Source organism: Actinomadura sp. 1N219, from assembly GCF_044326405.1.
GTDB lineage: Bacteria > Actinomycetota > Actinomycetes > Streptosporangiales > Streptosporangiaceae > Spirillospora.
On record NZ_JBIRAY010000001.1, the window covers coordinates 1 to 456,763 of the forward strand.

The window sequence follows — 456,763 nt, forward strand, 5'->3', positions numbered from 1 at the left end:
CGAACCGGCCCCCCGACCGGCAGGTCGTGCGACCTCCGGGCGCTGGGCGCCCTCCGGCCGCACGACCTCCGGGCGCTGGGCGCCCTCCGGCCGCACGACCTGTGGCCTCGCTGAGGATCTTGTCCAGGGGTTTCGGGTCAGGGGGCGGTGTGGCCGCAGGCGGTGGAGACGGCGTGGACGGTGTCGAGGAGGGCGGGCAGCAGGGCGAGGACCTCGTCGCGGCTCAGCACGACCTCGGGAACCGAGATGGAGACGGCGGCGATGACGCGTCCGGTGGCGTCCCGGACGGGGGCGGCGACGCAGCGGATGAACGTCTCGTGCTCGGCGTCGTCCAGCGCGTAGCCCTGGTCGGCGACGCGGGACAGCTCGTCCAGGAGCGGGGCCGGGCCGGTGAGGGTGTGCTCGGTGAACGGGGTGTACTCGATCTCCTCGGCGACGCGGCGGCGGCGCGGTTCGGGGAGGTCGGCGAGCAGCACCTTGGCGATCGCGGTGGCGTGCAGCGGCATGCTCAGCCCGACCCGCGAGTACATGCGGATCGAGTGCCGCGAGTCGTATTTGTCCAGGTAGATGACGTTGCCGCCCTCGTACACGCCGAGGTGGATCGTCTGCCCGGTCTCCTCGTTCAGCCGGGCCAGGTGGGGGGCGGCGACGTCCCGGATGCCGCGCTGCTCCAGCGCCGCGCCCGCCAGCGCGAACAGCCGGGAGCCGAGGTGGAAGCGGTGGTCGGAGTCGCGGTGAACGAACCGTCCGGACTCCATGGTCCGCAGCAGCCGCAGCACGGTCGTCTTGTGGACGCCGACCTTCGCGGCCAGCTCGTCCAGAGTCCGCGGCCCCTCGCCGAGCTCGCCGAGGATCGCGAGCGCGCGTCCGAGGCTCTGGCTCATTCAGGCTCCCTCCGTGGGTAGCCCCGGGTCGTTGACCGGCACCCGCGGGTGATGTTACAACCACAACAGCACAAGACGCAATTATCGTTGCAATATGTGCAATGACGGAGGTCATGATGGTCGCGAGCATCGACGCCGGGGCGATCGACGCGCTCGGCGAGGAGCGGCTCGACTGGCGCTTCAAAGCGATTCCGGCGTCGCTGCACGGGATGTCGGTTGCGGATGTCCGCGCGAACCGTCCGCCCCTCGACGACTTCGGCACCCCGCTGCTGACGCTGGACGCGGGCGCGCTCGACCACAACGTCCGGACGATGGCGCGCTGGGTGGACGCGGCGGGCGTCGCGCTCGCCCCGCACGGCAAGACGACGATGGCCCCGCAGCTGTGGCGGCGGCAGCTCGACGCGGGCGCCTGGGGCGTCACGGTCGCGAACCTGCCGCAGCTCCGCGTCGCCCGCGCGTTCGGCGTCCGGCGGGTCATGCTCGCGAACGCGCTCCTCGACCCGGCGGGCCTCGCCTGGCTGGCCGCCGAGCTGGAGGAGCATCCGGAGTTCGAGTTCACGTCCTGGGTCGACTCGCCGCGCTCGGTCGCGCTGATGGACGAGGCCCTCCGCCTCGCCCGCGCCCAGCGCCCGGTCGACGTGTGCGTCGAGATCGGCGGGCCGCACGGGCGCACCGGCGTCCGCGACGACGGCGACGCCCGCGCGCTCGCGGCCGCCGTCCGCGACGCGCCGACGCTGCGCCTCGCCGGGCTCGCCGGATACGAGGGCGCGCTCGCGCACGACGCGTCCGACGAGGGGCGCGGCGCCGTCGACGCCTACCTGCGCCGGATGGCGAACCTGTTCGGCGGCCTCGACTACGAGACCGGCGAGCCGATCGTGACGGCGGGCGGCAGCTCCTTCTTCGACCAGGTCGCGGACGTGCTCGGCGGCGTGGGCGGCCAGGTCGTGCTGCGGTCGGGGGCCTACATCGTCCACGACGACGGGTTCTACCGGGAGATCTCGCCGTTCTCGCGCGGCGCCGGAGACGCGCGGCTGCGGTCGGCGATGCACGGCTGGGCGCGGGTCGTGTCCCGTCCGGAGCCCGCGCTCGCGCTGCTGGACGCAGGCAAACGCGACCTGCCGTTCGACGAAGGGCTTCCGATGCCGCAGCTCGTCCGGGGGAAGGGGCCGGAGGCGGTCGAGAAGGCGCAGGTCACCGCCGTCAACGACCAGCACGCGTTCTTGGAGGACGCTTCCGTGGAGGTCGGTGACGTGGTGAAGCTGGGCCTGTCGCATCCCTGCACCGCGCTCGACAAATGGACGCTGATCCCCGTCCTGGACGACGCCGAAGCCGATCATCCCGCCGTGATCGACCTTGTCAGGACGTGGTTCTGATGCCGGGCACCGTGATCCGCGGCGCGACCGTCGTGGACGGCACCGGAGCCCCCGGCCGCGTCGCCGACGTCACGATCGGCGAAGGCCGGATCACCGAGATCGGCGACGGCCTCTCCGGGACCACCGTCATCGACGCGGACGGCCTCGTCCTCGCCCCCGGGTTCATCGACATGCACGCCCACTCCGACCTGGCGCTGCTCATCGAGCCCGACCATCTCGCCAAGGTGAGCCAGGGCGTGACGACCGAGGTCATCGGCCAGGACGGCCTGTCCTACGCGCCCGTCGACGACGCCACCCTCGCCGACACCCGCCGCGCCATCGCCGGCTGGAACACCGACCCGCCCGGCTTCGACTGGTCGTGGCGGACCGTCGGCGAATACCTCGACCGCCTCGACCAGGGCATCGCGGTCAACGCCTGCTATCTCGTCCCGCAGGGCACGGTGCGGATGCTCGCGGTGGGCTGGGAAGACCGTCCGCCGACGGAAGCGGAACTCGACCGGCAACGCGAACTGGTCGCGACCGGCATGCGCGAGGGCGCGGTCGGGATGTCCAGCGGCCTCACCTATGTGCCCGCGATGTACGCCGACGATGCGGAACTGGCCGAGCTGTGCCGTGTCGTCGGGTCCCTCGGCGGGTTCTACGCGCCGCACCACCGCTCGTACGGGGCGGGCGCGCTGGAGGCGTACGCCGAGATGGTCGAGCTGTCGCGCCGCTCTGGCTGCCCGCTGCACCTCGCGCACGCGACGATGAACTTCGGCGTCAACCGGGGACGCGCGCCCGAGCTGCTGAGCCTCCTGGACGACGCGATCGCCGACGGCTGCGACATCACCCTCGACACCTACCCCTACCTGCCGGGCTCCACGACCCTCGCCGCGCTGCTGCCGAGCTGGGCGTCCGCGGGCGGACCTTCGGCGCTGCTGGCGCGGCTCCACGACCCCGCCGAGAAGGCCCGGATCCGGCACGCGATGGAGGTCGAGGGGTCGGACGGCTGCCACGGCGTCCCCGCCGAATGGGAGACGATCGAGATCTCCGGCTCCCCGGACGCCTCCGTCGTCGGACGGACGGTCGCGCAGCTCGCCGCCGCGTCCGGGCGTCCCGAGTTCGACGTCTACTGCGAGCGGCTGATCGCCGACGACCTCGCCACCACGATCCTCCAGCACGTCGGGCACGAGGAGAACGTCCAGGCGATCATGCGGCATCCGTGCCACACCGGCGGCAGCGACGGGCTCCTGGCCGCCGCGAAACCGCACCCGCGCGCCTGGGGGACGTTCCCGCGCTACCTCGGCCACTACGTCCGCGAGCTGGGCGTCCTGTCCCTCGAAGAGTGCGTCGCGCACCTGACCGGACGCGCCGCCCGCCGCCTCCGCCTCGAAGACCGCGGGCTCGTCCGCCCCGGTTACCACGCCGACCTCGTCCTGTTCGACCCCGCGACCGTCCGCGACACCGCCACGTTCGACGACCCGAAGCAGCAGGCCGAGGGCGTCGTGCACGTGCTCGTCGGCGGCACGCCCGTCATCTCCGGCGGACGCCACACCGGAGCGCTCCCCGGCCGCTCCCTCCGCCGCACCCCGACCGGAACGACCGCCTGACCCCCGCCTAGGCCCCCGACTCCCGTCCTCCCGACTCCCGTCCCGCCGACTCCTGAGACCCCGCCACCAACCCCGCCTGACGCCTAACGCCTATCGCCCATCACCCTCGGCATCCCCCAACCCCCATTCACCGAGAGGGTCACGTCAATGGTCCATTGGCTGCAAGAAGAGACGGGCGGGCTGCTGACGCTGTGCGCCGTGTCCATCGCGGTCCTGCTGTTCCTCATCATCAAGGTCAAGCTGGAACCGTTCATCGCGCTGCTCGTCTCCGGCCTCGCCCTCGCGCTGGTCGCCGGGCTGAGCGTCGAGGAGATCGTCGGCACCGCGCTCAGCTCCAAGGAGTCCGTGCTGGAGAAGGGCTTCGGCGGGCTCCTCGGGCACATCGCGCCGATCGTCGGGCTCGGCACCATCCTCGGTGCGATCCTGGAGCGGTCCGGAGGCGCGGACGTCCTCACCCGGCGGCTGCTGAGCGTCGCAGGCGAACGCGGCGCGCCGCTCGCGATGGGCCTCGCCGGGCTCATCTTCGGCATCCCCGTCTTCTTCGACGTGGGTATTTTCGTCCTCGCGCCGCTGGTCTACATCACCGCCAGGCGGGGCGGGCGCTCCCTCGTCCTGTACGCGATGCCGCTGCTCGCGGGGCTGTCGATGACGCACGCGTTCCTGCCGCCGCACCCCGGCGCGGTGGCCGTCGCCGGGCTCCTCGAAGTCCCGCTCGGCTGGCTCATCATCTTCGGCCTGATCTGCGGCATCCCGGCGTTCCTCGTCGCGGGCGTCGCGTGGGGCGCCTGGATCGGCAAGCGCGTCTTCGTCGAGGTGCCGGACGAGTACGTCGTCGCGGAGAAGGAGAAGGCCAAGAAGGACGCGGAGCCGGAGCCGGAGCCGTCCCTCGCCCTCGTCGGGCTGATCATCGCGGTGCCGCTCGTGCTGATCCTGCTCGCCACGTTCAGCACCGTGTGGTGGGAGGACAGCCCCGCGCTGCCCACCCTGACGTTCATCGGCAACCCCGTCGTCGCGCTCACCCTCGCCGTGCTGCTCGCCATGTACCTGCTGGGCATCCGGCGCGGCATCTCGACCGCGGAGCTGTCCGACCTCGCCGCCAAGTCGCTCCGCCCGATCGGCATGATCCTGCTGGTCATCGGCGGCGGCGCGTTCTTCGGCGCGGTCGTGTCGGCGACCGGGGTCGGCAAGGCCCTCGCCGGAACCATGTCGGACGCGGGCCTGCCGGTGATCGTGCTCGCCTACCTGATCGCGTGCGGGCTCCGGGTCGCGCAGGGCTCGGCGACCGTCGCGATCGTCACCACCGGCGGCATCGTCGCGCCGCTGGTGAAGGCCGAGGACTACGCGGACCCGCACATCGCGCTGATCGCCATCGCGATCTCCGCGGGCTCGATCATCGCCTCGCACGTCAACGACGGCGGGTTCTGGATCATCTCGCGCTACTTCAACATGTCCGTCCGCGACACCATCAAGACGTGGACGGTGCTGGAGACGATCCTGTCGATCGTCGGCTTCGCGATGGCGGCCGGGCTGAGCATCTTCATCTGACAGGTGCCGACCGGCGGGGCCTGCGCGCGGCGGCCCCGCCGGTCACCGCCACGCTTCAACGGCCGGAGGGCCGGAGGGCCGGACGGCGGGACGGCGGGACGGCGGGACGGCTCGACGGCCGGGCGGCGGCCTAGCGGTCGAGGAGCGACCTGAAGTGGGCGAGGATCGGCGTGCACAGCTTCGGGAGCGAGGCGTGCTGACCCATCGCGACCATCCCGGTCACCAGGGACGCCACCCCGCCGATGAGCATCTCGCACGCGAACTCCGGGTCGGGCAGGGTGCGGAACCGCTCGTCCTCCACCAGCAGCCCGACGACGATCTCGACGAACCCGCGCTGGACGGTGTACCGCAGCGCCGTCGCCGCAGGGCCCGCCGCGTAGATCTCGAGCAGGAACATGCGCGCCGCGCCGCCGTCCGCCGACAGCTCCCGCAGGTAGGCGTACAGGGCCTGTTCGAGCCGTCCCATCACCGGCTCGCCGGAGGCCGAGAGCGCCGCCGAGACGACGCCCTCGATGCGGTCGGCGGCGGCCTGGTACGCGGCGAGGAAGCACGCCTGCTTGTCGGCGAAATGCTCGTAGAACGTCTCGCGGGACACGTGCGCCCGCTTCAGCACGTCGGCGACGGTGGTGCGGGCGTAGCCCTTCTCCCCGACGGCCTGCGTCATGCCCTGGAGCATGCGTTCCCGCTGGGAGGCCGTGACCTGTGCGCGGGTGAGGTGATGACGCCCGCGCGGCAGCGAGGTGAAGCCGTCGGAGTCCACACGGACAAGCTACCAACGTGTTCGGGCCCGCCGAGGAAACCCGTTTACGACGAATACCACGAACATTGTTGTTCGCCGAGATGTTACGGTTTCCAGTGCATATCGGGGGACGGACGTCCCCGTCCCTGGAGCGGGCGGGACGGCCGAGCGATCACGGCCCGGCGCAGCCGGCGTGTGATGAACGCTCCGTCCAGGCAGTGCGCCACGGGGGCCGATCTGCACTGGACGACGCGCATCCGCACGCGACGCTGACCCCGTCGCCGGGCCCGATTGCGAGGAAGGAAAGAACCGCGCGGCCCCGCGGTTTTATCCGTCCTGCGCTGGCTGGTCGGCTAGGGGAGGAGGCCGGCGCGGCGGGCGGTGGTGACCGCCTCCAGGCGGGTGTGGCTGTCGAGTTTGCGCATCGCTGAGCGCAGGTAGCTCTTGACCGTTTCGGGGAGCAGGCCCAGGCGTTCGGCTGCCTCCGCGTTGGTGCAGCCGATCGCCACGTAGGAGAGAACGTCCAGCTCGCGCGGTGACAGGACGGGACGCGGGGAGCCGTCCGGCTCGTTCAGCCCGGCGGCGGCCAGGCGGAGCGACGCCTCGCGGAGGCGGTCGCGGGTCGGTGCGTCCTCGACCCTCTCGGCCAGGGCGCGCAGTTCCGCGTGGACGGCCCTGACCTCCTCCCAGCGCGCCGCCGACTCCGGCACGGCGGGACGTGCGCGGGCGACCGCCTCGTCCGCCCTGTCCTGGACGGCGATGTCCTGCTCGAGGTCGCGAGCGGCCTGGACGGCGGCGCCCACGACACGGTCGGCGAGCGACAGCGGTTCGCGCAGCGCGCCGTACAGGACGCCGCGCACCCGCCGCCGGACGACGATCGGTACCGCGAGGATGGATAGCAGCCCCTCGCGTCCGACCGGCTTGTCGTAGTCGTGGCTGATCGACGCCGAGCACGGGTAGTTGCTCACCCACAGCGGGCGCGCCATCGCCATCGCCTTGCCGCCGAGCCCGTTGCCGTGGCGGACGACGAGCCCGTTCAGCGAGTCGGTCGTGTTGCCGACCAGCTCGGTGATGTGGAGCCGGTCGTGCCCGCCGCCCGAGGCGCCCCCGGACACCGCGCCGCCGAACACCACGGGAAGGCCGGTCGTCCGGTGCAGCGCGAGCACCGCCGACCGGACGGCGCCCGCGTCATCGCGCGTCATCCTGGGAGTTCTGGGTCCTGCGGGCGCTCTGGAAGAGGCGCTCCCCGGCCCGCCCGGCATTCGTTCCCTCGAGATCGGCGCACCCATGCTCCGAGCATGCCCGGTGAGACGGCGTCTCGAAAGCCCTTCACGCAGAAAGTAACGCGGGGAGGTCCTAGGCGTCGCCGAGGCCCAGGATGTCGACGGCCTCCGCGCGCATCTGCACCTTGCGGATCTTCCCGGTGACCGTCATCGGGAACTCGTCCACGACGTGCACGTAGCGCGGGATCTTGAAGTGGGCGAGCCTGCCCTCGCAGAACGTGCGCAGGGCTGCGGCGGTGAGGTCCGGGACGCCCTCGCGCAGCCGCACCCAGGCCATCAGCTCCTCGCCGTACTTCTCGTCCGGGACGCCGATGACCTGCGCGTCCACGATGTCGGGATGGGTGTAGAGGAACTCCTCGATCTCGCGCGGGTAGATGTTCTCGCCGCCGCGGATCACCATGTCCTTGATCCGGCCGGTGATGCTGACGTAGCCGTCGTCGTCCATCACGGCCAGGTCGCCGGTGTGCATCCAGCGCGCCGCGTCGATCGCCTCGGACGTCTTCTCCGGCTCGTCCCAGTAGCCGAGCATCACCGAATAGCCGCGCGTGCAGAATTCGCCTGGCGTGCCCCGCGGGACCGTGACGCCCGTCTCCGGGTCGATCACCTTGATCTCCAGATGCGGCTGCACGCGTCCGACCGTGGAGACGCGGCGGTCGAGCGAGTCGCCCGCCCGCGTCTGCGTCGACACCGGGGACGTCTCCGTCATGCCGTAGCAGATCGCGACCTCGCCCATCCCGAGCCGGTCGATGACCTGCTTCATCACCTCGACGGGGCACGGCGACCCCGCCATGATCCCGGTGCGCAGGCTCGACAGGTCGAGGTCGTCCAGCGACGGCTCGTTCAGGACGGCGATGAACATCGTCGGCACCCCGTACAGCGACGTGCACCGTTCGGCGGCGACGGCGTCCAGCGTCGCCTTCGGGTCGAACGCCGGAGCCGGGATCACCACGCACGCGCCGTGGCTGGTCGCCGCGAGGTTGCCCATCACCATTCCGAAGCAGTGATAAAACGGCACCGGAACACATATGCGGTCCTCTTCGTCGTACGCGCACAGTTCGCCGACGAAGAAGCCGTTGTTCAGGATGTTGTGGTGCGAGAGCGTCGCGCCTTTGGGGAAGCCCGTCGTCCCGGACGTGTACTGGATGTTGATCGGGTCGTCGGCGGTGAGCGTCCGGCCGATCTCGGTGAGGACGGCCGGGTCGTCGCCGCGCCCCGCCTCCATGAGCGCGTCCCACCGCGGCGTGCCGATCAGGACGACGTCCCGCAGCGCCGCGCACTTCGGCCCGACCTCGTCGATCATCGCCGCGTAGTCGGACGACTTGAACGCGGGCGCGGACACCAGCGTCCTGATCCCGGCCTGGTTGAGGACGAACTCCAGCTCGTGCACCCGGTACGCCGGGTTGATGTTCACCAGGATCGCGCCGAGCTTGGCCGTCGCGTACTGGACGAGCGTCCACTCCGCGCAGTTCGGCGACCAGATCCCGACCCGGTCGCCCTTGACGACGCCGAGGTCGCGCAGGCCGAGCGCGACGGCGTCCACGTCGTCGGCGAGCTGCCCGTACGTCCAGCGGCGGCCGGACGCCCGCTCCACCAGCGCGTCGCGATCGGCGAAGGCCGCGACCGTCCTGGCGAGGTTCGCGCCGATCGTGTCGCCGAGCAGCGGCGTGCTGGCCACGCCCGACGCGTACGAGGAGGTCATCGCAGGTCCTCCTCGCGGAACTCGCCCTCGGGCCGGTCCTCCACTCCCGGATGCTTGTCTATCTCGCTCGTTCGCAGCTCGACGCGGCGGATCTTCCCGGAGATCGTCTTCGGGAGCGCGCCGAACTCCAGCAGCCGGATCCGCTTGTACGGCGACAGCTGCGCCCGGCTGTGCTCGAAGATCGCCTTCGCCGTGGCCGCGTCGGGCTCCCACCCGGCGGCGAGCGTCACGTACGCCTTCGGCACGGCCGCCCTGACCGGGTCGGGCGAGGGCACCACGGCCGCCTCCGCGACCGCGTCGTGCTCGATCAGCACGCTCTCCAGCTCGAACGGCGAGATCTTGTAGTCGGACGCCTTGAACACGTCGTCGGAGCGTCCGACGTAGGTGATGTATCCGTCCTCGTCCCGGGAGCCGATGTCGCCGGTGTGGTAGTAGCCGCCCGCCATCGCCTCGTCCGTGCGCGCGTCGTCGCCGTGGTAGCCGGTCATCAGCCCGAGCGGACGGTCCTCCAGGTCGAGGCAGATCTCGCCCTCGTCGCCCGGCTCCCCGGTGACCGGATCGATCAGCGCAACCTTGTAGCCGGGCACGGGACGTCCCATCGAACCCGGCTTGACCGTCTGCCCTGGCGTGTTGGCGATCTGCACGGTGGTCTCGGTCTGCCCGAACCCGTCCCGGATCGTCCGGCCCCAGGCGTCCTTCACGCGCTCGATCACCTCGGGATTGAGCGGCTCACCGGCCGCGACCACCTCGCGAGGCGGGTTGGCCAGCCGTCCCAGATCGGACTGGATCAGCATCCGCCACACGGTCGGTGGCGCACAGAAACTAGTGATCCCGCACCGTTCGAGTGTGTCGAGCAGCCGGTCGGCGTCGAACCGCGTGTAGTTGAAGATGAAGACGCACGCTTCCGCGTCCCACGGTGCGAAAACGTTGCTCCACGCGTGCTTCGCCCACCCCGGCGACGAGATGTTCAGATGGACGTCCCCCGGCCGCAGCCCGATCCAGTACATCGTCGACAGGTGCCCGGCCGGGTAGGACGCGTGCGTGTGCTCGACCAGTTTCGGCTTCGCCGTCGTCCCGGACGTGAAGTACAGCAACAAGGTGTCCCGCGACATGGTGAGCCCATACGGCGTGAACGACTCCGCGTCCTCATAGGCATCCGCGAACCGCACCCACCCATCCACAGGGTCGCCCACAGCAATCTTCGTGAACTCACCCTGGACGCCGTCGAACTTCCCCGCGTCCGCCGAACCGACCACCACATGCCGTGCCTTGCCGCGAATGAGCCGGTCCTGGAGATCGGTCGTCCCCAGCAGCGGCGTGCAAGGAATGATCACGGCCCCGAGCTTCATCGAGGCCAGCACCGTCTCCCACAGCTCGACCTGGTTGCCGAGCATCAGGATGATCCGGTCGCCGCGCCGCACACCGGACCGCCGCAGCAGGTTCGCCACCTGGTTCGACCGCCGCGACATCTGCGAGAACGAGTACCGCGCCTCGGACCCGTCCTCCTCCACGATCCACAGCGCGGGCGAGTCGTTGCTCTCGGCGATCTTGTCGAACCAGTCCAGCGCCCAGTTGAACCCGGTCAGGACGGGCCAGCGGAACTTCTCGTACGCGGTCGCGTAGTCATCGCGATGCGCGAGCAGGAAGTCGCGCGCCGCACGGAACTCGACTGCGGGCATGGTCTCTCCTCGTAGCCGCACGGACACCCGGTAGAAGGATCGTTCGCCATGGCGAGTGACCCACGCCACCCCCGAACGGGGGTGGTCGGGGGGACTCCTACCCGCCTGCGACGACCGCCGACCGCGGCGGCGGCCCTCGCATGGGGAGAACCGCGAGCGAGTGCCGAATCAGCCGGTCAGACCGTTGAGGAGGAGTGAGGTGAGCGTGTCGATGATCTGGTCGTCGGTGAAGGCCGGTGCGTGCTCGCCGGCGGTGAGGACGGCGTAGCCGAGCATCGACAGCATCGCCCCCATCGCGGCCGCCACGAGTGCCGGATCGCCGGGCAGCACGTGACCCTTCTCCCGCAGGTACTCCAGGTGGTCTCGAAAGGTCTCGGTCTCGGTCGTGAGGGTCTGCCAAGCGTGACCGGTGCCCGGCTTCTCGGCCGCGGCGGACTGGTACATCGCGACCACGACCGGTAGATGCTCCCGGAACACCTTCCAGACGATCGCGACGTGCCACCGCAACTGGGCCCGGTCGGTGAGGTCGTGGTCGTGCGGATGCGGCTCGAGTTCCGCGTCGGCGTCGGCCTCAAGATCGGCCAGCAGGCTCTTGAGCAGGTCCTCCTTGCTGGAGAAATGGTCATAGAACGAGCCCGTCGACCGTCCCGCCGCCTGCGCGATGTCGGTGATCTTGACGTTGAGATAGCCGTCCTCGACGAACAGCCTCCGGGCCGCCCCCTTGAGCGCCGCCTCGGTCTCGGCCGCGCGCGCCTTTCGCACACCCACCGGTGGTCCTCCCTTGACGTCCATCGATGGCCACATGATACTGAACCCCACTTCACCGAATAGAGATTCGGTGAATCAACATTCAGGGAGTGTCGTGAAGGTGATCGTCGTGGGCGGCGGAGTCGCAGGGGCCGCCGGGGCAATCGCGCTGCGGCGCATCGGCGCCGAGGTGACGGTGTACGAGGCGTACGAGGATCCCGCGGGGCAGGTCGGCTCCTTCCTGAGCCTGGCGAGCAACGGGCTGCGCGTGCTCGACGAGCTCGGCTGCCTGGAGGAGGTTCAGCGGTCCGGCTTCGACGTCGCGCGGCAGCGCATGTGGGGCAGTTCCGGGAAGCTGCTGGGCGACGTGCCCCGAGGCCGGCTCACCGCTGACCCGCTGCACAGCGTGACGCTGATGCGTGCCGACCTAGTGGCGGTGCTTCGCGCGAGGGCCGCGCGCTCGGGCGCCCGGATCGTCACCGGTGAGCGGCTGGTCGGCGCGGTCACCACGCAGGACGGTGTCCGAGCCGAGTTCGCGAGCGGGCGCGTGGCGGAAGCCGATCTGCTGATCGGCGCCGACGGCATCTGGTCCACGACCCGGACGGTCCTCGACCCGTCCGCCCCGGCACCGGCCTACGCGGGCCTCTACAGCATCTCGGGCGTCGCCGAGAACGTCGGGGTCGAGCAGGGCACGTTCAACATGGTCTTCGCGCGCAACGGCGCCTTCATCCACCTGCCCGCTCCCGACGGCTCCCTTTGGTGGTCAGCGCAGGTCGCCGCAGCCGAACGGCCGGAGCTGAACGGCGTCGGGGACGCGGAATGGCTGGACCGGCTGAGCGATCTCTACCGCTTCGAGGAGCTGCCGCAGGCCATCCTCAAGGCGACGACGTCCGTCCACCGGCCGACGCCCATGCATGTGCTCCCCGAGGTTCCGGTGCGTCACAACGACCGCATCGCTCTCGTGGGTGATGCCGGGCACCCGGTCGGCGCCGGGCAAGGCGCCTCCATGGCCATCGAGGACGCGCTCGTGCTCGCCCAGACGGTCGCCGGGACCGCGACGATCGCGGACGGACTGCGGAGGTACGACCAGCGGCGACGCGCGCGCATCGCCAAGCTGGTCAGGTCCGCCGCGAGCAACCGGGATGCCAAGACCGCCGGTCCGATCGCCCGCCGCCTGAACGACCTGATCATGCCGATCTTCTTCCGGCACTTCTACGAGAAGGCCACCGGCTGGCTCTACTCCCACGACCTCGGAACACTCTCCACCCCGACGGAGGCACCCGTGCGCGGACGTGAAAGCGGCGGCCGAAGCACTCGACCTGCCTTCTAGGACTGGTTGTTCTGTTGGGGTTCGCGTTGGGCCTCGCGGTGGGCGGTTTCGGCGAGTGTCTTGATTCGGCTGAGGCGGGTGTTCCAGCGGGCGGGGTGGACGGTGTATCGCACCTCGCGGCCGTCGCGGCGTGCCGTGACCAGCCCGGCCCGTTGGACCAGCCCTCGTTGTGGTCGTCGGTGTAGAAGGTCTTGCGCTCGTCCGTCCAGCCGGTCTCGTCCAGGCCGGTCTCGGTCACGCGCAGCAGGGTGCGGTCGCCGTCCGGGACGAGCCGTAGTCCTACTCGCAGGCAACAACCGCCGACCGCAGCACCGCCAGAGGCTCGCCGATCTGCGCCACGCCTTTGAATCGGCACGGCGAAACATGATCTTGAGGCAGGCTGAGGCCGCCGTGTCCTCGATGGCGTGGAGGGGCCTGTGGGGTATCTGCGGCTGTTGCGGCAACCCCGGATCCTGCTGCTGTGGATCGCGCAGACCCTCAGTGTGCTGGGCGACCGGATGTACGCGCTGGCCGTGATGTGGCTGGTGTGGGACACCACTGGATCGGCCGCCTGGATGGGGTTGGTGGCCGTCGCCGAGTCCGTCCCGTACGTGCTGGTGGGCGTGTTCGGGCAACGGTTGCTGGGCTGGTGGGCGGGCCTCGGCAAACTCGCTGTCCTGGACCTGGCGAGGATGGCGGTGGTCGCCGTCCTGCCGCTGGCGTGGACGCTGCGCGGACCGAGCCTGGCCCTGCTTCTGATCGTGGCCGCGGTGCTCGGCTTGCTGGGGGCGTTGTTCGACCCGAACCTGGGTGCGCTCGTCCCCGATCTGGTCCCGGCTGAACAGGTACAGCAGGTGACGGGGCTGATGGATCTGATGGGCCGGATTGCGCGAGTCGCCGGTCCGGGCGCTGCGGGGCTGCTGCTCATTGTGGTGTCAGAGGTGCAGCTCTACGTGGTCGACGCCTGTACGTTCGCGGTGAGCGGCGTGGCGCTGGCCGTTGCGGCCCGCGGAGCATCCGCGCCTGGTCGTGGAGCTCCCGTGGGGCCGTTTGGTGTGAGGCGGCGGCTGCGAGCGCGTGCCCTGGTGCGTGCCCGGCCGGTGACGGGTTGCATGATCGGCATGCACGGCGCCGGGCAAATGCTGCTCGGGGTCTCGCTGGTGCTGCCGGCGCTGCTGTCGGCGCGCGGTGCCGCGGACGCGCGGACGTATGCGGCGGCGATGACCGCGACGGGCGCCGGTGCTGTCGTCGCGAATGCGGTGGCCGGGCACTGGCGCCGGGCGAGTGTGATTCCCGGTGCGTACTGCGTCGCGTGGATCTGCTACGGCCTGGTGATGGTCGCGACGGGAGCCGCGGGAACAACGTTGCAGATCGTTGTGCTGTCGGCGGCCGCTGGTGCGGCCGGCCCCTTCACCGCGGTCGGCCTTCGTACGCATCTCGGCTCGTTCGGCCGCGACGAGCGGGTGGCGTGGATGAGGTTGGATCAGACCGTGCTGCGTGCGGCGGGGACGGCGGGGACGCTGCTCCTGCCGATGCTCGCCGCTCCCCGTCCGGCCGCCGGGTTCGTCGGAGGCGGCATCGGCATGATCGCCGTCGCGGTCTCGACCTGGTCGGCGGCCGTGCTCCTGCGGCGGCGAGATCAGACCAGGTCAGGCCATGTGGGGGTAGCCGAGAAGAAGTGACCGATTGGCATGAGCTGTTCGTGCAGGTTCCCCGGAGCCGGTGTAGCCCAAAGGACAATTCCGGTGCCACCGCCACGGTGCGGGTGTCGGCGCCGGTGAAATTCCACCGGCGCTCCGCTCAGCAGCGATTCCAGCGCGGCGGCGGCCCGTGCCTTGAAGGTGAGCTTCTTGCCCGCCGCCAGGACGGCGATGGTGTCGCCGTGCTGCTCGGTGGGCGCCTCGAACTGGGTGACGCACACCGCGCCGTGCGGCCGGGTGGGTGAGGGTCATGCCGGGCGGGGGTGCTGGTGACGTCGAGCTCGTCGAGACTGCCGGCCGTTCAGGTGGGTCGGTCGGTGATGGCGCGGCGGATGCCGTCACTGATGTAGGGGGGGATGGTCAGCTCGGAGAGCTGGTGTGGGGGGAAGAACTGGAGCTTGACGCCTTCGTTCAGCGGCAGCGCCTGCTCGTCGCCGTCCCAGTATCCGACGAAGAAGCTGATCATCTGTCCGGAGCCGTCCTCGTCGTGGACGGCGAAGGCCTCGGCCAGGTTGCCGACCTCCAGGCCGGCCTCCTCGTGGAGCTCGCGCACGATGGCGTCGGCCGGGGTTTCGCCCGGGTCGCAACCTCCACCGAGCAGGCTCCAGTAGCCTGGCCAGGCGATTCCTTCGATGTCATCGCGCAGGTGGAGCAAGACTTCCCTGGCCCCGTTGACGATGATGGCGACCGCGCCGCGCTCAGGCTGTGATGCGGCGAGGGGCGCGTGAGTTTGTTCAGAGGTCTTCTGCATCCGGCTACGGTAGTGGCCCGGGCATTCGTCACGCGGCAATCCTCGCCGAGCTTGTGGCCAGCCAAAACGCGGTGAGCAACGCCACCATCCGAGTTCGGCTGTAGGGCTCCGAGGAGGCGAGACCCGCCTCCAACAAAGGCTGCACCGAAGGCGGGCATCCGCGCAGCGCGATGGCGATCCGATGGTCCGTGAACGACCGCAGCTCACCCGTGATCCAGGCTGGGACCGGCGAGGCGAACCCGAGCTTGTCCCGGTTGTCCCACACCTCGGCGGGAAGCCCGAAGAGCCGGGCGGCGTCACGCAGAATTCGCTTACCCAGTGCGGGTTGGTCGATCTTGCAGGAAGTCGGAAGCCAGTAGGACAGTTCCACCAGCGATCGGGCTAGATAGGGGGACCGGCGTTCCAGCCCGAAGGAGGAAGCAAGTTTGTCGCTGGTGGCGACCAGAGGCCGCCAGCTCGTCGCCAGCTCGACCAGTGTCCAGGCGCGCGCAATGTCCCCGTCGGCGCGCTGGAGCGCGTCGGACACCAGTACGTTGATCCGGCTGTCAGGGTCGGGCCCGCGTAGGACCAGCCGGGTGATCTGGTCGGCGACCGGCAGTTCCTGCCCGGCCGGATACATGAGTTTGCCGGCCAGCGGTTGGTAGGACTCCAGCCCGGCGTCGAGTACCGCGTTGGCGCCGTACAGGGTCATTGCGTGCCTTACGTAACCCATTAGGAGCTCGTCGGGGCCCAGCCCGCCGATCACCACGCGCAACCCCAGGTCGTGGATCGCGTGGTAGGCCATGTACTCGGAGAAGATGGACGCGTTGCCCATCGGGTAGTCCAGGGCACGTGCGATGTCGGGCAGGTGCCGGCTGAAGCGCCTGACGTCAGGTTCGACGATCACCAGCTCGGCGTTGATGTCGTGAGCGACCCGGGTGGCGAGCCTCGATTCGTCCAGGCGGTCCTGGCCCGGGTAGCGGACGGTCACGCACATGCTGGGCCGCATCAAATAGGCCAAGACCGAAGAGTCCAGGCCACCTGACAGCAGGAGCGCGAAGTCACCTGCGGGTGCCCGCAGCGGGATCTCCTCGGCCAGCAGGCCGCAAAACTCGGCCAGCAGCTCAGAGTAGGACCGCTTCTCGCCGGAGCAGGGAACTGCCGGAGTGGTGCGGGCCAGATCCCACCACAGTCGCTGGTCCAGCGATCCGGCAGCGACCTGGAACGCTAGCAGCGTGGCAGGAGCGAGCGCTTGGATCCCCTGGAAAGGGGTGTCCACGCCGGTGCAGGTCTCGATCGCCAGCATCTCCGGCCGGGCCACCATTGGCGCAGCTCCGTATCCGGTGAGCGTGGTCACTTCAGAGGCGAAAGCGAGCCTGCCGCCGTCCAGCCGCCAGTACAGCGGCTTCTCCCCGAGCCGGTCTCTAGCCAGGAACAGGGTGCCCGAGCGCGGGTCATAGATCGCGAAGGCGAACATGCCGTCCAGTGCTTCCAGGCATGCCGGGCCAGCCCGAGCCCAAGCTCGCAGCAGCAGGTGAGCGTCGCTCTCCCCGGCTCCTAGGGTGATGCCCCAGTCGGCGGCGACACGCTGACAGTTGTAGATCTCGCCGTTGAAGGTGAGCAGAAGTCCCGAGCCAGGATCAGCGTACGGGCCCAATGGCACGTCGAGGTTGACGATCCGCAGCGTGTTCATCGCCAGCACCGCCCGGCTGTCGGTGGATACCGCGCAGCGAGTGCCGTCCGGGCCCCGGTGGTCCTGGGTGTGGCCCATTGCTCTGACCGTCGTCAGGTGGGCGGTGGCGTCCAGACCGGCCAGACCTGCGATTCCGCACATGAGCGTCGAACCCCTTTCACATCGCCACGAGATGGTGTTGGCCGGCTGCGTTCGGGAGAGGTGCCGTCCCGGGACACGGTCTCTGAGGTTCAGGAAACCTCCGGTCTGAGATGTCGGGGGAGGCTCACAAGGGGGGCTCACAGATCGCACACCCGATGTGCGGGACGGGGGACTGGGAGTACGGTCGAAACCTCACTCGCACGCTTGTGAGGGGATGGACGTGGCGTCCACAACGCGCCGGGCCAGACCGCCCAACACGGCCTTGACCCGGCTCATTGAATCTTCAGGAGCCAGCCACAACGCACTGGCCTTCCGGGTCAACGAGCTCGCCCGTCGGCAAGGTATGTCCACCAACTACACCCACACGTCGGTGGCGAACTGGTGCCGTCGGGGCATGGTTCCCACGTGGCCCATCCCCAGGCTGATCGCGCATGCTTTGAGTGAGCGGCTCGGCAGGCGAGTCCAACTCGCTGACATCGGCATGCCTGATCACAAGGCGGCCGCGGCGGATCTGGGGTTGGAATTCCCCAGAGGAACCGCCGATGCCGTACGTGCCGCAACATCATTCTGGAGTTCTGTGAACCGCCGTGACTTCCTCGGATCCAGCTTCGCGATCACTGCCTTCTCCACCCCGGTGACCCGCTGGCTGATCGCCCCCGCCGACGTACCCGCCGACCACCGTGGCGGCGTCCGCGTTGGTCGCGCCGACGTTGAAGAACTCCGTGAGTCGGCCGATGCCGCCCGAGTCTGGGATTCGCGATACGGCGGTGGGAATTGGCGCTCAACCTCCGTCGCCGATTGCCTGAACCACCGCGCGACACCGTTGCTGAACGGCACATACTCCGCGGAGATCGGTCAGCAGTTGTACTCGGTCACCGCCGAACTCTCACGGCTGGCCGGCTGGACCGCGTTCGACATCAATCATCACGAAGCGGCCCAACGTCACTTCATCCAGGCGCTGCGTCTCGCCAGAGCCGCCGGCGACGTCCAACTCGGCTGCTACGTGCTCACCACCATGGCCATGCAAGCGCTCATGCGTGGCTTCCCCACCGAAGCCATCGACATGGCTGAAGGTGCCTTCGAGCGCGCCAAGACCATCGCCGCTCCACGGGTCCTGGCGTTCACCAAGCTGATCGAGGCTCGTGCACATGCCCGGGCCAAGGACGGCCGAGCCGCGTCCCGCGCCCTCGCCGACTCTGAGACCATGCTGGGACGAATGCGCGATGGGGCGGACGAGCCGCACTGGATCGACTTCTACACGCATGCCCGGCTGTCCGCCGACGCTTCTGAAATCTACCGCGACCTGCACAAACCCAAAGAAGCGCTTGCCTGGCACCGGCAGGCAGCGGCGATGGCCTCCGGCGTTTACACCCGCTCGGTCGGCATGCGCCTAGCCATTGTCGCCACCGTCCATATCCAAGACCGGGAACTTGACCATGGCCTTGATCTGGGGAATCGGTCCGTCGACATCCTCTCCCGCGTCAACTCGAAGCGCGCCCACCACTACGTGCAGGAGTTGACCACGGCTCTCACCCCTTGGCGGACCGAGCCCCAGGTCCGAGACTTCCTTCACCGGGCGAGACCTCACACAGGAGGGGGACGGCCCTATCGAAGGGCCGTCCAACAGTCCTAGTGGTCCAGGCCGCCGGTCTTGATCTGGCGGACGAGGTTGCGGAGGGTGTTACGGGGGATGGTGAGGTGGCCCTCGTGGGGGTTCTTGCTGTCGCGGATGCCGATCTTGTCGTCCAGCGAGGCCAGTTCAACGCAGTCCCCGGCCGTATCACCCATGCCTGATCTGCTGCTCTTGCGCCACTCGATGTTCATTGAGACGCTCCAACTTCTGCTCTATCAGCTCTTGTGAGCCGTGTTCGGTTAGGGCCTTTGCCCCGATTCGGTCGTACCGCAGCGCCAGTTCCCTGACCTCCGGGGCGTCGTGGACCAGTCGGCCCCCTAGTTGGGCCCACATGTAGCCTACGTTTGCCCCGGTTGATGTGGTGATCAGCTCGAAGTTCCCTTCTCCGCCGATGTGCCAGGTTCTGGCCGGGATGATCCTCACACTAGTTCGTTCGGTGAGGTCCAGAAGCACCTGGAGTTGCTCCCGCTTGGCTTCGGAAGGGATCGGCGGGTCCAGGGCCTCTTCGTCGATCAGGGCCCAGAGGTCGAGCTTTGGGAGTTGGTCCAGGAGGAGGCTCGACCGGGCCATCCGTCCTTTGACAGCGGCCTCGATGTCTCGGACACCTCGCCGGGCGGTGAGTAGTTGCCGTGCGTACGTCTCCGTCTGGAACGGGACTGGGATGTACTTCGACACGTAGGACTTGACGATCAGGGCGCCGGTCTCGAAGTCGATGAGTTGCTTCCACCACTCCTGGTCGCGGCCGAGGGTAACGGCGTACTTGCGGAGAACTCGGAACAAAGTGCCCCAAGCCTCGTCAAGCTGCTCGGCCTGGACGGACGTCATGTTGAGGCGTCCGGCCTCCGTGTTTGCTACTCGCTGCTTGTCGGCCTGAATGATCTCGGCGACCTGGGACTGCGAGAGCCCGCGCCGCAGGCGCTCCATTCGCAGGTAGACGGCGATTAGATTCCAGAATGAGTCCTCTGGGCGAAGCTCGTTGGCGGCGCTCATGTGGCACTCCCGGGGGTAGTAAAAATGCCCGTACAACTGGCGCGCTTCCTCTTCCTGCGAGCATTCTATGCCTCGGAGCGCGAAGCGGAGGGTGACTCAGGGCAAGTGTTCCCTTCCCCCGCAATCGAATATCCAGAACGGACTAATTGGACAGTTATTGTCCGATTTATCCTGGCTCTGTCGCGCCACGCGAGGGTCGCAGAGAAATAAAGGAGTGGGCCCCGGGGGTGTCACCAGCACTTGTCCCGGGGCCCTGGCCCGACTGGAAAGGAGTCGGACTTATGGACGATGTTACGGGCAATCCGCTGGTGGAGTTGGCGGTGCAGCTCAGGCAGCGGGGATATCGCGCGACCGTGGACGGAGGAACGCTGGCCGTGTCGCTGGGCGCCCGTGGTGAGCGGGTGATCGCGTGCGATGGTCGGCGGTTCCGGTGGGGCGGCGAGCGCGGGCACGTGCTCGGGGCCGTTGGCGCTGAGGCGGCGTCGGCGGAGCGCGCGATCCTGGTGCTGCGGCAGATCGCGCGGCGGTCGTGATGGCGGGCTGCGGGATGAGTGTGAGCGTTGTGGCCGCTGGAGGTCTGGCGGTGACGTTCCGGACCGCGCCGACGGTTCCGGGGCAGGTCCGGACGCTGGTGGAGCTGCGGCTTGTGGAATGGGGGCTGGCCGGGCTCGTCGACGATGTGACGCTGATCGCCAGTGAGCTGGCGACGAACGCGGTGCGTCACACGTCCGGGAAGGAGATCCGAGTGCGGTTCACGCGCGAGCCGCACGGCGTGCTGTTGAAAGTGTGGGACGGCTCGGACGCGATGCCGGTGCGCGGGCGGGCCGTGGAAACGGCGTCCGACGCTGCGGTTCCGGACGCTGCGGCGCTGGAGCCGGGACACCAGGTCGGGACGTCCGGCCGGGGGCTGCCGATCGTGGAAGCGCTGGCGCACAGGTGGGGTGTTACCCCGACCGAACCGAACGGGAAATGGACGTGGGCGCGTGTCCTGGCGTGACCTGGTCGGGGCGTCGCGAGGCGTGCGTCAGGCGGCCGGCCGCTGGCGGGTCGTGCTGGAGTGGCGGACGTTCGCGGGTCACGAGGTGGCGGTACAGAGGCTGGAACTGCTGAGGGTCGCGCTGCTGCCGATGGGCTGGCGCTGCGTCGGTCTGTACGACAAGCAGGAGTTGCGATTCCCCGTGCCGCTGCTGTGGGTGTACGCCAGCGGCGCTGCCGATGACATCGGTGTCGCGGTGACCGTCCGGGCGCTGCCCGGCCAGGCATGGGGCTACTTCGAGGCGGGAGACGGGCGAGGCGGGTTCGTGTCCCCATGCGGGGACGTGAAAGCGGCGGCCGGCGCACTCGACCTGCTCCTGAAGCACCGGATGTTCCCGCACAGGGAATGGGCCTGACCGCGGCCGCCGGCTCTGATGGCGTTAGAGCCTTATGGCGCGTCAGCTATTCCTTGAGCGGGATGCCGATGGCGTTCGCCTTGACGACGGCTGCGGCCTCGCTGCTGGTCGCGCGAGAGCAGAGTGCGTCAAGGGTGGTCGTCGTGTTGGGCCGCAGGTTGGGCCTCGCGGTGGGCGGTTTCGGCGAGTGTCTTGATTCGGCTGAGGCGGGTGTTCCAGCGGGCGGCCACGTCGGCCAGGGCGCGGGCCGCCTCGTCCAGGCGGTCGGGGTGGACGGTGTATCGCACCTCGCGGCCGTCGCGGCGTGCCGTGACCAGCCCGGCCCGTTGCAGGACGGCCAGGTGCTTCGCGACGGCCTGGCGCGTGAACGGCAGGTCAGCGGCGAGGGCCGTGGGCGTCGCCTCGCCCTTGGCGAGCAGCACGTCGAGGAGCCGGCGGCGGCTCGGCTCCGCCACCGCCGCCAGCAGTTCCTCGTCATGCTCGGTCACTTGGGCGAGACCCCGGTCGCCGCGTAGGTGGCCAGGTCGGCGAGGTGCTTGGACCAGCCCTCGTTGTGGTCGTCGGTGTAGAAGGTCTTGCGCTCGTCCGTCCAGCCGGTCTCGTCCAGGCCGGTCTCGGTCACGCGCAGCAGGGTGCGGTCGCCGTCCGGGACGAGCCTGAACTCGACCAGCGTCGAGTTGCCCTCCTCCGGCCGGGTGCCTTCGGGATTGCCCCAGCGGTAGGCGAAGCGGTGCGGCGGTTCGACGGCCGCGACGACGAATTTCGCCTGCTCCTGCGCGGCCGTCTCCTTGTCGACCCAGGTCAGCGTCCCGTCGCCGCCGGCCCGCAGGTCGATCTCCGCCTTGTCGCTGAACCACTGGGCGATCTGCTCCGGCTCCGTCACCGTCCGCCAGACCACGTCCACCGGCGCCTCGATCAGGATCTCGTGCTCGATGCTCACAACAGGCCCTCCCCGTTCGTCATAATCCGCAACCTTTGGTTGCATGACCACCGTAACCTGGGCGAACCTCGATGCGCAACCGGTGGTTGCTTTTTTGTTCCCGTCACTCGTCTCCGGCGGAGGGGGCGCGCCGGGTTCGCGGTCCGGTCGCGGGGCGGTTCGGCTCGTCCTGGAACCGGATGCGTTCGGTGCGCGGCTCGGCGTCCGGCCTGATCCGCTCGATCGGGTCGAGGGGCGACGCCGTGCCGAGGTCGGGCTCGCCTCGCCGGGCGCGGTCGCTCGTGGTCGGGGCGTCTCCGTCGCACGGGACGCTCCGGACGGTCTCCTGGTCGCCGGCGACCCGGCGTTCGGCGACGTGCTGGCGTGCCTCGCCCTGTGGCGGGTGTGGGGTGGAACGCTCCTCCCGCATGCGCTGGGTGCTCACCACGGCGATGTAGACCGTGGTGAGCGCGCTGAGCGCCGCGGCCGCCTCCGGGTGGGCCGTCAGACCCACGGCGGCTGCTGTCAGCGCCAGGGCCGACGCCGCGAGCAGCGGCAGTATCGCGCGCTTTCGCAATTTCCGCAGGCGGCCGCGCAGTACCGGTGGAATCGAATTGTCTTTCGAGAACTCTGTCGAACGCTCTGCCGGAGAAGGCGTGCGGTCCATGGCGGTGCTCCCGGGGGAAGTCGGGGATGGGCCTGTGCCTCCTAGGTCCGGTGGGACCGGTCATTCGTGAATGTCAGACCCGACACAAAAAACTTCGCGATCCGACTTCACACTCCGGGGTGTTCGCGGACCTCCTCTCTGAAGGAGGCGACCACGGTGACGATGGGAGCGCGCTCGTGGGGCAATCGGAGACTGACCGAGCCGCGGTACCGGCTCAACGGGCGCCCGCCCCAGCCGGATTCGCCCAGTTCTATCGCGACCATTACCGGTCGTTGATCACTCTGGCGATGACGTTGGGCGCGACCTGGGAGGAGGCGGAGGACGCGGTCGGGAAGGCCATGCTGGACGTGCTCCGGCGCTGGGTCGACATTCGCTTTCCGCTGGCCTACGCCGGCCGTGCGGTCAAGAGCAACTTCATTAAACAGCGACAGCATGACCGTGCGGAGGTGGCGCGTGCGATCAAAGGCGGGCACGAGCGTCCGGAGGCCCAGCCGGATGCGCTGATGTGCGAGCTGGAGGACAACCAATGGGTCGAACAGATCATCGGAACGCTGCCTCCCGCCCAGCGCGACACCGCCAGACTGATCTTGATTCACCGAATGAGCACCGCCGAGGCCGCCGACGAACTGGAGAAGTCACAGGACGCCATACGCAAGAACCTGCAACTCGCGAAAGCGGGGCTGAGAAAGCTTCTCAAGGACCAACAGCGACTCGAACTGGAGATGGAACGCCGGGTCCAGAACTCGACCGGACCCGATGGGAGGAAGCTCGATGACCAATGACCCGCCTCCTCGGCAGCCGCCTGAGCCGGAGGAGCCCCTAGAGCAGATCCTGGCCGACTTCCTCAACCTGATGGACGAAGCGAACCAGCTCCTGCTCCCCGACGAGGAGGTGGAACGCCGCCTCCGGAGGCTCACCGGCGGCGAGTTCCCCGAGGCCGGCACGCACGACATCCCGGCGGGCGACCCCGGCGATCCCGTCCCGGGAGCGCAGGACGCCGCGTCCGGCGACCTGGACCTTCCGGTGCTGTCGGGGCCGGACGAGTGCGCCGACGCCGCCGCGGTGTGGCGGGCCGCCGAGGAGATCAAGGCGGCGGCGCGCGAGGAGGCGGCTCGGATCCGGGCGGCCGCGCAGCGGGAGGCCAAGCAGATCCTGGACGACGCGCAGTGCGAGGCCGAGGACATCAAGGCCGCGGCGCGGGAGTGGGCCGCGATGATCGAGCGGACCGCCCAGGCGAAGGCGGAGGACTACGAGGACAAGGGAATCCGCAAGGCGGCCAAGGAGCTGACCCAGTCCCGGCAGGAGGCCGAGCGCATCCGGGCGGACGCGGAACGCGTCCTGGAGGAGGCGTGCGACGAGGCCGACAGGATCATCGAACTCGCCGAGGCGCACGCCAGCGGCCGGATCGCGGGCGCGCAGGAGGCCCAGGAGAAGGTCTGGTTCGTCCGGTCCGCCGCCGGTCTGCCCCCGCCCCCTCATCTCGGGAGCGCGGTCATGCGAGCGGTCGGCGCGCCTGCGGGGTGCGAATTGGAGGTGTACGAGCCGCCGCCGCTTCCTGCGACCACGACCGTCAGGCCGCCCGGGCCCGTCGCGCCGTCCGGGCACGTCGCGCCGTCTGGGCACGTCACGCCGTCGGTGTCCGTCACGTCGACCGGGCCGCCCGTGCCCTTCGCCCTGACCGTGCCCTTCACGCCGCCTGATGCGCCGGGACCGCCGGCACCGGCGGGGGACGACGAGACCGCACACGACGTCGAGTTCGTGGACGACGAGACGGACATCGAGGAGCAGCGAGGTTCGCCGGACGACGGCGAGTTCGGCGACCTCGGCGAGTTCGGCGACGTCAAAGTCGTCGTGGGATCCAACGACAGCGGTAAGTCGCACATTCTTGGTTCGGCCGGATTGTGGTCGCGTTCGCGTGCGTGGCCGTCCAGGGGGAGCGTCCATTGCCCGATGGTCGCCGCCAGTGCGGTCAACGCAGGCCGTGACGAGGAAATGCGGTGCGAGGACGGGTTGCTCCGATATGTCCGTGACTCGCTCTACCAGGTCATGCGGGATTCGTTCGACGGGGTGGGAATCGGCTGGTCGGCCTGCCGTTCCTATGACCGCGGCGACAGCGTCCTGATCCTCGTCCCGCCCGACGTCGTGCCCGAGTTGCTGGCGAACGCGCTCATCCACGGAACGCGGGCCGGCCTGCGGCGGCACAATCGGCTTTCCAGCGACCTGGCCCAGCTCCGCATCCGGATGGCCGTCCACCTGGGGACCGTCCATTTCGACGAGACGGGCGCCACCGGCCGGTCGCTCGAACTGCTCTACCGGATGCTCGACCGCACCGCCCGCCCCGGCGTCCTATCGGGGGACTTCGGTCTCGTCACATCGGTGTACGTGTACGACAACATCATCAGGCACTACTCGGAATTGATGGACCTGGACGATTTTCAACCCATACGCCTTCCCGGCGAGGACGACTTTCAGGCGTGGGGTTACTTTCCCGCCAGAACGGGACGCGGCCGTCCGCCCTTCCCGCCGGACGCCGAACCGGACGCGAACGTTTACGGGCGAGTCGTGGTGGGCGACCATGACGTGCAGATCTGCCCGCAGGGAACTGTCGTCGCAGTGCGGGCCGGAAATGTCGCCAAGAGTTGGCGACGCCGCCTCCGAACGGATTTCGGGGCGATGCCCGGCAGCGACCGTCGGCTGGTCGGCAGGTACGAGGAACTGGCGCGGCTGGCGGCATGGCTCGAAGCGGGGGAGCCGGTGCTGGTGTGCGGGCCGCCGGGCGTGGGCAAGTCGGCGCTGCTCGGGTTCTTCGCCGGACAGCGGGTCGCGGCGGGAGCGGACGTCGTGTCGATGTCCGCTGCGGGGATGGGCGCTGACGACGTCGTCCACGCCCTTTTCCGCCGGTGCTACGACGCGGAGGACCACCGGCCCGAACCCGCGCGGCTGCGAAGCCTGATGAGCACGGTCGGCGCACTGGTGGTCGTGGACGACTTCAGCGGTTCCGCGGAGGACGCCGAGGCGCTCGCCGACCTCGTGTCCGGCGGGGCGGTGGTCATCATCGCGCGGGACCGGATCGACTGGAACCGCGGCAGGCTGCTGGAATTGCACGGATTGCCAGAAGGGGCCTCCAGAGCTCTGCTCGACGCCGAACTGGGCGACCGGGTGTGGCACGGGGACGCCGCGGCGGCGTGGAAGCTCTCCCGGTCCAGCCGGGGGAATCCCCGGGCCCTGCTCCAGGCCGTCGCCGCGGCCCGGACGGGGATGGCGGCCGCGTTGCCCGCTCGTCCGGACGACGCCGTCCGCACCCTGTGGCACTCAGCGGACCCCGACCTTCGCGCCGTCCTCCGCGTGCTGTGCGTGCTGCACGGCGTGCCGGTGCCGCCGGGCCTGCTGATCAGGCTGGCCGAGGTGACCGACGGCCGAAGAGCGCTCAACGACCTGCTGCGGACGCGGCTCGCGCAGCGAACCGGCCCCGGCTACGTCGCCACCCTCACCCCCGGCATGCCCGTGACCGGCGCGGATCGTTCGCCGGCCGACTACGTCCGCACGCTCGCCCGGTGGGTCGCCGACGTCCCGCCGAGCCAGGTCGCCGAAGCCGCCGCCGTCATCATCGCGGTGCTGGCGGACGCCGTCCGCGTCGGCGCGCACGCCCACGCATCCGAGCTCGCGCGGGCGGCGGCCCCGGCGCTCGGCGCCACGCTCTGGTGGGGTGCCTGGGGACGGGTCCTGTCCCTGGGCGGCGACGCGGCCCGGCTGGCCGGTGCGCCCGAAGACGCGGCCTATTTCGACGGCGAGGAACGCATGCGCCTTCTCGTCCTCGGCAGCATGACCGGCCCCGACCCGGACGACACCGGCACCGATCCCGGGGGTGGTCCCGGCGCGTCCGGCCCAAGGCGAACCGGACGGCGGGCCAGGCTGGCGAGTTGCGGGCTCATCACGGTCGTCGTCGCCGCGCTGGTCGTGGCCGGGGTGTTCTGCGCGAGCCTTTTCGGCTACGGCCTGTTCGACCCCGCGGAACCGTCCGACGAGCCGCCGCCTGCGAGCGCGTCCATGCGGGTGTCCCCGACCCTGCTGGCCGGTACCGAATCGACGGTCCTGGTCTCGGGCTTCTCCCCTGGGGAGCAGGTCTGGTTCATGCTGGCGGGCTCCCCGGGCATCCCGCTCGCCATCGTCACCATGAAACGGGACGGCCAGGCCACCGCGACGATACGCCAGCAGTCATCACAGGGCCGGTACACCGTCCTGGCCGTGGGAATGTCGTCGGGACGGATCGCCCGCACCGACATCCGGTTGGTCTGAGACATCTGGCGGGTGTCTGCTCTGATTTACGGGGCGGGTTCGAGGGTGGTGAGGGCGTCGTCCAGGATCTGCGCGAGGTTCAGGGACGGGTCGTCCGACCAGCGGAGCATCACGTCGAGCATGATGCCGAAGGCGGCGCCGGTGAGGGTGCGGACGGCGGCGTCGTCGGCGGGGCGGCCGGTGCGTTCGGCGAGGATGGCGGTGACGGTGCGCATGGTGTCGACGAAGCTGCCGAACGCCACGCCGCGAAGCGCGGGGACGGACAGGATGAGGACGGTCCGGTCGTGCCCCGCGGCGAGGTCCTCGGCGGAGAAGCCGTCGAGGACCTCCCGCATTGCGGCGCGGAGCGCCTGGACGGGGGACAGCTCGGGCGGCTGCGCGCGGATCGCCGCGTAGAACAGCGGGTCGGCGTCGTCGCTGATGACGAGGTCCTCTTTGGTGGGGAAGTAGCGGAAGACGGTGGTGTGCGCGACCTCGGCCGCCTGCGCGACCTGCTCGACCGTGGTGGCCTCGTAGCCGCGCTCGCGGAACAGGCGCAGCGCCTCCCGCTGGATCGCGGCCCGGGTCCTCGCCTTCTTCAGCTCGCGCAGGCCCTGCTTCGGCGCCATCCCCTGCCTCTCGTCAGCGTGCGTCCGGTGTGGAGCCTACTGTCACCGGTTCGGGCGGCGGCGCGCCCTCCACGTCCAGGCGCGGCAGGACGCGGTCGAGCCGGGCGGGCAGCCACCAGCCGGCGCGGCCGAGCAGCGCCATCACGGCGGGGACGATCGTCATCCGGACGACGAACGCGTCGAAGAACACGGCGGCGGCGAGGGCGAAGCCGAACGACTGCACCATCGGGGTATCGGAGAGGACGAACCCGGCGAACACCGCGATCATGATGACGGCGGCGGCCGTGACGACGCGGGCGCCGTGCGCGACGCCGGTGACGGCCGCGTCGACGGGGGAGGCGCCGCGGACGTGCTCCTCGCGCATCCGGGTGACGAGGAAGACCTGGTAGTCCATCGCGAGCCCGAACACCATGCCGATCAGCATGATCGGCAGCAGGTTGACGATGATGCCGGACGCGTGCACGCCGAGCGGGCCGTTCAGCCACCCCCACTGGAACACCGCGACGACCGCGCCGAACGTAGCGGCGACGCTCAGCAGGAATCCGGCCGTGGCCTTCAGCGGGACGAGGAGCGAGCGGAACACCAGCGTGAGCAGGATGAACGCCAGCCCGACGACGACCGCGAGGTAGGGGAGGAGCGCGTCGGCGAGCTTGTCGGACGTGTCGATGTCGATAGCGGTCTGGCCCGTGACGGCGACCGTGGCGCCGTCCCGCGAACGGAACCGGTCCCGGATGTCCTGGATGAGGTCCTCGGTCGCCGTGGCCGTCGGCGCGCTGGCGGGGACCACTCCGACCAGCGCGGTGTCACCGGCCGGGTTGAGGACGGGCGGTTCGACCGCGGCCACGCCGTCCAGTGACGTGACGCCCTTCGCGACGCGCTCGGCGGCGGCCTTGGTGTCGTGCGGTGCTTGGACGACCAGGGTCAGCGGGCCGTTGACGCCGGGGCCGAAGCCGTCCGCGAGCAGGTCGTAGGCCGCGCGCTGCGTCGTCCCGGACGGGGCGGTGCCGTCGTCGGGCAGCCCGAGCCGCAGGTCGAGCGCGGGCGTCGCCGCGACGAGGAGCCCCGCGACGGCCGTGACCAGCACGGGAACGGGGTGCGCGGTGATGAACCGCCCCCACCGCCGCCCGGCCGCGGTGCGCTGGCCGCGCGGGGTTCGGCGGCCGGTCAGGGCGCGGCGGCCCGCGAAGCCGAGGAGGGCGGGGAGGAGGGTCAGCGCGATCAGGACGGCCACGGCCACGGTGAACGCGGCGGCCAGGCCGAGCTGCGTCAGGACGGGGATGTCCACGACGGCGAGCCCGGCGAGGGCGATGACGACGGTCAGCCCGGCGAAGACGACGGCGGATCCGGCGGTGCCCGTCGCGTGCGCGGCCGCGTCGGCGGGGGCGCGTCCGTCCAGGACCTCCTGGCGGTAGCGGGCGATGACGAACAGCGCGTAGTCGATCGCGACGGCGAGGCCGAGCATCAGCGCGAGCGCCAGGGTGTCGGAGCTGAGCTCGACGAACGCGCTCGTGGCGCTGACGGCCGACAGCCCGATGACGATGCCGATGATCGCCGTCAGCAGCGGCAGCCCGGCCGCCACCAGCGAGCCGAGCGTGACCAGCAGGACGATCGCGGCGGCGGCGACGCCGAGCAGCTCGCCCGCGCCCTCCTCGGGGGGCGCCACGGCGTCGCCGCTCATCTCCACGCGCAGGCCGGGAGCGGCCGCCGCCGAGCGGAGCGCGTCGCGGTCCGCGCCGGTCAGCTCGTACTCGGGGACGCGGTAGGCGACTTCGGCGAGGGCGATCCGGCCGTCGCCGGAGACGGTGTTCCGGGCGTAGGGGGAGGCGACGTCGGCGACGTCCGGCGCTGCCTTGATCCGGGCCACGGCGCGCTCGACGGAGGCGCGGTTCGCGGGTTCGGTCAGCGCGCGTCCGGCGGGGGCGGCGAAGACGACCCTGGCCGTCGCGCCGCCGCTGGCGGCCTGCGGGAACCGGTCCTTGAGCAGGTCGTTCGCCCGCTGCGACTCGGTGCCGGGGACGGAGAACGTGTCGGGCGCCGGCTCGGACAGCGCGGCCGCTCCCGCCACGGCGACCACGAGCAGCCCGGCCCACAGCAGCGCGATCAGCCGGCGCCGCCGGAAGCAGAACCGGCCGACCCGGCTCAGGAACACCGCCATGACACCCACCCCTTTTTCGCTATTAGAGTAGGAAGTGTTAGTGAACTAGCGCTTTCTGTCAAGCCGGGGTGAACGCGAACGTGCCGCCCCTCCAGGGAGGAAAGGCGGCACGTTGTGGGTGGGCGCTGCGGTTACGTCCGGACGGCGGTGCCGAACGTGGCCGTCCGCGCGTCGCCGTCGAGACGGCTCAGCCCCGCGTTCTCCAGGACGCGGACGGACGCCGGGTTCGACAACTCGACCGTCGCGACCACCGACTCGACGCCCGGCGCGGTCAGCGCGAACGCCACGATGGCGCGCGTCGCCTCGGTCGCGTAGCCGCGGCCTCGCCGGGACGCGACGACGCCGTACCCGAACTCGACGACGCCGTCACGAGGCGGCCAGAACAGCCCGACGGCGCCGACGACCTGGCCAGTGGCCTTCTCGATGATCTGGCGCTGGCCGTGCTCCCCGAGCGCGGCGGCGCGGTTCTCGGCGATGAAGCCCGCGATGACGTGGTCGCCTTCGGCGGGGAAGTCGTCCGCCCAGTGGGCCTGCCGCCGTCCGTCGAGGACGGCGGTCACCTCCGCGAGGGTCCACATGCGGAGGACGAGACGATCGGTGAACAGATCTGACAGAGACATGAACGCTCCTGGTCGTGCTGGACGACCGGGCCGCGTTCAGTCCCGCGCGGCCCGGACGAGGGCATGCTGATGACGAAGCACGGCGCAGGCCATATTCATCAACCTCCCTCGTCGTCGGAGCAGCCGCAGCGTACCGTCCCTCGGGCGCGGCGCGCCGTCCCCTAGGGCTTGGACGGGATGTAGGGCGGGGCCACGCCCCAGCCCCAGTGCGGCAGCGGGGCCTCAAGGGGCGGTTTCGCGTCCGGTTGCGAGTTGGCGAGGGCGATGCGCGTCCCCCACTCGATGTAGGACGTGAACGCGGCGCGGAATTCGGGATCGTCCGGGAGGCCGACCTCGTCGGCGGCGTCCATGAGGAGGGTCACCCAGCGGCGGCGCTGCGGTTCGGTGATGGCCTTGCCGAGGTGCTGCCGGACCATGTGGTGGTACCCGCCGCGCTCCCGGGTGTAGCGCTCCGGGCCGCCGAAGACCTCGCCCAGCCAGTGCGCGACCCATTTCGGGTGGTCCGGGGCCATGTGCTCGAACAGCGGGCGGAGGAGGTCGTCCTTCAGGACGTTCGTGTAGAACGCCTCGGTGAGCCGTTCGAGCGCCTCGCCGCCCGCCCAGTCGTACATCGTCGGGACGGACGACCCGGCGCCGCGCACGGACGTCCGCTCGTAGTGCCGCATCTCCTCGATCTGCTGGACGTACGGCTTGATCTCGGCGAAGAAGGCGGGGAAGTGCTCGCCGCCCCGGAAGCCCTGCATGTGGTCGTCGGCGGACGTCCAGCCGATGCGCAGGATGTAGGACGAGGGTTCCTCGACGCACCGGGACAGCTCGTAGTCCACGCATTGCGGCGCGGCGGCCAGTGACGCGGACGCGCGCGCGTAGGCGGCCTCGAACTCGTCCGTCCCGGACGGGTCGATGCGGTAGCGGACGTACTCGACGATCATTGGACCCCCTGGGCTGCGACCGGTCGGGTAATCACTGTAATCCTGTAATCACCCGACCGGAAGCGCAAACCGGGCGGTCAGTCGCCGGACGCGGGCGACCGGCGGAACCAGGCGACGGCCCCACCCGCTGCGGCCACCACGAGCGCGATCAAACCGATCCACAGCCAGCCTGACGAGCCGCCGCCCGAGTCCTCGGAGGACGCGGCGTTCGACGGGGACGCGGCAGGGACGACGGGCTGCGAACTCGCGGCACCCGGCGAAGCCGTCGAACCGGCCGAACCGGCTGACGAGCCTTCCACCGTGAACTTGTAGCTGCCCGACACTGGATGGCCGTCCACCGACACGACACGCCAGCCGACCGTGTACTTCCCGTTCGGCAGCGCGCCGTTGACCGGCTGGGTGACCTTGTTGTCGACGGCCTTGGCCGTCCCCGCCTGGTGCTGCTTGCCGGACGCGTCGGTGAGGATCACGCGCGGCAGCCGGATCGTCTCCGTGTAGGTCAGGACGATCTGCGACGGGGCCGCGACCGACGAACCCTTCTTGGGGTTGGCCGCCGTCAGCGCGGTGTGCGCGGACGCCGGCGTCGCGGACATCGCCAGCACCGTCCCCACGGCCAGCGCACCGGCCGCGACCCGTCCCGCCGCGACCCGTCCCGCCGCGACCCGTCCTGTCGCGATCCGTCCTGTCGCGATCCGTGCTGTTGCGCGGGTCATGAGCGGCTCCGGGCGCGGTTCAGGCCGTAGCCGCCGACCGTGAGGCCGAGGGCGCCGACCGCGATGCCGATGCCGCCGAGGAGCCGCGCGGTGCCGTCATCGGCGGACGCGGTGGCGGCCGGCTTCGTCTTCGCGCTCGCGGTCAGCCCGACCGCCTCCTGCTGGCCCTTCGGGACGAGCTTGAGCACGGGCGCCGGATGCTCGGGCTCGGCCGCGCCCGCGGCGGGCGGCGGCTGGTCCCACTTGACGACCTCGCCGTTGGAGTACGTCTGGTCGGCCTTGAACATCATCTCTCCGGTGTTCGTCGGCAGCGGTCCCAGGGAGACGTCGAACTCCTGGAACGTCCCGGGGTCGATCTTGCCGCCGGACCAGGTGATCTTGGTGACGGCCTCGGTCTGCTCGCCGCCGTGGGTCTTGAGCGGGGTCGCGAGCTTGGACTTCTCGGCCTTCACCGTCCAGCCGGGGACGGGACGGACCGACACCGACGACAGCGGATGCTCGGCCGGCAGGTGCACCACCAGCTTGGTCGTGGACGCGTTGTCGCGCTCGTTCGGCACCCGGAACGCGACCTTGGTGTAGCCGCCCTGCTCGGCGGTCTTCGGGTTGACGGTGACGTGCGCGGACGCGGCCGTGGCCAGCCCGACCACGGACACGGCGGCGAGGCCCGCGACGGCGCCCAACCGGCGGGCGCCCCGAGGGAGGACATGGGAAAGAGAGAGCATGGCGAATATCCGTTCGAGTGTACGGGGAAATCCGGAAGCGCCGGGAATCGGCGTCCGGTGACGTACGGCGCTCGCTCAGTGCGAAAGGAGCGCCCTCGAACGCGATGGAGGACCCCGCCGGACGACCTGATGCCGCAGCGTGCGGCCGACCGCCGTGACCGCGGCCGTCGCCGGCACGGCGGGGATGCGCGGCGGAGCGGCGACGGGTTCGACGGCGAGGAGGGCGAGCAGCAGCCGGATCGGCCGGTCGGCCGCGCCGGCGACCCGCCGGGCCAGCGACCACGCGGCCCGCTCCCCGCGCCGCAGCCACCATGCCGCGATCAGCGCCGCGACGGTGTGCGCGAGCGTCATCGTCGTGCCGCCCGCGGCGTGCGCGACGGGGACCAGGATGTCCGAGCCCGCCATCGCCGCGTCGGAGACGGAGGTCTGGTGCATCCCCGCCTGGTGCAGGGCCGCCGCGCGGAGCGCCGGATCCTGGAGGGCCGCCGCTGGCGCGTTGATCGGGTCGGTGGCGCCCGTGAAGAGCGCGTGCAGCGCGAACTGGCCGCCCAGGAGGCCGCCGAGGATCGTCGCCAGCGACCGTTCGTGGCCCGCCAGCAGGAGCGTCACGCCGAGCACCGCGCCGAATCCCGTCAGGACCGCCCACATGGGGATCGCCGTCCCCGACGCGAGGACGTGCCCGGCGGTCGCCAGCGTGACGCACACGGTGGCGAACACCACCGCGCGCGCTGTTCGGAAGCCCGGTTGCGGGGGACGCGGGGACATGGCGCAACCATCGTCCCACCACATCCGCCGTCTGGGTAGTCGGCCCCGCGATCTTTCGACACGCCCAACATCTTGGGGTGATGCAAAGATCGTCAACTACATGTAGGGTTCAATCCCGTGCTGGTTCGCCCCCGCCGCTGGTCGGCGGGGGCGTCGCAAGAGGGAACCCGGTGCGAGTCCGGGACTGCCCCGCAGCGGTGAGCGGGAACGACCGCCGTCTTACGCACTGGGCCGGAATCCACCGGCCTGGGAAGCGACGGCCAGTAGGACGCGTCTTCGGTTTTGGAGGCGCGGCGCCCGCGAGTCCGAAGACCTGCCCGCACGATGATCCGAGGGTCGCCCCTCGGATCGACACGTCCAGGCTTCGCGGGTGGGCCGGGGGCGGAGCGCGGCGTGCCCATCGGTTGACGCCGGCGTCCCGTTCGCATGCCGTCCGCGAGGCGGCTGCGAGGGGAGAGAGCACGTGACACAGGACCTGGCCGTACGGGTGGAGCCGGGCACGACGGCGGGCACGGCGGCGGACGCGCGCGTCGCCGCCGAGGTCGGGGCGGCCTGCGACGGGGTGCCGGACGTCGACGCGGGACGGGTGCTGGCCGCCGTCCGCACGGGAACGGACGGGCTGGACGCGGCGGCCCTGCGCGACCTCGCGATCGGCGAGGCGAGCGCACTGGTGCCCGCCGAACCCGGGTACTCCAAGGTCGCGGCACGGCTGCTCGGCCTGCGGATACGGGACGAGGCGGCGTCCGCCGGGGTCCGGACGTTCGCCGATTCGGTCGCCGCCGCGCACCGGGAGGGTCTGCTCGCGGACGCTCCGGCCGCGTTCGTCGCCGCCGACGCGTCCGCGCTCAACGCCCTCATCGACGGGTCCGCCGACGACCGCTTCGAGTACTTCGGGCTCCGGACGCTCTATGACCGCTATCTGCTGAGGCATCCGCAATCGCGGCTCGTCCTGGAACGTCCGCAGCATTTCCTCCTGCGCGTCGCGTGCGGCCTGTCCGACGACGTGGACGAGGCCGCCGAGCTGTACGGGCTGCTCAGCACGCTCTCGTATCTGCCCAGCTCACCGACGCTGTTCAACTCGGCGGCCCGCCGCCCGCAGCTCTCGTCCTGCTTCCTGCTCGACTCGCCGCGCGACGAGCTGGAGTCGATCTACGAGCGGTACGGGCAGGTGGCGCGGCTCAGCAAGTACGCGGGCGGCATCGGGATCTCGTGGACGAAGGTCCGCTCGCGCGGGTCGCTGATCCGCGGCACGAACGGGCATTCCAACGGGATCGTCCCGTGGCTGCGGACGCTCGACTCGTCCGTCGCGGCCGTCAACCAGGGCGGACGCAGGAAGGGCGCGGCGTGCGTGTACCTGGAGCCGTGGCACGCCGACGTCGAGGAGTTCCTGGAGCTGCGCGACAACACGGGCGAGGACGCGCGCCGCGCCCACAACCTGAACCTGGCCAACTGGATCCCGGACGAGTTCATGCGCCGCGTCGAGCAGGACGGGACATGGTCGCTGTTCGACCCGAAGGAGGTCCCCGAGCTGGCCGACCTCTGGGGCGACGCGTTCGACGAGGCGTACCGGGCGGCGGAGAAGGCGGGACGGTTCGTCCGGCAGGTCCCGGCCCGCAAGCTCTACGGGCGGATGATGCGGACGCTCGCCGAGACGGGCAACGGCTGGATGACGTTCAAGGACGCCGCCAACCGCGCCTGCAATCAGACCTTTGAACCGGGTCAGACCGTCCATCTGTCGAACCTGTGCACAGAGATCCTGGAGGTGACGAGCGACGGCGAGGCGGCCGTCTGCAACCTCGGATCGGTGAATTTGGCCGCGCACGTCGATCCGTCCGGCATTGACTGGGAACGGCTCCGCGCCACCGTCCGCACCGCCATCCGGTTCCTTGACCGGACGATCGACCGCGGCTTCTATCCGACGCCGGAGGCGCAGGCGGCGAACAGCAAATGGCGTCCGGTCGGCCTGGGCGTGATGGGTCTAGCGGACGTCTTCTTCACGCTCCGCCTCCCATTCGACTCCGACGAAGCCCGCGCGCTGTCGACGCGCATCTCCGAGGAAATCGCGCTAGCGGCGTACGACGCGTCTGCCGACCTCGCCGCCGCCCACGGCCCGCTGCCCGCCTACGACCGGACGCGCACCGCCCGAGGCCAACTCCACCTGGACCATTTCCCGGACGCCGCGCCGTCCCGTCCGGCCGAATGGGAGCGGGTCCGGGCGCGCGTCGCCGAGGTCGGGCTGCGCAACTCGCTGCTGATCGCGATCGCGCCGACCGCGACGATCGCGTCCATCGCGGGCTGCTACGAGTGCATCGAGCCGCAGGTGTCCAACCTGTTCAAGCGCGAGACGCTGTCCGGCGAGTTCCTGCAGATCAACGGCTATCTGGTGGACGATCTGAAGTCGCTCGGGCTGTGGACGCCGGCCGTCCGGGAGGCGATCAAGAAGGCGAACGGGTCCGTCCAGGGCCTCGTCGACCTGCCGGACGAGATGCTGTCCCTCTACCGGACGGCCTGGGAGCTGCCGCAGAAGTCGCTGATCGACCTCGCCGCCGCCCGCACCCCGTACATCGACCAGTCCCACTCGCTGAACCTGTTCATGGAGACGCCGACCATCGGAAAGCTCTCCTCGATGTACGCCTACGCGTGGCGGAGCGGCCTGAAAACCACGTACTACCTGCGTTCGCGTCCGGCCACCCGGATCGCGCAGACCACAGTGGCGGCGGCCGTCTGCTCCCTGGAGAACCCCGAGACCTGCGAGGCATGCCAGTGAGCGCTCCTACGAAACGGCGCGCCATGCTGCTCGACCCGGGCATGGACCTGACGCTGCGGCCCATGCGCTACCCCGATTTCTACGAGCGCTACCGCGCCGCGATCCGCAACACGTGGACGGTCGAGGAGGTCGATCTCGCGTCCGACCTCGTGGACCTCGCGCGCCTGACGCCCGCCGAGGTGCACCTGGTCAACCGGCTCGTCGCGTTCTTCGCCACCGGCGACTCGATCGTGGCGAACAACCTCGTGCTCAACCTCTACAAGCACGTCAACGCCCCGGAGGCGCGGCTGTACCTGTCGCGGCAGCTCTATGAGGAGGCCGTGCACGTCCAGTTCTATCTGACCCTTCTCGACACCTATCTGCCCGACCAGGACGAGCGCGCCAAGGCGTTCGCGGCGATCGAGCACATTCCGTCCATCCGTTCCAAGGCGGAGTTCTGCTTCCGCTGGATCGACTCGCTCGGCTCCCTGGACGAACTCCGCACCGCCGCAGACCGTCGCGCGTTCCTGCTGAACCTGATCTGTTTCGCTGCGTGCATCGAGGGACTGTTCTTCTACGGCGCGTTCGCCTACGTGTACTGGCTCCGTTCGCGCGGGCTGCTGAACGGCCTGGCCTCCGGAACCAACTGGGTGTTCCGGGACGAGTCGATGCACATGGAGTTCGCGTTCTCCGTGGTCGACACCGTCCGGGCGGAGGAGCCGGAGCTGTTCGACGCCGACCTGACGGAGCAGGTCACGCGGATGCTGGAGGAGGCCGTCCAGGCGGAACTCGACTTCGCGCGCGACCTGTGCGGCGACGGCCTGCCCGGGATGGGCGCGGACGACATGCGCGCCTACCTGGAGTACGTCGCGGACCAGCGCCTCGTCCGGCTCGGCCTCCCGGCCCGCTACGGGACGGCGAACCCGTTCGCGTTCATGGAGTTGCAGGACGTCCAGGAGCTGTCGAACTTCTTCGAGCGGCGCGTCTCGGCGTACCAGATCGGCGTGGAGGGGAGCGTCTCGCTGGACGAAGCGTTCTGACCCGCTACGGGTGGCGGCCCGGCTCCGGACGTTGGTCTGGAGCTGGGCCGTTGCGCATCCGGCGGATCCCAGTACTCTCTCAATGGAATAATTCTTAGCGTTCATCTACTTGACGTTGAACAGTTGTCCTTGAGTTGGGAGTGTGCAGCGATGAACCGCGTCGAACCACCCGCATCGGCCGAGGCCGCCGCCGAGCACGTGTCCGTCAAGCGCTGGCTGGCCGTGGTGGCCGTCGCGGTCGGGACGTTCCTCGTGGTGACGGCCGAGCAACTGCCCGTCGGCCTGCTGACGTCCATCGGCGGTGACCTCGGGGTGTCCGAGGGGACCGCGGGCCTGATGGTCACCGTGCCCGGCCTCGTCGCGTCAGCGGGCGCGCTCCTGGTCCCGGTCGCGATCGGACGCCTGGACCGCCGCACCGTCCTGCTCGCCCTGATCAGCCTGATGGTGGTCGCCAACCTCCTCTCCTTCCTGGCCCCGAACTTCCCGGTGCTCCTCGCCTCCCGCTTCCTGGTCGGGATCAGCATCGGCGGGTTCTGGGCGCTGGCGGCCGGGATCGCCGTCCGGCTGGTCCCGTCCGGCCACGTCGCCCGCGCCACCTCGATCGCCTTCGGCGGGGCCACCGCCGCGAACGTCCTGGGCGTCCCCGCCGGGACGCTGATCGGCGGCCTCACCGACTGGCGGATCGCGTTCCTCACCCTCTCCGGCCTCGGGCTCCTGGCCGTCGCCGCGCTGTTCCTGCTCCTGCCCGGCATCCCCGCCACCGGCTCCATCCGCCTCGGCGCGCTGCTCTCCCTCTTCGGGAACCCATTCGTCCGCGCCGCCACCATCGCCACGTTCCTCCTGGTCAGCGGGCACATGGCGGCCTACACCTTCGTCAGCCCCGTGCTCCAGGACGTCTCCGGCATCGACGAGGACCTCATCGGCCCGCTGCTCCTCCTGTTCGGCGCCGCCGGCATCGCCGGGACGTTCGTCGCCGGATCCGCCGCCGGGAAGAACGTCCGCGTCACGATCACGGCCGTCAGCGTCCTGCTCACCGCCGTCCTGGCGCTGTTCCCGCTGCTCGGCGCGACCGCCGTCACCGGGGTCGCCCTGCTGATCCTCTGGGGGCTGGCGTTCGGAGCCGTCCCCGTCACCGTCCAGATGTGGATCCTGAAGGCCGCGCCCGACCACGCCGAGGCGGCCACGGCCCTCAACACCGTCGTGTTCAACCTCGCCATCGCGCTCGGCGCGCTGTTCGGCGGCCTCGTCGTGAACGGCGCGTCCGCCACCGCCGTGCTGTGGTTCGGCGCCGCGCTGACCGTCCTCACATTCCTGGCCGTCTGGAGTACCCGGCGGGCCTGACAGGGAGGATCATGTTCCGCGCCGCTGGGACGGTTCCGAACTTTCCAGAGTGGGCAGACGTTGAACTGTCATAGCAAGGCCGAGGAGGAAGAACGATGGCTTCCATCATCGACCGGATTAAGAAATTTCTCCGGAGCCCGCAGGGCCAGAAGGCGCGGGCCAAGGCGGAGCGGCTCGCCCGCGACCCGCGCCACCAGGCCAAGGCCCGCCGCCTGCTGTCCAAAGTCCGCGGCGGATCCCGCCACTGACTCCGGCGGATCCCGCCACTGACCCCCGGTGACGACCGTCACCGATCACCCCTCCAGGCCCGTCCCGTCCCGGGGACGGGCCTGCGCCTAGCGGCGTCCTGCCGCTAAGGCATCCGCGGCTACGGCATCCGCCGCGCGATGGCGGGCGGCTCGCGACCGGCCAGCAGCCAGCCCGCGAGGACGGCGAGCACCGGAGTCCCGACCACGACGGCGATCGGGTAGCCGATCGGGACCCGGCCGAACACCGCAAGGTCGTCCCGGTAGATCGCGAGCATGGCCAGGCCCGCGCCGCCGACCCCGAGGATCACCCCGAGCAGGGCCAGCGCCCCGGCCGTGGTCGCCGCGAGGGTGCGCCGGATCGTCCCGGTGGCGCCGGTCGCGGTGAGCGTGCGGAGGTCGGCCGCGCCCTCGCTGCGGATCAGCCCCACCGTCATCGCCAGGATGCCGAGCGCGAACAGGACCCCGGTGGTGACGACGCCCAGCCTGGTGTTGGTGACGTCGCCCTGCTGGTCCCGGGTCTCGATGGTCAGCCCGTTACTCACAGCGAAGCTCCGTGCGGTGGCCTTCTGCGTCGCGGTGAGCGGCCGGTCCGCCTGGATGAACCAGCCCGCCCTGATCGTGGTCCAGCCGTGCCGGGCGAGGGCGGCCGGGGTGATGAGCGTGGTCGGCATCGAGGTGTAGGCCGGGCCGCGGACGTGGGTGATGGCGGGGTCCCGCTCATCGCGCGGGATCACCAGGCGGCCCGACCGGGTGGTGACGATGTCGGTGGACGGGCCGATCAGGGCCGGGTCGACGCCCAGCAGCCGGTACAGGGCCGGTGAGGCGATGTAGGTGAACACGTCCGCGCTCTCGTGCTCGGTGACCGGGATCCCCGCCGAGACGGTCATCTGCGAGGGGACTCCGTCCGGTGTGACGTTCTCCCGGCCATCGGGCGCCACCGCCTGGTCCACCGGGACGACGGTCGCCCCCGGCAGCAGCCGACTCACCTGGTCGGCGAGGGCGGCGAGCTCGGCAGGCGTGTGGGTATGGACGAAGTTGGCGTCCTCGGTTCCGCTGAGGCGGACCATCATCTGCCGGTCGCCGAGGTTGCCGGTCGCGGGCGTCGACTGGGCGCCGGTGAGGACGATGACCAGGACCGCCGGGACGCCCAGGGCCAGGCTGATCGCCGCCACCGCCGCACCGGACCTGGCCTGGTGCCGGGCCAGGTCGCGCAGCGCCAGCCGGACCGCGATCGGCGCCCGCGCTCCGGCCGCCGCCAGCAGCCGGATCGCGCCGGGCGCGGCGAACAGGACGGCCAGCGCGGTGAGCAGGGTGGCCCCGGCGGTCGGCCACGGATGGGTCTTCCCCGCCCAGGCCAGCACCGCGACCCCGGCGGCGAACAGCGCCGCGGCGGGCAGCGCGGACCGGCGGCCGGACGGGCGCACCGGCGGCTGTTCCGACAGCGCCAGCGTCACCGGCACCCTGCTCACGGATCGCGCCGGCCACCACGCCGCCGCGGTCGAGGCCACGATCTCCAGCACCAGCAGCATCGCGATCAGCGCCCACGGCACGTCCGACACCGCGATCCGATGGTCGACCGTGCTCTCCAGCCGGGGTGCGACGAGCGGCCACAGCGCCAGCCCGCCGATCGTGCCGACGACGGCGGCGAGCACGCCGATCAGCAGACCGGTGGCGGTCATGACCAGCCGCACCTGCCGGTCGGTGGCGCCGATCGCCGCGAGCATGCCGAGCTGGCGGAGCCTGCGGTGCGCCAGAACCGCGAACGCGGCGGCGGCCACGAACGCGACGAGCAGCAGCATGATCGTCGCGCCGCCGAGAACCAGCGTGGCGACCACGACCCCGGAATTGTCACCACCCACGCCCCCGACCACCGGGTTGGCGCTGGTCAGACCCAGGTCGCCCGGTCTCAGCTTGCCCTTGACCAGGATCGACAACGACTGCGGCCGCGTCGACGCCGGATCGACGAGCACGAACTGGTCGTCCAGCAGGCTCGGGTTCTCCGCGATGCCGACGATGGCGCGGGCGTGGCCGTCCAGCGAGATCGCCCCGCCGAGCCGCAGCCCGAGCAGCTCCGCCAGCCCGGCGGTGACGGCGGCCTCGCCGGACCCGCGGGGATAGCGGCCCTTGCGGATGGCCAGCAGCGCCCCGGCGAACGGGCCGTCGAGCTGCTGCGACCGGTAGTCGACGGGCGTGCCGAGCCCGGGCGCCCTCTGGTGGCTGTGCCCGATCACCTCCGCCTTCTTGAGGCCGGCCTGGATCTTCGCCAGGTCGGACGCGACGGCCTGCGGGTCCTTCCCGTCCAGCGTCATGATGGTGTCGGCCGAACCGAGCCGCGGATCGGCGGTGGGCGGGAGACTGGCGATGATCGCCGCGCCGCAGACCGCCGCGATCACGGTCACGACGAGCAGCACGGTGACCATGGCCTGCGACCGCCACTCGCGGCGCAGCAGCCGCCACGACCAGCGGACCAGCGCGCGGCGCGCGGGCAGCCCGGAACGCCTGGGCCGTCCGGCGCTCGGCCGGGGCGGGGCGAGGGCGCTCACGACTCGGCCAGCAGGGATTCGGGGCCGGACGGCGGCGTGGTCTGGTCGATGGCGACCCCGTCGCGGACGAACAGCACCCGGTCCGCCCACGCGGCGAGTTGCGCGTCATGGGTCGCCAGGACGGCGGCGGCGCCCTCCCTGCAGGCGCTGCGCAGCAGCCTGATGACGGTCTCGCCGGTACGGGAGTCGAGGGCGCCGCTCGGTTCGTCGGCCAGCAGCAGCCGCCGCTCCCCGACCAGCGCACGGGCGATCGCCACCCGCTGGCGCTGCCCACCGGACAGCTGGTCGGGATAGCGTCCCGCCTGGTCGGCGAGTCCGACCTGCGCCAGCGCCTGCCGGGCGGCCTTCGCGGCTCGTCCGGCCCTGACGCCGTCCAGTTCCAGCGGCAGCGCGATGTTCTCGGTGGCGGTCAGGCCGGGCAGGAGGTTGTAGTCCTGGAAGACGTAACCGACGTGGCGGCGGCGCATCCGGGCCTGGTCGGCGCGCGCCATCCCGGCGAGCGGGACCCCCTCGACCAGCACCTCGCCGCTGGTCGGCCGCTCCAGGCTGCCCGCGATGGTCAGCAGCGTCGACTTGCCCGAGCCGGACGGGCCCATGACCGCGACCATCTCCCCGGCGTGCACCGTCAGGCTCACCCCGGTCAGGGCGTGCACCCTGTCCGGTCCCGACCCGTACACCTTGGTGATGTCGCGAAGCTCCAGCACCGGGCTCATCGGGCCGCCCCTTCCGTGTCCTCGGCGGTGGCGTCGGCGGCTTCGGTGGCTTCGGCGGGCGCCAGATGCCGGAGGCGGGCGTCGGCGGCGTCCAGCCAGCGGACGATCGCCTCCAGCCGGAACAGCTCGGCGTCGGCCACCAGCAACAGGCCGACGTCGTCCGGCCCGGCATCCTCCTTGAGCCGGGCGTAGCGGTGCATGGTCTCGATCAGGTGCCTGCGGTGCGCTTGCAGGATCGAGGCCGGCCGCACCCCCGGCACCCGCAGCGCGACCAGCACCTTGATGACCAGCTCGTCGCGCGGCGGGACGTCGGCGGTGGGCGGGGTCGTGAGCCAGGCCCGCAGCTCCGCGCCGCCCGCCTCGGTGATCTGATAGCTCTTCTGCGGGCCGGGCTCCGCGCCGTCGCCGGAGACCACCAGGCCGTCGCGCTCCAGCCGCTGCACCGTGGAGTAGACCTGCCCCACGTTGAGCGGCCAGACCTCTCCGGTACGGGCCTCGAACTCCTGGCGCAGTTGCAGTCCGTACTTCGGGCCCTCGCTGAGCAGGGCCAGCAACGCATGTCGCACGCTCATCGGCAACCGCCTCGGTAGTGGTATACCGAGTATAATACTCAGTATATGAGATGCCTCCGCAAGCTCCGCTCCACGCGAGAGACCGTCAGGAGCCGGCCGAACGAGCCTTGCGGACGCGGCGCACGAGCACCCAGAGCGCGGCAACGGCCACGATGAAGATGCCGCTGCCGACGAACCACGGTTTCCGGCTCGGGGACGTGTGGCCGGAGATGACCACGATCTCGCTCTTGCCCGACACGGCCGTGATGTCGCGGGTCACGAGCATGAAGTCGTCGGAGCCGAGGACGTCGTTGTTCTTCCGGAAACCGTCCAGGCCACCGGCGTGATGCTCCTTCTTGGAATCGACCAGCAGCTTGGTGCCGTCGGCTTTGTGCACCAGGTACAGCGAGATGAGTTCGAGTTTCTCGTCGTCCCGCTTGACCAGGACCTTGCGTTCGTAGACCTTTCCGTCCGGCCCCGAAATCGCCCGCGCCGCGTCCAACCCGGCCGGCGGCTTGCTGGAACCACCCTCCCGCCACGGCCGGATGCAACCGGACGTATTGCAAGGACGCGGCGCCATCAGCCTTCCGATGAGCTCTTCCGGCGACCCCATGCTGGCGAAGTTGGCCACCCGGGCCTGGCTGCTGGCGCTCTGGAACTCGTCGCCGACGACCTCCGTCGACCGCACGTACTCCCTGAACATCTCCCTGGTGGTGGGCGGCGTCGCGCACGCGGCCAGCGGCAGCGCGAGCGCGCTCACGGCGGCCACCCGCACCGCGGACGCCCGCGCGACCCGTCTGAACGCGCCCGCGAGCCCCCGGTCGTCAGCCGAACCGATCATGACTTCGCCACCTCTCCCTCGCCCGGCGTCCACCGACCGCGCGCGGACGAGGCCGCACGTCCGCGGCCGGTCCCGAACATTGGGGATATCCGCCCTGCTCATGACCAACTTCACGCAAATAATGGAACGGTCAAATGGCCACGACCGAGGGGGAATGCGCCTTGATCATGAATAAAACGCAGACAGTATCCCAGCAGATTCACGCCGATTCAATCGCCGTTACCCAGCGATATGGCGAGTTTTCGACTTTGGCGGAAAAGGGCCGCGCGCCGGTCAGGCCCACGGATCGAGCGCGTGCTTCCCGACCGTCCGGCCGGCTTCGAGGTCGGCCAGGAGCGCGGGCCCGTCCGCCAAGGCGTGCACCTGCGGAGCACCCGGCGGATAGACACCCTTCGCGATGAGTTCCCGGATCTCGCTCATCAACCCCGCATAAATCTGCGGCGCCTTGGCCGCAAGCGCGCCGATGTGCAGGCCCATGACCCGCACCGGATGCCTGAACACCAGATCATGCGTGCTCAGCGTCGCGTCACCCGACGCCGCGCCGAACACCACGACCCGTCCCGTGAACGGCTTGGCCACCGCCAGACTCGTCTCGAAGGTGGCCCGCCCGACCGACTCCAGCACGACGTCCACACTGCCGGTTCGCCGCATGATCTCCTCAGCCAGATCGCCACGCGACCCGTCAAGGACGTCCTCGACGCCCAGAGCCCGAAGCGCGCCGTGCTTGGACGGCGACGCCGTAGCGATCACCCGCGCGCCGTAGTGCAGCGCCAGCCGGACGGCGGCCTGCCCGACCCCTCCCGCCGCCGCGTGAACGAGCACAACGGACCCGGCCTGGACGTCCCCCAGAGGCCGCAAGGCGGCGAGCGCCGTCGCCCAGTTCAGCACCATGCCGAGCGCTGCGGCGTCCGCCCACCCGTCCGGGACCGGGAGCATCCCCGCGTCCGGCATCACCATGTACTGCGCGAACGCCCCGCGCCCCGTCCCCACCACCCGGAGGCCGGACGGCGTCGCGCTCCCAGCCCCAACACCGATGACCTCGCCAACAGCCTCAAACCCCGCAACATACGGCGCCACAGGCCCACCACCGTACGTCCCACGACTCTGCATCACATCGGCGAAGTTGACCCCAGCAGCCGTGACCCGGACGAGCACCTCCCCAGCCCCGGGAGAGGGCCGACGAGCATCGTCCACAAGCCCCAATTCCGAAGGCCCACCCCACGACCGCTGAACCAGAGCCCGCATGCCTGAACGTCCCCGCCCCTCAACGTTTTCCATGCCGCAAACGTAAATGCCTCACACATGCGTCAAGGTCAAGCGCCTCTACTCCCGCAGCCCCCGAGCCTCCCGCAGATAAGCGTCAAGCGCCGATCGCCGCGTGGTCAGCTCCGCGATGTGCGCCGCAAGCCGATCGCGATAGCGCTGCACTTCGTCCAGGAACTCCTCGCACGGCGGCCCGTCCCCCAAATGCGCCGAGTTGCGTTTGATGAAGGATTGGGCAGGCTCCGCACATGTGGACAACCGGCAGGTGGGAGCGACGCCGGTTACAGGATCTCCGATTCACTTTGCACTGTCTGCCTGGGAATCTCGGTTTCGACTAGACAAGACTCAACGATGTTGTGTTAGATGCAACGCCATGGAGCGGTCTGTTGAGCTTCCTGGTGCGGCGCATCTGGTGCTGGCCAGCGGCGTGGTGCACCTTGATCCGGAGTCGGCGGTGTTCGAGGCGATGTTGGAGGGCTGGGCGACTCAGTAGCGGGCTCGGTTTCTGAGCGTGGGTTGGACGGTCAAGCCGCGGTCGGATTTGGTGCGCCGGTTCGCTGAGTACACCAACCTGTACCCGTGGTAGTGGGAGCCGGCCGAGGTGGAGGCGTTCATCGTGTCGCGGTCGATCGCGCCGTCGACGGCGCGCAACTATCAGAACTGCTTGCGGATGTTCTGCGAGTTCGTCACGGATGCACGGTACGGCTGGCCAGCGAAGTGTCTGGAGCTGTTCGGGAGCGCGCCTCGGCAGATCCTGCACGAGGCAAATACCATTAGCCATGTCGCCGACTACGAAGGGGATCCCGCGCGGCGGCCGTTGACCTATGACGAGGTGCAGGCGTTATTCGACGCGGCCGACGGCCGGGTGGAGGAGATCCAGGCCCGGCACCGCAAGGGCGCACTGACCGTGATGCGGGACTCGGCGATGTTGAAGGCGGTGTACGCGTTCGGACTTCGCCGCCAGGAGACGGTCGGCCTGGATGTTGCCGATTGGCGACGCAACCCAAAGGTGCCTGCATACAGCAGTTTCGGTGGAGTGTTCGTGCGCTGGGGCAAGTCCTCCCACGGCAGCCCACCCAAGCGGCGCACCGTGTTCACTGTTGCCGAGTTCGACTGGATCGTGCCCGTGCTGCAGCACTACCTCACCAAGGTCCGGCCGCTGCTGGCGCCGGCTCAGCATCCGGCGATGTGGGTCACCGAACGCGGCGGACGCATGTCGCGACGTCGGCTCAACCGCACGTTCGGTCTCGTGCGGGACCTCGCCGGTCTACCCACCGAACTGGACTTGCATGCGCGCGGCACAGCTTTGTGACCCACCTCGTCGAGTTCGACTACCCGCAGAAGTTCATCCAGGACCAATGTGGACACTCCTGGGGAGCACGACCGCCATCTACACAGGGGTCTCGGATGAGTACCGCAACCGCCTGGTGCAACGTGCGTTGACCGACCGCCACGCAGATCTGTGGGAGGACCAGACATGATCAAGAAGATGGGCGTGCAGTGGCACTTGCGGCTGCGCATGGCCGAGAAAGGCTACTTCCAGACCTCCGAGCTCGTGCCCCTGCTCGCCGAACGAGGCATCACGCTCTCGCGGGAGCAGGTGTTCCGGCTGGTCACCCAGCCCGCAACGATTGTCGATGGACACCCTCGCCGCGCTCTGCGACATCCTCGACTGCCGGCCCAATGACCTAATCGAAGTCCAAGGCCGTCAACCAGCAGGTCCGCAAGACCGCCGGCGAGACCACCACACCGGCGCCGAAGGCGCGGCGGACGGTGATCCGCCGACCGAAGGACCTGTGACCGTGACAGCGCGAAACGCACGTCGCAGGCCGCTTCGGCAGACAGTGATGGCCGCGATGATCACGGTGGCGCCAGACCTGTCCGACGAGGGCGTCGCGGCGGTACTGCAGCGGCCTCACCTGCGCCGCCTACCAGACAGCCGGGGTCACCATCCCACGCACCGCGCAAACCCAACACGACGCCGGCCCACTGCTCCCACCCAGCGCACCACTGCTACCAGGCGACCTGGTGTTCTTCGGCAACAGCCCAAACACGATCACCCACGTCGGCATCGCAATCTCCAGCACGCAGATGATCAACGCCCCCTACACCGGCGCCGTCATCCGCATCGATCCCATCGGGCATTACCTCGCCGCAACAAGACCGTCGCAAGGGACAGCAATATGAGACCCGTTGTGATGGTCATCACGGGGCCGTGTCGGGTACGGCGACGATCCGGGACCACGGCGGTGATCGCCCGTGTGATTGAAGCAGGCGATGCCGATGGGCGGTGCAGGCAGGTCCACCCTGACTATGGTGCTTGGCGACCTCGGTCTCACCTTGTCGAGGAGGTCCACACCGACGACATCCACGCGCGTCTTGCCGAGCTCGACCACCCGGCCAGCTGACCGCCGGTTCAGCTCGTCATCGCCGCACCGACATCGAACTCCGTGCCGAACGGGTCCGTGATGTGAGCGACCCGCCCGTAGATCATGTCGTAGGGCTCGGCCGAGGTCCCACCCGCGTCGACCGCTCGCCGCGCCGCCGCATCGGCGTCGTCCACCTGGAACAAGGTCCCCCAACGGGACTTCGTGGCCTTTGGGTCACCGGCGATGCCGCCGATCTCGTGGCCATCCGGTCTGCGCAGGAACGTGAAGTCGAGCTCAGGCATGTCCGGGTTGGCATCCAACGTGTAGCCGAAGACCGCGACGTAGAAGTCGCGCGCGGGCCCGGATTCCGCGGTGACCAGGTCGTTGCGGAGCAGGGCGTTCGGCTCGTTGACGATCTCGCAGCCGATGTGGGCACCGGCCTGCCACAGTCCACACTGCGCACCGGTGGTGTCCTTGATGATCGCCGTCCGGCCCTGGTCCAGCACGTCCATCGGGCCGGTGATGATCGAGCCGCCCGCGTCCCGCGCTCGAGCGGCCGCGGCGTCACAGTCATCCGTCGCGAAGTAGACGTTCCACCAGAAGTCCGTGGCGTCGGGATCGGGGTTCGGCCTGATGGCCGCGACGGGTCTGCCCCGTAGCAAGCACTGGGTGTAGTGGCCGAACTCCGCCGGTCCCACATCGAAGTCCCAACCGAACAAGGCGCCGTAGAAGGTCATCGCGCGGTCGAGATCCGGGATGCCCAGGTCGATCCAGGTCGGTGTGCCAGCCGGCTGCGTGGTGGTCAGCTCGCTCATCGTCTCTCCTTGTCGTGTCCCCATCTTGTCCCCGTCGCGTCCTTGTCGCTTCGGGCAGCGGTAATGGTAACGACGGGGTCTGACAAACCGGGCTGGACGAGACGGCGGGGCCGACGACGACCGCACTACGGCCCGGGCCGGTCGGTGTCGAGCAGTTCCTCGGCGTCGAGCTTTCCCAGCCGTACCGCGGGTTCCACACCCGACCGGTGCCCGCGTCACGGCGCGCGGTGATGCGCAGTCGTTGCTGGACGTCCTCGGGCGTAAGCGTCGGCTCCCGCTCGAGACCGTACGTCGCCCACAGGTCCCGCTGTTCGGCGAACGCGAACGCGCTGGCGCCGTTGAAGTCTCCAATGTAGTCGACCCGGATCGCGCTGCCGCCGCCGGAACCTCCCCCCTCCACGCGGGTGCCCAGCGTCAGCGCGGCCGCGGTCGCAACGAAACCGGCGGAACGGGCAAAATTGCGTCTGATACAACTCTCGGCGTGAGGTAGTACGTGCCATCTTGCCTGGTGACGGGGGTGGTGCGAGGCGGCTTTGAGATCTTCTGGATCAGTTTCTGCGAGGCGGTAGCGGGCGGCCGACGATGCCTCAACAATGTTGCACTTGGTGCAACGGAGGTGGGATGTGGCGGAGGCTGCCGATCTGCCTGGTGCCGCGCATCTGGAGTTGGTGGACGGGGTCGTCCATCTCGATGCGGCGTCGGCGGTGCTGGAGGCGATGCTGGCAGGTTGGGCACGGCAGCAGCGGGCCCGTTTCCTCAGCGAGGACGGCACGATCCAGCGCAGAGTGAGGTTGGTGCGTCGGCTGGTGGAGTTCACCAACGGTTATCCGTGGGAGTGGACGGCAGCCGACGGGGAGGAGTTCCTGGCGCATCTGCGCTCGCCGAACCGCAACGGCCGATCATGATGTCCACGTGCCGCGGCTATGGCACGGCGTTGTCGCTGTTCATGGAGTACGTGACGGACCGGCGCTATGGCTGGCAGGCGGAGTGCCTGGAGCAATTCGGGCAGGTTCCTCAGCAGATCTTCCATGAGGACAATCGGGTCGCCAATGTCGTGGACTAGGAGGGGCGGCCGGAGCGGCGGCCGCTCACCTATGACGAGGTGCAGGCGTTGTTCGACGCGGTGGACGGCCGCGTGGAGCAGGCCCGGGGCAGAGGCCGCAAAGGTGCGCTGACCGCGCTGCGGGACGCGGCGTTGCTGAAGTCGGTGTATGCCTATGGGCTGCGCCGCAACGAGGCTCGCATGCTGGATCTGCCTGATCTGAGGCGGGTTGCGAAGGCCCCGCAGTACCGTCGCTTCGGCGCGATGAGCGTCCGGTTCGGCAAGGCTTCGAACGGCAGCCCGCCCAAGCGCCGCACGGTCCTGACCGTCCCGGAGATGGACTGGATCGTCGAGGTGCTGGAGCACTGGGTGAGTGAGGTGCGGCCGATGCTCGCGCCGGGGGCGCCGGGGGCGCCGGGGGCGCCGGGGGCGCCGGGGGCGCTGGGTGCGCTGGGTGCGCTGTTCGTGACCGAACGGGCTGGGCGAATCTCCAAGCGCGGTGTCAACGCCGCGTTCGAGCAGGCGCGCGCCGATGCTGGATTGCCGCCAGAGTTCGATTTGCATTCGCTGCGCCATTCGTATGTGACGCACCTGGTGGAGTTCGACTATCCGGAGAGGTTCGTGTCCGAGCAGGTCGGCCATGCCTACACCAGCACCACGGCGATCTACACCGGCGTGTCCGACGAGTACCGCAACCGGCTGGTGCAGCGCGCACTGAGGGAACGCCGATCCGACCTATGGGACGCGTGATGATCAAGAAGACGGGCATCCGGTGGAACCTGCGCAGGCTTATGGCCAGCAGGGACATGTTCCAGACCACGGAGCTGGTGCCGCTGCTGGCCGAACGCGGCGTCCACTTGTCCCACGAGCAGGTGTTTCGGCTGGTCACTCAGCCTCCGCAACGGCTGTCCATGGACACCCTGGCCGCGCTTTGCGACATCCTCGACTGCACCCCTAATGACCTGATCGAGATCGAAGTCGTCAACGCCCAGCTCCGGAAGACCGTCGGCGGAAACGACTCGCCGCCGAAAGCCCGGCGGACGACAATCCGGCGGCCAGGCGAACCGTGACCATTAGCTCGACGGTTCTCGACGCCAACCTCGGCGGCATGGCCGTCCGTCTCACCACGCTGCTGCCAGGCTTGACCACCGAGCAGGCCCTAGCCGCCCTACGCGAGGCCGGCGCAATGAGGACCAGGCCGTTCGGCCAGCTCAGCAAGCATCTGGACGAGTTCCCCGATGCGCTGTCCTCCGGTGATGCGCGCTGCCCGTTGATCGTAGTGCGGCTGACGCATGTCCTGGCCGGGCTGGGGATTGAGGAGGTCCGGCGACCGGGCTGCGGCGACTGCGGCCAGGTCGACGTCAGCCTGCGACTGTCCGGTCCGAACGGACGGCGCTGCCAGAATTGCTACAACCGCGCCAACCATCGCCCGTGCTCAAAGTGCGGAACCGTCGCCAGGATCGTGGCCAAGGACCCTTCGGGCGGCAGCGGATGGTGCGCCAGATGCCGAGGCCGGGATCCTCGTTTCCACGAGGAATGCCGTGACTGCGGACGACGTCGGCTGGTCGTCCGGCGGCTTCCTGATGGCGCGGCCCTCTGCCAATTTTGTGCCCCCCGGCCGCTGCACACCTGCATCCTCTGCGGAAATACCGCCCCGGCCCACACCCTCACCGACGAAGGCGCGGTCTGCCGACAGTGTTACCCCACTGCAGCCGCAGCGGCCCTGCGGGCAATGCGGCCAGCTCAGCCGCATCGACATCCGCGCCAAAGCCGACGGGACCCCGGATCTGTGCTGGACATGCGCACTGCATGAAGAGGCGTGTCAGGAGTGCGGGCGCTACCGCCGCGTCGCCTGCGGCCCCGACGGCCGGTTGCTCTGCCCAACCTGCCGCCTGCGTCTGTTCGGCCGACCCGAGCGCAAGTGCGCCCGCTGCGCGCAGCGCCGCCCTGTCCAGGCCGAATGGCCGATCGGCCCGGTCTGCAACCAGTGTTACTACCATGCACGCACTTATCCCGGCGACTGCGTCCGCTGCCGACAATCCCGGGTCCTCATCGGCGTCGACCCGGCCGGACAAGGGCTCTGCGGCCCCTGCTCCGGAAGCGAACTGGATTATCTCTGCAGATCATGCGGACAGGTGCCGCATCAGAGTGACCCGAATACTGCACGTCGCAATAACCGCCCTCCCCCAATAAGATGCGGCAAGAGTTCCCGGACGAGCCGCACCGGCAGCCCGGCCTCCAACAGCGAACGAACCCGAACCACGGCAGCGACCGTGGAGGGGCAATAGTCACGGTAGCCATTCGCCAGACGACCAGGCGTGATCAGCCCTTCGTCCTCGTAATACCGCAACGCCCTGACACTCGCCCCACTCACCTGAGACGCCCGCCCAATCCTCACCCAAGCCCCAACCCCAAACCCCCGCTCCCTCTTCCACGCTGAACCCGCGGGTGTTCGCGCCCACCCGCCGCTCACAGGCCCAGGACTCGCCCCGCCGGGAGGCGGTCCCCGATCTGGGAGATGATCGCCTTGCGGGTACGCCGCATCGTGGCGGCGGCGTCAGCGGCGTCGGGGTCGTCATCGGGATCCACCTCATCGAAAAAGGTGTTGCGATGTTCCAGCACCGCCAGTGCGACCTTCCACTGCCGCACCGTCAGCGCCGCCTGCTGCGCCCGATCGTTCCGGGCGGGGATGATGTCGCAGATCCGGTGGCAGTCTTCGACGATGTCGTCGACGTCGCCGTTGGTGACCTCGTTGAGGGCCATCTCATTGACTTCGTTCCAGAGGGTGTCGGCCTGCTCGGCAGACAACACCACCGTGAGAGTTTCGGTGGTGGTGCGGTCGGGCCGTTCCATTGGCCGGCCGTCCTCGTCGAGGTGGTAGTCCCACATCGGGGCTGCGGGGGCGGGCCACAGCCGCAGCAGATGCCGCTGGCGGCGGGGGTTGAGATAGCGGGAGTACAGGCGCAGCCGGTAGTTGCCGATCCCGCCCGCAAGGTCCAAGGCCAGCAGTTGGGAGCCGTCGGCCGCCAGTATCCGCAGCCGGGCGGCCTCGAACGGAACGGACTCCTCGACGACTTCGGCGAAACCGCCGCTGCCGGGAATGTGCAGCGCAGGTTCGGCGCCCCATTCCTCAACGGCGATGTCGACGACGCCATCGGTGTTTCCGGTATCGACGATCACGTCCCCCTTGTGGAAGTCCAGGGTGGGGTAGCTACGTCCGGGCATGGTCCGGCTCGGGGCGGCGGCGACCACGTCACTGGTCGAGATCTGATACCAGCCGTTCTCGGTGACCTGCACTGTGGCGCCGGCGCTGGCGAGCGGGTGCACTGGGGCGGTCCTTCCTGACGGCAAGAAGGCGGCCAGAGTACCTCTCACCACAGGGGAGGTACTCCCGGCCGCCGTGCGGGTTAACGAGTCGCCAGGGATGTCCTTCCCGTCCTTGAAGACGGCCGGCAGGATCCGTTGCTTCTTGAACAGGTGGTTGTTCAGGGCGTTGCCGTTATTGCCTTATGGTCAGAGGTCGAACGCGCCCTGCTTGATCTGCGACACGAGGGCGGCCCACTGGTCGTGTTCCAGGGATAGGTGGCCGCCGTGCGGGTTCTTGGAGTCCCGAACCCCGTTGAGGGCACCGAGCCGGGCGACCTCCACGCACTCACCGCCCGAGCTGCCGCTACGGGAACTTTTGCGCCACACGACGCCGTCAACGGTGTCCATCACGAGGCCTCGTTCGTCCCTATCGGAGGTCGTAGGTGCCCTGCTTGATGTGCGACATCAGTGCGGCCCAGGCGTCCCGTTCGACGGTCAGGTGGCCGCCTGCCGGGTTCTTGGAGTCACGGATGAGGTGCCGGGTGCCGATGGCGCCGGTTTCCACACAGCCGTTGCCGCCATTGCTGTGGCTGCTCTTGCGAAAGACGACCCGTCCGAGGTCAATCCTGGTCATCTTGCTCCTCCTTGCGGTCATTGCTCTGCCAGGCGCTTGAGCATGACCAGCGAGTCTTCGGGACTCAGAGCCATCGCCTGCATTTGCTCGAACGCCAGGGAGTAAGTGTGAACCTCCGCATCGTCTTCAATGTACAGAGCACTCGTCATGTTCTCGACATACACGACATCGGGCGTGAACCGCTCGGGGAAGCCCATGATGGTGAAGGTGCCGATCGCGCCTGGGTGGGCGCCAGCAGCAACAGGCATAACCTGGAACATCACGTTAGGAAGGGCCGCCAGCTCGATGATGTGGCGGTACTGGTCTCGCATGATCTCGAGGTCGCCGATGACCCAACCGAGCGTCGCCTCGTCCAGGATCGACCAGAGACGAGCAGGTTCGTCTCGTTCCAGCCATGCTTTCTGGCGTTCCATGCGGGCCGCGACCCGGCGTTCTATGCCCTGCGGTGAAGCAAATCGCTTCAGGGTGGACTTGATCACCTGTTGCGCGTAGGCCTCGGTCTGCACCAGGCCGGGTACCAAGCCCAGGGTGTAGGTGCTGAGCCACTCGGCTTCGGCCTCAAGGCCCATGTAGGTGGCGTAGTCCGTGGGCAGGTTCTTCGCGTACGCGTCCCACCAGCCGCTTTGTCGAGCCGTCCTGGCGAAGCTGACGAGCGCGTCGAGACGTGAGCCCGTCACTCCGTAAAGGGTCAGGAGTTCCTGCACCTCGGCAGCGGTAGCGCGGCGGAGGGCGTTCTCGACTCGCGACAGCTTCGCCTTGTTCCAGCCGAGTTGGTCGGCGGCCTCCTCAAGCGTCAACGATGTCGATGCCTCACGCAGTCTCTTCAGTTCACTGGCGAGACGGCGTTCACGGATGGTCGGAGGTCTGGGCGTCATGTAGTTGATCGTGCTCGCTCCGTAGCCATCCCGCAACCGATTTGGGTGAGCCGGTTCTTAAACGATCAAGGATTTATTTGATGAAACAGTTGCACCAACCTTTGAGGTGTCACACCATGTGATCCCGGCCACGCACGGAGTGCGACCGAGATGTCGCTTTCTGTATCCATATGTGGCCCTGATGATGGAGGTGTGGCCTCGATGGAGTGTCAGGGTGGGGGGCGGCTTTCGCCGGGTGGGGTTTGTGCTTGGCGGTTGCCGGAGGGCGAGCGGGGGCCGGCGGCGGCGCGGCGGCTTCTGCAGGAGACGGTGGGCGGGCTGGGGGTGGGGCGGGACGTGATCGAGGACGGGAAGCTCGCCGTGTCCGAGATCGCTACCAACGCGCTCCGGCACGGCAGGTCCGTGCACGGTGACCGTTCGCCCATCGCGCCCGAGTTGTGGATCTGGGCGCGGACCGTCCCCGCGCCGGAGCTCGTCGTCTCCGTGTTCGACGGTGCGCGGGACGCGCTGCCGCAGGCGTCCAGCGGTGGGTTGCTCGACGATCACGGGAAGGGGCTCGGGCTGGTGGGGGCGTTCACCGCCGCTTGGGGGTGCAGTCTGACGCGGTCACGGGTCGCGGAACCCGTCGTGCGGGGCAAGGCGGTCTGGTTCGCGCTGCCGCTTACCCGCGACTGGCCGGGCCGGACGCTCGAACTCCACCCCGGCACGGCCGCGCAATGCCTCCTGCTGTGCGTCACTCGGCGCGGGTTCCCCGGGATGCGGGCCAGTGACGAGAGAGGGGTTTCCGTCGTGGTGTTGCCCGGACTCAACGTGTGGGTGCATCCGCAGCACTTCTCCTGGCAGGGCGGGCCGGGGCGCTACCTTCGGCGTCCGCTCATCGACTTGCAGGAGACGGCGGAGCACATCGTCCGCCAACTGGATGGCATCCGCGTCCCGGCTTCCGCGCCGTCCCCTTGACGGGCGGGCCGTCACCAGAACAGCCCTTGACCACGTCGAACGGTCAAGGGCTGTCCTCGTTACCGGGTTTCCACCGCGACCGAGATGACCGGGTGGGACGAGCAGGGCGCGCGGGAGACGGCGCCCACCGGCACCCACGGCCCCTCGCAGGCGATCACGCCGACGGCCGGGTTGAAGTGCTGCTGCCGCATGATCGCGCGGTGCTCTCCGGTGCCGCCGGTGCAGGTGCTCTCCGCGAAGTTGCCGCCGTTGACGACGCTGCAGCCCGTCGGGGCGGCCGAGGCGCTGGACGCGGTGCCCACCAGCGCCGTCGCGGTGGCCAGGACGGTGAACGAGACCAGCGCCCACCTGCGGGCCTTCCGGCGAGCGCCACCCGGGCCGGTTGCCGGCGACGCGTGCGTGTCCTTCATGGGTTCCTCCCCTTCACAGCGGTGGTGTGCCGCGCGGGCCGCGCCGCACCACCGTGGGCAGCCACTAGAGGTTCGTGTCCGGGGGGCTGCTGGATGACCGGCTGGGGTGACTTTCTGAGCGACGGAACTGGGAGGATCTGGTCATGGGCGGCGAATCGGACGACGTGCGCACGCGGCCTCTGCTGTCCTGGCGGTTCGTGGCGATTCCCGTCCTGCTGATCGGGCTCGGGATGCTGTGGGGGTCGGTGTACGCGGCGGGCGAGTTCCCCGAGCGCAGGGACCGGCTGCACGAGTTGCGGGACGCGCCCGCCTGCGCGGCGCCGCCCCAGCGTCCGGCGGACTGCACGTGGACGCAGGAGTTCATCGTCTCCGACATCCGGCTCTACGAGGGCAGGGGCAGCAGCATCAGCGCCATGCTCACGCCGCCGGGGCAGACGTACAAGTGGCCGACGGTGTACCGGAACGACGGGCCGCTGCTGAACACGCTCCGTGACGGCGACCGGGTCAAGGGCACCATCTGGCGCGGTGGCGTGGTGAAGATCGCCAATGAGGACGCCGTGCAGACCACGAACGCGAGCCCCGCCACCATGCCGGAGACCATGCTGACGATGGCGGTCGTGCTGGCCGTCTCTGGACTCCTCTTCGTCTACGCCGCGGGCTGGCGTCTGGTGCGGTGGTCGCGGCGGGTGCCGTCGCCGGGCATGAACTGCGTCCTCGGCGTCGCGGTCGGGCTGCTCATCGGCGGGCTCGCTGCCATGGCCGTCGCCGGGGGGACGGCCGAGGAGGCGGTGCCCGAGGTCGACGTGGGGGCGCTCCTGCTCTTCGCCGCCATCTACGCAGTGCTGGCAGCGATCATGATTCTTGTCGCGGTACTGATGTACCGCGCGGTCCGTTCCGATGGCTCGACCGCTGCTCCGGCGGCGGCGCTCCAGGACTCCTCCCTGTAGCCGGTTCTCGGGGTGGCGGGCACTCGCCGTCTCAACCCGTCCGTTACCGGCGGGTGCGCACAATGCGGGTGGGAGGTGCCCGGTGCGAACGGTGGACCGTGAGCACTACGCCGGCCTGCTGCGGCTCGCGTACCTGGTGCTGGACGACGGCGACGCACCGCTCACACGCGCCCGCCGCGCCGCCGCCCGCGCGGCCCGGGTCAGGAAGGGCGGATATCCGGCGATGCGGGCGCGGCTAGTCGCGATCCTGCTCACCGACCCGCCTGCTGGTCGGCCCCTGCTGCAGCGCCTCTTCTTCGAGCCTGTGCCGACTCCGAAAGAGTCCGTCCGGGCGGCGCTGCTTGAGCTGTCGCGGCATGAGCGGCTCGCCTACCTGCTGCACCGCGACGGGCTCACCGCCCCCGAGGCAGCCGCCGAGCTGGGCGTCCACCTCCAGGCCGACTTCCGGGACGTGGACCGGGCCACCGACGCCGTCGACGACCGGACGGGCCTGGACGAAGCCGCGCAACGGGCCGAGATCGAGGCGTTCGAACCTGATCTCGTCCGGTTGCGTCCGCCGCTTGCTGTTCCGCGTGCCTGGCGGGTCGCCTTGGCGGGCGGGCTCGCGGCGGTGGTGCTGGCGGTCGCCGGGTTCGTGCTGATACCGCCGGGTGAGGGGTCCGGCGGGCCCGCCGCGATCGACCCGCGCGCGTGGCAGCGGACCGGCTCGCCGACGATCTACGAATGGCCCGCGCAGGGCGAGCTGCGGGACAACGCCGGGCTGCTGCGCCGGGCCGCCGACGCCTGGCGGGACGACCGGCACGACCCGCCGCACGGACGCGTCGTCGTCCTGTACGCCGGGACGGTGGACGGTGCGTCCCTCGTCGTCCTGCGCGACTCACCCGGCCTGCGGGAGACGCCGAGCGTGGCGCAGTACTTCGAGCGGCGGCTGTCGCGCGGCGTGGAGTCGGTCCGCAGGCTCGGGACGGGCGCGGGGCAGCTCATCATGCTGGGCATGACGTGGCGCTACCTCGTCCCGCCGTGGCTGCAGGAGGTGCAGGCGGCGCTGCCGTCAGGACGGTCTCCAGACTGGGCGCCGGTGGCCGTCAAGGACGGGCTGACCGATCCGCTGCCCTGGCGCTGGTTCACGCCACGCTGCCAGAACTACCTGGTGTTCCAGATGACGTTCCGTCCGGGCAATGGCGGGTGGCCCCGGACGGTCACCCAGCTCGCCTCGCACGACCCGCGATCCGCGGCGCCGCGAGTGTGGTTCCGCGGCCCGCCGGAGCGGGACGAGCGGTTCAGCTGGGCGGCCCTGCACGCCGTCGCCTGCGAGGGGGCGGCCACGCTGAGCGAGTCGGGCGATCTGCGGCTGGGGCGGCTGTGGAGCGGCGAGCTGCCGGACGGCGGCGGCCGGGCGACGCTGCTGACGGTGGACGCGTCCTCGCCGTGGGGCGCCCCGGGCAGCTCGATGCTGATCTCCGCCGAGGGGCGGGCGCTGTCGGAGCGGGGCAGGACGAACAGCGACTTCACCTCGTCCGCCGGGACGGTCGCCGCCGTGTGGTGGCGCTCGCCCCGGCGCTGGCATCTGGTGGCGGCGGCGGGCCCGGACATCGTGCGGCTGAAGACGGTCGGCGAACTGGGCTCCCACGAGATGAAGATGGACCACGGAACGCCCCTGCTCGTGGTGCCCGGCCCGCGCACCGGCGGCACGCCCCCGGAGACGTCCAGCCTCCCGATCGTCCAGGTCGTCGCCTACGAAACAGACGGCGACCGCACGGTCGTCGACCCGTCCTGAAACGAGCGGTTGCGCACCGTTTGCCCGCGCTGAGCGTGCGGCTCCGCGTACTGATTGTGACTTTGTGACGTTCGCGGCTGGCATGGCGCTTCTTGATCGAGGAAGAAGTGGACGGAGACGCATGCTCAAGCGCACATTGATCGGGACGTCGGTGGCCGCCGTGGTGGCGGCCGGAGCGGTGACCTGGACGGTTTCCGCGAAGTCGACGGCGACGACCACGGCCCGCTCCGAACCCGGCCCGGGCCGGGTCCAGGCACGCACGCTCGGCGACCTCGCCGCCGCCGACGGGCGGAAGGCGGTGGGGCTGTCCCCGATGCGGACGGAGCCATTCAGCCTGGTGGGCGTCACGTGGGACAAGCCGAGGGAAGATCTCCGCGGGACGGTGCGGCTCCGTACCCGCGACGCCCGCACCGGCGCCTGGTCGGGATGGCGGTCCGTGGAGCCGAACCTGGCCGACGCGCCCGAAAAGGGCGGACGCGGTGGCACGAACGGGTTGTGGGTCGGTCCGTCCAACGGCGTCGAGGTGCGCGTCACCGGGCAGGGCCGCACCCTCCCCGCAGGGCTGCGTGTCGAACTGGTCGACCCGTACACGGGCAAGAAGTCGCAGCCCAAGCCGCGTGCGGCCGGAGCCGGAAACGGAGCCGGAGCCGGAACCGGAACCGGAACCGGGATGAGGCTGGCGGCGGCGACGGCTCCGCTCACCGCCCCTCTGGCGGCTCCGCTCACCGCGCCCAAGCCGACGATCGTGCCGCGCACCGGATGGGCGGCGGACGAGTCGATCGTCAAGGAGCCGCCGGCCTACGACGGCTCCGTCAAGGCGGCGTTCGTCCACCACACCGACACCGGCAACGCGTACACGTGCGAGCAGTCCGCTGCGGTGATCAAGTCCGTGTTCCTGTACCACGTGCAGAGCCTGGGCTGGTCCGACATCGGCTACAACTTCCTCGTCGACAAGTGCGGGACGGTCTTCGAGGGACGTGCCGGAGGCGTCGACCGTCCCGTCCACGGCGCGCACACGTACGGGTTCAACACCGACACCACCGGGATCGCCGTTCTCGGCACCCACACCGCCGACGCGGCCGGTGTCGCGCCCGCCAAGGCCGCGCTCGACGGCGCCGCCAGGACCGCCGCCTGGAAGCTGGGGCTGACCGGCGTCGACCCCACCGCGAAGACGACCCTGACCGCCGCCGCCCCGGACGGGACCGGCGGCAAATACCCGTACGGGCAGCAGGTCGAGTTCAACACGATCGCGGGGCACCGCGACGGGTTCGCGACCCTGTGTCCGGGGGAGCAGCTCTACACCGCGCTTCCCGCCGTCCGGACGGCCGCGAAGCAGCTCACCGTTCCGGCGCTGGCCGCGACCATGACCGGCGCGACGTCCACCGGAGGCCGCTACTACACCAAGAGCGCGGCCACCCTGAACTGGACGCCGTCCGAGGGCGCGGCCTACACCGTCAGCGTGGACGGGGCCACGGCCGCGACGCCCGCGTCCGGGGCCGAGTCCGCCACGGTGAACCTCGTCCCGGGCACGCACGCCGTGCAACTGCACGCCGCCTTCGAGGACGGCACCACGTCGGCGTCCCCGGTCTTCCCCGTGGTGGCGGACACGACCAGTCCCGTCATCTCGTCCCAGGTGCTCACGTTGCGGAAGGCGACGGTCAATACCACTGCGTACCCCGTCCAGCTCGGCTGGAAGGCCACCGACAACACCCTGCTCAGCTCGCTGAAGGCGACGTCCCCGTCCGCGCAGAGCTTCGCCACGACCGCGACGAGCTGGTCCGCGAACGCCAAGCCGGGCGCGACGCAGTCGTGGTCGCTGACCGCCGCGGACGCCGCGGGGAACACCGCCACCGGCGCCATCAGCCGCTACGTGGGCGGCATCAGCGAGGGGTCCGCGTCCCGCACGGGCACCTGGAAGCTCGCGACGACCTCGTCCTACTACGGCGGGCGCGGCCTCTACAGCCCCTACCGGGGCGCGAGCGCGAGCTGGACGTTCACCGGCCGCAACGTGGGCCTGATCTTCACGCGCGCGGCCAGGTTCGGCGCCGTGTACATCTACTCGGACGGCGTCAAGGTCGCCACGCTGGACACCGGGGCCTCGACCACCGCCTACCGCCAGCTGCTGTGGACGCGCACCTGGGGCTCCAGCGCCAAGCACACCATCAAGATCGTTGTGGCGGGCACGTCGGGGCGTCCCACGGTCGCGATCGACGGCCTGCTCTACCTTCGCTGACACCGCGTCCCGAACGCGGTCGGCCTGGGGGATGTCGTGCCATGTCAGGGGGCAGATTGAAGTCGCCCGTCGGATGACGGATTCGCCGATGGCGTCCGTCCGTCTAGCCTCACGAGCCGGAGGACGACGACGCCGAAGGAGAATCGCATGGCCCACAGCCTCGTTTCACCGGACGTGACGGCACTGCCCAAGGTGACGGCGCTGCCCAAGGTCACGGCGCTGCGCGGGGCGCTGGCCGCGCTGCCAGGCGCTGTCGTCGCCTACTCGGGCGGGGTGGACAGCTCGCTGCTCGCCTACCTCGCGCATCAGGAGCTGGGAGACCGGGCGATCGCCGTCACGGCCGATTCGCCCTCGCTCGCGCGGGCCGAGTTGGCGGAGGCCGGCGCGCAGGCCGAGCGGCTCGGGATGCGGTACCGGGTCGTGCAGACGCAGGAGCTGGACGACGAGCGGTATGCGGCGAACGGTGGCGATCGGTGCCGGTTCTGCAAGGAGGCGCTGGTGTCGGTGCTCACCGCCGTGGCGGCGGAGGCGGGGGACTGGCCCGTCCTGCTGGGCGTGAACACCGATGACCTCGGCGATCACCGGCCGGGGCAGAGCGCGGCGCGGCGGCTCGGGGCGCGGTTCCCGATGGTGGACGCGGGGTTGAGCAAGGCGGACGTCCGGGAGGCGGCGCGGGAGCTTGGGCTGCCCACGTCCGACAAGCCCGCTTCGGCGTGTTTGTCGTCGCGGCTCGCGTACGGGGTGCCGGTCACGCGGGAGGCGCTGCGCCGGATCGAGGACGCCGAGGACGCGCTCCGCCGCGCCGGGTTCGGCGGACGGCTGCGGGTCCGCGACCAGGGCGGCGATCTGGCCAGGATCGAGGTGGAGGCGGCGGACATCGGACGCGCGGCGGAGCGGGCGGGCGAGATCGTCGCGCTACTGAAAAGCGCCGGGTTCCGTTATGTGACGCTTGACCTGGAGCCTTATCGGCAGGGCAGTCATAACGCCGTTCTCGGGCTTCCCCGGGTGCGGGCGTCATGACGGTTGACGAGTTGGGGTTCGCGCGCGTCGACATCGGGCGGGGGCGGCGGCGCGGGCATCCGGAGGCGGTGTACTGCGAGGGCAAGACGGTCGCTGAGGTCGTGGCGATCGCGGAGAGCCTGATCGGGTCTGGTGCGGTCAACGTGCTGGCCACGCGAGCGGATGCGGAGACGCTGGACGCGTTGCGGGCGGCCTTCCCCGGCACCGTGGTGCATGAGCGCGCCAGGCTGGCCGTGCTGGCGCCGGTCGCGGTGTCCGGGACGGGACGCGTCGAGATCGTGTGCGGCCGTCCGGAGGACGAGGCCGCCGCCGAGGAGGCCGCGCTGGTCGCGGAGGCGATGGGCAGCCGGGTCGTCCGGCGTTATGACGCGCCCGTCCACGATCCGGCCGCGCTGCCCGACTGGCTCCGCGAGCAGGACGCGCCCGGAGTGTTCGTCGTCGCGGACGGGACGGGCGGCGCGCTGCCGACGCTTGTGTCCGGGCTGACGGATCGCATGGTCGTCGCGCTACCCACGTCGGCGGGCGGGGATCAGGCCGGGCAGGCCGCACTTCTCTCGGCGTTGAATTCGTGTTCGCCTGGCGTGGTCGTGGTCAACATCGACAACGGGTACGGGGCCGGGTATGCGGCCCATCTCGTCAATGCGGCGGGGTCATGAGCCGTCCGATCGTCGCCGTGGCTGAAGCCGCTGAGCTTGATCCAGACCAGGTGCGGCAGCGCGTTAAAGAATTGCTGGCTCGGGATGCCGAGGTCGCGTTTCTGCGGCGGGCTTCGCGCGAGCAGTACGAGGCGGCTAAGGAGGCTGCGCCGGGGGCCGTCCATCATTCGCGGTCTGGGCTGGTGGTGCTCACGCGTCCGCGGCCTTCGGTGGCGGTGCCCGTCGCCGTCGTGTCCGCTGGGACGGCCGACCTGCCGGTGGCGGAGGAGGCGCTGGCGGGGGCGACCGCGTTCGGGCTGGACACGACGCTGATCGCCGATGTGGGAGTCGCGGGGCTGCATCGGCTGCTGGCCGTCCGGGAGCGGCTGGTCGAGGCGCGGCTCCTCATCGTCGCGGCGGGGATGGACGGTGCGCTGCCCTCGGTCACGGCGCGGCTGACGTCCCGTCCGGTGATCGCGGTGCCGACCAGCGTCGGCTACGGCAGTTCGAGCGGCGGCCTCGCGGCGCTGGCCGCGCTGCTGAACTCCGGGGCGCCGGGCCTGGCCGTCACCGGAATCGACGACGGGCTCGGAGCCGCGGTACTAGCGCGAAGGATGCTCAGATGACGAAGATCGCCTATTTCAACTGCTTCGCCGGGGTGGCCGGTGACATGGCGCTCGGGTCGCTGCTCGACGCGGGCGCCGATCTCGGCGAGGTGCGGGCCATGTTGAAGGGGCTGGACGTCCCCGGCTGGTCCCTGGACGTCGAGCGCGTGTCGCGGCGCGGGATCGCCGCCACCCGCGCGATCGTGGACGTCGAGGACGACGCCGTGTCGCGTACGCACGCGGTCATCGAGGAGATCGTCACCGCCGCGCCGCTGCCGGGGCGGGTGCGGGAGCGGGCCCTCACCGTGTTCCGGACGCTCGCCGAAGCCGAAGGCGCGGTCCACGGCATGCCGCCCGAGGACGTGCACTTCCACGAGGTCGGCGGGCACGATGCGATCGTCGACATCGTCGGGACGTGCGCCGCGCTTGAGACCCTGGGCGTGGACGAGGTACGCGCCGCGCCCATACCGGTCGGACGAGGGTTCATCCGGTGCCGTCACGGGCTGATCCCGAACCCGGGTCCCGCGGTTGTCGAGCTGCTGGCGCGCGCCCGCGCGCCGATCCAGGGGCACGACATCGACTCCGAGATGGCCACCCCCACGGGCACCGCGCTGCTGGTCACGCTGGCGACCGCGTTCGGGCCGATGCCGTCGATGACCGTCACCGGGAACGGGTTCGGCGCCGGGACGAAGATCTTCGGGGACTTCCCCAACGTGACCCAGGTCGTCCTCGGCGAGACCGCCTAGACGCTTGGAAGGGGCGCCGCCGGACGCCGTTGGCCGGCGGCGCCCACGCTCAGCGGCGGCGCCAGATGCGGTGGTGGCTGGACGACGGTGCCTCCGGACGGGTCGACTCCCACTTGCGGCGCCATTCGGACGCGTCCGGGCCGCGGGGAGCGCGGCGGCGGTCGGGGGCGTGCAGGGACGTCCACCAGTCCTCGTCGTGCTCGACCCAGAGGCGGCCCATCTCGTCCTCAAGGCGGGCGTTGAACGCGCTCGTCGACTCGTCCGGGCCCGGGTCGAGCGGCTTGCCGAACCGGACGGACACGACCGGCCGGCCCTTCTTCGGCCAGAACCCGCCGCGCGGCATCGCCTGGTACGTGCCGCGCAGCACCAGCGGCACCGCCGGGACGCCCTGATCGCGGCACAGCAGCGACGCGCCCATCCGGAACCGCCGGGCCCAGCCGTCCGTGGAGCGGGTGCCCTCCGGGTAGATGAGCAGGCTCCACCCGTCCTGCAGCAGCTCGGACGCCAGGTCGAGCGCCCCGCCTGAGCCGCGCCGCTCGATCGGGAACGCGTTGAACGTCAGCGCGGTCGCGACCGCGCGCCAGCGGGCGTCGAAGAAGTAGTCGGCCGCCGCGGCGACCGCGACGCGGCTGCGGATCCGGGCGGGCAGCGAGCCGAGGATCAGCGGCGTGTCCAGGTGGCTCGCGTGGTTCGCGACGAACACGACCGGGCCCTTGAGCTCGTCCAGCACGTCCGCGCCGTGGATCTCGGGACGGGTCTGGCTCCACGTGACCGTCCTGAGCACGCCGTCGAACGCGACCTTCCGGGCCGCGATGGCGAGCGGCGTCCGGGCCCACTCGGTCGGGAACGGGCGGCTCTGCGGGACCTCCTGCCACGGCTGCGCCGACCGGGGCGCGGGGGCCCGTCCTCGCCAGTCGCGTCCGCGCCGCAGCAGCCGGACCTCTTCGGCGAGCTTCATCCGGCCGCGCTTGCCGGAGCCGCCGCTCATCGGACGTCCGCCAGCGTCATCGGCGGGGTGTGCAGGTAAGTCAGGGACGGGCTGCGTCCGACGGTCTCGCCCGCCATCTCCAGCGCGTCCGCGAGGGTGCTGGCCGCGCGAAACCCGAGCCGGGACGCGACGCGGCGGTCCGCGCCCACGCAGATGACGTCGCCGAGGTGCGACAGCGCGTGCGCGCCCCAGTACCACATGTAGAACGGGTGGACGCCGTGGTAGGCGTACGAGTTCCGGTACAGGTGGACGTACCAGGGGTCGGTGGCGTACTGCTCCTCGTACTTCGTCTCGATGGTCGCCGGGTCCGTCGTCTGCGTCAGCACCTCCTCGTAGAAGTCGATGTAGCTCGGGTGGTGCAGCGGATGGAACTCCGACTTCATCGGGTGGTACATGATGAGCGCGCCGCCCTCACGGACCAGCGGCTTGTTCTTGTACATGTTGAAGTAGTAGCCGAGCCCCAGGCTGTACACGAGGATCGGGTTCATCACCGAGTTCACGTTGTACGGGCACAGGTACGGCAGGCCCAGCATGAGGACGTCCGACTGGCCCTGCACCTCGGTGAGCTGCTGCCGGTGGACGTTCGCGAGCGTCTTCTCGTGGACGAGGTCCGTCGCGCCCGCGTGCACCCCGGTGATTCCGTAAGGCGCGCGCATGTTCTGCCACACCCGGTGCCGGGCGGTGGCAGGAGCCAGGTCGTTGGCGCGCTTTCCGGCGAGGAATTTCGCCTGGTCCTTGAGCGTCCACTCCCATTCGCGCTTGTTCAGGAACTCGAACGGCGACGGGAACTGGTCGTTGTTGACCGTGCACTCGATGTGGAACACCCGCACCGACTCGGAGAGCAGCTTGTGCATCCGGTCGTAGGAGTGGTGCATCGCCGAGTTCGGCGGATCGTTGAACGAGCGGGACTCCCGCAGCGTGTGGACGTTGTGGTGGTGCCGCAGGCTCTTGTACGACGCCAGCCCCACCGACACCGACTTCGCGCCGCCGCTCATCGCGACCAGCGTGATGTTCACGTACACGATGAGGTCGCTCTCGGCGGCCCGCTTGTTGATCTCCACGTCCTCGCCGTGCCGGGTCTGCCCGAGCAGGGTGAGGTTGTCGCGGTCCTCGGCGTCGTGGTTGCCGAGCTTGTCCGGCCAGAACGAGTTGAACACCCGCTCGCCGACGATGTGCTTGATCTCCGCGGGCGTCATCCGGCGGTGCAGCGCGTTGCCGGCGATCAGCTCGACGTCGTCCACCCCGGCGGCCGCGGCCAGCTCCAGCACCTGCTCGATCACCCGGCCGCGGACGTCCGGCGCCCGCATCGGCGGCAGCGGCAGCGACAGGTCGTCGAACACGATCGTCAGCCGCATGCCGGAGAACAGCAGCTCGGGGAGCGGCTCGCTGCCGAGCGGGTTCAGCAGCGCGTCGCGGATCCGCCCGGTCACGTCGCGGACGCCCGGCAGCGAGTCCGGCGGATAGATGACGCGGGTGCCGAGCGGGAACCGCTCCAGCCGGAACCCTTCTCCTTCGTGCACGAGAAGCGGGGGCGTCCGCTCGTCCACCTCCAGCACGAGTCCCGGTCTGCTCATCCAACGGCTCCTTCGCGATCGAGGTGGTCGGGGGTTTCGCCAAGCGAGGGTCTGTCCCCGTTCTGGGGGTCGAAGGCGATTTTGACGCTGCCGGAGCGTCCGGCGGACAGGGCGTGCGAGAGCGCGTCCCGCCAGCGGGTGAGGGGGTAGACGCTGTCGACGAAGCCGCCGAGCGCGTCGTGGGAGGCCAGGTCGATCGCGGCCTGGAAGTCGTCCGCGCCGCGGCTGGCGTAGGAGCCGACGATGTTCAGCTCCCGGTACCAGGCGGGCGTCAGGTCGACGGGCTTGGCGGGCATGCCGGACAGCAGCACCGTCCCGCCCGCGCGGACGAGCCGCAGCGCCGTGTCGAGCCCTTCGCCGCCCGTGCATTCGACGACGATGTCCGCGCCGCCGAGCAGGTACCCGGGGCCCAGTTCAGGTCGGACGAGCGAGCCGCCCGTGATACGCCGCAACCCGCGGAGCGCGGCCGACGGGTCGATCGTCTCGGTGGCGCCCAGGGCTTTGGCGCGGCGCCGCTGGCCCGCGTGGCGGGCGATGACCGTGATCGGGCCGGCGGGGGTCAGCTCGCGCAGCGCGAGGACGGTCAGCAGGCCGACCGTCCCGGCGCCGACCACGACGATGGACGTCCCGCGCGGCACGTCGATCCGGCGGACGGACCGCACCGCGCACGCGAGCGGCTCCGCCAGCACGGCCCGCTCGGACGGCAGGGATTCCGGCACGCGGTGCAGCTGGCTGTGGTGCGCGACGAGGCGTTCGGACCAGCCGCCGCCCGTGTCGGCGCAGAACCCGGTCTGGAGGCCGGCGGAGATCCGTCCCGCGTTCACGTGGTCGCAGCGGTTCTCGTTGCCCTCAGCGCAGGGCGGGCACGGGCCGGTGCCGCGCGCGCGGCACGGCAGCACCGGGTCGAGGACGACGCGGGTCCCGGCGGGCATGTCGGGGCCGGCGGAGTCCATCAGCTCGGCGACGATCTCGTGGCCGGGCACGAACGGCATCGAGGTCAGCGGCGCCAGGTACGGGGACACCTTCCCGGCGGCCATGGACAGGTCGGAGCCGCAGATCCCGGAGAGGACGGGACGCAGCCGCACCCAGCCGGGTCCCGGCGTCCCGGGCGGCGGCTTGGACGTCAGCCGCAGCGGCGCCAGCGACGGGACGGCGGCGGACTTGAGCCGTCCCGGGAGCCGCGAGGCGGCCAGGTAGCGGGCGGGGGAGCGGTGGTACTCCAGCGCCAGGATCATCGGACCCCACCTTTCTGAGAAGCGCCCTCCAAGGCGGCGTCCAGGAGGGTGGACACGGCGCCGGAGTCGCCGTCCCAGTCCGCGATCGTCCAGCGCTGGCGCTTGGCGTGCCGGTACAGGCGGGCGTCGGGGTTGACGGCCACGGGGTTCCCGACCTGCTGGAGGACCGGCAGGTCAGAGTAGTGGTCGCCGTAGGCCCAGCTGCCGGTCAGGTCGACGCCCTCGTCGCGGGCCCAGGCCCGCAGCCAGGCGGCGCGTGACTCGCCGATGAGCGGCGGCTGCTCGAAACTGCCGGTGCAGCGTCCGTCGACCACGCGCAGGTGCGCGGCCAGCATGTCGTCGAAGAGCGTGCGGAGCGGCTCGACGAAGACGTCCAGGGTGCCGGTGAGCAGGATCGTGCGATGGCCAGCGGCGCGGTGGTTGCGGATGCGGCGGATCGCCTGCGGCCAGGCGCGGCGCAGCAGGACGTCCCCGAGCCGGTCGCGGGCCAGTTCACGCAGCTGCTCCTCGTTCGCGCCCTCGTAGCGCTTGACGAACTCGCGCAAGAACTCGCCACGGTCGCGGTGCTCGGTGCGCAGGTAATGCGGGACCTTGCGCAGGACGGGCAGCAGCGTGGTCGGCCAAGCCTTGAGCGGGGCGTCCAGCAGGCGGGCCCACAGGTGCGCCTCGACGACGTCCGACGCGACGATCGTGCCGTCGAGGTCGAACACGGCGACGACGTCGCTCCGCTCCTCGAACGCGGCGGGCGCCGGTGCGGGGCGGGCCGAGGTCCCGATCGGGCGCGGCTTAGGGGCGGGCGCCTGCACGTGGCGGAACGCGGCGGTCACGGCCGGGCAGTGCACGTCGCGGAGGTAGTGCGCCCAGTCGATGACGGCCGAGTCGCAGCCCGCGCCGGTCGCGAGCGACTTGTCGAGCGCGAGCGTGGCCGTGTCGGCGTAGACGACCTCGGCGGCGCCGTACGCCCCGTACAGGTCGCGGTAGCGGCGCAGCATCCGGACCTCGCGGCCCTGCTTGTACAGGTTGCGCTGCCAACCGCGGGTGCGGTCCCCGCTCGGCAGCATCATCAGCGCCTTCTCCGCGACCTCCATGGCGCGCTCCGCGGTGCCGAGCATGCGTTCGGCGCGTCCCTCGCTGAGCAGCGTCAGCTCGCGCGGACGGATCGCGCCGCGCCCGTCGTTGCCGGGAAGGGGGTGCTCGTCGAAGTACTCCTGGACGAGCTCGACCAGCCGCTGCAACGTCAGCGGATTCCGGGCCCCGGACCCGACGTGGTAGTACGCGGGCGTCCCCGGCTCGGGCGGCGCGGCGGCCGCGGCGAGCAGCGCGCTCACGACCAGGTCGACCGGGATGATGTCGACGACGCCGTCCGCGATCCCGGCCAGCGCCCGCAGCATGCCCTGCCCGTAGGCGAGGATCAGCGGGTCCGCCATCTTGAACCCGTCGATCCAGCCCGGGTACGGCAGCTCCAGGGCGCTCTCCACGATCGCGGGACGGACGATCGACAGCGGCACGTCGCTCGCCGTCTGCTCCGCCGCCCGCTCGCCGAGGGCCTTGGTGAGCGTGTAGACGTCCGGCCAGCCGAGGCTGCGGGCCCGCTCGCGGCCGTACGCGATCAGGCGGTCGTCGACCTCCTCGCGGCGGCGGCGCTCGGTGTCGGCCGCGACGGCGGTCGGGCCCGCCTTGCCCTGCTCCTTGAGCGCGGCGGCGCGGAGCCGTCCGAGGACCTCGGGACGCCGCGAGTCGCGCTCCACCGACCGGCGCGACTCCACGGCGCATTCCAGCTCGGTCTTCCAGTCGATTTCGTGGTCGAGGGTCGTCTCCGGGACGATCCCCTTCCGCGACCCCGCCACGTACGCCGTGGAGACGTGCACGATGTGCGGCGTCTTCCCCGACCGCTGCCCGGCCCGCCGAATGGCGTCGTACAGCGCGACCGTGCCGACGACGTTCGTCTGGAACGCCTCGTCGATCGGCGGGTCGAACGACACGATCGACGCGCCGTGGATGGCGACGTCGATGTCGTCCGGCAGCTCCGGCACGGACTCGGTGAGGTCGGCGGCGACGATCCGCACCCGGTCCCGCACGATGGCGCGGGCCGCGTCGTCGCCGACCCGCTCCCGCCACGGCCAGAACACCGGCTTGTCGACCAGCTCGTCCAGCCGCTGGTCCGCCGTGACGCCCGGTTTCTCCCTGAGCACCGCGACGACGCGAGTCTCGGGGTGCCGGGACAGGACGCGCTCCAGCAACGCCTGCCCAATGAAACCGGTAACGCCGGTCAGCAGGACGGTGCGTCCCGCGAGGCCGTCGTGTGCGGGGGTCTCGCTCATGCTGCTTGTGTCTCCCTGTGTACGCCGGCGTGGGCGAGCGCCCAGTCGGAGGCCATCTGGGGTATGCGGTGGCGCGGGAGACGTTCCAGCGAACGTCGCCGCGCGTCCTCCGCGAGGGTCGCGCCGGCGAAACCGGGGAGCTGCGCGATGGTGGCGTCGAGGCGGCGCAGCCGGTCGAGGCCGTCGTCGTCGCCGAACAGCCAGACGAGCGCGAAGTCGCTCTCGTCCTGCGGGCGCAGGCCCGTCCCGACGGGGGCCCAGAGGCGCTGCATCGCCCACCGCGCCATCCGCCGGGCCCGCGCGCTGCGCTCCAGCCGCAGCCGCGCCTGCGCCCGGTAGAACGCGAAATGGCGGCGCTCGTCCTTGATGATGCGCCGCAGGATGTCGCGGAGCACCGGGTTCTCGCTCTTCTCGATCATCGACTGGTAACTGTTGATGGCGCTGAGCTCGTTCATCGCGCCCCACGTCATCTGGATCGCGACGAAGTCCTTCGTCAGCGCGGAGCCGGCCATCGAGACGAGGTGGCCGGTGTAGACGCCGCGGCCGAGCGCGCGGCGGATCCGCTCGTTCCGGGCGACCTTGGTCGGGTACGGCGAGTGGACGTTCACCCGCTCGCGGTCGGGCGCCAGCGTGAAGCCCGCCTCGCCGAGGAACCGGGAGAACGCCTCGCCGTGCCAGAACTCCTCGTAGATCCAGCAGCTCATGAACGCCGTGATCTCCGGGTCGAACGCGGCCCGCGTCGCGAGCAGGTCGCGGGCGTACATCACGGTGTGCGTCTCGATGTCCATCATGAAGGTGAGCGTGCGCGCCTCCGCCCCCGAGACGGGGAAGGACGGGATCGTGTCCCACTCCACCCCCGACAGATCGACCGCCTTCGAGTTGCGCACGTAGCGGTCAAGGTCGAAGTCCTGCTTCATGTCCGGAACGCTAGGCACGGAAGGGGAGGGGCGAATCCGTCATGTGACCGGGCTCTTCCCCGGTGCCCGAATCCGCTGCCAGGGGCACCTCCGCGACGAGCGTGAAACCGCCTTTCCCGTCCGTCCCGGCGGAGAGGGAGCCGCCGAGCGCGGCCGTCCGGGCGGTCAGGTTCGACAGGCCCTTCCCGGTGCCGGGGTCGGAGCCCGTGAACGACGGCGGGATGACGCCGTCGTTGTGGACCGTGAGCCGCACCGCACCGTCGCGGACGACGGCCGTGACGGCGCAGTGCTCCGGGTGCGCGTGCCGCAGCACGTTGGTGACGGATTCGCGGAGGACGGCGGCCAGCACGCCGTCCACCGGGGAGGACGGCGGCAGGCCGGCCTCGTCCGGGAGGTCCACGTGGACGTCTGCCCCGGCGGCTTCGAGTGCGGCCCGCGCCGAAACCGCCTCGTCGCGGAGGGAGAGGGCGCGGTCGTCCTCCGCGACCGCGCGGGCCTCCGCACGCGAGCGCTCCGCCAGGTCGGCCAGCTCGCCGATCTCGGCGGCGGCGCGGGACGGGTCGGCGGTGACGAGCCGCCGCGCCAGCTCCGCCTTCACCGTGATCGTGGACAGCCCGAGGCCCAGCAGGTCGTGGACGTCGCGGGAGATGCGCAGCCGTTCGTGCAGCGCCGCCATCCGCGCCAGCCGCTCCCGGGCGACGTCGACCTCCCGGGCCAGCATCGGCAGCCGGTACAGCGCGTAGACGACGACGCCGATCTGCACCGAGATCGCGGACGTGTAGAGGTAGAACAGCGTCCCGTGCGACGCCCAGAGCGCGGGCACGCACCACGCCACGATGGTGAGGGAGAACAGGATCCAGGCCCATCGTCCGCGTGAGACCAGGAGTACCGAGCCGGTGGCGAGGCACGCCATCGTCGCCCATTCCTGGCCGAGGATCGCGTACGGGACGAAGACCAGCAGGATCTGCGCGGAGAGCGTCCACGCACTGCCGCGCGGGCGCCGTCTGCGCAGGACGGTCGAGGAGTGCCGCAGCACGAGCGCCGAGATCGCGGCCGTCACAGCCACGGCGCCCGCGGTGGCGCGCCAGGAGCCGTCCGTGCCCGCGTAGACGTAGATGACCTGCTGCCAAGCGAAACCGGCGGTCAGGATGACCATGATCGTCCAGGCGAGGCGGGACTGCGTCACGCGGCCAGGCCGCTCCCGCCGCCGGGACGGGCCCTGCAGCGCGCCGACGATCGTCCGGACGTCCGTCGCCGCGCGCCGTGCCGTCCGCGCGACCTCGTCCATGTCGTCGCGGGCCGCGGGCGCGTCGACCGGGAGCCGGTCGCGGGCGCGCCGGCTCACCTCCTCGATCCGGGTGAGCGCCGCGCCCAGCACCGCGCGGAGGCTGCCCGCCGCCTCCAGCCGCTCCCGCGCCGCCGCGGCCGCCGCGAACCGCTCCCGCGTCGCGTGCAGCTCCCGGACGAACCCCGACAGCCGCGTGATCGCGTACATGGAGATGCCGACGTTCACCGTCGCCATCACGCAGAACGACACGTCGACCGCCGACCAGCCCTGGTAGTACCGCAGCAGGCCCTCGCCGGCCGCGACGCCCGCCACCATGAACCACGACAGCGGCGGACGCAGCAGGAGCAGCATCGACCCGGCGAGGAACCCGCCCACGACCGGATACCAGTCGGTGCCGAACACCGCCAGCGGCAGCAGCGCCAGCGCGGTCTGCGTCGTCAGGTGCGTCCAGATCACCCACCGGCGGGGGCGCTGCGACCTCGGCCCGTACAGGACGAGCAGCCACTGCACGGCGAAGATGCCGGTGATCACGACGGTGGCCGACAGCAGCATGTGGGACGGGCCCGTCTCCGCCTGCTTCAGCAGCCGCGTCTGCAGCATCAGGACGAGGTACATGCCGGTGATCGTGCGCGCGAAAAGGGGCGTTCTACCAGCGAGGCCGGCTGATTTCGCCGGTCCCGCCGGCGCGCCTCGCCGCCGCGCGGACTCGTCCTGTCGCGCCCTGGTCACGCTCTGCTCACCGGCCCCCCAACGCCGTCCCATCGGATGATGAAACGCCGGGGCCGCCGGATCAAGGGAAATAAGCGCTTGAATATTTTTTCGGCGGTAATTTTGTGGCGCGAGCGTCAGGCGGGGACGTGCCGGTGCAGCTCCGCCCGGGACGCGACGCCGAGCTTCGGGAACGCCTTGTAGAGGTGGTAGGCGACCGTCCGGTGGCTGAGCCGGAGCCGCGCCGCGATCTGCCGGTTCGTCGCGCCGGTCATCGCCAGCCGCACGACCTGCATCTCCTGCGCGGTGAGCTGCCCGGGGACGTCGTCGCCGCCCGTCCGGACGCCGCCCTGGCCCGCGGCCCGCAGCTCGCCGCGCGCCCGCTCCGCCCACGGGACCGCGCCGAGCCGCTCGAAGACGTCCAGCGCCGCGCGGAGCCGGGCCCTGGCCTGCGCGCGGCGCCGCGACCTGCGCAGCCACTCCCCGTACAGCAGCTCCGTGCGGGCGCGCTCGAACGGCCGCCCGCCTTCCCGGTGGGACGCGAGCGCGAGCGTGAAATGCCGCTCCGCCTCGTCGGGGTCGGAGGTGAGCAGCGCCCGGAAGCGGGACGTGACGCCGTCGATCCACGGCTGTGCGGCGGTGCGGGCGAACGCCTCCAGCCGGGACATCGGCTCGACGGCCGCGCCGGGACGGCCCGCCGCGACGGCCGCGCCGACCGTGTCGATGAGCGCGAGGATCTCGGGCGGGGTGCAGGGGGTGGTGTTCCGGCGCGCATCCTGGAGGTGTTCGAGCGCGTCCTCGGGACGGCCCAGGCCCAGGGCGAGCAGGCCGAGCGCGTCACCGACCCGTCCGTCGGCGGACAGGGCGCGGCAGCGGACCTCGTCGCCCTCGACCGCCGCCTGCCGCGCCTGGATCGACTTCACCACGGCCGCCTGCCGCCGCTGCCCGGCCCGCTCGGCGATCTCCAGCGCCTCGCGAGTCAGCGCGCGGGCCTCGTCGTGCTCGCCGTGGCAGAGCCGCGACCACGCCTGGACGGCCAGCCCGCGCGGCACGAGACCGAGCAGCCCGCGGCGTCGGCACCGGGCCACGAGGTGCGCGGACATCTCGGCGGCCGCCGCGTCGTCCCCGGCCAGCAGTGCGATCTCGGCGGCGAGCAGGCAGAGCCGCTCGTCCTCGGTGCGCGTGTCGGTGAGCAGCCGCAGGGCCTTGGTGAAGTCGTCGTAGAGGAGTGCCGACAGGGCCTTGAGCATGACGGACGTCTCGTCGCCGTCCGCGAGGCCGTCCCTCGCCTGGACGGCCGTCGCTCGATCACCGCACGACCACGCATGGAACACGGCCTCTTCGAGAATTCGTACGCGGACCTGCGGATCGCCGTACGTGCGGGCCCGCTCCAGCAGCATGCGGCCCGCGGCCTGCGGGACGCCGTGCTCCAGCTCGACGCCCGCCCGGACGATGTCGACCCGCGCCCTCGTGTCCTCCGCACCGCCCGCGAGCGCCGCGTCGTCCGCCAGGGACCGGGCCCGGACGAGCCGTCCGGCGGCCAGCTCCGCCTCGGCGGCGGCGGCGAGGCGGCGGGCGCGGACGTCCGGGTCACCGGCGAGGCGGGCGGCGCGCTCGTAGGCGGACGCCGCGCCGGACGGGCCCGACCGCTCCCGGATGTCGTCGGCGGCGGACTCCAGCTCGGCGGCGACGGTCTCGTCCGTCCCGAGGGCCGCGGCGGCGAGGTGCCGGACCCGCAGGTCGGCATCGCCCGCCCGCGCGTGCACCTCCGCGAGCGCGCGATGGACGGCGATGCGCCGCGTCACCGGAACGCCCTGGTAGGCGGCGGCGCGGAGCAGGGGATGCCGGAAGCCGATCGCGGTACGGGTCACGGCCACCACGCCCGCGTCCTCCGCCGCCTCCAGCGCGCCGAACGGGACGCCGAGGTCCCGGGCCGCCTGGACGACCACGCCCGGCTCGCCGGAGTCGTCCGCGGCGGCGACCGCGAGCAGCAGCCGCGCCGGTTCCGGCAGGTCGCGGACGGTCCGCTCGAACTCCGCCGGGACCCCGGCGAGACGTCCCGACCCGGCGGCGGCGAACTCGATGAGGGCGAGGGGGTTACCGCGCGCCTGCTCCACCAGGTCGTCCCGCCGCTCGGCGGACATCTCGGGTGCGCGTTCTGCCAGCAGATGGTCGGCGTCGTCCGCGTCCAGGCCGGTCAGGGTGAGTTCGGGGAGGCCGGTGCGCGACCAGCCGTCCCGCATCGCGATCAGGAACACGATGCCGCGCGACGCGACGCGGCGGGCGGCGAACAGGAGCGCGTCGGCCGATTCCCGGTCGAGCCATTGCGCGTCGTCGATGAGGCAGAGCAGCGGGGTGTCGGCCGGTTCGGTGAGGAGGGTCAGCAGGGCCAGGCCGATGAGGAGCTTGTCGCCTGAGTCTGGACGGGCCAGGCCCAGCGCGGCCCGCATCGCCGCGGCCTGCGGGGCGGGTAGGGCGTCGATCTGGTCGACGCGGTCGCTGAGGAGGAGGTGCAGGGCCGCGAACGGGATGTCCGACTCCGCCTCGATCCCGCTCCCGCGCAGGACGTTCATCCCCGCCGCCCGCGCCTCCGCGTGGTCGAGCAGCGCGGTCTTCCCGATCCCGGCGTCGCCGCGCAGGATCAGGACGCCGCCGCCCGCACCCGACCGGGCGCGGTCGAGGAGCCGGTCGATCCCGGCGGTCTCGGCCGCGCGTCCGCGCAGGCGTCCGTGCAAAGGTTCCCCCACCATGCTCCGGAGCCTGTCACCGCGCGTTAGCGCTGGCCAGTGCGGTGCGCACCGATCCGCATGTGAATCGTCCGGGGGTCGGGCCATGCGTTTCTCATACGCGCCTCAAACCTGGATTTTGCTCACACCAGGGCGCGCCCGGCCGCGCTCACGGCTCAGACCCAGCCGAACTCGCCTGCGATGCGGACGGCGTCGATCCGGTTGCGGGCGTTCAGCTTGGTGATGCAGCTCGCCAGGTAGTTCCGGACGGTCCCGACCGTGAGGCTGAGGGCGAGCGCGATGTCGTCCACGTCCGCGCCCTCGGCCGCCAGCCGCAGCACCTGCGCCTCCCGCGGCGTCAGCGGGCTCTCCGGCTGCCGCAGCGCCACCAGCGCGAGCTGCGGGTCGACCACCTGCTCACCGGCCGCGACGCGCCGGATCGCGGCGGCCAGCTCGGCGGGCGGCACGTCCTTGAGGACGAACCCGTTCGCGTGCGCGTCCAGCGCCCGCCGCAGGTCGCCGGGACGGCCGAGGCCCGTCAGGATCAGCACCCGGCACTCCGGCAGCCGCTCGTGCAGCTCGGCGGCGGCGGTGACGCCGTCGACGCCGGGCAGGTCCACGTCCAGGACGGCGACGTCGGGCCGGTGCCGCAGCGCCGCCTTCACGATCGCGTCGCCGCTGCCGATCTCCGCCACGACCTCCAGGTCGGGTTCCAGACCGAGCAGGCCGGCGAGGGCGCCGCGCAGCAGCGCGACGTCCTCGGCCAGCAGGATCCGGATCGTTCGGGGCACGGTAGGCACCGTATCTACTGGCCCGGCGCTCATAGGCGGCGTGTCCGCCCGCGGCCGCGTGACGTCCGGCCGCGTCACGTCCGGCTGCGTGACGTCACCGTTCAAGCCCGTCATCTCAAGCCCGTCATGATGATCACGTCCTCCACGATCATCCGGCCGGGGGCGTCCGCGGCTCGCGGAAGACCGCCCTGATGAACAGTTCGGTGTGTCGCAGCGCCCGATCCCGGGCGTCCTGCCGTTCCTCAGGTGTGGCGTCGGCGTGCAACCACAGTAGCCGCGACTGGCCGATGGGCCCGAACAGCGCCCAGGCCAGGTCGGCGGGACGGCCGAGGTCGTCCGGGATCAGGCCCGCGTCGATCCACTGCTGGAAGAGCGTGCCCGTCTCGTCCATGGACTGCGCGATGGTGTCGCCTATGGCGGCCCTGTGGACGAGCCCGTCCCGGACCATCAGGCTGATGAACAGCCGTCCGCTCGGCGAGTCCCAGGCGTCGAGGACGTGCGCGACCAGCGCGCGGAGGTAGCCGGCGGGGTCGCGGTCGGCCAGGTCATGGCCCAGGGTCTCCCGTCCGGTGACGAGGCCCTGCGGCCCGAGTTTCGCCACGGCCGCGTCGAAGATGTCCTGCTTGCTCGCGAAGTGCGCGTAGAGGACGCTCTCGCTCAGCCCGACCTCGCGGGCGATCGCGCGGATCGACGTCCCCGTGTACCCCTTCTGCGCGAAGAGCCGCAGCGCCGCCTCGACGAGCTCGGACTTGGTGTCCCCGGCCTGCGTCTTCGGCGGGCGTCCCGGACGCCGCCGCGCCTGCCCCCGCGCCTGCCCATCCGGACTCATCGACACCTCTCGCTCCCCTCCCCGTTCCACCTGACCCTGGGTTCCACCTGACCCTGGCAGGCCCACCGGTGCGCCCGGTGGACCTGCCTTCGGCCCTGACATCCTTCATGAACTGGTGGCGGGTTCCGTCGCGGCGCCGTGCTTCCGCTGCCGCGCCTTCGCCGGGACCAGGACCAGGACGATCCCGGCCAGGGCCCAGACTGCCAGGACGAGGAGCGGCGCGCCGGTCGCGTTGCCGTCGAAGTAGACGGTGTTCCGCACCGCGTCGATGGCGGCCGCGACGGGCAGCCACTCGCCGATCGCCGCGAACCACTGGGGGATGAACTGCGGGCCGATCGGGCCTCCGCTCGCCGGGACGCCGATCGGGATGAGCACCAGCGCGGTCAGCCCCAGGGCGGGCGGCCCGCCGACGCGCAGCGCGCCCGCGGCGAACGACGCGACCGCGAAGACCAGCAGGCTGCCGAGCGCCCACAGCTCAAGCGGGGCGCCGACGAGCGCGCCGGTCAGGCCGGCGGCGACCCAGGCGTTGACGCCGCCGAGCGCGACGGAGCCGGCCGCGAGCAGGCCCATCCGCTGCGCCGCGCCCGCCTTCGGCAGCGCGACCGCGAGCATGACGGCCAGGATCACGGCCGGGATGACCGTCGTGATCACGAAGAAGATCGCGGAGACGCCGTTGTTGTCGTCGGCGGGCAGCGGCCGGACGTCCTCGACCGTGACCGGCTGCCCGGTGGCCTGCCCGACCCCCTGGAACGCGGCGGTCAGCGCCGCCTGCTCGATCTTCCCGTTCGCCCCCGCGAGGACCAGCTTCGCGCCGCCGCCCTGCCCGCCGCCTTGGCCGCCGGGCTGGGCGCCGCCCTGCCCGGGGACGAACACCGCGTCGACCTCGCGCTCCAGCAGCGCGTCCCGCGCCTTCTGCTCGTCGCCGTAGGCCGTGAGGTCGAACGCGCCGTCGGCCTTCTGGTCCATCATCGTGCCGAGCCGGTCGACCGCGGCGTCCGGCGCGACGACGGCGACGGGCAGCTTGTGCGGCTCCAGGTGGTGCAGGGCCCCGAGGAACGACCCCGCGAAGATCAGTCCGATCAGCGACACCGCCACCATCACGGCGATGGGCTTGCCCTTCTCATGCATCGCTGCCTCCTTGCTGTCGATGCGGTGCGTCTCTGTGCCCCAAAAAATAATCGCTCGTTCGATTAATTACTAGGGGGCGTCGCATGAGGCTGGTCACATGGCGGATGCGAACCGGCGCGAGGCTTCCTAGATTCGGCATCGCGCACCCCGTCCCCGGTGCGCCGAGTCACGGGAGGCTGCGTGTACTACGGTGTCTTGTCGCACACGGTCGGGCCCCTGCTCCGCCTGCTCCTGCGCCCGAGGGTCGAGGGCAGGGAGAACATCCCGGCGGAGGGGCCGTTCATCCTGGCGAGCAACCACCTGTCGATGGCCGACAGCTTCGTCCTGTCGCCCGTCATCCCCCGCCGGCTGTGGTGGCTGGCGCGGGCCGAGTACTTCGAGCTGCCGGGCCCGGCCGGAAAGGTGATCCGGTGGGCCATGTTCGCGCTGGGGAACGTCCCGATCAGGCGCGGGCCCACGCGCGCGGCCGTCCGCGCGCTGGAGCAGATGGTCGGCTACCTCGACGCGGGCGGCGGCGTCGCGATCTACCCGGAGGGGAGCCGCTCCCCGGACGGACGCCTCTACCTGGGACGGCGGGGCGTCGCCTGGCTCGCCCTCAAGTCGGGCGCCAAGGTCGTCCCCGTCGCGCTCGGCAGGACGGACCAGATCATCCCGCTCGGGACGTGGCGTCCCCGGCTGAACGTCCGTCCGACCGTCCGCTTCGGCGAGCCGATGGACTTCTCCCGCTACCGGGACCTGCCGCCTGGCCGGGCCCGCCGCGTCATCACCGACGAGGTCATGGACGCCATCTGGAAGCTGTCCGACCTGGAATGGGCGGGCACCCTGAACCCCCGCGCCGACGACGAGTAGCAGCCCCGGCCCCTGGCCCCCGGCCTCGCCGCCGGGCCGGGCTCAGGTCAGGACGTGCTCGCTGAGGAGCTGCTCGAACTCCCTCTCGAAGTGCTCGTACTGGTCGCGAAGGCCCGGCCCCGGCCAGCCGGGCGGGAGCAGCTCCGCCGGGAGGAGCGGGTCGTTCATCAGGTGGCGGAGGACGGCGGCGGCGAGCGTGAAGCGCTCGGCGATCGCGGTCGCCTCCGTCAGGGCCGTGCCGAGGGCGCGGGCCTTGGCCGTCCAGGCGTCCAGGCTCCAGAGGCCGGCGGCCAGGGCGGCGGGCTCCTCCTCCGGACGTCCGCGCAGGAACGTGCACTGCCGCCCGACGATGTCCGGACGGGGCCGGGTCAGGTTGGCCGGGCGCAGCCAGGTCCCCTCGCGGAGTTCGGCGAGCCGGAGTGCGGACATGGCCTGCCGGAGCGCGGCCCGGTCGGCGGCCGGACGGCGCTCGGCGGTGATGACGGCGATCTCCCACGTGCCGTCCCACGGGAGGGTCGGGGGCAGGCGGCTCTCGTCCTGGCGGGCCTGCCGTTCGAGGAGGCGCTCGGTCAGCGCGTACGTGCCGCCGGACTGGACGAGATCGCCCGAGTTCACCATGCGGGAGAGCGCGACCCGGATCGTTCCCTCGGCGATCCCGAACAGGTCGCCGACGCGGACGAGATAGCGCGCGGGGAGCCGGGGGGGATGGACGCCCAGAAGCGTGCTCAGGACGACGGAACGGGCGGTGAGGGGGCGGATCTCCAGACTGTCCATGGCTGGTCGAGACTTTATCGGGGTCGGTGCGGAGGCTCCCTAGATTACAGTCTTCTATCACGTGCAGCGAAGACGTAATATCGAGGTCATGGCGTCCTATCTGACCGAGCCGTTCGACCGGCTCCCGTTCGGCGGCCCGGAGAAGTCGCGCCGCTACGCGACCGAGCGCTATCACGGCGCGGTCGGCCTCAACTGGTACGACTGCGACCCCACGCTGCGGTTCCTCATGCGGCGGCACCTCGGGGACGGGTTCGGCTGGGCCGAGCCCCGGCTGCGCGAGATGGGCGCGCTGATGGGCGGCCCGATCGCCGAGCGCGCCGAGGAGACCGACCGGAACCCGCCCCGGCTGGAGAAGTACGACCGATGGGGACGCGACATCAGCCGGGTCGTCATGCCGCCGTCGTTCGAGGCGGCGCGCAGGGACATCGTCGCGACGTCCTTCACCCGTCCCGGCTTCGTCGCGGAGGCTTCGGCGAACGGCGTCGCCCCGGCCCCTCTCGGCGTGGCCTGGAGCTACCTTCTCGACCAGGCCGACATCGGCATGGCCTGCGCGCTCGGCACCGGCGGCGACATGGTCGTCGCGCTGACCGAGCTTTTCGCGCCCGAGGACGTGAAGGCGCGTGTGCGGGAGCTGTTCGCGGCCGGGGAGATGTCCGGCGAGGCCGCGCAGATGCTCACCGAGCGGTCGGGCGGCTCCGACCTGGGCGCGCTGGAGTCCACGGCGTCCCGGGAAGGCGATGCGTGGCGGCTCAACGGGCTCAAGTGGTTCGCGTCCAATGCCAACGGCTCGGCGTTCGTCGTGCTGGCCAAGCCCGAAGGGGCCGCCGACGGGGTGCGGGGGATCGCGCCGTTCCTCGTCCTGACGGAGCGGCGGGACGGGTCGCGCAACGGCGTCCGGATCCGGCGGCTCAAGGACAAGCTCGGCACCCGCTCCGTGGCGTCGGCCGAGATCGAGTTCACGGACGCGGAGGCGTTCCTGCTGGCCCCGTCCGCCAGCGCGGGCGAAGGCGGCGACGGCCGGGGCTTGGCGCGCATGATGGAGCTGACGAACGGCGCCCGTCTCGGCATCTCGATGATGGGCCTCGGCTGCGCCCGCCGGGCCCTGGTCGAGTCGCTCTGCTACGCGAGGACGCGGGAGGCGTTCGGCGCGCCGCTCGCCGAGCAGCCGCTGATGCGTCGGAAGCTCGCCGAGCTGATCGTGGAGACCGAGGCCGTCCAGGCGCTGGTGTTCGACGGGTATCTGGGGCGTCCGAGGCTGCGCGTCGGCGCCGCGCTGATCAAGCTGCGGGCGGCGCGGCTCGGCGTCACCGCCGCGAGCGACGCCATCGAGATCCACGGCGGGAACGGCTACATCGAGCAGTGGCCGGTTGCGCGGATCCTCCGAGACGCCCAGGTCAACCCCATCTGGGAGGGCGGCGACAACATCCTGTGCCTGGACGTCCGGCGCGCCATCGAACGCCAGGACGCCCACGAACCGTTCCTGGACCGCCTCACCGAAGCCGTCCAGCAGGCCCCACCAGGCGACGACGCCACCGTCGATCTTGTCAGCGACCGCATAGGCCACGTCCGCCAGGCCGTAGGGGCATGGCGCAAGCTGGACAGAACTGTGGCCGAAGCGCGCCTCTACCCGCTGGCCCAATACATGGCGGACGTCTACGCGGCGGCACTGCTCCTGGAACAAGCCGGATGGGAACGCGCCGACTCGGGTACGGACCGCAAGGCGCTAGTCGCACGGCTCTACGCTCGTTCCCACCTAGCCGACACCGGCCCGCTGCGCGCCATCGACGGACCGGCCGAGGACCTGGAACGCTTCAAAGACCTCGCCGACGGCGCCCTGATCGACCATCGCGACTGATCGGCAGGCAGGGGAGGCTCCGTTGGCGGTGCGGATCGAACGGGACGGCCCGGTCACCACGGTCGTCATGTCCCGTCCAGCGACCCGGAACGCCGTGGACGGGACGACGGCACGCGAACTCGCCGCCGCGTTCCGCGCGTTCGACGCGGACGAAGCCGCGAGCGTCGCCGTCCTGTGGGGCGAGGGCGGGACGTTCTGCTCCGGCGCCGACCTCACCTCGATCGGCACCGAGACCAGCCCACACGTCGACCCACCGCCAGCAGACGCCCCGCTGGGCTGCACCCGTCTGCGGCTGTCCAAGCCGGTGATCGCGGCCGTCGCCGGGCACGCCGTCGCAGGCGGGCTGGAGCTGGCACTCTGGTGCGATCTGCGCGTCGTCGAGGAGGACGCGACGTTCGGCGTCTACTGCCGCCGCTGGGGCGTCCCGCTGGTCGACGGCGGGACGTTCCGCCTCCCCAGGCTGATCGGCACGAGCCGCGCGATGGACCTGATCCTCACGGGCCGTCCGGTGAGCGCGGCGGAGGCGTTCGGCATCGGCCTCGCGAACCGGCTCGTCCCGCCGGGAGAGTCGCGGGCCGCCGCCGAGGAACTGGCGGCCGCGCTGGCCGCGTTCCCGCAGACCTGCCTGCGCAACGACCGCCTGTCAGTCCTGGACACGGAGGGCCTGCCGGAGGACGAGGCGATCGCCGTCGAGCACCGGCACGGCATCGAATCGCTGGACGACGCGCTCAAGGGCGCGGCCCGGTTCGCCGCGCGCCGCCGCGACCCGGGCGAGTAAGTTGATCATTACGGACGGCCGGAGACATGCTCGACCTGGGTGAGGGAGGAGCCGACGCATGACACTGACCGTGGACGAGGCCGGACGCGCGATCGCCGACCCGAAGACCTACGCCGACGACCGCCGCCTGCACGAGGCGCTCGCGCTGCTGCGCCGCGAATCCCCGGTGCACCGCGTGGAGGCGCCCGGCTACAACCCGTTCTGGGCCGTCACCAAGCACGAGGACATCATGGAGGTCGAACGGAACCACGACCGGTTCCTGAACGCCCCGCGCCCGCTCCTCGCCACCGCCCGCTTCGACGAACTGAACCGCAGCCGCGCCCAGGACGGCATCGCCCTCCGCACCCTCATCCACATGGACGACCCCGACCACCGCGTCTTCCGCGCGATCGGCGCCGACTGGTTCCGTCCCCGGGCGATGCGGGGGCTGGAGCCGCGCGTCCGGGAACTCGCCCGCCGGTACGTCGACCGGATGGCCGAGGCGGGCGGCGAGTGCGACTTCGCGCGAGAGGTCGCCGCGCAATTCCCGCTGTACGTGATCCTGTCGCTCCTCGGCCTGCCCGAAAGCGACTTCGACCGGATGCTGAAACTCACCCAGGAACTGTTCGGCGGGGACGACGACGAATACCGGCGCGGCGCGTCCGAGGAGGAGAAACTCGAAGTCCTCCTCGAATTCTTCGCCTACTTCCAGGAGCTGACGAAGGAGCGCCGCAGGAACCCGACCGGCGACCTCGCGTCCGCGATCGCCAACGCGCGCGTCTTCGGCGAGCCGCTCAACGACTTCGACACCGCGTCCTACTACGTCATCGTCGCGACGGCCGGCCACGACACCACCAGCGCCACGATCACCGGCGGCCTGCACGCGCTGATCGAGCACCCCGACCAGCTCGACCGGCTCCGCGAACACCCCGAACTGATGCCCCTCGCCGTGGACGAGATGATCCGCTGGGTCACGCCCGTCAAGGAGTTCATGCGCACCGCCGTCCACGACACCGAACTGCATGGCGTCCAGATCCACGCGGGCGACTCGCTCCTGCTCTCGTACCCATCCGCGAACCGGGACGAGGACGTCTTCGACGACCCGTTCCGCTTCGACGTCGGCCGCGACCCGAACAAGCACCTGGCATTCGGATTCGGCGTCCACTACTGCCTAGGCGCAGCGTTGGCCCGCGTAGAACTCCGCGCCTTCTTCGAGGAACTCCTGCCCCGCCTGGAATCCATAGAGCTAGCAGGCGAACCAGTGGGCATCGCAACAACGTTCGTAGGCGGCCTAAAACGCCTCCCCGTCCGGTATTCGTTGCGCTAGCGGACGCGGTGCAGCAGCTCCTCACCCCGGCCAAGCCGCCGACAGTTCTCCACCGCCACCGCGAAATACCGATCCCAGGTCTCCCGCGTCAGCCAAGCCACATGCGGCATGACAACAACATTCTCTAGCCCCAAAAGCGGGTTCCCCTCCCCAACGGGCTCCCTCTCGAACACGTCCAGCCCAGCACCCCCCAGCCGCCCGGACCTCAACGCCCCCACCAACGCGCCCTCGTCAATCACCGCACCGCGCGCCGTATTCACAACAATGGCGCCCTCCGGCAGCAGCCCAAGCTGCTCAGCGTCCAACAAATGATGAGTCTCGTCCGTCAACGGCACGTGCACCGACACGATGTCGCTCGACCGGAGCAACTCGTCCAACTCCCGCCAGGCCGGATCCCCACTCCTCGGCCGCCGCGACGTGTAGAGCACCCGCGCACCGACCGCCTCCAGCATCCCGCGCAGCAACGTAGCGATCTCACCGCCACCAAGCAGCCCGACCGTCCGCCCACCGAGCTCCCCGCCCACCAGCCCCCGATCCGCAGGCCACCCCTCACCCCGCCGCGTCCGCGCATCAAACGGAACAACCCGCCGCAGCACGGCCAGCATCAGCAGCAAACTCGTCTCCGCAACGGCCTGCGCATTCTGCCCAGGCATGTTCGCCACCGCGATCCCGCGCTCCTCCGCCGCGTCCAGATCGATGGTGTTCACACCCGTCCCAAGCTTCTGGATCAACCGCAACTTAGGCGCCCGATCCATATCGCCAGCCGTCAACGGCCGCAACACATGCCAGAGAACCTCAGCGTCCGGCAGCAGCTCAGCAAACCGCTCATCGTCCTGCTCCGAGCAACTCACAACATCAAGCCCCGAAGCCTCATGCTCCATATCGAAGTGCAACAACACCCGCATCACATCCCCCTTCCCACCCCCCAGATCATGACGCATCCCCACCACCCCCACCCAACCCGCCGCCACGGGGAGGGGCGTGGCCGACCCGTCCCGCCCCGCGGATTCTGTGGCGCAAGGCTTCGCCCCTCTTCCAGATCCTTCAGAGGGGCGCGTCGACCGTGCGCTGAAGCCTGACTTGGCGTTCGGTGTCGGTGAATCCGAGTGATCGGTAAATCCCGATCGCCTCGGCGTTCGGATCTGCGACGATCACGAGTGTCCGCGCTCCCTTGGCCAGGGCCTCGACTCCGGCGAAGTGGACGAGTGAGGAGGCCAGGCCGCGTCGGCGGAAGGCGGGATGGGTCTCGACGTTCTGGTAGCGAGCGAGTCCTTGGCCGTCAAGGACGATACCCAGGCCCGCGCGCATCTCACCGTCCTCGAACGCGCCGAACCAGGTGATGTCGCCCGCCTCACACAGCCGTCGTTCCTCAGCGAGTTTCGCCGTCAGGAACGCGGTGTGCTCCTCCGACGGCGGCGACTCATCGCACGCGTGCCGCAGTTGGGCTGCCTGCTCCCAATCGTCTTCGGTCAGCGTGCGCAGGTCGGCTTGTGCCGGCCGTGCGGGGACTTGGAGGGAGGAGGCCGTGAGGACCGTGTTGGTCTCGACGCTGATCCCGAGCACCGCCCATTCTGCGCGCTGGCCCGCCTCCCCCTCGGTCCCGTCCACCCCGATTGCCAGGTGAGACGCCTCCGGGAATTCCGCAGCGAACAGGTCAGGAGCCTCCGGAAGCGCGTCGGGCGCGACGAGCACGAAGTTGCCCCACCAGAAGGACGGGTTAGCGGGCGTCCGAACCACCTGGTGAGATGGGCGGTCCAGGATGACCGAGCCGGCCAGACGGCGGAGCAACAGATCAGTGCGAAAAGCGAGAGATCGGACCTTCACCCGGCGATCCTAGGACCGGTTCTGGCTGGGCACCCACCTTGCTGTTTCGGGCGCGGGCGGCCAGAAGCGGGCGCCGGTGAGGACGGCGTCACAGGTGGCGGCCCATCCGTAGCGGCGGAGCAGCCGGAGATGCCCTGACCGTCGCCGTCCACCCCGGCGTGGGAAATTGCGCGAGACGACCCCGCGCGCTGGCGACGCGGCCTGCCGCACGCTCAGTCGTTGCGAGAGCCGGGCGACGCCAGACGCTTCGGCAGCTAGTGGTCCTTCCAGTCATCGAGAATGTCCTGCATTGACTGGCTGTACCAGTATCCGTTTCGCCGCCAGAAGTCCTGCAGGGTCGGACTTTCGTGGATTACTGAAGTAATGTAGTTTTGCCAGGCCTTCACGTCGTCGGTCTCGTGGTGATCGACAACCGCAAATACCATCTTGAAAAGGTCGAACAGCATCTCGGCCCCCGCGTCGCGTTGCTGGCGCCGTCGGCTCCTCCAACTGCCGGGACGGCGTCCATAAAGGTCAGCTCGTAAGCGTGGCCGATCAGCCAGAAACTGGTCGATGGAAACCATGGTTTGCATAGTGCTCAGATAAACCGAAGCCCGAATCGCTTCGGCAGTCGCCTGCGTCTGTCTGGCCTGCTCTCGGGCCTGCCTGGACAGAACCCTGAGCTGAAAGGCCACCACAAGCAACGTGCCCATGCTCGCCAGCCCTGGTACCACCGCTGCCACCGCAACCCAATTTGTATGCCCCATCTAACTCCCTGCTCGAAGACGGGCGTTGGATAGCCTGGTATTTCACCACTGAAAAGCGGCGCACTGTGGAACTAGGACTCTGGATTGTTGCGGACAGATTGAAGCATGGCGAACTGATGGTGTGCGAGCAGCTCGTGGCGGTCAAGAGGCAGCAGGGCCTGCGGTGGGGTTGGGACGGTAGGTGTTCTTGTCGTACGTGTCGTCGAACTGCCCGGCCAAGGCCCGTTGATGGAGCCGCGAAAGCGCCCGGCGGCGACGCAACACGGCGCTGTCTTCGGCAAGTGCCGTGTTGACCGTGTCCTTCAATGCTGTGGACGCGAAGGCTTCTTCGGCGATGTCAATCAACCCCTTGGTCACAACCCGCCCCGACCGCATCAGGCCGAGGGCTCATGGGACGCGAGTTCAGGCCAAGTCGTGGTCGCCGCTTTTGATGTGGCGGGTGAGCGCGTGCCATGCGGTGGTGTTGAGGGTGAGTCTGGGGCCATGCGGGTCCTTGGAGTCCCGCACCGCGACCAGTGAGGTGAGGTCTGCGACCTCGACACAGTTGCCCTCCTGAACACCGCTGTAGGAGGACTTGCGCCAGTTGATCATGGGCCCTGCTCCATTGCGCGTGGACGGGGTCAGGTGCGGTCGTGGTCGCCGTTCTTGATTCTGCGGGTGAGGGCGTGCCACGTGGTGGTGTGGAGGGTCAGCTTGGGACCGTGCGGGTCCTTGGAGTCGCGTACGCCGATGTTTCCAGCGAGGTCCGCGATCTCCACGCAGTCACTCCCGCTGGTGTTGCTGCGGCTGGACTTGCGCCACTTGGTCATGGGCCCTGCTCCATTGTGCGTGGACGGGTCAGGTGAGGTCGTGGTCGCCGTTTTTGATTTGGCGGGCGAGTGTGTGCCATGTGGTGGGGGCGAGGGTGAGTTTGGGGCCGTCCGGGTCATTGGAGTCTCGAACACCGATGTTGCGTTGCAGCCCTGCAACTTCGACGCAGTCACTCTGGCTGCCGCTGCTGCCGCTGCGGGTTGACTTGCGCCAGATGGGAGTCACCGAAAACCCTCCATCGCTTGTGCTCTGAGCCGGGGTCAGGTGAGGTCGTGGTGGCCGTTCTTGATTCTGCGGGTGAGTGTGTGCCAGGTGGTGGTGGTGAGGGTGAGCTTGGGGCCGTCCGGGTCCTTGGAGTCGCGCACGCCGATGTTTCCGGCGAGGTCGGCAATCTCCACGCAGGCACTCCCGCTGGTGTTGCTGCGGCTGGACTTGCGCCACTTGGTCATTGGTAGGTCTCCATCGCTCGTTCGATCAGAGCCCGCGACGGGCCGAGGGGGGTGGCGAGATCGCTTATCCGGTCGTACTTTACTGCGACGCTTTGAACCTCCGCCGGGTCGAGCATGAGCCGACCTCGCGTGGACGCGTCGTCGAAGGCGATGTCTCTGTCGTCCACCGTCAGGAGCTGGAACGGGCCGTCGAGCCCGCAGTGCGCTCCGACCTCGCGCTCTAGTACTCGGATGCTGACGTTGGGGAGTTCTCCGATTTCGAGCAGTCGGGCGAGCTGCCCCTTCATGATCTCGGCGCTGCCGATGGGCTGGGCGAGAACCGCCCAGTTGAGGATGACGGACATGTACGGGATCTTCGGCCGGTCGAGCACGGCCGTCTGCCGCGCCAGCCGTTGCTCCAGTGCCCGTTCGGGGTCGTCGGCAAGTCCGACGCGCAGGGCGGCGCGCGCGTAGTCGGGGGTCTGGAAGAACCCCGGTACGAGGACGGTCTCCCACATCCGGTGACGTGTTGCCCGCTCCTCGTAGGCCGCGAGGCCCGTCATCCAGTCTCCGGTGTCGATGGCGGTCGCGAAGCGAACGAGCCGCTCGAACAGACCGTTCGTGTGCCACAGCGCGTCGAGCTGCTTGGCGTACCCGTCGGTAAGTCGACGGATGCCGTTCTCCCACCTGGAAACCGTGGAACGATCAACGTCCAACCGTTCCGCGAGCTGGTTGCCGGACAATTGGTGCAACTCGCGTTGTCTCCGCACCTCAACGGCTATGAGATGCCAGAGCGAGCGGTCTGGATTGAGATCACTGATCATGATCAAAGGCCTCCTCGGGCGTTGCCGTTCGTTCCGGAACGTAGCGAGAATATCGCCCTGTGTCGCATCCTAGTCGGCGAAAGGAAGAATTCGATCCGACCAGGAAAGTGATCTTCATGGGCGTCAATCGCGGTGAGATGAGCGCACTCGACGTCGTCCGCAATCCGTCGCTTGCCCATTCCGATGATCGGGCTATTGTCCGGCTTCGGTTGGAATTCGTCGGATATCGGATCTGGCGGTCGGTGCGGGCGGACGGGTCGCTGGGGGAGTGGGTGGCGAGCCTGCATGACCCGGCGGTGGGAGTCGATCCGACCGTCATGTGCCCCACCGCCGAGGAATTGCGGGCGGCGCTGGTCAAGGAGGGCGAGCGCGCCGAGTTGCGCGCCAGGTTCCGGTGACGCGCGGAGGCGCAGGGAGGCTCCGCGTTGGTCGCCGGTCCCGGGGCCGCTGGTCATAGGCCGGCGGGCTCGGAAGCGCGGGCGGTGCGCACCCCCGTCCCCCCGGGTGCGCCGCCCGCGTCCCTCCGCCGAAGAGACGAGCCGAACACAGCGAGGTGAGCTCTATGAGTTTCGACAAGGGGCGGCATGCGGCGACCGTGGACGCGCCGCCGCGCAACGAGCGGCGCGAGTACCTCTCCGCGTTGCACGAGGGCGTGCGGGCGCACCCGGAGTTGGCGGGCGGGCTGATCGAGCGACGCGGCGTGAGCTGGGTGAGCGTCGTCCGGTACGGCGGCCCGCGACGGACGGCCGAGATCGGCTGCGACTTCCGCGACGGCGGGTGGTGGTTCTGCTGGGCGGCCGACGGCCGCGCCATCGCGCCCGCGTCCGACATCACGCGTGCGCTCGACGCGATCACGCGCGAGCTCGCGGAGGTGGACGGGCATTCCCCCAGATTCCGTGCTCCGGGCCGGCAGGCGCGCATCCGGGGCGGCGGTAGTGACGACGAGGCGCGCGCCGTTGGAGGGCACCGTGACCATCACCACTGACCGGGCGGCTCAGGCCGTCAAGGATCCGCGTGAGCTTGTGCCGCCCGAGGTGTGGAGCCTGCTCGTCGAGGACCTGCGGCGCTACCACCACGTCACCCTCGCCTACGCCGAGCGGATGTTGGGGCAGGCGCTGGTCTTCCTGAAGGCGCAGGCGGAGATCGTCCGGGCTCGGCGGGAAGGACGGGCGTGGGAGCGGATCGTGCCGACCTCGCCCGTCGACCCGGCGTGGCACGCGTTCATTCTGCGGTCGCAGGATTACGGTGCGTTCTGCGAGGAGCACGCGGGCGAGTACATCCACCACGTCCCGTACCAGGACGAGGCCATGCTGAGCGGTGACGCCCTGGAGGCCACCATCCCGCAGTTGGAGGCGACCGGGTACCGGGTGGACGTGGAGTTCTGGCACGGCGAGCGGTCGCCGTGCTGCCCGCCGGAGTGCAACAACATGGGCGGGAAGTGACCCACTCCGATGACGCAGCAGATCGCCCCTGACACGACCAGGCGGGCGGGCGTCCAGCCCACGCATTACCACTGCTACGCGTGGTCGGGTGCCGGACGGGAGTGGGAGCGGCTCGGGAAGACCGACACGCTCGACCTCAACAGTCCCGATCGGCCGCCCGTGCGGACTGTCGATTGGCTGATCAAGTCGGCACGGTTCATCGCGGCCGTGTACGACGAGCCGAGGGCTGCTTGCGACTGGCTGATGGGTGAGTGGGGGCGGGCGTGCGAGAAGGCGCTGAACTCCGTCCCGGAATGGATGAGCAGTGAGGACCGGGCGGTGCGTGCGCTGCGGGCGATCGAGACCGGTTGCTGGCCGTCTTACAGCCAGTGGCTCGTCGGTGGTGTGATCGTGCTCATGGCCGTGGTCGGCACGGACGGGACGTGTCACTGAGCACGGCGAAGGGCGTCCCTCGCCCGCTGCGGAGGTGGGCGAGGGGCGTTCGACATGCAGGGCGGTTTCGCTGTGGCCTGCTTCGTTATCGTGGTGATCATGACGCTGTCGTCGTGGCCTGAGGTTCCGGTCGTGCAGGCGCCCATGGCAGGTGGGCCGTCGACTCCGGCGCTGGCCGCTGCTGTATCGGACGCGGGCGGGCTCGGGTTCCTCGCCGCCGGATACAAGAGCGTCGAGGCCATGCGCGCCGACATTGCCGCGACGCGGGAGCTGACGTCCCGGCCGTTCGGGATGAACGTCTTCATGCCGTCGCTGGACGAGATCGACCCCGCCGCCGTCACCGCCTACCGCGACCGGCTCGTCCCAGAGGGCCAGCGCTTGGGTGTCTCTCCTGGTACGCCGTCCGCTCGTGATGATGCTTATGAGGCCAAGGTCGCCGATCTGCTGGCCGACCCTCCGGGGTTTGTGAGCTTCACGTTCGGTTGTCCGTCTGCGGACGTCATCGGCGCCTTCCAGGCGCGCGGGGCCGTGGTGATCGTCACGGTGACCACTGTTGAGGAGGCCCGGGAGGCTTCCGCCGCTGACGCACTCTGCGTTCAGGGAGCCGAGGCGGGTGGGCATCGCGGCTCGTTCGGCAACACGTCCGACGATCCCGTGCCGTTGCGCACGCTGCTTCGGGACGTCCGCGCCGTCACGGCGCAGCCGCTCATTGCGGCGGGTGGTCTGGCCTCCGCTGCGGACGTCGCCGAGGTCCTCGCGCTCGGGGCCGCCGCCGCGCAGCTCGGGACGGTGTTCGTCCGGTGTCCGGAGAGTGGTGCGAGTGCCGTGCACAAGGCGGCGCTTGCCGATCCTCGCTTCACCTCGACCGCGATGACCAGGGCGTTCAGCGGACGGCCCGCGCGCGGCCTCGTCAACCGGTTCCTGACCGAGCATTCAGCGCATGCGCCTGCCGCCTACCCCGACGTCCATTTCGTCACCTCGCCGTTGCGCAAGGCGTCCGCTGCCCAGGGCGACCCGGACGGCGTCAACCTGTGGGCCGGGGAGTCCTTCCGGGACGCCGAAGAGATCCCGGCCGGTCAGCTCGTCGTCCGTCTGTCTGGGGGCTGAGGCGTCTCGCTTCCCCAGTCCCAGAGGGCCTGGAGTACCGGGCCTAGGGCTCGGCCGCGCGAGGTCAGCGCGTATCGGGTGCGCGGCGGCCAGCCCGGCTCGCGTCGACGGTCGACTACGCCTGAGCGGACGAGGTGTGCCAGGCGGTCCGTCAGGACCTTGTCCGAGAGGGCGGGCAGCGACTGGCGCAGCTCGCTGAACGAATGGTCATGCCGGAGAAGTTCGCGGAGGACGAGGGTCGTCCAGCGTCCGCGAAGAGCGTCCAGCGTGATCTCGACCGGGCAGGACGCGCTCGGCTCGGCGACGTCCGCCCGCGGATCATCGGGCAGCCCCGGATGGCGCCCGGCCCGCTCCGGACGGCGCTCGGGCCGCTCCGGACGGCGCTCGGGCCGCTCCGGGCGGCCAACCGTTTGGTTAGTCACGAAGCGGCCTCCTAGCGTCCGGGACGGACGATGCCATGCCTGTCTATCGCGAAGGATGACCATGCGCCCACTGGCCGACCGTCCCGAAGACGTCCCGTTCGTGTTCGCGGAGCGTTTCAACAGCGGCGACCCGGCCGCGCTAGCCGAGGTGTACGAGGACGGCGCGGTGTTCGTCCCAGAGCCGGGTTCGCCGCTCACCGGCGCGGACGCTCTCGCCGCCAACGTGGAGTTCATGGCGCTTGGAGTACCGATCACGGTGAGCCCCCGGCACGTCTACACGACCGCAGACCTCGCGCTGCTCATCGTCGACTGGGTAATCGACGGCGTGGACCGTGCCGGACACCCGGTCCACATCGAGGGCACCGCCACCGACGTCGCCCGCCGCGGATCCGACGGTCATTGGCGCTACATCATTGACAATCCCTTCGGGTGCGCCCCGCCCGACCGTCCGGCCCAGGCCATGCCCGCGGGTTAGAGGGCTTCCCGGCCCGGAATGGCGCCGGTACTCTGCTACTGGCGTCCATGCCGGTTTTGTGCCATGCGCTTGGGAGAGTCCCGTTCGGGACTTGTGTCTGGCTCTCCACCGGCTCCTCAGTGCCCCCCGTCCTGCCGAGGAGTCCCGTGAAACACCACCCCCCCAAGCGTTTCAGTTTCATGCACAGACGTTGGTCCGCGGCCACGGCCGCGCTGGCCTCGGCGGTCACGGCGGTCCTGCTGTCGGTCGTCGCGCTGGTCGTGCTGTCCGCGCCGTCGTCCGCCCAGCCGTCCTCCCTGGCCGTCTGCACCTACCCCGCATGGGGCGAGGGCGGCAGCTACGCGGCCGGGACCAAGGTCACCTACAGCGGCCGGGGCTACGAGGCCCGCGTCGCCCACACCGCCTACACGGGCGCCGGCTGGAACCCGGCCGCCACCCCCACCCTGTGGCGTGACCTCGGGGTCTGCGACGACTCGCAGCCGCCGACCACCCCGCCCACCACCCCGACGACGACGCCTCCCACCACCACGCCGCCGCCCGAGGGCGAGCCGACGTGCGCGGTCAAGGGCAAGCCCGCGGGCAAGATCCTGCAGGGCTATTGGGAGAACTGGGACGGCGCGTCCAACGGCGTCCACCCGCCGTTCGGCTGGAGCCCGATCGAGAACCCGGTCTTCAAGCAGCACGGCTACAACGTGTTCAACGCGGCGTTCCCCGTCATCCGCTCCGACGGCACCGTCCTCTGGGAGGACGGCATGGACAACACCGTGAAGGTCGCCACCCCTGAGCAGATGTGCGCGGCCAAGGAGGCCGGCGCGACGATCCTGATGTCGATCGGCGGCGCGACCGCCGGCATCGACCTCGGCTCCCGCAGCGTCGCCGACAAGTTCATCGAGACGGTCGTGCCGATCCTGAAGAAGTACAACTTCGACGGCATCGACATCGACATCGAGACCGGCCTGACCGGGTCGGGCAGCCCCGCCACGCCGTCCACGTCCCAGGCCAACCTGATCCACATCATCGACGGCGTGCTCGCCGCGATGCCGTCCAACTTCGGGCTCACCATGGCGCCGGAGACCGCTTACGTGACCGGCGGCAGCGTCACCTACGGCTCCATCTGGGGCGCGTACCTGCCGATCATCAAGAAGTACGCCGACAACGGCCGCCTCTGGTGGCTGAACATGCAGTACTACAACGGCAGCATGTACGGCTGCTCCGGCGACTCCTACTCGGCCGGGACGGTCGAGGGCTTCGTCAAGCAGACCGAGTGCCTGAACAAGGGCCTCGTCGTCAACGGCGTCACCATCAAGGTGCCGTACGACAAGCAGGCCCCGGGCCTGCCCGCACAGCCGGGCGCTGGCGGCGGGTACATGTCGACGGGCCTGGTCGGACAGGCGTGGAACAGCTTCAACGGGCAGCTCAAGGGCCTGATGACCTGGTCCATGAACTGGGACGGCTCGAAGAACTGGACCTTCGGCGACAACGTTAAGAGGCTCCAGGGCCGCTAGCAATCCTCCTCAAGGCGGGCCCGGCGGTGACCACCGCCGGGCCCGTCCCACGTCCGGCCTCGGTCGGACGCGGGACGCCTGCGGCCTCGGTCCGACGCGGGGCGCGTCCGGCCTCGGCTGCTTGACCTTGACGCCGGTGTCAGGGGATACCGTCGCAATCAGCCACAGGACGGGCATCTCAGCCACAGGACGGGCATCGAGGAGGGGCCGATGCGGATCGGGGAACTGGCCGCCCGCGTCGGTGTGAGCACCCGCACCCTGCGCTACTACGAGCAGCAGGGGCTGCTGCCCGCGCGGCGCGCCGCCAACGGCTACCGACAGTACGAGGAGGCGGACGTCCGGCTCGTCGCGGAGATCCGCTCGCTGCTCGCGGCCGGTTTCACGCTGGACGACACCCGCCCGTTCGTCGACTGCCTCCGCGCCGGACACCCCGACGGGGCGGCCTGCCCCGAATCGGTCGCGGTGTACCAGCGCAAACTCGCCGAGATCGACGCCGACATCCGCGCGCTGATCCGCCGCCGAGCCGACATTTCCGACCAGCTGTCCCGGGCCTGCCCGGGCTGCCCGCTCACCCGGGAGAAGACGAATGATCACACTGACGGCGGAGAACTTCGACGCCCGCGTGCTCCACGGCGACAAGCCGGTACTGGTCGAATTCTGGGCGGACTGGTGCCCTCCCTGCAAGATGATCGCGCCGATCCTTGAGCAGATCGAGGCGGAGCACGGCGACCGCCTGACGGTCGCGAAACTCAACGGCGACGACCATCCCGAAATCGTGGCCCGGTATGGCGTGATGGGATTCCCGACGCTTAACCTCTACCGCGACGGCGAGGTCGTCCGGCAGATCGTCGGTGCCAAACCCAAGCGGCTCCTCCTCGCCGACCTGGAAGGCCATTTCTGACGACCGTGGAACACGACTCCACCCGTGAGGGTTACGACACCGTCGCCGAAACATACGCCGCGAGGTTCCGCGACGAACTGGCGGGCAAACCGCTGGATCGTGCCTTGCTCGCGTCCCTCATCGAGCAGACGGCCCCCGGCACCCCTGTCGCCGATCTCGGCTGCGGCCCAGGTCACGTGGCCGCCTGGATGGGCGAGAGGGGCGCGAAGACCGTTGGGATCGACCTCTCAGCCGCGATGGTCTCCGCTGGACGGCGCGAGTACCCGGACGTGGAATTCCGTGAGGGCGACCTGCTCGCATTGCCCGCCGCGGACGGTGAGTTCGGTTCGGCGATCGCGTTCTATTCCATCATCCATCTGGCGCCGTCCGAGCTGCCGAGGGCCTTCGCGGAAGTCCATCGGACCCTGCGCCCATCGGGCCTCTTCCTGGTCGCGTTCCATGTCGGTACGCACGTCCGCCATCTGGACGAGTGGTGGGGCCACGAAGTGAGCATCGACTTCCAATTCTTCGAGCCCGCGCACGTCGCGGACCTCCTGGAAGCCGCAGGCTTCAAGGTGGAGATGCGAATGGAACGCGTCCACCACTCCGACGAGGTCGAAACCCGCCGCGCCTACCTCCTGGCCCACCGCATCCTCTAGCCGCGCGGCATGCGTGGGCGGCCCTTTCAGCTCGTCAGCAGTGTGCGCCGCAGGTTGGTGATCGCCCGCTGATCGAGGCCGAGCCCTTCGTGCAGGTAGCCCTCGAGGCTCCCATAGCTGCTGCGCACTCCATCGAAGAACGCCTCAATGTATGCGGCCCGCTGCTCCATGAGCGGACGGATCAGTTCGACGTCGATGCCCTTGCTCGCCAGGTAGGCGTATGTCTGCTCGTGGTCCGCCGCCAGGTATTTGTTGGAGAGCAGGTAGTCGTCGATGACGGTCTTCTCCGGGACGCCGAGCAGGCGAAGTATCACCGCGGACATCACGCCGGTCCGGTCCTTGCCTGCAGTGCAGTTGTACAGCAACGGTGTGCGAGCATTGTCACCCAGTTGCAGCAATACCTGCCTGAAACCCTTACGAGCTGCCTCGGCCGTCGCCATCTTCCGGTAGCCGTCGAGGTTGATCTGGACGGCCTTGCCATTGCCGAGCATTTCCTCCAGCACGCCCGGATCACCGGATTCCAGCGCCTTCAGGATGGCCGCGGCGAGCGCGTTTCCGCCCTCGTCCAGCAGCGGGATGTTGACCACGGACGTGCCGGACGGCACCCGGTTGGGACCCGATCTGTCGATCTCCTCCTGCCCGCGGAAGTCGACGGCCGTGGCCAGGCCGAGGGAGGCCAGCCTCGTGACGTCCGCGTCGGTCAGCTCGGCGAGGGCGTCCGACCGGTAGACGAGACCCCAGCGCACCGCCCGGCCGCTGGCGGTCTCATAGCCGCCGAGATCCCGGACGTTGTCGGCGCCGGTCAGCGCGATGTGCCGCAGGCCGACGACCAGGCCGTCCGTCCGCGCCGAACGCTGGTGACCGAGCTCGAAGAACCAGTGCCGCGCCGGATCGAGGCCGTTCACCCGGATCTGATCGGCCGCCGTCACACCGACCAACCGGCCGTACCGCGATGGGTCGCGCGGGTCCGTCGAGGCGTAGACGAAGACCTGGCCCCGGCGTCCCCGCGGCCAGTCGAGCGTGTAGGAGCCGTCCGCCGCGCGCACTGCCGAAGCCGTGCTGATCTTCGGGTTGCCATGCGAAGCCGCGTGCGCGAACGGCGCCACGGGCTGGACCAGCCCCAGCGCAGCGACTGCACTGACCGCGACGCACCCCGTCCGGAACGCCATTGCCGCTGTACGGGCCATACGATCCCCTCCCACGGTCGACCGCGACCGGCCGATCACACGGCGGCAGCCTCACACGCCAGGACGAAACGGTGCCCCCCAAGTCCCAATGTGCGGGACGCCGTGGACGGCGACCCCACCCGGGGTGGACCGCCTGGCCGACGTCCTGTTTAAGGCCGAGTGCGGGCGTCGCGGGCCGCTGAAATGGAACGGTCCTTGTCAAAATCCAAGGGTTGACTGTCAACAATGCACATTGAGTTGAAATTTGCCGATTGACAATACTTGGGCGCTTGGTTACCTTCTCGGCAAACGATCTTGATCTTATATCTGTTGCCGGGCGCTTGGAAATCTACATTCCCGGCCCGTCCCGCCGCCTGCAGAAAAGCGTCCAATCCCGTGAAGGAGAATTCGCATGCATAAGGGGATCGCACTATCCGCCGCGGCCGCCGCCGCGCTCGCCCTGACTGCTGCGTTCGTCGCACCGGCCGCCGCGTCCGCGCCGGCGGCCTTCCCGCCCATCGAGATCGAGATCGTGAGCGCGAACGGCTCCGGGTGCGCAGGCGGCACCGTCGCGGCGAGGATGGCGGACGATTTCGAAGTCCTCAGCCTCGCCTTCGCCGACTACACGGCCCAGGCGGGTGGCTCCTCAGCGCCCGCCGACGCTCGCAAGGACTGCCGTCTCAGCCTGAAGATGGACCTCCGCAAAAACTTCTCCTACGCCGTCCGGGCGACGGACTACCGCATGACCTCCGAGGTTCAGTCCGGCGCGAGGGCGATCCTCAAGGCCGACCACAACTTCCAGGGCAATCCGCAGAACGAAATGAAGACGTACCAAATTCCTGGCCCCGGCGGTGGGACCTACCAGTTCACCGATAAACCGTCCCAGCCCGTGTGGAAACCGTGCGGTGCGGAGCCGACGCTCGACATCAGCACGGAACTGCGAGTCATCAGAGGATTCGACCGGTCCAAGGTCGACTCCGTCTCCATGAGCTCCTTCGACGGCAGCGTGAAGCAGACCTACCACCTCGAATGGAAGCCGTGCCCCTGACCCGCACCTTGCCCGCCAGGACGTAGCGAGCGTCGGCAGGCTCGGTCCGGGCGGGCCAGACCAACCTCTACCGGCCGTCCGACCACCCTGTGTTCCTCGGAGAAGTGACCGGTGCGGGGCTTCGCCCCGGCGGGCGGCACGGGAGCAGTAATGGGCGCGATTGTCTCGTCCGGCGTGGGGGCGTGGCATGCTGGGCGGCGTGGGCGATCTCGGTCGTGTTCGGCTCCGGCTCGATCGGATTCGCGGCGCGCTCGGTGAAATCGATCCGGTGTTCCTCGACACTCCGGCGCTGGAATGCGCGCCGCTCGGCCAGGTGCTCGGATGCTCGATGACGCTGAAGGTCGAGACGCTCAATCCGGTGCGGAGTTTCAAAGGGCGCGGCACGGAGACGGTGGCGGCCGCGGCTCGCGAGAATGGCGTGTCGCGAATGGTGTGCGCGAGCGCCGGGAATCTCGGGCAGGCGCTGGCCTACAGCGGCTCGCGCCGGGGCCTGGACGTTACCGTCGTGGCGGCGAGAACCGCCAACCCGCTCAAGCTGCGCCGGATCGCCGACCTCGGCGCGCGGGTCCGGCTCGAAGGCGAGGACATCGAGGACGCCCGGCGGCTGGCACGCGACATCGCGGAGACCGACGGCGCCTACCTGCTCGAAGACAGCTTGGACCTGGCGACCTGCGAAGGAGCCGCCACGATCGGTCTTGAGCTCGTCCGGGACGATCCGGCGCTCGACGTCGTGCTCGTGGCCCTCGGCGGCGGTGCGATGGCCAGCGGTGTCGGCTACGTCGTGCGTTCGCTCGCCGGGCGCGCGCAGGTGATCGGAGTCCAGCCCACCGGTGCGCCCGCGATGGCGCTGTCGTGGCGGCACGGCGCGGTCGTCGAGACCGACCGCATCGAGACCATCGCCGACGGCGTCGCAGGTCGCTGCCCGATCCCCGAGGTGTTGGACGACCTGCTCGTCGTCCTCGACGACGTGGCGCTCGTGACCGAGGACTCGATCAAGGCCGGAATGCGTTTGCTCTACGAGCACGCGGGACTCGTCGCCGAGCCCTCCGCGGCGCTCGGGATCGCCGCCGTCCTGGAGCAGCCGGAGCGGTTCGCCGGACGGCGCGTCACCACCATCCTGTGCGGAAGCAATGTGGGACCGGCCGACTTCGCCCAATGGATGCTGGAACCTTTCACGCGCGCCGACCGCCGGCCGTCGAAGGCCGACCCATCTTGAGCGAAATGGTGCCGGTCGAGGTCGGAACATAGACTTGATGCCGTGTTGTCGAAGCCTTGAAGGAGGCTGGGCATCATGGCGTCATGACGGAGATGGTCGACGACGTTATCGCCCGGTGGCGCGACAGTTTGACTTCGGAGAACATCGACGACGCGCGGATCGACGGAGCCGCCCAGGGGACGATTGCTCGGCTAAGTGACGGGGATTCCTTTCAGGTGATCAGCGCCTTGGGCCTCCTGGCCGGTGTCAAGGCAGAGGTCGGCGGCCTAGCGGGGATCTTTGGCAATGACTCCTTCGAGGCGGTGGGCATCGCGTCGCAGTTGGGGATTGAATCGTCGCAGTTGGTTCCAGCGGACGCGGATGCGGCGCTCGTCACTCCTCCCGACAGCTCCGTTCCGACCCTGATATTTCGCGGTGCGGCCCGCGACGATCCATCACGCCTCGACTCGGCATTGACGGGTACCGTCCGGGATTCGAGGAATCAGCTCAGCGGCCAACTCGATTTGACCGGATCGCTGGACGCTCGGCGCTGGTATTGCGCTTGGATCTGCGCCCTCTGCGCAGCCGCGATCCTGGACGGCATCCCCTTCGATGAAATTCCCGCTTGTGCAGGATGCCTGGTGTGCATAAAGCTGAACCCCCGCAGTAACGCGCATCGATACCCGCGTCCGCGAGCGATTCGATCACTGGTTGCGACGGGGGGCCGTTCGTCACCGATCGGCAGTCACCACCGGGTTTCCAGCCTGACCGAGACGACCTGATGGACGCCGCACAGCACACGCGAGACGGCGCCCACTGCCACCCAGGGCCCCACGCAGTCGACCTCACCGACATTCGGGTCGAAATGCCGCTGCCGCATGATCACGCGGTGCTCGCCGGTGCCGCCGGTGCACCGGCTCTCCGCGTTGCGCGAGTCGATCGTGGTGGTGAAGCAACCAGTCGGGGTGGCCGAGGCGCTGGGCGCGATGCCCACCAGTCCCGCCGCGGTGGCCACGACGGCGAGCGAGACCATGGCCGCCTTCCTGCCCACCCGAGTCACCTGTGTGTTCTTCATCGGTTCCGTCCCTTCATGCGACCGCGAACAACCACCCGAGGTTCGTATCCGGGTGGTCGCTGGATGACCGACCGACGGGATTCTTCTGCTCGGCATGGCCCGACCCCGGGCGCGAGGAACCCCGACGGCCTTCGCCGGCCGATAAATTCGGGTGGTGAAGGTCTCGGATTCCCTTGCGAAGTTGCCGAAAGCCGATCTGCACGTCCATCAGGAAGCGACGCGCTATCTCGATCTGATTCTGGCCGAGCGCGAGGGCCGGGAGCCGTACGACTGGTCGGCCTGGCGGCGCCGGCTGGCGGCTGAGCTTCCGCCCGGCAAGGAGCGCTTGCAGCGGATCGGCTCGGTACAGCCGGTTCCGCTTGAACACGACCTCGACGACGAACTGTTCGTCGCGAGGTTCGCGGCACTCATGCGCGATCACGCTGCCGCGGGCGCGTGTTACGTCGAGATTCGCTGCGGTGGTGAGGTCGTCACGCGCGACGGCTTCATGTCGATGTTTCGGCAAGCCGAGCAGCAGGTGCGGGCTGACCATCCGTGCCTGCGCGCCGAGGCGCTGGCGATCGTCGTCCACACGGGGCAGGACCCCGAACGCGCGGACGCGTTCGCCGACGGCTGCATCCGCGCAGCCGCCGAAGGGCTGGCGGGGATCGACTTCCTCTATGCGCCCTACGACACCGAGGCGGACTGGGCCCCCATGTACCGGCTCGCGGAGCGGTTCACCGAAGCCGGGCTGGGGATCACGGCGCACGCGGGCGAGGTGTCGACGGCCAATATCGCCGCCGCGGCGCGAATGCCGGGTCTGACCAGGATCGGGCACGGCATCCACGCCGCGGCGGACCCGGAGCTGCTGCACCTGCTGGTCGACAAGGGGGTGACGCTGGAATGCGCCCTGACGTGCAACGACTTCTTCGGCGTCCTGCCGGGGATCGAGGAGCATCCGCTGCCGCGGCTGGTCGAGGCGGGCGTCGCGGTCACACTGGCCACGGACAATCCCGTCCAGCTCAGCACGACGATCGAGCAGGAGTACGCCGTGGCGGCCGGGCTCGGCATGAGCGCTGAGCAGCTCGCCGGCTTCACCCGGAACGCGATCCGGGCGGCGTTCACCTCGGACGAACGCAAGTCCGCGATGCTCGGCGAGCTGGCCGGCGGCTGAGCCGATCGCAGCTCTCCGCGTGCGCGGTGTTCCGGCTCGTCCGTTCGGCGGGCTGGTGGCCGGTGTTCGCGGCTGGCCAGAATGTCGGCGTGGGCTGGCAGGCTGGAGCGGTCGGGGTGACCAGAGGGACGAAGGCCAAGATGATCATTATTTCGGGGAAGTTGTACGTGGACGACCGCGAGGCTTATCTCGCGGGATGCCGGGAGGTGGTCGAGCAGGCGCGGGCCGCGCCGGGCTGTCTCGACTTCGCGCTGTCGGCCGATCTGGTCGAGCCGGATCGGATCAACGTCTACGAGCGATGGGAGACCGACGAGGACCTCGAACGTTTTCGCGGCTCAGGGCCCGAGCCCGAGCAGGCCGCCCAGATCCGTGGCGCGGAGGTGATGCGGTTCCGAATCTCCGGGGTTGAGGCGCCCTAGGCGGCGTCCGGCAACGGGCTACGACCAGGTGATCGATCCGAGGTTGTAGTGCTTGTTGAAGTCCGGGGACGGGTCTTCCTCGAACTGAGTCTCTTTGCCATACGGCGGGTCGTCGTACTGCACTTCCGTCATGGGACGAGAACGGGATGACACCCTGAGCAAGCAGGTCTTCCATTCGGCGCCCTTGCGACCGAACTCGGTGGAATCGGGTGGGTTGCCCTCCCGGCAGCCCGGCAGCCCTTTCTCGCCGAGCATGGTCACGGCCGGGCCGAAGTCGCCGAACTCGCCGTTGAAGCGCGGCGTATCCGGCGAGAAGTCGTTGCCGCTCTCGTTGGTGATGGTGATCTTGGCGTAGTAAGCGATGTGGCGCTTGAGCAGCGCCCTGTCGTCTTCGTCGAAGTTGCCTTCGACCTTTGATCCCGGAGCCGTCCGGATGCGCTGCACCACGATGCCGAGCACACCCTCGCTGTAGGTCTTCAGCAGGGGGTAATAGTGGCGGACGGGCACGATCGCCTTTTCGCCGAATCGCAGTCGCGCGCGAGGCCGGGTCATGTCACCGGTCAGCCGGAGCGGTGCGGTCGGAATCGCGGTCGTCCCGAATGTCGGCGTCGACGCCGCGGGCGATGGGGCCTGTGGCGCCGTGGCGGGCGTGGTGGGAGCCGCCGAGGGTGCGGTCGACTCACCCGCGGAACAGCCCGCCAGCATCAGGCAGGGGAGCAGGACGAGGACACGGCTGCGCATACGGGAAGTATCTCTGAATGCCGCCAGGACCCGTCCTGAAATGAATGCCGCCGAGTCAGGATTGTGCGCATGACACCAGAACAGGCTCTTGTGAGGTTGGGGTTGGGCGATGTGCGTCCGCCCGATCCGATCGGACGGTTCGTGTACGGCGTGCGAGCCCGTGACTTCTTCTATGTGTCCGGCACGTACGGGACGGCCAAGGGCGATGACGGTCACGACTATCTGCCGATCAGCGGGAAGCTCGGCCGGGACATCGACGTGGAGCAGGGCTACGAGTCCGCGCGGCTGGTCGCGATCAATTTGCTGGCCATGGCGCGTGCCGAACTCGGCAGTCTGGACGTGGTCGAGCGACCCGTCCGGCTCGCGGGACACGTCAATTCCACGCCGGAGTTCGCGCAGGCGCCCGCCGTGCTGGACGGGGCGTCCGACCTGCTCATCGAGGTCTTCGGAGAGGAGCGCGGCACGCATGCGCGGATCGCGCTCTATCAATCCGACCTGCCCCGGCAGGCGCCGCTCGCCGCTGAGCTGATCTTGCTGCTGCGCGAGGACGCGTGACGAGCGCCGCGTGGCAGAGTTGAGGGGTGCGCGTAGGGATTCTTGGTCCGCTGGCGGTGACGGACCAGGGGAAGGACGTCGCGATCCGGGGCGCACGGCTGCGGGCGCTGATGATCCGGCTGGCGCTGGAGCCGGGGCGGACGGTCACCGTCGAGTCGCTGGTCGATGCGCTGTGGCCGGACGGCGGCCCGGGAGACCGCGTGCATGCGTTGCAGGCGCTCGTCTCGCGGTTGCGGCGCGTCCTGCCTGGCGCTGGTCGGCTGCGGTCGGTGCCCGGCGGGTATGTGCTGGACGCCGAGGCCGTGGACGCTCCCGAGTTCGAGCGGCTGGCGGCGGAAGGCGGCCGGGCGCTCCGTGAAGGGGACGCGAAGCTCGCCGTTGAGCGCCTGACCAGCGCGCTTGAGCTGTGGCGAGGCGACGCGCTCGCCGACGCGGCGGGAATCCCGTTCGCCGAGGCTGCGGCCGTGCGGCTGGAGGCGCTCCGGCTCGCGGCGACCGAGGACCGGGTGGCCGCCGAGCTGGCCACGGGCGCCGAGCCGGTGCGGCTGGCGGCGGAGCTGGAGGAGCTGGCGGCGCGGCATCCGCTGCGGGAGCGGTTGCGCGCCCTGCTGGTCGAGGCCCTGCACCGGGCCGGGCGCTCGGCGGAGGCGCTCGCGGCGTTCGAGGAGTTCAGGGGCCGCCTCGCCGAGGAGCTGGGCGCCGACCCCGGGCAGGAGTTGCAGGACGCGTACCTGGCGGTGCTGCGTGCCGTCCCGCGCGTTCCGGACGGGACGGCCCGCGGCAACCTGAGAGTGCCGCCGACCAGCTTCGTCGGGCGGGAGGCCGAACGCGCCTGGATCGCGCGGCGGCTCTGGGAAGGACGGCTCGTCACCCTGGTCGGGCCGGGAGGTTCGGGGAAGACGCGGCTGGCCACGACGGTCGGCGCGGAGCTGTCCGGTCGGTTCCCGGGCGGGGTGTGGCTGGTGGAGCTGGCGGCGGTCGGCGACCCCGACGAGGTGCCGCGCGCGGTGGCGGACGTGCTCGGCCTGCGGGACGGGACGAGCCACCTCGTCGAGGCCCTGTCCGCGGACGAGACGCTGATCGTCCTGGACAACTGCGAGCACGTCGTCGAAGCCGCCGCCCGGCTCGCCGACGATCTCCTCGGCACGTGCCCCAGCCTGCGCGTCCTCGCGACGAGCCGGGAGCGTCTCGGCGTCGACGGCGAGGCGCTGTGCCCGGTGCCGCCGCTCGACGTCCCCGAGCCGGGCGGGGACGCCCTGGAGTCGTCGGCGGTGGAGCTGTTCGCGGAGCGGGCGGCGGCCGTCCGGCCCGGGTTCGCGCTGAGCGGGGACGGCGCGGCCGTGGCCGGGGAGATCTGCCGCCGCCTGGACGGCCTGCCGCTGGCGATCGAGCTGGCCGCGGCACGGCTGCGCTCGATGTCGCTGGACCAGCTCGCCGCCCGCCTGGACGACCGGTTCCGCGTCCTGTCCGGCGGCAGCAGGACGGCCCTGACCCGGCACCGGACGCTGCGCGCGGTCGTCGCGTGGAGCTGGGACCTCCTGGACGCCGCCGAACGCCGGTTCGCCGAGCGGCTGTCGGTGTTCCCCGGCACGATCACCCCGGAGACCGCGTCCCGCGTGACCGCCACGCCGCAGGCCCGCCACGCAAGCGACCCGCTCGACGGACGTGACGCGCTCGACGGGCGTGAGCCGCTCGACGGGCTCAACGCGCTCGACGGGCTCGGCGGGCGTGATGCGCTCGGCGGGCGTGACGGGCGTGACGGGCGTGACGGGCGTGACGGGCTCGGCGGGCTCGGGCTCGGCGGGCTCGATGGGCGTGATGCGCTTGACGGGCTCGGCGGGCGTGATGCGCTGGACGTGCTCGACTCGCTCGCCGATCGGTCGTTGCTCCAGGTCGTGGAGGGGGACGAGCCGCGGTTCCGGATGCTGGAGACCATCCGCGAGTACGGGCGGGAGCGGCTGGCGGAGGCCGGAGAGCTGGACCGGGTCCGGGCCGCGCATGTCGCGTGCTTCCTCGACCTGGCGGAGCGCGCCGAACCGCACCTTCGCGGTCCCCGGCAGCTGGAGTGGTTCTTCCTGCTAGCCGCCGAACGCGAGAACCTCATCGCCGCCCTGCACCACGCAGTGGACGCGGGCGACGGCGGGTCCGCCGTCCGGCTGGGGGCGGCGCTGGCCACGTTCTGGATGATCCTCGGCGACCACGCGGAGGCGGCCCGCAGGCTGCGGCTCGCGCTGGAGGCGCCGCGCCAGGGGCGGCCCGTCCCGGACGACGCGGAGGCGATCGCGCTGGGCGGCTACCTGTTCAACACCGTCATGGCGGGCGGCGATGCCCGCGACGACCCGTTCATCGGCGCGCGGGGCCGGGACTCGGCGCATCCCCTCGCCGCGATGATCGAGCCCGCCATCGCGCTGCTCACCGACGACACGGCGCGCGGCGTCGCGGCCATCGACCGCCGCCTGCCCGAGCGCGACCCCTGGACGAGGGCCGCCCTGCACCTGATGCGGGCGATGCTCAACGGCAACCGGGGCGAGATGGACGCGGCCCACCAGGACATCGCCGTCGCCGTGACCGGGTTCCGCGAAGCGGGGGAGCGGGTCGGCCTGTCGCTCGCGCTCGTCTTCCTGGCGGACGCGCAGACCGTCGGGGGAGAGTTCGACGCCGCCATCGCCGGGCTGGAGGAGTCGATCGAGCTGCTCCGCGGGCTGGACCAGGGCGACAACACCGGCATGCAGCGGGTGATGCTCGCGGTGGCCCGGGCCCGGTCGGGCGACGTCCGGCGGGCCCGGGACGAGCTGACCGCGATGATCGAGCCGGGTGCGGGGACGCAGGCCCGCCACCTGGTGTCCGTCCGGCTGGCCCTGGGCGATCTCGCACGGCACGCCGGTGACGCGGACGAGGCGCGCGAGCACTATGGCGTCGCCGGGCGCGAGCTTGGGCGCGTCCCGTCCTATCCGCAGTACGGGTCGCTGTACGAGACGGGGATGGCGCAGCTCGCGATCGGAGCCGGTGACCTGGACGCGGCGCGCGGGCATCTGCGCAAGGCGCTCGACCTCGCCGTCGACGGGCCGGACATGCCGATCGCCGCCGTCGCCGGGATCGCGATCGCCCGCCTCCGCGCCCACGCCGAACCGGAGGCTCCGGCCGGTGCCGGTGCCGATGCGGATGCCGGTGCGGAGGCCGAGGCGGCGGCGGCCGAGGCGGCGGAGGTGCTTGGGGCGGCGTCCGTCCTGCGGGGTGCGCCCGACGCGTTCAATCCCGACGTCGTGCTCGTGACCCGCCGCCTGCGCCGGGCGCTGGGCGAGCGCGCCTTCCGCGCCGCCTACGACCGGGGAGCACGCCTGGACGTGCCCGGCGTGCTCGCCCTGCTGGAAGATCAGCTCCGCCGCCGGTAGACGTACCCGGCGAGCGGGCCGAACACGGCGAGGAAGCCCGCCGACCACAGCAGCGTCATGGTCGCGGGCTCCGCCACCGGGCCGCCGATCAGGAGCCCGCGCGACGCGTCCACGGCGTCGCTGACCGGGTTGACCTTCACCCACGCCTGCAGCCAGCCGGGCAGCGTGTCGGCCGGGACGACCATGTTCGTGCCGAACGCCAGCGGGAAGATCCCGAGGAACGCGACCGTCTGCACGACCGTGACCTCCCTGATCAGGACGCCGATCAGCACGTTGAGCCAGCTCAGCGAGAACCCCAGCGCGGTCGCCAGGCCCACGGCGGCGAGCGCGCTCGGCAGGTCGGTCTGGGCGCGGAAGCCGAGCAGGTAGCCGGTGCCGAACAGGACCACCGCCGCGACGACGTACCGGATCAGGTCGCCCAGAACGAGACCGATCAGCGGCGCGGACCGTCCGATCGGGAGGCTGCGGAACCGGTCGAACACGCCTTTCTTGACGTCGATGTTGATGCTGATCCCGGTGGACAGCATCCCGGCCAGGAGCAACGTCATCACCAGCACGCCGGGGAACACGTACTGCAGGTAGTCGTGCGTGGAGCCGGAGACCGCGCCGCCGAACAGGTACACGAACAGCAGCAGGAACAGGATCGGCATGAACAGCGCGTCGGTGAGCACTCCGGGGTTGCGCCTGGTTTTGGTCAGGCTGCGTCCGGCGAGCAGGAGGCTGTGCCGCACCAGCCTGTAGGGGCGCCTAGGGCGCGCGTCGTTTTGCACGGTCGCGTTGCCCGTTTCCAGGACGGTGTCAGTCATGCCGCTGCCTCCGCGTCGTCGGTGCGGTGGCCGGTCAGGGTGAAGAACACCTCGTCCAGGCTGGGCAGGCGCAGCGACAGTTCGGTGACGCCGATCCCGGCGGTCTCCAGGCGGCGGACGGCCTCGCCGAACGCCCGCTCCCCGTCGTCGCCGGTCACCGGTACCGAGATCACGTCGCGGCGGGGGGACTCGGCGTCCCGTCCCGAGACCGCGTTCAGGATCGCCGCGGCCTCGATGAGCCGTGCCGGGTCACGGGGCCGGACGGTGATCGTCTGGCCGCCCGCGAGCCGCTTCAGCTCGGCAGGCGTGCCGGACGCGATCACGGTCCCGCGGTCGATGACGGTGATCTCGTCGGCGAGCGCGTCGGCCTCCTCCAGGTACTGCGTGGTCAGCAGGACGGTGCCGCCGCCGTCCGTCATCGACCGGATCATCGCCCACGCCTCCTCCCGCTTGCCCGGGTCGAGGCCGGTGGTCGGCTCGTCCAGGTAGATCACGGCGGGACGCCCGATCATGCTGGCGGCCAGGTCGAGGCGGCGCCGCATCCCGCCCGAGTACGTCGACACGCGGCGTCCGGCGTCGTCGGTCAGCTCGAACCGGTCCAGCAGGTCGGCGGCGCGGGCCTGTGCCTCCGCCTTGCGCAGGTCGAGGAGCCGCCCGATCAGGACGAGGTTCTCCCGCGCGGTGAGGTCCTCGTCCACCGAGGCGTACTGGCCGGTGAGGCCGATCAGCTCGCGCACCCGGGCCGCGTCGCGGACGACGTCCAGCCCGCAGACCTCCGCCCTGCCCGCGTCGGGCCGCAGCAGCGTCGCGAGGATCCTCACGGCCGTCGTCTTCCCCGCCCCGTTCGGCCCGAGGACGCCGAGGACCGTGCCCGGCCGCGCGGCCAGCCCCACACCGGCCAGCGCGGTCGTCTTCCCGAATCGTTTGACCAGGCCATCGGCCTGAAACGCGTAGCTCATGCCCCCGAGGCTGCCGCGCGCCGCTCACAAACCGCTCACACGTGCGGATCGGTCAGCTCAGGTCGAACTTGACCTCCTCGCCCGCCACGGACGTGACCTTGATCGTCACGCCGCCGACCTTCGCGCTCTCGCCCACCGCGATCGTCGCCGGCGCCGAGCCCCCGGCGGACACCGTCATGCCCTGGGCGGTGATCTGGGAGACCGTGACGTTTAAGTCCTTGACCTCGATGGTCTGACCGGCACCGGACACCGTCACATGGCATTTGTCGTGCATGCAGGAGTACGAATTTCCCTGGCAGCCGCTGACCAGCAGCGCACCACCGAGCACAAGGCCGGCCACGACGGGAACTGAACGGAACACTGCCCCTCCTCTGGCGAACACCATGTCGGAGGAATAGATGCACAAAGCCCGCCTCTAGTTCCTGGGCGGGGGGAGGGAAAAGTGGCGCGGGTCGGGGGCTGCCGTCGAGGGCCGGGGGCGTCAGGGTTGGAGGAGGAAGAGCCTGCGGTCGACGCGGTCCATGGCGCCGCCGCGGCCGAAGACCAGGCCGGTGGCGAAATCGACGATCTGCTTGGCCTCGGCGTCCGTCACGTCCGTCAGGTCCATGAGGACGGGCACGCCCTTGCGGAAGAAGTGCCCGACGTACAGGACCTCGTTGTAGTTCTGGGGGCGCAGTGACTTGACCACCGCCCCAGTGTGCCCCTCCGCCGCCGCACGTCAAGTGGTCCACGTCACAGCGGAATTCTCATCAAATGGCGGTAGGGCGCTGGTCGGCGCGTTTTTCCGGTGGCAGGAGTTTCCCGTGGAGATCAACGGGAAATCTGGCTGCTAGAGGAACGGAGGCGATTGGCATGGAGGTCGTTCTCGAAATGACCCTGCCGAGGAACGCCGAGAGCGCGCCGCTGGTGCGGCACACGCTCGACGCCTCGCTCCGCGGGCTCGGGGTCGCCTCCGATATCCGTGCCGACATCTCGCTCGCCCTCGGGGAGGCGTGCGCGAACGTCATCCAGCACGCCGCGAACGGGCTGGAGTACGAGGTCCGAGCGCGGATGGACGGGACGAGATGCGTCGTCGAGGTCATCGACGGGGGCGTGGCGGACGACTCCGAGACCGTCGAACCCCGTCCCGAGCCCCGTTCCGAGTCCGGTCCCGAGCCCCGTCCCGAGACCGGCGCCGCCGGCTGGGACGACGCGCAGGCGTCGCTGCTGGCCGAGCACGGGCGGGGCCTTCAACTGATGCGGGCGTTCACCGAGGAACTGCGCTTCGCCGATCGCGTCCACCGCGACGGCTCGATCGTGCATTTCGAGAAGTCGCTGGCGAGCTGACGGCAACGGTCCGACGGCCAGAACGAGACGGAGACGGCGACGGCCCGGCGGAATCGATCCGCCGGGCCGCCGCGTCGTGCGTCCGTCAAGGGGCCGGGGGTGTCAGCCGGTGACGGGGAGGTCGCGCTTCACCGGCTTCGGGGCGGGCGCCTCGGCCGGAACCGACCCGCCCCTGCACGTCGCGGACGCGATCCGGACCGTCGACGCCTTCCCCGGAAGCGGCAGCCGCAGCTCCATCGCGGTGACGGCGAGCCGGCCGTCCGCCATCCGCTGCTGCTTGTTGAGGATCAGCGAGGCGCGGCCGAGGCCGTCCACGTCGACCGGGACGGTGGTGTTCGGCGGCGGTGACGCGTCCAGGCGCTTGCCCGCGAACTCGGCGCGGGTCAGGTGCGCGGAGCCCCGCCCGCCGTCGCACTCGGCGGACACGGCGCTGGCCAGCAGCCGCGCGGGCGGGACGGCGAGGTGCGCGACGGTCGAGCGGGCGCGGGACGAGGAGGCGCTGACGTCCAGCGCGGACGCGTCGACCAGCTTCGTGTGGTTCTCGCGCGCCAGGCTCTTGCTGACCGGGCCCGCCGCGGACGAGACGGCCGGCATCGGCGGGACGGCGAGCGGCCCGTCGACCGTCAGCCCGTACGCCGACCCCTCGGGACGCGGGGCGGCGGTCGCCGCGGCCGGAACCGCGGCAGCGGCGGCGGCCAGGCCGGTGACCAGCAGGCCGGTGACGGCAAGCCGTTTGGAGGCATGGCGGTAACGCATGATCGTTCTCCGATTCTTGAGATCTGGGACGGATCCGACCGCCGGGTCGCCGGTCGGCCGGATGTAGCGGGGCTGAGGGCGGCTCAGGCGGTGATGAGCACCGGCGAGCCGAGCGGGACGCGCGACAGCGTCCGGAGCGCGTCCTTCGGCACCCGGACGCAGCCGTGCGTGACGGCCGTGCCGAACACGGACGTGTCGGGCCACCCGTGCAGGGCGACGGTGCCTGGGCCGCCGCCGAAGGTGTCGAGGGTCGCCGAGTGGGTGCCGAGCGGCAGGACGAGGGGGCTCGGCGTCTTCTTCGCCGGGGCGAGCGTCGCCATGATGAACGTCCGGCCCTGCGGCGTCGGGGTCTTGGCGGCGCCGATCGCGACCGTCCACTGCCCGGCCTTCCGCGCGGACTTGAGCAGCGTGAGGCGGCGCTTCGCGAGGTCGACCCGGACGGTGTAGGGCGTGCGCGCGGTGCTCAGCCCGTCGCCGGAGATCCAGCCGCTCGACCCGTTGGGCCTGGACGGCAGCAGCACGCGCCGCCAGTCGCCGGAGGTCTCCACCACGGGCACCCAGGTGGGGCCGCCGAGCTGCTCGGCGGGGAGCGTGGCGACGGGCCGTCCGGCGGGACGGTCGAACACCGGGGCCGGGCCGTCCGGGTGCACGACCAGGCCGTCGGTGGCACGGCTCGGCTCGGTGTCCTTGGGCGCTCCGGAGACCGTGGTGAACGTGGTGGCCTCGGGGATCTTGGACGCGCCCGCCTTGCCCACGGACGCGGCCGGCCCGGCGGAACCGGTGGACGCGGTGGACGCGGCGCCGTGGGGCGCGCCCCCGCAGCCGCCGAGCAGCAGCACGGCGGCGACCGCGGGACCGGCGGCGACCGCCGGAACGGCGCGCCGGGAATGCCGCGGGGCTTTTTGAATCGCCATGAGGCGGGATGTTACTGCGACTTGGAGAGTGCGCAGCGTAAATGGCCAAAATCGAGCCCGAGGTCGCCCGCTAAAATGGCGCTATTCCCCGAACTATTGGAAGCTTCGCGCGCAGCAGGCAGTTCCGAAGAAAAGCGGATATTTAAGGACGGCCCAGACGGGCATGGAGGAGGCCCGAAGGGTCAGGCCGGCATGGAGAACGAGCCGCCCTCGGAGCCCGGCTTGGAGGCCGCCTCGTGGAACTCGGTGAGCCCCCACAGCAGCGCCGCCTGCGCGGGCGCCGGCATCGAGGCCAGCACGCGGGTCAGCGCCTCGCGCCGGTGCCTTCGCAGCCGGTCGAGCAGCGCCTGGCCGTCCGCGCTCAGCCGCACCGTGACCTCGCGGCGGTCCCGGCCGTGGTCGCGGGTCAGCAGCCCGGACGCCTCCAGTCGGTCGCACAGCCGGCTCGCCGACGACACCAGCGCGCCGAGCTCGCCCGCCAGGTTGCTGACGTTGACCGCCCCGCGCTCCAGCACGAACAGCGCGCGGAGCTGCGTCGACGGAACCGGTACATCCGACGCGTTATGGGCACGGGACCACACGTCCATCAGGGTGAACGCGGCGTCGTCGAGCGCCGCCGCGGATTCCGCGGCTCCCTCACCCGACGTTCCCACCATGGCTCCCACTGTTACACACCACGTCGCCCGACGGCATCCCGCGCCCGCGGGCCCGCCGTCCCCCCGGCGGCGTCCACCCCCCGTCAGGAAGGAGTCCGTGCCGATATGAGCACTTATGAGAGACCTGTGGAGGACGAGTTCCGCGGCATCGAGCAGGCCGTCTGGGCGGCGCCCCCGCACCGTCTCGCCGAAGTCGCGAACGGGCTGATCGACCGGTACGCGAACGGCGGCGACGCGGGCGTCCTCCTCATCGACTACCGGCAGGCGTTCCTCGTCCCGACCGTCCGGGGACGTCCGGACGTGCCGGTCGACAACACCCTTCCGGGACGGGCGTTCGCGTCGCAGCGGATCGTCGGGGAACCGTCCCGCGAGGACGGCGGCCGCCTCGTCCACCTGCCGCTGACCGTGCAGGGCGAGCGCCTCGGCGTGCTGACCGTCGGGCTCCCGGACGGCGCGCCCGGCTGGCTGGAGGACTTCGCCGTCGTCGTCGCCCGCGCCCTGAAGCTGGCCGACCAGAGCACCGACCTGTTCCGGCGCATCCGGCGGCGGACCCGGCTGACGCTCGCGGCCGAAATCCAATGGGAACTGCTGCCGGCGCCGTCCTGCGACGCCGCCGAATTCCATTTCGCGGGGCAGCTCGAACCCGCCTACGCGGTGTGGGGCGACAATTTCGACTGGGCGGCGTCCGAGGAAAGGCTCACGCTGACGGTCAGCAACGGAATGGGTTCGGGAACGGACGCGGCCGTGCTGACCCACCTCGCGATCAGCGCGCTGCGGAACGCGCGGCGGTCCGGCGGCGACCTCGTCGAGCAGGCCGCGCTCGCCGACCAGACGCTGTACGCGCGGCACCGCGGCGAGCGGCACGTGGCCACGCTGCTGCTGGACTTCGACCTCGCGACCGGACGCGTCCGGGCCGTCGACGCGGGCTCGCCGATGATCTTCCGGGTGCGGGACGGGGTCCCCGAAGGCGTCGGGTTCGACGCGCAGATGCCGCTCGGGATGTTCGGCGACACCCTGTACGAGGTGGAGGAGTTCACCGTCCGGCCGGGGGACCGGCTGGTCCTGGTCAGCGACGGGGTGCACTCGGCCCTGTCCCCGGAAGGGGCGCCGTTCACGCGGTCGGCGCTGGCGCAGGCGATGCGCGCCACCCGGATGCAGGCGCCGCCCGAGGCCGTCCGCACCATGATCCGGCACTTCATCGCCTTCCACGAGGACACCGAACCGGCCGACGACGCGGTGATCGTCTGTCTCGACTGGACGGGCCGGGACGGTGCGACGGGCGGGCCCGGCGGACCGGTCAGCGGGGGAGCTTGACCACGGTCACGAAGAAGTCGTCGATCCGGCGGACGACGGAGATGAACTGGTCGAAGTCGACGGGCTTGGTGACGTAGGCGTTGGCGTGCAGGTGGTAGCTGCGCAGGATGTCCTCCTCCGCCTCGGACGTGGTGAGCACCACGACGGGGATGGCCCGCAGGCCGGGGTCCGCCTTGATCTCGCCGAGCACCTCCCGCCCGTCCTTGCGCGGCAGGTTCAGGTCGAGCAGCACCAGGTCGGGACGCGGGACGTCCGCGTACTCGCCCTCCTGCCGCAGGAACGCCATCGCCTGCTCGCCGTCGTTGACGACGTGCAGCGCGTTGCGGACCTTGTTGTGCTCCAGCGCCTCGACGGTCAGCAGGACGTCGCCGGGGTCGTCCTCGACGAGCAGGATCTCTATGGGGTGGGGGGCTGCGCTCATGGGAAGTCCCTCTTCGCTGTCGGGTCCGTGACCGGGGCGCCGATGCTCGCCCGGTTCCGGGCCGGCAACGTCCAGTGGATGGTGGTGCCGGGGGCGCCCGGGGCGGCGGCGGTGCCAGGGGCGGCGGTGCCGGGGGCGGCGGTGTCGAGCCAGATCCGGCCGCCGTGGTACTCGACGATCTTCTTGCAGAGGGCCAGCCCGATGCCCGTGCCGGTGTACTCGTCGCGCGGATGGAGCCGCTGGAAGATCAGGAAGATCCGGTCGGCGTGCCGGGGCTCGATGCCGATGCCGTTGTCGGCGCAGCGGAACTCCCACTCGCCCCCGGCCCGCCGGGCGTCGACGGTGATGCGGGGCGGCTCGTCCGGGCGGCGGAACTTGATCGCGTTGCCGACGAGGTTCTGGAAGAGCTGGACGAGCTGGGTGCGGTCGCCGGGGACGCTCGGCAGGTCGCCGACGTCCACCCGGGCGCCCGTCTCCTCGCGCAGCGCGGCGAGGTTGTCCAGGGCGCGCTGGGCGGCGTCGTTGAGGTCGACGGATTCCTCCAGGTCGGTCAGGCGCCCGGCCCTGGAGAAGCTCAGCAGGTCGTTGATGAGGGCCTGCATGCGCTTGGCGCCGTCGACGGCGAACTCGATGTAGCGGCGTCCGCGCTCGTCGAGCTGGTCCCCGTACCGGCGTTCGAGCATCTGGCAGAAGCTCGCGACCTTGCGCAGCGGTTCTTGCAGGTCGTGGCTCGCGACGTAGGCGAACTGCTCCAGCTCGGCGTTGGACCGGCGCAGCTCCTCGGCCTGCTCGTCCAGGCGCCGCGTCTGCTCGACGGTGGCCCGCCACTCGTCGATGATCCGGTGCCGCATCGCGTCGATGATCGCCGTCAGCTCGTTGATCTCGGACGGGCCCGGGACGTCCAGCGGATACCCGAAGTCGCCCTGCGCGACCGCGCGGACGCGTCCGGTCAGCGTGGACACGGGCGTCAGGACGGTCCGCCTGATCAGCACGGTCAGCGCCAGCGCGGCCAGCACGACGAGGGCGAGCGCGGCGCCGATCGACCACATGGCCGTCGTCGCGCGGGACCGCAGCCTGTCGGCGGCCCGGTCGTGCAGCCTGGTGAGACCGGCCTGCAGCGGCGTCATGTCGCCGCGCGCCTGGCTGAGCAGCCGCCGCGACAGGCGGCTCTGATCGGGTTCGAGGCCCCGGCCGCCCGGCCCGGCCGCGACCCGGTCGGCGAAGGCGGTGCGCCACGCGCGGGAGTCGGCGGTCGCCGTGTCCAGGAGGTGGACGACGTTCTCGCTGCCGGGCACCCCCTCCAGGAGGCGGCGCATCCGGGCCGCGGACGCCGCCTCCTGCGCGACGGCCGCGCGGTATTCGGTGAGCCAGCCCCGCCCGCCGTCCATCGCGTACTCGCGGATGGCCGTGTCCTGGGCGCTGACGGCCGACGAGAGCTGGAACTGCTCCAGCGCCGCCGGGTCGACCTGGTCGATCAGGACGTCCCGCGCCTCGTTGTTCTCGTACAGCGCCGCCGCGGTCTGCGCGAAGGCGACCAGCAGGAGGACGCCGAGGACGATCGAGCCGATCCGGTAGATCTGGACGAGCCGGATCCGGCCCATCCCGCGCCCCTTGGGGACGTCCTTCGCCGGTAGCACGATGGGCGGTCCGGAGACCCGCCGGACATCCGGCTTCGGCTCCGGCTCCGGTTCGGCTTCCGCGGGCTCGCCGGGCGGCATCAATCGTCGCCCCGGCTCAGCAGCAGGACGGCCAGGTCGTCGGACAGGACGTCCCCGTTCAGCCGCTCCGCCTCAGCGATGAGCCCGTCCACCAGGACGTCGCCGCGCTGCCCTTCGCCGTGCGCGGCCGTCGCCAGCTCCATCAGGCCGGACAGGTCGAGATGCCCGCCGCCGTCGCCCGCGAACCCCTCGATGAGGCCGTCGGTGTAGAGCAGCAGCCCCCACGAGTCGCCGAGTTCGAGGTCGACGGCGGGCCACTCCACGCCGGGGATCATCCCGAGCAGCCCGAGCGCGGGGCCGCGCGGCTCGTCCGGGACGGCACGCACGCCGTCCGGCCCGAAGAACAGCGGGCGCGGATGCCCGGCCCGGTGCAGCCGCGCGGTGCGCCGGTCGGGCGCGATCGTCAGCATGCACACGGTGGTGAAGATCTCCTCGCCCCACCGCTCGTGCTGCAGGACGGCGTCGAGCGTGTCCAGGAGCCGGTCGCCGGTGTGCCCGGCGAGGACCAGCGTCCGCCACGCCATGCGGAGCCGCACCCCGAGGGACGCCTCGTCCGCGCCGTGCCCGCTGACGTCGCCGATCACGACGTGCACGGCGCCGTCGGCGGTCTCGACGGTGTCGTGGAAGTCGCCGCCGAGCAGGGCGCGGTCGCGTCCCGGCCGGTACCGGGTGTGGTGCCGCAGCGTCGTGTCGGTGAGGATCGGGACGGGCAGCAGCCCGCGCTCCAGCCGCGCGTTCTCCCTGCTCAGCGCGCGTGCCTCGACGAGCTGCCGCTCCGACTCGTCGGCCCGCTTGCGCTCGATCGCGTAGCTGATCGCGCGGGTGAGCAGGGCGCCGTCGACGTCCTGCTTGACGATGTAGTCCTGCGCGCCCGCGGCGACGGCCTCCACGCCGACGTGCTCGTCGGCGAGGCCGGTCAGCACCAGGACGGCGGTGGCCGGGGCGTGCGCTCGGACCTGCCGCAGCGCGTCCAGGCCCTCCGCGTCCGGTAGCGACAGGTCGACGATGACGCACTGGATGTCGGCCCGCAGCGCGTCCAGGGCCCCGGCGAGCGTCGTCGCGACCGTGATCCGCACGTCGGGCTGCGCCTCGGTCAGCAGTTCCTCGAACAGGAAGGTGTCGCCCGGATCGTCCTCGACGAGGAGCAGGTGCGGGGACCCGGCGACACCGAGGAGCCTTTCGGCGCCGCGACTGTGCATCGCGGTCATCTCTCAGCTCCCTTGGCGTCGTCGTTTGCCGTTGGGCAAATATTAGGGGTGATGTCGCGTGCGAAACGGAGCTTTTCTCGCTCCAACGTACTTCTCTCGCTCGTCGCTCCCGGGTCCATGCGTAACGATGGGCCTCCCCCGGCCACTACCTGGTGACACGAACACGCGGACACCCCGGACCCCGGATGGACGGAGAAGCAGGCGGTGGCAGATGAGGCCGACGAGGCTCACGAGACTCACGAGGAACGGCGCTTCACCGCGATCTACGACGAATGCCGCCAGCGCGTGTGGGCGTACGCCGCCGCCCGCGCCGGACGGCAGGCCGCGGACGAGGTGGTGAGCGAGACGTTCGCCATCGCCTGGCGGCGGCTCGCGGACATCCCCGACCCGGCGCTGCCGTGGCTGCTCGGCGTCGCGCGGAACGTGCTGCGCGCCGGGCACCGGGCGGAGGTGCGGCGGGAGTCGTTCGCCGCCGAGCTCGGGCGGTGGACGGCGCGTCCCGCAGGCGACATCGCCGAGGACGTGGCGGAGCGCCTCGCCGTCCTGCGCGCGATGGCGGCGCTGCCGGACGGCGACAGGGAGATCCTGATCCTCGTCGCCTGGCAGGGGCTGACACCGCGCGACGCCGCCCGCGTCGTCGGCTGCTCGCCCGCCGCGCTGCGGGTCCGGCTGCACCGGGCGCGCCGCCGGCTCGCCCGCGCCGCCGAGGGCGCCGAAGCCCCCGCCGCCGACCCGGCGGCGACCACCCCCCAGGCCGCGACGCGGCGGCAAGTGGCGACTGTTCAGGAGGAGATGTGATGAGCGACGTGCTGCGGACCCTGCGGGAGGCCCGGCCTGCCGACCTCGACCCGGATGCGCCGGTCGACGCGCGGGTGCGGGAGGCGGAGCTGGTGCGTGCGATGGCCGCCGGGCCCGGCCCGGCCGGGGTGCGGTCGCGGGCGGCGGCGCGGAGGCGCGTCCGTCCGGTGTGGGGTGTGGGCCTCGCGGGGGTCGTGGCGGCGGCCGGGGCGGTGGCGGCGGTGGCCTTCGTCCCGTCCGGCGGGGACGGGCCGGAGCCGCGCCGGGCGGGCGGCGATCACGGGCAGACGCAGCGGCTCGACGCGAAGACCGTCCTGCTCACCGCCGCGCAGAAGGCCGATGGACGGGCCGACACGATGCGCGCGTACTGGCACACGGTGTCGGTCTCGTCCCACACGTCCACGGTCGGGAAGGACGGCGCCCGCTACAGCGTGACCGTCCGGAACAAGTACGAGAGCTGGACGCCCAGCAAGCCGGGCGGCACGGTGTACGGGCGGCAGCAGTACCTCGGGGCGAAGCCCACGACGGCGGCGGACGAGGCGGCGTGGCGGCGCGCCGGATCGCCGGACGCGTTCGAGATCCGGGTGCCCATCACCCCCGGCGGCAAGATCACCAAGCCGTACCGGGCGAAGCTGGCGCCGACGTCGCAGCAGCCGCCCAAGCTCAACGCGTCGCCGCTGGTCGACGGCGACAAGGTGTTCTGGCTCGGCCGGAACGTGACGATGCGGCAGCTGCGGGCGTTGCCGTCCGACCCGAAACGGCTCAAGGCCGAGCTGATGCGGTGGTACGAGGGGCACGACACCGAGTCCGACCGCCCGATGGACGGCGGCGAGTGGCTCTACCGCGTCGCGAGCGGGCTGGTGATGGACATGCCGGTGCGGCCCGAGGTGCGGGCGGCCGGGTTCCGGATGCTGGCCGGGCTCCCGGCGGTGACGTCGATCGGCCAGGTCACGGACCCGCAGGGCCGTCCGGGCAATGCGATCGCCGTCGACGGCAAGACGCCGTCCGGGATGCTCCGCGAACAGGTGATCATCGATCTGTCGACCGGGACGGCGCTGGCCAGGGCGACCGTCATGGCGAAGCCCGCGCCAGGGACCGACGTCCCCGCCGGGCGGACGATGAGCTCCGAGGTCCTGCTCACCGCCGAATGGACGGACTCGGCCCCGCGCTGAGCCGCGAGCGGGAGGGGACGGTGCCCGCAGGGCGGTGCCGTCCCTTCCTCACGCGCGTTGCGCGAGGGTTTAGTGATCTATATGTGATCAGGCGCTTTTGGGGGTTCGGCGGGCGGTTTTCTGAGCGGCTCTGCGCTGTGCGGCGGCGGAGCGGGCGCGGTTGAGGCTTTCCCTGACCTTGGCGGCGCCGCGGGTGGCGGTCGCGGTGTCCTTGGCGCGTCCGGCGTAAACCGCGAGGACTTCGGAGACGGGCGGCGGCTGCCATTCCTCCTTGAGTACGAGCGGCAGGACGGGAACCGGTGCGGCGGCGGTGTTCGCGGGCACGGGGACGAGCGCGAGAGGCGATTGGCAGTGCGGGCACTGCACCCCCGGATGGTGGGTGTCTCTGCTCATAACAAGAATGATTACCCAAGGGTCTGACAAAACGGAGCCCCCGCCCTTTTGCCGAGACCCGGGGGCGCGCGCGGACGTCAGATCACGGGGCGGTTATGTGTTGTCGCCGTTCATGTGGAGCATGCGGGCGGCGTCCTGGCGATTGTCGTGGCGCAGGAGCGTCGCGCCCGAGCAGACCAGCGCGACGAGGATGGCGATCCACGCGACGGCGCGTCCGGCCCGGAGGCCGTAACCGCAGGTGATCCAGAGAAGGTGCAGGCCCCAGCGCCGCCACCGTCCGGGTTCGCTGCGCCGGCGCTTCTCCAGCGCGCTGTACCGGAAGTCCCTGGCGAGGCGGCGGCGTCCGGAGTCGGCGGTGGCGCGGGCCATGTCGCGGTACAGCGCGGCCAGCCGGTCGTCGCCGCGGGCGCTGTCGTTGTCGTTGTTGCCGCGGGCGCTGTCGTCGTCGGCGAGGACGGCGCGTCCCGGGCCCCGGCGCGGCCATGACCTGCGGTGCGCGGTCGCGAACGTGCAGTCGCCGGTGATGCGCAGCGCGTCCGGGCGGCGCAGGCCGAGGAAGCCGCAGCCGCTCAGGTCGACGTCCGTCAGCCGGACCAGCGCGGCCTCGACCCGCCGCAGCGAGGTCAGCCGCACGGTCCCGGGGCCCGGCCAGGACGGCTCGGCGAGGCCCTGGATCGGGTGCGCCAGCGTGCGGACGGACACCGTCGCGTCGAAGACGGCGTCCTCCAGGTCCAGCTCGGCGTGCCGCAGCCGGAAGTCGGCCTCCCCGTGGACGGTCGCGCCGCGCGCCGTGACGTGCCGGGCCGCCGCGTGGACGCGGAGGCCGCCGTGCGCGCAGACGTCCGCCAGCCCGATCCGGCCGCCCGCGACCAGCGGGCCGAGCCACGCGCCGCGGCGGAACTTGGTGCGCTCCAACCTGGCGTGCCTGGTGACCTGGACGCGCTTGAACGACACCGCTCCGCCGAAGCACGCCGCCTGCATCGCCGCGTCCCGTCCGAACCTGGCGCGGTCGAAGCAGGCCGCGCCCATGAACACCGCGCGCCGGAACGACGCGTCCGCGTGCCAGCCGGCCTCGCCGAACAGCGCGTCCCCGGCGAAGACGGCCTCCTCGAAGGAGGCGTGCCGGTGGAAGCGCGCCGCGTGGAAGGACACGTTGCTGCCGAACCGCGCCCCGCGGAACGAGACGTTGCCGAAGAACCGCGCGTCGTAGAACGAGGCGCCGCCGAGGAAGCAGGCGCCGTCGAACGAGCTGTCGCCCTCCACGCAGAAGCCGCGCAGCCCGGCGTCGGACGGCAGCACCGCCCGGTCGAAGCGCGTCCGGCCCAGGTGGGGGCGCCCGTCGGGTCCGGTGACGGCGTCCAGCACGGCGTCCAGCAGCCACGGCGGGACGGTCACGCCCCGCAGGTCCAGATCGCCGCCCGGACGCAGCGAACCCACGAACCGTTCGAACTCGGCCGGAGCCAGATGGGCGGGGCAGCCGCCCGGCCCCGGGGAGTCGCCCGGCCCACCGTCCTCCAGCCCCCACCCACCACCATTCAAACGACGGGCTCCGCCCGGCCCGTCGACGGCGCGTCCCATGCATCCCTGGACGGCTGAGCACCGCGGCCAGAACACCGCGGTCGTGGACGGCGGGAAAGGCTCGTGATGGGTCACGCTCTTCGGTCTACCAACGGCGCCACCCGCAGTGAAGCCCTCTTCATGGAGAGATCGGTGTCCCCCGCGTCCACACCGCCCCCTTTGACAACCTGTGCGGCGTAGTGTGAGGGCTTGTGGGGGAGCGGAGCCGGTGGGTCGCGGACGTGGACGCCCATCCCGGAGACGCGCCCGACCTTGCCCGCGCCGTCCTCGGCCGGCTCGTCGGCGCCGGGGTCGTGGTCGCCGACCGGACCGACTGCGTGCTCGGCGACGTCCCCGGCGGGTACGCGCCCGGCCCGTGCGCCTCGACGATCGTGGTCGGCGACCTCGGCGGCTTCCCTGACGTGTGGCCGAACGGCCTGGAGGTCGACGTCGGCCGCACCGCCTTCTACGGCAACGTCCGCGAGGACGACCGCGTGACCTGCCCGCACTGCTGCGCCTGGCTGCCGTTCGAGGCCGTCCTGCCCGAGGTGGAGGAGTGGCTGGAGGGCGGCCCGGACTCGCTGGTCTGCGCCCGCTGCGCCACCCGGACGGGCCTGAACGGATGGCGCTGGCCGGTGCCGTGCGCGTTCGCCGAGCTGGGCCTGCGCTTCTGGAACTGGCCGCCGCTCGCGGACGCGTTCGTGCACGATCTGACCCGCCGCCTCGGACACCGTCTGATCACGGGCCACTCCGGTGGGTGACGGCGCGCGGACCCCGCTCAGATAGCGAGTGAACTGCGGGAACCCGGGGGATCATCGAATTGTCTGATACTTCGGCTAAGCACCCGAGTTCGACTGTCGTTCACCTTGCTCAGGGAAAATCATCGTATGACCGTCAATCCAGGACATATCCCTCATCAGGCCGAGGCGTTGCCGGAGGACCGCTTCCTCGATCGGGAGGAGAGCTGGCTCCGGTTCAACCAGCGCGTCCTGGAGCTGGCGGAGGATCCGGCGCTGCCGCTGCTCGAACGCGTCCGGTTCCTGTCGATCTTCGGGAGCAACCTGGACGAGTTCTTCATGGTCCGCGTCGCGGGCCTCGCCCGGCGGATGGCGACCGGGCTCGCCGTCCAGTCCGCCAGCGGCCGGCAGCCCCGCGAGGTGCTCGAACGCACCGGCGAGGTCGCGCACGAGCTGATGGAGCGGCACGCCGCCTGCTTCCGCGACGAGATCAGGCCCGCGCTCGGCGACGAGGGCGTCGACATCCTGCGCTGGGACGAGCTGGCCGAGACCGAGCAGGAGCGGATGCGCCGCCTGTTCCGCGACCGGATCTACCCCGTCCTCACCCCGCTCGTCGTCGACTCCGCGCACCCGTTCCCCTACATCTCGGGCCTGTCGCTCAACCTCGCGGTGATCGTCCGCGACCCGGAGACGGACGCGACGATGTTCGCCCGCGTCAAGGTCCCGCCGCTGCTGCCCCGGTTCATCGAGGCGTCCCCGGACCGGTTCACCCCGCTCGAGGACGTGATCGCCGCGCATCTCGGCCAGCTGTTCGTCGGGATGGAGGTCGTCGAGCACCACGCGTTCCGCGTCACCCGCAACCAGGACCTGGAGATCGACGACGACATCAGCGAGGGCCTCCTCCAGGCCCTCGAACGGGAGCTGCTGCGCCGCCGGTTCGGCCCGGTCGTCCGGCTGGAGGTCGAGGAGTCGATCTCCGGCGGGGTGCTCGAACTGCTGACGTCCGAGCTGGCCGTGCACGAGGGTCAGATCTACAGCGTTCCAGGACCGCTCGACCTCGGCGGCCTCGCGGCCATCGCCGACCTCGACCGGCCGGAGCTGAAATACCCCCCTTTCGTGCCGTCCAAGGAGGCCCTGCCGGAGGATGCGAGCATCTTCAGCGCCATCCGTGAACGGGACGTGCTCGTCCACCACCCCTACGACTCGTTCACCACGACCGTCCAGCGGCTGATCGAGGACGCCGCCACCGACCCGCGCGTCCTCGCGATCAAGCAGACGCTGTACCGGACGAGCGGCGACTCCCCGATCGTGGACGCGCTGATGAGCGCCGCCGAGGCCGGCAAGCAGGTCGTGGTCGTCGTCGAGCTGAAGGCCAGGTTCGACGAGCGCGCCAACATCGCGTGGGCGCGGAAGCTGGAGACGGCCGGCTGCCACGTCGTGTACGGGTTCGTCGGGCTGAAGACGCACTGCAAGCTGGCGCTGATCGTCCGGCAGGACGCGGAGGGCCAGCTGCGCCGCTACTGCCACATCGGCACCGGCAACTACCACCCGAAGACCGCCCGGCTGTACGAGGACTTCGGCCTGCTCACCGCCGACCCGGAGGTCGGCGAGGACGTCAGCGCCCTGTTCAACCACCTCACCGGCTACTCGCGCCAAGGCTCCTACCACCGGCTGCTCGTCGCGCCGAACAGCCTGCGGTCCGGGCTCGTCCAGCGGATCGAGCACGAGATCGACAACCGCCGGGCCGGGCATCCCGCCCGCGTCCGGATCAAGTGCAACTCGCTCGTCGACGAGGTGATCATCGACGCGCTGTACCGGGCGTCGCGGGCCGGGGTGCCGGTGGACGTCTGGGTCCGCGGCATCTGCGCGCTGCGCCCCGGCGTGCCCGGCCTGTCGGACGTGATCAGGGTGCGGAGCGTCCTCGGCCGGTTCCTGGAGCACTCGCGGGTGTTCGCGTTCGAGAACGGCGGCGAGCCCGAGGTGTGGATCGGCAGCGCCGACCTCATGCACCGCAACCTGGACCGCCGCGTCGAGGCCCTCGTCACCGTCACCGACCGGGCGCAGCGCGACGGCCTGCTCGACCTGCTCGACCGCGCCATGGACGACCGCACCGACGCGTGGGCGCTCACGGCCGACGGCGCCTGGACGCGGCTGGCGGCCGGTCCCGGCGAGACCCTCCAGGACATCCAGACCCACCTCGTCAAGAGCCGCCGATGGAGGACGGTCGAAGCCCAATGACCTGTGCGTGCGCCCCGCGGGCCTGTGCCCCGCGGGCCGGGGGAGGTGTGAGGTGGCGCTGCCGGTAGTCGTCCGGGCCGCCGGCACGCTGCTGTGGCGGGACGGCCCCGGCGTCGGCGCCGAGGGCGGGCCCGAGATCGCGGTGATCCACCGTCCCCGCTACGACGACTGGTCGTTCCCCAAGGGCAAGATCGACAAGGGCGAGCACATGCTGCGCGCCGCCGTCCGCGAGACCGAGGAGGAGACGGGCATCGTCCCGCGCCTCGGCCGCCGGCTGCCGACCAGCACCTATCCCGTCCGGGAACGCACCAAACAGGTCTACTACTGGGCGGCCAGGCCCGTGGCGGAGAGCGCGTTCACGCCGAACGACGAGGTGGACGAGCTCGCCTGGCTCCCGCCCGCCGCCGCGGAGGCCAGGCTCAGCTACCGCCACGACGTCGACCTGCTCCGCGAGTTCCTGCGCGGCCCCTCGGACACCGTGCCCTTCGTGATCCTGCGGCACGCGTCGGCGGGCGAGAAACTCGACTGGCGCGAAGCGGACGAGCTGCGTCCGCTGGACGCCGCCGGCCGCGGGGAGGCCGCCGACCTCACCCGCCTCCTCCGCTCCTACGGCCCGGCCCGGCTGGTCAGTTCCGCGACGGCGCGCTGCCTGGAAAGCGTCCTGCCGTACGCGCGGCTCGTCCGCAAGCCGATCAGCACCGAGGCGGCGTTCACGGTCGGCGCCACCAGCCCGGGACGGGCCGTCGAACGGCTCCTCGCCCTGGTCGCGGACGGCGTCCCGACCATCGTGAGCACCCACGGCGAGGTCGTCTCCGAACTCGTCACCGGGCTGTGCAAGGAGATGGGGGAGAAAGTCCCGGACGACCCGAGCCTGCGCAAGGCGGAATTCTGGGTGGCGCACCTGACCCCCGGTTCAATGGCGGCCCTGGAACGCCACAGCCCTAGAACGCTGGCCCCAGCGTCTGCGACCAGGTAGTCGGCAGCCGATCCCGCGCCGCCTCCGCCTCGCATTCTTCCTTTCCGTAGAGAACGCCCAACGCGAACGCCTCAGCCGGAATCCTGGTGCGTTTCCCGGCCGCCTCAAGATGCTCCATGGCGATCATGCCGTCCTGGTATTCGCCGAGGACCTCCTGGATGCGCTTGGCGTCCTTGACCACCCGCTTCGCCGCCGCACCCAGCACGGGAACCGCCAGCTCCGCCGCGTACCGCGCCCGCTTGGCCGCCTTCCGCGTCTCGTGCCGCGCGATGTCCGGATCGTCCGCCGTCTTGATCGACGCGTAGTCCTTGGCCATCCGGTCCCACGCCCGCGTGACGAGTCCGGGCAGTTCTTTGCGCGCCTTTCTGTCACCCAACCGCGCCAGCGGCGGATCGGCCACCAGCCGATCGAGCTCATCGAGCAGAGCGAAATACCGCGCCTCTTTAAGGGTCGCGTTCATGCGCCGGTAGGCGGCCCGCTCCTGCCTTTCCAGGTCGTCCAGCAGGAATGTCGGCGCCCCGGCGAAACGCATGCGCAGCACTTCACGGTCGCGCACCTCGCCGAGGACAGCGGCCAGCCACCGCAGCTCCGGGCCCAGCGGGTCCGTCCGCTCGGCGTCCAGGACCGTCCGGTAGCTGCGCAGCGCGCTCCGCAGCCGCCGCACCGCCACCCGCATCCGGTGGACGGCGTCGTCCTCGCCCAGCCGCGCCTTCGGGTCGAACGCCAGCACCGCCGCGACCTGGTCCGCGAGATAGGCCAGCACGACCTCCCCGGTCGTCACCGCCGGGGCCTTCCCGTTGGACGTCGCCTCCACGATCCACGACCGCGCCGCCGCCCGCGCCGCCGCGGGCTCCGACGGGACGACCGCGTCCCCGAGCAGCCGCCCCAGCTTGGACGACGACTTCGCCTTCCGCGCGCCGACCTTCCGCAGCCGCTTGCCCGCCGCCTTCAGCAGCTCAGGGGGCCCGCTGCCCAGCTCGACCTCGATCTCGCGCCACCGGACCGGCTCGCCGTCCGTCCCGGCCCGGCCCGTGACCAGGTCGTCGGCGACCTCCGCCAGCTCCGTCCCGTCCTCGGCGAGCAGCCGGACGACGGTCCGCACGGTCTCCAGCGTCGCGACCGGACGCAGTTCCTCCCCGCGCGTGTACGCCGCGACCAGCCCCGCCAGCCGCGCCGGGACGACCAGCGGACGGCCCAGCGGCGCCCGCAGCTCCTGCTTGCTGTCCGGCCCGGCGGGCATCTTGAGGTGCCAGCCCGCGTCCGTCCCGCCCCGCCTGCGCCGCAGCGTGATGCCGTGCGCCGCGAGCCGGAGATCGGCGGTGTCGAAATAGCCTGCGTGCAATTCATGGACCTCGGGCTCGGTGACCGACGCCACACCCGGCAGCCCGTCCAGCTCCGGCAGCACGAACCCGGCGGCGGCGTCGTACTTCTGCTCGATCTCGAGATGCCTTTCGGCCACGCTCAGCTCCTCAAGGACGTCGGCAACGGCGCACACCCAGTTGACAAGCATTCCACGCCAAGGTGAACAACAACAGAAACCTTGTGGTCAGCCGCGTCCGCCTAGCATGCGTGGGTGAGCACACTGGTTCTCTGGGACATCGACCACACCCTCATCAACGCCGGAGGGCTCAGCTCCGAGATCTACGGCACGGTGTTCCACCGGCTCATCGGCCGCCCGCCCGAGAAGATCGCCGCGATGGCCGGGCGCACCGACCTCGCCATCACCACCGAGACCCTCCGCCACAACGGTATCGAACCCGCACACGACCTGATGGCGTCGTTCACCGAAGCCCTGGCGGAGTCCTTCACCGCCCGCCAGGACGAATTCGCGACCCGGGGCCACGTCCTGCCCGGCGCCCGCGCCGCATTGAAGACCCTGGCCGCCCGCCCCGACGTGATCCAATCGGCGCTCACCGGCAACATGCGCCAGATCGCCGTCGCCAAACTGACGGCATTCGCGCTCATCGACTTCTTCGACCTGGACGCCGGCGCCTTCGGCAATGACGGCATCGAACGTCCACCCCTCGTGAAACTCGCGCAACAGCGCGCGACCGCGAAATATGGCGAGGACTTCACCGCGGCGAACACCGTCCTGATCGGCGACACCCCGCACGACGTCCGCGCGGGCCACGAAGGCGGCGCCCACGTGGTCGCCGTGGCCACCGGCGCCACCCCGGCCTCCGACCTCCGCCTCTCCGGCGCCGAGGTCGTCCTCCCCGACCTCACCGACACCCGGACGGTCGTCCAGGCCATCCTCCGCGCCTGACCGGCCGCTGATCGCCGGTCAGTGGTATTCGAGCGTGCCCTTTCTGATGTAGGCGAGGTCGTGGGGACCTTCGATGCCCACATAGGGGCAGGAGGCCGGGCCCTGGCGGAGGGTGAGGGCGGAGTCGCCGGGGGCGATCCAGAGGAGGCGGCCTGAGCTGAGCCAAGGCCGGAGATCGAAGTCCCAGTCGGCGGGCCAGGGGATGTTGTCGGCCCAGCCCTTCCATTCGCCGGCCTCGTCGTAGACGTCGTACTGCTGCGTGCCCCAGTCGTTCTCCAGGCGGACGGACGGGCGGGGCCCGAAGTAGGCGATGGCCCAGCCGGTGTGGCGCCCGACGGGAACCTCGGAGATGACGGCGCGCACGTCCGGGGCGTCCAGGATGCGCGGGACGACGTAGGGCGCGCCGGGTCCTGGCTGGCACATGAATGGCGTGTAGGTGACGGGCTGGGCGATCCGCATGGCACCGGTCAGCGCGAGCCACGACCGGGGGAGCCGGACGGGACGGCGGCGGACCGGCGCCTCGTAGTTCCAGAACCAGCCGTCGAGGTCGACCGGATCGAGCGGCCAGTGAACGGCGTCGCCGCTGTGCGGATCGCGGGTGAGGGGGACCTCGGGCAGCCATTCCCGGTAACGGTGCGTCAGGTCGTTGCGGCGCTCGCGGGCCTCGGCGAGCGCACGGTCGAGGTCGGCGGACTCGGCGTCGTCCTCGTCCAGCCGCTCGGCGCGCTGCTTCCAGCGGTTGCCGAGGTCGAGCAGTTCGGCGCGGGCGGCGAGGCGTTCGGCGTCCAGCGGGCCGCTCATAAGGGTGCTCCGTCTCCGCGTGCCAGGGACACCGGCTGGTTCGGCGCGAACCGCACCAGGGGTTCCATGTTCGGATTTGCCGGCGAGTGATTGTAGTCGATCTTGTCGTAGATGCCCTGGTTGACATCGTTCTCGGGCACCCAGTACTTGTGCGCGCCGTGGTTGACGCCCATGCCGTTGTCCATCATCTCCTGGACGGTCCGGTCATATTCCTCGGGCGTCAGGCGCTCGCCACTCGGATGGTGGCGGATGTCATAGAGGTCATTGTCCCCGGCGAACGGCTTGAGCGGCTCGTCCGCGCCATCGCGGCCCCGGACGACGCCGTCGTCGCCGACCTGGAGTTTGCCCTGCCGGCCGTACTCCTCCATGGAGCCCTGCTGGTCGTAGTACTCCTTGTGCCGCTGCCGGTAACGGTCGTTGAGCCCGTCCCAATCCTTGTCGGACATTCCCTCGGGCTTCGTCTTCGGAGGCGGATCGGGCTTGAAGTATCCGACCTGCCCCTCTTTTCCCTTGAGGTCCGGCTTGAGCATCACGTCGTACTGGTTGATGGTCTTCGACTTGACGAACTGGGGCTTCGGGATCGCATTGCCGTGCCTGAGGTGTTTCAGCGAGTCGGGATTCACCGGGCGGACGTCGATCTGCAGGTTCCTGCGGTTGGCGTAGTCCTGGAACTTCTTCTGGTCCTTGCGCCGGATGCCCCACTTGTTCTGGATCTCACGCGGGCTGTTCGGTTGCCTGGAAGTCCCGCCGCCGAGCCCGGCGCGGCGGGAACCGCGCGGTGAACCACCACCACCGCCGCGCCGCCTGCGCGCCTTGCGTAAGAATTTCGCGGCCCCCCGGCCGATGATGCCGCCGACCTCACCGGCCGCGCCGCCGCCCCGTCTGCCCCCCAAGGCGTGCCTCCCCGAAACACCGCCAACGCGAGCCACGCCGTTCCAGCCACACCGGCAAGGCCGCGATGAGTTCTATGCCGCGACTCGACCAAATCCGACGATATGCCGGAAGCGACCACCGCGCCAGCGTCCGCACCCGTCCGGTCTGCGCCATGACCCCAGATCCTCGCGCCGCCCGCCGGCAATCGTCGATTGCATAAACCGAATATTTGCCGTAAGAATCCCTTCTCGCCCTTTAAGAATTGATCTTGAGTTACGATTTTCTGTATGGAGCGAGAGGGTGTTCCTCAGTCCGACATTCCGGCCGGCCCGCGAGGTCGCAGGTTCAAGATCGCCGTCGAGATCAGTGCGATTTGCATCGCGGCGGCGAGCCTTCTGGTCGCGTTCACCTCGATCGGCGAGTCCGCCTACCGGTGGGCCTTCCCGGGCGAGGCGGCGCCCCCGGAGCCCAGCGCGCGTGCCGAGCCGGCCGCGCGCCCCGACCCCCTGGCCTGCCCATACGCCGATGCGGTGTGCCTGTGGTCGGCCCCCGACCGGAAGCCCTTCGTCTGGCGGCCCCGTGAGGGCAGGAAGGCATTCTCGGACTACGACTCGACCCGCGTCCCGGCACTCGCCGATCACCTGGCCGCCTTTGTCGCCAATGTTGATGCGTGCTTCATCGATACCGCGGACGATCTGACCCGCGACTATCGAAGCGTCATGCGGGTCCATGCCGTCGCGAAGAGAACGGGGTTCCTCACCGGCTATGGAATGCGCGCTGATCAGATAGCGCCGCCGGAGGTCTGCACCGGGAAAAGCAAGGAAACCCACGACCTGTGGCCTGAGTGAGGGACGCCGGCATTCAGCCGCCGGACGGCGTCGTACGGCGCAGTGCGGCGTCGTACGGGACGTCGGTCATGGCGAGACGATGTCAGGATTGTCGGATCCTGAACGTCTTCTCCCACAAGGAGGGCGCATGCCCGCTGCCTTCGATGTCGTCTCGCGCTTCTACCACGCCGCCCAGGCCGGGGACGGGGCCGCGATCCTCGACGTCCTGCATCCGGAGTTCGAGGCGCACATCGCGCCGGGGATGCCCTGCGGAGCCGGCGGCGCCTTCCACGGGCCGCGCGAGGCGCTCACGCGGGTGTGGGGCGCGGTGTTCGCCGAGTACGACACGGCTCCGTACGCCGAGGGCTGGCACGAGACGACCGACGGGATGGTCGTGGTCACCGGGCACTACCGGGGTGCCTCGCGGGGCACGGGGCGCGAGTACGAGGCCGAGTTCGTCCACCTGTGGCGGGTGACGGACGGGCTGATCTCGTGGCTGCACCAGTACACCGACACCCTCCGGTGGCACGAGGCGCTCAGGTGAGATGGAACTTCATGCCCATGTGAGACGGGCGGAAGCCGATCTTCTGGTAGAAGCGCACGGCGTCGGGGCGCTGGCGGTCGGTGGTGAGCTGGACGACGCGGCAGCCGCGGGCGCGGGCCCGGTCGATGGCGAAGTTGAGCATGTCCTGGCCGAGGCCGCGGCCGCGCTGGGAGGCGGCGACGCGGACGCCCTCGATCTGGGCGCGCTCGCTGCCGGTGTAGGTCAGGCCGGGGATGAAGGTCAGCTGCAGCGTCCCGGCGATCTCGCCGGCGACCTCGGCGACGATCACGGAGTTGTTCGGGTCCTTCTCGATGGCGGTGAAGGCCGTGAAGTACGCGTCCGGAATCTCATCCCCCGGTGTTTCGCGGGTGGCTCCCAGGGGATCGTCGGCCAGTAGCCGGACGATCTGGGGCAGATCGTCCGCCGTAGCCTCGCGGAAGGTCACTTCTTGATCACGCTGCACGCCTCACAGGCTATCCGGACGCTAACTTGCAACGTTCACGAACGTCTTGTAGTACTACACTTTGTAGTACTACGTTGAGTGGAGACCACCTCGGAGCCGAACTGCCGGTGGTCTCGTCGCCGCGCAGGGGAGATCCAATGCACCACATCGAGAACGAGGAACACTGGAGCGACCACGCCATCTGCCGCGGCGCCGATCCCGACCTGTTCTTCCCGATCGGCTACTCCGCGCCGGTGCTGAAGGCCCAGGAGGACGCCGCCAAGGCGATCTGCGCGAACTGCCCGGTGCGGGCCGAATGCCTGGGGTGGGCGCTGCGCGTCGGCGAGCCCGACGGCATCTGGGGCGGGACGACGCCGGAGGAGCGCCGCTACCTCCGCAGGACGGCCGACGCCCCCGCACGGCGGCCCCTTCCCGTCATCGTCGTGCGCGGCGACGCGTCCGAGCCGGAGCACGCGTCCGCCGCCTAGCCCCGCGACCCCGCGCCGGGGCCCGCAGTGGCACGTTCCGGACGTTTCGCGCGTTGGCCGTACAGGGGCGTCGAGACTTACGGTGGCTGACATGAGCTATATCCCCGAGAAGCGGAGTTCCGACGGGCTCGCCAAGCACGGGACGCGCGCGCTGGCGTCCGCGGTCCTGATCGGCTCCGTGACCGCGGTGATGTGGGTGCTGGAGCTGTTCGACCACGCGTCCGACGGCTGGTTCGACCGGTTCGGGATCCAGCCGCGGGACGTGAACGACTTGCCGGACATCTTCACCGCGCCGTTCATGCACGGCGGGTTCGGGCACCTGATGGCCAACACGGTCCCGTTCCTCGTCCTCGGGTTCATCGCGGCGGCGCGCGGCATCGCGAAGTTCCTGGTCGCGAGCCTGATCGTCATCGTGGTCGGCGGGCTCGGGGTGTGGATCACCAGCTCCGCCAACACGCTCGGATCGAGCATCCTGATCTTCGGCTTCTTCGGCTACCTGGTGGGACGCGGGATCTTCGAGCGGCGGCTGGTCGACATCGCGATCGCGGTCGCCGTCGTCGCCGTCTACGGGACGATGCTGTTCGGCGTCATCCCCGGCGACTCCGGGATCTCGTGGCAGGGGCACCTGTTCGGGCTGATCGGCGGCGTGCTGGGCGCCTGGTTCCTGCGCCGCGGCACCAGCGGCGACACCAGCCGCGACGTGGGCACCGGGGCTAGTTCGGTCTGACGGTGACCTCGGAGACGACGGCGTCGCGCGGCGTCTCCAGAGCTGACACCAAGACGCGCGCAACTGTGGCGGGGGCGGCGAAGTCGTCCTCGGCGTAGGGGTGGCCTTCCTGGGCGCGCACCTTCCGCTGCATGTCCGTGGCCGTCCGCCCCGGGTAGACGGTCGTGACGCGCAAGGACGGCTCCTCCGCCCGGAGCGAATCGGCCAGCGCGCGCAGGCCGAACTTGCTCGCCGCGTACGCCGACCACTCCGGATTGGCGCGGAGCCCCGCGGTCGAGTTCACGAAGACGATGTGGCCTTCGGCGGCGCGCAGCGCGGGCAGCAGCAGCCGCGTCAGCTCCGCCGCGGACACCAGGTTGACCGACAGGTGCTGGATCCACTCGTCCGCCTCCATGTCGGCGACGGGCGCGAGATGCACCATGCCCGCCGCGTGGACGACGCCGTCCAGCCGCGGGGGAAGCCCGGCCACCGCGAGGGACGCCTCGATCCGCAGCGGCTCCGTCAGATCGACCGGGATCGTCGTGACGGACGGGTCGCGCCGCGCCGAGGCGACCGCGTCCGGGCTGATGACCTGGGTGGCGGCGTGCGCGCCGCCGCGCAGCCGCCCGGCCAGCTCGCCCAGCCGCTCCGGCGAGCGGGCGGTCAGGACGAGGTCATGCCCGCGCCCGCGCAGCAGCCCGGCGACCGCCGCCCCGATGCCGCCGGTCGCCCCGGTGATCAGATATGTGCCCATGCCGCCTCATTCTCGTGGATCCCCTGTCCGTGTGGACGCCCGGGGCGGCCCGCGGGTTCGGAGCTCAGTTCGGGTTGGACGCCGGCCGCAGCACGCGGGTGGCGCCGGTGATCAGGGCCGTCGCGAGCACCCAGCCCGTCGTGACCAGCGCGTACGCCACCCACCGCGACCAGCTCACCGCGTCGTACGAGAGCTGCTGCCCGAACGTGTCGAGCGGGATCAGCAGGTCGAGGGTGTAGATCAGGGCGTGGAACGCGGGCAGCTCGTTCCCGGGCTTGACCGGACGGGGCTCCTCGATGGAGAACACCGTCGTCCCGGTGGCGAGCAGGGCCGCGAACCAGGCGAACGCCAGCCAGGGGCGGTAGCCGTACCCGACTGTCCAGTCGAGGAGCTGGTTCCACGCCTTCCCGACCGGGTTCAGGTGGCGGCGGCGGGCGCGGAGCTTGGCGAGCTGCACCTTGCGGGCGAGGTCGTCGTGGCCGATGCCGTGGTACCAGGACGCGAGCTGCTCGTACGGCTGGAGATGGAACTCCCGGTCGCGGGACACCCAGCTCAGCCGGTCCTTGAACTCGCCGCCGCGCAGCGTCTCGTACGTCATGCCGTTCAGGTACAGCTCGTCCGGCCAGACGGACGGATGATCCATGATCAGCGCGATCCGGGAGTACGACAGCGACACCCGGCCCTTGATCTGCCCGTCCGTCCACAGGAGCAGCTCGTCGGCCTGCATGTGGCTCGCGTGCAGCGCCATCCGGGCCGGGTCGCCCGAGTCGAGGCGCCCCCGCGAGAACGACAGGATGCCGTTGAAGCGGGCGCTGCGCAGCCGGACGGTGCCGAGCGCGGTGAACCCGTTGCTGAACTCGGCGGTGTCCTCGACGACCATGTTCTGCGCGTCCAGCGCGAGGCGGCCGGGGTTGACGAGCGTCGTGCCCTCCATGAACAGCCCGCCGTTCATCCGGGCCCCGACGAACCGGACGCCGCCGGTGATGGTCGCGTTCCGGATGAACGTGCCGACGTCCACGACGAGGCCGCCGCTGGACAGCGCCCGCCGCTCCGGGTCCGGCGCGGTGATCGTCGTCCCGTTCAGCCGGAGGCCGCCGCCGAGCTGCGCCCGGAACAGCCGGATCTCGCCGTCGATCTCCGATCCGGACATGCTGAGGAAGCCGTCCGCGCGGAGGCCGCCGCCGTCGAAGCCCGGCATCCGGCAGTGGTTGAACCGCAGCTGGCGGGTCTCGGCGTTGGAGAAGTCGGGCTCCTCGACGAGCCGGCACTGGTCCAGCAGCAGCTCGTGCTCGACGGACCCGCCCGACACGTCCAGGCGTCCCAGGATGTAGGCGCCGCGCAGGCGGACGGCCGCGACCGCACCCGGACGCGCGTCGCCCGCGCCGAGCAGCAGCTGGGTGATGATCTCGGCGCGGACCATCCGCTCGGGCAGCGGTCCTGCGGGACGGTCGTCGCCGAGCGCGACCGTCGCGCCGGTCGGGAACGCGGCCCAGAGGCGCTGTTCGGCATCGTTGAGTCCGGGGGGCTGGGGCACGGACACTCTTTCTACGCGGAGATCCCCTCCGCGATCAACGTCGCGGAGGGGATCCCACAGTCGGCTGGACGGTCTAGAAGAAGCCGCGGCGGCGCCCGGCGTCCTTGAGGAAGCCGTCGAGCTGCTGCTCCCAGTTGGTCTGCTCGACGCTCGCGTAGTCGACGGTGAACCGGCTGAACGCGTCGCGCCCCTCGGTGAACGCGCCGCCGCGCTTGTCGAGCTCCAGCACGACCTCCATCGACTGCGGGTACGACACGAACGTCACCTCAAGCTGCTTGATGCCGCGCGCGTACGTGCTCGGAGGATAGAACTCGATCTCCTGGTAGAACGGCAGCTCCTGGTGGACGCCCCAGATGCGCCCCTTCTCGCAGTCGGCGTTGCGGAACTGGAAACCGAGGTTGGAGAACGCCGCGAGGATCCGCTCCTGCGCGGGCAGCGGGTGCACGGCGATCGGGTCGAGGTCGCCCGGGTCGATCGCGCCCTGGACCTCCAGCTCGGTCGCGAGACCGACCGTGGTGCCGCGCAGCGGCTGCCCGTACATGTGGGTGAGCGGCGCCTCCCACGGGATGGCGAACTGGAACGGGATGCTGTGCCGGGCGCCGTCGTCCAGCTCGAATGCACCGGCCACCGGCAGCTTGGCGTACTCCAGGTTGGAGCTGTACTCGTTGTCGCCCGACTCGATCTCGACCCTGGTGCGCAGGGCGAGGTTCACCGACTTGATGTCGGAGTCGTGCTGGCCGCCGATGATGGTGATCTCTCCGGTGACGGCGCCACCGGGCCTGGTGTTCGGGTCGTGCAGGATCGTTTCGATCGACGGGCCGCCGATGCCCATCGCCTGCCGCAGCTTCTTGAAGACCAAGGTCCGTCCTCCCGTTTGCGAGCACTCCGGGCGCTCCCGTCCCATGCGTCCGGGCGCCCTCGTCCCATAGACGTGTTACGCCCATAGACGCTGTTACGGGAGATTACGTTCCTGAGCGCCCTCGTGACCTGCGAATGGCCGCGTTGACGGCCGCCGATGAACGGCCGTCAGTGGCCGCCTCCGGCGAGGTTGAGGCCGACGACGCCGACGAGGATGAACGCCAGCGCGGCGATCTTGAGCGCGGACACCTGGTCGCCGAGCAGGAGCATGCCCAGCGTCGCCGTCCCGACCGCGCCGATCCCGACCCACACCGCGTAGGCGGTGCCGACGTCGAGGTTCTTCAGCGCCAGGCTGAGCAGGCCGAAGCTGGTCACGGCGAAGACGAGGAAGCCGATGGACGGCAATGGTTCGGTGAAGCCCTTGCTGCCCTTCAGGCACAGGGCCATCGCGACCTCGAAGAGACCGGCGGCGATGACGAGGATCCAGGCCATGGTGCACCCTCCCGGTGGGCGAGACGACTGCTGTCACGCGTCGTCTTGGCCTGCCGGGTACGACGCACCTCGTCCGGGAGGGACCACTGGCCCTCACCAGCCCCAACGGCCCTGTGCCGAAGGACATTCCCGGGATCTGCCGGGCGGTCAGGATCTGCCGAGCGCCCGGTACTCCCAGCCCGCCGATCTCCACTGCGCCGCGTCGAGGGCGTGCCGTCCGTCCACCATCCGCTTGTGCCGGACGACCTCCGCCAGCGCCTCCGGACGCACCTCGCGGAAGTCCGACCACTCGGTCAGCAGGACGACGACGTCGGCGTTCCCGGCCACGTCGAACGCGCTGTCGCCGTACCGCAGCTCGGGGAACGCGCGGCGGGCGTTGTCGAGGGCCGCCGGGTCGTAGACGCGGACGTCGCCGCCGAGGCCGTGCATGGTGCGGGCCACGTCCAGCGCGGGAGCGTCGCGGACGTCGTCGGAGTTGGGCTTGAACGCGGCGCCCCACACGGCGATGCGCTTGCCCGTGACCTCGCCGCCGAGCACCTCGCCGACGAGGTCGACGGTGCGGGCGCGGCGCCGCCGGTTGATGTCGTCCACCTGGCGCAGGAACGACACGGCCTGCCCGACGCCGATCTCCTCGGCGCGGTGCGCGAACGCCCGGATGTCCTTGGGGAGGCAGCCGCCGCCGAAGCCGAGCCCGGGACGCAGGAACTTGCCGCCGATCCGGTCGTCGAGCGCGAGGGAGTCGGCGAGGTCCTTGACGTCGGCGCCGACGGCCTCGCACACCTCCGCCATCGCGTTGATGTAGGAGATCTTGGTGGCGAGGAAGGAGTTGGCGGCGACCTTGACGAGCTCGGCGGTGGCGAGGTCCGTGCGGATCACGGGGGTGCCGAGGTCGAGGACGGGCTTGAACACGGCGTGCAGCCGCTCGTACGCCCAGTCGGACGCGACGCCGAACACCAGCCGGTCGGGGCGCATCGTGTCGTCGACGGCGAAGCCCTCGCGGAGGAACTCGGGGTTCCACGCCAGCTCGACGTCGGCGCCCGCGGGAGCCAGGTCGCCGACGATGCCGGTGAGGCGCCGCGCCGTCCCGACCGGCACCGTCGACTTCCCGACGATGAGGGCGCGGCGGCGCAGCAGCGGGGCCAGGGAGCGGACGGCGGCGTCGACGTAGGTCAGGTCGGCGGCGTCGGACCCGGGGAGCTGCGGCGTCCCGACGCACAGGAAGTGGACGTCGCCGAAGCCGGCCGCCTTCTCGTAGGAGGTGGTGAACCGGAGCCGGCCCGAGTCGAGCGCCTTGGTGAGCAGCTCGGGCAGTCCGGGTTCGAAGAACGGGACCTCGCCGGACGCCAGCCTGCCGATCTTGTGCCGGTCGACGTCCACGCCGAGGACCTCGAAGCCGAGCGCCGCCATGCATATCGCGTGCGTGGCCCCGAGGTAGCCGGTCCCGATGACGGTCAGTCTCGGGACCTCCGCCTCCCTGTGTTTCATGTGCACCTCCTCTTTCTGCCGCGGGTGAACTGCTGTCGCGGGGGGTGGGGTGATCGTTCACACGATCTTCCCACCGAACCTCCCCGGGGTGTTCCACATCGGTTACCAGCGGGTAGCATGATGGTGGGTTACTGACCAGTACATGCAGCGGGACCGGTCGTCGACGGGGGTCCGCGGGACTTTGACGGAGGCTCGTATGGGGCACTACAAGAGCAACCTCCGCGACCTGGAGTTCAACCTCTTCGAGGTGTTCAGGCGCCAGGACCTCCTCGGCTCGGGCCCGTACGAGGACTTCGACGAGGACACCGCCCGCAGCGTCCTCGACGAGGTCCGGCGGCTGGCCGAGGGGCCGATCGCCGCGTCCTTCGAGGACGCCGACCGCCACCCGCCGGTGTTCGACCCCGCGACCGGCGCCGTCGCCATGCCTGACGGTTTCAAGAAGTCCTTCAAGGCCTGGATGGACGCCGAGTGGTACCGGCTCGACCTCGTGCCCGAGTTCGGCGGCAGCCGCGCCCCGCGCTCCCTCACCTGGGCGGTCGCGGAGCAGGTGCTCGGCGCGAACCCGGCGGTCTACATGTTCGCGTCCGGTCCCGGTTTCGCGCAGATCCTGTGGCGCATCGGCACGCCGGAGCAGAAGCGGTTCGCCGAGCTGGCCCTTGAGCGGCAGTGGGGCGCCACGATGGTGCTGACCGAGCCGGACGCCGGGTCGGACGTCGGCGCGGGCCGGGCCAAGGCCGTCGAGCAGCCGGACGGAACGTGGCACATCGAGGGCGTCAAGCGCTTCATCACCTCGGCCGAGCACGACATGGCGGAGAACATCTTCCACCTGGTGCTGGCGCGTCCGGAGGGCGCGGGGCCCGGCACCAAGGGGCTGTCGATGTTCCTCGTCCCCAAGTTCCTGGTGGACCTGGAGACCGGGGAGCTGGGCGAGCGCAACGGCGTGTACGTGACGAACGTCGAGAAGAAGATGGGCCTGAAGGTCTCCACGACCTGCGAGTTGACGTTCGGCGAGAAGGACCCGGCGGTCGGGTACCTGGTCGGGGACGTCCACGAGGGCATCAAGCAGATGTTCCTCGTCATCGAGTACGCGCGGATGATGGTCGGGACGAAGGCCATCGCCACGCTGTCGACCGGCTACCTGAACGCGCTGGAGTACGCGAAGGAGCGCGTCCAGGGCGCGGACATGACGCAGATGACCGACAAGACCGCCCCGCGCGTGACCATTACGCACCACCCGGACGTCCGGCGCAGCCTCATGACGCAGAAGGCGTACGCGGAGGGCATGCGGGCGCTGGTGCTGCTCACCTCGTCCTACCAGGACGCCGTGCAGATCGCCGAGTTCGAGGGCCGCAAGGACGAGACCGCCGAGAAGGTCAACGACCTGCTGCTGCCGATCGTGAAGGGCTTCGGGTCCGAGCGGGCGTACGCGCTGCTCGGCGCCGAGTCGCTGCAGACGCTCGGCGGGTCCGGCTTCCTGCAGGACTACCCGGTCGAGCAGTACATCCGCGACTCCAAGATCGACACCCTGTACGAGGGCACCACCGCGATCCAGGGCCAGGACCTGTTCTTCCGCAAGATCCTCCGGGACAACGGCGAGGCGCTGAAGGTGCTCGTCGGGGAGATCAGGGCGTTCGCCGGCTCCGATGCAGGCAACGGCCGGCTCAAGAACGAGCGGGCACTGCTCGGCCGGGCGCTGGACGACGTCCAGGGCATCATCGACCCGATGGTCGGGTGGGCGCTCGGCTCGATGGAGAACCCGAAGGAGCTGTACAAGATCGGGCTCAACACGTCCCGGCTGCTGCTCGCGCTCGGCGACCTCATCGTCGGCTGGCTGCTCAGCCGCCAGGCCGAGATCGCGCTCACCGCGCTCAGCGGCGGAGGCGTTTCCGATTCGGACGAGGCGTTCTACACGGGCAAGGTCGCGGCCGCGCAGTTCTTCTGCCGGACCGTCCTGCCGCGGCTGGCATCGGAACGCGCCATCGCCGAGGCCACCGATCTGGACGTGATGGAGCTGCCCGAAGCGGCCTTCTGAGCCGCTGATCGTTTCGCGTGGCGGGCCCTCGCTGGGATGTTGGCGGGGGCCCGCCGCGTGTCGCTACTGTGGGCGCGACCGTCCCCGCCCGGCTCCCCCTGGCCCTCCCCCTGACCGGATGACCGATGCGCGCTCTGCCTCTCGCCGTCTCTTTCACCGGGCTCGCCCTGATCGCCGGCTGCGCCGACGCCGGCAAGGCGGAGATGAGCGACCCGCCGACGGTCGGCCTGGACGGGTCGCCCGCCACCCAGGGGTTCGCGAAGGAGGGCTGGTTCGGGAGCGCGGACGGCCTGCACGCGCGCGTCGAGATCAAGGGCGTGGAACGGCAGGCCGCCAAGGCGGTGCTGCGCTACACCGTGACGTCGCTGGACTCGGCCACGAAGTCCGTCCCGTTCGCGATCGAGCTGCTCGACCCGGTCGGGCGCAAGCTCTACAAACCCACGGGGTCGACGAGCGGGGCCGCGTTCGCGCCTAACGCGACCCGCGAGATGGCGGCCGAGTATCCGGCGCTTCCGCCGGACGTCCAGAAGGTCACCGTGATCACACCGGGGACGGCGGGCGAGTTCACGGGGATTCCGGTGGGGAGCGGCTCGTCCACGCCACCGGGCGGCTCCGCGCCGTCCGGCGGCTTTTCGTCACCGCCTAACTTCTCACCGCCGCCTGGCTTTTCGCCCCCGCCCGGTTTCTCTCCGCCACCTGGGTTCTCGCCTCCGCCCGGGTTCTCGCCGCCGTCAGGGGGGTTCGGGCAGCCGGGCGGGCTGGCCGCGGGGCCGTCGTCGACGCCGTCCAGCGGGTTCGATCCGTACGCCGCGACCGCGCCCTCGCCGCTGTCGCCGCCACCGAACCAGTCCTCGCGCCCTCCTGGGACGACGCCGTCCACCGGAATCACGCCGCCTTCGGGGGGCACGCCGCCGGGGCCCGGCGCGGGCGGCAATCCCGTCGATCTGTACGACATCACCGAGAGCGAGATCAAGGACATCGCGTCCAGCGGTTCGAACATGACGGTCGACCTGCACGCCGACGTGCTGTTCGGCACCGGCTCGGCGAAGCTGTCGAGCCGCGCGAAGGCCGTCCTGGACGAGGCCGCGCAGCAGATCAAGACGAAGGCCACCGGCCCGGTGACGCTCGCCGGGCACACCGACACCAAGGGCGACGATCCGAAGAACCTGAAACTGTCGCAGCAGCGCGCCGACGCCGTGATGAAGGAGCTGAAGACGCGGCTCCGGAGCGGGTTCACCCTCACCGCGCGCGGCAAGGGCGAGACGGAGCCGGTCGCCAGGGAGGGCGGCGCCGACGACGCCAGGGCCCGCGCCCGAAACCGCCGCGTCGAGATCTCCTACCAGGTCAAACAGCCGCCATCGGGTGCACCGGGTGCACCGGGTGCACCGGGCGCGACGGGCACACCGGGCGCGACGGGCACACCGGGCGCGACGGGCGGACCGAGCGCGACAGGGCCTGGGGCGGTGCCCGCGGCGGCGGCGTTCCGTGCGCAGGACGGGAAGACGGTCGCCAGCCGCTCCGGAACCTTCGGCACGGCGAAGCGCCGCCTGGACGTCAAGCCGTTCTACCGGGACGGCGCCTACATCGTCGCCGTCTTCGAGATCATGAACGAGGGCCCCGGAGTCACCCCGCAGGACGCCTCCTACGCGCACACCGACTACCCCGGCGGCGTGTTCACGTCCTTCTCCATCCAGGTCCCGGGCGGGAAGGACGTGTACCGCGCCGTCCGCATCGGGCCCAGGACGCCGAGCGGCCCCAGCGCCTACGTCGACCCCGGACGCGCCGTGTTCCGCACCGCCGTGAAGCAGCCCGTCCGCGGCTTCGTCTACCTGCCGGCGCCGCCGGGGAACGTCACGTCCGTCGTCCTCGACGCGGGCCCCTTCGGAAAATTCGACAGGGTCCCCGTCTCGTAGGGCATCGTCCGACGTGTGACGGGCTATCCGAACGGATAGTTAAAGAGCACGCACACGGATCGTCTGGCGGAGGTCATCGATGGGTCTCGGTGTCAGTGTTTTCACGATCACGCTCGGGCTGATCCTGAAGTTCGCGATCAAGCCGGATGCGATGACCGACCCGGTGGACATCCACATCATCGGCGTCATCTTGATCATTGTCGGCGGGGCGACGTTCCTGCTCCAGCTGCTGATGATGTCCCGCATGCAGCAGCGCGGGCCGCGGTTCCAATCGAAACAGCGGGACGAGCGCATGTACGACGAGGACAACCCGCCCCGCCCCTGAACCCCCTGAACCCCTTGAACGCAAGGGGCCGGTGCCACGACGCGCGCGGCACCGGCCCTACGAATCTCCGCTCAGCCCCAGGCCAGCATGCGAACCGGGTCTTCCAGCATGGCGCCGACGTCGCGGAGGACGCGCGACCCCAGCTCGCCGTCCACGATCCGGTGGTCGAACGACAGCGACAGCGTGGTGACCTTCCGGATCGCCAGCTCGCCCTCGTGCACCCACGGCATGTCGCGGATCTGGCCGAACGCCAGGATCGCGGCCTCGCCCGGGGTGAGGATCGGGGTCCCGGAGTCCACGCCGAACACACCGACGTTCGTGATCGTGATCGTGCCGTCGGACAGGTCGGCCGGGGACGCCTTGCCCGCCCGCGCCTTGTCCGTCAGCTCCTGCAGCGCGCGGGCCAGTCCCGGCAGGTCGAGGTCCTGCGCCTCCTTCACCTTCGGGACGATCAGCCCCCGCTCCGTGGCCGCCGCGATCCCCAGGTTCACGTACCGCTTGACGACGATCTCCGCGCCGGACGGGCCGTCCGCCCAGGTGGAGTTGACCTGCGGGTTCCGCGCCACGGCCGTGAGGAGCGCCCGCGCCACCAGCAGCAGCGGGGAGACCTTCACGTCCGCGAACTCGGGCAGCTCCCGGAGGCGTTTCACCGTTTCCATCGTGCGGGTCACGTCCACCTGGAGGAACTCGGTGACGTGCGGCGCGGTGAACGCCGAACCGGACATCGCGGCAGCGGTCGCCTTGCGGACGCCCTTGACCGGCACCCGCTCCTCGCGCGCCCCCGCCTGGGCGGGCACGGCCGGCGCAGCGCCGGACTGGGCGGCGAGGACGTCGTCGCGGGTGATCGAGCCCTGCGGGCCCGAGCCGGTGATCGCCCCGAGGTCGATCCCGAGGTCCTTGGCCATCTTCCGGACCGGCGGCTTCGCCAGCGGCAACCCGTTGTCCACAGCCTGTGGACGAACCGCCGGGGGTGCCGGGGGAGCCGTCCGCTGGACGGGAGGAGCGGCGGGCGGGGGCGGTGCGCCGTTCGCCTGCCTACGCGGACGCCGCTTCGTCGCCCCTTCCTTGACGCCGTACCCGACGAGCACGGGCGTCCGCTTCGGCGGCGCCTCCGACGACACCATGCCCGGCTCGCTGGCGGTCGGCACGGCCTCCGTCTCCTGCAGCGCCGCGGCCTGCGCCGGAGGCTCCGACACCGGCGTCGCGACGCCGCCTTCGCCGCCGGCGTCCACGGAGATGATCGGGGAGCCGACGTCCACGGTCGCGCCCTCGGTGACCATCAGCTCGGTCACCACGCCCTCGAACGGGCAGGGCAGCTCCACGATCGCCTTGGCGGTCTCGATCTCGACGATGGTCTGGTTGATCTCGACCGTGTCGCCGGGCTGGACGTGCCACTTGACGATCTCGGCCTCCGTCAGGCCCTCGCCCACGTCCGGCAGATTGAAGATCTTCGGCTGGCTCACCGGCGTCACCACGCGAAGGTTCGGTCGACCGCGTCCAGGATGCGGTCGAGATCGGGCAGGTAGTGGTCCTCGTTGCGGGACGGCGGGTACGGCGCGGAGAACCCGCCGACCCGCAGCACCGGCGACTCCAGCCGGTAGAAGCACCGCTCGGTGATCCGCGCGGCCAGCTCGGCGCCGAACCCGCTGAACACCGGCGCCTCGTGGACGACGACGCAGCGTCCGGTCCGGTTCACGGAATCGACGACGGCGCCGATGTCGAGCGGGTTGAGCGAGCGCAGGTCGATGACCTCCAGCGTCCGGCCCTCCTCGGCGGCAGCGGCGGCGGCCTCCAGGCACGTCTTCACCGACGGCCCGTACGCGAGGACGGTCACGTGCTCGCCCGGCTGGACGATCCGCGCGTCGTGCAGCGGCGCCCAGTCGGCGGCCGTGGATTCGACGTCGACCTCGGCCTTGTCCCAGTACCGGCGCTTCGGCTCGAAGAAGATCACCGGGTCGGGCGAGGCGATCGCCTGCTGGATCATCGCGAACGCGTCCAGCGGGTTCGAGCACGCCACGACGCGCAGCCCGGCGGTGTGCGTGAAGTACGCCTCGGGCGACTCCGAGTGGTGCTCCACCGCGCCGATGCCGCCGCCCCACGGGATCCGGATCACGACGGGCAGCGACAGCGACCCGAGCGACCGCATCCGCATCTTGGCGAGCTGGGTGATGATCTGGTCGGCGGCGGGGAACACGAACCCGTCGAACTGGATCTCCACCACCGGACGGTAGCCGCGCAGGGCGAGGCCGATCGCCGTCCCGACGATGCCGGACTCGGCCAGCGGCGTGTCGATGACGCGTTCCTCGCCGAAGTCCTTCTGCAAACCGTCGGTGATGCGGAACACCCCGCCGAGTTTCCCGACGTCCTCGCCCATGACGAGGACTTTCGGGTCGTTCTCCATGGCCTTGCGCAGGCCCTCGTTCATGGCCTTTCCGAGGGTGAGCGTAGTCATCGGGACCCCTCCTCGCCGGAACCCTCGAACGACGCCAGATAGGCGGCGAACTGCTCCTGCTCCTCGGTCATCAGCGGATGCGATTCCGCGTAAACGTTCTCGAACATCGCCAACGGCTGCGGATCGGGCATCGACAGACACCCTTCGCGCAATTCCCGGCCCAGCTGCTTGGCCTCGTCCTCGACCTTTTCAAAGAATCCCGTCTCGGCGAGGTCATTGCGCACCAGATACGCCTTGACGCGTTCGATCGGGTCCTTGAGCTTCCAGGCTTCTTCTTCGGCCTTCAGCCGGTAGCGCGTGGGGTCGTCCGTGGTGGTGTGGGCGCCCATCCGGTACGTGAACGCCTCGATGAGCGTCGGGCCCTGGCCCGTCCGGGCGTTCTCCAGGGCCTTCCTGGTGACGGCCAGGCAGGCGAACACGTCGTTGCCGTCCACCCGCAGGCCGGGGAAACCGTAGCCCTGCGCCCTGCGGTAGAGCGGAATCCGCGACTGCTTCTCAAGCGGCTCGGAAATGGCCCACTGGTTGTTCTGGCAGAAGAAGACGATCGGCGCGTTGAACACGGACGCGAAGACGAACGACTCGTGCACGTCACCCTGCGAGGTCGCCCCGTCGCCGAAGTAGGCGATGGTCCCGGCCGCGGACGGCGTGCCGAGGACGCCGTCGCGCTGGACGCCCATCGCGTAGCCCGTCGCGTGCAGCGTCTGGCTGCCGATCACGACCGTGTACAGGTGGAAGTTGTGCTCGGTCGGGTCCCAGCCGCCGTGGCTGACGCCGCGGAACAACCCGATCATGTTGAGGTGGTCCACGCCCCGGCACCAGGCGACGCCGTGCTCCCGGTAGGTCGGGAAGACCATGTCGTTCTCGGACAGCGCGCGTCCGGACCCGATCTGCGCGGCCTCCTGCCCCAGCAGCGAGGGCCAGAGGCCCACCTCGCCCTGCCGGGTCAGCGCCACGGACTCAAGGTCGAGCCGCCGGACGATCACCAGATCGCGATAGAGGTCGCGTACCTCCTCGGCGCTGAGGTCCAGGGGGTAGTCGGGATGCTCGACGCGCTCCCCTTCGGGGGTGAGCAGCTGGACGAGTTCGGGCTCGGCCAGCTCGGGGGTATCAGGCGCGCCGCGCACGGAGTCGATCGTCATCGATGACACTCCTCGTTCGGGGCCGGCGCGCGGGATCGCCGCACGGTCGGCCGATGTCCACGGCCTCCGACCCCGGTAAGGGACAAAGGCCGCTTATGCCATCGTGGCAGACCTCACACCCCGCCATGCAAGTCCTGCCACGGGCACACCTACCCCCGCCCTTGGCCCTTGACGCAAACGTGACGCACACCACCCGGCCGGGCGTGGACGCGGGGCCTACTCGCGGGAGAGTGCCCTGGTCACGCCCGCCGCGACCGTCAGTCCGAGGACGAGCCCAGCCGCGACGATGAAGTTGGCGATCCACTGGTAGACGCCCTTGGGCGCGAACGCCATCTCCTGCCCGAGCGTGCCGATCGGCAGGATGAGATCCAGGGTGTAGAAGAACGGGTTGAAATGCGGCTTCTGGCCGCTGTCGAGGACGTCCGGCTTGTGGAGCGAGAAGACGATCGTCCCGAAGGCGAGCAGCCCGATCAGCCAGCTCGCCGCGCGGAACGGACGGTAGCCGTAGCCGACCAGGCCGTCCTGCATCCAGCCGACGATCTTGCGGGAGAGGCCCTGCGTCCGGCGGCGGTCGCGGGCCTTGGCGAGCAGGACGTAGCGTCCGTCGGCGTCCAGGCCAAGGGCCCGGTACGTCGCGGCGAGGCGCTCGTAGGGCTGCGGGGCGTAGCCGTCGGTGTCGCGGCGGAGCCAGTCGAGGCGCTGGCGGGCGGTCAGCGGCGGTTCGAGCGTCTCGTACTGCAGGCCGTCGAGCTGGAGGCGCTCCGGCCAGGACGCGGCGTCGTCCCGCAGCAGGTTGATGCGGGCGTAGGACAGGTCGGCGGTGCCCTGGATCGGCTCGGCGGTGCGCAGCAGCAGCTCCTCGGCCTGGACGCGCTGCAGGCTGAGGGCCGTCCCCTGGTCGTGCCGCAGCCGGGCGTCGCGCAGGCTGAGCTGGCCGGTGACGCGGGCGCCGGAGAAGCTGACGGCACCCACCGCGGTGAAGCCGTCCGAGCAGTAGATGTCGGTCTCGACGGTCAGGTCGTCGGCGTTCAGCGCGGTGCGCCCCGGCGCGGACAGCCGCGCGCCGACGAACGACAGGTACCCGCCGACGCTGGCGCCGCGCAGCCGGACCTCGCCCTCGGCGGTGAACCCGCCGTCGCAGAACACGTTCGCGGCCACGTCCAGGCGGCTCGCGTACAGCGCGGGACCGGACGGGTTGCTCAGCCGCGCGCCGCGCAGGATCAGCTGGCCGCCGATCCGGGCGCCGGGCAGCCGGACCTCCCCGTTAGACGTGAACCCCTGGTCGCAGTACACGTTCGCCTCGACCGTGAGGCGGTCGGCGAGCAGCGCGTCCCCGCCCGGATTGCTCAGCTGGACGCCCGACATGTTCAGGATGCCGGTGATGTTCGCCCCGTCCAGCCACAGCCCGCCGGTGATCCGGCTGCCCTCCAGCCACAGATGCCCGTCCACCCGCGTCCCGGACGCGATCAGCCCCGGCAGCCGGCACCGCATCATGTGGACGCTGTTCATGCTCGCCCAGTACAGGTGCGGCGCCTCGTCGAACGAGCAGCCGGTGAGCGCCAGCGGGACGCTGACGTCCGCGTGCCCGAGGTTCAGCGAGCCGGTGACGCGGGCCCCGCCGAGCCGCACGGCCGCGACCTGCCCCGGCTCCGGCTCCACGGCCCCGACGAGCAGCGCCACGAGGACCTCCGCCCTGACCACTCGGTCGTGCCCCCAGCGGTCGGCCTGCCCGATGTCGTCGAACGCGGGGTCGCCGGACGACAGGTCGACGGATTCGCCCTTCGGGAACGCCTCCCAGAGGCGGCGCTCCGTCGGGGTCAGGTCCTCGATGTTCATCGGGCGGCTCCGGGGGTGCGGGTGAGGCAGGGGCTGGAGGACGGCGGGGACGCAGGTGGGCTGTGATGGGCCATGGTGCCGTACGCTTCAGGATCGTAAGGAAAGTTGCTGATGAGTGAGGGGGCTGCCGTGGCGCGTGTCGTCGTCGACGTCATGCTCAAACCGGAGATCCTCGACCCGCAAGGTCAGGCCATCGCCCGGAAGCTGCCGCAGCTCGGGTTCGACGGGATCGTCGCCGTCCGGCAGGGCAAGCGGTTCGAGGTGGAGCTGGAGGGCGAGGCCGACGAGGCGGCGCTGGAGCGGGTCGGCAAGATCGCCGAGACGCTGCTGGCGAACCCCGTCATCGAGAACTACGAGCTTCGCGTCCTCTGACGTGGAATGGCGCGGAATACCGTTCGATTCCGGAAGGCATTGGTGCGTTCCAGGCGTCGGCCGGGCTTAGATCGTGCCAACGGGGCGTCTGTGAAAGACCCGCGACTATAGCGATTACGGAAGATTCCACCGGGGAACTGTTAGCTGCGTCGAGTCGTCGAGCACGCTCCGGGACCGGGGGAACGGTCGGCAAGCCTGGAGCGGACACGAGGTGTCCGGGTGGATATGAGGATCTCGCTCTCGCTGCCGTGCGAGGCGCTGAGCATCCCGGTGGTCCGGCGGGTGGTGGGAGACGCGCTGCGGGGGCTGGGCGTCTCCGCGGACTGCGTCGACGACGTCCTGGTCGCCGCCTCCGAGGCGTGCACGAACGTCGTCCAGCACTCCCGCGCCACCGGCGACTACGAGGTCGCCGGACGCGTGGACGAGAGCGTCTGCTCCCTCACGATCACGGACCGGGGCCGCGGGCCCCGGCCGGCCCCCGAGGAACGGGGGATTTTGAGCGAATCCGGCCGCGGCATTAAGATCATGCGTGCGCTGGTGGACGATCTGGACATCGACTCCACGCCCGACAGGGGCACCGTCGTCCACCTGCGGAAGCGGCTGACCTGGCGCGACGGGGCCCTGGTACAGCGCCTCGACCGCAGGCTCATGCACAGCGCCGGGTAGATTGGTACGCGCGCGGGGGAGAATCGACGCGCATCGGGGTGATCGGCGGTACGACCCGCCCGTCCCGGCCGCCCCTCATTTCGGAGGAACAGAAGAGATGGACGCTGCCCGGGTCGGGATCATCACCTTCCCAGGTTCGCTCGACGACAGGGACGCCGCACGCGCCGTGCGGCTGTCCGGCGCCGAGCCGGTCGCCCTGTGGCACGGCGACCACGACCTGCGGGGGGTCGACGCCGTCGTCCTCCCCGGCGGGTTCTCCTACGGGGACTACCTGCGCGCCGGCGCGATCGCCCGGTTCGCCCCGCTGATGACCGAGCTGGTCGCCGCCGCCGGCGCCGGCCTCCCGGTCCTCGGCATCTGCAACGGCTTCCAGGTGCTGTGCGAGTCGCATCTGCTCCCCGGCGCGCTGCTGCCGAATGCCGGCCTGCACTTCGTGTGCCGCGACCAGCGGCTCCGCGTCGAGAACGTCGACACCGCATGGACCACGGACTACCGGGAGGGGCAGGAGCTGGTGGTCCCGGTCAAGAACCGCGACGGCCGCTACACCGCCGACCGCGAGACCCTGACCGAACTGGCCGACTCCGGCCGCATCGTCGCCCGCTACGTCGACCTGAACCCCAACGGCTCCCTCGACGACATCGCCGGCATCTGCAACGAGGCCGGCAACGTCGTCGGGCTCATGCCCCACCCCGAACACGCCGTGGAGTCCCTGACCGGCCCGTCCACCGACGGGCTCGGCTTCTTCACCTCGATCGTCAAGAGTTTGGTCACCGCATGAGCGAGCAACGACCCCAGCCCCCCGCGCGAGCGACCGGGGAGTCCCCGGACGAGCCCTCGATGGAGTGGCTCGGCGAGCTCAAGTCCGACGCCGACGACCCCGAACTCCAGCCGGTCGACCCCTCGGTGACCCAGGCGTTCGAGGCGATGCTCGAAGAGGCCAAGCCCGCGGACCCGTCCGCGCTGCCGGTCCGGCCGGAACCGGCCGTCCGGCCCGAGCCCGCCGTCCAGGTCGATCCGGCCATCCGGGTCGACCCGGCCGTGCAGGCGGCGTTCGTCGCGGCCCAGCCCGCCCCCGGCCCTCTCGAAGCGCCGCTCGGCGGTCCGTCCGGTCCGCTCGGCGGTTCGCTCGGCGGGCCGGAGCAGGCGTTCGCTCGCGCCCTGGCAGAGGAGCGCGCGTCCAGCGACCCTTCGTCCACCCTGGCGGACCCGACGCTCACCACTCCTGACGTGGGCGAATACACGAACCCCGCCGCCCCGTCCGCGAACCCGGCCGGGCACGGCCCCGGCTCCGGCACCGGCCCGCAACCCGCCGTCGGGACGGGCACCGGCCCGCAGCCCGCGGTCGGAATGGGCACCGGCCCGCAGCCCGCGGTCGGCCCGAACACGGGCCCTCAGCCCGCCGTGGGGCCCGGCACCAGCCCGCAGCCCGTGATCGGCACGGGTACGGGCCCTCAGCCCGCCGTAGGCTCCGGCACCGGCCCCCAGCCCGCCGTCGGGACGGGCACCGGCCCGCAACCCGCGGTCGGCCCGAACACAGGCCCGCAGCACGCCATCGGCACCGGAACAGGCCCGCAACCCGCGGTCGGCCCCGGCCAGAGCCCGCAGTCCGCAGTCGGCTCCGGGACGGGCCCGCAGTCGGCGGTCGGCCCGAATACGGGCCCTCAGCCCACCGTCGGCCACGGCACCAGCCCGCAGCCTTTCGCCGGCCTGGGTACAGGCCCGCAGCCCGCGGTCGGTCCCGGCACCGGCCCGCAACCCACCGTCGGCCCCGGCACGGGCCCACTTCCCGCAGTCGGCCGTGGGACGGGCCCTCAGCCCGCCGTTGGCCCCGGCACGGGCCCCCAGCCCGCCATCGGGACGGGCACCGGCCCGCAGGCCGCCGTAGGCCCCGGCACGGGCCCCCAGCCCGCCATCGGTGCCGGAACCGGGCCGCAACCCGCCATAGGCCGCGGGACGGGCCCGCAACCGGCCATCCAGGCGCCGGCGACGGTCTACGCCGGGACGGACACGGTCGCCATCGCCGCCGCGTCCCCGGAGCGTCCGCAGCCGTTCGCCGAGCTGGGCATGAACGAGGACGAGTACAAGCGCGTCCGCAACATCCTGGGCCGCCGTCCGACGTCGTCCGAGCTGGCGATCTACTCGGTCATGTGGAGCGAGCACTGCTCGTACAAGAGCTCCAAGGTGCATCTGCGCCAGTTCGGCGAGAAGGCCCCGAAGACCGACAAGCTGCTGGTCGGCATGGGGGAGAACGCCGGTGTCGTCGACATCGGCCAGGGCTGGGCGGTCACCTTCAAGGTGGAGTCGCACAACCACCCGTCCTACGTGGAGCCCTACCAGGGCGCGGCTACCGGCGTGGGCGGGATCGTCCGCGACATCATCTCGATGGGTGCGCGGCCGGTCGCGGTCATGGACTCGCTGCGCTTCGGCCCGGCGGACGCCCCCGACACCCAGCGCGTCCTGCCCGGCGTGGTGGCGGGCATCGGCGGCTACGGCAACTCGCTCGGCCTGCCCAACATCGGCGGCGAGACCGTCTTCGACTCCTGCTACGAGCAGAACCCGCTGGTCAACGCCCTCTGCGTCGGCGTGATGAAGCACGAGGACATCAAGCGCGCCGTCGCCCCGGGCCCCGGCAACAAGGTGATCCTCTTCGGCGCGCTGACGGGCCCGGACGGCATCGGCGGCGCGTCCGTGCTCGCCTCGGCGACGTTCGACGAGGAGTCGCACCGGAAGCGGCCGTCCGTCCAGGTGGGCGACCCGTTCATGGAGAAGCTGCTGATCGAGTGCTGCCTGGAGCTGTTCGGCGAGGACCTCGTCGTCGGCATCCAGGACCTCGGCGCCGCCGGCGTGTCCTGCGCGACGACGGAGCTGGCCGCGGCCGGCACCGGCGGCATGCACGTCGACCTCGACTCCGTCCCGCTCCGCGACGAGACGCTCCTCCCCGAGGAGATCCTCATGAGCGAGTCGCAGGAGCGCATGATGGCGGTGGTCGAGCCCGGCAAGGTCGACCGCTTCATGGACATCTGCGCCCGCTGGGAGATCCCGGCGACCGTGATCGGGACGGTCACCGACACCGGACGCCTCGTCATGACGTGGCGGGGCGAGACGATCGTCGACATCCCGCCGGTCACCGCCGCCGACGAGGGGCCGGTGTACCAGCGTCCGCTGGAGCCGCCGAGGGACCTCGGGGCCCTGCAGTCCGACACGCCAGGGCGGCTCACCCGTCCGTCCAACGGCGACGAGCTGCGCCGTACCGTCCTTTGGCTGGCGGGGTCGCCGAACCTCGCGGGCAAGACGTGGGTGACGTCCCAGTACGACCGCTACGTCATGGGCAACACCGTGATGGCCATGCCGGAGAACGCGGGCGTGGTGCGCATCGACGACGAGTCCGGGCTGGGCATCGCCCTGTCCCTGGACGGCAACGGCCGCTACACGCGCCTCGACCCGTACGCGGGCGCACAGCTTGCCCTCTCCGAGGCGTTCCGCAACGTCGCCGCCACCGGCGCGCGACCCCTCGCCGTCACCAACTGCCTCAACTTCGGCTCCCCGGAGGACCCGGGCGTCATGTGGCAGTTCGCCCGCGCGGTCGAGGGCCTCGCTGACGGCTGCCAGTACCTCGGCATCCCGGTCACCGGCGGCAACGTCAGCTTCTACAACCAGACCGGCGCCACGGCGATCAACCCGACCCCGGTCGTCGGCGTCCTCGGCGTCCACGACGACGTCCGCCGCCGCGTGAACATGTCGCTCACCACCGACGGCGCCACGATCGCGCTGCTCGGCGAGACCCGGGAGGAGTTCGGCGGGTCGGAATGGGCGCACGTCGTCTACGGCCACCTGGGCGGCCTGCCGCCGCTGGTGGACCTGAAGGCGGAGGCGTCGCTGGCGTCCGTGCTGGTCAACGCCGTCCGGGACGGGCTGGTCACCGCCGTCCACGACCTGTCGGACGGCGGCCTGTCCCAGACCCTGGTGGAGTCGTGCCTGCGCGGCGGCCTGGGCGCCAAGATCACGCTGCACGGCGACCCGTTCGTCGCGCTGTTCAGCGAGTCCGTCGCCCGCGCCATGGTCGTCGTCATGCCGGGCGCCGAGGCCCGCCTGGCGGCCCTCTGCGAGTCGGCGGGCGTCCCCGTCGCCCAACTGGGGGTGGCGGGCGGCGACGCGTTGACCGTCACCGGCCGAGGCACAGAAGGCGACCAGCAGGAACTGTTCAGCATCCCCTTGCACGAACTACGCGAGTCCCACGAACACATGCTCCCCAGCTACGCCGACTAACCCCACCACACAAAGGGCGCCTCCGCTTTCGGAGGCGCCCTTCGCGCTAGAACAGGGCGCAAATCCTCGAACAGTTCTCGGCCCCGCGAGCGCTGAACACCTTCCGGACGGCGGCCGTCCAAGGCTGGAAACACCTCCCGCCTCCTCTGGAGCGCATATGCATCCCAGCCGTCCTGGACAGCTCACGGCCGCCGCCGTCCTCCTGGGTACGGCCTGGACACGGGCGGGTCCGGGCTAGGCACAGCAGCCGCCCTAATGGCACTCCCCCCAGTGACCACCCCCATGCGCCCGACCCAACCAACCCGGCACAACTAGCCACCCCCAGACCAGCAAACGGACGGCCCCACCGTGCACAACTGGGGCCGTCCGTTCCGCGATTGCTCCGTGCTTGCTTCAGTCCGGGAGCCAATACCTGTCCTTGTGATGTGTGCGGGCCAGGTCCTCCGCAGCCCGAAGCGCGTCTATCCTGGCCCGACGCGCGATCTCGGCGGCCTCCTGGTCAAGGGCCTGACGCATGCGCTCGGCTGTTCGCTCGGCTTCTGCTCGCTCGGCCTCCAGTTCGGCGGCCCTCCGCTGGGCGGCTTTGCGCTCGGCAGCCTCCTGCTCGGCCTTCCAGGCTTTCTGGGACTCCCGCATGGCCTCCCTCTCGGCGATCCGACGCGCCTGTTCCGCTGCCACTCGGCGCTCCCATTCGTCCCTCTCTCGAAGAGCTTTAGGCTCCACCCAGCGATTAATGACAAATACTGCAATTGCTATGCCAATGATCGTGCCGAGGAACATTGCCGTGTAGTACTGCCACGGCTCTGGTTGCGTTGCCTGTAACCCGACGACTACTGCCCTGTCGGCCAGCAAGCTCCACATCGCACCCTCCTGGGATGAGCACGTGAGACGAAACTTCCGTAGCAACCGTTTCACGGTAAATCCTGGAGGGCTCCCTGGCTAGGGCAGATCACCTTGCCTGCCATGCCCGCCTGCCGTGGCCTCGAAGTGCGCCTGTTCGGGGCACGGTCCTTAGCTGTACGCGCGCACAGAAATGATCACAACTACTCCAAGTAGTAAGCACAGCTAGCGCCTGTCCCGGATCCTGTGTACCCCAACTGCCAATCCGTGCCTAAGCCTCATGGATGACCGTCTTTCAGCCCGTCCGGCCACTGGAAACCAGCCAAACGCGGGTTACTGACCTCTCACAGGCGTGGTGACCAGGTGGCGGCGCGCACCCCGCACCGGCCGGGCCGGGTCGGGTCGGCGGACGTGGCGCGGCGCGGAGTTCGCCTGTGTTTTAGCTGCGTGAGCGGGCGTCGTTCGCGGCTTCCAAGGAAGCGAGTAGTAGGTGATGGGTTCTTTCATCTACGGCGGTCGTCACCCTGCAGCGCCGGTTTCCTGGGTCGACTGTGTGGTTCGGATAGCACACGTGGCGATGGTGCCGTGGGCCAAGCGGTGGGTGCATGGCCGATGCGCCGGGCGATTGATGACACCTGGGGAACGATTCCGAGCGCGAGTGCCCTGGATGTGCCCTCTCGGGACGTCTCGTGAACTGCGGCCCTGGTCAGGGCGAGATACGTCTAGAAGACCGAGACGTGGACGTGGTCGTAGTGGTTGGCGGTGGTGCCGCCGCGGTTCTCCATCATGCGCCAGCCGGGGCTGCGCATGTCGTAGATGCGCTGGCGCCAGATGACGTACTTGATGCCCAGGGCGCTCGCGTGGGAGATCGCGTACTGGGCGGCCTGGTCGCCCTGGGCCTGCGCGCTGCCGGTGGCCATCGCGCCGCCGGTCGTCACCATGAAGTCGCAGGCGCGGCCGCTGCCGTGGTCCTGCGGGTCGCCGGGACGCGTGCAGCCGATCACGGGGAACGGGCCGGTCTCCAGGTCGATGGTGTTCTTGGCCTTGAGCATGCGGGCGGTGATGCCGCCCATGCCGATGCTCGGCGACTCGGGCTTGTACTGCTTGACCAGGGCCTTGATCTTGGCCTTCCGGCCGAGCAGGTCCTTGATCTCCTTCTTCAGCTCCGCCATCTTCGCCTGGGCCTGCTTGCGGGCCTGGAGTTGGTCGTTGACGAGCTTCTGGATCTGCGCGACCTTCGCGGCCTTGTTCTGCGACAGGTGGCTGACCAGGGACGCGTTGCTGAGGAGGTCGCTCGGGCTCGCGTCCGTCACGAAGGTGACCGTGGGGTCCTCGCCGTTCATCATGTACTGGGTCGCGGCGAGCTGGGCGACGAGGTTGCGGGCCTCGATGAGGTCCTGCTGCAGGTCCTTGGCCTTCTTGAGCGACTTCTCCGCGGCGTACTGGACGTCCTTGAGCTTGGCCAGGTCGCCGCCGTACTCCTTGTCGAGCTTCTCGATCTGCCGGTTCAGCTGGGCGAACTTCTTGCTGTCACCGGGGTCGGCGGCGTAGGCGTTGAGCGCGGCCAGGGCGGGCGGCGCCGCGGCGGACGGGGTGGCGGTGCCGACCAGCGGCAGCGCGGCGGCGAAGGCCACGAGAGCCACGGCTGCGCGCCGTCCACCGCGCGGGCGTGCGGAGGGGGTCTCCACGTGTTCTCCTCTCGTCCAGGCCGTAGGTCAATGAACCTTAAAGTGCCGTCTGTGCCTCGCCAAGATTAAACCCCTGGGACGTGTGAGGCGGTGCGAAGGGCGATAAGCCTGCTCGCTTGCTGGGAGCCGAGCCATCTTACGTGACAGGACTCACAGTCACTTCTACCGGTACGGGACGGGACTCACCCACGGTTCAGCCGACCTCCGTAGCCGAGACTCGTGCCTGGTCGGTTCCAGGTGTACTGGAGCGTCCCGTCCGGTTGCCGGGTGATCTGGACGACCCCGGACGTGCACGGCTTAGCGACCGACAGGGACATTTTCAGTGCGCTTTCCGTGCCCCTCGTCAGTGCGAGCGTGCCGGTGCATTTCTCCTTCGGATAGAACACGCGCCCGGTCGTCCCACCGGATTGGAACGTGACCTCTAGCGGGAACGAGACGTTGCGGTTGGTGTTGACGACCGTGCCCTTCCACGTCCCCGCGAACGATGACGGGATCGTCGTCACCGGGCGGTTGTTGGACGCGTTCGTGCTGTCGGGCGGCGGCCCGTCGTCGTCGGCCTTGAGCTGCGGCCACAGCACCAGCGCGATGATGGCGATGCCCACGCCGACCCCGATGAACAGGGAGAGCGCGACGCCGAGCACGTGGTTGCTGGGGCGGCGCATCCTCGCGATGGACGCGAGCGGCGACGGGTTCCGTCCGTCGTTGTCACGGCCCTGCCCCAGTCCGGGGATGAGGTGCGGGGTCGGTTCGGTGGGGTTCGGGTGCTCGTCCGGGTCGACGGTGTCGAATGTGGCGGTCGAGTTGGGGGCGACCGTGCTGAACGCTGCCGTTTGGTCAGCTGGGCTGGGGGCGTTGTCCGGGGGACGGCTTTCTTGCTGCGTCTGGTTCGGGTCGTCGGAGGCGACGGCCCTGAAAGCTGCGGTCTCCTCGAAGGCGGACGGGTCCAGGTCGGGTGCCGGTGGTGCGGGCGGCTCGGGTCTGGGTTCCTGGCGCGAGCGGCGCATGCGCGAGAGCTTTCCGAGCAGCGGGAGGGACGGCGTAGGGGTTCCCTGTACCGGAGTCGGCGGGGCGGCTGGGGGAGGCCCAGGGACGGGAGTGAAAGCGGTTGGGGCGCCTGGACCGGCGGCCATGGGACGTGGCGGCGCTCCCATGGGCGTCCGTGGCGGCATGGGCGACGGTGGGGGCGGCATCCCGGCGGGTGGTGCGGGCTGGGGCGCGGGCTGCGGGAGGGGTGCCCCGAAGGCGAGTGCGCGGCCCTCGTCCACCATCGAGGACGGCATGCGGCCGATCAGCGGGCCGTCCTCGTCCAGGAGGCGTCGGAGAAGGTCTTTGGCCGTCGGACGGTTGGCCGGATCCTTGGCGAAGGCGTCGGCCATGATCTCGCGCAGCGAATCGGGGACGCTCGACAGGTCCGCCTCGTCGTAGACGATCCGCTGCATCACCTCGGACGGCGAACCGTCCCCGAACGGCGGCTCGCCCGTGCCGGCGAACAGAATGGTCGACGCCCAGGCGAAAACGTCCGCGGGCTGGCCGATGCCGGTGCCGCTCAGCTGTTCGGGTGACTTGTAGGACGGATCCTCGGTGATGTGTCCGCTGAAGGACGCGTTCACGGCCTCCAACGCATGGGCGATACCGAAATCGCTTAGGCGCGGCCCGTCCCGTCCCAGGAGAACGTTCCCGGGTTTCAGGTTGTGGTGTAGCGCACCGGCCCGGTGGACGGCCGCCAGAGCGATCGCTGTACCGACGGCCAAGCGCTCGACGATGGCAGCGCCGCGCAGGCCCTCCTCGTCCACGAGCTGCTGGAGGGACGGCCCGTCCACCCACTGGCTCACCACGTACGGACGGTCGCCCTCCACGTCGGCGCTCAGGATCGCCGCCGTGCAGAAGCCGGAGACCTTCCTGGCGGAGGAGAACGCGTTCGCGAACCGCGACCTGGCGACGGGCTCGCCGCTGAGCCGCACGTGCAGGACCTTCACGGCGACGGGGCCGCCGGCCGTGTCCCTGCCGAGGAAGACGGCGCCCTGCTCGCCGACGCCGAGCCGTCCCGTGATCTCGAACGCGCCGAGTCTTCGCGGGTCACCCGGCTGCAGGGGCAGCGCCTCGGGCATCTGACGAACCTCCGTGTCCTCCGGGGACCACGTCCCCGGCATCCCCGTTCCCTTCACTCCCGCGGCCCCCCTGGCCTGGCGTCGGGTCCTTTTTACCGTCTGCGCGGGCGCCGCGGCGCCATCGCGGGGCGGAGCGGTCCACCGGCCGCGACCCGGTAGCGTCGGTGGCGATGTCGCGGAAACCGCTCACCCTCGCCGTTCTGAACGATCAGCGCGGCGCGCTCGGCCTGCCGCCGTACACCGGCGCCGACGAACCCGCCGAGCTGCGACGCGCGGCGCTGGAGACCGTGCTGGCCGGTATCGAGACAGGAAGCGCCGAACCGTCCCGGCCGGTCGTGATGGGAGCGGTGCGGTTTCTGCTTGACCGGCTCGCCGAGCTCGCGCCCGGCCGTTCGGTGGAGGTTCGTGTTCCTCCTTATGCCGCCGTTCAATGCATCGACGGCCCGCACCATACCCGTGGAACACCCCCGAATGTGGTGGAGATGGACGCCGCCGCTTGGATCCGTCTGGCCACGGGCCGGTTGGCCTGGGACGACGCCGTCGCGGACGGACGGGTCCGTGCCAGCGGCGCCCGCGCGGACCTCTCCGGCCATCTCCCACTGCCCCTCGACCGGGAGAACGACCGGGAGAACGACCGGGTCAACTGACCTACGGGGTACTGACCTACGGGGTTCTGTCCGCTTGGGCGAAGGGGAACTCGCGTTCGACGCAGTCCCGTCGCGACGTGTCGTCCGGGTAGCGCGCCTCGTCGCCGCACTGGGCCGCCTTGCTCAGCAGCACGAAAAGCATGCCCGCGCCTATGAAGAGGGCGAGGGACGAGCAGACGACGCCCACGATCGCAGGACGCCGGTCCGCATCGCGGCGGACGAGCGACACCGTCCCCAGGACGACCCCGACGAGCGCCGGGATCACGCCCGCCAGACACAGGACGAGGCCCACCAGGCCCACGATTCCGAGCACCTGAGAAGCCCTCGCCAGGGTGCTCCGCTTGGGCGGGGCGGGCGGCGAATACGTCTGGTACCCGGGCAGCGTCATGCGGTCCTCCACGTGTCGGTCACCAGATTCCCCCGCGTCACTTGATGCCCGTGGTTCCGCGGGGTAAAGGTCCGTTAAGGAGATACCGCCGATCGGAGCAGGTGAATCAGGCATCTAGACTGATGAACGTGCCTCTCCGTGACGGACGTCTGAGCCACGACATCGATCCCACCGACCGCCCCCCGCAGGACGCGTGCGGGGTCTTCGGCGTCTGGGTCCCGGCGGACCAGGCGTCCCGGGCCGAGGTGAGCAAGCTCACCTACTACGGCCTGTACGCGCTTCAGCACCGCGGGCAGGAGTCCGCGGGCATCGCCGTGAGCGACGGCTCCCGCATCGTCGTGTTCAAGGACATGGGCCTCGTCGCCCAGGTCTTCGACGAATCGGTCCTGAACACCCTGCGCGGCCACATCGCCGTCGGCCACTGCCGCTACTCCACGACGGGCTCGCCCACGTGGGAGAACGCGCAGCCCACGTTCCGGTCGTCGGACGCGGGCGGGCTGGCGCTCGTCCACAACGGCAACCTGATCAACACCCTGGACCTGGCCAAGCGGCTGGAGCCCGGCGTGCTGACCGCCACGACCGACACCGAGGTCCTGACCGCCCTGCTCGCCGAGGGCGGCGAGGGCGGCGAGGGCGGCCCGCTGGCGGCGGCCCGGGAGATCCTCCCCGCCACCCGCGGCGCGTACTCCCTGGTCTTCATGGACGAGGGCACCCTGTACGCGGCCCGCGACCCGGAGGGCGTCCGGCCGCTCGTCCTCGGCGCCCTGGAGGACCGCGGCTGGGTCGTGGCGTCCGAGACCGCGGGGCTCGACATCGTCGGCGCGCGCTTCGTCCGCGAGATCGAGCCGGGCGAGATGGTCGCGATCGACGGCGGCGGCGTGCGGTCCGAGCGGTTCGCCGAGCCGCGGCCGAAGGGCTGCCTGTTCGAGTACGTGTACCTGGCGCGTCCCGACACGTCGATCGCCGGACGCAGCGTCCAGGCCACCCGCGTGGAGGTCGGACGGCGGCTGGCCCGCGAGCACCCCGTCGAGGCCGACCTGGTCATCCCGACGCCTGAGTCCGGCACCCCGGCCGCGATCGGCTACGCGGAGGCGTCCGGCATCCCCTACGGCCAGGGCCTGGTGAAGAACTCCTACGTCGGCCGTACGTTCATCCAGCCGTCCCAGACGATCCGCCAGCTCGGCATCCGGCTCAAGCTCAACCCGCTGCGCGAGGCGATCGAGGGCAAGCGGCTGATCGTGGTGGACGACTCGATCGTCCGCGGCAACACCCAGCGCGCGATCGTCGGGATGCTGCGGGACGCGGGCGCCGCCGAGGTCCACGTGCGGATCTCCAGCCCGCCCGTCTCCTGGCCGTGCTTCTACGGGATCGACTTCGCCACCCGCGCCGAGCTGATTGCCGGGAACCTGTCGGTCGCGGAGATCCGCGACTCCATCGGCGCCGACTCGCTCGGCTACATCTCCCTGGACGAGCTCATCTCCGCGTCGCACATCGCCAAGGAGAACCTCTGCCGGGCGTGCTTCGACGGCGTCTACCCCATCCCGGTCGACCAGGACGCGCACGGCAAGCACCTGCTGGAAATCACCCGATGACGTCCTACGAGGACGCCGGGGTCGACATAGCTGCGGGTGAACGCGCCGTCGAGCTGATGAAGTCCCGGGTGGCGCGTTCACGGCGTCCAGAAGTCGTGGACGACGTCAGTGGGTTCGCGGGCCTTTTCGACGCGTCCGCGCTCGCGCGCTACAAGCGTCCCTTGCTGGCCACGTCCACGGACGGCGTCGGAACCAAGGTCGACCTGGCGCGCCGGCTCGGCGTGTACGACACGGTCGGTCACGACCTGGTCGGCATGGTCATCGACGACCTCGCCGTATGCGGCGCCGAACCGCTGTTCATGACGGACTACATCGCCTGCGGGAAAGTCGTCCCGGAGCGGATCGCCGACATCGTCGGCGGTATCGCGGACGCCTGCGCCCTGGCCGGCTGCGCCCTCGTCGGCGGCGAGACCGCCGAACACCCCGGCCTACTGGAAGCGGACGAGTTCGACCTGGCCGGCGCTGGGACGGGCGTCGTCGAAGCGGACGAGGTCCTAGGGCCTGACCGTGTTCGTGTAGGGGACGCAGTGCTGGCGATGGCGTCGTCCGGGATTCACTCCAACGGGTACTCGCTCGTCCGCCACATCCTGGCCGCGACCGACCTGGACCTCGAATCCCAGCCCGCCGACCTTGACCGTCCCCTCGGTGAGACGCTTCTCACTCCGACGCGCATCTACGCCAAGGACTGCCTCGCACTCAAGGACACCGGCGGTGTGCGTGCGTTCGCTCACATCACGGGTGGCGGCCTAGCGGCGAACCTGGCTCGTTCACTGCCCCCGACCATGGACGCCGTACTGAACCGCGCCTCCTGGGAGACACCGGCCTTGTTCCGCGTCTTGCAGGCTCATGGGGACGTCTCCCAGCCCGACATGGACAAGACGTTCAACATGGGCGTCGGCATGGCCGCCATCGTCTCCCCGGACGCCGCCGACGAGGCCCTCCGCGTCCTGGCGTCCCGCGGCGTACCCGCCTGGCATCTGGGTGAGATCACCGCGGGCACCGGCAAGGCGACCCTCGTCTGACCCGCGGACCGCGGAACCGCGGACCAGCGTGATGATGATCACGCCCAGGATCACGCCCGTCCAGCGATGCCCACCCCACGGCCTCACGACCGCCGTGGACGGGGCTGAGGACCCCTCTGAGCGCCTCGCGGGCCCCAGGGGTCACACGGGTACCAACGGACGTCAAACGCGGCTCACGGGCGCGTTCAGAGGCCCGGCATGACAAACGCCACTGCCCGATGTCGCGGGCAGTGGCGCAGTGTCAGCCGGTCAACCGGAGGTTCCGTCCTTGCGATCCTCCGTGCCGTAATCCTCGGCGTAGTCCGCGTACTTCTCGGCGAGCTCGTCGTAGGAGTCGTCCCCCGCCTCGTCGACTCCCAATTCGCTCTTCAGGCGGTCGAGGTCCGTGTTGCCGCTGTTGTACTTGAGCTGTCGGGCAACCTTTACCTGCTTGGCCTTGGCTCGGCCGCGACCCATTGGCTCGACCCCCTCGATGGTCAGGGCTTTCGTGGGCCCATCAACGCGCGCGTGTACCACACGAACCGGTGCCTGATGAGCCATGCGTCAGTCACGGGTACAACCGTACCCGTTTTGCGCCCGGCTCGGTACATCGACGGTACGTGGCGGCGCTTCTGTTGCTGATAACAACACTGTATCTGGAGGTCACGGGTACGCGCTAAGGCCGCCGTGGGAGGGCACTAGGGCTCCCTCACGGCGGCCTCAGCAGGTTCGACGCGTTCGAAAGGTTCGGCGGGGTTGGCGGGTTTCGACGGGCTTTCAGGGACCGATTCCAGCCCGTTTCAGAGCAGGATGCTGCGCAGTCTCCCGACTTCGGACATCCGGCGTTCGGCGAGGCGGTCGGCGGCCACGGCCGGCGGGACGCCCTCGTCGGCGGCCAGCGCGAAGATCTTCAGGGTGGTGTCGTAGATCCCGGTGGCGCGGGCCTTGGCGCGGTCGAAGTTGAAGCCGCCGATCTCGTCCGCGACCTGGATCACACCGCCGGAGTTCACCACGTAGTCGGGCGCGTACAGGACGCCGTGGTCGGCGAGGCTCTTCTCCACGCCGGTGTGGGCGAGCTGGTTGTTCGCGGCCCCGCACACCACCTTGGACGCCAGTACGGGCACGGTGTCGTCGTTCAGGGAGCCACCGAGCGCGCACGGCGCGTACACGTCGAGTTCGGTGCGGACCATCGCGTCCGTGTCCGCGACGACCTCGACTTCGGGATGCGCCGACCGGACCCGGTCGACGGCGGACTGGTTCACATCGCAGATGACGACGTCGGCGCCGTCCTCACGGAGGTGCTCCACCAGGCGGTGGCCGACCTTCCCGACGCCTTCGACGCCGACGCGCTTGCCGCGAAGTGTGGGCGCCCCCCACACGGTCTTGGCCGCGGCACGCATGCCCTGGAACACGCCGAACGCGGTGAGGATGGACGAATCGCCCGCACCGCCGTGCGCGACCGTCCGGCCGGTGACGAACTGGCTCTCCCGAGCCACGACGTCCATGTCCTCGCTGAACGTGCCGACGTCGCACGCGGTGTAGTACCTGCCGTTCAGCGACTGGACGAACCGTCCGTACGCCCTCAGCATGGCCTCGGACTTGTCGATGGCCGGGTCGCCGATGATGACGGCCTTGCCGCCGCCGAGGTCCAGCCCGGCCAGGGCGTTCTTGTACGCCATGCCGCGGGACAGGTTCAGCACGTCGGCGAGGGCCTCTTCTTCGGTCCCGTAGGGGTAGAAGCGGGTGCCTCCCAGGGACGGGCCTAGCGCGGTTGAGTAGATCGCGATGATGGCGCGCAGGCCGCTGGACTCGTCCTGGCAGAAGACGACCTGCTCGTGACGGGGTTCGGTGCCCTTGTGGGGCGCCCCGAAGACATTAGGCACGGTAGTGCCCTCCTCTCTGTCTCTAAGATCAGCCTAGGGCGCGTGATGCCACCGCGCCCGGCCGAATCTCATGTCACGATGCGATGGTGCTTCCGTACGCCGCGTACCTACGGGTTTACGAACCGGTGACCGCCTTCCCGGAGCCCGCGCGGACCCTGTGGACGGTCTACGCCGACTCCCGGCGGCGTCCGCGGCGGATCCACGCGCTGGGCGTCGAGCACCGCGCCGCGACGCTCAGGCTGGTCGGCTCGCCGCCCGACGTCGCGCCTGAACGGGAGAGCAGGGACGCCTACGTCCGCCGCCTGGACGACATGATCTACGTGTGCCCGTGGCAGACGCGGCTGCGCTCGTGGCTGGCCTTCGAGCGCTTCCGGAACGAGCACGCCGCCGGGGTCGCGGCCGCGTTCGTCCCGCCGCCGGTGTCGGAGCGGGTGGCGGGGGACTTCGAGCAGTGGAAGCGGTCGGGAAAGCCGCTCCGGCCGCACATCCTGACGAGCACCTGGCACATCCCGCTGGACTGGTTCGTGCCCTTCACGCGCGGTGAGCGGTGCCTGATGCTCGGCTCGCCCGGGACCGGGTACCGCAAGGCGGACGACGCGTCCGAGGAACACGCCGAACCGCCCGCCCCAGGTCAGAGCCCGGCGACGGCCGCGCCCGCGCGTACGCTCATCTACGTCACCTCGATGGGCGAGGCGCGCCGGAGGGTGGCGGACGCGCTGCCCGTCGTGCGGGAGAACCTCGGCGACGGGACGGGCGACGTCTACCTCCTGTCCGCCGGACGGCTGGACACGCTCGGCCGATGGCTGGACGGCTTCCATCCCCGCGCGCTCGTCGAGCTCGACTACGGCGGGCTCGTCCATCTGCTGGACGACCGCACCCTCAGCCTGGACGAGTCCGTGGCCGAGATGACCGTGGCGCTCGCCGGGATGGAGCGCGGCGAGGTCGAGCTGACCGTGGCGATGTACAAGCGGCTGCTCGCCCGCTGGAGGCCCATCCGGGCCCTTGAGGCGGCGAACTAAAACAAATTTCCCGAATCCGCGCGCGATACGACTATACGTATCGCTAGAATCACGCAGCGTGACCCGCTGGCCATCGGATACGCGCCGCACCCCGCACTCGCGGGGATGTTTGCACGCAACTACCGCCAGGAACTTGCTTGTTGCGCTGAGTGGTGGCAAGGTTACACGTTGTGATGTCATAGTGGCTCTTTCGGGCCATAGGGGACATCAGTGACCACGCGAGGATCAATCGCAGGATCGCTGTCATCGGTCCACGGAGGAGAGGCCGCAAACATGTCAGCACGTACGCCAGAGGCCGAGCCCCTGCTGACGCCGGCGGAGGTGGCGACGATGTTCCGCGTCGACCCCAAGACCGTCACGCGGTGGGCGAAGGCGGGGAAGCTCACGTCCATCCGGACGCTCGGGGGGCACCGCCGCTACCGCGAGGCGGAGGTGCGGGCGCTGCTCGCGGGAATTCCGCAGCAGCGTTCGGAGTAGAGGGCGGTTCGCCGCCGCTGCGTGCGATCGGGTTCTCGCCCCGCGTGAGCCCCGCTTCGCACGCGCATCGCGATGGTCGATGCCGGTGCCGGTCGATTCCGGCGGCCGGGATCGGTCATGGCTTTGGGGGGATGGCCGTTGTCGCTGTGCTCACCCGGTTGCCCTTGGGGTCCGGGCGCGTCTAGTGCCCGCCCCAAGGGCAACGGGTGGCCGGCTCGGCCCGGGTCGGCCGGGTCGGGGCACCGGACCGCACGGCGACGGCGACCGAAAAGCCTCGCTGACGTGCGAGGAATTTGGGACATGGGTGACTTTTTGTCCACATGAGGACAGAGTCTCCATTTAGGACGTTGCCCGTCACTTTTGGGTAAAGCGTCCAAGAGCGAAGCCGTCCGGGACGGGCAGTCCGTCCGGGCGTGGGGGTCAGCCCATCTCTTCCTGGGCCAGCCGGTCGAACAGCCTGCCGGTGCCCGGGTCGTGCCGTCCGGCCGCGTGGAACATGACCACCAGATGGTCGATCAGTAGGCCCTCGAGCTGCGGACGCGGCACGTCGCGCTTCTCCAGCCAGTCCAGGCCGGCGGTCTCGACCGCGGCCATCCAGGCGCGGAGCGTGATGCGCAGGATCGGCTGCGGGGTCTCGACGTCCAGCGAGTGCAGGATCCGGTCCAGCAGGAGCTGCCGGATGCCGTCCACGATCTCGCCCGCCTCGCCGGAACGGTCGGCCGGGCCTCCGCGCAGCAACGCGGTGTAACCGGCCGCGTGGCTCTCCACGAAGTCGAAATAGCGCCGCAGCGAGATGCGCAGCCGTTCGAGCGGCTTGCCCTCGGTCGGCGGTTCCAGCAGCACAGACAGCTTCTTCGCGGCGCTGCCGAGCGCCGCGATGTACAGCTCGTTCTTGCCGCCGAAGTAGTGGTAGACCAGCGCGCGGGAGGCGCCCGCCTTGGCCGCGACGTCGTCGATCGAGATGTCCTCGGGCGAACGCGTGCTGAACAGCTGCAGCGCCGCCTCGATCAGCTCGTCCCGCCGTTCGTCGACGCTGAGCCTGCGGCGGCCGCGGCCACCGCTCTGCCGGCTTCGCGCCTTGCCGGCCACCGCTCGATCTCCCACCTGGGCAGCGTATCCGAGCCCGGACGGCCCCATGTCCCCGCCAATAGGGGTGGAACGGGCTTTTCACCGGCCTTGATCACCGTCCGGCGGCGCTGTGAGACAGAACACCACAGGCCCGAACCACCATTGTCGGATGCCCGTTACTCACTGTTGCGGCGGTATGGGGGAAAGGCGCGGCATCATGGCAACTCCCCCTCGAGTGGAGGACGGCGCGTTACACACCCCGCCGCGCGCCGTCGAGGCAGGTCCCACAGGTCCCCCTGGACGGAGTGCCATGTCAGCTGATCAGGCGAATCCCCCGCAGAACATGCGGGAACAGAGCGCGGTGCCCAGGCCGCGCACCGAGCCTTCTCCCGCCAGACGCGACGAGGGTAGAGCCGTGCCCGCGCCGAAACCGACGATCCGCAACGTCGCCGAGCGCGCCGGCGTCTCCAAATCCCTCGTCTCCCTCGTGATGCGAGGGTCACCGCACGTGAGCGAACGGCGGAGACAGGCCGTCCTGCAGGCCGCGCGCGAGCTGGGCTACCGCCCGAACGCCGTGGCGCGCAGCCTCGTCGAAGGACGCACCAGGCTGATCGGCGCGATCGTCGCCGATCTGCACAACCCGTTCTTCGCCGAGTTCCTTGACGGGCTCCAGGAGAGCCTGCACGGCGCGGGCCTGCGGATGCTCGTCGGCAGCGGCCGCTGGGACCCGCTGTTCGAGGCGGAGGCGGTCGAGGCCTTCCTGGAGATGCGGGTGGACGGGCTGGTGCTGCTCAGCGTCGTCCCCGAGTCGCTCAAGGAGGCCGCGGCCAGCGTCCCGGTCGTGGTCGTCGGTGAACGCGACGTCGTCGGCGTCGACATCGTCGTGGACGACGACGAGCTCGGCGCGAGCCTCGCCGTCGACCATCTCGTCGAACTCGGGCACCGGCGGATCGCGCACATCGAAGGGGCGCGCTCCACCACGGCGCGCTACCGCCGCGACGGGTACGAGAAGGCGATGCACCGGCACGGGCTCGCCGACGAGATCGTCGTCGAGCCGGGCGACTTCACCGAGGACGGCGGCTACCGCGCGGCCCGCGCGCTGCTGCGCCGCGATCCGCGCCCGACCGCCATCTTCGCGCCGAACGACCTGGTCGCGACCGGGGCGCTGTCGGCGGCGGACGAGCTGGAGATGCGGGTGCCGGCGCAGCTGTCGATCGTGGGCTACGACAACACCCACCTCGCGGCGATCCGGCACATCTCGCTGACCAGCGTGGACCAGCCCCGCCGGGACATGGGACGGGTGGCCGCCGAGATGCTGACCGCGCGCATCGGCGACCCCGCCCGCGTGGCCCGGCAGAACCTGGTCGTCCCGCACCTGGTGGTCCGTTCGACGACGGGGCCCGCTCCCACCCTGTGAGCCCCGGTCACAGGGACCGTCCCCCCGCCTTCGAATAGCTCCCGAGGTCCGACCCACCCCACGCGGCCGCCGTGGCCGTACCCGGCCATGCGCGTGCCCGGCATGCCCGCCCGGCACGACGGCGACGGCCGGTCCTTCGGCATGCCCGCGGGGGGCCGGATCGGCGGGAAGGCGCGCCCGCGCGCCGGGCGGGTGGGGCGGGGAGGCGGGTCCGTACACGGCGGTGAGGAGGTGTGTCCGCGTGCGCCGGGTAAGAGCCGGTGTGCGGTAGGTAAGGGGCCGGCCAAGTCTGCCGCATTCGCCGGCCCGCGACGCGCCGCCGGCGGGTTAATGGACTCACCGTCCGGCGGGCGGGTCCGGGTGGCCTTGAGGGGAGGCCGCCCGGACGGGAACGCCGCCGGACGGACACGGGAAAGTCCACGAGGGGGTTCAGTCGTGCGTGATCCGGAACTGGTGTCGTGCGCGCAGCGCGCGGCGAGCGAATTGGAACGCGCGTGGTCGGAATGGCGGCACGCGCGGGGGCTGGCCGAGCAGGTCTCGGAGTCCGTGGCCAGCTACGTCGCCCATTCGATCGACCACCCGTGGGGGCGTCCCCGCGTGGTCCTGGGCCTGGACGCCGACGAGGCGCGCGCGCTCGCCGCGCTGCTCGGCAAGGACGACCCGCTCGCCTGAACCCGCCGCCGAATCCGCCGGGTTTCCTGGACTTCGTTTGACGAACCCTCACCGGTGTGCAGACTGTCAGGGTCGGTAACGAAGTCATCACGGAGGAAACGGCCGGTGCGCATTCATCGAGGCGGTCTCACGGCCGCCGGTCTCGCGCTGTGCCTTGGCGCGCTCGTCGCGTGCAACGCCTCCGCGGAACCGTCCGGGGGGGACGGCGGGACGGTGAATCCGCCGACGGCCGGCGGGCGGGCCTCGGGCGCCCCGGAGGACGGGAAGGACCCGGCGTCCGGCGGCGGGCCGTCCGCGCTGGACGGCAAGGTGATCGTCATCGATCCCGGGCACAACGGCGGGAACGCCCGCAATCCGGCCCAGATCAACAAACAGGTCAAGATCGGCAACGGCACCAAGGCGTGCGACACGACCGGCACCAGCACCGCGGCCGGGTACGGCGAGCACGCCTTCACCTGGGACGTCTCCAACCGGCTCGCGAAACTCCTGCGCGCGAGGGGCGCCAAGGTCGCGCTGACCCGCAAGGACGACAAGGGCGTCGGCCCGTGCATCACCGAGCGCGCCGCGATCGGCAACCGGCTCAAGGCCGACGCGGCCGTGTCGATCCACGCGGACGGGACGTCCGCGTCCGGGCATGGCTTCCACATCATCGAGCCGGTCGCCGTCGGCGGGAACGCCGCGATCGTGCCGCGGTCCGCAAAGCTGGGCAAGGCGCTGCGCGACTCCTACCGCGCGGGCACCGGCATCCCGTACTCCAACTACCTCGGCGAGAACGCCATCGACCGGCGCAAGGACCTCGGCGGTCTCAACCTGTCGACCGTCCCGAAGGTGTTCATCGAGTGCGGCAACATGCGGAACAGGGGCGACGCGTCCAAGCTGTCCAGCGCGCCGTTCCGCCAGCGCATCGCCGAATCGCTGGCCAAGGGTTTCGAGACGTACCTCGGCTGACCCGGCGTCCCGGCATCGGGAGCGGCAGGATGGGCGGGTGGCTGATCTTCTTCGTGTGCGTGAACTGCTGACCGGGGCCGGATACACGGTCGCGGGTGTGCGGGAGCTGCTCGGGCCTGTCGCGGGCGGGGCGCTCGCGCGGGACGAGATCGTCCCGGCGCTGCGGGCGACCGGCGGCGGCTCACCGCTGGAGGCCCTGACGCGGCTGTTCTGGTTGCAGGTGCCGGTGGAGGCGGCGGCGATCCAGGCGGACGAACTCGTCGCCGCGGGCTTGGTGGACGCGTCCGGCGGGGAGATGCGAGCCCGGCTGCGCGTCGAGCCGGTCGAAGCGGTTGACGATGGCGGCGGGCATGTCGGGTATGTCGTGTCCGATCTCAAGGTCCGGCCGGGGGCGGGGGGCGTTCCGGCGGCGGATCATGTGGTGGGTGCGGGCGGTGCGTCCGGGAGCCTGGCGCGGCTGGTTGTCCACAGGGCTGTGGATAACGTGCTCGATGTCGGGACGGGTTGCGGCGTCCAGGCGGTGCATGTGGCGAGCCGGAATCCTGGCGCGCGCATCACGGCCACCGACGTCAATCCGCGTGCTCTTGATCTTGCCCGGATGAGCTTCGCGCTTTCTGGAACGGTGGCGGGTGAGGCGGAGCTTCTTGAGGGGTCACTGCTGGAGCCCGTTCAGGGGCGCCGGTTCGATTTGATCGTGTCGAATCCGCCGTTCGTCGTCGCGCCGCCAGGGGACCGCCGGTTCACGTATCGGGAGTCCGGCCTGCCGGGCGACGACTTCTGCCGGCGGCTGGTGGCGGCGGCCCCGAAGCACCTCGATGAGGGCGGATACTGCCAGGTCCTGGCGAATTGGCTGCATGTCGAGGGCGTTCCCTGGGAGGAGCGCGTCGGCTCTTGGGTGGACGGGTGCGACGCGTGGATCGTCCAGCGGGACGTCCAGGATCCGGCGGAATACGCTGAGTTGTGGCTACGGGATTCCTGCGAGGCGGGAACGCCGGAATACCGCGTCCGGTATGAGGCTTGGCTCGACCACTTCGAGCGGAACGGCGTCACCGGGATCGGGTTCGGGTGGATCACGCTGAGGCGTGCTGAGGGCGGCGTCGTCCGGGTGGAGGAGGTGCGGCACGCCGTCGATCAGCCGGTCGGCGCGTACGTCCCGGACGTCCTTGACGGCTTCGTCAAGGCGGACGAGTTTTCCACAGCCTGTGGACAGACGGTGCGGGCGGCGGCCAGTCTCGTCCAGGAGCAGATCGGCCCGCCCGGCGCCGAGGACCCCGAGCGGATCGTGCTGCGCCAGACCGTCCGGCTCCGCCGCGCCGCCGCCGTCGGGACGGTCGAGGCCGGCCTCGCAGGCGTCTGCGACGGCTCGCTGCCCCTCGATCCACTGCTGGACGCCATCGCGCAGCTCACCGGCATGGACCCGGCCCAAGTCCGCGCGCACGCCGACGCCGTCCTGCCCGCGCTGATCGCCGACGGCTTCTTCACGGTGGTCTAGCGAATCAGCTTCACGGTGGTCTAGCGGGTCAGCGGCGGGCTTCGGGGAGGGTGCGGAACGCGCTTTCGCGGAGGCGGCGGGACAGGGCGCGGTTGACGCGGTGTGCCCAGAACGGGCCGCCGTAGATCATTCCCGTGTACGCCTGGACGAGGGTGGCGCCCGCGCGGACGCGTTCCCACACGTCGTCGGCGTTCTCGACGCCGCCGACCGAGATCAGCACCAGCCGGTCGCCGGTGCGGGCGCGGAGGCGGCGCAGGACGTCCAGCGAGCGGTCCTTCAGCGGCGCGCCGGACAGCCCGCCGGTCTCCTTCACCAGGGCGGGCGGGCTGAGCAGGGCGTCCCGGGCGATGGTGGTGTTGGTCGCGATGATGCCGTCCAGGCCGAGGTCGACGGCGAGGTCGGCGACCGCGTCGACGTCGTCGTCCGCCAGGTCCGGCGCGATCTTGACGAGGAGCGGGACGCGGCGGTCGGACGACCGGTCCGCCGCCTCGCGCACGGCGGTCAGCAGCGGGCGGAGGTGCTCGACGGCCTGGAGGTTCCGCAGGCCGGGGGTGTTGGGGGAGCTGACGTTGACGACGAGGTAGTCCGCGTGCGGAGCGAGGCGCTCGGTGCTCGTCACGTAGTCGGCGGCGGCCGCGTCCTCCGGGACGGTCTTGGTCTTGCCGATGTTGGCCCCGACGATCGTCCGGCCGGAGCGCCCGGCGAGATGGCGCGCGGCGGCCTCCGAGCCCTCGTTGTTGAAGCCCATCCGGTTGATGACCGCCCGGTCGGGGACGAGGCGGAACAGCCGCGGGCGCGGGTTGCCGGGCTGCGGGCGTCCCGTCACCGTGCCGATCTCGACATGGCCGAACCCGAACGCGCCGAGCGCCTCGTAGGCGACGGCGTCCTTGTCGAATCCGGCGGCGAGGCCGAGCGGGGACGGGAAGTCCAGCCCGAGCGCCCGCACGGCCAGCGCCGGATCGCGGGGCGCGAGCAGCCGCCGCAGCAGCGGCGCGGCCCCGGGCACGGCCTGGAGCGCGCGGAGCCCGCGCAACGTCAGGTGGTGGACGGTCTCCGCCGGGACCCGGGAGATGACCAGTGCGAACAGGAGTCGGTACATCGTCCGCCAGTATCTCAGCCGGGCGGGGCGCGGGGACGGTCAGTGTCCGCGGAAGGTGCGGCGGAGCTGGAGGCGGACGTCCCGGCCCGCTTCGCGCATCGTCCGGCGGGCGGCCCGGACCGGCTCTCGCACGCCGACCCGCCAGGTCTCGCGGACGCCGCGGCCGATCGGGCGGAGCACGCTCGTCCCGACCCAGCGGGCGGGCGCGACGATCAGGACCCGGGTCGGGACGACGACGAGCGTCCGCCAGAGCCACCGCAGGACGCGGGCCGCGAGCCGCCACGTCCCGACGAATCCGGCGATGATCGGGGCCAGCACGTACCGCCACACCGTCCGGGCGGGCAGGACGATCAGGACGCGCGCCAGCCACGCCAGGCACCGGCCGATCAGCCGCCACGACCACGCGAGGGCCGCCGCGAACGCGCGCCACCCGGCCGCGAGCAGCCCGCCGAGCGCGCCGAGTATGGACAGGGTGCCGCGTCCCAGCCAGGCGAGCCCGCGCCAGACGATCCGGGCGAGCCAGGCGAGGCCGGCCAGCGGCGGACGCAGGACGTACCGCCACAGCAGCACCAGCGGCATGATCACGAGCACGCCGATCAGCAGCCCGATGCCCTTGACCAGCAGGACGAGCCCCTGGACGAGGAGGGAGGCGAGCCAGGCCAGGCCGCGTCCCAGCAGTTTGAGCGGTTTGAGGAAGAGCAGAGCGAGGAGCCAGGCCAGGCCGCGTCCGATCAGGGCGAAGAAGCGTCCGACCGGGGCGATCAGCCAGCGGTAGATCCAGCGGGCCACGCGGCCGGTGCCGCGCCCGAACCAGCGCAGGAAGCCGAGGATCACGACGACGGCGAGCCACCGCAGCGGCCGGACGATGAGGAGGTCGAGGAGCCGTCCGAACGGGACGAGCAGCCAGCGGTACAGCGCGAGGCCGAGCCCGCGCAGCATCCGGCCGACGAGCCGGGCCAGCCACCCCGGCGCCCGCATCAGGCCGTTCCACACCGCCCGGACGCCCCGGGCGATCAGGACGACCACGTCGTGGACCAGCCGCAGCGGCACCAGCACGATCAGCGCGACCACGCGCGCCGGGATCACGATCCACGCCGGACCCGCCGGACCCGCCGGACTCGCCGAGCCCGCCGGACTCGCCGAGCCCGCCGGCCGCGTCGGCGCCGGCTCCTTGCTCAGGTTGATCGGGGCGTCCGCGGGGGAGTCGTCGCCGGTGGTCACTGCTGCCTGCCTCGCGAACCGTCGATGGAACCAACTGTGCTTCTGACCCGGCTCGCGGGCTGCCGGTTCCGGGTGGTTGAACCCGTTCCGAGGGATTCACCGTACTGCTCCTCGATCCGGGCGAGCGGTGCGGCGGCTCGACCGCGATCGGCGTACGGGACCAGGAACCGGAGCCGGGACCCAGACGACACGGAGGACAGACCACAATGAAGATCCCACGTTGGGTGATTCCCGCTGCAGCCGCCCTGACCGCGTCCGGGCTGGTGCTCACCGCATGCGGGCAGGAGAACGGCGGGAAACAGCAGAACGCCGCCGCGGGCACCCAGGGGCGGGCTCCCGCCGACCCCTCGGCGGAACCGTCCGCGCCACCGGCGCCCGAGCCCACCGCGCTGGAGGTCGCCAACTTCACGCGGCTCGGCAAGGTCGTCACCGACGGAGACGGCAGGACGCTGTACCGGTTCGACAACGACACGGCCCGTCCGCCCGCGTCCACGTGCGCGGACGCGTGCGCCAAGGCGTGGCCGCCGGTCATGGCGACCGGGGCGGAGCCGGAGGTCGACGGCGTGAAGCAGTCGCTGGTCGGCAAGGTCAAACGGCCGGACGGCCAGTGGCAGGTCACGCTCGGCGGATGGCCGCTGTACCGGTACGCCAAGGACGAGGGCCTCGGCGACGTGAAGGGCCAGGGCGTGGGCGGGACCTGGTACGCCGCGTCCCCGACCGGGACGAAGGCCGCGCCGAAGAAGGCGGCGGACGACGACCGCTGGAAGGGCTGGACGATCGTCAAGGCCAGGACCGACCCGAAGCTCGGCCTCATCCTGACGGACGGCAAGGGCCGCACGATGTACCGCTTCGACAAGGACACCGACAAGCCGCCGACCACGAACTGCTTCGGCGCGTGCAAGAAGGCGTGGCCGGTGGTCGTCTTCACCAACTGGAAGAAGGTCAAGCTCGAAGGCGTCGACCGGAAGCTGGTCGACTTCATCGAGCGCAAGGACGACGGCAAGTGCCAGCTCACCATCAACGGCTGGCCCATGTACTACTACGAGAAGGACGAGCAGCCCGGTGACGTGAAGGGCCAGGGCGTCGGCGGCGTCTGGTGGGCCACCACGCCGGAGGGCAAGCGGGCCGCCGTCACCGGCTCAGGCGCCGGCGCTGGCGCGGGGAGCGGAAACGGCAACGGAAACGGCAACGGCGGCTACGGGAACGGCAACGGCAATGGGAACGGCAATGGCGGCTACGGCAACGGCTACGGGTCGGGTGGAGGTTACTGAGCACCACCCGTCGCGCTAGCCGCCCCCACAGGCGAAGGCGCGGAGGGGACGCGGGTCGGTCGGGGTCCGCGATCCCTCCGCGCCTTCCTGCATGCCGCGAACATAGATATGGCCAGACGGATAGGTGTCCGCGTTCTGCCACCGTGCCAGGTGGCAGAACGTCTTGTGGCTCGGCGGCTGAAATTCATTACCAGCGTGTTTGCCCGACCCGGGAATAGGCGGGTCACAAAGTGCTCCGTGGCGGTGCGCCGGGTGGCCTGCTGCCAGGTGGCATTCTGCTCTCTGACCTGCGGTTAATGGCTTTCAGGCGGCCTTTCGAGATGCGATCCTGAGGGCGAATCGGCCGAGTCCAGCCGATCTTACAGGACCATTCGGGGTGGGCCTCATGACAGTTGTTCCAGCACCGGCGCCATCGGTGTACGACGGCCGCGGTTCCGGGAATTCCGGCTCGTCTGGGAATTCCGGCTCGTCCGGTCGGCTGCTCTTTCGCCCGGTGCTGGCCATCGACATCATGGGCTACAGCGTCCGATCACCACTCATGCAGTTCCAGGCGCAAACGGATCTGCTGGCCGCGATGGAGGTCGCCGCGGACGAGGCCGGGCTTGACCGGGGACGGTGGATGCAGCAGGTCAGCGGCGACGGCGAACTGGACGTCTTACCGGGCGACGACGACATCGTCACGGTCGTCGGCAGGTACGCCCCCGCCCTCGAACGCGCCCTCGCCGAGACGAACCGCAAAGCCGCCCCGGATCGGCGCCTGCGGGTGCGGCTCGCGCTCCACCACGGCGCTTTGATCATGGGACCGCAGACCTTCTTCGGACCGGCCGGGGACGCGCCGGTGGTCGTGAGCCGGCTGCTCGACGCCCGCCCGCTGCGCCGGTACCTGACCGTCCACCCGGAACGGGACGTCGCGCTGATCGTCTCCAAACAGATCTTCCGCGAAGTCGTCTGCAGCGGCTTTTGCGCACTGCCGCCCGCGCACTTTCACCTGATCCGCACGACGATCAAGGGCGTCGTTTATCAGGGCTACATCTACGATCCCGGCTGAGGTCGCACGGCGGAGAGCAGAATAGAGCGGCCCCGGGGTCCCCCGGGGTCACGAGAGTTGATCAAGCTGTGCGCGTGTGATAAGAGCGCCTGTCGTGTCCGATGAAGAGATTGTTACGCGCGGGACACGGTCTCTTCAGATCACTCTTTGGATCTCGACAGTCACGGAATCCGGTGATCGAATGGAGTTCGAACCGCCACGGACGCGGCCCGGCGAAGTGTCGCTCCAGGTGGGAGGCTTCGGGAGGCCCGATGGTCGGACGAGTCGCACGAGTCGGTCGAGTGAAGCGCGCGGCGTCGCTGCGAGCCGGGGTCGCGCTGGGGCTGCTGGCCGGGGGGCTGACGGCCTGCGGGGGCGGCGGCGGGATCCCCGCCCTGAACTGGTACGTCAACCCGGACAACGGCGGGCAGGCGACGATCGCCGCGGCGTGCACGAAGGCGGCGGGCGGCAAGTACCGGATCAAGACCTCGCTGCTCCCCAGCGACGCGACCCAGCAGCGCGAGCAGCTGATCAGGCGGCTCGCGGCCAAGGACACCGGCGTCGACCTGATGAGCCTCGACCCGGTCTTCGTGGCGGAGGCCGCGAACGCCGGGTTCCTCCGTCCGTTCACCGCGAGCGAGGCGGGGCCGCTGACCGAGGGCGTCTTCGACTCCGCGGTGCAGAGCTCCACCTGGGAGGACAAGCTCTACGCGGCGCCGTTCTGGGCGAACACCCAGCTCCTCTGGTACCGGAAGTCAGTCGCGCAGAAGGCGGGCATCGACCCGAACGCGCCCGACTTCACCTGGGACAAGCTGATCGACGCGGCCGTCCGCACCAACACCACGATCGGCGTGCAGGGCAACCGGTACGAGGGCTACATGGTGTGGATCAACGCGCTCATCGCGTCCGCCGGGGGCCGGATCATCAGCGACGCGGAGAAGGGCGACGAGGCCGCCATCGAGATCGACTCGCCTGCGGGCAAGCAGGCCGCGGGGATCATCGGGAAGCTGGCGAGGTCGACCGCCGCCGGGCCGACGCTGTCCACCGACATCGAGGAGCAGTCCCGGGCCACGATCAACGGCCCGCGCGGCGGCTTCCTGCTCAACTGGGGCTACGTCTGGCGCGCGGAGAAGGGCGACGCCGAGGCGGGCGCGATCGACAAGAACATCGTCGGCGACCTGGGGTGGGCGCGCTATCCGCGGGTGAACCCGCAGCAGGAGAGCAAGCCTCCGTTCGGCGGTATCGAGATCGGGGTCAGCGCGTACGGGAAGCACCGGAACGACCTGGCCGTCGAGGCGGTCAACTGCATCACGTCGCCGGCGAACATGAAGCGGTACATGCTCGACGAAGGCAACGTCGCCGCCCGTCCCGCGATCTTCGACGATCCGGACATCCTCAAGGAGTTCCCGATGGCGCCGCTGATGCGGGACTCCATCGCCGCCGCGGCGCCCCGTCCGGCCACGCCCTACTACGCGGACGTGTCCGGGGCCATCCAGAACCGCTGGCACCCGCCCGCGTCGGTGAACCCGAACACGACGCCGCGCGAGTCCGCCAGGTTCATCCGCGAGGTCCTGCGTGACAAGGCCCTGCTCTGAGGCCGCCCAAACGGCCCAAACGGGCCTACTGGCCCCAACGGCCCCAACGGCTCTAACGGAGGTGTTCGGATGACATCCGTCGAAACGGCGCCGAAGAGCGGGCGGCCCCCTGCGCGCGCGGAGATCACCGACCGGGAGCGGGGCGAGCGCAGGCTGGGGCTGCTGCTGTCCGCGCCCGCGGTGGTCGTGATGCTGCTGGTCACCGCGTATCCGCTGGGCAGCGCCCTGTACCAGTCGCTGTTCAGCTACCGGCTCACCGCGCCGGACGACCGGCGCTTCGTCGGCCTCGGCAACTACGCGACCGCGCTGACCGACCCCCTGTTCTGGCAGACGGTCGTCACCACCCTGATCATCACGGTGATCACGGTCGGGGTGGAGTTGGTGATCGGGTTCGGGCTCGCGATGGTGATGCACCGGGCCGTGTTCGGACGCCGGACGGTCCGGACCGCGATCCTGCTGCCCTACGGCATCGTCACGGTCATCTCGGCGTTCGCGTGGAAGTACGCGTTCGACGTCCAGTCCGGGTTCGTCAACTCGTGGTTCGGGCTGGGCGACTTCGCCTGGTTCTCCGACCGCTGGGCCGCGCTGTCCGTGATCATCCTGTCGGAGATCTGGAAGACGACGCCGTTCGTGTCGCTGCTGCTGCTCGCCGGGCTCGCGCAGGTGCCGCGCGATCTGGGGGAGGCGGCGACGGTGGACGGCGCCACGGCCTGGCAGCGGCTGAAACGCGTCACGATCCCGAACATGAAGGCCGCCATCCTCGTCGCGGTGCTGTTCCGCACCCTGGACGCGTGGCGGATCTTCGACAACGTGTTCATCATGACGGCGGGCCAGGAGAAGACCCAGGTGCTGTCGTTCCTCACCTACCAGCAGATCATCACCCGGACGGCGCTCGGCCTCGGCAACGCGGTCGGCGTGCTGCTGTTCCTGTCGGTGGTGCTGATCGCGGCGGTGTTCATCAAGGGGTTCCGCGTGGATCTCTCCCAAGTGAGGGGTGATCGCTGATGGAGTCGGCGCGCTCGAGGACGCTGTGGATCGTCGCGTCGCTGCTGATCCTGGTGTGGACGGCGTTCCCGATCCTGTGGATCGTGATGCTGTCGTTCAAGACGCCCAGCGAGATCGGCAACGTCCAGGGCTTCTTCCCCCAGGACTGGACCTGGGACAACTACGAGACGGTCTTCAAGACCGACCTGTTCACCTCGGCGCTGATCAACTCGATCGGCATCTCGCTGATCGCCACGTTCGTCGGGGTCGTGTTCGCGACGCTGGTGGCGTACGCGATCGCGCGGCTGGAATTCCCCGGCAAGAAGCTGATCCTGTCGTTCGCGCTGGCGATCGCGATGTTCCCGGTCGTGTCGCTGGTCGGGCCGCTGTTCGACCTGTGGCGCAACATCGGCCTGTACGACACCTGGCCGGGCCTGATCATCCCGTACATCTCGTTCGCGCTGCCGCTGGCGATCTGGACGCTGTCGGCGTTCTTCCGCGAGATCCCGTGGGAGATGGAGCAGGCCGCGCAGGTGGACGGCGCCACGTCCTGGCAGGCGTTCCGGAAGGTGATCGTCCCGCTGGCGGCGCCCGGGGTGTTCACCGCCGCGATCCTGACCTTCTTCTTCTGCTGGAACGACTTCGTCTTCGGGATCTCGCTGACCTCGACCGACCGGGCGAGGCCCGTGCCGGCGGCGCTGGCGTTCTTCACCGGGGAGTCCTACTTCGAGCAGCCCACGACCGCGATCTGCGCGGCCGCCGTGGTCGTCACGGTCCCGGTCGTCATCGTCGTCCTGGCGTTCCAGCGCCGCATCGTGGCCGGGCTGACGTCCGGCGCCGTCAAGGGCTGAGTTCAAGGGAGAGTCATGGCCGCCATCACCATGAAGAACATAGTCAAGAAGTACGGCGACGGCTTCCCGGCCGTGAACGACGTGTCCCTGGACGTGCGGGACGGCGAGTTCATGATCCTGGTCGGCCCGTCCGGCTGCGGGAAGTCGACGCTGCTGCGGATGATCGTCGGGCTGGAGGACATCACGTCCGGCGAGATGATCATCGGCGAGCGGGTCGTCAACAAGGTCGCGCCGCGCGAGCGGAACCTGTCGATGGTCTTCCAGAACTACGCGCTGTACCCGCACCTCACCGTGTTCGAGAACATCGCGTTCCCGCTGCGGCTCGCGAAGAAGCCGGACGAGGAGGTGCGCCGCCGCGTCAAGGAGACCGCCGAGCTGCTGGAGCTGACCGACCATCTCGGCCGGAAACCGGCGAACCTGTCCGGCGGGCAGCGGCAGCGGGTCGCGATGGGGCGCGCGATCGTCCGGCAGGCGGACGCGTTCCTGTTCGACGAGCCGCTGTCGAACCTGGACGCGAAGCTCCGCGGCCAGATGCGCACCGAGATCTCGCGGCTGCAGAAGCGCCTCGGCGTCACGACCGTGTACGTCACGCACGACCAGACGGAGGCGATGACGCTCGGCGACCGTGTCGCGGTGCTGCGCATGGGCGTCCTGCAGCAGGTCGGGAGCCCGCGCGAGCTGTACGAGGAGCCCGTCAACCTGTTCGTGGCGGGGTTCATCGGGTCGCCGTCGATGAACTTCCTGCCCGCGTCCGTGGACGGCTCGTTCCTCGAAACCCCGCTCGGGCGCTTCGAGGTGCACGACGAGCGCAAGGTCGCGGCCGTCGGCGACCGCGATGTCGTGCTCGTCGGGATCCGCCCGGAGCATTTCGAGGACGCGTCGCTGGTCGGCGAGGAGAAGAGGGCGAAGGGCAGCATCGTCCGCTCGCGGGTGGACGTGACCGAATGGCTCGGCAACGAGCTGTACGCGTACGTCCCGTACGAGGCGCCCGCCGATCTGACCGCGCAGCTCCGCGACCTGTCCCGCGAGCTGGACAGCGACCAGCTCCGCACGCAGGCCGTGGTGGCGCTGGACGCGTCCAGCGAGATCAAGCCGGGCCGCGAGGCGGAGCTGTGGATCGACACGTCCAGGATCCACATCTTCGACCCGTCCACCGGGGAGAACCTCACCCGGGACGAGGAGCGCGTCGCGCAGCTGGACCGCATCGCCGAGGAGTCCCGCGACGCCCACCGCGACACCCACCGCGCGCCCGCGGCGGACGGCGGCGCTTCTGGGGCGTCCGTCGCGGAATCGTGAGCCGATGCGCTTCCCTGCGATCTGACAGAGACTGGACGAATTCCTGACACGTTCGGTTGATTCCTCTGGGACGATCGTTGGCATGTACGAGCGCTTCGCCCACGAGTACGCCGTCCATGCCGAGAACAGCGCCTACAACGCCCTCTACGACCGTCCCGCCGTGCTCGGCCTCGCCGGGGACGTCGCAGGTCTCGCCGTGTTCGACGCGGCCTGCGGTCCCGGCCTGTACGCCCGCGAACTGCTGGACCGCGGCGCCCGCGTCACCGGCTGCGACGTGAGCCCCACCTTCGTCGACCTGGCCCGCGACCGCTGCGGAGACCGCGCGGACCTGCGCGTCCACGACCTGTCCGAGCCGCTGACCTGGGTCCCGGACGGCTCCGCCGACCTGATCGTCTTCGCCCTGGCCCTGCACTACATCGATGACCGGGTGGCGCTTCTCCGCGAGTTCCACCGAATACTGGCGCCGTCCGGCGCGCTCGTCCTGTCGACCGAGCATCCGACGACGGGGTGGGCCCGCCTGGGCGGCTCCTATTTCACCGAAGAACCCGTGGAGGAATCGCTGAGCCCCGAGCGGGACTGGCCGATCCGGACCTGGCGGCGTCCGCTGACCGCGATCTGCGGCGAGTTCCGCGAGGCCGGGTTTCTCATCGAGGAGCTTCTGGAGCCTCGCCCGCTTCCCGAAATGGCCGATCGGTATCCCGAGGACCACGCGAAGCTGGAGGATCTCCCGGCCTTCATCGCCTTCCGCCTCATCCCTGCTTCGTCGTCGCGTATCTGGCGGGGGAGACGCCCACCGTCGCAGTGAATTGGCGCTAGGCGGAGGCCGGTTCGTCCGTTACGGGGATGAACGGTTCGCGGCCGCCTGGCACGCCGGTTCGGGTTTCGCCGTCGCTTTCGTAGCCGTCGTTTTCGTAGCGGAAGGCGAACGGCAGGCCGGCGGCTGCCAGCGGGCGCGGGCGGTCCATGAGGTGGAAATGCAGGTGCGGCTCGGACGAGTTGCCCGAGTTGCCGACCTCGCCGAGCACGTCACCAGCCCGTACACGGTCGCCCTTTCTGACCCGCACCGATCCGTGCCGCAGGTGCGCGAACACCGCGTACACGCCGTCGCCGAGGTCCAGCACGATGGAATTGCCGACGATGAACCGTCCCGCAGACAAGGTCAGCAGGGACAGCAGTTGGCGGAACAGCATCCCCTCGATCAGCAGGTAGATGAACGCGGGCCAGGAGTTGCGGCTCCAGTGGTCGCGCTGCATGCCGCTCGCCTGGACGACGACGCCGTCGGCGGGGGCGAGGACGTCCCGTCCGAACGCGGGGAAGGTCTCCGGGCGTGACGCGAGCGGCCACCGCTGCAGCGGTCGCCAATCCCGTTCCGGATCGGGCGCGTGGACGAGGTCGATCGCGTACGTCTGGCCCAGCTCGTGCGTCCCGTGGCTGGGGACCCTGTCGGCTGGGCTGTTGACCGGCACCCACCGTCCGTCCACCGGGCACCGCAGGACGACGGGTTCCCGCCCCTGGACGCCGCCGGGCACGAACACCAGCACGACCCCGGCGACGATCAGGACGAACCCCGCCACCGACAGCAGGCCCACGCCGTGCAACGGCGCGGTCAACGCCATCGCCAGCCCGAGAATGACGAAGAGCGTCCTGAAGCGTGCCAGCGTTCTGTGCATTTCCGCCTCCGGTGGGAGCCGCTCAGCGACGGTGATCAGCTGGCGCAGATACTACGTAACCACGGGCGTCAGGGGAGTTTCTTGACGAGGAGCTCGAACTCCAGGTTGTCGCGTTTGGGCAGGCCGAAGCGCTCGTCGCCGTACGGGAACGGTGACCGCTCGCCCGTCCGGACGTAGCCGCGGCGGACGTACCAGGCGATCAGCTCCTCGCGGGCGCTGATCACCGTCATGTGCATCTCCGCCGCGTCCCACTCGTCGCGGGCCAGCCGCTCGGCCTCGGCGAGCACCTGCTTGCCGAGCCCGGTGCCCTGCATGTCGGGGCGCACGGCGAACGTGCCGAAGTAGGCGTGGCCGCCGCGGTTCTCCAGCTGGCAGCACGCGGCCAGGACGCCGCCGTCCGTCTCGGCGACGAGCATGCGGCCGGCCGCGTCGTTCACCACGGCCGCGACCATGTCGGGGTCCGTGCGCTGGCCGCCGAGGAGGTCGGCCTCGGTCGTCCAGCCGGCGCGGCTGGCGTCGCCGCGGTAGGCGGACTGGATGAGGGCGACGAGGTCGGGGACGTCGGCGGGCGTCGCGGTGCGGAAGCTGGGGCTCTCGGGCGTCACAAGCCAGACTCTAATGCCCGTTGTGTTGCGATCTGGATCCTGGACGTTTACTATCCAGATTATGCGGATGAGCGAGGGAGTCGAGTGGGCGCTCCACAGCTGCGTCAACCTGACCTGGCTGGAGTCCGGCGAGGCCGTGACGGCGGCCCGGCTGGCGGAGTTCTACCGGCTGCCCGCGGCCTACCTGAACAAGCAATTGCAGGCGCTGGCACGGGCGGGCATCCTCACGTCCACCCCCGGGCCGCGGGGCGGCTTCCGGCTCGCGCGCGCCGCCGAGGACATCACGCTGCTGGACGTGGTGACCGCGATCGAGGGGACGGAGGACGCGTTCCGCTGCGAGGGGATCCTCCGGCACGGGCCAGGCGGCCGCGAGGACGTCGACTACCGGACCGTGTGCGTCGTCTCGCAGTCCATGCGGCAGGCGGAGCTGGCCTGGCGCAGGGAACTGGCCGCGCAGACCATCGCCGACATCAGGGCGACGGTGGAGAAACGCCATCCGGCCACGCCCGGCGCCACCCGCAACCGGTTCGCGAACCTGCGGGCCTGATCCCGACCCGAGCCACCCGGTTCGTTCCGTCGTCGATTAATTCTGGATATTCAACATCTAGGTTTGGAGCATCATCATGCAGGCACGGATGAGCGTCGTGAAGTCCGCCCCCGCGGGCTACAAGGCCATGCTGGCGCTGGAGTCGTACATCAACGGCAGCGGCGTCCCGCACAGCACCCTGGAGCTGGTCAGGCTGCGGGTCAGCCAGATCAACGGCTGCGCGTTCTGCGTGAACATGCACGCCCGCGACGCCAAGAAGGCGGGCGAGACCGACGAGCGGCTCTGGTCGGTGGCGGCCTGGCGCGAGGCGCCGTTCTACACCGACGAGGAGCGGGCGGCGCTGGCGCTCGCCGAGGCGGCGACGCGGATCGGCGACAACCCCGCCGGGGTGCCGGACGACGTCTGGGACGCGGCCGCCGACTACTACGACGAGGAGTCCCTCGCCGGCCTGGTCATGACGATCGCCGCGATCAACGCCTGGAACCGGATCAACGTCATCGTCCGCAACCCCGCCGCCACCTACTGAGAGGCACGGTCATGCCGCACACCATCAGCAACCCGCCCGGCCTGTACGACCCGGTCGGCTCCGGCTACAGCCATGTCGCCGAGACGTCCGGCGACCTGGTCTTCATCGCGGGACAGGGCGCCAACGACATCACGGGGCGGATCGCCTCGGCCGACTTCGCCGACCAGGTACGCAAATCCCTCGACAATCTGCGCATCGCCCTCGCGTCGGCGGGCCTGGGCTTCGAGCACGTCGTGCAGCTGCGCACGTACATCGTCGGGTACGACGGTGACAAGCTGGCGATTCTCACGGAGCAGATCGGCGAGATCTGGGGCGAGCGGCCGCCGACGCAGACGCTCACCGGCGTCGCCGCGCTCGCGCTTCCCGACATGCTGTTCGAGATCGACGCGATCGCCGTCCGGCCCTGATTCCCCTGCTTCCTGACGTCCAGGCGGCGGCCCCTCAGCAGGGGCCGTCGTCGACGGACGTGGTGATCGAGTGGCTCCACGGCTCGTCCCCGCCGAGGTTCAGGTCGTTCTCGACCGAGACGGTGAGGCAGACGGGGTTCTCGCCCTTGCGGTTCGTCAGCTCGTACTCGTCGTCGCCCGCGGAGCGGATCTTCACGTTGCCGCCGCCCTCCTCGTTCACGGCCTCGTAGACGTCGGACGTCGCGCTGAACGACGAGCCGATCCCCGACGTCGAGTCCTCGTCCAGCTTGGACGCCGCCGCCTGCGCGACCGAACGCACCTGCGAGGTGGAGTAGACCGTCGAGTTGTCGGCGGCCTTGAGGATGCCCGCGCCGACTAGCAGGACGACGGCGCCGATGAAGAAGCTGGCGCGCCGCACGCCGAGCGCGGCGTCGGACGGCTCGTTCGCCCCCGGGTTCCGATACTGCCAGGCGTCGGCCTTCCAGTAGAGCTTCCGCTGGTCCACGCAGCCCAACGCGAACATCACGACCGCCATGAGCAGCATGAAAACGATCAGAACGGTCATGCACGTCCTCCCCTAGGGTCCCCCAAGGTCGGACGCGGTCGAACGTCGTCTGGTTCGTAAAGGTCCTCTGAGCGGGCGGGTCAGCGGGCGGGTCAGCGGGCGGGGAGGATCCGGCCGGTGACCTCGCCGAAGCCGATGCGGATGCCGGCGGCGCCCGGGGCGTTCGCGGTGATGACGACCTCGTCGCCGTCCTCCAGGAAGGTGCGGGGTTCGCCGTTGACCTCGATCGGTTCCTTGCCGCCCCAGGTGAGTTCGATGAACGCGCCGCGCTGGTCCCGGTCCGGGCCGGAGACCGTCCCGGACGCGAACAGGTCGCCGGTGCGGGACGCCGCGCCGTTCACCGTCATGTGCGCGAGCATCTGCGCAGGCGACCAGTACATCTCCCGGTAGGGCGGCCGGGACACGACCTGCCCGTTCCAGGAGACGGTCAGTTCGAGGTCCAGCCCCCAGGGATTCTTCTCCCGCAGGTACGGGAGAGGCTCCGGGTCTTGGGGCGGAGTGGCGACACGGGCGGCTTCCAAGGCGAGGAGTGGGACGACCCAAGGCGAGATGGACGTCGCGAAACTCTTCCCTAGGAACGGGCCCAGCGGCACGTACTCCCAAGCCTGGATGTCGCGTGCCGACCAGTCGTTGACGAGGACGACGCCGAAGACGTGCTGGTCGAAATCGTCCGCGCTGACCTGGGCGCCGATCGGCGAGCCGGTGCCGACGACGAAGCCCACCTCGGCCTCGATGTCCAGACGCCGGCTCGCCCCGTAGGTGGGCGCGGCGTCTGCCGGGGCCTTGCGCTGGCCGCTGGGCCGGACGATGTCCGTCCCGGACGGGACGACCGTCCCGGCGCGGCCGTGGTAGCCGACCGGGAGGTGCTTCCAGTTCGGCATGAGCGGCTCGGAGTCCGGCCGGAACAGACGCCCGAGGTTGGACGCGTGGTGCTCGGACGCGTAGAAGTCGACGTAGTCGGCGACCTCGAACGGCATGTGCATCGTCACCGCGCCGGCCGGGTGGACGGCCGCGGGGTCGACGTCGTCCGAGACCAGGTCGATGATCTGCCGCCGGACCTCCACCCAGCGCGCATGGCCCTGCGCCATGAACGGGTTCAGGGACGGCGCGGCGAACACGTCGTCGACGAGCGTGAGGCCGACGACGTGATCGGCCACGCGGACGCCCACGCGCGGGGCCTCGCCCGGCGTCGAGAACACGCCGTAGGGGAGGTTGGCGAGCCCGAAAAGTGAGTCTTCGGGTATCGCGATTCGGGTCATCGGGTCGTCTCCTGAAGGACGGGCGCGAGCAGCCCCAGGGCCGCGAGTTCGTTCAGCGGGTCGGTGATGCTGCACGTCCCGAACGACAGGAAGCGGGCGCGGGCGGCGGCCGCCCGCTTCTCGCCGAGACCCGCCACGCGGGACGCGATGGACGCCGCGTCCCGGTCGGCCAGGATTGCGGACAGCTCGTCCACCGGACGGCCCTCCGCGGCGGCGTCGGTCGCGAGCAGCAGGTTGAGGAATCCGTGCTGGTGGAAGCCGGTCTCCGGGTCGGTGTTGCGGACGGGATGGTGCAGCCCCGCGGTCGCCTTGAACGGGACTCCGCCGTCCACCACGGCCTTGATCGCGGCGGCCAGCTCGTCCGGGCTCGGGTACAGGTGCGGCTTCACGCCGCCGGTGCGGAACTTCGCGCGATGCCCGAGTTCGGCGACGGCGGCGATGATCGACGGGCGGCGCTCGTCCCGCGGCACCTCCACGTACACGGGCACGTCGACGGTGCCGAGCACGCGGAAGAACTCGTCCGACTCCATCCCGGCCGGGACGGCGACTTCGAGCCCGCGCAGGTCGACGGGCAGCTCGGCCGCTCTGGCCAGGGCCTTCGCGGCCTCGCACGGCCCGTTGGGCGCCGTGATCGACAGGTCCAGCGGCGGGACGGCGGCGCCGCTGCCGGTGCGGGGCCCGGAGCCGGTGTTGGCGTCGGGGAGGAGCGGGTCGAGGGCGTCGAGCGCGCTCGCCGGGAGGATGAGCGGGCCGACGAGTTCCGCGTACGGGGCGGAGCGGTGGGCGCGGTGGGCCGGGACCGCGACGTCGAGCGGCGCGAGCCCCGGCGGGAACACGGCCGCGTCGTCGCACAGCCCGGCGGCGAAGGCGGGGACGGTCGTCACTGCCGCCTCGCCCACGTCCACGCGTACGCGTCGTCCTCGCAGGCCAGGCCGCCCTCGCCGAGCTCCAGCGGGTGGAAGGTGTCGACCATGACGGCCAGCTCGTCGAAGAACTCGACGCCGATGCTGCGCTCGTACGAGCCGGGCTGCGGGCCGTGCGCGAGCCCGCCGGGATGGACCGACACCGACCCCTGCCCGATGCCGGAGCCCTTGCGCGCCTCGTAGTCGCCGCCGCAGTAGAACATGATCTCGTCGGAGTCGACGTTGGAGTGGTAGTAGGGCACCGGGATCGACAGCGGGTGGTAGTCGACCTTGCGCGGCACGAAGTTGCACACGACGAAGTTGTGGCCCTCGAACACCTGGTGGACGGGCGGCGGCTGGTGCACGCGTCCGGTGATCGGCTCGAAGTCGTGGACGCTGAACGTGAACGGGTACAGGCAGCCGTCCCAGCCGACGACGTCGAACGGGTGCCGCGCGTAGGTCATCCGCGTGCCGGTGATGCCGCGCGAGCCGCGGTGCTTGACGAGGACCTCGACGCCGGTCGCGTCCGACTGGAGCGGCTCGTCGGGTCCGTGCAGGTCGCGCTCGCAGTAGGGGGCGTTCTCCAGGAACTGCCCGAAGCGCGACAGGTAGCGCTTCGGCGGCGCGATGTGGCCCCTGGCCTCGATGGCGTACGCGCGGAGCGGCTGGTCGCCGGTCGGGAGCCAGCGGTGCGTGGTGGACGTCGGGATGATGACGTAGTCGCCCTGCTTCGCCGCCAGCGTCCCGAAGATCGTCTCGACCGTCGCGGTGCCGGACTCGACGTAGACGATCTCGTCGCCGGTCGCGTTGCGGTACAGCGGCGAGTCGGCGGCGGACACGACGTACGACAGCCTCACGTCACTGTTGCCGAGGATCAGCCGGCGTCCGGTGACGACGTCCGTCTCGGACCACGTCTCCTTGGGGAACAGGTCGTGCAGCTTGAGATGGCGCGGCTTGAGCGGATGGTTGGGGGTCGTCGTCCCGTCCGGGGTCTCCCAGACCTGCGAGTCGACGATCGCGGACGGGATCTCCCGGTGGTACAGGAGGGACGAGTCCGACGAGAACCCCTCCTCGCCCATCAGTTCCTCGAAGTAGAGCCGCCCTTCGCCGTCCCCGTGCTCCATGTGACGGTGCTGGGTGTGGCGTTTCGGCGGCACGTGGCCGACCCGGCGGTAGTGGGCCATGGTCCTCGCCTCCGATGGTTAACGCATTAACTAGTTTGTGCCGACACTACGACTCTTCTCCCGAGGAGGGAAGGGCCTAACGTCGGCGACGCCCCCATTGCGGATTTCGCTGTTGCCGGCTTCGCTCGCGGGCGTCGCTAACTTCGCTCGCGGGCGTCGAACTGCTCGCGGCCCGCGATGAGCTTGTCCAGCAGCATGACGAGCATCTGCTGCTCGGTCTCGGTGAGCACGTCCGCCCACTGCCGCTCCCGCTCGTTCTGCACGGCGAAGATCTCCAGCATGGCCCGGTGCCCGTGCTCGGTCAGCGTCAGGATGACCGACCGGCCGTCGCGCTCGCCCGGCGTGCGGGCGAGCATCCCGTCCGCGACGAGCGTCTTCGCCAGGTTCGACACCGCGGCCCGGCTCATGCCGGCGAGCGTCGCGGCCCGTCCGGGCTCCAGCGGCCCCGCCAGCCAGGTGACGAACAGCAGCCGGAACGCCGCCCACGAGTGCCCGCGCGGCCGGTGGACGGTGGACTCCAGGTCGTAGGTGACGATCGCCGAGGCCCGGTTCAGCGTCAGCAGCAGCCGGGTCGCGAGCCGGTGCGGGAAGCCGAACTCGTCCGCGAGCCGGTGCCCGGCGAGGTCGACGAACGACCAGAAGTCGAGCTGCTCGCCGTTGCCGTTCACCCCCGCCACCCCCTCAATATGATTCATGGTTTGACCATTTAACCCTGGCTGGGCCCGGGTGTCAGCCGGGCGGGTGTCAGCCGGGTCAGCCGGTCCCGGGTGTCAGCCGGAGATCATCGGGAATCTCCTTTGGGGAGCGTGGTGGGGGAGGGACGATGGCGACGGTCGCCGACCAGTTCATCGAGGTGTTGCGGCAGGCCGGAGTCCGGCGGATCTACGGGGTGGTGGGCGACAGCCTGAACCCGGTCGTGGACGCCGTGCGCCGCACGGGCGGCATCGACTGGGTGCACGTCCGCAACGAGGAGGCGGGCGCGTTCGCCGCCGCGGCCGAAGCGCAGACCACGGGACGGCTGGCCGTCTGCGCGGGAAGCTGCGGCCCCGGCAACACCCACCTCATCCAGGGCCTGTACGACGCGCACCGCTCGGGGGCGCCCGTGCTGGCGCTGGCGTCGCAGATCCCGAGCGTCCAGATCGGCAGCGGCTATTTCCAGGAGACGCATCCCGAACGGCTCTTCGTCGACTGCAGCCACTACTGCGAGGCGATCAGCACGCCCGCACAGATGCCGCGCATTCTCCGCACGGCGATCCAGCACGCGGTCGGGCTCGGCGGCGTCGCCGTCCTGACCCTGCCCGGTGACACCGCCAGCAAGGACGCCGCGAACGCGACAGGCGAGCACGACTTCCTCATCCGGAAGGGGATCGTCCGGCCGCCGTCAGAACAGGTGGGGCAGCTCGCGGGTGCGCTCAATCGGGCGCGCAAGGTCATGCTGTTCTGCGGGTCCGGCGTCAAGGACGCCCATTCCGAGGTGATGCAGCTCGCCCACAAACTACTCTCACCCGTGGGCCACGCACTGCGCGGCAAGGAATGGATCCAGTTCGACAACCCATTCGACGTGGGCATGAGCGGCTTGCTCGGCTACGGCGCCTGCTACGAGGCCATGCAGGAGGCAGACCTGGTGCTCCTCCTCGGCACCGACTTCCCATACGACCCGTTCCTGCCGGGCAAGAACACCATCCAGATCGACGACGACCCGTCCAGACTGGGCCGCCGGACCCCGCTTGACCTGGCGGTACATGGCGACATTGGCGAGACGTTGCGTCTCGTCCTGGACAAGGTCCAGCAGAAGCGCGACCAGACGTACCTGAACGAGATGCTGCACCGGCACGCCCGCGCCCTGGAGAACGTCGTCTCCGCCTACACGCGCGACATCGAGAAGCACACCCCGATCCACCCTGAATACGTCGCGAGCGTCCTGGACGATCTAGCCGCCGACGACGCGATATTCACCGTGGACACCGGCATGTGCAACGTCTGGGTAGCCCGCTACATAACCCCCAATGGCCGCCGCCGCGTGATGGGCTCGTTCGTCCACGGCTCCATGGCGAACGCACTCCCACATGCCATCGGCGCCCAGTACGGCGCGCCCGGCCGCCAGGTCATCTCCGTCTCCGGCGACGGCGGCCTAGGAATGCTGCTCGGCGAACTCCTCACGGTCAAACTGCACCGCGTCCCTGTGAAAATCATCGTGTTCAACAACGCGTCCCTAGGCATGGTGCGCCTGGAAATGCTGGTGGACGGCCTCCCGTCCTACGAAACCGACCACGAGCCCGTCGACTACGCCGCAATCGCCGAAGCCGCGGGCATCGAATCGGCCCGCGTAGAGCGCCCCTCAGACGTCCGCACAGTAATGGAACGCGCCCTAGCCGCCCCCGGCCCCTACCTCCTGGACGTCGTCACCGACCCGAACGCCCTATCCATCCCACCCCACATCACCCCGCAACAGGTAAAAGGCTTCGCCTTGGCAGCAGGAAAGACCGTCCTCACGGGCGGCGTAGGCAAGATGCTCGACCTGGCCCGAAGCAACCTCCGCAACATCCCGCGCCCCTGACTTAGCCTCTGGTGCCCTAGCCGGGGATCCGGACTGCGGCGCCTGTGACGTGGATGCGGGGGTCGTCGTTGCGGAGTTCTACCGTGAGGAGTCCGGGGCGGCCCATGTCCTCGCCCTGGTGGAGTGTGAGCGTGGCGGGGGAGGCGATTTCGCCCAGCTCCCGGAGGTAGGCGCCGAACGCGGCCGCTGCGGCGCCGGTGGCGGGGTCCTCCACCACGCCGCCGACCGGGAACGGGTCGCGGACGTGGAACACGTGCCGCGACGCGCGCCACACCAGCTGGACGGTGGTCAGATCATGCCTGGTCATGTACTCGGCCAAGCGGTCGAAGTCGTAGTCGAGAGCGGCCAGGCGTTCGCGGGTGGCGGCCGCGAGGACCAGGTGGCGGGCTCCCGCGTAGGCGAAGCGGGGCGGAAGGGCGGGATCGAGGTCGTCCTTGCCCCAGCGCAGGATGTCCAGGACCTGGGCGACGTCGGCTGCCTCTTCCAGGTACGGCTCGACGCTGGTGAGGGTCGCGTGGAGAACGCCGTCGACCTCGGCGACCTCGACGGGGACCGTGCCGCTCTTGGTGGCGAACGTGAGAGCACCCGCGCCGACCCGCTCCGCCAGGGCGACCGCAGTGGCGACGGTGGCGTGGCCGCAGAACGGGACCTCGGCTTTGGGGCTGAAATAGCGGAGGGTGAATGCTCTCCCCGGCTCGCCGAGCCCGTCTGGTGGCGGAGTGAGGAAGGCGGACTCCGAATAGCCCAGGTCGGCGGCGATCGCGAGCATGGCCGCGTCGTCCAGCTCGGAGGCGTCCAGGACGATCCCGGCCGGGTTGCCTCCTCCGGGGTCGGTCGCGAAGGCGGTGTAGTGCAGCACGTCACTGCTCAGGTCGGTCATACCGCCATCGAACACTAGGAGCCGTCCAGCCGGTCAGGCCCGGTTCTTGTGGGCCAGGGCGGCGAGGGTCTCCCAGATCAGGCGGTGGGCGTTGTTGACCGTCAGGTCTGCGTGGTCGTAGGGCGGGCAGACCTCCGTTACGTCCATGGCCACCACGTTGGTCTGCAGCGCGACCTGGCGGACGGCCCGGAGGAGGTCGACCGGCGCGAGGCCGCCGGGCTCCGGTGTTCCGGTGCCGGGTGCGAAGCCGGGATCCAGGACGTCGATGTCGATCGAGAGGTAGATCCCGTCGGCGCCGTCGCTCGCCTCGGCGATGGCGTCGTCCATCACGGCCTTGATCCCGCGCTCCCAGATCTCCTGCATGGTGTGGTGGCGCATGCCTTGTTCGCGCATCCACGCCTGCACGTCGGCCGGGGGCCAGTAGCCGCGCAGGCCCACCTGGACGAAATCCCTGCCCGCGATCGCTCCGGACTCGATCAGGCGCCGCATCGGCGTCCCGTGGCTGGCGAGGTTGCCGCGCAGGATGTCGGCGGTGTCGGCATGCGCGTCGAAATGGACCATGCCGATCCGGTCGTGGTGGGCGGCGACCGCCGTTCCGCTCGGCCACGTCACCGAATGGTCGCCGCCGATCACCACGGGGACGATGCCGCGGCTGGCGACGTCCAGCACCCGCTGGTGGATCGCCGCTCGGGACGGCTCCCACATGCCGGGCGAGACGATCGCGTCGCCGTAGTCGACCACGGTGAGGTGGTCGAAGATCTCGATCTCCAGGTCCAGGTGGTAGCCGCCGGGGTCGTAGGCGTTCGCGCGCAGCGCCCGGGGGCCGAACCGGGCGCCGGGACGGTTGGTGGTGTTGTCGTCCCACGGCGCGCCGATCACGGCGACGTCGGGACGCCACTCGTCCAGCTGCTCCGGCTCGGTCAGGTGGGGGCGCAGCCCGAACGTCGGCACTCCCATGTACGAGGACGAATCGAGCTGGGCCTGCATGCCGGGCGGCAGCACCGGGCGTCCACCAGGGGCTTCATGTGTCATGCCGACAGTCCACGGCGGCGGTGGCCCGCTGCCAATGAAGGTAGCTTGTGGCTTAATGGTCAGCTTCGTGCTCGACGTCGAGGACCTCGCCGACGCGCGCTTCGCCGTCTCGCCACTGCAAGAGGCCGTGCTCAGCCTGCGGGTGCTGCGCGATCCCGGCCTGTCGGCGCTGCATCTGCCGTGGCGCAGGTCGGTGGTCGGCCGGCTCGGTGGCCTCGACGCGTCGCTGCTGATGTCCCTGGTCGGACGGCGTCTCGCCCTCCCCGACTTCCTGACGCCCCCGCCGGCGGCGTTCGCCCCCGCCTTCGAGGACGAACTGGCCGTCGCCCGCCGCAGCCGTCCCGACGTGGTGCGCCGCGACCTGATCGGCGTCCACGCGCCGGGTCCCGTTCCCGAGGCGCTGCGTGCGGTCGGCGGGGACGACGCGGCCGTGGCCCGGCTCGGCGACGCGATCTGCGCCGTCCTGCTCCGGTACTGGCGGCTGGCCGTCGAACCGGTCTGGCCGCAGATGCGCCTGGTGCTGGAGGCGGACATGACCTACCGCGCACGACGCCTGGCCCTGGGCGGCGCACGCCTGCTGTTCTCCGACATGCACCCCAACCTGCGCTGGCGGGACGGAGTGCTCACGATCGACAAGACGATCGTCGAGCATCGTGTGGCGTCGTCCGGGAGGGGACTGCTGCTGATCCCTTCGGTGTTCGCCCACCAGCCCGCGCCCCCGGTCAGGGCGGACGAACCGCCGCTGCTCGCCTACCCCTGCCGCGCGGTGGCCACGCTTTGGGCCCCAGCGCCAGTGCCCGACGCGACCGCGCTCGCCGCGCTGGTCGGCGGACCGAAAGCCAAACTGCTTCGCCTTCTGGACGAACCGCTGGCGACGGTTGAACTCGCCCATCGGCTGAGGGTGACGCCGAGCGCGGTATCGCAGCATTTGCGCGTGCTGCACGCGGCCGGTCTGGTCACCCGAGCCCGCCAAGGGCGGCGGGTTCTGTATCACCGCAGCCCGCTCGGCGACGAGCTGGCCGCGCCCAAAGACCTTTCTGGTCCATCGGCGGTACGCTGGCGCAATGCGTCCTCTTAGATATTCCATCAATGTCACGTTGGACGGGTGCTGCGATCACAGTGAAGGGTCCACGGACGAAGAATTGCATCGTCACTCGACCGAGATCCTGGCCCAGGCCGACGCTCTCATCTTTGGCCGGGTGACCTACGAAATGATGGAGGCCGCGTTTCGGGCCCCGGCGCGGACGGGGGTCAGGCCCGATTGGATGGAACCTTGGATGGTCCCCTTCGTCCAGACGATCGACGCGGCAAAGAAATATGTCGTATCGAGCACCCTGGAGCGAGTCGACTGGAACGCCGAACTCTTGCGCGGCGATCTGGGGAAGGCCGTTCAGCAGCTCAAGCAGGAGCCGGGTAAGGGACTGTACGTGGGAGGCGTGAAGCTCCCGCTGGCGCTGGCGGAACTGGGATTGATCGACGAGTACGAGTTCGTGGTGCATCCCAGGCTGGTGGGCCACGGACCGACGCTGTTCGCGGGCCTGTCGAAGAGCGTCGACCTGAAGCTCGTGGGCAGGCAGGAGTTCGGTTCGGGCGCGGTGGCGCTGCGGTACGAGCCGAAAAGGTAATCACCGGGACCGACGGCCCGCCTAACGCCCCGATCGGTCACCGGTCGGTCAGTGGAAGGGGCGGGCCATTTCCGTGAGGGTCTCGTCGGCGGTCTCGGCCAGCGGACGGGCCGGGCGTTCGTCGATTTCGGCCAAAGTGGCGATGCGGAGGGCCGTCATGAAGGCGCCGGCGAGGACGCGGGGACGGACGCCGCCGGGCGGCAAATCCTCGCGCGCGGCGATCAGGTCGGCGAAGTCGCGCTCGAACTCGGCGTAGTGGGCGAGCAGCCGGGCCAGGACGGACGGGTGCTCGCGGGCAAGCCGGGCCTGCTCGGCGCACAGCATGGCGCACGGCGTCTCGTCGGCGTCGGCCTGCTCGTCGAGCGCGGCGCGCAGGGCGGTCCAGGACGGCTCGCCGCGCGGGCGTGACTCGAACGCCTCCAGCAGGGCGCGCATCCGCCGTTCGGCGCCGTACAGGAGCGCCTCCTCCTTGCCGCCGAAGTAGTTGGAGAAGGTGCGGCGGGAGACGCCGGCGGCGTCGGCGATGGCCTCGACGGTGACGTCGTCCAGCCCGTGCTCGGCGGTCAGGCGCATCGCGGCGTCGTGCAGGGCGCGGCGCGTCGTCTCCTTCTTGCGCTCGCGCAGTCCGCCGGTCGTCGCCATGGTCGGACCAGCGTACCCAAGCTTCAAATGCTGCCCGGCGGGAAAACTTGCGCACCGTGCGCGGCCGGGGTTGTCAGGTTTCTGACAAGGCGAAGGCCGAAGAGGTGGGTTGGGGGAGGAGAGGGGGAGGAGGTTTGTCCGTATGGTCGGAAAAGGGGAGTTCGAGGCAGGGCTGGGAACGTCCAGGACCGGGAGCTGGCAGGGCCGGGAGCGGTAGATGGCGGGATCGTCGGGGGTCGGGCAGCGGGCGGTGTCGGCCGCGCGGGCGGGCGGCATGTTCGCGCGGAGCGGGCTGTGGCGTCCCGGGCCGCCGCTGAAGGTCGTCCGGCAGCTGGGCGCGCTGCGCCGCTGGGGCACCCTGCTCGGCGGGACGGTCGCGTCCGCCGCGGCCCGCGATCCGGATGTCGTCGCGATCGCCGACCAGGACGGGGAGCTGACGTACAGGGAAGTCGACGCCCGCACCGACCGGCTCGCCGCAGCGCTCAGCCGGGCGGGCGAGCCGTCCGAGCGTGGGGTAGGCGAGCTGCGTGGGGCGGGCGAGGGGCGGCGGGTCGGGGTGCTGTGCCGTAACCATCGGGGGATGGTCGAGACGCTCGTCGCCTGCAGCAAGAGCGGTTCCGACCTTGTCCTGCTGAACACGGGGATGAGCGCCGAGCAGCTCCTGACCGTGATCGAGCAGCAGGGCGTCGAGACGGTCATCGCGGACGAGGAGTTCGCCGAGTTCCTCACGGGGGTGCCGGCGGGCGTCCAGACCATCAGGACCGGCCCCGAGCTGGAGAACCTCATCGGCACGGCGTCCGGCGCGCGGGTCGGACCGCCGGTGAAGGCGGGGCGGACGATCGTCCTCAGCTCGGGCACGACCGGGCGCCCGAAGGGCGCGGACCGGCGGGCGCGTCCGGGGCTGTCGCCGCTGACGTCGATCCTGTCCCGCATCCCGTACCGGGTGCACGAGCGGATGCTCATCGACGCGCCGCTGTTCCACACCTGGGGATACGCGATGCTGCAGACGGCGATCTCGCTGCGCGCCACGATCGTCCTGCGGCCCCGGTTCGACCCGGAGCAGACGCTGCGGACGATCGAGGAGACCGGGGCGACGGCGCTGGTCGCCGTCCCGGTCATGCTCCAGCGCATCATGGACGTACCGGACGAAGCGCGCCGCAAGCGCGACACGTCCACGATGCGGATCGCGGCCGTCAGCGGCTCGGCGCTGCCCGCGACGCTCGCGACCGCGTTCATGGACGAGTTCGGCGACGTCCTCTACAACCTGTACGGGTCGACGGAGGCGTCGTGGGTGACCATCGCCACGCCCGCCGACCTGCGCGCCCGTCCCGGCACCGCGGGCACGCCGCCGCCCGGCACGACGGTCGCGATCCTGGACGAGGCGGGCGCGCCCGTCCCGCCCGGAACCACCGGACGGATCTTCGCCGCCAACGAACTGCCCTTCGCCGGCTACACCGGCGGCGCCGCCAAGGAGATGCGGGACGGCCTGATGAGCCTCGGCGACGTCGGCCACCTGGACGAGGACGGCCGCCTCTACGTGCACGGCCGCGACGACGACATGATCGTCTCGGGTGGGGAGAACGTGTTCCCGCGCGCGATCGAGGAGGTCGTGGAGGCGCTTCCGCAGGTCAGGGAGGCCGCGGTCGTCGGCGTCCCGGACGATCGGTTCGGCCGGCGCCCGGCCGCGTTCGTCGTCGTCCGCGACGGCGAGACGCTCGACGCCGGCACCGTCCGCGACCACGTCCGCGACCGTCTCGCGCGCTTCGCCGTGCCCCGCGACGTGCATTTCGTCGACGCCCTTCCGCGCAACGCGACCGGCAAGGTCGTCCGCCGCCGACTGCAGCCCCGCCCAGACGCCGCGGACGCCGCCGACCCGTCCTGACCCGGCGGAATGGGACATCCCTCACACCTCACGCGAACCTCCCGTCGAGTAGTCTTGACAGTGTCAAGATTGGCGATTGGGAGACGAAGGAGACGGCCGATGGCGGACGATCCCGGCCTGGCACGGCAGATGTGGCATCAGCTCGAAGCCGTGCACGCCCTGTTCTGGTACTCGCCCGAAGTGTTCGCCGAAGCCGAGGCCCTCGGCTACAAGGTGGACGACCGCTGGCCGAGCTATTTCGCCTGGCGTGCCGCACCGCTCGGCGCGGCGAGCACCGAGCAGGTCTCGTCCGCCTTCTACAGCTTCAGCCCGCGGATGATCGCCGAGCACATCCCCGCGGCCTGGACGATCGCGGCGCCCGACCGCGTCCTAGCGGCCCGCACCCGCGCCGTCGACCGGATGTACCGGGCCCTGCTAGGCGACGAGATCCTCCAGGCCCCCGATCTCGCCGAGGCCGCCGATCTGGCCCGCACCGCCGCCGGGGCCGCGAGCACCGCCGGACGCCCGCTAGCCGCCGCCAACGCCGGCCTGCCCTGGCCGGACCAGCCGCACCTCGTCCTCTGGCACGCCATCGGCATCCTCCGCGAGCAGCGCGGCGACGGACACGTGGCCGCGCTGCTCACCGCCGGGCTCGACCCGGTCGAGGCGCTCGTCTCGTTCGCCGCGGTCGGCGCCGCGCCCGTGGCGACGTTCGCGAGCCGGGGCTGGACGGACGCCGAATGGTCCGCCGCCCGCGACCGTCTCGCGTCCCGCGGACTCGTCCACCCGGACGGGACCGCCACCGACCAGGGCCGTGAGCTGCGCAACTCCGTCGAACGGACCACCGACGACCTGGCCTACGAGCCGTGGCGGACGCTGGGCGCCGAGAAGTCGAGCCGCCTCGCGGAACTCACGATGCCGATCCTGGTCAAGGTCCTGGAGACCGGCCTGATGCCCGCCCAGAACACACTCGGCATTGGCAACATCCAGTCCCCGCCCCGCTGACCGCGCTCGCCCTGCGATTCAGGCGCAGAAGGCCGTCTCCGCCAGCCTGCCGAGGTCCGCGCGGAACTTCTCGCCGTTCTCCAGCGCGGACGCGTTGTAGGTGATGACGGCTTGGCGGCGTCCGTCCGCGCTGGTGTACGTCCAGGTGCGGTATCCGGGGAAGCCGCCGTCGTGACCCCACGCGTACCCGCAGGAGAACTTGATCCGCGCGACGCCGAGTCCGTAGTCCTCCACGACGCCTTCGTCGTTCACCGGCCGGACAGTCCGCAGCTCCCGCATCTGCTCGGCGGGCAGCAGCCGGCCTGTGAACAGGGCCCGGTGGAACCTCGCGACGTCGTCCACGGTGGACACGATGCCGCCGGACGTCCGCGCGCTGGACGGGCTGATCAGCGTGCTGACGTCCCCGTGCTGGAGGTAGTAGCCGTGCACATACGGGCCGGGGAACGCCGGTGACGTGGTCGGATACGACGTATGCCGCAGCCGCAGCGGCCCGAAGACACGGCGCTGGAACTCGTCACCCGCCGTCCGCCCCGTGGCCTTCTCGATGATCATCCCGGCGAGGACGTAGTTGGTGTTGGCGTAGTTCCAGCCCTGGCCGGGAGCGTGGACGGGCGGCTTCTCCATCGCGATCGCGACCAGTTCGGCGGGCGTCCAGACGCGGGCCGGGTCGCTCATGATCCGCGGGTCCTGGACGTACTCGTTCAGCCCGCCGGTCTGCGCCAGCAGCTGCCGAATGGTGATCTTCGACCCGTCGTTGCCGTTGCCCTGGACGACGCCCGGCAGCCATTTCTCCACCGTGTCGTCCAGGGAGAGCCGACGCTCGGCGTCCAGTTGCAGGACGACCGTCGAGGTGAACGACTTGGTCACGCTCGCGATCCGGAACAGCAGTCGGTGGTCCATCGGCGCGCCGGTCGCCTTGTCGGACACCCCCGCCGTCACATGCGAGACGCGTCCGCCGCGCCGCGTCATCACGATCACACCGGGCGCCCCGTCCGCGACAAGCCGCTCCGCCGCACCCTGCACCTTCCGATCGAGCCCTGACGGCCCAACGGCACTCGCACTGGACGCCCCGGCGGCGACGGTCGTGACCAGCGCCGTCCCAGCAATGACGACGGAAACTGCGGCTGCTGCACGTCCACGGGCCATGGGATTCCTCCTCGGAAGATTTCGCTGACCTGATCAACTCTTCCGGCAATCAGGATCGGCGGCATTGGGCCCAAAACCCGAATCCAAGGTGTACCTACCGACACCGACCGGGTCGCCTTAGACTCCGCGCTGTGTCCTGGATCCCAGTGCTCTCCACGGTTCTCGGAGCCGTCATCGGCCTCGGATCAGTGCTCGTCGGCGACCGCCTCCGCTGGCGGCGGGAGCAGAGCAGCCAATGGCTCACCGTCCGGCGCGAGATCTATGTCGGCTACCTGAATGCGCTACACGAGGCGAACCAGGCGATGCGAGCGGTCTCGCTAGGAGACTTTCCTCCCGATACCACCCGGGACCTCGCGGCAAGGGCGGCCTTTCGGAGTGCCGGCGTGAACCAGGCTCAAGAACACCTGGTGCTCATCGCGCCAGAACAGGTCGTCCAAGCCGCGGTCGAAACCTCCGCGGCCCTCCGCAACCTCCGCGACCGCATCCGAAAAGGCGAAGGCCAGTCCTCCGCCGACTACGAGTCTGAATTCTTGACTTTCAGTGACCGGCTCCACGTCCTGCGTAACGCTATTCGCCAGGACCTCGGCGTGAGCGCCCTCCGCGAGCATGTCCCTATCTGACGCGGGTTCTGTCGGCGGCGGGTAGGAGGATGCACGTGTGACGCACACGACTCCGCCGCCCATCGTGGACATCACCGTCGGCATTCCCGAACTTGCCGCGTATGCCCGCACCGCCGTCCGGCTGCATCCTCGGAGAGGCGCGCCAGGGCCGGACGACAGCAGCATCGGAGGGCCGATTCGGTGGCCCGCGAACGAGCCCTGGCCCTTCTGCGACGAGGCGTTCAACGGCCATGAACGGCCGGTCGCGATGGTGCCGATCGCGCAGATATACGCGGCCGATGTCCCCGCATACCCGTTCCCGCAAGGGACCGACCTATTGCAGATCCTCTGGTGCCCCAACCACGACGGGTTGTGGCTCAACCACACGATCAGCGTGCGGTGGCGACGCGCGGACGACGTCACCGAGGTCCTCGCCGACCCGCCGGCGCCCTACACGGTCGAGGAGGAATGGCTGGTGCCGATCCCCTGCGTGCTCGACCCCGAGCCGGTCACCGAATACCCGGACTCGGATGAGCTCCCGACGGAGATCCAAGATGCGATCGATGAATGGGAGGCCGGCTATTTCGCGTACCAGTACGGTCTGTCGACCGCGTCCGGCTGCAAGGTCGGCGGTGGCATGGCCTGGAACGTCACCGACATGGGTGACCCGCCGACGTGCGCGGAGTGCGGTGCGCCCGCTCACCTGATCCTGCAGCTGGACAGTTCCGAATGGAGCGGTGGCGCGTCCGACCATGACGGCGGCCCGCCCCGCTGGCGGCCCATCGAGGACGCCGCGCTGGACATCGTCACCTCCGGCGACGCCTACTGGGCCGCCCTGGAACCGACCGGTTTGCAGATCGGCCGCTACAGCCACGGCGGCTTCTTCGGTTGCTCCGCCGACCATCGGCATCCGGCGACGTTCCACAGCCAATGACGGACCCTGTGCAGCCGATCGGAGGGGGTGACCGGAGTTGGCCTTGAACAGCCGGGCGGGCGCGGCGGCGCTACTCTCGCTTTACTTTCCACTGATCACTGGGAGAGTTCGTCATGCCCGCCCCCAAACTGCCTCTCTTCGTGGCGATCGTGCTGCTGGCCGCCACCGCCTGCGGAATGGTCGAGGCGCGCAGCGGGTCTGAGCGCGCCGACGTCGTTCCCACGACGGCACCGGATCCCGAGTTCCCGGCGACACCGCTGGCGCCAATGCCGCGCGCGTACGATCCGAAGGGCGAGGCGGGCGCCGAGATTGCGGCCGCGTTCGCGAAGGCCAAGGCGGACGGTCTTCCTCTGCTCCTTGATTTCGGCGCACGGTGGTGCGCCGAATGTGCGGTGCTCCAGCGTGCCTTCCGCCACAGGGCCGTCCGGCCTCTTCTCGCTAATTATCACGTCGTCACCATCGATGTCGGCCGGATGGATCGGCATCTGGAGCTGGCCAGGAAGTACGGATTGGAACTCAGGAAGACCGGGATTCCCGCCCTGATCGTTCTCTCCCCGAACGGCAAAGTGCGGACCGCCGGCAATGAGGGCCTGTACCCCGCCTCCGCCAACGGCGAACTGCGGCACGAGAACGTCGCCGCATTTCTCAGGCGCTGGCGGTGAAATGGACAGCCCTCATCCTCCTTCTTCTTGCCGCGGTCTTGCTGCTGGGCGGGTGCGGCTCGGGTCGAAGCCCGGCGGTCGCCCGGTTCACGGCGGGTGATGTCGACGTCACCATTGATATCTCTGCGGACTTGGTGCAAGTGACGTTCCGTCCGACTCGGCCCGGCTTTCACATCTACGGCCTTGAGCTGCCGCCGGGGGGCCTCGGCATTCCCACGGAGGTGAACGTCCGTGCGGGCCTGGAGGCCAAGGGCGTGCCGAGCGCGGACGAAGCCGTCCGCCAGCTGGAATTGCCGTCGCTGGGTGCGCGGCTCCCGGTCTACCCCGACGGGCCGGTCACGATCTCGCTCCCCGTCCGCCGGACGGGCGACACAGCGGAGATCGTCGTCTCGTACGGCGCCTGCAGCCGCACCGTCTGCCTGGAACCGGTGATCGATCGGACGACAACGCTGCCGCTCCCCGCCCGCTCGTGACCCGCCTCGTCAGCACTGTTGGCATCGGCGGCGTACAGAGAACTCGGGGTCGCGCGTCCGATTGTCACTCGGGTGATAAACGCGTTCTCAAATCGTTGCTCCGTGTGCATGGCGCGCGACGGAACGGAGGGTCCACACTCGGGGGCTTCGTGATCTCCGCGACGAAGGTGGTGTGCAGTGTCCGGTGACGCCTACGACTTCGACGTGATCGTGGTGGGCTCGGGCTTCGGCGGCAGCGTGACGGCGCTGCGGCTGGCCGAGAAGGGGTACCGGGTCGCCGTGCTGGAGGCCGGACGCCGCTTCGACGAGGAGACACTTCCGAAGACGTCCTGGAGACTCCGGAAATACGTGTGGGCGCCGCGGCTCGGGATGCGCGGCATCCAGCGCGTCCACCTGGTCGGGGGCAAGGCGGGCGTGCTGGTGCTGGCGGGCGCGGGTGTCGGCGGCGGCTCGCTGGTGTACGCGAACACGCTGTACGAGCCGCCGCGGCCGTTCTTCACCGACCGCCAGTGGGGCCACATCACCGACTGGCAGGACGAGCTGAAGCCGCACTACGACCAGGCCCGCCGGATGCTCGGCGTCACCGTCAACCCGCTGGTCACACCCGCCGACGAGGCGATGAAGCGCGTCGCGGACCGGATGGGCGTCGGCGACACCTACCACGCCACCCCGGTCGGCGTCTTCTTCGGCGAGCGGCCGGGAGAGGACGCCGCCGACCCGTACTTCGGCGGCGCCGGCCCGCGCCGGACGACGTGCACCGGCTGCGGCTCCTGCATGATCGGGTGCAAGGTCGGCGCGAAGAACATGCTGACGAAGAACTATCTGTATCTGGCGGAGCAGGCGGGTGTCCGGGTCGTGCCCGACACCACCGTCACCGCCGTCACGCCCCGCGACGGCGGCGGTTACGAGGTCGGCACCGAACACACCGGGCCGCTCCGGAAACGCCGGAAAACTCTGACGGCGGAGCATGTCGTCCTCGCCGCCGGGACGTACGGGACACAGCGGCTCCTCCACCGGATGCGCGCCGCCGGACGGCTCCCGCATTTGTCGTCCCGCCTCGGCGAACTCACCCGCACCAATTCCGAGGCGCTGCTCGGCGTCGAGCGCATGACCGTCTGGCACCGCAAGAAGGACGTCGACCACAGCACCGGACTCGCCATCACCTCGTCCTTCCACCCTGACGAGAAGACTCACATCGAACCGACCCGGTATGGCGCCGGAAACAATGCGATGGGCGTCATCCGCACCCTGCTGGTGGACGGCGGCGGACCGCCCCGGTGGCTGAAGTTCCTCGGGCAGGCCGTCCGGCACCCGACCATCATCCTGCGCGGGTTGTCGCTCAAGGACTGGGCGAAACGCACCGTCATCGCCCTGGTCATGCAGACCGCCGACAACTCCATCACCGTCGGCGAGAAGCGCGGCCGCCTCGGACGCCGGAAACTCATCGCGAGGCAGGGCGACGGCGAACCCAACCCGACCTGGATCCCGGTCGCGCACGACGCCGTCCGGATGCTCGCCGAGGAACTCGACGCCACCCCGGGCGGCACGTGGTTCGACTTGTTCAACATTCCAACAACCGCGCACTTCATCGGCGGTTGCGTCATCGGGGAAACTCCGGAAACGGGAGTGATCGACCCGTACCACCGCGTCCACGGCCACCCTGGCCTGCACATCGTGGACGGGTCGGCGGTAACGGCGAACCTGGGCGTCAACCCGTCCCTCACCATCACGGCGATGGCCGAGCGCGCAATGGCCTTCTGGCCCAACCGCGGTGAGAAAGACACACGCCCTGAGTTGGGCGCGCCCTACGAGCGCGTCGACCGCGTCCTCCCGGACCGCCCCGCCGTCCCCCAAGGCGCCCCCGCCGCCCTCCAATAATGACCCACCCTCCAATAACGGCCTGCGCTTCGGTGGTGGGTGCCATTCGGGGCGGGGGTGTTAGGTGAGCGCCTTCCCGGCGGACGTTCCGTACACGGGCGTATCGGACGTCATTGGACGTCCTGCATCCGGGTCGGCCGCGCCCGCGACGGCGTCCACCAGCGGCTCGCCCTGCCGGTAGACGGCGACCTGGATGCCCGTCTCGGCTCCGGATTCGACGAGCTGGTCGATCGCGTCCTGCGCCTGCTTCTGCATGCGAAAACCCCTACCGTTCTGCGGGGAATTCGTTGCCGGATCGTCGGGGGGCGGGCGCTCGCGTCCGTCCGGAGGTTCAGTCTTCGGTGGCGACCTCTTCGCCGCCGCCCCCGGCGTCATCGTCGTCTTCGGTGGCGTCCGACGCGGGTTCCAGGTCGTCGTGGACGGACGGTCGCGTGGCCTGGTGAACCCGCACGGCCAGGATCGCCCGCGCGAACCGCGCCGCCAGTTCCCCGTCCATCACGTCCGGGACCTGGTCGACGCCGATCAGCGCGCCGGGCTTGGCGATGACCGCGCCGGACTCGCCCACCCGCACCCCACGCCCGTCGGCCAGTTCCTCCATGGACGGCAGGTCCAGGGCCGCGCGGAGGGTGTCCTGCAAGGCGCGGACGGTGGTGGCGTCGCGGTCGATGCGGATCTCGGCGGTGTCCGCGCGCTGCTCGGCCCGCTCGGCACGGATCTCGGCGGCGTCGGCCCGCTCCTCGGCGCGGTCGACCCGCGTGGCCAGCTCGGTGGCGCGTGCCACGACGGAGTCGCGCTCGACGGTGAGTCCCGCGATCTCGCCCTTCGCGGCGGACAGCTCAGCCCGCAACTGCCGCTCGGTCTCGACGGCGGTCTCCAGTTTGTCGCGCGCTTCGGTGAGGTCGGCGCGCGTGTTCGCGAGCTCCGTCCGCGCGGTGGCCAGCGCGGTCTGCTCGTTGGTCAGCCGGACGGCGAGGTCGTCGCGTTCCCGTTCGGCGTCCGTGCGCGCCTGATGCTCGGTGCTCCACGCCGCCTCCGCGCGCTTGCGGAGACCCTCGGCATGCGCGGCCTCGTTGGTGGAGGTGGCGCGGGCCTGCTGCGACGCGCCGGCCTCCTTCCAGGCGTTGGCCTCGCTCTCCTGGGCCGCCATGACGCTGGCCTTCGCCGCCGCGGATACCTTCTGCAGCTCCTCCTTCGCGTCGGCGGCCTCCTTCAACGCCGCCTCCGCCTGCGCTTCGGCCCGCCGGGTGCGGTCGTCGGCATCGGCGGCCTCCGCGCGGGCGCCGCTCGCCTCGGCCAGCGCCTTCTCCGCGCTGCCGAGCACGCCGCGCACCTCGCCGTCCAGCCGTTCACCCAGCGTGGACGCGGTCGCGGCGAGACGTCCGACCAACTCGGCGAGACGCTCGACGTCCTTGCCGAACGCTCGAACGGGGGCCGGATCGACCTCGGCGGTCCTACCGCGCTTGCCGGCGGACGGCCTCGCGGACTCGCCCTCGCTGACCCGCCCGCCAAGCGGCATGCCGACCGACCCGCCGAGCGGCATGCCGGCTGACCCGCCGACCGACTCGCCGGTCAGTACGTTCGCCGACCCGGCGGCCAGTACGTTCGCCGGCCCGCCGATCGGCATGTCAGCCGGTCCGGTGGCCGGCTCGTCGGCCGGCCCGCCGGTCGGCTCTTCGGCCGGCCGGTCGGCCGGACCGTCGTCCGCCAGCCGGAGCGGCGCGGTCAGCACGCCGTCGTCCGGGACACCCTGATCTTCGCGCACGGGGGCATCCTAGTGAAATGCCCTGATTTGCACCTCCCCCCTTGCGAACCACGTTTGTGGAGCGGGCCATTCATGCACGATCCGGTCGCCCGCGCCCCAGAACCCGCATGGTTTCGCAGTGTGAGGACGGGGCGACACAGGGTAGGAGTGTCCGGGCGGCTTGGCCGGGCGCTCCGGTGACGTTCGGCCTGGACAGGGCAGAGGTACGTGCGGGGGCGGGCATGCCATTCCAGGACAAGATGCACGTTCAGCTCGTGCGGGGGAGGGCCCGGGACCCCGCCGGGCTGCGCGAGGCCGTCGACCGCTGGTACCGGGAACTGGCCCCCGGCTCCCGGGGATGGCTGGGCACGACCGCCGGAGTGACCGAGGACGGCGAGTTCGTGTGGCTGGCGCGCTTCAAGTCGACTCGGGCGGCGCACCGCAACGACAAACGGCGCGCGCAGCGCGAATGGTGGGAGTCCACGTCCGAGCTGCTCGACGGCGAGCTCACCGTTCAGGACTGCACCGACGTCGAGTCGTTCGGGGCCGGCGGGTCGGACACGGCCGAGTTCGTCCAGATGATCCAGACGCGCGTCCGCGACCGGGAGGCGCTGCGCCCGTTCTGGACGGACGAGGAAGGACGCGCCATGGCGGAGGCGCGTCCGGACACCATCGGCGGGCTCTTCATCGTCCACCCGGACGGCGGCTGCACCATCGCGGTCTATTTCACCACCGAGGAGGACGCGCGCGACGGCGAGCGCAGGCCGATGCCGCCCGACCTCAAGGCGTGGCGGGACGATGAGATGTCGCATTACGTGGACGAGCCCACCTTCCACGACCTGCGCAACCCCTGGCTCTACTCCCCGTCCTGACCCAACGGCGCCGTCATCAAGCTCGGCATCCGCTGTGACGGCCGGGCGTCCGGTGCGGTCGGCTCAGCCGCTGGTCCGGGGGCGGGTCCGGGTCTCCTTGGGGTGGACGCCGTAGCGGAGACCGTCGATGAGCAGGGCGATCATGCGCTGGGTGTGTCCGTCGTCGTCCTGGACGGGCAGGGTCAGGTTGGCGACGGCGCGCAGCAGGTCTTCCGGATCGGCGTCGGCGCGGATCTCGCCCGCCTCCGCCGCGGCGGCGAGGAGCGCGCCGAGGACGGGCTCGAAGCGCTGCGAGAAGTAGGACGGCAGGCTGTCGTAGGCCGGGTCCCCGGAGTGGAGGGCGGCGCTGAGCCCGCGTTTCGTGCCGATGAACTCCGCGAAGCGCAGCAGCCACCGGGTGAGCGCTTCGAGGGGTTCGTGCTGGTCGGCGAGGGCGGGGGCGGCGTCCGCGCACGAGTCGACTTCGTGCCGGAAGACGGCGGCGATGAGATCCGAGCGCTGCGGGAAGTGCCGGTAGAGCGTCCCGGCGCCCACGCCCGCCTTGGCGGTGATCTGCCGGACGGGGGCGTCCACGCCGGACGCGGCGAAAACCTCGGCGGCCGCGGTCAACAGCGCGTCGATGCTCCGCTGCGCGTCCGCCCGAACCCGCCGCTGCGCCCCCTCACCGTCCACCATCTGCCCACCCTCCACCGGCCGCCGGTCCGGCCGCTCGGTTGCTAACCGGAACAATGTTCCGTATTGTCGTATGCGGAACATTGTTCCGTTTGCCTCAGCCTAGCGCGTTGCGGGGGTGAGGCATCGGTGATCGCTTGAGGAGAATCATGAAGTACCGCACGTTGGGTCGAACCGGCATCAAGGTCAGCCCCTACTGCCTGGGCGCGATGATGTTCGGAGCGGCCGGCAACCCCGATCACGGCGACTCCGCCCGCATCATCCACAGGGCGCTGGACGCGGGCATCAACTTCGTCGACACCGCCGACTTCTACTCGCACGGCGAGTCCGAGGAGATCGTCGGCAAGGCGCTCAAGGGCCGCCGGGACGACGTCGTCCTCGCCACGAAGGCGCACCTCCCGATGGGGGACGACCCCAACCGCCGGGGCAATTCGCGGCGCTGGCTCGTCCGCGCACTGGACGACTCGCTCCGCCGTCTGCAGACCGATCACGTCGACCTCTTCCAGGTCCACCGGCCTGCCCCGGACACCGACGTGGAGGAGACCCTCTCCGTCCTCAGCGACCTGATGCGCGCGGGCAAGGTGCGGGCCATCGGGAGCTCCACTTTCCCGGCCTCGGACATCGTCGAGGCGCAGTGGGTCGCCGAGCGGCGCGGCCTGTCGCGGTTCCGCAGTGAGCAGCCGCCGTACTCGATCCTCAACCGCGGCATCGAGCGCGAAGTGCTGCCGGTCTGCGAGCGCTACGGCATGGGCACCCTGGTGTGGAGCCCACTCGCGCAGGGCCTGCTCACCGGCCGCTACCGCAAGGGGCAGCAGAACGACAGCCACCGGGCCGGTTTCGGCTTCAAGCACCTGACCGACGAGCGCCGCCTCGACGCCGTCGAGCAGCTCATTCCCCTTGCGCAGGACGCCGGGATGTCGCTGACGCACCTGGCGATGGCGTTCGCGATCGCCCATCCCGGCGTCACGTCCGCGATCATCGGCCCCCGCACCATGGAGCAGCTCGACGACCTCCTCGCGGGCGCCAAGACGGTCCTGACCGACGAGGTCCTCGACCGCATCGACGCCATCGTCCCTCCCGGCACCGACATCGGCACGCTGGACGCGTCCTACAACCCACCCCCCATCGACCACCCTCACCTGCGCCGCCGCCTCCCCGACGACCGCCCCGCCACGTGACCCCGTCCCCGGGAGTGGACGTCCGGCCCCGGGGCGGTTTCTTGGGCCGATCGCCCCAAGGAACACCTACGGGCACCCGGTGCGGCCGCGCCAAGGTCCGGACGCTCCGCCGGGGTCGGGAGCATCGCTGAGCGGAGGGGGGCGGCGGCTACGCCGATGCCCTCGACTACGCCGGTCCAGGGCTCCAGCGCGCCCGCGGTCGCCGTAGTCGGGATGTGCCGGTCAGCGGTCGGCGGCGGGCCCGGGCAGGGACTGGGTGGCTTGTCGTAGCTGGTCGGTGGCGGGCACGCCGGGCAGGTGGGAAAGGCTTCGGCCGACGAGGACCTCGGCGAGGCGGATCCTGGCGAAGCCGACCGTGTCCAACAGGCTGTGGTGCAGGTTGTCGATCAGGTGTGCGGCGATGGCCAGGGGCAGTGCCAGCAGGCTTCCGCCGGGCAGGGCTTGCGGAAGGCCGGCGGCTGCGTCGCCGAGCGGATCGAACGTGTCGGACGTCTCGTCCGCGGGTGCGCTGCCCGGCAGGGGCGGTGTGGTGGCCGGCCCGTCAATGGCCGGGTCCAGCGGCGGGTCTGATGGCAGTGGAGTGCGGTGTGGGATTTCCAAGGCGTCCTCCCTATCGATCGGTTCGCCGATCAGTGCCGGACGAGGCTTCAACGCCGCGCTAGCTGCACGGTCGCGTCGTGTAGTTCGGTGAGCGCGTCCTGGATGAGATCGGGCACCTGATCGACGTCGGGAAGATCGCCGTTCATCCCGCAGCCGATGGTGATGCCGGTGCTGCTGTGCACCGCGTTGAAATAGGCGCCGATTCTCCAGGGCAGCGGCGGGACGATGAACAAGTCGATCGCGTCGGGTATCTCGAAGGAGTTGGCGGGGAGCATGGTGAACGCTATGTGTCCTCGCGTCATTATCGAGGCCATGGGATCGGTCAGCCGCATCACCGATTCGACGATCCGGGCCGGTGGGAAGCCGAGCCCATCGACGAATGCCTGGTTCCTGCGCAGGCTGATGACGTTTTTGAGGGATACGGCTTCTCGTATGGCGAGGAGCCGCCGATATGGGGACGGTTCGTCGCCCGGCAATACGAGGGGCATTATGCCGGAGTGAGTTCCAAGGCCGCCGTTTCGGCGTCCGTCGCCGAAGCTGGTCGGCATGAAGACGTTGAAAGTGCGGGGCCGCCGGTGCGGCCCGCCCTTGCGGCGGGGGTTCCAATGGTGCATCGCGCCAGTGACCGCGGCCAGCGTGACCTGAGCGGGGCCGCAATCGGTGCGGGTCGCGATTTCCTGCACGGTGTCCAGATCCAGGTGGACGACGCGGAACAGCACGGCGCCCGTGGTGTCCGCCGGTGGCCGCCAGCGCGGGTCTGATGGGTAAGGACGCAGCTCAGGCAGGGTCCGCAGGACGCCGCAAAGCGTGGATCGTCCCGGGTACCGGGTGACCGGGGGCGGCCGAAGGGGGACGCCGGTCATGACCGCCCGCAGCGTCGCCATGGCGCTCATGCCGTCCTGGAAGGCGTGACTGGCCTGGTAGCACAGCGTGTACTCGCCGGTCTTGTAGCCGTGGAGGAGGTGAACTTTCCAGAGCGGCCGGTCCATCGGCAGGGAGGTGTACCGGATCGCCCGCATGGCGGCGTTGTAGGGGTCGCCTCCCGGTGGCAGGCGATGGTACTCAATGTGCTGATCGACGTCGATTGCGTCGTCCGGGACCCATTTCGCTTTGCGTATCGGGCCGATGCGGCGATAGCGGAGGACGGGAGCGGCGTCGATCGCGGCGAGCACGAACCGGCGGAAATGTTCGTGGGAAGGAAGGGCCCCGGCGTAGCATATTCCGGCTCCGATGTACCAGTTCGGCTCGTCCAGCCGGTGAAGGACGAGCATGGTGCGATCGACATAGTTCGCTGGTACGGACTCCACGGACGGTCCTCTCCCTTTTCTGCGTGAACGGGTTCGGGCGGCGGAGGCGTGCGGCGGAGGAGTGCGGCGGAGGAGTGCGGCGGAGTTGGGCGGCGGTGGGCGCGGCACCAGGCGGTTCCGGGTCACCAGCGCAGTAGCAGGGAGCCGCCGCTGATCCCGCTGGCCAGGCCGATCAGCGCGACGAGGTCGCCGGACCGGACCCGGCCCGCGGCGGTGGCGGCGGCGAGCTGCGCCGGCAGCGTGGCGGCCACCAGGTTGCCGTGGTCGGTGATGGTGATCTCGACCTTGTCCAGCGGGACGTCGGCGTACTGGCAGAAGGTCTGCAGAGCGGGCAAGGAGGTCTGGTGCAGGCAGATCGCGGCCAGGTCGTCCCAGCCGACCCCGTGTTCGGCGAGCGGCTTCTCCCAGACGGCGGGGCCGATGTTTCTGATCGCGGCCGCCAGCCGCAGGGAATCGACGGTGAAGGGGCCGACCTGCCAACCGCCTGCGCCCGTGCGGACCAGCGGGACGACGGCGGCCGTGTGGGCGCTGGAGACGGCCAGGGCGTGGTGGCCGAGAATTCCGGGTGTGGTGTCGGCCTCGACCAGAAGCGCGGCGCCGGAGTCGGACACGGTGTAGGACGGGATAGCGGCGGTGAAGTCGGCGGCTGAAGCCAGCTCCCAGCGGATGGCCGTGCTCGCCACTTCCCCGCAGGCGATCAGGACGGTGCCGCAGCGTCCGGTGACGATCAGCGCTTCGGCCAGCTCGATGGCGTTCAGCACGCCGTTGCAGGCGTTGCGGACGTCGAAGACGGGGCAGCGGGCGCCGAGCTTGGCCGCCACCATGTGGGCCGTGGCCGGCTCGATCGCGTCGAGCCCGACGCCCGCGTAGATGATCAGGTCGGGGTCGGTGGGCCGCCGTCCGGCCCGGTCCAGCAAGTCGCCGGCCGCCGCCACGGCCAGGTCCGAGGCCATCATGCCCGCGGGCGCCAGGTGCCGGAAGCGCACACCGGTGACGCGCTCGATGACGCCCCGGGGGATGCGCAGGTGCGGGTTGCGTGCGGCGAGTCGCTCTTCGAGGTCGGGGGTGCTCAACAGGGTGTCGGGCAGGTACGCCGAGACCGTGGTGACCCGGGCGTATGGCGGGTTCATGCGCTCTCTCCGCCTCTGCCGTCCGTCCGAGAATCCGTCTGAGCATCCGGCCGAGAATCGGGTCGGGAACACTTTCTCGGTGCCCCCCCGGGTGATGCCCGCCCGCAACTCCCGTCGGGCGGCGCCCCGGGGTGTTCGCCCGCTCCGGGGTGCTCGCGCGGCCCGGGGTGTTCGCGTGGCTCGGGGTGTTCGCCCGGCTTGGGCGGGAGACGGCCGGCGGGGCCGCGCGGCTCGGCGGTGACCAGGCATCCGTTTCCGGGATGCAGGCTGAAGACGATCCGGCGGATCGGCTCATCGCGCGTCTCGACCGCCCGCAGCGCCACGCGGCGGGCCAGGACCTGCAGGAACGTGGTGATCTGCAGCAGTGCCAGGTGCCGCCCGACGCAAAGCCGCGCGCCGGCGCCGAACGGCATCCAGCTGTGCCGGACCAGGCGGTCGCCCAGGAAACGCTCAGGCCGGAACACGTGCGGGTCGGTGAAATATCGCGGGTTGTGGTGCAGCGGACGGGGTGCCACCACGAGCCCGGTGCCCGCCTCGATCCGGTACCCGCCCAGGCTGAGCGGCTCCCGCACCGTCCCGAGGGGGATCACGCCGGTGGGCGGACGCTGCCGCATCGCCTCGGACGCCACCGCGGTGGCGTAAGCGTCGCTCTCGCCCGCGACCGCCTCGTCCGTCAGCCGGTCCAGGGCCCGCGGGTTCCGGACCAGCCGCTCCACCGCCCAGGCGAGCCCCAGGCTGCTGGTGATCTGACCGGCGAACATGAAGCTGATGGCCTGGTCGACCAGCGCGGCGTCGGTCAGCCCGGCGCCCTCGGGCGTGCGCGCCCGCATCAGGGTGCCGAGGATGTCGTCGCCGCACTGCTCGCGCCGGCGGCGAGCGATCTCCTGCCGGACGAGCCCGCCGCAGCGCGCCCGAGCCCGGTAGAACGCAGGCCACACTCGCATCGCCCCGGCCCGCCGCAGCGCGAACCGGACGGTCGTCTGCTCCGACGCCCCCACGCGCATCAGTGCGGCGACCGGCGGCGTCCATGCCCGCATCGCCTGGTCGTCCAGGCTGAAGAGCATGCGCAGCATCGCCCGCAGCACCGCGTCCTGCACGCGGGGGAGCAACGCGAACGGCGTTCCGGGCGCGGGGAAGGCGTCCACCATCGCCCCGGCCACCGCGGCGACGTCGGCGCGGTGCCGCCGGATCGCCTTGACACCCAGGCCGGGCAGCATCAGCTTGCGCAGCCGCTGATGCTCCGCCCCCTCCTGGGTGAACACCGACCGCGGCCCCCACAGGACGGCGGTCGGCCGTGCGTTGAACGACGCCAGACCCGGTTCGGCGGCCAGCGCGGCGGCGATCATCTCGGCGTCGCGCAGGACGGCCACCCGTCCGACGCCCGGCGTCCACAGGGTGAAGACGTCGCCGTAGCGGTCGAAGGCCCAGTCGAACTGCTCGACACGGAGCAGGAAGGCGTGCCAGGCCCGCGGATTCCACCGGCTCGGGCCGGGCACCGGACGACCCGGCCCCGCGAGCGCCGCGGACGCCCCGTCAAGTGTCGCCATTAGGTCCACCCCTCCATCCGCCCGGGCCGCGTGGCGCATCGACGCGGCGCTAACCGTCCCGGAAGGGCACCCGCTCGCGGCGGCCACTCCTGTCAGGACTTCGCACCACCAATGCGCCATGCATTCAATTGACTACTATGTGTGACTATAGAGGTGGTAATGAACCGTCTACAGCGCGTAAAGGACAGACCCATGCGACTGACCGGAAAGACCGCTCTGATTACCGGCGCGACGGGAGGACTCGGACAGGCCATCGCCCGCACCCTCGCCGCCCAGGACGCCCGCACCGTGCTGACCGGCCGCGACACCGCCGTCCTCGCCGAGCTCGCCGCCGAGCTGAACGGCCAGGTCATCACCGCCGACATCACGGACGACGACGACATCGCCCAGCTGATGAGGCAGGCCGGGCCCATCGACATCCTGATCGCCAACGCCGGCGTCACGGCCCCCGGTCCGCTGACCCACTACACCCTCGACGACATCGACACGGTCCTGGACGTCAACCTGCGCGCCCCCATGAGGATGGCGCGCCTCGCCGTCGAGCAGATGACCGCCCGGGGCGCCGGGCACCTGGTGTTCATGAGCGCGCTGGGCGGCCGGATCGCCGTCCCCCGGATGGCCCTCTACTGCGCCACCAAGCACGGGCTGCGCGGCTTCGCCCACTCGATCCGCGCCGATCTGGCCCCTCGCGGCGTCGGCGTCTCGGTCATCTGCCCCATCTTCGTCCGCGACGCCGGCATGGTCACCCGGCTGCCGTCGCCGCTGCCCTCCTACTTCCCGACCTGCACGGCCCAGCAGGTCGCCGACGCCGTCTGCCAGGCCATCCGCGACGACACCGCGGAGGTCGTGGTCGCGCCCTGGTACGTACGGCAGTTCACCCGCTTGGCCGGAGTCTCCCCGGCGATTCCCGTCCAGCTGCACCGCCTGGTCAGGTCCGCTCGCCACGCCCAGGCCGCCTGCGACGGCCTGGCCCGCCGCCAGACGTCCCACCTTCTTTGACCCCGCCGACCGTCCGACCGTCCGACCGTCCGACCGTCCGGCCAAGCCGCCTTGCCGCCGCCCGCCGCCCGCTGCCCGCTGCCCGCCGACATCCGACCTCTGCCAACGCCACCGACCTCTGCCAAACGCCATGCGGTCGTCCCTCGGCCATGAGCGTCCGATGCCTCCCGTGAAGACCCGCCAGTAGAGGACCTCCATGTATGCGCGCGGCCAGAGCCAGATCCTTCATGCACGCGTCGACCTACCGCCGCACCAGTACGACAACGCCGAAGCCATCGCGGCGGTCAAACGCCTGATCTCCGCGACCGAACGTCCACCCTGCAGCGACGGGCTGATCCGGCGGATCTTCACCAACTCCGGCGTCCGCACACGCCACACCACCCTCCCGCTGGAACAGCTCGGACGTCGCTCCTCCACCCGGGCGCTGGCACAACAGCGGCAGGCGGTGATCGAGCAGAGCGTGACGGCGATCCGCGACGCTCTCGGCGACCTCGCGACGCCCCCGGACCAGGTCGACCTGCTGGCGACCACGACCTACACCACGCTGAGCGCTCCCCACGTGGACGTCGAGATCGCCACCGCCCTGGGGCTGCGCACCGACGTGCAGCGCATCGGCATGCCGCCCGCCGGCTGCGCGGGCGGTGCCGCGCTGATCGGGCGGATACACGACCACATGCGCGGTCACCCCGATCACCTGGCGGTCGGCGTCGTCTGCGACCTGCCCTCGATCCTGCTCGGCACCGCACCGATGACCTTGACCAAGATCGTGGAGTGCTCGCTGTTCGGCGACGGCTGCGGGGTGATCGTGATGGCCGGAGCACGCCGTGCCGCCGCCGCCCACCGGGCAGGTCCACGCATCTTGGACACCTACAGCTCCTTCATCCCCGGAACCCGGCACATGGTGGGCTGGCTCGTCGAAGAGCACGGCCTGCGCACCTTCCTGGAGCCCGGCATCGGGGACGCTTTCGAGGAGGCGGCGCCGGCAGCGGTCGGCACCCTCCTGGCACGCCACGGCCTGGGCACCGCCGACATCGGAGTGTGGCTCTGCCATCCCGGCAGCGCCAAGGTCCTCGACCACGTCGCGCGCGGGCTCGCCATCGACGCCGACGCCTTCCAGGTCTCGTACGACGTCCTGGCCCGCACCGGCAACATGGTCGGCGCGTCGATCCTCCACGTCCTCCAACGGGTGAACACCGCCGACGTGCCCAAGGGCACCCGGGGTGTCCTCATGGCCTTCGGGCCTGGCCTGAGCTGTGAGTTGTCGCTGCTCCAGTGGCCCTGAGCCCCGGCACCGGCGAGCTCCTCCGGACGCACGATCGATCACCGCTGGGAGGACTGATGATCACTGACGACCGTCCGGCGGCGACGATGCCGGCGCCGGCGGATCGGGGCGCGGGCTCGTGAACGAGACGATCAGCCTGGTGACGGGCGCGACGTCCGGGATCGGCAAGGAGATCGCGCGGGCGCTGGCCCGCCGTGGCCACCGTGTCGCGATCATCTGCCGCGACCCCGGCAAGACCAGGGTCACGCTGGCCGAACTCCGAGCCAGCGCTCCCGGAGCCGTCATCGAGCCCTTTCTCGCCGACCTGTCCGTCATGTCGGACGTCCGGCGGGTGGCGGGTGAACTCCGGGACCGGTACGCGGCCGTCGACGTCCTGGTCAACAACGCCGGAACCCACGACCTCCGCCCGCGCACCACCTGCGACGGGTTCGACCGCATGGTCGCCACCAACCACCTCGGTCCGTTCCTGCTGACGAATCTCCTCCTCGAACCACTGCAGGCCGCGTGCGGACGGGTCGTCATGGTGGCGTCTGAGATGTACCGCATCGCCTACCGGGTGGACGTCGAACATCTGGCCGACCCCGTCGACTACCCCTGGTACGAATCCATCCGCGCCTATGGCCGCACCAAGCTCTACAACATCCTGTTCGCCCAGGAACTGGCTGCCCGGCAGCGCGAGGTGACCGTGAACGCCATGTGCCCGGGCCCGGTCGCGTCCAACATCGTGCGCGACGTCCCGCTGATGGATCGGGCGGCGCGCATCGTCGGCCGCACGCCGCTGGTCAGGACCCCGCTGCTCAGCACCCCGGCCCAGGGCGCCGAGTCGGCCGTCCGCCTCGCCGCCGATCCCGAGTTCGACGGCCGTGGCGGTCGCTTCCACAGCTCCATCCCGGGCCTTCACCTCCTGCCCGCCACCCGGACCCGGCGCGACCAGATGCTGCAGCGCCGCGTGTGGAACCGATCGGCCGAACTCGTCGGATGCGACCCGGCGGGACCATGATTCCGGCCACCCCGGGCACCCCCGGTGCCGGTCCGCCCGGTGGATAGATTGGCCGAATGATCGAGGTTCGTCCCGCCCGGCCGGAGGACGGGGACGCGCTCGGAGAGATCCATGCCGCGTCCTGGGAGGCGTCCCACGCGCCCTTCTTCCAGACGGAGTTCGCCGCGCAGGCCGCCGAGAGCAGACGCACTCGGTGGCACGAGCGGATCGCGGAGGGGACGGGGACGATCCTGCTCGCCGAGTTGGACGGCCGCCCCTTGGCGCTGTCGTTCACGCGCCCGTCCCCGACCCGGCCGGGTCTCGCAGAGCTCTTCGCCTTCTACTGCCACCCCGACGGCTGGGGCAGCGGCACCGCCGCCACGCTGATGACCGAAACACTGCACCGACTCAGGGACGACGGATTCGCTCGCGTACACCTGTGGACGCTGCGCGACACCCCGCAATCTCGCCGTTTCTACACCAAGTGCGGGTTCGTTGAGTCTGGTGCCACGCGTCCTTTCGACTACGGCGATGGCAACCCCGTCGATCAGGTCGAATACGAGCGAACCTGCTGAAGCTCGGTCCGTTCAGGGGAACAGTGCGAGTTTGCCTACGGTGGCTCGCGCTTCCAGTTCGGTGAGTGCCTTGGGGCCTTCGGCCAGGTCGTACGCGGTGGGCTGGCCGGGGCCGAGCACTCCGGCGGCGAGGAGGCCGAACAACTGGCCCATGACCTCGCCGAAGATCTGCGGAGCGGCCTGGATCAGGATGCCGATGTTCAGGCCGATGACGTGGATCTGGTGCTTGTAGACCAGGTCCCAGTTGGTGATCGCGGCTTCGCCCCCGGCCAGGCCGTAGACGACGACCCGTCCGGTGACCCGTTTGGCCGCGGCCAGGCTGGCGTCCAGGGCAGGGCCTCCGGCCGATTCCAGCACCAGGTCGGCGCCCGCGCCTTCCGTGAGAGCCAGGACCGCGGCGGTGAGGTCGGCGTCGCGGGAGTCGAGGACGTGGTCGGCGCCCAGACCTCGGACGACATCGTGCTTGCCCGGCGAGGCCGTGGCGATCACCGTCGCGCCGTAGTGCTTGGCCATCTTCACGGCGGCCTGGCCCGTCGCTCCGGCCGCTGCGTGGATCAGCACGGTCTGGCCTGCGGTGACGCCGCCCAAAGGTTTGAGTGCCGCCAGCGCGGTCGGCCAGTTCACGACCAGGCCCAGCGCCTGCTCGTCCGTCCATCCCGCCGGGACGGGAAGCGCGGCGGCCGCGGGCAGCACCATGTACTCGGCGAAGGCGCCGCCTCCGATGCCGACGCCGATGACGTGGGCGCCGGGCTCCAGATCGGACACCCCGTCTCCGACAGCGGCGACCTCACCGGCGCCCTCGATGCCCGCCAGATACGGCGGTTGCGGGCCGCCCGCGAACGTCCCGCGGGCCTGCGAGATGTCGACGTAGTTGACGCCGGCGGCGGCGACCCGGATCAGGATCTCGCCGGGCCCGGGGCTCGGTACCGGCGCGTCGGAGATCAGGCGCAGGTCCTGCGGGCCGTCCAGCGACGTCTGCCGCAGGGCGCGCATGGTGGACGGGATGCTCACAGCGGCCGCCTCCTATTTGTTTATCGAACAGCCAACAAATCGTGTCATGGCGCCGGAGCGCAGGTCAAGGTAAAGTTGATCGAACGACAAAGAAATCTCGGAGGGACGCTCGATGGCTGCTCGCGGCAGGCCGCGCACGTTCGACCCCGACGTCGCCCTGCGCACGGCGCTGGACCTGTTCTGGGAGCGGGGCTACGAGGGCACCTCGCTCAACGACCTCGCCCAGGCCATGGGAATCGCCTCGGCCAGCATCTACGCCTGCTTCGGCAGCAAGCAGGAGCTGTTCCGCAAGGTCATGGCGCTCTACGGCATCACCTCGGGCGGACGTCCCAGGAACGCGCTGCGCGAACACCCGTCCACGCGTGCCGCGATCCATGCCATGCTGCGCGCCACGGCCGACGAGATCACCCGTCCGGACGCGCCGCACTACTGCATGCTCATCCTGGCCGCGCCCACCGGCGCCGAAGAAAACCACGAGATTCGGGAGTTCCTGGCCGAACTGCGGCGCGGCATGCTCAGCGCCGTCAAAGACCGGCTCGTCCGCGGCGTCACCGACGGCGACCTCACCGCAACGCCCGCCACCCTCGACGCCATCGCCCGCTACTACACCACGGTGGTGCAGGGCCTATCCGTCCAGGCCCGCGACGGCGCCACCCGCAACGACCTAGAAGCGATCATCACCTGCGCCATGGCCGCCTGGAACACCCTCACCTCCACCCCGTCCGCCGTAGCGACCTAGAGCACTTCGCACAAAACTTGCGTCCCCGCTTAGGGGCGGTGCCGTTCACGCCCCACTCCGCATAGCGCCAGGACTTCTGCGCCACGCCCACCATGCTGCAGGCGGCCGATGTCGTCGAAATGATCCGCTTGAGGATCGGACGCTCAGCGCGGTTGAGGTCATAGTGGGGCGAGGGCCATGAGGATCTCGTCGCGGTCGTCTTCGGGCGTCAGCCGGTACGCGCCTCGGCGGCGGCCGATCTCCGTGTAGCCGAGGCGGCCGTAAAAGTCCTCCAAGCCAATGCCGGACCGTGCGGCGAGATGGAGCTGCTCCAGGTTCATCTCGTCACGGGCGATCTGGCGGGCGTGGTTCATCAGCGTGGCCCCGATTCCGCGGCCGCGGTGCTCAGGGTGGGACTGGACGTGATGCACGGTGCCCCAATGGGCCACCAGCGGATGAGGGTCGCGGCGGATGTTGAGCCAGCCCGCCAGGGCACCGTCGACCATGCCGATGACGAGGCGGCTGAGCTGCGGGTCCAGGTCAGAGATGAGCCTGTGGGCGGCCGGGTTGACGTCGGCGGCGGTGACGGGCGGGAAGGGGAAGCCGACGGCGCCTCCGTCGTTGCTGACGGCCACCCAGCATTCGACCAATTCACGGGTCAGGTCGGCGCCGATCTGCTGCGGAAGCAGGATCTGGCGGATGTGAAGGGACGTGCTGCTCACGGGGGCGATTGTGACAGCCGCTCCTGACATTCATGTCAGCAGGATTCGGTCCTGTCACGACCCCCGTCATCCGCTTGAGAGAGGTCTGCAGGACTGTGGCGGGTCTGCTGGAGCGGTTCGGCGAACACTAGGGCGGCCGTCGATGGGGCTCGGCTCCGTAGAGGGCGGCACAGGCTAGTTCCGTGGGTTGATGTGGAGGTGCTCGTCAAGGGTGGCGACGAGGCTCGTGGCCAGGTGTGGAAGGGCGGTATCGGCCCAGTTTCGGGTCGCGCTGAGGAAATCCTGAAGGTTTCGCTCGCTTGTGGCGAGAAGCTCGGTGAGCCGCTTGGAGTCGAGGTCGAGAGTGGGTTTCGGTGACCTGGCGTCCTGCCAGAGTCTGATGTATCCGTTGTGGTGTTCGAGACGGGAGTCCGGGCTGTGGCCGAGGAAGATGTCGTGGCCATCGGCAGCAGCCTGCCAATCGCGCCAGTTTTCCAGTCCGAAACAGCAGCCTGGTACGAACTCCGCGCCCGTGGCGGTGTCGTGGAACCGAAGACCACCTGGGGCAATCAGCATTTCGGCTTCGGCGAGATGGTGATCCAGCAGCGCGGCGTCCATGACCTTGTCGAGGGGAACGTTGTTGTAGGCGAGGATTACCGCGATCGCGGTTCCGACTTCCAGCCGCGTCATCGTCCCCGAGAGCTCCAGGTACCGCCGGCCGGAGAGGTCGGAGATCGGCCAGGCTGTGAAGTCGTCCAGCGGCTCGGCTTCGAGGACGACATCGACCGTGATCATGCGCTGAGCTTGAGGACGAGGGCGGTCTCCAGTTGGAGCATCCGGTGCAGGACGTCCAGGCTGGCGGCGGTGGCCGGTGCGGTGGGGGACGGGATGCTTGTGAGCCTGATGGATGTGCTGGCGATCGCCGCGGAGTAGGTGGCGTGGAGTGCCGCTTCGTCGGCTGATGCCAGGGCGTGCGCGAGGTGGAGCATCGCGGTCCGGTGGTGCTCGGAACTGGTGGCGGCCAGCTCGGCGATCGGCTGGATGATTCCGGCGGTTTGCGCCCTGTCGGGGAAGGCTGCGGCGAGGAAGGCCAGCCCGCTCTGGACGGCTTCGCACTCACCTGGCCAGCGTCGTAGCAGTGCGGGGGCGACGGCTTCGACGGCATTCTGAGCTGCCGTCTCGTCCGGACTCTGGACGGAGCCGAGTCCGAGTGCGGATCGCCTGTCGGCGTCTTGCGCCGCGAGCCGGCGTCCGACGGTTCCGGCCTCGGTGAGCAGGAGCAGAAGGAACGCTCGAAAGGGCGCCGCGACCTGTTCGTGTTCGATGATCCCGGTCAGAAAGGGAATCTGTTCCGCGGTGTGCGGGGAGCATGTGCCTTGGTGCAGGACGGCGTCAGAGAGTTCGAAGAGCAGTTCCTGGTCGTCTTCGAACTGTGCTGCTTCGTCGGTCAGCCACCAGCTGATCATCTGAGTGGCTGCGCCGTCGGTTTCCAGTCGGCGCGCGACCGCGCGGACTGTGTCCAGCAGCGATGGCAGCCCTCTGGTGATGGGTGCCGCTGCCGCGACGGTAGGCGCCGCGATGTCCTGCGGGGTGGGAAAGGACCGCGCGACGGCGACACGCCGTTCGTGGGCCTGTTCTTGAGGCAGGTCGTGGAGCAGGCCGTCGAGGTCCAGGAGACGCAGCATCGTTTCACGGTGGGCGATGGACCCGCCTTCGCAGAACCCGAGGTGGCTCCTTGCGAGCGCCGCGACCGCGACTTCTTCACACTCGCGCTGGTGGCTTTCGGTGGCGTCCTCGGTGGCGAGTTCGTCGACCACCGAGCTGACCTGCCACCAGCCCTCCAGCTCTGGCCGCGAAAACTCGGGCTTGCCGAACAACCGGTTCGCGGGGTCCAGATGCGGGAGGTACATCGGCCGCATCCGCACCCAGCGATGCCCACGATCGGCGAGATCGGCCGCCAGCAGACGCCCGTGATCTTCATCGGGCATCGCGAACCGGTACTCCCGAAGCATCGCAACCGGGCTGCCCGACTCCTGGGACACGCGCTCGCCAGACATTCGGGAATCATAGATCGCAAAGCAGTCCGTACCGCGCCGCGCGGGACCGGGCGTCTCGCGTCCCGAACACGCTCGAAGGCGGGACGGTTGCGATCTTGGTAGGTGCCCAGGTCGGGGCGTCTCGAAAGTCGTCCGAAGTACAGGTCGGTGGCACATCCACGGAGGGCCTGGGGGATCCGGAGGACCCCGCGGAGACTTCGGAGTGCACGGAGGGTTTCAGCCGTGCGGCCAGGACTGGGTGGAGAGCGCGGACGCGGAGCCAGGCGAGGACCAGGAGCGGCGGCGGGCGCTTGGTCGGATTACGTGCGGTTCTGTTCCGGTGTGGGTGTAGCGGCGAGCGGCGTTGTGTCGGGGCGGTGTCCGAAGCTAGCTGGTGGGTGGTGTGGGGGCTGGGGTGGGCTGGTAGCAGAGGCGGACCATGCCTGAGGGGAAGGTCGTGGTGCTGACGAGTTCAAGGCGGACGGGGCCGATGTCGTCGAAGATCCGTGGTCCGGTCGCCCACAGGTAGGGGCTGACGTTGAACCAGAACTCGTCGACGAGATCGTGGGCGATGAGGTCGCGGGCGAACTCCCCGGCGCAGGGGACGATCAGGTTGCCGTCGTGTTCGTCCTTGAGGCGGCTCATGGTGGTGGCGAGGTCGCCTTCGAGCAGGGTGGCGTTCCATTCCAGCGGCCCAGTTAGGGACCGGGACGCGACGTATTTGGGCATGCCGTTCATCCGGGCCGCGTACGCCTCGAAGCCGGGGACGTTGGCGAGTTGGGGCCAGGCGGCGGCCAGTCCCTGGTAGGTCCTGCGTCCGAGCACCATGGCGTCGGCGGCCTGCCACATCTCAAGCCCGGCCTGCATGCTGTGGGGGTCGGTGACCAGCCAGCCGCCCTGCGGTTCGGCTGCCGGTGCCTCGAAGGCGCCGTTGACGGTCATTGCGACGTTGATGATCAGTCGTCCCACGGGAGGCTCCTTGTGTCGGTGCGGGGTGAGTCGGCGGTGAGGGTTTCGGCGAGTTTGTCGAGGCTCTGGCCGAAGCCGATCTCGATGCCGGCGATGAAGTCGGCGGACTCGACGGTGCTGCCGTCGAGCTGCCAGTGCACGTCGAGTTGCGTGCCGGTGCCGGTGCCGGTGTCGGTGGGCTGCAGGGCGAAGGCGACGTGGGCTGTGAAGGCCGGATCGCCGTTGGGAAGCAGCGGGGACATCCGGTAGGTGAGGCGCTCTTGGGGGTGCATCTCCTCGACGACTCCTTCGGCGCGTCCGACGACGATGTCCGAGCCGTCGGCGTCCTCGGCGTCGCGGTATTCCAGGACGATCCGTCCGCCCGGTTGCGCTTGGAAGACGAGTTCGGAGACGCGCAGGTCGGTGGGCGTCCACCATCGGGCGAGCAGGGAGGGCTCGGTCAGGTGTTGCCAGACGGGCTCGGGGCGTCCCGCCAGCGTCCGGCGGAATCCGAAGGAGCGGCCGTCGGCCCAGCCCGGCTCCTCCGCGGCGCGCCGTTCCGCGTCGATGCTGGCCGCGTGGCGGTCGTGGGCCTCGAGCGGGCCGCCGGGCCGATCCGCGGTGTCGGCGAGCTGGTTGAGCGTGGCCGCCAGGTCCCGCAGTGGGCCGGGACGGAGCGTGTAGAGGCGGCGCTGGCCGTTTCGCTGGGACGTGACGACGCCGGCGCGTTCGAGGGTCTGGAGGTGCTTGGTCGTCTGGGGTTGGCGCGCGTCGGCGAGCTGGGCCAGGACGCCGACCGGCCGAGGCCGCTCGGCCAGCAGGCAGACGAGCCGCCAGCGAGCGGGGTCGGCCAGCGCGGCGAGGAGTGTTGCGTCCATGGCCCGGAAGTATTCATCAGGAAGAATATTCGTGTCAAGGAATATCCCCTGGCTGGGTTGCCGGATCGGCTAGGCCCCGATCTTGCCCAGAGTGACTGTCAGTGGGGCCTGCCACGATGGCCCGCATGACGGCAACCGACGTCCTAGCCCCGTTCCAGTGGCTCAACGTGCGCGAAGGGGAGGGAGGCGGCTGGCTGGGTGTGACCTTCAGCGTGGCCTTCTTCCGCGGGCTGGACGTGACGGAAGTGGTGCGCCGCTTCAGTCGCGGCGAGGACTCCGGCCACGAGTCGGACTTCAGCGGACTCAGCGAGAAGACCCACGAGTTCGTCGACCGGACGGCAGGCGGGTATGGCGGCGGCTACGTGGGCGTCTTCCCGGCCGGTGAGTGGTGGGTGGCCATTGAGCCCCACGGCTGGTTTGCCACCGACCACCAGGTGGTGACCGAACTGTCGCGGGGTTGCGAGGTGCTGGCGGTCACCCGGCACGACTATGCCGCCGAGCACAGCTTCGAGTACGCGATCGATGGCACGCTCGTCACCGGCTACCGGTTGCGGCATCCCCACGATCGTTACGGCTCCGACCCTGACCGGCTCAACGGCTTCATGCGGGAGTTGGACATGGGCCTGGACGAGCCGGACGATGACGCCGCCCGGGACGCCGCCTGGGAGGTCAACTACAGCACCGCCGTGCCAAGGGGCTTCGCCCTGGCGGCAAAAGTAACCGGGATGCCGCTCACGCCGGAAATGCTCCGCCGCCCAATGCTGGTGGGCCCCATCGCGCAAAGATGACCACCTTCTCGGCGACGACGACACGATGAGGCGTGGAGGCGTGGGCCCGTCGACCTCCAAGCAGCTCACCGTGCTGGCCGCGACATCACCAAGGACGGCCGCCCGTGGCGGGTGCCCTGCCATCCGCCAAGGCCCACGCTCCCTCGGGTACCAATAGCAAGATTTTCTGCAACGGCAGTCAATTGCCCAGGGCTTGCGCCACGTCCCACAGATACAGCCCGGAATTGCTGCCGGTGGCGAGGGTGCGGCCGTCGGGGCTGAACGCCATGCTCTGGACGCTGCCGTTGGGGTGCTCGCGGGAGTCGGTGCTGAGGTCCCAGGTGGTGATCGGCCGACGGTCGGCCACATCCCACAGTGTCAGTGTCGCCCGGTAGGCATTGGCGCCGCTCGCAGCCAGTGTTTTGCCGTCGGGACTGAAGGTCACTGTCTGGAAGGGGCCCGCAATGCGGTCTCGGTCCACGAGAGTGGTGAGCTGCCGGTGGTGGGCCAGGTCCCAAAGCATCACCGCATCCTTCTCGCGGGAGGCGACGGCGAGAATGCGACTGTCAGGGCTGAACGACCCGCTGTCGCGGCCGGTGAGGGTGGCGATCTGTCGGCGTCCGGCCAGGTCCCACAGCGTTACCGAGTTCTCGATCTCTGGGTTCCCGAAGGCGGCGGACAGAGTGCGGCCGTCGGGGCTGAACGCCACGGTTCCGACGGCGAACCGGTCGTCCTTCTCACGAATCTCGCGACCACTCAGGGTGACGATCCGCCGGCGCCTGGCGACGTCCCACAGCGTCACCGAATCCTCCTGGCCGTAGGCGGCGGCGAGGGTACGGCCGTCGCGACCGAACGCCACACGATCGACGCGGCCGCGGAGGGTGCCGACCGCCTTACGCCTGGCCACGTCCCACAAAGTCACCTGCTCTTCCCCGGCGGTGGCGAGGGAGCGGCCGTCGAGGCTGAACGCCAGACCCGAGATCCCGGAGTAGACCCCCTTGGCGAGAGTGGCGAGTTGTCGCCGGCCGAGGACGTCCCACAGTGTGATTACTTGCTCAGTGCTGCAAGCCAGTGTCTTGCCGTCGGGGCTAAATGCCACACCCGTGACGTTGGTAGGGGTATAGCTCTCGTTGTCGCCGAGGGGGTCGCCCTGGGGTGGCCGTGGTTGTGGTCGTGGCGGTGGTGATGTGGAATTTGCCGCGCGGAAGAGGCCGTAGAGGCCGCCGAGCCCGGCTGCACCGACGGCTCCGGCGATCAGCAGCGAGTGTCGCCGGCTGAGGCTCGGCGGCATGACCTCGGTGGGGGCGTCCGCCGGCGGTGGCGTGCCGATGCCGGACGGGGGCGGCGGTAGGGACGGGGCGGTGCGACCGCCGCTTTCGGATACGGAGTCCTGGCGGCGCCATTGGATTATCTCGGCGGGAGTGGGACGCTCCTGCGGGTCCTTGGTCAAGCAGGCTGTGGCGATGGCGCGGATGGGCTCGGGGCAGCCATCGAGGTTGGGCTCGCCTTCCACGATCCGGTGGATGACCGCCGGTGCCGCTCCGCCGCCAAAGGCCAACTCGCCGGTGGCGGCGAAATGCGCCAGAACGCCGAGTGCGAAGACATCGGCCGCCGGAGTAAGGGCGTGCCCGAGGATTTGCTCGGGTGCCATGTAGGCGGGTGTGCCGGGCTGGACGCCGGTCTCGGTGACCGATGTGGCGTCGGCGGCGCGAGCGATGCCGAAGTCGATGACCTTGGGGCCGTCGGTTGTGAGGATGACGTTGGAGGGCTTGAAGTCGCGGTGGATGACGCCGGCGTCGTGGATCGACTGCAGAGCCTCGGCCACCCTGGCGATCAGGGCCAGGGTCACCTCGACGGGTAGCGGCCCGTGTTCGGTGACGGCGTACTGCAGCGAGGGACCAGGAATGTATGCGGTGGCCAGCCACGGCTCGTCGGCCTGGACGTCGGCGTCGACCACGGGGACGGTGTAAAGGCCCTGGACCCGTCTGGCCGTGGCCACCTCTTGTGCAAAGCGTTTGCGAAAAGCAGGGTCGGCTGCGTACTCACGGTGCACGAGCTTGACCGCCACCGCACTGCCCGCGAGGGTGCGCCCCAGCCAGACGCGTCCCATCCCGCCCTCGCCGAGGACCGCCTCCAGGCGATAAGGACCCACGGCGGTCGGGTCACCAGGGCGAAGCGTTCGGTGCGGAGGTGGCGTTGTCGGCCACCCCACCTGCTGCCGGGCGGTCACGGGCGGCACCGCAGGCGGGCCATCGCCCGATTGAGACATACCGCTGTCTCCCTGTGGTCCGTCACCCCATGCCAATTTGCCTCAAACAGCCACGGATCACCCGGCGGAGGCGGCGGTCAGTTTAGCTCACGCGACCCTTCTCGAACACACACTTAGAGTGACGCTTCGTCCGACTGCTCCTCGGCAGCCAGGTCGAAAGTCAGGGTGAGGGTGGCGTACTGCATCCTTCTCAGCCTTCCTGGGCGCCGTCCGTAGGCCAGGCAGGCTGCAGAGCGTCCTCGCCGTTTAGGTTTTCCAGGCAGTTGAGGAGCTTCGGTCCTTGCTCGGCTCGCACGATGAGCCGGGCTCACCCCACGCCTCGGGCGGCGATGAGCGGCACGATCTCGACGTCGATGTTCACGGTCTCGCCACCGGGTGCGGTCATGGGTTCGGTGGGATGGAACTGCGTCCAGGCGGTCACTGTCTTGCTCCCAGCCGGTATGTCGCCCATTGCTTGGTGAGTGCCGCGTGTTCGGCGACCCAGGCGGCGGAATTGGTCTCACTGTGCGTTCGCCATTTCTCGGCGAAGACCTTCGAGAACAGGTCGAGATGCGTCGGCTCTGCGTCGGACCAAGGGGCGAACTGAGAAACCCACTCGCTCGCTTCTCGTGGGCTGTGACCGGCTTTGAGCAACCAAGGGATCAGGAGACCTAGCTCCACCCAAGCTTGGCCACGGGATACGAACGCCCAGTCGACCACGTAGGCACGTCCCTCGGACGTGATGATCAGGTTGTCCTCGTTGAGGTCGGTGTGGAGCAGGGCGGAGCCGGCCATGGGGGAGACGTCTTCGGCAACGGACTGCCAGCGCCGTTCGACCGCCATCCGAACCACGTCGGGGCACGGGGTGGCCTGCACCGCTTGGATGGTCTTGGCGAGGACGGCCAAGTCCGGAGAATTCGGCGTGAAGTCGGCACGTCGACCGCTCACGTGCTCGAACCCGATGGCGACCCACTCCCCGACCTCGGCCTGGAACCGAAGCCGGGGAGCGAACTCCGAGACGTAAGGGTTGACAGCTGCCTCGCGGCGCAGCGACATGACCTCCGGACCGTCTCTGTCCGCCAGCTTCCGAGCGGCCTTGACGAAGGTGAGGCCCTCCGGACTGTGCAGCGTAGAGGCGATGTCCGCGTGGTTGCCTGTGGGAGCGGGCTCAATGGAGCTGATCGGGCCGGTCTCGGCCTCGATTTCGGCCCGTAGCTCGCCGGGCAGGTCCGTCCAGTCGCCACGCATGATGTTCCTTCGGATCAGAACTTGATGGTCAGCGGCCCGTTGGGCATCAGGTCGTCCCAACTCCCCAGGAGCTCGCGACCGCTCTGGTCGTTGCACTCAGGCGGGCAGCAGGAGGAGCCGGACTCGTCGTCCCAGAACTCGGGGTCGACGTACATGCCGGTGGCCTTCAGGTACGGGATCGTGCGGGCGAGTGCGGCTCCGGACCGGATGTCGTCGTCCATCACGGGCCGGTGGTGGATCATCGAGTCCGCGAACGCGAGGCTCATCGGAAGGTACACCTCACTCCGCTGGAGCGCCTCGTGCCACGCCTCTGTGTGGCGGTCCCCAACTACCGCGACAAAAAGCGCGGTCATGCAGGCCAGCACGAGGGCACCGAGGCCTCCGTCGGCACCACACGGGCGTGGCTGACAAGACCCGGAACGCGGCCTGACGACGGGTCCGGCTTAGAGGGTGTTCAGGCTGTGAGGCCGAGCCAGGAGGCGAACCGGGTGAGATCGCGGTTGGACCTGCGGTGCAGGCTGACCAGCACGCGAGTGGTCTCGCGCACCATCGGGTGATACCTCGTCTGCTCTGGCGCCCTTCGGCGGGCCTGCTGGAGGGCCCGCAAGGTCGCGGCGCGGTCCCCGGCCATGAGGTGAGCGCGCGCCAGGTCGATGAAGTGGTGCCCGGCCCGGGTTGGCGGTACCGAATTCGGCGGGACGAAGTTATCCGCGAGCGTGACGGCCTGGTCGACCTCGCCGAGTTCGATATGAGCGGCGACGGCGTGGATATGGGTGTTGACCTGGCCGAACGTCAGATGGTAGTGGATCCGGTCGTCACCGCCCACCTCGTCGGCCAGGCGGTGGGCGACGTTCAGGTGGTCACGGACGGTGGCGGCGTCGCCGCCGCGCGAGGCCAGCGTGACCGCCCGCAGATGCATGCTCCCGGTCAGCGTGAGCGCGGCCGGACCGGGCAGATCGGTGTGATGGGCCAGGTCGGCGCGGGCACGGTCGAGGATCTGCAGGCCGTGGTCGTAGTTCCCGGCCGCCTGGAAGGAGTTCACCCGGGTCCACGCCGCGAGCCCGACCGCGAGCGGGTCCTCGGCGCGCTCGGCAGCCCAGCCGAGCTTGTGCTCGATGCTCTCGGCCAGGTCGCCGTAGCCGAGCCGGTAGGCCAGGCCGTGCGCAGCGTAGTACCCCGAGGTCAACAACCCGAACGCGGCGCGGCGGTCGTCACCGGAGGCGGTGAGGGCGACCGCGGTGAGTTCGGTGAGCAGATCGGGCAGACGTTCGCCCAGACGGGCGTAGTGGCCACTGCGGCGCAGCTCGGCGACCGTGATCACCTCCGCCCGCAACGTGGTCAACGGGCGCGGCTCGACCTCGTCGCCGGGCGGAAGATCGTACCTGCGCAGCACCGCGCGGAGTTCGTCGATCGGCGCGTGGGTCGCGTTCTCAGCGGCATCGTAGGGCTGGCCGTGTACGCGTTCGATCGGCACCCGCAGCGCCCGGGCGACGGAGGCGACCAGTCCGTGGGACGCCGGGCGGTCACCGATCTCGACCTTGGACAACAGGCTCTTGGACACGTTCGCGCGCTGGGCGAGCTGGTCCTGGGTGAGTCCGGCGGCCTTGCGTAGCAGCGCGATGTTGGTCCCGGTGCCATCTTCGGAGGCGTTCTCGGTGGCCATTGGTGAATCCCTTCCCGGCGCGCGGCTTGGGCTCTGGGCTGGTCGGCTTCAAGGGTAGGCGTCGGTTACCAAGGCAGCCAGAGCCGCCGCCATCCGCGCGGACGGCTGTGCAACTTCTGTGTGACTTCCCGGCGCAATCTCGGTCTTTGCTGGAACGAGCAAGCCCACCAGAGCCGCGCCCGACAAGGAAGGACTCGCACATGGCCGCCACCGTCCTGGACTCCAACAAGGCCTCCTCGCTGGAGGTGTTCCAGGCGCCCGACGACCCGCCGCTGAGCATCGGCCACCTGTTCACCGGAGACGATCGCTACATCGTGCAGACCCCGCCGGTGCGCAACGACTACAAGAAGAAGTCCGGCTCCTCCGACGGCGCCAGGACCTACGACACGACGGCGACCTGAAGCACCAGGCAGATGGCAGGGCCCGGTCACCGGGCCGGGCCCTGCCCTTCGGCCTAGCGGCGAAGGAGAGACGGTTGTGCTGAAACTGCGGATCGACCCGGAACGGATCGACCCCGACACTTCTCCGGCGTGGAGGTGGGACGGCACCTCGTATGTGACCGGCGACGGCGGCAGCCGAGTGACGCCGCACGCACATCGGCTGGTCGAGCAGGTCGCCGCCACCGACGGCACCCGCACCGTGATCATCGTCCGGGAACGCGTGCCCGGGCGCCCGGTGACATCGCCGGTGCCCTTGCCTGTCACAGCGGGCGAACTGGAGGAGATCACCGCCCAGGCCCGGCGGTGGCCGGTCGACCACGTGCTGATCGAAACCGCGGCGCATCGGCCAGTGCGGATCACCGCCGGAGCGGTTCGGTCCACGCCGCTCTTCCTGGCCCACCGGTCCGGGACCCTGCACGGCTCGTGGGATATCGCGGACCTGCAGCCGTTCGCCGCCGGGCTCAATCCCAGGGAGGCGACCCGGCTGCTGATCTACAGGCCCCGGTATTCCATCGACACCGCGTTCGGCGGGATCTGGCGGCTGACCGAACGGGCCACAGCCACCTTCGGCGGTGACCTGGTCATCGGCTACCCCGACCCGGTCTTACACGCCCAACCCCGCGACCTGGCCGACGGTGCCGACGTGCTGGCCGCGTTCACCAACGGGATCGACGCCGCGTTGGCCGCCCGCCCACTCGCTCCTGCCGAAACCGTTTGCCACTTGACGGGCGGGCTGGACTCCGGCTCGATCGGCACCCGCGTCGCCGACCGCTGGCCAGGGCAGGTCAACACCGCCACGCTCATCATCGTCGGGCCTGGCCGCCGGCAACAGATCCGGCGCCGCGCCGAGATCCTCACCAAGGTCCCGTTCGGCCCGCACGACCTTCGGCTGGACACCCAGGACCGATTGATGTTCGCGCCCGCCGACGCCCGGGTGCGCGGGAAGCTGGTCAGTCCTTACGACGAGCCGCTGTATGAGCATTTCACCGACCTCAACACGCAGATCGCCGCGCTCGGTGCACATACCGTGGTGACCGGGCTGGGCGGAGACGAGATGGTCGCCGTCGGGTCGGCCGAGTCCGCCCAGGCCGCCGCCGACAAGGCCGACAACTATGAACTGCCCTGGCTCGGAGCCCGAGCATGCGCCGCGATCGAGTACGGCGACGACGGCATCGCGCCGCCTGCCATGGCCGGCGGCATCACCCTCCTTGCCGCCGAGTGCGTCGCACCGCCGCTACTGCGCGCCGGGCTGTGGCCGGTGCATCCGTTCATGCACCCGGCGCTCGTCGAGCTGGGTGATCGGCTCCCATACTTCTGGCGCGACCTCAAACAACTCCAGCGCCGGCACCTGGCCACCTTCGGGCTCAGCCACGACGCCTGCAATCCCAAAGAACGCGAGAGCTTCGCCGAACTGGTCGAGGAATCCCTCACTCTCCATGGGGTGCCGCTGCTGCGCCGCATCCTGGACGAAGGATCACCGCTCATCGAAGCCGGGCTCATCGACCCCGACGGCCTCAAAGCCTCCGTCGTCGACCTGGAGACCGGGCCTTACACCGAGGAGCCCTACTCCAAGTTGATCGAGGTCATCACTCTCGACCAGGCAGCACAGGCATTCCTGCCCTGAACCACTCCGACAGATCGAGCCGCTCGGCCCGCCGCGCCATCATGAACAATCGGGCGTTCGTCCGCTGCTCAGTGCGTACCAGCTCGAACCCCTGCGACCGGTTGTAGCGAGCCACCTCCTCAAAGTGGCAGTGCCGCCGCACCCACGGCACACCGAGCCGCGCGGCCTGGTCCACTGCCCACCACGCCATCAATGTCCCCGGCTTTCGGTCACGAAGGCCGGGGAGAGTGATCGACCCTGACAGATACAAGGCAGGCTCGGCGCGTTCCTCGTCCGTCCACCCCCATGGCGGCCCCTGGTCCTGCACGAGCATCTGCCCGACGACTCCGTGGTCGTCGTCCTCCAGAAGCCACACGTCCCCATCGGGGTTGTCGCACTGGGCGACCAAGTCATCAAGCGCGTCTCGCCAGCTCTCGAGGCCGCGCCGCTCCAGCCAGTCGCACCGAGCCTCCACCACCCTGGCAACCTGAGACCGATCGCTCCTCGACGCAGGACGCATCACGAACATGAACCCGACACTATGACTCCGGTGCCTGCGGTGGGGCTAGGACCTTGGCGGCCAGGTCGGCGCTGAGGGAGCAAATGAGGTGTTCGGCGCCCAGTGCCCTACCACTCCATGTTTGCCCGGCGAGACCGTTGGCGATCGCCGTCGCTCCGGCCGCCTTCGCTGTTCCGGCTTGGACGCCGAGGGGATCGAGGAGCCCTGGAAGTGAGCAGGCTTGCACCTCCGTCCAACCGTCGGAGCCGGGACGGTGGGGGTCGAAGGGCGAGGTCAGAGGCTCAACTAGTCCCGCTTCGCCCGGACGAGAAAGGTGGCGAAGGCGCGGGGCGTGAGGGTGAGGTGGCCAGCGTCTGGGGTCTTGCTGTCTCGGATGCCGATGGACGTTCCTACGGCGGCAACCTCAACGCAGTCGGACTGAGTCGAGGTGCTCCCGCTGTGGCTGGACTTCCGCCACCTGGTCATTGCTCTCCTCAGTCGCGCAGCTCGTCGCGCTTCGCCTGGATGAGGAGGGCGGCGAAGGCGCGGGGGGTGAGGGTGAGGTGGCCGACGTTGGGGGCCTTGCTGTCTCGGAGGGCGATGCCGTTGGGGAGTTGCGCTAGTTCCACGCACTGCTCGGAGGTGCCCTGGGTGCTGTGGCTGCTCTTGCGCCAGGTGAATGAGCTCACGCCTCCTCCTAAATAGGCAGGTCGTCTCGCTTCGCCTGCGTGAGGAGTGCGGCGAAGGCTTCGGGGGTGAGGGTGATGTGGGGGGCTTCCGGGGCTTTGCTGTCCCTGATGCCGATGGACGTGCCTAGATCGGCGACCTCTACGCAGTCGGACTGGGTCGAGGTGCTCTCGCTGTGGCTGGACTTCCGCCATGTGATCATGAAAACCGCTCCATCATCTTGATGAGCACGTTCAACGATTCGTCCTTGGGTAGTGCCACGTCCCCGATGAGGTCGTACCACACCCGGTATGAGGCTATATCGGTCGCATCCTGGACAAGTCGCCCGCCCCCGTGAGCGGCGGCGTAGACCGTGTCCGAGTTGTCCGCAGTCATGATCTTGAAAGAGCCATCGCGACCTGGGTGCGCGCCCGCACTTCTCGGGACGAGCCTGATGGTGATGTGGGGGAGTTTGGCCATCTCCACAAGGTGGGCGATTTGCTCGCGCATGATCGTTGTCGAGCCGACCGGTTGTTCTATGACGCCCTGGTCGAGGATTACCCACACTCGGGGGCGGGGCTTGCGGAGGAGGCACTCCTGGCGTTTGAGGCGGGACTTGATCCCTTCCTCTGCGTCTTCCACGCCTGCCGCCTCGAACATGGCCCGGATGTAGCCCTCGGTCTGAAAGAGGCCGGGAACCCAGCCGAGCGCCCAGATGCGGAGTTCCGAGGACCTGGATTCAAGATCCAGGTGCTTCTTGAACCACTCGACGTCGTGTCCGGCCTTGGCGAAGTTCACCAGGCGTCGGAAGAAGCCTCCCAGTTCCCATGTGCTGTCGATCTTGATTGCGTGGGCCGCCTGGAGTTTGGTGTCCCCCGATTCAACACGTGCGACTAGTGAGCGGTCTCGTTCGATGATGTCGCCCACAGCGGCGAGTGACAGGTCGCGTTCAAGGCGATGTCTTCGCAGCTCAGCGGCTATGAAGTCCCAGAGATTGTTGTCCGGGTCGAATCCCGTCCGGGTGCGCATCCTTCTCCTTTCGGTGTTGAGCTTGGTGAATTCCCGTAGTCAACATATGGCAGCCGGAGGCAGTCTTGTCCTGGAAACGCGAAAGAAAGGAGGCAGGAGAAATGGTGGCCAAGGTTGCCAAGTCGGGCGAGTTGGACATTTCTTGTCGGGCTTCGCGGACGGTGCCGGGGATGGTGCGGTCGTTGATCGAATTCCGGCTTGCCGAATGGGGGCTGGAGCGGGTCGCGGGCGATGTGCTTTTGATCGCTGGTGAGATCGTCGCGAATGCGGTGCGGAGCACGCCGGATCTGGAGATTCGGGTTCGGTTCACGCGGGAGGTGCGCGCCGTCGTGCTGGCGGTGTGGGACTCGGGCGAGGACTTGCCCGTCGTCCGGCCGGTCGTGGAGATGACGTTGGACGACATCGAGCCCGACGCGTGCGCGCTGGAGCCGGGGCATGAGGAGGGTGGACGGGGGCTTCAGATCGTTCTGGGGCTGGCGTCCGACTGCGGGGTCAGGGAGACCGCGCCCGTCGGGAAGTGGGTGTGGGCGGCGGTCGCGTGCTGATCCGGTTCCGGACGTGGCGGGGGCGGCGGACGTCCATGCGGTATCTGGACGTGCTGGCGCTCGCGGTCAAGGTGCACGGGTGGCGGTGCGTGAAGCTGTACGGGCGCGAATCCCCCCGGCCCCTGCTCTGGGTCTACGCGAGCGGCGTCGCCGAGGACGTCGGGGTGGTGATCGGGGTGCGGCTGTACTCCGGGTGGATCTGGGCCTACCACGACGTCCGGCGGGGGACGGCCGGCTACCTCTACCCGTGTGGAGACGCCAAGGCGGCGGCCGAGCAGGTCGACTTGCTGTTGAGGCACCGCATTTACCCGTCCACCTGGTGAGTCAGGGCAGTAGGCGGCGGAGGCGGCGGGCTGTTCGGTGGAGGGTAGACGGGTGTGGTGTGAGGCGGGCCAGGGCGAGTGCTGCTTCTGCGCCCGCCTGGGCGGTCTCTTCGGGGGTTGGTGGGTTCGACTGGTCGGTGGTGGGGCGTAGGTCGTTGATGTCGCCTATGAGGTGGGCGGGTGTTGCTTGGAGGGCGGTTAGGTCTTCTTCTGTCCATTCGGTTAGGCGGGGGTGCCAATTGGGTGGGATGCTGACTTTTCCGCCGCGGTGGTGGCGGGTTTGGAATCTTTCGGTGATGGTTTGTCTTATTCGGTCTGCTTCTCTTTTGGGGGAATTCAGGGTGGCGTTGAGGGATGCGAGGATTAGGGTTTCTGGGGCCGTTAGGCCGGTGTGGGATTCTTTGGTTAGGGGCGCTTGGGCTAGGGCGGGGATGTTGATTGCTTGAGTGAAGCGTTGCCAGAGGAGGTGCGGAGGGGTGCCGGGTGTGGTTACTAGGGAGATTTTGGTTGCGCTTGATTTTGTCCAGCGTTGTACCAGTTTGTTTAGGGTGAATGCTCGCCAGATGTGGGCGGACGGGTCGTCTTCCAGGTTCTTTTTCCGGTGGCGGGCGAGGGTTTCCAGGTAGTCGTTGAAGCTGGTGCTGTTGCCGTTGCGGATGTGCTGCTGCCATAGGGACGGTAGGGCGCGGTCCAGGCTCCGGGCTGTGATGACGACTTCTATGTCGTCGGCGTCCAGGCAGGTCAGGAGGTGGCGGATGGCGGGCGTCCGGATGACGGAGAGGGCCTCGGCGGAGAGGATCACCGTGCCGGGCCACGTTTTTGTCTGGTTGAGGACGTCCTGCCAGGACGTTGATTCCTTGGCTGCGCGTGTGTCCGACACCCAGGGGTATTCGGTGCCCAGGAGGCCGTAGGTCGACCATTCGTGGTTGGGCACGGTTCGTTTGCCGCGCGTCCAGTCGCGGGGGACGGGGTAGCAGGTGCCTGCTTCGGCCAGTTCCTTCTGGTTTGCGTGCAGCATGTGTTGCAGGAACGTCGTTCCTGATTTCTGCAAGCCGATATGCAGGACGATCTTCGAGGCCATGGGTCCATCCGGATGGTGACACAGCGTTATCTACTGTGCCATCCGTCCTGGATGAAACTGTGGAACGTCAGGGGTGCGCGGTTGTGGTGACCGTTTTGCCCAGGGCGCTGCCGCTCGTCCATTTGGCGAAGGGGAGTTGCCAGTAGCCCCAGCCGTTCCACCAGGCGAGGCTGCGCTTGGTGCCGGTGATGGTGACGATGTCGCCGCGGTACGACCAGCCGTAGAACCATCTGGCGTCCTCGCCGGGCGAGCGGACGCAGCCGTGGCTGCAGTTGCGCCGCCCCAGGCAGGACGGGTCGTCCATGTTCTGGTGGATGTACTCGCCGCTGTTGGAAATGCGGGTGGCCCACGGGACCTTCTCGTCGTACCAGCCGGGGTCGCCCTTCTTCTTGCCCGGCGGGCGCATGCGCTCGATTCGGCTGCGGTCCATCGTGAGGTGGACGCCGCTGGTCGTGAGCAGCGTGTCGACGCCGTCCTTCTGCACGTCGCCGCCGCTGCCGAGGCTGACGCCCCACGTCCGGACGGTGCGTCCGTTCTTCTTGACGACGGCGCGGTGCGTCTTGGCGTTGATGTTGACGGTGTGCGAGTCGCCGATCTGGAACGTGCGCGTCACGTCGCGGTCGCCGAAGACGTCGTCGCCGATCTTCAGGCCCGCGTAGTGGACGGTGACCGTCACCTTCTGGCGCGGCTTCCATGGGCGCTTCGGGCGGAAGACGACGGAGGGGAGGCCGTTGAAGGATTCGCCGGGCGCCAGCCAGCGCCAGGCGCCCTCGGTCGGGGTGGACGACGAGATCTCGATGCTGCGCTCGATCGCCGCCTTGGCCTTCTCGGGGACGGCCTTGTTGAACTGGACGAAGACCGGCATTCCGGTGCCGACCGTCTCGTTCTGGCTCGGGACGACGTTGTTCACGCGGGTCGCGGCGGTGGCGCGGCTGGCGCGGAACGCGCTGGTGGCGGTGGTGGACTTGCCCTTCGGGGACGTCGCGGTGGCCGACACCTGGTAGCTGCCGCCCGGCCGCAGCGTCCACGTGGAACGCCATTTCGTCTTGTCGGCGGAGAGGGTGCCGGGGACGTCCGCGCCCTTCAGCTTGACGGAGACCTGGCCGAGCGTGCCGCCCGCCGCGGTGACCGTCACGCCGCCGTCCGGACGGGCCTTGGCGTCGCCGTTCGCGGGGGCGATCGTCACCTTCGGGGAGCCGTCGTCGCCGCCCTTCGCGGTCGTCCCGCCGCCTCCGTCGCCGCCGCCGCATGCCGCCGCCAGGCCCAGGACCAGGGCCATCGCCAACGCCTTACCTCGCACCGCTCTCCCTCATCAGCCCGCCGGGCCCGCGCCACGGCGGGACGGCAACAAGATCGCTTACGGAACGGCCCTCGCGTCGCCGGACCGCGCGGTCGCGGGCGGCGGGTTCTCGGCGTCCGATCACTTGTAACGTCCATGGTCCCGCGAAGGTTCGCCTCCGGTGGGCGGTTTTCAGATCTTTTCACGGCCGGGGCGGGGCCGGGCTGCGTGCCCGGGCGCCGCCGTCTCCTGGACGCGGGCGGATGAAAATGGCTCAATCGGGCCAAGCAGGAAATGCGCTGGAATTGGTTCCAGATTGGCGTTCGCTTTGACGTGCCGATGAGCATTCTTGGGGACGTTCTCGCAGGTGATCCGCCCGGTCTTGATCTTCTATTCAAGATTGTGGTGGCGGCGGTTAAAAGCGGCGATCCGTGTCGGGACGCGCTGCGATGCTGGGTCGTGGCCGCCCGCGACGGCCCCGTCAGGTCACCTCCCGGTGAGTTCTTGTCTGTGAAGGGACGCGCGATGAGAGCCCAGGGGCTGAGTCCTTCCATCGACTCGGGCGCCCCTGCGGATCTCATTTCCGTCGACGGCCCGGCCGTGCTCGCTCCGGCCGTTCCGTATCGGCGCGGCGTCACGGGGGCGCGAATTCTCGCCGTCCTGTATCCGGTGTGGCTCGCGGTGGTGGACGGCTGGGCCATGGCGGCCGCCGTGTTCTTTGTGTTGCCGGCTTCGGGTGCCGCGTTGCCCGGTGCGGCGGCCGTGATGGTGATCGTGTTCAACGCCTGCGGCGGGCTCTATCGGACGCGTCGCAGCCCTTCGCTTCTCGCCGATGCGTCGCCGATCGTCGTGCGGGCGCTGGTTGTGGGGGCGTTCGCGGTGGTGGTGAGCGTGGACGTGGCGGGTGACGCCGTTGTCGCGTGGATGTGGATTGCCGCCATTGCCGGGACGTCGGCGCTCGGTGCGCGGGCGTTCGCCAACGCGGCGATGAGGACGTACCGGTGCCATCGGACGCGGGCGCGTCCGGCGCTGATCGTCGGGACGGGCGGGATGGCCGCGCATCTGGCCGGGATCCTGCGGGAACGGGGGGAACTCGGGCTCGCGGCGGTCGGGCAGGTGACGGCGGGGCTCCCGGCGGCAGGGCTCCCGGCGGACGGGCTTTCCGCGGAGGGGCTTTCCGGCGGGCCTGGTGCGGTGCCTGTTCTCGGGGAGACTTCTGATCTGCCTTCGCTTGTCGAGCGGCACGGGGTCGACACGCTGGTCGTGATCGCGGAGGACGTCCACCCGAACCAGCTGGGCACCGTGCTGCGCATCTCGTTCGGGCTGCCGTGCGAGACGCTCCTCGTCCAGCCGCCGTCGGACGTCGTCCCGGTCGCGGTGGCGCGGCGGGAGCATCTCGCCGGGCTGCCGTGCGCGCGTGTCGACTGGCGGCTTCGCGAGCCGTCCGCGCGGTGTGCGAAGCGGCTGCTCGATCTCGTCGTCGGTTCGGTGATCTTGTGCGCGGCGCTGCCGGTGATCGCGGTGTGCGCGGCGGCGGTGCGGCTGGAGGGCGGGCCGGGCGTGGTGTTCCGGCAGCGGCGGATCGGGCTCGGCGGTGAGGAGTTCGTCCTGCTGAAGTTCCGGACGTTGCGGAAGGTGGACGAGCGCGAGTCGGACACCCGCTGGACTGTCCGGGACGACGAGCGGATCGGGCGGGTGGGGCGGTTTCTGCGGGCCACGTCCTTGGACGAGCTTCCGCAACTGTGGAATGTCATTCGTGGCGACATGAGTCTTGTGGGGCCGCGTCCGGAGCGGCCGCATTTTGTGGAGCAGTTCTCCCGGACCTGTCCCGGGTACATGCTGCGGCATCGCGTTCCGGCCGGGATGACGGGGTGGGCGCAGATCCACGGGTTCCGGGGGGACACGTCCATCGAGCTGCGGGCCAGGCTCGACAACCACTACATCGACCACTGGTCGTTCAGCGGCGACCTCAAGATCCTGCTGCTGACCGTCCGGGCGATGATCTTCCGGGACGCGGGATGACGGCGCCCGCCGCCCCGCCCCTCGACGCCCGTCCGGCGGGCGCTCGTCCGGGGGGTGCTCGTCGGCTGGTCGGGCGGCCTTGCTGGCTGGTCGCCGCCGCCGTGATCAGCGTCGGGATCCCGCCCGGCGCGGAGGTGGTCGGCGACGGGATGGAGGTCACCGCCGGGGACGTCGCCGGTGTTCTGCTGGTGCTGGTGGCGACGTTGCTGCTGGTCGTGGGGCGGGTCGCGATGCCGCGCGCGGCGCTGCTCGCGTTCGGGCCGCTGGTGGCGGGGCTCGGGATCAGCACGGTGTGCTCCGCCGATATCGCGTCCAGCCTGCCCGGGTTCGTCCGGGACGTGCAGATCTTCGTGCTGGTGCCGCTGGCCGTCCTGCTGCTCGTGCGGGACCGTCGCGACTTCGCGATCGTGTGCTCGTCGGTGCTCGTCCTCGGGTTCTGGGAGGCCGGGTACGGGATCTGGCAGTCGGTCACCGGGAACGGCGCGTCGATGGGCGGCGCGTACATCCGGGCTGTCGGGACGTTCGGTGCGGGCAACGTGATGGGGATGTCCGTCGTCGTCGGGATGGCGTTCCTGACGCTGACGGCTTTCGCGTTGTTCGCGCCTAGGCGGGGCCTTGTCGCGGCCTGTGCTGCGTTGGGCGGGCTTGGGGTGTTGGGTGTTGCGCTGGCCTTTTCGCTGAGTCGCGGTACGTGGATCGCGTTGGGTGTTGCTGCTGTCCTCACCCTGGTGCTTTTCGACCGGTGGACGGCGGTCAAGGTGCTGGCCTGCTGCGCCTCGCTCCTGCTCGTCTTGGTCGTTGGCGGGGGTGTGGGTGGCGGGTCGCAGGTCGTTGTCGAGCGGTCCAAGACCCTGGTCGGTTCTGTCAGCGACCCCGACCAGTCGGTGGACGACCGGTACAGCTTGTGGGCGGCGGCCGTCCGGATCTGGGAGGACAATCCCGGCACGGGCGTCGGCCTGAAGAACTTCCCGGCTTTTCGGGACGCTTATGCCGGGATCGAACTGTCTTCCGGTAGCGAGACCGATGACCCCGTCCATGGGTACTCGCGGCAGCCGCTTCTGTCGCCGCACAGCGAGTATCTGCTGTTCCTGTCTGAACAGGGCGCTGTGGGTTTCGCGGGGTTCGCGGCTTTGATCGGTGTCGTCGTTGCTGGGCTGTGGAGGCGGCGCAGTGCTCGCGACCCGTTCTGGTTCGCGAGCGTTGGGCTGATGACGTTCCTGCTGGTCAATTTCCTGTACGCCGACTTGGGCGGGCCTACGTGCGCGCTGGCGGCGATTGTTCTCGGGGTCGTCGCGTCCCGCGCTTTTGGGGCGGTGCGCGAATGACCTCCGCCACGACCTCTGCAAGGGCGTCCGCCGGGAACTTCGCCGGGTCGTCCGTTGGACGGGCCGCCATGTTGTCCGGCGTGTTGATCGCCGCCGGGACCGGGCTCGGGTTCCTCCGCGACCTGCAGATGGCGCACCTGTTCGGCGCCAGCGGCAGCACGGACGCGTTCCTCGTCGCGTGGACGATCCCCGAGACCGTCTCGCCGCTGCTCATCGAGGACGCCATGGCCCTCCTCATGATCCCCGCGGTCACCCGGCTCCTCGCGCGCGGCGGCGGGCTGCGTCCGCTGGTCGGGACGACGCTGCCGCGCATGATCCTCGGCCTGTCGATGGTCACGGTCGCGATCGTCGTGGCCGCGCCGGTGCTGGTGGACGCGCTCGCCCCCGGCCTCACCGAGCGCGGCCCGGCGATCGAGTGCGTCCGGCTGACGGCGATCACCGTGGTGACGTTCGGCGTCGCGGGATTCATGAGCGCGACATTGCGCGCCCACCACAGATTCGGGCCGCCCGCCGCGATCTATCTGGCGTACAACGTGGGCATCCTCGCGCTGATCGCGGGGCTTTCGGGGGCCGTCGGCGTCACGAGCGCGGCGATCGGCGTCGCGTGCGGCAGCGTTCTGATGATCGCGATTCAGGGGCCCGCCTTCGTCCGGTGCCTGCGTGAATCCCGGCCCCGCGTGGCGGGCGGCGTGCAGGACGCCGATGTCTGGATGGGGCTCGCGGCCGCCGCGCCGGTCGTCGTGTACACGGTGACGCGGCAGGCGCAGGTGTTCGTCGAGCGGTTCTTCGGGTCGGAGCTGGCCGCCGGGTCGATCTCGCACCTCAACTACGCGCAGAAGGTCGCGCAGGTGCCGATGATCCTGTCGCTGATGATCGTCACGGTGACGTTCCCGCGGCTCGCCCGCGCGTCGGCGGACGGCGACACCGGGCTCGTCGCGCGCCGCATCCAGCAGGATCTCGCCGTCGCGAGCGCGATGGTGCTGGCCGCGACCGCGTTCCTCATCGCCTTCGCGCCCGTCGTGACCAAGGTGCTGTTCGAGCACGGCGCGTTCACGGCGGCGGACACGCGCAGCACCGCGTCCGTCATGCGCGTCTACGCCCTCGGACTCTGGGGGCAGATGGCGGTCGGGCTCGCCGCGCGGGCGTTCTTCGCGCAGCGCAGGCCGACGTGGCGGCCCGCGGCCGTGCTGTTCGGGGGACTCGCGGTGACCGCCGCGATCGGGGGCGCGTTCGCCGCGTCCGCCGGGACGGTCGCGCTGGCCGCCGCGAACGCCGCCGGGATCACGCTCGCCGCCGTCCTGCTGCTGGCCGGGCTGCGCGCGGGCGTCGCGCCGGTCGCGCTCCGGCGGATCGCCGCCGACGTGGCGCGGCTCGTGCTCGCCGCCGCCGGGGCCTGCGCGGCCGCGTTCGCCGTCGCGGGCGCGACCGGTGGACGCGTGCCGGAGATCGTCCAGCTCGCCGCCGGGGGGCTGGCGACCGCGGCGGCGTTCGCCGTTCTGATCGTCCTGGCGGGACCCGGCCTCGTCGCCTCCTGGCGCGGCCGTATCGAATCGGGGGAGACCAGTGAGCCATCCGACCGAACCTGCACGAGTGACCGAACCGGCGCCCGCGCGCCCGGCGGAGGAGATCCGGCCGGCGCCGCTGGTGCTGATGTACCACTCGGTCGATCACTTCGATGAGGACCCGCACCTGGTGACGGTGTCGCCCGCGCGGTTCGAGCGGCAGCTCGCCTGGCTGCGGGCGCGGGACCTGCGCGGCGTCGGCATGCGCGAGCTGCTGGACGCGCACGCCGCCGGACGGGGCCGCGGCCTCGTCGGGCTCACGTTCGACGACGGCTACGCCGACTTCGCGACGCGGGCAGTCCCGGCGCTGCTGCGGTACGGGTTCGGCGCGACGGCGTTCATCGTGTCCGGACGGATCGGAACCTACAACGCCTGGGACGACGGGCCGCGCAAACCCCTCATGACCGCCGACCAGATCCGCACGGTCGCGGGCGCGGGTATCGAGGTCGCGTCGCACGGGCGGCACCACGTCTCGTTGCCCCGGACGGACGACACCGAGCTGCGCGAGGAGCTGGAGGAGAGCCGGGCGGCCCTGGAGGAGCTGGTGGACGGGCCGGTCACCGGGTTCGCCTACCCGTACGGGCACGCCACGTCCCGCGAGATCGACGCGGTGCGCGCCGCCGGATACGACTACGCCTGCGACATCACACCGGACGAGCCCAGCCGGCACGCGCTGCCCCGCACCTACGTCGGCGACCGGGACGGGCCGCTGCGGATGCGGGCCAAAGTCGTCCGGCACGAGCTGCGCCGCCGGAGCCGCGTGTGACCCGCGTACTGCACATCATCACCGGGTTGGAGCACGGCGGGGCGGAGCGCCAGCTCGCGCTGCTGCTCCGCCACCTGCCTGTGGAGTGCGAGGTCGCGACGCTGACGCGGGCGGGCGCGGTCGGGGCGGAGATCCGGCGCGCGGGCGTGCCCGTCCATGAGATCGGCATGCGCGGGAACCGGGATTTCGCGGCGCTGCCCAGGCTCGCGCGGCTGATCCGGCGGGGGCGGTACGACGTCGTCCACACGCATCTTTACCGGGCGTGCGTCTACGGCCGCGTCGCCGCATGGATGGCCGGGACGCCTCGGATCGTCGCCACCGAGCATTCGCTGGGCGACGGGCATATCGAGGGACGTGCCGTGACGCGCGGCGTCCGGGCGCTGTACCGGGCGACCGAACGGCTCGGGACGGCGACCGTCGCCGTGTCGCCGACCGTCGCGGCCCGGCTGCGCGGCTGGGGCGTCCGGCCGGGACGGATCGTCGTGATCCCGAACGGGCTCGACGCCGCCGAGTTCGCGTTCGACGCCGCGCGCCGCGCCTCGACGCGGCGGCGCCTCGGCATCGGCCCGGACGAGCCGGTCGTCGGGGCCGTCGGACGGCTCGTCCCGACGAAGCGGTTCGACCTGCTGATCGAGGCGGTGGCGCGGCTGGACGGCGTCCGGCTGCTGCTCGTCGGGGCGGGGCCGCTGCGCGGAACGCTCCAACAGCTTGCCCGCGACGCGGGGGTCGCCGTTCATTTCGCGGGCGGGACGTCGGACGTGGCGGGTGCGCTCGCCGCGATGGACGTGCTCGCGGCGCCGTCCGTCCAGGAGACGTTCGGGCTCGGCGTCGTGGAGGCGCTGGCCGCCGGGCTGCCCGTCCTCTACACGACGTGCCCGGCCCTCGACGATCTTCCGCCCGGGGAGGCGGTCGTGGAGGCTCGGCGGCTGCCGTCCGACGCGCGGGTCTGGGCCGAGGAGATCCGCCGCGCCGTCCACGCGCCCAGGGACAGGACGCGCGTGCCGCCGGTCGTCACCGGGCGGTACGCCATCGCCGAGCAGGCCGCCGAGCTCACCCGGCTCTACCGTCCGGAGCCGCTGGGCAGCGGGGTCATTCCGATGCGAGAAAGGGCTCAAGATGCCGCAACGTGACGCCGAGCAGAGACCGCCCGGTATGGGGCGCAGGCGAAGACCGGTTGCTGCGCTGCCCCGGTGGTGCGGGCCGTCCATTGCGTTCGTCCTGGCCGGGGTGCTCGGCGGGCTCGGATACGGCCTTTACGCGCCCGCCACCTACACGGCGAATGCGTTCGTCCTGGTCGTGGACGACGTCGGGCCCGACCGGGCCGGTCCGGCGGCGTTGAGCTTCGCGCAGCTTTACGGACGGCTCGCGCCACTTGAGGAGACGCTCCGCTACTCCGAGCTTCCGCTGCCGGACGCGCCGCCCGGCTCCACGCGCGAGCACGTCCGGGCGTCCACGTCGCCGGACACGCCGGTGATCAAGCTGGCCGGGAGCGGGCGGACGTCGCGCGAGGCCGCCGCTTTCGCCAACGGCGCCGCCGACGCGCTCGTCCGGTACGGGACGTCCCACCGGGCCGACACCGGCGTCCGCGTCGCGCCGATTGGCCATGCGGCGCCGCCTGCCACGCCGTCGTCGCCGAACCTGCCGCTCGGCGTCGCGGTCGGCGCGGCGTCGGGGGTGCTGCTCGCCGGGTTGAGCGCGGCCGTGCTGAGCGCGCGGCGGCGTCCGGACGGGGGCGCGGATCTGCGCGATGCGTCCGGGCCGGAGGCCGTCGTCCCGGGCGGGACGCCTGCCGAGCGCGTCGAGGAGGGTTCGTGACGACCCGCGCCGCCCGCCGACGGTCTGCCGCGCATGCATGACCCTTACGGCGTGGCGGCGCCGGGCGGTTCCACGCCGGGTGGTTCCACGCCAGGCGGTTCCACGCCGGTCCGGGTGCTGCACGTCAGTCAGCCGAACGCGGGCGGTGTCGCCGTCTACGTCGGTCAGGTAGTCAGCGACCAGCGCAAACGCGGCTGGGAGGTGGCGGTCGCGTGCCCGGCGGGCGGCGACCTGCCCGCGCGGTGCGCCGCGGCGGGCGTGCCCTGGTTCAACTGGCCCGCCGGACGCGGCCCCGGCCCGCGGACGCCGCTGGAGTCCCTCGGCCTCCGCCGCCTGGTGAAGAGCTTCGGGCCCGACGTCGTCCACCTGCACTCCGCGAAGGCGGGCCTGGCGGGACGGCTGCTGCGCCGCCCGCACGGCACGCCCACGATCTTCCAGCCGCACGGCTGGTCCTGGCTCGCCGCGACCGGACGGCAGGACGCCCTCAGCCGCCGCTGGGAACGGCTCGCCGCCCGCTGGAGCGACGCGCTGGTCTGCGTCGGGGTCGGAGAGCTGCGGGAGGGGATGCGCGCGGGCGTGCGCGGGCCGTACCGGCTCGTCCGCAACGGCGTGGACCGCCGCCGGTTCGGGCCCGCCGACGCCATCGCCAGGCTGGGCGCGCGGACCCGGCTCGGCCTGCCCGCCGGGGTCCCGCTCGCCGTCTGCGTCGGCCGGCTGACCAGGCAGAAGGGGCAGGACGTCCTGGTCGCGGCGTGGCCGGGCGTCATCGCGCGGTGCCCGTCCGCGCGGCTCGCCATCGTCGGGGACGGCGAGGACCTGGACGCGCTCCGCCGCGAGCGGGCGGCGGGCGTGCTGTTCGTCCCGGCCGTGCGGGATCCGCGGGACTGGCTGGCGGCGTCGAACGTCGTCGTCCTGCCGTCCAGGTGGGAGGGGCTGCCGCTGACCGCGCTGGAGGCCCTCGCCACCGGGCGGCCCCTCGTCGGGACGGACATTCCCGGCATCGCCGAGGTCGTCCGTCCCGGGATCGGAGCGCTCGTGCCCGCGGACGATCCCGCCGCGCTCGCGGACGAGGTCGCCCGCCGCCTCCTCTACCCGGGCATCGCCGAGAGCGAGGGCCGCGCGGCGGCCGCCGTCTCCGCCGCCTACGACGTCTCCCGGACGGTCGCGCTGCTCGCCGCCGTCACCCGCGACGTCGCCGGGCTCCCCGGCGTCCCCGACGAGACCCCGGCCGACGTTCTGGACGTCTTCGGTGGAATGTCCGATGCCGAACGCGTCCTCGATCGCACATTTTAACCAGCGCGGCTGAATAGCGGACAGAAAGGAAGCGTCCTTTCGCCGGTATCCGAATGGGCGCCCGGGTAAATGGATATCGGCCGCTCGCAAGCGTATCGTTCCATTTTGACGACGAAGAGAATCGGCACGGCAAGGAGGGTCGCGGTGCCCCGCCATTCGCTGGAACGGGTCCGCTGAACGGATGTTCTTCGACACGCACGTCCCGTCCGGGACGCGACTCGACACCGGCCTGCCCGCCCTGCTGCTGCGCACCGACCGCAACCATTTCCACCACGGGACGCTCGGGGCGATCCGCAGCCTCGGCCGCGCCGGGGTGCCGGTGCACGCGATCCTGGAGGGGCGCGGCAACCCGTCGTCCCGCTCCCGCTACCTGCACCGCGGGCATCCGTGGGCGCCGCCGGCCGCGCGCCCGGCCGCGCTGCTGAGCCACCTGCGCGCGATCGGCGAGCGCGTCGGCGGCCGGGCCCTGCTCGTCCCGCTGGACGACGCCGGAGCGATCTTCGTCGCCGAGCACGCGGACGCGCTGGCCCCCCGCTTCGCCTTCCCCCACCAGGACCCGGACGTCCCCCGCGGCGTCGCCGACAAGGGGCTGCTGCTGGAGGCGTGCGCCCGCTACGGCATCCAATGCCCGCCCAGCCGGACGCCCGCGTCCGTCCAGGACGTGGACGACGCGGCCCGCGACTGGGGCCTGCCGCTGATCGCCAAGTGGGCGCGGCCGTGGCGGTGCGGACCCGGGCTGCGCAGCACCACGCTCGTCCGGACCCTCGGCGAGCTGCACCGGCTGTTCGCCGCGAGCCGCGTCCGCGACCCGGACGGCGAGGCGGGCCCGCTCATCCTGCAGCGGCGCATCACGCCGGGCGGCGGCGACTGGTTCTTCCAGGGCTACTTCGACGAGTCGCTCGACTGCCTGTTCGGCGGGGTCGGCCGCAAGCACCTCGCGCATCCGCCGCAGGCCGGGCACACGGTCTCCGGCGAATGGGTCGACAACCCCGAGCTCGGACGGCTCGCGGTACGGATCGTCCGGCTGCTCGGCTGCCGCGGGCTCGTCGACCTCGACTTCCGGCTCGACCCGGACGGCGGCGGCTACCACCTGCTCGACTTCAACCCGCGGCTCGGGGCGCAGTTCCGGCTCTTCACCGACCGGAACGGGCTCGATCTCGTCCGCGTCCTGCATCTCGCGCAGTCCGGACGGCGCGTCCCGGCGGTCCGCCCGGCGTTCGGCCGCAACCTGCTGGTCGAGAACCACTACCTCCAGCAGTCGGTCACCCGCCCGCCGCGCGCCCTCCCCGAAACCCTCCGTCCGTTGCGCGAGGCCGACGAGTTCGCCTGGTACGCCGGCGACGACCTGCCGCCGTTCCTCGCGATGGGACGGCAGAGCGTGCTCCGCGCCGTCGGACGGCTCCGCACCAGGTAATCCACATTCAGACGGGGGAACGATCATGAACGACTCGGCCTGCGACGTCGTCATCGCCGGCGCCGGACCCTACGGCCTGTCCACGGCCGCCTACCTGCAGAACCTCGGCCTCGACGTGCGGATCATCGGGAAGCCGATGCGGTTCTGGGCGGAGAACATGCCGCTCGGCATGTTCCTGAAATCCGAGCCGTTCGCGTCCAACCTGGGGGCGCCGCACCGGGGGATGGGCTTCACCGACCGGCACCCGGACTGGCGGGTCGGCGAGCCGATCCCGCTCGACACGTTCGTCGAGTACGGCCGCTGGTTCGCGTCCGTGGTGATCCCCGGCACCGAGGACGCGCAGGTCCTGAACGTCGAGCGAGGCGGCGCGAGCGGCTACACCGTCACGCTGTCCACGGGCGAGACGATCGCGGCGCGCGCGGTCGTGGTCGCCGTCGGCGTCGGGCCGTTCGCCCACATCCCGGACGAGCTCGCCGGGCTGCCGTCCTGGCTCGTCTCGCACAGCACCGCCCACCGGGACTTCGGCATGTTCGCGGGCCAGGAGGTCGCCGTGGTCGGCGCCGGGCAGTCCGCGCTGGAGACGGCGGTGCTGCTGGCCGACGCGGGCGCGTACCCGCACGTTCTCGCCCGCAGGCGCGAGATCGACTGGAACGCGGTGCCCGAGCAGACGCGCTCCCTGCGGACCAAGCTGATCGGCGGGCCCCGGTCCGGGCTCGGCGCCGGATACCGGACGTGGGTGTGGGCGGAACGTCCCGGTCTCGTCCGGTACCTGCCGGAGGGGACGCGGCAGCGGATCGTCAGGGAGACGCTCCCGCCGGCGGGCGCGTGGTGGCTGCGCGACCGGCTGGACCGGCGCGTCCGCGTCTCGACCGGCCGGTTCCTGGGGAAGGCCGCCGAGCAGGACGGCGGCGTCGCCGTCACCACCACCGACCGCGCCGGCCGCCGCCTCGTGACGGAGGTGGACCACGTCATCGCCGCCACCGGGTTCGTCCCGGACGTCGACCGGCTCACGCTGCTCTCGTCCGACCTGCGCCGCCGCGTCACGACCCGGTTCGGGGCTCCCGTCCTCAGCCGCGACTTCGAGGCGTCCGCGCCCGGGCTCTACTTCGCGGGCCTCGCGGCGGCGGCCACGTTCGGGCCGGTGATGCGGTTCGTCCACGGCGCCGACTTCGCCGCCCGCCGGATCGCGCACCACATCATCCGCAGCACGCCCGCCATGCGCCCGCTCACCCGCCGCCCCAACCCCCGAAGCGGAGCCCTGGCGGAGTAGAGAAGGGGCGGGGTGAAGGATTTTCCTCCGGCCGGGGCGGCGGGCCGGGGCGGTGGGGCGCGGTGGACGGGTCCGGGGTTCCGCTAGCTCCAGGGCGGACGGGCGCGGCGGCGGGCGCGCTCGGCGCGGGCGGTGGCCATGGACCACTCCCAGCGCGCGTACAGCGTCCAGACGGAGGACCGCGCGCCCCGCGAGCGTGCGCCCTGACCTGCGAGATCGCCGGGCAGCACGATGAGGTGGACGTCCCTGCGGGTGACGAACCGGCGCGGCGCGGAACGGCGGCGCGCGGGCCGCAGGCGCATGATCGCGGACGAGGGGTGGGGCATCGCAATCTCCTCCGTCGGGCGGCCGTCGCGATTAACCGGTTCACCGAATGTAGCGCACCCGATACCGCCCGCCATCCGTCTCGCGAACCTCGGATGAACGACCGGTGCCGCGCCGCCCGAACGACCGGTGCCGCGCCGCGATCCGCCAGCAATTCCCAAAAGCCCGGCAATACGGGCATCGTCGCGCGCGATAAAAGCGAAATTAATGGCGCGGTAAATGATCCGGAGACACGCCGGGAGAAAAACATCGGCTCCTTGATCGCGTGTTCCGCGGTGCTACGTTCGTGCCGACCGAACCACGACAAGGAAGGGACCGGCAATGGAGTCCGCACCGATCCGAAGCGGGGCGGTTCGCCCCCTGGGTCGGCCGCGCCGTGCCTTGGTTCCCGTCCTTGTCCGCCTTATCGCCGTCGCCGGTTTCGCGTTCGCCGGCTGGATGGCGCTCTCCGCCCTCGGCGGGCCCGCCTCCGCGGCGCAGCCGAGCGCCGCGAGCGCTTCGACCGCTTCGGGCGAGGGCGCCGCCACCGCCGACCACCGGGATTCGTGGGACGGGCTGTCCAGCCGCGTGCAGGAGATCGGCGACCGTCCGCTGAAAGGGCTCGGGTCGCGGCCGGGCGAGGTGCCGGACGGCGCCTGGGAGTCCGGTGACCGTCCGGACCGCATCCTGCGGACCTGGCGGGACGACGACTTCGCCGACCTCCGCGGCCCCGTCCAGGAGATCGAGGACGACCCCGTCCGGTACCTGCAGAAGCGGCGGCACGAGGTGTTCGACCGCAAGGACCGGGCCGTCCGCAAGGTGCGGGACCTGACCGACGCGGCCGGGGTGCCGCGGGTGCGGATACCGGACGTCCGGCGCGCGCCCATCGTGCGCGACCTCGCCGGCGGCGTCGCGAAGTCGACCCCCGTCCTGGACGGAGCCCTGAAGCCGCAGGACGCCGAGCGGCCGGAGCACGGCCGCGCGAAGGCGGCGTCCGGCGAGGCCGCGAGCGCGCGTCCCGGCGGCCACGGCGCGGCGGGCGTGCCCGACACGTCCGCCGATGAAACCGGCGACCGGGACGCGGGCCACTGCGCCGGATGCCAGGGCGAGCGGCACGCACCGCTGCCGCCCGTGGAGCAGGACGAGCCGTGGAGCGGCTCCTCCAGCGGACACCAGCTCGCGCCCGTCGCCGAGCTGCGGAACGGCCGCTCCCCGGCGGTCCCGCCCGGCGTCGAGCCGAGCACCTTCCACCGCACGGCGCTGACGGACGTGTCCGCGCCCGGCGGCCCCTCCGTCGTCCCTGACTAGGACCCTCCGTCCCTGACCGGGACGTTCCCGGACGGCCCCGCGCGCACGCCCGCGCGCCGCCCGTCCCGGCCGGTTCCCATGATCCCGGCCACTTCCAACGATCTTTCCTCGATCAGCAACGGCCTTGCCCGGCCGGTTGCGGGCTGCGCTCACCCGGACGGTGCCGCGCAGCGATCACCACCGATTCACCGAATCGCGAAACACGACAGGAGAAGCACATGCGCATGTGGGCAAGGAACACCGGCCGCGCCGCCCTGGTGGCCGCGGGCGCCGTCGCCGTCGGCGCGGCCTTCGGATCCGGGGCCGTGGCCGATACGACGTCCGGCAACTTCAGCGTGCTGGGCGGAAACCAGGTGAAGGCCCCGATCTCCGTCCCGATCGACGCGAGCGGCAACGCCGCCGGCGTGATCGGGGCGGCGCAGGCCCAGTCGAAGGGCGGCGCCGAGGTCGACGGCGCCCGCCGCGGCGGCGGGGACGGCATGGAGACGTCCGGGAACTTCTCGATCGGCGGCGGCAACCAGGTGAAGGCGCCGGTCAGCCTCCCCGTGGACGTCTGCGGCAACGCCATCGCGATCATCGGGCTGGCCAAGGCGCAGTGCAAGGGCGGCGCCAGCGTCAAGTCCGGCGGGTCGCACCACCGGGAGGGCTCCGGCTACCGGGCCGCGGCCGGCCAGGAGAACCGCGGCAGCGGCTGGGACCGTCACCGCGGCGGGGGCGGAGGGATGGAGACCTCCGGCAACTTCAGCGTCCTGGGCGGCAACCAGGTGTACGCGCCGATCAGCATCCCGGTGAACGTGTGCGGCAACTCCGTCTCGGTCCTCGGGCTGTCGCGGGCGCAGTGCAAGGGCGGCGCGTCCGTCGAGCGCAAGGCCACCGGCGACCCGAAGATGAAGACCTCGGGCAACTTCAGCATCCTGGGCGGCAACCAGGTGTACGCGCCGATCAGCATCCCGGTGAACGTGTGCGGCAACGCGATCGCGGTGCTCGGGCTGGCGCAGGCGCAGTGCAAGGGCGGGGCGACGGTCGGGGGCGGCGACAAGCCGAAGCCGCTGCCGCCCACGCTCCGGACCCCGAAGAAGCCGTACAAGCCGTCCAAGCACCGGCCCGCCGCCGGGCACAAGAAGCTGCCGTCGACCCTGCGGTCGCAGGGCCAGCAGGCGGAGTCCGCTGCCGCGTACAAGGCCAGGCAGGCGCAGTCGGCCGCCGCGTACAAGGCCAAGCAGGCGCAGACGGCCAACTCCAGGTACCGGATGGCGCGGCCCGCCGCCGCCCCGGCGAACGACTACCGGAAGGCGGACAAGCTGCCCGCCGTCCAGCAGTTCCTCGGCTCGCTCAAGAAGACCGTCGACGTTCCCGGGGTGGACGTGAAGCCGGGCCAGATCGGACCGAAGCTGCCGACGAAGGACGGGGTGCCGGTCAAGGTCGGCTCCCCAGTCCTGAACTGAACCGGCGGCGCTGAGCCGAATCGGCAGCGCTGAGCCGTATCGGCGGCGCCGAACCGAACCGGCGGCGCTGAGCGGAATCGGCGCACTGAACTGAATCGGCGTCGGCGCGGGTGACGATCCGCGGCCGGCGCCCAGCGGGAGGGGGCGGCAGACGTGCCGCCCCCTTCCCTTTGCCACCAGAAACCCGGAATCGATGGAAGTGAACCCATGCTCGATCGGAAGTCGGTCTCGGCGGCGGCCATCGCCGTCTGCTGCGGCCTGCCCGTTGCGGGCGTCCCGCAGGCGCAGGCACTGGAACGCGGGCGAACGCAGGCGCGCGCGCAAGCGCATGCAGGCGCGGCGGCCGTGTCCGCTGTGGCGCGTCCGCGGAAAGGCGCGGTGATCGCGCACCTCAGGATCAAACGGATGGGCCTGAAGGCCGAGGTCAGGGAGGGCGTCGGCGAGCCGGTGCTGCGGCGCGGCGTCGGGCACTACCCGGGGACGGGCCTGCCCGGACGGGACGGCAACACGGTCCTGCTCGGCCACCGCACCACCTGGCTCCGCCCGTTCAACCAGCTCGACCTGATGCGGCGCGGCGACCGGATCGTCCTGCGCGTCGGCCGCACGTCCTACACCTACCGGATGCGGAGCATGCACGTGATCAAGCCGAGGGACCGGCGGGTGCTGGAGCCGGTGCCGTTCAAGCCGTTCAGCGCGCCGGACGGCGAGTACCTCACGCTCATCACCTGCACCCCGAAGGGCTCGGACCGGCGGCGCCTCGTCGTCGTCGGCAAGCTCGTCCGCACGTCGAAGCGCGGCGGCTGACCACCGCGCGGCAGGCGGGACGCTGAGCCGAGTGCTCGAAGCTCAGCGTCCACCGCCTTTCAGCGTTCGCGGCCCGCTTCGTGTCAGCCGGTTCCGTAGAGGGCGATGAGGCCGTCGTAGTCGCCCTTGCCGAGGGTGGCGGGGCCGTTGTCGCAGGCCGCGACGACGGGCGCCATCGTGAGTTTGGCGTGGTCCGCCCCCTCGACGTGCGCCAGCCCGAAGACGTGGCCCGCCTCGTGCGTCACGACCGCCTCGACCGAATAGCTTCCGGGCGTGCACGTACCGTCCGACCACCAGCGCTTCCCGTGCTCCTGCAGCGCCATGTCCGTCTCGACGGTTCTCGTCCCGATGAACCAGATGCAGGTGGCCGCGAGGACGTCGCCCTCCGCGCCCGTCATCGCCTTCCCGCCGAACGTGTTGACGCTGTCCCGTTCACCGCAGGTCGCGTCCGTCGTGATGTTGGGGCCGTTGTCCGACTCCCCGGAATAGCGCTCGCCGATGTCCGGCGCGGGCGTGTAACGGCGTCCGCCGGTGCAGTCGGTATTGGCGTGGGCCATATTGGCGACGCCCTTGGCCACGCTGGACCTCGGCAGCCCGGTCGTCCCCGCGTGGTATCGCCATTGGACGGCGCCGCCCTTCGGCCATTTGCTCGGTTCGGGACGGTGCGTGCCGTCCGTGCACGGGTCCTGCGGGGCCGCGGACGTGCGGGGCCTGCCCTCCGGCACCCGTCCGCCGCGCGTGGTGATGGTGATCTCGCCGGCGCGGTCGTCGACCAGGATGCGCAGCCCGGACCCGCCGCCGGTGCGCAGCGAGTGCGCGACCAGCGAGGTGCCGTCGGCGGGGACGACCGCGGTGAGCCCGTTCGGGCCGCGGACGGCCCGTCCGCGCAGGTCGCAGTCGGCGATCCTGATCCGCTGCGGCATCGCGCGGGCGGACAGCGTCCCGCCGGCCTTGCACCAGGCGGGCGGCCGCGCCGCCCGGACGGCCGCCGCGGCGGTGCCCGGCGCTGCGGCTGCCGGCCCGGCGGTCATCGCTCCGGCGGCCACCGCTCCGGCCGTCACCGCGCAGGTGAGGGCGGCGGACAGCGCGGCCGGCGCCGCCCCCGCCTTGGCGGCGCGTGAGAATCCGTGCATGTCAGTTCTCCGATGTGTGGGAGCGTCCCTCCGGAGTCTTGCGCGAGCCGGGAAAAGGGAAACCGCGGCGCACTAAAATGATCACCATAAGGCGAAAGGCTTCATTCCATATCGGGCGGTACGGCGAATTTGTCGCCGGAAACGCCGGAGGCGGTGCGCGACGCGGCGCCGTAAGGCTTTAGTAAATCGCCGCCTATTATCTGGTAAATGGGTTTATCGGTGGTCTGCATGGAAAAGCAGGGAGTAATCCGGCAACTCGGGATGAACAGAACAAGACGCCGGGTCGCCGGCGTCCGGCCGAGATTCACCGCTACCGCGTGGCGGGCACGCCTCCCCTCACCCCCCGCCGTCCGGCAGCGTTCACGGAAGCAGAGGTGTTCAACGTGCAGACGCAGACACAGGTGCGGGAACTGATGGGCATGAGCGTGACCGACACCCACGGGACGAAGGTCGGCACGATCAAGCAGGTCTACCTCAACGACGACTCAGGCGCCCCCGAATGGGTGACCGTGCACACCGGCTGGTTCGGGAAGCGGGAGAGCTTCCTCCCTTTGTCCGGGGCGCGGAAGGCCGAGGGCATGCTGCAGGTCCCGTACGACAAGGAGACCATCAAGGGCGCACCGAACGTGGACGCTGACGAGCATCTGTCGCACGGCCAGATCGTGGACCTCTACCGCCACTACGGCGTGCGTCCCCCGGCCGGACGCCGCACCGGCGGCGACGCGGACACCTCGCAGGGCACGTCCGAAGACCGCCGCATGGCCGGCGCCGAGGGCGAGACCGAGGGGAAGGCCGGTTCGGAGGGCAAGGCCGGTGCGGAGGGCGAGGCCGGTGCGAAGGGCGAGGCCGGTGCGCAGGGCCCGTCCGGCACCGAGCGCGGCGCGGGTTCCGAGGGCATGGCGGGTGCCGCCGGAACCGCCGGAATGGCCGGCGCGGCCGGGATGGCCGTCCGTCCCGACAAGAGCAAGCGCGACCGCGGCCGGGAGGACGAGCGCGGCCGCGAGCAGGCCATGCCGCCGCAGGCGGCGCGTGAGGGCGCGGAGACCCCGATGACCGAGATCACCCGGTCGGAGGAGCGGATGCGCATCGACACCGAGCGGCACGAGGCGGGCCGCGTCCACGTCCACAAGTGGATTGAGACCGAGATGGTCGAGCGCACCGTCCCCGTCGCGCACGACGAGTTCAAGGTCGACCGCGAGCCGATCGCGGACGGCCGGCCGAGCCCCGAGGTGACCATCACCGAGGACGACCTCGACCTGATCCTCTACGAGGAGCGCCCGGTCATCGCGAAGGAGATCGTCCCGGTCGAGCACGTCCGGGTCCGGACCGAGCGGGTGCAGGACGAGCAGACCGTCCGCGGCGAGCTCCGCAAGGAGCGCGTCGAGGTCACTCGCGACGAGGGTCGCGGCGGCGAGCAGCCGTCCGCGGAGCGGGGCCCCGGACGCGGCGAGCGCGGCCGCTCCAGGTGACCCGTCCCGCGTGGACGCGGTGGCGGGAGACCTCTCGATCCCGAGTTGGCGCCATCCAGGATGACGGCGCGCCTGGCCGGTCGTTTCACCCGCCGGCGCGGCCAGGCGCCCGTCCTGGCCTCCGGGCGCCTGCGCTGGGCGACTGCCCTGGCCGACGCTGATTCGCCAGCTCTGGTTCAGGGTTTCGCCGGAGTGCGGCAATCGATAGTCAGGTTTCTTGACAGATGGCGGGGTGCGGTAGAGGTTCCAGGTGACGACATCGGGAGCGGGTTCACGGCCGTCCGGGCGTGCCGTGAGCTCGAGCCCCGGCGCGCGGTCCGCCGGGCCGCGCGGCGTCCTCGGAGCGAACCTGGAGGGACGAGTTGCCACACCCCCGCATCGCCACCCGGACCGGGCGATCGCTGGCCGCGCTCGCGACCATCGCCGCACTCCCGTCCGTCATCGCGGCGCAGCCCGTGCCGGCCGATGACAGGCCCACCGCCACCGCCGCCTATCTCGACCCGCGGCTGCCCGTGCCGAAGCGGGTCGACGACCTGCTCCGCCGCATGACCCTTCAAGAGAAGATCGGCCAGATGACCCAGGCCGAGCGCGCCGCCGTCGACGGCGACCGTGACCAGATCACGAGGCTCGGCCTCGGGTCGCTGCTGTCGGGCGGCGGCTCGGTCCCCGCCGACAACACGCCCAAGGGCTGGGCGGACATGGTGGACGCCTACCAGTCGAAGGCCCTCGCCACCCGGCTGAAGATCCCGCTGCTGTACGGGATCGACTCCGTCCACGGCCACAACAACCTCGTCGGCGCCACCGTTTTCCCGCACAACCTCGCGATGGGCGCCACCCGCAACCCGGCGCTGGTACGCGAGGAACAGCAGATCACCGCCGTCGAGACGAAGGCGACCGGCCCGCAGTGGGTGTTCGCGCCGTGCGTCTGCGTCGTCCGTGACCTGCGCTGGGGCCGGACGTACGAGAGCTACGGCGAGGACCCGTCCCTCGTCATCCAGATGGAGACCGGCATCGAGGGATTCCAGGGACGCGACAAGCGCGACCTGGCGAGCCCCCGGCACGTCCTCGCGACCGCCAAGCACTACGCCGGGGACGGCGACACCGTGTTCGGCACGTCCACCACCGGGACGTTCACCATCGACCAGGGCGTCACCATCACCGACCGCCGGACGTTCGCGAAGATCGACCTGGCGCCGTACGTGACGGCGGTGCGGAAGTACGGCGTCGGCAGCATCATGCCGTCGTTCTCCAGCATCGACTGGAAGGAGGACGGCGTCGGCAACCCGGTGAAGATGAGCGCGAGCAAGGAACTGCTGACCGACGTCCTCAAGCGGAAGACCGGGTTCGACGGCTTCCTGATCAGTGACTGGGCGGCCGTCCAGCAGATCCCGGGCGACTACGCCACGCAGGTCCGCACGACCGTCAACGCCGGCATGGACATGTTCATGGAGCCGTACACGGCCCCGCAGTTCGTGCAGACGATGCTCGCGGAAGTCGAGGCCGGGCGGGTGAAGACGTCCCGCATCGACGACGCCGTCCGCCGCATCCTGAAGGCCAAGTTCGAGCTCGGCCTCTTCGAGAACCCGTACACCGACCGCCGGCACGCCGGGACGATCGGCTCGGCGGAGCACCGCGCGGTCGCGCGCCGGGCCGTCGCCGAGTCGCAGGTGCTGCTGAAGAACTCCGGGCGTGCGCTCCCGCTGGAGCGGAACGGGGAGATCTACGTCGCGGGCGCCAGCGCCGACGACATCGGCAACCAGGCCGGCGGCTGGACGGTCACGTGGCAGGGATCGTCCGGCGACATCATCCCCGGCACGACGATCCTGGACGGGATCAGGCAGAACTCGTCCCGCGTCACCTACAGCGCGGACGCGTCGGCGCCGATGGCGGGCCATGACGTCGGCGTCGTCGTGGTCGGCGAGAAGCCGTACGCGGAGGGCCTCGGCGACGTCGGCAACGGGCACACTCTGAACCTGTCGGACGCCGACAAGGCGAACGTCGACAGGGTCTGCGCCGCGATCCGGACATGCGTCGTCCTCGACGTGGCCGGACGCCCGCAGATCGTCACCGACCGGCTTCCCGCGATGGACGCGTTCGTCATGTCCTGGCTGCCCGGCAGCGAGGGCGCGGGCGTCGCCGACGTCCTGTTCGGGAAGCGCCCCTTCACCGGCCGCCTCCCGGTGACCTGGCCGCGCGGCGAGGACCAAGAGCCCATCAACATCGGCGACCGTGACTACAACCCGCTGTTTCCCTACGGCCACGGCCTCCGAACCCGGATCGGAACCCGCACCCGCTGACCGGCGATCATTGACGCGGGCCGTCCGTCCGACTTTTCGCGGGCGGACGGATGGTCAGCGTCCCTTGGAAGGAGGCCGTGGACGGGTGGAACCGGAACCGCGGGTGGCGTTCGTGCTCGGCGGCGGCGGTGTGCTCGGCGCGCACGAGGTCGGGATGCTGCGGGCGCTGGAGGAGACCGGCGTCCGTCCCGACCTGGTCGTCGGGACGTCCATCGGCGCCCTGAACGGCGCGTTCGTCGCGGCCGGGCCGGGGGCGGCGGCAGTGGAGCGGCTCACGAGCCTTTGGTCGGACGACTCCGTCCGCAACGTGTTCGGCGCCCGCATGTGGGGACGGCTCTGGACGCTCGCCCGCTCCGGCACCCACCTGCACTCCAACGAGCCGCTGCGCCGGATGCTGGACGAACTGCTGCCCGTCCGGACGTTCGAGGAGCTGACCGTCCCGTTCCAGTGCGTCGCCGCCGGAATCGAGACCGCGATGGCGCACTGGTTCACCGAAGGGCCCCTCATCCCGGCGATGCTGGCCTCGTCCGCCGCGCCGGGGCTGCTGCCGCCCGTCCGCGTCGGCGACCGGCACTACTTCGACGGCGGGCTCGTGCACAGCATCCCGGTCGGACGTGCCGTGATGCTCGGCGCCACCACCATCTACGTCCTGCACGTCGGCCGCATCGAACGGGACCTGCGGCCGCCGCGCCGCCCCTGGGAGGTCGGCATGGTCGCGTTCGAGATCGCGCGGCGGCACCGCTTCTTCGAGGAGATGGCCGCCCTCCCGGACGGCCTGACCGTGCACGTCCTCCCGGCGGGCGCCGGGGCACAGCGCGCAGGCGTCGACCTCGCGCAGATGCGGTACCGGAACATGTCGGGAATCGCCGCGCACATCGAGCGCGCCTACCAGGCATCATTGACGTACCTCAAAGAACGAGCGTGAGATGCTGCCACCCCTCCTCGTCCGCCGCCTGGTGTTCACGCCGCTCCTGTTCGTCCTCACCCTGCTGATCGTCGTCGTGTTCCCGGTCGCCTACGGGGTTTCGTGGGTGCTGGGACGCGAGCGCAGGCGGGCCGCCCGGCTGGTGCGGTTCGCGCTGGCGTGGGGGACGCGGGAGTCGGCCGCCGTCCTGGAATGCGGGTGGCTGTGGTGCCGGGGACGCGCCCACGACGACCGGCACTACGACATCATCCGCCGCTACGTCGCCGCCCTGTACTCGGTCGCCGAGCGGCATCTGGGCCTCCGCACCGAAATCGAAGGCCCCCGCGACAGAGGGGATGGGGGCGACCGTCCGCTGATCGTCCTCAGCCGCCATGCCGGCCCGGGTGACGCGCTGCTCCTCGTCCACCACCTGCTGACCGACTACCAACGGCGCCCGCGCGTCGTCATGAAGGCGCAGCTCCAGCTCGACCCGTGCATCGACATCGCCGCGAACCGCCTGCCGAACGTGTTCGTCACGCCGGGCGGCGGCGCCGTCGAGGACATCGGCCGGCTCGCCCAGGACCTCGGCCCCCGGGACGCGCTCCTGATCTTCCCCGAGGGCGGAAACTTCACCCCGGAGCGCCGCCACCGCGCGATCCGCCGCCTGACCCAGCTGCACCGGAAGGACGAGGCGGAACGCGCCGCCGCGATGCGGAACCTGATGCCGCCGCGCCCCGGCGGCGTGCTGGCGGCGCTGGAGTCCGCCCCGTCCGCCGACGTCGTGTTCGTCGCGCACATCGGGCTCGACCACATGGCCACGGCCGGCGACATCTGGCGGCGCGTCCCGCTGACAGAGCCCGTCCGCGCCCGCTGGTGGCGGATCCCCGCCGAGGACGTCCCGTCCGACCGCGACGCCCGCACCGACTGGCTCTACACCCAGTGGGAGCGCGCCGACGCGTGGATCACCGCCAACCGCGCACCCGCGCCGCAGTGACATCATGGACGCATGGGCGACGAGGGGACGGTGCGGGTCGATCTGTGGCTCTGGTCCGTGCGCCTGCTGAAGACCCGCTCGATGGCGACGACCGCCTGCCGCGCGGGCCATGTCCGCGTGAACGACGAGCGCGCGAAACCGTCCACGGCCGTGAAGCCCGGCGACGAGATCCGGCTCCGCCATGACGGACGGGAACGCATCGTCATCGTGCAGCGGATCATCCGCAAGCGCGTCGGGGCGCCCGCCGCGCAGGAATGCCTGATCGACAAGAGCCCGCCCCCGCCGCCGCGCGAGGCGCTCATCCCGGTGGGCCGCCGCGACCGCGGCGCGGGCCGCCCCACCAAACGGGAACGGCGCGAGCTGGAACGCATCCTCGACCGCTACCGCACCCTCAAAGAACCGTCCGAGGACATCGAGCGGCCTTCAGACGACCGGCCGGACTGACGGCCGCCCCGCCCCGCCCTGATCTGCTCAGCCCCGGTCAGCGCAGAATGCCGGCCGTCCGGACGGCGTTGAGCCAGCCCGGAAACTCGTCCATCAGGGAGCGATAAAGGTCGTCATCGGCGATGCCGCGCGGATCCGACCCGGCCGGGAAGAAGGCCGCATTGTCGACCGCCCGCTTGCGCGGAACGGGAAGGTCGTCGAGCTTCCGCAGGAACTTGAACTCGTCGTCCCCGAACCCGATGAACTGCCAGAAGATGGGAAGCGTCGAGGCGTCACACAGCACCCTCTCCGCCGCGGTCCGCGAGTCGGGCGACCCGTCCGTCTGGAAGACGACGAACGCAGGCGCCGCCGACGCCGCCTCCCGGTAATGGTCGATGACCGCCTGCATCGCCGCGGCGTAATTCGTCGTCCCCATATGCCCGAGGCGCTCGTGCTCCTCGTTGATCCGCCCCTGGTAATGCGTAAGCCCGACCTCCACCGCCGGATGCGCGACCTTGTCGAAGAACACCACCGGCACCACCCCGTCATCGTCCAGGTGCGCCGACAATGCGAGGGCCTGCTCCGCCAGATGCTGGACGGTCCCGTCCTTGTAGTAGCGGCGCATCGAACCAGACCGGTCAAGCACCAGATAAACGGCCGCCCGCTCACCCCCGAGCCCCCGCTTATCAAGGTTGACCTTCGCCGCCTTGTAGAGATCGACCAAGCCGGGCGCGGTCGACTGCACCTTCTCGAAACTGATGGCCACCGGACATCTCCCCCCGAACGTTGTCACGCAGACGCCCCAGCATGCACCGCCCCCAGCACCCCCAACCCCCCCATGGCCAGCCACGGCCACCCCCAGTTCTGGGGTGGCCGGGGCGTGGCTGGGTTCACGGCGAGCTTGGCGCTCGCATCAGGACCGCACCTCGTAGGCGCGAATGAACGTCTGGGTCACGGTGTTGCCGTCGGCATCGGTCGCCTTGATCCGCAGGGAGACGAACCCGGGGGCGTCCGGGTTGCTCACGGTCGCGATCCAGGTGCCGTCTTCCTCGCCGGACGAGGCGGCCTGCCAAGTCTGCCCGTCGTCACCGGACGTCTCGACCGACATCGAGGTGATCTCGGGCGCCGGCAGATCCTGGACCGGCTGCACCTTCACCGGGATTCGCAGCTGGGTGCCGGGCGCCGCGGCGTTGGCGTCGTCCAGGCCGGGAACCGCGAGCCGCAGCAGGTGCAGCGGCAGGGTCTGATCCTCCCAATCGATGTGGTGCGACTCGAACGTCCACTCGGTCTTGGTCGCGGTGGAGAACCTGGCGATCTCGGGGTTGGCGGTGCGGTTCCAGGTGAGGGTGTAACGCTTGGACTCGGGCGGAACGGAGGCGTACAACTGCCCGCTACCGGTGGCGATCACCTGGCCGTCGGCGGCGAGGGCGAGCTCATTGGTCGTACGGTCCACCGAACCCGTCCGGCCGGACGAGTCGACGTAACCGACGGGGACGACTATCGAGAGCTGGCCGCCCGAGCTGCGCCGCGGTGTCGCTCCCACGCCGAAGGCACCCGTGGTGAGGACGGCGCCGTTCCAGACGTCGTCACGTTCCCCCTGTTCCGCTTCGGTCCGGTAGTCGGCGATCTCCGCCGAGTTCTCGTAGGCGATTCCGTAGCCCAGCTCTCGGCTGTAGGTCAGTCCGGGCTCGATGTAGGTGGTGACGGTCTGCGGGAAGGCCACGTCCATCCGCATCTCGTCGACGTAACCGCCCGTCACGTTGAGGCCGCCGGTCCCGGAGAGATTCACCGAACGGAGGTGATTGCGGGTGACGCTGAGCTCGCTCGGGCTCGGATGCCACACCGTCGCGGACGGGATCCGGCCCGCGAAGTACCGGCTCAGTATGTAGGCCGCGCCCGGCCCGCCGGTCGCGTCACGCTTGCCCCATCCCGTGACCTGGAAGCCGACGTTCTCCTCGACCTGGTCGGGACCGCGCCAGACGGCGAAGACCGAGCCTTCGGGGCCGTCGGCGATGAACCGGTACCACGGCGTGTCATACCAGGCCTCGACCGTGCCGGGAACACCGATGCCCTGCGGACTGAGCTCGACCGGCTTGCCCTCCCGGGCGTCCATCCCGAGGTCGAGGTCCCAGTCATCGACGGTGACCCGATGGTTGATCAGGGTTTCGCCCGCGCCGGTGCGGATGGCGGTGGTGACGTCGTAGGTGCCGGGCGGCAGTTCGAAGACGCCGCTGCCGTTCTCGATCCTGCGCTCCCAGCGGCCGCCGTCCGAGACGCTCCAGGCGTAGACCCAGGTCGGCTGCGCCGGGACGGTGCCGTTGCGGTCGATCAGATTGACCGCGACATTGTATTTCTCCCGGCCGACATCGGCCACGAGCGTGGTGGTCACCTTTGTCGCACCGTCGGTTCCCGTGGCGACCAAAGCCCCGAGATAGCGGCCGTGGGGAATTCCGGCCCCCCGAAAGGTCAATGTCACCCGCGCGTTTCCCCGGGCGGGAACGGTCACGTGGTCGGGCAACTCGAAGAGCGCGGGGGGAGCCTTGGTCGGCTCGCCGTTGGGACCGTTCATTTCGGCGGACAACCGCAGCCTGACGGCCTTGCGCCCGGTATTGCGGTAGATGAGGGTATGCCGCCGTGTCAGATCCGGAATGCCGGGCGAGGCCAGGTCGACGATGACGGAGTCGGCGGAGGCCGTGACGGACCCGACCGCGGGAGCCGGGGCGGGGGCCGGTGCACGCAGGTCGACCGAGACCGCCGTGGAGCCCAGCGGCGCACCGGTGGCGGACGTGACCTGGACGGATCCGCGGTATGCGCCGGCCTTGACCCCGTGGCGCCGCAGTTCCAGGTTCGCCGTGGCCTCTTTCCCGGCCGGGACGGTCAGGGAGCTCGCCGACAACTTCGCCAGCGCGGCGGGAGCCGCCCGTCCGGAACGGTCTCGCAGCTCTACCTTCAATCGGATTTCGACGGCCTTGCGCGTGTTGTTGCGGTAGGTGATGGCGCGGCTGCCCGGCTCGACCGTGGTTTTGGACCAGGTCAATGGGACGTCCAGGCGACGCGGCGCGACCGCGAACGGTGCCTTTGAACGGTTGGAGGTAACTTCGTACGGTCGCGGTGCGTGGTTCGTGAAGGTCGTTCCAGCGACGGCCGTGCTCGCCCCGGGAAGGACCGCGAACATGTTTACCGTCAGGGTCAATGCGACCGAGGCGGTGATACGGACATGACTTTTCACGCCATCACCTCTGCAGGAGGAGAAACCCAAGATCAACATCCGAAAACAAGACGTACGGATGCGCACTCCGGTTTACAGCGGGGCCTGTACGGGCCGCCGGCAGGCCGGCTGGTGATCGCTCAGATCCGCTGCGGCAGCGGGACGCCGGCGCGCGCGGCGGGTGTGACGACTATCACGACAACTTTTTTGGCTGGAATTGTGATCATGCCTGTTCGATGTTGGGCCGGAAAATCTTGAACCAAATGGGTGGTGGGCTCATCGTATGAAGGCGTAAAGGGACACGGGTTCACGAGCTGAAAGTCGAGTAAGCCACCGTGTCGCAATGGAGTGGAAATGCGACTCGGAAAAGCTGCCGTCTTCGGTCTCGTCGTCGGCGCCGTGACGGTGGGGCTCGCCGCGCCCGCGATGGCCGATCCCGGCGACGTGGTCGTTCAGCCGAAGCAGGCCCGGCCCGGCGACAAGATCACCGTCGTCGGCAAGAAGTGCACCGTCGAGGGGACGGCCGGCTCGCTGGCGTTCGTGGGCGGGGCCGTCCCGCTGAACGGCGCCGAGGAGGTCGACGGGCGGGCCGGCCTGGCGACCATCAAGAAGGACACCTACCCGGGCACGTACACCGTCCTGGTCAGGTGCGGCGCCCATAGGTCGGTCGGCGAGATCGTGGTCGTGGACGGCAAGGCGCACCCGAAGACGACGTCCGCCCCGAAGGGAGGCGCCGGGACCGGGTTCGGGGGCGGCACGGGCGGTGCCGACGCCGCGCTGCTCGCCGGTGGGGGCGTCCTGCTGCTCGGCGGGTTCGGCGTCGGCGCGATGGCGGTCCGCCGGCGCGGCAACGCCGCGTAACGACGGGAATTCCGGTGGCCGGTCCCTTTCGGCGACCGCCACCGGAGCCTTTCTCAGGAATGACAACTGTCAGTGGGCGGGTGAACGAGAAATGCGCGGGTTGGCGACGCTGACGGTCGCCCTGTTGGCCGCCGGACTCGCTCTGGTCTGGCTGGGGCTGCGCGGCGCGGACGGCCCGCCGCAGCCGCCCGCGTGGGCGGCGACGCCCCGGGCCGCCGAACATGGCGGGCCGGTGCTCGATCGCTCGGCGCCCGTCCAGGTGGCCGTTCCCTCGATCGGGGTCCGGGCTCCGCTGGCCCGGCTGGGGCTGGCGGGTGACGGCTCCGTCCAGGTGCCGCCGGCCGATCGTCCGGACGAGGCGGGTTGGTACGGCGGCGGCCCCACCCCGGGAGAACGCGGCGCGGCCGTCATCCTCGGCCATGTCGACTCGGCGAAGGGGGCCGCGGTCTTCTACGAGATGGGACGGCTCCGGCCCGGACACCGCATCGAGGTGACCCGCGAGGACGGCCGGACCGCCGTCTTCACCGTCGAGTCCGTGGAACGCGTCTCCAAGGAGCGGTTCCCCACCGACCGCGTCTACGGCCCGCTCGACCACGCCGGGCTCCGGCTGGTCACCTGCGGCGGCTCGTTCGACCAGAGCAGGCGCAGCTACCGCGACAACATCATCGTCTACGCCGCCCAGACGGCGATCCGCCAGCCCCCTTCGCGGTGACCGCCGCGGCCCAGACCGCTTCGCGGTGACCGCCGCGGCGGTGTCGATCAGTGTGCGAGCAGCGGCTCGGTACCCTCGGCGTCCGCGCCGCTTCCCGTGCTCTCGGCGGCGGCCTGGGCCTTGGGGTTCGGGGTGTTCATCAGGACGGCGACGATCAGCGCGCCGGCCACGAGGATCCCCGCGGCCCAGACGCTCGCCGTCGAGAAGCCCTCCACCACCGCCTGCTGGGCGTTGGCCGGGCTCCTGCCGTGTGAGGCCAGGTAGTCCACGGTCGCGTTGGTGGCGATGGTGTTGAGCAGCGCGGTCCCGATCGAGCCGCCGATCTGCTGCGCGGTGTTGATGCCGGCCGAGGCCACGCCCGAGTCGCCCTGGTCGACGCCGTGGGTGGCGTAGTTGATGGCCACCGGCATGACCAGGCCCGCTCCGAGGCCGAACAGGAGCTGCACGACCAGCAGGCCGCCGGCGTAGGAGGTGCCGGGTTCCAGGGTGAGCATCCACAGCATGGAGACCGCGCCGATGAGCATGCCGGGGACGATCAGCACCCGCGGCGGGACCTTGGGCAGCAGCCGGGTCGTGAGCCCGCCGGCCGAGATCAGGACCGCCGTGGCCATCGGGAGGAAGGCCACGCCCGTCCTGATCGGCGAATATCCCTTGACGACCTGCATGTAGTAGGTGAGGAAGAGGAACGCGCCGAACATGCCGACGACGGTCAGGCCCACGGCCAGGTAGGCACCGCCGCGGGTGCGGCTGGCGATCACGCGCAGCGGCAGCAGCGGATGCGCCACCCGGCTCTCGACGACGCAGAACGCCGCGAGCAGCACCACGCCGGCGGCGAACAGGCCGATGACCGTCGCCGAGCCCCAGCCGTCGGACTCGGCGAGGCTGGTGGCGTACACGACCGCGACCAGCCCGCCGGTGACCAGCAGCACGCCGGGGACGTCGAACCGGGCCCTGCCCTCGTGCCGCGATTCGGCCAGCACCGCGTACCCGCCGATCGCCGCGACCACGGCGATCGGGATGTTGACGTACAGGCACCAGCGCCAGTCCAGGTAGTCGGTCAGCGCCCCGCCGGCCAGCAGCCCGACCGCGCCGCCCGCACCGGCGATGGCGCCCCAGACGCCGAACGCCTTCGCGCGGTCCTTCGGCTCGGTGAACGTCACGGTCAGCAGCGACAGCGCGGACGGGCCGAGCAGCGCGCCGAACCCGCCCTGCAGGGCACGGGCGAGCAGCAGCATCTCGAAGTTGCCCGCCGCGCCGCCGAGCGCCGACGCGCCGGCGAATCCGATCAGCGCGATCAGGAAGGTCCGCTTGCGGCCGGTGTAGTCGGCGATCCGGCCGCCGAGCAGCAGCAGGCTGCCGAACGCCAGCGTGTAGGCGGTGATGACCCACTGCCGGTCGCCGTCGGAGATCCCCAGATCCCGCTGCAGCGACGGCAGCGCGATGTTCACGACGGTGGCGTCCAGAATGATCATGAGCTGGGCCAGGCCGATGAAGAACAGCGCGGCCCAGCGGCTCGGGGCGACCGCCGGGCCCTGCGCCTTCGTGGTTGCCATGACTTCGTCCTCACTCGTCGAGTCGCGTGCCGCGCGGACCGTTCGCGCGGCGTCCTGACACCCACGAGATGCCGCCGACCCGGCCCCTGTGACAGCGCGGCCATGTGACCTGCGCCACCGGCCGGACGCCGCCGGGGATGTCACACAGTGCGTGGAGGCGTCGTCTAGTACGCATGGCACGAACAAGGACGAACACGCACCAATCGGCGAAGAGTCGACACGGTCCAGGGGACCGCATGGACGCCGCCACCAAGACGTTCATCACTCACCGCAACCTGCTCTTCACCGTCGCCTACGAGATGCTCGGCTCGGCCGCCGACGCCGAGGACGTCCTCCAGGAGACCTGGCTGCGGTGGGTGGGCGTCGATCTCGACACGGTGCGGGACCAGCGGGCCTACCTGGTCCGGATCGCCGCCCGGCAGGCACTGGGCCGGCTGCGGACACTCGTCCGCCGCAAGGAGTCCTACGTCGGCTCATGGCTGCCCGAGCCGCTGCTCACCGCACCCGACGTGGCCGCCGACGCCGAGCTGGCCGACAGCGTCTCGACGGCGATGATGCTGGTGCTGGAGACGCTGGCGCCGACCGAGCGCGCGGTGTTCGTGCTGCGCGAGGTCTTCGACCTCGGCTACGACGAGATCGCCGGAGCCGTCGACAAGAACCCCGCCGCGGTCCGCCAGATCGCCCACCGGGCACGGGCGCACGTCGCCGCGCGCCGGCCGCGCGACGTCGTCTCCCCGGACCAGACCCGGGCCGCGCTCCGGGCCTTCCAGCGGGCGGTCGAAACCGGCGACCTGAAGGACCTGCTCGACATCCTCGCCCCGGACGTCGTCGCCCTGAGCGACGGCGGCGGCATCCGCCGCACCGTGCCGCGCCCGATCGTGGGGGCCGGCAAGGTGAGCCGCCTGATGGCCGCCGGGCTCGGGACGCTCCGCGCCGAGACCTCGTTCGAGCCGGTCCAGGTCAACGGCCGGCCGGGCCTCATCATCCGGCTGGACGGAAAGATCGACACCGTTGTGACGATGCGGGTCGAGAACGGCCTCGTCACCGGCTTCTACTTCGTCCGCAATCCCGAGAAGCTGTCGCGAGTGCAACGCGAAACCGCCCTGACCCGCTGAACGTCCGCGACCCCAGGGATGCCAGAGGGCCAGGCGCAGAGGCGGGAGACCCCTGTCTCGGCCCCGGCCGGCCGGGGGGGGCTAATCGGCCGCGGTGTCGAGGTCGCCGGCGATCGTGTCCGGCGCACGCATGCGCCAGGCGTCGGTGATGAGCTCTTCCAGACGGTCGCGGTCTACTTTGTCCAGCCACAGCATGACCAGAGGCATCCCGTCGTAGGCGGGTGTGGTGAAGAAGCGTTCCGGCTCACCGAGCAGCAAAGCCTGCTTCTCCGCCTCGTCGCCGACGTACAGTACGGCGACGTCGGTCCGGATGACGCGCGGCTTGCCCGGCCTGCGCTCGGGATAGGACCAGACGAACCCTTTGCCGCCGACCCGGAAATCGAAGCCGTCGCTGTCGATCTCAACCACGTGAGGCAGCGCGGACGCCAACCGGCGAACATCTTCGGCGTCAGCCATCCTGGACACTCCCAGACACCGGCTTCTGGACATACGAAGGCTATCGAACCGCGAAACGGTCCCGATCAGCCAGCCCGGAGTGCTCTCTGCCGAGAGTGGGCTTCTACAGGTAGTGAACGAGGTCGGGGAGCGTCTTCGGTGCCAGGGGAACGCGCAACGCATAAACCAGTGCGGTGACCGATACGCCAGCGTGGTAGGCGGCGACGGCACGATGGGTGCCGTCGAGAATCAGGGCACGCTCGCCGTCCACCGCCAGAGCAGGCACGACGAGTTGGACGGGCTCCGTTTCCGTATGGAAACGGCGAATGAGAAGGTCGAGCCGGTCAGCGCGGTCGCGGTCCCATCGCTTGAGGTTCTCGGACGCCAGCCGCACCGTGTGGGCCACCGCTTCGAAATCGTCCCACTCGCATTGCCGTCCGGCCGAATCCGTGTACCAAACGGTGTGCAGGTCTCCGAGCTTTTGACGTGAGGTACTGAAGCGTTCCTCGACTCGCTGCCGGGGGTCTCCGAGCTGGTCGGGCGACAGCTGCGCGCGCACGTGCCGGTCAAGGAAGAGCTCAGCGAACTGTGAAGTGTTGATGGCGCGCCTTCCTCACATCCGGGCTTTGATCGAGGCGGCCAGCCCGCGCAGGCGTTCGGCCTCGTCGGTGGTGACGCCGGGGATCGCCGAAAGCTCGGTGAACACCTGCACGAGCTTAGGGTGATCGGAGCCGTACGTTCGCTCGACGATCCGTCGCGCGCGGAGCAGGACGTCGCGCGCCTGGTCGGCGTGGCCCGCCGCAGCCAGGACCGGGCCGTAATCGACGAGGATCTCCGCCACGTAGGGATGATCCGCGCCGTAGATGCTCTCGTAGAGGCGCTCGCCGTCGCGCAGCAGCCGTTGAGCGCGCTCTGTTTCGCCTTGCCTCGCCAGCACCACGGCGTAGAGCCTCTCTGCGGCGACGGTGCTCGGATGATGCCCCAGGGTGTCGCGGTACGTGGCCACGACAGGCTCGAAGATGCGCCGGGCCGCCTCCAGGTCGCCGAGCCAGCACAGGGCGCTCGCCAGCGTCTTTCGATGCTCCATCACCGTGAAGTGGGTGTCGCCGAGACGACCGGCCAGTGTGTCGCTGATGTCAGTCAGGCGCCGGGCGGCATTGCGCAGCAGCTCGCGGTCGTCCACGACGCGTCCGAGGTCGGTTTGGACGAACGCCAGGTTCCCCTCCGCCGCCAGCGTCTGGTCGTCGTTCTCGCCGAACAGCCGACGGGAGCCGTCGACGACGTCTCCCAGCGTCTGGACCGCGTCCCGGAAACGGCCCAGACGCCACATGACCATGCCGCGCGCGCCGTCGATCTCGGTGAGGCGGGCGTCTTCGGCGTCGCCCGCGGTGATCAGCACGTGCCGTCCGCGTTCCGCCGCCTCGAACGCCTCGTCCAGCTCCGAGAACTCGATGAACACCATGCATTTCCAGAGCAGGAACCTGTAGAGGGCGGCGCTGTCGGGGCCGTCGAGCTGCGTCTGGATCTGCAGGGCGGTCGTGACCGCCTGCCGTGCGCCGACGATGTCGGCTCGCCGGTACAGGGTGATGCCGAGGCACAACTGGGTTTCGGCTACTTCAGTGCTGCGCTGCCCGTGGGCGTTTTCACGCAGCTTCAGGGCGGTCGACAGTGGCTTCAATGCCTCGTCGTAGCTCGACCGTTCGACGAGGTAACGGCCGGTGTGATGCAGCAGCCGCCCCAGCGCAATTTCTGTATCGGCCTCTATCGAGGTCCCGGGCGAGACTCGTTCGAGTCGGTGGACGTTACTGTGCAGCGCCATTACATGGGGCAGCAGCCGCGAGCAGGTGGGCCACTGGAGGCGATCCGCAACATTCTCGGGAAACAGATGGTCTAAGAACCCCGCGGCGATCCCCAGCCAGCACGCGGAGAGGGCGGGACCCATGTCGCGGCGGACCACGCTCTGGACGAGCCGATGCACCTCGGCGGTGCCCGCCCTGCCTCGGATCAGCGAATAGCGGCGCAGGCGCTGGACGGCGAGGTCGTACGCGACGGGATCTTGGGCTACCGGCGCGAGATGGCCGGGCAGGTCGTCGATTCCTTCCCCCGCGAGATCACGCGACAGCCCTTCGGGCGCCAGCATCGCCCACAGCCGCATGAGATCGAGCGTGATCGGATCTTGTTCGGTGACGCGGCGCAGCGTCAGGTTCCAGGTCATCGCGGCCGGCTGGACGTTGTCGGCCGGTTGGAACCGGGTGAGCACGTCCTCCAGGGAGTCCTCCAGCAGCTGCCGGTAGGCGGCGAGATCGGTCGCCGCCTGCCGGACATAGGCGACGGCGTGGCTCAGCGCGAGCGGGAGCTGCCCGAGCAACTGCGCGACCCCGCGAGCCGACTCCCGGTCGTCATCGCCGGTGCCATGGCACAGCATGTGGACGGCCTGGTCGTCGGACAGCGGCGGGATCTCCACGAGGGCTCCGGCGGGAACCAAACCGAACCAGTCCGCCAGCCGGGAAGTGATCAGGACGTGCCCGCCGTCCGCGCTCGGCCAGAGCCGCCGCAGGTCCTCGACCGAGTCGGCGTTGTCGTAGATCAGCAACCACGGGCCCCGCTCGCGCAGCGCCCGGCGCAGTTCGGCGATGAGAAGGTCGGTGTCCGCCTGTTCCGGGACGCCGAGCTCCAAGGCGAGTCGCACCAGCCCGGCCCGCAGGGAGGTGGGCCGGTCCGCGGTGATCCACCAGATGATGTCGTAGTGGCGGCGGTAGCGGTGGGCGTAGCTGACAGCGAGGCTGGACTTGCCGACGCCACCCATCCCGAGGACGGCGGCGACGGACACGCCGTGGTCGTCCTCGCCCTGGCGCAGGAATCGGGCGCGCAAGTCCCGGATCAGCGCGTCACGCCCGACAAGGGCCGGATCGTGAGCCCCGAGGTTGCTGATCGTCGGGCCACCACGGGGGAACGGAGTGCCGTCCTCAGACGGCAGCGCAGGCGTGTCGGGCAGGTCGTGCTCAGCCAGCACACCGAGTGCGGTCAGCTCGCGGAGCAACAGCGTGCAAGCGGTTCCCTCGTCAAGGTGGGCCATGTCGAGGACGACGGCGCCGGCCAGTTCCGACGGCGTTTCGCAGTCCTCGACGCGCACCGCGATGAGCCTGTCGGCGTCCGGCTGGACCTGGCCGAGGGCGGGCGCCGGCAATGCCTCCCAAGTCGCCGACAGCACGCAGATCGTCCAGGTGGGCAGGCGGGTCAGGGCAAGTGCGGGCGGGTCAGGCACGCCGCAGGTCTCCACGCGGGTACGTGCGACCGTCCGCAGGCAGGCGCCGATCCACCCACCGTAGGTCGCATCGGCCGGATGGACGAACACGCACAGCGACCGCACCGGGCGTGCGGGATCCGGCGTCGCCTGCCGGGTCCGGCGGCGCCGATGCTGTGCGATGCCCAGGTAGGTGCTGCCGCCCGCGACCACTGCGCTGAACACGCTGAGCGCGAACGGCCCTGCCCCCGACAGCCCTTGAGCCGCGATTCCCGCGAGCGTGCCCAAGCCGATCACGGCTCCGCCGAGAGAGGAGACCCCGTGGACCTGGCTCGCCCGACGCAGCCGACCTGGAGACGGAATGTCCGGCTCGCCGGTGTCGTCGGGTGACTCGCTGGTGCCTTCGCGCAAAGTCGTCTCCGCCCCGGGGCGAAACAGGGACCGGTACTCCGAAGTTCGGACGCGGCCAGCTCCCGGTCGGTTCGCCGCCGTCACGAATATCGTGGTGACGTGAAGGCGCGGAAAGCAGGACCGACGGCGGATGCGGGGAGCCCCATCGGGCTCGTCGCGGCGCTCCGGGAGCAGATCGCGCAGGTGGACCGGCGGGTGGCGCTGAGCGGCGGCCTGGACGCGGACGATCGCAAGCAGATCCGGTCGGCGGCCGACCTCGCGGAATCGTTGTGCCGCACGCTCGATCTTGGGTCGTTCGGCGGCGTCCTGACCGACAATTCGGCACGTCCGCAACTGGTCCTGGCGTTCTCGTCGCCCGATCGGGGCGACATGGTTCTGAAGGTCTACGGCAAGCAGCGGCCCGGTGAGGCTCAGGCGCTGCGGCTATGGGCACGCCACGGCCTGCCCGCCCCGGTGGTGGTGGAGAGCGGCGACGATCCGTCCACCTGGCTACTGATGACGCGGGTCGACGGCGCCACCTTCAGCCGGGGCGACCTGGACGACACCCACGCACTGATCTCGCTGACGCGGAAGGTCGCCGACGTGATGGCGCAGGCGCACGCCCTCGACGGCTCCGGCGTGAGCTGGGCCCGTCCGCTCGCTCCCACCCTCACCACGTACCTGGAAGCGTCGGTCGCCGCCCTCATCGCACACGGCTACAAACTGCCAAGCCACTGGCGGGAGGCCGCCTCACTCTATGGACGCGGACCGGTGACGCTGCTGCACGGCGATCTGGGGCTGGGCAACGTCATGCGCGCCCGCAACGGCACGCTGTGCCTGCTGGACCCCAGCGCCTACCGAGGGCACGCCGCATTCGACGCGGCCCGCTGGTGCGCACGCATCGCCGGCCCGGACCGGGTCGAGGCAGCGCTGGCGGCGTGGCTGGAGGCCGAACCGACCATCGACACCACGCTTGTGCGAACGCTGCTGGGACTGGAGTTGCTGCTGCAAGCAGGCGTCCGGGAGGCGGTAAAGCGGCAGCAGGGCAGACAGAGTGACGGACGCGATGCCGTCACTCACGCATTCCTAACCGAGGCCGACCGCTACCTACGCAGGACCTGACCTGACCTGACCCACCGGCCTCTCACACAAACGAAAACCGCCCACGGCTGCAAATACGGTGCCTGTTACGGCCAGCACCCTCACGCGCGTCCTTCGTGCTGTCCACGCCGACCAACGCCCCCGGAAGCCGTCAACCTGCGCCGAAACAGCCCCACCATTCCGCGTCGGCCGACGAGCGCCCGCCATGAAGTACGACACCACACCAGACGGCAGCAGCAAGCGAGAGCTGTCCAACTGGCATCAGGCGGGGTGTGCCGATGATGGCGAGCGCGGGCTGGCTGGTTCGGCGGCAGTGCCTCGTGGTAACGATGGCGAGCATGAGCGAGACGCCCATCCCATACGCCGGTCACCACGACGGCCCCACGCGGGTTCTGCATCTCCACACGCGCCGCGGGGTAGTCGCCAAGGCCGGAGTCACCGTCGGTATCGACGGTGCCCACTACCACCAGCGTTGGGGGAGGGCGGCCTTCGAGATCCCGGCGGACAGGCCGGTGCACGTCGCCGTGTCGCAGGGAGGCGGTCAGGTCGGCGTCGCCGCCGCGGTCCTCACTCCTGAGCAGCCATCTGAGCTGGAATACCGTGGCCCTGCGGCCCTGTACCTCGCGGGCACCATCGGAGCTCCCGGCACCGTGAAGCAGCGGGGCTGCCTGCTCCAACTCGCGATCGTCACTCTCGTGCCCCTCATGGCGCTGGCGCTTGTGATCGCGATCGGCATCCTTCTGACCCGATGACCGCCGACCCGGCCTTGATGCGCACCCCGCCGCAGACTCGGGACCGCGGCTCATGCCGCGTTCGGTGGGCTCACCGCCGACCTAGTTGCGGCTTACGATTCGAGTTCGTCGCATTCGTCGCAGAAGGCAAACCAGCCTTCTAGTTCGTTCAGTTTCGCGCGTTAAGGCGCGAGCACGTCGCGGTCCTTCGCGGACGAAACCCGGCTATGGGGCGGTTGAGCCGCTCGCTGGTCCGGCATGGATGCGCAAAACCACGTTGTTCCCAAGGCTCGGGTCAGTGCGAGTGCTGAGTCCGAGTTGCACGATGCGGCCGTCGCGAGGATGCCACGGACGGTCGGGCGCTGTCCTGCCGAGAACCTTGCCGAGAGCGTCGATCGTCGGTTTCCACAGATTCGGCCATTGCCGACGGGGGCCGACGACGAAGCCGATGTGCAGCCGCAGGGGCCCGTCCGGCAAAGGGAGGGCCCTGGCAAGCTGCTCATCGATCTGCTCTTTGAAAGCCGCTGTACCAGCGGACGCAGTGGTGCGGACGTCGAAAACGTGAGGCCAGGCAGTGTCGGGCGAGGCTGGCACCGCGGCGACTACGGCGAGATGAGAGGCGGAGCTGTGCCGTTTGGTGCCCCAAACCGACACGAACGTCCGGCCGCTCCTGCTCAGCCGGGTGACGAGCGGGAACAGATAGTTGTCCAGGTCGTGCTGGTCCAGCAGAGGCGTGGTTTCGGGCAGCCCCACGTCCAGTCGCAACGCGGCCAATCCGGCAAGCCGACCGAACTGAGGGTCGCAAACCTTCACGGCTTCGCTGAGAAACTCCTCCAGCCGCACCTGGCTGGAGGACCCGGCGGCATCCCAGCTTGCCAACTGCGGCCGAACCCCGAGTTCCTTCTGGCCCTTTTCCGGAAAGCTGTACATCGGCGTCGTCACATCCATGGCGCGGACAGTACCTCGTGGCTCGGACGGGAACCGGGCCGTTAACGCGGCGAGGTCTTCCCGCTCAGCGACTGAGCCCGTCCAGAGGACGATCGCCGGGTCACCACACCACAGCCTGAGCGGTCAGCCTGCGCCACTGCCACCACCACTCGAGGATCCTGCTCCGCCGCGGGAGCAGGGACATTGACCAGGTGTGTAGCCGATCCGGTCAGTTACATCCGAATCTGGGTGGCGAGGGCGTCGCGGGTGACGCCACGGCCGCGACGCTCGGGCGCGGGATGACGGCAGGTGGCAGCCGGTGGTGTTGTAGAAGTCCATGCTCGCGCAGCCGAGGGTGATGCGCCTTGCTCGGCGGGACGAGTACCTGCCGATCGGCCCGTACGTCGCGCTGGTGATCGCGCCCAACGGCAGCCTGGTCGTGGCTCCCCCGATCCAGCCCCGTGGAGGCCGGCCCGCGTGTCCGCTCCCGCGCCGCGGCCATTCCGCCCGCGAGGGTGGCGGCCCGGCCCACCACGCTCGCAAGGACGGCCCCGGTTGGCTCGGCCCCGTCCGTCGGTCAGAGCAGTGATGCGCAGAGGGACTTCCCCTTCTAGCCGCCAAGCCCTTCTGGCCGCCAAGCCCTTCTGGCCGCCAAGGCCGTCAGGCCGCCAAACCCCTTCGGCCCCGCCGTTTCGCAGTCTGCTTCAAGACCGCCGGTCATGGGCTCGCCGACCACCGTTGTCACTGGCTCATGGGTGGCGCAAGGCCGACCAGAGACCCAGCAGGTTCAGTGCCCGCCACTCAAACCACCGGTCGTCGCCCGATCTCACCCCCCCCGCTGGACGGTCGTTGCCAGGTCGGGGCGCCGGGCGTCAGTCCAGGGTGATGTCGAGGGCGCGGAGGCGGCTTGGGGCGGCGGTGATGTCGATGGCGGTGATCGTGGAGCCGGTGAAGGTGAACTGGATGACCAGGCAGAGCTGGCCGAGCGGGGCCATGACCAGCGCCGGGCCGCCGTCCACCAGGGCCGGGACGGTGAAGCGGGCGCGGGGGCCCGCGGCGAGGGCGCTCTTGGCCACGACCAGGGCGCCTTGGAGGGTGAGAGGTCCGGCGGCGCCGGTGACCTCCGGATCGGCGCGCAACTCGACCTGGGGATCGAGCAGCGTCAGCAGCGCCTCGAAATCTCCGGTCCGGGTCGCTGTCAGGTACGCCTGGACCGCTTGATGACGGCGGGCCGCGTCCGCAGTCCTCGTTCCGCCGCCGCCCCGGACCTTGGCGCGGGCCCGGCTGGCCAGTTGCCGAACCGCCGCGGTGTTGCGCTCCATCATGTGCGCGATGTCGCCGAAGCCCACGTCGAACATGTCGTGCAGGACGAACGAGACCCGCTCCGCCGGGCTCAGCCGGTCGAGGACGACCAGTAGCGCCAGCCCGATCGAGTCGGCCAGCTCGGCCTCCTCCTGCGGGACGCGGTCGTGGTCTGCCGCGCCGAGCCAGTCGGAGGTGAAGCTCTCCAGCGACTCCTCACGCCGGGTCTGCCGCGCCCGCAGCAGGTTGAGGCAGACCCGGGTGACCACGGTGGTAAGCCAGGCCGCCAGGTTCTGCACCTGTGCCAGGTCGGCGCGGTCGTACCGCAGCCACGCCTCCTGGACGGCGTCGTCGGCCTCGGCGGCGGACCCGAGCATCCGGTAGGCCAGTGCCCGCAGCCGGGGACGCTCGGCCTCGAATCCGTCCAACGCCGAAGAATCTTGGGTCACCGTGTCACGTTCCTGCACTGTGCCGGGTCGTAGCCCTGTTACACCGTCAACCTACAAGAGGGAGATCAACCGATGTCCTCCACCATTCTGGTCACCGGCGGCACGGGGCTCTTGGGCGCGCAGGTGGTTCCGATCCTGCGGCGGGCCGGGTGCACGGTCCGGGTGCTGAGCCGGCATGACCGCGAACCCGCGGACGGCGTGCGGTACGTGGCGGTCGACCTGATGACGGGCAAGGGCCTGGACGCGGCGCTCAGCGGCGTGTCGACCGTGCTGCACCTGGCCGGAGGTCCCAAGGGCGATGACGTCAGCACCCGCAATCTGGTCCAGGCCGCCCAACGCGCCGGCTCCGTCGAACACCTGGTGCTGATCTCGGTCGTCGGCGCCGACGCCGTGCCGGTCGGCTACTTCGCCCGCAAGGCGGCGGCAGAGAAGATCGTGGCCGCCTCCGGAATCCCGTACACGATCCTGCGTGCCGCACAGTTCCACGAGCTGGCGCTGAAGACCGTGCGGGCGATGGCCAAGGCGCCGGTCCTGCCGGCTCCCGGCGGGATCCGCTGGCAGCCGGTCGCGTCCGGCGATGTGGCGGTCCGGCTGGCCGAGCTGACTCTGGGCGCTCCGGCGGGGCGCGTCTCCGACCTGGTCGGACCGCGCGTCTACACCTTGGAGGAGCTCCAGCGCGGCTACCTGGCCGCGGTGGGCAAACGCCGGATGAGGCTCCCGATCCGCGTCCCCGGCAAGATCGGCAAGGCCTACCGATCGGGAGCCAACCTCAGCCTGGACGCCCCCGTCGGCAGCCACACCTGGGAGGAGTTCCTCACCGCCCAGGCCGTCGACTCCTAGGCGCCTGCCCGAGCGGGTTGCCTGTTCGGCAATCCCAGCCGTGGCGGCCGATCAGCTGTGGATCACCCCGCCTCGCAGGGCGGGCCCGGCGGTGATACGGCGCTCACCCGGTCCGCTGCAGGTAGCGCCCGCAGACCCCGGACGGGGCGATGATCAGGTCACCGCGCAAAATGGGTCAACGCCTCAGCATGGGTGTGCAGAGGCGCGGTCACCCCGGACGAGGATCTCTGCTCGGCGCGGCGCGGCGCGGCGGGCTCGGGCACCGGAGGCCGGACGCCGGTTCGTTCCGGTGCGACTACGGCCGCCGCACCGCGCGCCGCCCCGCCAGTTCCGTTAGATCTTGGACGAGTGACCGCGAGGGAGGACTCTTCATGGCGGAGCAGTTGACACGCGAGCAGATGATCGAACTGGTGGATCGGCTCCAGCGCGGCGAAGGAGACGAAGAGGAAGCGGACCGCTGGACCGAAGCGCTGGAACGCTTCTCCGGCGACCCGAACATTTCCGACCGCATCTTCTACCCGGAATCCGAAGATCTCAGCGCAGCGGAGATCGTCGATCAAGCCCTGGCCCACCAGTCCATCCCGCTGGGACCGACGTCAGACGCCAGGACCGACGAACCTGACCACTGAGCCCTATCTCGTATCTGCAAAGTCACCGAATCCCCGCATGCGCTGGCGCTGATTCTGCCGGATTCCCGGCACCACGAGAAATTGCCGATTGCGGTTACTGCGGCGGCAGTATTCGCGATCACGAGCTGAGAGCACGCGACCGAGGCCACGTCGCGACCGGCGGTCTGGCTACTCACCGTAATCGATGGTGCTCGTCGAACGCCAGGCGACCATGGGGGCTGGACTGTGCCGGTAGGTGTGTTCAGGGGGTTGCTGGTTTGCGAGCGGTGAGCAGGCGGGTCGGGACCCACGGACTGCCCCACCACGCGCGCCAGCCGAGGCCGCGCACGCGGATGTCCTGGGCGTCCAGCCGGGCCAGCACCGCAGCGTACTCGCGGGGGGTCCGCGCCAGGTCGGCGATCAGCAGGCGGCCGCCCGGCCGCAGCACCCGGTACGCCTCGGCGATCGCTTGGGCGCGGGCGTCCGCGCCGAAGATGGTGTGCACTGTCAGGCTGGACACGACCAGGTCGAAACTTGCCTCCGCGTACGGGAGTCTGCGCAGGTCGCCCCCTTGCACGTGAACGCGGTCGCCGACGCCTTCGGCGCGGGCGTTGCGCAGGGTCGCCGCCGGGGTGTTGCCGGACTGGTGGCGTCCGCGCCACAGGTCCACGCCGACCGCCCGGCCCTGCGGGAGGTGCCGGGCGGCGGCTAACAGGACGGCGCCGCGTCCGCAGCCGAGGTCGAGCAGCCGTTCGTCGCCACGCAGGTCCAGCTCGTCCAGCACGTCCCGCCAGACCAGGAACTTGCCGCGCAGCGTGGTGTGCAGGCTCAGTGCCAGGCATCCCGCCAGCAGGGTGCCGGAGACCAGCGCGGGCAGCGCGGCGGCCAGATCGGCGGTGGCCGCCATCACCAGCCCGGTTACCCAGAACCCCAGCACGACCAGGCCCACGAAGCCGAACCCGTAGGGCGCATCCATCCCGTACCGCGCGCCAGGCATCCCCGCCACTCTGCCACGAACCGGCCGCTCGGGGGCCGGCTATGACGGACTGGTCCATCGCCGACCAACTCGCCGCCGAGTACCCGACACCGCGGTGGCGCCGCCCCGGTCTTCATCCGCGACGGCGACGTGTGGACGGGCGCCAGGCTGAGCGCGTGCCCGGACCCGGCGCTCGCGCTGGTCGCCGACAACACGGGCAGGACGTCGCCCTGCGCGTGGCACGGCAGCTGGTGTTTACCTGAAACGGCCCGGCGGGCAGAGCCAGTTCAACCTTTCGCTCGACCCGGTCTCCAAGGTCATGGGACAAGCTGTAGTCCGCAACCGCGCCAGCGACGGCGTTCTCATCAAGGACCTCACCGAACCCGGTGGGCTCCACGTGCTGATCGGCCTTGCCGGGGCCGCCGCCGGCATCGTCATGCAGCTGCGCCAGGTGCTGACAAAGCCCGGCCGTGGCGCAGGGCGAGGCGTCGCTCACGGCCGATGTCATCATGCGGGTCATGGGGCGCCCGCGCCCTCGCAGCGCCCAGTCTGGTGTGGTCGCTGCCGGCCATCTTTCTTGTACGGAGACTCGTTCGGCCGGTGGAACGCAGTCGCGCTGGCGCTCGTGGTGGTGGCGGTCATCGCGCTCTGCCTGATCCAGATCCGGAGCGCCGGTGCCGCGGCGAGCCATGGCGACCCGATGATCATCATCGACGCGGCCTCACCGACGCCACCGTTCGAGCAAACTCCCAGGCCCAGCCGACGCGGCAGATCCAGGACCGCTCGCTCGCCGTCGATCCGCCGATAGGCGGAAGGTGTTCGAGCGCCGTACATCCGCCTGAGGCGGTATTAGAGCCGAAAATGAGAGCGCCTCTGACCGTGTTTGGCTGGTCAGAGGCTTGGTGGTGGGCAGGGGCGGGGTCGAACCGCCGACCTTCCGCTTTTCAGGCGGACGCTCGTACCGACTGAGCTACCTGCCCGGGACGTGCTGGTGCACGTCTGGGCGGTCCTGACGGGATTTGAACCCGCGGCCTCCACCTTGACAGGGTGGCGAGCACTCCTAGCTGCTCCACAGGACCTTGCTGCTCCGAGCTTAGCGGCTTCGGAGGGTGCTTGACGCTTGGCGACGTCCGAGAGCATACGCGATGGCCGAGGTGGTCGCCAACTCGTTAACCGCGGGCTGGAAGGGGAAAGAGCGTCACGGAGGGAAATCAGGGCGATACAGGTTTGTGGGGTTCGTTTCGCGTTATGCGGCGGGGGTTCCTAGTCTGTCTGGGTTGCGCAGCGGTGCGTGACCGGAGGGTTGCGCCGCTCCGGGAGGGGCGGCCACGGATGTGAGGAGGCCGCGTGGTCGCAAAGCTCCCAGACCAAGGTGCGGAGAGTTATCAGCGAGGGTTGGGGACGCGCCAGATCCAGATGCTGGCGATCGGCGGGACGATCGGGACCGGGTTGTTCCTGGGGGCCGGGGAGAACATCGCCAAGGCCGGGCCGAGCCTGATCCTCACGTACGCCGTCGCGGGGCTGGCGTTGTTCTTCGTCATGCGGGCGCTCGGCGAGTTGCTGACGTACCGGCGGGCGGAGGGAGGGTTCGCCGGGTATGCCCGGGAGTTCCTGGGGCCGTTCTGGGGATACGCCACGACCTGGACGTACTGGATCATCTGGGTCACGACCGGCATGGCGGAGCTGACCGCGGCCGGCACGTACATCCAGAAGTGGTGGCCCGGGGTCGAGCAGTGGCAGACGGCGCTGGTGGCGCTGCTGATCCTGTTCGTGGTGAACCTGATCTCGGTGAAGCTCTTCGGCGAGCTGGAGTTCTGGTTCGCCATGATCAAGGTCGCGGCGATCGTGATGATGATCATGGTGGGGCTCGGGGTGCTGGTCTTCGGGTTCAGCGACGCCGGGGAGACGGCGGCGGCGTCGAACCTGTGGGATCACGGGGGTGTCTTCCCCGAGGGATACAGCGCGACGATCATGACGTTGCAGATGGTGATGTTCGCGTATCTCGGCGTCGAGCTCGTGGGTGTGACGGCGAGCGAGGCGAAGGATCCCGAGCGGAACATCCCGCGGGCGATCAATGCGCTGCCGGTGCGGTTCGCGCTGTTCTACCTCGGGTCGCTGCTGGTCATCCTCGCGGTGGTGCCGTGGACGGCGTTCAAGGGCGGCGCGAGTCCCTTCGTCCTGGCGTTCGACAAGATCGGCATTCCGGGCGGCGGGGACATCGTGAACTTCGTGGTGCTGACGGCGGCGCTTTCGTCCTGCAACGCGGGCGGGCTGTATTCGACGTCCCGGATGCTGCGGACGGCCGGCGTGAACGGCGATGGGCCGAGGCTGCTGTCGCGGCTGAACGGACGGGGTGTTCCCGTGCTGACCGTCGTGATCTCGGCGCTGGTGATGGGCGTCGGGGTCGTGATCAACGCGGTGGTGCCGGAGAAGGCGTTCGAGTACATCACGTCGGTGTCGACCGGCGGCGCGCTCGCGGTGTGGACGGTCATCCTCGTCTCGCACATGATCTACCGGCGGAAGGCGAAGGCCGGCGTGCTGGCGAAGTCGTCCTACCGGATGCCGTGGGCGCCGTTCAGCAGCTGGGCGGTGCTGGCGTTCTTCGTGTTCGTCACGGTGACGATCGCGTGGGAGGCCGATACGCGGATCGCGCTGTACGTGATGGCGGCGTGGGCCGTGCTGGTCGTGGCCGGGTGGCCGTTCGTGCGGCGCGCCTCGCAGGACGCGGTCGGTGTGAAGGTCGCCGTGGAGACGGAGGGTACGAGCGCCTGACGGGCACTGCCGTGGGATGATCCCTCTGGGCGGTTCCATCCCTCCGGAGGCGCACGTGACGAGCATGCTCGAGATCCGCGTGCGCTGGGTCCTGCTCGTGGTGGTCGGCGTCGCCAACGCGGTCGGCTCCGTGGTGGTGCTGCTGTTCGCGACGTTCGTCGTGCCGGATCCGCCGCTGGACGATCGCGACTACGCACATCTGGTGAACGCGGTCGCGTTCTTCAGCTATCCGGTGGTCGCGGTGCCGGTGGCGCTGTTCTGGGGGTTGTGGCTGTGGCGGCCTGTCGTCTCGCTTGTGCGGGACGGAGGGACGCCCGATCGGCAGCAGCGGCGCGCGGTGCTCCTTGGACCGTTGCGGTTGACCCTTCTCATCGGTGCGTTGTGGGTGATCGGGGCGCTGGGCTGGGCGGTGCTCGATCTCGTGCTGTTCACCGGACGGCTGGCGGTGAAGACCGGCCTGACGTGCTTGCTGGGTGCCGCCACGACCTGCACGATCGTCTATCTGTTGTCGGAGCGGCTGCTGCGTCCGGCGGCGGCGCTGGTGCTGGCGGCGGAGCGTCCACGGAAGATCCGGCTGCCGGGGGTCACGACGCGGGTGATGCTCGCGTGGGCGCTGGGGACGGCCATCCCGGTGTTCGGGCTGATCTGCGTCGCCGTCGCCGCGCTGGCCGCGCCGGACATCAACGTCGACCAGCTCGCCATCACGATCCTCGGGCTCGGCGGCGCCGCGCTCGTCGCCGGCGTCTATGTCACTTATATGGCGACACAGGCGATCGCCGATCCGATCCGGGCCGTCCGCAAGGGCATGGCGCAGGTGGAGCGCGGCGACCTCGGCGCGGAGGTCGACGTGTACGACGCGAGCGAGGTCGGGCAGCTGCAGGCCGGCTTCAACCACATGGTGGCCGGGCTCCGTGAGCATGAGCGGCTGCGCGACCTGTTCGGACGGCACGTGGGGGAGGAGGTCGCCGACCTCGCGCTGGAGCGCGGCGACATCACGCTCGGCGGGGAGACCCGCGAGGTGGCGGTGCTGTTCGTCGACCTCACCGGCTCCACGAAGCTGGCGGACACGCGGAGCCCGGACGAGGTCGTCGGGCTCCTGAACCGGTTCTTCGGCGTCGTGGTGACGGTGGTCGCGGGGCACGGCGGCTGGATCAACAAGTTCGAGGGCGACGCGGCCCTCGCGATCTTCGGCGCGCCGACGCAGCTGGAGGACTCGGCGGGCGGGGCGCTCGGCGCCGCCCGGGAGCTGGCGCGGCGGCTGCGGGCCGAGGTGCCGATGCTGGACGCGGGGATCGGCGTGTCCGCGGGCCCGGTCGTCGCCGGGTACATCGGCGCGGAGGAGCGGTTCGAGTACACGGTGATCGGCGACCCGGTGAACGAGGCGGCCCGGCTCAGCGACCTGGCGAAGGGGACGCGCGGGAGGGTGCTGGCGTCGGCGACCGTCCTGGATCTGGCGCATCTCGCTGAGGCGGACGAATGGGACCTCGGACGGTCGGTGACGCTGCGCGGCCGGAGCCGTCAGACCCGGCTGGGGACGCCTCGCGCACGCACGTCGGTGATTCCGCTGCCGAGGTCGTCGTCCGGGACGGACGGTCCAGGGGAACCGGTGGAGGCGGGGACGCCCGCGGGGCGGGCGTTCATCCGCCGTGTCCGGGTGCCGCGTCCGCTGCGGCGGAGCCGGAAGCTCCTGCTCGGGGCGCTGATCCTGTCGAAGGCGGCCAGGGGCGCGCGGACGGACGACAAGCCCGACGAGCCGGAATCCGGCCCGGGCGGCGCCGTCCATTTCTGATCAAAAAGTCGTGTCCGGACCGTGCCGGATAGGCGACGATGCGTATCGTCCCCGGCTGTACACGGTCTGCTACCGGCCCGTAACTCCCGTGTCACCGGATCGTCCGAGGGTTGGGAGCGAAAGGCCTCGGCTCCGAGGTTCCGCACTCCCTGCCCCGTGGTCCAAGGTCCGAAGTTCGTGACCTCCTGGCCCCGAAAAGCCCCCGAAGGCTCCCGAAAGGCTCCCGAGAGGTGAAGATGCACCGACGGAATCGTCTCGCGCTCATCGCCGTCACCGCTTCGACGGCGATCATCGTCCCGGTGATGCCCGCCGCCGCGGACACCGGCCCAGGTTCGTCCTCGCGGTCCGGCGCCCCGGAACCCCACCCGCGCGCTGGCACCGCGCACGGCGCCGCCCCGCACGGCGCCGCCGCGTATGCCGCTGATGTCACGAATGTCGCGCATCGTGGCGCGTCCGCGTATGCGCCGGAGAACACGATCGCGGCGTTCACGTTGGCCGTGTCCCAGCGCGCGGACGTGTTCGAGCTCGACGTCCAGGAGTCCAAGGACCACAAGCTCGTGATCATGCACGACACCACGCTCGCCCGGACGACGAACGTCGAGCAGTTGTACCCCGGCCGCGGGCCCTGGAAGGTCTCCGACTTCACCCTCGCCGAGATCCGGAAGCTGGACGCGGGGTCCTGGTTCGGCACGAAGTACAAGGGTGAACGCGTCCCGACGCTGGACCAGACGCTGAGCGTCATGCGCGACCGGGGTCTCGGGCTCCTGGTGGAGATCAAGAGCCCCAACCTCTACCCGGGCATCGAGAAGCGCGTCGCCGCGGCCCTGGAGCGTTCGCCGTCCTGGCTGCGGCCCGACCCGGCGGAGCGCCGCCTCGCCGTCCAGTCGTTCGACTGGGAGTCGATGCGCCGCTTCCACTCGGTGCTGCCCAACGTTCCGATCGGGCTGCTCGGCACACCGAAAGCCGAGGAACTGCCCGAACTGGCCTCCTACGCCGACCAGATCAACCCGACCTATCGCGACCTGTCCGCGTCCTACGTGAAGCAGGTGCACGCGTCCCGCATGGACCTGCTCACCTGGACGGTCGACGACAGCGGCGACATGAAGAAGGCCGTCCAACTCGGCGTGGACGGCGTCATCACCAACAAGCCGGACGTCCTGCACCGCGTCCTGACCGAGACCACCGCCCCCACCCGCTCAGCCGCCTAACCCACTCGCCTAACCCACCGCACGCTCAGTGGCCTGGTCTGCCACTCGCTCAGTCAGTGGCCTGGTCTGCCACTCGCTCAGCGGCCTAGCCTGTTCGCCTGCTCAGCTGTCTGAGCTGGGTGGCGGGGTTGGGGTCAGGTGGTCGCGGGCGCGGGTGATCAGGGCGCGGGCGGCGGGGCTGCGCGGGCCCTCGGTGCGCCAGGCGAGCGCTATCCGGCCGGTGAGCCGGGGCCGGACGATCGGCATCGCGTGCAGGTCGTCCGGCCGGGCGCGGGCGGCGGACTCGGGCAGGACGGCCACGCCCAGCCCCTGCGCGGCCAACTGCGCGAGCACGGGCGGCTCACCCGCCTCGAACGCGACGCGCGGGCGGAGACCGGCGTCGGCGCACGCCACGTCCAGGACGGTCCGCAGCCCGGTGCCCTTCGGCAGGCAGATCAGGTCCTCGCCGGCCAGGGCGCGCAACGCGATCGTGGACCGCCGGGTCAGCGGATGCCCGTGCCCGACGGCCGCGTAAAGGTCCTGCTCGATGACGACGCGGGTCGTGATTCCCTCGGGCGGTTCGGAGCCCATGCTGAGGAACGCGAGATCGATCCGTCCGTCCCGCAGGCCGCCGGTCAGGGTGTCGGCCTTCTCCTGGACGACCGTGATCTCCACGTTCGGATGGTCTCGGTGGAAACCGGCGAGCATGCCCGGAAGGTCGAGGGACTGGATCCAGTCGACGGTGCCGATCGTGACATGCCCGCGCAGCAGGCCCGTCAGCTCGTCCACCGACAGCCGCGCCCCCTCGACCGCCGCGAGCGCCGCCCGCGCGTAGGGCAGGACGGCCTCGCCGACCTCGGTCAGCCGGACGGTCCGCCCGGACCGGTCGAACAGCGGCTGGCCGAGTTCCCGTTCGAGCTGCCTGATCTGGGCGCTCACGCCCGGCTGAGCGACGTGCAGCCGGGTCGCGGCCTTGGTGAAGCCGGCCTCTTCCGTCACCGCCACGAAGTACTCAAGCTGGCGCAGCTCCATAACCCGCGATGCTAACAGCGCGCTTGTCCAGCGCCAGGGCTTCTGGACTGGCCGGGGCAGGCCACCGGCACGGCACACCATTTCTTTGGCCTCTCTTGGGCGCTCTGCGGCTGTTCAGAGGACTGATTCCGGTCTGGACGGTGATTACCTCACCTGCGGGAGGTCGGGTGAACGGACGGCGCATATGGTCCATACGGGTGCGGATGACCGTGATAGCCGGAGCGGTCACCGCGCTGATCTGCGTCATCCTGATCACCCTGATCGTCGTCGGAGTGCGCGGCCAGGCGGCCGACTCCAAGCGCAACAAGGCCACCGCCGCGGCGCTGCGGGTCGCCTACGAGATCAGGCGGGAACCGGCGATGCAGGGCGGGCTCTCCGCGCCGGACGACGTCGTCCTGCAAGTCGTGGACAGCCGGCACAGCGTGATCGCGGGGACCGGCAACGCGTTGAGCGGCCTGCCGATCGCCCGGTTCCGACCGGCGGAGACGGACATCTATTCCACCCAGGCCCTGTGCCCGCCGCGTGGGTTCAACGGCTGCATGTGGGTGGTCGCGGTCCGCATCTACCAGCCGAACGGGGACTGGATCGTCTATTCGGCGATCCCCACCGTCCCCTGGTACGTCAGCCCGAGCCTGCTCCTGTTCATGGTGTGCGTGTCGCTCCTGGCCGTCCTGCTCGTGTCCCTGCGCGCGTGGGGGACGGTCGACCAGACGCTCGCCCCGGTGGACGCGATCCGCCTCGAACTCGCGGAGATCACCGCCGGCGAGTCGGGACGGCGCGTGACGGTGCCGGAGAACCGGGACGAGATCAGGCTGCTGGCGGAGGCGGCGAACGCGACCCTCGACCGTCTCGACAGCGCCCTGGCACGGCAGCGGAGTTTCACCTCGGACGCGTCCCATGACCTGCGCAGCCCCATCGCCGCCGCGCGCGCCCAGATCGAGGAGGCCCTGCTGTATCCGGACCAGACCGACTGGCCGAAGACGGGACGGGCCGTCCTGCAGAGCCTGGAGCGCCTGCAGGCGATCGTGACGGACCTGCTGCAGCTCGCCCGCCTGGACGCCGCCGCCTGGCAGGACACCGAGCTCGTCGACCTCGGCGCGCTCGTCACGATCGAGGTTGCGAGGTCCGACCGGACGAAGCGGATCGTCCCGCACATCCAGGAGGGCGTGACGGTGCTCGGCGACCGGCTCCGGCTCGTCCGGCTGCTGACGAACCTGCTGGACAACGCCGAGCGCCACGCCGAGACGCAGGTCGACATCACCGTCCGCCGTGAGGATTCGGTCGCCGTCCTGGAGGTCTCGGACGACGGCGCGGGCATCGCCGAGCAGGACCGCGACCTCGTCTTCCAGCGTTTCGCCCGCCTGGAGGCCAGCAAGTCCCGCGACCCGGCCGGCACCGGCCTCGGCCTTCCCATCGCCCGCGAGATCGCCCGGCTCCACGGCGGGACGCTCACCATCGAGGACAGCACCAAGGGCGCCCGCTTCGTCCTCCGAATCCCCAGAGACCGCAGCAGCCAGAACACCTGACCCCCCAACGACCTGGTCGTGCGTGGCCTGCGATGGATGGCCGGGAAAGGTGTGGCAAAGCGGAAAACCCCGCGTATGCGGTGCACGCGGGGTCGGTAGCGGGGGGCTGGAGGGGCCCGCGCGGGAACGGGCCGTCGGCAGGTCAGATCGCGGTGTGCGCGGGGACGCCGCGCAGGTGGATCCAGCCTTCGGTCTTGAGCTTCTTCACCGTGCAGCTGATGGGCTCGTACTCGTCGGGGTTCACGTAGCCGGGGCCGTGGGCGATGACGGACTCGTAGACGAACGTGGACGCGATGAAGCCGAGGTCGGCGCCGGTCGCGGCGAGGCGGTCCTTGAGGGGGCGCGCGTCCAGGAGGCGGGCGGTGCGGATCAGCGCCCAGCCGGACATTCCAGGCGGGTCGGGCATCACGGGACCGACATGCACCGCGACCCGGAGCTGGATGCGGACGGCGTCGCTCGACCGCTGGTTGTGGTGGCGCAGCCGCACCGCCAGCGAGTCGATCATGTTGATGACGGCGGCGGTCGGCACCTCGGGCGGGACGACGATCAGTGCGCCGTCGCCGCGGTCCTCGATGTGGCAGGCGGCCCAGGGCACCGCCGATTCCCGGAACGCCTCGCGGAGCAGCGCGTACATGGCGCGGCGCATGTCGAGGCGGTCGAGGTCGTTGCGGTGCGTCTGGCTGAAGCCCGCGATGTCGGTGAAGACGATCGTGCAGTTCTGGCCCGCCCACGACGCTCCGGCGTGCTTGGACGGGGAGACGGTCATGGGCTGCGTCGGCTCGTCCTCGAACGGGGCGGGGTCGGACGTCATCGCCGACACGGGCGTGGCGTTCGGTGAGCGCGTCAGGTAGGCCGCGCTGCCGTTCACCACCGCCGTGTACTGGACGTGATCAGCCTGCGGCGCGGTGCGCGGGATCGGCACGGTCGCGAACCTCTGCGCCCCGTTCTGCGTGACGGGCGCCTGTGGCGTGCCCGGCCCTTGCGCGCCGGGCAACTGTGTTGGGACGGGCCCTTCCGGTGCGGCGGACAGCTGCGGCGCGAGGAAGCCGTACTGGACGGCGGGGTCGTGCGGCGCGTTAGGCCGGTACTGGTCGGCCGTCGGATACTGGTCGGTCGTAGCGTATTGGTCGGTTACCGCGTATTGGTCGGTCGTTGTGTACTGGCCGGCCGTCGGGTACTGGGACGGCGACTCGGGCATCGGGCCCGACTGCTCGGTCAGCCGGTCGTACAACTCGCGTTCCAGGACGGCGACCACGCGGGGGTGGTCGCTCAGGTAGGTCGCGAACTGTTTCGTGGTGATGCGCAGTCCGCGGACGATGTCCATGGCGACGATGGTCGCGGACCGGCGGCGCAGCAGCAGGGCCGCCCGCTCGCCGACGATGTCGCCGGGGCCGCGGAACGCGATGATGCGTTCGCGCCCGCCCCGGTTCACCGAGACCCGGATCGAGCCGGACTGGATCACGACGGCCTGGTCCGCGGTCTGGCCCTCGAACCAGAGCACGGTGCCCACCGGATAGACGACTTCGTCCACGCACGCGAGGAGGTCCTGCTGCTCGATCTCGGTGAGGAACCCCCAGAAACCCTGCCTCGGCGGCGGCGAGACCGACCGGACGGGAGTGCAGGGGAGGTGGTGCTCGACGTCCCGGCGCTCGTTCTCGGGCTGGTCGTGCGCCGGCCACGGGACGTCGGCGGGGCCGGTTTCGGACGGGACGATCTGGTCGGGGTCGTGCTGGCGGGCGTAGTCGTCCATCAGCGCACCAGCCAGACGGTCGGTCGGTCGGCGAATGGCGGTTTCGTGGGGTGATGGATGTCAATGGTCGGGGGAAGTATCAGATGTCTTGACATGACGAGAACCCCATGTCTCGAATCGCGACTTCGGATGCCGCACGTCCGGCTGCCTGGGATGGGCCCGGCATCGGCTCGCTCAGGGGGACCGAGTCGCATTCACCTACTAGCCCGAACCGCATGATCGCGGTTAGACTGGGTGAGTCCGCAGAGAACGTTTCAGCAGGTCAGCCCGGATCTTCTGGCGGCTTCGCAAGAAGGTCCGACATGACCGGCCGACCGATCTCGCGCGGTCTCGAGGAGTCGCTCTCCGCTTTCCCTCGATCGTCTGGGCTCGCAACCGGTGATCGGCGGGAGGCGGCGGGCGACTCTATTTTCTTTTCTGGTATTTCCGAAATTTCCGGCGTTTCGTAGCGTCCTCCCCGTCCGGCGCAAGTCCGGCGTCTCGTCGCGTCGGCGTACGTCCCCGTGTCCGCCGATGGGGAAGCTCCCGGACGGGCCGCGCGTTCGTCCGAGTTCTCACCCTGCGTCAACGTCTTACCCTGTTCTTAGGTAGCAACACGTCGGGTGGCAGGTCGGCGTCTGCTACTTTGCTACCTAGCACATTACAACATAGTCTACAGTCATGCAGCAGTCTGGCAGCTTCATCGCCGAGTTTCGAGCGATATGACGGGTCTGACCCTCGGGGGTGGGTTCTCGCGGGCCGGTCAGGTAGCGCCCTGGCGTGATGTATCGCGCTACATGCCGGGTTGCCAGGTTGCATGTGGGCTGGTGGCATCTACTACATAGAGTGAGCGATTGAGATGACCAGTGACCAGGGGCCGATCGTCCAGAGCGCATTGCTGCGCGCCGAACTCGTCCGCCTGCGCAAAGAGAAGAAACTGACGCAGGACCAGGTGGCGCGGCAGCTCGAATGGTCCCCGTCGAAGCTCATCAGGGTCGAGGGGGGAAAGAACGCCATCACCCGGACGGACCTGCAGGCCCTGCTCAGGGTGTACGACGTGACCTCGGAGGGACGGCAGGAGCGGCTCCAGTCGCTGGCCCGCGGCGCGCGCGAGCCCGCGTGGTGGAACACGTACCGGGGCGAGTTCGACCCGAACTTCCTGAACTACGTGGGCTACTCGGCGGGGGCGGCCTACATCCGCCAGTTCCACGGGTCGGTCATCCCGGGGCTGATCCAGACGCCCGAATACGCCGGTGTGCTCGCCACGGGCAAGGTGTCCGAGCAGGGCAGGGCCCTCGGCGCGAAGCTGCGCATCCAGCGGCAGCAGGAACTCGCCAAGCGGCAGAACCCGCCACGCCAGCACTACATCATCGACGAGGCGGTGGTCCGCCGCCATGTCGGCATCGGGGTCGATCCCGCGATCATGCCCGCGCAGCTCACCCACGTCGCCGACACCGCCGAGCGCGACGATCGGCTGACCGTCCGGGTCATCCCGTTCAACGCGGGCGCGCACCTCGGCCTCGAAGGGCCGTTCAGCCTCCTGGAGTTCGACGGCGACCTGGACGACATCCTCTACCTGGAGGGCCGGACGGGCGCCAGCCTGATGCTCACCGGTGACGACGACAAGATCCCCGAATACCGAGACACCTTCGAGCTCCTGCTGGAGCAGGCGCTGCCGGCCGAGAAATCGATCGCGCTGCTCCGGCAGGCCGCCGAAGACCTCATGGACTGACGGCCCGACGCCGGCACACCGTGGCTGGACGGTCCGACTCCAGCACCGTGGCTCTCCGCAGCACCGCGGCCCTACGGCCTGACACCAGCATCGCAACTCGACTCGGACTCGACCGGAGGTGACGGCCGCATCGGGCACCCACAAGGCGAGTGGCCTTCATAGCACGCAGAGTGATCTTGTGTTCCCTTGTAGGCGGGATAACTCGAACCGTTTACACTCGTGATCGGGAAAATATCCACAAGGTCGTGGTTTGTCGTGCCCTGCTTGGTGCTCGCCGAGCGGGTGTTCTTGTCCGATCGGTCGGCGAGACGGCACCCGCCGGCAATGGATGGAGGGTTGCTGGATGGTGTGCCGATCGATTCGCGGTACGGCGCTGAACTGGCGCAAGGCCAGCCGGAGCCAGAGCCAGAATGAATGTGTGGAGGTGGCGACACTGGGGCCGTCCGTGCTGGTCCGGGACTCGCGGGACCGCTCAGCGGGCGTCATCGCCCTCGATTCCGCCCAGTGGAATGCGCTGCTGAGCGCGATCCATAGTGGAGATCTGGACGGACGTTGAGTCGCGCGACTCTTTTTCGCGCCTATCGCAGGAATTGTCGAACCTGGCGATTACCGGAAGCCTTGACTGGCTATTCTTGACAACACTGCGAACTCGGGATGGTTCCACGACCCTGACCGAACCCTGAATCGGACCTGAACCGTCCCTGATCACTCTGCCGCGGAGCCGGAACCGCCCGCAGCGGAACCGCCCGTAGCGCGACCGCCGACGGACCGCCGAACCGCCATCGGCGCCCCGAAACAACACCGGCGCCGCCCGTCTCCAAGCCGACGTTCCTGCCCCGCTCTCAGCGAGGTGGCCATCGTTCGTCCGTCCCGCATACCCGGACGAGCGACGCAAGGACGTCCTTCCCGGAAAGGCCGTCCAAGCTGCGCAAACCCGGCCGCCACCGGTGCCACGAGCCGGTGCGGCCGGTGTTCCTGGAGTCGGCGGTCGGCGGTCGGCGGTCGGCGGTCGGGGGCTGGCGGCTGGCGGTCAGCGGGCCGCGCCGCGCGTCCGCGGATGCAGCGTCCGTCCCGCAATCGGGCGAGCGATGCAGGACATCTTCTCCGAGAAGGGCGTTCCGCTGCGCAAACCCCGGCCGTCGCCGGTCTCTCCGACGGTGTCGTAAGCCGATGGGGTCAGTAGAGGAAGGGAAGTGTCACGCCTTCGGCCCCGGTGAGGTCGTCGCCGCGGGAGCGGCCCATCAGCCAGGCGAGCAGGGATGCCTCCGACCCCGTGACGATCACGTCCCCGTCGCCGCCGAGGTCGCTGCCGTCGCCGAGGTCACGGCCGGTGTCGAGGTCGCGGCCGGTGTCGGTGGCGTGCAGCCGCAGGCGCGGGGCGTCGTCACGGCGGGCGAAGGAGGCGGCGACGCCGTCGAGCGTCCGCGACGTGAATGCCGCGGGCCAGTCGCGTGGCGTGAAGTCCGCGTCGAGATCGACATGGTGGACGAGCACCTCGGTGAGCCGTGCGTCGGCGGCGCGGGCGGCCGGGTGGCGTGCGCCCGACGTCCACTGGACGGTCCGCGCCCACGCCTCGTCCGGCATCAGCGCGTAGGCGTCGGCGAACCGCTGGGCGCTGTCCCGCACGTCCGCGACGAGCGCGGCGGCGGGACATCCGGCACCTGCCTCGATCTCGGCGGCGCGGGCCTCCATGCTCGGGTACTCGTAGGAATCGACACCCGTCCGGGCCCAGGTGAGCAGGCGGGTGCCGCCGTCGGCGTTCCTGGCGACGTGCGTGAGGACGTGGCCGCGTGTCCAGCCGGGCAGCAGCGACGGCGCGCGGACGTCGTCGTCATCGAGCCTCTCCGCCGTGGCGAGGAGCGACCGCGTCGCCGCCCTGATCGCACCAAACGTCACAACCGGCCTGACCGGATCGACCGGATCGACCGGCTTGGTCGGGTAGGCCGGTTTGCGCGGACGGCTTGGGTCGGGGGTGGTCATGCGAAGGCGGAGGCGTGGGTTTCGGCCCACTGGCGGAAGGTCCGCGCTGGGGTGCCCGTGACGTCCTGGACGGTCGAGCGGACGATCGACTCGTCCAAGGAGCCATTTACATAGAAGTCGAAGAACGCGTCGACATACTCGGCGGGCATCTGGCCCGTCATCTCGGCGCGGGACTCGTCATTGGGTTGGGCCTCGAAGCGCAGGTCACGGCCTAGGACGTCACCCAAGATGGCGACTTGCTCGGCGGGCAGGAGCGATTCGGGGCCGGTCGGGTAGTACGTCTTTCCCTCGTGACCGTCGTCGTCCAGCAGGGCTTTCGCGGCGACGGCGGCGATGTCGCGCGGATCGACGGCAGCGGCGCGGACGTTCGCGAACGGCAGCCGGAGCGTGTCACCGGCGTTCAGCTGCGGGAGCCAGCGCAGCGCGTTCGACATGAAGGCGCTCGGACGCAGGACCGTCCACGGGAGGCCCGAGTCGTGCAGCGCGCGCTCGGTGACGATCATGTAGCGGGTGACGGCGTTGGTCATGTCGCCGCTGGCCGCCGATGCGCCCGAAAGCTGGACGACGCGCTCGACCCCGGCGCGCCGGGCCTCCGCGAGCACACCCGGCATGTCGCGGTAGCCGGGTAGAAGGAAGACGCCTCGGACGCCGTCCAGTGCCGGAGCGAGTGAGGCGGGGTCGTCGAGGTCGCCGGTGACGTGTTCCACGCCGTCCACCGGCACGGGCGGCGGTCGGCGGACGAGGGCGCGAACGGGCTCGCCGGACGACGCGAGAAGCTCGACGAGCTCGGAGCCGATATTGCCGGTGGCGCCGGTAACCAAGATCATCGGAGTGCCTTTCACCAGGGGACGGGACGGCCGTCGCGGAAGAATCCGCCGGTCGGGCCGTCGTCGGGCAGCGTCGCGGCCCATACGATGCCCGCCGCGCCCTCGGCGACGGGGCGTCCGCCGGGGCCGCCCATATCGGTCGCGACCCAACCGGGGCAGACCGCGTTCACGAGGATGCCGTCCGCGCGGAGCTCGGCGGCGAGCATGCGGGTCAGCGCGTTGAGCGTGACCTTGGACGCGGTGTACGCGGGCGTGCCGCCGCCCATGCCGGTCAGCGACGCGACTTCGCTGGACACGTTCACGATCCGTCCGTGGCCGCCGTGGCGCAGCTGGGGAAGGAGCGCCTGCGTCAGCCGCCACGGACCGTAGAGGTTTGTCTCGGCCGCCTCCCGGACGACGGACAGGTCGGCGGTCGACGCCCGCTGCCACGTGTCGTAGGTGATCGCGGCGTTGTTGACCAGGACGTCCAGGTGCCCGATCTCGGCAGCGGCCTGGTCGATGTCGGCGGACGAGGTGACGTCCAGGCGCAGCGGTGTCGCACCGACCTCCTTCGCCGCGCGTTCGACCGCCTCCGGAGACCGCGCGCCGAGCAGGACGTCGTAGCCGCGTTCCACAAGCTGCCTGCACACCTCAAGGCCGATGCCCCGGTTCGCCCCGGTAACGAGCGAGACCGTCACGCCGCCCTCCTCCCGCCCCGCGCCGTCCGAACATGCGCACAACGCCGTAGAGTCCCCGCCTCCCAGCGACCCACCGCCATGATCGCACGCTGCCACCACCCTCCAACGACCCCAACGCCGCCGCCCCACCCGCCCTCACCCCACCCCCCGCGCCTCGCGCGCTCGCGACCCGCGGGCCGTGCCCGGCCGAGCCGCGCCCCACCCGCCGTGTCCGGCCAAGCCAGCTCTCGCCGGTCGTGCCTGGCCGCGCCATGTCTCACCGATCTGTGCCCCGCCGAACCGCGTCAAGCCGGGCCGTGCCTCGCCCGGACTGCGTCTCGCCCAGGCCGCGCCCCGCCGGGCGGCGCTTCGCCGGGCACCGTCCGGGTGCCGCGGGGGGGCGGGCCGCGCTGGCCGCCGTGTGGGCTACCGCCGGCTTCGCCGGGCACTGGCAGGACCTCGACGTGCACAGGCCCGCCGGGCCGCCGTGGGATGGAACAGCCACGTCAGATGCATCACGGCGTCGACGCCGCACATAAGCCCGCTGGCGGTCGCGCTGGCGCAGTACGTCCGCACCCGCCACGGCTGGGTCAGCGGGCGGGGCCAGGTTGGTGTCGGTGACGTCGGCCCCGGCCCGTCCGACATTCCCGCCATCGTCGTGCGCCGTTCGGCCCTGCCCCGCCGCGAGCGCTTCGGCGAGACGCGTTTCGCTTGGCTGTGGCTCGGTCGGCGATGGCTCGTCTGGGGTCGCTTGGTCGGGGGCTTGTGGGGTGTTAGCGGACGTTGCGGGGGCGGAATTGGATGCTGATTCGCGGGCCGGTTGCGCGGGGGCTCTTCGGGATCGCGTGTTCCCAGGTGCGCTGGCAGTTCCCTCCCATCACGATGAGATCGCCGTGTCCGAGTTCGTGGCGGATCGTCCGGCCGCCGCCGCGCGGGCGTAGCAGCAGGCTTCGCGGCGTCCCGACCGACAGGATCGCGACCATCGTGTCTTCCGTGGCGCCGCGGCCGATCTTGTCGCCGTGCCATGCCACGCTGTCGCGTCCGTCCCGGTAGAGGCACAGTCCGGCGGTGCGGAACGGCTCGCCGAGCTCGTCCGCGTAGTGGCGATCGAGCGCGGCCTTTGCTTCGTCCAGGACGGGATCGGGCAGGACGTCGCCTTCGTCGTAGAACGCCAGCAGGCGCGGCACGTCCACGACGCGGTCGTACATGCGTCGGCTCTCCGCGCGCCACGGGACGGACGTGTGCAGGCGCTCGAACAGCGCGTCCGCCCCCGGAATCCAGCCGGGCAGGACGTCCACCCAGGCGCCTTGCGACAGCCGTGTCCGCCGCGCCGAACTCAGTGGACGCGGACCGCGCTCGTCCGTTTCGTCCAGCAGCGAGGCTTGGAACATGCCTTCACTGTACCCGCCAAGTCAAACACCTGTTCGATCGGGGCCTCGGGTCGGGACGTCAGAAGTCGTTCAGCATGTCCTTGAGGAGCGCGACGGTGCGGGCGGGAGGGGCGGCGCGGATGACCAGCGAATCCATGATCTCCTTGTAGCGGTCGGCTTCCCTGCCCTCCGGATAGCGGGCGCCGGTGAGCTGTTCGAGGTAGACGACGTCGTCCAGGTCGTGCTCCGCGAACCGGATGACCGTGATCGGGCCGCCGAGCGCGAGATGACCGCCCGCCGAAAACGGCAGGAGCTGCACCTTCACGTTGGGCATGCGCTCCGCCACGGCGATCAGGTGCTCGATCTGCGCGCGCATCGTCGCGTTTCCGCCGATCGGCCTGCGCAGCGCCGCCTCGTCGATCACCGTCCAGAACCTGACCGGCGCGACGGGACGGAGCAGGATGTCCTGCCTGGTCATCCGCACCCTGAGCCGCCGGTCGAGCTCGTCGTACGCCGCGTGGTGGTGTTCCAGCCCGATGACCGCCCGCGCGTACTCGACCGTCTGCAGGAGCCCCGGGACGTACTGCACCTCGTAGCCGCGGATCGTCGCCGCCGACTGCTCCAGGCCGACGTACTGCTCGAACCAGGTCGGCACCACATCGCCGTAGCTCTGCCACCAGCCCGGCTTCTTCGCCTCCTGGACGAGTTCGACGAGGCCCTTCCTTTCGTTCTCGTCGTCCAGGCCGTAGAGGTCGAGCAGGTCGAGGACGTCCCGCACCTTGAATCCGTGGCGGCCGAGCTCAAGCCGGCACATCTTGGACGCCGACCCGCGGATCGCCGCCCCCGCCTCCGCCCGCCCGATGCCCTTCTCTTCCCGTAACCGCCGCAGCCGCGCGCCGATCTGCATGCGCAACGCCGTCGGGCCTGCCGCGCGGGCGGCGTCCTGCCGATTGTCAAGCACAAGATCTCCAGCGTCTCGTACGTCACGACAACTCTCGGAGCGTCTCACAGGCAAGATGGACGCGCAGGCGACCTCCGGTCAGAGGTATGTAACCGCCGACCTGGTGTACAAATCACATCATTGTCTGTGAACGACCAGGCAGGATCGTTCCACTTTCCGGGCGCTAGCGCGGCGGAACCAGCAGATCGAGATCGGCTCTCGTCACCCGCGCCCGCTCCGCGACGCGATCGCGGTCGGTGCCCGCCGCAGCGACGATCTCGATCGCCCGGGTCAGCATTGTCGGCTGCTCAAGGGCCTTCGCCGGCCCCGGTTCCTGACGCCGCCATCCCCGCGAGCCCAGCACACTCATCGCGTTCCGGTACGCGGCCTCTTTCATGACGCCCAATGTGCGCGCCCGATAAAGCAGCGCCGCCATGCTGACACCCCACGCCGCCTTCAGTTCGGCCAGCCGTTCCCAGTCCGCGATCGGCGGCAATTCGCCGCCGATGTCATCCTCCGGCATGAGGAATTCCGCCGCGAATCGGTGCGCCTGATCCTCGACGATTTTCTCCCCGGGTTCGGCATCGGCGTGCATCACCAAATGCCCCAGCTCGTGGGCGGCGTCGAAACGGTTGCGCCAGTAATCGCCCTTGGCCGGATTGAAGAACACCATCGGCCGCGGATGGACGCCCACGCTGAACGCGTCGACCCGCTCCGCCGCCCCCGGCAGGACGAGCACGATCACTCCGTGCCCTTCGAGCAGCCTCACCACATGCGGAACCGGCCCCGGCACCCCGACCAGGGCTTTTCTCGCGACCCTGGCCGCTTCTACCGGCCCGCTTCCGGCGATCTCGTCCGGCGACACCGCGTATTCCGGCAGATCGACCTCGGGGAAATCGATGAGGTCTTCTAGCGCGCCCACCACATCGGTGGCGATTCGTCCATAGGCGAGCGCCTGATCGCGCTCGATTTGACTGGTCGACCTGAGCGACCTGAAATGCGCCCCGTCCAGCGAGGCGCGGCTTCGCCCGCCCTGAAAGAACTCCACGGGGACACCGAGCGCGATCGCCAGACGCCGCACCATCGGCTCCTCGGGCGTCTGCACACCGGCCTCGTACCGTCCGATCGCCTTCGGCGTCGTCCCGACCGCCTGCGCGACCTGATTCTTACGGAACCCCCTGAGCCGCCGGGCAAGCGTCAGCCGCTCGCAGTCGAACAGCACCCGCGCCACCCTTTGCTAGGCCGATTTCGTCTCCCCACGGAGCCGCATCGGGACATCGGCTTCCCCGTCGTCCCACAACGGCATCGTCCGCTCGACGAGCTTACGACGTGGATCGGGCCCAATGGCGTCGTCCAGCTCCTTCACCCAGTGCCAGGCCGCCCCTCCGTCCGCGTTCCACCTGGGCCGCCCCAGGAAAAGCTCCATTTCCAGCGGCTCGTCGGTGGCACTGTGCGCGAGCACCAATGTCACCACCCCGGGCGTGTCGCGCTGGATCCCGAGCGGCAGCTCCAGCTGCGGATCCTCGGCATATCCCTGCCGCGCCACGGCCTGCTTGGTGGGACTGTCGCGATCCCAGCGAATCCCGCGCACGTTCCCGAACTCGTGCCGCTTCAGCAGCACCCGGCACGGCCCGTAGCGCCACCCGGGCGAGCCGTTCAGATCGTCCCGGACGACCTGCGGCTCGTCCTCGAAGACCCGGTCGATCCACGTCGCCAGCACGTCGAACGCGCTGACCCCGTACGACCGCTCCGTGAACCCCGCCGCCCGGCTTAAGGACCCCAGGACGGCCAGCGTCGCGTCCCGGTGCGCCTCCCGCAGCGCATGCAGGAAGCCGGCCGCCAAGAGCTCGTCCCAAACAACCCTGTCCTCAGCCACCCGCCCACTCTAGGCAGCGGCACCGACATTATGAGCAGCCCTCGAACTGCGGCACCTCTTCGACCAGCTCGATCCCGCTCTTCCCGAACCACTTGCGCAGCAACTCACCGGCGGTCCCGTCCTGGTACATGGTCGTGAGGGCCCGGTTCACCGCCTCGCACCCGTCGACGTCGCCCTTCCGCAGCCCGACCCCGTAGCGCTCGTCGGTGAACGGCGCGTTCACAATCTCCAGATCCTGCGCCGCGAACCCGGCCAACACCAAATCCCCAGTGGAAACAGCGTCAACAACCCCACCGCGCAATTTCGCCACACAGTCGCTGTAAGAAGACCCCGGGACGAGCTTCGCCGCAATGCTCAGCCCCTTGACGACCCGCTCCGTGGAAACCGATCCGCTGGCCTGACACATCCGCTGCCCCGCCAGATCCCGCACACTCCGAATCCGGTTCTCCCCACGCCGCACCATGATGTCCTGGTGCGCCACATAGTAGGGCCCGCCGAACGTGACGAGCTTGGCCCGATCAGGCGTAATCGAGTACGAGGCGAGCACGAGATCGATATCGCGCCGCTTCAGCTTCTGCTCCCGGTCATCCGACCTGACCTCCCGGAATTCCACCCGCGAGGCCCCGATATGCCGGGCGATGTACGTCCCCACATCGACCTCGAACCCGCGGAAGACACCGCCTTCCCTGAACCCGAGCCCAGGCTGGTCGGCCTTGACCCCGACCACGAGGAGATCGTCCCCCGAAACGGACGCCCTCGCAGCCGAACATCCCACGAGCACGACACTCAACAAGACCGCCAGAACAGCACGCACACAGGCATGCCTACTCCCGCAACAACATCACCAGATGAACACCAAATGACCACTCCTCAACCACCAGCCGACACGGATCTCACTTACGAGGTCGCGACCTCCGCCGCCGGCTGCTCCTGACAGGCGCGGCCTTACCGTCCGCCACCGCCCTCTCATGCTGCTGCCACCCCTGAAGCCACTTCCACCCGGCCCCGAGCGACGCAGTAGTGGCCGCCACCATGAACGCGGTCACCTGATCCTGGTTGAGCTCAGCTCCAGGAACGAGCTGCGCCACAGTCCCCGCCAACCACCCGGCCGCGATGGCGAACACCGGCGTGAACAAGGCAACCCCACGCCCCAACCAGGACCATTCACTCGCCGGCCCTTCGCCCGCAGCATCCTGCCCAACAACCTCGTCACCCGAATTCTCCACCACGAACATCACCCACTCCCTCTGGCAGACGGCCACCCACCACCCAGCCGCCCTTTCAACACCGTCACCCCAAGCCTGACCCCGCCCCCATCCCCCGCACCACCAAAGAGGCCAACACCGGCCACGCGACCTTCGAGCAGACCGTAATAAACACGACAAATCGTCACGAGGGGTGGTGGGCGGGATTGGGTGCCCGCCGCCCTAGCCTGCTGCACGGAACCTCTCGTAACGCTCCTCAATTGCTTCCATGTTGGGTCGATCTACTCGTCTCCTGGGCAGAGCGATTCTCGCGTTATTCATGGCTTGGAGGCCATGTTGGAGCATAGGGCCATCGACCTCTTGCAAAATATCGCTGCGCACCTGAATTGTCAGATCAGGACGGATGCCTAGGATGTTCTCGTCGTAGGCGGCGTGGTGGATCTTGCAAAGCGCGAGTCCGTTCGACACAGCGGGTATGCCACGCTCGTCCCGGTCGGGGACTATGTGTGCAGCGTCGAGCAGTGAGATGTGCCGGAGGCGACACATTGCGCAACTGCTGTCGTACGCGTAAATCACTCTTTGACGAAAGAGTGGCTGATGCAAGCGTTGCCGGCTGATTCGTTCGGAGTATCTGCGTTCTAACGGGCTGAGGGATGCTGCGTCGTGTGCGAGAGTGACCTGCGATTGGTCGAGGCCGACGGCAACCTGAGACAGATGGGGCTCGTCTGCGATTATCCAGACTGGGTAGAACGGAAGGTAGACACCCGGCCGTACGCCGAAGAACCAGATAAGAGGTACTTTCAGCGCGTGGGCTTCTCGCAATCCCTTATTTGTGTAGTGTTGGGGGTTGCCTTGGTACTTGTATCGAAGAAAGCCGTCTGCACCGAGGGCGTCTTCGTAAGGAGCGCGTGCGCCATCTGAGGTGTAGGTCGTCAATATCGACAAGGCGGCGGTCCATCCGCTTGGCTTGCGAATGCCGAGTTGATTGTCGATCAGCGGGAAGCGCTGGCCTTCGAACACGAAGTCGAGAAGTTCTTGACGTTGCACGACGGGGTTCTCTGGGGTGGAGCGATGGTCGAGCCAATCCATCGCGGCTTGGCGTAGACGGCCGTCGAAGTCCCCGCTTAGGAGTGCAGTCACCCTAGGTTTTCTACTACTTTGCCGGCCGTCTCACCAGTCCGTGATCGGGAGGCGCCAGTCCGGTGCCGGCCATGGCGGGCTGGAGGGTGCGGGCTGGCTGGGGCGCGGGGCGGTCGTCCTGCTGGAGCGTTCATTGGTTGGTGGGCGTGGGCGGTGACCGATTGCAGTTGCGTTCTTTGTGTGAGTGTGAGAGTTGGGGGCTTGGCTCTCGGTATGCGTGTGGGTATGGAGCCTGGTGAGGTTGTTGCACGTCGTGCGGTCGTTGCTCGGTGTTTTGGGGAGCGTTGGCGGCTTGGTGTTGTGTCCTCCGGGTTGGGTGGCGAGCTGGGTGTGTTGGTGGAGTTTGGGATTGGGGGGTTTGGGGGTGGGTGGTGTGTCAGGGTGGGGGTGTGGGTGGGGTGGGGTTGTTCGGGCTTCGTCGGTGGGGGTTGCTTGGGGTGGTGGCTGGCTGTGTTGTCTTGGTGGGTGGGTGTGGGGTTGCGGTGGGTTGGCAGGTTGGGTTGTTCAACTCGGATGGGCGGTTCGAGGACGTGGACGCGTGCGCGATCATGCCTGATGCCAAGGTGTTGGCGTCGTTGGTTGCGAGTGGGGCACGGGAGCCTGGGGACTCCAAGCCCGAAGGGCTTTTCGGGTGGGGTGGGGACGCTCGGTCAGAGTGCAAGTGGAGCAGTGTCCCGCCGGGGGTGGACCGGCCGTTCCGGACTGTGCGCGTCTTCGTCAAGACGGCGCATGCGACGACGGATCAGACTGGGCCGGAGCGTGCTGTGGAAGATCTGAGTAATTGGTATGAGAATCGGGTGCGGCGGGGTGGGTACGGGGTGGTGGGCGTTGGTGTTGGAGAGAAGGGATACCTGACGGTTGATCGGGCGTCCTATGTGATTGTGCTCGCTCGGATCGAGGTGTTCGACATTCACGCCAAGTTCCGGATCTCCAATGTGGTTGTGGACGTTTCGGCGCGTACCCATGACCAGCCGGGGGAGGAGGAGAAGGCGCAGGTGGTGGCGTTGGCGGAGGTTGTGGCCAAGCGGTTGACGTCTTTTGATTGACCGTTAGGTGGCGGCGGCGTGGTTTATTAGTTCGAGCATTCCGGCTTCGCGTTCTTCGGCTGTCGCGCCATAGTCGTAGCTGTAGGTGAACTCGGCGTTGGGGAACTGGTTGAGCCACATTGCGCAGTAGTTGCCCGGCATGAAGCAAGGTTCTAGTTCGGTGTAGACGCGTGTGATTTGTTCGGGGCGGACGCCGTCGGATGACAGGCGATGCCAGAGAAGGTGTTCGGGGTGCTCTACGCCTACCTGGGTTTCTTGGGTTTCGATGTGTTTGCGTCCGTCATTCTCTTCGACCTCGAAGGCCACTGAGGCGGGGAAGCTCAGGGCATGGCGGATCAGTTCTAGGACGCGGGACCACCAGGATTCGTCGTCGTCCAGGGCGGGGGCGTCGATTTGGAGGAGGCGGGAGCGGAGGTCGCGGAACACGGCCACCGGGTCTTGCTGTCCGGGGGAGCGGAGGAGAGGTAGGGATTTGTCCAGGGTTAGGAGAGATTCGAGGAAGGACGGGACGTCGGTGTTTACGTGTAGGGGTGCGACGTTCGTTACTACGAAGACGGCCTTGACGGTGCCGGTGGGGGTTACGCAGATCTCGGCGCCTTGGTCGGTGCCAAGGCGGAACCATGAAGCTGACTCTGGTGGGGTGTGATCGGCGTCTATTGAGGCCGCGTAGTCGCTGAGGAGTAGCGGTTCGTCCTGTGTGGCGGAGAAGTAGGGACCTACTTGGGCTGGGAGGCCGTTGGCGAGGGCGGCGCCGGATGCGGTCGGCAGTGACGCGTTCGCGGTGTCGATATGTAGTAGGGCCTCGGGGCCGAAGTGCTCCGTTAGGCGGGTTCCCAGGTCGTCCGTCATGGCTTCAGTCTGTCAGTCGTGGCGCATAGGCTCGTCGTGTTGACGGTGGAAGGAAAGGCGGCCTCGGGGTGGAGCCAGTCGAGTTCGAGCGGACGTTGGCGGAGGCGCGGAAGGCGCTGGAGTCGATGCGGCGGGGTGGTGCAGGCGCGGGCGGCGTGGGCGTGGGTGCTGAGGTTGGGGGTGGCGCGGGTGCTGGGGGCGTCCAAGTTGTCGAGGGGGTTGGGGAGGCGGCGGAGGGGAAGGTCAAGGCGACCGCGGCCGCGGGTGGACGTATTAAGGGTGTGGAGGTCAATCCTCGGGCGATGCGGATGACTCCGGAGGAACTCGGCGGGCATCTGGTGACGGCCGTGAACGCGGCGCTCAAGGACCTGCGGAGCAAGACCGCGGAGGCGGCGGGCGACGCGGTGAACGCGACGACGCTCGCCAAGCAGGCCGAGGACATCCAGACCGAGGGTCTGCGTCAGATGGCGGTGTTCGACCAGGCGATCACTGAGGCGCTGTCGAAGGTCCGGGGCGGTCGCTGATCCTGTGCAGGCGGAGCGTCGCCGTCCCGTGCGGGCCGGCGACGGCGAGGAGGCCTTCGGGGGTCAGGGCCAGGGCGTTGACCGTCAGGCCCAGGTTCATGACGCGTTCGTCGCCGGTGAGCATGTCCCAGATCCTGATGTGGCCGTCGGTCCAGGCGATGGCGGCGACGGGGCCGAGTGGGAGCCGCGCGAAGGCGGTGGCAGTGACGCCTGTGTTGCGGCGAATGAGTGGTTCGTCCACTGGGGGGTCGTCTATCGCCCATAGGCGCACCGTGCCGTCCGCGCCGCCGCTGATCAGGCTGAGACGGCCGCTGTCGCCCTGCATGCCGGTCACGGCGGTCACCGGGCCGTCGTGGAGGTGTTGAGATCGGACGTGCTGGGGGGCAGTGGGCTCCCATACGTGCACTTGTCCGGATGCGTCGCCGGCGATGAGGTGGGTGGTGCCGGCGGTGCCGAGGGCCGTCAGGCCGCGCCACTTCTTGAGGGTGTCGCGTACCGCGCCCGCGCTGACCTGCGCGGCGCCGGTGTCGGTTGCCTGGTTGAGCAGGCCGCTGATGCGGTCGGCGCGGCTCTCGGACTTGGTGACGGCGCTCGCCCGAACGGCGCGGTGGGCGTCCAGGTGCAGGACGGTGCCGTCCGGGAACCAGACCAGGCCCCAGATTTCCGGCACGCCGCCGGCGATGCGGCCGATGGGCTTCCCGGACGAGCCGTCGAGGGTGTGCAGGGTGCCGTCGGCTGCGGCGACCAGGAGTGTGTTGTCGCGGCGGGTGAGTGCGGACACTGGGCCCGTCCAGGCTCCCGCGCCGTGGGTGGACGGGGTTTGAGCGTGGGCGGACCAGGTTCCGGCGCCGTGGGTGGATGGGGCTTGGGCGTGGGTGGATGGGGCTTCGGTGGGGGTGGACGAGGCTTCGGTGCGGGCCGTCGTCCCTGCGCTGTGGTTGGTTGGGTGGTCTTCTGTGCGGCTAGGTGAGGTTTCGTCGGCTTTGGTGTGTGCTGTTGGGCCTTCGGTGTGGTTGAGCGAGGGGTCGGTGTGGGCGGTCGGGGTTTGGGTGTGGTCGGGCTTGGGTGACGCTGGGGGCTTGGGGCGGGTGTTGGACCAGGTGGGTTCCCAGGCGGTGGACGTGTGCGGCGCGAATTGGGCGGCGAGGGAGTCGTCCCCGAGAAGCATTGCCGACAGTTGGAGGAGGGACGCGCGTTCGGCCGGGTCGGAGGTGGAGAGGAGTCCGGGGCCGGCGGCGCGCCACACCGGCCACTGGGGTGCGGAGTCCAGGGTTTCGAGGACGGCGGTCGCGGCTCGCGGATCGGCGTGGACGAGTTGTCCGGCGTCCGCGATGAGGCGGTCGGCCACTCCGGTGACGGCCGCGTGGCGCAGGAGATAGGTGGTTATGTAGGGCGGGCTCTGGGCCCAGAGCGGAGCGCCGCCGGTCGGGTCCTTCGGGACTTGCGTGTAGAGGGCGCCGCCGATTGCGTGCTCGATCTGCGCGTGGAGTTCCGGCGTCCGGCGGCGTAGGAGTGCCTCCCGGAGTGGACGCAGACCGATCTGGAAACCGTTGTCCACGCGCGTGACGAGGGGTGCGGCGAGGTTGACCGATGCGCGGGCCCGCTCCAGGTCGCCGGTCAGCGCGGCCGTCAGTGCCGTCCAATGGACGGCGTCGATGAGTCCGTACGCGGAGGCGAGGACCTCCAGGGCGGGGACGGCTTCGGGTGGTACACGGTCTAGCCACCGTTCGGGGACGTTCTCCGACGCGTCCGCCGACAGGGCGAGTTCGGCCAGGCCCACGTTGGGGAACAGCGCTTCGGCGTTGACCGTGTTCGGGTGGTGTTGCCGGAGCCATGCCGTGAACCCCTCCCGGTCGGTCAGTTCCGGATTGTCCAGGTGGACGACCTCGGCCGGGACGGTGAACGCCGAAAGGATCTCGGGACGTCCTTCCACGAGCAGCCTGACGTGCTGCGACTCCAGCAGCGGGTCGAGCAGGTCGGTGATGATCGCGGGGGCGGCGGAGCCGTCGCAGGCGGGGCCCGCCTCGTCCAGCTCGCCGATCACGACGGTGGCGGGACGGCGGTCCGCCGCGATGCCCGCGACGACGACCTCCGGGGACCCGCCCGCGACCGACAGCTGCTCCGCCAGTGCCCAGGCCAGCGCGTGCGGCGTCATGCCCCGCGCGCTGATCATGGCGTGCACGGCGCGGACCGGGCCCGTGTCGGCGAGGGCCGTCCAGGCGGTGAGGTGGCTCTTGCCGGTGCCGGGCGCGCCGGTCACGACGCAGAGCCGGGGACGAAGGACGTCGGTGAGCCACGCCCGGACGGCCGCGGCCGCCGGTGCCCGGCCCGCGCCGATCGACGGCGCCTGGTTCATCTCGACCGGTGTCGACACTGTGATCCGCTCCGTCAGGTTTCCTGTGCCGCCTGCTGCATGAGTTCGAGCAGGCCCCGTTCGCGCTCGTCCGCCGTCCCGCCGTAGTCGAAGCTGTAGGTGAACTCCGCGTTGCGGAAACGGCTGAGCCGCAGCTGGCAGTAGTTCCCCGGCAGGAAGCAGGGCTCCAGCTCGGTGTAGACGCGCGTGACCTGGGCTGGTGCGATGCCGCGCGCGTCCAGGCGGTCCCAGAGGAGGCGCTCGGGGTGCGGCAGGCCGACCCGGGCCTGTTCTGTTTCGATGTGTTTGTCGCCGCCGGCCTCCTCGTACTCGATGGCGGCGGCGAAGGGGAAGCTGAGCGCGTGCCGGATCTGCTCCAGGACGCGCGGCCACCATGCCTCGTCGTCCGCGAGCGCCGGTTCGTCGATCTTCAGCAGCGACTGGCGCAGCTCACGGAAGATCTCGGCGGGGTTCCGGTCGCCGGGGGACGCGAGCAGCGGCAGGTACCGGTCGAGGGCCAGGAGGGAGCCGATGAACGCTGGGACGCTGCCGTTGACGATCATCGGCGTGGCGGCCGCGGTGACGAACACGGCCCGGACATCGCCTGCCCCGGTCACGCAGATCTCGGCGCCCTGGTCGGTGCCGATCCGGCACCAACCGGCGGCGTCGGACGTCCCGTTGGACGTCCGGTCGGACGTCCCGGCTGACGTCCTGTCGGACGGGGTGCCAGGTGTCGCGCCTGGTCCATTGGCAGATGCGTCGCCAGGTACGGCGCTAAATGTGGTGCCAGGTGCGGCGCTAGGCCCGATGCCAGGTGCGGCGCCAAGTGCGGTGCTAGGTGTGGTGCTGAGTGTGGCGTCTAGTGGGGGGCCTGGGGCTGGGGTGAGTGTGGGTTCGGGAGCGCCGTTGGGGACGGCGTCGGGGTAGCCGATGGTCGCCGCGTATTCGGCCAGGGCCAGCGGTTCGCCCGTTGAGGCGGTGAAGTAGGGGCCGACCTGGAGCGGCAGCCCCGGATCCGCCAGCGCGCGGGCCGCGTCGGCCGGCATCATGAGCCCGCCCGCGTCCGCCCCGGGCAGTTCGGCGGACGGGATGCGCCGCACCCCCTCGGGGCCGAAGCGCGCCATGATCGCGTCCGTCATCGGACGTCACCCTCCTCGCCCGTGATCCGCGCCAGCGCCTCGGCGGCGACGGCCTGGTAGGCGCGGTCGGTGGCGAGGACGTCGGTGCTCGCGCCGCCCGCCAGCACCCGGGGACTCTCCGCGATCTCCCTGATGTCGGGGACGGCGGCGGACGCGTCCGCGCCGATCTCGCCGAGGCACCGCACCGCGAGCATCCCGGTGGGGGTCGCGGCCACGGCGTCCACCAGGTGCGGGAGTGTCCGCTCGGTGTCGCCGGTCACGCGCTGGATCACGGCCGCGGCCCCGGGCATGGCCTCGTCCAGGAGGGGAAGCGCGGGTCGGGCGGCGGAGCCGAGGGCGAAGAGGCGCTCGATGTCCTCGTCGTCCAGCCCGTTGCGGATCGCGCTGGTCAGGAAGCGGAGCGGCTCCTCGCCGTCGCCGGTGATCTGCCAGATCGCCCATGCCGCGTTCTGGCTGGCCTGCGGGCCGTGCTTGCGGCCGAGGTAGCGGCGCAGCACGGGGACGGCGTCCGCGGCGGCCGGGCCCAGCGCGGCGAGCGCCCGAGCGACATGCGGGACGGCCTTGCGCCGTTCGAGCAGGGAGATCATGTCCGGCAGCAGGGGTTGCGCGCGGTCGCCCCACTCGGCGAGCCCCGCCAGGACGTTCATCAGGTGGTTGCCCGCGAAGCCGGTGCCCTTCTTCGGCTCGTCCAGGAACGCGCGGACGGGTTCGAGGAGCGCGTCGGCGTGCTCCTTCATGCCGGCGATCGCTGGGCCGGGGTTGAACGACAGGCGCGGTTCGTCCAGGTCAGCGGCCAGCGCGGGGACGCAGCGCGCGTCACCCGCCCGGCCGAGAGCCTCCAGCGCGCTGCCCGCGATCAGGTCTTGCGGGTGATCCTGGACGTCGCCGTCGAGGAGGGGGAGGAGGCGGTCGGCGACGAGGGCGATGTCCGGGCCGCCCTGTTTGATCTCCCAGACGGCCTCCTTGACAACCTCGGCGTCGTCGTCCGTGAGGAGGTCGGCGAGCGGCGGGAGGAGCCCGGCGGGGCCCGCTCGCCACGTGCGCATGATCTGGCCCGCGCGATGGACGGCCTGGACGCGCCTCTCAGCGTCGGCCGCACCAACGTCGGTGTCGGTGGCGAGGGCGGCGCGGGCCAGGCTGATCTGCGGAGCCGGAACCTGGTCGAGTGCGGAGGTCAGGAAGCCGGTGCGGCCGCCGTCGAGGACCCACAGCTGCCCGTCCAGCGCCGACTCGTCCGCCTGGATCTCCGCGGTGATCGCCTGCAGGCCGTCGTCGTCCAGGTCGTCCGCGCCGCACCACAGCAGCGCCACCGCGGCCGCCGCCCGGACCTCGCGTCGCGTGTCGGCCGCGTGGCCGCGGAGCCAGTCGAGCGGCGGTTCGTCCCGATCGGTGCAGATGTCGGCGACGGCGAGGATCATGCTCGCGGCGGCGCCCGCGTCGCCCTCCGCGTCGGCGGCCTGCCGGAGGCGCGGGACCGGGTCGGGGTCGTGCTCGGGGAAGTCGGCGAGGACGAACGGAGCTGCGGCCCGGACGGCCGGATCGCCGTCGTCCAGCAGGCTCATCAGTGTCGGGACGCCCGTTTCGACGGCGGCGCGCGCGGCCCGCGCCCATTCCAGGACGGTCGCGAGGTCGGGTTCGCCGTACTCGTCCTCGTCGTGGTCCTCCAGGTCCCAGACGGCCCCGGCGATCTCCGAGAGCAGCCCGAGGATGCGCGGACGGAGATGCGTGCCCGGGTGCGAGACGAGCTCGTACAGGACGCCGACCGCTGGGACCGTCGCCGGATATACCCAGCCCTGGTGGTAGATGCTGCCGGACAAGTCGTACAAGGCGCGTTCGACCACCGCCGGGTCGTCCGACCCGACCTGCTCCAACGTGTCCGGCAGGTTCGTCGCGGCGCCGTAGGCGTGGGTCAGGCCCGCCCAGTCGGCCGCGTCACGGAATCCGCCGCTCATCCCCGTCCCCCGGAAGCTCGTTCATGAAATGGGTGGTCACGTCAGGAGTCCCCCGGCGTATTTCTTGACCGCCGAGTTCGCGCTGGACTTGGAACCGGGTATGTCATTGTCGTAAGGATAGCTGTAGGTTACGTCGAGCTTGTTGCCGAAGTATCTGGGGATCCATTCCTCGCACCAGGCGCCTGGAATGTCGCATGGCTGGCGTTCGGTGTAGACCTCCTTGAGCTTTCCGCCGCGCTCCAGGATCTCCATGCCCGCGCGCTTCTCCGAGTGCCGCCCGTCGCTGCGGGCGACCATGATGCGCTCGTTGCCGTCCTTGTCGATGTAGCGGAAGGCGGCGTAGTTACGTCCCGAGCCGTCGCCGTTATGGCGGCGGGCGTCGTCCACCGCGCGGGCCATGTCGTTGCTGTCACGGTCGACTTTGCGGGTTCTGACGTTCGGACCGGTCTGGCCTTTGTCGCCGTCCTTCCGGTCCTTCATGTTGTACTTCTTGGACAGCTCGCCCTCGCGGGACTTGTTCGGATGGATCAGCTCGTATTCGCGGGTCCGGCCGCTCCGGCTGCGGAACGTCCGGGTCTCCGACAGCACCTTCGAGATGACCTTCGCGCCCGCCGGATTTCCCCTGCCGCCGCTGCTTCCGCCCCGGTTGCGCCTAGCCATTGAGCAACGCCTCCACCGCCATGCCGAGCAACTGGTCGATGATCGCGCCGGTGATCATCTTGAAGATCGGGATCTCGGCCAGCGAGGCGCCGAAGGTGACCGCCGCGGTGGCGATGGCCTGCGCGATCTGGATGGCGAGGATGATGAGCTGGACGATCACGTTGATCTTCAGCACCAGCACGACGACGCCGGCGATCAGCAGCCCGGCGCCGACCAGCATGCAGTCGGTCGCGGCGTCCCGGATGTTCGCGGACGCGGCCTCGTCGTCCGTCCAGTCCTTCTGGAACGCCTCGAAGTCCTCGCCCTTGTTGGTCGTCCAGACGCCCTGCGCCACCGAGTCCGCGCCGGACGACGTCGACTGGAGCGTTCCGCCGAACGACATCCACGTGCCGCCCATTTCCATCAGCTTCGTCTCGTCGGCCTCTGGCCACGTGTAGCCGAGCATTCCGAGCAGGCTGATGAGCTCACCGGGCAATTGCAGGCCCATGCCCTACCCACCTACCCCAATGCCTTGCTGACGGAATTCACCGCTTGGACGTTCGACTGCTCCATCGTCGTGTAGTTCTTCGCCACCGCTTCGAGCGCCTTGACGCGCTCCTCCAGCTCCTTGGCGTTCTCCTTGAAACAATCCATCGCCGCCTCGAAACAAGCGGTGTGCGCGAGTCCGATGAGCATTCCGAGATCGTCACCGCCCCACGGCTCGCCATAACCGGTGATCTGCGACTGGAACTGCTGCACCTGCTGGTTGAACTCGTCCGCGACCTGCCCGAGACGTTCGGCGGACGAGCTGAGCTGATCGGGTGATACCTGGAAGCCGTCGGTCATCGCCGTCCCCCGTGAAGCTGAGCCATCAAGTCTGCTATCGACTGAGTCATCTGTCGCATTTGACGCATGCTCATGTCCTGAAGTTCGCGCGCCCGGGCGCTGAGCGCCTCGGTCTCCGCGCCGGCGGGCAGCCCCGCCGGATCGGCCCGGAGCTCCTGGAACGCGCCGTTCACCGCCGCCGCGACATGCTCGCCGATCTCCTCGGACGACATCCGCATCGCCCGGGGTGCCAGCTCGATGCCCTCGACCTCGCCGTCCGCCGACACGGTCACCCGGATCAGCCCGTCCGCCGCCTCGCCGTGCCCTTTGGCGGACGCGCCGCCGGGACGCTCACCGCCGCTTCCGCTCACCGTCCCCAACGCGGCCCGTGCCTCGTTGAGCAGATGTTCCAGCTCACTACCCGGGATCCCCGCCATCGAGAGCCCTCCCCCTGCTAGGTCGCTTGGAAGATCATAATCAACCGGTCCAAAACTTGGCCACAGCCCAAATGTTCGATGAACGGCTCCTGCAGAGGAGGGCTGCTCACCAGGCCACCACCGCGCGGACATCTGCAGCGCCGACATTGGACGCGCCGGCGCCGGACGGGGCCTCGGCACGCCTCGGCACAGCCCAAGCCGTCCTTCAGAACTGACACATTCAGTGTGAGGCGCATTACTCGCCGTCACGCTGACGCAATCGCGGCTGGTCGCCCTCACCTGCGCCATCACGCCAACCGAGGTGGACGGCAACGCCATGACCTGCAGACGCAGCCCCAGTATCTGCGCGTCCCAGAAATGATGCCTCTGAGCTACCCGAAAGGGAGGAAGAGCTTCTGAGAAGTGGATCGGCATAAACCCAGGCGACGCACGTCGCGCCCCGTCCCGCCGATTCTTGAACAGGCTGACTGCTATCGAGGGGATCCGGGCGGGTTTCCTGACGTTCACGTGCACCAAGTCATGGCACCGGCCGCGTCCGTTGTAGCGGGGTGCCGCGGACTGGCCGCGGATCGAGGAGCGGCCCGATGGTCGGTGGCAAGAGTTAGAACCTGTTCTTGTCTTATGAGGCTGGGGCTAGCAGGGTGGGGGACATGGACCTGGTAGCGCTGGAAGAGATCCGTCGGTTGAAGTATCGGTACTTGAGGTGCGTCGACCTGAAGTTGTGGGACGAGTTCACCGAGGTGTTCACCGAAGACGCCGTCGCCGAGTACGACACCCCGCTGCTCGGCAAGACCCTCAGTCTGGACGGCCGGGACGCGATCATCGACTACATGCGGGCGAACCTCGGCCCCGACAAGATCTCCACGCACACGGCAGGCTGCCCGGAGATCGATGTGGACGGCGACCGGGCGACCGGCATCTGGTCGCTGGACGACACGATCATCATTCCGGAGCACCGCCTGCTCATCCGGGGCGCCGCGTTCTACCACGACACGTACCGGCGCGGCGCGGACGGACAATGGCGGGTCGAACGGACGGGCCACCGGCGGACGTACGAGTACACGGTCTCCCTGGACGACGCGCCGAGCCTGAAGTTCACCACCTCCCATTGACCGGGACAGCGCCATTGACTCGATATAGAACGAGTTCTAGCGTTTCGCTTCCGATGCCGTGCGCCGCATCTCGTCCCTGATCCCAGGAGTGCCCGGTGGCCATCGACCCAGCCGCAGGCAGAACCACGCACACCGACCCCGACCTCATCGAGAGTCGGGATGCCGACTCGGTTACGAAGTCGTTCGCTGAAGCGGTCGTCGAGGCGGAGCGGATCATCCGCGGCGCGCCGCACGTCAAGTCCGATCAAGACCTGGCGGAGGGGCTCGACTACCTGGCGGGCAGCATCAAGGCGTCCTTGCACATGGTGGGCGCCTACCAGCACGAACACCCGTACTTCGCGTCCTCCACCGGTCCCTACACGAAGCTGGGCCTCGACAACCCCGACACGCTCTACTTCCACGCCTACGTGCGAGACGACGCCGAATACGTGGTCACCGGGAGGCGCGGTACGACCGCCGACCTGAGCTTTCAGGTCATGAACGGCGACTACTCGCCCACCCAGTCGCCCGACAGCCTCACCGCCTTCGACGACCGCGAGCTGGACATCGCAGCGGACGGGACGTTCCAGCTCCGCTTCGGCCCCCCGAAACCGAGCCAAGGACCCGGGTACGTCGCGCTGCCGCCGGGCTCGGCGATGCTGATCGTCCGCGAGGTGTTCAGCGACTGGGACAACGAACGGCCAGGTGAGATCCGCATCCATCGCGCCGACACGCTCGGGACGTCGCCGCCGCCCGTACCGTCCGACCGGATGGCCAGGCGGTTCGAGGTCGCGGGCAAAATGCTCCTGGCCAGACTGCGGACCTTCCTGGCCTTTCCCGAGTGGCACTACCTGAAGCTGCCGGTCAACACGCTCACGGAGCCGCGTCCCACACCCGGCGGCCTGGCTACGCAGTTCTCGTCCGTCGGCCACTACGACCTGGACGGCGACGAGGTCCTAGTGATCACTGCCCCGGCCGCCGACTCCGACGTGGCGCCCTACCAGGGATTCCAGCTCGGCAGCATGTGGTACATCTCGCTCGACTACATCAACCACCAGACGAGCCTCACCGCCGACCAGGCCCGCGTGGACGCGGACGGCATGATCCGCTACATCGTCAGCGAACGGGACCCGGGCCTCGTCAACTGGATCGAACGCACCGGACATCGCCGCGGCTACCTGCAGTTCCGCTGGCAACGCCTCACCCGCGACCTCACACCCGCCGACGGCCCGACCGCCGAGGTGATGCCATTCGACGAACTGCCGCGCCGCCTTCCCCACTACGACCGACAGCGCCTCGCCGAACACGAGTGGACACAACGAATCGCAGCCCGCCAGGCCGCCATCGCCCGCCGGATGCTCGGCTAATGCCCACCGAACCACCACCCACCGCAGAACCTCCGTCCGCCCTACCTCCACCTGTCGAATCGCCGACCACCGGACCGCCTGCCGCTGCATCGCCGTCCCCCGACCCGCTGGAAGCCGGACCGTCAGCCGTCGCGCCGCCGAACGCCGGCTCTTTGGGCGTTGGGTCGCCGGTTGCCGGGCCTCCGACTACTGGATCGCCTTCCACTGGACCGTCAGCCGTCGAGTCGCCGGACGTCGGGCAGCCGGGCGTTGCGCTGCCGGGCGTTGGGTCACCAGGTGTCGGGCCTCCGACCGCTGGGCCGCCGGGCGTTGAATCGCCGGGCCTTTGGTCGCCGGGCGTCGGATGGCCGGGCCTTTGGTCGCCGGGCGTCGGATCGCCGGGCGTCGGGTCGCCGACAGCTGGTTCGCGGCGCGTTGGGCCTCCGGGCGCTGGACCTTCGGGTGTTGGATCGCCGAGTGTCCGGCCTCCGGGCGTTGGATCGGCCGGGGTCGGGTCGTCAGCCGCCGTGTCGTCGGGGGTCGGGCCGGTCGGGGGTGGGCTGTTGGCTGGGAAGGTCGTTGTCATCTCTGGGGTCGGGCCCGGTCTGGGGCGTGGTCTGGCGGTTCAGTGCGCCAAGGCCGGGGCGGACGTTGTTCTCGCCGCGCGCAATGAAGCTCGGCTCGCCGACGTCGCCGAAGAGGTTGAAGACCTTGGTCGGCGGGCCGTCGTCGTCGCCACCGACATCACCGACCCGGTGGCCTGCGAGCGCCTGGTGGATGCGACCCGCGCCGCGTTCGGGCGCGCGGACGGGCTGGTCAACAACGCGTTCGCGACACCGCCGTTGACCGATCTCATGAAGGTCGACCTCGACGCGGTGCGAGCTGGTTTCGAGACGAACGTGCTGGCCGCGCTGCGTCTGACTCGCCTGTTCGTCCCCGTCCTCGAAGAGAGCCGCGGCTCCGTCGTCATGATCAACTCGGCGGTGCTGCGGCACTCGCGGCGGACGTTCGGTGCGTACAAGATGGCTAAGGCGGCGCTGCTCGCGATGGCGCAGAACCTGTCGACGGAGCTGGGGCCGCGCGGTGTCCGGGTCAACACGATCGCGCCCGGCTACATCTGGGCCGACAACCTCAAGTGGTATTTCGAGCATCTCGCCAAGAAGCGGGGCGTCCCGGCGCAGCAGGTGTACGACGAGAACGCCGCGACCACCGACCTGCGCAAGCTGCCCGAACCGGACGAGGTCGCCGACGCCGTGGTGTTCATGCTGTCGCCGCTGGCCCGCGCGGTCACCGGCCAGTGCCTGGACGTCAACTCCGGCGAATGGCACCACTGACCAGCAGCACCGAGCACCCGGGGAAGGCGCCGATGACCTCAGGACGCGACAGCGTAGGCACGGTCGAGGATCTCCACGCCTCGGCCGCCAAGATCACGGGGCTGGACGACTTCGGCGACGACGCGTACCTGGCCGGGTTGACGGTGTTGCTGAAGTCCTATGCCGAGGACGCCGGGCTGACTCCGCTCGGAAACAAGGCGCAGCGGGCGATGCTGCGCGGCGCCCTGGTCGCCCGGCAGTTCTCCGAGGCGGCGTGGCGGCAGCATCCTGGGCACGCGGACGTCCCGGTCGGACGTCCGATCTTCGTCACCGGACTGCCGCGTACCGGCACAACGGCGCTGCACCGACTGCTCACCGCCGATCCCGCCCACCAGGGCCTGGACCTCTGGCTGGCCGAGGTGCCGCAGCCGCGCCCACCGCGCGAGACTTGGGCGGACGACCCGGTCTTCAAGGCGATCGACGCCGGATATCGCAGGCACCACGTCGAGAACCCCGAGTTCATGGGCGTCCACTACATCTCGGCGGACACGGTCGAGGAGTGCTGGCAGCTTCTGCGGCAGACCATGCAGTCGATCTCCTTCGAGTGCCTGGCGCATGTGCCTTCTTACTCGTCCTGGCTCGCCGAACAGGACTGGACGCCCGCATACCGCAGGCATCGCCGCAACCTGCAGCTCATCGGCATGAACGATGTGAGGCGGCGCTGGGTGCTGAAGAACCCCAGCCATCTGTTCGCGCTGGACGCGCTGTTGGAGGTCTATCCGGACGCGCTGATCGTCCAGACGCATCGGGCGCCGCGCACCGCGATGGCGTCCATGTGCAGCCTCGCCGCGCACGCCACCGCGGGGTGGTCGGACGTTTTCGCCGGCGCGACGATCGGCCGCGACCAGCTCGAACTGTGGGGCCGCGGCCTCGACCGATTCCGGAGCGAGCGGGTTCGGCATGATCCGGCGCAGTTCGTGGACGTCCACTATGACGACTTCGTCCGCGACCCGATCGGGACGGTAGAGGGCGTCTACCGCCATTTCGGGCTGCCGTTCAGTGACGCCGCCCGAACGGCGATGACGGATCTGCACCGCGAGAGCGCCACCGGAGCCGCCAAGCCGGCGCATCGGTACGCGCTGGAAGATTTCGGACTGACCTTCGAACAGGTCGACTCCCACTTCGCCGAATACACCGCCGACCTGCACATTAGCTAGCCGACGCTCAGCCCGTCTCAGGGATGGCCGGGCGGTCACGGCTGGCCGTCCGGCACCTGGTGGGTAGAGGTGGTCAGTCCTTGGACGTCGGTGCGGCGAGGTCGGCCAGATGGCGCAGCGAGTTGATGAGGTGCTCCGGGCCGAACGGCGGGAACTTGAGGTACTCCCGGATGGACTGCGGCACCGCAGACCAGTCGTAAGTGAGCGTCACCTCGGTCTCGGACGGGCCGAGCGGCGCGAGGTCGTAACGCCAGAACCAGCCGCCGAACTCCAGGCGGCCGTCGTCGCTCTCGGTCCCCGTCATCCAGCCGATGGCGTGGGGAGGGTCGAGTATGTGGACCTTGTTGGCCGTCCGGTAGCCGCCGTCGGGGTGGTTCGGGTGGTACATGTCCATCCGGAATACCTGTCCCACCTCGGTCAGCGGCGACTGGTCGGCGGATTCCTGAACCCAGCCGGTGCCGTCGATCGCGGAATGCGTCGTCGGGTCCGCCAGCACGGCGAACACCCTCGCGGCGGGCACGGCGAAAACCAGGGTGGCGCTCACGTTCTCCTCGATCATGGTGCGCGCACGCTCCTCGTCATCTCGTCTCGGGCTTCCCGCGGTCGCGGAAGGGACGCTGTCACTATGCAGACGATCCGGTGACGCGAAACTCATCGGTCGCGCACGGGGTGGGCGGCAGCCGCGTCTCGGACGCCGGCTTATCGGCTGGTGATCAGGGTAGGGGCCCTCACCAGCCGGTGCCCTTCCGAGGCGCCGGACATGGAGCGGGCGGCGAACCGGCCCGCTAAGTGCGCAACAGGGGACGACGCCGATGACCGAACCGCTCCCACCGACACGCAGAAATCGCGCGAGCCTGACGTACAAAGTGCGTTATGCGGCACAGAACCCAGATCGGATCAAGGCATACCTGGCGAGGGTGGCCAGGGACCTCAAATTCCGGTTTTCCAGCCGCGACCACGTCGCCTACTACCGGGCCGTGATGAAATCCGACACGGCCAAGAACCCGGAGGCCGCAGTCGGGAGCCGCAGCCACGAACGCTGGCTGGCGCTCGGCCAGATGCAGTTCGACTACCTGCGCAAACACGGCCTCAAGCCCGACGACCGGATCCTGGAGATCGGCTGCGGCAACCTGCGGGCCGGATGGCGGTTCATCGACTATCTCGACGCCGGGAACTACTACGGCATCGACATCTCGCCGGACATCCTGCTCGCCGCGCAGCACACACTCGTCCGTCAGGATCTGCGTGAGAAACTTCCGCACTTGACGCTGGTCAACGATCTGAAGTTGCAGTTCCTCCCGTCCAAGCACTTCTCCGTCGTGCACGCGCACAGCGTGTTCAGCCATTCGCCCATCGAGGTGATCGACGAATGCCTCGCCAACGTCGGCCGCGTCCTCGCACCCGACGGCTTCTTCGATTTCACCTTCGACCGCACTGAGGGAACCGAGCATCACGTCCTCCGCGAGGATTTCTACTACCGCACCGAAACGCTGATCTCCCTCGCCGAGAGGCACGGTTTCGTCGCCCGCTTCATGGACGACTGGGAAGAACTCCCACACGGCCAATCCAAAATCCGCGTAACCCACGCCGAATAGCCAGCTCGCGACGACACCTAGAGGCGTCACGCGGCACCACACAGAGGGACGTCGCCGGCTTGTCTACGGATGATCGGGCGGCGCGGGCGGGCGCTGTGGCTGGATAGTGCCGGCAAGGCGTTTTGGCGCCGACAGCCGCCAACCCTCGGTGACGAGTTCGGCCAGCTCGACGGGGTCGACCATCGCGAGCTTGATCTCGACCCAGGCGAAACGTCCACCTGCCCAGGACGGCGAATAGACCTCCGGGGCTTCGGCGACGAGGGCCTCCTGCTCTTCGCGCGTGGCCTTGAGCATGATGGTCTCGTCGGCCTCGTTCAGGTAGCAGAAGCCCTTCCCGCGCACGCGGAATCCGGTCAGCTCCGGATGTCCGTCGTTCTGGGCCACCTCCGGCAGCCCGAGGACGACGTCCAAGAACTCCTCGACAGTCACCCCACCAGGTCTACCAGCGGCGTCTGACAGTTCAAGCCATCGGGAAGGGGAAGCCCGGAAAGCCGCGGTCCACCGCAAAGCCCCGCCGCGGCACAGGACAGCGCCCGTGGCGATCGACCGGCTGTTGTAGGCGGTCATCGACAGCCCGTCCCGCCGAGTAATGAGCGCCTCGGCGGACGCGCGGTCGTCGATGTACCGACACGCGGGGAGGCGTCCATCGCTGCCGAGGGGTTTCATCAAGCGGCTCCCAGGGCCGGGCCGGGGCGGTCGGCGGGCGGGGGCGGCGGGAGCGGGCGGCCAGGGGGCCGGGCCCGTTCATCTGGTGCGGCGGAAGCGATAGAGCGTTGCGGCTACCCGGGGGCCTAGTGGTAGAGGGACGACCAGGTCGTTGGGATATGCGTCCACCAATTTCAGCTCAGGAGAGAAGAACTCGGCCAATCCGGACCGGCGGCGCGGACCGATTGGTCGCCAGTCCATCGGATGCCGTTTGGTCCAGTGCTCCAGCAGGAATTCGCCGCCGGGACGCAGCCACGACTCGATCAGCCGGGCGCGGTAAGTCCTCAGCCCGGAACGATTCATATTGTGCAGGCAGCCTGAGTCGAATACGACGTCGAACGGCTCGTCCGGGCGCAGGACCAGCACATCGCCTTGCACGACGGTGAAAGGCGTCCGCGACCCGGCCGATCTGGCCCGCGCCATGCTGATCGCCTCAGAATGCAGATCGATAGCGGTGACCTGGAAACCCAGCCCCGCCAGATATTCGGCGAAGTTGCCAGAGCCGCACCCGACGTCCAGGAGCCGGCCAGGTTCCGGTGTCGTCTCGGCTAGCGCGGTGAGCAGTTGGTCTGATCGCCTTTGGCGGCGGTGTAGGAGATGTCGAGGATCTTTCGCTGGCCGGGGCCCATGCCTGCGCGGGTCATGGCAGGACGGTCCAGAACTGCCAGTGGTGGCCTTCTGGGTCGGCGGTCAGGTAGCGGCGGTGTCCGTGTGCGTTCTCCGGCCCGGTGATGATCTCGGCGCCGTGCTGGCGGGCGTGTTCGCAGTGCGCGTCGACGTCGTCGACCATCACGTACAGGCTTTGCGTGGACGCGCCGCCCAGCGCCGCGGGCGTCGTCGAGCCGCCCGCCTCGGACGGGCCGATCGCCATGATGACCCCCTCGCCCAGGCACAGCTCGGCGTGCTGGATCCGCCCGTCCGGCGCGACGTACCGCGTCCGCTCGGTCAGACCGAACACCTTCACCAGCCAGTCCAGGCTGCGGACGTCGGCGTAGTACACCATCGGCGTGATCTGCGGGTAGTCGCCGCTTTCCGAGGCGGCGGTGAGCGTCTCGACCGGCACCTCCAGCGCGGCGGCCAGGGCCGCCGTCGTCTCGGCCGACATCGACCCGTCCTCCGCGCGCTGCACGGTGCGGATGGCCACCCCGGCCGCCTCGGCCAGTTGCTCCTGGGTGAGCGCGCGCCGCGCCCGCAACCGTCGAACCCGCGCCCCTGCCGACCTCCGCTGCACCGCGACCTCCTGTGTTCGTTCGGCTCCGTCCAGCCAGGCTGACCACGGTCTCAGCAGCCGCTCGGGCACGCCACGTCCACAAGACGACACTTTTCCGCCACCAGACCGCTTTCCCGGACGCGGACAGGAGCCGTAGTAGACGAAATGGCCTGTCTGGATATCCCCTTGACTAACGTCCGCGGAACGATTCGTCACATTCCCGAACCGGATCCCGCGTCGCCTGTTCGTAGAGCCGTTGTGCCGTTGAGCCGAACGGTGTTCCCGGATACGCTCGGGCGGCGGTAGACCTTGTCGTGGACCGTCCGGCGCATGGGGGAGTAGCCACGGTGGGCTTTTCAGGGCCCCGAAGGGTAGTCATTGTCGGAGCCGGCCTGGGCGGCACGGCCACCGCCATCCGCCTCTTACAGTTCGCCCGGGAACCTTTACAGGTGGTGGTGATCGAGCGGCGTCCCGAATATCGGAGCGCGGGCGTGGCCTATCACCGGGCGGGCAATCACTGGAACCACGTCTTCAACATCCAAGCCGGCCGCATGTCGATGTTCCGGGAGGACGTCGACGACTTCGTGTCCTGGGCCAACAATGAGGCCGACCGGACCGGCTGGCCCGCGGAATGGAGTGCTTTCACCTTCACCGAGTCCGGACCCGCCCCCCGCCGGATCTACGCCGACTACCTCGCCGCCCGCCTCGCCGACGCCGCCCGCGAGGCTTCGGACGGCGTGACGCTGCTAGAAGCCAACGGCGAAGTGGTCGACATCGCACTCGACACCGGCCACCGCGCCCGCGTCACCATCAAAAACTGCTCCCCACCGCAAACCCCCCCAACCTCCAAACCCGCCGCCAAAACCAAAACCGTCTGCGGCCAAACCACCGCCCCCGACACCGACACCAAGACCGCCGCCAGCGAAACCGCTGTCACTGGGGCCGCGATCGCCGCTGGCGAGGCTGCCGCCACCGGGGTCGTTACCGGAGGGACCGGACTCGCCGACGTGGTCACCGCTGATGGGTCGGGGCGGGTGGTGCTTCAAGCCGACCATGTCGTTCTCGCCACGGGTCTCGAAGAACGGGACCTTCCGTTCGCGGCTGAGGTGGCACACCACCCCTCGTTCGTCCGGCACCCCTACTCCGAGGAGGGGATCGAGCGGATCCTCGGCCTCCGGCAGGACGGCGTTGTCGCCATCGTCGGCACGTTGCTGAGCGCGTACGACTCGGCCTCGCTCCTCCTGCGCCGCGGACACAGCGGGCCGATCCACATGATCTCGCGTTCGGGCCTCACGCTCCGCACCTACCCTCCGGATCACCGGCACCGCGTCATCAGCCTCCCGCCCCCACGGCTGATCCCCGGCGGCTATGAGAGCCGCGACGAACTCGTCCGGCGTTTCAAGGACGAGTGGGAACAGGCATGCGCCACCGTCGCCCGAGAACATCCAGCCATGCCGCACGCGGTGGTGACGGAACGAGTCGCAAAGTCCTGGGAACCGCATCTGCCGGACGTCCTGGCACGTGTCCCGACGTCCGACCTCTGCGCGCTCCTCGACGGCTACGGGAGCCTGCTGGCCACGCTGCGGGTGGGCGCCGTCGGCCACATCACCGAGTTCGTCGAGGCCGCGATGGCGGACGGCGGGCAGCTCGTCCTCACCACCGGGAAGATCGACAAGATCGTCGGCACCGCGTCCGGCACCCTGGAGCTGTCGGTGTCCGGGTCGGAGGCGGCGCGGACGATCGAAGCGGACCTGGTGATCTCGAACTTCGGGCGGGAGCCGGACTACGCGCGAGCCGGTTCGGCGCTCTGGACGAACCTGCTCCAGAAGAAGATCGCCGTGCGGCACCGGCGCACCGGACGCGGTGTCGAGGTGGACGTCCACGGCGTCCTCCTCGGACCGTCCGGGGCCCGCTCGGCTCCGATCTCCGTGGTCGGCGGCCCCCGGGAGGGCGATGAGATCGTCCGGTACGGCCGGCTGGGCGCGTTCGCGTTCAACCTCGCCGCGATCAAGAACCATTCGGTCGGCGTCGCCGCGACCGTGCTGCACCGGCTCGAATCCTGCTACGACGAGCAGGCCGGCGACGTGGCCGTTTCCATGACGGACGCGGAGGGGCGGGAGGCGTTTGACCGGTCGGTCATGCTGGACGTGCACCGAATGGCAGCCCGGCGTCGTGACGACCGCGAGGCGATAACGGCCCGGCTCGAAGAGAGCCTTGAAGCCGTCCGCGGCAAGGCTCCTATATCGGACGCTGCGCTGCGGTTCGCCGTCAACAGGGCCGCCATGACAAAACTCAACGACCTGTCCGTTACGCCCCGCGATCTCCGTGACCGGCTCGGCCTCGATGAACCGGCGCCGCCGAAGTAGCCGGCGTCGCCTCAGCCGCAAGACCCACCGAAGCCGCTGGAGTCGCCTGAGCGGCAAGGCTCGGCGGAGCCGCTGGAGTCACCGGAGCCCCTGGAGCGGCCGGGCCGCCTCGGCCGTCGGGCTGTCGGAGCCGCATCGGCCGCGCTGATCGCGATTGCGCCGGGGCCGAGCACGGTCGTGATCATGCGGAAGCGATCCGGCGATCCGGCGATCCGGCGAGGCCGGGCAGGGGCCGGGTCGGCGGCCGGGAGGGCCCGTCCTCGGGCACGGTCTCGGATCCGGCGTTGGTTTCGTCGCCCTCGGCCCTCGGGGTTGGGCTAATTGGAGCCAGCTTGGCACTTGAGAAGGTGCCCGGCGTTCTCGGTGGCTGGCAGCCTCTGATCATGTGCCCTGCCCGGACGGGGACCACCGCGGGTTCCGCCTCCAAAGGCAGCCCGAACCTGCGGTGGCCCGCTGACCAGGTCGAGGCGCGTCGCTCCCTGTGAGGTCGACCGGAAACTGGTGAGGAAGGACGTCCGTGAGCCCTCGGGAAATACCAGCGGTCTTGCTCGTCGACTCAGATAAACGATGCATTCGCGGGTCGTGCAATCGTAACGGCAAGCCGATCGATGGCACTATTCTGGTGGTCGACAGGCTCAGCCCTGAACTCTACGAGACAATCGTCACGTGTTCCGCGGTGATCTGCGCGAGAGGCGGGCGGACGGGCCATATGCAGTCCCTTTGCCGGTCGCGCGGAATCCCCGTCCTCCGGATCGATCCGTCCGATCTGGACGCGCTCGCGGGCGAGGTCACCGTTCTGCTCGACCGCGAGTCGGTCGTCCTCGGCGATGCTGTTCCCGCGACGCACCCGGTGGAACTCCGGGCCGCCGCATTCGGCGACATTGAGTCGATCTGCGTGGTCATCGCCGACGCCACGGACATCCGATCCGCGAACACCCTCGCACCGCGCGTCGAGCATGCGAACTCGTATTTCATCCGCGAGGAGTTCGTCTGCTTCGCCGCCGCCCTGAGCCCGATCGACTCACTTCGAGCGGGACCCGCCGAGGCCGAACGCTACGGCGCCGCGGTTGCCTCGGAACTGTGCTCGATGGTGGACGAACTCCTCCCCGGCCAGCGCCTGATCATGCGATTGCTCGACCTCCGCTCGGACGACGCCGCGCAGATCACGACCGGCGCTCACGTGGAGGACGAGCCGAACCCCGAACTCGGCCTCCACGGCGCCAGATGGCTGCTGCACGAACGCCATTACCCGCATGCCTTCCGGGCCCTTCGCGCCCACGTACGGGAGCGCCTCGGCCCGGACGCGCACCGATTACTGAGTTTCGCCGTCCCGTTCATCAACGACCGGGACGAGTTCCTGCGGCTGCGGCGGCACCTCGACTTGAACGACGAAACGCTGCTCGGAGTTTTCGTCGAGACGCCGGCCGCCGTCCATTCAGCGGCCGCTTTCTGCGCCGCCGGGGCCAGTGAATTGTTCGTCGGCACCAAGGACCTGATCCAGTTCTATCTGGCCGCCGACCGGGGCAACCATTTGGTCTCCTCCACGTACCAGACCCGGCATCCGGCCGTCCTGGCGGCCCTGCGCGAGGCCGTCGAGTCCGGCCGAGACGCCGGGGTTCCGGTACACGTGTTCGCCCTGGGCGCCGACCTGGACCACTACGTGCGGCACCTTCCAGCGCGCAGACTCATGATGTGCACCGCCGAACTGCTACGACTCGCCACCCGCTCAGCGGCCTAGCGCCCCCCGCCTGGCGTCCCCCCGCCTGGCGCACCACGCCCGTGGCACCGCCCGTGGCACGCCAGGCCCTAGCGCACCGCACGTGGCGCTTCACGCCTTGCGCGCACCGCGCCCTGGCGCGCCACGCCTGGCACACTGCAGGTGGCGTACCGCGTCTGGCGCACCGCGCCCTGGGCGCACCGCAGGTGGCGCACCGCGTCTGGCGCATCGCAGGTGGTACACCACGCCTGGCGCACCGCGCACTGGGGCGCCCCGCGCCTGGCGCATCGCAGGTGGCGCACTACGCCAGGCGCACTACGTCTAGGGCGCTAGGCCGAGTTGTTTCGCGGCTAGGGCGGTGCCCTCGACCCGTGCGGCGATCTTGGCGAAGGCGATCTCGCGGGAGGTGGACGTGTCGTCGGCGAAGGGTGAGAAGCCGCAGTCGTCGCACGTCCCCAGGCGGTCGACCGGCAGGTGACGGGCCGCGGTCAGCACCCGGTCGCGGACTTCCTCGGCCGTCTCCACGCGCGGGTCGATCGGGTCGGTGACCCCGACGAAGACCCGGGTGTCGGCGGGCAGGTGCTCCGCGATGGCGCTCAGGACCCTCTCCGGATCGGCCTCGCTCGCTAGCTGGACGTAGAAGTTGCCGGCCTTGAGGCGGAAGAGTTTGGGCAGCAGGTCGGCGTAGTCGACGTCCAGGCTGTGGGTGGAGTCCTGGTCGCCGCCCGGACAGGTGTGCACGCCGATCCGGGCGCGTTCGTCGTCGGTGAAGCGCTCCAGGACGCGGTTGTTGAGCGCGATGAAGTCGTCCAGCACGCCACCGCTCGGATCGAGCTTCAGCGAAAGCCGTCCCTCGGTGAAGTCGAGCTGGACCACATGCGCCCCGGCCTCCAGCGGCCCCCGGATGTCGGCCTCGGCCTCGTCTGCCAGATCCGCCAGGAACTGCTCGCGCGAGTACCCGGCGATGCCCGCCTGCGGGTAGAGCAGGCTGAGGGCGGACGGCGCGATCACGGCCTGCTTGACGGGCACCGTCGCATGTGGCGCCGCAGCCGTGAAGTACTGAGCGGCACGCGCCTGGTACCGGAACGGCCCCTTGGTCAGGACGGGCAATTGCCGCTGGTGCCCATCCGCGAACGGAATGACCACGCCGTCGGGCGCCAGACCGGCGAGCCCGGCGATCGGATAGGTGGCGAAGCTGGGCTTGGACTGCTCGCCATCCGTCACGACCGGCGAACCCACCGCCTCAAGCCGCCGGACGGTATCGGCCACCGCCACGTCATGCGCGTCGGCCAGCTCGGCATCGCTCACCTCCCCGGACGCGTACGCGCTCATCATGGTCAGCAGTTGGGACGGCCTGGGAATGCTACCGATCGGTTCGGTCGGAATCGCCATGCCGCGAGCGTACGCATCCCCCATCAAGATCATCAATCACTATTGGTAATCGTTTGGTGACCAATATTGGTCACCGCTGTAACCATCATGGTCAACGGGCTGTGGCGGGAGGACTGGCGGCTAGAAGCGAACTGGAAGCGAACTAGAGGCAGACTAAAGGCAAGCTAGAAGTGAGCTAGAAACGCCAGCGGGTTGCGGTGAAGCCTTTTTCCTTGCCGAAGGCGAAGACCACCGTTGGCTCGACGGCGAAAACGTGCCGGGGGTCGGCCAGGGCGGTGTCGTCGGGGGCGTAGAACTTTCCGTCCTGGACGAATGGGTGCCACCACGGGTATTTGGTGGGGAATAGGTCTGCGACCTGTTGCAGCCGGTCGGAGTCTCGGATGACGTGCGCGGTTCCTTCGATTACCAGGTCGACGTCCTGAGCTGGCACAGTGACGGCGCAACTGTCGTTGTGCGCGAGGTAGCGGGCCTTGCGGGCCGCTCGGTGGGTGTTGAAGCAAAGAGTGCCGTCCAGCCAGACCGCTAGGACCGGGACGACGTGCACGCGCCCGTTCGGGCCGGACGTCGCCACCAGATAGTCATCGCCTCCGGCTATCCGTGCTCGTGCGTCGCTCCAGGTGAGAGACGTCAGCGGACTGCCGCCGGGGCTGGACAATTGCTCGGCGACCGGCTCCGACTCCGCCATAACCGCTCCTTCGATTTCCGGAACACCTGGACACACGGTAAGCCCGGGCACCGACAAGGACGCCGAACCGATTGGGCGAGTCGACATCCGCAGAGCCGTCTCGGACGAATGGTGAGCGAGCAACCCCTCATGCATGTCAAGGAGGATCTGTGAAGTTCTTCTCGCGCAAAGCCGCCGCCACCTCGGTTGTCGCCCTTGGTGCGTTGACGGCCGTCCCGGCGATGGCGGGGCCCGCCGCGGCCATCCCGTCGCAGTGCAGCGTCGGCCGCAACCTCAGCACTGCGTTCAGCTCCTGCATCGGCGGCACGGGAGAGCACCGGATCGTCTGCTTCTACACCCATCACATTCCGGGCGTCGGGACCATCATCGGCTACGGGCCGTGGAAGCCAGTCGGCGAAACGTCCAGCACATACTGCCCCCAAGACCGGGTCACCAACACCTTCGTCGAGGTCCGCTGACCCACCCCGGCCGGCCAATCTCCGATGGTCGCCCGCGGGCCTCTGCCACGACTTGGTTCTATCGATGGCAGGGCCCGGGTGGGCGTACCCGGAGATTGTGCTGGACGGCCGCATGGCGCATCGAGCCCCCGCGCCATGCGGCTGGCCGGGTGGATCGTCACTCCTCCTCGGGCGCACCCGGGCCGGCATTTCTCGCTGACCCGGTCTGGCGCCGATACGCTGGACGACCATATTGTTTGGTAGCAAACGATATGGTCGTCATCGCACCGGAGGACAAGGTCCTGGGCGCGAGCCACGTCCCGTGACCGCTACCCCGATCCGCCTCAAGGAGGTCACCCGCATGGCGCTCGACATGCGCTTCTTCCCCGTGCCCGGCACTCATCCCGTCAGCCATGACCTCGTCGGCGTGCGCGCCAACTTCCACTACGGATCCGGCAACGTGCTGCAACAGCACTACGCGGACGAGTCGACCATGGTGTGGACCGGCATGTCCGGCGACTTCACCGGTGTGCAGCAGACGGAAAAGACGCTGCGCGTCTTCAAGACCGCGCCGGCGCAGTACTTCATCACCTGGTACGAGGCCGGGACGGTCGCCACGGCCGCGCACGGCGAGGTCTTCGACCAGGGCTACCCGATCGCGGTCGTGGCGGACTTCCACCGGCTGGTCGCGACCGCCGCCTACACCAACCCTCGCGAGGACGGCGGCCAATACTTCCTCGTCGACCAGGCCACGATCGAGATCCTCGAAGACCCCCAGGGGCTCATCGCCGCACTCGCTCGCGAGCCCGCCCGCCCGTCCTGAACACCTTCTGTCTGAGGGGGGTGGTCAGGACGGTTTGGCGGTTAGTTGGCGTAGGAGGGCTCGGTTGTCGGTGCGGACCCATTCCTCGGCTAGGCGGCCCTCGTTGTCGAAGCGGAAGATGTTGATCAGGTCGAAGACGACGCGTTCGCCGTTGGGGGGCAGGGGGCCGGACGGTGACTGGGTGAACTCGCGGACGAAGGTGCCTTCGATCCAGGTCTGGCAGGCCAGGTAGTCGCCTTCCGCCACCATGATGCCGCGACGGATCGACCGGTCGTCGAAGGCGTCGCGCACCGCCGCGAAGTAGGCGTTGAGGCCGTCGAAGTCGGACTCGAAGCCGTCCGGTCCGTGGAAGCGGAACTTCTCCGTGTCGAAGTAGGTCGCGGCCTCGGCTGGATCGTCGCCCGATACCTCTAGTTCGCCGGCGCGGATCAGGCGTGCCACGAGTTCGTCCCTGGTGAGTTGCTGCGTCATGGCTCCAGCCTGCCTTCGTATATCCATGCTGTCCAACGATGGTTTGGCACCGTTTTCATGAGGAAAACGCATGCTAGGGTCCGGGCATGGCCGAGTTCACTCTCACTGGGCTTCGCGTCGTTCACCAGGTCGCCGCCTCGGGATCGTTCACTCGGGCCGCCGAGACGCTCGGCTACACGCAGTCGGCCGTCTCCCGCCAGGTCGCCGCGATGGAGGCGGCGGCCGGAGCTCCGATCTTCGACCGCAGCCGGCGGGGCGTGGCGCTCACCCCGGCGGGCCAGGTGCTCGTCCGGCGGGCGACGGAGGTCCTCGCCGATCTGGCGGCGACGGAGCTGGAACTCGCCGGCCTGCGTGACCGGCTCGCGGGACGCCTCACCGTCGGCGCATACCCCACGGCGGCGATGGCGTTGGTGCCGCGAGCGATCGCGCAGGTGACGTCCGGCCATCCGGGTCTCGCCGTGATGCTGGACGAGGCCGCGACGCCCGCCCTGCTCCGCCGGTTGCGGACGGGCCGGTTGGAGGTGGCGGTCATCGGGGTCGGCCACGGCCTGCCGGACTACGACCTGAGCGGACTCCGGCAGACGACTGTGCTCCAAGGTGAGCTGCTGGTGGCGGTCCCGGAGACGCACCGGTTCGCGCGTCACGCGGCTGTGACTGTGGCGGACCTCGCCCAGGAGGACTGGATCGCCGGGGACGGGGCGTCGAGCGAGCCGCAGTTCGGGGCCTGGCCGACCTTGTCCGATCCACGTATCGCGCACACCGCGCGCAGCTGGTCTACGCGTCTTGGTCTGGTCGCGGCCGGGCTCGGGATCACGGTCATACCCGTCCAGGCTCTGCCGGCCCTGCCTGCGGGCCTGCGGGCCGTGGCCGTCACCGACAGCCACTGGACAGGCCGCGCGACCGTCGCCGTGACCTCGCCCCGTCCGTCCGCCCAAGCGCAGGCGATGATCACGGCTCTGCAGGATCAGGCCGCCCGTCTCCGCAACGCCTGAACGCCTGATCGATGCAGTCGTTGCGGCTTTCTGTTCGGCTGCGGATTCAAGGTCATTTGCCGGACGGCGAGCATGCGCAAATACTTCTAGCGATGGTCTTGGACGGTCGCGGCGACGATTTTGCATCGTCCAATGCAAATGCACTCGCGACGTACTGGCAGATGCTCTAGATCACATTCCCAGTGCCGCTGGTTTTGTTCATTTTGGTCGCGTTGCGGTGTGTGTTGATCGGGCTCTGACCTCGGGCTTCTCTTGATTCATCCCGGTTTAGCGGTGGAAGGATTTGCGCGGTTTTTCGCTTTTGTCTCTCTCGATCTTCATTGGTTAATGGCCATATTCGGCCGCCGTCGTTTCGAGGGGAGGCGGCGACAACTTACAAGGTCTCTGCTTAGCTGTTTTGCAGCTGGTCAAAAGTGCGTCGTCACGGCCTGCGAATAGGCCGCGGTGCGGCGCCTGTCCACGGGGGCGGCGATGATGCCATGGCAGGCAAGTCCGAACGGGGGCGAGCCGAGCGGGTTCGGTGCGGACGGGTTCGGCGTTGCCGCCGCCGCGCCGGATGAGGCGTCCGACCGGCCCGGGCCGCCGCGGGCTCCGGTGATCTCCATGCCGAAGGGCGGCGGGGCGATCCGCGACATCGGCGAGACCTTCGCCGCCAACCCCGCCAACGGGATCGGCACGCTGACCGTGCCGATCCCGGCCAGCCCTGCGCGCAGGGGATTCGCGCCGTCGATGGCGCTCGTTTATGACTCGGGGACGGGCGGCGGCGTCTTCGGGCTCGGCTGGCACCTCGACGTCCCCGCGATCACCCGGCGGACCGACCGGGGCGTCCCCCGCTACCGCGACGCCGGGTCGCCCGCCGACGAGGACACCTTCCAGCTTCTCGGCGGCGACGACCTCGTCCCGGTCGGCGGCACGCGGCGGGTGCGGTGCGCCGACCGCCGTTACGCTGTCCGCCGGTATCGGCCGAGGAACGACTCCGCGTTCTCCCGCATCGAGCGCTGGACGGACGAGGCGGGCGAATCCGGCGGCGGCGCGCACTGGCGGGTTACCAGCCGTGACAACGTCACCACTTTCTTCGGTGGGACGGCCGGTGAGCGGATCGCCGACCCGTCCGAGCCCACCCGCGTCTTCACCTGGCTGGCCTGTGTGAGCGTCGACGGCCACGGCAACGCGATCCGCTACGAGTACAAGGCGGAGGACGCGGCCGGCGCCGACCTGACCGCGCCCCACGAGCACGGCCGCGAACCAGGCGCCCGAACCGCGGCCCGCCACCTGAAGCGCGTCCGGTACGGCAACGTGACGCCGCTGTCGGTGGACGGCGCGGGCCCGCCCTTCGGCCCGCCTCCCACCGACTGGATGTTCGAGATCGTCCTCGACTACGGGGAGCACGGCGCCGGCGGCGCGGAGGAACGTTCCTGGACGTGCCGCTCCGACCCGTTCTCGTCCTACCGGTCCGGGTTCGAGGTCCGCACGTACCGGCTCTGCCGGCGCATCTTGCTGCTGCACCACTTCCCGGACGAGCCCGGAACCGGCGCCGACTGCCTCGTCCAGTCGCTGGACCTCGCTTATGACGTGCAGCGGCCGTCCGGGCTGGCCGCCCTGGCGTCGGTGACGCGTCGCGGGTTCCGGCGCGGGGATGACGGGTCGCTGGTGTCGCGCGCCATGCCGCCGGTCGAGTTCACGTACGCGGCCGCTGAGTTCGGGCATGAGGTGCGCCGGCTGGACGACGCGTCCGCCGAGAACCTGCCCGCGGGGCTCACCTCCCCGGCCTACCGCTGGGCCGACCTCGACGGCGAAGGGCTGCCGGGCATCCTGACCGAGCAGGCCGGGGCCATGTTCTACAAGGCCAACCTCGCGTCCGGCCGGTTCGGGCCGATGCGCGTGGTCGGGACGCGGCCCGTGCCGTCCGGGCTGAGCGGCGGACGGTGGGAACTCCTCGACCTCGACGGGGACGGCAATCTCGACCTGGTCGCCTTCGACGGGCCGGTCCCGGGGTTCAGCGAGCGCGCGGACGGCGCCTGGACGGAATGGCGGCCGTTCGGCTCGCGTCCCGTCCTGGACTGGCAGGACGCGAGGACCCGGCTGGTCGACCTCAGCGGCGACGGCCGCGCCGACGTCCTCGTCCTCGGCGACGACGACCTCACCTGGTACAGGTCGCTGGGCGAGGACGGTTTCGACGAGCCCGGCCGCACCACCCCGCCTCCGCGTGCGGCCGCTGACGCCGACGCGTGGGTTCGTTCAGGCGACGTTGCCGAGACCGTCCAGTTCGCCGACATGACGGGCGATGGGCTGGCCGACCTGGTTCGGGTGCGGCTGGGAGAGGTCAGTTACTGGCCGAGCCTTGGGCACGGACGCTTCGGGCACCGGATCGTGATGGACGGCGCCCCCCGGCCTGCCGATCCCGACGAGTTCAACGCCCGGCGGGTGATCCTCGCCGACGTGGACGGGTCGGGCGCGAGCGACCTGATCTACCTGGGTGCGGACGGCGTCCACATGTACGCCAACCAGTCCGGCAACGGCTGGTCGGCGGCCGGGGAGCTGGACGTCCGGTTCCCGCGCATCGACTCGGCGGTCCAGGTGAGCGCCATCGACCTGCTCGGCACCGGGACGCTGTGCCTGGTCTGGTCATCGCCTCTGCCTGGCGATGCGTCCTCGCCGCTGCGGTACGTCGAGCTGATGCGCGCGGGCAAGCCCTACCTGCTCACTGGAATGCGCAACAACCTCGGGTTGGAGACGTCGGTCGGGTACTCGACGTCGACCGCGTTCTATGCGGCTGACCGCGCGGCGGGCCGTCCGTGGCCGACGAGGGTTCCTTTCCCGGTCCATGTCGTGGAGCGGGTTGAGACGCGCGACGCCGTGTCCCGGAACGTGTTCACCACCCGGTACGCCTACCACGACGGCCATTTCGACGGCGTCGAGCGTGAATTCGGCGGGTTCGGCATGGTCGAGCAGTGGGACACGGAGGAGATCGGCGCGCTGAACCCGTCCGGGGAGCGCCATGCGGACGCGACCAATCGGGATCCGGCGGCGTTCCTCGCCCCCGTCCTCATCCGTTCGTGGTTCCACACCGGGGAGCCAGGGCAGCCGGCGCGGGTTCTGGCGCGTGAGCCGGGAGGCACGCCTGTTCCGGCGGAGCTGACCCCGGACGAGGAGCGGCAGGCCGCGCGAGTGCTCCGCGGACGCCTGCTCCGCCAGGAGACGTACGGCCTCGACGGCACACCCCAGAGCGCGCGCCCCTACACCGTCGCCGAGCACGCGTACACGGTCGAGTTGCGGCAGTCCGGGCACGGATCCCTGCGCGAGGACGGCTATCGTCCCGCCGTCTTCACGTCCTACCAGATCGGTTCCCATGAGGAGCAGCACGAGCGGGCCAGGTATGTGGTGGACGGTCGCGAGGTCGCCGATCCCCGCGTCCGGGACGAGTTCGTCCTCGACGTGAACGAGTATGGCGACGTGCTGCGCTCGGTCGAGGTGGCGTATGGGCGGCGGCACCCCGATCCCGACCCCGTGCTCACGGACGCCGACCGCGCCGAGCAGGCGCGCATCCGCGTTCTGGTCACCGAGAACCGGTACACGCACGCGATCGACGCCAACGCCGACGCCGACTACCGGACGCCGCTGCCTTGCGAAAAACGAATCACCGAGGTCGTCGGGCTCGGGCTCCGTCCGTCCGGCGAGGCGTCCGGCGGAGGGTTCGGTGAGGGCGAGTTGCGGGACGCGCTCGACCGCGTCACCGCCGACCTGCCCGTCACCGCGTGGGACGACCGGGACGACGGCGCAGGCGGTCCGGCGCGGCGGTTGCTGGAGCGGCAGCGGTCGGTGTTCTGGCGTGATGACCTGAGCGGTCCGCTGCCGTTCGGTGTGCTCGAACCGCTCGCGCTGCCGTACGAGACCGTCCGGCAGGTGCTCACCGACGATCTCCTCGACGCCGAATACGGCGACCGTGTGGACGCGGCCAGGCTCATGGAGGCCGGGTATGTGCGGGAGGAGGGAGCCTGGTGGGCGCCGTCCGGACGGGTCCTTTTCACACCCGACGACGGAAGCCCGCCCGCCGCACGCTTCTACCTTCCGCACGCCTTCGTCGACCCGTTCGGCGCCACGACCCGGCTCCAGTACGACCGGTACGACCTGCTCGTCGTCTCGTCCACGGACGCGGTCGGCAACGTCGTCAGCGTCGGAAGGCGGGAGCGGGATCGGGAGCCGGAGCCGGAGCCGCGGCCGGAGCGGGACGGTGACTACGGCCGCGTCCTGCCGGGCGGCTACGACTACCGGGTGCTCCAGCCCAAGGTCACCTGCGACGCCAACGGCAACCTGACCGAGGCCGCCTACGACGCGCTCGGACGTCTCACCGCCACCGCCGTCCGCGGCAAGCCGGGCGACGCCCGCGACGATCTCGGCGACACCGTCGAGGGGCTCGACCCCGACCCCAGCGACGCCGACCTGCTCGCCTACTTCGCCGACCCGCACCAGCCCGGCCTCGCGCAACGGCTGCTCGGACGCGCGACCAGCCGCGCCCTCTACGACCCGAACGCGTATTACCGCTCGCGCGGGCAAGCAAATGCGGAGTCCCGTCCACCCGCGACGGCGCTCCTGAGCCGCATCGACCACGTCGCCGCGCATCCGCCCGGCGAGCCCCCTGGCGCAACGCCCGGCGGGCCTCCGGGCGGGCCTCCCGGCCGGCCTCCCGCCCTCCAGCAGCTGATCACCTACTCCGACGGCGCCGGACGGGAGGCGCAGCACAAGGCCCAGGCCGAGCCGGACGCGGACGGCCGTCCCCGCTGGAGCGGCACCGGATGGACGATCTACAACAACAAGGGCCTCCCCGTCCGCCGCTACGAGCCGTTCTTCAGCGCCACCCACGAGTTCGAGTTCGCCCGCGTCGCCGGGGTGAGCGCCGTCGTGTTCTACGACCCGGTCGGCAGGGCCGTGGCGACGCTGCGTCCCGACGGCGGCTACGGCAAGGTCGTCTTCGATCCGTGGCGGCTCACCACCTGGGACGCCAACGACACGATCGCGCTCCGCCCGGACGCCGACCCCGACGTCCGCGGTCTCGTCGGCCGCTACCTCGACGGGCTCGCCGCCGCCGGAACGCCCTGGCGGACCTGGTACGAGGTGCGCGTCACCGGCGAACTCGGCGCGGATGAGCGGAGCGCCGCCGCGCAGACCCTCGCCCACGCCGGCACCCCGGCCCGCGCCTGGTCGGATTCGCTCGGCCGCTCGTTCCTGACCGTCCGCCACGACCGGGGTGCCGACGCCGCGGGAGGCGACCGCCACCACCGGACGCTCGTCCGGCTGGACGTCCAGGGCCGGCCCCGGGAGATCCGCGATCCGCTCGACCGCGCGGTCCAGCGGATCGGCTACGACATGGCGGGCGGGCTGATCCGGCGGGCGAGCATCGACAGCGGGCCCGGGCTCGTCCTGCGGGACGTCCTCGGGACGTCCTGCACGTCGTGGACGGCGCGCGGGTTCGTGTTCCGCACCGAGTACGACGCGCTGCACCGTCCCGTCCGGTCGTTCGTGGCCGGTCCCGGCATCGACGGCGAGCGCGAGCACCAGCGCGTCGAGTACGGCGAGGGCGTGCCGGACGCCGCCGCCCGCAACCTCCGCACCCAGGTCCACCGGACGTTCGACGGTTCCGGCGTCGTCACCCATGACCGCTACGACCCCGAAGGCAACCTCGCTGAAGCGACCCGGCAACTCGCCCGGGACTTCCGCGAGGCGCCGGACTGGGCGGGCCCGGTCGAGCTCGAACCCGAGCGGTACACCGGACGGGTCGCGTTCGACGCGCAGGGCCGCCCGGTACGGATCACCGCGCCGGACGGCGGGACGATCACCGCGTCCTACAACCCGGCGGGGTTCCTCGAACGACTCGACGCGCGGCCCGCCCGCGAAGAAGATCCCATCCCCGTCGTCACCGGCATGGACTACAACGCGCGCGGGCAGCGGATCGCCGTCGAGCACGGGAACGGGGCGCGCACCGGCTACGCCTACGACCCGTTCACGTTCCTCCTGCGCGGCGTCGTCACCGAACGGGACGGCGACCGGCTCCAGGACCTGCGGCACGTGTACGACCCGTCCGGGAACGTGACGTCCATCCGCGACGAGTCGCAGCAGACGCTGTTCTTCCGCAACCGGGTCGTCCGGCCGGGCGGGCGGTACCGCTACGACGCCCTGTACCGGCTCGCGGAGGCGACCGGACGCGAGCACCTCGCGCAGGCCGACGGCGTCCGCCCGCGGGGCGTCCGCCCGCCCGGCCCGCACCGGAACGGCCCGCCGCCGCTCCACCCCCACGACGGCGGCGCGATGAGCCGCTACACCGAGCGGTACGAGTACGACCCGGTCGGGAACCTCCTCCAGATCGTGCACGCGGTCGCCGACTCCGCCACTCCCGGCTGGACGCGGACCTACCGCTACGACCAGGAGAGCCTCCTCGAACCCGGCGTCACGGGCAACAGGCTCGGCGACGTCGACGGGGTGCGCCTCGACCACGACCCGCAGGGCAATGTCACAACGCTGCCCGGCCTCGCCTTCCTGAGCTGGGACGCCGAAGACCGCCTGCACGTCACCGCGCACCGTCCGCCAAGGGACGGAACGCTGCCCGAGGCCACCTGGTCGTCCTACGACTCCGCAGGAACGCGGGTGCGGAAGGTCACCGACCGGCCAGGCCCCGACGGTGAGCGGATCCGGGTCCGCGAGCGCCTCTACCTCGGCCCGTTCGAGGTGTTCCGCGAGTACGCGCCCGACGGCGAGGTGACGCTGGAGCGGACGACCTTGCACGTCCTGGACGAGGACCGCCGCGTCGCGCTCATCGAGAAGCGCACCCGCGGCGACGACAGGGGGCCGGAACTGCTCGTCCGGCACCAGCTCGACGACCATCTCGGCTCCCCGACGCTGGAACTCGATCAGCTGGGGCGCGTCCTCACCGTGGAGGAGTTCCACCCGTACGGCAGCACGGCGTACGAGACCGTGTCCAAGGGCGCGCGGGCCGCCCCGAAGCGGTACCGGTTCACCGGACGGGAACGCGACCGGGAAAGCGGCCTCCAGTACCACGGCGCCCGGTTCTACGCGCCGTGGCTCGCCCGCTGGGTCAGCCCCGACCCGGCCGGGACGCAGGATTCGCCGTCCCCCTACGTCTACGTCGCGGCCAACCCGGTTCGGCTGACCGACCCGTCCGGCCGCCAGGGGACGCCGCCCGGCGGCAACAGCATCGACGACCTGTTCACCTTCGTCCGCAACCAGGCGGGATTCGAGACCGGCGCGGAGCGCGCGCTGGACTTCACGAAGCGTGGCGCGAGCCCGTTCGGGACCGCGGCCCATGCCAAGGCCACCGAGGTCCTCGGACGGCTGAAGGCGGCCCAGTCCCCGCTGCTCGGCGTCGAGCGCGTCTACTCCGAGGTCCGCGTGGTCGCCGGCGAGGTCGCCGCGATCGGCCTCGGGCCCGGCGGGCCGAAGGGCGCGCACAACCTCGACCTCGTGGCCGTCCAGGAAGGCAAGTCGCTCGCGGTCGGCGAGCAGTTCACCGCCCAGGTCGCCGAGAAGATCGGCGACATCAAGTACGGCGGCGGTGTGATCAACCAGAAGTACGGCGTCCACGGCGTCGAGCTGGTGACGGTCAACGGCCGGACCGCGCCGGGCCCGGTGCCCGTCGCGGCCACCGCGGAGACCGGGGCGGGGGCGACCGCGCAGGCGGCGGGCCAGACCGCCGCCAAGGTCGAGGCCCCCGCCGCGAAGGCGGCGCAGGCGGCGGCCGGCGCAGGCGAGACCGCGGCGGCCGCGGCCCCGGCGGCCGAGGCGGCGGCGCAAACCGGCGCCGGGGTCGCGGGCAAGGCCACGGCGGCGTCGAAGGTGGCCGGTGGGGCGTCCAAGGCCGCGAGCGGCGCGGCGCGGGTGCTGCGGGCGGCGGCTCCGGCGCTGCGCGTCGTCGGACGTGTCGCGGGGCCGCTGGCGCTGGCGGCGGGCGTGCACCAGGCCGCGACCGCGCAGACGACCGCCGAGAAGGCCGACGCGGCGGTGAACGTGACGAGCGGCGCGCTCGCCCTGTCGGCGAACCCGGTCACCGGCATCGCCGCGGGCGGTCTCGTCGCCGGCGGCTACGTCGGCGGGAAGGTCGAGGGCGCCGTCACCGAGGCCACCGGCAGCCGCGAGGCGGGCGTCGCCGCCGGCACCCTCGCGGGCGCCGCGACGGGCGCCGCGATCGGCGCGGTCGTCGGTTCCATCGTGCCCGGCGTGGGCACCGCCGTCGGCGCCGCCGTGGGGGCCACGGCGGGCGCGGTCGGCGGATTCATCAAGTCGTACTGGAAGTAGGGGAAAGGACGAGGCCCATGCCCACTCTCATCATCGTGAGGCTGCGCCCCACCCGGCCGGTCGACGGCGCGGGCTTCACCGCCGCGCTGGCGGGGCTGACCGTCGAGGCGTTCGACCTCGGCTTCGGCTCGACCGTCGACGGCGTCCCCCTCGGCGCGGCGAGCGGGGTGTTCACCTCGACGTCGGTCGCCGACCTCACCGTCGACCTCACCACCACGGCGATCGTCCAGCATTTCGTGGACACCGGCATCCCGCCGAGCCCGCCGACGACGCGCGAGCCCGCGGCGGCGGCCACCGCGGTGATCGTCGCGAACCCGCCCGCCGGCCACCCCGAATACCCGACGGGCACCGCGTTCGACCTGCGGCTGAAGCTCACCCGGAACGGCAGGCAGGTCGCCGACCGGCGGATCGACTTCAACGCGTCCGTCGTCACCGTCGGGGCGCTGCCCACCCTGCTGACGGACGTGGTGGAGCTGGCGCCGAGCGCGTACGCGGTGCTGCCCGCCGTCGCGTCCGGCGCGGGCGCGCACCTGGAGTTGCCGCCGGACGGCGCCCCGCCGGACTTCGCGTCCCTGGTCGGAGCCGTCAACGCGGTCCTCGCCCTCGACCCCGCGGACGGCCGGACGATCGCGCAGCGCACCACGCTCAGCGCGGCGCAGGCGCGGCACGTCGCCGCGGAGATCGAATGGGACCGGGCGATCTACCCGCCGCCGCCCGAGCCGCGCCCGCTCGCCCAGATGTACACCACCCCGCAGCCCGACCCGCTGGTCAAGCCCGAGGACGCCGACAACGACCGGCGCCGCTTCGAAGCCGAGATCGAGGGCTACTACGCGACGCACGACGGGAACGCGCTGCGGCTGACCGGGTACATCTACGCGGCCTGGGCCGCGATGGTGTGCGAGCGGCTCAGCGCGGGCGAGAACCTCACCGGTCCCGGCCCGGCGCAGGGGCCGGTGGACGGGTCGCGCCGCGCCCTGCTGACGTTCCCGCTGCCGTCCGGCACCGGCGACGGGACGACGCTCAAGCACGCGTCCGTGCTGCTCACCGGCGACCCGGCGGGCGCCGCGCTGAATCCGCCGTTCGTCGTCCCGGCCGCGTACTTCTACGCGCTCGGCGCGCAACTCCCGCCGCAGGTGGACGTGCCGCAGCGGTTCGCGATGGCGAGCGCCGACACCGAGGCCAAGGTGCTGGTGACGATCGAGACCGCGATCGAGGCGGGCACGGTCGGGGCCGCGGAGGCGCCCGCCGCGACGGCCGGGTCCACGGCCGCGCTCGTCCCGGCGCAGGCGGCGCGGCGGCTGCGCGCGATCGGGCAGGCCGCGGCGCCCGCTCCGCCCGTCGCGCTGAACGCGTCCGTCCGTCCGCTCGTCGACGCCTGGCTGGCGCACGCCGGGCCGACGCCCACCATCGACGCGGACTTCTGGGGACCGGCGACCGCGTCCGGGCCCGGCGCCGCCGCCTACCTCAGCCTGCTGCTGCACGCCGTCACCGGCGGCTTCGCGCCGCTCATCACCGCGATCACCGCCGAACTCGGGGTGACGACGGCGGCCGGGCTGCGGGCCGTCACCGACGAGCGGTGGCGCGGGCTGTTCCTGCCGCCGGGCGCGCCGCCGCGCCTCGACCTGCTGCCGCCGTTCACCGAGGTCGGGACGGCCAGCACCCCCGAGGACAGGGTCGACGCGTTCCTCCGGCATCTGCGGCAGTTCTTCACCGTCCCGTTCTCCCCGGCGTCGACGACGACGCCTGCGGCGGGGGCCCCGTCCACGCTGGAGCGGCCGAATCCCGACATCTTCGCCGCGTTCGAGGCGCGGTACGCGGCGCACGGCGGCGGCACGTACACGCCGGGCACCCCGCGCGACCCCGACGCGACGCGGTCGGCCGTCCTGGACGTGTTCCCCGGCGACCCGCACGCCCGGACATGGCTGCTCGCGGCGCTCGACGCGATCGACGCGCTGCACGTCCTGACCGCGTTCGCGGGGCCTGGCGAGGCTGCCGCCGAGCTGCGGTTCTCGCTGATGGAGGCCCTGTACGCGCGCGGGTTCACGACGGTCGAGGCGGTGACCGCGCTCAGCCCCGACGACTTCCAGCAGGCCCTGGAAGGGACGATCGGGCACTCCTACGCGGTGCAGATCCAGGAGGCCGCGGGCGGGTCGGCGTCCGCGTCGCCGGGAGAGGGCGAAGGGTTCGCGCCCGTCAACCCGGGGACGCTCACCGACTGCCTGCCGCCCGAGCACCTGTCCCCGTTCGGGCTGGTGGCGTACCTGAGCGAGCTGCTGCGGCTGTCGGCGGCGAGCACCTGCGCGGAGCCGTTCCCGGCGGAGGAGGAGACGCTCGGCGGGCTGCTGGAGGAGCGCCGCGGACCGCTCGGCGACCTGCACGCCACGGAGGCGAACCACGCGACGCCGGTCCCGTCCGTCGACCTCGTCAACGAGAGCCTGGAGCATCTCGCCGCCGCGGTGGCGAGCGGCGGGACGCCGTCCGGCGCCGTCTTCGACACGGCATCGGACGAGGTCGGCGGGCACCCCCTCACCGGCCCGGACGCGCACGACCCGGCCACGCTGCTCGCGGCCGTCCCGGAGCACTCCGCGCCGTCCGCGCCGCTGCCCGCCGCCTACGCCGCGCTGCGCGACGACGCCGGGTCGCCGCCGCTGCCCTACGACCAGGCGCTCGACACCGTCCGCTCCTACCTCCGGGCGGCGGGCACGAGCCGGTACGAGATCATGCGCCGGTTCCGCAAGCGGATCACCGAGTTCGCGCTCGACCCGGCCCACGAGCCGGACGGGTTCGCGGCGTACCGGTGGCGGTATCCCGTCCGGCTGGAGACGGCGCTGGAATACCTGTGCCTGAGCGCGCACGAGTACGCGATGTTCTTCACCCGGACGCCCGGGGAGGAGCCGTCCGAAGGCGTGCCGGCGGCGTGGCGGCTGTACGGGTTCACGGAGGCCCGCGTCGGCAGGACGCACTGGTCGAAGACCGCCGTGCTGCTCCCCGAACTGCTCGCGCGGACCGGCCTGGAGTACTGCGACCTGGCCGAGCTGCAGCGGAGCGAGATCGTCCCGTTCGACCTGGTGGAGATCCCCCGTGGCCGGCGTGGAGGCGACGGCGACGGGAACGGGAACGGGCGGATGCCGGACTGCCCGCCGTGCCATCCGGAGGGGTACCGGGTGCGCTTCCTCGGCGAGCGCGGCGACGCCGACCGCTCCGCCGCGCTCGTCCGGCTCGCGCTGGTCGTGCGGTTGTGGCGGGCCCTGCGCGGCCGCTGCGGCGGCGGCCTGTCGTTCCGGACGCTCGCCGACATCGACGCCGTCCTGTCCCTGTTCACCGCTGAGGGAGCCGTGAACCCGGACTTCCCGCGCCAGCTCGCCGCCCTGCTCATGCTGTGCGACGACCTCCGGCTGCCGCTCGGCGGCGGCGACGAGGCGGGCCCGCTGGGCCGGATCCCGCTCCTCGCCCTGTGGGTGGACAGCGCCACCCACGCCGAGTGGACGCACGCGGCCGCCCTCCTCCTGGACGGCGTCGAGGAGACCGCCGGACGGACGAACCCCGCCCTGGAGACCACCCCCGAACTCATCAAGATCATCGGCGCGAACCTGACCCCGCTGTCGGTGCTGTGCGGCTTCGACCCGGACACGCCGTCCGACACCTGGCACGCCCGGCCCGCCGCCACGCTGCGGTTCGCCGAGGCGCTGCTGAAGATCTACCTGTCCCCGTTCACGGTCGGCGAGCTGCTGTTCCTGTTCACCACGGACGGCCATCTCGGCGGCGACGACCCGTTCCCGCTGCAGGACCGCAACGAGGCCGCCGACGATCCCCTCGGACTCGGTGACACCGAGCCGTTCGACGGCCAGGGCCCGCACTCGCTCTGGACGCTGCGCGCCGCGCTCGGCGACATCGAAGCGCCCGGCGAGGAGGCCGCCTCCTGGACCTGGACGTGGATCGCCGCCTCGCTCCGCAACGACTTCGGATACACCGCGCCCACCGCCGCGCCCGATCCCCTTGACCTGCTCGGCCGCCGCTTCTTCGCCGCCGAGCTGCGCCGCCGGGGGATCCCCGTGAGCGCGGCCGAGACGCGGTTCGCGGTGCCGCTGCCCGCCGCCGACACCTCCCCGGACATGTGGGCGGGCGGCCCGCCGGAAGGCGGCTTCGCCTACGACCGCGCCGCCGAGGAGCTGTACTGCCTGCTGCCGCTGCGGGACACCGACGTCCTCGGCCGGCTGCTGCGGCTGCGTCCGCTCAACCCGGTCGAGCGCCGCGCCGTCCGCGACCTGTACTTCGCGCCCCGGGCCGCGTGGGCGCCGTTCGCCGCGCTGTTCGAGAACCCGGTGCAGGCCATCGAGTCGCTCGTCCAGGAAGGGGACGACGACTCCCGGTTCGCCCTGTTCCAGAAGGCGTACGCGCTGTTCGTGCGGCGCTGCCGGATCATCGCCGAGCACCTGGCCAGGCACGTCCTCGCCGCGACCGGCGCCGACCCCGGCGACCCCGATCCGACGACGGACGCCGCGTGGCTGATCCTGCGCGGGCTCTGGGCGGACGAGAACTTCGGGTTGACCCCGTGGGAGGACGACTCGGGCGCCCCGCCGGACGTCACCTGGCCTTGGCGGCCTGGCGCGGGCGCCTTCGCCGCGCTGCTCGGCCTGCGCGGGACCGGCATCGTCGGCACGTACCGTCCGGACGTTCCGCGCGGCGCTCTGCGGTGGCGGGAAGTGCGCGGGCCGCTGAGCGCGTTCGGGGACGTCCGGAACGCGTTGAACGCGCCCGTGCCGACCGTCCTCCCGGCGATGGACCTGGAGCTGACGGAGGAGCAGGAGCGGTACGTCAGCGTCCGAAATGGTCTCGCACTCCTGGACGCGACGGGCGAGCCGCTCGGCGGGGCCGAGCCGTTCGCGGTGCGCTGGCACGGCATGCTGCTGGTGGAGCACGAAGGCGTCTACCGCTTCAACGCCGGCGAGACGTCCGGCCACGCCGATGACCACGACCACGACCACGACCGGCATGACGAGCATGGGGATTGGTGCGAGGGGCGGCGCTGGCGGGTCGTCCTGCGCCGGGGGCAGCGCACCTGGGCCGTCCTCAACCACGGGATGCCGGGCGACGAGGCGCCGGGCCACGTGTCCGGGCCGCTGCGGCTGCGGCGCGGCGTGTACGAGATCACGATCGAGGCCCGGCAGGTCGAGCCGGCGTTCACCGGACGCGCCGACACCGAGCCCGCCCGCACCGGATTCCGGTTCGGCTACGCCGGGCCCGACACCGGCGACGCCGTCGCCACCCTCCCGTTCGACCGGCTGTTCCGTCCCGCGAAGCCCACGACGCTCGGCGACGGCGTCGTCCGCGACCCGACCGATGAAACGGCCGCGGGCGGGCGGGCGCTGTCCGTCATCCGGCCGGGGGAGAACGCCGCCGCCTGGCTGAACGGCCTCTACGTCAGCAGCCTGCGCGACATCCGGCGCACCTACCAGCGGGCCTTCAAGGCGCTGCTCGTGGCGCACCGGTTCGGGCTGTCCGCGCAGCCGGTGCCCGGCTACCGGCAGTCCGAGCTGGGATACCTGCTCGCGCATGCCGAGACGTTCGCGGGCACGTCCCATCTCCGCACCGGGGCCGCGTCCTTCGGCACCCACCGCGCCTGGCTCTCGCCCGACCTGCTGCCCGTCGGCGACCCGTACCTGACCAACGTCGTGGACGACCAGCGCAGCGACCCGGGGCGTCCGCGCCAGGCCGCGCTCTTCGACGTCTGGGAGCGCCTCTACGACTACGCCGACCTGCGGCACGACACCGGGGCGGCGCGCGAGCGCCCGGCCTGGCTGCTGTTCGCCGAAGTGTCCGAGCAGCAGCCGGACGACCCCGTCAACCTCCTGCGGCACCTCGGCGTGGACGCCCGGCACGCGCCCCTCGTCAGCGCCTACTTCGACGTCCCGCCCGACCCGTACCGGCTTGGCCCGCACGACCTGGAGGACGAGCGCTGGGCGATCCGCGCCTGGCTCGGCTCGCGGCTGCTACACCGGATCACGGGTCACCTCGTCCCGCGCGACATCGGCGCCGCCCACCCCTACCTGTGGGCGGCCGACGAACCCGGCGCCCCGGTCGGGACGCCGCCGCTCTCCGGCGCCGCCGACCTCATCCGGTTCGTCGAGGACGCCTACATCGAGAACGGGCAGCCGCGCCGCTACACCGACCTGCGGAAACTCAACGACGGTCTGCGCGAGCGGGCCCGGCGGGCGCTACTGGCCTACTTGAGCGGTCCGGGACGGTTCGCCGCCACCCCCGGGGACCTGTCGGACCTCCTCCTTCAGGACGTCCAGGCGGGCCTCGTCCAGCGGGTGACCCGGATCGAGGACGGCGTCGCGGCCGTCCAGGCGCTCATGCAGCGCGCGTTGCTCGGCGCCGAGCCGTCGCTGCCCATTCCCTATGCGCTGCGCAAACTGTGGCGGAACCGGTTCGCGACGTTCGCGCAATGGCGTGTGTGCGCGCAGCGCGAGGCATACCCGGAGAACTGGATCGAGTGGGACGACCTGCACGAAGCCCGCCGGTCGGAGGCGTTCCGCATGCTGGACGCGCGGCTCCGCGAGGACTCGCTCACCGTCCCGGTTCCCGGCGGCCTGGCCTGGTGGCGCGGAACCCGTCCGCCGGAGCACCCCGCCCTCACCCTGCTCCAGGACGGGACCCTCGCCGCCGAGCGGCTGCTGTCCCCCGCGCCGGAGGGCCTCGGGCTCCTCGGCACCCCGGCCCCGCCCGCGCAACCGTCCTGGCTGGCCCCGATCGCCCTGCCCGCAGCGACCAACGGAAACGGCAACGGCGAAGGTGATAGGGCAGTCGATCTCCACGTGCGGAAGCTGCCGCTGTGGCTTACGGCGGCGATCTCGCTCGGGGTCCCGTTCGTCCGGATCGCGGCCGCGGGGATCCCGCCCGCGTCGGCGCATCTCGCTCCGTTCGGGCATGCCGCCGGCTGCTGCCGGGACTGCGGCGAAGACCGTCCCGAGGACGGCGTCGACGAGTACTACTTCTGGCTGGCGGGCGCCGCGCTGTACGACGACGCCGACGCGGTCCAGGACGCCGACGCCGGTGTCGTGGTCTCGACCCCGGAGGGGCCCGCCGACCAGACCTCCGACTGGCATCGTCCCGACAAGCTGCCCGGCCTCCTCGCCTGGCCGCCGGACGACGGCGCGCACCTGTTCTGGTGCCGCGTCCGCAACGGCCGGTTCGAGCCGCCGCGAAGGAGCGCCGAGGCGGTGCGCCTGCGGTCCGGCCACGGCGCGCTGCGGCTGGTGTTCGAGGGACGCACGGGCGACTCGCTCCGCTTCACCGTCCCGGACGCGGAGCCGCCGACCGGCCACTCCGACCCCACGGCGCCGGGATTCCGCTACGACATGCCGCCGGACGACGCGGTCGTCCTGCCCCTGGTCACGGCCCCCGACCCGCCGGACGTCACCTACCCCGGCGCGATGGCCGCATACCCGTACTTCACGATGAGGCCGCCGGGCGCGCTGCTCCTGCCGCTGTCGCCGTTCCCGGTCGCGGCGGCCGTCGCGGGCGCGCTGCGCGCCCACTGCCGCCACGAGGCGGCGCTGGCCTGGTACAACGTCGCCCACCGTCCGCTGGAGTCCGACAACACGTGGCGGACGTCCTCGTTCGGCACCGACGTGGCGCGGCGTCAGGACGTCGTCCTGTCCTACGCCGAGACCCTCGCCCAGGCCGCGGACGCCGCGTTCGCGCGGGGCGACCTGGAGGGGGCGCGGCAGGCCCGCGTCCTGCTCGACGTCCTGGCCCGCCTGCTCGGCCGCCCGCCGAGGCGGATCGCCGCCGGGCCCGACGACGACCCCGCCGAGCTCGCGGACTTCTTCGCCCGTCCCGCCCCGCTGAACCCGCGCCTCCTCGCCCTCTACGAACGGGCGGGCGACCGGCTGGCGCTCGTCCGGCACGACATCGACGCCCACCGGCTGCACCGAGGCCCGGACGTGCCCGCCGACGCCGCGGACGTCTGCGCGGACGGCTGCGACGGGACGTCCTGCCATGGTCCGGTCGGCCCGTACCGGTTCACCTTCCTCGTCGGCAAGGCGCTGGAACTGGCCGGGGAGGTCCGCGGGCTCGGCGCGAGCCTGCTGGCCGCCTACGAGAAGGGCGACGCCGAGGCCCTCGCCTCGCTGCGCGCGACGCACGAGCGGCAGCTCGCCGAGCTGGGCCTGCGGACGCGGCAGTTCCAGTGGCGGGAGGCCGACTGGCAGGTGCAGGCGCTGCAGAAGACCAAGCAGGGGGCGCTGACGAGGCTGGCGTACCACCAGGCGCTGCTCCGCGCGGGCAACAACGCGGGCGAGATCGGGTACGAGGCCATGACCGTGGTGTCGACCGCCTCCCGGATCGCGGGCAACGTGTCCGAGGGCATCGCCCAGGGCATCGGCCTGTCGCCCGACTTCTGGCTGGGCGTCGCCGGCTTCGCGGGCACCCCGCTCCAGTTCAACCAGTTCCCGCTGGGCAACAAGCTCGCGGCGGGCTTCAGCACGGCCGCCCGGATCCTGAGCTCGGTCGCGGAGAACGCCGGCACGACCGGCGGCCTCAGCCTCACCGAGGGCGGCTGGCAGCGCCGCGACGACGAATGGCGGCACCAGGTCCAGGTGATCGGCGTCGAGCTGCAGCAGATCGAACGGCAGATCCTCGCAGCCGAACGGCACCGCGACGCGGCGCTGCGCGACCTGAACGTCCAGCGGCGGCAGATCGAGCACGGCCGCGAGGTCCAGGACTACCTGCGCGACCGGTTCTCCAGCGCCGAGCTGTACCTGCACCTGCAACGCGAGACCGCCGCGCTGCACCGCCAGCTGTACGACCTCGCGCTGAGGCTCGCCCGGCGGGCACGGCGGGCCTTCGTCCACGAGCGCGGTCCCGGCACCCCGGCCCCCGCCCTGCCCTCGTCCGCCTGGGACTCGCTCCGCGACGGCCTCCTCGCCGGGGAACGCCTGCACCTGGCGCTGCGCCGCATCGAGACCGCCTACATCGAGGAGAACTGCCGCGAGTACGAGCTGACCCGGCACCTTTCCCTGCGCGCCGACTTCCCGATGGCGTTCCTGCAGCTCCAGCAGACCGGCTACTGCGAGATCGAGATCCCGGAATGGCTGCTCGACCTCGACCATCCCGGCCACTACATGCGGCGGATCAAGAACGTCACCCTGACGATCCCGTGCGTGGTGGGCCCCTTCACCAGCATCAACTGCCGGCTGACGCTGCTGAGCAGCCAGACGCGCGTCGACCCGTCCCTGCGCGACGCACCCGCCCGCTGCTGCAACGCCCCATCTGCCCCGTCCGCGCCCGGCCCCTGCCGCTGCCCGGCCGGCGGAACGCCCCGCACCTGCCCCTGCGCGACCGGCGGCTGCGCGAGCTGCGGGTCGGCCTGCGATCCGACCGCCGGTTACGGCCCCGGCCCGGACGACCCCCGCATCGTCCACGCCCACGACGCGACCGAGGCCATCGCCACGTCCAGCGGCCAGAACGACTCCGGCATGTTCGAGCTGAACTTCCGCGACGAGCGCTACCTGCCGTTCGAGTTCCGCGGCGCGGTCAGCCGCTGGCGGGTCGAACTGCCGCCCGAGGACAACCGCTTCCCGCTCGGCAGCCTCAGCGACCTGGTCATGCTCGTCAACTACACCGCGCGGGAGGGCGGCGACGTCCTGCGCGCCGCCGCCCGCGCCGCCGCCGCGCACCGGCTCCCCGGCTCTGGGCTGCGGCTCATCGACGTCCGCCGGGACCTCCCCGACGACTGGTACCGCCTCCAGACCCCGGAAAGCCGCTGGCCGCTGCGCTTGACCCGCGAGCTGTTCCCGTACGTCCCCGGCGGGTGCGACCTCAGCGTCACGCGGATCGAGCTGTTCATCGAACTGGACGACCCGGGCTGCGCGTCCGTCCTGCCCGCCCTGTTCTTCCCCCACCACGCCCACGGCCCGGACGAACCGTGCACCTGCTCCGGCATCCCGGTCGACTGCGTGACGAGCGCCGACTGGCCCTGCCTGTACCACGGCGTCCTGGAAACGGACCTCCCAGTAAGCCCGCGTCCGTCCGGCGCCTTCCTCTTCCCACCCCTCCCCACCAAATTCACCGCCCTTCACCTCCTCTGCACCTACGAGACGAATGGAGCACCCACGAGGGCCACATGAGTCCGCCCGGCGGAGCGGTCAGCGGCGTTTGGCGGTGAAGGTCAGGTGGGTGACGCCGCTCGGTGTGGAGACGGCCTCGATGTCGTACGCCTCCTCCAGCGACTCCAGGCCGTCCCAGAGGCGGACGCCGCGGCCGAGCACGATCGGGACCTGGACGAGGTGCATGTGGTCGACCAGACCCTCGGTGAGGAAGTCGCGCACCACCGAGGGGCCGCCGCCGAGGCGGACGTCCAGGCCGCCGGCCGCCTCGCGGGCCGTCTGGAGCGCGTCGGCGGGTGAGGCGTCCAGGAAGTGGAAGGTGGTGCCGCCTTCCATCTCGATGGACGGACGCGGCCGGTGGGTGAGCACGAAGACCGGAGTGTGGAACGGCGGGTTCGCGCCCCACGGGCCCTTGTAGCCGGGGTCGTCCTGCCATCCGGGCGGGCCGAACTTGCCGGCGCCCATGATCTCGGCGCCGAAGCCGTGCCCGTGCATCGCGGCGAACGCGTGGTCGGCGCCGGTGCTGCCGCCCTGCGCGCCGCCCATCTCGTACCAGAACCGGGTGGCGAACATCCACTCGTGCAGGCGCTCGCCCGCGTGCCCGAACGGGGCGTTCGCGGCCTGGCCCTCGCCGGTGGCGAAGCCGTCGAGCGAGATCGAGAAGTTGTGAACGCGAACCTCGGACATCGGAGTCCTCCTTCGATCCATCGGCACCCCTCCGGTGCCGTCACGAGAAGGTCGGAGCCGACCTCGCCGCCTCGACATCACATCACCGACTTCGGACGTCTACCCCGCCACGTCCGCCTCTACCTGGCCCCGCACCTGCTGCGACTTGTTTTCCACGGCCTGTTTGTAGAGGTGGCCGGCGCGGTAGCTGGAGCGGACCAACGGGCCTGACATCACACCGGCGAAGCCGATTTCCTTGGCCTCGGACGACAGTTCCACGAATTCCTCTGGCTTCACCCAGCGCTCCACAGGGTGATGACGAGGGCTGGGACGCAGGTACTGGGTGATGGTGATCAGGTCGCATCCCGCCTGGCGCAGATCTCGTAGCGCCTGCGACACCTCGGCGCGGGTCTCACCCATGCCCAGGATCAGGTTGGACTTGGTGACCAGGCCGTCGGCGCGGGCGGCGGTGATGACGTCCAGGGACCGCTTGTAGCGGAAGGCCGGACGGATCCGCTTGAAGATCCGCGGCACCGTCTCCACGTTGTGCGCCAGCACCTCCGGCCGGGACGAGAACACCTCGGCGAGCTGCTCGCGGTCGGCGTTGAAGTCCGGGATCAACAGCTCGACGCCGCAGCCGGGAACGGCGGCATGGATCCGCCGGACGGTCTCCGCGTACAACCACGCGCCGCCGTCGTCCAGGTCGTCGCGGGCGACGCCGGTCACGGTGGCGTATTTCAGGCCCATCGTCGCGACCGACTCGGCGACGCGGCGCGGCTCGTCCCGGTCCAGCGGGGCGGGCTTGCCGGTGTCGATCTGGCAGAAGTCGCAGCGCCGGGTGCACTGGTCGCCGCCGATCAGGAACGTGGCCTCCCTGTCCTCCCAGCATTCGGAGATGTTGGGGCAAGCGGCCTCCTGGCAAACGGTGTGCAGCCCTGCGGAGGTCACCAACTGGTCCAGCTCCCGGTACTGCGGTCCCGCGTGGGCGCGGACGCGCAGCCACTCCGGCTTGCGCTCGATCGGGACCTCGGCATTGCGCGCCTCGATGCGCAGCGGCTTTCGTCCGGTGGTCACGTGAGCTGCCCTTCCAGTGCGGGGACGATCTCTCGGGTGACGCGCGTGCGAGCCACGACCCCGCCGCCGCGCAGGACGATCCGGTCCTCGCTCGCGGCGGCGACGGCCTCGTCCAGGTCCGCCGCCCGGATCGCGAGGAGGTCGGCGGGGCTGCCGACGTCCAGCGCGACGGGCGGGAGCCCGAGGGCGGCGCGGGCGTGCGCGGTGACCGACTCCCACGCGTCGGCGACGGGCAGGTGCGCTGCGGCGACCAGGAGCGACGCCGTCTCGAACGGGTCGATGCGGCCGAGCGGGTTGAACGGGTCGCGCCAGTTGTCGCCGCCGCCCGCGACGACGACTCCGGCTTCGCGCAGGGACGCCACGGCGGTCAGCCCGCGCGGTGTGCGCGTGGGCTCGGCGCGGCCCTGGAGGTAGAGGTTGGTCTGGGGGAGCGTCACGACGGCGATGCCCGCGTCGGCCAGCGCGCGGCTCACCTCGCGGCAGGTCGCGGGGTCCTGCTGGCCGAGGCTGACGCAGTGGGAGGCCGTGGCGCGTCCGTGGAGGCCGCGGCGGGCGACCTCGTCGGCGAACCGGCGCAGGGTGAGCATGTCCGGGTCGGTGGTCTCGTCGAGGTGCAGGTCGAGGGGCAGTCCGGCCTCGTCCGCGGCCGCGACCAGGGTGCGGACGGCCGCGTGGGGGTTCGGGTCCAGGGCCGGGGCTCCGCCGACGACGTCGGCGCCGAGTTCGATGGCCTCGGCGAGCAGGCGCCGGTGGTGGCGTCCGGCCGCTCCGGCGACGGGCGCGGCGGTCAGCGCGACGATCTGGAGGTCGACCAGCCCGGCGGCGGCGTGCTCGCGCAGGTTCGCCAGCGCGCGGACGGACCGGACGCCGATGCCCTCGCCGACGTCCGCGTGCGAGCGCACGGCGGTGTATCCGTGGGCCAGCGCGGTCTGCAGGGCCTCGGTGGCGCGGGAGCGGAGGTCGTCCTCGTCCATCGTCGCGTAGGCCGAGCGGATCGCGGTGACCGCTCCGTCCAGGTCGCCGGACGGGTTGGGCGCGCGGCGGGCCAGCAGCGCCTTGTCGAGATGGGCGTGCGGCTCCGCCGCGGACGGCAGCAGCAGGTATCCGGCCAGGTCGAGACGGTCGGCGTCGGCGGCGCGAGGGTCGGCGGCGGCGTCCGCGCCGAGCGCGGCGACGCGCCCGCCGGCGATCAGGACGTCGGTCGTCCCGCCCTCGCGGGTGGTGGCCCGTTCCAGTAGCACGTGGTCGATCATCCCTGGCTCAACTGGCAAGATGTATGACATGTTGACAGTAACTGGACTGATGTGTGGAGGCAAGTAATGCGCGGTCTCGGCGGAGCGAAGATCCTGGTCACGGGGGCGGGCGGCGCCATCGGCCGCGCCGTCGTGCGCCGGTTGGGCGACGAGGGGGCCACGGTCGCGGGCGTCGACCTCAAGGCCCCGGACCCGGACGGCCTGGCATGCGCGATCGCCGCCGACGTCACCGATGAGGCGGACATGGCACGCGCGACCGCCGCCGCGACGGACGAACTCGGCGGCGTGGACGGCCTGGTCGCGATGGCGGGCATCCAGGCGTCCGCCCCGACGCACGAGCTCGACCTCGCCACGTTCCGCAACGTCCTGGACGTGAGCGCGGTCGGCACCTTCCTGGCGATGAAGTCCGTCCTGCCCGGGATGCTCGCCCAGGGCGGCGGCCGCATCGTGACGTTCGGCTCGACGGCGTCGGTCTGTGCGGCACCGCGGCTGGCCGCCTACGCCGCCGCCAAGGGGGCGGTGCTCCAGCTCACCCGCTCGGTCGCCGTCGAGTACGCGGACCGCGGCATCCGGGCCAACTGCGTCTGCCCCGGCGGGGTGGAGACGCCGATGCTCGCGGCGATCGACGCCGCGCGGACCGGCCCCGACCACTTCAAGGAGGGCCATCCGATCGGCCGCTACGCCGACCCGGCGGAGATCGCGGCGGTGGTCGCGTTCCTGCTCTCGGACGAGTCGTCCTACGTCCTGGGCGCGGCGGTCATGGCGGACGGCGGCTTCTCGGCCGGCTGACCCCGACTCCGTGACAACTGCTTCATATCAGTCATAACATGTATTACCAGTTGCCGGACGAACCTGCCGGACGGACCCGACGGAAGGACGCCATGACGCAAGCGACCCGGGAGGGGGCCCTCGACCTCCTCGAACGCATGATCCTCATCCGCAGATTCGAGGAGAAGGCGGCGCGGCAGCGGGCGGGGGGCCTCATCCCCGGCTTCCTGCACCCCTACATCGGCCAGGAGGCGGTGGCGGCCGGCGTCTGCGCGGCCCTCGGCCCGGACGACGTGCTGACGTCCACCCACCGCGGGCACGGCCACATGCTCGCCCGCGGCGCGGACCCGGCCCGGATGTACGCCGAGCTGTTCGGCCGCACCGCCGGCTACAACCGCGGCAAGGGCGGCTCGCTGCACATGATCGACGTGGAGCTGGGCTTCCTCGGCGCCAACGGCATCGTGGCGGGCGGCATCCCGCTCGCCACCGGCGCGGCGCTGCAGCTCAAGCGGCGCGGCTCGGACGGCCTCGCGGTCACCTTCTTCGGGGACGGCGCGTCCAACGAGGGCGCCTTCCACGAGTCGCTGAACCTGGCCGCGCTGTGGAAGCTGCCGGTGCTGTTCGTCTGCGAGAACAACCTCTACGGCGAGTTCACCCGGCAGGACCGCCACCAGGTGATCACCGACGTGGCCGACCGCGCCGCGTCCTACGGCATGCCCGGGGTCGTGGTGGACGGCAACGACGTCGACGCCGTCCGCGACGCCACCGCCGAGGCCGCCGCCCGCGCCCGCGCCGGGGACGGCCCGACCCTGATCGAGGCCAAGACCTACCGGCACCGCGGCCACTTCGAGGGCGACATGGCCCGCTACCGGCCCAAGGACGAGGTCGCGCACTGGATGGCGCGCGACCCGATCGACCTGCTGGCCGCGAAGCTCGCCGAGGAAGATGTCACGGCCGTGCGCGACGCCGTCGAGAAGCGGCTCGACGACGCCATCGCCTGGGCGGCCGAGCAGGAGCATCCCCAGCCCGAGGACGCCCTGGACCACGTGTACGTCGACTCGCTCGGAGGGGCGGCCCTGCGATGACCAAGTTCACCTACGCGGACGCGATCCGGCAGGCCATCGGCGAGGAGATGGAGCGCGACCCGTCCGTCTTCCTCATCGGCGAGGACGTCGGCGAGCCAGGCGGCGTGTTCGGCGTCACCAAGGGCCTGTGGGACCAGTTCGGCGCGGACCGGCTCTGGGACACCCCGATCTCGGAGGAGGCCATCGTCGGCGCCGCGGTCGGCGCGGCGCTGGTCGGCGCCCGCCCGATCGCCGAGATCATGTTCGGCGACTTCGTCACGCTGGCGATGGACATGATCGTCAACCAGGCGGCGAAGACGCACTACATGACCGGCGGGCGGCTGTCCGCGCCGATGGTCGTCCGGATGGTCACCGGCACGTCCGGCTCGACGGCCGCGCAGCACTCGCAGTCGCTGGAGTCGTGGTTCGTCAACGTCCCAGGTCTCAAGGTCGTGGCGCCCTCAACGCCGCACGACGCCAAGGGCCTGCTCAGGCAGGCCATCCGGGACCCCGACCCGGTGATCTTCTTCGAGCACAAGCAGCAGTACGGCGGCCGGGGCGGCCCGGCCGGGGACGTGGTCGAGGTCGAGCCGATCCCGTTCGGGACGGGCAAGGTGCACCGCGAGGGCACGGACGTCACGGTCGTGTCCTACCTCAAGACGCGCGAGCACGCGTCCGCCGCCGCCGAGACGCTGGCGGAGGAGGGCATCTCCTGCGAGGTGTTCGACCCGCGCACGCTCGTCCCCTTCGACCGGGCGGGACTGCGCGCCTCGATCGCCAAGACCGGACGGCTGGTGATCGCGCACGAGGCCCCGACCCGCGGCGGCTTCGGCGCCGAGATCGCGGCCTGGGCGGCGGACGAATGCCACGAACTGCTGCGCGCGCCGATCGTCCGGGTGGGGGCGCTCAACACCCCCGTCCCGTACGCGCCCGTGCTGGAGAACCACACGCTGCCCGGCGCGGACCGGATCGCCGCGTCCGTCCGCCGGCTGCTCGACAAGGAACCCGCCAAGGAACCCGCCAAGGAAGGAGACCGCTGATGGCCGAGACCTACCCGATGCCCAAGTGGGGGCTGTCGATGGAGGAGGGCGTCATCTCCGAATGGCAGATCGAGCCCGGCCAGGCGGTGACCGAGGGCCAGGTGCTGGCCGTGGTCGAGACCGACAAGATCGAGGTCGAGCTGGAGGCCCCGGTGGACGGCGTCTTCGCCAAGGCGCTGGCCGCCCCCGGCGACGAGGTCGCGGTCGGCGCGCCGGTGATGGTGATCGCCGGCGACCAGGCCGACTACGACTCCTTCGCCGCGGGTTCGTGACGCCGCCGCGAAAGGCACAGGTCGTGCCCGGTTTCCGGGCCGGGACGTGGGTGAGCGCCACCCATCAGATCCGGGAGCAGCTCCTGCGCGGCATCCGGCAGGGCGAGCTCGCGCCGGGCTCGGTCCTGCCGTCCGAGCGGGAGCTGTGCGAGGTGTTCGGGGTCAGCCGCGTCAGCGTCCGCGAGGCCATCGCCGGGCTGGAGGCGATGGGGCTGGTCAGCGTCCGGCACGGGCGCGGGACGTTCGTCCGGGACGGTTCCGCCGCGCGCTACGAGGATTCGTTCGGCCGCTACCTGGAGCTCCACCGCGGCCAGCTGGTCGAGCTGCTCGCCGTACGCGGCGCGCTCGACCGGCTCGCCGCGCAGGAGGCCGCCGTGAACGGCCCGCCCGAGCGGGTGGAGCGGATGGTCGAGGCGCACCGTGCCTTCCTGGACGCGGCCGCCGCCCCCCGCCCCGAGTTCGACCGCATCGCCGAGCTGGACGTCGCGTTCCACGTGTCGGTGGCGCAGGCCGGGGCGGGCGGGCTGCTGCCCGTCCTGCTCACCGACCTGCACGGGCTGCTCACCGAGTCGCGGCTGATCACCCTGGCTCGGCCGGGGCAGGCGTCCCGCTCGGTGGTCGAGCACCAGGCGATCGTCGACGCCGTCCTCGCCGGCGACCCCGCGGAAGCGGGCCTTCGCGCCGACGAACACGTGGCCCGCGTCCGCCGCTGGATCGCCGACTTCCGCGCCCCGACCTGACCGGCTCCCAACATGACCAGGAGGGGCACCCCACCGGGGTGCCCCTCCTTCCTGTCCGCCGGATCAGTCGTAGAGCGTGGTGGTGACCGGGACGTCGTCGTTCAGGCCCGCCTTCCGGACGATCGAGGCGGCGCGCTCGCGGGCCTCGGCGCGCAGGGCGGGCTCGTCCACCGTCGTGACGCGGGCGCCGTCGTAGAGGCGGCGTCCGGCCACCCAGGTCTCGGCGATGCTGGCCGCGCTGGCCGACCAGACCAGGGCCTGGAGCGGGTCGGAGTACGGCGTCCACTCGTGGTGGCCGAGGTCGAACAGGACGAAGTCGGCCTGCTTGCCGGGCTCCAGGGAGCCGATCTCGTCGGCCCAGCCCAGGGCCTCGGCGCCGTCGATGGTCGCCATCCGCAGCGCCTTGCGCGCGCCGACGAGCGTCGGGTCGAGCCGGGCGTCCTTGAACAGCCCGGCGACCAGATGGACCTGGCGGTGCAGGTTGAGGTTGCCCGCCGCCGAGACGCCGTCCGTCCCGAGGCCCACCGAGACGCCCGCCTCGATCATCTCGGGGTACTTGCCGATGGCGGTCGCGCCCTTGGCCAGCTTGAGCGAGGTGGACGGGCAGAACGCCACCGACGTGCCGTGCTCGGCGAGCCGCGCGACCTCCGCGTCCGTGAGCGCGACCGCGTGCGCGAGGACGAGGTTGGAGCCGAGCCCGCCGCCCTCGGCCACCCGCGTCACCGGCCAGCGCCCGTACTTCTTCTCGCTCACCCGCGACTCCTCGATGGAGGACGCGATGTGGTAAGTCGTCCCGACCCCGAGCCGTTCGGCCAGGTCGCGGGCGCCGACGTGCAGCTCAAGGCTGCACGGCTCCTTGCCCTCGATGTTGACCCAGCAGCGGATGCGGCCGCCCGCGTGCCCGTTCCATTGCCGAACCGAGTCTTCCAACGCCTCCAGGGCGACCTTGTGGTCGGGGAAGAAGTGGTGGTCGACCATCTCCTGCGACCAGCCGGGCGGGATCGCCTCGGGCTTGCGGTCGGCGGCGTGCCGGCCGACGATCCCGCGGATGCCGATCTCACCGGCGGCGCGCGCGGTGAGCCCCGCGTCGTTCTGGGCGCCCATGTCGAGGAAGCAGGTGGTCCCCGAGCGGAGCATCTCGGTCGCGCCGAGGCGCACGCTGACCGCCTCGTCCTGGTCGTCCACGTGGGCGTAGAACGGCTTGGCCCAGTGGAACACCCACGCCCGGGTGGACAGCACGTCCGGGAAGACCGCCCGGCTCAGCGTCTCCGACAGGTGGACGTGGGTGTCGATCAGGCCCGGGATGACGCCGCGGCCGCGGCCGTCGATGCGCTCGCCGACCGCGGTGTCTCCGAGCCGGGCCAGGACGTCCTCGGTGGGGCCGATGTCCACGATGCGGTCGCCGTCCAGCAGCAGGGCGGCGTCGTGCAGGACGCGGTCGCCGGCGTCCACGGTCATTGCGAAATCCAGGTGCTCGATCAGCGTGCTGCGTCCCGCCGCGGCGTCGGGTCTGGTCATCCGGGCTCCTTGACGTGCGCTCTTGACGTGGAACTCATCAGTCATATCATATCTGTCGTAATACCAGTTGCTCCAGAGGGAGGGTGCACATGGCCGGTTCGGCCGCGTCCGATCAGATCGCCCGCGGGCTCGCGGAGCGCGCGGCGGAGGCGGGGCTGGACGCCGTCGTCTGCCTGTCCCCGGAGAACGTCGCCTACGCCGCCGGGTTCGTCGTCCCGTCCCAGCCGCTGATGCGCTGGCGGCACGCCGCCCACGTCGTCACCGCCGACGCCCGCGAGGCGATGGTCTGCGTCGACATGGAGGAGTCGACGGTCCGCGCCGCCCGCCCCGATCTGGAGGTGCGCGTCTGGGCCGAGTTCACCGGCGACCCGATGGGCGCGCTGGCCGGCCTGCTCCGCGACCTCGGCCTCGCCGGCGGGACGGTCGGCATCGAGCTCGGCTACCTCTCGGTGACCGACCACGGCGCCCTCACCCGCGCGCTGCCGGGCACCGCGCTGCGGGCCGCCGACGACCTCATCGCCCAGGCCCGGCAGGTCAAGACGCCCCGGGAACGGGAACTCCTGACCCGGCTGTCGCGCATCTCCGACCAGGCCATCGGCGACTCGCTGCGCGCGGTCCGCGCGGGCGACACCGAGATGGACATCGCCGCCGCCCTCACCCGCTCCGTCTACGAGCAGGGCGCGCAGCAGTTCAAGCTGATGATCGTGGCGACCGGGGAGCGCAGCCAGCTGCCCAACGTCGGGCCGACCGCCCGCGTCCTCAAGCCCGGCGACGTCTGCCGCGTCGAGATCTTCTCCGTCCTGGACGGCTACCAGGCGGGCGTCTGCCGCACCGCCGTGGTGGGCGACCCGCCGCCCGAGGCCGAGCGGATCTACCAGAACCTGGTCAGGTGCAAGTACCTCGTCCGGGAGTCGATCCGTCCCGGCGCCGTCGCCCGGGACGTGTACGCGACGTTCCTCGCCGAGTTCGAGCAGCTCGGCATGCCGCCGATCGGCTTCGTCGGGCACAGCATCGGCGTCAACCTGCACGAGCGTCCCTACCTCGGCCCGTACGGGGAGGAGCCGCTGCGGGCGGGCATGGTCCTCGGCATGGAGCCGCTCGTCTACCGCAGCGGACACGGCTTCGGCATGCAGATCAAGGACATGGTCGCCGTCGAGGACGACGGCTGCCGCCTCCTGTCGGACGTCACCGACACCGACGAGCTCTTCAGGATCGAGGCGTGATGTCCACCGAGACCGCCACCGAGGACGTCGAAGTCGAGAAGCTCAGCCGGGTCCGCAAGGTCATCGCCGCCCGGATGCAGCAGAGTCTGGCCGGATCCGCGCAGCTCACGAGCGCGCTCGAAGTCGATTTCGGGCCGGTGATGGCGGCGCGTGCCGCGCACGGGGAGCGGTTCCGCGCCGTGCACGGCGTGTCGCTGTCCCCGCTCGCGGTGGTCGCCGCGGCCGTGTGCCGCGCGCTGCCCGAGCACCGGATGCTGAACGCGACCATCGACGTGGACGAGGGCACCGCCGCCTACCACCGCCGCGTCAACCTCGGCTTCGCGGTCGACACCGGCAGCGGGCTCATGGTGCCCAACGTCAAGGACGCCCATCTGCTGACGGTCGCGGGCCTGGCGCGCGGCATCGCCGACGTCGCCCTGCGCGCCCGCGACCGGAAGCTGCGCCCGTCCGACGTCCAGGGCGGGACGTTCACCATCACCAACACCGGATCGCGCGGCTCCCTGCTGGACACCCCGATCCTCAACGCCCCCGAGACCGGGATCCTCGCGGTCGGCAAGGTCGAGCGCCGTCCCGTCGCCGTCGGCGCCGGGGCGGACGAGCGCGTCGAGATCCGCGACATGGCCTACCTGTGCCTGACCTACGACCACCGGCTGGTGGACGGCGCCGACGCCGCCCGGTTCCTGACCGCGGTGAAGGACGGCCTGGAAGGACGCCCGATCTGGGCCGCCGACCTGGAGATCGCCGATGGCTGACAAGAAGACCTTGGACCACGTCGGCATGTCCGTCCCCGACCTGGACGCCGCCGTGGCGTTCCTCACCGTCCACTTCGCGGCGCGGGAGGTGTTCCGCCTGCCGCGCGTGGACGGCGGCGCCGGCCGCCTCGGAGCGCCGGACGACGCCGCGTTCACGCTGGCCATGCTCGACATCGGCGGCGCCAGGGTCGAGCTGATCCAATGGTGGTCGCCGGAGGCGACAGGAATGCCTCCTCGCGCGGATCTGCCGGGGGGCACCCACCTTGGCATCGAGGTGGACGACCTGGCTGGGGCGCTGGCTGCGCTCGCGGCCGTTCCGGGTGTCGGGGTCGTGGGGCGGCCCGTCACGTTCGAGGACGGGCCCACCCCCGGGATGTCCAACGCGTTCATCACCACTCCCTGGGGCGCGCTGATCGAGCTGCTCTCCTGGCGTCCTTGATCACCATTCGACGAGGAGCCGTCGGGGCGCGCGGAACGCGATGTTCGGGACGAAGTCGAACCGCTGAGGATCGACCAGCCGGGCATCGGGAAGGCGCTCGGTGAGGACCTTCAGCACCGTCCGGGCCTCCAGCCGCGCCAGCGGCGCGCCCAGGCAGAAATGGATTCCGCGGCCGAAGCTGAGGTGGTCCGAGGCGTTCTCCCGGCGGATGTCGAACGACTCCGGGGCCTCGAACGTCCCGGGGTCGTGGTTGGCGGCGCCGAGCAGCAGCAGGACCTGCGCCCCGGACGGGATCTCGACGCCGCCGACGGTGACGTCCCGCAGCGCCCGCCGCCGCCACGCGACGACCGAGCTGTCGAACCGCAGGACCTCCTCCACGGCGCCGTCCACCAGGTCCGGGTCGGCGTGCAGCGCCCGCCAGGTCCCCGGCTGCTCCAGCAGCCGCCGCACCCCGTTCGTCAGCAGGCTGGAGGTGGTCTCGTGCCCGGCGGTCAGGAACGCGAACAGCACGCTGCAGATCTCGTCCAGCGTGAACACGCCGTCGTCGCCGTCGCGGACCGCGAGCAGCGCGCTGGTCAGGTCGTCGCGCGGCGCGGCCAGGCGGTCGTCCACGAACGCCCGCAGGTAGTCCCAGAACCGCACCATCGCGGCGGCCAGCTCCTCCTGTTCGGCGGGGGTGAGGCGTCCCCAGATGAAGCGCACCCGGTTGCGCGCCCCCTCCCGGACGGTCGCGACGCCGTCCTCCGGGATGCCGAGCAGGTGCAGGATGACCCGCGCCGGCAGGTCCTCCAGGAACGCGCCGACGAGATCGTCGCCGGGACGGAGCCCGTCGAGGGCGGCGTGCGCGCTCGCCGTGATGAACGGTTCGAGCCGCGCCACCCGGCGGGGCGTGAACGCCTTGCCGACGTTCCGGCGGAACCGGGTGTGGTCCGGCCGGTCGTTGTTGCCGAGCGCGGGGACGAGCCCCCAGCCGCCCTCGTCCAGGACGCGCCGGGCGCCCTCGCTCAGCTCGGTGATCGGCTGGATCGTGTTGCCCGCCGAGTACGAATCGGGCGCCATGAAGATCGACAGGATGTCGTCGCGCCCCGTGACCACCCAGTGGTCGATCAGCCCGGAATAGAACACCGGGGCCGTCTCGCGGGCGAGCGCGAAGAAACCGTAGGGGTCGTCCAGCTGGGCGTCCGAGAACGGGTCGTAGCCGGGGTCGGCAGGCGCCTCCATCAGCGGATTCTCCAATTGTTCGAAAGGAATGGTCATGACGGATTTCGAGGGACAGGTCGCGGTGGTCACCGGCGGCGCGGGCGCGCTGGGCCGGTGCACGGCCCGGCGCCTGGCCGAGCTGGGCGCGACCGTGGCTTTGCTGGACGTGGCCGATCCGTCCGCCGCGGTCGAGGAGACCGGGGCGGGGTTCGGCGCGGTCGCCGACCTGTGCGACGAGGCGCAGGTGGACGGGGCGATCGGCGAGGTGCTGTCCAGGTACGGGCGCGTCGACGTCCTGGTGAACAACGCGGGCCTGCACGTCGGGGTGGACCGGGTGCCGTTCTGGGAGATCGGCGCGGCGACGTGGGACCGGGTGGTGGAGAGCAACGTCCGTTCGGCCTTCCTGTGCGCGAAGGCGGTCGCGTCCCCGATGCGGGACGCGCGGCGCGGGCGCATCGTGAACCTCAGCTCCGACACCGCCGTGTTCGGGATGGCGAACTTCCTGCACTACGTGACCGCCAAGGCGGCGATCGTGGGCATGACGCGGGCGCTGGCCCGTGAACTCGGGCCGTCCGGGGTCGCGGTGAACGCCGTCGCGCCAGGCGCCGTCCAGACCCCGGACGTCCTTGCGGCGCTCGGGCCGGACGGCTGGGACGAGGTCGTCGGCGGCCAGTGCCTGACCGAGCCGATCACCAGCGAGGACATCGCCCAGGCCATCTGCTACCTGTGCGGGCCGGGCGCGCGGATCGTCTCCGGCCAGACCCTGCTGGTCAACGGCGGAGCCAACATGGGCGCCTTCTGAGCCGGCCGGTCCCCTGACGCGGATGGTTCCGGCGGCCCCGGCGATCCTCCTTCGGGCCGCCGGGGCCGCCGGGGCTCATCCCTCGGGCAGGTACTTCGTGCTGAACGCCTTGCCGTAGTCGAAGTCCTTCGGCACGACGCCGGCCGCGCCGAGCTGGTCGCGCAGGGTCTTCCACCGCTCGTCGGTCATCGAGCCGGGCTTGCCGCCCAGGTAGCCGCCCTCCCGGATCGTCTTGGCGGCGAAGTCGAACGCGTCCGGGACGCTGTCCGGGTTGGTCTTCTGGACGAGCGCCTTCGCCTTGCTCGGGTCGGAGTTGAAGTTCTTCCAGCCCTGGACGACCGCCGCGACCACCTGCTTCACCAGCTCCGGGTTCTCGTTGATCACGCGTTCGGTGGTGAAGAGCAGGTTCCCGTACGGGTTGTAACCGCCGTCCTTGGCGACGCTGAGCATCGCGAAGTCCTTCACGCCCTCCTTGCGCGCCGTGTACGGCTCGGACGTGACGAAGCACTGCTGGACGAAGCCCTGCTGCCGCTTGTAGTCGGCGAGCGAACCGGTGTTGTTGATCTCCTTGACCTTGCTCAGGCCGTACTGGTGCTTGAGGAAGTCCCAGTAGGGGCTGGGCGTGCGGGCGACCATGTGGCCGTTCAGGTCCTTGAACGTCCTGATGCCCGCCGGCTTGTGGAACATCATGCACTGCAGGTTGGTGTCGAAGCCCGCGGCGACCGCGACGATGGGCAGGCCGTTCTTGCGGGCGACCAGCACCTCGTCGGCGTTGCCCACGCCGAACGTGGCCTGCCCGGACGTGACCTGCGGGATCGTCTGGATGCTCGGCCCGCCCTGCTTGACGTTGATGGTGACGCCATCGCTCTTGGCGGGCTGCTCGGCGGCGGCCTGCCAGTAGCCGCCCTGCTCCGCCTGGGCGAACCAGTTGGTCAGGATGACGGGGTCCTTGGTGCCGGCGCCGCCCGCTGCCTGCCCGGCGCATCCGGCGGACGCGGCGAGCAGCGCCACCGCGGCGACGGCCTTGATGCCGATTCTCTTCATGGAAAGTGCCTTTCGGGTGTCGGCTCAGGCGTCGTCGCGCATGGCGGACTCGTGCCAGGAGCGCAGCAGCCGGTTGCCGAGGACGGACACGGTGAGGAAGAACGCGAAGCCCAGCAGCGTCGCCGCCAGCACCTCCGCGAACAGCAGCGCGGTCGCCAGCCGGGACTGCGCGAAGATGACCTTCACGCCGAGGCCGCCCTCCTGGCCGCCGGAGCCGATGATGAACTCGCCGACGATCGCGCCGATCACCGACAGCCCGGCCGAGACGCGCAGCCCGGCGAAGATGTTGGGCAGCGCGCCGGGCAGCCGCAGCTTGAGGAACTGCACCCGGCGGGTCGCGGTGTGCATGCGGAACAGGTCGAGGTGGTTGCGGTCGGCCGACAGCAGCCCCAGCAGCGTGTTGCTGAGGATCGGGAACACCGAGATCATGAACGAGATCACGATCACCGAGGTCTGGTTGTAGCCGAACCACAGCACGATCACCGGCGCCACCGCGACGATCGGGACGGTCTGCAGCAGCACCGCGTACGGGTAGAAGCTGCGCTCCAGCGGCTTGGCCAGGCTCATCACGATCGCGCCGACCATCCCGACGACGATGGCGAGCAGGAACCCGGCCGCCGCCTCCACGAACGTGATCCGCAGGCCGGACAGCAGCGTCCCGGCGTTGTCGACGGCGGCCTGGTACACCGCGTTCGGACGCGGCAGCAGGTAGTTCGTCGAGCCGTACACGGTCGCCGACAACAGCCACCAGCCGCCGATGACCAGGACGAAGACCAGCGCCGGCGGGCCTGCGGTGCGCAGGATCTTGCTGTTCAACGGGAGACCTCCCTCAGGCAGGCGGCGACCTCGGCGCCGAGCGCCGAGAACTCCGGGGTTTCGCGCAGGGTGGGGGAGCGGGGGAACTCGAAGGGGATCTCGAAGATCCGCTCGACCCGGCCGGGGCGCGGCGACATCACGACCACCCGGTGCGAGAGGTAGATCGCCTCGTACAGGTTGTGGGTGACGAAGACCGAGGTGAACCCCTCGGCGCCCCAGATGCGCAGCAGCTCGTCCTGGAGGGTCTCGCGGGTGATCTCGTCGAGCGCCGAGAACGGCTCGTCCATCAGGAAGAACTTCGGGCGCAGCGCGAGCGCCCTGGCCAGCGACAGCCGCATCCGCATGCCGCCGGACAGGTTGCGCGGGTAGGACCTCTCGAAGCCGGCGAGGCCGACCATCTTCAGCGCCGCCGCGGCTCGTTCGACCCTCTCCTCCTTCGGGACGCCTTCCAGTTCGAGGAGCAGCCGGGCGTTGCGTTCGACGGTCCGCCACGGCAGCAGCGTGGGGTCCTGGAACACGAACGCCCTGCGGTGCTCGTCGGGGAGTTCGACCGTTCCCGCGCTGGGCTCGGTCAGCCCGGCGATGATGCGCAGCAGGGTCGACTTCCCGCAGCCGGACGGGCCGAGCAGGCTCACGAACTCGCCCTCGGCCATGTCGAGATCGACCGGGGCGAGCGCCTCGGTCCCGTTCGGGAAGGTCTTGGCCACCGCGCGCACGCGGAGCCGTGCGGCTGCGGACACCTCGGCCGGGGGCGGGGATGCCTCCTGATGGGCCATGAGCCGTACACCGCCTTTCTGGAGTTGATCTCCTGTTACGGGTGGGACATCGGACGCGCCGTCACTGGGACGGGAGGAACTGGGTCGTGAAGGCCCCCTTCACGTCGGTGGAGCGCGGGACGAGCCCGGCCTCGGCGACCTGGTCACGGATCCGCAGCCACTGCGCCTCGGTCATCGAGCCGGGAGGGGAGGAGACCCAGCGCCCGGACCGCATCACCTGCGCGGCGAAGTCGACGACGCCGGGGTCGGTGTCCTTGTTGGCGGCGATGATCGCCTGCTTGCCGATCGCGGGGTCGGCGCCGAAGGCGCCCCAGCCGCGCGCGACCCGCGCCACCACCGACCGGACCAGGTCGGGGTCGCGCTTGATGGTCTCCTCGGTGGTGAACAGCACGTTGCTGTACGCGGCGTAGCCGCCCTGGTCGGAGATCGACAGCGTGGTGACCGGGACGCCGTCGCGCTTGAGGTAGAACGGCTCGGACGTCACGTAGCACTGCTGGACGAGCGTCTTGTCCTTCTTGAACGCCGCCAGCGAGCCGGTGTAGTTGATCTCCTGGACGCGGTCCAGCTTGTAGTGCCGTTTGAGGTACTCCCACCAGGGGCGGCTCTGCACCTTGGCCACCCGCCGTCCGTCCAGGTCGGCGAAGCCCTTGAGCCCCGCGCTCGCGTGCGCGGTCAGGCAGGTGATGTTGGCCCGGAACGGGGCGAACACCGCCACGATCGGCAGGCCCTCGCGGCGCGCGACGAGCAGGTCGTCCGCGCCGGTCGCCACCCCGAAGACGGCCTTGCCCGCGGCGACCTGGGGGATCGTCTGGATGCCAGGTCCGCCGGGCAGCACCTTGATCGGCCGCTCCTTGGACCCCTCGCCGGGCTTCTGCTCCGCCGCGTGGAAGTAGCCGCCCAGCTCGGCCTGGGGGAACCAGTTGGCGAGGATCGTCACCGGCCCGGACCCCGTCCCCTCGCGAGCGCAGCCCGCGGCGACCGGCGCCAGGACCGCCAGCAGCACGACGGCGGCGGTCACCTTCCGGCGAGGCGGAACGGCCTGTCGGTTCCGTGGGGTTCGGTGCCGTGAGGTTCGGGTCGGTGGGGTTCGGTTCGGGGTGGTCGGGTGGGGCGACGGCTTGCGGGGGCGTGGGAAGGCCATGCTTCCTCTCTCCGGCCAGGGTGCAGGGGAGACATCGGACGTCTCCATCGCAACTGGTAGGACATGTACCACTGGCCTGATGTGTGATATGCATTGTGTAGGTCAGCAACCACACGTTGGCAACCCCCCAAGGCATCGTTAACAAAGCCGTTACGGACGGTCCTGAATCCGCCCGGAAGGGATCAGCCCATGTCCGAAACCCCTCATCGCCCGGACTGGACACCGCTTCGGCTCCCCGCCGCGGACCACTCCTTCTTCCGCGCCGGCGGCCCGGAACTGGTCACCACCGACCCGACGACCGGCGAGACGGTCGCGGTGCTGGCCACGTCCACGCCCGCCGACGTCGAGGAGCTGGTCGGACGCGCCCGCCACGCGTTCCGCACCGCCCGGTGGCGCAACGACGGCGCGATCCGCGCCCGGGTCCTGTTCCGCTACGCCGAGGCGCTGCGCGCCAACGCGGACAGGCTCGCCGTCCTGCTCACCCGCGAGCAGGGCAAGACGATCGGCGAGGCCCGCAACGAAGTGCTGAGCTCCGCCGAAATGGTCGAGTTCTACGCGGGCATGGCCCGCACCCTCTACGGCCGCTCGATCGCGCTCGGCGACCACGCCCACGGCGTGGTGCTGCGCGAGCCGATCGGCGTCGTCGGGATCATCACGCCCTGGAACTGGCCGCTCGTCCTGCTGGTCCGGGCCCTCGCCCCGGCCCTGGCCGCCGGCAACGCCTGCGTCGTCAAGCCCGCCAGCCTCACCCCGGCCGTCACCGTCGAGGCGCTGGCGCCGCTCGCCGCCGACCCCGACCTGCCGGCCGGGATCCTCGGCTGCGCGGTCGGGTCGGGCGGCGTCACCGGCGACGCGCTCGTCGGCCATCCCGACGTGCACATGATCGCCTTCACCGGCGAGACCGGCACCGGCGTGGGCGTGATGAAGCGCGCCGCCGACGACCTGCGCAAGGTCTCGCTGGAGCTGGGCGGCAAGTCGCCCAACATCGTCTTCGCCGACGCCCGCATGGACAAGGCCGTCGAAGGCGCCCTCAACGCGGTCTTCACCACCACCGGTCAGATCTGCACCGCCGGCAGCCGGCTCCTTGTCGAAGAGTCAGTGCGCGAGGAGTTCGTCGGACGGCTTGCCGAACGGACCCGTGCCCTGCGGCTCGGCGACCCGCTGGACCCGTCCACCCAGATCGGGCCTGTGGTGTCGCGCGGCCAGCAGCGCGAGGTGAACGACTACATCGAGCTCGGCCGCAAGGAGGGCGACATCCTGGCGGAGGCGGCGCTGCCCGGCGGCCTGCCCGAGGGCGCGTTCGTCGCGCCGACGCTGGTCGGCGGGCTGGCCCGCGACTCGCGGCTCGTCCAGGAGGAGATCTTCGGGCCGGTGCTGACCGTCCAGGGCTTCGCGGACGAGGACGAGGCGATCACGCTGGCCGAGGACACCGAGTTCGGGCTCGCTGCCGGGATCTGGACCACCAACCTCGACCGCGCCTGGCGGGTCGGACGCGCGGTCAGCGCGGGCACCGTGTGGATCAACACCTACCACCACTTCTACGGCGAGGCCGAGGTCGGCGGGTTCAAGAAGTCGGGGCTGGGCCGCCAGCAGGGCGTCGAGGGGATCGCCGAGTTCACCGAGACCAAGCACCTGAACTTCGATTCCAGCCCGACCCTCTGGTAACCGCCCGACCCGAGCCCGACCCGCACGCAATCACCGCGACACCTGAAGGAGAACGCCGATGCCGTTCGTCACCGTGCACCTGTGGGAGGGGCGCACCGTCGACCAGAAACGCGCGCTGGCCAAGGCCATCACCGACGCCATGGTCGAGCACGCGGGGGCGCGCCCGGACGGGCTGCACGTGGCCATCCAGGAGTACCCGAAGGAGAACTGGGCCCGCGCGGGCGTCCTCGGCACCGACAGGACCGACGCATGAGCGACGAGAACGTGCTGGACGCGCTCATCCCGGAGAACACGGCGCTGCTCCTGATCGACATGCAGAACGCCTTCGTCCACGACGAGGGCACGCTGGGCGTGTCGGGCGTGGACGTCAAGCCCGCCCAGGCCACGATCGAGCCGGTCAGGCGGCTGGCGGAGGCGTTCCGCGCGGCGGGGCTGCCGGTGATCTGGACGAAGCAGGTCCACCTCGAAGCCGATTCCGCGCGGGCCCGCAAGGTGCTGCCGTCCCACACCAGCAAGCGCAAGCGCGTGTCCGCGCTGTCGGGCACCTGGGACGCCGCATTCGTCGACGAGCTGTCCGACCTCGCTGACGACCCCACCTACGTCGTGACCAAGCACAGGTTCGGCGCGTTCTACGAGACCCGGCTGCAGTCGCTGCTGGACATGCTCGGCGTGCAGGGCCTGTTCGTCGCGGGCGTCACCGCCAATGCCTGCGTGGAGACGACGCTGCGCGAGGCGTACCTGCGCGACTACGACGTCGTCGCGGTCACCGACGGGATCGCCGCCGTCCGGCCCGAGTGGACGGCCACCGCCGAAGCCGTGTGGGCGCAGTATCTCGGCGTCCTGGCGACCAGCGACGATGTGGCGTCCTGGCTGGAGCGGGCGGCGACGCCGCGCGCCTTGCAGGTCCATCACCTGCTGCTGGAGGCGGTCGACCTGGACGCCTCCGTCGACTTCTACACGAACGTCCTGGGCTTCACCGTCCGCAAGCGGGAGGACTTCCGCGACGGGCGCCGCCTGGTCGTCACCCACCAGGGGCTCGGCCTCACCGAGGGCGGCACCGGCGCGGGCGGCACGCTGCAGCACCTGTGCTTCTCCGCGCGCGACGTCGACGGGATCGCCGAACGCGCCCGCGCCGCCGGGCACCGCATCGTGCGCGGCCCGGGTCCCGGCCCGTACGGACACACCGTCTACGTCGCCGACCCCGACGGCCATGAGATCGAGCTCGCCGAAGTCGAACCGTCCACGCCCTGACCCCGGGGAGACCCCTTGAAGATCAACGACATCCAGGTCCACCTGGTGCGGCTGCCCGCCCGCCGGGACCACAACTGGGCCTCGAAGATGAACACGCCCATCGGGCACCACGCCATCGTCGAGCTGACCACCGACGAGGGCGTCACCGGCTGGGGCGAGGCGCCCGCCGGCGGCACCTGGGGCGGCGCGCACATGCGGTACTACGGGGAGACGCCGGAGACCGTCCGGCACATCGTCCTGGACCACCTGCGGCACGCGGTCACCGGCCTCGACCCCGCCGAGCCCGGCGTGCTGCACGCCCGCATGGGCAAGGTGGTCAAGGGCCACCCGTACGCCAAGGCCGCCATCGACGTCGCCTGCTACGACGCGGCGGGCAAGGCGCTCGGCGTCCCCGTCTCCACCCTGCTCGGCGGACGGCACCGCGACGGCATCGAGGTCGCGCACTCGCTCGGCATCATGGACCTGGACCGCTGCTACGCCGAGGCCGAGCAGGCCGTCGCCGAGGGCGCGCGGACCATCAAGTGCAAGACCGGCCTGGACCCCGAACGCGACGTCACGCTGGTGCGCGAGCTGCGCCGCCGCCTCGGCGACGACGTCAAGATCCGGGTGGACGGGAACGAGGGGTACGCGTCCGTCCACCAGGCGATCGAGGTGACGCGGCGGCAGGAGGAGCACGGCATCCTGCTCTGCGAGCAGCCGTTGGCGGGCGCGCGCGACCTGGCGCGGGTGGCGTCCCGGATCGACAGCCCGGTCATGGCGGACGAGTCGGCCTGGACCGTCCACGACATCCTGGAACTGCACGACCTCGACGCGGCCGCCTGCTTCTCCTGCTACGTCACCAAGCCCGGCGGCCTCTACCGGGCGCGGCGGCAGGCCGAGATCGCCGAGGACCTCGGCATGTACTGCGACATCGGCGGCTCCATCGAGACCGGCATCGGCAACGCCGCCAACCTCCAGCTGGGCGCCGCGCTCCGCATCGCCACGCTGCCGAGCGTGTGCCCGGTGTCCAGGCCCGCCGGGTCGGACGGCCCGGACATCGCCGGGATCTACTACCTCGACGACCTGATCACCGAGCCGTTCCGGTTCGCCGACGGCCAGGTCATGACGCCGGACGGCCCCGGCCTCGGCATCGAGGTCGACCGCGCGAAGATCGACAAGTACCGGGTATGAGGGTCGCGGTGCTCGGGGCCGGGGCGGGCGGGCTCTCGGCCGCCGTCGAGCTCACCCTGGCCGGGCATGACGTGCGCCTGTGGAACCGCAACCCGATGACGCTGGCGCCGCACGTCGAGCGCGGGGCCGTCGCGTACGCCGGGGTGTTCGGGACGGGCGAGGCCGTCCCGGAGGTCATGACGACCGATCTGGCCGATGCGCTGCGCGGCGCCGAGGCCGCGGTCGTCTGCCTGCCGAGCATCGCGCACCGGGCGCTGTTCGCGGACCTGGCCCGCCTGCCCGTCCAGGTCCCGGTCGTGCTCAACCCCGGGCACACCGGGGGAGCGCTGCACGCCCGCGCCGTCTTCGCCGAGCACGGGACGAAGCTCCCGCCGCTGGCCGAGTTCTCCACGCTGACCTATGTGGCGCGCGTCCGCTCCGGAACCGTGGTCACCACCGGACGGGCCGGAACGGTCCGAGCCGCATGCCTGCCGGGAGGGGACGAGGCGCTCGACCACGCGCTGCGGCTCTTCCGGGGTGCGACGGCGGTGCAGGACGTCCTCGCGTCCAGCCTGTCCAACGTGAACCTGGTGCTACATCCGCCGGGCGCGGTGCTGGGGGCCGCCTGGGTCGAGGCGACGCGCGGCGGCTTCACGTTCTACGTCGAGGGCATGACGCCCGGCGTCGCCCGCGTCCTGGAGGCACTCGACGGCGAACGCCGCGCCGTGGGCCACGCATTCGGTCACGCACTACCGGGACTGCTCGCGGAGATGACCGCGATCGGCACGGCTGACCCGGTCGCGGCGGAACGCGGCGACGTGGTCGGCGCGGTACGCGGCGGGACGGCCAACCGAGAGATCGCAGCACCCGGCTCGTTCGCGCACCGCTACTACCGGGAGGACCTCCCGTACGGGCTGCTGCCCTTCACCGTCCTGGCCGGGATCGCAGGCGTACCCGTCCCGACCGCGAACGCCCTGCTCACGCTGGGCGCGACCGCGACCGGCGACGACCCGTCGGCCGAGGGCCTGAACGCCGCCCGCCTGGGCCTCACAGGGCTCGACACAGCCGACGTCCTAGCCGTCGTACGAGCCTGAACCCTTGAGCCTGAGAGGACACATGGAACTGTCACATCGAGTGATCGCGGTCGTCGGCGGCGACGAGCGCGAACGAGAGATCGCCAGGCTCGCCGCCGCCACCGGCGCGACCGTCCGCGCCTACGGATTCCCTTGGCCGGACGGCGGGATCGCGGGCGTCGTCCACACTGCGTCGGCCGCCGAGGCCCTGGACGGCGCCGACTACGCGCTGTTCCCCATTCCGGGGATCGCGTCCGACGGCGTCCTGTTCGCGCCCGCGTCCCCCGAGCCGATCCTGCCCGACGCCGCGCTGCTGTCCCGGCTCGCGCCCGGGGCGAAGATCATCCTCGGCCAGTCGGACGAGCGGCTGCGCAAGGCCGCCGCCGAGAACAGCGTCGCGCTCGTCGAGTACGAGGACGACACCGAGCTGATGCTGCTGCGCGGCCCGGCCATCGTGGAGGGCGCGCTGCAGCTCGCCATCGCCGAGACCGACGTGACGATCCACGCCGCCGACGTCGGCGTGGTCGGCCACGGCAACATCGGCCGCCTGCTCGCGCGGACGCTCGTCCTGCTCGGCGCGCGGGTGCACCTGTTCGCCCGCAACCCGGTGCAGCGCGCCGACGCGCTCTCCGCGGGCTGCGTCCCGCACCCGCTCTCCGAACTGCCAGAGCGGGCCGCCGGGCTGTCGATGCTGTTCTCGACCGTCCCGACGCGGGTGGTCGACCGGAAGGTCCTGGCGGCGCTGCCCCCGGCGAGCCTCGTCATGGACCTGGCCGCGCCGCCCGGCGGCATCGACCTGGACGCCGCGCGGGACCTCGGGCACCGGGCGGTCTGGGCGCGCGGCCTGGGCCGCCGCGCCCCCGTGACGGTCGGCGCCAGCCAGTGGTCGGGGATCTCCCGGCGGATCGCCGAGATCGAGGAGGGCACATCGTGAAAGCTGATCTCGTTCTGCGCGGCGGACGCGTCGTCACCCACACCGGCGAGTTCCACGGCGGCGTGGCGGTGCGCGACGGACGCATCGTCGCGGTCGGCGCCGACGGCGACCTCCCCGCGGGCGCGCGGGAGATCGACCTCGACGGGCGCGTCCTGATGCCCGGCGTGATCGACCCGCACTGCCACCTGGGCGTCGACTACGACTACGACGACGACATGCGCACCGAGACGGCCGCGGCCGCGAGCGGCGGCGTGACCACCGTGCTGCTTTTCACGCGCAACCCCAACGGCGGCTACGTCGACTTCTACAAGGAGCGGCGGGCGCGCGGCGAGGCGCGGTCGACCATCGACTTCGGGTTCCACTGGGGGATCCAGCGCGAGGACCACATCCCGGACATTCCACGGGTCGCGGCCGAGACCGGCGTCCAGTCGTTCAAGTGCCACATGGGCTACGAGCCGGGCAACCCGATCGGGATCCGCTCGTCCACCGACGCCTGGGTGTACGGGGCGATGCGCGAGGCGGCCAAGCTTCCCCGCGGCGTCGTCTCGGTGCACTGCGAGAACACCGAGCTCGCGGCCATGCTCAAGGAGGAGATGAAGGCCACCGGACGGCAGGACCTGGGCGCCTACACCGAGTCGCGCCCGTCCTTCGTCGAGGAGGAGGCCATCGTCCGGGTCATCAAGCTCGCCGAGCTGACCGGCTGCCCGCTCTACATCGTGCACACGTCCGTCGGACGCGGCCCGGAGATCGCCGCGCAGGCCCGCGCCCGCGGCGTGGACGTGACCGTCGAGACCTGCCCGCACTACCTGACCCGCACCGCCTACGACCCCGACCTCGACGCCCGCGCCAAGATCTCCCCGCCGCTGCGCGACCGGCACGAGCAGGACGGCCTGTGGCGCGCCCTGCTCGGCGGCACGATCGGCACGATCGGCACCGACCACGTCCCGTTCCGCAAGAACGGCGGCGACCTGTGGACGGAGAAGCCGGGCGTCGTCTCCTTCGCCTGGGAACTGCCGCTGATGCTGCACCACGGCGTGCACGAGCGCGGCCTGCCGCTCAGCGACCTGGTGCGGATGAACTCCTACAACCCGGCCCGCCGGTTCGGGCTGCTCCCGCGCAAGGGCGCCATCCAGATCGGCGCGGACGCCGACCTGGTCGTGGTCGACCTGGACGAGGAGCGTCCCGTCGTCCACGACGGCAAGGGCACCTGCCTGTGGGAGGGCCACAAGCTGAAGGGCTGGCCGGTCATGACGTTCTCACGCGGCCGCCAGGTCTACGCCGACGGCCGCTGCGACGACTCCGAGCAGGGCCGCGGCCTGTGCGTGAACGTCCCCGAATGAGAAGGGCCGTGGCGGTGCCTGAACGTTTCCGAATGAGAGGTGCGGCGTGCTGCGCTCCGTGTCCATCGAGATGATGTGGCGGGACCGCCCGTACGCCGAACGGGCGCGTGCGGCCGGGGCCGCCGGGTTCGACCTGGTCGACCTCTGGGACCGCCGGACCTCCGACCTAGACGCCGTAGCCGCCGCCTGCCGCACAGCGGGCATCGGCGTGAACGGCTTCTTCGGCAACCGGGACCATCCGCTGTGCGACCCGTCCGGGCGCACGGCGGTGCTGGACGAGATCGCCCGCTCCCTGGACGCCGCCGTCGCCGCGGGCGCCCGCCAACTGCACATCTTCTCGAACGCGATCAGCGAAGGACGCGTCGTCCCGTCGCCGCCGCTCCCCGCCGAGGTCCTGCACGGCGCCTGCGTCGAGGCGGTGTCGGCCGCGGCCGATCTCGCGCGCGGCAGCGGGGTGACGCTCGTCCTGGAGCACCTCAACACCGTGTTCCTGCCCGGCTACCTGTGGGGCGACGTCCCGGCGGTGGTCACGATCGCCCGCGAGATCGCGGACCCGGTGGTCGGCGTCGCGTTCGACGTCTTCCACCAGCAGCTGTGCGGCGGCCGCCTCACCGACCACCTGGAGGCCGCCGCGCCCTGGATGGCCCGGTTCGACGTCGCCGGCGTCCCGGGACGGCACGAGCCTGGCACCGGCGAGGTCGACTTCGGGCACCTCCGCGCCGTCCTGGACCGGCTCGGCTGGGACGGGACGATCACCTTCGAGACCGTCCCCAGCGACGGCCGTCCCGAGACCGCGGTCGCGGCCGCCGACGAGTACTTCCCCGCCGCCCCGCGCCGGGCCACGCCTGAAGGAGCCTGATATGGACCGTTCCGGACTGGACGGGAAGATCGCCATCGTCACCGGAGCCGGTTCGTACTCCGGCCAGGGCGCGGCCGAGGCGCGGCTGCTGGCGTCCCACGGCGCCACCGTCATCGTGACCGACCTGCCAGGCGGCTCCGGGGAGAAGGTGGGCGCCGAACTCGCCACCCCAGGCCGCTTCCTACCCCTGGACGTCACCGACGAGGCGGCCTGGTCTGACCTCATGGCGACCGTCCGATCCGACTACGGCCGCGTCGACATCCTGGTGAACAACGCCGGGGTCTGGCTCCACGCGGGCCTGGCCGACACGTCCCCCGAGCAGTACCGCCGGGTCGTCGAGATCAACCAGACGGGCGTCTACCTGGGCATGCACGCGGCGGCGCCGCTGATGCGGGAGTCCGGCGGCGGTTCGATCATCAACACCTGCTCCACCGCGGGCCTCAAGGGCGGCGGCATGCCGTTCGCCTACGCCGCGAGCAAGTGGGCCGTCCGCGGCATGACGCGCGCCGCCGCCTGGGAACTCGCTTCCGCCGGCATCCGGGTCAACGCGATCTGCCCCGGCGTCATCGACACCCCGATGATCGAGGGCGGCGCGGAGAACCGGGCGCGGCTCGCCGGGCTCATCCCGTCCGGCCGGCTCGGCACCGCCGACGAGATCGCGGACCTGGTCCTGTTCCTGGCCGGGGACGGCAGCCGGTACATCTCCGGCGCCGAGATCGCCATCGACGCCGCGTTCACCGCCTGATGCCCGTCCGCTACGTCGTCCTCTGCCGGGACGTGCCGGAATCGGCCCCGCTGCGCCGGTCCGTCCTGGACGAGCACCGCCGCTACGTGGACGAACGCGCCGACCTGATCGAACTCTCCGGCCCCCTCCTGGACCCGGACGGCACGACCCGATGCGGCCAGCTCTTCGTCCTGGACGTTCCAGACCGGCAGTCGGCAGAGGCGTTCATCGCCGCCGACCCGTTCACCCGCGCCGGCGTCTTCGCCACCGTCCAGATAGACCCCCTGCTCCCGATCTTCGGCAACGGCCGCCGAACCTGAGCCGATGGGGGCTTTCAGCCACCCTGCCCGGCCGGTTCACGGGCCTGATCCGCCGGCGCCGGACCCTCGACCGTCGCCCCCGCCCGCAGATGGACGGGCTCGCACCCGACCGCCGCGACCCGCCACCGCCGCCGGGCCACCGCCATAGAGGCCAGGTAGAGCGCGCCGACCGTCACCGCCGTCACGACGATGTTCAGATACTGCGTCGGCACCGCCCTATTGATGAAGTACCCGACAACGACCCAGAACAGGGCGACCCAGTTGAAGCCCCGCCAATACGCATAACGCGAGTCAGGACGGAACAGGGCGGGCACGTCCAGCCGTGTCTTCAGCAGGACGACGTAGTGTGCGACGAAGACACCGGCCATCGGCGCGAACAGGTTCGCCAGATTCTCCATGTACCCCGTGTATCCGCTGATCAGGCCGGGTGCCAGCGAGGCGCCCAGCCCGATCACGCCCACGACCAGGGTCCCCCAGAACCGTCCGACGCGGGAGAAGAGCGTGGTGATCGCCAGCCCCGCCGTGTAGAGGTTCTGCACGTTGATCGTCCAGTTGTCCAGGACGATGTAGACCAGGATCAGCACCAGCAGCCAGACCGCGCCCTGCGTCGCCGTCACGATCACATCGAAGGCGTTCTCGCTCTTGCCGAGCACCGCCGCGACGGCGTACCCGCCCAGGAACGAGCAGATCAGCTGGCCGACCACCGCCGCCAGGAAGGTGCCGATCCACATGTCGACCCGGGTGCGCGAATAGCGGCAGAAGTCCGCCGAGTCGGTGAAGTTGGAGAACCACGCCGCGGCCATGCTGGTGGTCCACAGGGCGATCAGCGCGGCCTTCCCGTGTCCCGTCCCGGCGAAGGAGAACACCGCGTCGGGGTGGAAGCTCTCCTTGGGATAGGTCATCAGCATCACGACGATGACCACGGAGAAGGCGATCTTGAGCAGGAAGGCCACCCGGGACAGCACCTTCAGCGACCCGTAGCCGACCGTGGCCACCAGGATCTGGAAGACGGCGAAGCAGACGATGATCAACGTCTGCGAGATCTCCCGATCGAACAGGGAACGCAGCACCGCCGCGATCCCCACCCCGCCGGCGACCGTCTGGAAGGCGAACCAGTACACGCTGGACACCGCTCGCAGCACCGACGTCACGGCCGCGCCGCGGGTACCGAACACCGCCCGCATGCTCACCAGGCCCGGGATCCCGTAGTCCACCCCGACCGTGGCGGCGACCAGGTAGACGCTGAAGCCGACCACGATGCTGAGGAAACCGGTGAGCGTCGCCTCCCACAGCGACATCCCGGCGGCCACCAGCGCACCGCTGATCACGATGGTCCCGGGATTGACGACGAAGTTCAGGACCATGGCGAAGATGTCCCACCACCGGACGGTCCGCAGCTCGTCCGGAACCACCTCGGCCCCGAACTGCTCGACCCCCTTCGGCTGCCGGTACCTCTTGGCAAGCTCCGCTTCGACGTGTTGAGTGTCCGTCATGTACCTGCCCGTCTCGCTTGTCCCGTTCCCGCGACCCGGCGAGCCTGCAACGTAGGAGCGATCCAGCCCGCCGGTCAAGACTGGTCACATGTAATACATGTGCAGACCTTACCGGCCAAGCACCCAGGTGACAACGGTCACCCCATGCCGCTCACCTGCAAAGCAACCCCACCAACGCACCCCACCGCCCCACCCACCCACAAAACCACCCGACGAACAGCCCGCCCCACCCACTGCCACACACCGCGAACCAGCCGCCGCCACACTCCACGAACCACCCGACCACGCGAACACCACCCCCTGGTGCCCTGCGAATCCCGGCAGCCGCCGCGCGTTGCGGAATCGTCTGATGGCGCGCATTGCGAAACCAGCCGCTGCCACACCCCGCGAGCCCGCCCGCCAACGCGAACGCCGCCCCCGCCCGGTGCGCAGCAAGCGAACCCCGGCCAATGGCGTGAACGTGTACCTCCGCCCCATACCGCACACCGCGACTGGCGGATACCGCGCATCGCGAATCCGGCGGCGGAGCGAATATCGCACCTGCCCAGTGCCGTGCACCGCGTAGCGATACCGCGCCATGAGAGTCCAGGTGGCGCGCGCTCTGAGAACCCGGCCGACGGCGCGAACTCTGAAACCGGCCGAGGCTGCCCATTTACGAATCCGGCAGGTGCCGCGCACTGCGAAACCGACGGATGGTGCTATGCGAAACCAACCGACTGCGCGAACGCCAAAGCGACGGCTTCCACGCTCTGCGAATCCGGCAGTGGCGCGTGCTGCGAAGCCAGCGAACAACGCGCTCCACGGACCCCGGCCGATGGCGTGAACGCCGAGACCGGTGGCGGTAGCGTGCGCTGCGAAGCGGGTGGGCGGCGCGCTCAGCGAATCCGGCGACGACGCGTACGGCGAGGCCAGCGGGATGGCGCGCACCGCGATGCCGGCCGACGGCGTGAACATTGAATTCGGCGGGTGGCGTGCGCTGCGCAACGGCCGACGGCATGCGTTGCGAGATCGGCGGGCGGGGTGGTGCGTACTGCGAAGCGGGCGGATGGCGGGCGCTGCGTAACCGGCGGGTGACGCGACTGGCAAACCGGCCGATGGCGCGCACCGACCCGAGGGAAGAGGAGCGGCGGAGGAAGGGGAGCGGGCGGTACGGGGCTCAGCTCTTGCCGGGGAGGTCCTCGTACCATTCGCGGATTGCCAGCATGTGCTTCTGCATGGCCTTGCGCGCGCGGTTCGCGTCTCGGCTCTTCAGCGCGGTCACGATGGCCTGGTGGTCGCGGATCGAGCGGGTGAGCTGGCCCTCGCGCGAGAAGGTGGCCGGACGCGACTCGGTCATGACCTCGTTGAGCTCACCGAGCAGGCGCGGCAGCAGCTCTCCGCCGGTCGCGCGCGCGATGGACAGGTGGAACTCCACGTCCAGCCGCGACACTTCGGCCAGGTTCGGCGCGTCCTGCGCGGCCGCCGCCCGGAAGACCTCCTGGGCCTGTTCGATCTCGGCCAGCCCCTGGTCGGTCGCGTGCTCGGCGACCTCGGCCGCGGCGAGCTCGTCGAGGGCGCCGCGGACCTTGTTCAGCTCGATGAGCTCGTCGCGGTGCAGCTCCAGGTACTTGGCGAACGGCTCGGCGTACTGCTCGTTGATGCTCTTGCGGACGAACGCGCCCCGACCGTGCCGGATCTCGATGATCTTCATGGCCTCCAGGCCGGCCAGCGCCTCCCGCACGCTGACCCGGCTGACGCCGAACGTCTCGCACAGCACGCGCTCGGAGGGCAGCATGGCCCCCGCGGGGATGTCGCCGCGCTCGATGGCCTCCAGCAGCTGCTCGCGCACCTGCTGGGTCGGGCTCGTACGCTCGACCGCAGTGAACCTGCCCATGCCGGCGGACGCCTCATACTTGGCGGTCATGACTTTCGCTCCTCGCTGGGCGACCCGCCGCGATTCAGGACATGCGTCACTGGCGGTGCGAGAATCATACCAGCGCATGTGAACATGTCTGGCCACTCCTGGCGGCGCTTCCCTACCAACGACACCGTGGAGATCCGGGCAGCTCGTCCGGGACGGGAGGTGGTGCCGAGTGGTGGTTGTTCGGGGTGGCCAGGAGTTGGCGCTATGGCGGTGTGGCCTGGATGAACGGATTTGTTGCCCGGCGGCGTGTAGGCGGCGTCGGTGGTGGAGGAAGAAGCGGTGCAGGGGTCGGTGTGAGAGCCGAAAGGGGGCCGTCGTGCTTCACGGCGTCGACGTCTCATCCCACAACCCCTCCTTCGAGTCCGAAGGGTTGGACTTCGTGATCGTCAAGGCGACCGAAGGACGCTCCTACACCAACCCGCGCCGGGAGCGGCAGGCCGCGCAGGCTCGCCGAGACGGCTGTGTGGTGGGGTTCTACCACTTCCTGCTCGGTCGGCGGGGTCTGAGTCCGGCCCGGATCACGGCGCAGGCCCGGTACTTCGTCGAGCACTGCGGCGCCGAGGACGGCGACATCCTGGCTCTGGACTGGGAGACCGACCCGAAGGGACGGCGTGCCACCAGCGCCCAGAAGGACAAGTTCCTGCGCGAGGTGAAGAAGCTGCGTCCCGCCCACAAGCTGATCCTGTACGTCAATCGCGACCTGTGGACCAGGGAGAGCACCGGCGATTACAAGGCCGACGGGCTATGGATCGCCGACTACCGCGAGGCCGGTGACCCGCTCATCAAGGACAAATGGCTCTTCCATCAATACACCTCGGAGCCGCTCGACAAGAACGTCGCCGACTTCAAGAACCGCGACGCGCTCAAGGAATGGGCCTCAACCACCTAACGGTGCCTCCGGGGCAGTCGATCGGTGGGTTCGTGCCGATCTGGTGCACCGGGGCCGTTTCCAGAGTCCTGAGCGTGGACGTGTGGATGACCGGCCCCGGCGCGTGCGTCGGGATGCGTGATTCGTTCTGTCGAGGACGTCCTGGGTCAGTCCGAAAGGAAACGGTAGGAGCCGATCATCGTCGCTTCGCCGCGTACCGGTGTTCCGGCTAGGCGTTCCTTGATGCCGTTCTGGAATTCCTGGAAGGCCGACAGGCCGGAAAGCGGGTCGTCGTCGCCTTCCATGACGACGATGTGGACGAAACTGACGCCGTCCGCCAACCGGAATGAGGTGTAGCGCAGGCCTTCGGGGTTCTCCTTTGCGAGTTGGTCGAATACCTTCGCGACGGCCTTGTGGTTCTCGTCGGCCGCCTCGGGAAGGGTCTCGTAGCGGATGACGGCGGTCCTGCTCATGATGTCCTCCATGGGACTGATCGAGGTGGTCCGAAGCGTCGGGCGGCCGTTACTGTCTGCCCAGCGGGGTCAGGTCGAGGTAGTTCAGGGTGAAAAGCAGGTTGTCGACTCCGCGAGAATAGGTCGAGTAGGTGTGGTACACCGCGTCGCCCTCGTGGAGGAACACGCTCACGCCCGGAAGTTCGCCGCTTGTGTACCAGGGCATTCCGGCCGCGAGATGGTCCTCCTTGCTCCGGTAGTTGTAGACGACGGGGCGGACGTTCTCGTCGAGCGTCACGTCGAAGTCGTAGTTGAAGTCGCTGCCCCAGGAGGAGTAGTAGGGCAGGGTCCACCCCATCCTCTCCTTATAGGCCGCGATTTTCTCGTACGGCGCCCGGGACACCACGCAGAGCGTCGTGTCCTTTTCGTGCAGATGAGGCAGATGCCCGAAGTCGCGGATCGAGAAACGGCAGCTCGGGCACCCGTCGTCCCACGACGGGTCGAACATGGCGTGATGGACGATGAGCTGCCGGCGCCCCTCGAAAAGGTCGACGAGCGTGGCCTTGCCGTCCGGCCCTTCGAAGACGTAGTCCTCGCGGATCTCGACCATCGGCAGCTCCCGCCGCTCAGCGGAGAGCTTGTCGCGGGCCCGGGTGAGCTCCTTTTCCTTGGCCAGGAACTCGGTCCGGGCCGCCAGCCATTCCTCTCGTGAGACGACCTTGGGAAGGGCAGGAGATTCGGATGCCATTCTGATGTCCTCCTTTGTTGGTCACTGCGCCTGTGGTTCGCGTTTCGAGGCCTCCTCCGGCGCGTCGGCCTCGTCTTCGGTCTGTTGGGGCTTGCCCTGCGGAGGTATGCCCTTGAGCGCGACGGCGACGAGGGCGGCGAGCGCGACCGTGATGACGACGCCGATGCCGGCGGCCACGTTCAGGCCCGTGGTGTAGGCGCTGCGGGCGGGCGCCAGGATCTCGGGGAATTGCCCGGCCACGGCCAGTGCGCCGTTGAGGGTGTCGCGGGCGGACTCCGGGATGGTGGCCGTGACGGCGTCGGCCATCCGGTTGTGGTAGACGGCGGTCCCGATGCTTCCCACCAGGGCGATGCCGAGCGCCAGGCTGAACTCTGTCGTCGTCTGCTGCGTCGCCGACGCGGACCCTGCCTTCTCGGGCGGGACCGAACCCATGACGAGGCCCATGCCGAGGCCCGCCGGCAAGCCCGTGCCGCCGAGGGCCACCGCCCAGGCGACGACCACGAAGCCCAGCGAGCTGGTGCTGTCGAGCTGGGTGAGCAGCGCGTACCCCACGGCGGACAGGAGCAGCCCGATCGCGAGGACGTTGCCGGGCCTGATGCGCTGGGCGAGGCTGGGCCCCGCGAACGAGGCGAGGGTCATCACCACGATGGACGGCAGCAGGTACAGCGCCGCGCGCATCGGGGTGAGTTCCTGGACCAGCTGCAGGTACTGGGTGACCATCAGCGTGAGTCCGCCGAGGAACACGCCGCCGACCAGCATCATGATCAGCACCGTGCTGAACGAGCGGTTCCGGAAGAGCGCCAGATCCAGCAGGGGGACGCTCAGCCCGCGCTGGCGGATCACGAACACCACGCCGAGGACCACCCCGACCACGATGGCCGCGGCCGCCAGCGGCTCCCAGCCCTCCCTGGCGGTCTCCTTGAGGCCGTAGATGGTCAGCAGGATCGCCCCGAGGGACAGCACGACGCTGAACGGGTCGATCCGGCCCGGGTTCGGGTTCCGGAATTCGGGCAGCAGGGCCGGCCCGGCCAGCAGGAGCAGCAGCATGAACGGGACGGCCAGCAGGAAGACCGAGCCCCACCAGAAGTAGTTGAGCAGCACCCCGCCGACGATCGGCCCGAGCGCGTTGCCTCCGACGAAGCAGCTCATCCAGGCCGCCATCGCGACGCCCATCTCCTTGGGGTCGCGGAACATCGTGCTGATCAGGGCGAGCGTCGACGGCGCCAGCGTGGCGCCGGCGACTCCCAGCGCGACCCGGGCCCCGATGAGCATGCCGGGGCTGACGGAGAATGCGGCCACCACCGACGCGACGCCGAACGCCGCGGCGCCGATCATCAGCAGCCGCCGGCGGCCGATCCGGTCTCCGAGGGTTCCCATGGTGACGAGGAAACCGGCGACCATGAACCCGTAGATGTCGGTGATCCAGAGCTGCTGGACGCTGCTGGGCTCGAGATCCGCGCTCAGGCGGGGGAGCGCGAGATACAGCACGCTCAGATCGATGGCCAGAAGGAGTGTGGGCAGCGCCAGCACGGCGAGCCCCATCCATTCGCGCCTCCCGGCCTTGGCCGGTGGCGGCAAAGCTTCGCTTGTCACGTTGTGGATCTCCTTGCCGCGTCAGTGGTGTGAAGAAGCCGTCACTACTGAGACGGGAGATCCGTCAAAAACTCATCTCCTTGCAGGTCAGAGCGTTAGAGCGTCGACGGGAGACCGAAGGCGGGGAAGGTGTCGGGCGCGAAGGTGGCGACCTCGGCCACACCGCCGCCGTCGATGCGCAGGACGGTGAGCGCGAAGGCCTCGAGACGGTCGTCGCCGGACATCCGCAGGTAGGTCGCCACGGCCGGCTGGCGGTTGGACCGGGTCGGCCTGAGCCGGAGTTCGGCGTCGTGCGTGTGCTGCAGGAGCGGCGCCCAGGCCGTGATGATCGCGTCGCGGCCCTCGACCCACAGCGGCTCCGGCCCGGTGTGCCCGCCGGCCCCGGCGCGCTGCCCGGCGCGGGCGTCCTTGCGCAGGACGGCCGCCAGCGCGGCGCTGTCGGCCCTCTCGATCGCGGCCATGTAGCGCTGGAGGACCTGCCGTTCGTCCTCGCTGACGTCCGTCGTCCCCTGCCACTCCAGCCGGTGTTCGGGCAGGCGGCGCTTGAGCACCGGCCGGGCCCGCTGCAGCGCGCTGTTGACCGAGGCCACGGTGCCGCCCAGCTGGGCCGCCGTGTCCTTGGCCGACCAGCCCAGCACGTCCCGCAGGATCAGCACCGCGCGCTGGCGGGGCGGCAGGTGCTGGATGGCGACCATGAAGGCCAGCTCGATCGTCTCCTTGGCCACGACCACCATGTCCGGCGTCGCCTCGGACGAGACGAGGTCGTCCAGGATCTGGTCGGGAAACGGCTGCAGCCAGCGGATGGAGGTCGCCGGCGGCGTCGCCCCGCCCGGGTCGGCCGCCGTCGCCTTCTGCCGGGCCGGCGGCATGCGTTCGAGGTAGTCGAGGCACAGGTTCGTCGCGATCCGGTACAGCCAGGTGCGGAGCGCGGACCGGCCCTCGAAGCTCATGCGTTTGCGCCAGGCGCGCAGCAACGTCTCCTGGACGAGGTCTTCCGCGTCTTCCAGGGAACCGAGCATCCGGTAGCAGTGCAGTTGCAGCTCCGGCCGGTACCTGTTGGCGAGTTCGGCGAACGCGGCGCCGCCGCCCGATCGTGCCTCGGCGGGGTCCGCGCTCTCCTTCACTTGGTGCGTCATGACGTGGGCCTCACTTGAAGAACATCCCTGCCTCGCACTTCGTCCAGCCTACAACGGCGCCGTCGGCGCCCGCCGCCGTCTTCGCGGACGGCTCCGATCCCGGCGGGACGGCCAGCGCAATCTGGAAGATGCACCATAAGGCGGCGGAGTGGGACCTTGCAGGCGATAGAAAGGGTACTTGCATGCGTTCCTTCCGCATCGAGGTTCCACAAGAAGACCTTGACGATCTTGTCCGCAGACTGGCCGCGACACGATGGCCTCCGGCAGCGCCGGGCGCAGGCTGGGAGCGCGGCGTTCCGCTGGAATACCTCAAGGAACTGTCGGCCTACTGGCAGCACGATTATGACTGGCGCGCTGCGGAGGAACGACTGAATCGGATTCCTCAATTCAGCACCGAGATCGACGGCGTGAACGTCCATTTCCTGCATGTCCGTTCGCCCGAGCCGGACGCGACGCCGCTGATCGTCACCCACGGCTGGCCCGGATCGATCGCCGAGTTCGAGAAGGTGATCGGGCCGCTCACCGACCCGCGGGCCCACGGTGGCGACCCGGCCGAGGCGTTCCACCTGGTCATCCCGTCGATTCCCGGGTACGGGTTCTCGGGGCCCGTGGCCGAACCCGGCTGGGACGTTCGCCGGGTGGCTCGCGCCTGGGCGGAGCTGCTGCGTCGGCTGGGCTACGAGCGGTGTGTCGCGCAGGGCGGGGACTGGGGCAGTGTCATCTCCCTGGAGCTCGGGCTCGCGGATCCGGAGCTCATCGCCGGCGTCCACGTCAACATGCTGGTGACGATCCCTCCCGACGATCCCGCCCTGCTCTCCGGTCTCGACGAGGCGGACCAGGCGCGGCTGGCGCACATGGCGGCGTTCGCGGAGGACGGCGCGGGCTGGCGCCAGATCCAGTCGACGCGTCCGCAGACCCTGTCCTATGCGCTGACCGACTCGCCGGTCGGGCAGCTGGGGTGGATGGTCGAGAAGTTCAAGGAATGGAGCGACTCGGAGAAGGTGCCGGAAGAGGCGGTGGATCGCGAAACGCTGCTGACGAACGTGACGATCTACTGGCTCACTCGCACCGCCGGATCCAGCGCCCATTTCTACTACGAGTCCGCGCATGACACCGCGGATTTCATGCGGACCTGGGGCGGGCCATGGAATCTCACCATGCCGGTCGGGGTGGCGGCCTTTCCAGCGGACGCCTCAAGACCCATCCGCGCTTTTGCTGAGCGTGTACTCCCAACGCTCGCCCACTGGACCGAGTTCGAACGTGGTGGGCACTTCGCCGCCATTGAGCAGCCGGCCGCCCTGGTCAGCGACATCCGAGCGTTCACCCGCCTTTTGCGATGACCACCGAAACCCAGTGAAGGACTTTCCATGCGCGTCCTGTTCCTCACCGTCGCGAACAAGTCCCATACCTATGTGATGGCTCCGCTCGCCTGGGCGCTGCGGACCGCCGGCCACGAGGTGTGCGTCGTCAGCCAGCCCGATCTGGTCGAGGACATCACCGCGACCGGCCTGACCGGTGTGGCGGTCGGCGGGCTGCAAGAGGCCGAGGTGACGGCCCAGATGAACGAGGCGGACCCGACGCAGGCGGTGGCCGCCGAGCCGGTGTCCGGGCCGATCGTCCGGCAGCATCAGCTCGACTACGCGCGCGACGACCCGGCCGGCGAGTTCGCCTCGCTCGTCGCGAACCTCTTTCCGGTCATCAACCCCGACACGATGTTCGACGACCTGGTGGGCTTCGCCCGCGACTGGGAGCCGGACCTGGTGATCTGGGACATGCTGACCTACGCCGGCCCGGTGGCCGCGCGGGCGGCCGGCGCGGCCCACGCCCGCCTGGTCCTGGCCACGGACGGGGTAGGGCAGCTGCGGTCGCACGTTCTGGAGCGGTATCGGGAGACCGGTGAGGATCCGCTCCGGGACTGGTTGCGGCCGAAGCTCGACCGGTACGACTGCACTTTCGGCGAGGACATCGCGGTCGGCGACTGGACGATCGACCCGATGCCTTCTTGGACGTGGCACCCGTCCGGCGTGAACTACGTCCCGATGCGGCATCTGGCGTTCAACGGTCCCTCCATGGCTCCCAGATGGCTGTACGAGAAGCCGGAACGGCCGCGGGTGTGCATCACGCTGGGCAATTCGCACCGCGACGCGGGCCGGGTGGAGGCGTCGGCCAACGCGCTCATCGAGGCCGTGGCCGATCTCGACGTCGAAGTGGTCGCGACGCTGGACCCCAAGCAGCTCGTCGCGCTGCCGAGCCTGCCGGCCAACCTGCGCGCCATCCCGTTCGTCCCGCTGAACGTGCTGCTGCCGAGCTGCTCGGCGATCATCCACCACGGCGGCGCCGGGACGTTCGCGGGCGCGGTGGAGCACGGCGTGCCGCAGCTCCTGGTTCCGAGCACCTGGTGGAGCGAGAAATGGTACGGCCCGGTGGCCATGGCCAATGGGTTGGAGGAACAGAAGGCGGGGGCCTATGTGTGCGACTCCGACCAGCTCTCCGCCGACGTTCTGCGCGACGCGCTCGTGCGTGTGCTCGAAGACCCCCAGTTCACGGTGAACGCGGAGCGGCTCCGCAAGGAGACGCTGGCCATGCCGACACCGAACGACATCGTCCCGGTGCTCGAGAAATTGACCCTGCAGTACCGCGCCGCCGAGAAGCCCCGCCGTTGAGTCAGCCCGAGTCGAGGAGCTCCATTGACCAATTTACGGCTACTGCTGCGCCGACGGCACCGAACGGTCGCCGTCCTGCTTCCGACACTGATCACCGCCGCGCTTCTGGCGGCGCCGACGCCGAGCACCGCGGGGGAGCAGCGCATCGCCACGATCCGATCGAGCGTGAAGGGAACCGACGGCAAGCCGTACTCCGTCACCAATCATCTCGACCGCAAGGCCGCCGGCAACGGCGACCGTCCCCGCGAATGGCTGCTGGCCTGGGGAGGCGCTGACCAGAAAGGCGCCGGGGACTCCCCGAATCCGGACTTCCTCGCCGTCATCGACGTCACTCGCGGCTCGTCCAGCTACGGCAAAGTGGTCAACACGGTCACCATCGACTCGAAGTTCGGCAACGAGCCGCACCATATGCAATATGTGTGGCACAAGGGACAGAAAGTCTATGCGGGGGGCCTCCTTTCTGACACGACCTATGTGTTCGACGTCGCTCGGCTGCCCCTAGTCGGCCTGTCGGGTATCACGTTGCCGCACGACACGCCCTGCGGATCGGCCCCGGACGCCTACTCGGTACTCAAGGACGGCACCGCCTACGCGACGTACATGGGCGGCCCTGACGTCACCGGCCCGTGCACCTACACCAACGGTGAGGTCCGGTACGGCAACGGATATGGCGGTACGCCCGGTGAAGTGGTGCGCCTGGACCAGAAGGGACGTGTACTTGCGGAAGCACCCGCCGCGATGGCGAAGGCGGAACCGAGCTACTGCCTGAACATCCCCGCGCTGCCGAAGGCCTCGTGCGCCAACCCGCACGGCATCGCGGTGCGCGAAGATCTCAACCGGGTGGTCACCAGCGACTTCGCCGAAGTCCGCAACATGCTCAACCCGGAGACGCCGCCACCGCCGCGGGTCGCGCGGGAGACCGTCCGCACCTTCGACGTCAAGAACCGCAACAATCCCGAACTCGTCAACGTGACCCGGGTGCCCGTCGGCCCGCGCAACGACCCCGGGAAGTTCGGCATCGGCATCGAGTCGTACATGGTGATGGAGACCGTCGCCACCAACAAGCCGCGGAACCGTGGCGCGTTCGCCTCGACGATGAGCGGCGGAGCCGTCTTCTACACCCCGGACATCACCGCCAAGAAGCCGCGGTGGCGGGAGGTCTTCGACGACACCACCGCGTTCAAGTCGCTGTTCCCCACGAACACGCCGAAGGCGAGCTCTGACGGCGGAAGCTGGCTGATGGTCAGCCCCGACGACCGCTACCTGTTCCACACCGTCCTCAAGGCCGGCCCGGACTCACCGGCCGCGAACAAGAACGAGGGCATGGTGTACGTCCTCGACATCAAGAAGCTGCTGGCGTCCGGCCCGGAGCCGAAGTGCAGCATCGACACGTTCCAGGAGGTGGGCGCGGGAGGCGCCGAACCGGACTGCCCCGCGCTCGTGAGCGCCCTGCCGGTCACCGACCTCACCTCCGGCGGGCCGCACTGGGCCGCGATGGACAACCTCCGTCCCGGCCCGGGCGGCAAGTACCTGGAGACCGAGAAGATCCGCCGGCTGGCCGTGTCCAACTACTTCGTGAAGGACACCTACAGCGACGGCAACCACCAGGTCTGCATGATCAACGTCGGTCCCGGCGGCGGGCTGTCGCTGGACCGGACGTTCCGCGACGAGAACACGCGCAAACCGTGCGTCGACTTCAACCGCCAGGTCTGGCCGCACGGTTCCCGCGGCGCCGCCCGGCCGCACGGCGTGCTGTTCGTGGCCGCCGACCGTGACGTGCTCCCCGGCCTCGCGGACGCGGGCCGGTGACTCGACTGGACGGAATACGGCGGACGGGCACCGGGTGGCGAACGAGCCGCCCGGTGCCCGTCCTCGTCGTCGCGGGCGCCGCCCTGCTCGTCCTGCTCGTCCTGTTCACCGTGCTCGTCCTGCTCGTCATGTCGGGCGTGGCCGCCGCCGTGCGCGCCCTGGCCCTCTACCCGATCATGGCTGTGGCGGGAATGGCGATGCTCCATTCGGTCGCGGGCGCACCGGGCCGGCGGAGGCGGCCTCTCCTCCTGGCCCTGGCGGTACTGGTGGCCGCCGGCCAGGTTCTGGCCGTCCTGGTGGACGAGACGCGGCCGGTGATCGTCGTGTCGGCGCTGGCGACGCTCATGCTGCCCGCGCTGGCGACGCGAACCCGCCTGGCCGGAGCTGCCGGAGCGGTGGTCGCACTCGCCATGGCGGGGTACGCCGCGTCGTCGTCCGAGCATGGCGGGCTGACCGGGTCGGCCGTGCAGTCCGCGATCCATTTCGGTTCGGCGCTGGTCCACTCGTTCGCCGCGGCGCTCTGGATCGGTGCGGTGCTCCTGCTCGTGACCGCCGGGCCGGAGCATCGCCGCCAGGCTGTCCGAGCGCTGACGCCGCCGATACTGGCGTCCGCCATCGTTCTGGCCGTGACCGGCCTGACGCAGGCTCAGCTGGCCGGCCTCTACCCGAGCCGGAACTTCGGTTCGTGGTTCGGTGTCCTCGTCGTCACCAAGGCGCTCGTCCTGTTCGGCGGCGCCGCGGTCGTGATGGCGGTATGGCGTGTGCCGCACAGGCTCGGCGGGCTGGTACGGACGCAGCCCGTGAGCCTGGCCGCCGTGGTGATGGCCGGTTCGGCGCTCACCGCGATCCCGCTGCCCGGCGCCTCCGCTCCCGGCGCGCCCGTCCTCGCCGACGTGTCCCTCGGCGACGCCCGGGTCCCGGTCCTCGTGGCGCCGAACCGGCCCGGGTGGAATCTGGTGCACATAGGGACGGACGGGGCGTCGGCCGGGACCGACAGGTCCGCGCTCTCCCCGGGAACCACCGAACCGGGAACCAGGCACTCGTGGGCGCGGGTATGGCTGACCTCCGGTCAGAACCGGGTCTGGATCCGGCACCGCGGCGACACCGCGGGGCTTCCGCTCGACACCGGGAGCGGGCGCGGCGGGGCCGATCTCCGCGGCGCGGACGGGCCGGAGTGCGCGAGCCTGGCCCTGGGACGGGCGATCGCCGGCCGTTCCACCCGGCTGGAGTCGTGTCCCGCCGACCGCCTCACCGCGGCCGACGCGGACGCGCTCAGGAACATCGTCGGTTTCATCGCCGGCCGGGGCGTCAAGGACATCGGGCTGATCAGCGATCTGTCGCCGCGCGGGGTCCAGGCGGCGGCGACGGTGCGCGCGGAGGCGGCCCGGCGCCGGCTGGACGTCGCGCCTCCCGGGCGCCGCCGTCCGCTGATCGTCGTATCGGGGTGGGCGCGCGCCGACCGGGCGGTGCGGGACGTCGGCGCCGGGCGGCTCACCGCGCAGGGCACCTATCTCGCCCCATGGCTGCTCAACGCGCGGCTGCTCGAATCACCGGCAGGTCAGCTTCTACCACTGGAGTTCGACCCGGCCCATGCGAGAGGCCGCGCTTATGTCGCCGCCCAGGAGGCCCGGTTCCCGGGTGAACCCGCGACCGCCGCGGGCTTCTATGGCTGGTCCGGCGGGCCCGGCCCGGAACGGACCGCCCGGCAGTTGTACGCCGCCTCGATACTTTCCATCCCGGGAACCCCGATCGGCTCAGTTGAGGGCCCTGCAGAAGAAAAGGACGACCAAGTGGCCCGCTCCGGCGCTCATGGGCATGGCGCTCAATCCGGAGAAGGCGTCCCGGCCCCCCGTTCCGGAGGCGGGCATGGCGCCCACGTCAACAACAGCTGGCTGCCGAACGGAACGATCACCGCGGTCACCGGCCCCCTCGACGGAAGGTAATCGATGCGCAATCACGGAGATGCGTCCGGGTTCGCGCGAACGTGAGACTGAGAAGGCCAGAACGGCACGGTGAATTCCTGCCCGCCACTCTTACAGGAGGCACGATGCTCGGCACCGAAATCCCTTCGAAGTCAGAACTCGTCGGCCGGGCGGCAAAGCTGGCCCCCGTTCTCGCCTCCCATTCGGCGTGGCATGAGGAGAACCGGCGGCTGCACCACGAGACGGTCAACGCGATGGCCGAGGCCGGCGTCTTCAAAATGAGGGTGCCGCGCCGTTACGGCGGGTACGAGAGTGACGCTCGCACGGTGCTGGACGTCATCAGCGAGATCGGCATGGGCGACGGCTCGGCCGCGTGGAACACCGCCGTCTACGCGATGAGCACCTGGCTGGCATGCCTGTTCCCCGACGAGGCGCAGGACGAGGTGTTCGTCACCCCCGACGTCCGCGTGTGCGGGGTGCTGAGCCCCAGCGCCACGGCGGAGCCCCGGGACGGCGGCTTCACGGTGAACGGCCGGTGGCGGTTCATCAGCGGCGCCCTGCACGCCCACTGGCAGGTGATCATCGCGATGGGACCCGCCCCGGACGGAACCCAGTGGCCGGTCATGGCCCTCGTCCCGATGCCGGACCTGGAGATCGTCGACGACTGGCACACGTCCGGACTCAGGGGAACGGGCAGCGTGACCACGGTCGCGACGGACCTCTTCGTCCCCGGGCACCGCGTCTACCCCATGCCGCTGGTGCTGCAGGAGCAGTTCGCCTCCAAGGCGAACGCGGACGCCGCGGTCTACCGCGCGCCGATGATGGCGACCGGCTGCGGGACCTTCACCGGGGCCGCCATCGGCCTCGCGAAGGCCGGCCTGGCGGGCTTCCTCGAACGGCTTCCGGAGCGGAAGATCACCTACACCGACTACGCCCGCCAGGCCGAGGCGCCGCTGACCCATCTCCAGGTCGCGGAGGCCAGCCTGAAGATCGACGAGGCGGGGTTCCACGCCGACCGGCTGGCCGCGAAGCTGGACGCGAAGTCCGCCGAGGGCGAGCCCTGGTCGCTGGAGGAGCGGGTCGGCGCCCGCGCGGCCCTGGGCCGGGTGTTCAGCCTCACGAAGGAGGCGGTGGACGTCCTGAGCACCGCCAGCGGCGGCTCCTCGATCTACAACACCGAACCGGTCCAGCGCATCCTGCGCGATCTCCAGGCGCTCAACCAGCACGCCCTCATGCATCCCGACACCAATTTCGAGCTGTACGGCCGGATCCTGTGCGGCCAGCCGCCCAACACGATGTACCTCTGACCCGGATGTGCGAGAGGAACGCGCGATGATGGGTGAGCGCGGCAGGGACGTCGCCCTGGTCCTGGGAGGGAGCATGGCCGGCCTGCTGGCGGCGAAGACCCTCTCCGAGACGTTCTCGGAAGTGCTGGTGGTGGACCGCGACGAGCTGAGCGGCGTGCGCGGTCCCCGCCGCGGCGTCCCGCACGGCCGCCACGCGCACGGGCTGCTGGCCCGCGGCCAGCAGATCCTGCAGAACGAGTTCCCCGGGCTCACCGAGGAGCTCATCGAGGCGGGGGTGGAGACCGGGGACTTCAACGGCGACATCCGGTGGATCCTCAACGGGCAGCGGCTGCGGCCGGCCCACGCCGGGCTGGCCTGCGTGCCCGCCACGAGGCCGGTCCTGGAGTACCACATCCGCAAGAGGGTGGAGGCTCTGCCGAACGTGAGCTTCCGCGAGCGGCGCGACATCGTCGGGCTGGTGGCGTCGTCCGACGGGCGGCGGGTCACCGGGGCGCGGGTTCACGGCGACTCGGCGGAGACGCTGAGCGCGGACCTGGTGATCGACGCCACCGGCCGGGCGTCCAGGACTCCCGTCTGGCTCGAGGAACTCGGCTACGAGCGTCCTCCCGAGGAGAAGGTGAAGATCGGCCTCGCCTACACGACGCGCCATTTCCAGCTGAAGTCCGATCCCTTCGGAGGTGACCTCGCGATCATTCCGGTGGCGACGCCGTCCCACCCGCGCGGGGCGTTCTTCTACAAGCTCCCGGGCGGCGGCGGCCGGATCGAGCTGTCGCTCACCGGCATCCTCGGGGACTACCCGCCGACGGATCCGGACGGGTTCCTGGAGTTCACCCGGACGCTCCCGGTGCCGGACATCTACCAGGCGGTGTGCGACGCCGAACCGCTCGACGAAGCGGTGAGCTTCCGCTTCCCGGCGAGCGTGCGCCGCCGCTACGAGAGGATGGCCCGCTTCCCGGAGGGGCTGCTCGTGATGGGCGACGCGGCGTCCAGCTTCAACCCGGTCTACGGTCAGGGAATGACCACGGCCGCGCTGGAGATGCTCACGCTCCGGCGGCACTTGGAGCAGGACGGCCTGCCCCGGCCGCGGCGGTTCTTCAACGACATCGCGCGGGACATCAACGCGCCCTGGGACTTCTCGTCCGGCGCCGATCTCGGGTACCCCGAGGTCGAGGGGCGCCGTACACCGAAGATCCGGATGGCCAACGCCTACATCGCGCGGCTGCACGCCGCCGCGGTGCACGATTCCGCGCTCACCACCGCGTTCATCCGCGCGGCGGGTCTCATCGACACGCCGCAGGCGCTCATGCGGCCCAGCGTGATGCTCCGCGTGGCGCGCAACATGTGGCGTCCGGCCGGCGCCGCGCCCAGCAGCGCATCGCGCGAGGCCGTCACGAAGTAGGCGAACGAAAAGGTGGGCGCTGAGGAGATTCTCCTCAGCGCCCACCTTTGTGATGCCGGCCGCGTCACCCGCCACGGACACCGACGAACAGGCCGCGGTCGGCGAACGCGGCCTCGTCCGTGAGGTGCGCGGCGGCGCAGCCCGCCCGCTCCAGCGCCCCGAGGTACTGCGCGGGGCTGAACAGCGTCAGCGGCTGCACGTGGGTGAAGTGCCTGATGCCGGACGCGTCCGCGACGAGGTAGTGGGCCTCATGGCGGACGGAGACACCGGTTCTCCGGGAGTGCGACAGCCGTGCCACCGTGCGGTCCTCGCCGCGCACGACGTCGTGCGCCACGTAACCGTCGAGGAACGTGTCGGGAGACCATCCGGGATCGATGACCAGGACGCCGCCGGGAACCAGGTGGCCCGCCATGGTCGCGACGGCGGCCCGCAGGTCGTGTTCCGTCGGCATGTAGGCGATCGAGCTGGTCAGGCAGCAGACCGCGGCGAAGGAACGGCTGACCCGAAAGTCGCGCATGTCCCCCTGGACGATCGACGCCTCCGGCACCCTGCTCCTCGCCAGCGTGCACATGTGAGCCGACAGTTCCACCCCGCCGACCTCGGGAAAGTGGCTCGCCAGCCGGTGCAGGTGCCGGCCGGTCCCGCAGGCGACGTCCAGGATCGATCGAGCGCCGGGCTTCCGTTCGCCGACGATCCTGGCCACCGTCTCGGACTGCGACGCGAAGTCCTGCCCGCGGCCCTCGTAGAACTCGTCGTAGACCTCGCTGACGTCCCGGCCGTAGACCGCGGTGGCCTGGCTCTGCTCCGTCATCTGGCTCGTCCGGCGAGATCCGGCGAACGCCGGTGGATCGCGGCGCGGAGCTCCGCCGTCACCTGGTCGACGTCCTCCTCGCTGAGCGACTGGTGGAGGGGCAGGCACAGCGTTTCGGCCACCGCGCGTTCCGCCTTCGGCAGGCGGGCCCGAGACCCGTACGCGGCGACCTGATGCAGCGCCGCGTAGCGGAACGTGGTGTAGACGCCCCGCTCGTACAGGTCGTGGGCGACGCCGTCCCGGATCGCGGGATCCATCTGCACCCAGTAGAGGTAGTGGGAGCTGGAGTGCCCCGCCGGTAGCGGCGGCGGAAGCCGCAGCCCGTCGACGTCGGCCAACGCCCGGTCGTAGCGGGCGGTGATCGCGCCGCGGCGGGAGACGAACTCGGCGAGCCGGTCCAGCTGCACCAGGCCGATCGCCGACAGGATGTCATTCATGATCGAACGCCGGGAGAAGGAGGAGACCTGGAACTCCCACCACCGGGTGTCGTACTGCTTGGCCTGGGAGAAGCCGCTGAACTGCTCCAGCCCGAAGTAGGCGAGCTTGCGCGCCCGCGCGACCAGGTCCGGGTCGCGGGCGGTCAGCATCCCGCCGTCCCCGGCGACCACGATCTTCATGGCGTCGAAGCTCCACACCCCGACGTCGCCGAACACGCCGCACGCGCGGCCGTCCACCGTGGAGGCGACCGCGCAGGCGGCGTCCTCGATCAGGAAGATCCCGCGTTCGCGGCAGAACTCCGCGATCTCCGCCACCGCGCCGGGATGGCCGCCGTAGTGCAGCAGGATCATGGCCTTGGTACGCGGCGTGACGACGGCGGTGACGTCGTCCAGGGTCGGGTTCAGGGTCCGGGGATCGACGTCGCAGAAGACCGGCGTCGCCCCGAGCGAGGCGACGGCGTTGCCGGCCCCGACGAAGCTCACCGTCGGCAGGACGACCTCGTCGCCGGGCCCCGCGCCCGACAGCGCCGCCGCGATGAACAGCCCCTCCGTGCAGGAGTTGACCGACATCACCCGCTCGGCCGCGACCCCGAGATGGCCGGCGAACGCCGCCTCGAACTCGGCCGTCCGCGACCCCTTCCCCACCCAGTTGCTGTCGAAGACCTCCGCGACCGCGGCGAGCTCCCGCTCACGCAGTTCCGGCTGGAACACGTTGATCATCACGCGGATCCCTGGCCGGAGGACGCGGCCGGCTGGTACTCGTCGCCGATCAGCAGCATGCCGACGGACTCGGCGACCGCGACGAACGTCGCCGCCTGGTCGGGGAACCTGTCGCCGAACCGGTCGGGGCGCCAGGGCGCCAGGTCGGCCAGGTCGCTCCGGCCGTGCGCGATGGTGTCGGCCAGCGCCTTGCCGAGTCCGGGCGCGTGTGTGACGCCGAGCTCGTTGTCGCCGCCCATCACGTACAGGCCGTCGACCTGCGGCATCGGGCCGACGAGCGCCTTGTCATCCGGGGTGTAGCAGGGCGCGCCGTGCTTGACGGAGATGCTCGCCTTGCCCGACAGCGCGGGCAGGAAGGCGGCCGCCTCGGCCACCCGGAGGTTCTCCAGGACGCCGTCGGTCGGCAGCTCGTCGAGCCGGTCCGGCACGGGGGCGCCGACCAGGATGTTCCGCGGGTACGTCATGTACATGCCGCCCCACAGCAGCCCGCCGTCGTGCCACCGCACCCACAGGACCGTCCCGCCGCCGGGTTCGTCCGGCTTCAGCCCCTGCAGCATCATCACCGGCAGCGTCTCGGGAAGCCCGAGCGGTTCGGTGGTGATGCGCGACGTCACCTGCGGAACCGTCGGCAGGAACAGGCCCAGCGGCTGGAGCAGCTCGTTGTTCCAGGCGCCCGCGGCCGTCACCACGACGGGCGCGTCCACGGGCCCGCTCGGCGTCGCCACCCCGGTGACCCGGCCGCCGCTCACCCGGATCTCGGTCACCGGCCGCCGCGTGTCGACGATCCCCCCGAGCTTGGTGATGCGGTCCTCCAGCGCCTTCGCGACCTTGATGGTGGTCACCTGGGCGCCGCAGGGCATGAGCTGCGCGCCGTGCACCCCGGCAGCGGAGACGACGCCGCCGGTGAGCTCCGGCAGGCGGCGCGGCTCGACGGGGACGCTGTCCGGATCGGCCGCGAGCCACATGAGCTCCTGGGTCTGGTCCCACGCGGCCTCGCTGGCGGCGATCCACAGCACGCCGTTGCGGCGGTAGTCGATGTCGTAGCCCGATTCGTGCAGGCCGCGGTAGAAGTCCAGGGCGTAGCGCTCGAGCGGCAGGGCCTCGGACTCCGCGCCGTGCAGCGGCGAGATGGTGGTCCACGGCGCGAGGAAGCCGCCCCCCGCGCCGCTGGTGCCCTGGAAGAGACCGTCCCGTTCCAGTAGCCGTACGTCACGTACTCCCGCCTCGAGCAGATGCAGAGCCAGGCACGCGCCCATCACCCCGCCGCCCACCACGACGACGTCGGATCGATCCACCATGTTCGCCTCCTCCTGTTACGAATGCTGATGCCGTCGCGGCCCACCAGGGGATCAGCCGAGCCCCGGACGAAGAGTGAAGAACCGCGTCTGCCACAGGGTCATGAGCTCGGTCTTGATCTGATCGGTGAGGGCCACGCCGCGCCGGCTCGCGAGCCCGGCGAGCGTGGTCGTCCCGTCGGCGTTCTCCAGCAGGGCGAAGAGGTCCGCCGACACCTCGGCGCGCGGCCCGGTGGAGTAGTCCAGGTAGATCTCCCGGATCACCTGGGGAAGGCCGGCCGGGTCCGGCCTGGTGCTCTTGACCAGCCTGGTGACCGGCCGGAGCCCGACGACGAACCCGTCGACGTCCGCCGAGCCCGCGGGCCGCCGGCGGATCAGGAAGTCCTCCACCACCAGGGCGTCGAGGTCGGTGGTGAGGAAGCAGGTCAGGATGTCCTCGACCGTCTGCACGATGGGCTCGGCGTTGTTGTTGAACGAGGTGTTCAGCAGCACCGGGGTTCCCGTGAGCTCCCCGAACCTGCGGACCAGCCGGTGGAACCTCTCGTTGGTGACCGGATCGACGATCTGGATGCGGGCCGTGCCGTCGACATGGGTGACGGCGCCGAGTTCGGCTCTGCGCTCCGCGCGGACGTCGACCACGAAGGACATGAAGTCGTAGTTCGCCCTGGTGCCCGGCAGGTCGAAGTACGTCTCGGCGGCCTCGGGAGTGACCACCGGAGCGAAGGGACGGTATCCCTCCCGCTTCTTCACCATCGCATTGATCTTGTGGCGGTTCTCCGCCGGACGGGCGTCGGCGACGATGCTGCGGTTCCCGAGCGCCCGGGGCCCGTACTCCGAGGGCCCGTATCCCCAGCCCAGCACCAGGCCCTCGGCGAGCAGCCCGGCCGTCGTCTCGACGACGTCCGGGCATTCCTCGAACTCGATCAGGCTGCTCCAGGACTTGAGCGTCTCCTCGATCCCGGACTTCTCCCCGAGGTCGGGCCCGACGCTGGCGCTGCGCAGCCGCGGCCGCTCGGCGTGGTCGGCCCCGAGTTCGCGTGCCGCGGCCAAGGCGGCGCCTTCGGCGCAGCCGCCGTCGTGCGAGGCGGGATGCACGAACACCTCGTCGAACAGCCCGGACCGGAGGATCACGCCGTTGAGGCTGCTGTTCTGGGCGACGCCGCCGGTGAAGCACAGGTTCGGCAGGCCGGTGGCGCGGGCCCAGTGCGTGAGCACGTGCAGGACGACCGTCTCCAGCGTGCGCTGGAGACCGGCCGCGAAGTCCATGTGCTGCTGGGTGAACTTCTCTCCCTTGCGGCGGGGAAGGAAGCCGCTCTCGAAGAACGTCGGGGCCACCAGGCTGGCCTCGGGGGCGGCGGGGTTGAGCTCGTAGTCCCCGTCCTCCCGCAGGAGATAGAGGCTCTCGAAGAGTTCGGAGTAGGTGTTCGGGTCGCCGTAGGGAGCCAGACCCATGACCTTGTACTCGTCACCGAACCGGTACCCGACCAGCTGGATCGCGTTCTCGTACAGCGTTCCGAGCGATTTCGGAATGGAGTACGTCGCCAGGGGTTCCAGGCGGCCGCGTTCTCCCCGGAACACGGTTCCCGATCGGTCCTCGCCGCGGGCGTCCATTACGACGACGAGCGCCTCCGCCATTCCGGATTGGAGGAAGCACGAGGTGGCGTGGGATTCGTGGTGCGCGGTGTACAGGAGGCCGGAGTCGGCGGGCGCCCAGCCGAACTCTCCGCGGAGCCGGTCCTGGATGAGTTCGCGGGAGTAGCGAGCCGGCACCAGCGGATTTTCCGCGTACCACATATTCAGCGCGTGATCGGTGAATCCCTGCTCGAAGTAATAGCCGACGGCGTCCAGCTCGGAAATCGGTACGCGGGCTTTGTCGAGACAGGCCCTGATGGCGTTGACCGGAAATTTCGTCGTCTTCTTGATCCTGTTGAGGCGCTCCTCCTCGACCGCCGCGACCGTGACCCCGTCCTGGACGAGGCAGGCCGCCGCGTCATGGAAGTAGTAGTCCGGCATGCCGGGCACCAGATCCGCGTCCGCGGTCCCGAAGTTTCCCGTCAGGCCAAGCACCAGCATGTGATCACCAACCGTCTGTTCGCGACTCCCGGACATGAGCTGAATCCACACTTCCAGCGTTCGGCTACCTGGCGCATCTTCTAAATTGCGCTCTTGTCCGCCGCCCGCGCATTCTGCGAGAAGTGGCCTTTTTGTAAGGAGTGCTACGGTGGTGACACCGACCTCGGGAATGGCAAATCTGTGCCCATAATTCCGATGAGGAGATACCCATGAAGGCACTGGTGCTGGCGGGGGGTTCCGGCACCCGGCTGCGGCCGGTGAGCCATTCATTGCCCAAACAGCTCATCCCCGTCGCCAACATTCCGATCCTCGAACACGTGCTCAGGAACATCCGGGATCTGGGCGTGACCGAGATCGCCGTGGTCGTCGGCGACAGCGCCGCGGAGATCAACCGCGAGATCGGGGACGGCTCGCGCCTCGGCGCGCGCATCACCTACCTCCACCAGGCCGAACCCCTGGGCCTGGCGCACTGCGTGCGGCTCGCCGGCGGCTTCCTCGGCGACGACGACTTCGTGATGTACCTCGGCGACAACTTCCTTCCCGACGGGATCGTCGCCGAAGCGCGGCGGTTCACGGCCGAGCGTCCGGCGGCGCAGGTCGTGACGCACCGGGTGGACGACCCCCGCCGGTTCGGGGTCGTCGAACTCGACCACGACGGCTCAATCCTGCGGCTGACGGAGAAGCCCGCGCACCCGCGCAGCGACTTCGCGCTCATCGGGGTCTACTTCTTCACCGCCGCGATCCACAGGGCGGTCGCGGCGATCGCGCCCAGCGCCCGCGGCGAACTCGAGATCACCGACGCCGTCCAGTGGCTGGTCACCGAGGGGGCGCACGTCACGGCCATGGAGTACACCGGCTACTGGAAGGACATCGGACGGGCCGAGGACGTCCTCGCGGGGAACCTCTGGCTGCTCAGGAAGCTGCGTCCGAACATCGCCGGCGAGGTCGACGCGGCGAGCGTCGTCAGCGGCCCGGTCGTCGTCGACCCCGGCGCCCGCGTCGTGCGGTCCCGCATCGAGGGGCCGGTGATCATAGGCTCCGGCACGCTGATCGAGGACAGCCGCATCGGCCCCGGCACCTCGATCGGGCGGGACTGCACGCTGCGCGCCACCCGCCTCGCCGACTCGGTCGTCCTCGACGGCGCGTCCATCTCCGACGTCCCGGGACTGTCCGGCTCGCTCATCGGGCGGCGGGCCACGGTGACCCGCAACGTCCGCAGCAACAGCTCGCACGGCCTCGTGGTCGGCGACCACTGCCGGATCGAGGTTCCCGTGTCGAGCTCATGGACGGAGGCGGCACGGCTGCACTCGCTCGTCCCCCGCACGCGGCGACCGGGATCCGTGCTCGACGACGGGGTCATCATGAGCCGCCACAGCGGCGGAAGGAAGGTCGGAAATGAGTGACGATCGGAGGACCGCGGTTCTGGACGCGGTCTGGGACTACCACCAGGAGAAGCGGACGGAAGCGAGGTTCGTGCCGGGGGTCACCGAGATCTGGCCCTCGGGCGCGGTGCTGGAAGCCGTCGACCGGGTCGCGCTGGTCGAGGCCGCCCTGGACATGAGCATCGCGGCCGGGAAGCACGCCCAGATGTTCGAGTCCGCCCTCGCGCGGAAGCTCGGCCGGCGCAAGGCGCATCTGACCAACTCGGGTTCGTCCGCCAACCTTCTCGCCGTCTCCGCGCTGACCTCGCCCCTGCTGGAGGACCAGCGGCTCCGGCCGGGGGACGAGGTGATCACGGTCGCGGCCGGGTTCCCGACCACGGTGAACCCCCTCCTGCAGAACGGCCTCGTCCCGGTCTTCGTGGACGTGGAGCTGCGCGGCTACAACACCACGGCGGAGCGGGTCGCGGCCGCGATCGGGCCGAGGACGCGGGCGATCTTCCTGGCGCACACGCTGGGCAACCCGTTCGAGGTCAGCGAGATGTCCCGGCTGGCCTTCGAGAACGACCTGTTCCTGATCGAGGACAACTGCGACGCGCTCGGGTCGTTTTACGACGGGGAACTGACCGGCACCTTCGGCGAGCTGTCCACGGTGAGCTTCTATCCGGCGCACCACCTCACCATGGGTGAGGGCGGCTGCGTCCTGACGTCCAACCTGGTGCTGGCCCGGATCGTCGAGTCGCTCCGTGACTGGGGGCGCGACTGCTGGTGCGCGCCGGGGGAGAGCAACACCTGCCGGAAACGCTTCGGCTACCAGATGGGCACGCTTCCGGCCGGCTACGACCACAAGTACATCTACTCGCACGTCGGTTACAACCTCAAGACCACCGACCTCCAGGCCGCCTTGGGCATGAGCCAGATGTCCAAGCTCGACGACTTCGGAGCGGCCCGCCGGCGCAACTGGCGCCGGCTGCGCGAAGGGCTGGACGGCCTGCCGCATCTGCTCATGCCCGAGGCGACCCCGCGCAGCGACCCGAGCTGGTTCGGTTTCGCGATCACGGTCGATCCGAAGGCGCCGTTCGGACGCGGGGAGCTCGTCGACTTCCTTGAGGCCCGGAGGATCGGGACGCGGCAGCTGTTCGCGGGGAACCTGACCCGGCAGCCCGCGTACGCGGACAGGTCCTACCGGGTCGTGGGGGAGCTTTCCAACAGCGACGTCATCACCGAGCAGTCGTTCTGGGTCGGGGTCTATCCGGGACTGACCGACGAGATGATCGACTACGTCGTGGCCTCGATCAAGGAGTTCGCGGCGTCGTGGAGCCCCTCGGCGGCGCCGGTCGGGCCGGTCGCGCCGGTCGCGCCGGTCGCGAGCGTGGCGGGAGACGACGGCCGTGTTCGGTGACCAGCTCGCCCGGGTCTGGGACCTCATCTACCAGACCGGCCGCGGCAAGGACTACCACGCGGAGGCCGAACTGGTGGCCGAGACCGTCCGCGCGCGCAACCCCGGCGCCCGTTCGCTGCTCGACGTGGGCTGCGGAACCGGCGAGCACATGGTCGCGTTCGGCGAACTCTTCGATCATGCCGAGGGCGTCGACCTCTCCGAGCCGATGATCTCGATCGCCCGGGACAAGGCGCCGCACACGACGTTCCACGTCGGTGACATGTGCACGTTCGACCTTGGCAGATCATTCGACGCGGTGGTGTCGCTCTACACCGCCGTCGGGTACCTCCCGTCCCTGGACGCGCTTTCGGCGGCGCTGCGGCGCATGGCCGCCCATCTGACGCCGGACGGAGTGCTGGTCGTCGAACCGTGGTGGTTCGCCGAGAAGTTCCTCGATGGCCATGTCGCGGGGGACGTCGTCCAGGAGGACGGACGCACGGTGGCGAGGGTCTCGCGCACCGAACGGCGGGACGACCGGGCTCACATGGAAATCCACTACACGGTCGCCGACGGGAACGGCATCCAGTCTTTCACCGAGTCGCATTCCTTCGGCATATGGACGCGGCAGCAGTATCTGCAGGCGTTCGCCGACGCAGGCTGCCAGGTGGAATATGTCGAGGACGTCCTGTACTGCGGCATGTTCGTCGGGTGCCGGGCATGATCTCGGAGGCGCGGAAGCAGCCCGCGAACGAGGGCCAGTGGGCCCTCGGCCACCGGGAGCCGCTCAACAAGAACGAGGAGAACAAGAAGGACGACGACGGGCTGAACGTCCGCCGCCGCATCATCGACGTCTACGCCAAGGCGGGCTTCGACTCGATCGACCCGGCCGACCTGCGCGGCCGGTTCCGCTGGTACGGGCTCTACACCCAGCGCAAGCCGGGGATCGACGGCGGCAGGACCGGCACGCTGGAGGACGAGGAACTCGAAGACCGCTACTTCATGATGCGGGTCCGGATCGACGGCGGCCGGCTCGACGCCGCGCAGCTGCGCGTGCTCTCCGACATCGCGACCAGGTACGCCCGCGGCACCGCCGACGTGACCGACCGGCAGAACATCCAGTACCACTGGATCGCCATCGAGGACGTCCCGGCGATCTGGGCGGCGCTCGAAGCGGTCGGCCTGTCCACCATGGAGGCCTGCGGGGACACCCCGCGCGTCATCATCGGCTGCCCGCTGGCCGGGATCGCCGCCGACGAGGTCATCGACGCGTCCGTGCAGATCCGCGACGTCTGCGACCGCTACATCGGGCGGCCCGAGTTCTCCAACCTGCCGCGCAAGTTCAAGACGGCGATGAGCGGCTGCGCCGCGCACTGCACCGTCCACGAGATCAACGACGTGGCGTTCGTCGGCGTGGTGAACGAGGCCGGGGCGGCCGGTTACCAGGCGCTCGTCGGCGGCGGGCTGTCCACCAACCCGATGTTCGCCAAGAGCCTCGGCGTCTTCGTCGAGCCCGCGCGGGCCCACGAGGTCTGGAAGGGCATCATCTCGATCTTCCGGGACCACGGGTACCGGCGGCTGCGGCACCGCGCCCGGATCAAGTTCCTGATGAACGACTGGGGCCCGGCGAAGTTCCGCGAGGTGCTGGAGCGGGACTACCTCGGGTACACGCTGCCCGACGGCCCCGAGCCCGCCGCCCCGCTCCCTCGCCGCGACCACGTCGGGATCCACCCGCAGCGGGACGGCTCCTTCTACGTCGGGTTCGCGCCGCGCGTGGGCCGCCTCAACGGCGTCCTGCTGGGCGCCGTCGCCGAGCTCGCCGAGCGGTACGGCTCCGGCCGGGTCCGCACCACCGCCGAGCAGAAGATGGTCATCCTCGACGTGCCCGCGGAGAACACCGAGGCCCTCGCCGCCGCGCTCGCCGAGCACGACCTGCAGGTGCACCCGTCCACGTTCCGGCGGCAGACGATGGCCTGCACCGGCATCGAGTACTGCAAGCTGGCGATCGTCGAGACCAAGCAGCGTGCGATGGACCTGATCGGCGAGCTGGAGAAGCGGCTTCCCGGCTTCGACCAGCCGCTGACCGTCAACGTCAACGGCTGCCCGAACGCGTGCGCCCGCGTCCAGGTCGCCGACATCGGCTTGAAGGGCCAGCTCGTCGTGGACGAGAACGGTGACCAGGTCGAGGGCTTCCAGATCCATCTCGGCGGCCGGGTCGGCGTCTCGTTCGGCAAGAAGGTCCGCGGGCTGAAGACCACCTCGGCGGGCCTCACCGACTACATCGAGCGGGTCGTCCGCAAGTACGACGAGCAGCGCGCCGGCGGCGAGACGTTCGCCGCCTGGGTGCGGCGCGCCGACGACGCCGACCTGAAGTAGGAGAGCATCCAGTGACTCTGCTTGAGACCGACAGTCCGACGCCGGACCTCGAAGGCATCGTCGAGTCCGCCGCCGCCGCGTTCGAGGACGCCCCGCCCGCCGAGGTGATCCGCTGGGCCGCGGCGACGTTCGGCGACCGCATCTGCCTCACCTCGTCCATGTCGGACGCGGCGCTGATCCATCTGGTGTCGAAGGTGATTCCCGGTATCGACGTGCTGTTCGTCGACACCGGCTACCACTTCGCCGAGACGATCGGGACCCGCGACGCGGTCCAGGCCGTCTACCCGGTGAACGTGATCAACGTGGAGCCGTCCCGCACGGTCGCGGAGCAGGAGGCCGCGCTCGGCCCCCGCCTGTACGGGCGCAACCCCGACCTGTGCTGCCACCTGCGGAAGGTCGAGCCGCTCGGCCGCGCGCTGAAGGGCTACCTGGCCTGGTTCAGCGGCATCCGCCGGGACGAGACCGCCGGCCGCCGCGAGCGCCGTGTGGTCGAGTGGGACCGGCGCCGCGGCATGGTCAAGGTCAACCCGGTCCTGACCTGGACGCAGGCCGACCTGGACGACTACCTCAAGGACAACGGGGTGCTCGTCAACCCGCTGCACGACGACGGCTACCCCTCGATCGGCTGCGCGCCGTGCACCCGTCCGGTCGCGCCCGGCGAGGACCCGCGCGGCGGACGCTGGGCCGGAATGGGCAAGACAGAATGCGGTATCCACCAATGACGAACAACCGGACCGGTATGTGGAAGCGCGTTCTGGTGACCGGAGGAGCCGGCTTCATCGGCTCGCACTACGTCCGGACGCTCGTCACCGAAACCGCGGCCGAGGTGACCGTGCTGGACAAGCTCACCTACGCCGGAAACATGGACAACCTGGCCCCGATGAAGGGGGAGTACGAGTTCGTCCATGGAGACATCTGTGACGCCGAGCTCATGAAGCAGGTCGTTCCCGGGCACGACCTCGTGGTCAATTTCGCGGCGGAGTCACATGTCGATCGATCCATCGCCGACGGCAGCGAATTCGTGCGCGCCAACGTGCTCGGGGTGCAGACCCTGATGGACGCATGCCTGCACGCCGGGACGCCCCGCGTCGTTCATGTCTCCACCGATGAGGTCTATGGCAGCATCGAGTCCGGCTCATGGGTGGAGGGCACCCGGCTGGACCCGAACTCGCCTTATGCGGCGGCAAAGGCGGGCGGTGACCTGGTCGCTTTATCGTACTTCCGGACGCATGGGGTCCCGGTGAGCGTCACCCGTGGCAGCAACACCTACGGCCCGTACCAATACCCGGAGAAAATCATCCCGCTGTTCATCACCAATCTCCTGGACGGGAAGGAAGTGCCCCTCTACGGAGACGGCGGCAACATCCGGGACTGGATACACGTCGCTGACCATTGCCGTGGCATAGCGCTGGCCGCCGAACGCGGCGAGCCAGGCGAGACCTACCACGTCGCGGGAACGAAGGAGATGACGAACAAACAGCTCACCCAGCGGTTGCTGGAAGTGTTCGGCGCCGGTTGGGAGCGGGTGAAGCCGGTGGCGGACCGGAAGGCCCACGACCGTCGCTATTCCCTGTCCGACCAAAGGCTCCGCGCCTTGGGCTACACCCCCGCGATCGGCTTCGATGACGGCATCGCCGAGACGGTCCAGTGGTATGCGACTCACCGCGACTGGTGGGAGCCGCTTCGCCGGGCATGACCCAGGCCCCGGACGCGACTACAGATCACGCTCGCCGGCGCTCACAGCGGCAGTCCGGTTCCGTCCATGCAGGCTTCGTACTCCGGGAGCAGGCCCTTGGACAGGGCCTGCTCCAGCGTCGGGGCGGACGAGTCTCTGCCGGACTGGATCGGCTCGACATTCTTCGGCAAGGGCAGGCCGATCCCCGGATCCAGTGCGGCAACGGCCAAATCGTTCTTCGGGACGAAACCCTGGGACATCAGATACACGGTCACGGAGTCGTCTTGCAGGGCCACGAACGCGTGCCCGACGCCCACGGGAACGTACAGGGCAGAACCGTTCTCGGCGTCCAGCCGGACCGTGTCCCAGCGGCCGAACGTCGGCGATCCCACACGCAGATCGACGACAAAGTCCTGAATCTGCCCGGACGGACAGAAGACATACTTCGCCATGCCGGGCGGAGTGGCGGTGTAGTGGACTCCTCGGAGCACTCCGCGAGCAGAGCGGCTGTGACTCACCTGCCTGACGGGAAACGGAGGACCGCCCACACGCTGGACGAACTCCGCGTCCTGGTACGGAGAAGTGAAAGAGCCGCGATGATCCTTGAACACATTCGGCGTGAACGCCAGGGCACCTTCTACGGCCAGCTCTCGAACCAACACGCGGCATCACACCTCTCGATCGTCAAGGCCGCAGTGCCCTGATTGCTATTGGACAACGGGCCGGTAGACGAGCGACAGCACACCGTGCGGCAGAGGCTTGCTTTCGATGAGTTCCAGCGCCTTGTGTGACGCCTTTTCCATGAAGAGTCGCCGGCCCGTTCCGACCAGCACGGGTGAGACCACAAGACGGACCTCGTCGAGGAGGTCCTGGTCCAACAGGTACCGCACCAGGGTCGCGCTACCGCTGACGTGCAGGTCGCCGTCACGGTCCTTCTTGAGCTCGCGGAGGGTCTCCGGAACGTCCTGCTTGATCAGCGTGGTGTTGTTCCATTCGGCGTCGTCCAGGGTGGTCGAGACCACGAACTTGCGCATGTTGTTGTTCAGGTCCGCGAAGGGCACGTCACTCGACTGGTGCGGGAAGAAGGACGCGAACATCTCGTAGGTCGATCGGCCCAGCAGCATGCCCTGCGCGGTTTCCAGCTCGGCGGCGAGGAGATCCGCCATCTCCTGGCTGAAGTACGGGTGGTTCCACGAGTCGGGCGACTCCATGACACCGTCGAGCGACACGTACGTTGACGAGTAGATACGACCCACCGGATCTCCAGAGTTCGTCGAGTGCTGACCGCAGAGGCGCCGGTCAGTGTCGCATCCACCCCTCGCCGATCGCATCTTCCAGATTGCGGTAATGCCGCGACGCTCCGGAACCGCCACGGCGCCGCCGACCGCCGTACCCGGCCCCTCGATGTCCGGTGACCGGGTACGTCGGAATCGGGTCAACGACCTGCCTGGGCGAGCGGGATGGTGGCGCGCACCGGGGTGTTCTCGTAGGCGCTGATGGTCCATTCACCGTTCTTCTTGGCGAAAACCCAGAGCCCGCGGATCGCGTCGTCGACCGACACCTCGGACTCACCGGGCTTGTAGGCCCCGCCCTGCGAGAACATCACGATCGTGTCGTCGGTGAGGTACCTGATCTCGAGCGGAACGCCGAGCACCTGGGTGCCCTTCCACTTCCCGTCGAGCGCGTCCGCCATCCAGTCGCGAATCTCGCTCCGCCCTCTGAGGAAGACATCGCCGGGGAGCGCCACGAGCGCGTCCACGGCGTACAGCTCCGACAGGGCGGCGGCGTCGCCCTCCGCCCACGAGGAGGCCAGCTTCTTGACGATCGCGACAATGGCGCCCGCGTCCTCCTCCCGAATTGACACCTTGGTTTCGTAGGAGCCGACAACGGGATCAGTGACTGCGGACATGAACATTCCTTTCGACCAAGGGTTTCGGTGTTTCGATCGTGCCACCGCCCGCCCAGCCGCGCATATTCGAAATTGCGGCCCCTTAACGCCCCGCGACGACGTTCAACCGAGGATCCTCCCAACTCGAACCCGACAACGCGCCCGCAAGGACGGCCACGCCCAACGGACCCCCGGGAGGCAGCCATCGCGCCGTCGAGGCGATCGAGCGACACGGTCTCGTCGACGCCGAGCCGGTCGCGGGCCCGTCAAGGGTCTCGCGTCGGCCATCGCCTACTTCCGCGGCCCCGGCGCGGGCTACGTGACGGGACAGACCCTGTCGGTGAGCGGCGGAACGGTCATCATCTGAGCGGCCCAGACCACAACCCACACTGCCGTGCGTTCCTTGGTTCCGTTCCTTGATCCGGCCCGCGGACGTCACGCTCCTGTTCGATGACGGGAGCTTGTCCGACTATCGGCTCTGTCCGCGGTAGCGGAAGTTGGTCAGGGCGACGGTGTAGTCGTCGCGGTTTTCGCGGTAGGCGATGCAGTAGCTCGTCGGGTACCAGCCGGCCAGTCGCCACTCGCGCGGCTGCTTGAACGGCACGCAGATGTCGCCGGTCGTGCCGGCGCGCTGGCCGTCGAACCAGGCCTTGGTGATCATCGTTTCGTAGAACGTGATCTCGGCGTCGTACTGGCCGTAGATCCATGTGTGCGTGAACGGCCGGCCGTTGAACTCCGGGCCGGTCAGGTCGATCAGGTGGTTGCCCATCGCGGGCTCGACGGCATCGACATCGCTGAAGTCCGGTGGGCGGTAACGCTCGGGCACCGGCAGTTTCGCGCGCTTGTAGTCGTCGCAGTTGGTGAGCATCGGGCACGGGCCGGGGCGGATCTGGTTCCGTTCGGCGAGCGGCTGGATGTAGAAGTGAAAGTCGAAGTGCGGCACGTCGTAGACGCCGGTCGGCATGTGCCCTTTGGGATTCCAGTTCGTCAGCGACCATTTGAACGGCGTGTCAATGGCGCTGCGGAACCCGCGGGGCAGGTCGAGCACGCGTTCATGCCCGACGGCGCACTCGGTGTGCAGGTCGAGCGCGCCGTTGCCGTCCTTGTCGAAGCAGTGCTTGCCGTCGCTCACCGGGACGGGCAGGTTCCGCAACGTCGAGGCCGGGAACGTCACGCCCATCACCAGCGGACGGCTGCGTACACGCTGTGTGTACGTGCGCAGCGCGCCGTCACCGAGTGATTTCGAATGGCCGTACTCCGCGCACGGCCCGACATACGACAGCGAGGCGCGCAGGAGCTTCGGCACGGCGTGCGTCGGCACGCGGATCGTACGTTCGCGGTCTGGGTGGTCGCGGGCGACGAAGCAGACCGTCGTGCTGCGGTCACCGGCTTTTGCGGCTAGCGCAATTCCCGGCGCCAGCGATGCTCCGGCCAGGAAGACCGCGAGTATCGCGACGAGCAGTGGCCGCGCCGGACGGCGCAGGAGGCGAGACATCGATCCTCGTGCCGATGGGTTCTGGGCCCGTAGTGAGATCGTCCTGTCGTCGAGTGTCATCGGTGGAACCCCCCTGTCCACGCGTTTGACCGAAGGACCGTCACGCAGGCAACCGGATGCCCTCGCCGCTGCGCTGCAAGGCGGACACGATCTCGCCCCTCGAAAGGCCCTACGGCCACCACGAAGTCACGTCCAGCCCAGAGGAATTCGACGTCGGCCGTGCCGATGGTTCCGGCACCTCCAACCACGATGATGCGCACGAGACTGCCCTCCGATGGACGCTGTCGCCTCCTACGGCGCCGCTTCGGGGCCTGCCATGACCCCGCACGAAAAGTTGACGCCGCAACGCGAATCGCTCGCTCGGCGACACACCGATCGACGCTCACCCTTTGCCCACGTCATGGCAATGGACTACTGACAGCTGAGGCCTTCGCGCACTGCCAGCCAAGGAGGCCATCGCGCACCACGCCGCGACCTGGCCGGGCCCGATGCCCCAGATACCGGACACCGGCCATGCGCCACCCCGAGCCCTCCCACCCCAGGGGCGGCTGCAGCGACCCCGGGTTCCGCCCGAACCGGAACTGCTGTGGTTATCGAAGGAATTCATCGAAGAGGCCCGTCGCCTCTATCCCGTTCACCTTCGCCATAGCCGAGCTGGCTCCTTGCTTCGTGGTCATGATCACGATCTTTGTGGTCGCCGACCTTTTCACAGAGCTGGCGATACGGCTGATGGCAAGGTCCACGGCGCGTACGGTTCGAGGTGAAGAGTCCACTATGGAAGCGCCTTCCTCAGCCACCTGCCAGCAGAGTGGCAAGGCGTCGGCAGTCTCCGGACATAGGCTTTATTTTTTGTAGTGGTGCTTGATGAACCTTATGCTGACAAGGACGGTTGCCAGAAGTGCCGCGAAGGCTATTGGGCCGCAGACAGGGCCGAATTCTCCGGCCGTCATTAGGCGTGCCGCCATGGCGGTTGCGAGGGTGGCGGCGAAGGCTGTGAGCCAGTCGCGGGCGATTCGGTATGCGGTACGTGGATGAGTCATCTGATCGGCCATGTGACGACCCCTGCGTGTTCAAAGAGAGCGGGGCGACAGGTTAGCAGGGCCGTACTTCCGTACTTACGAACAGGCGCGTGCGGGTGCCCGATCGAGCACCTTGTTTCGCAACTGGCAACACGCAAAAGCACTATCGCCCGACAGACGCCTGGGGTGAGAGAGGGGTTTACGTAGCGTGTTTGTGATCTAGATCACAAAAATCCCCCGGTGCAGTCATCTTCCCGACGGGTGATCTCCCGCTTATGTTTAGGGCGCTTTCGATGGGGGCTTAACTTGCGAGGTCATATTGCGCGTTCGGGGCTTCTCGTTTCGGTCATCGGTTGTTGACGGATTGTGTCGGCGCTCTCTTGCCGGGCTGCTGTCGTCGGTGCTGGTGGCCTCGCTGTTGTCGGCGCCCCTGACCTCGGCGTATGCGGATGAGCCGAGTTCACCGGCGCCGACGCCGATGGACGCCGCGGCGGCGAAGGCGAGGCAGACCGGTAGTCAGGTCGAGGTCGCCGAGCGGACGTCGGAGACCAGGAAGCTGACCGCTCTGCCTGACGGCCAGTTCGAGTTGGAGACGTCGCCGGTCCCTGTTCGTGTGAAGCGGGACGGTGTCTTCCATGACGCCGACCTGACGCTGGAGCGGACGGCCGGCGGGTACGCGTCGCGGATGTCGGTCAACGGGGTGACGTTCGGCGCCGGCGGCGACGACGTGCTGGCCACGATGGTCAAGGACGGGAAGAGCCTGACGCTGACCTGGCCCGGAGCCAGGCTCCCGGCGCCTGTGCTGGACGGGCCGAGCGCGACTTTCGTGGACGGCGGCGGCGCGGGTGTGGACCTGGTGGTGCGTTCGACGCCGACCGGGTGGTCCCACTACGTGGTGGTGAAGACGCCGGAGGCGGCGAGTGATCCGGGACTGGCCACGGTCGAGTTCGGGGTCCGGGGTTCGGGCGTCCAGCTGAAGGAGTTGTCCGGTAACCGGCTCGCGGCCGTGGACGAGGTCGGCAACGAGGTCTTCACCGCGCCGGAGCCGTTGATGTGGGAGGGGCAGACGAACGCGGCGGAGGCGTCGTCCGAGTCTGCGAGTACCGAGGAGGTCGCGGCGGGGCCGGCTCCGAAGGCGAGTGTGGCGCCGATGGCGGTGGCGACGGGCGACGGGGTGCTCACCTTGACCCCCGATCATGACCTGCTCACGGCCGCCGACGCCAAGTTCCCGATCGTCCTGGACCCGTCCTGGCAGACCTGGACGGGGCACAGGGAAGGCGACAGCGACGGGGGCAGCGCCAAGGGATCTGGCTGGGCCTATGTCGATCAGGTGTTTCCGAACCAGTCGTATTGGAAGCCGGATCGGTTGCCCACGGGACGTGAAATCGAGGACAACACCAACAAGCGTTCCTATATCCGGATGGATTCCACGCCGTTGCACGAATGGTCGGGGAGCGTACAGGTCGAGGTCAACTCGGCCGCGATCACGTTTGATGTGCTGCACGCGTGGTCGTGTACGGCGCGCGATGTCCGCTTGTACAACGTCGAGCACATCTACCCGACCACGACGTACAACTCGCGTCCGGGTGCGTTCATCCCCGAGGGTTCAGGATGGACCACGAACGGGCTTGCGACCGCGTCGGTCAATGTGGGGCGCCCTGAGTGCGGGGACGGCGGGTCGTCGAACGATGTGACGTTCACTCATTCCCATCTCACTCGTCTCGTCCAGTGGGCGACGGACCGCCGGTGGGACTTCTTCACGATCGGGCTGTTCCCGGACGCGGATTACAACGACACCCACACCTGGAAGGTGATGGACGTCGATCCGCGGCTGACGGTGAAGTTCTCCCGGTATCCCATGCCGGTCAAGGACGTCCACATGAAGAACGGCGGGACGACCAAGTACGGATGCGTGACCGGTAGTGGGCGGCCGTGGTTTGGGGCATCCAAAGACCGGACCGCCAATGCGCTTGTCACCGATTATGACGGCGACAATGCGGGCGGGTTCGACGGGCAGCCGCTGGCAGCGGAGTACGAGCTGGCGCCTCTTGGTAGGCCGGCGGAGAGCTCGAAGCGTTATGTGCCTTCGGCCGGTACGTTCCAGCATGCCGGCGCGGACGGCTACCTGCATGCGTCGTTGACGGTCGACAAGGGTGATGACGTCCCGGCCACCCCTGACGGCGGGACGAGCTGGATGTGGCGTGTCCGCGGAATGGACGACACCAGCTTGTACGGGCCGTGGTCGGGATGGTGTGAATACACGGTGGATGCCCGCCGACCGAATACGCCGGTGGTGTCATCGCCCGAATATCCTGCGGGAACGACTTCGGGCTATGACGCGGTCGCGCGGAAGTACGTACCGGGTAACTTCACTTTCGCGCCCGCCGGCTCGGGTGATGTCGTGAAGTTCGACTACAGGTTCGCCGACGGCACTGCAGGGACGAAAGCGGTTGCGCCGGGTGAATCATCGACGCTTTCGTGGACGCCGAAGCGGTTCGGGCCCCAATGGGTTGAAGTGACGTCCTATGACCGGGCCGGTAATCCGAGCGCGGCGAAGAAGTATGAGTTCGGTGTGGAGCAGCCGCCGCGGAACGCGGCCTGGGCGATGGACGAACCCACCGGGAACACGGCGCGCGCGGTCGGACCGAGCGGCTCGGTGAACCCGAACGCCGATCTGGTCTTCAGCGGCGGCCCGGCGTTCGGTGAGGCGGGCAACCTCGGTACAGGTTCACCCACCGACCGTGCGGTGCGCCTCAACGGCTCGACGCAGTTCGGTGAAGTGGCGCCCTGGACGGACGTTCAGGGCAACCCGGTCACACTGGTGGACACCAGCCAGCGGTTCATGTTCTCGACCTGGCTGAAGCTCGCCGCCGTCCAGGGCGACCAGGTGGCGATCAGCCAGGCTGCCGCCGACGGGACGGTGTTCGAACTCGGGTGGCTGGGCGGCAGGTGGACGTTCCGGCATCGCAAGGGCGACGGCACTGTGCTGACGGCCGTCACGCGCGATATGGCGCAGGCCGGGGACGGGCAGCCATGGAACGCTCACTGGGTTTCGCTGATGGGCGGCTACGACCCGATCAAGCAAGAGCTCTGGCTGCGTACTCAGGCCGAGGGCGAGCGCGAGGTGTGCGATCCCGATGAACCGTGGAACTGCTCGACCACGCGGGTGATGCCGGCGGAGGTGAAGACGGCCGCCACGACCTGGACGCCGGCCGCCGGTTCCGGAGCCCTGCTGGTCGGTGCGACGCCGGGCGCGTCGGGCGCGTCGAGCAGGAGCGCGTTCTGGAACGGCTGGGTCGACGACTCCCAGCTGTGGCCGCTGGCGCACCCGGATGGGACCGTCCTCAACGCGATCTATGCCGAGTCGGTGCAGAACCACGAGTTCGCCGGGAAGACGCTGCGTCTGGTGAACGCCAACTCCGGTCACTGCCTGGACGTCGCGGGCGCCGGAGTGGACAACGGCACGAACGTGCAGCAGTGGAACTGCAATGCGCACCCCGCGCAGGACTGGCAGTTCACCGATGTCGGAGACGGCTACTACACGCTGACCAGTTCCAACAGCGGTAAGTGCCTGGATGTGGACGGCACGGACGGTTCGGGCACCGCCGACGGGCGCAACGTATGGCAGTACGAGTGCAACGGCAGCACGGGCCAGCAGTGGAAGCCAGAGAAGAAGGCCGGCGGATACTGGTTGAAGTCACGGCGGAGCGACAAGTGCCTGGCCGTCGACGCGGGCTCGCTGGCCCCTGGAGCGAACGTTTCGCAGTGGTCCTGCACGGATCCGGTAGCCGGTGAACAGCTGTGGAACATCACCGCACTCAAGCGCCATCACCTCGGCGGGATGACCCACCGGCTGCTTGTCCAGAGCACTCAGAAATGTCTGGACGTCGCGGGTGGCTCCATTGCCGATGGCGCCGTCGTGATGCCGTGGGAGTGCAATGGCGGGCCTTGGCAGAAATGGCGGTTCGCTGATTACGGCGACGGCTACTTCATGCTCACGAACGTCAACACGATGAACGGTGACCCGTCCGCGGTCCGTTGCCTGGAAGTCGCCGGTGCGCAGACCCAGGCCGACGCGCCCGTCCAGCAGGGCACCTGTGAGCCGGGTGCGGCGCATCAACTCTGGAAGGTCGTCGGCGTCGCCGACGACGGCAACCTCGGCTACCGGTTGATCGCCAAGCACAGCGGCCTGGTCGTCGACGCCCGCGACCTGGGGGCGCCGGGGGACGCGCGTGCGGTCCAGGCCAATCCGGTGGAACCGATTCCTACTCGTCACATCTGGAAGCTGGAATACCAGTGACGAGGGCGCAACGAAAAGCCGCCGCGGCAAGAGGCCGCGCGGCCAGATGAGTCCCATAAAGAGCGCCGACAAGGTCATCGCTCAATGAAGGCAAAGGAATTGAGTGCGAGCATGAGGACTGCAGTGCCGGTCGTGGTGGGCGGCGGGATGCTGGTGGTGGCGCTGGTCGCCTCCCCTGTGCAGGCGGAGGCGATGATTCCGCAGCGGATCGTGGTCGATCCGGTGGCGGTGGAGAACTGGGACGCCGACGTCACGGTGACCGGGCAGGTGCAGCAGGATCGCGGCGCCGGTTGGGTGGCGGCTCCCGCGGGCCTGGTCGTCGACTTCGACAGCCCGGACGGGGAACTGCAGGTGACGGCGACGGTGCAGGCCGGTGGCCGGTTCAGCGCGACGTTCTACCCGGGGCCGGGGAACATCATCGCGCGCGTGGCGGGCTACGGCGAGGTCGCCGAGACCTCGGCGCGGGTGCTCGGCTGGATCAGCCGGCTGCACATCGACCACGCCCTGGGGGATCGGGAGACCAACCCGGTCTATCCGCTGCGCGGCAAGACCTTCGAGGTCCGGCGGACGCTGAAGGCGGTGCGCGGCGAGGCGCTTTCCGGACGGCCGGTCACGCTGTGGTGGGCGCCCAAGGGGATGTCCGGCTACCCGACGACGGGGTGGAAGCAGGTCGGCTCGGGCGTCACCGACGCCGCCGGGCGGGTGAAGATCGGGGCGACCGCGTGGACGGAAGGGTGGCTGCGCACCAGCTACGCCGGTGACGCCAACTACACCAAGGTCGACTCGGGCTATGCGTTCCGCGTGTACCACCAGACCGGGATCTCCAGTTTCAACGCCTCCCCCGAACCGGCGACCAAGGGGCAGTACCTGACGCTCAAGGGCCGATTGATGCGGTGGTCGTCCTCAAGCGGCTGGCAGTCGATCAAGGGCACGTGGGTGAGCGCGAAGTACCGGCTCGCGGGGCAGAGCACCTTGCGGACGCCGTCCTGCACCAACGGCGGCGACGCGACCGACTCGGCCGGATGGTTCCTGATGAAGTGCAAGACCCCGGCCGACGCCACCTGGATGGCCTACTACCTCAACCCCTACGCCACCCCCGAGACGAACAAGACCGACTTCCCCGCGCAGGCCACCGACTACGTCGACGTCCGCTGACCGACCGAACCCCCTGATACCGGCCCCGGCCCTTGGCAGGGCCGTGGCAGCCGTGGTGCCTTCCACAGAAATGAGGCGTCAGTGAAAGGTGTGTTGCGTGCGCTCGGCCGGGCACACGGGCTCATCGGTGCCGTCGCGGTCGTGCTCGCCCTGGCCCTGCTGGCCGGAGTGGCCGGCGAGGCGGCGGCCGCGGCGCGGCCCAGCCTTTCCGAGGACGGCGCCGATCGCCGTCCCGCCACCCAGAAGACTCCTCGTATCAAGGGCAAGGCCGTCAAGGCCCGGACGGGCAAGCTGCCCGGCACGGCCGGCACGCCGGTCACGTCCAAGCCCGCCGCGCCGGTCTGGCCGGAGCCGGGCGAGGGCACCGCGGACCTGTCGGCTCTGACCACCGGCAACAGCAAGGACGGTCGGCCCGTCGGCGGATGGGCCCGAGCCGGCAAGCTACCGGTCTGGGCAGGCACACCCGCCACGCGCAAGGGCGGGGGAGCGGCTGCCTCGGCGGTTCCGCCGCGCGTCCAGGTGACATTGGCCGACCGCAAGACCGCAAAAGCCGTACGCGCCGAAGCGGTCATGTCGGTGACGGCGCCGCAAGCCGGAAACGTCAGGGTCGGGCTCAGCTACGCGAAGTTCAAGAACGCCCACGGCGGGGACTGGGCGTCCCGGCTACGCCTGGTGAAACTGCCGGCGTGCGCCTTGACCACCCCCGAACAGCCGCAATGCGGTCGGCGCACCGTCCTGCCCACCGTCAACGACGCCAAGACCGCGACACTGTCGGCCGACGTGCCCGTGGCCGCCGAAACCGCACAGGCCGGCGCGGCCCCCGCCGAGAGCGCGACCGTGCTGGCCGCCGAGGCCGGCCCGTCCGGTCCGTCGGGCGACTGGGGCGCGACCAGCCTGTCCCCGGCGTCCAACTGGAACGCGGGCAGCAACACCGGCGAGTTCTCCTGGAGCTATCCGGTGCGGCTTCCGCCGGTTCCGGGTGAGCTGATGCCCGAGGTCACCGTCGCCTACAGTTCCGGGGCGGTGGACGGCAAGACCGCCGCCGACAACTCCCAGGCGTCCTGGATCGGCGACGGCTTCGACTACTGGCCCGGTTTCGTCGAACGCAAGTACAAGCCATGCATCGATGCCGGCCACGCCTCCGGTGACCTGTGCTGGGGACGCCAGAACGCCGTCCTGTCCCTTAACGGCCGTTCCACCGAGCTGCTGTACGACAGCACCGCCCAGACCTGGCGTCCCCGCGTGGACGACGGCTCCACCATCGAACGGCTCACCGGCGCCACCAACGGCGACAACGACGGCGAGTACTGGAAGCTGACCGACCTGGACGGCGTCCAGTACTACTTCGGCGTCAACCGCCCCGACGACTGGAGCACCGGCAAGAAGGAGACCGGCTCGACCTGGACGGTGCCGGTCTTCGGCGACGGCAGTGGCGAGCCCTGCTACGACAGCACGTTCAAGGACGCCTGGTGCCAGCAGGCGTGGCGGTGGAACCTCGACCACGTCGTCGACCCGCACAACAGCACCATCACCTACTTCTACGAGACAGAGACCAACAACTACACCCGCTACCTGCAGACCAGCGGCGGCACCCGGTACGAGTCCGGCGGCTACCTGAGTCGTATCGACTATGGCCAGCGCAAGGGCTCAAGCTACGCCACGCCGGCGACCGCCCGCGTCCGCTTCACCGTCGCCGACCGCACCGACCTGCCCGACGACCGCATCTGCGACAACGGCGAGACCTGCGGATACGGAAAGACCTCACCGACCTTCTTCAACCGCAAGCGCCTCACCAAGGTCAGCACCAAGCTCCGCGACGATCAGGCGACTGGCACCGAGGACCCCGGCTACAAGATCGTCGACACCTGGGACCTGGGACAGACTTATCAGAACGGTGCGCTCTGGCTGCACACCATGGACCAGACCGGCCACGACGGCGCCGAAACCAAGGCCCCGCGCATCACGCTGTTCGGCCAGCTCATGACCAACCGCGTGATCACCGGACGGTCCGGCACCGGCGTCGACGCCCTGCCCGGCTACGACCGGCCACGCCTGGTCGGCATCGACAACGGCACCGGCGGCACCACCAGCATCGGCTACTCCGATCCGTACCTCACACCCACCCCGGCCGGGGACTGCGTCTACTCGGCCGGGAACATGCCCGATCCCAAGAACAACACCAGCCGCTGCTTCCCGGTGAAATGGCAGCAGCCCGACGGGAAGCTGATCAACGACTGGTACCACAAATACGTCGCCGACTACATCATCGAGGCCGACAACACCGGCCAATCCCGGTCGCAGATCACCAACTACTCCTACCTTGGTGGCGCCGCCTGGCGGTACGCCGAGGACGACGGGATGACCAAGGACAAGTGGCGAACCTGGTCGCAGTGGCGCGGCTACGCCAAGGTCCGCACAGTCGTGGGCGACGGCCTGAACGGCGAACAGCAGTCGCGTACCGAGACCACCTATGCCCGCGGAATGGACGGCAACTACCAGGGCAAGGGCAACCCCCGCCAAAGCGTCACGGTCACCGACTCCAAGAATCTGCTCGGCGGGATCGGCGATATCGACGTGCTTGCCGGCTCCGTCCTGGAGAGCCGCACTTTCAACGGGGCGTTCACCGACGCCGCCGAAATCGGGGCGAGCGTGTCGCGGCCCATGTGGACCAAGACCGTCAGCCGCACTTTCCGCGACACCAACTCCGACGACGACATCACCGTCGACGGCGGACGCGTCCAGCCCGCATGGACCAAGGGCCGTTCCCGCAAGGCGGACGGCACCGATTTCACCACCGAAACGGTCTTCGACTACGACGCTCTGGGCCGGACCGTCGCCGTCGACAACGAAGGCGACGTCACCACCGCCGCCGACGACACCTGCTCCCGCGCGGTCTTCCCCAGCGGCGCCGCCCCGGCCGGCGCGATCCAGACGCTGCCGATCCGCACCCTGTCGGTGTCGGTCGACTGCGACGACGCAGCCAGCCACGAACCCAACCTGGTCGCCGCCGACATGATCTCCGACACGAAGATCATCTACGACGGCAAGGCCTACGGCGCGTATCCCACCGTCGGCGACGCCACCCGCGTGGAGAAGACCACCGGTGTCGCGGACGGCCGCTCCACCATGACGCCCGCCGTCACTACCGGCTACGACGGCTACGGACGCGTCCTGAACACCACACAGGTCGGCGACCCCGCCACCCCCGACGACGACCGCACCACCACCTCCGCCTACACCCACGCCCCCGAGGGCTGGCTGAAATCCAGCACCCTCACCACCCCACCGATCAGCGTCGGCGGCGCCGCCCCGGCCGGGTTCACCACCACCACCGAGTACAACCCCGCCCGCGGCACGCCCACCAAGGTCACCGACCCCAACGGACGAGTCGGTGAGGGCGAGTACGACGGGCTGGGCCGCCTGGTGCGGGCCTGGCTGCCGAACAACACCCGCCGAACCAACCCGGACCGGCCGTCGACCACCTACGCCTACGCCTTCCCCAGCGACGGCAACCCCGTCTCGGTCACCACCAAGACACTCACCAAGACCGACCCGGTGACCTACGAGACCTCCGTCGACCTGCTCGACGGCCTGCTGCGTCCCCGCCAGTCGCAGAACGAGGCCGCGGGCGGCGGGCGGACGGTCACCGACACCAAGTACGACAGCCGCGGCCTGGTCTTCAAGACCAATGCCGCCTACCTGCTCACCGGCGACCCGTCCGGCGTCCTGACCACCGCCGACGACAACCAGGTCCCCAGCCAGACCCTCAGCACCTACGACGGCGCCGAACGCGTCCTGACCACGACGCTCTACAGCCATTCCACCAAGAAGTGGACCACCACCAACCAGTACGAGGGCGAGCGCACCACGGTCATCCCGCCCTCAGGGGCGATGCCGTCGGCGTCCCTCACCGACGCCCTCGGCCGGACGGTGGAGAGCCGCCAGTACAAGACCACCGACCTGGCCGGCGCCTACCTCGCGTCCACCATGACCTATGACGGCGCGGGGCGTCCCTCCGAAGCCCGGGACGCCGCGGGCAACGTCTGGAAGACCACCTATGACGTGCAGGGCCGTCCGGTCACCAGCGCCACCCCGGACAAGGGCACCTCGACCGTCACCTACGACTTCTTCGACCAGGTCCGCACCAGCACGGACGCCCGCGGCACCACGCTGAGCCTCAATTACGACAGGCTCGGCCGCCCACTGGAGGTCAAGAACGGCACCACGCCGCTGACCTCCATGACCTACGACACCGTCCCCTACGCCAAAGGGCTGCCCGCCACCGCCACCCGCCACATCGGCGCCGACAAGTACACCACCGCCGTCACCGGCTATGACGGGCTCTACCAGGCCAAGGGCACGACCGTCACCATCCCGGCGTCCGAGGGCGCGCTCGCCGGGACCTACACCACCACCCAGTCCTACAACTTCAACGGCTCCCCGCTCACCACGTCCTATCCCGCGGTCGGCGGCAGCACCGGCCTGCCCGCCGAGAGCGTCACCACCGAATACAACGACGACGGCCTGCCCGAATGGACCCACGGCCTGGCCACCTACGTCGCCGGCACCGTCTACGACGGCCACGGCGACATCACCCAGCTCGCCATGGCCTCGGTGTCGGACAAGTTCATCTGGCAGACGTTCGACCGCGACCCCGCCACCAACCGGCTCACGCGCTCCACCGTCAAGCGGCAGTCCTCGTCGGCCGCCTACGACCTGGAGACCAAGTACGACTACACCGACGCCGGTTCGATCAGATCCATCCTGACCAACGCGGCAGACAAACCCGCCGACCGGCAGTGCTTCACCTACGACTACGCCCAACGCCTGACCGAGGCGTGGTCCACCACTAACACCGACTGCTCCGCCGCGCCCGCCGCCGGGACCATCGGCGGTCCCGCCCCATATTGGACGAGCTACCAGTACGACCCGTCCGGCAACCACGGGGACAAGGTCGGCAACCGCACCAAAGAGACCCAGCACGCATTCACCGGCGGACCCACCGCAGACAAAACCCGCACCTACACCTACCCCGCCCCGCTCGGAAACAGCGGCATCGACAGCCCCCACGCGCTGAAGTCGCTCACCGAAACACAAGGCGGCAACAGCGTCACCGACCTGTACACCTACGACCAGGCCGGTAACACCACCGCCCGTCCAGGCCAGAAATTCCACTGGGACGCCGAAGGCAACCTGTCCAAGGTCACCGACGACGCCGGCAAGGAACTGGCCAGCTTCGTCTACGACGCCGCGGGCAACCGCCTGATCCGCAGGGACGCCAACGGCAAGACCCTCTACCTGGCCAGCCAAGAGGTAAAGGCCTCCACCAGCGGAACCGTCAGCGCCGTCCGCTACTACAGCCACGCCGGGCAGACGGTCGCCTACCGCACCGGCACCTCCAGCTCCACCGTCCAGTTCCTCATCCCCGACTACCAGGGCAGCGCCGACACCACCGTCAACGCCGTCGACCAGAACACCTGGAGCCACCGCCGCTTCGCGCCCTTCGGCACCGAACGCAGCAGTCCGCTCGGCACCTGGCCCGCCATTCTCGACAAGGGCTACGTCGGCGGCACCAAGGACACCAGCACCGGCCTCACCCACCTCGGCGCCCGCGAATACGACCCCGTCACCGGACGCTTCCTCAGCGCCGACCCCGTCACCGGCGGCGGCGACCCCCTCACCGCCAACGGCTACTCCTACGCCGGCAACAACCCCATCGACCACGCCGACCCCACCGGCCAATACCGCGACGGCGGCTTCACCCCCGGCGGCAACGCCGGCTTCCAGGAACGCGGCGATATCGCCAATCAGCACCGCAGCGCGTTCAGGAGAGGCGGAGGTGGAGGCGTCTACCGCGCGCCGCCATCCGCGCCAGGCGCCGGCTGCTGGGTCGGCTGCAATGGTTCCGTGCCGGAGTTCCCGGCACCGGTCAAGAAACACTGCGGCTGGAAATGCAAAGTCGGCAAGGTCGGCGGCTTCGTGAAGAAGCACCAGGCGACCATCGCCGGAATCGCGGTAGGTGCAGCCTGCGCCGCCGCGACGGGCGGCACCGCGGTCGTCGGCTGCGCCGCCATCGGCGGATGGGTCTACGGCGCGGTCAGCTACCACCAGAACACACCAGCCGACCAACGAACCCTCATCGGCGGCTTCAAAGCAGCCGCGACCGGCGCAGCAATAGAAGTCGGCATGACGGTAACCGGCATCAAAGTCGCCGGAGTCGTGAGCCCCCTGGTCAGGAAAGTCGCCCCCAAGATCGTTGAAAAGATCGTCGGTAGGACAAAGGGCGGCTCGCCAGGCCGTGGCAATCCCGCCGCGAAGCCGAAGCCGGCGGCCGCAAAGAAGCCCGGAAGAGCAGCGGACGATGCTCCCGCCTCGAGGGGAGCGGGCTGCCGCGGCAACAGTTTTGTGCCCGGAACCACCGTCCTCATGGCTGACGGATCATCCAAACCGATCGACAAGATCAAGGTCGGCGACAAGGTCCAAGCCATCGACACCGCCACCGGAACGACCTCTGCGCAGCCCGTGCTCACCACCATCACCAGCACCGGTGCCAAACATTTGGTTCAGCTCACCGTCGACACCGATGGCAAACACGGTGGTAAGACCGGCGTACTGATCGCCACCGACAACCATCCCTTCTGGGTACCCGTAGGTGGCAAATGGATCGAGGCGGGCAAACTCCAGCCCGGCATGTGGCTCCGCACCAGTGCCGGGACGCACGTCCAACTCACGACGACCAAGACCTGGACCCAGCATCAACGCGTCCACAACCTCACCGTCGACGCCGACCACACCTACTATGTACAAGCAGGCTCGAAGCCTGTTCTTGTTCACAACATCGACCCTTGCAAGATATCGGGCCCCTACCACAGAGTAGTTTCCAGGTCGCAGACAACGGAGGGAATTCAAGAGATTGTTGACAGTGGCCAGGTGTGGGGGAGGACGGCACGTGGGGGATCCCGACCAGCGGTTCAAGCGTACGAGGGCCCATTGCCGGAGGGCCGGGCAGGGGTCGAGTTTTACACGGAGGCGACTCCCTCGGAGTGGGCATGGGACAGGGCGGGAAGAGCCAAACCTGGCCTAGCATACGTTCAATGGCACGCGGGAAACGACGGAGTCACCGAATCGCTGGATGGAGAATTCGCTCAGATAGATGTAATAATCTCAAGATTTGACCTCGGTGGGTAACGTTATCGGGGAGGACGTCTAGTGGGTGTCACTCCAAGAGCCAATCGGGAACTGCCAAGCTTTGACTGGAAGATGGTTGCGCTTATCACCATTCCCTGGCGTGACTTCTCGGATAAATGGGGGGTCCTGTTCGAGGAGAACGAAGAGTGGGAAGCTCCCGGCCCTGTTGCCTACGGGGCTGCTTACAGTGAAAGCTCGGGTATGTGGTATGCACTGGAGCATCACTATGATTACCCTAGGCCGGGCGTTTATGTCCTTGTTTCGGCGAATACTCAGAACCCGCTCGAGGTGCTCGCAGAGGACTTTGACCTGCCAGCCAAGCTCGTTCTTCCGATGAGAAGATAATGTTCATTGTAGCCGATTCGATCATTCGATGCTGAATGGCAATTGAGGGCCCAAGCCACCACGGCGTGCGCCTACCGTTGCGTCCCGCTTTCCGATTCCGTAACACAAGATCCCACCGGTGCCGAACCGCGCCAGGTCCTCGTCGCTGGTGAGCGGAGTCCGAGGCTTGCCCCGGGCATCGTGGCGCGAGCTACGTGATGGTGTCAGGCCGTGCCCCGGATCTGGGCCGCGTAAGCGTTGATCTGCTCCTTGAGCTTGGACTTCTCTGCCGCGTCGTCCTCGTCTCGCTGACGGTGTGCCGAAAGCATGCGTTGCCGCTCCAGGTCCTTCACCCTCTCCAGGTGCCCGGCGATCACTTCCTTGGCCTCGGCCTCTTTCAACTCGATGCGGCTCAACTGGACGCTGGTCAGGGCGTCCACCCACCGCTTGTGCACGCGGTCGTTGGCGGCGAGGCGCTCTGCCACGAGCTTGTCGTACTTGCCGGTGCCGTCCAGCAGCTTGGTCATCACGGGCGCGCATTCCACGACGATGAGCAGCAGGCGCAGCACCCACAGCGCCGCGGCGGCGTTGTGGTCCTTGCGTGCGATCTGGTGCAGGGCCTTGACCTCCTGGAGCACCCCGATGTCGGTCGCGCTGGTTCTTCTCTCTGCGACCTGTCGCGCGATGCGCGCCTTCAAGTTCTGCTCGTACGTCGCGACACCCGTGCCCACCCTCCCGGACACCCCGTCGATCTCCTTGTTGAGGTCGACGAGCTGCCGTCGGAGGTGGTCGATGCCGCTGGTCCGCGTGTAATCGTCGAACGTCTTCCGGTTCTTCTTGCAGTTCACGCCGTTGCCGTAGCGGCGGGTGCCGCCGGTCCCGTCGCACTCCTGACGGGCGCGCCGCTCCAGGTCGTCGAGCTTCGTCTCGATCGGCTTGATTTGGCGTTCGACCAGCTCGTTACGCTGCTTTCTCTTCAGCGCCAGCTCCTCCTGCGCGGCGGCGGGAGATCCAGCGACGCTCAGCAGGTTTCCGGCGCAGTCAGGGTCGTCGTTCGGCGCGCCCGTCGACGGGTTGCACCGCGTCAGCAAGCTCTCGTAGGCGACGATCTCCTGCTGCCGGTCCTCCAGGGCCTGCTGCCGGATCTCCGCGTGGAAGACGCGCAGCACCAGCGGCTCGGCGATCACCAGTGCGATGAGTGCGGCGAGCAGCAGCCGCGGGACGAACAGGCCGAGCTTCTTCAGGCCGCTCGTCGCGCCATGCGCCGAGGAGATCAGCCACGAGTCCAGCGCGAAGATCAGCATTCCCCAGAACAGGGCCACGGGGAGCACGGCGGCCGTGCCGAAGACCCGGGTGAGGAAGAAGCCCATGGACACGGCCGCCATGCACGCGGTGAACCCGACGATCAACCCTTGCCAGGTGAGCCGGGTGCGCTCCTCGGGCGTCCAGGCGAGAACGTCGTCCGTGACCCCGATCAGGTCGCGAACCTTGCGAAGGCGCCCCTGGCTCGCGGAGACCGGACGGAGCGTCTCGAAGTCGCCCTCACCGACGAAGCCTTCAGGCTCCTCCGCGGATTCCGCTGCGGGTTTCTGCGCGACGGGCGCGTCAGGAGTCGTCGTCATCTTCGGTGAGGTCCTCGATGCTCGTGTCGTCGTCGCCGTCCCGGGCCGGCTGCTCGCCCACAGTGAGCTGCGACTGGCCGGACGGGAGCGGCCGTGCGCCAGTGTCGGCCTGGATGCTGCCGATCAGGTTCTCCACGTCGATGTTGATCTGGTCGAGGTAGCCGTGCTTGGCGATCTCGCGGAGCAGGCCAAGCCGGGCGTCGAGCGCTCGGAGCCGGTCCTCGTGCTCGCGCGCGTCCCGCTCCCGCCTGTCCTCCCGCTCCCACGCCTGCAACATCGCCCGTTCCTTGCGGTTCTCCTCTTCGGCGCGCACGGCGTCCTCGCGGGCCCAGAACTCGTGTCGCAGGCTGTCCTCGCGGCTCTGCTCGATGGCCTGCCGGCTGTCGGAGCGCTGTTCCAGGCGAAGTTTCTCGCGGTGCTCCTCCGCCTGCCGCTCGACCTCGCCGATCTTGTCGGCGACCTGTTCGGACGACAGGTCGTCCTTGCCGTGCGCGTAGAGCGCGGCGCGCACCGGGTCATTGCCGATGGACTGGTAGTCCAGGTCGAGCTGGTCGCGCACGAACACTGCCCGCTGCTCGGCCATCCGGCGCTCGAACTCCTTGCGCCGTTCCTGCATCCACGTCTCGAAGGCGAGCTTCTGCTCCTCCATCTCCTGGGCGTAACCCGCCTGCCGTTTCGCCCGGACCTGCTCGCCCTCGTCCGCGTTCATGGTGCTCTGCAGCTCGGTGATCGGACGCGGCGTCACGACGTCCACCGCCTTGAGCGCCACCTGCACGCCGATCACGGTGGGCGGGACGAACTGCGCGTACGCCTTGATCTGCGCGGTGACGTCGAGCCGGAACTCCTTCCAGTCCGCCAGCCGGCGTTTGAGCCCCAGCTCGAAGATCTCGCTGTGCTCGCGCAGATACTTCTCCAGGGACGCGGTGATGTCGCAACCGCTCTGAACGACGCGGACCGCGTCCACGACGGTGCATTCGAACGTGACGATCACGACGAACGTCTGCGCGTCCTGGGAGGCGACCGGCAACTCCACCGGGACCGCCGCCCCGTGCGCCATGTCCACCACGCTGACGCTGGAGGCGGCGATGACGTCGGGATCGTCCACCCGGCGGCTGCGCCGGACCTCGAACCGGTCGCCGATCTGGAGCACGTACACCTGGTGAGGTTGCAGCGCCGGCAACTCCTCCGGCGCGCGGACGTACCGGCGGAAACCCGGCCGCCCCTGCTTGCGTGCCTCGGCCAGCGGACGCTGCTCGATGATGGGATACGAAATGGCCATGCGTCACTTCCCGTGCGGGTGGGCCGCCGCGTCCAGCGCGGCGAGCAGGATCTTCGTGAGCGGGGACGGGTGGGCGCGGCCGGACCGGCCGTGCGCCATAACGATCGGGAGGTCCTGGCGGAGTTTTCGCCGCTCGTCCCCGATGAGCTCCAGCCGGAGCGCGTTGCCGAGGGCCGTCGCCTCGCGCTCGGCGTCCAGGCTGAACCGCTCCAGGCTCTGCAACGCCTGGCCCAGCGAGCGCAGCGCACCGCGCCGCGCGGGCGTGAACCGCAGCGCAGTGGCCCAGATCCGGCAGATCAGGGGACGAAGATCGGGCCTCGCCAGCAGCAGCATCACGATCGCGGGCTTGCCTCCCGGCACCTTCGTGGACAGGACGGCGAGCACTGCCCGCATGGCGAGCCGGTACTTCGACGCGTCCTTGCCGGTCACGCTCAGCTGATCGAGTTTCCGGTCCAGCAGGCCGAGGACCTTGCCTGCCTTGCCCTCGGCGAGGACAAGCGTCGCGACCAGCTGCCCCATGCTCTGCGCGACCGCCCCGCTGATCGGGCCGCGCTGCGCGATCAGCTGCCACAGGCGGCGGGCCGCCTCCTCCGGGTAGCGGACGCCGAGCTGGCCGGTGAAGGCGACCGCGCCCGTCCAGCGCTGCGGCCACGAGCCGTAGCTCACCCAGTTCGTGGCGGTGTGCAGCGCCGCCTTGGACAACTCCAGGTCGGTGCTCATGACGGACAGCACCCAGATCGCCGCCTGCTGGCCCTGCCAGCCGCACCGGTCCTCCGCCCAGGGCCGCAGGTAGTCGAACTCGACCTCGTCGTACGCCTCGCGCGCCAGCGTCGCCAGCCCGATCGCCAGGTGGAATCGCACCTCGTCGTCGGCGACGATCTCGTGCACCCACTCGAGCACGGCGGACAAGAACCGCTCGTCGTAGTTCTCCCACAGATGCCGCAGGACGTGCGCGCGGTAGGACGGGTCCTTGAACCTCAGCTGCTTGCTCGCCACTCCGTTCCTGACGACCCGGTCAAGGGTGACCAGGCCGTCCCCGCGGACGATGGCGGCGCGCAGGTCGGGGATGAGGTCGGGCGACTCCTCCCCGGGCCGCGGCCGCGGGATGTACTCGGCGAGGACGTTCTCGAACCTCATCAGGTACCGGCCGTGATCGCGCCACCGCAGGCCCTGGGTCATGGCCAGCACGGTGGTCGCGCAGACCTCGTCGCGCGGCGGCTTGCGGTCGAAGAAGCTCTGCACGGCGGCGCGGGCGGCCAGGCCGAACGCCTCCCGCACGGCGGCGGCCGGCTCACGGCCGCCGGCGACGAGCCCGGCCACCTGGACGACGCTGCCGATCGCCGGGTCGTCCGGCAGTTCCGCGAGGACTGCGTCGACGGTCGCCGCGTCCAAGTCGTGGGAGGCCACGATTTCACGCACGTCCGGGCGGCTCCAGCGCAGATGCCGCATCGCCTCGGCCGCGCCCGTCTCCGGCCGCTCCTCGTCGGACGTGACGGTCAGCAGCCACGCCTCGCACTCGGTCAGCCGGGTGCGGGTCCGCCGCCAGGCGTCGGCCGCGTACCGTCGGTCATTTCCCTCTTCTACCGCCTCTACGAGGTAGCCGCAGCCCTTCTGGTACGTGCGGGACGCCAGTTCGTCCAACTTTGGCCCGGGGGTCAGCACGAAGATCTTCTTCGGGCCGAGTTCGGCGAGCACGGCCGTGCCGCCGTGCTCCTTGCCGCTGCCAGGCGGGCCGTGGAGCGCCACGACCCGGTCCGCGCGGATCGCGTCGACCGCTTCGGTGTGGGTCATGGACCGCACCGGGCTCCGCGACACGGCGCGGATCTCCGCCTCGGTCAGTTCCCCGGTGACCGCCTTGAAACGTGCGCTGTCCGGCATGTCGTTGGCGATGCCAAGGAAAACCGTTCCTTGGTTGTTTATCGCCGTATGGAATCGCTGATTGGCCTGCTGGGCGAAATGATGACCGGCGCGGGGTTCCTCGGAACGCTCGGTCGGCCGCTCCCGTTCCTGTTTCCTCTCGTCGTCCGATGCCGATTCGGGGGGCGGCGGGGTCGGCTCGTTTGCGGGCTCTTCATCTTTTGCATTCTCTTCATTCACGGATCGACCGTCCGTCGGTGCTGTCGGGGATCGTAGGTCACTGTTTCATGTTGTTGATCAGGCCGAACTGCGCGCTTCCGCCCTCGCTGATGTCGATCCGATGGAATTCGTAATGGTGGCTCGCCTCTGGCGCCGCCTGGTCGGCGTTCCGCTGCGCTTTCGATTCCGTCGGCTCCTCGGACTCTGACTCGCCGCTATCCCCCTCGATTGGCTCCCGTGGCGCGGGGACGCCGTATTCGACGGCGCCGTTCCGGATCCCGGTCAAGGCTTCGGTCAGCCGAGGGTCGACGGATAGTCCCTCCTTTCGGAGGCGCGCGCACGTCTCGTTGTAGAAATTCAGAGCGTCCATGTTCCGGCCCAGCCCCGCCAGCGCGTACATCAGGTATCCGGCCATCTCCTGGTCGAACGGGTTCTCCGCGAGCGCCTGCTTGAGCAGCGGGAGCCGCTGCCGATGCCTGCCGTCCTGGAGCGACCACCGTTCGATCAGCCGCCGGGCCTCGCCCCGCTCCTCGGCCATGCGCTGCCGGAAGGACTCGGCCTTGGCCCCGTCGACCCCGGGCAGCGCAGTGCCCTCGACCAGGTCGAGCGCGCGCTGCATCAGGTCGGCCGCCCGTCCCTTGTCCTGCCGGGCCAGTCCGGCGGCCTGTTCGCGTAGGTCGCGGAAGAGTTGGAAGTCAGCGACGCGAGGCAGCGTGAGCCGGTAGCCGCGGCTGACCGCGGTCAGCAGGTCGCCGCCCAGCCCCGCCTCGTCGAGAACCTTGCGGAGGTCCCCGGCCTTGCGTTGCAGGTCGTCGTCCGCGCTGAGCGGCTCTTCCCGTCCGGCCCACACCCGGCCGACGAGTTCACCGCGGGAGATCCAGGTGCCCTCCAAAATCACGAGGTGGCCGAACACCGCGCGGTGCGTGGGCCCGCCCAGGGGCACCGCCCTTCCGGCTCGGCGCAGCTCGATGGAATTGAACACGGTGACTGTGACGTCCGGCATGGGGGCCGGCAGATCCGGTGGCATATTCTCCTCTTTATCGCACCCGCGGAAGCGAAATTTCCAGTGCGTCTGACAGTGCGCTGCACAGCCGCGTTCCCGGTGTCGAATTTGACGATCGCCTTGTCGGCGGGCGTCGGACCTGCCGGGCAAGGAGTGAACAGATGTACCTTTCCAAGAGCGAGTTCCGGCTGGTCTTCCGGAAGAGCTCGTACAGCGGCAGCACCAATGCCGCCTGCGTGGAGCTCGCGGCCGCGGGACGGCTGCTTCTCGTGCGAGACTCGAAGAATCCGGACGGCGGAATGATCCGCCTCGACCTGCCGTCCGCGCGACGCCTCATCGCGAGGCTGCGCGGCTGAGCGAGGATCGGCCGGGCGCCGGACCCCATCCGGGTCCTGGCGCCCGGTTCGGCGTTCCCGCTCATACGTCCGACGCCAGCTTGGCGATGAATTCGATCGAGGCGTCCTGGCCGAGCGCACCGCGCTCCGCGCGCGAATACACACTCCGATAGCGGACGGTCTCCGCAGGGCTCCACTCGAAGTGTTCCCGGTCGAACTCCTCCAATTGCACGGCCGATTCGGTCGTCACCGAACTGGTGGGGAGGTCGAATATGTGGAAAGTGAATCGTGCCTCGCTGAAGTACTCCGCCGCGAGCGGTCGCACGAGAATCGTCACGCCCGGCTGCCGCGCCATGGAGATCAGATGCTCGTACTGGCGGCGCATCACGACGGGAACGCCCACCGGACGGCGCAGGGCCGCCTCGTCGATCACAGCCTGCATGTCCAGCGATCCGGTGCGCAGCACGCGGGCGCGTTCCACTCTGAGCTCGACCAGCACCTCCATCCGCGACCAGGGCTGATCATGCCGCGTGCTCATCAGCCCGGCGGCATATCCGCGCGTTTGGAGCAGCCCGGGGATCAGCCCGGCGCTGTAGCTCCGGATCCGGGTGGCGCTCTCCTCGAGGATGAGCAGCGTCTCGTGGTCGACGTCGATCTCGTCGGAATAGGCCGTCCACCAGCCGCGGGTACCCTCCAGCAGGCCGAGCGGCGGCTCCTCCCCGGCGCCGTACAGGCTCAGCAGTTCCCTGAAGTCCGGGCGCCGGACGGTCGCCAGACCCGCCTCCAGACGCTCGACCCGAAGCGCCGGCCAACCGAGCGCGGCGGCGGCCTTGTCGGGTGTGAGGACCGTGTTCTCCCGGAGTCGGCGCAGATACGCGCCAAGCCTCCGTCGATCCTGGATGCCCATGCAACCCCCTCTTGCAATCTGCAAGTTTGCAGTATGCACGCACGCCTCGGATACCGCAAATCAGGACAGTCCTACCGGTTTTTCCGGAGCATCCGTTCTCGGATGTGCCGTCCCCGGCGCGGCGGCCAGAGGGCGTCGCGCAGTCGGCCCAGCGGCCGCGGAAGCCAGCAGAGGAAGGCGAGCGCGAAGGCCGTCAGCGCCGGTCCCGACCAGCCCGCGGACAGCAGGATGGGCGCGAGCATCGCAAAGACGCGCTCCAGATCCCGAAGGGTTCTCGTGACCGCACGGAAGCCCGGTGACGACGTCCCGCGCCTACGCACGTATCCTCCAAGTGATCGAATGCTGTCCTTCGAGCGTCAGCCCGATACCCCCTGGGGCTAGTAAACGCAAATTGCAGGCAGTAAAGTCGATCAATGTTTCGGTGGGAATGAGGCTGGGATGACACAAGGCAGAAGCCCGGTGATGCAGCGCCGCAGGCTGGCTGCCGAACTGCAGCGGCTGCGCGGCATCTCCGGAAAGACCCTGGAAGAGGTGGCCGAGCATCTGGAGTGCTCGCCGGCCAAGATCAGCCGTATCGAGAACAACCTGGTCGCGGTGCGCATCCAGGACGCGCGCGAGCTCCTCGACCTCTACGAGGTGGAGGACGAGCGCCGCGAGTCGCTGCTGGCCATGGTCCGCGAGGCGCGCCGGAAAGGCTGGTGGTCGTCCTTCGCAGGCATCCTGGACGAGAGCACGGAAAATCTGCTGAGCCTGGAGGAGGACGCGACCAGGATCTGCGTATACGACAACAGCGCCGTCACCCCGCTCATCCAGACACCCGACTACACCCGCGCGTTCCTGCGGTCTTGGACCGACCTGGAGGCCGACGTCCTGGAACGCCGCACCGAACTGTTCCAACAGCGGCAGCAGATCCTCGCCCGGGCAGAGGGGGCGCAACTCGACATCGTCCTGGACGAGGCGGCCCTCCGCCGTCCGGTGGGCGACCCCGAGGTCATGAGACGGCAACTCGACCGGCTCATCGCCGAATCCGACCGCGAACTGCTGGAACTGCGGGTGATGCCGTTCGCCGAGGGCCCGTACCAAGCCATGGGCTTCCCGTTCCAGATCTTCGAGTTCATTAGCGACCCGCGCGTCGTGTACACCGAACTCTTCACAGGCGGCCGCATGATCGAGACCGCCGAGGAGGTCGGACCGTATCTGTCGGCCTTCGACCAGGTCTGGGCCCGGGCCCTGGACCCGGCCCAAACACGCGACTTCCTGAAGACGCTGCTGGGTATCGGCTGACCGCCGCTGCCGAGCCTCGCCCGCCCCTACCGTCTGCACCTCGCCGCCGCCCTTCTACCGTTGTCGGACGACTCCGAGGATTTCCCGCCCAGCCGGAACGGAACTGCAAAACTAATCGAGAATTCAGCGGGAAATCTCCTGGCTAGCGAGCCCGGAGACTCAAGTAACTTCCCGCCCACCGGCAAACCCCACACGCACGTAGCTAAACAATGCGGGTATTATCGGAACGCGGTGCCGCCGCATGCCTACAGTAGCGGTTATGCCTGCCTTGCAGACCGTCCGCAGAACAAGCGTGGTATTCGCCTGCTCGTGCCGCCGAGCCAGACGATCACGACAGTTAGCGGAGGCTCCATTCTCCAAGGCTCCGTGCCACCGTCGGCTGGCACGCGCCACCACGTGGCGCTGAACAACGCCGTCGCCGAGCCGTTCAGCTCCACCTTGAAGGTCGAATTCGTACAACCCAGCATCACTTGGCCACCCGAGCCTAGGCACGCATCAAGACCTCGACCTGGACCGCCGACTTCGGCAACAGCCGCAGAAGGCACAGCGCCAACGACGGGCTCCCCGGGCCACGTTCGAGCGTCAGATGGCAGAAGCACGGAGGGCATCAACGGCCAAATCAAGGCCGAAATGACCTAACACTGTCATGGAGTGGGATGTAGCGGCACGGGCATGATCCTGGACACACGCAGAGTGGTACAGCCCGACACTGAGAGCATTGCTCTGATACGAGCGCTCCGAACTTTAATCCGCAGGGTGAGCATCGGCGTTCCAGGACCCGCTCATCCCGTGTTCGCCATTATCCGTGGAGGATCCCTTGCACGATATAGGAGCTGGCGTATTCGACACCGCGCGTACTGCAATTCCGGAGCGCATGACAGCGGACGGGGTCGAGCCGGGCGGCCCTCGCCTATGGTCGCGGCCTTGGATGACGGGTCGGCGAGGTTGACCGCCGGATCGCCGAAGACGGATGAGGGACGGGCCGTCAACCGGCTGAAGGTAGGCGGACGAGCCCGCCGTTGATTGTTCATCAGCCTGCGGTCCGACTGGGCAAGCCTGGCGCCGGGCTCCTGGTCTGGCATGTGGCCGTAGACGAAGGGCGGTGGAGTCGTTTCGCTCTTGTAGCGGCCGGGGGAACACTTCGCCCTGCTGGTTTGGGGTCGGGAATCGGTGGAACCGGGAGGGCCGCTCTCGTCGCCGCGAGATAACCGTCGCCTGCCTTTTGCACAGGCAGACACCGCCCCGGGGTGTGGTTTCCGCGCTCCTGCGGCCTTGAGGCAGGTCGCACGACGCGTGGACAAGGCCGGCACGTGGGAGAGCGCCCTCATCGCAGAGCAGGTAAGCGACCAGTCCAGCAGTTGGTCATCGACCAGTTCGGATCGGACGGCACAGGGTCTCGCGTCCGGTCTCGCTCACCTTCACCGCGGGCGAGTGAGGGGTCACGAGCGTCCGTAGAACCTCAATACGCTGGCCGAGCCGCCTACGGGGTCCGCCGCAGACGGGCACTCGTTCCCACCTCACTCGGCGCCCGCCTAACCGTTGCGCCCCGCTTCCCGATGCCGTAGCCGGATGGATGTGTGTGTTGCTGGAGTGCCCCTGCCCGACTAGGCAAGGGCTCGGTGTGGTGTCCCGTCCTGAATTGCGCGGTTCCCCTTGGAGTGCTCAGCGTGTAGGGGTAGGTGGACACGCTGTGGCCATGATCGTCGTGCGGTGCTGCTAGGTGTTTCCGCGAGGTCACCTGCTGAATCAGTCATTCGGCTTGCGTGGGCAGGTGGAGTGCGATGACCTGCAAGCATGCAGCGTTGGGCGGCGTTGAACGCCAGGCAGTTGTCGGTGTTGCAGCGCGTGGGGGATGACGCGGATGAGGTGAGCGCCAAGCGCTCTGAGCTGGGGACGACCGTGTATGCGCTGCAGAATCGCGGGTTGGTGAAGACGTCTCGGCGCGACGGCGTCTGGTGTGTCGAGATCACCGAGGCCGGGAGGTTCTATCTCCAGCATGGCCATCACCCTGATCGCCCAGATCCGAACGACCGGATTGCCGTCGTGCCGAAGCGTGGTCCTGCGATGGACGCCGCCGCGGACCTGATCGCGGAGCTTGGCCGGGTCGAAGGCGGGACGATCCGCATTGAGCAACCGGACGATGAGACACGTGCTCGCTATCGGAAGGCGATCAACGCGGCTAAGCGACGAGGGCTGGTGCCGGAGGGTAAGCAGCTCTTTCATACGGGGAGGGACGTGGGGCCGCTGATCATCAAGCTGAGCGATGAGGGGCCGGCGGCCGCGACCGATTGGAACCGCATCCGGTTGCGTGCCCGCGACGAGGCCACCGGGGGCGCCCTGCTCGAACTGCTCAGGGAGGATCATCAACTCCTCAAGGTCGGCGATGCGGCGCGAGAACGTGCCGTCGATCTTGTGAGGGTTCTCGCCCGGCGGGCAGAACGTCGTGGACACGCGATGGCGGTCTCTCGAAAGAGCCGGCAGTTGTCTCTCCGGGTTCGTGAGCACTCATTCGTCATCAAGATCTCCGAGGACGTGGACGAGGTCCCGCGGCGCCTGCCGGCTGGCGATCCTCGCCTGCGCCACGCCTACGACTGGCAACGGATCAAGCCTCCCGAGTACGACTCGGTTCCGTCCGGACGCCTGCGCATCGAGCTGTCACCGCGTACCCCCGAAGCCCGGGAGTGGGTGGATCACGGCCGAGCCAAGGTCGAGAAGAAGCTCACCGAGCTCATAGACGAAGCCGAGCGGCAGGCAGAGCTGGCTGATGTGCAGGCACGGGAGCGGGCGCGTCAGCATCAGGAATGGCTCGTCGAGCACCGGAAGCGGCAGGCGGACGAGGAGCGCAAGCAGGCGAAGGCCAAAGCCGATTGGGAATCGGCAATGGATCATGCCCGCGAGCTCGCGACCGAGGAACTGCGCCGGAAGAACTTCGGTGACGCGCTGTGGGGGTGGCTGTGCGCCGGACAGATCCGTGAATTCTGCGACGAGCTCGACCACGCTGCCGCAGCTGGCGACATGCCGGACGCGGCCAGGGAATGGGTGAGCTGGGCAAGGGCACAAGCGGACCGACTCGATCCGACTCTCGATCTACCAGCTTTCGCTACGCGCTTTCATCCTGACCCAGACCCGGACGACCTGCGCGCCTACCTGGGGGATTGGAACCCCTTCGGCCCCAGAAAAGAGTACCGGCCTCCTCGCAGCGAGCCCGCCAGTCGTCCTACTTCTTCTTACGCCTCCGAAGTACCAACCTGGATACTGGCACGCCAAGGTCGCTTTCCATGGTGGCGGCGATAGTGGTCTGCCCGCATTGACGCAGTTCGGCGATGGCACGCTCGACGAGCAGTCCGAGACGGCGTACTTCCTCCCGTAGGGCTTCCAGCTCGTCTAGCCGCTCGATGACCTCCTTACCGCACCATTCCCGCACGATGTTCACAGCCATGAGCTGCTTTGCGTGCAGATCCTTCAGACGTTCCGGCGGTACCCAGTGCTCCTCGCGTTCGCGTCCGACCGTGTACGTCCAGCCGTGAACCGACTCCAGCTCAATCCGCTGCTCCTCCTCGATGACCTGCTGCATCACGGCTTCGCCGTTGAGCTCTGCGACACGTCTAGCGATCTTCACGGCGAGCGACCAGGGTCCAACGAACAGACCGTCCTCCTCAGTGAAGGCGAGGGGCTCCTGTCGTAGCTCATCGGGATTCATGTCCAGGCGCGCACATACCGCCGACAGATCCGAGATCAGAACCGTGCACAACTCATTCTGTGAAAACCCGAGCTCAACCCCATCGATGAACTCCTCGCTCAGCAGTGATGACACGGCATCGTACTGGGGAGTCTCATAGGCATGCGCGGATACGCTCACGACTGCGTCCCACCGGCGCTCCCGGTCCAGCCAGGCTCCGCGATCGTCCCAGAGAACGATCAAACGTCCTCCCGAAACCCACGCCTCGCGTCCGTCACGATCCAGGAAGCGAATCAAATATTTGTTCCCCTTTTGAGCCGGCTCCAGGTACTCGACCCGCTCAAACGGACAATCCGAACTACGTGGTCGTTCCCGGTAGGCCCAGACCTGTCCTGCGTCCATACCTCCCATTAAAATTCGCCCGCCTCGTGCAGGTGGGTCTTTAGGGAAAGTTGCTGTTATGTTGTCCGACCCTCGTCAGACGATCGTCCGTCACAGAGCCTCGGTGATCACCGCTGCCATGTCATGGACTGATTCAAGCCGTCCCGCGTGAGAACGCGCTCTAGAAAACAGGCAGCGTCGCCTTCCCGGAACCTCCGTCTGCATCCGTGGACAAAGCTCACTGGTGGTGTTGCGCGGCCGAGACGCGCGAGGTCTCAGCGCGTGCGGGGTCGGCCTCAGTCGCGGCCAAATCGCGGGTCCCTTTTCAGTCTCTCGTTTGGATCAGGTGGTCGAGGGCCCGCGTGGGGGGTTCGGTCCGGCGCGGGACTTCTGTGCTCGGCCGCAGCAGGGGGTCAGGGCGACGCCTGGTGCGTGGTGATGCGGCCGTTGCGCAGTTCGAGGTGCGATCCGGTGAACCGGGACCGCATCCGGCGGTCGTGGGTGACGGCTACCAGGGCGCCCTGGTAGTCGGCCAGCGTGTTCGCGGTGGCGGGGCCGGTGGTGATGTTTGCGGTCAGGGCGCACCGTTGTTGGGTTGGGCGTCCCGTCTGCTCCACCAGGGCCGGGGGAGCGAGTGAGGTGGGAGGGTTGAGGTGCGTCGGGTTGTGTGTGTTCTCGTGAACGTATAGATACATATGTTCATTTGGAGTGGGGGTGGGCGTGCGGGCGTTGCAACCGGGGGACCCTGTGTGGGTCGGGCCGTACCGGATTCTCGCCCGGCTCGGCGCGGGCGGGATGGGGGTCGTCTTTCTCGCCCGATCGCCGGGCGCCCGGCTGGCCGCACTGAAGCTCATCCGGCGGGAGTTCGCCGACGACGCGGCCTTCCGGGAGCGATTTCGTCGCGAGGTCGCTGCCGCGAGCAAGGTGAGTGGGTTTTACACGGCCCCGGTGCTGGACTCAGACGCCGACGCGCCACAGCCCTGGTTCGCCGCCGGCTACGTCCCCGCGCCCACGCTGGGCGAGGCCCTCGCGAGCGTCGGAACGTTGCCCGAGTCCGCCGTCCGGGCTCTGGGCGCGGGACTGGCGGAAGCGCTGCGAGCGATCCACGGGGTCGGCCTGGTGCACCGCGATCTGAAGCCCGGCAACATCCTGCTGGCCGAGGACGGTCCCAAGATCATCGACTTCGGGATCGCCAAGGTCACCGACGACACGCGGCTCACCCGCACCGGCGCCATGATCGGCACGCTGGCCTACATGGCTCCCGAGCAGATCGCCGGAAGCAGGGACGCCGGGCCCGCGGCGGACGTGTTCTCGCTGGCGGGTGTGCTGGTCTACGCGGCCTCGGGGGCCAAGCCGTTCGGCGAGCGGGACCCGTCCAGAGTGCTCTATGAGGTCATGTACGAAGAGCCGTGCCTCGACGGCGTGCCCGCGTCATTGCGTGAACTGCTGGCCGCCTGCCTGGCCAAGGATCCGGCCGAACGTCCTGCCCTGGAGTCCGTGCTCGCCGCACTGACCCCCGCCGATCCCCAGGCACTGAACTCACCCGCGCTGCGTCAGGAGGTGGCGGCCAGGGAGGCCGAGGCGACCAGGGCGGCGTCGGAGCCGGTCACGCCCCCACCGCCGCTGCGGGTCGATGACACGGAGGCGGGCAGGGTCGGGCGACGCCGGTTCCTGGGACTGGCTGGTGCGGTCGCCCTAGCCGGCATCGGCGCGGGGACGACGGGCTGGGTGCTGACCCGCGGGAGATCCAAGCCCGCCAGGCCCGCTCCCCGCGCCACCGCCCTCGCCGCGGCGCCCCCGCCCGCGTGGAGGTTCACCCCGCCTCGGCCTGTCACCGGGACGTCGATGGTGCTGGTGGCGGACGGTGTCGTGCTGTGGGGCGGCGAACAGGAGATGTACGGGGTGGATGCCGGCTCCGGGCGGCAACTGTGGACGAAGGACAAAGCCAACGCCGAGTATTCGGGCAACCTCGCCCGCGGATCGACGTTCGTCGTCCTCGGCGGCGTGGTCGGCGACTTCGAGGACCAGACGATCACGATGGTCGATGCTCCGACCGGCAGGGCCACGAACCTACCGAGGCCGCGCGACGTCAACCCCTCGTCCGTCATCGGTGTGGTCGGCGACACGGTCATCGTGCGTTCGAGTAGGGACGTCTGGGCGCTGGATCTGACCAGCGGCGAGATTCGGTGGCACCGCTCCGGCGAAGGGTTGACCTCCGGGGCGGTCGACCAGTCCAGCCTCTACCTCAGTACCGAGCCTTCCCTCACCGCGCTCGACCCCGTCTCGGGCCGCGAGCGCTGGGTCCGCGCCTGGCCCGAGAGCGGCGGCGACCGGGACAGGGCGAGCCTGGACATCTCGGTTGCCGGCGGTCGGGTGTTCGGCAACTTCGGCGACACCCTCCAGGCGGTCGACACCGCCACCGGGAGGCCCGTGTGGTCGCGAGACACCGACAAGCAATTCGACACAGTCATTCCCGCAGGCGCCAACGTGATCTTCAAGGACGAGGTTCTCCAGGCCTACGACCAGGCGACCGGCGCCGCCCGGTGGACGCTGGCCGGTCCAGAACCGTTCGCCGACGACCGGGGACACATCGCGGCGACCGACGGCCTCGTCGCGGCGACCGGCGGGCTCGTCGCGGCGACCGGCGGGCTCGTCGCGGCGACCGGCGGGCTCGTCGCGGCGACCGGCGGGCTCGTCGCGGCCGCCTTCAACGACCCGGCAGGCCCGTCCCAGGGCATTCTCGTCGCCGGGACCGATGGCCGGAAACTGTGGGCGCACCACGGGCCGGCGGACACGCAGCGCGGCTGGGAAGTCGCGGTGTCCGGTTCGTCGGTCTTCGCGACCGACCACAAGCGGCTCTACCGCTTCCAGGCGGGGCGATGACGGCGGCGGCGCTGGAGCCCGGCGATCCCGATCGCATCGGGCGGTACCGTCTGCTGCGGCGCCTGGGCGAGGGCGGCATGGGGGTGGTCTATCTGGGCGCGTCCCCGGCGGGACGGGCGGTGGCCATCAAGGTCCTGCGACCCGAGCTCGCCGGAGATCCCGATTTCCGCGCCAGATTCCGGGGTGAGGTCGGGGCCGCCCAGAGGGTCAGCGGCGCGTTCACCAGCCCGGTCGTCGAGGCCGAACCCGACGGCACCGTCCCGTGGCTGGCGATCGCGTACGTCAACGGCCTCAGCCTGAAGGAGACGATCGAGCGGTACGGGCCCATGCCCGAGCCGCTGCTGCGCACCCTCGGCGCCGGACTGGGCGAGGCCCTGATCGCCATCCACGAGGCGGGCCTGCTGCACCGCGACCTCAAACCGGCCAACATCCTGCTCGCCAAGGAAGGCCCCAAGGTCATCGACTTCGGCATCAGCAAGGCCGCCGACACCGCCACGCTCACCGCGGAGGGCCAGTTCATCGGCTCTCCCGGCTACATGTCCCCCGAGCAGATCCACGGAACACGGCTCACACCGGCCGCCGACGTGTTCGCCTACGGCGCCGTGCTGGCCTTCGCCGCCACCGGCCGCCCGCCGTTCGGCAGGGACGCGGTCCCCACGATCATCCATCGGACCCTGCACGAGGAACCCGACCTGCGCGGCGTCCCGGCATCCCTGGCGCAGCTGGTGAGCGCCTGCCTCAGCCGGGATCCCGACCGGCGTCCGCCCGCGAAGTTGCTGCCGACGCTGCTGGCCGCCCAGCCGGTCACGACCGGCTGGCTCCCGGACGACGTGGCCGACGAGTTGCGGCAGCGGGAGGACACCCTCGTCCTGGATCTGCGAACGGTCGCCGGCGCCCACACCCGGCGACGGCTGCTGGTCGGCGGGGTCGTCATCGCCGGGCTCGCCGCCATCGGCGGCGGAACCGCCGCGGCACTGACCGCGACCCAGGACGCGAAGGGACACCGGCTCGCCCCGCCGAAATTGCTGTGGCGAACCTCAATCCAGGACGAGGACGACATCACTCTCGTGGTCCGCTCTCGATCGATCATCTCGACCGCCCGCAAGGTCTTCGAGGACGATTCCCGCGGATACTCGCTGGCCACCGGACGGCAGATCTGGTCCCAAACCGGCGAAATGGCCGCCGGGCAGACGCTCATCTATACGACGGCCAACTCCGAAGGCACGGTCGTCGCCATGGACGAGTCCCAGACGGTCAAATGGACCTACAACGCACCGGAGAAATATCGGTACCCCGAACTCATGATTTCGGGCAACGAACTGCTGGCCCTCAGCGGGGATCAAACGATCATCGGCCTGGATCCCGCCACCGGCCGCCGGCTCTGGATACGCCAGTGGCCGCAGGCGTCGTACACCGTTCTCTACGGCATCCAGGGCCGCACCCTCCTTGGTGAGGCGGCCAAGGAGAAAGGCGAGAGCCGACACATCGCGCTCGACATCAGGACGGGCGCGGTCCGGTGGTCCAATCCGCGCGAGACGATGCTCATGGTGCCGGGTAACGGTGACCTGGTCTTCAGCAGTCCTTCTCGCACCACTCTCAATGCGCTGTCGGTCGACACCGGCCAGAAGGTCTGGAGCGCCGACCTCCCCAACGCCGCAAGGGACCCTGACGGCAAGGACGCGCTCTTGCTCAACGTGACCGTGGCCAATGGACTGGTCTACTTGAACGGGCCGACCATCTACGCCCTGGACGCGTCCACCGGTCGGCAGCGATGGACCTACACGCCGACCTCACCTGGCGGCCGGGCAGGAAACTTCCTAGTCGCCGGGGGATACGCCTACGTCCTGGACAGCCCACGACTTGTCGCCCTCGATGCCCGGACCGGCAGGCGTCTCTGGTCCGCCAACACCCCCGCGCCCGACACTGCCCCACTGGTCGTCGCCGGCGGGCTGATCTGCCTCGGCGTGGCAGGCACCACGGGCTCGGGACTCTATGCCTGGGACGCCAAGACGGGGCACATCGTCTGGAATTACCCCGTAACAACCCCTGTCTCCAACAGGCAGTGGGAACTCAGCGCCAACGGCCCCACCCTCGCCGCCGCACACGGCAACGCACTGCTCGCCTTCCACCTCGGCTGAGCCCAAGGTCCAGCGAATCGCCGAGCTGGAGTCGCGCGTCGTCGGAAAGGGCCGAACGCACCCATTTGGGATGTACCCCCCAACGGGGTCCGCCGCAGACTGGCTCTAGCCCCCGCCCCGTCCAACGCCCGTCTGACCATCCCGTCCCGCTTCGCGATTACGTAGCGGCCATGACCCGCGTGGTCGGATTGACGAATCCGACCACACAAGACCCTGATGGTGCCCGCTGCCGAACCGCCCCTCCTCGTCGGGGGTGAGCGGAGTGTGGGGCTGTGGAGCTGCTGCGGGCCGAACGCCGTGACGTGCGGGGACCGGATCCTCCACAGATCGTGGCGTAGACAGGGAAAGGGGCTCGTGGTCGTGGCGGCGGTCAGCTGAGGGCCGCGGAGACGGCTTCGTGGAGGGCGTCCAGTTCGGCCGCGGCGCGTGTGCGGGCTGTCGCGATGTCGCCGTCGACGGGTTGGACGACCTCTAGGTAGCACTTGAGTTTGGGTTCGGTCCCGGACGGGCGGACGACGATGCGTGCGCCTCCGGCCAGGCGGAATCGTAGGCCGTCGGTGGGTGGGAGGCCGTTCGTTCCGGCGTGGAGCAGGTCGTCGATGGATTCGACCGTGTGTCCGGCCAGGTTGGTGGGGGGTGTGGCGCGGAGGCGGGTCATTGTGGTGGTGATCTGGGACGGGTCGTGCATGCGGATGGAGAGTTGTGCGGTGGTGTGCAGGCCGTATCGGCGGGCCTGGTCGTCGAGGAGGTCGGGGAGGGTGCGGTCGTTGCGGCGGGCTTGGGCGGCGAGGGCGGCGATGGCGAGGGCGGCGGTGATGCCGTCCTTGTCGTTGACCAGGACCCCGTGGTCGTCGCCGACGCTGTAGCCGAGGGCCTCCTCGTAGCCGAACACCAGCCGGTCGGACGGGCCGCCGGCGCGCATGATCCATTTGAAGCCGGTGAGGGATTCGGCGAACCGGACGCCGTGCGCGGCCGCGATCGAAGCCAGCAGCGACGACGACACGATGGTGGTGGCGATGAGGCGGTCGTGGCCGGTGGTGTGGCGCAGGATGTGTTCGGCGAGCAGCCCGCCGACCTCGTCGCCGGTCAGCACCCGCCAGCCCCCGTCGGGGCCGGGGTTGGGGACGGCGACGGCGCAGCGGTCGGCGTCGGGGTCGTTGGCGATCACCAGGTCGGCTCCCCGCTCCCGCGCCAGCGCGAGGGCCAGGTCGAGCGCGCCGGGTTCTTCGGGGTTGGGGAAGGCGACGGTGGGGAAGTCGGGGTCGGGTTCGGCCTGCTCGGCGACGACGGCGGGGGCGGAGAATCCGGCGCGGTCGAACGCGGCGAGCAGGACGTCGCGGCCGACGCCGTGCAGGGGTGTGTAGACGATCGACAGGTTCGGGTCGGGGGAGCCGAGGCGCAGCGAGGACACCGCGTCCAGGTAGAGGTCTGCGTTTTGGTGGACGGGCCGGCCGGTGCCCAGCGGCAGGTCGTCCACGCGGGCGACGGCGTCGATCGCGGCGGAGATCTGCGCGTCGGTGGGCGGGACGATCTGCGCGCCGTCGGCCCAGTACACCTTGTAGCCGTTGTCGCGGGGCGGGTTGTGGCTGGCGGTCACCATCACCCCGGCGACCACGTCGCCGTGGGCGCGGGTGAAATGCGCCAGGACGGGGGTGGGGACCGGGTCGGTGAACACCTCGGGCCGCAGCCCGGCCCCGGCCAGGACGGCTGCGGTGTCGTCGGCGAATTGTCGTGAGCCGTGCCGGGCGTCGAACCCGACGATCACCCGGCCGCCGGGCGGCAGGCAGGCGGCGAGCCCGGCGGCGGCGCGCATGACCGTCACCCGGTTCATCCGGTTCGGCCCGGCGCCCAGTTCGCCGCGCAGCCCGGCCGTGCCGAACTCCAGCCGGGCGCCGAACCGGTCGGCCAGGGCCTGGTCGTCGCCGTCGTCCAGGATGGCGCGGAGTTCGGCGCGGGTGGCGGGGTCGGGGTCCTGGGCGAGCCATTGCTGGGCGGCGCGGCGCAGATCGCTCACAGCTTCGCTCACAGCTTCGCTCACAGCTTCGTTCACAGCTTCGCTCACAGCTTGGCCAGCAGGGTGGCCAGCAGCGCGCCGATCCGCCCGGCGGACGCGCGGCCGGCGGCCAGGACCTCTTCGTGGTCGAGGGGCTCGCCGGCCAGCCCGGCGGCGATGTTGGTGACCAGGGAGATCCCCAGCACGTCCGCGCCGCCCCGCCGGGCCTCGATCGTTTCCAGGACGGTCGACATGCCGATCAGGTCCGCGCCCAGCGTGCGCAGCATCCGGATCTCGGCGGGCGTCTCATACGTCGGTCCCCGCAACGCCGCGTACACCCCCTCCGACAACGTCGGATCGACCTCCTTGGCCAGGGTCCGGAGCCGCCCGGAGTAGGCCTCGGTCAGGTCCAGGAAGTTCGGGCCGGTCAGCGGGTTGGCGCCCGACAGGTTCAGGTGGTCGCAGATCAGCACCGGCTCCCCGACCCGCTGATGCTCGGGCCGCAGACCGCCCGCCGCGTTGGTGAGCACCACCGTCGCGACTCCGGCCGCAAGCGCCGTCCGGACCGGATGGACGACCGCGTCGACGCCGTGCCCCTCATACAGGTGCGTCCGGCCCAGGAACACCAAAGCGCGGCGCCCGGCGACCTCCACCACCCGCACCCGTCCCGCATGCCCCTCCGCCGCCGGAGGCGCAAAACCCGGCAACTCCGTGACCAGCACATCCGTAGACGGCGAGCCGAGCGCGTCGGCCGCCGGGACCCAGCCAGAACCCATCACCAACGCGACATCGAAAGAGTCCACCGACGCGCAAGCGCGCAACTCATCCGCAGCAGCCCGCGCCAATGCGAAAGCGTTCATGGGCGCACCAGAGTTCCGGAGCGGGCGACGATCTTCCCGCGCTTCATGACGAGCGTTCGTTGCGGTGGGGTGACGACGATCTCGCCGATCGCTTCGCCGGGGAGGACGACGAGATCGGCGATGTCCCCGGGCTTGAGGTCGCACGGCGGGGCGCCCAGGACCTCGCGGCCCAGGGTCGTGCCCATGGTGACCGCGAACTCCAGGTCTTCGTCCCTGCGCCAGTAGCGCTTGTAGGCCATGAACATCGCCCTGGAGAGGATGTCGCCTTCGCCCCACGGCGACCAGCGGCTGCGGGCGGAGTCGGAGCCGAGGCACATCCGCACGCCCATCGCGTGCAGGGCCTTGACGTCGGGCACCGGCAGGAGCCCGTGGACGCCGACGGCGACGGCGATGTCCGCGTCGGCGAGCACCGTCGCCAGCCGCTCGAACTGCGACGGTGTCGGTTCGGCCAGGCTGAACACGTCGCAGAGGCTGACCTTGCCCTGCATGCCCAGTGCCTTGACCCGCTCGGCGATCCGCTCGATGAGCCAGATGCCGAGCTCGCCGGACTCGTGCGCGTGGAAGTCCACCGGTACCTGGTACTTCTCGGCGAGGCCGAAGACGATGTCGAGCTGGCGTGCCGCGTCGCCGTCGACGCCGGCGGGGTCGAGCCCGCCGATCGCGTCGGCTCCGGCGCGCAGGGCTTGTTCGAGCAGTTCGGCGGTGCCGGGCTTCCGCAGAATGCCGAGCTGGGGGAACGCGACGATCTGCAGGTCCGCGAGGTCGGCCATCTCTTCGCGCACCTGGAGCAGGCCGTGGACGCCGTCGAGGCCGATCTCCGGGGCCACGTCGGTGAAGGTCCGGATGGACGTCGAGCCGTAGGCGACGCACATGTCGAGGAAGGTGCGCGCTCGGGCGACGACCGGGGTCGTGGTCTCCGCCCACTGCCGCAGCTGGTCGTCGAACATCTGCTCCATGGTGATCGGCTCCGACGTCCGCCGGACCCACGGCTCGCCCCACAGGCTCTTGTCGGCGTGGGCGTGGCCGTCGACGAAGCCCGGCAGGACGATCTGCCCGGTGAGGTCTTCGACGTGGTCGGCCGGGCCGAGGTCGGCCGGCGGCTCGGTGCCGACGGCGTGGATCGTCCCGTCGGCGACGGTGATGACCTGCGGGTCGCCGGCGCCGTTCACACGGACCTTGGACAGGATGATTCTCGACATGATTCGCCTTCTCATACGTCCCGGTGTCCGGGATCGTGAATGGTCGTGCTTTGCGGTTATTCGAGGCGGCTGAGCGCGATGTCCTCCAGCGCACCGGCGAGGCGGTAGGCCATGAGCGAGGCCAGCAGGACGATGGCGACCCCGCCCCACACGAAGTCGTAGTCCGACAGGGTCGCGGCGACGGTCATGGAGGCGCCCAGCCCGTAGCCGGTGGCGAGCCATTCCGCGACCATGGCCGCGCCGATGGACAGCGGCAGCGCGATCTTGACCGAGGCCAGCAGTGCCGGCAGCGCGTACGGGATGAGGAGCTTCGTCAGGTGGTGCCTGCGCCCGGCTCCGACGGCGGTGAGCAGGTCCACGGCGCTGCGCGGGACCGCTCTCATCGCGAGCAGGACGTTGACGAGGATCGGGAAGAACGTCATCACCGCGATCAGGATCGTCACGGCGACGATCCCCCGCCCGAACATGAGCGCGAGCAGCGGCATCGCGGCCACGATCGGGATCGACCGGAGGGCGATCGAGATCGGCATCAGCACCCGCTCGATCACCGGGAACTCGTGCGCGACCACCGCCATCGCCACCGCCAGGACCAGCCCGACCAGGAAGCCGACGCCGGCGTCGCCGAGGGTGCGCAGCAGCGACGACAGCATGTACGGCAGCGGTGCCTCCGCCTCACCGGAGGCGGTGACCAGCTGGGTGTCGCCGGTGGCGAAGTAGGGCGCGACCTCCAGCGGGCCCCGCGCGACCTCGGTGCCGCCCGGGACGACGAGGACGAGCAGCCACCAGCCGAGCACGACGCCCGCCAGCGTCCCGACCGCGGCGAAGGCGGCGCGCAGCAGCCGGGCGGTCCGGCGCGCGTCGCGCCGGCCGGGGCGGGCCGCCCGCGCGTCCAGGACGGTGTCCGCCGAGCGGGTCCACGGCAGGATCAGCCGCACGACCAGCGGCAGCACCAGGAACGCGACGGCGGCCAGTAGCGAGGTCACGATCGCCAGGCCCCAGGCGCGGGGGACGTCGAACGCGCCCTGGGCCTGGATCATCGCGACGCCGAGCCCCTCCTCGCCGCCCATGTACTCCCCGATGATCGCGCCGAGGATGGCGCTGGGCGCCGCGACCTGGAGGCCGCCGACGAGGCTCGGGATCGCGGCGGGCAGCCGCACCTTGCGGATCACCGTCCACTCCGAGCCGCCGGCGGCGCGCACCACGTCGACCGAGGTCCGGTCGACGCTGCCCAGGCCGAGGATGGCGGCGACCAGGGTGGTGAAGACCACGGCCTGGGCGGCGAGGATCACGCTCGGGATGTTGCCGCGGAAGGCGATCGCGAGCAGCGGGGCGATGGCGATGAGCGGCAGCGCGATCGCGCCGACCGCGACCCGCTCGAACAGCGCCTGGACGCGGGGGAACGGCAGGGTGCAAAGCGCCAGCGCGATCGCTATGCCGTTGCCCCAGAGGTACCCCTGCAACGCCGACGACATGGTGACGCTCGCGTTCGGCACGTAGTAGCCGGCGTCGTCCCGCATCTGCGCGAGCACGTCGGCGGGCGGCGGCACCAGCGACCCGAGCCCGCCGAGCGACATCACCTGCCACACGATGACCAGGACCGCGACCGTCAGAAGCGGCGGGACGACGTGCCGCAGACCCGCGATGCGAGGGCGGGCGCCCAGGCGCGCGGTGCGAGGCCGGGCGGCGGCGTTCATGGAGCGTTCCCGTTCTCGCGGCTGGTGAACAGCTTCTCCGACAGCTCGTCGCAGAGCGCGTGGAACGCGGTGTCCTGCAGGATCTCGGGGGTGCGCGGCCTGGGCAGGTCGACGCGGACGACGTCCAGGATCGTTCCAGGACGCGGTGACATCAGGACGACGGTGTCCGAGAGCAGCACGGCCTCGGCGATGCCATGGGTGACCAGCACCGTGGTCGTGCCCCGTTCGGCCCAGATCCGTTGCAGCTCGAAGTTGAGCCGCTGCCGGGTCAGGTCGTCCAGGGCCCCGAACGGCTCGTCCAGCAGCAGGAGTTCGGGGTCGGTGACCAGGGACCGGGCCAGCGACACCCGCTGGCGCATGCCTCCGGACAGCTGCGACGGCCGCGCCTTCTCGAATCCCTTGAGGCCGACGAGCCGGATCAGGTCGGCGACCGCGGCGCCGTCGCGGCGACCGGCCACCTCCTGCGGGAGCCGGATGTTGGCCTCCACGCTCCGCCACGGCAGCAGGCCCGCGTCCTGGAACGCGATGCCGACGCCGTTCCCCTCGCGCAGCTCGCGCGGTGTCCGGCCGTGGACCGTGACAGTCCCGGCGGTGGGTGTCTCCAGGTCGGCCAGCATCCGCAGGACCGTGGACTTGCCGCACCCGGACGGCCCCAGCAGCCCGACGAACTCGCCGCGGCGGGACTCGAAGGAGAACTCGCGCAGCGCCTCGACCGGCGCCCCTTTCCCGGCGAACGTCTTCTTCAGGCCGCTCGTGCGAATCCCCTCTGAGGTCTGGGCGCCGGCTGAGGCGGCGCGGGTCTTCTCGGTGTCCGGCAGCGTTCTCTCCTCCGGCATGGCGGGCCTCATCCCCCGAGCAGCTCGTTGGTGAACAGCGACCGGTCGAGCTTGATCCCGATGCTGGTCAGGCTCGTGATCGTCTCCTCGATGAGCGCGTCCGACATCCAGAACAGCCCCTTGGGCCCGGCCCCTGACCCGTCGCCCTTGACGTACGGCGCGATGGCGGCGAGCGACTTGGCCTGCTCGTCGAGCTTCAGGCCGAGCTTCGCGCCGTACCTCTTGATGATCACGTCGGCGGCGTGCTTCTGGTCGCGCAGCGCGGCCTCCCAGCCCAGCCGGCTGGCCGTCATGAACTCGCGGGCGCGCTCGCGGGCGGCGGGGTCGTCCAGCGTCTTCTGGGACGCGAAGAAGACGCTCTGCATACGGTTGAACCCGAAGTCGGCCAGCGGCATCACGTGCGTCCTGACCCCGCGCAGTGCCAGCGACACGGGCTGGTTGGACGCGAATCCCCAGATCGCGTCCACCTCGCGGGCGGCGAGCGGCGCGGGATCGAACTGGATCGGAACCAGCTTCACCTTGCTGACGTCGACGCCGTTGCGCTTCATGAACACCAGGGCCGTGTTCTTCCCGGCCAAGGTGATGCCGAGCTTCTTTCCCTCGATTTCCTTCGGGTTCCGGACCGGGCGGTCGGCGAGCGAGATCCAGGACTCGGGGCTCTTCAGCAGCCCGGCCCCGACGATCTTCAGCTTCGAGCCGCGGGCGACAGCGGTGGCGACGTTCTCCGGGATCGCCTCGACGCCGAGATCGACGCGGCCCGTCGTGACCATGGGGACGACCGCGGAGTTCGGCCCGCCCGGCAGGATCTCGACGTCGAGACCCTGCTTGGTGTAGAGCCCGTCCTCGGCCCCGACGAAGATTCCCGCGTACTCCGCGTTCGGAATCCAGGCGAGCTTCACCGTGAACCGGCCCTTGCCGGAGCCGTTGCCGCCGGCGGCGCTGGAGCCGCATGCGGCCAGCCAGGGGACGGCCGAGCCGACCGCGGCCACGGCCGCGCCCCGCCCGGCGACCCGGAGGAATGAGCGCCGGCCCAGGCCGGGCGGCGTGCAGGTGTGGGTCATTTCGTGCTCCCGAAAGAGTCGTCGTCGTGATCGCTGTGGTGATAGGGGGGTAGCGCTCTACGCGAGGTCGTTTTCCGCGAGCAGCGTGTGGATGACGTGAGCGTTTCCGCTGTTGGCGAAGTGCTCCGTCTCACGGATCATTCCGTCGAGATGCACGACCATGAGCCGCTCGGCGCCGTCCGCATCCCGGTCCGAGATGCTCGCGACGATGTCGCGGTGCTCCTGGTCCCACCGAAGCAGTGCATCCTGCTTGATTCCGATCATGATGAGCAGTCGTTCGAGCAGGTCGAGGCGCTCGTCGAACAGGGTGGTGCTGATCGCCTGGATCTGCTTGTTGTGCGAGGCCTGGCCGATCATCTTGTGGAAGGCCAGCCGCTCCCGCCAGCGCGCCTCGCCGTCGGTCTCGACCATCTCCCGGAGGCGGGTGAGCTCCTCCGGACGCGCCCGGAGCGCGGCGGCCCGCGCGGCCTCGCGCTCGATCCCCCGCCGCCCGATCAGGTGGTCGATCAGGTCGTGGACGTCGCGCAGGGCGAGGGCGTCGGCGAAGGACGACTCCCGCCGGCTGTCCAGCCGCTGGTTGGCCGCGACGCGGCTCCCCTCCTCGGTGAGGATCCGCCCCTTCTTTCCCAGGGACAGGGTGAGGGCCCGCTCGTCGAGGTCGTTGAGCAGCCGGCTGACGGTCGACTCGCTGACGTCGAAGCCGCGTCCACGCAGGTGCCGGGTGGCGGCCCGCGCCCCCACGGGGCCCTCCTGGGCGTTCATGAACGCCAGAAGCTCGGACTCCATCACCGGCGTGTGCCGCACGGTTGCCTCCTCGTCGTCAGGCCGTGCCGGAACCGTAGGTGTCTCGTCCCTGTATGTCAATAGTGACGAACGTAGCCGGGTTATGACACTGTATGGCCGCAATTGACGTACGGAGGAATCTGGATGAACACCGACAAGCTGGCCCACCACCTGCACCTTCGCAGCCGGGACGTGGGGCGGTACGCCCTCCTGCCCGGCAACCCCGACCAGGTGGCCTCGATCGCCGCGCTCCTCGACGCTCCGGAGTTCGTCGTCCGCAACCGCGAGTTCGAGACCTGGCGCGGCACGGCGGACGGCGAGACGGTCATCGTGACCTCCACCGGCGTCGGCGGACCGTCCACCGCCCTGGCCGTGGAGGAACTGGCCGCGCTCGGAGTGGACACGATTATCCGGGTCGGCGTGTCGGGCACGATGCGGCCCGGCACCCGCAACGGCGAGCTGGCCGTCCTCACCGCGGCGATCCGCGACGAGGGCACCACCAGGCAATACCTGCCGGTCGAGTTCCCTGCGGTCGCGGACATCGACGTGGTGCTCGCGCTCCGCGAGGCCGCGGACCGCGCGGGCGTCCCGTACACGTGCGGACCCGCGCACACCAAGGACTCCTACTACGGCGAGACGGAACCGGAGCGGATGCCGCTGGCGTCCACACTGACCGAGCGTTTCGAGGCATGGCGCCGCGGCGGGGCCGTCTGCTCGGAGATGGAGACCGCCGCCGTGTTCATCGTCGGCACCGTCCTCAAGGTGCGCACGGGGAGCGTCGTGATGATGTGGAGCCAGGACGCCATCGACACCGGCACCGCCCCCTCCGCCGCCCCGCTGTTCGCCACCGCCGTCGACGCGCTGCGCACGCTCATCTCCGCCCAGGCCCCGCAGCCCGCCCTCGGGGCGTGATGAACCCGGACGACGCATCCGCCCGAGGCCGCCAGGCCGCACAGGCGCACACCGCGCTCCGCGCAGCACCGAGCAACATCGGTGAACGGGACGCGACGTGACCACGAATCCCCCTCACCCGGAGGCGAAGGGGCGTTCGTCCGACCCGTACGGCCACGCCACCAGGGCGGCACGCGCTCGCGCCGCGCTGGTGCTGGTCGCCGTCGTCCTCGTCGCCGTGAACCTCCGTGTCGCGGTGACGAGCCTCGGAGCCGTGCTCGACCAGGCCCGCGCCGACCTCGCGATGTCCACGCTCGCCACGTCGACCGCCGCGACCCTGCCGGTCGTGTGCTTCGGCGGCGTCGCCCTCGCGACGCCCCGGCTCATCCGGCGCATGGGCGCGAAGACCGGGCTCGGCCTCGCGCTCGGACTGCTGCTGGCCGGGCAGCTGATCCGCGTCGGCGCCGGCGAGGCCACCCTCCTCGCCGGCACCTTCGTCGCCTGCGCCGGCATCGCCGTCGGCAACGTGCTGATCCCCGTGATCGTCAAGATCGAGTTCCCGGCCCGCGTCGGCGAGGTCACCGGCGCCTACAGTGCCGCCATGTCCGGCGGGGCCGCGATCGGCGCCGCCGCGACCGTGCCGATCGGCGACGCCGCCGGCGGCTGGCGAGGCGGCCTCGCGGTCTGGTCCGTCCTCGCCGCCGCCGCTCTGGCGATCTGGCTGCCGCAGATGCGCCGGAGCCACGCACCGGCCGAATCCCGCGCGCCGGCGGCGGCCATGATGCGCAGCCCCGTCGCCTGGGCGGTCACCCTCCTCTTCGCGACCCAGTCCGTCCTCGCCTTCGTCGTCATGGCCTGGCTGCCGACCATCTACATCGACGCCGGCTTCGCGCCCGGCGAGGCCGGCACGCTCCTGGCCGTCGCGCTCCTCGTCGGCGTCCCGGTGTACTTCGTCGTCCCGGTCCTCGCGGCACGGCTACGGCGGCAGGGATCCCTCGGCGCGGGGATGACCGCCGTCCAGATCGTCGGCCTGGCCGGCCTCCTGCTGAGCCCGGAGTCGGTCCCCTGGCTCTGGGCGGTGCTCATCGGCATCGGCGGCGGCGTGTTCCCCCTGACCCTGGCGCTGTTCAGCATGCGAACCCGCACCGCGACGGAGACCGCCACCCTGTCGGCGATGGCGCAGAGCGCCGGCTATCTCCTAGCCGCCCTCGGCCCGTTCACCATCGGCGTGCTGCGAGACGTCACCGACTCCTGGACCACACCGGTATTGGTCCTCATGGCGATATGCGTCGTCCAGACGGCCCTGTCCTTCAGCGCCGGAAAACCGCGCCTCGTGGGCAATCCGGGGACCGGGTCGACCCCCTATGAGCGCGGTCCACGCCGAGCGGCGAACCAACACTCCTCAGGCACCACCCCGTGACAGGACGATTGGGGCGGACGTCCGCACCGCGTCGCCCGAAGGCTGAGGGTAGAGATGAAGCGGCTGTCCGCGTGGGGCCGCCTAGCCGAGCCTGCTCCGGCGCGGCACACCCTTGATCGGGCGGGCCGGGAGTCGTGACGTAGAAGCGTGCGCAGCCGTCCGTCCGGCATCGAAGTGCACGCGGCCCACCGCTCCGGTCGTGTGCACTCACGAAGCGCACGGGCGGGAACCTCAATCCACACGCCCGCGGTCCGCCGCGGGCGAGGTGAGAGGCCACGCGCGTGACCCGCAAAGCCGCAGTGCGCTGGTTCGAGCCGCCTACGGGATCCGCCCCAGACCGGCTCTAGCCCCCGCCCCACCCAACGCCCGCCTAACCATCCCGTCCCGCTTCCCGATCCCGTAACGGCGTGTTGCCGAAGCGCTGGCATGGACAATTGGGCACTGAAACGCTGATGCACAACCTGCGGATTAAAAGCGGGGGGCACCCGCAGCCCCATGGTGGCGGTCTCCGGGGAGGCCGGCCGAGACCACGCGCCCGCGGTCGGCGTCGTCGCGGCGGCGCAGTTGCTCGAACGGCTCCTGCCCGGCCGGCCGAGCACCGCCACATAGCCGCCTGCGCCGATCAGATGAGCTCGGCGAAGGGGCATGGCCGGGTCAAGACGATCAGCGACAGGGCGGCGATACAGTGGAGGCGGCGATCGGTTCATGAAAGTGGGGTCCGTCTTGGTGATGAACCCGGCTTTGAGCCGGGCTTCCAACCGGGGGAGGGACGGCAATGTCCAAGTTCATTGACGTTCACCATGGGATGAACGGAATATCTGGCGACCAGTTGAGGGAAGCCCACGCGGCCGATCTGGCCCTCCAGGGTGAGGAAGGCGTCTCCTTCGAGCGGGCCTGGGCGGACCCGGAGTCCGGCACGGTTTTCTGCCTCTCGGAGGCTCCCGACGCGGCCGCCGTACAGCGCGTCCACGAGCGTGCAGGCCACCGCGCCGACGAGATCCACCCGGTCCCGCTGAGCGTCTGACGGCCCGTCCAAGCCGAATCGTGTGCGCTCGCCTGGGTGAGCACGCCGAGGCCACGACCACGGCTACATGGCCCTGCTGATCCTCGAACACGAAAAGGCGGCGCCCACCGCCGCGCCGACCGCCGACCAGGCACATGCCGAGCCACGCACCGCGCACTGACACCGGCCCTGCTCCGGGTCGTCTTGGAGATGGGCGGCGTCGTATCGGAGAAGGGCGGCCCGGACGGGCCCCCCTTCTCAGTTCTTCACGTACCGTGCCGCGGGTGGTCGCTGGTGGTGATCACTTCTCGGTGATGAAGTCGTGGTGGCGGCCCATCCAGTAGGGCAGGAGGTAGGACGTGCCGTCGTACTCCTTGTTGCCCGATCCGCCCTGGTCGAGCGAGTACGGGTCGTGGTTCCAGTGGCCGAACGTCCGCTCGTCCACGGGGAGGACGGTCCCGCCGCGCAGGAGGCCGAGCCGTGCCGGGTCGGCGTCCGGCCGGATGTGCCGGCCGAGGTTGACGACGTCGAGCCGCCCGGTGTTGGTCTGCTTCCAGTTGATCAGGTTGATCGGGAACCGCTTGAGCGTGTCGACGGACTGCGCCAGCCACGGTCCGGTCGGGTCGAGTTCGACGGGGCCGTAGGCGTCGGTCCAGGTCGCGCCCTTGAGGTGGACGCCGGCGACGAAGTTGAAGAACGGGTTCAGCTCGTACTGCTCCAGCTGCCAGTAGTCGTAGAGGGACCGCGCCCACGAGCGCTTGAGCGCGGGCTCGTCCTCGTACTTGAGCAGGTGGTAGTAGTTCATGAACGCCATCTCGTCGTCGGACTGGTTGCCGCCGCCGACCCCGGGCGTCACCTTGGGCGACAGGGTGTTCATCTCGTAGCCGTGCTCGTCGATGAGCTTCTTCTTGGCCGCCGCGTACTTGCCGTCGCCGGACACGTGGCCGGCGATCGTCAGGAACGTCATCGTGATCTGGCTGTTGAGCCCGCGCTCCTCGCGTCGCCACGGGTTGCCGTTGAGCTCGCGCGGGTTGAAGAAGCCCCAGCGGGTGGGCTTGCCGTCGTGGTCGACGAGGAACAGGTCGTGGTCGAGGAGATGGTCGGTGATCCGGGTGATGACGGACGCGACCTCCTCCTTCTCGGCCCCGTCCTTGGCGACCAGGTCGTAGTAGAGCGCGTTGAAGAAGTAGTGGCCGACCAGCTCGTCGGAGCTGGTGTCGCTCTTCCAGTACCACTTGCCGTCGGCGCTCGTCGGCCACCGCTTGGGTGAGATCTTCCAGTAGGCGTCGCCCTTCTGCTTCTCCTTGTCGCGCTCGGGGCTGTCGTTCAGGTTGGGGTCGGGGTCGGCGGTGCTGCGGATCGTGCGGGCGATGAAGCCGGGCGGGGCGGGGTGCGTCCCTCCCTGGGTGACGTCGCCGAGGAACTTCAGCGCCTCGAACACCTTGCGGGCGTTCTCCCGCGCGCGGGGGTCCTTGGACGCGGCGAACCGGAACGCTTCGGCGGCGCCGTACATGCTCGTCCAGAGGCCGTCGTTGTCGCTGTCGCCCTGCTTGTAACTGCTGAGGTCGCCGGGCCTCTCCAGGTCGACGCCCTCGACGAACCCGTACTGCGTCCGCTTGTGCCTGGCGTCGATGGCCTGCTCGTAGATGTCGGCCTTCTGCTCCAGCGTCGTGCGGCGCGCCTCGATGAGGCCGACCGCGCCCGCCGTGCCGAAGTAGGCGTTGGCCTTGCCGTCCACGGCGATGGCGGAGACCGCGTCGTCGGGCAGCCAGCGGCGGCCCTGGCGGTACTCCCAGTTCGCACCGTCGAAGCGGATCGCGCCGCGGGACGTGCCGAGCCACACGTCGCCGTCCGCGCCGGGGGCCAGGGCGGTGAAGCCGAGCAGCGGCAGCCCGCTCGACGGGTCGTAGAGCTTCCACTTGCCGTCGCGGACGCCGATGCCCTGCGCGCCGGCGAACCAGAGCCGGTCCTTGCTGTCGTAGGCGAGGTGGGTGATCGTGGCCGAGGACCAGCCGCCGTCCAGGGTCACCGGCTTCCAGGCCCCGTCTCGCTGCTCGAAGAGGCCGCCGGTGGTGGCGGCGGTGAGGGTGCCCGCCTTGGCGCGGGCGAGCGCGACGGCCGTGCCAGGCAGACGCTCGCGTTTCCAGGCCCGGCCGGACCGCTGCCGGTAGAGCGTCTCGCCCTGGACGAGGACCACATCGGGCCCTCCGGCGAGGAGCGCGGTCGCCGCGTCCACGCCCTGGGGGAGCCGCTCGGACGAGGCGCGCCACCCGCCGCCGCCGTCGCGGCGCGCGGTCAGCAGGCCCTTCGCCGTGAGCGCGACCAGCATGTCGCCGCGCCAGGCGACCTTGTAGGCGGCCCCGCCGATCACCTGTGTCCAGCGGCCGGCGTCCCAGACGGCGACGCCCGCAGTGTGCGCGGCGGCGATCGTCCCGCCCGGCCCGGCGGCGAGCGCGACCGCCCTGCCGGGTAGTGCGGGCATCGTGCTGCCGACCTGGAGGGTGAACGGGGCGACGACCGTGTCGGCGCCCGCGGGGCTGGTGCCGATGGTGGCCGGTCCGAGGGTGACGGTGAGCACTGCGGCGAGCAGGACGCTCTTGGTGCGTGACACTGGGCTTCCTCCCAGGAGGCCGGGGTGGGCGAGCGGGGCTGGCGACTACAGTAAAGTCTCTTTATTGCATTCGGGCAAGAGTCTTTACTAGAATCCGGTGCCATGGCCCAGCACGCGACGCTCGCGACGATGCGCGAGACCAACGCCTCGATGGTCCTGGAGACCATCCGCGCCGACCCGCCGCTCTCCCGGGCCGAGGTGAGCCGCCGGACCGGCATGACCAAGCCGACCGCCGCGCACGCGCTCGACCTGCTGCTCGCCGCCGGGCTCGTCCGGGAGACCGAGCCGCCCGCGGGCGAGATGCACTACGGCGCGGTCTACTTCGAGCCGCTGGACACCCTCGCGCACGTCCTCGCCCTCGACATCGGGACGCGGTTCGTCCGCGGCGCCGTCTGCGACCTGAGCGGCGCCGTCGTGGCCCGCTACGACGAGCGGATCGACGACCCCGCCCCCGAGGCGGTGCTGGCCGGGGCCGCCGCCGTCCGCGACCGGCTGACCGGCGAAGGTGTGCCGCTCGAAATCGCGGTGGTGGGCGTGCCGGGCGTTGTCGACCCCGAGGAGGGCGTGATCAGGGAGAGCAACCGGGCCGCGCTCGAAGGGATGGCGATCAGGTCGGAGCTGGGCGAGGCGCTCGGCGTCGCGACCGAGGTGGAGAACGACATCAACCTGGCCGCCATCGGCGAGCACGCGTCCGGGGCCGGGCGCGAGGTCGCCGACTTCGTGTTCCTGTCGATCGGCGCCGGGGTCGGGGCGGGGCTCATCCTGGGCGGCCGGCCGCACCGGGGGAGCAGGGGAGCGGCGGGCGAGGTGGACAACCCCGCCCCCGGCGCGGCCGTCGCCCCCGACAGCCCCTCCGCGGACGCCCTGCTGGCCTGGGCCGCCGAGTGGATCGCCGACCGGGCGGCGCGCGGCTCGGTGCTGGCGGGCACCCGCCCCGGCCGCGTCACCGCCGAGGCGATCTTCGCCGCGGACCGCGCCGGCGACCCGCTCGCCGCGCGGATCCTGGTCGAGCAGGCCCGGCGCACGGCCGTCCGGATCGCCGAGATCGTCCGGGTCGCGGACGTGGGCCTGGTCGTGCTCGGCGGCGGCATCGGGCTCGCCTGCGCGCAGATCCTGCCGCGGATCGAGACCGAGCTGGCGGCGCTGCTCCGCCATCCGCCGAAGGTGGTCGTCTCCGGTCTCGGGGACGCGCCCGTCCTGGTCGGGGCCATGGCCATGGGGTCCAGGCTGGCGCGGCGGAGCTTCTCGGCGCGGCGCATCTCGGCGGCGACGGCGGTCCGCTCTTGACCGCGCGCCCGATGAAGATCGCGGTCATCGGCGGGGGCTCCACCTACACCCCCGAACTCGTGGACGGGCTGGCCGGCCTGCCCGTCGGCGAGCTCGTCCTGATGGACCCCGCCGCCGACCGCCTCGACCTCGTCGGCGGCCTCGCGCGGCGGATGTTCGCCCGGCTCGGCCACCCCGGCCGGGTGCGCTGGACCACCGATCTCGACGACGCCGTGGACGGCGCGACGGCGGTGCTGCTCCAGCTCCGCGTCGGCGGCCAGCGCGCCCGGCTCGGCGACGAGACCTGGCCGCTGGAGTGCGGCTGCGTCGGCCAGGAGACGACCGGCGCGGGCGGCCTGGCGAAGGCGCTGCGCACCGTCCCGGCCGTCCTGCGGATCGCGGGACGGGTGCGCGAGCTGGCGCCCGAGGCGTGGATCGTCGACTTCACCAACCCGGTCGGCATCGTCACCCGCGCGCTCCTGTCCGCCGGGCACCGCGCCGTCGGGCTGTGCAACGTGGCGATGGGCTTCCAGCGGCTGTTCGCCCGGCTGCACGGCTGCGACCCCGCCGCGCTGGAACTGGAGCACGTCGGGCTCAACCACCTGTCCTGGGAACGCGCCGCGTGGGTGGACGGCGTCGACGTCCTGCCGTCCCTGCTGGCGGGCGATGGACGGGAGCTGGTCGAGGAGACCGAGCTGCCGTTGGAGCTGATGCGGGCTCTGGGCGCCGTCCCGTCCTACTACCTGCGCTACTACTACGCGCACGACCGGGTCGTGGACGAGCAGCGGCGCGGGCCGCGCCGGGCGGAGCAGGTGCTGTCCATCGAACGGCGGCTGCTCGCGATGTACGCCGACCCGGAGCTGGCGGAGAAACCGGCCCTGCTGGAGGAGCGCGGCGGCGCCTACTACTCGACCGCCGCCGTCGAGCTGCTCACCTCGCTGCTCGAAGACCGCGGCGACACGCAGGTGGTGAACGTGCGCAACGGCGGGACGCTGCCGTTCCTGCCGGAGTCGGCGGTGATCGAGGTCCCGGCGACGGTCGGCAGGTCGGGACCGGTGCCGGTTCCGGTGCGTCCGGTCGAACCGCTGTTCGCCGGGCTGATGGCGCATGTGACCGCGTACGAGGAACTCGCGCTGGCGGCGGCCCTGCACGGCGGGCGGGCACGGGTGGAGGCGGCGCTGCTCGCCCATCCGCTGGTCGGGCAGTACGACCTGGCCCGCGGCCTGACGGACCGGCTGCTTGCCGCCAACCGCGAGCATCTGCCGTGGGCCGCGTGAAGCGGCACGCACGACGACCCGCGGTCCTCGCAATTGACGCAGGCAACAGCAAGACGGACGTGGCCCTGGTGTCGGCGACCGGCGACGTGCTCGCCTGGGTGCGCGGCGGCGGCTTCGAGCCGCACGGCGCCGGGCTGGACGAGGCGATCGGCGGGCTGGCGGACCTCGTCCGCGCCGCCGCGGAACTCGTCGGCACCGCCGCGCCCGGGCCGGTCGCCGACCACGTCACCGCTTTCCTGGCCAACTGCGACCTGCCGCAGGAGCGCGAGACCCTGACAAGGGCGATCACCGCCCAGGGGTGGGCGCCGAAGGTGACGGTCGACAACGACACGTTCGCGGTCCTGCGCACCGGGTCCGGCCTGCCGTTCGGGGCGGCGGTGGTGTGCGGGGCGGGGATGAACTGCGTGGCCCGCTCGCCCGATGGACGGAACGTCCGCTACCTCGCGCTGGGACGCCGGTCGGGCGACTGGGGCGGTGGCGAGTTCCTCGGCGAGGAGGTGCTCTGGTGGGCGGTACGCGACGAGGACGGACGAGGCCCGCGCACCGCCCTGCGGCAGGCCGTCGCCGCGCACTTCGGCCTGCCCGACGTCGCCGCGGTGTGCGTCGCGTTCCACCTGGGCGAGCTGCCCGGCGAACGGCTGCACGAGCTCGTGCCCGTGCTGTTCGGCATCGCGGACGGCGGCGACGCCGTCGCGAGGTCCCTGGTGGAACGCCTCGGCGACGAGGTGGCCGGGATGGCCCTCGCCGCGCTGGACCGCCTCGGCTTCGACCGGACGCCCGTGCCGGTGGTGCTGGGCGGCGGGGTGCTGACCGCGTCCCATCCGCTTCTGCTGGACCGCGTCGCCGCCAGGTTCCGCGCGTCGGGGGTCGACGCGGACCTCCGGATCCTGGCCGAGCCGCCGATCGTCGGCTCGGTGCTCCACGGCCTCGACGAGCTGGCCCTCGACGGATCGGGTGCGGAGGAACGGCTGAGGGCCGCCTTCGCGGGCTCGCCGGGGCCGATCGTGCGGCGCGGGTAACGGACGCCGCCCGCCGAGAAATTTGGTAAAGACTCTTGCCTAGAGCGGATAAAGATTCTTTACTAGAGCGTGCGAAAGGAGTCCTCATGAAGCGACCGAAGCGGACCCTCGGCCTGCTGGCCGGTGCAGCCTCCACCATGATGATCCTCGCGGCCTGCGGGAACGGCGGCGGCGAGGGGGCCGACGACGACGTCCTGCGGATCGCGATGGCCTCGCCGGGCGAGGCGCAGATCCGGGTCTGGAACGGCGTCGCCGAGCAGTACGAGAAGGCGCACCCCGGCATGGACGTGCAGCTCAACTTCCAGGACGACGACCTGTACCAGACGGTCGGGCTCCCGAGCCTGCTGAACGGCCGCAAGGCCCCCGACATCTACTTCGAATGGGCCGGCGGCCGGCTCGCCGCCCGCGTCAAGGACGGCTTCGCCGCCGACGTCGGCCCGTACGTCACCGGCGGCCCGCTCAAGGGCCTGATCGACGAGCCCGCCTACAACCTCATGAAGATCGACGGGAAGACCGTCATGGTGCCGTTCGCGTCCGACGTCACCAACGTGCTCTGGTACAACACCAAGCTCATGTCGGGCGCCGGGGTGGCGCCGCCGAAAACCTGGGCCGAGCTGCTCACCGCCTGCGACACCCTGAGGTCCAAGGGGATCACCCCGATCGCCACCGGCAACAAGGACCTGTGGCCCGTCGGCAACTGGGCCGCGCATCTGGTCTCCCGCGTCGTCGGCGAGGCCGCGTACACCCAGGTTCTGTCGGGCAAGGCGGGCTTCGACAACCCCGGGTGGAGCGAGGCGCTCGGCCACGTCGCGGAGCTGCGCGACCACAAGTGCCTCAACGACACCGCCAGCGCGCTCGACGACACCCAGAGCGCGCAGATGTTCCTCCAGGAGAAGGCGGCCATGCACCCGGTCGGCTCCTGGCTGGTGAGCACCGCGATCGAGGAGGCTCCCAAGCTGGAGATCGACTACGTCAACCTCCCGGCCGTGCCCGGCGCGGGCGACCAGTCCAGCGTGATCGGCGTCGCCACCGGCTACGTGATCAACGCGAAGAGCAAGAAGATCAAGGAGTCCGCGGACTTCCTCGCGCTGCTGTACTCCGGCGCCAACGTCGCGGCCTTCACCGAGGCCGGGACCGTCCCGCCGGCCGAGCCCGCCCCCGGCGGCCCGCCCGTCGACCCGCGCACCACCCGGCTCGGCGCCCTCCTCGCGGGCGCGAAGACCGTCGTCCAGCCGCCCGACACCGGCTACGACCCCAAGCGCGCCGAGGCGTTCTACCGGGCGGTCTCCCTCGTCCTGGGAGGGAAGAAGGAGCCGCGGGACGCGCTCGCCGACGCCGCGCGCAAGGCGGGCACCTCTTGAGGCCGAACCATCGCGCGACCCCCTACCTGTTCGCCGCCCCGGCCCTGCTCGTGTTCGCCTTCGCCGTGCTCGGCCCGGTGATCGCCACCGGCGCGTTCAGCTTCACCGAGTGGTCCGGCTTCGGGCCGATGGAGTTCGTCGGCTTCGGCAACTACACCCGCGCGTTCCGCGACACGGTCTTCGTCGACTCCTTCGCGCACGTGGCGATCTACATCGCGGCCACGATCGTCCTGGAGGTGCTGGCGGGCCTGGCGCTCGCGGGGGCGCTGGCGGCGCGGAGGGGCGAGTCGACCTGGTTCCGGGTGGCCCTGTTCACGCCGGTGATGCTGCCGATGGTGGTCGTCGCGGTGCTGTGGTCGTTCGTCTACAACGGGGACTTCGGCCTGGTCAACGCCGTCCTCGGCGCGGTCGGGCTGGACGGGTTGCAGCACGTGTGGCTCGGCGAGAGCGGCACCGCGCTGGCCGCGGTCTGCGTCGTGTCCGGCTGGGTGTACGCGGGCTTCTACATGGCGATCTTCTACGCCGCGCTGCGGCAGGTCCCCGGCGAGGTGATCGAGGCGGCCCGCCTGGACGGCGCCGGCGAGCTGCGGATCTTCTGGCAGGTGAAGGTCCCGATGATCCGCAGGGCGGTCGAGGCGTGCCTGCTGCTGTGCGTGACGGGCGGGTTCCAGAGCTTCGACCTGTTCTACGTCCTCACCGACGGCGGGCCGTACAACGCGACCGAGATCCCGACGACGTACCTCACCCGCGTCGCGTTCACCGACGGCGAGGTCGGCTACGGCTCGGCGATGGCCGTGGTGATGACCGCGGTGGTCGTGCTCGCGGGCCTGGTCTTCATGCGCCTGCGCGCCCGGAGCGGAAGGACGGCGACATGAACGGAACGGCGGCGACGTCCCGGACGCGCGGCACGGCGGCGGTGGCCCGTCCGTCCGCCGTCCGCGCCCGGCGCGTCTCGCGTTCGCTCTTCGGCGTCTGCTTCGGGCTGCTCGCCCTGGTCTTCTTCCTGCCGATGATCTGGATGACGCTGTCCGGCTTCAAGTCGAACTCCGAGATCTTCTCCGACCCGTTCGCGCTGCCGGACTCCATCGACCTCGGGCAGTGGAAGACGGCCTGGGACGTCGGCGGGCTCGGCCAGTATGTGCTGAACAGCCTCGTTGTCACGGCGGTCGCGGTGCTGGCGATCCTGGTCCTGGGATCGGCGGCCGCGTACGCGTTCAGCAGGTTCGACTTCCGCGGTCGCGGCGCCCTGATGACCGTCCTCGCCCTGGGGCTGCTGCTCCCGCTGCAGTCGTACTTCATCGCGCAGAGCACGATGTTCACCGATCTCGGCCTGACCGACACGCGGTGGGCGCTCATCGTCCCTTACACCGCGATGGGCCTGCCGCTGGCGACCTACCTGCTCAAGGTCTATCTGGACGCGCTGCCGGCCGAGCTGTTCGAGGCCGCCCGCGTCGACGGCGCCGGGGACCTGCGGATCTTCCTGATGATCGTGGTCCCGCTGCTGAAGCCGGGCCTCGCCACCGTCGCGATCTTCTCCGCCCTGACGAGCTGGAACGAATTCCTCCTCGCCCTGCTCTACATCCAGGACGACGCGCTGAAGACGATCCCGGCCGGGCTGCTGGCCTTCACCGGACGGCACTCCACCGACTACGGACTGCTGTTCTCCGCGCTGTCGATCATCACGCTGCCGATGATCGTGATCTACGTGGTCTTCAACCGGTGGGTGGTCGGCGGCGTGACCGCCGGAAGCCTCAAGTAGCACCCGCCGCGATCCCTCGGGCCCGGTGCGGCCCGGCCTTTCGCATGAGTTGACTTTTGTCCGGGGCCCTCTCGATACTGATCTCAGTTAACCGTTAACGGTCAACTGCGTGCCGCCGCCCGGCATGCCCCCCGCCCCGAAGGGACGCGCCCCGGATGACGCACCGCCCCGAAGTGATCACCGCCGTCCCCACCCCCTTCACGGCCGCCGGGCCGGTGGACCTGGCCGCCGCCCGCGCGATCTACGGATTCGCCGCCGCCGCGACCGGGCTCCTGTTCGTCTGCGGCACCACCGGGGAGTTCCCCGCGCTGGACGACGCCGAGCGGCTGTCGCTGGTCGAGGCGGCGCTGGAGGCGGCCGGGCCGGACGGCGTGATCGCGCACGTCGGCGCGCCCGACGCGCACCGGGCGATCGGGCTCGGCCGGGCCGCCGTCCGGCTGGGCGCGCGCCGCCTCGCCGCCATCACCCCCTATTTCCTGCCGGCCGAGCCCGCCGAGACCGTCGACCACTTCCGCCGGCTCGCCGCCGCCGTCCAGGAGGTGGAACCGGACGTGCGGGTGTACGCCTACGTGTATCCCGAACGCACGGGGACGCCCGTCGACCCGGGCCTGCTGGCCGAACTGGCCGCCATCCCCGGGCTGGCCGGCGCCAAGCTCAGCGGATCGGCCGCCGGGCTGCTGCGGGCCTGCCGGCCGTACGTGCCCGACGACTTCGACCTCTACTCGGGCGACGACTCCGACCTGGCGCGCGTGGTGCGCGACGGCGGCGCCGGGATCGTCTCCGGCTGCAGCGCGGCGCTGCCCGAGCCGTTCGTCCGGCTCGCCGCCGCGCTCGGCCGGGACTCCGGCGTGGACCCCGCCGACGGCGCCGCGACCCGCGACGCGGCGCTGCTGATCGGCCCCAGCATCGGACGCCTGAAGTACGCGCAGGCGCTGCGCGGGCTGCCGTCCGGGGCGTCCCGGATGGCCGTCCAGGAGCCCGGCCCGGTCGTCGCCGCCGCCATCGACCGGCTGGTGCGCCGGGCCGGTGCCGGCAAGGACGGCGCCGGCCGGGACGACGAGGACGCCGCCTGACCCCCACCCCATCAAGGAGGAACCCATGGCACGGATCGGCGTACTGAGCCTCTCGGACGGCCGCCCCTACGTTCAGGACGGGATCGGCGACTTCATCCGCGCCGCCGAGGACCGCCTGGTCGCCGCGCTGCGCGCCGCCGGGCACGAGGTGGTGACCGCGGGCGCGCCGGTCACCTCGAACGCGCTGGCCGCCCGGCTGGCCCGGGAGGTCGACGCCGCCGGGGTGGACCTGACCGTCCTGCACTACGCCGTGTGGGCGTTCCCGCACTTCACCATGCTCGCCGCCGACGCGCTGCGGGCCCCGATCCTGCTGCTGTCCAGCATCGACCCCGTCCAGCCGGGCATGGTCGGGATGCTCGCCGCGGGCGGTGCGCTCGACCAGCTGCCCCGGCCGCACACCCGGCTGTGGGGCGAGCCGGACGCCGCGCTGGTGGCGAAGATCACCGCCGAGGCGGAGGCGGCCGCCGCGCTGGGCGCGCTGCGCGGCTCCACCTTCGGCCGGATCGGCGGGCGGCCGATGGGCATGAACACCACCGTGTCGGCCACCGAGACCTGGATGCGCGAGTTCGGGATCGACGTCGAGGAGATCGACCAGTGGGAGCTGGTCCGGCGCGCCGGGCTGGTGGCGCCCGCCCGGCTCGCGGCGGCGCGCCGCTGGCTTGAGGAGCGCGCGGCGGGGGTCCACTACGACGGCGACCGGCTCACGCCCGAGCTGCTGGAGCGGCAGATCGGCGCGTACTACGCGATGCGCGAGCTGATCGACGAGCGCAACCTCGACTTCACCGGCATCAAGGGCCAGCCCGAGCTGACCGAGCACTTCGCCACCATGGACATCGCCGAGGCGTTCCTGAACGACCCCTACGACTGGGACGGCCCCAAGGCGCCGCATGTGTGCGCCACCGAGTCGGACATGGACGGCGCCCTCACCATGCGGCTGATGCAGCTGCTGACCGGGGTTCCCGTGCTGTTCGCCGACGTCCGGCACTACCACGCCGACCGGGACGTCTGGGACCTGTGCAACTCCGGCCAGCACGCCACCTGGTACGCGGCGCGCAGCGACGACCCCGCCGAGAACCTGGCGCGCACCCACCTGTACCCCGAGGTGTTCTTCTTCCCGGCGGGCGGCGCGTCGGTGCACCATCTGGCCGCACCGGGACAGATGACGCTGGCGCGGCTGTCCCGCTACGGCGGCCGCTACCGGATGCACCTGATGCTCGGCGAGTTCGAGACCTATGACGAGGAGACCAACGAGCGGATGATGCGCGCGTCCACCTACGAGTGGCCGCACGCCTTCGCCCGGCTCGACGCCGACGCGCCCGACTTCCTCGCCCGGTTCGGCGCCAACCACATCCACGCGGTGCCCGGCGACGTCCGCGACCGGCTGCGCGCGGTGTGCCGGCTGGCGGGGATCGAACTCGACGAGTACACGCGGTCATGACCCCGCTGTTCGTCGGGATCGACATCGGGACGGCCTCGTCCAAGGGCGTGGCGGTCGAGCCTTCGGGACGGATCGCGGCGCGCGCGTCCGTGGCGCACGCCACGGCGAGCCCGCGTCCGGGATGGTTCGAGCACGACGCCGAGTCGGTGTGGTGGGACGACTTCGTGACGGTGGCCCGCGCGCTGCTGGCCGAGGTCGACCCGTCGGCGGTGCGCGGCGTCGCGGTCTCCGGGATCGGGCCGTGCGTGCTGCCCGCCGACGCGGACGGCCGCCCGCTGCGCCCGGCGATCCTGTACGGCATCGACACGCGGGCCGAGCGGGAGATCGCCGAGCTCGACGCGGAGCTGGGCGGGGCCGAGATCCTGGAGACCGGCGGCTCCCCGCTGACCAGCCAGGCCGTCGGTCCCAAGCTGCGGTGGCTGGCCCGGCACGAGCCGGAGGTGTGGGCTCGCACCCGCAAGCTGTTCATGGCGTCGAGCTTCCTGGTGCACCGGCTGACCGGCGAATACGTCCTGGACCACCACTCGGCCAGCCAGAGCGATCCGCTCTACGACCTGGCGGCGGGCGGCTGGCACCGGGAGTGGGCGGACGCGGTCGCGCCCGGCCTGCCGCTGCCCCGGCTCGCCTGGCCCGGGGAGATCGCCGGGACCGTGCAGGCCGCCGCGGCACAGGTCACCGGCCTCCCGGAGGGCGCCCAGGTCACCACCGGGACGATCGACGCCTGGGCCGAGGCGGTCAGCGTCGGCGCGACCCGGCCCGGCGACGTCATGCTGATGTACGGCTCGACGATGTTCCTCACGGCGGCCGGCGAGGCGCCCCTGCGGCATCCGAAGCTGTGGGGCACCGTCGGCGCCTTCCCCGGCACCTACACCCTGGCGGCGGGGATGGCGACGTCCGGCAGCCTGACCGATTGGGTGCGGGAGTTGGCGGGCTCCGACTTCCCGACCCTGCTCGCCGAGGCGGAGGACGTGCCCGCCGGGTCCCGGGGGCTGCTGATGCTCCCCTACTTCGCGGGGGAGCGGACGCCCCTGTTCGACCCGCGCGCCCGCGGTGTGATCGCCGGTCTGACCCTGGCGCACGGGCGCGCGGAGCTGTACCGGGCCGCGCTGGAGGCCACCGCCTTCGGCGTCCGGCACAACCTGGAGGCCTTCGCCGATGCCGGGGCGCGGGCCGACCGGCTGGTCGCGGTCGGCGGCGGCGCGCAGGGGACGCTGTGGCCGCGCATCGTGTCGTCCGCCGTCGGACGTCCGCAGGTGATGCCCGCCGAGACCGTGGGGGCGAGCCTGGGCGACGCCCGGCTGGCGGCCATGGCGGCGGGCGTCGACACGTCCGGCTGGAACCCGCGATCAGGGACGGTGGAGGTGGATCCTGCATGGCAGGCCGGCTACGACGGCCGCTACCCCGACTACCGCCATCTGTACGAGGCGACGGCGGAGATCGTGCACAACCTGGCCCGCTGAACAGCGGGTTTAGGCCTTGACACGGTCGTGTACTATCGCGAGAATTTCGTTAACCGATCTCCGTCGACCGTTAACGAAAAGCGAGAGAGCCGCTCATGTACGAGATCACGTCCCTCCGCCAGTCCGCCACGCTCGGCGAGGAGGTGGCGCGCCGGCTGCGCTATATGGTGATCACCGGCAAGCTCGCTCCCGGGACGCACCTGGTGGAGGACAAACTCGCCCGCGACTTCGACATCAGCCGGGGGCCGATCCGCGACGCGCTGCGCCGGCTGGAGGGCGAGGGCCTGCTGGAGTCGCGCCGCCGGGGGCTGTTCGTCGTCGGCCTGGACGAGAGCGACGTCGAGGAGCTCTACACGCTCCGCGAGAGCCTGGAGTCGCTGGCGCTCCGGCACAGCATGCAGCGCGCCACCCCGCAGGACTGGGAGTCGCTGCTGCGCCCGCTGGAGGCCATGCGCGACGCCGCCGACCGCGGCGCGGCCGAGGACTTCGCCGCC

At 70.3% G+C, this 456,763-nt stretch carries 406 protein-coding genes, 2 tRNA genes, 2 pseudogenes and 2 riboswitches (1 of these 412 cut by a window edge); of the genes and pseudogenes, 207 read left to right on the plus strand and 203 right to left on the minus strand.

Annotated features, from left to right (window positions below; translation table 11 throughout):
* Positions 1–137 precede the first annotated feature (137 nt).
* A complete protein-coding gene (locus ACH35V_RS00005; protein WP_395969374.1) occupies positions 138–884 on the minus strand; it encodes an IclR family transcriptional regulator in 747 nt (248 codons plus the stop codon).
* A gap of 101 nt (positions 885–985) precedes the next feature.
* On the opposite strand from ACH35V_RS00005, the gene ACH35V_RS00010 reads away from it, so the two are divergent.
* From ACH35V_RS00010 to ACH35V_RS00020, 3 genes are all read left to right on the plus strand, one after another.
* Positions 986–2,257 (plus strand): amino acid deaminase, encoded by a 1,272-nt coding sequence (locus ACH35V_RS00010; RefSeq protein WP_395969375.1) that lies wholly within the window; start codon positions 986–988, stop codon positions 2,255–2,257.
* Positions 2,257–3,846 (plus strand): amidohydrolase family protein, encoded by a 1,590-nt coding sequence (locus ACH35V_RS00015; RefSeq protein WP_395969376.1) that lies wholly within the window; start codon positions 2,257–2,259, stop codon positions 3,844–3,846. Before ACH35V_RS00010 ends, ACH35V_RS00015 begins: the two co-directional genes overlap by 1 nt.
* Before the next feature lie 147 nt (positions 3,847–3,993).
* On the plus strand, positions 3,994–5,391 hold the full coding sequence (locus ACH35V_RS00020; protein ID WP_395969377.1) for a GntP family permease: 1,398 nt from the start codon (positions 3,994–3,996) through the stop codon (positions 5,389–5,391).
* Between the two features lie 130 nt (positions 5,392–5,521).
* On the opposite strand, the gene ACH35V_RS00025 is transcribed toward ACH35V_RS00020, so the two are convergent.
* From ACH35V_RS00025 to ACH35V_RS00045, 5 genes are all read right to left on the minus strand, one after another.
* A complete protein-coding gene (locus ACH35V_RS00025; RefSeq protein WP_395969378.1) occupies positions 5,522–6,151 on the minus strand; it encodes a TetR/AcrR family transcriptional regulator in 630 nt (209 codons plus the stop codon).
* Between the two features lie 332 nt (positions 6,152–6,483).
* On the minus strand, positions 6,484–7,332 hold the full coding sequence (locus ACH35V_RS00030; RefSeq protein WP_395969379.1) for a response regulator transcription factor: 849 nt from the start codon (positions 7,330–7,332) through the stop codon (positions 6,484–6,486).
* Between the two features lie 154 nt (positions 7,333–7,486).
* The gene (locus ACH35V_RS00035; protein WP_395969380.1) at positions 7,487–9,112 is read right to left on the minus strand and encodes an AMP-binding protein; all 1,626 of its coding nucleotides are present in this window, start codon (positions 9,110–9,112) and stop codon (positions 7,487–7,489) included.
* Complete coding sequence (locus tag ACH35V_RS00040; RefSeq protein ID WP_395969381.1) at positions 9,109–10,791, minus strand: AMP-binding protein; 1,683 nt, start codon at positions 10,789–10,791, stop codon at positions 9,109–9,111. Before ACH35V_RS00040 ends, ACH35V_RS00035 begins: the two co-directional genes overlap by 4 nt.
* 168 nt (positions 10,792–10,959) lie before the next feature.
* Entirely contained in the window at positions 10,960–11,559 is a 600-nt protein-coding gene (locus tag ACH35V_RS00045) for a TetR/AcrR family transcriptional regulator (protein ID WP_395969382.1), read from the minus strand.
* A 94-nt stretch (positions 11,560–11,653) separates the two neighbouring features.
* Between ACH35V_RS00045 and ACH35V_RS00050 the strand changes: the two genes are divergently transcribed.
* From ACH35V_RS00050 to ACH35V_RS00060, 3 genes are all read left to right on the plus strand, one after another.
* Positions 11,654–12,868 (plus strand): FAD-dependent monooxygenase, encoded by a 1,215-nt coding sequence (locus ACH35V_RS00050; RefSeq protein WP_395969383.1) that lies wholly within the window; start codon positions 11,654–11,656, stop codon positions 12,866–12,868.
* 416 nt (positions 12,869–13,284) lie between these two features.
* Entirely contained in the window at positions 13,285–14,529 is a 1,245-nt protein-coding gene (locus tag ACH35V_RS00055) for an MFS transporter (RefSeq protein ID WP_395969384.1), read from the plus strand.
* Positions 14,526–14,792 carry a hypothetical protein gene (locus tag ACH35V_RS00060; protein ID WP_395969385.1) on the plus strand — a complete coding sequence of 89 codons (267 nt, stop codon included), beginning with the start codon at positions 14,526–14,528 and terminating at the stop codon, positions 14,790–14,792. The genes ACH35V_RS00055 and ACH35V_RS00060 overlap by 4 nt, the downstream gene beginning before the upstream one ends.
* A gap of 56 nt (positions 14,793–14,848) precedes the next feature.
* On the opposite strand, the gene ACH35V_RS00065 is transcribed toward ACH35V_RS00060, so the two are convergent.
* A complete protein-coding gene (locus ACH35V_RS00065; protein WP_395969386.1) occupies positions 14,849–15,298 on the minus strand; it encodes an NUDIX hydrolase in 450 nt (149 codons plus the stop codon).
* A 28-nt stretch (positions 15,299–15,326) separates the two neighbouring features.
* Positions 15,327–17,048: an asparagine synthetase B family protein gene (locus ACH35V_RS00070; RefSeq protein ID WP_395969387.1), complete on the minus strand. Its 1,722-nt coding sequence runs from the start codon at positions 17,046–17,048 to the stop codon at positions 15,327–15,329.
* A gap of 283 nt (positions 17,049–17,331) precedes the next feature.
* On the opposite strand from ACH35V_RS00070, the gene ACH35V_RS00075 reads away from it, so the two are divergent.
* The gene (locus tag ACH35V_RS00075) at positions 17,332–18,744 is read left to right on the plus strand and encodes a sporulation protein (RefSeq protein WP_395969388.1); all 1,413 of its coding nucleotides are present in this window, start codon (positions 17,332–17,334) and stop codon (positions 18,742–18,744) included.
* Here the strand turns inward: ACH35V_RS00075 and ACH35V_RS00080 are convergent.
* A complete protein-coding gene (locus ACH35V_RS00080) occupies positions 18,741–18,899 on the minus strand; it encodes a DUF397 domain-containing protein (RefSeq protein ID WP_395969389.1) in 159 nt (52 codons plus the stop codon). The two genes, ACH35V_RS00075 and ACH35V_RS00080, sit on opposite strands and share 4 nt — an antisense overlap.
* Positions 18,892–19,734, minus strand: a complete 843-nt coding sequence (locus ACH35V_RS00085; protein ID WP_395969390.1) for a Scr1 family TA system antitoxin-like transcriptional regulator — start codon at positions 19,732–19,734, stop codon at positions 18,892–18,894. The genes ACH35V_RS00080 and ACH35V_RS00085 overlap by 8 nt, the downstream gene beginning before the upstream one ends.
* Positions 19,735–20,015: 281 nt before the next feature.
* Here ACH35V_RS00085 and ACH35V_RS00090 point away from each other — a divergent pair, with 281 nt between their 5' ends.
* Genes ACH35V_RS00090 through ACH35V_RS00100 form a run of 3 tightly spaced genes read left to right on the plus strand, consistent with a single transcriptional unit; the run spans position 20,016 to position 21,125 of the window.
* Positions 20,016–20,267: a hypothetical protein gene (locus ACH35V_RS00090; RefSeq protein ID WP_395969391.1), complete on the plus strand. Its 252-nt coding sequence runs from the start codon at positions 20,016–20,018 to the stop codon at positions 20,265–20,267.
* Positions 20,268–20,317: 50 nt separating this feature from the next.
* The gene (locus ACH35V_RS00095) at positions 20,318–20,731 is read left to right on the plus strand and encodes an ATP-binding protein (protein WP_395969392.1); all 414 of its coding nucleotides are present in this window, start codon (positions 20,318–20,320) and stop codon (positions 20,729–20,731) included.
* A complete protein-coding gene (locus ACH35V_RS00100) occupies positions 20,718–21,125 on the plus strand; it encodes a hypothetical protein (protein WP_395969393.1) in 408 nt (135 codons plus the stop codon). The genes ACH35V_RS00095 and ACH35V_RS00100 overlap by 14 nt, the downstream gene beginning before the upstream one ends.
* A gap of 128 nt (positions 21,126–21,253) precedes the next feature.
* Here ACH35V_RS00100 and ACH35V_RS00105 read toward each other — a convergent pair whose 3' ends face one another.
* From ACH35V_RS00105 to ACH35V_RS00115, 3 genes are all read right to left on the minus strand, one after another.
* Positions 21,254–21,613, minus strand: coding sequence for an ArsR/SmtB family transcription factor (locus ACH35V_RS00105; protein ID WP_395969394.1), 360 nt, complete (start codon positions 21,611–21,613; stop codon positions 21,254–21,256).
* Positions 21,610–22,065 carry an SRPBCC domain-containing protein gene (locus tag ACH35V_RS00110; protein WP_395969395.1) on the minus strand — a complete coding sequence of 152 codons (456 nt, stop codon included), beginning with the start codon at positions 22,063–22,065 and terminating at the stop codon, positions 21,610–21,612. The genes ACH35V_RS00105 and ACH35V_RS00110 overlap by 4 nt, the downstream gene beginning before the upstream one ends.
* A gap of 103 nt (positions 22,066–22,168) precedes the next feature.
* On the minus strand, positions 22,169–22,558 hold the full coding sequence (locus tag ACH35V_RS00115) for a hypothetical protein (RefSeq protein WP_395969396.1): 390 nt from the start codon (positions 22,556–22,558) through the stop codon (positions 22,169–22,171).
* Between the two features lie 179 nt (positions 22,559–22,737).
* On the opposite strand from ACH35V_RS00115, the gene ACH35V_RS00120 reads away from it, so the two are divergent.
* Both ACH35V_RS00120 and ACH35V_RS00125 read left to right on the plus strand, forming a co-directional pair.
* Entirely contained in the window at positions 22,738–23,493 is a 756-nt protein-coding gene (locus tag ACH35V_RS00120; RefSeq protein ID WP_395969397.1) for an RNA polymerase sigma factor, read from the plus strand.
* Positions 23,483–27,007, plus strand: a complete 3,525-nt coding sequence (locus tag ACH35V_RS00125; protein ID WP_395969398.1) for a hypothetical protein — start codon at positions 23,483–23,485, stop codon at positions 27,005–27,007. Before ACH35V_RS00120 ends, ACH35V_RS00125 begins: the two co-directional genes overlap by 11 nt.
* 26 nt (positions 27,008–27,033) lie before the next feature.
* On the opposite strand, the gene ACH35V_RS00130 is transcribed toward ACH35V_RS00125, so the two are convergent.
* The 7 genes from ACH35V_RS00130 to ACH35V_RS00160 form a co-directional block, all read right to left on the minus strand.
* A complete protein-coding gene (locus tag ACH35V_RS00130; protein ID WP_395969399.1) occupies positions 27,034–27,615 on the minus strand; it encodes a TetR family transcriptional regulator in 582 nt (193 codons plus the stop codon).
* A 13-nt stretch (positions 27,616–27,628) separates the two neighbouring features.
* Positions 27,629–29,770, minus strand: coding sequence for an MMPL family transporter (locus ACH35V_RS00135; protein ID WP_395969400.1), 2,142 nt, complete (start codon positions 29,768–29,770; stop codon positions 27,629–27,631).
* Positions 29,771–29,901: 131 nt separating this feature from the next.
* Positions 29,902–30,390, minus strand: a complete 489-nt coding sequence (locus ACH35V_RS00140; protein ID WP_395969401.1) for a GNAT family N-acetyltransferase — start codon at positions 30,388–30,390, stop codon at positions 29,902–29,904.
* 161 nt (positions 30,391–30,551) lie between these two features.
* Entirely contained in the window at positions 30,552–31,319 is a 768-nt protein-coding gene (locus ACH35V_RS00145) for a group II truncated hemoglobin (protein WP_395969402.1), read from the minus strand.
* Between the two features lie 77 nt (positions 31,320–31,396).
* Entirely contained in the window at positions 31,397–32,032 is a 636-nt protein-coding gene (locus tag ACH35V_RS00150) for a copper resistance protein CopC (RefSeq protein WP_395969403.1), read from the minus strand.
* Positions 32,029–32,754: a YcnI family protein gene (locus ACH35V_RS00155; RefSeq protein ID WP_395969404.1), complete on the minus strand. Its 726-nt coding sequence runs from the start codon at positions 32,752–32,754 to the stop codon at positions 32,029–32,031. The genes ACH35V_RS00150 and ACH35V_RS00155 overlap by 4 nt, the downstream gene beginning before the upstream one ends.
* 75 nt (positions 32,755–32,829) lie before the next feature.
* The gene (locus ACH35V_RS00160) at positions 32,830–33,519 is read right to left on the minus strand and encodes a hypothetical protein (RefSeq protein ID WP_395969405.1); all 690 of its coding nucleotides are present in this window, start codon (positions 33,517–33,519) and stop codon (positions 32,830–32,832) included.
* A 104-nt stretch (positions 33,520–33,623) separates the two neighbouring features.
* Positions 33,624–33,855: riboswitch (cobalamin riboswitch) on the plus strand.
* Positions 33,856–33,982: 127 nt separating this feature from the next.
* Between ACH35V_RS00160 and ACH35V_RS00165 the strand changes: the two genes are divergently transcribed.
* The 4 genes from ACH35V_RS00165 (at position 33,983) to ACH35V_RS00180 (ending at position 38,894) form a co-directional block, all read left to right on the plus strand.
* The gene (locus ACH35V_RS00165; RefSeq protein WP_395969406.1) at positions 33,983–36,286 is read left to right on the plus strand and encodes a ribonucleoside-diphosphate reductase subunit alpha; all 2,304 of its coding nucleotides are present in this window, start codon (positions 33,983–33,985) and stop codon (positions 36,284–36,286) included.
* Entirely contained in the window at positions 36,283–37,305 is a 1,023-nt protein-coding gene (locus ACH35V_RS00170) for a ribonucleotide-diphosphate reductase subunit beta (RefSeq protein ID WP_395969407.1), read from the plus strand. The genes ACH35V_RS00165 and ACH35V_RS00170 overlap by 4 nt, the downstream gene beginning before the upstream one ends.
* 150 nt (positions 37,306–37,455) lie before the next feature.
* Complete coding sequence (locus tag ACH35V_RS00175; RefSeq protein ID WP_395969408.1) at positions 37,456–38,646, plus strand: MFS transporter; 1,191 nt, start codon at positions 37,456–37,458, stop codon at positions 38,644–38,646.
* Between the two features lie 95 nt (positions 38,647–38,741).
* Positions 38,742–38,894: a hypothetical protein gene (locus ACH35V_RS00180; RefSeq protein WP_395969409.1), complete on the plus strand. Its 153-nt coding sequence runs from the start codon at positions 38,742–38,744 to the stop codon at positions 38,892–38,894.
* A 119-nt stretch (positions 38,895–39,013) separates the two neighbouring features.
* Here ACH35V_RS00180 and ACH35V_RS00185 read toward each other — a convergent pair whose 3' ends face one another.
* From ACH35V_RS00185 to ACH35V_RS00205, 5 genes are all read right to left on the minus strand, one after another.
* Complete coding sequence (locus ACH35V_RS00185; RefSeq protein WP_395969410.1) at positions 39,014–41,437, minus strand: FtsX-like permease family protein; 2,424 nt, start codon at positions 41,435–41,437, stop codon at positions 39,014–39,016.
* Positions 41,434–42,150: an ABC transporter ATP-binding protein gene (locus ACH35V_RS00190; protein WP_395969411.1), complete on the minus strand. Its 717-nt coding sequence runs from the start codon at positions 42,148–42,150 to the stop codon at positions 41,434–41,436. Before ACH35V_RS00190 ends, ACH35V_RS00185 begins: the two co-directional genes overlap by 4 nt.
* Positions 42,147–42,722, minus strand: coding sequence for a PadR family transcriptional regulator (locus ACH35V_RS00195; RefSeq protein WP_395969412.1), 576 nt, complete (start codon positions 42,720–42,722; stop codon positions 42,147–42,149). Before ACH35V_RS00195 ends, ACH35V_RS00190 begins: the two co-directional genes overlap by 4 nt.
* An 85-nt stretch (positions 42,723–42,807) precedes the next feature.
* Complete coding sequence (locus tag ACH35V_RS00200) at positions 42,808–43,542, minus strand: hypothetical protein (RefSeq protein WP_395969413.1); 735 nt, start codon at positions 43,540–43,542, stop codon at positions 42,808–42,810.
* 273 nt (positions 43,543–43,815) lie between these two features.
* The gene (locus tag ACH35V_RS00205; protein WP_395969414.1) at positions 43,816–44,820 is read right to left on the minus strand and encodes a zinc-binding dehydrogenase; all 1,005 of its coding nucleotides are present in this window, start codon (positions 44,818–44,820) and stop codon (positions 43,816–43,818) included.
* 586 nt (positions 44,821–45,406) lie between these two features.
* Between ACH35V_RS00205 and ACH35V_RS00210 the strand changes: the two genes are divergently transcribed.
* The gene (locus ACH35V_RS00210) at positions 45,407–46,117 is read left to right on the plus strand and encodes a tyrosine-type recombinase/integrase (RefSeq protein WP_395969415.1); all 711 of its coding nucleotides are present in this window, start codon (positions 45,407–45,409) and stop codon (positions 46,115–46,117) included.
* Positions 46,118–46,722: 605 nt separating this feature from the next.
* Positions 46,723–46,992: pseudogene (locus tag ACH35V_RS00215) on the plus strand (C40 family peptidase); the annotation flags it as partial.
* A gap of 229 nt (positions 46,993–47,221) precedes the next feature.
* Here ACH35V_RS00215 and ACH35V_RS00220 read toward each other — a convergent pair.
* Positions 47,222–47,989, minus strand: coding sequence for a VOC family protein (locus ACH35V_RS00220; protein WP_395969416.1), 768 nt, complete (start codon positions 47,987–47,989; stop codon positions 47,222–47,224).
* 623 nt (positions 47,990–48,612) lie between these two features.
* Here ACH35V_RS00220 and ACH35V_RS00225 point away from each other — a divergent pair.
* The 3 genes and pseudogenes from ACH35V_RS00225 (at position 48,613) to ACH35V_RS00235 (ending at position 50,101) form a co-directional block, all read left to right on the plus strand.
* Entirely contained in the window at positions 48,613–48,894 is a 282-nt protein-coding gene (locus ACH35V_RS00225; protein WP_395969417.1) for a hypothetical protein, read from the plus strand.
* 194 nt (positions 48,895–49,088) lie between these two features.
* Positions 49,089–49,781: pseudogene (locus ACH35V_RS00230) on the plus strand (tyrosine-type recombinase/integrase); the annotation flags it as partial.
* Positions 49,781–50,101 carry a helix-turn-helix domain-containing protein gene (locus ACH35V_RS00235; RefSeq protein ID WP_395969418.1) on the plus strand — a complete coding sequence of 107 codons (321 nt, stop codon included), beginning with the start codon at positions 49,781–49,783 and terminating at the stop codon, positions 50,099–50,101. The pseudogene ACH35V_RS00230 and the gene ACH35V_RS00235, both read left to right, overlap by 1 nt.
* Before the next feature lie 1,073 nt (positions 50,102–51,174).
* Here the strand turns inward: ACH35V_RS00235 and ACH35V_RS00240 are convergent.
* From ACH35V_RS00240 to ACH35V_RS00260, 5 genes are all read right to left on the minus strand, one after another.
* Complete coding sequence (locus ACH35V_RS00240) at positions 51,175–51,504, minus strand: MerR family transcriptional regulator (protein ID WP_395969419.1); 330 nt, start codon at positions 51,502–51,504, stop codon at positions 51,175–51,177.
* Positions 51,501–52,358, minus strand: coding sequence for a hypothetical protein (locus ACH35V_RS00245; RefSeq protein ID WP_395969420.1), 858 nt, complete (start codon positions 52,356–52,358; stop codon positions 51,501–51,503). Before ACH35V_RS00245 ends, ACH35V_RS00240 begins: the two co-directional genes overlap by 4 nt.
* 186 nt (positions 52,359–52,544) lie before the next feature.
* A complete protein-coding gene (locus ACH35V_RS00250) occupies positions 52,545–52,745 on the minus strand; it encodes a DUF397 domain-containing protein (RefSeq protein ID WP_395969421.1) in 201 nt (66 codons plus the stop codon).
* A 19-nt stretch (positions 52,746–52,764) separates the two neighbouring features.
* Positions 52,765–52,971 (minus strand): DUF397 domain-containing protein, encoded by a 207-nt coding sequence (locus tag ACH35V_RS00255; RefSeq protein WP_395969422.1) that lies wholly within the window; start codon positions 52,969–52,971, stop codon positions 52,765–52,767.
* Positions 52,972–52,988: 17 nt separating this feature from the next.
* Entirely contained in the window at positions 52,989–53,846 is an 858-nt protein-coding gene (locus tag ACH35V_RS00260; RefSeq protein ID WP_395969423.1) for a helix-turn-helix domain-containing protein, read from the minus strand.
* A 255-nt stretch (positions 53,847–54,101) separates the two neighbouring features.
* On the opposite strand from ACH35V_RS00260, the gene ACH35V_RS00265 reads away from it, so the two are divergent.
* A complete protein-coding gene (locus ACH35V_RS00265; protein ID WP_395969424.1) occupies positions 54,102–54,803 on the plus strand; it encodes an ATP-binding protein in 702 nt (233 codons plus the stop codon).
* Positions 54,804–54,862: 59 nt separating this feature from the next.
* Here ACH35V_RS00265 and ACH35V_RS00270 read toward each other — a convergent pair whose 3' ends face one another.
* Positions 54,863–55,213: a hypothetical protein gene (locus ACH35V_RS00270; RefSeq protein WP_395969425.1), complete on the minus strand. Its 351-nt coding sequence runs from the start codon at positions 55,211–55,213 to the stop codon at positions 54,863–54,865.
* Between the two features lie 143 nt (positions 55,214–55,356).
* Between ACH35V_RS00270 and ACH35V_RS00275 the strand changes: the two genes are divergently transcribed.
* From ACH35V_RS00275 to ACH35V_RS00305, 7 genes are all read left to right on the plus strand, one after another.
* A complete protein-coding gene (locus ACH35V_RS00275) occupies positions 55,357–56,160 on the plus strand; it encodes a hypothetical protein (RefSeq protein WP_395969426.1) in 804 nt (267 codons plus the stop codon).
* 82 nt (positions 56,161–56,242) lie between these two features.
* A complete protein-coding gene (locus ACH35V_RS00280; RefSeq protein ID WP_395969427.1) occupies positions 56,243–57,937 on the plus strand; it encodes a hypothetical protein in 1,695 nt (564 codons plus the stop codon).
* A 121-nt stretch (positions 57,938–58,058) separates the two neighbouring features.
* Positions 58,059–60,170, plus strand: a complete 2,112-nt coding sequence (locus tag ACH35V_RS00285; RefSeq protein ID WP_395969428.1) for a peptidoglycan recognition protein — start codon at positions 58,059–58,061, stop codon at positions 60,168–60,170.
* Between the two features lie 147 nt (positions 60,171–60,317).
* Positions 60,318–61,190, plus strand: coding sequence for an ATP-dependent sacrificial sulfur transferase LarE (larE, locus tag ACH35V_RS00290; RefSeq protein ID WP_395969429.1), 873 nt, complete (start codon positions 60,318–60,320; stop codon positions 61,188–61,190).
* Positions 61,187–61,846 (plus strand): AIR carboxylase family protein, encoded by a 660-nt coding sequence (locus ACH35V_RS00295; protein WP_395969430.1) that lies wholly within the window; start codon positions 61,187–61,189, stop codon positions 61,844–61,846. Before larE ends, ACH35V_RS00295 begins: the two co-directional genes overlap by 4 nt.
* A complete protein-coding gene (gene larB, locus ACH35V_RS00300) occupies positions 61,843–62,451 on the plus strand; it encodes a nickel pincer cofactor biosynthesis protein LarB (RefSeq protein WP_395969431.1) in 609 nt (202 codons plus the stop codon). Before ACH35V_RS00295 ends, larB begins: the two co-directional genes overlap by 4 nt.
* Complete coding sequence (locus ACH35V_RS00305) at positions 62,448–63,176, plus strand: LarC family nickel insertion protein (RefSeq protein WP_395969432.1); 729 nt, start codon at positions 62,448–62,450, stop codon at positions 63,174–63,176. The genes larB and ACH35V_RS00305 overlap by 4 nt, the downstream gene beginning before the upstream one ends.
* 49 nt (positions 63,177–63,225) lie before the next feature.
* On the opposite strand, the gene ACH35V_RS00310 is transcribed toward ACH35V_RS00305, so the two are convergent.
* From ACH35V_RS00310 to ACH35V_RS00355, 10 genes are all read right to left on the minus strand, one after another.
* A complete protein-coding gene (locus ACH35V_RS00310) occupies positions 63,226–64,164 on the minus strand; it encodes a lysophospholipid acyltransferase family protein (RefSeq protein WP_395969433.1) in 939 nt (312 codons plus the stop codon).
* Positions 64,161–65,738 (minus strand): lactate racemase domain-containing protein, encoded by a 1,578-nt coding sequence (locus tag ACH35V_RS00315; RefSeq protein ID WP_395969434.1) that lies wholly within the window; start codon positions 65,736–65,738, stop codon positions 64,161–64,163. The genes ACH35V_RS00310 and ACH35V_RS00315 overlap by 4 nt, the downstream gene beginning before the upstream one ends.
* Positions 65,735–66,973, minus strand: coding sequence for a zinc-binding dehydrogenase (locus ACH35V_RS00320; protein ID WP_395969435.1), 1,239 nt, complete (start codon positions 66,971–66,973; stop codon positions 65,735–65,737). Before ACH35V_RS00320 ends, ACH35V_RS00315 begins: the two co-directional genes overlap by 4 nt.
* Positions 66,970–69,294, minus strand: coding sequence for an HAD-IB family hydrolase (locus ACH35V_RS00325; RefSeq protein ID WP_395969436.1), 2,325 nt, complete (start codon positions 69,292–69,294; stop codon positions 66,970–66,972). The genes ACH35V_RS00320 and ACH35V_RS00325 overlap by 4 nt, the downstream gene beginning before the upstream one ends.
* Positions 69,291–70,211 carry a hypothetical protein gene (locus ACH35V_RS00330; protein WP_395969437.1) on the minus strand — a complete coding sequence of 307 codons (921 nt, stop codon included), beginning with the start codon at positions 70,209–70,211 and terminating at the stop codon, positions 69,291–69,293. Before ACH35V_RS00330 ends, ACH35V_RS00325 begins: the two co-directional genes overlap by 4 nt.
* Positions 70,212–70,221: 10 nt before the next feature.
* Positions 70,222–72,114, minus strand: coding sequence for a sensor histidine kinase (locus ACH35V_RS00335; protein WP_395969438.1), 1,893 nt, complete (start codon positions 72,112–72,114; stop codon positions 70,222–70,224).
* A gap of 230 nt (positions 72,115–72,344) precedes the next feature.
* Complete coding sequence (locus ACH35V_RS00340) at positions 72,345–74,957, minus strand: AAA family ATPase (RefSeq protein ID WP_395969439.1); 2,613 nt, start codon at positions 74,955–74,957, stop codon at positions 72,345–72,347.
* Positions 74,958–75,109: 152 nt separating this feature from the next.
* A complete protein-coding gene (locus ACH35V_RS00345; protein ID WP_395969440.1) occupies positions 75,110–75,724 on the minus strand; it encodes a response regulator in 615 nt (204 codons plus the stop codon).
* A 148-nt stretch (positions 75,725–75,872) separates the two neighbouring features.
* A complete protein-coding gene (locus tag ACH35V_RS00350) occupies positions 75,873–76,553 on the minus strand; it encodes a TetR/AcrR family transcriptional regulator (RefSeq protein ID WP_395969441.1) in 681 nt (226 codons plus the stop codon).
* Between the two features lie 105 nt (positions 76,554–76,658).
* A complete protein-coding gene (locus ACH35V_RS00355) occupies positions 76,659–77,681 on the minus strand; it encodes a hypothetical protein (protein ID WP_395969442.1) in 1,023 nt (340 codons plus the stop codon).
* Between the two features lie 180 nt (positions 77,682–77,861).
* Here ACH35V_RS00355 and ACH35V_RS00360 point away from each other — a divergent pair, with 180 nt between their 5' ends.
* Positions 77,862–78,530, plus strand: coding sequence for a lysophospholipid acyltransferase family protein (locus ACH35V_RS00360; protein ID WP_395969443.1), 669 nt, complete (start codon positions 77,862–77,864; stop codon positions 78,528–78,530).
* A 42-nt stretch (positions 78,531–78,572) separates the two neighbouring features.
* Here ACH35V_RS00360 and ACH35V_RS00365 read toward each other — a convergent pair whose 3' ends face one another.
* Entirely contained in the window at positions 78,573–79,304 is a 732-nt protein-coding gene (locus ACH35V_RS00365) for a PaaX family transcriptional regulator C-terminal domain-containing protein (RefSeq protein WP_395969444.1), read from the minus strand.
* An 88-nt stretch (positions 79,305–79,392) separates the two neighbouring features.
* On the opposite strand from ACH35V_RS00365, the gene ACH35V_RS00370 reads away from it, so the two are divergent.
* Genes ACH35V_RS00370 through ACH35V_RS00380 form a run of 3 tightly spaced genes read left to right on the plus strand, consistent with a single transcriptional unit; the run spans position 79,393 to position 83,243 of the window.
* Complete coding sequence (locus tag ACH35V_RS00370) at positions 79,393–81,159, plus strand: acyl-CoA dehydrogenase family protein (RefSeq protein ID WP_395969445.1); 1,767 nt, start codon at positions 79,393–79,395, stop codon at positions 81,157–81,159.
* 28 nt (positions 81,160–81,187) lie between these two features.
* Positions 81,188–81,937, plus strand: coding sequence for a crotonase/enoyl-CoA hydratase family protein (locus tag ACH35V_RS00375; protein WP_395971110.1), 750 nt, complete (start codon positions 81,188–81,190; stop codon positions 81,935–81,937).
* 58 nt (positions 81,938–81,995) lie between these two features.
* Entirely contained in the window at positions 81,996–83,243 is a 1,248-nt protein-coding gene (locus tag ACH35V_RS00380; RefSeq protein WP_395969446.1) for a cytochrome P450, read from the plus strand.
* On the opposite strand, the gene ACH35V_RS00385 is transcribed toward ACH35V_RS00380, so the two are convergent.
* The 9 genes from ACH35V_RS00385 to ACH35V_RS00425 all read right to left on the minus strand — a co-directional run bounded on the left by ACH35V_RS00385 (position 83,240) and on the right by ACH35V_RS00425 (position 87,875).
* Entirely contained in the window at positions 83,240–84,148 is a 909-nt protein-coding gene (locus ACH35V_RS00385) for an NAD(P)-dependent oxidoreductase (RefSeq protein ID WP_395969447.1), read from the minus strand. The genes ACH35V_RS00380 and ACH35V_RS00385 overlap by 4 nt on opposite strands.
* 139 nt (positions 84,149–84,287) lie before the next feature.
* Positions 84,288–85,067 (minus strand): GNAT family N-acetyltransferase, encoded by a 780-nt coding sequence (locus tag ACH35V_RS00390; protein ID WP_395969448.1) that lies wholly within the window; start codon positions 85,065–85,067, stop codon positions 84,288–84,290.
* A 254-nt stretch (positions 85,068–85,321) separates the two neighbouring features.
* On the minus strand, positions 85,322–85,789 hold the full coding sequence (locus ACH35V_RS00395) for a hypothetical protein (protein WP_395969449.1): 468 nt from the start codon (positions 85,787–85,789) through the stop codon (positions 85,322–85,324).
* A gap of 165 nt (positions 85,790–85,954) precedes the next feature.
* Entirely contained in the window at positions 85,955–86,170 is a 216-nt protein-coding gene (locus tag ACH35V_RS00400; RefSeq protein ID WP_395969450.1) for a hypothetical protein, read from the minus strand.
* Between the two features lie 45 nt (positions 86,171–86,215).
* Entirely contained in the window at positions 86,216–86,404 is a 189-nt protein-coding gene (locus ACH35V_RS00405; RefSeq protein ID WP_395969451.1) for a DUF397 domain-containing protein, read from the minus strand.
* Positions 86,405–86,433: 29 nt separating this feature from the next.
* On the minus strand, positions 86,434–86,622 hold the full coding sequence (locus ACH35V_RS00410) for a DUF397 domain-containing protein (RefSeq protein WP_395969452.1): 189 nt from the start codon (positions 86,620–86,622) through the stop codon (positions 86,434–86,436).
* A 28-nt stretch (positions 86,623–86,650) separates the two neighbouring features.
* A complete protein-coding gene (locus ACH35V_RS00415) occupies positions 86,651–86,848 on the minus strand; it encodes a DUF397 domain-containing protein (protein ID WP_395969453.1) in 198 nt (65 codons plus the stop codon).
* A gap of 35 nt (positions 86,849–86,883) precedes the next feature.
* On the minus strand, positions 86,884–87,072 hold the full coding sequence (locus ACH35V_RS00420) for a DUF397 domain-containing protein (RefSeq protein WP_395969454.1): 189 nt from the start codon (positions 87,070–87,072) through the stop codon (positions 86,884–86,886).
* Complete coding sequence (locus ACH35V_RS00425) at positions 87,069–87,875, minus strand: helix-turn-helix domain-containing protein (protein WP_395969455.1); 807 nt, start codon at positions 87,873–87,875, stop codon at positions 87,069–87,071. Before ACH35V_RS00425 ends, ACH35V_RS00420 begins: the two co-directional genes overlap by 4 nt.
* Before the next feature lie 116 nt (positions 87,876–87,991).
* Between ACH35V_RS00425 and ACH35V_RS00430 the strand changes: the two genes are divergently transcribed.
* The 5 genes from ACH35V_RS00430 to ACH35V_RS00450 all read left to right on the plus strand — a co-directional run bounded on the left by ACH35V_RS00430 (position 87,992) and on the right by ACH35V_RS00450 (position 90,856).
* Complete coding sequence (locus ACH35V_RS00430) at positions 87,992–88,273, plus strand: hypothetical protein (RefSeq protein WP_395969456.1); 282 nt, start codon at positions 87,992–87,994, stop codon at positions 88,271–88,273.
* 164 nt (positions 88,274–88,437) lie between these two features.
* Positions 88,438–88,860: a hypothetical protein gene (locus tag ACH35V_RS00435; protein ID WP_395969457.1), complete on the plus strand. Its 423-nt coding sequence runs from the start codon at positions 88,438–88,440 to the stop codon at positions 88,858–88,860.
* Positions 88,844–89,317 carry a hypothetical protein gene (locus ACH35V_RS00440; RefSeq protein ID WP_395969458.1) on the plus strand — a complete coding sequence of 158 codons (474 nt, stop codon included), beginning with the start codon at positions 88,844–88,846 and terminating at the stop codon, positions 89,315–89,317. Before ACH35V_RS00435 ends, ACH35V_RS00440 begins: the two co-directional genes overlap by 17 nt.
* Before the next feature lie 9 nt (positions 89,318–89,326).
* Positions 89,327–89,749: a hypothetical protein gene (locus ACH35V_RS00445; RefSeq protein ID WP_395969459.1), complete on the plus strand. Its 423-nt coding sequence runs from the start codon at positions 89,327–89,329 to the stop codon at positions 89,747–89,749.
* A gap of 99 nt (positions 89,750–89,848) precedes the next feature.
* Positions 89,849–90,856, plus strand: a complete 1,008-nt coding sequence (locus ACH35V_RS00450) for a nitronate monooxygenase (RefSeq protein ID WP_395969460.1) — start codon at positions 89,849–89,851, stop codon at positions 90,854–90,856.
* Here the strand turns inward: ACH35V_RS00450 and ACH35V_RS00455 are convergent.
* Entirely contained in the window at positions 90,826–91,278 is a 453-nt protein-coding gene (locus ACH35V_RS00455; RefSeq protein ID WP_395969461.1) for a winged helix-turn-helix transcriptional regulator, read from the minus strand. The two genes, ACH35V_RS00450 and ACH35V_RS00455, sit on opposite strands and share 31 nt — an antisense overlap.
* Positions 91,279–91,339: 61 nt before the next feature.
* On the opposite strand from ACH35V_RS00455, the gene ACH35V_RS00460 reads away from it, so the two are divergent.
* The 5 genes from ACH35V_RS00460 (at position 91,340) to ACH35V_RS00480 (ending at position 94,797) form a co-directional block, all read left to right on the plus strand.
* Positions 91,340–91,753, plus strand: a complete 414-nt coding sequence (locus ACH35V_RS00460; protein ID WP_395969462.1) for a YybH family protein — start codon at positions 91,340–91,342, stop codon at positions 91,751–91,753.
* A 179-nt stretch (positions 91,754–91,932) separates the two neighbouring features.
* Positions 91,933–93,258, plus strand: a complete 1,326-nt coding sequence (locus ACH35V_RS00465) for a glycosyl hydrolase family 18 protein (protein WP_395969463.1) — start codon at positions 91,933–91,935, stop codon at positions 93,256–93,258.
* Between the two features lie 210 nt (positions 93,259–93,468).
* A complete protein-coding gene (locus tag ACH35V_RS00470; RefSeq protein WP_395969464.1) occupies positions 93,469–93,963 on the plus strand; it encodes a MerR family transcriptional regulator in 495 nt (164 codons plus the stop codon).
* On the plus strand, positions 93,845–94,159 hold the full coding sequence (trxA, locus tag ACH35V_RS00475; protein WP_395969465.1) for a thioredoxin: 315 nt from the start codon (positions 93,845–93,847) through the stop codon (positions 94,157–94,159). Before ACH35V_RS00470 ends, trxA begins: the two co-directional genes overlap by 119 nt.
* Positions 94,160–94,164: 5 nt before the next feature.
* Positions 94,165–94,797 (plus strand): class I SAM-dependent methyltransferase, encoded by a 633-nt coding sequence (locus ACH35V_RS00480; RefSeq protein ID WP_395969466.1) that lies wholly within the window; start codon positions 94,165–94,167, stop codon positions 94,795–94,797.
* Between the two features lie 26 nt (positions 94,798–94,823).
* Here ACH35V_RS00480 and ACH35V_RS00485 read toward each other — a convergent pair whose 3' ends face one another.
* Positions 94,824–95,984, minus strand: a complete 1,161-nt coding sequence (locus ACH35V_RS00485; protein WP_395969467.1) for a tyrosine-protein phosphatase — start codon at positions 95,982–95,984, stop codon at positions 94,824–94,826.
* Positions 95,985–96,375: 391 nt separating this feature from the next.
* Between ACH35V_RS00485 and ACH35V_RS00490 the strand changes: the two genes are divergently transcribed.
* From ACH35V_RS00490 to ACH35V_RS00500, 3 genes are all read left to right on the plus strand, one after another.
* Positions 96,376–97,011 (plus strand): DUF4360 domain-containing protein, encoded by a 636-nt coding sequence (locus ACH35V_RS00490; protein ID WP_395969468.1) that lies wholly within the window; start codon positions 96,376–96,378, stop codon positions 97,009–97,011.
* Between the two features lie 187 nt (positions 97,012–97,198).
* Positions 97,199–98,227, plus strand: a complete 1,029-nt coding sequence (locus ACH35V_RS00495; RefSeq protein WP_395969469.1) for a threonine/serine dehydratase — start codon at positions 97,199–97,201, stop codon at positions 98,225–98,227.
* 83 nt (positions 98,228–98,310) lie between these two features.
* Positions 98,311–98,988, plus strand: a complete 678-nt coding sequence (locus tag ACH35V_RS00500) for a hypothetical protein (RefSeq protein WP_395969470.1) — start codon at positions 98,311–98,313, stop codon at positions 98,986–98,988.
* Here ACH35V_RS00500 and ACH35V_RS00505 read toward each other — a convergent pair.
* The gene (locus ACH35V_RS00505; protein WP_395969471.1) at positions 98,952–99,257 is read right to left on the minus strand and encodes a hypothetical protein; all 306 of its coding nucleotides are present in this window, start codon (positions 99,255–99,257) and stop codon (positions 98,952–98,954) included. The two genes, ACH35V_RS00500 and ACH35V_RS00505, sit on opposite strands and share 37 nt — an antisense overlap.
* A gap of 178 nt (positions 99,258–99,435) precedes the next feature.
* Here ACH35V_RS00505 and ACH35V_RS00510 point away from each other — a divergent pair, with 178 nt between their 5' ends.
* Together ACH35V_RS00510 and ACH35V_RS00515 are read left to right on the plus strand one after the other, a co-directional pair.
* Positions 99,436–100,434: an adenosine deaminase gene (locus tag ACH35V_RS00510; RefSeq protein ID WP_395969472.1), complete on the plus strand. Its 999-nt coding sequence runs from the start codon at positions 99,436–99,438 to the stop codon at positions 100,432–100,434.
* Positions 100,435–100,460: 26 nt separating this feature from the next.
* Positions 100,461–100,853: a putative quinol monooxygenase gene (locus ACH35V_RS00515; RefSeq protein WP_395969473.1), complete on the plus strand. Its 393-nt coding sequence runs from the start codon at positions 100,461–100,463 to the stop codon at positions 100,851–100,853.
* A gap of 18 nt (positions 100,854–100,871) precedes the next feature.
* Here the strand turns inward: ACH35V_RS00515 and ACH35V_RS00520 are convergent, their stop codons facing one another.
* The gene (locus ACH35V_RS00520) at positions 100,872–101,594 is read right to left on the minus strand and encodes a hypothetical protein (RefSeq protein ID WP_395969474.1); all 723 of its coding nucleotides are present in this window, start codon (positions 101,592–101,594) and stop codon (positions 100,872–100,874) included.
* 150 nt (positions 101,595–101,744) lie between these two features.
* Here ACH35V_RS00520 and ACH35V_RS00525 point away from each other — a divergent pair, with 150 nt between their 5' ends.
* Both ACH35V_RS00525 and ACH35V_RS00530 read left to right on the plus strand, forming a co-directional pair.
* On the plus strand, positions 101,745–102,149 hold the full coding sequence (locus ACH35V_RS00525; RefSeq protein WP_395969475.1) for a RidA family protein: 405 nt from the start codon (positions 101,745–101,747) through the stop codon (positions 102,147–102,149).
* Between the two features lie 26 nt (positions 102,150–102,175).
* Positions 102,176–105,541, plus strand: a complete 3,366-nt coding sequence (locus tag ACH35V_RS00530; RefSeq protein ID WP_395969476.1) for a BTAD domain-containing putative transcriptional regulator — start codon at positions 102,176–102,178, stop codon at positions 105,539–105,541.
* Here ACH35V_RS00530 and ACH35V_RS00535 read toward each other — a convergent pair.
* The 4 genes from ACH35V_RS00535 to sepF form a co-directional block, all read right to left on the minus strand.
* Positions 105,523–106,347, minus strand: coding sequence for an ABC transporter permease (locus ACH35V_RS00535; protein ID WP_395969477.1), 825 nt, complete (start codon positions 106,345–106,347; stop codon positions 105,523–105,525). The genes ACH35V_RS00530 and ACH35V_RS00535 overlap by 19 nt on opposite strands.
* Entirely contained in the window at positions 106,344–107,306 is a 963-nt protein-coding gene (locus tag ACH35V_RS00540) for an ATP-binding cassette domain-containing protein (protein WP_395969478.1), read from the minus strand. The genes ACH35V_RS00535 and ACH35V_RS00540 overlap by 4 nt, the downstream gene beginning before the upstream one ends.
* Positions 107,307–107,358: 52 nt before the next feature.
* Positions 107,359–107,646, minus strand: coding sequence for a hypothetical protein (locus tag ACH35V_RS00545; protein ID WP_395969479.1), 288 nt, complete (start codon positions 107,644–107,646; stop codon positions 107,359–107,361).
* A gap of 141 nt (positions 107,647–107,787) precedes the next feature.
* On the minus strand, positions 107,788–107,994 hold the full coding sequence (gene sepF / locus ACH35V_RS00550; RefSeq protein ID WP_395969480.1) for a cell division protein SepF: 207 nt from the start codon (positions 107,992–107,994) through the stop codon (positions 107,788–107,790).
* 164 nt (positions 107,995–108,158) lie between these two features.
* Here sepF and ACH35V_RS00555 point away from each other — a divergent pair, with 164 nt between their 5' ends.
* On the plus strand, positions 108,159–108,632 hold the full coding sequence (locus tag ACH35V_RS00555; protein ID WP_395969481.1) for an ATP-binding protein: 474 nt from the start codon (positions 108,159–108,161) through the stop codon (positions 108,630–108,632).
* 102 nt (positions 108,633–108,734) lie between these two features.
* Here ACH35V_RS00555 and ACH35V_RS00560 read toward each other — a convergent pair whose 3' ends face one another.
* The 3 genes from ACH35V_RS00560 to ACH35V_RS00570 form a co-directional block, all read right to left on the minus strand.
* Entirely contained in the window at positions 108,735–109,388 is a 654-nt protein-coding gene (locus ACH35V_RS00560; protein WP_395969482.1) for a choice-of-anchor P family protein, read from the minus strand.
* An 83-nt stretch (positions 109,389–109,471) separates the two neighbouring features.
* Entirely contained in the window at positions 109,472–110,302 is an 831-nt protein-coding gene (locus ACH35V_RS00565; RefSeq protein WP_395969483.1) for a L,D-transpeptidase, read from the minus strand.
* Positions 110,303–110,484: 182 nt separating this feature from the next.
* Positions 110,485–110,958, minus strand: coding sequence for a MarR family winged helix-turn-helix transcriptional regulator (locus ACH35V_RS00570; protein ID WP_395969484.1), 474 nt, complete (start codon positions 110,956–110,958; stop codon positions 110,485–110,487).
* A 105-nt stretch (positions 110,959–111,063) separates the two neighbouring features.
* Between ACH35V_RS00570 and ACH35V_RS00575 the strand changes: the two genes are divergently transcribed.
* A complete protein-coding gene (locus ACH35V_RS00575; protein ID WP_395969485.1) occupies positions 111,064–112,272 on the plus strand; it encodes a PP2C family protein-serine/threonine phosphatase in 1,209 nt (402 codons plus the stop codon).
* Here the strand turns inward: ACH35V_RS00575 and ACH35V_RS00580 are convergent.
* From ACH35V_RS00580 to ACH35V_RS00590, 3 genes are all read right to left on the minus strand, one after another.
* The gene (locus tag ACH35V_RS00580) at positions 112,256–112,693 is read right to left on the minus strand and encodes a response regulator (protein ID WP_395969486.1); all 438 of its coding nucleotides are present in this window, start codon (positions 112,691–112,693) and stop codon (positions 112,256–112,258) included. The genes ACH35V_RS00575 and ACH35V_RS00580 overlap by 17 nt on opposite strands.
* The gene (locus ACH35V_RS00585) at positions 112,690–114,330 is read right to left on the minus strand and encodes an ATP-binding protein (RefSeq protein WP_395969487.1); all 1,641 of its coding nucleotides are present in this window, start codon (positions 114,328–114,330) and stop codon (positions 112,690–112,692) included. Before ACH35V_RS00585 ends, ACH35V_RS00580 begins: the two co-directional genes overlap by 4 nt.
* 80 nt (positions 114,331–114,410) lie before the next feature.
* Entirely contained in the window at positions 114,411–115,619 is a 1,209-nt protein-coding gene (locus ACH35V_RS00590) for a PP2C family protein-serine/threonine phosphatase (protein ID WP_395969488.1), read from the minus strand.
* Positions 115,620–115,823: 204 nt separating this feature from the next.
* Between ACH35V_RS00590 and ACH35V_RS00595 the strand changes: the two genes are divergently transcribed.
* Both ACH35V_RS00595 and ACH35V_RS00600 read left to right on the plus strand, forming a co-directional pair.
* Positions 115,824–116,417 (plus strand): RNA polymerase sigma factor, encoded by a 594-nt coding sequence (locus tag ACH35V_RS00595; protein WP_395969489.1) that lies wholly within the window; start codon positions 115,824–115,826, stop codon positions 116,415–116,417.
* On the plus strand, positions 116,417–117,589 hold the full coding sequence (locus ACH35V_RS00600; RefSeq protein ID WP_395969490.1) for a CU044_5270 family protein: 1,173 nt from the start codon (positions 116,417–116,419) through the stop codon (positions 117,587–117,589). Before ACH35V_RS00595 ends, ACH35V_RS00600 begins: the two co-directional genes overlap by 1 nt.
* 87 nt (positions 117,590–117,676) lie before the next feature.
* Here the strand turns inward: ACH35V_RS00600 and ACH35V_RS00605 are convergent, their stop codons facing one another.
* Together ACH35V_RS00605 and ACH35V_RS00610 are read right to left on the minus strand one after the other, a co-directional pair.
* Positions 117,677–117,982, minus strand: coding sequence for a hypothetical protein (locus tag ACH35V_RS00605; protein WP_395969491.1), 306 nt, complete (start codon positions 117,980–117,982; stop codon positions 117,677–117,679).
* Between the two features lie 93 nt (positions 117,983–118,075).
* Positions 118,076–119,635 (minus strand): pentapeptide repeat-containing protein, encoded by a 1,560-nt coding sequence (locus tag ACH35V_RS00610; protein ID WP_395969492.1) that lies wholly within the window; start codon positions 119,633–119,635, stop codon positions 118,076–118,078.
* A gap of 116 nt (positions 119,636–119,751) precedes the next feature.
* On the opposite strand from ACH35V_RS00610, the gene ACH35V_RS00615 reads away from it, so the two are divergent.
* The 3 genes from ACH35V_RS00615 (at position 119,752) to ACH35V_RS00625 (ending at position 123,490) form a co-directional block, all read left to right on the plus strand.
* A complete protein-coding gene (locus ACH35V_RS00615) occupies positions 119,752–120,300 on the plus strand; it encodes a hypothetical protein (protein ID WP_395969493.1) in 549 nt (182 codons plus the stop codon).
* A 126-nt stretch (positions 120,301–120,426) separates the two neighbouring features.
* Positions 120,427–122,514, plus strand: a complete 2,088-nt coding sequence (locus ACH35V_RS00620; RefSeq protein WP_395969494.1) for an RNA degradosome polyphosphate kinase — start codon at positions 120,427–120,429, stop codon at positions 122,512–122,514.
* Between the two features lie 52 nt (positions 122,515–122,566).
* A complete protein-coding gene (locus tag ACH35V_RS00625) occupies positions 122,567–123,490 on the plus strand; it encodes an NUDIX domain-containing protein (protein ID WP_395969495.1) in 924 nt (307 codons plus the stop codon).
* Here the strand turns inward: ACH35V_RS00625 and ACH35V_RS00630 are convergent.
* A complete protein-coding gene (locus ACH35V_RS00630) occupies positions 123,456–124,949 on the minus strand; it encodes a CHAD domain-containing protein (RefSeq protein ID WP_395969496.1) in 1,494 nt (497 codons plus the stop codon). The two genes, ACH35V_RS00625 and ACH35V_RS00630, sit on opposite strands and share 35 nt — an antisense overlap.
* Before the next feature lie 114 nt (positions 124,950–125,063).
* On the opposite strand from ACH35V_RS00630, the gene ACH35V_RS00635 reads away from it, so the two are divergent.
* On the plus strand, positions 125,064–125,756 hold the full coding sequence (locus tag ACH35V_RS00635) for an HAD family hydrolase (RefSeq protein WP_395969497.1): 693 nt from the start codon (positions 125,064–125,066) through the stop codon (positions 125,754–125,756).
* Between the two features lie 18 nt (positions 125,757–125,774).
* On the opposite strand, the gene ACH35V_RS00640 is transcribed toward ACH35V_RS00635, so the two are convergent.
* A complete protein-coding gene (locus ACH35V_RS00640) occupies positions 125,775–126,557 on the minus strand; it encodes a hypothetical protein (protein WP_395969498.1) in 783 nt (260 codons plus the stop codon).
* Positions 126,554–127,450: a hypothetical protein gene (locus ACH35V_RS00645; protein ID WP_395969499.1), complete on the minus strand. Its 897-nt coding sequence runs from the start codon at positions 127,448–127,450 to the stop codon at positions 126,554–126,556. Before ACH35V_RS00645 ends, ACH35V_RS00640 begins: the two co-directional genes overlap by 4 nt.
* Before the next feature lie 267 nt (positions 127,451–127,717).
* Between ACH35V_RS00645 and ACH35V_RS00650 the strand changes: the two genes are divergently transcribed.
* Positions 127,718–128,278, plus strand: coding sequence for a hypothetical protein (locus tag ACH35V_RS00650; protein ID WP_395969500.1), 561 nt, complete (start codon positions 127,718–127,720; stop codon positions 128,276–128,278).
* Positions 128,279–128,405: 127 nt separating this feature from the next.
* On the plus strand, positions 128,406–128,801 hold the full coding sequence (locus ACH35V_RS00655; protein WP_395969501.1) for a nuclear transport factor 2 family protein: 396 nt from the start codon (positions 128,406–128,408) through the stop codon (positions 128,799–128,801).
* Here the strand turns inward: ACH35V_RS00655 and ACH35V_RS00660 are convergent.
* Complete coding sequence (locus tag ACH35V_RS00660) at positions 128,794–129,246, minus strand: GNAT family N-acetyltransferase (protein WP_395971111.1); 453 nt, start codon at positions 129,244–129,246, stop codon at positions 128,794–128,796. The genes ACH35V_RS00655 and ACH35V_RS00660 overlap by 8 nt on opposite strands.
* Before the next feature lie 155 nt (positions 129,247–129,401).
* Here ACH35V_RS00660 and ACH35V_RS00665 point away from each other — a divergent pair, with 155 nt between their 5' ends.
* The gene (locus ACH35V_RS00665) at positions 129,402–129,731 is read left to right on the plus strand and encodes a WhiB family transcriptional regulator (protein ID WP_395969502.1); all 330 of its coding nucleotides are present in this window, start codon (positions 129,402–129,404) and stop codon (positions 129,729–129,731) included.
* 91 nt (positions 129,732–129,822) lie between these two features.
* Complete coding sequence (locus tag ACH35V_RS00670) at positions 129,823–130,458, plus strand: rhomboid family intramembrane serine protease (RefSeq protein ID WP_395969503.1); 636 nt, start codon at positions 129,823–129,825, stop codon at positions 130,456–130,458.
* On the opposite strand, the gene ACH35V_RS00675 is transcribed toward ACH35V_RS00670, so the two are convergent.
* The 5 genes from ACH35V_RS00675 to ACH35V_RS00695 all read right to left on the minus strand — a co-directional run bounded on the left by ACH35V_RS00675 (position 130,445) and on the right by ACH35V_RS00695 (position 135,560).
* Positions 130,445–131,191: an SDR family oxidoreductase gene (locus tag ACH35V_RS00675; protein ID WP_395969504.1), complete on the minus strand. Its 747-nt coding sequence runs from the start codon at positions 131,189–131,191 to the stop codon at positions 130,445–130,447. The two genes, ACH35V_RS00670 and ACH35V_RS00675, sit on opposite strands and share 14 nt — an antisense overlap.
* Positions 131,192–131,255: 64 nt before the next feature.
* Entirely contained in the window at positions 131,256–132,725 is a 1,470-nt protein-coding gene (locus tag ACH35V_RS00680; protein WP_395969505.1) for a hypothetical protein, read from the minus strand.
* Between the two features lie 73 nt (positions 132,726–132,798).
* Positions 132,799–133,584, minus strand: a complete 786-nt coding sequence (locus ACH35V_RS00685; RefSeq protein WP_395969506.1) for a sporulation protein — start codon at positions 133,582–133,584, stop codon at positions 132,799–132,801.
* 167 nt (positions 133,585–133,751) lie between these two features.
* Complete coding sequence (locus ACH35V_RS00690; protein WP_395969507.1) at positions 133,752–134,075, minus strand: DMT family transporter; 324 nt, start codon at positions 134,073–134,075, stop codon at positions 133,752–133,754.
* Between the two features lie 34 nt (positions 134,076–134,109).
* Positions 134,110–134,173: riboswitch (guanidine-III (ykkC-III) riboswitch) on the minus strand.
* A gap of 49 nt (positions 134,174–134,222) precedes the next feature.
* Positions 134,223–135,560 carry a UDP-glucose dehydrogenase family protein gene (locus ACH35V_RS00695; RefSeq protein ID WP_395969508.1) on the minus strand — a complete coding sequence of 446 codons (1,338 nt, stop codon included), beginning with the start codon at positions 135,558–135,560 and terminating at the stop codon, positions 134,223–134,225.
* 196 nt (positions 135,561–135,756) lie between these two features.
* Between ACH35V_RS00695 and ACH35V_RS00700 the strand changes: the two genes are divergently transcribed.
* From ACH35V_RS00700 to ACH35V_RS00710, 3 genes are all read left to right on the plus strand, one after another.
* A complete protein-coding gene (locus ACH35V_RS00700) occupies positions 135,757–137,592 on the plus strand; it encodes an acyl-CoA dehydrogenase (protein ID WP_395969509.1) in 1,836 nt (611 codons plus the stop codon).
* Between the two features lie 125 nt (positions 137,593–137,717).
* Positions 137,718–139,505 carry an OmpA family protein gene (locus tag ACH35V_RS00705; protein ID WP_395969510.1) on the plus strand — a complete coding sequence of 596 codons (1,788 nt, stop codon included), beginning with the start codon at positions 137,718–137,720 and terminating at the stop codon, positions 139,503–139,505.
* Between the two features lie 58 nt (positions 139,506–139,563).
* A complete protein-coding gene (locus ACH35V_RS00710) occupies positions 139,564–139,830 on the plus strand; it encodes a DUF6458 family protein (RefSeq protein WP_395971112.1) in 267 nt (88 codons plus the stop codon).
* 71 nt (positions 139,831–139,901) lie between these two features.
* On the opposite strand, the gene ACH35V_RS00715 is transcribed toward ACH35V_RS00710, so the two are convergent.
* The 4 genes from ACH35V_RS00715 to ACH35V_RS00730 form a co-directional block, all read right to left on the minus strand.
* Positions 139,902–141,293, minus strand: coding sequence for a dihydrolipoamide acetyltransferase family protein (locus ACH35V_RS00715; RefSeq protein WP_395969511.1), 1,392 nt, complete (start codon positions 141,291–141,293; stop codon positions 139,902–139,904).
* A 5-nt stretch (positions 141,294–141,298) separates the two neighbouring features.
* A complete protein-coding gene (locus tag ACH35V_RS00720) occupies positions 141,299–142,282 on the minus strand; it encodes an alpha-ketoacid dehydrogenase subunit beta (protein WP_395969512.1) in 984 nt (327 codons plus the stop codon).
* Complete coding sequence (pdhA, locus tag ACH35V_RS00725; RefSeq protein ID WP_395969513.1) at positions 142,279–143,421, minus strand: pyruvate dehydrogenase (acetyl-transferring) E1 component subunit alpha; 1,143 nt, start codon at positions 143,419–143,421, stop codon at positions 142,279–142,281. Before pdhA ends, ACH35V_RS00720 begins: the two co-directional genes overlap by 4 nt.
* A 216-nt stretch (positions 143,422–143,637) precedes the next feature.
* Positions 143,638–145,257 (minus strand): hypothetical protein, encoded by a 1,620-nt coding sequence (locus tag ACH35V_RS00730; protein ID WP_395969514.1) that lies wholly within the window; start codon positions 145,255–145,257, stop codon positions 143,638–143,640.
* Positions 145,258–145,386: 129 nt separating this feature from the next.
* On the opposite strand from ACH35V_RS00730, the gene purS reads away from it, so the two are divergent.
* The 4 genes from purS (at position 145,387) to purL (ending at position 150,561) form a co-directional block, all read left to right on the plus strand.
* Positions 145,387–145,629: a phosphoribosylformylglycinamidine synthase subunit PurS gene (purS, locus tag ACH35V_RS00735; protein WP_171064619.1), complete on the plus strand. Its 243-nt coding sequence runs from the start codon at positions 145,387–145,389 to the stop codon at positions 145,627–145,629.
* Between the two features lie 225 nt (positions 145,630–145,854).
* Positions 145,855–146,295 (plus strand): ATP-binding protein, encoded by a 441-nt coding sequence (locus ACH35V_RS00740; protein WP_395969515.1) that lies wholly within the window; start codon positions 145,855–145,857, stop codon positions 146,293–146,295.
* A gap of 97 nt (positions 146,296–146,392) precedes the next feature.
* Positions 146,393–147,073 (plus strand): phosphoribosylformylglycinamidine synthase subunit PurQ, encoded by a 681-nt coding sequence (purQ, locus tag ACH35V_RS00745; protein WP_395969516.1) that lies wholly within the window; start codon positions 146,393–146,395, stop codon positions 147,071–147,073.
* Between the two features lie 1,286 nt (positions 147,074–148,359).
* Entirely contained in the window at positions 148,360–150,561 is a 2,202-nt protein-coding gene (gene purL / locus ACH35V_RS00750; protein ID WP_395971113.1) for a phosphoribosylformylglycinamidine synthase subunit PurL, read from the plus strand.
* 393 nt (positions 150,562–150,954) lie between these two features.
* Here purL and ACH35V_RS00755 read toward each other — a convergent pair whose 3' ends face one another.
* The 3 genes from ACH35V_RS00755 to ACH35V_RS00765 all read right to left on the minus strand — a co-directional run bounded on the left by ACH35V_RS00755 (position 150,955) and on the right by ACH35V_RS00765 (position 155,197).
* Positions 150,955–151,422, minus strand: a complete 468-nt coding sequence (locus ACH35V_RS00755) for a hypothetical protein (protein ID WP_395969517.1) — start codon at positions 151,420–151,422, stop codon at positions 150,955–150,957.
* Positions 151,423–152,123: 701 nt separating this feature from the next.
* Entirely contained in the window at positions 152,124–153,044 is a 921-nt protein-coding gene (locus tag ACH35V_RS00760; protein ID WP_395969518.1) for a coiled-coil domain-containing protein, read from the minus strand.
* Between the two features lie 227 nt (positions 153,045–153,271).
* Positions 153,272–155,197 (minus strand): serine/threonine protein kinase, encoded by a 1,926-nt coding sequence (locus ACH35V_RS00765; protein WP_395969519.1) that lies wholly within the window; start codon positions 155,195–155,197, stop codon positions 153,272–153,274.
* A 170-nt stretch (positions 155,198–155,367) separates the two neighbouring features.
* On the opposite strand from ACH35V_RS00765, the gene ACH35V_RS00770 reads away from it, so the two are divergent.
* Entirely contained in the window at positions 155,368–155,844 is a 477-nt protein-coding gene (locus ACH35V_RS00770; protein WP_395969520.1) for a sterol carrier family protein, read from the plus strand.
* Positions 155,845–155,860: 16 nt separating this feature from the next.
* Here ACH35V_RS00770 and ACH35V_RS00775 read toward each other — a convergent pair whose 3' ends face one another.
* Positions 155,861–156,232, minus strand: coding sequence for a hypothetical protein (locus tag ACH35V_RS00775; protein ID WP_395969521.1), 372 nt, complete (start codon positions 156,230–156,232; stop codon positions 155,861–155,863).
* 122 nt (positions 156,233–156,354) lie between these two features.
* Between ACH35V_RS00775 and purF the strand changes: the two genes are divergently transcribed.
* A complete protein-coding gene (purF, locus tag ACH35V_RS00780) occupies positions 156,355–157,824 on the plus strand; it encodes an amidophosphoribosyltransferase (protein WP_395969522.1) in 1,470 nt (489 codons plus the stop codon).
* A complete protein-coding gene (gene purM / locus ACH35V_RS00785; protein WP_395969523.1) occupies positions 157,821–158,846 on the plus strand; it encodes a phosphoribosylformylglycinamidine cyclo-ligase in 1,026 nt (341 codons plus the stop codon). Before purF ends, purM begins: the two co-directional genes overlap by 4 nt.
* A 249-nt stretch (positions 158,847–159,095) precedes the next feature.
* Here purM and ACH35V_RS00790 read toward each other — a convergent pair whose 3' ends face one another.
* Both ACH35V_RS00790 and ACH35V_RS00795 read right to left on the minus strand, forming a co-directional pair.
* The gene (locus ACH35V_RS00790) at positions 159,096–159,302 is read right to left on the minus strand and encodes a DUF3073 domain-containing protein (RefSeq protein ID WP_395971114.1); all 207 of its coding nucleotides are present in this window, start codon (positions 159,300–159,302) and stop codon (positions 159,096–159,098) included.
* Positions 159,303–159,625: 323 nt separating this feature from the next.
* On the minus strand, positions 159,626–160,708 hold the full coding sequence (locus ACH35V_RS00795) for a Leu/Phe/Val dehydrogenase (protein ID WP_395969524.1): 1,083 nt from the start codon (positions 160,706–160,708) through the stop codon (positions 159,626–159,628).
* A gap of 83 nt (positions 160,709–160,791) precedes the next feature.
* On the opposite strand from ACH35V_RS00795, the gene ACH35V_RS00800 reads away from it, so the two are divergent.
* Positions 160,792–161,727 (plus strand): hypothetical protein, encoded by a 936-nt coding sequence (locus tag ACH35V_RS00800; protein ID WP_395969525.1) that lies wholly within the window; start codon positions 160,792–160,794, stop codon positions 161,725–161,727.
* A gap of 273 nt (positions 161,728–162,000) precedes the next feature.
* Positions 162,001–162,204 carry a developmental transcriptional regulator BldC gene (gene bldC / locus ACH35V_RS00805; RefSeq protein WP_012850682.1) on the plus strand — a complete coding sequence of 68 codons (204 nt, stop codon included), beginning with the start codon at positions 162,001–162,003 and terminating at the stop codon, positions 162,202–162,204.
* 420 nt (positions 162,205–162,624) lie between these two features.
* Here the strand turns inward: bldC and ACH35V_RS00810 are convergent, their stop codons facing one another.
* Complete coding sequence (locus ACH35V_RS00810; protein WP_243719229.1) at positions 162,625–163,308, minus strand: TetR/AcrR family transcriptional regulator; 684 nt, start codon at positions 163,306–163,308, stop codon at positions 162,625–162,627.
* Between the two features lie 379 nt (positions 163,309–163,687).
* Between ACH35V_RS00810 and ACH35V_RS00815 the strand changes: the two genes are divergently transcribed.
* From ACH35V_RS00815 to ACH35V_RS00830, 4 genes are all read left to right on the plus strand, one after another.
* A complete protein-coding gene (locus tag ACH35V_RS00815) occupies positions 163,688–164,689 on the plus strand; it encodes a LacI family DNA-binding transcriptional regulator (RefSeq protein ID WP_395969526.1) in 1,002 nt (333 codons plus the stop codon).
* 435 nt (positions 164,690–165,124) lie between these two features.
* Positions 165,125–165,361 carry a hypothetical protein gene (locus ACH35V_RS00820; RefSeq protein ID WP_395969527.1) on the plus strand — a complete coding sequence of 79 codons (237 nt, stop codon included), beginning with the start codon at positions 165,125–165,127 and terminating at the stop codon, positions 165,359–165,361.
* Positions 165,362–165,466: 105 nt separating this feature from the next.
* A complete protein-coding gene (locus ACH35V_RS00825; protein WP_395969528.1) occupies positions 165,467–166,309 on the plus strand; it encodes an N-acetylmuramoyl-L-alanine amidase in 843 nt (280 codons plus the stop codon).
* Positions 166,310–166,364: 55 nt separating this feature from the next.
* Positions 166,365–167,801 (plus strand): methyltransferase, encoded by a 1,437-nt coding sequence (locus tag ACH35V_RS00830; protein ID WP_395969529.1) that lies wholly within the window; start codon positions 166,365–166,367, stop codon positions 167,799–167,801.
* Positions 167,802–167,829: 28 nt separating this feature from the next.
* Here the strand turns inward: ACH35V_RS00830 and ACH35V_RS00835 are convergent, their stop codons facing one another.
* Both ACH35V_RS00835 and ACH35V_RS00840 read right to left on the minus strand, forming a co-directional pair.
* Positions 167,830–168,900: a quinone-dependent dihydroorotate dehydrogenase gene (locus tag ACH35V_RS00835; protein WP_395969530.1), complete on the minus strand. Its 1,071-nt coding sequence runs from the start codon at positions 168,898–168,900 to the stop codon at positions 167,830–167,832.
* A 39-nt stretch (positions 168,901–168,939) separates the two neighbouring features.
* Positions 168,940–170,121: a hypothetical protein gene (locus tag ACH35V_RS00840; RefSeq protein ID WP_395969531.1), complete on the minus strand. Its 1,182-nt coding sequence runs from the start codon at positions 170,119–170,121 to the stop codon at positions 168,940–168,942.
* Between the two features lie 206 nt (positions 170,122–170,327).
* On the opposite strand from ACH35V_RS00840, the gene ACH35V_RS00845 reads away from it, so the two are divergent.
* The 7 genes from ACH35V_RS00845 (at position 170,328) to ACH35V_RS00875 (ending at position 177,950) form a co-directional block, all read left to right on the plus strand.
* Complete coding sequence (locus ACH35V_RS00845) at positions 170,328–171,392, plus strand: hypothetical protein (RefSeq protein ID WP_395969532.1); 1,065 nt, start codon at positions 170,328–170,330, stop codon at positions 171,390–171,392.
* A gap of 493 nt (positions 171,393–171,885) precedes the next feature.
* On the plus strand, positions 171,886–172,440 hold the full coding sequence (locus ACH35V_RS00850; protein WP_395969533.1) for a hypothetical protein: 555 nt from the start codon (positions 171,886–171,888) through the stop codon (positions 172,438–172,440).
* A gap of 281 nt (positions 172,441–172,721) precedes the next feature.
* The gene (locus ACH35V_RS00855; RefSeq protein ID WP_395969534.1) at positions 172,722–174,014 is read left to right on the plus strand and encodes an extracellular solute-binding protein; all 1,293 of its coding nucleotides are present in this window, start codon (positions 172,722–172,724) and stop codon (positions 174,012–174,014) included.
* A gap of 69 nt (positions 174,015–174,083) precedes the next feature.
* The gene (locus ACH35V_RS00860; RefSeq protein WP_395969535.1) at positions 174,084–175,019 is read left to right on the plus strand and encodes a carbohydrate ABC transporter permease; all 936 of its coding nucleotides are present in this window, start codon (positions 174,084–174,086) and stop codon (positions 175,017–175,019) included.
* Positions 175,019–175,849: a carbohydrate ABC transporter permease gene (locus tag ACH35V_RS00865; protein ID WP_395969536.1), complete on the plus strand. Its 831-nt coding sequence runs from the start codon at positions 175,019–175,021 to the stop codon at positions 175,847–175,849. Before ACH35V_RS00860 ends, ACH35V_RS00865 begins: the two co-directional genes overlap by 1 nt.
* Positions 175,850–175,864: 15 nt before the next feature.
* The gene (locus ACH35V_RS00870) at positions 175,865–177,145 is read left to right on the plus strand and encodes an ABC transporter ATP-binding protein (protein WP_395969537.1); all 1,281 of its coding nucleotides are present in this window, start codon (positions 175,865–175,867) and stop codon (positions 177,143–177,145) included.
* Between the two features lie 82 nt (positions 177,146–177,227).
* Complete coding sequence (locus ACH35V_RS00875; RefSeq protein ID WP_395969538.1) at positions 177,228–177,950, plus strand: class I SAM-dependent methyltransferase; 723 nt, start codon at positions 177,228–177,230, stop codon at positions 177,948–177,950.
* Between the two features lie 7 nt (positions 177,951–177,957).
* Here the strand turns inward: ACH35V_RS00875 and ACH35V_RS00880 are convergent, their stop codons facing one another.
* Both ACH35V_RS00880 and ACH35V_RS00885 read right to left on the minus strand, forming a co-directional pair.
* Positions 177,958–178,815, minus strand: a complete 858-nt coding sequence (locus ACH35V_RS00880) for a M23 family metallopeptidase (protein WP_395969539.1) — start codon at positions 178,813–178,815, stop codon at positions 177,958–177,960.
* A gap of 68 nt (positions 178,816–178,883) precedes the next feature.
* Complete coding sequence (locus ACH35V_RS00885; protein WP_395969540.1) at positions 178,884–179,420, minus strand: GNAT family N-acetyltransferase; 537 nt, start codon at positions 179,418–179,420, stop codon at positions 178,884–178,886.
* 67 nt (positions 179,421–179,487) lie between these two features.
* Here ACH35V_RS00885 and ACH35V_RS00890 point away from each other — a divergent pair, with 67 nt between their 5' ends.
* The 3 genes from ACH35V_RS00890 (at position 179,488) to ACH35V_RS00900 (ending at position 180,900) form a co-directional block, all read left to right on the plus strand.
* Positions 179,488–179,967 (plus strand): RrF2 family transcriptional regulator, encoded by a 480-nt coding sequence (locus ACH35V_RS00890; RefSeq protein WP_395969541.1) that lies wholly within the window; start codon positions 179,488–179,490, stop codon positions 179,965–179,967.
* 76 nt (positions 179,968–180,043) lie between these two features.
* The gene (locus tag ACH35V_RS00895) at positions 180,044–180,493 is read left to right on the plus strand and encodes a carboxymuconolactone decarboxylase family protein (RefSeq protein WP_395969542.1); all 450 of its coding nucleotides are present in this window, start codon (positions 180,044–180,046) and stop codon (positions 180,491–180,493) included.
* Between the two features lie 11 nt (positions 180,494–180,504).
* Positions 180,505–180,900 carry a RidA family protein gene (locus ACH35V_RS00900; protein ID WP_395969543.1) on the plus strand — a complete coding sequence of 132 codons (396 nt, stop codon included), beginning with the start codon at positions 180,505–180,507 and terminating at the stop codon, positions 180,898–180,900.
* A 34-nt stretch (positions 180,901–180,934) separates the two neighbouring features.
* Here ACH35V_RS00900 and ACH35V_RS00905 read toward each other — a convergent pair whose 3' ends face one another.
* The 5 genes from ACH35V_RS00905 to ACH35V_RS00925 all read right to left on the minus strand — a co-directional run bounded on the left by ACH35V_RS00905 (position 180,935) and on the right by ACH35V_RS00925 (position 185,505).
* Positions 180,935–181,465 carry a hypothetical protein gene (locus tag ACH35V_RS00905; RefSeq protein ID WP_395969544.1) on the minus strand — a complete coding sequence of 177 codons (531 nt, stop codon included), beginning with the start codon at positions 181,463–181,465 and terminating at the stop codon, positions 180,935–180,937.
* A 92-nt stretch (positions 181,466–181,557) separates the two neighbouring features.
* Positions 181,558–182,724 (minus strand): fumarylacetoacetase, encoded by a 1,167-nt coding sequence (fahA, locus tag ACH35V_RS00910; protein ID WP_395969545.1) that lies wholly within the window; start codon positions 182,722–182,724, stop codon positions 181,558–181,560.
* Positions 182,721–183,629 carry a hypothetical protein gene (locus tag ACH35V_RS00915; RefSeq protein ID WP_395969546.1) on the minus strand — a complete coding sequence of 303 codons (909 nt, stop codon included), beginning with the start codon at positions 183,627–183,629 and terminating at the stop codon, positions 182,721–182,723. The genes fahA and ACH35V_RS00915 overlap by 4 nt, the downstream gene beginning before the upstream one ends.
* Positions 183,605–184,810 carry a homogentisate 1,2-dioxygenase gene (locus ACH35V_RS00920; RefSeq protein WP_395969547.1) on the minus strand — a complete coding sequence of 402 codons (1,206 nt, stop codon included), beginning with the start codon at positions 184,808–184,810 and terminating at the stop codon, positions 183,605–183,607. The genes ACH35V_RS00915 and ACH35V_RS00920 overlap by 25 nt, the downstream gene beginning before the upstream one ends.
* A gap of 137 nt (positions 184,811–184,947) precedes the next feature.
* A complete protein-coding gene (locus ACH35V_RS00925; RefSeq protein ID WP_395969548.1) occupies positions 184,948–185,505 on the minus strand; it encodes a MarR family winged helix-turn-helix transcriptional regulator in 558 nt (185 codons plus the stop codon).
* Positions 185,506–185,633: 128 nt separating this feature from the next.
* On the opposite strand from ACH35V_RS00925, the gene ACH35V_RS00930 reads away from it, so the two are divergent.
* The gene (locus ACH35V_RS00930) at positions 185,634–187,367 is read left to right on the plus strand and encodes a pyruvate dehydrogenase (protein WP_395969549.1); all 1,734 of its coding nucleotides are present in this window, start codon (positions 185,634–185,636) and stop codon (positions 187,365–187,367) included.
* Positions 187,368–187,383: 16 nt separating this feature from the next.
* Here ACH35V_RS00930 and ACH35V_RS00935 read toward each other — a convergent pair whose 3' ends face one another.
* The gene (locus ACH35V_RS00935; RefSeq protein WP_395969550.1) at positions 187,384–188,247 is read right to left on the minus strand and encodes a PhzF family phenazine biosynthesis protein; all 864 of its coding nucleotides are present in this window, start codon (positions 188,245–188,247) and stop codon (positions 187,384–187,386) included.
* Between the two features lie 33 nt (positions 188,248–188,280).
* Complete coding sequence (speB, locus tag ACH35V_RS00940; protein ID WP_395969551.1) at positions 188,281–189,279, minus strand: agmatinase; 999 nt, start codon at positions 189,277–189,279, stop codon at positions 188,281–188,283.
* A 55-nt stretch (positions 189,280–189,334) separates the two neighbouring features.
* On the opposite strand from speB, the gene ACH35V_RS00945 reads away from it, so the two are divergent.
* Positions 189,335–190,357 (plus strand): ArsR/SmtB family transcription factor, encoded by a 1,023-nt coding sequence (locus ACH35V_RS00945; protein ID WP_395969552.1) that lies wholly within the window; start codon positions 189,335–189,337, stop codon positions 190,355–190,357.
* A complete protein-coding gene (locus ACH35V_RS00950; RefSeq protein ID WP_395969553.1) occupies positions 190,344–190,904 on the plus strand; it encodes a dihydrofolate reductase family protein in 561 nt (186 codons plus the stop codon). The genes ACH35V_RS00945 and ACH35V_RS00950 overlap by 14 nt, the downstream gene beginning before the upstream one ends.
* Positions 190,905–190,952: 48 nt before the next feature.
* Here ACH35V_RS00950 and ACH35V_RS00955 read toward each other — a convergent pair whose 3' ends face one another.
* Complete coding sequence (locus tag ACH35V_RS00955; RefSeq protein WP_395969554.1) at positions 190,953–191,546, minus strand: TetR/AcrR family transcriptional regulator; 594 nt, start codon at positions 191,544–191,546, stop codon at positions 190,953–190,955.
* Between the two features lie 217 nt (positions 191,547–191,763).
* Between ACH35V_RS00955 and ACH35V_RS00960 the strand changes: the two genes are divergently transcribed.
* Positions 191,764–193,428, plus strand: a complete 1,665-nt coding sequence (locus ACH35V_RS00960; RefSeq protein WP_395969555.1) for an AMP-binding protein — start codon at positions 191,764–191,766, stop codon at positions 193,426–193,428.
* Between the two features lie 99 nt (positions 193,429–193,527).
* The gene (locus ACH35V_RS00965) at positions 193,528–194,412 is read left to right on the plus strand and encodes a hypothetical protein (protein ID WP_395969556.1); all 885 of its coding nucleotides are present in this window, start codon (positions 193,528–193,530) and stop codon (positions 194,410–194,412) included.
* A gap of 18 nt (positions 194,413–194,430) precedes the next feature.
* Here ACH35V_RS00965 and ACH35V_RS00970 read toward each other — a convergent pair whose 3' ends face one another.
* Positions 194,431–195,558, minus strand: coding sequence for a serine hydrolase domain-containing protein (locus ACH35V_RS00970; protein ID WP_395969557.1), 1,128 nt, complete (start codon positions 195,556–195,558; stop codon positions 194,431–194,433).
* A gap of 131 nt (positions 195,559–195,689) precedes the next feature.
* Here ACH35V_RS00970 and ACH35V_RS00975 point away from each other — a divergent pair, with 131 nt between their 5' ends.
* The 5 genes from ACH35V_RS00975 (at position 195,690) to ACH35V_RS00995 (ending at position 200,104) form a co-directional block, all read left to right on the plus strand.
* Positions 195,690–196,178, plus strand: a complete 489-nt coding sequence (locus tag ACH35V_RS00975) for a hypothetical protein (protein ID WP_395969558.1) — start codon at positions 195,690–195,692, stop codon at positions 196,176–196,178.
* Between the two features lie 37 nt (positions 196,179–196,215).
* Positions 196,216–197,091 (plus strand): hypothetical protein, encoded by an 876-nt coding sequence (locus ACH35V_RS00980; protein WP_395969559.1) that lies wholly within the window; start codon positions 196,216–196,218, stop codon positions 197,089–197,091.
* A 140-nt stretch (positions 197,092–197,231) separates the two neighbouring features.
* On the plus strand, positions 197,232–197,753 hold the full coding sequence (locus ACH35V_RS00985; RefSeq protein WP_395969560.1) for a thioredoxin family protein: 522 nt from the start codon (positions 197,232–197,234) through the stop codon (positions 197,751–197,753).
* 131 nt (positions 197,754–197,884) lie between these two features.
* Entirely contained in the window at positions 197,885–198,226 is a 342-nt protein-coding gene (locus ACH35V_RS00990) for a hypothetical protein (protein ID WP_395969561.1), read from the plus strand.
* Positions 198,227–198,403: 177 nt separating this feature from the next.
* Positions 198,404–200,104 (plus strand): FAD-dependent oxidoreductase, encoded by a 1,701-nt coding sequence (locus ACH35V_RS00995; RefSeq protein WP_395969562.1) that lies wholly within the window; start codon positions 198,404–198,406, stop codon positions 200,102–200,104.
* Between the two features lie 60 nt (positions 200,105–200,164).
* On the opposite strand, the gene ACH35V_RS01000 is transcribed toward ACH35V_RS00995, so the two are convergent.
* Both ACH35V_RS01000 and ACH35V_RS01005 read right to left on the minus strand, forming a co-directional pair.
* Positions 200,165–200,359 carry a serine hydrolase gene (locus tag ACH35V_RS01000; RefSeq protein WP_395969563.1) on the minus strand — a complete coding sequence of 65 codons (195 nt, stop codon included), beginning with the start codon at positions 200,357–200,359 and terminating at the stop codon, positions 200,165–200,167.
* 76 nt (positions 200,360–200,435) lie between these two features.
* Positions 200,436–201,866, minus strand: coding sequence for a hypothetical protein (locus tag ACH35V_RS01005; RefSeq protein ID WP_395969564.1), 1,431 nt, complete (start codon positions 201,864–201,866; stop codon positions 200,436–200,438).
* A gap of 221 nt (positions 201,867–202,087) precedes the next feature.
* Between ACH35V_RS01005 and ACH35V_RS01010 the strand changes: the two genes are divergently transcribed.
* Entirely contained in the window at positions 202,088–202,717 is a 630-nt protein-coding gene (locus ACH35V_RS01010; RefSeq protein WP_395969565.1) for a hypothetical protein, read from the plus strand.
* A gap of 63 nt (positions 202,718–202,780) precedes the next feature.
* Here ACH35V_RS01010 and ACH35V_RS01015 read toward each other — a convergent pair whose 3' ends face one another.
* Positions 202,781–203,392, minus strand: coding sequence for a TetR/AcrR family transcriptional regulator (locus ACH35V_RS01015; RefSeq protein WP_395969566.1), 612 nt, complete (start codon positions 203,390–203,392; stop codon positions 202,781–202,783).
* Between the two features lie 146 nt (positions 203,393–203,538).
* Between ACH35V_RS01015 and ACH35V_RS01020 the strand changes: the two genes are divergently transcribed.
* Positions 203,539–204,567, plus strand: a complete 1,029-nt coding sequence (locus tag ACH35V_RS01020) for an aldo/keto reductase (RefSeq protein ID WP_395969567.1) — start codon at positions 203,539–203,541, stop codon at positions 204,565–204,567.
* Between the two features lie 222 nt (positions 204,568–204,789).
* On the opposite strand, the gene ACH35V_RS01025 is transcribed toward ACH35V_RS01020, so the two are convergent.
* The 4 genes from ACH35V_RS01025 to ACH35V_RS01040 all read right to left on the minus strand — a co-directional run bounded on the left by ACH35V_RS01025 (position 204,790) and on the right by ACH35V_RS01040 (position 209,151).
* Positions 204,790–205,167, minus strand: coding sequence for a hypothetical protein (locus ACH35V_RS01025; protein WP_395969568.1), 378 nt, complete (start codon positions 205,165–205,167; stop codon positions 204,790–204,792).
* A gap of 47 nt (positions 205,168–205,214) precedes the next feature.
* On the minus strand, positions 205,215–206,474 hold the full coding sequence (locus tag ACH35V_RS01030; protein ID WP_395969569.1) for a wax ester/triacylglycerol synthase domain-containing protein: 1,260 nt from the start codon (positions 206,472–206,474) through the stop codon (positions 205,215–205,217).
* 122 nt (positions 206,475–206,596) lie between these two features.
* Positions 206,597–207,604 carry a 3-oxoacyl-ACP synthase III family protein gene (locus ACH35V_RS01035; RefSeq protein ID WP_395969570.1) on the minus strand — a complete coding sequence of 336 codons (1,008 nt, stop codon included), beginning with the start codon at positions 207,602–207,604 and terminating at the stop codon, positions 206,597–206,599.
* Positions 207,601–209,151, minus strand: coding sequence for a cytochrome P450 (locus ACH35V_RS01040; RefSeq protein ID WP_395969571.1), 1,551 nt, complete (start codon positions 209,149–209,151; stop codon positions 207,601–207,603). Before ACH35V_RS01040 ends, ACH35V_RS01035 begins: the two co-directional genes overlap by 4 nt.
* A gap of 192 nt (positions 209,152–209,343) precedes the next feature.
* Here ACH35V_RS01040 and ACH35V_RS01045 point away from each other — a divergent pair, with 192 nt between their 5' ends.
* The 4 genes from ACH35V_RS01045 (at position 209,344) to ACH35V_RS01060 (ending at position 212,986) form a co-directional block, all read left to right on the plus strand.
* The gene (locus tag ACH35V_RS01045; protein WP_395969572.1) at positions 209,344–210,150 is read left to right on the plus strand and encodes an SDR family NAD(P)-dependent oxidoreductase; all 807 of its coding nucleotides are present in this window, start codon (positions 209,344–209,346) and stop codon (positions 210,148–210,150) included.
* 196 nt (positions 210,151–210,346) lie between these two features.
* On the plus strand, positions 210,347–211,432 hold the full coding sequence (locus ACH35V_RS01050; protein ID WP_395969573.1) for a type III polyketide synthase: 1,086 nt from the start codon (positions 210,347–210,349) through the stop codon (positions 211,430–211,432).
* Positions 211,433–211,550: 118 nt separating this feature from the next.
* Positions 211,551–212,432, plus strand: a complete 882-nt coding sequence (locus ACH35V_RS01055) for an SDR family NAD(P)-dependent oxidoreductase (protein ID WP_395969574.1) — start codon at positions 211,551–211,553, stop codon at positions 212,430–212,432.
* Positions 212,433–212,488: 56 nt separating this feature from the next.
* Positions 212,489–212,986: a GNAT family N-acetyltransferase gene (locus ACH35V_RS01060; RefSeq protein WP_395969575.1), complete on the plus strand. Its 498-nt coding sequence runs from the start codon at positions 212,489–212,491 to the stop codon at positions 212,984–212,986.
* Positions 212,987–212,998: 12 nt separating this feature from the next.
* Here ACH35V_RS01060 and ACH35V_RS01065 read toward each other — a convergent pair whose 3' ends face one another.
* Positions 212,999–213,997, minus strand: a complete 999-nt coding sequence (locus ACH35V_RS01065; protein ID WP_395969576.1) for a zinc-binding dehydrogenase — start codon at positions 213,995–213,997, stop codon at positions 212,999–213,001.
* A gap of 112 nt (positions 213,998–214,109) precedes the next feature.
* Here ACH35V_RS01065 and ACH35V_RS01070 point away from each other — a divergent pair, with 112 nt between their 5' ends.
* On the plus strand, positions 214,110–214,736 hold the full coding sequence (locus ACH35V_RS01070; protein ID WP_395969577.1) for a TetR/AcrR family transcriptional regulator: 627 nt from the start codon (positions 214,110–214,112) through the stop codon (positions 214,734–214,736).
* A 158-nt stretch (positions 214,737–214,894) separates the two neighbouring features.
* Here the strand turns inward: ACH35V_RS01070 and ACH35V_RS01075 are convergent, their stop codons facing one another.
* The 5 genes from ACH35V_RS01075 to ACH35V_RS01095 form a co-directional block, all read right to left on the minus strand.
* Positions 214,895–215,437: a GNAT family N-acetyltransferase gene (locus tag ACH35V_RS01075; RefSeq protein WP_395969578.1), complete on the minus strand. Its 543-nt coding sequence runs from the start codon at positions 215,435–215,437 to the stop codon at positions 214,895–214,897.
* A gap of 174 nt (positions 215,438–215,611) precedes the next feature.
* On the minus strand, positions 215,612–216,211 hold the full coding sequence (locus tag ACH35V_RS01080) for a hypothetical protein (protein WP_395969579.1): 600 nt from the start codon (positions 216,209–216,211) through the stop codon (positions 215,612–215,614).
* Positions 216,208–217,473, minus strand: a complete 1,266-nt coding sequence (locus tag ACH35V_RS01085; RefSeq protein WP_395969580.1) for a hypothetical protein — start codon at positions 217,471–217,473, stop codon at positions 216,208–216,210. Before ACH35V_RS01085 ends, ACH35V_RS01080 begins: the two co-directional genes overlap by 4 nt.
* Before the next feature lie 366 nt (positions 217,474–217,839).
* Entirely contained in the window at positions 217,840–218,421 is a 582-nt protein-coding gene (locus ACH35V_RS01090) for a dihydrofolate reductase family protein (protein ID WP_395969581.1), read from the minus strand.
* Complete coding sequence (locus ACH35V_RS01095; RefSeq protein WP_395969582.1) at positions 218,409–219,278, minus strand: metalloregulator ArsR/SmtB family transcription factor; 870 nt, start codon at positions 219,276–219,278, stop codon at positions 218,409–218,411. Before ACH35V_RS01095 ends, ACH35V_RS01090 begins: the two co-directional genes overlap by 13 nt.
* A gap of 125 nt (positions 219,279–219,403) precedes the next feature.
* Between ACH35V_RS01095 and ACH35V_RS01100 the strand changes: the two genes are divergently transcribed.
* Positions 219,404–220,066 carry a DUF6461 domain-containing protein gene (locus ACH35V_RS01100; RefSeq protein ID WP_395969583.1) on the plus strand — a complete coding sequence of 221 codons (663 nt, stop codon included), beginning with the start codon at positions 219,404–219,406 and terminating at the stop codon, positions 220,064–220,066.
* 178 nt (positions 220,067–220,244) lie between these two features.
* Here the strand turns inward: ACH35V_RS01100 and ACH35V_RS01105 are convergent, their stop codons facing one another.
* The 4 genes from ACH35V_RS01105 to ACH35V_RS01120 all read right to left on the minus strand — a co-directional run bounded on the left by ACH35V_RS01105 (position 220,245) and on the right by ACH35V_RS01120 (position 225,204).
* Positions 220,245–222,314 (minus strand): WD40 repeat domain-containing serine/threonine protein kinase, encoded by a 2,070-nt coding sequence (locus tag ACH35V_RS01105; RefSeq protein WP_395969584.1) that lies wholly within the window; start codon positions 222,312–222,314, stop codon positions 220,245–220,247.
* Positions 222,315–222,731: 417 nt separating this feature from the next.
* Positions 222,732–223,541 carry a phosphotransferase family protein gene (locus ACH35V_RS01110; RefSeq protein ID WP_395969585.1) on the minus strand — a complete coding sequence of 270 codons (810 nt, stop codon included), beginning with the start codon at positions 223,539–223,541 and terminating at the stop codon, positions 222,732–222,734.
* A 14-nt stretch (positions 223,542–223,555) separates the two neighbouring features.
* Entirely contained in the window at positions 223,556–223,807 is a 252-nt protein-coding gene (locus ACH35V_RS01115) for a hypothetical protein (RefSeq protein ID WP_395969586.1), read from the minus strand.
* 188 nt (positions 223,808–223,995) lie between these two features.
* Positions 223,996–225,204 carry a helix-turn-helix domain-containing protein gene (locus ACH35V_RS01120; RefSeq protein WP_395969587.1) on the minus strand — a complete coding sequence of 403 codons (1,209 nt, stop codon included), beginning with the start codon at positions 225,202–225,204 and terminating at the stop codon, positions 223,996–223,998.
* 200 nt (positions 225,205–225,404) lie between these two features.
* Between ACH35V_RS01120 and ACH35V_RS01125 the strand changes: the two genes are divergently transcribed.
* Both ACH35V_RS01125 and ACH35V_RS01130 read left to right on the plus strand, forming a co-directional pair.
* Positions 225,405–225,605: a hypothetical protein gene (locus tag ACH35V_RS01125; RefSeq protein WP_395969588.1), complete on the plus strand. Its 201-nt coding sequence runs from the start codon at positions 225,405–225,407 to the stop codon at positions 225,603–225,605.
* 76 nt (positions 225,606–225,681) lie between these two features.
* On the plus strand, positions 225,682–227,268 hold the full coding sequence (locus tag ACH35V_RS01130) for an asparagine synthase (RefSeq protein WP_395969589.1): 1,587 nt from the start codon (positions 225,682–225,684) through the stop codon (positions 227,266–227,268).
* Here ACH35V_RS01130 and ACH35V_RS01135 read toward each other — a convergent pair.
* The 5 genes from ACH35V_RS01135 to ACH35V_RS01155 form a co-directional block, all read right to left on the minus strand.
* Positions 227,231–227,776 (minus strand): GNAT family N-acetyltransferase, encoded by a 546-nt coding sequence (locus tag ACH35V_RS01135; RefSeq protein WP_395969590.1) that lies wholly within the window; start codon positions 227,774–227,776, stop codon positions 227,231–227,233. The genes ACH35V_RS01130 and ACH35V_RS01135 overlap by 38 nt on opposite strands.
* A gap of 276 nt (positions 227,777–228,052) precedes the next feature.
* Positions 228,053–228,232 (minus strand): DUF397 domain-containing protein, encoded by a 180-nt coding sequence (locus ACH35V_RS01140; protein ID WP_395969591.1) that lies wholly within the window; start codon positions 228,230–228,232, stop codon positions 228,053–228,055.
* Between the two features lie 8 nt (positions 228,233–228,240).
* On the minus strand, positions 228,241–228,435 hold the full coding sequence (locus tag ACH35V_RS01145; protein WP_395969592.1) for a DUF397 domain-containing protein: 195 nt from the start codon (positions 228,433–228,435) through the stop codon (positions 228,241–228,243).
* Between the two features lie 8 nt (positions 228,436–228,443).
* Positions 228,444–228,635, minus strand: coding sequence for a DUF397 domain-containing protein (locus ACH35V_RS01150; RefSeq protein WP_395969593.1), 192 nt, complete (start codon positions 228,633–228,635; stop codon positions 228,444–228,446).
* Entirely contained in the window at positions 228,632–229,441 is an 810-nt protein-coding gene (locus ACH35V_RS01155; protein WP_395969594.1) for a Scr1 family TA system antitoxin-like transcriptional regulator, read from the minus strand. Before ACH35V_RS01155 ends, ACH35V_RS01150 begins: the two co-directional genes overlap by 4 nt.
* Positions 229,442–229,545: 104 nt before the next feature.
* On the opposite strand from ACH35V_RS01155, the gene ACH35V_RS01160 reads away from it, so the two are divergent.
* Together ACH35V_RS01160 and ACH35V_RS01165 are read left to right on the plus strand one after the other, a co-directional pair.
* On the plus strand, positions 229,546–229,986 hold the full coding sequence (locus ACH35V_RS01160) for an ATP-binding protein (protein WP_395969595.1): 441 nt from the start codon (positions 229,546–229,548) through the stop codon (positions 229,984–229,986).
* Positions 229,965–230,309, plus strand: a complete 345-nt coding sequence (locus ACH35V_RS01165; protein WP_395969596.1) for a hypothetical protein — start codon at positions 229,965–229,967, stop codon at positions 230,307–230,309. The genes ACH35V_RS01160 and ACH35V_RS01165 overlap by 22 nt, the downstream gene beginning before the upstream one ends.
* Position 230,310: 1 nt before the next feature.
* Here ACH35V_RS01165 and ACH35V_RS01170 read toward each other — a convergent pair whose 3' ends face one another.
* Positions 230,311–231,390 carry a hypothetical protein gene (locus tag ACH35V_RS01170; protein WP_395969597.1) on the minus strand — a complete coding sequence of 360 codons (1,080 nt, stop codon included), beginning with the start codon at positions 231,388–231,390 and terminating at the stop codon, positions 230,311–230,313.
* Between the two features lie 67 nt (positions 231,391–231,457).
* Entirely contained in the window at positions 231,458–232,669 is a 1,212-nt protein-coding gene (locus ACH35V_RS01175; protein WP_395969598.1) for an Ig-like domain-containing protein, read from the minus strand.
* Between the two features lie 525 nt (positions 232,670–233,194).
* On the opposite strand from ACH35V_RS01175, the gene ACH35V_RS01180 reads away from it, so the two are divergent.
* From ACH35V_RS01180 to ACH35V_RS01220, 9 genes are all read left to right on the plus strand, one after another.
* Entirely contained in the window at positions 233,195–234,691 is a 1,497-nt protein-coding gene (locus tag ACH35V_RS01180) for a sugar transferase (protein ID WP_395969599.1), read from the plus strand.
* A 149-nt stretch (positions 234,692–234,840) separates the two neighbouring features.
* Complete coding sequence (locus tag ACH35V_RS01185) at positions 234,841–236,016, plus strand: O-antigen ligase family protein (RefSeq protein WP_395969600.1); 1,176 nt, start codon at positions 234,841–234,843, stop codon at positions 236,014–236,016.
* Complete coding sequence (locus tag ACH35V_RS01190) at positions 236,013–237,695, plus strand: lipid II flippase MurJ (protein WP_395969601.1); 1,683 nt, start codon at positions 236,013–236,015, stop codon at positions 237,693–237,695. Before ACH35V_RS01185 ends, ACH35V_RS01190 begins: the two co-directional genes overlap by 4 nt.
* On the plus strand, positions 237,607–238,344 hold the full coding sequence (locus ACH35V_RS01195; protein WP_395969602.1) for a polysaccharide deacetylase family protein: 738 nt from the start codon (positions 237,607–237,609) through the stop codon (positions 238,342–238,344). Before ACH35V_RS01190 ends, ACH35V_RS01195 begins: the two co-directional genes overlap by 89 nt.
* Positions 238,341–239,474, plus strand: a complete 1,134-nt coding sequence (locus ACH35V_RS01200; protein WP_395969603.1) for a glycosyltransferase — start codon at positions 238,341–238,343, stop codon at positions 239,472–239,474. Before ACH35V_RS01195 ends, ACH35V_RS01200 begins: the two co-directional genes overlap by 4 nt.
* Positions 239,461–240,159 (plus strand): hypothetical protein, encoded by a 699-nt coding sequence (locus ACH35V_RS01205; protein ID WP_395969604.1) that lies wholly within the window; start codon positions 239,461–239,463, stop codon positions 240,157–240,159. Before ACH35V_RS01200 ends, ACH35V_RS01205 begins: the two co-directional genes overlap by 14 nt.
* Before the next feature lie 114 nt (positions 240,160–240,273).
* The gene (locus ACH35V_RS01210) at positions 240,274–241,452 is read left to right on the plus strand and encodes a glycosyltransferase (RefSeq protein WP_395969605.1); all 1,179 of its coding nucleotides are present in this window, start codon (positions 240,274–240,276) and stop codon (positions 241,450–241,452) included.
* A 181-nt stretch (positions 241,453–241,633) separates the two neighbouring features.
* Complete coding sequence (locus tag ACH35V_RS01215) at positions 241,634–242,866, plus strand: ATP-grasp domain-containing protein (protein WP_395969606.1); 1,233 nt, start codon at positions 241,634–241,636, stop codon at positions 242,864–242,866.
* A 25-nt stretch (positions 242,867–242,891) separates the two neighbouring features.
* A complete protein-coding gene (locus ACH35V_RS01220; protein WP_395969607.1) occupies positions 242,892–244,136 on the plus strand; it encodes an NAD(P)-binding domain-containing protein in 1,245 nt (414 codons plus the stop codon).
* Positions 244,137–244,219: 83 nt separating this feature from the next.
* Here the strand turns inward: ACH35V_RS01220 and ACH35V_RS01225 are convergent, their stop codons facing one another.
* Positions 244,220–244,462 (minus strand): hypothetical protein, encoded by a 243-nt coding sequence (locus ACH35V_RS01225; protein WP_395969608.1) that lies wholly within the window; start codon positions 244,460–244,462, stop codon positions 244,220–244,222.
* 436 nt (positions 244,463–244,898) lie between these two features.
* On the opposite strand from ACH35V_RS01225, the gene ACH35V_RS01230 reads away from it, so the two are divergent.
* The 3 genes from ACH35V_RS01230 (at position 244,899) to ACH35V_RS01240 (ending at position 247,996) form a co-directional block, all read left to right on the plus strand.
* Positions 244,899–245,747, plus strand: a complete 849-nt coding sequence (locus ACH35V_RS01230) for a hypothetical protein (protein ID WP_395969609.1) — start codon at positions 244,899–244,901, stop codon at positions 245,745–245,747.
* 218 nt (positions 245,748–245,965) lie between these two features.
* The gene (locus ACH35V_RS01235) at positions 245,966–247,192 is read left to right on the plus strand and encodes a chaplin family protein (RefSeq protein WP_395969610.1); all 1,227 of its coding nucleotides are present in this window, start codon (positions 245,966–245,968) and stop codon (positions 247,190–247,192) included.
* Positions 247,193–247,399: 207 nt separating this feature from the next.
* Complete coding sequence (locus tag ACH35V_RS01240) at positions 247,400–247,996, plus strand: class E sortase (RefSeq protein ID WP_395969611.1); 597 nt, start codon at positions 247,400–247,402, stop codon at positions 247,994–247,996.
* A gap of 83 nt (positions 247,997–248,079) precedes the next feature.
* On the opposite strand, the gene ACH35V_RS01245 is transcribed toward ACH35V_RS01240, so the two are convergent.
* Both ACH35V_RS01245 and ACH35V_RS01250 read right to left on the minus strand, forming a co-directional pair.
* Positions 248,080–249,129, minus strand: coding sequence for a matrixin family metalloprotease (locus ACH35V_RS01245; RefSeq protein WP_395969612.1), 1,050 nt, complete (start codon positions 249,127–249,129; stop codon positions 248,080–248,082).
* Positions 249,130–249,230: 101 nt separating this feature from the next.
* A complete protein-coding gene (locus ACH35V_RS01250; protein ID WP_395969613.1) occupies positions 249,231–249,359 on the minus strand; it encodes a hypothetical protein in 129 nt (42 codons plus the stop codon).
* 153 nt (positions 249,360–249,512) lie between these two features.
* Here ACH35V_RS01250 and ACH35V_RS01255 point away from each other — a divergent pair, with 153 nt between their 5' ends.
* From ACH35V_RS01255 to ACH35V_RS01275, 5 genes are all read left to right on the plus strand, one after another.
* The gene (locus ACH35V_RS01255) at positions 249,513–250,598 is read left to right on the plus strand and encodes a PRC and DUF2382 domain-containing protein (RefSeq protein ID WP_395969614.1); all 1,086 of its coding nucleotides are present in this window, start codon (positions 249,513–249,515) and stop codon (positions 250,596–250,598) included.
* Positions 250,599–250,960: 362 nt separating this feature from the next.
* Complete coding sequence (locus ACH35V_RS01260) at positions 250,961–252,895, plus strand: glycoside hydrolase family 3 protein (RefSeq protein WP_395969615.1); 1,935 nt, start codon at positions 250,961–250,963, stop codon at positions 252,893–252,895.
* 85 nt (positions 252,896–252,980) lie between these two features.
* Entirely contained in the window at positions 252,981–253,820 is an 840-nt protein-coding gene (locus tag ACH35V_RS01265) for a patatin-like phospholipase family protein (protein ID WP_395969616.1), read from the plus strand.
* Position 253,821: 1 nt separating this feature from the next.
* Positions 253,822–254,793 (plus strand): 1-acyl-sn-glycerol-3-phosphate acyltransferase, encoded by a 972-nt coding sequence (locus tag ACH35V_RS01270; RefSeq protein WP_395969617.1) that lies wholly within the window; start codon positions 253,822–253,824, stop codon positions 254,791–254,793.
* 12 nt (positions 254,794–254,805) lie between these two features.
* Positions 254,806–255,237, plus strand: coding sequence for an RNA-binding S4 domain-containing protein (locus ACH35V_RS01275; protein WP_395969618.1), 432 nt, complete (start codon positions 254,806–254,808; stop codon positions 255,235–255,237).
* Positions 255,238–255,274: 37 nt separating this feature from the next.
* Here ACH35V_RS01275 and ACH35V_RS01280 read toward each other — a convergent pair whose 3' ends face one another.
* Together ACH35V_RS01280 and ACH35V_RS01285 are read right to left on the minus strand one after the other, a co-directional pair.
* A complete protein-coding gene (locus ACH35V_RS01280; protein WP_395969619.1) occupies positions 255,275–255,982 on the minus strand; it encodes a VWA domain-containing protein in 708 nt (235 codons plus the stop codon).
* 147 nt (positions 255,983–256,129) lie between these two features.
* Positions 256,130–258,511 carry a hypothetical protein gene (locus ACH35V_RS01285; protein ID WP_395969620.1) on the minus strand — a complete coding sequence of 794 codons (2,382 nt, stop codon included), beginning with the start codon at positions 258,509–258,511 and terminating at the stop codon, positions 256,130–256,132.
* Between the two features lie 267 nt (positions 258,512–258,778).
* Here ACH35V_RS01285 and ACH35V_RS01290 point away from each other — a divergent pair, with 267 nt between their 5' ends.
* On the plus strand, positions 258,779–259,285 hold the full coding sequence (locus tag ACH35V_RS01290) for a hypothetical protein (protein ID WP_395969621.1): 507 nt from the start codon (positions 258,779–258,781) through the stop codon (positions 259,283–259,285).
* A gap of 91 nt (positions 259,286–259,376) precedes the next feature.
* On the plus strand, positions 259,377–259,997 hold the full coding sequence (locus ACH35V_RS01295) for a class F sortase (protein WP_395969622.1): 621 nt from the start codon (positions 259,377–259,379) through the stop codon (positions 259,995–259,997).
* 47 nt (positions 259,998–260,044) lie between these two features.
* Here ACH35V_RS01295 and ACH35V_RS01300 read toward each other — a convergent pair whose 3' ends face one another.
* The gene (locus ACH35V_RS01300) at positions 260,045–261,550 is read right to left on the minus strand and encodes an MFS transporter (protein ID WP_395969623.1); all 1,506 of its coding nucleotides are present in this window, start codon (positions 261,548–261,550) and stop codon (positions 260,045–260,047) included.
* Positions 261,551–261,786: 236 nt separating this feature from the next.
* On the opposite strand from ACH35V_RS01300, the gene ACH35V_RS01305 reads away from it, so the two are divergent.
* Complete coding sequence (locus tag ACH35V_RS01305; protein ID WP_395969624.1) at positions 261,787–262,665, plus strand: RNA polymerase sigma-70 factor; 879 nt, start codon at positions 261,787–261,789, stop codon at positions 262,663–262,665.
* 81 nt (positions 262,666–262,746) lie between these two features.
* Here the strand turns inward: ACH35V_RS01305 and ACH35V_RS01310 are convergent, their stop codons facing one another.
* From ACH35V_RS01310 to ACH35V_RS01320, 3 genes are all read right to left on the minus strand, one after another.
* Positions 262,747–263,121 carry an MmcQ/YjbR family DNA-binding protein gene (locus tag ACH35V_RS01310; RefSeq protein ID WP_395969625.1) on the minus strand — a complete coding sequence of 125 codons (375 nt, stop codon included), beginning with the start codon at positions 263,119–263,121 and terminating at the stop codon, positions 262,747–262,749.
* A gap of 103 nt (positions 263,122–263,224) precedes the next feature.
* Positions 263,225–263,659 carry a hypothetical protein gene (locus ACH35V_RS01315; protein WP_395969626.1) on the minus strand — a complete coding sequence of 145 codons (435 nt, stop codon included), beginning with the start codon at positions 263,657–263,659 and terminating at the stop codon, positions 263,225–263,227.
* Positions 263,660–263,713: 54 nt separating this feature from the next.
* Positions 263,714–266,641, minus strand: coding sequence for a tetratricopeptide repeat protein (locus ACH35V_RS01320; RefSeq protein WP_395969627.1), 2,928 nt, complete (start codon positions 266,639–266,641; stop codon positions 263,714–263,716).
* A 213-nt stretch (positions 266,642–266,854) separates the two neighbouring features.
* Between ACH35V_RS01320 and ACH35V_RS01325 the strand changes: the two genes are divergently transcribed.
* Both ACH35V_RS01325 and ACH35V_RS01330 read left to right on the plus strand, forming a co-directional pair.
* A complete protein-coding gene (locus tag ACH35V_RS01325) occupies positions 266,855–267,856 on the plus strand; it encodes a phosphotransferase family protein (protein ID WP_395969628.1) in 1,002 nt (333 codons plus the stop codon).
* Positions 267,857–268,173: 317 nt separating this feature from the next.
* Positions 268,174–268,587 carry a hypothetical protein gene (locus tag ACH35V_RS01330; protein WP_395969629.1) on the plus strand — a complete coding sequence of 138 codons (414 nt, stop codon included), beginning with the start codon at positions 268,174–268,176 and terminating at the stop codon, positions 268,585–268,587.
* Between the two features lie 204 nt (positions 268,588–268,791).
* Here ACH35V_RS01330 and ACH35V_RS01335 read toward each other — a convergent pair whose 3' ends face one another.
* Together ACH35V_RS01335 and ACH35V_RS01340 are read right to left on the minus strand one after the other, a co-directional pair.
* Complete coding sequence (locus ACH35V_RS01335) at positions 268,792–269,514, minus strand: hypothetical protein (RefSeq protein WP_395969630.1); 723 nt, start codon at positions 269,512–269,514, stop codon at positions 268,792–268,794.
* 851 nt (positions 269,515–270,365) lie between these two features.
* Positions 270,366–271,223 carry a sigma-70 family RNA polymerase sigma factor gene (locus ACH35V_RS01340; protein WP_395969631.1) on the minus strand — a complete coding sequence of 286 codons (858 nt, stop codon included), beginning with the start codon at positions 271,221–271,223 and terminating at the stop codon, positions 270,366–270,368.
* Positions 271,224–271,316: 93 nt separating this feature from the next.
* Here ACH35V_RS01340 and ACH35V_RS01345 point away from each other — a divergent pair, with 93 nt between their 5' ends.
* On the plus strand, positions 271,317–272,084 hold the full coding sequence (locus ACH35V_RS01345; protein WP_395969632.1) for an SDR family oxidoreductase: 768 nt from the start codon (positions 271,317–271,319) through the stop codon (positions 272,082–272,084).
* A gap of 371 nt (positions 272,085–272,455) precedes the next feature.
* Positions 272,456–272,713, plus strand: a complete 258-nt coding sequence (locus ACH35V_RS01350; protein WP_395969633.1) for a hypothetical protein — start codon at positions 272,456–272,458, stop codon at positions 272,711–272,713.
* 241 nt (positions 272,714–272,954) lie between these two features.
* Here the strand turns inward: ACH35V_RS01350 and ACH35V_RS01355 are convergent, their stop codons facing one another.
* The 3 genes from ACH35V_RS01355 to ACH35V_RS01365 all read right to left on the minus strand — a co-directional run bounded on the left by ACH35V_RS01355 (position 272,955) and on the right by ACH35V_RS01365 (position 274,747).
* On the minus strand, positions 272,955–273,689 hold the full coding sequence (locus ACH35V_RS01355) for a class I SAM-dependent methyltransferase (RefSeq protein ID WP_395969634.1): 735 nt from the start codon (positions 273,687–273,689) through the stop codon (positions 272,955–272,957).
* Between the two features lie 882 nt (positions 273,690–274,571).
* Positions 274,572–274,648, minus strand: a tRNA-Phe gene (locus ACH35V_RS01360).
* Positions 274,649–274,672: 24 nt separating this feature from the next.
* Positions 274,673–274,747, minus strand: a tRNA-Asp gene (locus ACH35V_RS01365).
* A 316-nt stretch (positions 274,748–275,063) separates the two neighbouring features.
* Between ACH35V_RS01365 and ACH35V_RS01370 the strand changes: the two genes are divergently transcribed.
* From ACH35V_RS01370 to ACH35V_RS01380, 3 genes are all read left to right on the plus strand, one after another.
* Positions 275,064–276,440, plus strand: coding sequence for an amino acid permease (locus ACH35V_RS01370; protein WP_395969635.1), 1,377 nt, complete (start codon positions 275,064–275,066; stop codon positions 276,438–276,440).
* 64 nt (positions 276,441–276,504) lie between these two features.
* On the plus strand, positions 276,505–278,229 hold the full coding sequence (locus tag ACH35V_RS01375; protein ID WP_395971115.1) for an adenylate/guanylate cyclase domain-containing protein: 1,725 nt from the start codon (positions 276,505–276,507) through the stop codon (positions 278,227–278,229).
* 236 nt (positions 278,230–278,465) lie between these two features.
* Complete coding sequence (locus ACH35V_RS01380) at positions 278,466–279,437, plus strand: glycerophosphodiester phosphodiesterase (protein WP_395969636.1); 972 nt, start codon at positions 278,466–278,468, stop codon at positions 279,435–279,437.
* A gap of 102 nt (positions 279,438–279,539) precedes the next feature.
* Here ACH35V_RS01380 and ACH35V_RS01385 read toward each other — a convergent pair whose 3' ends face one another.
* Positions 279,540–280,448 carry a LysR family transcriptional regulator gene (locus ACH35V_RS01385; RefSeq protein ID WP_395969637.1) on the minus strand — a complete coding sequence of 303 codons (909 nt, stop codon included), beginning with the start codon at positions 280,446–280,448 and terminating at the stop codon, positions 279,540–279,542.
* Positions 280,449–280,651: 203 nt separating this feature from the next.
* Here ACH35V_RS01385 and ACH35V_RS01390 point away from each other — a divergent pair, with 203 nt between their 5' ends.
* Complete coding sequence (locus tag ACH35V_RS01390; protein ID WP_395971116.1) at positions 280,652–281,974, plus strand: sensor histidine kinase; 1,323 nt, start codon at positions 280,652–280,654, stop codon at positions 281,972–281,974.
* Between the two features lie 142 nt (positions 281,975–282,116).
* On the opposite strand, the gene ACH35V_RS01395 is transcribed toward ACH35V_RS01390, so the two are convergent.
* Positions 282,117–283,724, minus strand: a complete 1,608-nt coding sequence (locus ACH35V_RS01395) for a cyclic nucleotide-binding domain-containing protein (RefSeq protein WP_395969638.1) — start codon at positions 283,722–283,724, stop codon at positions 282,117–282,119.
* Between the two features lie 838 nt (positions 283,725–284,562).
* On the opposite strand from ACH35V_RS01395, the gene ACH35V_RS01400 reads away from it, so the two are divergent.
* The gene (locus ACH35V_RS01400) at positions 284,563–285,435 is read left to right on the plus strand and encodes a helix-turn-helix domain-containing protein (RefSeq protein WP_395969639.1); all 873 of its coding nucleotides are present in this window, start codon (positions 284,563–284,565) and stop codon (positions 285,433–285,435) included.
* Positions 285,436–285,778: 343 nt separating this feature from the next.
* A complete protein-coding gene (locus ACH35V_RS01405) occupies positions 285,779–285,991 on the plus strand; it encodes a DUF397 domain-containing protein (RefSeq protein ID WP_395969640.1) in 213 nt (70 codons plus the stop codon).
* Between the two features lie 620 nt (positions 285,992–286,611).
* Here the strand turns inward: ACH35V_RS01405 and ACH35V_RS01410 are convergent.
* The 9 genes from ACH35V_RS01410 to ACH35V_RS01450 form a co-directional block, all read right to left on the minus strand.
* A complete protein-coding gene (locus ACH35V_RS01410) occupies positions 286,612–287,415 on the minus strand; it encodes a maleylpyruvate isomerase family mycothiol-dependent enzyme (RefSeq protein ID WP_395969641.1) in 804 nt (267 codons plus the stop codon).
* Positions 287,412–288,242 (minus strand): NAD(P)H-binding protein, encoded by an 831-nt coding sequence (locus tag ACH35V_RS01415; protein WP_395969642.1) that lies wholly within the window; start codon positions 288,240–288,242, stop codon positions 287,412–287,414. The genes ACH35V_RS01410 and ACH35V_RS01415 overlap by 4 nt, the downstream gene beginning before the upstream one ends.
* Before the next feature lie 11 nt (positions 288,243–288,253).
* Positions 288,254–288,919 carry an SDR family oxidoreductase gene (locus ACH35V_RS01420; RefSeq protein ID WP_395969643.1) on the minus strand — a complete coding sequence of 222 codons (666 nt, stop codon included), beginning with the start codon at positions 288,917–288,919 and terminating at the stop codon, positions 288,254–288,256.
* A 752-nt stretch (positions 288,920–289,671) separates the two neighbouring features.
* Positions 289,672–290,289, minus strand: a complete 618-nt coding sequence (locus tag ACH35V_RS01425) for an alpha-ketoglutarate-dependent dioxygenase AlkB (protein WP_395969644.1) — start codon at positions 290,287–290,289, stop codon at positions 289,672–289,674.
* A gap of 58 nt (positions 290,290–290,347) precedes the next feature.
* Entirely contained in the window at positions 290,348–291,229 is an 882-nt protein-coding gene (locus ACH35V_RS01430; protein ID WP_395969645.1) for a helix-turn-helix domain-containing protein, read from the minus strand.
* 163 nt (positions 291,230–291,392) lie between these two features.
* The gene (locus ACH35V_RS01435) at positions 291,393–292,430 is read right to left on the minus strand and encodes a helix-turn-helix domain-containing protein (protein ID WP_395969646.1); all 1,038 of its coding nucleotides are present in this window, start codon (positions 292,428–292,430) and stop codon (positions 291,393–291,395) included.
* Between the two features lie 15 nt (positions 292,431–292,445).
* Complete coding sequence (locus ACH35V_RS01440) at positions 292,446–293,084, minus strand: hypothetical protein (protein WP_395969647.1); 639 nt, start codon at positions 293,082–293,084, stop codon at positions 292,446–292,448.
* 28 nt (positions 293,085–293,112) lie between these two features.
* Positions 293,113–293,811, minus strand: a complete 699-nt coding sequence (locus ACH35V_RS01445; RefSeq protein ID WP_395969648.1) for a glutamate ABC transporter substrate-binding protein — start codon at positions 293,809–293,811, stop codon at positions 293,113–293,115.
* 700 nt (positions 293,812–294,511) lie between these two features.
* Entirely contained in the window at positions 294,512–295,378 is an 867-nt protein-coding gene (locus ACH35V_RS01450) for an HNH endonuclease (RefSeq protein ID WP_395969649.1), read from the minus strand.
* Positions 295,379–296,112: 734 nt separating this feature from the next.
* On the opposite strand from ACH35V_RS01450, the gene ACH35V_RS01455 reads away from it, so the two are divergent.
* On the plus strand, positions 296,113–296,475 hold the full coding sequence (locus tag ACH35V_RS01455) for a hypothetical protein (protein ID WP_395969650.1): 363 nt from the start codon (positions 296,113–296,115) through the stop codon (positions 296,473–296,475).
* 3 nt (positions 296,476–296,478) lie between these two features.
* Here the strand turns inward: ACH35V_RS01455 and ACH35V_RS01460 are convergent, their stop codons facing one another.
* A complete protein-coding gene (locus ACH35V_RS01460; RefSeq protein WP_395969651.1) occupies positions 296,479–297,324 on the minus strand; it encodes a nucleic acid/nucleotide deaminase domain-containing protein in 846 nt (281 codons plus the stop codon).
* Between the two features lie 125 nt (positions 297,325–297,449).
* Between ACH35V_RS01460 and ACH35V_RS01465 the strand changes: the two genes are divergently transcribed.
* Positions 297,450–297,848: a YbaB/EbfC family nucleoid-associated protein gene (locus ACH35V_RS01465; RefSeq protein WP_395971117.1), complete on the plus strand. Its 399-nt coding sequence runs from the start codon at positions 297,450–297,452 to the stop codon at positions 297,846–297,848.
* Here ACH35V_RS01465 and ACH35V_RS01470 read toward each other — a convergent pair.
* From ACH35V_RS01470 to ACH35V_RS01500, 7 genes are read right to left on the minus strand one after another with little or no spacing between them, the layout of a single operon-like run.
* Entirely contained in the window at positions 297,811–300,222 is a 2,412-nt protein-coding gene (locus tag ACH35V_RS01470; RefSeq protein WP_395969652.1) for a hypothetical protein, read from the minus strand. The genes ACH35V_RS01465 and ACH35V_RS01470 overlap by 38 nt on opposite strands.
* Positions 300,223–300,236: 14 nt before the next feature.
* Positions 300,237–301,340 carry a nucleic acid/nucleotide deaminase domain-containing protein gene (locus tag ACH35V_RS01475; RefSeq protein ID WP_395969653.1) on the minus strand — a complete coding sequence of 368 codons (1,104 nt, stop codon included), beginning with the start codon at positions 301,338–301,340 and terminating at the stop codon, positions 300,237–300,239.
* Entirely contained in the window at positions 301,337–303,292 is a 1,956-nt protein-coding gene (locus ACH35V_RS01480; protein WP_395969654.1) for an armadillo/beta-catenin-like repeat-containing protein, read from the minus strand. The genes ACH35V_RS01475 and ACH35V_RS01480 overlap by 4 nt, the downstream gene beginning before the upstream one ends.
* 36 nt (positions 303,293–303,328) lie before the next feature.
* Positions 303,329–303,952, minus strand: coding sequence for a nucleic acid/nucleotide deaminase domain-containing protein (locus tag ACH35V_RS01485; protein WP_395969655.1), 624 nt, complete (start codon positions 303,950–303,952; stop codon positions 303,329–303,331).
* Complete coding sequence (locus ACH35V_RS01490) at positions 303,945–304,439, minus strand: hypothetical protein (protein ID WP_395969656.1); 495 nt, start codon at positions 304,437–304,439, stop codon at positions 303,945–303,947. The genes ACH35V_RS01485 and ACH35V_RS01490 overlap by 8 nt, the downstream gene beginning before the upstream one ends.
* Positions 304,440–304,450: 11 nt before the next feature.
* A complete protein-coding gene (locus tag ACH35V_RS01495; protein ID WP_395969657.1) occupies positions 304,451–304,777 on the minus strand; it encodes a WXG100 family type VII secretion target in 327 nt (108 codons plus the stop codon).
* Positions 304,774–305,193 carry a YbaB/EbfC family nucleoid-associated protein gene (locus ACH35V_RS01500; protein ID WP_395969658.1) on the minus strand — a complete coding sequence of 140 codons (420 nt, stop codon included), beginning with the start codon at positions 305,191–305,193 and terminating at the stop codon, positions 304,774–304,776. The genes ACH35V_RS01495 and ACH35V_RS01500 overlap by 4 nt, the downstream gene beginning before the upstream one ends.
* A gap of 650 nt (positions 305,194–305,843) precedes the next feature.
* Here ACH35V_RS01500 and ACH35V_RS01505 point away from each other — a divergent pair.
* From ACH35V_RS01505 to ACH35V_RS01520, 4 genes are all read left to right on the plus strand, one after another.
* Positions 305,844–306,305 carry a nuclear transport factor 2 family protein gene (locus ACH35V_RS01505; RefSeq protein WP_395969659.1) on the plus strand — a complete coding sequence of 154 codons (462 nt, stop codon included), beginning with the start codon at positions 305,844–305,846 and terminating at the stop codon, positions 306,303–306,305.
* 95 nt (positions 306,306–306,400) lie between these two features.
* The gene (locus ACH35V_RS01510) at positions 306,401–307,651 is read left to right on the plus strand and encodes a hypothetical protein (protein ID WP_395969660.1); all 1,251 of its coding nucleotides are present in this window, start codon (positions 306,401–306,403) and stop codon (positions 307,649–307,651) included.
* Between the two features lie 542 nt (positions 307,652–308,193).
* Positions 308,194–308,964 (plus strand): SDR family oxidoreductase, encoded by a 771-nt coding sequence (locus ACH35V_RS01515; RefSeq protein WP_395969661.1) that lies wholly within the window; start codon positions 308,194–308,196, stop codon positions 308,962–308,964.
* On the plus strand, positions 308,952–310,160 hold the full coding sequence (locus tag ACH35V_RS01520) for a sulfotransferase family protein (RefSeq protein WP_395969662.1): 1,209 nt from the start codon (positions 308,952–308,954) through the stop codon (positions 310,158–310,160). Before ACH35V_RS01515 ends, ACH35V_RS01520 begins: the two co-directional genes overlap by 13 nt.
* Positions 310,161–310,233: 73 nt before the next feature.
* Here the strand turns inward: ACH35V_RS01520 and ACH35V_RS01525 are convergent, their stop codons facing one another.
* Positions 310,234–310,719, minus strand: coding sequence for a hypothetical protein (locus ACH35V_RS01525; protein ID WP_395969663.1), 486 nt, complete (start codon positions 310,717–310,719; stop codon positions 310,234–310,236).
* Between the two features lie 253 nt (positions 310,720–310,972).
* Here ACH35V_RS01525 and ACH35V_RS01530 point away from each other — a divergent pair, with 253 nt between their 5' ends.
* On the plus strand, positions 310,973–311,755 hold the full coding sequence (locus ACH35V_RS01530) for a class I SAM-dependent DNA methyltransferase (RefSeq protein WP_395969664.1): 783 nt from the start codon (positions 310,973–310,975) through the stop codon (positions 311,753–311,755).
* Between the two features lie 63 nt (positions 311,756–311,818).
* Here ACH35V_RS01530 and ACH35V_RS01535 read toward each other — a convergent pair whose 3' ends face one another.
* The 3 genes from ACH35V_RS01535 to ACH35V_RS01545 form a co-directional block, all read right to left on the minus strand.
* Positions 311,819–312,184, minus strand: coding sequence for an MmcQ/YjbR family DNA-binding protein (locus tag ACH35V_RS01535; protein WP_395969665.1), 366 nt, complete (start codon positions 312,182–312,184; stop codon positions 311,819–311,821).
* 315 nt (positions 312,185–312,499) lie between these two features.
* Positions 312,500–313,024 carry a class I SAM-dependent methyltransferase gene (locus ACH35V_RS01540; RefSeq protein WP_395971118.1) on the minus strand — a complete coding sequence of 175 codons (525 nt, stop codon included), beginning with the start codon at positions 313,022–313,024 and terminating at the stop codon, positions 312,500–312,502.
* 76 nt (positions 313,025–313,100) lie between these two features.
* Positions 313,101–313,760: a VOC family protein gene (locus ACH35V_RS01545; RefSeq protein ID WP_395969666.1), complete on the minus strand. Its 660-nt coding sequence runs from the start codon at positions 313,758–313,760 to the stop codon at positions 313,101–313,103.
* A 257-nt stretch (positions 313,761–314,017) separates the two neighbouring features.
* On the opposite strand from ACH35V_RS01545, the gene ACH35V_RS01550 reads away from it, so the two are divergent.
* Together ACH35V_RS01550 and ACH35V_RS01555 are read left to right on the plus strand one after the other, a co-directional pair.
* A complete protein-coding gene (locus ACH35V_RS01550; protein WP_395969667.1) occupies positions 314,018–316,036 on the plus strand; it encodes an FAD/NAD(P)-binding protein in 2,019 nt (672 codons plus the stop codon).
* A 517-nt stretch (positions 316,037–316,553) separates the two neighbouring features.
* Positions 316,554–317,774: a putative PEP-binding protein gene (locus ACH35V_RS01555; protein ID WP_395969668.1), complete on the plus strand. Its 1,221-nt coding sequence runs from the start codon at positions 316,554–316,556 to the stop codon at positions 317,772–317,774.
* Between the two features lie 300 nt (positions 317,775–318,074).
* Here the strand turns inward: ACH35V_RS01555 and ACH35V_RS01560 are convergent, their stop codons facing one another.
* Both ACH35V_RS01560 and ACH35V_RS01565 read right to left on the minus strand, forming a co-directional pair.
* Positions 318,075–319,145 carry a cobalamin-independent methionine synthase II family protein gene (locus tag ACH35V_RS01560; protein ID WP_395969669.1) on the minus strand — a complete coding sequence of 357 codons (1,071 nt, stop codon included), beginning with the start codon at positions 319,143–319,145 and terminating at the stop codon, positions 318,075–318,077.
* Positions 319,146–319,320: 175 nt separating this feature from the next.
* Positions 319,321–319,830 carry a pyridoxamine 5'-phosphate oxidase family protein gene (locus ACH35V_RS01565; RefSeq protein WP_395969670.1) on the minus strand — a complete coding sequence of 170 codons (510 nt, stop codon included), beginning with the start codon at positions 319,828–319,830 and terminating at the stop codon, positions 319,321–319,323.
* A 149-nt stretch (positions 319,831–319,979) separates the two neighbouring features.
* On the opposite strand from ACH35V_RS01565, the gene ACH35V_RS01570 reads away from it, so the two are divergent.
* Positions 319,980–320,288, plus strand: a complete 309-nt coding sequence (locus tag ACH35V_RS01570; RefSeq protein ID WP_395969671.1) for a hypothetical protein — start codon at positions 319,980–319,982, stop codon at positions 320,286–320,288.
* Between the two features lie 301 nt (positions 320,289–320,589).
* Entirely contained in the window at positions 320,590–321,090 is a 501-nt protein-coding gene (locus ACH35V_RS01575) for a MoaF C-terminal domain-containing protein (RefSeq protein WP_395969672.1), read from the plus strand.
* A gap of 24 nt (positions 321,091–321,114) precedes the next feature.
* On the opposite strand, the gene ACH35V_RS01580 is transcribed toward ACH35V_RS01575, so the two are convergent.
* Positions 321,115–321,561, minus strand: a complete 447-nt coding sequence (locus tag ACH35V_RS01580; protein WP_395969673.1) for an ester cyclase — start codon at positions 321,559–321,561, stop codon at positions 321,115–321,117.
* A gap of 86 nt (positions 321,562–321,647) precedes the next feature.
* On the opposite strand from ACH35V_RS01580, the gene ACH35V_RS01585 reads away from it, so the two are divergent.
* The 3 genes from ACH35V_RS01585 to ACH35V_RS01595 all read left to right on the plus strand — a co-directional run bounded on the left by ACH35V_RS01585 (position 321,648) and on the right by ACH35V_RS01595 (position 340,990).
* Positions 321,648–322,553 carry a LysR family transcriptional regulator gene (locus ACH35V_RS01585; RefSeq protein WP_395969674.1) on the plus strand — a complete coding sequence of 302 codons (906 nt, stop codon included), beginning with the start codon at positions 321,648–321,650 and terminating at the stop codon, positions 322,551–322,553.
* 471 nt (positions 322,554–323,024) lie between these two features.
* A complete protein-coding gene (locus ACH35V_RS01590) occupies positions 323,025–330,857 on the plus strand; it encodes a SpvB/TcaC N-terminal domain-containing protein (protein WP_395969675.1) in 7,833 nt (2,610 codons plus the stop codon).
* A gap of 17 nt (positions 330,858–330,874) precedes the next feature.
* Positions 330,875–340,990, plus strand: coding sequence for a neuraminidase-like domain-containing protein (locus ACH35V_RS01595; RefSeq protein WP_395969676.1), 10,116 nt, complete (start codon positions 330,875–330,877; stop codon positions 340,988–340,990).
* A gap of 18 nt (positions 340,991–341,008) precedes the next feature.
* On the opposite strand, the gene ACH35V_RS01600 is transcribed toward ACH35V_RS01595, so the two are convergent.
* The 3 genes from ACH35V_RS01600 to ACH35V_RS01610 all read right to left on the minus strand — a co-directional run bounded on the left by ACH35V_RS01600 (position 341,009) and on the right by ACH35V_RS01610 (position 343,962).
* Complete coding sequence (locus ACH35V_RS01600) at positions 341,009–341,656, minus strand: dihydrofolate reductase family protein (protein WP_395969677.1); 648 nt, start codon at positions 341,654–341,656, stop codon at positions 341,009–341,011.
* A gap of 99 nt (positions 341,657–341,755) precedes the next feature.
* Positions 341,756–342,709: a lipoyl synthase gene (gene lipA, locus ACH35V_RS01605; protein WP_395969678.1), complete on the minus strand. Its 954-nt coding sequence runs from the start codon at positions 342,707–342,709 to the stop codon at positions 341,756–341,758.
* Positions 342,706–343,962: an amidohydrolase family protein gene (locus tag ACH35V_RS01610; RefSeq protein ID WP_395969679.1), complete on the minus strand. Its 1,257-nt coding sequence runs from the start codon at positions 343,960–343,962 to the stop codon at positions 342,706–342,708. The genes lipA and ACH35V_RS01610 overlap by 4 nt, the downstream gene beginning before the upstream one ends.
* 66 nt (positions 343,963–344,028) lie before the next feature.
* On the opposite strand from ACH35V_RS01610, the gene ACH35V_RS01615 reads away from it, so the two are divergent.
* From ACH35V_RS01615 to ACH35V_RS01635, 5 genes are all read left to right on the plus strand, one after another.
* Positions 344,029–344,751 carry an SDR family NAD(P)-dependent oxidoreductase gene (locus ACH35V_RS01615; protein ID WP_395969680.1) on the plus strand — a complete coding sequence of 241 codons (723 nt, stop codon included), beginning with the start codon at positions 344,029–344,031 and terminating at the stop codon, positions 344,749–344,751.
* Between the two features lie 92 nt (positions 344,752–344,843).
* Positions 344,844–345,815, plus strand: a complete 972-nt coding sequence (locus ACH35V_RS01620) for a thiamine pyrophosphate-dependent dehydrogenase E1 component subunit alpha (protein ID WP_395969681.1) — start codon at positions 344,844–344,846, stop codon at positions 345,813–345,815.
* A complete protein-coding gene (locus tag ACH35V_RS01625) occupies positions 345,812–346,834 on the plus strand; it encodes an alpha-ketoacid dehydrogenase subunit beta (RefSeq protein ID WP_395969682.1) in 1,023 nt (340 codons plus the stop codon). The genes ACH35V_RS01620 and ACH35V_RS01625 overlap by 4 nt, the downstream gene beginning before the upstream one ends.
* On the plus strand, positions 346,834–347,106 hold the full coding sequence (locus tag ACH35V_RS01630) for a biotin/lipoyl-containing protein (RefSeq protein ID WP_395969683.1): 273 nt from the start codon (positions 346,834–346,836) through the stop codon (positions 347,104–347,106). The genes ACH35V_RS01625 and ACH35V_RS01630 overlap by 1 nt, the downstream gene beginning before the upstream one ends.
* Before the next feature lie 50 nt (positions 347,107–347,156).
* Positions 347,157–347,846: a FadR/GntR family transcriptional regulator gene (locus tag ACH35V_RS01635; protein WP_395969684.1), complete on the plus strand. Its 690-nt coding sequence runs from the start codon at positions 347,157–347,159 to the stop codon at positions 347,844–347,846.
* A gap of 63 nt (positions 347,847–347,909) precedes the next feature.
* Here ACH35V_RS01635 and ACH35V_RS01640 read toward each other — a convergent pair whose 3' ends face one another.
* Positions 347,910–349,364 (minus strand): amidohydrolase family protein, encoded by a 1,455-nt coding sequence (locus tag ACH35V_RS01640; protein ID WP_395969685.1) that lies wholly within the window; start codon positions 349,362–349,364, stop codon positions 347,910–347,912.
* A gap of 89 nt (positions 349,365–349,453) precedes the next feature.
* Here ACH35V_RS01640 and ACH35V_RS01645 point away from each other — a divergent pair, with 89 nt between their 5' ends.
* Genes ACH35V_RS01645 through ACH35V_RS01655 form a run of 3 tightly spaced genes read left to right on the plus strand, consistent with a single transcriptional unit; the run spans position 349,454 to position 351,778 of the window.
* Complete coding sequence (locus tag ACH35V_RS01645) at positions 349,454–350,587, plus strand: M24 family metallopeptidase (protein ID WP_395969686.1); 1,134 nt, start codon at positions 349,454–349,456, stop codon at positions 350,585–350,587.
* Positions 350,587–351,339 (plus strand): 2-oxo acid dehydrogenase subunit E2, encoded by a 753-nt coding sequence (locus ACH35V_RS01650; RefSeq protein WP_395969687.1) that lies wholly within the window; start codon positions 350,587–350,589, stop codon positions 351,337–351,339. Before ACH35V_RS01645 ends, ACH35V_RS01650 begins: the two co-directional genes overlap by 1 nt.
* Positions 351,332–351,778, plus strand: coding sequence for a VOC family protein (locus tag ACH35V_RS01655; protein ID WP_395969688.1), 447 nt, complete (start codon positions 351,332–351,334; stop codon positions 351,776–351,778). Before ACH35V_RS01650 ends, ACH35V_RS01655 begins: the two co-directional genes overlap by 8 nt.
* On the opposite strand, the gene ACH35V_RS01660 is transcribed toward ACH35V_RS01655, so the two are convergent.
* Positions 351,779–352,999: a cytochrome P450 gene (locus tag ACH35V_RS01660; RefSeq protein ID WP_395969689.1), complete on the minus strand. Its 1,221-nt coding sequence runs from the start codon at positions 352,997–352,999 to the stop codon at positions 351,779–351,781. It abuts the gene before it with no gap.
* 34 nt (positions 353,000–353,033) lie between these two features.
* Here ACH35V_RS01660 and ACH35V_RS01665 point away from each other — a divergent pair, with 34 nt between their 5' ends.
* On the plus strand, positions 353,034–353,780 hold the full coding sequence (locus tag ACH35V_RS01665) for an SDR family NAD(P)-dependent oxidoreductase (protein ID WP_395969690.1): 747 nt from the start codon (positions 353,034–353,036) through the stop codon (positions 353,778–353,780).
* 75 nt (positions 353,781–353,855) lie between these two features.
* On the opposite strand, the gene ACH35V_RS01670 is transcribed toward ACH35V_RS01665, so the two are convergent.
* The 4 genes from ACH35V_RS01670 to ACH35V_RS01685 form a co-directional block, all read right to left on the minus strand.
* Positions 353,856–354,824, minus strand: coding sequence for an ABC transporter substrate-binding protein (locus ACH35V_RS01670; protein ID WP_395969691.1), 969 nt, complete (start codon positions 354,822–354,824; stop codon positions 353,856–353,858).
* A gap of 24 nt (positions 354,825–354,848) precedes the next feature.
* Complete coding sequence (locus ACH35V_RS01675; RefSeq protein ID WP_395969692.1) at positions 354,849–355,640, minus strand: ABC transporter permease; 792 nt, start codon at positions 355,638–355,640, stop codon at positions 354,849–354,851.
* A complete protein-coding gene (locus tag ACH35V_RS01680) occupies positions 355,637–356,416 on the minus strand; it encodes an ABC transporter ATP-binding protein (protein ID WP_395969693.1) in 780 nt (259 codons plus the stop codon). Before ACH35V_RS01680 ends, ACH35V_RS01675 begins: the two co-directional genes overlap by 4 nt.
* Before the next feature lie 61 nt (positions 356,417–356,477).
* Positions 356,478–357,434 carry an ABC transporter substrate-binding protein gene (locus ACH35V_RS01685; RefSeq protein WP_395969694.1) on the minus strand — a complete coding sequence of 319 codons (957 nt, stop codon included), beginning with the start codon at positions 357,432–357,434 and terminating at the stop codon, positions 356,478–356,480.
* A 312-nt stretch (positions 357,435–357,746) separates the two neighbouring features.
* Between ACH35V_RS01685 and ACH35V_RS01690 the strand changes: the two genes are divergently transcribed.
* The 10 genes from ACH35V_RS01690 to ACH35V_RS01735 are packed head-to-tail and all read left to right on the plus strand — an operon-like array spanning position 357,747 to position 366,872.
* The gene (locus tag ACH35V_RS01690) at positions 357,747–359,222 is read left to right on the plus strand and encodes an aldehyde dehydrogenase family protein (RefSeq protein ID WP_395969695.1); all 1,476 of its coding nucleotides are present in this window, start codon (positions 357,747–357,749) and stop codon (positions 359,220–359,222) included.
* 58 nt (positions 359,223–359,280) lie between these two features.
* Positions 359,281–359,475 (plus strand): 2-hydroxymuconate tautomerase, encoded by a 195-nt coding sequence (locus ACH35V_RS01695; protein ID WP_131968092.1) that lies wholly within the window; start codon positions 359,281–359,283, stop codon positions 359,473–359,475.
* Entirely contained in the window at positions 359,472–360,473 is a 1,002-nt protein-coding gene (locus ACH35V_RS01700) for an isochorismatase family protein (protein WP_395969696.1), read from the plus strand. Before ACH35V_RS01695 ends, ACH35V_RS01700 begins: the two co-directional genes overlap by 4 nt.
* Before the next feature lie 15 nt (positions 360,474–360,488).
* Complete coding sequence (locus tag ACH35V_RS01705) at positions 360,489–361,643, plus strand: mandelate racemase/muconate lactonizing enzyme family protein (protein ID WP_395969697.1); 1,155 nt, start codon at positions 360,489–360,491, stop codon at positions 361,641–361,643.
* Positions 361,640–362,716, plus strand: a complete 1,077-nt coding sequence (locus ACH35V_RS01710; protein ID WP_395969698.1) for an NAD/NADP octopine/nopaline dehydrogenase family protein — start codon at positions 361,640–361,642, stop codon at positions 362,714–362,716. Before ACH35V_RS01705 ends, ACH35V_RS01710 begins: the two co-directional genes overlap by 4 nt.
* Before the next feature lie 22 nt (positions 362,717–362,738).
* Positions 362,739–363,629 carry a dipicolinate synthase subunit DpsA gene (locus tag ACH35V_RS01715; RefSeq protein WP_395969699.1) on the plus strand — a complete coding sequence of 297 codons (891 nt, stop codon included), beginning with the start codon at positions 362,739–362,741 and terminating at the stop codon, positions 363,627–363,629.
* A complete protein-coding gene (locus tag ACH35V_RS01720; RefSeq protein ID WP_395969700.1) occupies positions 363,626–364,969 on the plus strand; it encodes a dihydroorotase family protein in 1,344 nt (447 codons plus the stop codon). Before ACH35V_RS01715 ends, ACH35V_RS01720 begins: the two co-directional genes overlap by 4 nt.
* Before the next feature lie 46 nt (positions 364,970–365,015).
* The gene (locus tag ACH35V_RS01725) at positions 365,016–365,828 is read left to right on the plus strand and encodes a TIM barrel protein (protein ID WP_395969701.1); all 813 of its coding nucleotides are present in this window, start codon (positions 365,016–365,018) and stop codon (positions 365,826–365,828) included.
* Position 365,829: 1 nt separating this feature from the next.
* Entirely contained in the window at positions 365,830–366,573 is a 744-nt protein-coding gene (locus ACH35V_RS01730) for an SDR family NAD(P)-dependent oxidoreductase (protein WP_395969702.1), read from the plus strand.
* Complete coding sequence (locus tag ACH35V_RS01735; RefSeq protein WP_395969703.1) at positions 366,573–366,872, plus strand: YciI family protein; 300 nt, start codon at positions 366,573–366,575, stop codon at positions 366,870–366,872. Before ACH35V_RS01730 ends, ACH35V_RS01735 begins: the two co-directional genes overlap by 1 nt.
* Before the next feature lie 14 nt (positions 366,873–366,886).
* Here the strand turns inward: ACH35V_RS01735 and ACH35V_RS01740 are convergent, their stop codons facing one another.
* Together ACH35V_RS01740 and ACH35V_RS01745 are read right to left on the minus strand one after the other, a co-directional pair.
* The gene (locus ACH35V_RS01740) at positions 366,887–368,365 is read right to left on the minus strand and encodes a purine-cytosine permease family protein (RefSeq protein WP_395969704.1); all 1,479 of its coding nucleotides are present in this window, start codon (positions 368,363–368,365) and stop codon (positions 366,887–366,889) included.
* 1,156 nt (positions 368,366–369,521) lie between these two features.
* On the minus strand, positions 369,522–370,268 hold the full coding sequence (locus ACH35V_RS01745) for a FadR/GntR family transcriptional regulator (protein WP_395969705.1): 747 nt from the start codon (positions 370,266–370,268) through the stop codon (positions 369,522–369,524).
* Between the two features lie 316 nt (positions 370,269–370,584).
* On the opposite strand from ACH35V_RS01745, the gene ACH35V_RS01750 reads away from it, so the two are divergent.
* Entirely contained in the window at positions 370,585–371,157 is a 573-nt protein-coding gene (locus ACH35V_RS01750; protein ID WP_395969706.1) for a glycoside hydrolase family 25 protein, read from the plus strand.
* 146 nt (positions 371,158–371,303) lie between these two features.
* Here ACH35V_RS01750 and ACH35V_RS01755 read toward each other — a convergent pair whose 3' ends face one another.
* The 4 genes from ACH35V_RS01755 to ACH35V_RS01770 all read right to left on the minus strand — a co-directional run bounded on the left by ACH35V_RS01755 (position 371,304) and on the right by ACH35V_RS01770 (position 375,065).
* Positions 371,304–371,609, minus strand: a complete 306-nt coding sequence (locus ACH35V_RS01755) for a hypothetical protein (protein ID WP_395969707.1) — start codon at positions 371,607–371,609, stop codon at positions 371,304–371,306.
* A gap of 49 nt (positions 371,610–371,658) precedes the next feature.
* Complete coding sequence (locus ACH35V_RS01760) at positions 371,659–372,336, minus strand: DUF899 domain-containing protein (RefSeq protein WP_395969708.1); 678 nt, start codon at positions 372,334–372,336, stop codon at positions 371,659–371,661.
* A 21-nt stretch (positions 372,337–372,357) separates the two neighbouring features.
* Positions 372,358–373,929 carry an MFS transporter gene (locus ACH35V_RS01765; RefSeq protein WP_395969709.1) on the minus strand — a complete coding sequence of 524 codons (1,572 nt, stop codon included), beginning with the start codon at positions 373,927–373,929 and terminating at the stop codon, positions 372,358–372,360.
* Positions 373,930–374,024: 95 nt separating this feature from the next.
* The gene (locus ACH35V_RS01770; RefSeq protein WP_395969710.1) at positions 374,025–375,065 is read right to left on the minus strand and encodes an RNA polymerase subunit sigma-70; all 1,041 of its coding nucleotides are present in this window, start codon (positions 375,063–375,065) and stop codon (positions 374,025–374,027) included.
* Positions 375,066–375,247: 182 nt separating this feature from the next.
* On the opposite strand from ACH35V_RS01770, the gene ACH35V_RS01775 reads away from it, so the two are divergent.
* The 6 genes from ACH35V_RS01775 (at position 375,248) to ACH35V_RS01800 (ending at position 384,165) form a co-directional block, all read left to right on the plus strand.
* Positions 375,248–376,405, plus strand: a complete 1,158-nt coding sequence (locus ACH35V_RS01775; RefSeq protein WP_395969711.1) for an epoxide hydrolase family protein — start codon at positions 375,248–375,250, stop codon at positions 376,403–376,405.
* Positions 376,406–376,432: 27 nt separating this feature from the next.
* The gene (locus tag ACH35V_RS01780; protein WP_395969712.1) at positions 376,433–377,728 is read left to right on the plus strand and encodes an activator-dependent family glycosyltransferase; all 1,296 of its coding nucleotides are present in this window, start codon (positions 376,433–376,435) and stop codon (positions 377,726–377,728) included.
* Positions 377,729–377,752: 24 nt separating this feature from the next.
* Positions 377,753–379,537, plus strand: coding sequence for a hypothetical protein (locus tag ACH35V_RS01785; protein ID WP_395969713.1), 1,785 nt, complete (start codon positions 377,753–377,755; stop codon positions 379,535–379,537).
* A gap of 53 nt (positions 379,538–379,590) precedes the next feature.
* Positions 379,591–381,480, plus strand: a complete 1,890-nt coding sequence (locus ACH35V_RS01790) for a hypothetical protein (protein WP_395969714.1) — start codon at positions 379,591–379,593, stop codon at positions 381,478–381,480.
* A 104-nt stretch (positions 381,481–381,584) separates the two neighbouring features.
* Complete coding sequence (locus ACH35V_RS01795) at positions 381,585–382,766, plus strand: acyl-CoA dehydrogenase family protein (RefSeq protein ID WP_395969715.1); 1,182 nt, start codon at positions 381,585–381,587, stop codon at positions 382,764–382,766.
* 25 nt (positions 382,767–382,791) lie between these two features.
* Positions 382,792–384,165, plus strand: coding sequence for an NAD(P)/FAD-dependent oxidoreductase (locus ACH35V_RS01800; protein WP_395969716.1), 1,374 nt, complete (start codon positions 382,792–382,794; stop codon positions 384,163–384,165).
* Between the two features lie 64 nt (positions 384,166–384,229).
* On the opposite strand, the gene ACH35V_RS01805 is transcribed toward ACH35V_RS01800, so the two are convergent.
* Genes ACH35V_RS01805 through ACH35V_RS01820 form a run of 4 tightly spaced genes read right to left on the minus strand, consistent with a single transcriptional unit; the run spans position 384,230 to position 389,501 of the window.
* Complete coding sequence (locus tag ACH35V_RS01805; protein WP_395969717.1) at positions 384,230–384,976, minus strand: class I SAM-dependent methyltransferase; 747 nt, start codon at positions 384,974–384,976, stop codon at positions 384,230–384,232.
* A complete protein-coding gene (locus ACH35V_RS01810; protein ID WP_395969718.1) occupies positions 384,973–386,133 on the minus strand; it encodes a DegT/DnrJ/EryC1/StrS family aminotransferase in 1,161 nt (386 codons plus the stop codon). The genes ACH35V_RS01805 and ACH35V_RS01810 overlap by 4 nt, the downstream gene beginning before the upstream one ends.
* Positions 386,133–387,431 (minus strand): NAD(P)/FAD-dependent oxidoreductase, encoded by a 1,299-nt coding sequence (locus ACH35V_RS01815; RefSeq protein WP_395969719.1) that lies wholly within the window; start codon positions 387,429–387,431, stop codon positions 386,133–386,135. Before ACH35V_RS01815 ends, ACH35V_RS01810 begins: the two co-directional genes overlap by 1 nt.
* A gap of 51 nt (positions 387,432–387,482) precedes the next feature.
* The gene (locus tag ACH35V_RS01820) at positions 387,483–389,501 is read right to left on the minus strand and encodes a carbamoyltransferase (protein WP_395969720.1); all 2,019 of its coding nucleotides are present in this window, start codon (positions 389,499–389,501) and stop codon (positions 387,483–387,485) included.
* A 209-nt stretch (positions 389,502–389,710) separates the two neighbouring features.
* Here ACH35V_RS01820 and ACH35V_RS01825 point away from each other — a divergent pair, with 209 nt between their 5' ends.
* From ACH35V_RS01825 to rfbB, 6 genes are read left to right on the plus strand one after another with little or no spacing between them, the layout of a single operon-like run.
* The gene (locus ACH35V_RS01825) at positions 389,711–390,904 is read left to right on the plus strand and encodes a glucose-1-phosphate thymidylyltransferase (protein ID WP_395969721.1); all 1,194 of its coding nucleotides are present in this window, start codon (positions 389,711–389,713) and stop codon (positions 390,902–390,904) included.
* A complete protein-coding gene (rfbH, locus tag ACH35V_RS01830) occupies positions 390,897–392,282 on the plus strand; it encodes a lipopolysaccharide biosynthesis protein RfbH (RefSeq protein WP_395969722.1) in 1,386 nt (461 codons plus the stop codon). Before ACH35V_RS01825 ends, rfbH begins: the two co-directional genes overlap by 8 nt.
* A complete protein-coding gene (locus ACH35V_RS01835) occupies positions 392,272–392,982 on the plus strand; it encodes a methyltransferase domain-containing protein (RefSeq protein WP_395969723.1) in 711 nt (236 codons plus the stop codon). The genes rfbH and ACH35V_RS01835 overlap by 11 nt, the downstream gene beginning before the upstream one ends.
* Positions 392,979–394,634, plus strand: coding sequence for a nitrite/sulfite reductase (locus ACH35V_RS01840; RefSeq protein ID WP_395969724.1), 1,656 nt, complete (start codon positions 392,979–392,981; stop codon positions 394,632–394,634). The genes ACH35V_RS01835 and ACH35V_RS01840 overlap by 4 nt, the downstream gene beginning before the upstream one ends.
* 11 nt (positions 394,635–394,645) lie before the next feature.
* Positions 394,646–395,356, plus strand: a complete 711-nt coding sequence (locus ACH35V_RS01845) for a phosphoadenylyl-sulfate reductase (protein WP_395969725.1) — start codon at positions 394,646–394,648, stop codon at positions 395,354–395,356.
* Entirely contained in the window at positions 395,353–396,330 is a 978-nt protein-coding gene (gene rfbB, locus ACH35V_RS01850) for a dTDP-glucose 4,6-dehydratase (RefSeq protein WP_395969726.1), read from the plus strand. Before ACH35V_RS01845 ends, rfbB begins: the two co-directional genes overlap by 4 nt.
* Positions 396,331–396,371: 41 nt before the next feature.
* Here the strand turns inward: rfbB and ACH35V_RS01855 are convergent, their stop codons facing one another.
* The 4 genes from ACH35V_RS01855 to ACH35V_RS01870 all read right to left on the minus strand — a co-directional run bounded on the left by ACH35V_RS01855 (position 396,372) and on the right by ACH35V_RS01870 (position 399,692).
* Positions 396,372–396,971, minus strand: coding sequence for a dTDP-4-dehydrorhamnose 3,5-epimerase family protein (locus tag ACH35V_RS01855; RefSeq protein WP_395969727.1), 600 nt, complete (start codon positions 396,969–396,971; stop codon positions 396,372–396,374).
* A 45-nt stretch (positions 396,972–397,016) separates the two neighbouring features.
* The gene (locus ACH35V_RS01860) at positions 397,017–397,565 is read right to left on the minus strand and encodes a dihydrofolate reductase family protein (RefSeq protein WP_395969728.1); all 549 of its coding nucleotides are present in this window, start codon (positions 397,563–397,565) and stop codon (positions 397,017–397,019) included.
* A 179-nt stretch (positions 397,566–397,744) separates the two neighbouring features.
* Positions 397,745–398,218: an SgcJ/EcaC family oxidoreductase gene (locus tag ACH35V_RS01865; RefSeq protein WP_395969729.1), complete on the minus strand. Its 474-nt coding sequence runs from the start codon at positions 398,216–398,218 to the stop codon at positions 397,745–397,747.
* 448 nt (positions 398,219–398,666) lie between these two features.
* A complete protein-coding gene (locus ACH35V_RS01870) occupies positions 398,667–399,692 on the minus strand; it encodes a hypothetical protein (protein WP_395969730.1) in 1,026 nt (341 codons plus the stop codon).
* A gap of 1,425 nt (positions 399,693–401,117) precedes the next feature.
* On the opposite strand from ACH35V_RS01870, the gene ACH35V_RS01875 reads away from it, so the two are divergent.
* The 3 genes from ACH35V_RS01875 (at position 401,118) to ACH35V_RS01885 (ending at position 413,354) form a co-directional block, all read left to right on the plus strand.
* Positions 401,118–405,011 carry an RICIN domain-containing protein gene (locus ACH35V_RS01875; RefSeq protein ID WP_395969731.1) on the plus strand — a complete coding sequence of 1,298 codons (3,894 nt, stop codon included), beginning with the start codon at positions 401,118–401,120 and terminating at the stop codon, positions 405,009–405,011.
* Between the two features lie 111 nt (positions 405,012–405,122).
* A complete protein-coding gene (locus tag ACH35V_RS01880) occupies positions 405,123–406,166 on the plus strand; it encodes a hypothetical protein (RefSeq protein ID WP_395969732.1) in 1,044 nt (347 codons plus the stop codon).
* A gap of 81 nt (positions 406,167–406,247) precedes the next feature.
* Positions 406,248–413,354 (plus strand): polymorphic toxin-type HINT domain-containing protein, encoded by a 7,107-nt coding sequence (locus ACH35V_RS01885; protein ID WP_395969733.1) that lies wholly within the window; start codon positions 406,248–406,250, stop codon positions 413,352–413,354.
* A gap of 548 nt (positions 413,355–413,902) precedes the next feature.
* Here ACH35V_RS01885 and ACH35V_RS01890 read toward each other — a convergent pair.
* From ACH35V_RS01890 to ACH35V_RS01905, 4 genes are all read right to left on the minus strand, one after another.
* Positions 413,903–415,300, minus strand: a complete 1,398-nt coding sequence (locus tag ACH35V_RS01890; RefSeq protein WP_395969734.1) for a DUF4407 domain-containing protein — start codon at positions 415,298–415,300, stop codon at positions 413,903–413,905.
* Positions 415,284–416,579, minus strand: coding sequence for a hypothetical protein (locus ACH35V_RS01895; RefSeq protein WP_395969735.1), 1,296 nt, complete (start codon positions 416,577–416,579; stop codon positions 415,284–415,286). The genes ACH35V_RS01890 and ACH35V_RS01895 overlap by 17 nt, the downstream gene beginning before the upstream one ends.
* 3 nt (positions 416,580–416,582) lie before the next feature.
* The gene (locus tag ACH35V_RS01900) at positions 416,583–418,457 is read right to left on the minus strand and encodes a hypothetical protein (RefSeq protein ID WP_395969736.1); all 1,875 of its coding nucleotides are present in this window, start codon (positions 418,455–418,457) and stop codon (positions 416,583–416,585) included.
* Positions 418,458–418,713: 256 nt separating this feature from the next.
* Complete coding sequence (locus tag ACH35V_RS01905; RefSeq protein ID WP_395969737.1) at positions 418,714–419,682, minus strand: BTAD domain-containing putative transcriptional regulator; 969 nt, start codon at positions 419,680–419,682, stop codon at positions 418,714–418,716.
* Positions 419,683–419,819: 137 nt separating this feature from the next.
* Between ACH35V_RS01905 and ACH35V_RS01910 the strand changes: the two genes are divergently transcribed.
* Complete coding sequence (locus ACH35V_RS01910) at positions 419,820–420,014, plus strand: DUF397 domain-containing protein (protein ID WP_395969738.1); 195 nt, start codon at positions 419,820–419,822, stop codon at positions 420,012–420,014.
* A gap of 61 nt (positions 420,015–420,075) precedes the next feature.
* Here the strand turns inward: ACH35V_RS01910 and ACH35V_RS01915 are convergent, their stop codons facing one another.
* Positions 420,076–420,900 carry a helix-turn-helix domain-containing protein gene (locus ACH35V_RS01915; RefSeq protein ID WP_395969739.1) on the minus strand — a complete coding sequence of 275 codons (825 nt, stop codon included), beginning with the start codon at positions 420,898–420,900 and terminating at the stop codon, positions 420,076–420,078.
* A gap of 438 nt (positions 420,901–421,338) precedes the next feature.
* Between ACH35V_RS01915 and ACH35V_RS01920 the strand changes: the two genes are divergently transcribed.
* Positions 421,339–422,184, plus strand: a complete 846-nt coding sequence (locus tag ACH35V_RS01920; protein ID WP_395969740.1) for a helix-turn-helix domain-containing protein — start codon at positions 421,339–421,341, stop codon at positions 422,182–422,184.
* A 1,794-nt stretch (positions 422,185–423,978) separates the two neighbouring features.
* On the plus strand, positions 423,979–425,478 hold the full coding sequence (locus tag ACH35V_RS01925) for a hypothetical protein (RefSeq protein WP_395969741.1): 1,500 nt from the start codon (positions 423,979–423,981) through the stop codon (positions 425,476–425,478).
* On the opposite strand, the gene ACH35V_RS01930 is transcribed toward ACH35V_RS01925, so the two are convergent.
* Entirely contained in the window at positions 425,402–426,265 is an 864-nt protein-coding gene (locus ACH35V_RS01930; RefSeq protein ID WP_395969742.1) for a hypothetical protein, read from the minus strand. The two genes, ACH35V_RS01925 and ACH35V_RS01930, sit on opposite strands and share 77 nt — an antisense overlap.
* Before the next feature lie 392 nt (positions 426,266–426,657).
* The gene (locus tag ACH35V_RS01935) at positions 426,658–426,939 is read right to left on the minus strand and encodes a hypothetical protein (RefSeq protein ID WP_395969743.1); all 282 of its coding nucleotides are present in this window, start codon (positions 426,937–426,939) and stop codon (positions 426,658–426,660) included.
* Positions 426,940–426,964: 25 nt separating this feature from the next.
* Between ACH35V_RS01935 and ACH35V_RS01940 the strand changes: the two genes are divergently transcribed.
* Both ACH35V_RS01940 and ACH35V_RS01945 read left to right on the plus strand, forming a co-directional pair.
* The gene (locus tag ACH35V_RS01940; RefSeq protein WP_395969744.1) at positions 426,965–429,127 is read left to right on the plus strand and encodes a PQQ-binding-like beta-propeller repeat protein; all 2,163 of its coding nucleotides are present in this window, start codon (positions 426,965–426,967) and stop codon (positions 429,125–429,127) included.
* Entirely contained in the window at positions 429,124–431,265 is a 2,142-nt protein-coding gene (locus ACH35V_RS01945) for a PQQ-binding-like beta-propeller repeat protein (protein ID WP_395969745.1), read from the plus strand. The genes ACH35V_RS01940 and ACH35V_RS01945 overlap by 4 nt, the downstream gene beginning before the upstream one ends.
* Positions 431,266–431,635: 370 nt before the next feature.
* On the opposite strand, the gene ACH35V_RS01950 is transcribed toward ACH35V_RS01945, so the two are convergent.
* Genes ACH35V_RS01950 through ACH35V_RS01980 form a run of 7 tightly spaced genes read right to left on the minus strand, consistent with a single transcriptional unit; the run spans position 431,636 to position 439,712 of the window.
* On the minus strand, positions 431,636–433,291 hold the full coding sequence (locus ACH35V_RS01950; RefSeq protein ID WP_395969746.1) for a phospho-sugar mutase: 1,656 nt from the start codon (positions 433,289–433,291) through the stop codon (positions 431,636–431,638).
* A gap of 32 nt (positions 433,292–433,323) precedes the next feature.
* Complete coding sequence (locus ACH35V_RS01955) at positions 433,324–434,118, minus strand: purine-nucleoside phosphorylase (RefSeq protein ID WP_395969747.1); 795 nt, start codon at positions 434,116–434,118, stop codon at positions 433,324–433,326.
* A complete protein-coding gene (locus tag ACH35V_RS01960) occupies positions 434,115–435,317 on the minus strand; it encodes an amidohydrolase (RefSeq protein WP_395969748.1) in 1,203 nt (400 codons plus the stop codon). The genes ACH35V_RS01955 and ACH35V_RS01960 overlap by 4 nt, the downstream gene beginning before the upstream one ends.
* Before the next feature lie 56 nt (positions 435,318–435,373).
* A complete protein-coding gene (locus ACH35V_RS01965; RefSeq protein WP_395969749.1) occupies positions 435,374–437,011 on the minus strand; it encodes an ABC transporter permease in 1,638 nt (545 codons plus the stop codon).
* Positions 437,008–437,847: an ABC transporter ATP-binding protein gene (locus tag ACH35V_RS01970; RefSeq protein WP_395969750.1), complete on the minus strand. Its 840-nt coding sequence runs from the start codon at positions 437,845–437,847 to the stop codon at positions 437,008–437,010. Before ACH35V_RS01970 ends, ACH35V_RS01965 begins: the two co-directional genes overlap by 4 nt.
* Positions 437,848–437,855: 8 nt before the next feature.
* Positions 437,856–438,908 carry an ABC transporter substrate-binding protein gene (locus ACH35V_RS01975; protein ID WP_395969751.1) on the minus strand — a complete coding sequence of 351 codons (1,053 nt, stop codon included), beginning with the start codon at positions 438,906–438,908 and terminating at the stop codon, positions 437,856–437,858.
* Between the two features lie 57 nt (positions 438,909–438,965).
* Positions 438,966–439,712 (minus strand): FCD domain-containing protein, encoded by a 747-nt coding sequence (locus ACH35V_RS01980; RefSeq protein ID WP_395969752.1) that lies wholly within the window; start codon positions 439,710–439,712, stop codon positions 438,966–438,968.
* Positions 439,713–439,835: 123 nt separating this feature from the next.
* Between ACH35V_RS01980 and ACH35V_RS01985 the strand changes: the two genes are divergently transcribed.
* From ACH35V_RS01985 to ACH35V_RS01995, 3 genes are all read left to right on the plus strand, one after another.
* Positions 439,836–440,603, plus strand: coding sequence for a nucleoside phosphorylase (locus ACH35V_RS01985; RefSeq protein ID WP_395969753.1), 768 nt, complete (start codon positions 439,836–439,838; stop codon positions 440,601–440,603).
* Positions 440,604–440,700: 97 nt separating this feature from the next.
* Positions 440,701–442,002, plus strand: coding sequence for an MFS transporter (locus ACH35V_RS01990; protein ID WP_395969754.1), 1,302 nt, complete (start codon positions 440,701–440,703; stop codon positions 442,000–442,002).
* Between the two features lie 775 nt (positions 442,003–442,777).
* Positions 442,778–443,026 carry an SCO4226 family nickel-binding protein gene (locus ACH35V_RS01995; protein WP_395969755.1) on the plus strand — a complete coding sequence of 83 codons (249 nt, stop codon included), beginning with the start codon at positions 442,778–442,780 and terminating at the stop codon, positions 443,024–443,026.
* Positions 443,027–443,306: 280 nt separating this feature from the next.
* On the opposite strand, the gene ACH35V_RS02000 is transcribed toward ACH35V_RS01995, so the two are convergent.
* A complete protein-coding gene (locus tag ACH35V_RS02000; RefSeq protein WP_395969756.1) occupies positions 443,307–445,616 on the minus strand; it encodes a hypothetical protein in 2,310 nt (769 codons plus the stop codon).
* 102 nt (positions 445,617–445,718) lie between these two features.
* Between ACH35V_RS02000 and ACH35V_RS02005 the strand changes: the two genes are divergently transcribed.
* The 10 genes from ACH35V_RS02005 to ACH35V_RS02050 all read left to right on the plus strand — a co-directional run.
* Positions 445,719–446,903, plus strand: a complete 1,185-nt coding sequence (locus ACH35V_RS02005; RefSeq protein WP_395969757.1) for an ROK family protein — start codon at positions 445,719–445,721, stop codon at positions 446,901–446,903.
* 11 nt (positions 446,904–446,914) lie between these two features.
* A complete protein-coding gene (locus tag ACH35V_RS02010) occupies positions 446,915–448,159 on the plus strand; it encodes a 6-phospho-beta-glucosidase (RefSeq protein WP_395969758.1) in 1,245 nt (414 codons plus the stop codon).
* 59 nt (positions 448,160–448,218) lie between these two features.
* Positions 448,219–449,178 (plus strand): N-acetylglucosamine kinase, encoded by a 960-nt coding sequence (locus ACH35V_RS02015; protein ID WP_395969759.1) that lies wholly within the window; start codon positions 448,219–448,221, stop codon positions 449,176–449,178.
* Between the two features lie 86 nt (positions 449,179–449,264).
* Positions 449,265–450,539 carry an ABC transporter substrate-binding protein gene (locus ACH35V_RS02020; protein WP_395969760.1) on the plus strand — a complete coding sequence of 425 codons (1,275 nt, stop codon included), beginning with the start codon at positions 449,265–449,267 and terminating at the stop codon, positions 450,537–450,539.
* Positions 450,536–451,414, plus strand: a complete 879-nt coding sequence (locus tag ACH35V_RS02025; RefSeq protein ID WP_395969761.1) for a carbohydrate ABC transporter permease — start codon at positions 450,536–450,538, stop codon at positions 451,412–451,414. The genes ACH35V_RS02020 and ACH35V_RS02025 overlap by 4 nt, the downstream gene beginning before the upstream one ends.
* The gene (locus tag ACH35V_RS02030; protein WP_395969762.1) at positions 451,411–452,298 is read left to right on the plus strand and encodes a carbohydrate ABC transporter permease; all 888 of its coding nucleotides are present in this window, start codon (positions 451,411–451,413) and stop codon (positions 452,296–452,298) included. The genes ACH35V_RS02025 and ACH35V_RS02030 overlap by 4 nt, the downstream gene beginning before the upstream one ends.
* Before the next feature lie 155 nt (positions 452,299–452,453).
* Positions 452,454–453,371 (plus strand): dihydrodipicolinate synthase family protein, encoded by a 918-nt coding sequence (locus tag ACH35V_RS02035; RefSeq protein ID WP_395969763.1) that lies wholly within the window; start codon positions 452,454–452,456, stop codon positions 453,369–453,371.
* A gap of 25 nt (positions 453,372–453,396) precedes the next feature.
* Positions 453,397–454,809, plus strand: coding sequence for an L-fucose/L-arabinose isomerase family protein (locus ACH35V_RS02040; protein WP_395969764.1), 1,413 nt, complete (start codon positions 453,397–453,399; stop codon positions 454,807–454,809).
* Positions 454,806–456,269, plus strand: a complete 1,464-nt coding sequence (locus ACH35V_RS02045) for an FGGY-family carbohydrate kinase (RefSeq protein ID WP_395969765.1) — start codon at positions 454,806–454,808, stop codon at positions 456,267–456,269. The genes ACH35V_RS02040 and ACH35V_RS02045 overlap by 4 nt, the downstream gene beginning before the upstream one ends.
* Before the next feature lie 95 nt (positions 456,270–456,364).
* Positions 456,365–456,763, plus strand: the 5' portion of a protein-coding gene (locus ACH35V_RS02050) for a GntR family transcriptional regulator (RefSeq protein WP_395969766.1). It continues 270 nt past the right edge of the window; only the first 399 of its 669 coding nucleotides appear in the window; its start codon is at positions 456,365–456,367; the stop codon falls past the right edge of the window.

What these genes read in the sequence shown, in the direction of transcription:
- speB (WP_395969551.1), bottom strand. Translation starts at nt 189,279, where the DNA reads ATGACACATGAAGCCCCTGGTGGACGCCCGGTGCTGCCGCCCGGCATG.
- ACH35V_RS00695 (WP_395969508.1), bottom strand. Translation starts at nt 135,560, where the DNA reads ATGAAACACAGGGAGGCGGAGGTCCCGAGACTGACCGTCATCGGGACC.
- ACH35V_RS01895 (WP_395969735.1), bottom strand. Translation starts at nt 416,579, where the DNA reads ATGGCCATTTCGTATCCCATCATCGAGCAGCGTCCGCTGGCCGAGGCA.
- ACH35V_RS01695 (WP_131968092.1), top strand. Translation starts at nt 359,281, where the DNA reads ATGCCGTTCGTCACCGTGCACCTGTGGGAGGGGCGCACCGTCGACCAG.
- ACH35V_RS01645 (WP_395969686.1), top strand. Translation starts at nt 349,454, where the DNA reads ATGGCCGGTTCGGCCGCGTCCGATCAGATCGCCCGCGGGCTCGCGGAG.
- ACH35V_RS00590 (WP_395969488.1), bottom strand. Translation starts at nt 115,619, where the DNA reads ATGACCGCGATGCACAGTCGCGGCGCCGAAAGGCTCCTCGGTGTCGCC.
- ACH35V_RS00255 (WP_395969422.1), bottom strand. Translation starts at nt 52,971, where the DNA reads ATGACCAGGATTGACCTCGGACGGGTCGTCTTTCGCAAGAGCAGCCAC.
- ACH35V_RS01485 (WP_395969655.1), bottom strand. Translation starts at nt 303,952, where the DNA reads ATGGCTAGGCGCAACCGGGGCGGAAGCAGCGGCGGCAGGGGAAATCCG.
- ACH35V_RS00125 (WP_395969398.1), top strand. Translation starts at nt 23,483, where the DNA reads ATGACCAATGACCCGCCTCCTCGGCAGCCGCCTGAGCCGGAGGAGCCC.
- purQ (WP_395969516.1), top strand. Translation starts at nt 146,393, where the DNA reads ATGGACGCTGCCCGGGTCGGGATCATCACCTTCCCAGGTTCGCTCGAC.
- ACH35V_RS01095 (WP_395969582.1), bottom strand. Translation starts at nt 219,278, where the DNA reads ATGGACGCAACACTCCTCGCCGCGCTGGCCGACCCCGCTCGCTGGCGG.
- ACH35V_RS01405 (WP_395969640.1), top strand. Translation starts at nt 285,779, where the DNA reads ATGGTGTGCCGATCGATTCGCGGTACGGCGCTGAACTGGCGCAAGGCC.
- ACH35V_RS01345 (WP_395969632.1), top strand. Translation starts at nt 271,317, where the DNA reads ATGTCCTCCACCATTCTGGTCACCGGCGGCACGGGGCTCTTGGGCGCG.
- ACH35V_RS00405 (WP_395969451.1), bottom strand. Translation starts at nt 86,404, where the DNA reads ATGATCAACTGGCGCAAGTCCTCCTACAGCGGTGTTCAGGAGGGCAAC.
- ACH35V_RS01465 (WP_395971117.1), top strand. Translation starts at nt 297,450, where the DNA reads ATGCGGCGGGGTGGTGCAGGCGCGGGCGGCGTGGGCGTGGGTGCTGAG.
- ACH35V_RS01050 (WP_395969573.1), top strand. Translation starts at nt 210,347, where the DNA reads ATGTATGCGCGCGGCCAGAGCCAGATCCTTCATGCACGCGTCGACCTA.
- fahA (WP_395969545.1), bottom strand. Translation starts at nt 182,724, where the DNA reads ATGACCCGAATCGCGATACCCGAAGACTCACTTTTCGGGCTCGCCAAC.
- ACH35V_RS01000 (WP_395969563.1), bottom strand. Translation starts at nt 200,359, where the DNA reads ATGCAGAAGCAGGCGCAGGACGCGATCGACCAGCTCGTCGAATCCGGA.
- ACH35V_RS00180 (WP_395969409.1), top strand. Translation starts at nt 38,742, where the DNA reads ATGGCTTCCATCATCGACCGGATTAAGAAATTTCTCCGGAGCCCGCAG.
- ACH35V_RS01355 (WP_395969634.1), bottom strand. Translation starts at nt 273,689, where the DNA reads ATGCCTGGCGCGCGGTACGGGATGGATGCGCCCTACGGGTTCGGCTTC.
- ACH35V_RS01880 (WP_395969732.1), top strand. Translation starts at nt 405,123, where the DNA reads ATGAGGACTGCAGTGCCGGTCGTGGTGGGCGGCGGGATGCTGGTGGTG.
- ACH35V_RS02045 (WP_395969765.1), top strand. Translation starts at nt 454,806, where the DNA reads ATGACCCCGCTGTTCGTCGGGATCGACATCGGGACGGCCTCGTCCAAG.
- ACH35V_RS01970 (WP_395969750.1), bottom strand. Translation starts at nt 437,847, where the DNA reads ATGCCGGAGGAGAGAACGCTGCCGGACACCGAGAAGACCCGCGCCGCC.
- ACH35V_RS01745 (WP_395969705.1), bottom strand. Translation starts at nt 370,268, where the DNA reads ATGACCGCCAAGTATGAGGCGTCCGCCGGCATGGGCAGGTTCACTGCG.
- ACH35V_RS01475 (WP_395969653.1), bottom strand. Translation starts at nt 301,340, where the DNA reads ATGACGGACGCGATCATGGCGCGCTTCGGCCCCGAGGGGGTGCGGCGC.
- ACH35V_RS01770 (WP_395969710.1), bottom strand. Translation starts at nt 375,065, where the DNA reads ATGACGCACCAAGTGAAGGAGAGCGCGGACCCCGCCGAGGCACGATCG.
- ACH35V_RS01110 (WP_395969585.1), bottom strand. Translation starts at nt 223,541, where the DNA reads ATGCGTGGCGACTGGACGGACCTGCCCGGCGAGCTACGGGCCGAAATC.
- ACH35V_RS01220 (WP_395969607.1), top strand. Translation starts at nt 242,892, where the DNA reads ATGAACGACTCGGCCTGCGACGTCGTCATCGCCGGCGCCGGACCCTAC.
- ACH35V_RS01650 (WP_395969687.1), top strand. Translation starts at nt 350,587, where the DNA reads ATGTCCACCGAGACCGCCACCGAGGACGTCGAAGTCGAGAAGCTCAGC.
- ACH35V_RS01935 (WP_395969743.1), bottom strand. Translation starts at nt 426,939, where the DNA reads ATGTATCTATACGTTCACGAGAACACACACAACCCGACGCACCTCAAC.
- ACH35V_RS00970 (WP_395969557.1), bottom strand. Translation starts at nt 195,558, where the DNA reads ATGGCCCGTGGACGTGCAGCAGCCGCAGTTTCCGTCGTCATTGCTGGG.
- ACH35V_RS00845 (WP_395969532.1), top strand. Translation starts at nt 170,328, where the DNA reads ATGAAGATCCCACGTTGGGTGATTCCCGCTGCAGCCGCCCTGACCGCG.
- ACH35V_RS00835 (WP_395969530.1), bottom strand. Translation starts at nt 168,900, where the DNA reads ATGTACCGACTCCTGTTCGCACTGGTCATCTCCCGGGTCCCGGCGGAG.
- larE (WP_395969429.1), top strand. Translation starts at nt 60,318, where the DNA reads ATGGCCCACAGCCTCGTTTCACCGGACGTGACGGCACTGCCCAAGGTG.
- ACH35V_RS01500 (WP_395969658.1), bottom strand. Translation starts at nt 305,193, where the DNA reads ATGGCGGGGATCCCGGGTAGTGAGCTGGAACATCTGCTCAACGAGGCA.
- ACH35V_RS00655 (WP_395969501.1), top strand. Translation starts at nt 128,406, where the DNA reads ATGCCCGCTGCCTTCGATGTCGTCTCGCGCTTCTACCACGCCGCCCAG.
- ACH35V_RS01225 (WP_395969608.1), bottom strand. Translation starts at nt 244,462, where the DNA reads ATGCCCCACCCCTCGTCCGCGATCATGCGCCTGCGGCCCGCGCGCCGC.
- ACH35V_RS01815 (WP_395969719.1), bottom strand. Translation starts at nt 387,431, where the DNA reads ATGGTGGATCGATCCGACGTCGTCGTGGTGGGCGGCGGGGTGATGGGC.
- ACH35V_RS00430 (WP_395969456.1), top strand. Translation starts at nt 87,992, where the DNA reads ATGGGCGTCAATCGCGGTGAGATGAGCGCACTCGACGTCGTCCGCAAT.
- ACH35V_RS01490 (WP_395969656.1), bottom strand. Translation starts at nt 304,439, where the DNA reads ATGGGCCTGCAATTGCCCGGTGAGCTCATCAGCCTGCTCGGAATGCTC.
- ACH35V_RS01375 (WP_395971115.1), top strand. Translation starts at nt 276,505, where the DNA reads ATGCTCGAGATCCGCGTGCGCTGGGTCCTGCTCGTGGTGGTCGGCGTC.
- ACH35V_RS00900 (WP_395969543.1), top strand. Translation starts at nt 180,505, where the DNA reads ATGCCGCACACCATCAGCAACCCGCCCGGCCTGTACGACCCGGTCGGC.
- ACH35V_RS01820 (WP_395969720.1), bottom strand. Translation starts at nt 389,501, where the DNA reads ATGCTGGTGCTTGGCCTGACGGGAAACTTCGGGACCGCGGACGCGGAT.
- ACH35V_RS00090 (WP_395969391.1), top strand. Translation starts at nt 20,016, where the DNA reads ATGGACGATGTTACGGGCAATCCGCTGGTGGAGTTGGCGGTGCAGCTC.
- ACH35V_RS01610 (WP_395969679.1), bottom strand. Translation starts at nt 343,962, where the DNA reads ATGATCGACCACGTGCTACTGGAACGGGCCACCACCCGCGAGGGCGGG.
- ACH35V_RS00320 (WP_395969435.1), bottom strand. Translation starts at nt 66,973, where the DNA reads ATGATCCTGGCGCTGGAGTACCACCGCTCCCCCGCCCGCTACCTGGCC.
- ACH35V_RS01350 (WP_395969633.1), top strand. Translation starts at nt 272,456, where the DNA reads ATGGCGGAGCAGTTGACACGCGAGCAGATGATCGAACTGGTGGATCGG.
- ACH35V_RS00720 (WP_395969512.1), bottom strand. Translation starts at nt 142,282, where the DNA reads ATGACTACGCTCACCCTCGGAAAGGCCATGAACGAGGGCCTGCGCAAG.
- rfbH (WP_395969722.1), top strand. Translation starts at nt 390,897, where the DNA reads ATGAGTGACGATCGGAGGACCGCGGTTCTGGACGCGGTCTGGGACTAC.
- ACH35V_RS00200 (WP_395969413.1), bottom strand. Translation starts at nt 43,542, where the DNA reads ATGATCGGTTCGGCTGACGACCGGGGGCTCGCGGGCGCGTTCAGACGG.
- ACH35V_RS01495 (WP_395969657.1), bottom strand. Translation starts at nt 304,777, where the DNA reads ATGACCGACGGCTTCCAGGTATCACCCGATCAGCTCAGCTCGTCCGCC.
- ACH35V_RS00150 (WP_395969403.1), bottom strand. Translation starts at nt 32,032, where the DNA reads ATGACCCGCGCAACAGCACGGATCGCGACAGGACGGATCGCGACAGGA.
- ACH35V_RS00330 (WP_395969437.1), bottom strand. Translation starts at nt 70,211, where the DNA reads ATGAAGCAGGACTTCGACCTTGACCGCTACGTGCGCAACTCGAAGGCG.
- ACH35V_RS01460 (WP_395969651.1), bottom strand. Translation starts at nt 297,324, where the DNA reads ATGACGGACGACCTGGGAACCCGCCTAACGGAGCACTTCGGCCCCGAG.
- ACH35V_RS01625 (WP_395969682.1), top strand. Translation starts at nt 345,812, where the DNA reads ATGACCAAGTTCACCTACGCGGACGCGATCCGGCAGGCCATCGGCGAG.
- ACH35V_RS00155 (WP_395969404.1), bottom strand. Translation starts at nt 32,754, where the DNA reads ATGCTCTCTCTTTCCCATGTCCTCCCTCGGGGCGCCCGCCGGTTGGGC.
- ACH35V_RS01960 (WP_395969748.1), bottom strand. Translation starts at nt 435,317, where the DNA reads ATGTCGAGAATCATCCTGTCCAAGGTCCGTGTGAACGGCGCCGGCGAC.
- ACH35V_RS00730 (WP_395969514.1), bottom strand. Translation starts at nt 145,257, where the DNA reads ATGAACATCGAGGACCTGACCCCGACGGAGCGCCGCCTCTGGGAGGCG.
- ACH35V_RS00380 (WP_395969446.1), top strand. Translation starts at nt 81,996, where the DNA reads ATGACACTGACCGTGGACGAGGCCGGACGCGCGATCGCCGACCCGAAG.
- ACH35V_RS00285 (WP_395969428.1), top strand. Translation starts at nt 58,059, where the DNA reads ATGCTCAAGCGCACATTGATCGGGACGTCGGTGGCCGCCGTGGTGGCG.
- ACH35V_RS01985 (WP_395969753.1), top strand. Translation starts at nt 439,836, where the DNA reads ATGAACACCGACAAGCTGGCCCACCACCTGCACCTTCGCAGCCGGGAC.
- trxA (WP_395969465.1), top strand. Translation starts at nt 93,845, where the DNA reads ATGATCACACTGACGGCGGAGAACTTCGACGCCCGCGTGCTCCACGGC.
- ACH35V_RS00260 (WP_395969423.1), bottom strand. Translation starts at nt 53,846, where the DNA reads ATGACGCCCAGACCTCCGACCATCCGTGAACGCCGTCTCGCCAGTGAA.
- ACH35V_RS01170 (WP_395969597.1), bottom strand. Translation starts at nt 231,390, where the DNA reads ATGGCCTCGAAGATCGTCCTGCATATCGGCTTGCAGAAATCAGGAACG.
- ACH35V_RS01295 (WP_395969622.1), top strand. Translation starts at nt 259,377, where the DNA reads ATGCGCGGGTTGGCGACGCTGACGGTCGCCCTGTTGGCCGCCGGACTC.
- ACH35V_RS00335 (WP_395969438.1), bottom strand. Translation starts at nt 72,114, where the DNA reads ATGTACCTCGTCCTGATGCTGCAGACGCGGCTGCTGAAGCAGGCGGAG.
- ACH35V_RS01870 (WP_395969730.1), bottom strand. Translation starts at nt 399,692, where the DNA reads ATGTCTCGCCTCCTGCGCCGTCCGGCGCGGCCACTGCTCGTCGCGATA.
- ACH35V_RS01910 (WP_395969738.1), top strand. Translation starts at nt 419,820, where the DNA reads ATGTACCTTTCCAAGAGCGAGTTCCGGCTGGTCTTCCGGAAGAGCTCG.
- ACH35V_RS01825 (WP_395969721.1), top strand. Translation starts at nt 389,711, where the DNA reads ATGAAGGCACTGGTGCTGGCGGGGGGTTCCGGCACCCGGCTGCGGCCG.
- ACH35V_RS00015 (WP_395969376.1), top strand. Translation starts at nt 2,257, where the DNA reads ATGCCGGGCACCGTGATCCGCGGCGCGACCGTCGTGGACGGCACCGGA.
- ACH35V_RS00705 (WP_395969510.1), top strand. Translation starts at nt 137,718, where the DNA reads ATGCGCGCTCTGCCTCTCGCCGTCTCTTTCACCGGGCTCGCCCTGATC.
- ACH35V_RS00575 (WP_395969485.1), top strand. Translation starts at nt 111,064, where the DNA reads ATGAGCACTTATGAGAGACCTGTGGAGGACGAGTTCCGCGGCATCGAG.
- ACH35V_RS01780 (WP_395969712.1), top strand. Translation starts at nt 376,433, where the DNA reads ATGCGCGTCCTGTTCCTCACCGTCGCGAACAAGTCCCATACCTATGTG.
- ACH35V_RS01040 (WP_395969571.1), bottom strand. Translation starts at nt 209,151, where the DNA reads ATGGCGACACTTGACGGGGCGTCCGCGGCGCTCGCGGGGCCGGGTCGT.
- ACH35V_RS01070 (WP_395969577.1), top strand. Translation starts at nt 214,110, where the DNA reads ATGGCTGCTCGCGGCAGGCCGCGCACGTTCGACCCCGACGTCGCCCTG.
- ACH35V_RS01580 (WP_395969673.1), bottom strand. Translation starts at nt 321,561, where the DNA reads ATGACGCAGCAACTCACCAGGGACGAACTCGTGGCACGCCTGATCCGC.
- ACH35V_RS00495 (WP_395969469.1), top strand. Translation starts at nt 97,199, where the DNA reads ATGCTGGGCGGCGTGGGCGATCTCGGTCGTGTTCGGCTCCGGCTCGAT.
- ACH35V_RS01740 (WP_395969704.1), bottom strand. Translation starts at nt 368,365, where the DNA reads ATGACGGACACTCAACACGTCGAAGCGGAGCTTGCCAAGAGGTACCGG.
- ACH35V_RS01655 (WP_395969688.1), top strand. Translation starts at nt 351,332, where the DNA reads ATGGCTGACAAGAAGACCTTGGACCACGTCGGCATGTCCGTCCCCGAC.
- ACH35V_RS01805 (WP_395969717.1), bottom strand. Translation starts at nt 384,976, where the DNA reads ATGACGGAGCAGAGCCAGGCCACCGCGGTCTACGGCCGGGACGTCAGC.
- ACH35V_RS00520 (WP_395969474.1), bottom strand. Translation starts at nt 101,594, where the DNA reads ATGCGCAGCCGTGTCCTCGTCCTGCTCCCCTGCCTGATGCTGGCGGGC.
- ACH35V_RS00600 (WP_395969490.1), top strand. Translation starts at nt 116,417, where the DNA reads ATGAGCGACGTGCTGCGGACCCTGCGGGAGGCCCGGCCTGCCGACCTC.
- ACH35V_RS01300 (WP_395969623.1), bottom strand. Translation starts at nt 261,550, where the DNA reads ATGGCAACCACGAAGGCGCAGGGCCCGGCGGTCGCCCCGAGCCGCTGG.
- ACH35V_RS00945 (WP_395969552.1), top strand. Translation starts at nt 189,335, where the DNA reads ATGGTCAGCTTCGTGCTCGACGTCGAGGACCTCGCCGACGCGCGCTTC.
- ACH35V_RS01105 (WP_395969584.1), bottom strand. Translation starts at nt 222,314, where the DNA reads ATGTCTCAATCGGGCGATGGCCCGCCTGCGGTGCCGCCCGTGACCGCC.
- ACH35V_RS00620 (WP_395969494.1), top strand. Translation starts at nt 120,427, where the DNA reads ATGACCGTCAATCCAGGACATATCCCTCATCAGGCCGAGGCGTTGCCG.
- ACH35V_RS00325 (WP_395969436.1), bottom strand. Translation starts at nt 69,294, where the DNA reads ATGAGCGAGACCCCCGCACACGACGGCCTCGCGGGACGCACCGTCCTG.
- ACH35V_RS01185 (WP_395969600.1), top strand. Translation starts at nt 234,841, where the DNA reads ATGGAGGTCACCGCCGGGGACGTCGCCGGTGTTCTGCTGGTGCTGGTG.
- ACH35V_RS01795 (WP_395969715.1), top strand. Translation starts at nt 381,585, where the DNA reads ATGCTCGGCACCGAAATCCCTTCGAAGTCAGAACTCGTCGGCCGGGCG.
- ACH35V_RS00700 (WP_395969509.1), top strand. Translation starts at nt 135,757, where the DNA reads ATGGGGCACTACAAGAGCAACCTCCGCGACCTGGAGTTCAACCTCTTC.
- ACH35V_RS00205 (WP_395969414.1), bottom strand. Translation starts at nt 44,820, where the DNA reads ATGGAAAACGTTGAGGGGCGGGGACGTTCAGGCATGCGGGCTCTGGTT.
- ACH35V_RS00485 (WP_395969467.1), bottom strand. Translation starts at nt 95,984, where the DNA reads ATGGCCCGTACAGCGGCAATGGCGTTCCGGACGGGGTGCGTCGCGGTC.
- ACH35V_RS00565 (WP_395969483.1), bottom strand. Translation starts at nt 110,302, where the DNA reads ATGGCGATTCAAAAAGCCCCGCGGCATTCCCGGCGCGCCGTTCCGGCG.
- ACH35V_RS00470 (WP_395969464.1), top strand. Translation starts at nt 93,469, where the DNA reads ATGCGGATCGGGGAACTGGCCGCCCGCGTCGGTGTGAGCACCCGCACC.
- ACH35V_RS01020 (WP_395969567.1), top strand. Translation starts at nt 203,539, where the DNA reads ATGAAGTACCGCACGTTGGGTCGAACCGGCATCAAGGTCAGCCCCTAC.
- ACH35V_RS00040 (WP_395969381.1), bottom strand. Translation starts at nt 10,791, where the DNA reads ATGCCCGCAGTCGAGTTCCGTGCGGCGCGCGACTTCCTGCTCGCGCAT.
- ACH35V_RS00540 (WP_395969478.1), bottom strand. Translation starts at nt 107,306, where the DNA reads ATGAGCTACGCGTTTCAGGCCGATGGCCTGGTCAAACGATTCGGGAAG.
- ACH35V_RS00665 (WP_395969502.1), top strand. Translation starts at nt 129,402, where the DNA reads ATGCACCACATCGAGAACGAGGAACACTGGAGCGACCACGCCATCTGC.
- ACH35V_RS02035 (WP_395969763.1), top strand. Translation starts at nt 452,454, where the DNA reads ATGACGCACCGCCCCGAAGTGATCACCGCCGTCCCCACCCCCTTCACG.
- bldC (WP_012850682.1), top strand. Translation starts at nt 162,001, where the DNA reads ATGTCAGCACGTACGCCAGAGGCCGAGCCCCTGCTGACGCCGGCGGAG.
- ACH35V_RS00295 (WP_395969430.1), top strand. Translation starts at nt 61,187, where the DNA reads ATGACGGTTGACGAGTTGGGGTTCGCGCGCGTCGACATCGGGCGGGGG.
- ACH35V_RS01140 (WP_395969591.1), bottom strand. Translation starts at nt 228,232, where the DNA reads ATGACCAGGTGGCGGAAGTCCAGCCACAGCGGGAGCACCTCGACTCAG.
- ACH35V_RS00570 (WP_395969484.1), bottom strand. Translation starts at nt 110,958, where the DNA reads ATGGTGGGAACGTCGGGTGAGGGAGCCGCGGAATCCGCGGCGGCGCTC.
- ACH35V_RS02020 (WP_395969760.1), top strand. Translation starts at nt 449,265, where the DNA reads ATGAAGCGACCGAAGCGGACCCTCGGCCTGCTGGCCGGTGCAGCCTCC.
- ACH35V_RS00235 (WP_395969418.1), top strand. Translation starts at nt 49,781, where the DNA reads ATGATCAAGAAGACGGGCATCCGGTGGAACCTGCGCAGGCTTATGGCC.
- ACH35V_RS00070 (WP_395969387.1), bottom strand. Translation starts at nt 17,048, where the DNA reads ATGGGCCACACCCAGGACCACCGGGGCCCGGACGGCACTCGCTGCGCG.
- pdhA (WP_395969513.1), bottom strand. Translation starts at nt 143,421, where the DNA reads ATGACGATCGACTCCGTGCGCGGCGCGCCTGATACCCCCGAGCTGGCC.
- ACH35V_RS00020 (WP_395969377.1), top strand. Translation starts at nt 3,994, where the DNA reads ATGGTCCATTGGCTGCAAGAAGAGACGGGCGGGCTGCTGACGCTGTGC.
- ACH35V_RS01590 (WP_395969675.1), top strand. Translation starts at nt 323,025, where the DNA reads ATGATGCCATGGCAGGCAAGTCCGAACGGGGGCGAGCCGAGCGGGTTC.
- ACH35V_RS00270 (WP_395969425.1), bottom strand. Translation starts at nt 55,213, where the DNA reads ATGAAGGACACGCACGCGTCGCCGGCAACCGGCCCGGGTGGCGCTCGC.
- ACH35V_RS01690 (WP_395969695.1), top strand. Translation starts at nt 357,747, where the DNA reads ATGTCCGAAACCCCTCATCGCCCGGACTGGACACCGCTTCGGCTCCCC.
- ACH35V_RS01680 (WP_395969693.1), bottom strand. Translation starts at nt 356,416, where the DNA reads ATGGCCCATCAGGAGGCATCCCCGCCCCCGGCCGAGGTGTCCGCAGCC.
- ACH35V_RS00465 (WP_395969463.1), top strand. Translation starts at nt 91,933, where the DNA reads ATGCACAGACGTTGGTCCGCGGCCACGGCCGCGCTGGCCTCGGCGGTC.
- ACH35V_RS01245 (WP_395969612.1), bottom strand. Translation starts at nt 249,129, where the DNA reads ATGCACGGATTCTCACGCGCCGCCAAGGCGGGGGCGGCGCCGGCCGCG.
- ACH35V_RS00535 (WP_395969477.1), bottom strand. Translation starts at nt 106,347, where the DNA reads ATGACTGACACCGTCCTGGAAACGGGCAACGCGACCGTGCAAAACGAC.
- ACH35V_RS01665 (WP_395969690.1), top strand. Translation starts at nt 353,034, where the DNA reads ATGACGGATTTCGAGGGACAGGTCGCGGTGGTCACCGGCGGCGCGGGC.
- ACH35V_RS00555 (WP_395969481.1), top strand. Translation starts at nt 108,159, where the DNA reads ATGGAGGTCGTTCTCGAAATGACCCTGCCGAGGAACGCCGAGAGCGCG.
- ACH35V_RS00340 (WP_395969439.1), bottom strand. Translation starts at nt 74,957, where the DNA reads ATGGTGGGGGAACCTTTGCACGGACGCCTGCGCGGACGCGCGGCCGAG.
- ACH35V_RS01415 (WP_395969642.1), bottom strand. Translation starts at nt 288,242, where the DNA reads ATGATCTTGGTTACCGGCGCCACCGGCAATATCGGCTCCGAGCTCGTC.
- ACH35V_RS00065 (WP_395969386.1), bottom strand. Translation starts at nt 15,298, where the DNA reads ATGCAGAAGACCTCTGAACAAACTCACGCGCCCCTCGCCGCATCACAG.
- ACH35V_RS01250 (WP_395969613.1), bottom strand. Translation starts at nt 249,359, where the DNA reads ATGCAGACCACCGATAAACCCATTTACCAGATAATAGGCGGCGATTTA.
- ACH35V_RS00450 (WP_395969460.1), top strand. Translation starts at nt 89,849, where the DNA reads ATGACGCTGTCGTCGTGGCCTGAGGTTCCGGTCGTGCAGGCGCCCATG.
- ACH35V_RS01235 (WP_395969610.1), top strand. Translation starts at nt 245,966, where the DNA reads ATGCGCATGTGGGCAAGGAACACCGGCCGCGCCGCCCTGGTGGCCGCG.
- ACH35V_RS01150 (WP_395969593.1), bottom strand. Translation starts at nt 228,635, where the DNA reads ATGATCACATGGCGGAAGTCCAGCCACAGCGAGAGCACCTCGACCCAG.
- ACH35V_RS00410 (WP_395969452.1), bottom strand. Translation starts at nt 86,622, where the DNA reads ATGACCAAGTGGCGCAAGTCCAGCCGCAGCAACACCAGCGGGAGTGAC.
- ACH35V_RS02005 (WP_395969757.1), top strand. Translation starts at nt 445,719, where the DNA reads ATGGCCCAGCACGCGACGCTCGCGACGATGCGCGAGACCAACGCCTCG.
- ACH35V_RS01035 (WP_395969570.1), bottom strand. Translation starts at nt 207,604, where the DNA reads ATGAACCCGCCATACGCCCGGGTCACCACGGTCTCGGCGTACCTGCCC.
- ACH35V_RS00560 (WP_395969482.1), bottom strand. Translation starts at nt 109,388, where the DNA reads ATGCGTTACCGCCATGCCTCCAAACGGCTTGCCGTCACCGGCCTGCTG.
- ACH35V_RS01085 (WP_395969580.1), bottom strand. Translation starts at nt 217,473, where the DNA reads ATGTCTGGCGAGCGCGTGTCCCAGGAGTCGGGCAGCCCGGTTGCGATG.
- ACH35V_RS00425 (WP_395969455.1), bottom strand. Translation starts at nt 87,875, where the DNA reads ATGATCAGTGATCTCAATCCAGACCGCTCGCTCTGGCATCTCATAGCC.
- ACH35V_RS01400 (WP_395969639.1), top strand. Translation starts at nt 284,563, where the DNA reads ATGACCAGTGACCAGGGGCCGATCGTCCAGAGCGCATTGCTGCGCGCC.
- ACH35V_RS02010 (WP_395969758.1), top strand. Translation starts at nt 446,915, where the DNA reads ATGAAGATCGCGGTCATCGGCGGGGGCTCCACCTACACCCCCGAACTC.
- ACH35V_RS01965 (WP_395969749.1), bottom strand. Translation starts at nt 437,011, where the DNA reads ATGAACGCCGCCGCCCGGCCTCGCACCGCGCGCCTGGGCGCCCGCCCT.
- ACH35V_RS00770 (WP_395969520.1), top strand. Translation starts at nt 155,368, where the DNA reads ATGTCGCGGAAACCGCTCACCCTCGCCGTTCTGAACGATCAGCGCGGC.
- ACH35V_RS01175 (WP_395969598.1), bottom strand. Translation starts at nt 232,669, where the DNA reads ATGGCCCTGGTCCTGGGCCTGGCGGCGGCATGCGGCGGCGGCGACGGA.
- ACH35V_RS01385 (WP_395969637.1), bottom strand. Translation starts at nt 280,448, where the DNA reads ATGGAGCTGCGCCAGCTTGAGTACTTCGTGGCGGTGACGGAAGAGGCC.
- purF (WP_395969522.1), top strand. Translation starts at nt 156,355, where the DNA reads ATGAACGTGCCTCTCCGTGACGGACGTCTGAGCCACGACATCGATCCC.
- ACH35V_RS01955 (WP_395969747.1), bottom strand. Translation starts at nt 434,118, where the DNA reads ATGAACGCTTTCGCATTGGCGCGGGCTGCTGCGGATGAGTTGCGCGCT.
- ACH35V_RS01505 (WP_395969659.1), top strand. Translation starts at nt 305,844, where the DNA reads ATGGACCTGGTAGCGCTGGAAGAGATCCGTCGGTTGAAGTATCGGTAC.
- ACH35V_RS00370 (WP_395969445.1), top strand. Translation starts at nt 79,393, where the DNA reads ATGGCGTCCTATCTGACCGAGCCGTTCGACCGGCTCCCGTTCGGCGGC.
- ACH35V_RS01450 (WP_395969649.1), bottom strand. Translation starts at nt 295,378, where the DNA reads ATGGATTGGCTCGACCATCGCTCCACCCCAGAGAACCCCGTCGTGCAA.
- ACH35V_RS01595 (WP_395969676.1), top strand. Translation starts at nt 330,875, where the DNA reads ATGCCCACTCTCATCATCGTGAGGCTGCGCCCCACCCGGCCGGTCGAC.
- ACH35V_RS01560 (WP_395969669.1), bottom strand. Translation starts at nt 319,145, where the DNA reads ATGGCGATTCCGACCGAACCGATCGGTAGCATTCCCAGGCCGTCCCAA.
- purL (WP_395971113.1), top strand. Translation starts at nt 148,360, where the DNA reads ATGAACGAGGACGAGTACAAGCGCGTCCGCAACATCCTGGGCCGCCGT.
- ACH35V_RS01115 (WP_395969586.1), bottom strand. Translation starts at nt 223,807, where the DNA reads ATGAGCCTCGCGTTCGCGGACTCGATGATCCACCACCGGCCCGTGATG.
- larB (WP_395969431.1), top strand. Translation starts at nt 61,843, where the DNA reads ATGAGCCGTCCGATCGTCGCCGTGGCTGAAGCCGCTGAGCTTGATCCA.
- ACH35V_RS00140 (WP_395969401.1), bottom strand. Translation starts at nt 30,390, where the DNA reads ATGTCTCTGTCAGATCTGTTCACCGATCGTCTCGTCCTCCGCATGTGG.
- ACH35V_RS01525 (WP_395969663.1), bottom strand. Translation starts at nt 310,719, where the DNA reads ATGATCGAGGAGAACGTGAGCGCCACCCTGGTTTTCGCCGTGCCCGCC.
- ACH35V_RS00385 (WP_395969447.1), bottom strand. Translation starts at nt 84,148, where the DNA reads ATGCGGGTGTTGTTGCACTTCGATATGGAGCATGAGGCTTCGGGGCTT.
- ACH35V_RS00085 (WP_395969390.1), bottom strand. Translation starts at nt 19,734, where the DNA reads ATGAGCGCCGCCAACGAGCTTCGCCCAGAGGACTCATTCTGGAATCTA.
- ACH35V_RS01760 (WP_395969708.1), bottom strand. Translation starts at nt 372,336, where the DNA reads ATGGCATCCGAATCTCCTGCCCTTCCCAAGGTCGTCTCACGAGAGGAA.
- ACH35V_RS01925 (WP_395969741.1), top strand. Translation starts at nt 423,979, where the DNA reads ATGCAGCGTTGGGCGGCGTTGAACGCCAGGCAGTTGTCGGTGTTGCAG.
- ACH35V_RS01810 (WP_395969718.1), bottom strand. Translation starts at nt 386,133, where the DNA reads ATGATCAACGTGTTCCAGCCGGAACTGCGTGAGCGGGAGCTCGCCGCG.
- ACH35V_RS00365 (WP_395969444.1), bottom strand. Translation starts at nt 79,304, where the DNA reads ATGGACAGTCTGGAGATCCGCCCCCTCACCGCCCGTTCCGTCGTCCTG.
- ACH35V_RS00935 (WP_395969550.1), bottom strand. Translation starts at nt 188,247, where the DNA reads ATGACCGACCTGAGCAGTGACGTGCTGCACTACACCGCCTTCGCGACC.
- ACH35V_RS00895 (WP_395969542.1), top strand. Translation starts at nt 180,044, where the DNA reads ATGCAGGCACGGATGAGCGTCGTGAAGTCCGCCCCCGCGGGCTACAAG.
- ACH35V_RS01905 (WP_395969737.1), bottom strand. Translation starts at nt 419,682, where the DNA reads ATGCCACCGGATCTGCCGGCCCCCATGCCGGACGTCACAGTCACCGTG.
- ACH35V_RS00160 (WP_395969405.1), bottom strand. Translation starts at nt 33,519, where the DNA reads ATGTCCCCGCGTCCCCCGCAACCGGGCTTCCGAACAGCGCGCGCGGTG.
- ACH35V_RS00960 (WP_395969555.1), top strand. Translation starts at nt 191,764, where the DNA reads ATGGCGGGATCGTCGGGGGTCGGGCAGCGGGCGGTGTCGGCCGCGCGG.
- ACH35V_RS01125 (WP_395969588.1), top strand. Translation starts at nt 225,405, where the DNA reads ATGGCCGCCACCGTCCTGGACTCCAACAAGGCCTCCTCGCTGGAGGTG.
- ACH35V_RS01060 (WP_395969575.1), top strand. Translation starts at nt 212,489, where the DNA reads ATGATCGAGGTTCGTCCCGCCCGGCCGGAGGACGGGGACGCGCTCGGA.
- ACH35V_RS00790 (WP_395971114.1), bottom strand. Translation starts at nt 159,302, where the DNA reads ATGGGTCGCGGCCGAGCCAAGGCCAAGCAGGTAAAGGTTGCCCGACAG.
- ACH35V_RS01100 (WP_395969583.1), top strand. Translation starts at nt 219,404, where the DNA reads ATGACGGCAACCGACGTCCTAGCCCCGTTCCAGTGGCTCAACGTGCGC.
- ACH35V_RS00690 (WP_395969507.1), bottom strand. Translation starts at nt 134,075, where the DNA reads ATGGCCTGGATCCTCGTCATCGCCGCCGGTCTCTTCGAGGTCGCGATG.
- ACH35V_RS00930 (WP_395969549.1), top strand. Translation starts at nt 185,634, where the DNA reads ATGGCGACGGTCGCCGACCAGTTCATCGAGGTGTTGCGGCAGGCCGGA.
- ACH35V_RS01305 (WP_395969624.1), top strand. Translation starts at nt 261,787, where the DNA reads ATGGACGCCGCCACCAAGACGTTCATCACTCACCGCAACCTGCTCTTC.
- ACH35V_RS00650 (WP_395969500.1), top strand. Translation starts at nt 127,718, where the DNA reads ATGGAGCGAGAGGGTGTTCCTCAGTCCGACATTCCGGCCGGCCCGCGA.
- ACH35V_RS01480 (WP_395969654.1), bottom strand. Translation starts at nt 303,292, where the DNA reads ATGAGCGGCGGATTCCGTGACGCGGCCGACTGGGCGGGCCTGACCCAC.
- ACH35V_RS01530 (WP_395969664.1), top strand. Translation starts at nt 310,973, where the DNA reads ATGACCGAACCGCTCCCACCGACACGCAGAAATCGCGCGAGCCTGACG.
- ACH35V_RS00605 (WP_395969491.1), bottom strand. Translation starts at nt 117,982, where the DNA reads ATGAGCAGAGACACCCACCATCCGGGGGTGCAGTGCCCGCACTGCCAA.
- ACH35V_RS00275 (WP_395969426.1), top strand. Translation starts at nt 55,357, where the DNA reads ATGGGCGGCGAATCGGACGACGTGCGCACGCGGCCTCTGCTGTCCTGG.
- ACH35V_RS00800 (WP_395969525.1), top strand. Translation starts at nt 160,792, where the DNA reads ATGGTGCTTCCGTACGCCGCGTACCTACGGGTTTACGAACCGGTGACC.
- ACH35V_RS01215 (WP_395969606.1), top strand. Translation starts at nt 241,634, where the DNA reads ATGTTCTTCGACACGCACGTCCCGTCCGGGACGCGACTCGACACCGGC.
- ACH35V_RS00220 (WP_395969416.1), bottom strand. Translation starts at nt 47,989, where the DNA reads ATGAGCGAGCTGACCACCACGCAGCCGGCTGGCACACCGACCTGGATC.
- ACH35V_RS01205 (WP_395969604.1), top strand. Translation starts at nt 239,461, where the DNA reads ATGCCGCAACGTGACGCCGAGCAGAGACCGCCCGGTATGGGGCGCAGG.
- ACH35V_RS01015 (WP_395969566.1), bottom strand. Translation starts at nt 203,392, where the DNA reads ATGGTGGACGGTGAGGGGGCGCAGCGGCGGGTTCGGGCGGACGCGCAG.
- ACH35V_RS00500 (WP_395969470.1), top strand. Translation starts at nt 98,311, where the DNA reads ATGACGGAGATGGTCGACGACGTTATCGCCCGGTGGCGCGACAGTTTG.
- purM (WP_395969523.1), top strand. Translation starts at nt 157,821, where the DNA reads ATGACGTCCTACGAGGACGCCGGGGTCGACATAGCTGCGGGTGAACGC.
- ACH35V_RS00740 (WP_395969515.1), top strand. Translation starts at nt 145,855, where the DNA reads ATGAGGATCTCGCTCTCGCTGCCGTGCGAGGCGCTGAGCATCCCGGTG.
- ACH35V_RS01180 (WP_395969599.1), top strand. Translation starts at nt 233,195, where the DNA reads ATGAGAGCCCAGGGGCTGAGTCCTTCCATCGACTCGGGCGCCCCTGCG.
- ACH35V_RS00005 (WP_395969374.1), bottom strand. Translation starts at nt 884, where the DNA reads ATGAGCCAGAGCCTCGGACGCGCGCTCGCGATCCTCGGCGAGCTCGGC.
- ACH35V_RS02040 (WP_395969764.1), top strand. Translation starts at nt 453,397, where the DNA reads ATGGCACGGATCGGCGTACTGAGCCTCTCGGACGGCCGCCCCTACGTT.
- ACH35V_RS00955 (WP_395969554.1), bottom strand. Translation starts at nt 191,546, where the DNA reads ATGGCGACGACCGGCGGACTGCGCGAGCGCAAGAAGGAGACGACGCGC.
- ACH35V_RS01565 (WP_395969670.1), bottom strand. Translation starts at nt 319,830, where the DNA reads ATGGCGGAGTCGGAGCCGGTCGCCGAGCAATTGTCCAGCCCCGGCGGC.
- ACH35V_RS01010 (WP_395969565.1), top strand. Translation starts at nt 202,088, where the DNA reads ATGCCATTCCAGGACAAGATGCACGTTCAGCTCGTGCGGGGGAGGGCC.
- ACH35V_RS00080 (WP_395969389.1), bottom strand. Translation starts at nt 18,899, where the DNA reads ATGGGTGATACGGCCGGGGACTGCGTTGAACTGGCCTCGCTGGACGAC.
- ACH35V_RS00870 (WP_395969537.1), top strand. Translation starts at nt 175,865, where the DNA reads ATGGCCGCCATCACCATGAAGAACATAGTCAAGAAGTACGGCGACGGC.
- ACH35V_RS00755 (WP_395969517.1), bottom strand. Translation starts at nt 151,422, where the DNA reads ATGTGGAGCTTGCTGGCCGACAGGGCAGTAGTCGTCGGGTTACAGGCA.
- ACH35V_RS00445 (WP_395969459.1), top strand. Translation starts at nt 89,327, where the DNA reads ATGACGCAGCAGATCGCCCCTGACACGACCAGGCGGGCGGGCGTCCAG.
- ACH35V_RS01995 (WP_395969755.1), top strand. Translation starts at nt 442,778, where the DNA reads ATGTCCAAGTTCATTGACGTTCACCATGGGATGAACGGAATATCTGGC.
- ACH35V_RS00010 (WP_395969375.1), top strand. Translation starts at nt 986, where the DNA reads ATGACGGAGGTCATGATGGTCGCGAGCATCGACGCCGGGGCGATCGAC.
- ACH35V_RS01135 (WP_395969590.1), bottom strand. Translation starts at nt 227,776, where the DNA reads ATGTTCGTGATGCGTCCTGCGTCGAGGAGCGATCGGTCTCAGGTTGCC.
- ACH35V_RS01410 (WP_395969641.1), bottom strand. Translation starts at nt 287,415, where the DNA reads ATGACCACCCCCGACCCAAGCCGTCCGCGCAAACCGGCCTACCCGACC.
- ACH35V_RS01240 (WP_395969611.1), top strand. Translation starts at nt 247,400, where the DNA reads ATGCTCGATCGGAAGTCGGTCTCGGCGGCGGCCATCGCCGTCTGCTGC.
- ACH35V_RS00860 (WP_395969535.1), top strand. Translation starts at nt 174,084, where the DNA reads ATGACATCCGTCGAAACGGCGCCGAAGAGCGGGCGGCCCCCTGCGCGC.
- ACH35V_RS01230 (WP_395969609.1), top strand. Translation starts at nt 244,899, where the DNA reads ATGGCGCTCTCCGCCCTCGGCGGGCCCGCCTCCGCGGCGCAGCCGAGC.
- ACH35V_RS01585 (WP_395969674.1), top strand. Translation starts at nt 321,648, where the DNA reads ATGGCCGAGTTCACTCTCACTGGGCTTCGCGTCGTTCACCAGGTCGCC.
- ACH35V_RS00490 (WP_395969468.1), top strand. Translation starts at nt 96,376, where the DNA reads ATGCATAAGGGGATCGCACTATCCGCCGCGGCCGCCGCCGCGCTCGCC.
- ACH35V_RS00880 (WP_395969539.1), bottom strand. Translation starts at nt 178,815, where the DNA reads ATGCACAGAACGCTGGCACGCTTCAGGACGCTCTTCGTCATTCTCGGG.
- ACH35V_RS02030 (WP_395969762.1), top strand. Translation starts at nt 451,411, where the DNA reads ATGAACGGAACGGCGGCGACGTCCCGGACGCGCGGCACGGCGGCGGTG.
- ACH35V_RS00420 (WP_395969454.1), bottom strand. Translation starts at nt 87,072, where the DNA reads ATGACCAAGTGGCGCAAGTCCAGCCGCAGCAACACCAGCGGGAGTGCC.
- ACH35V_RS01890 (WP_395969734.1), bottom strand. Translation starts at nt 415,300, where the DNA reads ATGACGACGACTCCTGACGCGCCCGTCGCGCAGAAACCCGCAGCGGAA.
- ACH35V_RS00905 (WP_395969544.1), bottom strand. Translation starts at nt 181,465, where the DNA reads ATGACCGTTCTGATCGTTTTCATGCTGCTCATGGCGGTCGTGATGTTC.
- ACH35V_RS00925 (WP_395969548.1), bottom strand. Translation starts at nt 185,505, where the DNA reads ATGAATCATATTGAGGGGGTGGCGGGGGTGAACGGCAACGGCGAGCAG.
- ACH35V_RS01290 (WP_395969621.1), top strand. Translation starts at nt 258,779, where the DNA reads ATGCGACTCGGAAAAGCTGCCGTCTTCGGTCTCGTCGTCGGCGCCGTG.
- ACH35V_RS00920 (WP_395969547.1), bottom strand. Translation starts at nt 184,810, where the DNA reads ATGGCCCACTACCGCCGGGTCGGCCACGTGCCGCCGAAACGCCACACC.
- ACH35V_RS01840 (WP_395969724.1), top strand. Translation starts at nt 392,979, where the DNA reads ATGATCTCGGAGGCGCGGAAGCAGCCCGCGAACGAGGGCCAGTGGGCC.
- ACH35V_RS00435 (WP_395969457.1), top strand. Translation starts at nt 88,438, where the DNA reads ATGAGTTTCGACAAGGGGCGGCATGCGGCGACCGTGGACGCGCCGCCG.
- ACH35V_RS01310 (WP_395969625.1), bottom strand. Translation starts at nt 263,121, where the DNA reads ATGGCTGACGCCGAAGATGTTCGCCGGTTGGCGTCCGCGCTGCCTCAC.
- ACH35V_RS00350 (WP_395969441.1), bottom strand. Translation starts at nt 76,553, where the DNA reads ATGAGTCCGGATGGGCAGGCGCGGGGGCAGGCGCGGCGGCGTCCGGGA.
- ACH35V_RS00305 (WP_395969432.1), top strand. Translation starts at nt 62,448, where the DNA reads ATGACGAAGATCGCCTATTTCAACTGCTTCGCCGGGGTGGCCGGTGAC.
- ACH35V_RS01190 (WP_395969601.1), top strand. Translation starts at nt 236,013, where the DNA reads ATGACCTCCGCCACGACCTCTGCAAGGGCGTCCGCCGGGAACTTCGCC.
- ACH35V_RS01915 (WP_395969739.1), bottom strand. Translation starts at nt 420,900, where the DNA reads ATGGGCATCCAGGATCGACGGAGGCTTGGCGCGTATCTGCGCCGACTC.
- ACH35V_RS00135 (WP_395969400.1), bottom strand. Translation starts at nt 29,770, where the DNA reads ATGGCGGTGTTCCTGAGCCGGGTCGGCCGGTTCTGCTTCCGGCGGCGC.
- ACH35V_RS00035 (WP_395969380.1), bottom strand. Translation starts at nt 9,112, where the DNA reads ATGACCTCCTCGTACGCGTCGGGCGTGGCCAGCACGCCGCTGCTCGGC.
- ACH35V_RS01335 (WP_395969630.1), bottom strand. Translation starts at nt 269,514, where the DNA reads ATGGATGTGACGACGCCGATGTACAGCTTTCCGGAAAAGGGCCAGAAG.
- ACH35V_RS00965 (WP_395969556.1), top strand. Translation starts at nt 193,528, where the DNA reads ATGGCGGACGATCCCGGCCTGGCACGGCAGATGTGGCATCAGCTCGAA.
- ACH35V_RS00460 (WP_395969462.1), top strand. Translation starts at nt 91,340, where the DNA reads ATGCGCCCACTGGCCGACCGTCCCGAAGACGTCCCGTTCGTGTTCGCG.
- ACH35V_RS00865 (WP_395969536.1), top strand. Translation starts at nt 175,019, where the DNA reads ATGGAGTCGGCGCGCTCGAGGACGCTGTGGATCGTCGCGTCGCTGCTG.
- ACH35V_RS01630 (WP_395969683.1), top strand. Translation starts at nt 346,834, where the DNA reads ATGGCCGAGACCTACCCGATGCCCAAGTGGGGGCTGTCGATGGAGGAG.
- ACH35V_RS01735 (WP_395969703.1), top strand. Translation starts at nt 366,573, where the DNA reads ATGCCCGTCCGCTACGTCGTCCTCTGCCGGGACGTGCCGGAATCGGCC.
- ACH35V_RS00580 (WP_395969486.1), bottom strand. Translation starts at nt 112,693, where the DNA reads ATGAGCGCAGCCCCCCACCCCATAGAGATCCTGCTCGTCGAGGACGAC.
- ACH35V_RS00145 (WP_395969402.1), bottom strand. Translation starts at nt 31,319, where the DNA reads ATGATCGTCGAGTACGTCCGCTACCGCATCGACCCGTCCGGGACGGAC.
- ACH35V_RS00175 (WP_395969408.1), top strand. Translation starts at nt 37,456, where the DNA reads ATGAACCGCGTCGAACCACCCGCATCGGCCGAGGCCGCCGCCGAGCAC.
- ACH35V_RS01395 (WP_395969638.1), bottom strand. Translation starts at nt 283,724, where the DNA reads ATGGACGACTACGCCCGCCAGCACGACCCCGACCAGATCGTCCCGTCC.
- ACH35V_RS01660 (WP_395969689.1), bottom strand. Translation starts at nt 352,999, where the DNA reads ATGGAGGCGCCTGCCGACCCCGGCTACGACCCGTTCTCGGACGCCCAG.
- ACH35V_RS01775 (WP_395969711.1), top strand. Translation starts at nt 375,248, where the DNA reads ATGCGTTCCTTCCGCATCGAGGTTCCACAAGAAGACCTTGACGATCTT.
- ACH35V_RS01155 (WP_395969594.1), bottom strand. Translation starts at nt 229,441, where the DNA reads ATGCGCACCCGGACGGGATTCGACCCGGACAACAATCTCTGGGACTTC.
- ACH35V_RS01800 (WP_395969716.1), top strand. Translation starts at nt 382,792, where the DNA reads ATGATGGGTGAGCGCGGCAGGGACGTCGCCCTGGTCCTGGGAGGGAGC.
- ACH35V_RS00890 (WP_395969541.1), top strand. Translation starts at nt 179,488, where the DNA reads ATGAGCGAGGGAGTCGAGTGGGCGCTCCACAGCTGCGTCAACCTGACC.
- ACH35V_RS00315 (WP_395969434.1), bottom strand. Translation starts at nt 65,738, where the DNA reads ATGAGCAGACCGGGACTCGTGCTGGAGGTGGACGAGCGGACGCCCCCG.
- ACH35V_RS00670 (WP_395969503.1), top strand. Translation starts at nt 129,823, where the DNA reads ATGAGCTATATCCCCGAGAAGCGGAGTTCCGACGGGCTCGCCAAGCAC.
- ACH35V_RS00875 (WP_395969538.1), top strand. Translation starts at nt 177,228, where the DNA reads ATGTACGAGCGCTTCGCCCACGAGTACGCCGTCCATGCCGAGAACAGC.
- ACH35V_RS01520 (WP_395969662.1), top strand. Translation starts at nt 308,952, where the DNA reads ATGGCACCACTGACCAGCAGCACCGAGCACCCGGGGAAGGCGCCGATG.
- ACH35V_RS00950 (WP_395969553.1), top strand. Translation starts at nt 190,344, where the DNA reads ATGCGTCCTCTTAGATATTCCATCAATGTCACGTTGGACGGGTGCTGC.
- ACH35V_RS00030 (WP_395969379.1), bottom strand. Translation starts at nt 7,332, where the DNA reads ATGACGCGCGATGACGCGGGCGCCGTCCGGTCGGCGGTGCTCGCGCTG.
- ACH35V_RS01730 (WP_395969702.1), top strand. Translation starts at nt 365,830, where the DNA reads ATGGACCGTTCCGGACTGGACGGGAAGATCGCCATCGTCACCGGAGCC.
- ACH35V_RS01715 (WP_395969699.1), top strand. Translation starts at nt 362,739, where the DNA reads ATGGAACTGTCACATCGAGTGATCGCGGTCGTCGGCGGCGACGAGCGC.
- rfbB (WP_395969726.1), top strand. Translation starts at nt 395,353, where the DNA reads ATGACGAACAACCGGACCGGTATGTGGAAGCGCGTTCTGGTGACCGGA.
- ACH35V_RS01640 (WP_395969685.1), bottom strand. Translation starts at nt 349,364, where the DNA reads ATGACCAGACCCGACGCCGCGGCGGGACGCAGCACGCTGATCGAGCAC.
- ACH35V_RS01120 (WP_395969587.1), bottom strand. Translation starts at nt 225,204, where the DNA reads ATGGCCACCGAGAACGCCTCCGAAGATGGCACCGGGACCAACATCGCG.
- ACH35V_RS01900 (WP_395969736.1), bottom strand. Translation starts at nt 418,457, where the DNA reads ATGCCGGACAGCGCACGTTTCAAGGCGGTCACCGGGGAACTGACCGAG.
- ACH35V_RS01615 (WP_395969680.1), top strand. Translation starts at nt 344,029, where the DNA reads ATGCGCGGTCTCGGCGGAGCGAAGATCCTGGTCACGGGGGCGGGCGGC.
- ACH35V_RS00120 (WP_395969397.1), top strand. Translation starts at nt 22,738, where the DNA reads ATGGGCCTGTGCCTCCTAGGTCCGGTGGGACCGGTCATTCGTGAATGT.
- ACH35V_RS01670 (WP_395969691.1), bottom strand. Translation starts at nt 354,824, where the DNA reads ATGAAGAGAATCGGCATCAAGGCCGTCGCCGCGGTGGCGCTGCTCGCC.
- ACH35V_RS01620 (WP_395969681.1), top strand. Translation starts at nt 344,844, where the DNA reads ATGACGCAAGCGACCCGGGAGGGGGCCCTCGACCTCCTCGAACGCATG.
- ACH35V_RS01920 (WP_395969740.1), top strand. Translation starts at nt 421,339, where the DNA reads ATGACACAAGGCAGAAGCCCGGTGATGCAGCGCCGCAGGCTGGCTGCC.
- ACH35V_RS01930 (WP_395969742.1), bottom strand. Translation starts at nt 426,265, where the DNA reads ATGGACGCAGGACAGGTCTGGGCCTACCGGGAACGACCACGTAGTTCG.
- ACH35V_RS00765 (WP_395969519.1), bottom strand. Translation starts at nt 155,197, where the DNA reads ATGCCCGAGGCGCTGCCCCTGCAGCCGGGTGACCCGCGAAGACTCGGC.
- ACH35V_RS01710 (WP_395969698.1), top strand. Translation starts at nt 361,640, where the DNA reads ATGAGGGTCGCGGTGCTCGGGGCCGGGGCGGGCGGGCTCTCGGCCGCC.
- ACH35V_RS01865 (WP_395969729.1), bottom strand. Translation starts at nt 398,218, where the DNA reads ATGTCCGCAGTCACTGATCCCGTTGTCGGCTCCTACGAAACCAAGGTG.
- ACH35V_RS00190 (WP_395969411.1), bottom strand. Translation starts at nt 42,150, where the DNA reads ATGAGCCCGGTGCTGGAGCTTCGCGACATCACCAAGGTGTACGGGTCG.
- ACH35V_RS01380 (WP_395969636.1), top strand. Translation starts at nt 278,466, where the DNA reads ATGCACCGACGGAATCGTCTCGCGCTCATCGCCGTCACCGCTTCGACG.
- ACH35V_RS00250 (WP_395969421.1), bottom strand. Translation starts at nt 52,745, where the DNA reads ATGGACACCGTTGACGGCGTCGTGTGGCGCAAAAGTTCCCGTAGCGGC.
- ACH35V_RS00195 (WP_395969412.1), bottom strand. Translation starts at nt 42,722, where the DNA reads ATGAGCGTGCGACATGCGTTGCTGGCCCTGCTCAGCGAGGGCCCGAAG.
- ACH35V_RS00775 (WP_395969521.1), bottom strand. Translation starts at nt 156,232, where the DNA reads ATGACGCTGCCCGGGTACCAGACGTATTCGCCGCCCGCCCCGCCCAAG.
- ACH35V_RS01945 (WP_395969745.1), top strand. Translation starts at nt 429,124, where the DNA reads ATGACGGCGGCGGCGCTGGAGCCCGGCGATCCCGATCGCATCGGGCGG.
- ACH35V_RS01425 (WP_395969644.1), bottom strand. Translation starts at nt 290,289, where the DNA reads ATGTTCCAAGCCTCGCTGCTGGACGAAACGGACGAGCGCGGTCCGCGT.
- ACH35V_RS01330 (WP_395969629.1), top strand. Translation starts at nt 268,174, where the DNA reads ATGAGCGAGACGCCCATCCCATACGCCGGTCACCACGACGGCCCCACG.
- ACH35V_RS00310 (WP_395969433.1), bottom strand. Translation starts at nt 64,164, where the DNA reads ATGAGCGGCGGCTCCGGCAAGCGCGGCCGGATGAAGCTCGCCGAAGAG.
- ACH35V_RS01045 (WP_395969572.1), top strand. Translation starts at nt 209,344, where the DNA reads ATGCGACTGACCGGAAAGACCGCTCTGATTACCGGCGCGACGGGAGGA.
- ACH35V_RS01700 (WP_395969696.1), top strand. Translation starts at nt 359,472, where the DNA reads ATGAGCGACGAGAACGTGCTGGACGCGCTCATCCCGGAGAACACGGCG.
- ACH35V_RS00675 (WP_395969504.1), bottom strand. Translation starts at nt 131,191, where the DNA reads ATGGGCACATATCTGATCACCGGGGCGACCGGCGGCATCGGGGCGGCG.
- ACH35V_RS01080 (WP_395969579.1), bottom strand. Translation starts at nt 216,211, where the DNA reads ATGATCACGGTCGATGTCGTCCTCGAAGCCGAGCCGCTGGACGACTTC.
- ACH35V_RS00355 (WP_395969442.1), bottom strand. Translation starts at nt 77,681, where the DNA reads ATGCATGAGAAGGGCAAGCCCATCGCCGTGATGGTGGCGGTGTCGCTG.
- ACH35V_RS01390 (WP_395971116.1), top strand. Translation starts at nt 280,652, where the DNA reads ATGACCGTGATAGCCGGAGCGGTCACCGCGCTGATCTGCGTCATCCTG.
- ACH35V_RS01270 (WP_395969617.1), top strand. Translation starts at nt 253,822, where the DNA reads ATGCTGCCACCCCTCCTCGTCCGCCGCCTGGTGTTCACGCCGCTCCTG.
- ACH35V_RS01755 (WP_395969707.1), bottom strand. Translation starts at nt 371,609, where the DNA reads ATGAGCAGGACCGCCGTCATCCGCTACGAGACCCTTCCCGAGGCGGCC.
- ACH35V_RS01975 (WP_395969751.1), bottom strand. Translation starts at nt 438,908, where the DNA reads ATGACCCACACCTGCACGCCGCCCGGCCTGGGCCGGCGCTCATTCCTC.
- ACH35V_RS01600 (WP_395969677.1), bottom strand. Translation starts at nt 341,656, where the DNA reads ATGTCCGAGGTTCGCGTTCACAACTTCTCGATCTCGCTCGACGGCTTC.
- ACH35V_RS01275 (WP_395969618.1), top strand. Translation starts at nt 254,806, where the DNA reads ATGGGCGACGAGGGGACGGTGCGGGTCGATCTGTGGCTCTGGTCCGTG.
- ACH35V_RS00640 (WP_395969498.1), bottom strand. Translation starts at nt 126,557, where the DNA reads ATGAGCGGCCCGCTGGACGCCGAACGCCTCGCCGCCCGCGCCGAACTG.
- ACH35V_RS00130 (WP_395969399.1), bottom strand. Translation starts at nt 27,615, where the DNA reads ATGGCGCCGAAGCAGGGCCTGCGCGAGCTGAAGAAGGCGAGGACCCGG.